This is a genomic window from Rhizobium sp. NPDC090275 (assembly GCF_044772225.1).
Taxonomy (GTDB): domain Bacteria; phylum Pseudomonadota; class Alphaproteobacteria; order Rhizobiales; family Rhizobiaceae; genus Rhizobium.
The window spans coordinates 1-461,373 of sequence record NZ_JBIVYL010000004.1 but is presented as its reverse complement, the minus strand read 5'-3'; the positions used below and the strand labels follow the sequence as shown (position 1 = coordinate 461,373).

The window sequence follows — 461,373 nt, the reverse complement described above, 5'->3', positions numbered from 1 at the left end:
GCTGTCGCGCGCTTCGGCCGCGAGCTTGACAAGGCCGACGTGTCGGAAAGCTCGATCCAGGTAACCGAGGCCGAGTTCGACGCCGCCTTCAAGCTCGTCGAGGACGACGTCATCGAGGCGATCAAATTCGGCATATCGAACATCCGCACCTTCCACGAAGAGCAGAAGCCGGAGGCCATGTGGCTGAAGGAAATTCGCCCGGGCGCCTTCGCTGGCGACCGCTTCACGCCGATCCAGTCCGTCGCGCTCTACGTGCCGCGCGGAAAGGGCTCCTTCCCCTCGGTCACGATGATGACCTCGGTTCCGGCCGTGGTTGCCGGCGTGCCGAACCTTGCAATCGTCACCCCGCCGGCGCCGGATGGAAGCGTGGACGCTGCGACGCTGGTCGCGGCCCGTCTTGCTGGCGTCAACACCGTCTACAAGGTTGGCGGCGCACAGGCCGTTGCGGCCGTCGCCTATGGCACGGAAACAATCAAGCCGGCGCTGAAGATCGTCGGACCAGGCAGCCCGTGGGTCGTCGCCGCGAAGCGTCTTCTGTCAGGCGTGATCGACACCGGCCTGCCGGCCGGCCCTTCCGAAGCGATGATCTTTGCCGATGACACCGTGCATGGCGGCCTTGCAGCGCTCGACCTCCTGATCGAAGCGGAGCACGGCCCGGATTCGTCCGCCTATCTCGTCACCCACAGCCGCCGTGTCGCCGAAGAAGCGATCGCTGCCCTTCCGGAGCATTGGGGCCGGATGACGGAACAGCGCGTCGGCTTCTCCAAGACGGTGCTCACAGGAAAGTGCGGCGGCGTCGTGCTGACCTCCTCGATCGAGGAGAGCTATGCCTTCGTCAACGCCTACGCGCCCGAACACCTCGAAATTCTCTCGACAGACGCGTTCGCGCATCTCGGCCACATCACCGAGGCCGCCGAGATCCTGCTCGGACCGCACACGCCCGTCAGCATCGGCAATTTCTGCCTGGGCCCGAACGCCGTTCTGCCGACCAGCCGGTGGGCGCGTACCTACGGCCCGCTTTCGGTGACCGACTTCGTCAAGCGCAGCTCGATCGGCTACGTCACGGCGCCTGCTTATCCCGAGTTTGCCGCGCATGCTCACAAGCTTGCGCTCTACGAAGGCTTCTCCTCGCATGCCAACGCCGTGTCGGACGTGCGCGACGCTTACCTGAAGACGAAAGGTTGAGCCCTTGAAAGCGGTGCGCCTCCACGATGCTGGGGATTTGCGGGTCGAAGCGATCGACCCGCCTTCGGCCCCACCCAGCGGCTTCGTCAATGTGGAGGTCCGCGCCGCCGGCATATGTGGCTCCGACCTGCACAACTACCGCACCGGCCAGTGGATCAGCAGGCGCCCGTCGACGGCAGGTCACGAGTTCTGCGGCCGAGTGACTGATGTCGGCGAAGGTGTCGAGCATCTCAAGGTCGGCGACTACGTGGCGGCCGACTCGCGCGTCTACTGCGGCACCTGCCCGGCCTGCACGTCGGGCCGCAGCAATATATGCGAGGCGCTGGGCTTCGTCGGAGAGGCATGCGACGGCGGCTTTGCCGAGTATGTTCAACTGCCGGCAAAGCTGCTCTTCAAACACGAGCCATCGCTGGCACCGAAGGTCGCGGCGATGGCGGAGCCGCTCGCCGTGGCGCTGCATGCCGTCAGACGCCTCAATGCAGTACAGAATGAAGCCGTTCTCGTCATCGGTTGCGGCACGATCGGCGGCTTGAGCGGGCTGCTGCTGTCGAAGCTCCATAAGGGCAAGCTTCTGTTTGCCGATACCAACGTCGAGCGCTCGGCGCTGGTCGCGCGTATCTGCAGTGGGACGGCTGTCGCTTTGGACAAGGCCGCGATCGATGCCGCGCTGAATGGCGAACGACTGCGCTATGCTATTGATGCGACGGGCAACATCCATGCGATTGGCGCCGGACTCGATCTGCTTGCCGGCGGCGGCGCCTTGGCGCTTGTCGGCATCAGCCATGGCAAGCTGGATCTCGATCCGAATATCCTGGTCGAAAGGGAAATATCGCTGGTCGGCTGTCACGCTTTCGCGTCCGAGCTGCCGGAAGCGATCGCCCTGCTGCCCGAGCTGGAGCGCGCGCTCATCGAATTCAGCGAGGTTCTGGCCTCGCTAGACGATGTCCCGGATGCCTATCAGCGGCTGCTCAAAGGCCAGAGCCAGAAATTGAAGACCATCGTCGAGATCGCGGATTGAGGTTCGCCACGCGATAGCCGTTCACGAGAACGAACTGGAGAGTTTGTCATTGAGTGCACTTTCGGATTCGGCATCGCCGCTCTACGAGAAGGTCAAGGACTTCGTGCTCGCGAACATCGGCAGCGGCAAGTGGGCGCAGAATGCCCGGCTGCCCTCCGAAAACGATCTTGTGAATTCGCTCGGCGTCTCCCGCATGACCGTCCATCGTGCGCTGCGCGAGCTCACCTCGGAAGGCCATCTTCGCAGGGTCCAGGGTGTCGGCACCTTCGTCGCGCCGCCCAAAGCACAGTCGACGCTGATCGAGGTCAGCAACATCATCAACGAGATCCATGATCGGGGCGGCAAGCATCGCGCCGGCGTCATCCTGCTGGAGCGCGTCGAACATCCCGCCCCCGCCATTGTCCGCGCATTCGAGTTCGATCGGGTCAAACCCGTCGACCACTCGCTCGTCGTGCATTTCGAAAATGACGTCCCGGTGCAGCTGGAAGAGCGATACGTCAACCCCGCTCTCGTTCCGCACTATCTCGATCAGGACTTCACCTCGATCGCGACACTCGAATATCTGCAGCGCTGCACGCCGCTGACCGAGGTCGAACACTTGATCAGCGCGCTTCCGGCCGGCCCGGAGCAGGCGCGCCTGCTGCAGATGCCCGAGCGCGACAGCTGCCTCGTTCTACACCGCAAGACCTGGACCGGCGCCACGGTCGCGACCGTCAACACATTCACCCATGTCGGCAGCCGCTATTCCCTCGGCAGCCGGTATCGCCCAGCCCACAAGCCTGCCTGATAACACGCATCAACACCCAGTTTATTCGAGAAGCGCATTCCATGAGCCAGACCAACAGCCGAACCGCCATTATCCGCGATCACGCCAAGAAGCGCGATGGCGTGGCCGAGACACTTCTCGCCGAGTTGCTCTTCGATCTGTTCGAGCTCGATGCGCGGAACCTTGCGATCAATTTCGACCAGTACAGCCTGAACTCGCTGAATGGCTTCTTCGAAAGCGGCGAGGAGAAATACTTCTTCAAATTCCACCAGGAGGAAGGCGAAGAGAAGATGGGCGGTGAATATTACCGCGCGGATATCCTGACGCGCGCGGGACTTCCCGTCGATCAGCCTGTGATGATGTCGACCCTGCCCGGCGAACAGATCCTCGTTTACAAGCGCCGCTTCGACCCCAGGTTCTCCGACGTCCTGCGCGCGATCGATCTCGAACCGGATGCGGCCGCCGCCGCGGAGGCGGTGGACGCCGAACGCAAGCTGAGCGAGGCCGTGCTGAAGGTCTACCTGGAGACGCTGCACCCGGTGACGCCGGAACAGGTGGCTGAGGAGCCCGTGCACCGGCTGTTTTCCGCCCGCCTCGTCAGCGAACCCGGCGCGACATTCCCAGGTGGGCGCTACGAGAGCTTTTACATCGGCAAGCGCTTCGCCTTCCCCGGTGTTTCGCTCGATTGGAGCGAATTTGCAGCGGCGCGTTTCGTCATCAACGGCGTCGCCTATGAAAAGACGGTCGGCGAGCTGTTTGACGATGCGCACAATCGCCTTGCGCCGCATCGCCTTGCCGATGCCGGCGGTGTCACCGCCCACGGCGACGCCCACAACGCAAACGTCTGGTATCGCAGGAGCGAGGACGGTGCGTCGCTCGCCTTCTTCGACCCGGCTTTTGCCGGCGAGCACATTCCGACGCTGCTTGCGGAAGTGAAAACCACCTTCCATAACATCTTCGCCCATCCGCTCTGGCTCTACGAGCCGGCTTTGGCCGAGCAAAAGTTCGAAGCCCGGGCGTGCTACGACAATGGCACGCTGCATGCCGACTTCGACTGGCAGCCGAGCCCGGTCCGTCAGGCCCTTCTCGACGTCAAGGCAACGGCGCTGTGGAAGCCGTTGCTTACGGAGCTGAAGAGCCGAGCGCTGCTTCCAGAGGATTGGAGGACGGTAATCCGGCTCGGGCTCTTCCTCTGCCCGACGCTGGTGATGAACCTTCGCGCCGGCGCGGCCACGCATAATCCAACCTCCTCGCTGATCGGCTTTTCAACGGCCGTCATGGTGGGCAGCGAGCCGACAGCGGGCGCGGATATCGTGACCCGGTTCCTCGACGCGATCGATCCGGAGCAGGCGTGAGATGAGCGTTTTGCACCATCACGAATTCGCCAAAACGCGACATCGGCGATTGCCGAAATCGACAGGTACATTCATAGAGAGGTAGAGGTTTTCTGGCTTTGCGAGGCGCCAATCGGCGGTATCGCGCAGATTCAGATTTACAAGTTCGGGCAAAGAAATGACTATACATAATGCTGTTCTGCCGACCGCCCAAAATATAGGCTGAGCATACAAAACACACGAATGACGTCTCGGCTTCGAGCCTAGCGAACACATCATCGTAGAAAAGAGGGGTTACCATGACATACGCATCCATCAAGTCTCACATGTCGCGCCTGGCCATCGTCGCCGGCGTCATCGGCGCTCTCACGCAAGCCGTCCCGGCTGCAGCAGCCGACATTCCCGCCAAGCCGGAAGCCGGCACGTTCAAGCTCGGTATCGAGCCATGGCTCGGCTACGGCCAGTGGCACGTCGCGGCCAACAAGGATCTGTTCAAGAAGTCCGGTCTCGAAGAAGTCGAGCTGGTCAACTTTACCGAAGACAAGGACCTGAACGCGGCGCTCGCCAGCGGCCAACTGGACGCAGCCAACATCGCGACCCACACCGCGATGGGCATGGTCGCCGCCGGCCTGCCGGTGAAGATCGTCTCGCTCCTCGATTTCAGTCTCACGGCCGATGCCATTCTCGCCGGCAACGACATCAACAGCGTTGCCGACCTGAAGGGCAAGAGCGTTGCCTATGAAGAAGGCACGACCAGCGACATCCTGCTGAACTACGCGCTCGCTGCCAACGGCATGACCATCGACGACATCACCCGTGTTCCGATGCCGGCCGCCGATGCCGGTTCCGCTCTGATCGCCGGCCAGGTCCCGGTTGCCGTGACCTACGAGCCCTACATCTCGACCGCACGCGCGCAGGACAAGGCCGTCAAGCTTCTCTTCGAAGCCGGCAAGGACCCCGGCCTCGTGTCCGACGTGCTCGTTGTTCGCGAAGACGTTCTGAAGTCCAAGCCGGGCCAGGTTCTGGCCATGCTGAAGGCCTGGGACGCAGCGCTCGCCGACTACAAGGCCAACACCGCCGAGGACCGCGCGATCATCGCCAAGGCCGTTGGCGCGTCGCCTGAAGACCTCGCAACCGCATTCGACGGCGTGCAGTATTACACGACCGCCGAAGCGTCCAAGGCCTTCGCCGGCGAGTTCAAGACCAGGACATTCGTCGATGTGCTCAAGGCCGCCAAGCTCGCCAAGATCCTGACCCAGGACGTGACCGCCGAACAGATGATCGACTCGTCCTTCGTCGACGCGGCCAATAAGTAACGCGCTACTCAAGACGGATCATCCATGTCGGCATCACAATCCTCGTCTGCCAGCACCGACACCCGCGCGTCCTCGCGCGCGGGTGTCGGGCGACCGCCCAGTGCATTCCGCATCGGTGATCCGCTCGGCGCAAAAACGTTCCTCCTGATCGCGGTGTGCGTCTTCGCGCTGTTGTTTGCCTTTTGGTGGGCGGCGACCGCGACCGGCTGGGTCAAGCCCATCTTTCTTCCAAGCCCGAGCGCTGTCTGGACCAAGATGGTGGAACTGACGCTCGACGGGACGCTGCTGAACGATGCCGGCATCAGCATCTATAGAATGCTCGTCGGCTTCGCGCTGGCATCCTTGATGGCGATCCCGATCGGCATCATGATCGGCTGCTACCGCACCTGGGAAGCGGCGATCGAACCGTTTATCGACTTCGTCCGCTACATGCCTGTCGTCGCCTTCGTGCCGCTGACGATCCTGTGGGCCGGAACAAGCGACATCCAGAAATTCGTCATCATCTGGATCGGCACTTTCTTCCAGCAGGTGCTGATGGTGATGGACAGCGTCAAGCGCGTGCCGCCCGACTTCGTCGGGCTTGGTCGAACGCTCGGTCTATCGGAACCGAAGATCCTCTGGCGCATCGTCCTGCCGTCGTCACTGCCGGGGATCTGGGATACGCTCCGGATCAGCATGGGCTGGGCCTGGACTTGGCTTGTTCTGGCCGAGCTTGTCGCGGCCACCTCGGGGCTTGGCTACCGCATCGTGGTCTCCCAGCGTTATTTCCAGACGCAGACGATCATCGGCTACATCCTGCTTCTTGGCATACTTGGTCTGATCACCGATCAGAGCATGAAGGCTCTCGAGCGTGTTTTCTTCCGTTATACGTCGAGACATTGATATGACTGAACCGAAACTGAAGATCCAATCGCTCAACAAGTGGTACGGATCGGGCAAGCGAAGCGTTCACGCCCTCAGTGACATCGATCTGGAACTGGCAGACAACGAGTTCGTGTCGCTGGTCGGCGCCTCCGGCTGCGGCAAGAGCACGCTTCTGTCGATCGTCGCCGGCCTGCAGAAGTTCAACGACGGGGTGCTATTAACCGATGGCGCGCCGATCGTCGGCCCCGGCCTCGATCGCGGCGTCGTCTTTCAGTCCTACACGCTGCTGCCCTGGCTGACCGCGCAGCAGAATGTCGAGTTCGCCCTTCAGGCGGCAGGCCTGTCGGCTGCCGAGCGCAGGGAAGTCGCGCGACACCATATCAATCTGGTCAAGCTCGACCGTTTCGCCGATGCCTTCCCCTCGCAGCTATCCGGCGGCATGAAGCAGCGCGTCGCCATCGCACGCGCGCTGTCCTACCGGCCGAAGATGCTCCTGATGGACGAGCCCTTCGGGGCGCTGGACGCTCTGACGCGCCATCAGATGCAGGAATTGCTGACGCAGATCTGGGAAGAGCATCGCCTGACGGTGCTGTTCGTCACCCATGACGTCGAAGAGGCCGTCTACCTCTCCGACCGCATCATTTCGATGAGCATCAATCCCGGCCGGATCAACGCTACCTTCCACGTCGGACTGGCGCGCCCGCGGCATCAGGACATGATCTCGACCTCGGACTTCATCTCCATCCAGAAGGAAGTGCTGGCGGCGATCCGCGCGGGTTCGCAGCAGGATGATGCGCTTTAAGCTCTGAACCGGCCGACGAGATTGAGCATGATGCGTCCGACGTCGTTGTCGTCTCCCGGCGCCGGCAGCGCGCCGATCCACGCGACGGAACTGGCGGAAAACACCAACCCGCCGGCCTCGTGTCGATAGATCGTCATATCCGATCGCCGCATCGCGGCCCGCTCCGCCTCACCATCGACAAGCCAGAGATCAGGACGCACCTGAAAGCTGTCGTCGAAGCCATCCGCGACCGCCAGCCGAACCAGGTTGGCGGGCGTGTCCTCCGAGCGCAGCACCGCATCCACCTCATACCCCGCCGCACCGCCGAGCACTGTGCCTCCGTCTCCGAAGACCTCGCCGACGCCATCGAACAGCCAGGCATATTCGGCGCCGTAGCTCCCTTTCAGCCGGCGGTAAGGTCGGGATGGGCCGAAGCTCATGATCACATAGGTGACGCCAACCAGCGCCTGGGGATGACGGTTGCCGCGATCTTCCCAGTTTCCGCCCGGCTCGCCCGTCATCGAGAGGTGCATCTCGCCCGGCCGGCCGCTCCAGATATCGTTCTTGCCGCGCCGCAGCTCCATCTTGTCGCCGTCAAAAGCGACCACCCAGTAAAAGCCGTTGCCGCCGAGATAGCCGAGGCTGCCGCCGGAGCCGAGATAGCGATCCAGCCCGTTCATCATCGCCGACGACCAGTATTCCGGATGACTGCCTGTCAGCACCAGGCGATAGGGCGATAGGCTCTCCAAGCCTTCGTCGTGCAGATCGCGATCGGTCAGCACGTCGACCGCGATGCCATGCCGCGCGTAGAATTTCAGCAGTTGCAGATCGACAGAGAGCAGATGCGGCGAGTTCGACAGGGGGTAGTGATAGTCGTCCCTCAGCGTCGCGCGCGGGCGGCGGCTTGAGGTCAGGCTGACGCCGCTGAGATCGCTGTGCGTGTCGTAGAGGCTGAGGAAATTGTTGTCGATCGCGAACAGATGCGCGCGGTCGCTCCCATGCCAGGGGTAGCGATGCGGCGGTAGTTGCTCGTCGGCGTAAGCGAGATAGGTCGCCGTCGGCAGCAGAACTGCCACGTTCGATTGAGGCACCCTCGGGCGAACGAAAAAAGGCAGCCTCTCCACGCCGCGATCGGTCTTTATCTCGAGCGCATAGACGCCGGATCGGGCATCCTCGTGGATGTGAACCGTCATATCCGCCGCCCAGTCGAAACCGCCGAAGTCATCGTCGTGCAGGTGGATGGCATCGAAATGATCGGGGGCCAGACGGGGATCATGAATCTCGCCGGTAAAGCGTGGAGAGGCGACCGCAAATGTCGGCGCATTGTGGAGGGTGATCGCAGGGCCGCCTTGCTGCACGGGCGGAATGTCGCTTACCGGACCGCGGGTGGGAAAGCGCCATTCCGTCTCGTGGTCGGCGCTGATTAGACGGATGCGGCTGAGCCTAGCGTTCAAGGTCTGGTGTGAACGATCCGAGACGCCGCCGATGCAGATCGAGTCGGTAATATCCGCCGCGACGCGCGGGATCGTGCATTCCGCTACGACCTGCTGGTCAGCACGCCTGACCCTGTAACCTACCCAGCCCGGCGAAACGGAGACGTCGAGTTGATACCATCGCTCGTTACGGACTTCGGCGATGGTATGGCTTTCGCCCTCGACCACGGCAACCAGACGGCCATCCGGCTCTAGGTTCAAGAGCAGCGGGCCGATCGCGATAACCGGCTTCTCTGTCTCGTTCCTTGTGAAGAGGATTTCGAGGGACAGTTCATACACGTCGGAATGAAGGGCTGTAGCCGGAATCTCGGCCCAGGAACCGAGGTCGTACTCGCGGATCGAAAGCGCATCCGAAAGCCGTGCGATCTCCCAATCGACTGCCTCCGCCTCGTCGCGATCAAGCGCGACGATCCTGACGCTTGCCTTCGGATCGACGCAGGACAGAAAGGCGCCCGTGACGGAGCCAGCCTTCACGCTCCACGGCTCGATGAAACCAACCGCAGCCATTGCGTCGTGGTTCAATCGCTTTCGCATGCCGGCACCCCGTATTCTCAAAGTCGGGGCGGCAATCCGATGGCGACCCAGTTATCAGCAGGAATTTTGTCTATACATCTTGGTGCCGTCAAGCACTGCGCTGACCGAGATATTCTTGTGATGCGTACCAAACCGACAGATTCTGGCCTGTTAACGACGCAGGCAATAGGCTAAGAGCGCTTTGGTCGCATTCTTTTTCCCCGATGCGGCCGAAACTTCAGCCTCGCCCTTCGCGAGGCTTTTTCTTTGTCCGCCTGCCCTTCGCCAAAAGGTGGACAACCCATTCAGCACATTGAACTTTTTATCTCCCTAATGCACGATATGCACAATGCGAGGGAGGCGCACATAATGCGTTCAGGATTGGGGACGATCACTATTGCCGATGACGGGCATAACGGCCATGTCGCCTACGAAATGACAGAAAAAGACGGGCTATTGTTTGCCGGCGAAGAATTACTGCGGCGCGCAAAGGCAGCCAAGCGGGTCATTTTCCGGCCGCTTTCAGCCGCGACCGAACACCGAATCCGCATCGGAAGCGTCGACGCGAGTTGCGCCAATTTCCTGATCCTGACCTGAGCCGGCTGGGCCGCCGGCACAGGTTGGAGCGATAGGGCTAGGCGAGGTCAGCGCCCGGCGAAAGCCAGTTCCGCGAAATCGTAGACGCGCGCGAAGGCGGCGTCCGCCCCGGCGATGGCCGCCAGCTCTTCGTCCTCACTCAGATCCACGCTATCGAGCGCTGCCGTGAACGTGCGCCAATGCAGGCCACGTCCTTCCGGCGCACCGGCGAGGTGGCGCGCGCCCATATTCTCGTCGAGGCCGAGCTTGGCCGCGTATTTCAACAGGAAGGCGGCGCCGAGATTGGAGCCTTCGATCACATAAAGCCAGCCGAGGGCTTCCCCAAGCGCGACCTTTTCTCCCCTGGCGAATATCGGTGCGCTATCCGCTTTCGGCATCGCGACGCCGAGATCGACAAAATCCTGCTCGATCAGCGCCAGCCTCCGGCGACCGGCGAGATCGGGAAGGAAGGCGTCGAGCTCTTCATTGAAGAACAGGGCATCGAGATCCCGGTGAAACAGGTACTGCATGGTGACGAGGCGAGCGTAGCTCTCCCGATCCGCGAAGGGATTGAGCTGCATGATGCGCTTATCCAGGCGCTCATGCGCTGCATGTGTCGCGGCTTTCAGTCGCTTGGTGCGGGTGTCCTCGGTTACCGGCGAGATCTCAGTCGCAATCGACATCCATTCAATCCTTCAATCAGTTTTGGCCTTCGATCAGGCCTTAGCGAATAAATCTATGAGCGGACTACCATCCATCCACCCCATAAGAACAAAGATCTCATGGAGACGGAGGGGCTTTATCACGGCGCCATCGCAGCGCCTTGATTCATGACAATATCACTCATATTTCTATCATGTACCCGTATATTTTCGTGGGCAATCTTTTGCACAGCGTGATGTAACGCCTACGCGTGGCGTCCTTATCGGCAATCGATCCGGACCGCGCCTAGCGTTTGGTCGCCCAGGCGCGCTCCACGGCTGATTTCAGCTCCATCTCGGAATAGGGTTTCCGCAGCAGGAAGGCTTTGGACGGAGCGCCGACCGGCAAACTGTGCTCACCGGTCGCGAACACGACGGCGACATCCGGATGCAGACGAAGCACGGCAACGGCAAGGTCGATGCCGTTGATATCTGGCAATCCGATATCCGCGACCAGCACGTCGATCTCGTTAGCCTGCAGGAACTCCAGCGCCTCCGCGCCATCCGCCGCTTCCGTCACCTGATGCCCCAGATCGAGCAGCATTTCCGCCGTGTTGGAACGGATCAGGAAATCGTCCTCGACCAGCAAAATGCGCGGACCCACCGCCGCAACGGGCTGATCGATCGGTGCCGCGTTGCGCGGCGAGGAGGCAGGGCTGACCTGCTTCTGGTTCGCGATCACGTGGCGAAGCCGGCGTGCCAGCGCTTCTCTCGTATAGGGCTTGGACAGCAGCTCGACGCCCGGGTCGAGCCTTCCGCCGTGAACGATCGAGTTTTCCGTATAGCCTGACGTGAAGAGCACGGCCACGCCGGGCAGCCGCTCCTTCGCACGCCGCGCCATCTCGCTGCTCTTCAGCGGTCCGGGCATGACGACATCAGTGAAGATCACGTCGATCTGCATGCCGCTTTCGATGACATTCAGCCCGGCCTGCGCGTCCTTGGCGGTCAATACGCTATAGCCGAGATCGGACAGCGTCTCGACGACGATCGCGCGGACCTCCTCGTCATCCTCGACCACAAGCACCGTTTCCGTGCCGCCGACCACCGGCCCGCCATGCACGGTCACTTCACGGTCCTCGTCGGCGACGGAACGCGGCAGATAGATGCGCACCGTCGTTCCCTGATCCACTTCGCTATAGATCTTCACATGCCCGCCCGATTGCTTGACGAAGCCATAGACCATGGACAGTCCGAGCCCGGTTCCCTTGCCCTCTGGCTTGGTCGAGAAGAACGGCTCGAACACCTTGTTCAAGATATCAGGCGACATGCCGGTACCGGTATCGGTGACGGCGAGCATCACGTACTGGCCGGGCATGACCTCCTGATGGCTGCGCGCATATTCCTGGTCGAGCGCGGCGTTGCCCATCTCGATCGTCAGCTTGCCGGAGCCGTTCATCGCGTCGCGCGCGTTGATCGCAAGGTTGAGCAGCGCGTTCTCCACCTGCGTGGGGTCGGCATAGGTGTTCCATAGCCCGCCGCTGGTGATGACTTCGATCTCGACCGCTTCACCCAGCGAACGCCGCAACAGATCGTCCATGCCGCCGATGAAGCGGGCGATGTTGATGACCCGAGGCTCCAGCGCCTGCCGGCGGCCGAAGGCGAGCAGCTGGCTTGCGAGCTTCGCGCCACGATTGACGCCGGCCAGCGCATTGGCCAGGCGCCGCTCCGCCCGCTCATTGCCCATCAGATCCTTGGACAAAAGCTGCAGGTTGCCGGAGACCACCTGAAGCAGATTGTTGAAGTCGTGCGCCACGCCGCCCGTCAGCTGGCCGATCGCTTCCATCTTCTGCGCCTGCTGCAGCGCGCGCTCGGTCTGATGGCGCTCGGCGATCTCGGCTTCGACCCGTGCCTCGAGGCTTTCGTTGAGCTGTCGCAGCTGCTCCTCGGCCCGCACGCGGTGGCGCACCTGCCGTTCGAGGCTGGTGGCATGTTCCTGAAGGCTGGCCTCGGCCTCGCGCTGCTCGGTGATATCGGTGTGAACGCCGACCCATTCCTCGATCTCGCCCGAAGCGTCGAAGATCGGAACGCCGCGAATGGCAAAGGTTCGGTAGACGCCATCGGCACGCCGGACCCGGTGCTCGTGGACATAGGTCGCCTTCGCCGCGACCGCGGCTTTCCAACTCTCGACCGAGCCTTCCTGATCATCCGGGTGAACGGCGTCCGCCCAGCCGTAACACTGGTAGCTCTCGAAGGGTTGCCCCGTCAGCGCCGACCATGCCGGCTGCTCGCCGAGCATCCGTCCGTCGGCGGCGTTCGTCCAGATCACACCATGAACGGCGTTTACCGCCGCGCGGAAGCGACCGTTGCTGCGCTGCAGGGCGACTTCGGAACGCTTGCGATCCTCGATGTCGATCATCACCACATAGATGCCTTCGACATCGCCGCCCGATGTGCGCCGAGGCACATAGCGTATCTCGACGTTGCGGTCGGTTCCATCAGGCCGGACGATCGATGTGTCGGTGATAATGCGGTCGCCGGCCATCGCCTGCTCGACCAGAGGGAGACGTGTCTGGTAGCTCGCCTGGCCGATCACCTCGGACACATGCTTGCCGACGACATCGGCCGCATCCAGGCCGAACCATTCCATGTAGCCCTGGTTGGCAAAGCGGTAGATATGGCCGCGATCGATGAAACCGACGAGGATGGGAAGCGCATCAGTCAGCCGTTTCAGTTCCTCGCGGCTTTCCGCGAGTTCGTTCACCGCTTTCACCTTGTCGGTGTTTTCAAGCACGGTACAGAGAACGCCGTTCACCTTGCCGTCGTCGTCGTAGATCGGCGTGTAGAACAGGTCGAAGACAACTTCCTCAGGCACGCCGTTGCGATTCAGGACCATCTTCTGGTCGCGGTATGACTGGACCTCACCGCGGAAGCCGGCCTCGAGAATCTTGCTGTTCCAGTCCCAGATCTCCGGCCAGATGCCGGGAACCGTCGCGCCAAGCGCGCGCGGATGATAGTTACCGGCAATTTCCACATAGCCGTCGTTATAGATCATCACATGATCATCGCCCCACATAAGCACCTGCGGGATGGGCGAATTTACGATCGAATTGACCTTGATTCTCAGGTTCTGCGGCCACTCGCTGATCGGGCCAAGCGAGGTTGCCGCCCAATCGAAACGGCGAACAAGTTCTCCGGTCTCGCCGCCGCCGATGGGCCAATGGCCGGACGTGAACTGATAAGTCATAAAGCCACCAAATGAACCAGAAATTCCCTTGTTTCATAGGGGACGGGAATGGCCCTGTCCATGGCGCTAGGGCGAGAACAAACACCCCGGCAGACATAATATGCTGACGCTGACGCGTGCCGGAAAACCGCAAAATGTAGGCGCTGAGATGACGTCCGCTGGAGTTGCACTTCGGTTGCCATCAGCAGAAAAAAGACGGGCGGCGCGATCACCGGCTTTTTCATTTAAGTTGACGCTGCTATGGGAGCATGATGTCGTCCGCTAGAACGAGGAAACAGGCGAGATGAGCGATAACGTCATCCAGTTCCGCAAGCCCGCGCCGCAGAAGACCCCGAAGCCGCCACGCCCATGGCTACGCAAGCTGATCTCGATCGTCGTGGTGATCGCTGCCTTTGTCGCGGCCTGGATCTATTTCACGCTGGCTGGCTGATTTAGGCATCCCAAAGGGCGCCTGCATTAAAACGACAACGGCTGGAGAGCGAAGAAAATCGCCCTCCAGCCGTTTTCACAAGTGCGGTCAGCTTACCACTTCTTGGCAAGCTTGAAGGTGAAGGTCCGCGCATCGCCGTAGCCGCAGGCGCCGTTGGTGCGGCAAGCCTCGACATATTCCTTGTCGAACAGGTTGGCGACGTTGAGCGATGCCGTCCAGTTTTCCTTTTCATAGCGGATGGCAGCATCGAACACGGTCGATTCCGGAACGCGAAGCGTGTTGGCTTCATCTGCCCAAGAGCGGCCCTTATGGCGAACCCCGGCGCCGAGGCTGAGGCCTTCGAGCGGGCCGTTCGTCACGGTGTAATCGACCCACATTGATGCCGTGTAGTCAGGCACGACATAAGGCGTCTTGCCGATCAGGCTGGGGTTCGGGTCATTCTGCTTAACGGTGACGTCGGTCGCGGCGAAGGCGCCGAGCAGCTTCCAGTTATCGTCGATGTTGACCTTGGCCTCAATTTCGAAGCCCTTCGATTCCACTTCGCCGAGCTGGTCGGTGAAAGGCGCGATCGGGATCGAAACAGAGTTGTTGCGCTTGTTGATGTGGAAGACGGAGGCGGTGAAGGACGCATCCATGAAGGTCGGCTCATACTTGATACCGGCCTCATACTGTTCGCCCTCTTCCGGCTTCAGCGGTCCGTGTCCGCCACGGCCGACCAGCGGGTTGAAGAAGGTTGCCGCGCTGACATAGGGCGTAAGGCCATTGTCGAACTCGTAAGCGAGACCCGCGCGACCACTCCAGGCGCCGTCGGATTTGTCGAAGCTCTTGGAAGCATCCAGGCGGTCGGTGAAGTCGGTGTTGACGTAATCGTAGCGGCCGTTGAGCGTTGCCAGCCAGCCATCGCCGAAATGGATTTGATCCTGAGCATAGACGCCCAGCTGGTTCATGGTCACGTCTTCGCTGTAAAGCGCTCCGGGCGTCGGCTGGGGCTGGCCATAGATCGGGTTCAATACGTCAAGATTGCCGTTGTAGGGCTGGGCCGGGTAGCCGGCGCCGAAGACGGAATTCTGCACGTTGTCGATGCGGTACAGCCGGTAATCAACACCAACCATCACCTTATGCTCAGTGACGCCGAGGTCGAACGTGTTTTCGATGCGATTATCCCAGGCCAATGTATTGACCCCGGTGTCGCCCTCGAAGTTCAGGCGCTGGAGTTCCGTCTGGCTAGCATAAAGCGAGGGATAGACAAGGTACTCATATTTATCGAGATGGCCGTAACGGACATTCGATGAGTATTTCCAGCCACCTTCGAACTCGTGCTCAAATTCGTAGCCGATCATCTGCTGATCGTAACGTCCGGTATCCAAATCCGGCTCGCCGGGGAAGAAGCGGCGCGAAATCTTGCCGATACCTGGCCGGTCAACGACCGTGCCTTCGTAAGGTAGGAAGCCGTTGCCTGTGTGAACCTGATCGAGACCACCGGCATAGGCCCAGACGGTCAGGCTCGTCGTGTCATCGGGCGAGATAGTCAGCTGCGGCATGACGAAGCCGCGCAGGTCATGGGTGTAGTCGGTGTAGCCATCACCGCCGGCGATCTTGCCGGTCAGGCGATAGGTCATCGTGTCGCTCGACCCGACCTTGTCGGAAACGTCGAAGCCGGTAAACGCGTTGCCGTTCGAGTTGATGCCGATCTCGGTATAATAGAGCGGATCGTCGGTCGGGCGCTTCCGGATCATATCGATGATGCCGCCGGCATTGGCGCCACCATAGAGAACCGAGGCCGGCCCCTTGAGGACGTCGACGCGCTCCAGCATGAAGGGATCGATCTGGAAGTTGCCGAAACTATAAGAAAACAGGTTGAGGCCATCGAGATAGATACCGCTCTGTCCGGCGTCGAAACCACGGATGTAGAACCAGTCGGTATCCGGATCGGTGCCGAAGGTCTGCGTGGCGACGCCCGCCGTGTAGCGCAGGGCTTCATCAACCTTGTTGACAACAGCCCGATCATCGAGCTCCTGGCGACCGACGACGGAGACGGACTGCGGTATTTCGTTGATTGGGGTATCCGTCTTCGAGCCCGCCGTGCTCTTCTTGGCCACATAGCCCTTCACGGGGCCGGTTGCCTCGCTGGCGCCGTCCGCCGCCGAATTGCCGGCGCCCTGGATAACAACCGGCTTCAGCTCGGTCGCATCCTGCGCGACCGCGAATGTGGCGCTCGCGCCGAAGATGGCGACACCCGCCAAAAGCTTTGCCTTGAAGATCACGCGGTCTGCTCTCGCACCCATATACATTATCACCCTACTCACGCCACCGTCGTCCCAACGGCCCGGCCAACATCAAGAATAAGATGAGTGATTAACTCAGTTTTAACGGTCCAGCTTGTCGCGATCGCGGACGAATTGAATGTTTTTGGGCAATTTTTCAAAGCACGTCCAAACGCTCACACGCTGTGTCGTTCAGGCAACGCGGGCCTTCTTCCACGTCGCAGGCGTCGTGCCGATATTCTTGCGGAAGACGCGCGTAAAATGCGCCTGATCCGAGAAGCCAGTCTCGGCGGCGATGACCATGAGCGACTGATCCCCCTGAAGCAGGAGCTCTTTCGCGCGCTCCAGCCGGGCATTCATCTGCCACTGATGCGGCGCCATGCCGGTGGAGGCCTTGAAGGCGTGGCTAAAGTGGGATTGCGAGAGCCCGGCCAGCGTCGCAAGCTCTTCCAGCCGAATATTGCGCATGCAGTTCTCGGTGATGAAATCCGTTGCCTTGCGCAATTGCCATGAAGCGAGCTTGCTGCGCTTGCGCACCTCGCTCTTCCCAAGCTTCATCACGTCGATGATCAGCGCCAGTGCCAGACCGTCGCCATAGAGATCGTGCAGCGGTGCCGGGTTCATGCATTCGGCCGCGATCATGCGCGACAGCGTCAGCACGCGTTCGTCGGAAAACAGCAAGCGTGGGCTCGTCAGCCGATCCGGATCGAGCTCCTCCATCAAACGGCGCGCCACGATCTCGGCGTCGAAATGCAGATCCAGATGACGAAGAAATTGCACGTTCTTCAGATTGGCCCAGAGCTCCATTCCCGCAGGCACATAGGAAATCGGCTGGTTTTCGTCCTCTTCCGCGGCACCCGCGCCCTTCGAGCTCAGCTTCATCGTCGAACGGCCGGCGCCATTCATGTCGAGAAGAATGAACAGCCTGGGGTCATTCGACACATAGTAGCCGCCGGCATAGGGCGCGCACTCCACATCCCAAACATCCGCAACGATGCCGTTCCAGCATCGCCTGTGAAGGCCGCCGACGACGGAGAAACCTTCGATCTTGTTCTGCATGCGGGGTTGAAATGTCATGGATGGGCGCGCATTATACCTTCTCGATAAACTCAAGTTTAAGGCAAGCGGCGCTCTAACGCAATCCCGCGCCAAAAAAGCCCCCATATTTTAAGGGCCGCAGTGTCTGTACCGGCTCGTTCAACCCTTGCGGATGGAACCGCGCCAGATGAGCTCGGCTTTCAAGCGAACCGAATGAGCCTCTTCCGGCTCTTCCTCATGGCCACCGGTGGCAAGCCACTTTACCGCCTGCGTGGCGATCGCCGTCACCGGCTGCGCGAAGGTCGTGAGATTGAAGGACGACCACGACGCCTGCTCGATATCGTCGAAGCCGGCGACGCACAGCTGATCCGGGATCGACAGCCCGAACTGGTGACGCGCGGCATCCATGAAGCCGCAGGCAAGCAAATCGGTCGCGCAGAACACGCCATCAGGCCGCTCGGCGCGCGTCAGCATGCGTTGCGCAAGCACCCGACCCGCCTCGTATCCCGTCGATCCATAGCGCTCGACGACGACCTCGAGACCGAGCTTCGTGGCTGCGGCGATAAAGCCGCGCTCGCGACCCATCAGGCTCGGCGTCCCGGCTTCGGAGTTCGCGAAGGCGAGCGTTTTGCATCCTGCCCGCACGAATGCGGTCGCGATCCTGCCGCCGGACTCATAGTCGTCGAGATTGATCTTCAACGGACCGGGCTGATCGTCGTCGCGGTTGATCAGCACAAGACGCTGGCCGCTGCGGAGGCAGAGCTGGGTGATCGACTTGTCCGGCAGGCCGGAGAGGATGATCGATGCATCGGCCCGGTAGCGGATCGCCTGCTGCAGCGCGCGATCGACGCTGCCATCCGAGCGATCGGTGTTGACGAACATCGCGACCTTGCCCGCATTCTGCAGCTGAATGGTCAGTTCCCGCAGCAGCGCCGAACGATAGGGCGTCGCGACATCGGAAACGATCAAGCACACGATGCCGCTCTCGTTGCGCATCAGGCCGCGGGCAAGATGATTGACGTGATAGCCGAGCGCTTCGGCCGCTTCCAGCACGCGCCTGCGGGTGTCAGCGGATACACTGGCTCCGGGCGTGAAGGTTCGCGATACGGCGGAACGTGACACCCCTGCCCTCTCGGCAACTTCCTGCGCGCTGACGAATAATTTAGACGGCATGACAATCCTTTTGTTGCACGCACCTTTGCATCGAGTTGCACTTGCGTGCAATCCGTAACGACCTCGGCCAATATGAAGTTTTCATGACGAATATTGACATGACGCGCGGCGAAGTGTTCGCTTTGCACGCGCTTGCAACGGTGCCCTAAGCGGCTTGCGAGCGCGACTTTCAGCGGCTGTATCCAGCCATCGTTTCCGATAAAGGACTTGTTGCGATGACATTGCGCGTTATTCCAGGGCTCGAAGCACGTCAGGCCCTAGCCGAGGCCGTTGCCCGCGAGGCAGGCGCCGTGGCGCTCGACTATTTCAAGCGTCGTGACACCCTTGTGATCGAGACGAAGCGCGATCCCCAAGACGTCGTGTCGATCGCCGACCGGGAGGTCGAAAACCTGATCCGCGCACGGTTTGCCGAAGCCTATCCAGGAGATGGCGTTCTCGGCGAAGAGTATGGTCTCACATCAGGCACGTCGGGCTTCACTTGGGTGATCGATCCGATCGACGGCACCAGCCCCTTCGTCAACGGCATGCCGAACTGGTGCGTTTCGATCGGCCTGCTGCATGACGACGTGCCTGTCGTCGGCGTGATCGCCTCGCCATGCCATGATGAGATTTACGCCGCCGCGCTCGGCATGGGCGCAACCTTGAACGGCAAGAGGCTCGAGCTCAGCCCCGACCGCAATATCCGCAATGCGGTTACCGGCATCGGCGCGAACAGCCATGTTTCGCCCGCCACGGTCGCCAAGATGGTCGAGGAACTGCTGGAGGCAGGCGGCAATTTCATTCGGAACGGTTCCGGCGCGCTCATGCTCGCCTATGTCGCCGCGGGCCGCCTCGTCGGATATTACGAGCCCTACATGCATGCCTGGGACTGCTTGGCCGGATATTGCCTCGTCAAGGAAGCCGGCGGCTGGTTCCACTCATTCCCGACCAACGGCGAGGGACTGACCAAGGGCGCCAAGGTGCTCGCGGCGGGACCCGGCGCTATCGACGACCTCCGCAAGATCGCCGGCGTCTAAACACGTTCGCCTCGGCGGCGGGCGCGAGAACAGGAGCGACATCGCGCCTCTCGTCTGACGCGATTTTGCAACCTATATATACATGCGAAGAATGCCGGCGATCCGCGCCGGCTGAACGGAGACATGTATGAGCCGAGATCCGTACGAGCTTCTGGGCGTCAAGAAGGACGCTACGCAAAAAGAGATCCAGAGCGCGTTCCGCAAGCTCGCCAAGAAACTGCACCCGGACCTGAACCCCGGCGATAAGCAGGCCGAGGACCGCTTCAAGGAAATCTCGGCCGCATACGAGATTGTCGGCGACGAAGACAAGCGCAAGCGCTTCGACAGAGGCGAGATCGACATGACGGGCGCCGAGCAGGCGCAGCGCAACTATTATCGCGACTACGCCTCGCAGGCCGGCGCTGGCGGCCGCTATCAGAACAATGCCGGCTTTGCCGACTTCGGCGACAGCGACGACATATTCTCAAGCTTCTTCTCCGGACGCGGGCGCGGCGGTGGGCAATTCCGCTCGCAGGGGCAGAACCGGCAATATTCAATGGAAGTCGATTTTCTCGACGCCATCAACGGCACCAAGACGCAGATACGTCTTCCGGATGGCCCAGCACTCGACCTGCAGATCCCGGCCGGAACCCGCGACGGCCAGACGCTGCGCCTGAAGGGAAAGGGCGAGCCGGGAATCGGCGGCGGTCCGCCGGGTGACGCGCTGGTGGAGATCCGCGTTCGTCCGCACAAGTTCTATGTTCGCGATGGCGATGATATCCGCATCGATCTGCCGATATCGCTGCCAGAGGCGGTGCTCGGCGGCAAGGTGCGTGTGCCGACGCCATCCGGCGCGGTCAATCTCACGCTGCCCGCCAACTCCAGCACCGGCAAGGTCTTGCGCCTGAAGGACAAGGGCGCGCCGAAGCGCGGTGGTGGCGCCGGCGATATCTATGTGTCGCTGAAAGTCGTCTTGCCGGATGAGCCGGACCCGAAGCTTGCCGAATTCATGAGCGAGTGGACGCCGGCCAATCCGCAGAATCCGAGAAAAGGCATGGAGGAGTAGCCATGAATGATCTTGAATTCCGCCGAACCCTGAAGATCGACGTGACCGTGGTGGACGTGTGGATCGAGCAGGGCTGGCTGATCCCCGAAGCCCATGACGGCGACCGCGAGTTCCGTGACGACGATGTCGCGCGGGCGCGGCTGATCCTCGACCTCACCCGCGATATGGGCGTCAACGAAGCCGGCGTCGACCTAATCATGGATCTCGTCGACCAGATACACGGGCTGCGCGGCACCGTCCGTGACATGCTTGGCGCAATGGAGCAGCAGGACGACGACGTACGCCGCCGGTTGCGCCACAAGCTCGACGCGCTTTCCGCGCGAGCAGGCTGAACGGCTCCGGCTAAGCGCGATGCCCGCAGCCGGACAAGGGAAGGAGACCCGACTTGAGCAACGATCACGGCTCCCAGGACGCCGATCATTCGCATCAATCCATCGACTGGCGCGAGCACGGCGTGAAGGTCATCCCGGGCAATGCGCTCGATCCGAACACCGCGCAGACCCCGGGCATGAACCGCGCGACGGCGATCAACAATGCCCGCGCCGGCGCTGAGAAAATCTGGGCCGGTACGGTTACGATCCACGCCAACGCGAAGACCGGAGCGCACCACCATGGCGACCTCGAAAGCATCATTTATGTCGTGAAGGGCAAGGCGCGGATGCGGTGGGGCGACAATCTCGAATTTACCGCCGAGGCCGGACCTGGCGACTTCATTTTCGTGCCGCCTTACGTGCCGCATCAAGAGATCAATGCGAGCCAAAACGAGACGCTGGAATGCGTGCTCGTTCGGTCCGGGCAGGAACCCGTGGTGGTCAATCTCGATATTGAACCGGTTGAAAAGCCTGAAGACGTTCGTTGGATCGATCCGATACACAAATAATCCACTCTCGGTAGTGTGCTAATGAAGAATTGATCGACGGCCGCTCCCGCAAATTTCTTCAGATAAATCTTTGGTCCAGGCGAAGCGATGCATTGATCCCCGCGCTCGAAATTTGCGAGAAAACGACAGCCAGATTCATGTTTTCATCCAGCACCTTACGTCAAAAGCACTGCTCAGCAGGGGTTTTCGCTTTCCGGCGCGAACAAATGCAGATCACAACAATAAGTTCAGCAAGCACTAATCCAATCGTCAGTTTGCCGCGTACACCGTTTTGTTACCGCGCGGAAAAGCCCTAAAAGGAACGTTCCCAGCGGATATAACGGCCTTCGATGCTAATCTCAAATTCCGGCGATTTATCTACCGGAGGATGTATATGAGCCTCGTTTGGTCAAAATGAACTGGAATACTTACTTATGATTGCATTCGACGTCGCACAAATTTGCTGATGCAAGGGCTGTTTTCAGTTGAAAGTCAGGGTCTTCAGGCACATGAGCTGGCGGGAATAAAAATGGGCGGCACAATTGATCCGTTCAAATATCTTGGTAAGGTTGCCGCAGGGAATAATAAGCACGCCGCACCGGCGTTAGAAGGATAAGGCCATGAAAGAAGCTCCGCATACCGTCGACGTCCATGTAGGCAAGACGATCCGCATCAAGCGCCTGATGCGCAAGGTTTCGCAGACCGAACTTGGCGACCGCGTCGGCGTCACGTTCCAGCAGATTCAGAAATACGAGAAGGGCTCGAACCGCGTTTCGGCAAGCATGCTCGTCGAAATCGCCGGTGCGCTCGATGTCGACGTCCGCTCCTTCTTCGAAGATATTTCGGCCAACGCCAATGACAATCCGACCCCGAGCGACGAATTCGTCGTATCGCGCGACGGTGTGCTCCTGAACGCTGCCTTCCTGTCGATCAAGAACGAGCAGGTTCGCAAGAAGATCGTCAAGCTGGTGCAGGCAATTGCCGGCATGGAGCAGATCGAAAGCGAAGCCGCCGAATAAAGCGGCTTCGGCGGATCCCATCAACGATTAGTGGCGTTCCAGGACGACGAGATTTTCTCGCGCGTCTTTCATTGCCACTTTCGTCTTGGTACCGATCAGCTTTTCCAGATTCACGTCCAGCTCACGCTCCGGGTCGATTCCATCCCAATCGATGACGACCTGCAGCAGAGCCATGTTCGTCAGATGCGTCAGGTTGTTCAACTTGAGCTTCTGCGCTTCGTCCTTCGCGGCCGACAGCAAGCGGAAAATCCTCGCGTATTCGCTTCCGCTTCCCTCGTCCATCGTCTGAATGTTCATCTCGTCCGCTCCGCCTCTCTGAGACGCCCCAAACACCACTTTGGGGCTCCAGTGCTTCCATCATTCAGGCGTGGCGTTATTAGAGCGTTACAGGCGTTACCGGAGTGCTGATTTCCGCATGCAGCATCTCCCAATGTGACGTTGCCGCGAAGCCCCAGCTGCGCTTTCCAGCGGTGAATTTCACGCTTTCGAGGTAATCCAGAACCATATCGGCATCGGCGCGCTTGCGCTCGATCTTGTTTGCGCGAATCAAACGCACGATTTCCTTGGCGCGCGCGGCGTTGTCGAAGGCGCAGCGCTCCACTGCCTTCGGATAGGTCCGCTCGGAGAAATGCAGCGCCCGGCCCGCAAGCAGAAGCTTCTTGTATTCGCCCGACAAGAGCAGGCCCTGCCGGTTCATCGCGTCGATCGTCGGCTGATAATCGACCCACGGAACGGAGAGCGGCAACCAGCCCAGCTCGGCCGGTGCGTGAACCAGCGCCACCGCTTCATCGTCGATAAGCCGACCGTCGGCGTAATCGTCATAGATCGAGCCGATGCCGACCATGCCGAACGCCGAGCATTCGGCGGCTCTGAGCGCCCCCATGCTGGCGCCGCCGGCGACGACGACGTTCTGCTCGAGCGCAAAGAGAATTTCCTTGTGCCAGACGGACGGCATCTCGCCGAAATAGCCATCGACGATGCCAATGGCGCGGGCGCCATCACGAACCGCCTGCAACATATCGCCGCGAGCGGCTGGCCCCCGAAACTCGATCGACGGATGCTCGGCCTGAAGCCTGTCCAGATCGCGGCCGAAGCTTGGTCCTGCGAAAATTACTCTCATGCCTGGGCTCCCTGCATGGCGCCGATGGCGCGCAAGCCAAGTTGAATGAATTCGCCGCTGACATCGACCTCGAGGCCCGGCACGATGACGCGGACGACGGAGACCGGAAGGCGCGGATGCGGGATCGGCACGGCCACGACCTGCTCGATGCCGCGCGCTCGCAGCCGATCCAGAATGTGGCGGATCGTCTGCTGGATGCTGCGCTTGGCAGGCTCGGCAAAGCGCGGCGCGACTGGCGTCTCGTCGCAGAGCTCGATCAGCTGCTGCATCGGCCCGTCGCCATCGAGGCGCTGGTAGACGCGCGGCGAGAAGTCGTCGCGGCTGCCGGCGATCGCCGTCAACCGGCTCTGCGCTGCCTCGGTGATGGCGCGCAGTGCTGCGCGGACAGGATCGGGATGGCAACCGCAGCCGCCGCAGACGTTCGTCCAGCGCGCGTCGACGCGGTCGCCGAGATCGCCGGGAACGATGACGGCGAGGAAGCTCGGCACGCCGATATCGGTTGTCATATCAAGAAGCAGCAGCCGCATGCCGGCGCGCGCGATGCGGTCGGTGATGATGTCGATCACGGGATCGCCGAAGCCGGCCGGATCGATGCGCGAGCCGCGCAGTTCATCGAAGGGCCGCAGCTGCGTCAGCGCCCATGCATCGCGCTCGACCAGTTCGCACAGGCCGTGCAGCACGGCTTCGGCAGGGCGATTGCCCGATGCCAGGCCGTCGCTGGACTGCTCGAAGCCGGAGGGTCTCGTACCACGATGATCAAGGCCAACAAGCGACCACGGCACGAAAACCGGCGTGTCGTTCATGATGTCTAGGCCCTCGCTCCAGGCGAGCGGGCCAGTATCGATTTCGTCCGGCACGCAGCGAGCAACGCAATCGAGATCGATCAGCGGCGCGCGCTCAGCCTTCATGCCGGCGAGCGTGGCGATGACCAGATCATCCGGCTGCATCTCGGCAACGCGGGTTTCGACCGCCTCCATGGCAGCCGAGGTCATTGCGGCGTCCTCGTCGATGCCTTTGCCCTGGAAGACTGACAGCGTGTAGCTATTGGGGCGGGTCGCGAAGGCGACCGGAATTTCAAGAAGATCGAGCGCCGTCAACAAGCCGACGCGCGTTATTCCAAGCTCGGCAAAGTGCGGCTTGATCGCCGCGAATGTCTGTCCAGGCGTCAAGGAGCGGTCGTGGTAGGCGCTGACGCCCGCCGCGGAAAGACTTAGATCCCCAGCCAGATCCGTGAGTGCTGCCTGAACAGACATTCGCAAAAACCTCAACGGAACTTCAGAGCGTGAACGATGTTCGCGGTCGCATTGGTGTCGAGCTGAACGGCATTCTGCTTCAGGACGGCCTGGGCAGCAGCGGAGAGGCGAACGGTGGACTTGATTGCGTTGGTCATGGTTTTCTCCTTTTGGTGGCAGCATTTGCTGCGGACAGGAGAGACTGTGACCGGCCGGCGTTATTCCGGTGTGACTGAAAATTTCGCTAATTAACGGTCAAAACCGTCATGTGTCGCACTTCAGGACAGACCAGCCATCCTGAGTCCGTCTATCAGCTGGCGAGTATCGTCAGGGTTGCGATCCGGCACGAAACGCCAGACATCTTCCGTGCGAAAATCCGGAAAATTCTCGAGGACAACCGAGGCATAATGGGCTGCGGTGGCCTTATCGCCGTTCTTGGCGTGCGCTGCGGCAAGCAGACGCGAGGTCGCCGGCCGGTCCTTGACGCGGTCGAGCACCTCGATCGCCTTGGCGTAATTTTCCTGGACGAAATGAATGCCGCCCAGGTTCCAGTAGTAATAATCCGGCGGCAGCGGATTGAGCTTCAGCGCGGCGTGGCTGAGTTCCAGTGCCCGATCGCTCTGCCCGTCGTGCAGAAGCGCATCCGCGTGATCGGCCAGGATATCAGCGTCATTCGGATTGAGCATCTGCGCTTCGGCGAAGAAATCGAGGCTATCGGCAAAGCGGCGGCGATAGAGCGCGACGAAGCCAAGCTCGCGCATGGCTCTTCCGCTGTTCGGATCGCTATCGCGCGCCTGCCATGCCGAGCGATCGGCCTCTTCCAGAAGTGCCGTGTCCTTCATGCCGCGAACGAGCCATTCCATGCCCAGCACCCGGGCCATGCCGGCATGGGCGGAGGAGAAGCGGTCATGTCTCGACAGCGCCGACTTGAACCATTTACGCGCCTGCCGCAGATGCTGCAGATCGGTCTTCGATACGAGCCGCTTGCCCTCGAGATACAGCCGATAGGCCGAGGGCGAGACATCGTGCATCATATCCGTCAATTCGCGCCGCTCGATCGTATCGGCGAGCGTCATGACGATGCGCCGCGCCAATTGGCCGAAGGACTGGTTGACCTTCTGCATCGCAAGCGGCAGGTCGATCGCCCAAAGCACTTCGGCGGTCGATGTCTTGGTCAGCCGGCAGGTTGCATAGATCTCGTCCTCGCGGCCGTGGATGGTCACATAGACGGTGTAATCGAACCGCAATTCCGGCGGCATGGGCTGCAGTTCGCCGGTAGCCAAGCTGCGGTTCAGGATTTCGACGCTCGTATGCGCGGCGATCACCTTGAAGCCGCGCTGCTGGCTGAGGCCGATCGTGACGTCTTCGAGGAGCGCCCGGCCGACACGCTGCAGCAGCGGCTCCGACAACATCGTTTCCGGCGGAAGGATGAGCACGCGGGGCTGGCCGAGCGGATCGGCGGTCGCGGGCCGGACGGGGGCGGCTTCGGCTACGGCAGGGGCCGCCGGCGCGATGATGCCCAACTCCAGCGCAAGCGCCTGCGTTGCCGCATCCGGCTCGGCGCCGTACTCGGCCTTCAATTCGTTGCGGCAGCGGAAATAGGCTTGCCGCGCCGAGCCAAGATCGCCCGCCGTCGCATGCGCCTTCATCAGCGCGCGGCAGGCCGCCTCGTTCGCTGGATCGGTAGCCACGAGCAGCCCGGCCAGCAACACGGTATCGGCAAGCGTCAGTTTTTCGGGCGAATCAAGCAGCGTCATCAGATGCGCATCGCGGCATTCGGCGATGCGGCGGCGCTCGATCGTGACCCACTCATCGGCTTCCATCGTCGGTGCGCGGAAACCCTCAAGCAGCTCGCCCTGAAGCAGAGCCCAATCGCTCCGCGCCAGCGGATGCGTAGCATCGCGCAGCAGCAGGACATCGGTGGCCCAGTGCTCGGCATTGAGTGTGATATGCGTATTGGTGGCGGTGATCAGGCGGGGAAAGCCTTCCGGCACGCTGCGATCGATGCGGGCAAGCAGCTGTCTGAGGCTGCCGGCGCGCTGTTTCGACACATCGGACTGCCAGAGCATGCCCCGCAACGTCTCGCGCTCCATCGAAAACTGCGACGAGGCAGCCACGAAAGCCAAGAGCGGATAGGCTTTTTCCGGAAGCACGATTTCGCCGTCATTGGCGAAAAGCGCGGGCTTTCCGAGCAAGCGAAGCAGGAGGCTGTGCTTAGCCACTGACACCAAGGGTAACTCGCGTTTGGATGATCCAACACAAGTATAGTGAAAAGAGACTATAACGCAAAAGGAATGCGGCCGTTCGGTTGAGTTTTTCAACCGTTAGACGATGGCGATCACGAACAGGGTTTAGAAACATCGGGATCGGCGGGAAGAAATCGCGACCTTGGTCGATCGCCGTGCCAATGCGAGGCACATGAGGCGCAATCCAAAAGAAACGGCGCCGGCCTTCCGACCGGCGCCATCACAATCAATCAGGATTTGGCTTAGGCAGCAGCCGAAGCGAAACCAGCCGTCGGAACTTCCGAGATCGTCTTCAGAACCTGGGAAGCGATCTGGTAAGGGCAACCCTGCGAGTTCGGGCGGCGATCTTCCAGGTAACCCTTGTAGTCGTTCTTGACGAAGGAGTGCGGAACGCGGATCGAAGCGCCACGGTCGGCAACGCCGTAGGAGAACTTGTTCCACGGAGCAGTCTCGTGCTTGCCAGTCAGACGCTTGTCATTGTCAGGACCGTAGACAGCGATATGAGCTTCCAGGTTCTTGTCGAACTGGGCCATCAGAGCTTCGAAGTAGGCCTTGCCGCCAACTTCGCGCATGAACTTGGTCGAGAAGTTGCAATGCATGCCCGAACCGTTCCAGTCGGTGTCGCCGAGCGGCTTGCAGTGATACTCGATGTCGATGCCGTACTTTTCAGTCAGGCGCTGCAGCAGGTAGCGTGCCATCCAGATCTGGTCGGCGGCGCGCTTCGAGCCCTTGCCGAAAATCTGGAATTCCCACTGGCCCTTGGCCACTTCGGCGTTGATGCCTTCGTGGTTGATGCCGGCAGCGAGGCAAAGGTCGAGGTGCTCTTCGACGATTTCGCGTGCGATCGAGCCAACGTTCGAGTAGCCAACGCCGGTGTAATAAGGACCCTGCGGAGCAGGGTAGCCCTGTTCGGGGAAGCCGAGCGGACGGCCGTTTTCGTAGAAGAAGTATTCCTGCTCGAAGCCGAACCAAGCATCTTCGTCGTCGAGGATGGTTGCGCGGGCGTTGGAAGCATGCGGGGTAACGCCATCAGGCATCATGACTTCGCACATGACGAGTACGCCGTTGGTACGGGCCGGGTCCGGATAAACGGCGACGGGCTTCAGCACGCAATCGGAGCTGCGGCCTTCAGCCTGCATCGTGGAGGAGCCATCGAAGCCCCAGAGCGGCAGCTGCTCGAGCGTCGGGAATTCTGCAAATTCCTTGACCTGCGTCTTGCCACGAAGGTTCGGTACCGGGGTGTATCCATCGAGCCAGATGTACTCGAGCTTATACTTGGTCATTTGCGAGTCTCTCAAAACAAAGGTGTCAGCAGGTCCCAGGGACGCGGAAGCCGAAGCCGCCTTGCCCGTGGAGGGATGCCAAAGAGTATGCATGTAGCGTGCCAGTTCGCGACGAGGGGTGAAAAGACCACGCGGAAAGGGCCGATACAGTGCCGTTCAGGCAGGCGCCCGGCAATCGGTGCGGGCCCTGAAGTGCCAGTGGACTCAAGCCTTTACGCCGCCTATCGATCGAGCGTCTCGCTGGAAAAAGATGAACGGCGGCGCCGTCAGTTTTTTCCGCACAATACCCATCTTGAACATTTATTATGCAAATGCATATTTTATGTATTCTGCTAATTTCTGATATAAAGCTGTTCAAATCGCGTTTGCCCATGATTCAAACATTTGCTGCACTTTTTTCAATCAAATAGCGCATTCTCTGTGCAACTGTGTTATTGTCTCTCTTAACGCTTTAGGGCGGACTCAATTTGGAGGCATGACATGGTTACTGGTGTGCATCACGAGTCGGCAACGATTTACGCTTTCCCGACGAAGCGCTTCGCTTCATCGGCGCTTCGCCAGAAGGTTGACCTGGAAAAAGATCTGGAACCCTGCGTCTACGACAGCTGCTGGTACCACGAAGACGCCATGAAAGAGGAAGAAGCCTCGGCCCAGCCGCGCTTTACCCCGCGTTTCGTGGACTGACGTCTTTTTTTGTCGGGCTTGGTGCGTTCCGTTCGCATCAAGATCTAACGTGATTGCACGCGGCTCCGCCTTGGCGGGGTTGCGTATATTGAGCGCACGCGTCATGACGGGCCTGCGAGTTCAATTGCGGGCGAATACATGTCGGACAAAGAGGTAGCCATCATCGGCGGTGGGCCGGCGGGGCTTATGGCGGCGGAGATTCTGTCTGCAGCCGGGCATAGGGTCACGGTCTACGAGGCGATGCCGACGGTCGCGCGCAAATTCCTGCTCGCCGGAAAATCCGGCCTCAACATCACTCATTCCGAAGACTATCAGCGCTTCGCGACGCGCTTCGGCAGCGCCAACGAGCGCCTGCGCAATGCGCTCGACGCTTTTCGCCCTGACGACATGAGGCAATGGGCCGCCGATCTGGAGACCGAGACCTTCGTTGGAACCTCGGGGCGCGTCTTTCCCGTGGCGATGAAGGCCTCGCCTCTCTTGCGCGCGTGGATCAGGCGACTGGACGCGCAGGGGGTGACGATCCGCACGAGACACCGCTGGCAGGGTTTTTCCGACGGCGGCTATCTGTTCGAAACGCCCGAAGGCGACCGCGTTGTGCGGCCCGATGCCGCCCTGCTCGCCCTCGGCGGCCAGAGCTGGCCGCGGCTTGGCTCGGACGGTCGCTGGGTCGATTGGTTGCGAAATGAGGCCGTTACGGTTCACGATTTCCAACCAGCCAATTGCGGCTTCGATATCGACTGGAGCGCGGTGTTTAGCGAGCGCTTCGCCGGCGCTGCGGTCAAGTCCGTGGTGGCGACCTCGCCGGCGGGATCGACGCAGGGAGAGTTCGTCGTCACCAAACACGGCATCGAGGGTAGCCTGGTTTACGCCCATGCCGCGGCATTGCGAGACGCGCTGGCATCTGGACAGCCTGTCGAACTCATTGTCGACCTGATGCCCGGGCGGGCGCTGGAGCGGATCGAGCGCGATCTCGCCCGGCAGGACGCCAAGACGAGCCTCGCCAATCGGCTGCGCAAAGGCGCCGGCCTCGATGGCGTGAAGGCGAACCTCGTTCGCGAATGTGGTGATGATGCCGACCTACGTGACCCCGCTCGACTGGCGCGGCGGATCAAGGCACTGCCTATCCAGGTCGTCGCTCCGCGCCCGATCACTGAAGCCATTTCGTCGGCGGGCGGCGTCGCATGGGATGGGATCGACGAGCATTACATGCTGAAGCAGCGGCCCGGCCTGTTCGTCGCGGGCGAGATGATCGACTGGGAAGCCCCAACGGGCGGCTATCTGCTCACCGCGTGTTTCGCGACCGGTCGCGCCGCCGCGCGCGGCATCGCAGACTGGCTGCGGGCCTGATCAGCCCGCACCTCCAGTCACTTCCTTTTCCGCAACATGCTCATCGCCGTCCGGTCGCTTGATCCTGAACCAGGCAAGATAAAGCGCGGGCAGGAAGAGCAGCGTCAGCACCGTGCCGACGATGATGCCGCCCATCATGGCATAGGCCATCGGCCCCCAGAACACCTCGCGGGAGATGGGGATCAGCGCCAGGCTCGCCGCCGCCGCCGTCAGCAGGATCGGCCGCATTCGATGCTGCGTCGCCTCTCGCACCGCATCCCAGGGATGATGCCCCTCTCGCCTGAGCTCCTCGACTTGGACGACAAGGATCACCGAGTTTCGGATCAGGATGCCGATCAGGGCGAGGATGCCGAGGATCGCCACGAAGCCCATCGGCGCACCGCTCGATAGAAGCGCGATCACCACGCCGATCAAGGCCAGCGGCGCCACCGCGAAGACCAGAAACAGCCGCGAGAAGCTCTGCAGCTGGATCATCAGGATCGTCGCCATCGTAAACAGCATCGGCACCACGGCTGCGATCGGCGCCTGGCTCTTGGCGCTCTGTTCGACGCTGCCGCCCACCTCAAGCGTAAAGCCGGTCGGCAGCTGGGCGGAGTAGGCGTCGATGTCCTTGGCCAGCTGATCGACGACCGTCGCCGGCTGCTTGTTGTCGATGACGGCGGCCTTGACCGTGACCGTTGGCAGGCGGTCGCGGCGCCAGATCCGTGGCGGCTCGGTCTCGTAGCGGAAGTTCGCGATCGCCGCCAAGGGAACGGAGTTGCCATTGCTGGTGCGCAGCTGCAGGTCGCGCAAGGTCTCGATCGACCGCCGCTCGGATGCCTGGGCGCGCGCCAAGACGGTGATCAGATAGATATCGTCGCGCACCTGCGTCACCGACGCGCCGCCGACGATGCCGTTCAACGCCGACGCGATATCCTCCGAGGTGACGCCGAGCTGGCGCGCCTTGTCCTGGAGGACATCGACCTTCACGACACGCTGCGGCTCGTTCCAGTCGTAGACCACATCGCCAAGTGACCGATTCTGGCTCATGATCGCGCCGAGTTCCAACGCGCGCTGGCGAACACCCTCGATATCAGGACCGCTGAGGCGATAGGCAACCGGGCGGCCGACCGGCGGGCCGATGTCGAGCAGCTTCACATAGGCGTCGGTGCCGACGAAGGTCTTGGTAAGATACTCCTGAAGATCCACGCGCAGCTTGTCGCGCACTTCAAGGCTCTTGGTGATGATCACCACCTGGCCGAAAGAGGGGCTCGGCGGCTGCACGTCAAAGGACAGAACGAAGCGCTGCGCGCCCTGCCCGACATAGGTGGACCAGCGCTCGATATCGGGATTGCCTTGCAGCTTCTCCTTCTCGAACTGCGCCATCTGCTTGTCGGTTTCGTTGATCGAGGCGTTGTTGGGCAACGAGAAGTCGACGATCAGTTCCAGTCGGTCGGACGACGGGAAGAATTGTTCCTGGACGAAGCGCATGCCGTAGACCGCGCAGGCAAACGCGATGACCGTCGCCGCGATGGTGATCCAGCGGAAGCGCATGCAGACATCGAGGATCTTCGCGAAGCCGTTTGCAAACCAGCCGCTCTTCTCCTCGTGCCGCTTCATTGTCTTGGGTAGGATGGTTACCCCGAGCAAGGGCGCGAACACCACCGCCACGATCCACGACACGACCAGCGACACCGCGATGACAACGAAGAGCGAGAAGGTGAACTCGCCGGCCGCGCTGTTGTTGAGACCGACGGGCATGAAGCTTGATACGGTGACCAAGGTTCCGGTCAACATCGGGAAGGCCGTATGCGAATAGACGTAGGTCGCAGCCTTGGTGATCGGATCGCCGGCCTCGAGCCGCGCGACCATCATTTCCACGGCAATCATCGCGTCATCGACGAGCAGGCCGAGCGCGATGATCAGTGCGCCAAGCGAGATGCGCTGCAGCGAGATGCCGTCATATTCCATGAAGACGAAGGTAATCGCCAAGGTGAGCGGGATCGCGAAGGCAACGACCAGCCCCGCACGCCAGCCGAGACTGACGAAGCTCACCAGCAGCACGATAATGATCGCTTCCGCGAGCGCCCGCGTGAACCCCGACACTGCCTCCTCAACGATGACAGGCTGGTCGGCAACGAGATGCGGTTCGATGCCGATCGGCAGGGTCGCATGTACCTTGCGCAGCTCGGCCTGCAGCGCCTTGCCGAACTCAAGCAGATTGGCGCCCTGCTTCATGCCGATTGCGAGCGCGATCGCCGGCATGCCGTTGACGCGAAACAGCGCGGTGGGCGGATCGGTATAGCCGCGCGTGATGGTGGCGATATCGCTCAGCCGGAAGAAGCGGTTGTTGACCTGCAGATTGACGCTGCGCAGGCTGTCTTCCGAGGTGAACTGTCCGCTGACGCGCAGACTGACGCGCTCGCCCTGCGCCTGCAGCACGCCCGATGGCGTGATCGCGTTCTGCGATTGCAGCGTGTTGAGCACATCGGCCTGGCTGATGCCGAGGGCAGCGAGCTGGCGCGTCGAAAATTCGAGGAAGATCACCTCGTCCTGCGCGCCGACCAGATCGACCTTCCCGACATTCGGTACGGTCAGGATGCTGCGGCGCACGCTCTCGACATAGTCGCGCAGCTGGCGCTGCGTGAACCCGTCGGCGGTGAAGGCATAGATGTTGCCGAAAACGTCGCCGAAGCGATCGTTGAAGGTCGGCGTCTGCACACCGGAGGGGAATTGACCCTCGATATCGCTGACCATGTTTCGAACGTTGACCCAGATGCCCGGCACGTCGCGCGCCTTGGTGGAATCCTTGAGGTAGACGAAAACCGTCGTCTGGCCCGCGATCGTGATCGAATTCGTATAGTCGAGCGATTCCAGTTCTTCGAGCTTGCGCTCGATGCGTTCGGTGACCTGCCGCGTGGTCTCCTCGGCGGACGCGCCGGGCCACTGCGTCGAGATCGTCATCGTCTTGATGGTGAAGTTCGGGTCTTCCTCGCGCCCGAGGTTCATGTAGGAGAAAATCCCAAGTAGCGCGAAGACGATCATAAAGTACCAGATCATCGACCGGTGTTCGAGCGCCCAGTCGGAGAGGTTGAACTTGTTCATGAGCGCGCACCACCCTCGACCTTGATCTTCTGCCCCTCTTTCAGGCTGTGGACGCCAGCGATGATGACGCGCGTGCCCGGCTCCAGACCCGAGACGACCTCCGGATGCGCAGACGTCTTGTCGCGCAGCCGCACCTCCTGAGATCGAACGGTTTCGGCCTTCTCATCGACGATCCAAACCATGGTCTTGCCGTCCTGATTGAGGACAGCCGAAGCCGGCAGGAACAGCTTCTTGACGTCGCGAGCCTGCCGGATCGCCGTGATTGTTGTTCCTATCCTGAAGGCATCGGGCGGGTTCTGCAGCGCGATCTTGACGCGGCGCGTGCGCGTCGCGGCATCGGCTGCCGGCGCCACTTCGCGCACGACACCTGCCGACGTGATCGACGGATTGATCTGCAGCAGGATGGAATAGGCATCCCCTATCGCGGGGATCAGTTCGCCCTCGGGAATATCGATGACCGCATCACGCTCACCTGGCATGGCGACGGTCAGCACGGATTCGCCGGCCGATACCACCTGCCCCACCTCGACGGAGGTGGCGGTTACGACCCCGTCGAAGGTCGCGAGAAGCTGCGCGTAGGAAAGATCCTCGTTCGACTTGTCGAGCGCGGTCTGTGCCTGCACCACGGCCGATTGCGCGGTCTGGGTTGCCTGCACGCTGCTCTCAAGGCTGGACTTGGTACCCGTTCCGCCTTGGAAAATCGCGCGGGCGCGCTCCTCGGAGGACCTTGCATTGGCGAGCTGCGCCTGCGCATTGGCAAGCTCAGCCTGCGCCGATCTCACCGCAAGCTCCAGCGAGGTGGGTTCAAGCGACGCCAGGAGCTCGCCCTTGCTCACGACATCGCCCGCATTCACATCGCGCGCCACCATCAGGCCGCCGACGCGAAAGCCGAGCGGTGTCTCCGTCTTCGGCGCAACCGTTCCGGCGAAGCTCGGCGTCGGCAAGTTCGAGAGCTCGATGATGCTCGACAGGACCGGCCGTATCGGAGGCGCCGTCTCCTTTTCTTCACTGCAAGCGCTGAGCGCGATGATCATGGGGATGGCAAGAAGCTTCGGGATAGAAGACCGCCGCATCAGCTCTGCCCTCCTTCGACCGTCACCTTCTGTCCCGGGCGCAGCATCTTGCCTCCATCGGTAACGACCATTTCGCCGACATCGAGCCCGCCCGATATGATCACGCGACCGGTCTCATAGGTCGCGACGTTGACCGGCTTCAGGCTGACGGTTTCATCCTTCGGATCGATCACCCAGACAGCCGGTTTGCCGTCGATGGCAAACAATGCCGTCCAGGGCAGGATGATCATCTTCGTCGGCGCCGATTGCGCGAAGCCCGTCACCGGCGCGCCCAGCGTCATCCTTGGCGGTGTCTCCTCCAGAGTGATCTTGACGCGCACCGTGCCGGTGGACGTATCGATCGTCGGCGAGATCTCGGTGACCTTGCCGAACGCCGTCACATTGGGATCGCTAACGAGCGCCACCTCGATCCTCGGGGTATCAGGCCTCGACTGCAGCAGGGTCTCGTAGATGTAGAACACCGCATCGCGCGGCCCGTCCTGCGCCAATGTGAACGCGGTCTGCGCCGCCTGCATCACCTGCCCGACTTCGACATTGCGGGCGGTGATGATGCCATCGGCATCCGTCCTCAGCTCTGTATAGCCGAGCGCATCCTTGGTCGTACCGAGCTGCGCCTTGGCGTTGTCGAGCGAACCCTTCGATGTATCAAGCGCCGTTGCCGCCTGATCGTAGGATTCCTTGGAGATCGAACCGCTTGCGAGCAGCGTCTTGCGCCGCTCGAACTCCGAGGTTGCCTGCTCGACATCGGCTTGCGCGGCGACGAGTGCGGCCTGCGCGGCCTCGACATCGGCCTTCTGCTGCTGCGGATCGACCCGCGCGATCACCTGTCCGGCGGTCACATGCGCGCCTACATCGGCGGTCCACTCGGTGACCTTGCCGCTGACACGGAACGAGAGATTGGATTCGATATGGGCGGCGATCGCGCCGGTGAGCTTGATGCTGTAGCGGAAATCCTGGAGAGCGACCGGTTCGGCACGCACTGGAATGGTCAGTTCGGCGGGCTCCCTGCCTTCTCTTTGGCAGGACGTAAACAGGACGCATAGAAGAAGCAGGCTGAACGTCTTGATGTGCATCTTAGAAGTTCCCCCGAATTCCAAAACTGACACAAGCTGAGTAGACCTTATCGGCGCTGCGGAGCTTTCGGCTGATGGCCGGAGGCTACAGCAATGAATTCACTCCTAAAAATCTTATAACCGCCGCGAACGCGGCGGGATCGACATCGCACCGTCCATCGCTTCACCAGAAGGCGGCCTGCGATCGATATCATCAGGACGCAACTCGCACATGAAGCAAGTTGAATGTAGCGCACTTCCGCGAAGATGCAATTAAGCGCCGATTTCCGCTACCGAGGCGCGAGCGCGCAAAAGGCGTACGCGTTTACTTGCGCGGCTGGAAGGTGTGCTCGGTGCCCGGAAAGCGGCCGGCGCGGACGTCTTCGGCATAGGTTTCCACCGCCTGCGACACGAGCGGACCCAGCTCGGCGAAGCGCTTGACGAAGCGCGGCTTGAAATCGCTGAACAAGCCGAGCATGTCGTCCGACACGAGCACTTGGCCATCACAGGCGACCGACGCGCCGATGCCGATGGTGGGGATGGAAAGCGATGCGGTGATCTCGCGCGCCAGCGGCTCAACCGTTCCTTCTATGACGACCGCAAAGGCGCCGGCATCAGCGACCGCCGCCGCATCGCGGCGGATCTTCGTCGCCTCCTGCTCGGAATGCCCCAGCGAGCGGAAACCGCCGGCGGTGTTGACCAGTTGCGGCATCAACCCGACATGGGCGAACACGGGCACACCGCGCGATGTCAGGAAGGCGATTGTCTCGGCCATCTCTTCACCACCCTCGAGCTTCACCCCGTCGCAGCCCGTTTCCTGCAGGATGCGGACGGCGTTGCGGTAGGCCTGCTCCTTGGATTCCTGATAGCTGCCGAACGGCAGATCGACGATGACGCAGGCATGCGACACGCCGCGCATGACCGCGCGGCCATGGGCGATCATCATGTCGAGCGTAACGCCGACCGTTGTCTCCATCCCATAAAGCACCATGCCCACGGAATCGCCGATTAAAAGTAGATCGCAATGAGGATCCAGCAGGCGCGCGATCGGCGTCGTGTAGGCGGTGAGGCAAACGACGCGGTCGCCGCCCTTCATTGAGCGGATCGAGGCCGTGGTCAGTCGCTTCTGCTTGCCCTGCGCGCTCATCAGGCGGCCCTCGACTGTGCCGTCAAGCCGATGACGCGGTTATCGAGCAGGCGCGTGCTTCCGATCCGCACAAAAAGCGCCACGAGCGCCGGCGCCGATTGCAGCGAGGTCAGCGGTTCGAGCGTTTCGGGATGCCTGACGGCGACAACCTCGGCACTCGCGAGCGGTTCCGACGCCACAAATCGGGTCAAAGCGGCTTCCAGTTCCACGGGATCATCGCATCCCTCGGCATAGAGCCGCGCGGCCTCGTCGAGCGTTCGCGGTACGATGATGGCAGCGGCGCGCTCCGTCTCGCTCAGGTAGACATTTCGGGAGGAGCAGGCCAAGCCATCGGCTTCGCGCACCGTCGGCACGGCGACTACGTCAACCGGATGCGCGAGATCCTCAACCATCCGCTTGATCAGCACCACCTGCTGATAATCCTTCTCGCCGAAATAGGCGGCATGCGGCTGGACGATATTGAAGAGCTTGGTGACGACAGTGGCGACGCCGGCAAAATGACCCGGGCGGACCTCGCCCTCCAGCTGCCGGCCAATCTCCGGCACATCGACAACCGTCAGCATCGGGCGCGGATACATGTCCGTCACCTCGGGCGCGAACAGAAAGTCGACGCCGGCATTCTTGAGAAGCGCAGAATCCCGCTCGAGATCACGCGGATAGCGGGCCAGATCCTCGTTCGCGCCGAACTGCAGTGGATTGACGAAAATCGACACCACGGTCACGTCGTTTTCAGCCTTGGCGCGCAAGACGAGTTCCATGTGACCGACATGCAGAAAGCCCATCGTCGGCACCAGGCCGATCTTCTTGCCCTCACGCCGATAGATCTCCAGGCACGCCCTAAGATCCGCTATCGATTTGATAATACGCACGAAACCGTCCTCCGAAGCTCTCCGCCAGCGGGGCTGGCGCAAGAAGGTGGCGGATAGAACTCGATTTGACTGACAGCGTCAACGCAGGTGCGGCTATAATATCGATTAAGCTTCATCGCGACATGCGATTTTCCTAATGGATTGATTCTCGCGCGGGAAAAGACGTGGCAAGCGCGTGCGCCTCATCAAGCTGTGGACAGGGAGTGGACGGCATCGCCAATCCGGGGGTTCACGCAAACTTATGCATTCTTTTGTCCAAACTCTGCCCCAGTGATGGTAGAAGAACGGCATTGATAGACGAATGCCCTTCACGGGTGTCACGACGATGTCCGACAGCAGCGGAGGGACAGTGACCAATCCATACGAGATTCTCGGTGTCCGCAGGGACGCGAGCGATGACCAGATCAAGTCGGCCTACCGCAGGCGCGCGAAGACGACGCATCCGGATTCCGGCGGCGATCCCAGTGCTTTCGGACGAGTGCAGAAAGCCTATGAACTGCTGCTCGATCCCGTTCGTCGCAAGGTGTTCGACGATACCGGCTATGACGTCGAGCTCGCCGATCCCGTCGATCTGCAGGCGCTGATCGTCATCGAGAAGCTCGTCAATGAGTTGACGCTGGACGAGCGCGAGCCGGGCACTTTCGATCCGCTCGCGCGCATGCGCGACGATCTCTCCGAGGACATGCGCAAGGCGCGGTTTTCCAAGCGCGAACTTGAGCGCCACGCCGCGCGTATCGAGCATCATCTGGAGCGCCTGGAAAAGCGCCCTTCGACCGATATTCTCGGCTCGATGCTGCGCGCCCGCGTCAAGGCGATCGCCTCTGCGATCAGCGAGACCGAGGCCAAGATCAAGGCCAGCGAGCGCGCCTGCGAGATGCTTTACGACTATGCCTATGAAGTGGACGTCAGCGAAAACGAAGACGGCCTCCTCACCGAAGAGGAAGCCGCTCCAACGATTGCCGCGCCACGGCGCGAAGATCGGCCGCTTTGGGTCGTGCCTGCTGCAGCCCAGGAGGGCTGAGGCAGGGGTTCAACTACATAGATCTCAGGCTGCGCGCTGTTCGGTGCCCTGGATAGCTGCAAGCTTCCAGTCGGTGCCGGATTTACGCACGAAGGTCCAGACCTCGGTGCTCTCGGTCGGCGAGCGCGTGTCGCCGCTCACCACCCGGCCGCCATCGCGCTCGATGACAGCATCGATGGACTGATAGCGCATGGCGAGCGTCGCGTAGTCGGAACCGTCTTCACGCCAGGCTTCGGCGACATCGCCCTGCAGCAGCTTGACGTCGCTGACCTGGTTGCGAACGCCGTTGGTGGCGTTCTCGCCCAGTTCCTCGGCGAGATAGGACATCGCTTCCGGCGTCGTCAGCTTGCGTAGCGTGCCGTAATCTTCAGCACCGTAAGCGGTCTGAACCTCGGTCAGGAGCTGCTCGAACCGGTCGAGGTCATCAGGCTTGATGCCGATTTCATCACTCGGCTGATCGTTGCGCGGCTGCTGCGGGGCGGCATTCGAGCCGCCGAGGCCAAAGCCGGCCGCGCCCGAGCCGATGCTCGGGATGCGGAAGGACGAGTTACCGTTCGATGCCATCGGGCTGACGCCGCTCGGACGCGCCGAGCCATAGGCGGGCTGCTGGCCGCGATTGGCGAAGAAGCGGACGGCGAGCATGATGGCGCCGGCGATCAGCGCGAACTGCAAGAGCATGCCGAGGAAGCCGAAGCCGCCGCCAAACCCGTGGCCGAGCAGCATGCCGAGCAAGCCGCCAGCAACCAGGCCGCCGATCATCGACCGGCCGAAGCCGCCAAACAGGCCACCACGCTGCTGAGCACCACCGAAGGCCGGCTGCGTCGCGGCGCCAGGCGCGTTGGTTTCAGGGCGCTGGCTCATCGAACGATCCATGGGAGCTGCAGGAGCTGGCGCTGTGCGGGTGACCGGCGGCGCCTGGAACGTGCGCGTGCCGCGGCTGCCGAAACCGGAGCTTCCTGCCCGCCGCGCATCCGCATCCCCGATGGACGCAAATACGGTAACGCCTGTCAGGGCGGCGATCGCCGCAACCTTGGCAAAACGCGAAACGGCACGAGGCATCTAAAGTCTCCTATATGGCAGCAATTGAGTTTCGCCTTCTTATATAGGTTTCTTTTTCCGCGTTTTAAGCTTTGCGTTGAATCTGGTTCAATTGTTTGTGTATTGGCCTACTGGCAGACGTCGACCCAGGTTGCCTTGGTCAGCTCCGCCAGGCGATCTGTTGCGATTCTGACGGCCGAATTCGTCGATCCCGCGGCGGGCACCACCACGTCGAACTGCTTGAGGGAGACGTCGCAATAGATGCGCAACGGCGACGGAAGCCCGAACGGGCAGACCCCGCCAACAGGATGGCTGGTCGCCTCGACGACCTCTTCGGCGTTCAGCAGCCGCGCCTTGGTGCCGAACGTGTCCTTGAACTTGCGATTGTCCAGCCGCGCCAGACCGCCGGCAACCACCAGAATCGGCGCGTCATCTAGCCGCAGGCAGATCGTCTTGGCGATCTGCGCCGGATCGACCCCATGCGCTTCAGCCGCCTGCGCGACGGTCGCGGAGCTCATCTCGGTTTCAATGATGTCGATATCGGGAGCAGATGCGCTGAGGAATGCGCGGACGGTCTCTAGGCTCATGGGCAACAATCATCCTTGATGAGAATATCGGAAAGCGTGTCACGCCAGCTCGGCCTGCGGCTGCCTTTGCGTGCTGGTCTCGATCAACCGCACATCGTTTTCAAGACAGAATTGCCGCACGGATGGAACCGGGCAGTGATCGGTAATGAAGGTGTGCACCTGTGAAAGCTGGGCAATCCTGACCGGCGCGGTGCGCTCGAACTTGGTGGAATCGGCGACCAGTATGACATGGCGGGCATTCGCGATGATCGCCTGCGCCACCTTCACCTCGCGGAAATCGTAATCGAGAAGCGCGCCGTCCTCATCGAGCGCGGAGGCGCCGATCACGGCATAATCAACCTTGAACTGCCGGATGAAATCGACCGCCGCCTCGCCTACGATGCCGCCATCGGCACTGCGCACGACGCCGCCTGCAATCACCACCTCGATGGCCGGCAGCAGCCTAAGCCGGTTGGCGACGTTGATGTTGTTGGTGATCACCATCAGCTCGTGGTGATTGATGAGGGCCTCGCCGACCGCCTCGGTCGTCGTGCCGATATTGATGAACAGCGACGCATTGTTGGGGATGAGGCTGGCAGCGGCGAGGCCGATGGCCTGCTTTTCGCTCGACGCGATCTGGCGCCGCGCCTCGTATTTGACGTTCTCGGTACCGCTCGGGAAGACCGCCCCGCCATGCACGCGGGTCAATATCTGGGCATCGCAAATGTCGTTGAGATCCTTGCGAATGGTCTGCGGCGTCACGGAGAAATGCGCTGCCAGGTCCTCGACGAATATCCGGCCTTTTGACTTGGCCATATCGACGATTTCGGTTTGACGGTCGCTCAGGAACATTGTGCGATTGCTTTCGCTTCAGTTTCGTTTTCTGCCAGAATATCCATAACAGAGCCGAAGCCGCCACGCAAAACGACGGTGGTGACTTTCATTTATGACAAAAATTCGCGGCGCGGGTCACTTTACTGTGTATCGACGCGCCGGTGGTACCGGGCTAGTGAAGCGCCGCGTCCCAGCCCTGCGGCGGACCACGCAATGCCTCCCAAGGCTCTTCCGCGATCGGCAGCTTGTCCGAGGACAAAGCACGGCCGATCGCGGTCGAAATTCCCCTCAAAACCACCCAGATACCGGCCCGGAGAAGAGCATCAGGCCTGAGGTAGACGCCGGCTCAGCGAGCGCGAAATATACTTCGCCTCACATCATTAAACTCTTGTAATAAATGACGAAAACGTAACCATTACCTAATCTATATTTAATTTGAAAATACAGTTCGGCCGGCAGATATGTATCTCACGCGTCTACTACTGGTGAAAGCCATCACGCGATCGAGCAACACATCCAAAGGACAGACATCATGTCAAACATCCTCAATCGCCGCCGGTCAGCAGCCCTTCTCGGTGCGGCAATCATCGTTGGCGCGGCATCGCTGCCCTATGCATTCGAAACGTCTTCGGCGGTAGCGTCGCCGGCGGCCGTCGCCACCTCCCCCAACGGCAGCGGCTCGTTCGCCGATGTCGTCGATGCCGACAAGCCGGCGGTCGTGACCATCGTCACGACGATGAAGGCATCGGGCGCCGACGGCGGCACCGACAATTCCGAGATGCAGCAGCAGTTCAAGCAGTTCTTCGAGCAGCAGGGCATTCCGGTCCCGCATCAGGCACCGCAATCGGGTGAACATGCGCAGGCCCTCGGCTCTGGCTTCATCGTAAGCCCTGACGGCTACATCGTCACCAACAACCACGTCATCGCCAACGCCACCGATATCAAGGTAACGCTCGACGACGGCACGGAACTGCCAGGCAAGCTGATCGGCGCCGACGCCAAGGCTGATCTGGCCGTGGTCAAGATCGAGGCCCCGAAGGCCCTGCCGACGATCGCCTGGGGCGATTCCGGCAAGCTGAAGCTCGGCGACCAGATTCTGGCGATCGGCAACCCCTTCGGCATCGGCACGACCGTGACGGCCGGCATCGTCTCGGCACGCGGCCGGGATCTGCACAGCGGCCCTTATGACGACTTCATCCAGATCGATGCGCCGATCAACCACGGCAATTCGGGTGGCCCGCTCGTCGATCGCGACGGTCATGTCGTCGGCATCAACACCGCCATCTATTCTCCGAACGGCGGCAGCGTCGGCGTCGGCTTCGCGATCCCATCCGATGAAGCCAAGACGATCGTCGCCAAGCTGCAGAAGAACGGCTCCATCGAGCACGGCTATCTCGGCGTTCAGATCCAGGGCGTTACCCAGGATGTCGCCGATGCGATCGGCCTTGCCAAGCCGCAAGGCGCGCTGGTTGCCGACGTCTCGGAAGGCTCGCCCGCGGCCAAGGCTGGCCTCAAGGCCGGTGACGTTGTCACCAACGTCGGAAGTGACAGCGTGGCATCGCCGAAGGATCTCTCGCGCCTCGTGGCCGACCTCTCGCCCGGCGACAAGCAGACCGTGACGGTCTGGCGCGGCGGCAAGAGCGTCGACTTGAAGGTCGCGATCGGCGGTGGCGACGACGGACAGCAGCTCGCAAGTGCCGGCGGCACTGAAAAGCATGCGCAGAGCGGACCGAGGATCGGCGTCGCACTTGCCGACCTCACCCCGGATATCCGCGCGCAGCTTGGCCTGTCGCAGAAGGTGGAAGGCGCTGTCATCGCCAACGTGGCGCCGGACAAGCCCGCTGCAAAGGCCGGCCTGCAGACCGGAGACATCATCCTGTCGGTGAACGACAAGACCGTTCACGACGCGAGCGAAGCTAAGAACGCGGTGGCGGATGCAGCAAAGACCGAGAAGAAGTCCGTGCTGCTCCTCGTACAGCGAGGCGGCAACAAGACCTTCGTGGCTGTTCCCTTCGCTGCGGCCTAGCGTTCGGAAGGACCGGCGCCACCACACGCCGGTCCTTTTATTCATTGATATAGCACCACCAGAAGCCGGGCGGCCTTCCGCCTGGCTTATTGCACGCCGAAGACACCGACGAAGTTCCTCATGCGCTCAGTCGCCAATTCCGGCCGATCGAGCACGCTTGCGTTGTCGGCCAGGCGGAAGATATCCGCATAGTGATTGATGCCGCGTGCCGATTGCATGCCGGCGGGCAGGCTGAAGTGGCTCTGGTGGCCGTTCAGCCAGGCCAAGAAGACCACGCCCGCCTTGTAATATTGCGTCGGCGCCTCGAAGATCTTGCGCGACAGCGGCACCGTCGGCTCGATCACCGAGCGGAATGTCGTGGTATCGCCCGTAGCCAGCGACGCGAGCGCCTTGGAGGCCGATGGCGCCACGGCGTCGAAAATGCCGAGAAGCGCGTGGCTGTAGCGCTTGCCATCACCCTCGATCAGTTCCGCGTAATTGAAATCGTCACCGGTGAAACACATGACGCCCTCGGGAAGCCGGTCGCGAAGCTGCACTTCCTTGGCGTTGTCGAGCAACGAGATCTTGATGCCTTCGACCTTGCTCCGGTTTTCCCTGATGATATCAAGCGCGCACGCAAGCGCCGGCTCGAAATCAGCGCTTCCCCAATAGCCGGCAAGGTTGGGATCGAACATGTCGCCCAGCCAATGAAGGACGACCTTGTCCTTCGCCTGCGAGAGAATGCGGCTATAGACCTTGATGTAATCGTCGGGCGATTTGGCGACGCGGGCAAGCGCGCGGCTCGCCATCATGATGGCGCGGCCACCGTGCTTTTCCACGAATTCGATCTGCGTTTCGTAGGCCCTGATCACGTCATCCAGCGAGCGCGCATCGGCAGCCGCGAGATGGTCCGTACCGGCGCCGCAGGCAAGATCGGCGCCCTCGACATGGCGCGCCTCTTCCAGCGAACGGCGAATGAGCTCCTGCGCGCCTGCCCAATCGAGCCCCATCCCGCGCTGCGAGGTGTCCATGGCTTCGGCAATCTTGAAACCCAGGCTCCAGAGATGGCGCCTGAAAGCGATCGTCGTATCCCAGTCGATCGCCGGCTTGCCCCAGGGGTCCAAATCCCGGCGCGGATCGGAAACGACGTGGGCCGCGGCGTAGGCAATCCGATTGAATACCGGTGGCTTGGACGGCCGCTCGATCGGGGTTCCGACAAGGCGATATTCGCGAACGGCACCATCGGCGTCAGGCAGATTCAAGGTCAAGCTCATGGGGTCCTCCTCAAGACGTGGACAATGCAATAATTTGGATCGTTCCAAATTGCAAGCCTGTTTTCGACATCAAAAGCAAGGCGCCACTTACCGCTTTCGACACGAAACTCAGCAAAGAAATTGATTATTTTGCGCCATTTTGCACCGCAACAGATGCTTTTCGGTGAATTCGCCCACATGCATCGGCGCCACCCGATTAACTCCGCTTGACAAAGTTGGAACGTTCCAATTATTAACAGTGGAAATTGGCGCAGACCAAGGGAGGACATTCATGGGCAAGGGACGGGTCACCGTCATCGACATCGCGAAAGCTGCCGGCGTTTCCAAGTCGACAGTTTCGCTGGTGCTGCAAGCCTCGCCCCTGGTGAATGAGAGCACCCGCACGAAGGTCAACGCCGTGATGCGGGAGCTGGGCTATGTCTATAATCGCGGCGCGGCGAACCTACGCCAGGCGAATGCGCGATCAAAGATCATCGGCATTGTCGTCAACGATCTGACCAACAGCTTCTTCGCCGAACTCGCCGTGGGCGTGGACACGGTGGTGCAGTCGGCCGGCTTCGTGCAGTTCCTGTCCAACACCAGCGAAAGCATCGATCGCCAGCGCGAGGTCATCGCCTCGATGCGCGAGCATGGCGTCTCGGGCCTGATCATCTCGCCGGCGCGCGGCACCGAAGCGATTGATCTGAAGCCGCTTGTCATGGCCGGCATTCCCGTCGTGCTCGTCGTGCGCAACATCCCCGGCGCCAAGGTCTCATCGCTCGTCTCCGATAACCATGCCGGCACCTTTGCCGCCGTCGAACATCTGGCCGCACTCGGCCACAGCCGTATCGCCTTCGTGGGCGGCTTTCCCGACACCGCCGTCTTCGACGAGCGCCTGGGCGGCTATCGGGACGCCATGTCGAAAACCGGCACCGGCTTCCAAGAAGAGCTGGTCGTCTCTTCCGCGCCATCGCGCGCCGGCGGTGTCGATGCGCTGGCCCGCGCCATGGCCATGCCCGAGCCCCCGACGGCCGCCGTCTGCTTCAACGACGCGGTGGCCTTCGGGGTCTGTGACGGGCTGAGAGCGCGCCGCATCGAGCCCGGCAAGGACTTCGCGGTCGTCGGCTTCGACGATGTGATCGAGGCGAAGACCACGGTGCCGGCACTGACCACCATCTCGGTCGATCCGCAGGGGATCGGCCAACGCGCAGCACAGATGCTGCTGAAGCAGATCAACGCCGGAAAACCGGAAGCGGAATCGGCCGTGAGCTCGGTGCGCCTGATCGTGCGCGAAAGCTGCGGCGCGGCGATGAACAAGCCTGGGAGGAAAATGGCATGACGGTTCGTTGGGGTCTCATCGGCGCGAGTACGATCGCGCGCGAATGGGTGATCGGAGCAATTCGCGCCACCGGCGGCGAGGTCGTCTCCGTCATGAGCACCAGCCCGGAGCGCGCCCGCTCCTACGCCGCCGAAAATAACATCGGCAAGCATGTCTCCGATCTCGACGCTCTGCTCTCCGACCCCGATATCGATGCCGTCTACATCTCGACCACCAACGAGTTGCACTGCGCCCAGGCGATCGCTGCCGCGCGTGCGGGCAAGCACATCCTCTGCGAAAAGCCGCTGGCCCTTTCTCTCGATGACGCCCACGCAATGGCGAAGGCCGCCGATGAGGCAGGTGTCGTTCTCGCCACCAATCACCACCTGCGCAATGCCTCGACCCACACCGCGATGCGTGACGCGATCGCGGCCGGCAAGGTCGGAAAGCCGCTCTCGGCTCGCGTGTTCCACGCCGTCTACCTGCCACCGCATCTGCAAGGCTGGCGGCTCGACAAGCCGCAGGCCGGCGGCGGTGTCATTCTCGACATCACCGTTCATGACACGGACACGCTCCGCTACGTGCTCGGACGAAACCCGGTCGAGGTGATCGCGTTCTCGCAGGCCGGCGGCATGGGCAAGGAAGGTCTGGAAGACGCCGTCATGGGCGTCATGCGCTTCGAGGATGATATCATCGCCCAATTCCACGACGGCTTCACCACGAAATACGCCGAGACCGGTTTCGAGGTGCACGGCACCGAGGGATCGCTGATCGGTCGCAATGTCATGACCCAGCGGCCGGATGGCACGGTGACCTTGCGGACTGCCGAAGGCGAGCAGTCTCTGCCGGTTAGCGGCGGCAATCTATACGAGACCGCGCTCACCGCGTTTCACGCCGCCGTCGCCCGCAACGGCAGGCCGTCGGCAACAGCCAAGGATGGCATCTGGTCGCTCGCGACGGGCCTTGCGGTCGCGCAAGCCGCGCGCACCGGTACTGCGGTGCCGGTCAAGACAGGACTCTGACACAGATGAGCAAGCACATCACCCCATCGCAAGCCGCTGACCTGATCCCCGATGGCGCCGTCGTTTCGGTCTCCTCGTCCAGCGGCCTCGGCTGCCCCGACCTGATGCTGAAAGCGATCGGCGAGCGCTTCGAAGCAACAGGCCATCCGCGCGATATCACCACGCTGCACCCGATCGCCGCCGGCGACATGAGCGGCATCAAGGGCATCGACCACATCGCGCGCAAGGGTCTCCTGAAGCGGATCATCGGCGGCTCCTACCCTTCCGGCCCGTCAACCGCCGAGCCGCCGCTGATTTGGCAGATGATATCAGGCAACGAGATCCCGGCCTACAACATACCGTCCGGCGTGATGTTCGACATGCACCGCGAGGCGGCCGCCAAGCGACCCGGCGTTCTGACGAAAGTCGGAATGGACACGTTCGTGGACCCGAAGCGCCAGGGCTGCGCGATGAACGCCGCCGCTCAGGAAACGCCCGTGGTCAAGCGCGTCTCCTTCGAGGGAGACGACTGGCTGTATTTCCCGGCGATCACGCCCGATGTCACGATCGTCAGGGCGACGACGGCCGACGAGCACGGCAACCTGACCTATGAGCACGAAGGCGCCTATCTCGGCGGGCTCGACCAGGCGCTCGCGGCGCGCAACAATGGCGGCATCGTCATCGCGCAGGTCAAGCGCATCACCAAGCAGGGCTCGCTGAAGCCGCATGACGTGCGCGTACCGGGCATGCTGGTGGATTACGTCATCGTCGATCCCGAACAGAAGCAGACGACGCAGACGCTCTACGACCCGGCGATTTCAGGCGAGATCTTCCGCCCGCTAGATACGTTCCGTGTGCCCGAATTCAACATCCAGAAGGTGATCGCGCGTCGCGTCGCGCAGGAACTGCAGGCCAATAGCTGCGTCAATCTCGGCTTCGGCATCTCGGCGAATGTACCACGGATCCTGATGGAAGAGGGTCAGCACGGGGCCGTCACCTGGGTGATCGAGCAAGGCGCGGTCGGTGGCGTTCCACTGCTCGACTTCGCCTTCGGCTGCGCCTCCAACGCCGACGCGTACATGCCATCGCCCTACCAGTTCACCTATTTCCAGGGTGGCGGCTTCGATGCGTCGCTCCTGTCCTTCCTTGAGATCGGCCGGGATGGCTCGGTCAACGTCTCCAAGCTCTCCTTCCGCCCGCATGTGACGGCTGGAGCCGGCGGCTTCGTCGATATCACCGCGCGTGCACGCAAGATCGTCTTCTCCGGCATGTTCAATGCCGGCGCAAAGCTCGGCATCGCCGACGGCAAGCTCGTGATCGAGAAGGAAGGCAAGCTGAAGAAGCTGGTCAACGAGGTCGAGCACGTGACCTTCTCCGGCCGCCGGGCGATCGAGCAGGGACAGGACATCACCTATGTGACCGAGCGTTGCGTGATGAAACTCACCCCCGACGGGATCGTCCTCACCGAAATCGCACCCGGGATCGACCTGCAGACGCATATTCTGGATCAGTCGGAATTCCCGCTCTTGGTCGCCAAGGACCTCAAGGTGATGGACGCCAGGCTGTTTGCGGAAGAGCCGATCGGATTGTCGCTTCCGGTAAAAAGCGCGCGGGTTCTGGAGGGCACCTTCCATGACTAGCGGAACCGTGCGCGTCGATATCGACGGCTCTCTCGCCATCATGACCGTATCGCGGCCCGAGAAGCTGAACGCGCTCGACCTCGACATGCTGAAGGCTCTGTCGGAAGCCGCCGACGCGGTGGAAGCCAATCCGGATGTGCATGTCGCGATCCTCACCGGCGAAGGCAAGGCCTTCTCGGCAGGTGGAGACATCAAGGCCTGGGGGCATATGGCGCCGCAGGAGTTCGGGCATGCCTGGGTCCGCTACGGCCATCGTGTCTTCGAGCGGCTCGCCACGCTTCGCGTTCCCCTGATCGCGGCGCTGAACGGACACGCGCTCGGCGGCGGGCTGGAGCTTGCCGGCCTTGCCGATATCAGGATCGCCGAAGAGCAGATCAAGATCGGCCTTCCGGAAACGGGCCTCGGCATGATCCCCGGCTGGTCGGGCACGCAGCGCCTCGTCAAGCGGTTCGGCGCGCAGATAGTGCGCAGGATGGCGTTGGGCGGCGAGATCTTCACCGCCGAGGAAGCCCGCCAGCTCGGCATGGTCGATATGGTCGTCGCCACCGGCACCGCTGTCGACGCGGCAAAAGACTACGCACGCCGCGTCGCGACACGCGGACCCGCCGCACTCGAGATCACCAAGCTGATGATCGCGTCGGCCAATGGCGAGGACAACGGCACGGCGGTTGAGGCGCTCGGCTCGATCCTGGTCGCCAAAACCGGCGACCTCAAGGAAGGCGTTACCGCATTCAGCGAGAAACGCCCGGCACAGTTCAAGGGAGAATGGTAATGACGGTTCTGGTCAACCCGAAGGCGCTTGCCAATCAGACGGTTCGCGACTTCAAGATGCTGATCGACGGCAAATGGATCTCCCGCAATGCCGCGCCGATCGAGCGGATCGCGCCGAGCCACGGCGTCGTCGTCAGCCGATTTCAGGCAGGTTCCAAGGCCGACGCCGAGCGCGCGATTGCCGCTGCCCGCAAGGCGTTCGACACCGGCCCCTGGCCGCGCATGACGGCATCGGAGCGCTCCGCCATCCTGCTCAAGGCCGCCGATCTCATTGCCGCCAGGGCCGATGAACTCGCCTATCTCGACGCGATCGAAGCCGGCAAGCCGATTAGCCAGGTCAAGGGCGAGATCGCAGGATCGGTCGATATCTGGCGCTATGCCGCCGCCCTTGCCCGCGACCTGCATGGCGAAAGCTACAATACGCTCGGCGACGGCACACTGGGTGTCGTGCTGCGCGAGGCGATTGGTGTTGTCTCGATCATCACGCCGTGGAATTTCCCCTTCCTGATCGTCGGCCAGAAACTGCCCTTCGCGCTTGCGGCAGGCTGCACCTGCGTGGTCAAGCCATCGGAACTGACCTCGGGTTCGACGATCGTGCTCGGCGAAATCCTGCAGGAAGCCGGCGTTCCCGATGGCGTCGTCAATATCGTGACCGGAACGGGCGCCGAGGTCGGCGCGATCATGACCTCACATCCCGACGTCGATATGGTTTCGTTCACCGGCTCGACAGGTGTTGGTAAGCTGACAATGACCAATGCAGCGCAAACGCTGAAGAAGGTATCGCTGGAGCTCGGCGGCAAGAACCCGCAGATCGTCTTCCCGGATGCGGACCTCGACGCCTTCATCGACGCGGCCGTGTTCGGCGCCTATTTCAACGCCGGCGAATGCTGCAATGCAGGCTCCCGGCTGATCCTGCACAAGTCCATCGCCAGCGATATCGTGGCACGCGTGGCGGCGCTCGCCAAGCATGTGAAAGTCGGCGATCCCCTCGACCCGACGACCCAGGTCGGCGCGATCATCACGCCGCAGCACTTCGACAAGATCGCCGGCTACGTCGCGGCGGCAAGGAGTGCCGGCGCTGAAATCGCCCATGGCGGTGAAGCGCTTGATCTGGGCATGGGCCAGTTCATGGCACCGACCATTCTCTCTCAGGTCACGCCGGGGATGACGGTCGCGCGCGAGGAGGTGTTCGGCCCCGTTCTCTCGGTCCTCACCTTCGAGACCACCGAGGAGGCGATCGAGATCGCCAATTCCATCGATTACGGCCTCTCGGCCGGCGTCTGGAGCAAGGATTTCGATACATGCCTGACGATCGGGCGTAGAGTACGCGCGGGAACCGTCTGGATGAACACTTTCATGGACGGCGCATCGGAGCTGCCGTTCGGGGGATGCAAGCAGTCCGGTCTCGGACGAGAACTCGGCCGCCATGCGGTTGAGGATTACACCGAGACGAAGACGCTCAACATGCATATCGGCAGCCGCACCAACTGGTGGATGCCAAGGAACTGACAGCCGGCGGGGAGCCGGTCTGCAGAAACCACGCTCGAGGAGGGCGGGGGATACGGAACGAGAATGGGTCTCGTTTCGCGAACTTGAAAACGGGAGGTTTTCAAATGCGCAGATTTCTAACGGCGACCGCCGTGGTCGCATTGGCAGTGGGTGCCGTGGGTGGTTTGGCCCGCGCTGCCGATGTCAAGGAAGTGCAGATGCTGCATTGGTGGACGTCGGGTGGCGAAGCCGCCGCGCTCAACGTGCTGAAGGGCGACCTGGCGAAGGAAGGCTACGCGTGGAAAGACGTGCCCGTCGCCGGCGGCGGTGGCGACGCCGCGATGACCGCGCTGAAGGCGATGGTTGCGGCAGGCACCTACCCGACCGCTTCGCAGATGCTCGGCTACACCGTTCTCGACTACGCGCAAGCCGGTGTGATGGGCGATCTCACCGAAACGGCGAAGAAGGAAGGCTGGGACAAGTCTGTTCCGGCAGCGCTGCAGAAGTTCTCCGTCTATGACGGCAAGTGGGTCGCAGCTCCAGTCAACGTTCACTCCGTCAACTGGCTCTGGATCAACAAGGCCGTGATGGACAAGATCGGCGGCACGCAGCCGAAGACCTTCGAAGACCTCGTTGCCCTGCTCGACAAGGCGAAGGCCGCCGGCGTCACGCCACTCGCCCTTGGTGGTCAGAACTGGCAGGAAGCCACCATGTTCGACAGCGTCGTGCTGTCGACCGGCGGACCGGAATTCTACAAGAAGGCCTTCAACGAACTCGATGAGGAGTCGCTGAAGTCCGACACGATGAAGAAGTCCTTCGACAACCTGGCCACGCTGATCAAGTATGTCGATCCGAACTTCTCCGGCCGCGACTGGAACCTTGCGACCGCCATGGTCATCAAGGGTGATGCGCTGGTGCAGGTCATGGGTGACTGGGCCAAGGGCGAATTCGTCGCCGCCAAAAAGAAGCCGGACACCGACTTCCTTTGCTACCGCTTCCCCGGCACCGACGGCAGCGTGATCTACAACTCCGATATGTTCGGTATGTTCAACGTTCCCGAAGACCGCAAGGCCGCCCAGGTGGCGCTTGCGACGGCAACGCTGTCGAAGAGCTTCCAGTCGGCCTTCAACGTCGTCAAGGGCTCGGTTCCGGCCCGTACCGACGTGCCGGACACCGACTTCGACGCCTGCGGCAAGAAGGGCATCGCCGACCTGAAGGCAGCCAACGAAGGCGGCACACTGTTCGGCTCGCTGGCACAGGGTTATGGCGCGCCTCCGGCCGTTGCCAACGCCTACAAGGACGTCGTCTCGAAGTTCGTTCACGGCCAGATCAAGACCTCCGACCAGGCTGTCGAGGAACTCGTGAAGGCAATCGACGACGCCAAGTAATCGGCTCCAAGCATGGTCTTCCCCGCCTCAGATGGCGGGGAAGATGTCGACTGCCAACGTCACCCTTGGGAGGGGGATGAATGTTATGAGCACTATCGCTACCACCAAACCAGAAGTCACAGCGCAGCGCGGAACCTCGTTTTCCTTGCGCGGCTGGCTGCAGGACGCGCTGCCGAAAATCGTGCTCGCGCCAAGCTTCGCCATCACGCTGGTCTTCGTCTACGGATTCATCCTCTGGACGGTCTATCTGTCCTTCACCAATTCAAAGACCTTTCCGTCCTACGCGCTGACCGGGCCTCGCGCCTATCAACGGCTCTGGCGCTGGACTTTCGAGAGCGATCCGCCGTCGTCCTGGTACACGTCGATCACCAATATGGGGATCTTCGGCTTCCTTTATATCGCGATCTGCCTGGGCCTCGGGCTGCTGCTTGCCATCCTGCTCGACCAGAAGATCCGTGGCGAAGGCATTCTGCGGCCGATCTTCCTCTATCCGATGGCGCTCTCCTTCATCGTGACAGGCGTTGCCTGGAAATGGTTCCTCGATCCGGGCCTTGGCCTGGAACAGACGCTGCATCATTTCGGCTGGACGAGCTTTCACTTCGACTGGATCAAGAACAAGGACTTCGTGATCTACACCGTCGTCATCGCCGGCGTCTGGCAGGCCTCGGGCTTCGTCATGGCAATGTTTCTGGCGGGCCTTCGCGGCATCGACAGCGAGATCATGAAGGCGGCGCAGATCGATGGCGCCTCGACGGTGCAACTCTATCGCCGCATCATCATTCCGCTTCTCCGCCCCGTTTTTCTCTCGGCCTTCATCGTGCTCGCGCATATGGCGATCAAGTCCTACGACCTTGTGGTCGCGCTGACCTCGGGCGGCCCCGGCGGCTCCGCCTGGCTGCCGTCCAACTTCATGTACGAATACACCTTCAAGCGCAACGAAATGGCCGTCGGCTCGGCCAGCGCCGTGATCATGCTGATGACCATCTCGGCGATCATCATTCCCTATCTCTATTCGGAACTGCGGGAGAAATCGCGATGAGCACGATCACATCGGATGCCTCCAGCATGGCACGCATGCGGCTGTTCAACCGCATCTTCATCTACGGCGTACTGGCGATCTTCGCGATCATCTACCTGATGCCGCTCTTCGTCATGCTCGTCACCTCGTTCAAGACGATGGACGAGATCCAGAACGGCAACATGCTGTCGCTACCGGCGGCGCCGACGCTGGAGCCCTGGTTCAAGGCCTGGGGCGAGACCTGCGTCGGCCTCACCTGCGCCGGCATCAAGGGCTACTTCTGGAACTCGATCAAGATGGTCGTCCCCGCCGTCGCGATCTCGACCATCCTCGGCGCGCTCAACGGCTACGTGCTCACCAAGTGGCGCTTCCCCGGCCACACGCTGGTCTTCGGCCTGATGCTCTTTGCCTGCTTCATTCCGTTCCAGTCGGTGTTGCTGCCGATGGCGACCATTCTCGGCAGCCTCGGCCGCTTCGGCAACACGCTCACCAACGAGATCGGCATGTCGCTCGGCTTCGGCAATCCGACGGTCAACCTCGTCATCGTCCACGTCGTCTACGGTCTCGGCTTCACGACGCTCTTCTTCCGCAACTACTACGAAGCGTTTCCGACGGAATTGGTGCGCGCGGCGCAGGTGGATGGCGCGAGCTTCTTCCAGATCTTCCGCCGCATCATGCTGCCGAACTCGCTGCCGATCATCGTCGTGACCGTCATCTACCAGTTCACCAACATCTGGAACGACTTCCTGTTCGCATCCGCCTATGCGGGAACCGGCGAGTCCATGCCGATGACGGTGGCGCTGAACAACGTCGTCAACACCTCGACCGGTGTTGTCGAATACAATGTCAACATGGCCGCCGCGATGATCGCCGCCATGCCCACGCTTCTCGTTTACATCCTCGCCGGCCGCTACTTCGTTCGCGGTCTGATGGCGGGCGCGGTCAAAGGATAATCCCATGGCTTTTCTCGAAATCTCAGGCCTCAGAAAGCGTTTCGGCGCACTGGAAATCCTCAAGGGCATCGATCTTGAGCTGGAGAAGGGCGGCTTCCTGGTGCTGGTCGGCCCGTCCGGCTGCGGCAAGTCCACGCTGCTCAACACCATCGCCGGGCTTGAGGCCATCACCGAGGGCGACATCAGCGTCGATGGCCGCAGCATTTCCGATCTGCATCCATCCAAGCGCGATATCGCCATGGTGTTCCAGAGCTACGCGCTCTATCCGAACATGACGGTCGCGGGAAACATCTCCTTCGGCATGGAGATGCGCGGTGTGCCGGCCGACGAGCGAAAGGCTGCGATCGACAAGGTGGCCAAGGTGCTGCAGATCGGCCATCTGCTGGACCGCAAGCCGAGCCAGCTTTCCGGCGGCCAGCGGCAGCGCGTCGCCATGGGCCGTGCGCTGGTGCGCGATCCCAAGCTCTTCCTGTTCGACGAGCCGCTCTCAAACCTCGACGCCAAGCTGCGCGTCGACATGCGCATCGAGATCAAGCGCCTGCACCAGGCGACCGGCAAGACGATCGTCTACGTCACGCACGACCAGATCGAGGCGATGACGCTCGCAACCAAGATCGCCGTGATGAAGGACGGCGAGGTGCAGCAGTTCGGCACGCCAGCCGAGATCTACAACAACCCCGCAAACATGTTCGTCGCCGACTTCATGGGCTCTCCGGCCATGAACCTCTTGTCCGGCACCATCGAACAGGGCGCGACGGGGCTCTCCGTCTCACTCGCCCGTCCGAGCGGCGAGCCGATCCGCCTGCCGATCGCGCCGGGCCGCGAAGCGCTGCAGGCGCATGCCGGCCGACAGATCGTCTTCGGCATCCGGCCGGAAGCGCTGACCGACCCCGATGGCGCCGACCGCAACGCGCGAACGCTTGCCGAGGGCGATTGCCTCATCGACGTCGTCGAGCCGGCTGGATCCGACACCTTCGCGGTGACGAAACTGGGCGGTAAGGAGGTCGTTGCGCGACTGCGCGCCGATGCACGCATTCAGCCCGGCCAGAACGCGCGGCTGGCATTCAACCTCGACAAGGTGGTCTTCTTCGACCCGCAGAGCCAGGCGCGGATCGCGTGATCTGACGGCGGGACAGCAATATGAACAGAACACCTGATATCGTCATCATCGGCTCGGGCATCGGTGGCGCGACCGTCGCTGCCGGGTTGGCTCCCACCGGAGCCGAGATCCTCATTCTCGAAGCCGGCGAACGGATCGCCGACCATCCCGTCAACCGCGACCAGCGGGCGATCTTCCAGCGCGGCCATTTCCGCCCAAAGGAGACCTGGTACGAGGCCGACGGCACCGGCTTCAATCCCGGCAACTACTACAATGTCGGCGGCAATTCGAAATTCTTTGGCGCCGTGCTCTCGCGCTACCGCCGCGAGGATTTCGAAGAGATCCATCACCGCGAAGGCGTCTCGCCTGCATGGCCGTTTCCCTATGAGGAACTGGAGCCGTGGTATGGCCGCGCCGAGAAACTGTACCGGGTGCGCGGTGCGCTCGGCGACGATCCGACGGAGCCTTCCCACTCGACACCCTATGATTACCCACCGGTGCGCGAAGAACCAGCCATCGCCGATGTCAGGGCGCGGCTGAAGGCGAAGGGGCTGCACCCCTTCTCGCTCCCCCTGGGTGTCGATATCGACAAATGGCTGGCCAAGGCGCCAACCCCCTGGGACGCGCATCCGAATTCCGACGACGGCAAGATGGATGCAGAAACGGCCGCACTGTCGCAGGCACTGAAACACGACAATGTCCGCCTTCAGACCAACTCTCCCGTCATCAAGCTGGAAGCGGATGCCGACGGCCGCATCTCTGGCGTCACCTACCGGCAAGGCGGCGAAACCCGCACACTGCATCCCAAGCTCGTCATTCTGAGCGCCGGCGCCGTCCAGTCCGCCGTGCTCTTGCTACGCTCGGCAAATGACCGGTTTCCCGAGGGGCTCGCCAATTCGTCGGGCCAGGTCGGGCGCAACTTCATGAACCACAACTCCTCGGCCGTAATCGGTGTCTCGCCCCGATATCGCAACACTTCGATCTACCAGAAGACCTTCGCCTTCAACGATTTCTATTTGTCCGACGGCAATGGCGGACCGCCGCTCGGCAATGTCCAGCTGCTCGGCCGCATCTCCGGCAAGGTATTGAAGGGATCGCTGCCGAATGTCCCGGAATGGCTGCTCAATCGGATCACCGGCCATGCGATCGATTTCTACGCCATGAGCGAGGACGTTCCCAATCCGGAAAGCCGGGTGATGGTCGATGGCGACCGCATCGTCTTGAAATGGCATCGCACCAACTGGGATGCCCACCTCTCGCTGGTCTCCAAGCTCAAGGACATCCTGCGCTCGATCGGTTTTCCTCTGGTGCTCAGCCGGCCGTTCGACAAGCGCACGCCATCGCATCAATGCGGGACCATCAGGATCGGCCGCGACCCGGCGTCGGCTCCGCTCGACATCTACTGCCGCGCCTTCGATCACCAGAACCTCTTCGTCGTCGATGCGAGCTTCCTGCCGACCTCGGCGGCCGTCAATCCGGCCCTGACGGTGGCGAGCCAGGCGCTGCGCGTCGCAGACCATATCGCTTCAAAGGATTTGAGAGCATGACGACGCATTCGGACAAGCCCGTCGCCGTGGTCACCGGCGGCCGTCGCGGCATTGGCCTCGGCATCGCCGGCGCGCTAGCCAAATCAGGCTTCAATGTCGTGATAACAGGCGTCGGCGCCGCGGAGACCGCGGACGAGACCGTTGCGCAGCTGAAGCAGCACGGTGGCGATGCGATCTATCTGCAGGCGGATATCTCCGCTGTCGAAAAGCACGAGGAAACGGTTCACGCGATCCTGCAGGCCTTCGGGCGCATCGATTGCCTGGTCAACAATGCCGGAATGGCCGCCGTGGTCAGGGGCGATTTCCTCAGGCTGACGCCTGACAATTTCGACACGATCATGGCCACGAACCTACGCGGCACGGTGTTCTTCACCCAGGCGGTGGTGAAAGCGATGCTTGTCTCGGGCGACAAGCCGCACCCGCGCTCGATCATCAACATCACCTCGGTATCGGCAGAGGCAAGCTCGCCGGAGCGCCTGGACTACTGCATCAGCAAGGCGGGTCTTGCGGCCTTTTCTCAGGGGCTCGCGCTGCGCCTGGCGGAATCGGGCGTCTCCGTTTTCGAACTCCGACCGGGCATCATCCGCACCGACATGACGGCAGGCGTGACCTCGAAATACGACGCGCTGATCGAAGGCGGGCTCGTGCCGATGAAGCGCTGGGGAGAGGCCGACGACATCGGCCGGATTTGCTCCGCCCTTGCCTCCGGCGCCTTCGCCTTTGCGACCGGCACCGTCATCGACGCCGATGGCGGCCTTTCCATTCCCCGCTTGTGACAGGATAGAACCAATGGGCTTTGACTATATCATAACGGGCGCGGGTCCCGCCGGCTGCGTGCTCGCCAGCAGGCTGAGCGAAGATCCAGATGTCAGCGTGCTGCTTCTGGAAGCCGGTGGCGGTGACTGGAACCCGCTGTTTCATATGCCGGCCGGTTTTGCCAAGATGACCAAGGGTGTGGCCAGCTGGGGATGGGAAACCGTTCCGCAGAAGCACATGAAAGGCCGGGTACTGCGCTATACGCAGGCAAAGGTGATAGGCGGCGGTTCGTCCATCAATGCCCAGCTCTACACAAGGGGCAATTCAGCCGACTACGATCTCTGGGCCAGCGAGGACGGCTGCGAGGGCTGGGACTACCGCTCGATCCTCCCCTACTTCAAGCGCGCCGAGGACAACCAGCGCTTCGCCGACGACTATCACGCCTATGGCGGACCGCTCGGTGTCTCGATGCCGGTCTCCGCGCTGCCGATCTGCGACGCCTATATCCGTGCCGGCCAGGAGCTCGGCATTCCCTACAATCATGACTTCAACGGCAAGCAGCAGGCGGGCGTCGGCTTCTACCAGCTGACCCAGCGCGACCGCCGCCGCTCATCCGCGTCACTCGCCTATCTCTCGCCCATCAAGGACCGAAAGAACCTGACGATCCGCACCGGCGCCCGCGTGAGCAGGATCGTGATCGAGGGAACAAGAGCGGTCGGCGTCGAAGTCGTGACGGACAAGGGCTCCGAAGTGATCCGCGCGGAACGCGAAGTGCTGGTGTCATCGGGAGCCATCGGCTCGCCGAAGCTCCTGCTGCAATCCGGCATCGGCCCGGCCGATCATCTGACATCCGTTGGCGTCAAGGTGCACCACGATCTCCCCGGCGTCGGCGGCAACCTGCAGGATCATCTCGACCTCTTCGTCATTTGCGAATGTACCGGCGACCACACCTATGACGGCGTCGCCAAATTGCACCGGACGGTCTGGGCGGGGCTGGAATACATCCTCTTCCGCACCGGCCCGGTTGCGTCCTCGCTCTTCGAGACTGGTGGTTTCTGGTATGCGGACCCGAATGCGCGTTCTCCCGATATCCAGTTCCACCTCGGCCTCGGCTCCGGCATCGAGGCGGGCGTCGAGCGGCTGAAGAATGCCGGCGTGACGCTGAACTCGGCCTATCTCCACCCGCGCTCGCGCGGCACCGTCAGGCTCAAATCGTCCGATCCGGCGGCAGCGCCGCTGATCGATCCGAACTACTGGTCCGACCCGCATGACCGGACGATGTCGCTGGAAGGCCTGAAGATCGCGCGGGAAATCATGCAGCAGGCGGCGCTGAAGCCCTTCGTGCTGGCCGAGCGGCTTCCCGGACCGAAGGTGATGACCGACGACGAGCTCTTCGACTATGGCTGCGCCAACGCCAAGACCGACCATCACCCCGTCGGAACCTGCAAGATGGGTACGGGCGCGGACGCGGTCGTCGGGCTCGATCTCAAGGTGCACGGACTGGAAGGCCTACGCGTCTGCGATTCCTCCGTTATGCCGCGCGTTCCCTCCTGCAACACCAACGCGCCGACCATCATGGTGGGCGAGAAGGGCTCGGACATCATTCGCGGCAAGCTGCCGCTTCCCGGCGCCATCTTCGAGCACGAGCGCAACGACACGCGGCCGCGCGCACGGGCCGGGATCCGCTGACGCCGATCACGAAGCGCTGGGCAGCCTCACCAGCGCTTCCTTCAGGCCGACGCCGCTCACACCTGTCTTCGTCATGTCGGCGATGAGACCGGCGATGGTCTTCGCCGCCTGCTCCATCGACAGGCCGCCCTCGCGCATGTTCGAGACGCAGTTCCGCCGTGAATCCGGTGTGCCGACGGATGGCTCGTAGGTGATATAGGCGCCGAGACTGTCGGCAGCGGAGAGACCCGGCCTCTCCCCGATCAGCACGATCGTCATCCGCGCACCGAGAATTTCGCCGACCTCGTCCGCAAGCGCCACGCGCGCCTGCCGCGCGACGGCGATCGGGCCGATCGACAAGCCGGCTAAGCGCAACAGGCCCGCGAGTTCGCGCACGAGCGCGACCGCATTGATATCGACCGCGCTTGACGAGAGACCGTCGGCAATGGTGATGACGACGTCGCACCCTTTGCCCTCAGACGGCAGAGCATCCAGCCGCTCGACCGAAGCGCGCGACAACTTGCGGCCAAGATCAGGCCGGCGCAAATAGCTGCCGCGATCTTCAGCCATGCTCTCCACCGACACGACATCCAGCCCGAGCGCATCGAGATCGCTCTTCAGCCGATCCTCGTCGACCGTCGACCATACGGCTTCGCGGGCCCGTGCGTGATCGAGCAGGAAAGCCAGCTGCGCCTTGGTCGGCGCTCCGGACCCGAAGCGCCCGAGCGCGACGCGCGCATCGGTCATCTCGGCCAGATCGACGGTGGTCGGCTGGTAATCGGCTCTGAGTTCGGTGGCGGTGGATTTAGACAAGAGCGGCCCTCGACAGGTAATCGGTCAGCATGGCGGGCGCGCCCGATAGCGCCCCGGCATCATTGGTCAGTCCGACATCGCGCAGCCACGTCTCGAACTCCGGCGCCGGTGGGCGGCCAAGGGTCTCGCGGCAGAACACCGCGTCGTGGTGGGACAGCGACTGGTAGTTCAGCATGATGTCGTCGGCGCCGGGCACCGTGATGACGAAATTGACGTTTGCCGCGCAAAGCAGCGTCAACAGCGTATCCATGTCTTCCTGGTCGGCATCGGCATGGTTCGTGTAACAAACATCGACGCCCATCGGCAGGCCGAGCAGCTTGCCGCAGAAATGATCCTCGATACCGGCGCGGATGATCTGCTTTCCGTTGAAAAGATATTCCGGACCGATGAAGCCGACCACAGTGTTGACCAGCAACGGATCGAACTCGCGCGCGACCGCGTAAGCCCTGGTTTCCATCGTCTGCTGGTCGACGCCGAAATGCGCGTCGGCCGAGAGCGCTGCACCCTGCCCTGTTTCGAAATACATCAGGTTGGCGCCCGGCATTCCGCGTTTCAGCGACCGTCCGGCATCCTGCGCCTCCTTCAGCAACGCCAGATCGATGCCGAAGCCTTCATTGGCCTTCTGCGAACCCGCGACCGACTGGAACATCAGGTCAACCGGCGCCCGCGCCTCGACAGCGCGAATGGCGGTGGTAACGTGGCCGAGACAGCAAGTCTGTGTGGGGATGGCGAGCCGCTCGCGGATTTCGTCGAGCAGCGAGACGATCCGCACATAGTCCTCGACGCTGTCAGTCGCCGGGTTGACGCCAATAACCGCGTCGCCGGAGCCCATCAGCAGGCCATCGATCGCCGAAGCGGCGATGCCGCGGCTGTCGTCGGTCGGGTGGTTCGGCTGGTTGCGGGTCGACAGGCGGCCGGTCAGACCGAGCGTGTTGCGAAAGCGTGTGACGACCTGCCGCTTGGCGGCGACAGCGATCAGATCCTGCAGCCGCATGATCTTCGAAACGGCCGCCAGCATTTCCGGGGTGATGCCATATGTGATCGCTTCAAGCGTCCGCTGGTCTGTTTCCGGCTTCAGCAACCACTCGCGAAACTCGCCCACAGTGAACGAACTGATCGGCGCGAAGGCTTGCGCGTCGAACTGCCTCGCGATCAGCGCCGAGACCTCATCGCTCTCCGATGGGATAACCTCTTCAGCCAAAAACGCCTTCAGCGGCAGATCGGCAAGCGCCATTTGCGCGGCGAGCCGCTCGACTGGTCCGCTGGCCGCGATACCGGCGAGCTGATCGCCGGAGCGTTCCGGCGTCGCTTTTGCGAGGAGGTCCTTGAGATCGCGAAAGCCGAAGCGCGTTCGTTCGATCGTCGTGCTGTATGCCATTCCGGGAGTCCTAGCGTTCAAGGGTCTCAGCCCATCCCGATCCGATCGGGCTGACTGACAGGCGTATTCCTCCCTTGAGACTGCCGGCGCTCGGCCTTTCCAGACGGTGATCCGGCCTCCCGTGCCGATCACCGCAAGCATGAGCGCCATGCCGTTATGCGCAGATGACCTCGTCTAGCCGATAACGTCAACATGCTGCGATGGCAACAGGCTGCAGAATTCGCAATTCAGCTGTTGCTACCTTATGAAACGCCTGCGGATTTCGCGACGAGAATGAAGCGCCGATAGACCAGCGTCCTGAGCTTGTTGCGCAGATTGGCGCCACGCCGCTGGGCTTTCGCGATCGGTCCATGCGACGATATCTCGAAATCCACGAAGCCGGCCTGCTTCAATTGCGGAACGAGATCATCCGGCCGCAGCCCGGCGCCGAAGGGGAGTCCAGCCATGATCGCCGAGTGGCGCTCGCTCATCGCGCCGTCATAATGCCGGTCAGCGCCGCAGAAACGATCGATCCGGCGGATGAGCCATGCCGCAGCGCGGCCGAGCCTTGTCGGCTTCGCCCAATCACCGTCGAAGACAAGAAGTGTGCCACCCGGCTTCAACACCCGATGCCACTCGCCGAACGCCTTTGCAGGATCAGTCAGCGTCCACACCAGATGCCGGCAGATGATCGCGTCGTAGCGGCCATCCGGCTCCATCGGGTTTTCAGCGTCCGCCAGCACGAAGCGCAACCGTTCCTTGCCGGCGTGCTTGGCCTTGGCGATGGACAGCATGGCCTCCGAGAAATCCAGCGCAGTCACATCGTGGCCGAGATCGTGGATCACCGCCGTGACCTCACCAGTGCCGCAGGCAAGTTCGAGGACCCGCAAGGGCTTCGGCCCCAGATGATCGCGCATCGGCTGCTGCCAAGCATCGAACTCCGGGCCGCGCGGTATCCTGTGGCCGAAGGCAAGATCGAATGTCTGCGAGCGCTTGGACCAGTAGTCCCTGATCTCTTCCTTCAAATCGAAATTGGTTTGTCTGATGGACATCGGACCTCAAGAAATACAGGCAAGAAAATGGATATGCTGCCGACCATGATGCGGCGAGCGCTCGATATGGGCGCGCACCCCGAACACGTCGGCGATCAAGCCTTCGGTCAATACCTCGTCCGCCGGTCCGACCGCAACAAGTCGACCCTGGCTAAGCACAGCAATCCTGTCGCAAAACATGGCGGCGAGGTTCAGATCATGCAGCGCAACGATGCTGGTGATCGGCAGCGTGGCAACCAGCGACAGGATTTCGAGCTGATGCTGGATGTCGAGGTGATTGGTCGGCTCGTCGAGCAGAAGCTCGGTCGGCGTCTGCGCCAGTGCGCGGGCGATATGCACACGCTGGCGCTCGCCGCCCGACAGTGTGTGCCAGAGCTGCCGCGCCTTCTCGACCATGCCCACCTGCCGCAGCGCGTTCTCGACCGCCTCCTCGTCATGGGCGCTCCAAGGCGCCAGCGGACCGCGATGCGGCGTGCGCCCGAGACGGACGACCTCGGTGACCGTCACCTGTGTTTCGGTCGTGGCCTGCTGCTCGACAAAGGCAACACGCCGGGCGATATCGCGGCGTGCAAGCGTGTCGATGCCGGTATCGCCGAGCGCGATGACACCGCTCTTCACCTTGCGCAACCCGCCGATCAATCGCAGCAGGCTGGATTTTCCCGAACCGTTCGGCCCGATCAGGCCGAGCGTCTGGCCAGTGGGGACCTCGAGGCTCACACCCTTGACAACAAGCACGCCTGACGTTGCCCAATGCACATCGCTGATGGAAATGCTCATGCGGGCCGCCTCGCCTTGTAGAGAATGAGCGCGAATGCCGGCGCACCGAAGAGCGCGGTGACGACGCCGATCGGCAGCACCTGCTGCGGGATGATGACGCGCGAGACGATATCGGCGACCACCATGAAGATGGCGCCGGATATCGCCGTTGCCGGCAACAGGCGCCCATGCCCCGGCCCGACCACAAATCGCGCTGCATGCGGAATGACTAGGCCGACAAAGCCGATCGAGCCAACGATGCTGACCATCGTCGCGGTAAGGAGCGCCGTGAGCGCGAGCAGCACGATCCGGATACCGGCAACGGGAATGCCGAGCGCTGCCGCCGCATCCGTGCCGAAGGCGAAGGCGTCTAGCGCACGGGCGTAAAGCATGCAGACGAGAAAGCCGCCAATCGCCACGGGAGCGGCAAGATAGACATCCGGCCAGCGCACACCGGAAAGGCTGCCGAGGAGCCAGAACATGACACCTCGCGCCTGCTCGGCATTGGCCGATGTCGTGACGATATAGGATGTCAGCGCGTTGAAGAGTTGCGAGCCGGCGACGCCCGCGAGAATGATGCGGTCCGTCCCACCGCCCGATCCCGCCGCCAGCAAAGACACCAGCAGGAACGCCGCGACGGCGCCGACGAAGGCGCCGGCCGAAAGCGTCAGGACGCCATAGCCGAAGCCGAGGATCATGACGGCGACGGCGCCGGTGGACGCGCCGGCGGAGATGCCGAGCACGTAGGGTTCAGCCAGCGGATTGCGCAGCAACGCCTGCAGCACCGCGCCGCATAGCGCCAAAGCCGCTCCGGCGCTGGCGGCGACAAGCGCGCGGCTCAGGCGATAATCCCAGATGATGCCTTCATGGATGCGGCTGAGTTCGAAGCCGGTGCCAAGCACGCGGTTTGTAACTGCCTTGGCCGTCGTGCCGACAGGAATGGAGATCTCGCCGATGGATACGGCGAGACTGATGACAAAGCCCAATGCCACGACGGCAAGGACGAAGAGCACAAGCAGCGCTCTCCATCCTCGGTGGGCTATCGACGCGTGCCTCACTTGGAAAGACCGAAGGACTTGATGCCGGCGGCGAGGCGTTCTAGACCATCGATGGTACGGATCGTCGGGTTCATCGACTGCGCATCCATCTCGACGAAGTGCCTGTCCTTGACGGCATCGAGCTGGCTGGTGACCGGGTCTTTTTCAAGAAAATCGATCTTCACCTTCGGATCGTCGGCGGCATAGCGGCGGCGGTCCATGGTGGCGATGACGATGACACCAGGATTAGCTTGCGCGATAGTTTCCCAGCCGACCAGCGGCCACTCTTCCTCGGTGCTGACGACATTGCGGGCGCCGAGCGTCTTCAGAATATAGGCCGGCGCACTGTTCTTGCCGGCGATAAAGGCATCGCCTTGCACTTCCTTGCTGGAAAACCAGAAGGCGACGGGCAGATCCTTCGCGGACCCGCCGAGCGATGCCACGGCATCCGATTCGCGCTTCTTCAAGTCAGCGATCAGGGCCGCGCCGCGATCCTGGATGTCGTAGATTTCCGCCAGTTCGGCGATCTCCTGATAGATCAGCTCCATGGTGAAGAGCTCGCTGCGCACGCCGTCACCACCATCGGTGTTGACCTTCGCGACGCAATCGGCCGGCGAGACATAGGTCTTGATGCCGAGCCCTGCAAACTGCTCGCGCTTGCCGACCGAGCCTTGCGTGCCGACATGCCATTCGAACTCGGCCGCAACCAAGTCCGGCTCCTGGCCGACGACGGATTCGAAACTCGGATCATTGTCGGCCAGCCGCTTGATCTTCTGGTTGACCTCGGCATAGGCGGGCAGCACCGGCCCGACCCAGACCGCCGTGCCGACGATCTTGTCGGCGAGGCCGAGCGAATAGAGAATTTCGGTCATGCCCTGGCCGATCGAGACCGTCTTCGTCGGCGCGCTGTCGAATGTCACCTGCTGGCCGCAATTGGTGATCGTCAGCGGATAGGTCGTTGCCGCTGCATGGGCGGCGGGGAGAAAGGTAGTGAAAGCGCAAGCCGTCGCGATCGAAAGCAGCGCGGTTCGCAGGATGATGCGGTTCATATTGGTCCTCATGTATGGCTGAAGCCCGCAGCCGACTGGCTGTGGCTGTGAAACTCGAAGCGGGGACCGCCGCGGATGATGCAGGACGAAACAGCAAAGCGCTCGCCTGACATCATGCGGCGGCGAACGCTAGCGCAGGATCACGGACATGAGATTTGCGGAGGGGAATAAAGCGGGACCGCGCCAGCGGCTGACGTCAAAAACCATCATATGATGCTCCTCTCCGGACAACCCCGTCCGGGATGGTGGACACTATTTTGACGGCAGGTCTCCTGGCTTGCGAATATGCACCCGACATCTGCCTTCCCACGAAGAGCTTCGCAGTGGCATGGTGTTCAAGACGAACACCACAAGGACATCAGGCAATCCGCTTACAGTTGCGGGGGCAGCCACGGTCTTGGCCCCATTCGGGTCATCCGCACCGTGTTCCCTATTAATCCCGTCGGAAGTCATCCCTTCGGGAACCATCAAGTGTGACTTAGGCGATCCGGCGCCGAGACGTCAAGTCGTGGTGGGCCGACATTTGCGGCATCTAGGGATTGGCTCGGAGATAGGCGATAAGGTCGGTGATTTCAGAAGCCGTCCAGAGGCCGCCGAAGCTCATCTTCGTTCCCGGCACTTTCTTCTTCGGGCTGGATAGAAATTCCGAGAGCGCGGCCTCGTCCCAGACAAGTCCGCCGGCACCGGCCGTCTTCATCGCATCTGAATATCGGTAGTCGGGCAAGCTTCCAGCCGCACGACCGAAGACACCCTTCAGATGCGGGCCGAAACCGTTGCGATCGGAATCGACCGTGTGACAGGCAACGCACAGCCTGAACACCCGCCGCCCATTCTCGAGATCCTCGGCGGATGCCGCGGATGTCATGACGAGCAGGCTGGCGATCGAACAGATCGAAAGGATTGGGCGTTTTTTCATGTGTCGATGGCCTGTCGTGTTGGTTGCCAAATGCATCGTATCGTTTTTACACGGCGCGATCCGCGAACGACACTGCTTACCCAACAAACCGCATAGGCGCCCAGACCAGACTGGTGCGACATGGGAGCACAGCTCCCATGTCGCCTGGCACCTTTACTGCGCGGTCTTGATCTTGGTGACCTCTTCGGCGCTCAATTCGCCGACCGTCGTCACTTCGCCATTGGAGATCTTCCACAGCCGGAAAGGACCGGTGATGTCGCCGTACGTGTCGAAGCTGACAGGACCGATAACCCCTTCATACTTCACCGGCTTGCCCTCCTTGATGAGCTGCAGCGCCTTGGCGAACTCCTCCTTGCCGGCATGGATCGGCGTGCCACCCGCGGCGACAACTTCCGGCATTGCTGCCTTGATGGCTGCCGCATCGGCCTTGCCGGCCTTGGCGATCGCCAGCGCCACGATCGCACCCGCGTCATAAGAGCGATCGGCGGCTGGGGCAGAAGGCGAGATGCCGCCGGAGAAGGCCTCGTAGTTGCCGTTGAAATATTCGGTCGACGCCGTCGGGCTGGTGCCCGAGGAGGTGCCGTAGGCGTTCTCCAGGTACTGCGCGCCGACGCTCTCGATGAAGTCCTTGGAGTTCATACCGTCGTTCAACAAGAAGGTCTGCTTGCCACCGCCGGAAACCCAGGCGCGGGCGATGGTCGCGCCATCGACCGGCGTGCTAACGAGATAGAGCGCATCGGGATCGCCGGCCATGGCGGCGCTGGCTTCGGACGCGTAGCTCGACTGCTTCTCGTTATAGGGCGTCGTCGAGGTGATCGTGCCGCCGAGCTTCTGGTAGGCGGTCGCGAACTCCTTGACCATGTTGACGCCGAAGTCGTTGTTGACGTTGATGATCGCGATCTTCTTCAGGCCCTGATCCATCGCGAATTTCGCGGCCGCCGTGCCTTGCAGCGCATCGGACGTGATGGTGCGGAAGAAGACGCCGTTGGTCTTGCCGCTGCGGCCAAGCTCGGTCAGCGTCGGCGAAGAGGATGCGGGCGAGACCTGCACGACGCCAGCCGGCGCTGTTACCGATGTCAGGATCGGGATCGATACCGACGAGATGATACCGCCGATGATGACGGGCACCTTCTTGATGTTGACGAGCTGGGTCGCCTGATCGACGGCGACGTTGCCCTGGCTCTGGCTGTCGCGCGTGTCGGCAACGATCTTGCAACCGTTGACGCCACCGGCGTCGTTGATATCGCGGAAGGCCATCTCGACGGACTTCGCGCCCGCCTGGCCATATTCACCGGCAGGGCCGGTCAGTTCCATGACGAGGCCGACGGTGATGTCGCAATCGGCAGCAAACGTCGGCGCCGTGGACGCCGCAAGGGCAGCAACCATGGCGGAAAGCAGGAATGTCGTTTTCATTTTTGTTCCCCTTTGTTGAGATTGTATTTCATGATGCTGCCGTGGCGGCCTTCCCTGTCCCGCTCCAGCGTATAGACGTCGCCGTCGAGCGGCTTTGATCGCGCAAGGATCGCATCAATCTCGGCTCTATCCGTTTCGCTGAGCGCGATATCGGCGATGGCGAGATTGGACTTCAGATGCTCCCTGTTGCGGGCGCCGACGATCACCGCCGCGACGCTTGGCTTGGTCAGCATGGCGGCGCTGGCAACGGTGGCGATATCGGTGTCGTGCCGGTCGGCGATCCCTCGCAGCGTCGACAACAGAGCCTGGAACAGATCCCAGCCGCCGAAATCGTCGATGATCAGCTTGTATTTCGTCAGCGAGCGGTTTTCGAGCGGATGCTCCGGCTCCGTTTGGCCGAGCCAGCGATCGCCGAGAAAGCCGCCAGCCACGGTGCCGTAGCAGAACAGCGCGAAATTCTTCTCCTGAGCAAGCGCCACCATACGCTTTTCCGGGCGCCGGTCGAGCAGCGAGTATTGCAGCTGCAACGAGGTGAAGGGCACGCCCGAGCCGATGATCTTGTCGATATGATCCGTGTCGAAATTGGTGCCGCTGATCTTGCCGATCTTGCCGGCCTCATGCAGTTCCTTTAACCAGCCGGCCGTCTCGAGCCAGCCCTCGATGTCATAGGCCCACCAGTGGAATTGCACGAGATCGAGGCAATCGAGGTTAAGCCGCTTGCGCGAGGTATCGATGACGCCTTCGACGTAGGCCTTGCTGATGTTTGGCAGGACCGTGAGATCGGGCACGAACTTGGTGTGGACGCGGATGCGCGACAGCGCCTCGGCGCCGCGCAGGTTCTTGTAGGCGACGCGGAAACGGCCGATCAGTTCCTCGACGCCGGTATAGATGTCGGCGCAGTCGAAAGTGGTGATCCCGGCATCGGCAAATGCGATCATGTCCTCGACGGCGCTGTCGCCATCGATCGTACCGTGCCCGCCAGCCAGCTGCCAGCCGCCGCGGATGACGCGGGAGATTTCGTAACCGGGGGCGATGGTAATGCGCTGCATATCTTTCGGCCTATTCGTCATTCAAGGGAACCGCCGTGGTGGCGGCATGGCTGAAACGGCGGATACCCGTGCGGGTGATCCTGAGCCGTGTCGAGCAATTGGGGTCCGGGCAAGCGATGTCGGCGTCCGTCGTCATCCAGTCGTTGCGATCGGTCGGGCGCTGCTTGGCCGCGAGCAGCGGCAGCACGGAGGAGAGCGAGTAGATTGAGATCCCCTGCCCTTCCGGCAGGTGCAGCATCTCGCCTCTGAGCTCGAAATGATCACCCGGCCTGGCGCCGCAATAGACGGCACCGCCGTCTGGAATGATCACGTCGACCCTCAGATCGAACAGGTCGAAGCCGTCGTTGATGGGTTCAGCCATGATCGTCTCCCGATGCATTGCCGTCGGGTTCGGCATCCAGCCGCCCGCGGATGAGATCGAAGGAGCGGCTGATATCGTTGGAGAGCGACTGCATCGCAGCCTCGACATCGCGCTTTTCCAGCGCATCGATCAGCGCCCAATGATGATTGGTGGCGGCAAGTCCGCCCTGTTCGTCGTGAATATGCGCGGCCTTGCGAATGATCGCGCCCGATTGCAGCCACAGGCTCTCGACGATCGGGATCAGCACCTGCGAGCGCGCCGCATGATAGATGTGGAAATGAAACTGCTGGTTCAGCGCCGAGGTGACATGGCCGATATCCTTGCCGTGCTGCTCGAAAGCGAGGTCGCAGTCGATATTGATCTGCTTCAGCACAGCGAAATCGTCATCCGTCAGATTGGGCAGCGCCAGCGCAACCATTTGGCCCTCGATCAGGATGCGGGCGCGGGCCAGATCGTCGAGACGCTCGCGAGTGATCAGCGGCACACGCACCGAGCGATTGGGCAGCGATTCCAGCGCCTGCTCGGACACGAGGCGGCCAAGCGCCTCGCGCACCGGCATGGTGCTGGTCTGCAGCCGCTCGGCAAGATCGACGATACGCAGCACGTCGCCGGCATCGAACATGCCGTTGATCAGCGAATTGCGCAGCTGCGCGTAGACGCGGTCCTGCAGCGTTTCGCGCCCGACCGGCGACAGTGCGTCGTCGCGATCGGCCGGCTTGCTCGCATGGGCTCCTGCAGAGGGGACTACCATCGAGCCTGCTCCGTGGAACGCTGCTTTTTTCGGTTGCTTTTCACCATGGGGTGAAGTTTGATCAAACATCACCAATCAAATCAAGAGACTTCTTTTTTCCATGCCTTTGCCAGTGCCAGACGCCCCACCGAAAGTGGCAGAACCTGCCAGAGCCGTGATCGACGCGCGCGAGCTGGTGAAGTCGTTTCAGGGCAACGTGGCCGTCGGCGGCATGTCGCTCAGGCTCGGCGAAGGCGAAATGGTAGGCCTCATCGGCCCGAACGGCGCCGGCAAGACGACGCTGTTCAATCTGATCGCCGGCAGCCTCAAGCCGACATCGGGCGAGATCTGGATTGGCGGCCGCGAGGTCTCGCAGGAAAGCCCGGAACAGAGAATTGGCCGCGGCGTCGGCCGCACCTTCCAGATCCCGAAGCCCTTTCTCGAGATGACCGTGCTCGAAAACGTGCTTGTCGGCGCGCAGGCGCAGGACGGCGAGCGGCTGTTTGCCAACTTCCTGCGCTTCGGTCATGTCAGGCAGCAGGAACGGCTGGCGATCGAGAAGGCGCGCGCGCTGCTGGAGTTCGTCACCCTCTCCGGCCTCGAAGGACAGCCTGCCAAGGTTCTCTCAGGCGGGCAGCGCAAGCTGCTGGAGTTGGCGCGCATCCTGATGGCCGACCCGCAGGCGATCCTGCTCGACGAACCGGCGGCGGGCGTCAATCCGGCACTCTTGGAAACGATCATGGAACGCGTGCTGGAGCTCAATGCGCAGGGCAAGTCGATCCTGCTGATCGAACACAATATGGATATGGTGTCGCGGCTCTGCTCGCGCGTCGTGGCCATGGCGCTCGGCAAGCCGCTGGCCGAGGGCACGCCTGCCGACGTCGCCTCCAATCCCGATGTCATCGAAGCCTACCTCGGAGCGGCCGCATGACCGCGCCGGCGCTTGAAACCCGTGCGCTGGTCGCTGGATACGAACCCGATCTGCCGATCGTGCGCGGCGTCGATCTCTCGGTGGCACCCGGAGAGCTGTTGGTGCTGCTCGGGCCGAACGGAGCTGGGAAATCGACCTTCGTCAAGGCGATCGCCGGCGTGGTGCCAATCCACTCGGGAAGCGTCCTGCTCGGCGAGCGGGAGATCACCCGCGTCGCGTCCCACCGCAAGATCGCCGAAGGCCTTGCCTTCGTGCCGCAGACAGAAAACATCTTCGCGACGCTGACCGTCCACGAAAACCTGCAGCTTGCCGCAGCCGTCCTGCCGAAGGCGCAGCGAGCCGAACGGATCGCCGCGCTCTATCGTCGTTTCCCCGATCTCGCCAGTAAGCCCTCGCGCCTTGCCGGCGCGTTATCGGGTGGACAGCGGCAAATGCTGGCGGTCGCCCGCGCGCTGATCGTCGATCCCTCCGTCCTTATCCTCGACGAACCCTCCGCCGGTCTGTCGCCGAAGATCGTCGGCGAGGTGTTTTCGATGCTGAAGGAGATCAACGCCGGCGGCGTCACCGTCATTCTCGTCGAGCAGAACGTCAAGGCGGCGCTCGCAATCGCCAGCCGCGCCGTCATCCTGGTCGAAGGCAGGATCAGGCACGAGGGCGAGGCCTCTTCGCTGCTCGGCGACCCGCTGATCGCCAAGCTTTATCTCGGCACCACCAAGCAGGCGTCGGAGGCACCATGAACCCGCAATTTCTCATGGACGGCCTGGTTGCCGGCGCGATGATCGGCCTTGGCGCCATCGGCGTGACGCTCACCTATTCGATCCTGCGCTTCGCCAATTTCGCCCATGGCGAGATGCTCTCCTGGGGCGCCTATCTGGCGCTCGCCGTCAGCGGCGGCCTCGGCCTCCTGTCCACGTCGCTGACCAAGCCGATCGGCCCCTTCTCCTTCGGCTGGTCGCTGCCGCTTGCGGCCGTCATCTCGATCCTGCTCACGGGCTTGCTTGCGCTCGCCGTCGATGCGGTGCTGTTCGGGCGCCTGCGGGCGCGCGGCGGCGCGATCATCATCCTCGTCATGGCGAGCTTCGGCGCCTCGCTTGCGCTGCGCAGCCTGCTCGAATTCATCTTCACCTCGAAGCCCGCCTATTACACGAAGGCACTGCAGATCGCCGTGAAGATCGGCGGCGGCCTGCGCGCCACGCCCGATCAGCTCCTGTCGCTCGGCCTGTCCTTGGTCGCGGTCGTCGCCATCCACCTGTTGATGACCCGCACCGATATCGGCCGCTCGATGCGCGCCGTCAGCGAAAATCCGGCTCTGGCGGGCATCGCCGGCGTGGATGTGCGCCGCGTGATCCGCGTCGTCTGGTTCGTCGGTGCTGCCCTTGCCTGCATCGCCGGCATCATGACCGGCCTTCTGGTACAGATCCGCCCCTATCTCGGCCACGACCTGCTGCTGCCGCTGTTTGCAGCCGCGATCCTCGGCGGGATCGGCAGCGTTCCCGGCGCGATGATCGCTGGATTGATCGTCGGCCTGTCGGAGGCCGCGGCCGTTCAGATCGTCGGCGCCGAATGGCGGGCGGCTGTTTCCTTCGTCATCCTTGTGGCGGTCCTGCTTCTTCGCCCGCGCGGCCTGTTCGGGAGAGCGGCATGAGCCTTGATCTGATCGCCTACGCCGCCTTCTTCCTCACCATGGCGCTGACCTATGCCATCATGTGCCTCGGGCTCAATGTCCAGTGGGGCCAGACCGGCCTGTTCAACGTCGGCATCGCCGCCTTCGTCGCGATCGGCGCTTACGTATCGGCGCTTTTGACAACGCCGGATGCGCCCGGCCGCTTCGGCGGTTTCGAAATGCCGATCGCCATAGGCTGGCTCGGCGGCGCGCTGTTCGCGGGGCTTGCCGCCTGGCTGGTCGGCGCACTGACCATAAGGCTGCGATCCGATTATCTCGCCATCGCCACCTTCGGCGTTGCGGTCACGGTGCAGCTTTGCGTGCTCAACCTGCAGCCGCTGACAGGCGGCGCCTTCGGCATCGGCTTCATTCCGCGCCCGTTCGGGAGCCTTGCCGCCGATCCGCTGGCATTTTCCCTTTCCAATCTCGCGCTGATGGCGGCCGTGGTGCTGGCGCTCTATCTGGCGCTCCAGCATCTCGCGAAGAGCCCCTGGGGCCGTGTGCTGCGCGCGATCCGCGAGGATGAGAGCGCGGCGCAGGCGCTCGGCAAGCGGCCGATCCGCTTTCGTCTGCAGGCCTTCACCATCGGCGGCGCGATCATGGGGCTTGCCGGTGCCGCGCAAGGCCATTTCATCGGCTTCATCGCGCCCGACAACTATCTGCCGATCCTGACCTTCCAGGTCTGGGCGATGCTGATCGTCGGCGGCTCTGGGAACAATCGCGGCGCCATTCTCGGCGCGGTACTGGTCTGGGGCCTGTGGGCACTGTCGGCCGCCGCCGTCTCCGCCTTCGTGCCGCCCGAACAGCAGGCGCGTGCGGCATCGCTGCAGATCGTCATGATCGGCGTCGGGCTCTGCCTCATCCTGCTCCTGCGCCCCCGCGGCATTCTTGGCGCTTCCAACGCGCTGGCCTCGCTCACCGGCAAGCGCAAACAGACATCCAGGGAATAGAAACATGACCACCACGCCCCCACGCATAGCGCTCACCAAGGATCTCTCCATCAGCCGCATCGTCTGCGGTCTCTGGCAGGTGGCCGACATCGAGAAGAACGGCACGATTATCGATCCCGACAAGGGCGCCGATGTGCTGCAGGCCTATGCGCGCGACGGTTTCGACACGTTCGACATGGCCGATCACTATGGCTCGGCGGAGTTGATCACGGGGCGACTGCTGTCGCGCTATCAGAATGGCCAGCGGCCTGTCGCCTTCACCAAATGGTGCCCGGAGCCGGGACCGATGACGGCTGATGTCGTGCGCCGCGGCGTCGAGGAGCGGCTGACGCGGCTTGGTGTCGATAAGGTCGATCTCCTGCAATTCCACTGGTGGAGCTTTGAGCATCCGGCGTGGCTCGACGCCCTGCACGAGATGCGGCGCCTGCGCGAGGAAGGCCTGATCGGCGCGCTCGGCCTCACCAATTTCGACGCCGGACATCTGGCGCTGGCGCTTGCCGACGGCATCGAGATCGCCAGCAATCAGGTCTCGTTCTCGTTGGTCGACCGCCGCGCTGCGGGTGCGCTCTCGAAGCTCTGCGCCGAAAGCGGCGTCAAGCTTCTCGCCTATGGGACGCTATGTGGCGGATTTCTCTCCGAGAAGTGGCTGGGCCAACCCGAGCCGACGTCGATCGCCGATTGGAGCCGCTCGAAATACAAACGCTTCATCGACACCGCCGGCGGCTGGGAGGCCTTTCAAGGCATTCTCGGCGCCGCCCAAACCATCGCGGCCAAGCATGGTGTGTCGATCTCAAACGTCGCGAGCCGCTGGGTACTGGAACACGACGCCGTCGCCGCCACGATCGTCGGTGCGCGCATCGGCGAGAACGAGCATCGCGGCGACAATCTCAACGTCTTCTCCTTCGCGCTCGACGAAGAGGATCACGCCGCGCTGAACGCCGCATTTACAAAGACGCAACCCATCCCCGGCGATTGCGGCGACGAATATCGCAAGCCGCCGTTCCTCACCGCCTCCGGCGATCTCAGCCACCATCTGGATGCCATTCCATCCGTCTATACGGCTCAGCCAGTGCCCGGTCGTCCAGGGCGCTCGCGGGTGTCATCCGGCAGCATCTGGGAGCCGATCGCCGGCTATAGCCGCGCCGTCAGGGTGGGAGATCGTATTCTCGTGTCCGGCACGACGGCGACGCATGGCACGAACCGCTGCGTCGCATCAGGCGACGCGGGCGCGCAGGCGACCTACATCCTCGACAAGATCGCGGCTTCGATATCGGCTCTCGGCGGCAAGATGGAAGACGTCGTCAGAACGCGCATCTATCTGCGCGATGCCAATCAGTGGGAGCCCGTCTCGCGCGCGCACGGACGCGCCTTCGCTGAGGTCCTGCCCGCCAACACGCTGATCGAGGCCGGCAATCTGGTCGGCGATTACGAGGTCGAGATCGAGGCGGAAGCGATCTGCGATTGATGCGGTCCGCGCTCCGGCGTGACCGCGTCAGGAAAGCGCCGCCCCACGAGGGGCAGCGCATAGCTATATTGCGTTCAAGGACGCTTTTGCCTCAGTCGTGACGCGACAGGAATTTCGAAACCGTGGCGAGGCAGAGTTCCTTTTCCTCGACATGCGGCATGTGGCTCGACTGTTCGAACAGCACCCACTCGCAATCGGGAACGTTATCGACGTAAGGCTTGACGACGAGCGGAGTGGCTTCGTCGTACTTGCCTGAGATCAGCAGCGTCGGCGCCTCGATCCGGCTCAACCGGTCCTCGATCGTCCAGTCTTTCATCGTGCCGATGACGTGGAATTCGGTCGGGCCGTTCATGTTGCGGTAGACGGTGTTGTCCTCGTCCATGATCGCGAAGGTGCGGGCGACTTCGGAGGGCCATGGCGAGACACGGCAGACATGGCGATCGTAGAAAACCCTTGATGCGGTGATGTATTCGGGGTCTGTCAGTGTGCCGACCTGCTCGTGCTTCAAAAGCGTGTCCTGCACCTCTCTCGGCAGCTCCTCGCGCAAGCGATTGGCCTCGGAAACCCAGGTGTGCATGTTGGCCGGAGAGTTGGCGATCACCAGGGCTTTCAGGCCCTTCGGCTTTCGAACCGCATGTTCGGCACCCAGCATGCCACCCCAGGACTGGCCGAGGAAAGCGTAGCGATCGGCAATGCCGAGATGCGCTAGCAGTGCATCGAGTTCCTCAAGGAACAGTGCCGGCGTCCAGAAATCCGGACCCTTTTCCGGCAGACGTGTGGAATTGCCATTGCCGAGCTGGTCGTAGTGGATGACGGCGCGGCCATCAAGCGCGGAGATACCCTTGAAGGAATCGACATAGTCATGGGTGCAGCCTGGCCCGCCGTGGGCGACGATGAGCGGCAGCTTGCCGCTGTCGAGTGAACCGGTGATGCGATACCAGGTGCGGTAATCGCGAAACGGGAGGTAGTCTTCCTTCGACGTGACAGCGGTCACTGATAGCTCCATCTTTGGGTATTCGATGGAAAACCATAGCGTGGCCGCTGAAACCGTGGCAGCTATCACAAGTTATAGGATGGCCGGTCCTCGAGAAGGCGGTAGTGCGTGGCGCGCACAACCGCCTGGGTGCGGTTCTTGGCGCCGAGTTTCTTGGCGGCCGCATTGAGGTGCATGACAACAGTCGGCACCGAGCGCTCGATGATGCGGGCGATCTCCTTGGCCGAAAGCCCTTCCGCCGAATAACGCAGGCACTCGCGCTCCCGCTCGGTCAGTCGCGCCTTGCCGGCGCTGCAGGCGTCCGCGTCGAACAGCGGAAAGGCGGCCTCGTGGAAGACGTGGGCGAGCAGCCCGAAATCGGCGATGTAGCGCAAAGCCTGCTTCTGGAAGCCCTTCTCGCGACCGTAGCGAATGCCGGTGACCGTCGCGTAGTCGCCGCGCGGCATGTGGATCGGCACCGTCACGCCCGTCGACATGTCGCGCTCGCTGAGATAGCGCGCCACCGGCTCGGTATTCTCGCCCATGAAGCGGTTGATCAGCGTTTCGGCATTGGCATCGTAATTCCAGAAGAACGGCGTCGACGTGCGCAGCGCCACTTGCTGAACCGGATCGATACGGAAATAGCCGCGGTTGAACCAGTAGTCGTGCATGTCGTCGGAAATGTTGCGCAGCTTCAAGAGCGAGGGGATCATGATCTCGCCGTCCAGATCGTAGGGGATCGGCGTGTAGTCATAGATCAACGCCTCGAAGCCGAGGGCCTTCATTTCCTCGAAGACCTGATCGATACGCCCATCCAAAGTCTGGTGATCGGTGAATTGTGTTTTGATCGCACGGATCTCATCAAGCATGGCCGACTCCCGGTGAGCGAAGCGCCACCTATCACTTCTTATAGCTGGCGCGAAACGCTGTTTGGGATAAAAATTTAGCCTTGCCCAATTAATGAGCAAGAAGAATCTTTTGCCGGAGACATCAATGTGGCGTGAAATCGAGCCGGACCAGCGATACGACATCGAGGTCGATGGCTTCAAGGTTGTCGCCTACAGCTTCGGAAGCGGCAGCGAGACGGTGCTCTGCCTGAACGGCGGACCCGGCCTTCCCTGCGATTATCTGCGTGAAGCGCATTCCTGTCTCATCTACAAAGGCTACCGTGTCGTCGCCTTCGACCAGCTGGGAACCGGCGCGTCGGCCCGGCCTGACGATACGGCCCTTTGGACCATCGGCCGCTATGTCGAGGAGACGGAAACCGTGCGCAAGGCGCTCGGCCTCGGCAAGGTGCACATGCTCGGCCATTCCTGGGGCGGCTGGCTGGCGATCGACTACGCGCTTACCTACCCCGAGCACCTGCAGACGCTGATCCTCGAGGATACCGTCGCAGACATGCCCCATCTCATTCTGGAGCTTGAACGGCTGCGCTCAGCACTTGGCCCGGAAACGGTAGCGATGATGCAGAAGCACGAAGCGCAGGGCACATACGACCACCCGGAATACCAGGCCGCCGTGACCATTCTCAACTATCGCCACGTCTGTCGCCTGCCCGAGTGGCCGGCCCCGGTCCGCCGCTCGCTGGACGATTGGAACATGGGACCCTACGGCACGATGCAGGGACCGAACGAGTTTCTCTATATCGGCAACCTCAAGGATTGGAACCGCATCCCAGACCTGCCTCGCGTTACCGTCCCCACGCTGATAACCACCGGCGAGCATGACGAACTGACGCCCGCCTGCGCGCTGCGCATGAAGCTTGCGCTGCCGAACGCCGAGCTGAAGGTCTTCGCCAACGCCAGCCACATGCCCTTCTACGAGAACCCCGGCGATTATTACCCGGCGCTTCTGGACTTTCTGTCGCGGCACAAGGCAAGCTGATGCATAGAAAGCCAACAAGCATCATGCGGATGGAAAGGGGCGATCGCCACAATGCATCGCTATAGATTTGTTCTCACGCGTCCGCTGCAGTTTCTGCCCGTCATTTTCGGCATCAGCGTCATCACCTTCATTCTGGTCCGGCTGATCCCCGGCGATCCCGCGCGCAACATTCTCGGCACCCGCGCGACGCCTGCGGCCATCGCCAATATCCGGGCGCAATATGGCCTCGATGAACCGATGTGGCTGCAGTATTTCTACTTCCTGCGCAATCTCGCCAATGGCGAGATGGGAAAATCCATCCTCTACAAGATCGACGTGCTGAAGCTGATCCTGACCCGCATCGAACCCACCGTCGCGCTGGTTCTGACGAGCGTCATCCTCTCGGTGCTGATCGCGGTGCCGATGGCAGCGATTGCCGCACGTAACCGGGGCGGCGCGGCTGACCATGCGGTGCGGGTGATCTCCACCTTCGGCATTGGCTTCCCACCGTTCTGGCTCGGCCTGATGCTGATCATCGTCTTTAGCGTGCAACTCGGCATATTCCCGGTTTCCGGCTACGGCGCGACGTTTGGTGACAAGCTCGCTCACCTGGTGCTTCCGAGCCTGACGATCGCCTTGTCGCTCTCCACTGTCCTGACTCGCAGCCTGCGGGCCGCGATGATCGAGGGGCTGAAGTCGGATGTCGCGACGGCGGCGCGCGCGCGTGGTATGCCCGAGGGCATCGTCTTCTGGAAGCACGTGCTTCCGAACTCGCTGGTTCCGACCATCAACCTTCTGGCAGTCAACATCGGCTGGCTGATAGGCGGCACCGTCGTCGTGGAAAGCGTCTTCGCTTTGCCGGGCATGGGGCAGCTTCTGGTGCGCGCCATCTTCTCGCGCGATTATATGGTCGTGCAGGGCGTGGCCATGGTGTTTGCCTGCGCCACCGTTCTTATCAATTTCATCGCCGACATCGTTACCGTCACCGTCGACCCCAGAGTGACGCTATGAGTGCCATAGTATCTTCTCCCGCATCCTTCAGCTGGCGCAAGCTCATCGGCAAGCGCCCGGCGCTTTGCGTCGGCGCCGGCATCCTGCTGGTCTTCCTGATCCTTGCCATCGGCGCGCCGCTGATCGCGCCCTATGACCCGATATTCCAGAACGCCGATGTGCGCCTGCAGGCGCCGTCGCTACTGCATCCCTTCGGCACCGACAATTTCGGCCGCGACATCCTCTCGCGGGTCATCTGGGGAACCCGGATCGATCTGCAGATCGCCATCATCGGCGTGGTCTTCCCTTTCATTATCGGCACGACGGTCGGCACCATCGCCGGCTTTTTCGGCGGCATCGTCGATGCGCTGTTCATGCGGCTCGTCGACATCATTCTAGCCTTTCCATTCCTGGTGCTGATGCTGTCGATCATTGCCATCCTCGGACCGGGGCTCAGCAGTTTCTATATCGCCATGGCGCTGGTCGGCTGGGTCTCTTATGCACGACTGATCAGGGCACAGATGTTGGTGCTGAAGAAGAGTGACTACGCGGTGGCCGCCGTCAGCCTCGGTTTCAGCCGCTTCCGCATCATGTTCCGCCATCTTCTGCCGAACGCCATTGCAGGCTCGATCGTGTTCTCGATGTCCGACGCCGTGCTCGTGCTCCTGAGCGGCGCCGCGGTTAGCTATCTCGGGCTTGGCGTTCAGCCGCCGATCGCCGAATGGGGTGTGATGGTGGCCGAGGGCCAAAGCTTCATCACTACCGCATGGTGGATCACGCTCTTCCCTGGCCTGTCGATCGTCGTCTTCGCCTTCGGTTTCAGCATGCTCGGCGATGCGCTCGGCGAAATTCTGGGAGTCCACGAATGAGCGCTCCCCTTCTTTCCGTTCGCGACCTGACAGTCAAAGCCCATGGCGACGAGACCGTTCGCACGCTGATCGACGGCGTGTCGCTCGACCTCGGCCGTGGCGAAATCCTCGGGCTCGTCGGTGAAAGCGGCTCCGGCAAGAGCCTGTTCTGCCGCTCGCTGATACGACTACTGCCCTCTTCGCTGTTGAAGATCGATGGTGGGCAGGTGCTGCTAGAGGGCCGCGATCTGACCGGGATCAGCGATGCGGACATGCTTGCCGTGCGCGGCGGCGAGATCGGCATGGTCTTCCAGAACCCGACCAGCCATCTCGATCCTGTCATGCGGATCGGCGATCAGATCGCCGAAGGCATCCGCTATCATCAGGGGCTGAATGCCCAGGATGCGCGCGCTGCCGCGATCGAAATCCTGACGCAGGTCGGCTTTCCCGATCCGACAAGACAATATGAAAGCTATCCCCACGAGTTTTCCGGCGGCATGCGACAGCGTGCGATGATCGGGGTGGCCCTGTCGTGCAATCCCAAGATCCTGATTGCCGACGAGCCGACCACCGCTCTCGACGTGACCATCCAGGCGCAGATCCTGCGGCTGCTCATGGATATCCGCGACAAGCGCGGCCTGTCGATCATCCTGATTACCCACGATCTCGGCATCGTCGCCCAGACCTGCGATCGCATCGCCGTCCTGCGCGGCGGCCAGCTCTTGGAACAGGGACCGAAGCGCGCGATCCTGACGCATCCGCAGCACCCCTACACGGTAAGCCTGATCGCCAGCCACCCGTCGATGCCCGACGAAACAGCCACACCGTCGGCGGAGACCGATCGCACGGGACATGCGGTCCAGCCGCTTCTGGAAATCGACGACCTGCATGTCCGTTTCAATACCGGCGGCAGTCTCTTCAAAGGCAGCTCGAAGACAGTGAGCGCGGTGGCGGGTGTCAGCCTCCGGGTCATGCCCGGCGAAAGCGTCGGCATCGTCGGCGAATCCGGCAGCGGCAAGAGCACGCTGGCGCGCGCTATCCTCGGCCTGACGCCGCTGTCATCAGGACATGTCACCTTCGACGGCATCGATCTCGCGCAGCAGACGACAGCCGGTTTGGCGCGGATATGCCGCGAGGCCGCGATGGTGTTCCAGGACCCCTTCAACGCGCTCAACCCGCGCATGACGATCGGACAGACGCTGTCGGAGGTCCTGAAGGTCCAGGGCAAGATCGCCCCCTCGGCCATTCCCGAACGTGTAAACGAACTGCTCGACCTGGTCGGCCTCGAGCGCGAATTCGCCGGCCGCAAGCCGCGCAGCATGAGCGGCGGTCAGTGCCAGCGCGCCGGTATCGCGCGCGCTTTGGCTGTCGACCCGAAGATGATCATCGCAGACGAGTGCGTGGCCGCTCTCGACGTGACCATTCAGGCGCAGATCGTTGAGTTGTTCCAGGAACTGAAAGCAAAGATGCAGCTGACGCTGCTCTTCATCGCACATGACCTCGCCATCGTCCGCAATCTCTGCGAACGCGTCGTGGTCATGTATCGCGGCGAGATCGTCGAGGAGGGGCGTTCGGCCGACGTTTTCGCGCGACCGCAGCATCCCTATACCGCGGCACTGATCGCCGCCATTCCCGACATCGACCCCGACAAGCGCCTTCTCGGCGACGCCTCCGCCGCCGAGCGCGAGAACTATTTCATACCGCCGCAACCGAAGAAACATTCACGATAACAACAAGGGAACACAGAGATGAAAAACAGATGGAAAACCGTAGGGCTCGCAGCCATCATGGCAGGCCTGACACTCAGCGCCAGCTATGCCGAAGCCGCCGGCGTGCTGACGATTGGACGCCGCGAAGACTCGACGACGTTCGATCCGATCAAGACGGCGCAGAACATCGACAACTGGGTCTTCTCCAACGTCTATGACGTCCTCGTGCGCGTCGACAAGACCGGCACCAAGCTCGAGCCCGGTCTGGCCGAGAGCTGGACGACCTCCGACGACGGCCTCACCTACACCTTCAAGATCCGTGACGCGAAATTTTCCGACGGCTCGCCGCTGACCGCCGAGGACGCGGCCTTCAGCCTGCTGCGCATCCGCGATGACGCGGCTTCGCTCTGGGGCGATTCCTATAAGGTCATCGACACGGCCGTTGCCACCGACGCGCATACGCTGACGATCAAACTGAAGAACCCCTCCGCACCCTTCCTGTCAACGCTGGCCTTGCCCAACGCATCGGTCATCTCCAAGAAGGGAATGGAAACGCTGGGACCGGACGCCTACGCTGAAAAGCCGATCGCTTCGGGCGCCTTCACCGTCGAGGAATGGCGCCGCGGCGACCGTGTGATCCTGAAGAAGAACCCCAATTTCTGGGAAGCCGACCGCGTCAAGCTCGATGGCGTCGAGTGGGTTTCCGTTCCCGATGATAATACGCGCATGCTGAACGTCCAGGCCGGACAGCTCGACACCGCGATCTTCGTGCCCTTCTCCCGCGTCGAGGAGATGAAGAAGGACCCGAACCTCAACGTCGATATCGATGCCTCGACCCGCGAAGACCATCTGCTGATCAACCACGCGCATGGCGCGCTTGGAAAGAAGGAAGTGCGTCAGGCGCTCGACATGGCGATAGACAAGAAGGCGATCGTCGATGCCGTCACCTTTGGCCAGGGCACCGTCGCCAACTCTTATATCCCGAAGGGCGCGCTCTACCACTACGCCGACAACCTGCAGCGGCCTTACGATCCGGCCAAGGCAAAGGAAATGCTGGCCGCCGCGGGCGAGCCGAACCTGACGCTCAACTACCTCGTGCGCGCAGGCGACGAAGTCGACGAACAGATCGCCGTTCTGCTGCAGCAGCAGCTGCAGAAGGCAGGCATCACCGCCAACCTGCAGAAGGTCGATGCCAGCCAGGAATGGGACATGACCGTTGCCGGCGACTACGACATCTCGGTCAATTACTGGACCAACGACATTCTCGACCCCGACCAGAAGACAACCTTCGTGCTCGGTCACGACAGCAACAACAACTACATGACCAACTACAAGAGCGATGCGGTGAAGGATCTGGTGGCGAAGGCACGCCTGGAACTCGATCCGAAGAAGCGCGAAGCGATGTATGTCGATATCCAGAAGATGGCCAAGGACGATGTCAACTGGATCGACCTCTACTACAGCCCGTACATCAACGTTTCGCGCAAGAACGTTGAGAACTTCTACCAGAACCCGCTTGGCCGCTTCTTCCTCGAAGACACCGTCAAGAACTGAGATCGGTAGAGCTTAGCTCTTCAATAGCAACGGCCGCCGCAGGTTCCTGCGGCGGCCGTTCGCTATCAAAAGTTACGCCGCTGAACCCAGTGCGGGGCGAACCAGACGATCGCCCTCATCCGGCGCCGGCGGTTCGGCAGCGTTCAAGTAAAACCGTGCAGGCGCCGTCAGCGAGAACCAGAGGCATGCGCCGAGCATGAAATAGGCGCTCGTGACATCGTCGACGGGCTTGGCGAGCGGCAGAACCAGTGCGCCGACGAGGACCGCAAGCCTGAGAGCCCATTCGTTTTCGCGCTTCTGAAGAGCCGTCGCGCGTAGCGCCTTGTAGTCTTTCAAGTCGTACTCGGCCGATGCCGCGCTCGCCTTGTAGAGCTTCAGCACCGATGGCAGCGCGAGCATGACGAGGGCAGCCTCGCTCAGCCACAGCGCTTCGCCCGCCAAGCATTGCATAGCTGCGATCAGCAGAAACGCGATGGAGAGAAGGTTCCAGACCGGCTCGAGGAGATCAGGTCGCTGGCCGGTAAGGCCGTGCCAGAGTTTCATGACCGTTGCGGCGCCCTGCAGCAGCGGTTCATCAATATAACGATTTATCCAGTTCATGCGCTCGCCCAAGACGCGTTGCCGACGGTTTCTCATCAGCAAAAGATTGGGTCGGCATCATGGCGCGGGCGGGATGTTTGCGCCGATTGCACAAGATTCGACGCACGCGATGCCGGCAGGCATCACGCACGTCGAGAATTCAATCCACCCGGCTCGACCGGTTAGCGGCAACGCGCCTCGTAGGTGCGGCCATAGCGGTCGCGATAGACGCAATAGCCGCGACGTTCCTGCGATTGGCCGATCAAGGCACCGACCGCACCACCGGCGACAGCACCGACGGCTGCGCCGCCCCAGCTATTGGTGGCCACGCCACCGATGACAGCGCCGGTGCCCGCACCGATCGCCGTCCCTTGTTCTGTCGCTGTGCACGACGCAAGACTGCCCGCCACCGCGGTTACCAACAGAATAGCTCTGATCATGATTTTACTCCTCGGCTCATCCTCTACCGTGAAGTAAACAGTTGAAATGGCTTTTCGTTCCGCGATCGTTTTCAGGTGATGCTACCACCCCGATACCGGGCCGGGAAATACGGTGCACTATGACGGAACAAGTCACCCCTTCAAGCGTTACGGCCACGTCAAATACCAAGCGGGGCGCCGGACAGCAGAATGACAGAATTTCAACCTATCGCCGATCGACTGAAGGCGTCTAAGGCAACCGAGTTCCTGAAACGCGCAACCCGCAAAGTAGAAGCTTCTCTTCCCGCTTTGCCGGGCGGCATCATTCGCCAGCGACGTAACGCTTGGCAGGTCGGCAAGGTCGAGAAGGCCGCTTTCCTGATAGATGGCGCCGCCTATTTTCTGGCGCTCGACCAAGCGCTTCGCAAGGCGGTTCATACAATCTGGATCGTCGGCTGGGACTTCAACCCGGATATCAGGCTCAGACCGCATCAAAGCTCCGAGACGCTGGGTGAGCTTCTGCTGTCGCTCGCCGATGAGAAGCCGGATCTGCGTATCCGCATACTGGTATGGGGTATGGGCCCGATCTATTCCGGCAAGTCGCTACGGCTCTTCCGCGAGAGCGAGTTCTCCGCCCATCCGCAGATCAGCATGCGCTTTGATCTGCGCCATCCGATCCGCGGCTGCCATCACCAGAAGCTCGTCTCGATCGACGACAGTCTGGCCTTCCTCGGCGGCATAGACCTGACCGCCAGGCGGTGGGACGAGCCGGACCACAAGATGACCAACACGCTGCGGAAATCGCCGGATGGCACGCCTTACGATCCCGTGCACGACATGCAGTCGATGGTATCGGGCGACGCGGCTCGGCTGATCGGCGATGTTGCCCGCAGACGATGGAAGCGCGCCACGGGCGAGCGCCCAGAGCCTGCTCCGGCAGTCGGCGCCTCATGGCCGGCAGGCGTCAGCGCCGATCTTGCGAACGCGACCGCCGCGATCGCGCTGACGGAACCCGGGCTGATCGGCAAACGCGGCCACTACGAGGCCTTCCGGCTGACGCGCGATGCGATAAAGGCCGCGCGACAGTTGATTTACATCGAGACGCAGTATCTCGCCTCCTTCGGCGTCGCCCGCACTATTGCCAAGCGGCTGAAGGAAAGCGACGGCCCGGAGATTACCGTGCTCGTCACCAAAAGCTCCCACGGCTTCCTCGAAAAGCTCACGATGGGCAACAACCGGGACAGGCTGATCCGTAGGCTGAAGCGCATCGACCAATATGATCGGCTGCGGGTCATGTACGCGGTGGTGCCCGACAAGCAGGGCGGCGAGAAGGAGCTGGTCATTCACTCCAAGCTGCTGATCGTCGACGACCACTTCATCCGCATCGGCTCATCCAACTTGAACAACCGCTCCGAGGGGCTGGATACGGAATGCGATCTGGCGATCGAAGCCTCGACCGACGCACATCGTGAGGCTATCTCGACGCTGCGCTACCGGCTGCTTGCGGAGCATCTTGAGACGACGCCGGAGACCGTGCGCGACACCGAACGCAGCATGCGGTCGCTGAATGCCGCAGTGGACGCGCTGAATGTTGGCAGGCGCGGGCTGCGGCACTTCGCGATCGATGTCTCGAAAGGCGAGACATCGCCGCTGACGGGCACCACGCTCGTCGACCCGCGACGTCCGTACTGGCCGCTACAGAAGCTGCGCCTGCGCGTCGGACGGCTGGCCGCCGCGATCTTCTGATACCGCCTTGCCGCGCTTGCGCAGCACCACCTCGCTGATCGCGAAGACGGGAATGCCGATCAACAGCGGCACGATGAAATAGATCACTCTGAAGGCCACGAGCGCCCCGATCGACGCCGCGCCCGGCAGGGCGTGACTGACGGTTGCTTCGAGTACACCCAGACCACCCGGCACATGGGTGAGAAGGATGGCGATGTTGGCAAGCACGAAGGCCGTCGCCGTCTGCACGAAACCGACATCGCCCTGCGCCGCCAGCATCTGGTGAAGGCAGGCGGCGACAAAGACGAAGTTAAGCGTACCGATCACGACCTGACCGATCGCAAGCTCGAGACGCGGCATCTCGAAGCTCCACTTCCACAGGTGCAGCGGCGCGCGCACGGTGGCAGCGAGAAGGACATAGGCGGCTGGGACCGCGAGGCACGCGAGGCCCAGCATGAGCAGGCCATTGGCGCTCATGGCGAGCAGGTTCACCGCATCGCGTGGATTGATCAGCAGCGCCAGTCCTGACAGTACCGACAGGCCGATGCCGACAGTTACGCCGCAAAACAGGATGACCTTCGCCACTTCCTCGGCGCTCAGGCCCCACCGCGCATAATAGCGATAGCGAACCGCGCCACTGCTCAAGGCGGCGACGCCGAGATTGTGGCCGATGGAAAGACCGGTGAAGGAGGCGATCGCCGCTTTCGGATAACTCAACGGCTTACCGGCATAGCGCAGCCCCATCCAGTCAAAGCCCGTCAGGCAAAGGTAAGAGAGTGCGGCGAAGCCCAGCCCGGAGAGCAAACGTGACACTGGGATTGCGGCGATCGACCGTGTGATCTCATCGATCGAGTAGCGACTGAAGACCTTGTAGAGGAGATAGGCCGCGAGCAGCAGTCCGAGAACCAGGGTTGCATTAATGAGGACACGCTTCGCCGACATGAACATTCCATTCCGATTGATCTTCAGCAATGGAACGAAACAGGATGAAATCGGGTTCCCTGTCGATGAGCGTATCGACAGAGACTTCGCACCGAACTGAAGACCAGGAACTGAGAATCCTCACCTACAATGTGCACAGCTGCATCGGCACCGACCGGCAGCTTGATCCCAACAGGATCGCCGACGTCATCGCGCAATCGGGCGCCGACATCATCGCGCTGCAGGAGCTCGATGTCGGCCGCAAGCGCACCGGCGGTATCGACCAGGCGCATATGATCGCAACGCTTTTGAAGATGGAGGCCCATTTTAACCCGGCTCTGCATGTGCAGGAGGAAAAATACGGCGATGCAATACTGACCGCTCTGCCGGCACTGCGGATGAAGGCCGGCCCCCTGCCCTCGGTCGGCGAGACGCGGGGGGCGATCTGGACGCAGGTGGATGCGGGTGGACGAAAGCTCAATGTCCTCAATACCCATCTAGGCCTGCGCAACATCGACCGCATAAAGCAGGTGCGGACGCTGCTCTCGGACGAGTGGATCGGGAGCCCGGATTTTCATGCGACACCATCGGTGATCTGCGGCGACCTCAATGCGCGACCGTCATCGCCGGCCTATAGGATGCTGGCCGGCCAGTTTCGCGACGCTCAGCTGAGCGCGGCGGGCCGGCCGAGGCCAACTTTTCCGTCCCGCTTTCCGCTGTTGCGGATCGATCATGTGTTTCTATCGCGGGAGCTGAAAGTCAGCGCCGCAAATGTTGTATCCACGCCGCTGACAAAGCGCGCCTCCGATCACCTGCCGTTGCTGATCACGCTGAAGCTCTGACTGCCTCGAAGCCTCAGGAAGTTGACGGGGAACAAAAAGCGCGTTGGCGCTGTTGCTGTGTCGCGATCCCATCAGAGGCGACAGATGCACATACCGACATCGACCTACAGGCTACAATTTCGAGATGGCATGACATTCGACACCGCCATCGATTTCATCCCCTATATGAAATCGCTCGGCATCAGCCACCTCTATGCCTCGCCGATCTTCACCGCCACCTCGGGATCGACGCATGGCTATGACGTCACCGATTGCAACGAGATCGAGCCGGCGATCGGCGGCAGCGATGGCTTCGAGCGCCTGAGCGCCGCACTGAAAGCCGAGGACCTCGGCCTGATTCTCGATATCGTGCCGAACCACATGGCTGCCTCGACCGAGAATGCCTGGTGGGCCGATGTCCTGAAATTCGGCGCGGACAGCAAATATGCCGGCCACTTTGACATCGACTGGAGCCAGCGGCTGACGCTGCCGATCCTCGGGAAGAGCTTCAACGACGCGCTCGCCGACGGCGAGTTCGAATTACAACGGGATCCGCGAACCGGCGAATGGTCGCTCGCTTATTTCGAGACCCTGCTGCCTCTCAATCCTCAAAGCGCCGCTGAGATATCCGGTGACCTCAGGGACCGATCGCTGATATCTAGCGTTCACGATCAGCAACCCTGGCGGCTGACCTTCTGGCAGGATGCCGCGCGGACGCTCAGCTATCGGCGCTTCTTCGAAGTCACCGGGCTGGTCGGCCTGCGGGTCGAGGATGAGCAGGTCTTTGCCGACAGCCATGCGCTGGTGCTCGACTTGGTGCGCGCCGGCCACGTGCAGGGGCTGCGGCTCGATCATATTGACGGGCTCGCCGATCCTTCGGCCTATCTCGACCGCCTGCGTGCGGCCGTTGGCCCCGAGATCTATATTGTCGCCGAGAAGATCGTCGGGCATGGCGAGACGCTGCCGGCCGATTGGCCGATCGAGGGCACGAGCGGATACGAGTTTATCTCGGCGCTCAGCAATCTCTTCATCGATGCCAATGGCATGCGCGAACTTGGCAATGCCTATGTCAATCTCTCGCCGGATGCGGCCGATTTCGCCGCTGGCCTGCGCCAGGCCAAACTGCTGATGATTGAGCGCAATTTCGAGGGCGAGACGAGCCGACTTGTGGCAATCGCGTATTCGCTTCTGGCCGATACCGATGAACAGCGTCTTGCATCCGCGATCAAGGAGTTGCTCGTCGCTTTTCCCTTCTATCGCACCTATGGCCGTGCGGGAAAATTGTCAGACGCGGATCAAAGGCTCATCGAGCAGGCCATTGGCGAAGCCGCCAAACAAATCGGAGACCGGGATGCATTGGAGGCCGTAGCGGGGCTTCTCGATGGCGGCCCTCGCGCCGAAGAGTTTCAGCGACGCTTCCAGCAGCTGAGCGGCCCGATCATGGCGAAGGCCATGGAAGACACGCTGTTTTATCGCCACAACCTGCTGCTTGGCGCCAACGAAGTCGGCGGCGAGCCCGACAGGCCGGCAGGCGGCGTCGATGCATTTCACGAGTTGATGCAACAAAGGGCTAAGTTGCAGCCACAGGGACTGTCTTCCACCTCCACCCACGACACCAAGCGCGGCGAGGATGCGCGTGCGCGGCTTTACGTTCTGAGCGAGGAACCTGATGTATGGCGGCTCGGGGTGGAGCGCTGGCGGGACATGAACCGCAGCCACCTGACCGAGCTGCCGGCGGGCCTGACGCCCGACGCCAATGCCGAATGGATGCTCTACCAGGCACTAGTCGGTATATGGCCGCAGGAGTTTCGCGATGGTGCTGCCGCCAACCTGACGGATCGTTTCGTCGCCTATGCCGAGAAGGCGGTGCGCGAGGCGAAGCTTGTCACGGACTGGAGTGCGCCCCACGAACAATACGAGGCAGCGGTCAAAAGCTACGCGTCGGCGCTCACCGCATCCGCCAGCCTGACCTTCCACGAGGACTTCGCCGAAACGCTCCGGCCGGTGATGGCCGCAGGCTACCTGAACAGCCTGTCGCAAACGCTGATCAAGCTGATGGCCCCCGGTGTGCCCGATATCTATCAGGGCTCGGAAGCTTGCGACTTCAGCCTCGTCGATCCCGACAACCGGCGCCCGATCGACACCAAGGAGTTGGCACGCATGCTGGCAACACGGGACCCGATTTCGGAGCTCACCGTTCCAGCACTAAAACAACGCATCATCAGCATCGGCCTCAATCTGCGCAAACGCCTGCCCGGCCTGTTTGCAGATGGAGATTATGTGCCGTTGTCGGCGACAGGCAGCCGCAGCCACCACGTCGTCGCATTCGGCCGGCGGCTGGGCGATGCCTTCACGATCGCGGCGACGCCGCGCATGATGCTGGGGCAGCTGGAGCCTGGAAAACTCTATGCCGGGCCAGAATTCTGGGGCGACACCACCATCATCTTGCCTGCGGAATTACAGGGCCCGAAACATGATCTCCTGACGGAAAGGCCGATCGACACAGCAACATCAATTCCCTTGGCACGGCTGCTGGGGACACAGCCGGTCACTCTACTCCGGAGCGGGTAACCAGTCCAACCGCATCGATAACGCCGTCGTGAGGATCGGTCGGCTCCACCGCCGCGAACTTTTCGGCCTCGGCTGCGTTGAGTGCTGCCAATCATATTTGTCGAAAGGCCTCACGTGACTGACTTGCAATTCGGACCCGTCATTTCCGACAGGGGTGTCACCTTCCGGCTTTGGGCGCCTCTTCTCAACAACATCCGCCTGAAGCTGGAAGACCATGAGCTCCAACCCATGCGTCAGCTCGCGGACGGGTGGCACGAACTGGAGGTCGCAGGCATCGGTGCCGGCGCGCTTTACCGGTTTGTTCTGCCTGATGGATTACAGATGCCCGATCCGGCCTCACGCTTTCAGCCGCACGACGTGCATGGCTTCAGCGAGGTCGAGGACCTCGCGACCTATGATTGGAAAGAAGAGACCTGGCGTGGGCGCCCATGGGAAGAGACCGTACTCTACGAATTGCATATCGGCACCTTCACCGAGGAGGGCACCTTTCTCGCGGCGATCGGGCGTCTCGATCATCTCGCGCGGCTGGGTGTGACGGCGATCCAGATCATGCCGGTTGCCGATTTTCCGGGACGTTACGGCTGGGGCTATGACGGTGTGCTGCCCTATGCGCCCGATAGCAGCTACGGCAGGCCCGAGCATCTGATGGCGCTGGTGGATGCTGCCCACGAACGCGGGATCTCGGTCTTCCTGGATGTCGTCTACAATCACTTCGGCCCCGACGGCAATTATCTTCCGCTCTATGCGCCTGTCTTCACCGACCGGCACAAGACACCGTGGGGAAACGGCATCGATTACGATGGCGCGATGGCGCGGCCGATGCGCGAATTCGTCATCCAGAATGCCATCTACTGGATCACCGTCTTCAGACTGGACGGCCTGCGGCTCGATGCCGTTCATGCCATCAGTGACGGCAGCGAGGAACATCTGCTTCTGGAACTCGCACGGCGCGTGCGCGTAGCCGCCGGCGATCGCCATATCCACCTGATCGTCGAGAACGAGGAAAACGACAGCGATCTCCTGAAGCGCGCGAGTAACGGCGAAACAGGCCTGTTCACGGCACAATGGAACGACGACGTCCACCACACACTGCATGTCGCCGCCACCGGCGAGCGCTTCGGCTATTACGCCGACTACGCTGAGGATAGCGCAGCGCTTGCGCGTTCGCTCGCGGAGGGATTTGTGTTTCAGGGCCCGCACATGCCCTATCGCGGCGGAAGCAGAGGCAAGAGCACCAGCGAACTGCCACCGACGGCCTTCGTCTCCTTCATCCAGAACCACGACCAGATCGGCAACCGCGCGATGGGCGACCGGATCATCGCCGTGCAGCCCGTTCCCGTCATGAAAGCGATGGCGGCCGTCTATCTGCTCGCGCCGCAGATACCGATGTTGTTCATGGGCGAGGAATGGGGCGCGCGGGATGCGTTCCCCTATTTCTGCGATCTCAATGAAGACCTGAACGAAATGGTGCGAAACGGACGCCGCGAGGAGCTCTCGCGTCTGCCGGGCTTCGACACGGACGACCTGCTGGACCCGACCGCACCATCGACGTTCGAGATGGCCAAGCTCGATTGGTCCAATCTCACCGAGCCCGACTGCGCCGATATGCACGACTTTTACGCCTCGCTGCTTGCGATCCGCCACCAGAAGATCGTTCCGCTTCTGGGCGGGATGCAACGCGGCGAAATCGTCGCCGAATCCGGCTTCACGGCAGTCGCGGTCGATTGGCCATTGGCGAGCGGAGGGCGGTTGTGCCTGCGGGCGAACCTTGGAAGCCAGGCGATTGCGACGGACCCCGCCCCGGATGGGGCCGAGGCAATCTTCGGACTTGGCGCGTCATCTGGCAGCAACCTGTCGCCTTGGTCTGTCTATTGGAGCGTAAGCCGCGGGTGACGGAGTTTTATCGGGCCGCTGATCGACCCAAAGAAGCAACCGCTCAAGACACCGACTTCAGCCAGCCTAGCACACGGGCCTCTTCCGCATCCATCCACTTCAACAAGCGCTTGCTTCGCGTTGGCCTCGCGCGCAGCAACTGGGCCAATCTGCCGGTCTTGAATTCATCGAACACGGCGGGATGGATATAGGACGATCGACAGACCGCGCGCGTATTGACGAGCATGGCCGCAACCGCGTCGATCACCTCATTCATCTGCCGCGCGATCGCGGCCTCGGTGGCGGCCACACTCAAAGGTGTGAGGGCGGTGACGGCCGCGCAGGTCGCGCCCCATGTTCGAAACTGGCGGGAGCTGAACTCGGCGCCGGATACGTCCCGGATATACTCGTTGACGTCCTGTGAGGATATCTGCCGGCGGCTTCCGTCCTCGCAGACATACTGGAACAACTGCTGCCCCGGAAGTTCCTGCAGGCCGCGGACCACGCGCGCGATCCTGCGATCCGTATGCACCAAGTTCCATTCCTTGCCGGATTTTCCCTTGAAGCGGAACTTCACCTTGGAGCCGTCGATCTTGACGTGCCGGCGGCGCAAGGTCGTCAGGCCGAAGGAGCCGTTATCCTCCGCATAGGCGGCATTTCCGATGCGGATGTAGAGATTGTCGAGCATCCAGACGATGGTGGCCAGTGCCTTGTCCATCGTCGGCGCACGCGCCCGCAGGTCGGCGTCGACACGTTCGCGGATGTCAGGCAGGCGCTCGCCGAACTCGAGCAGCTGGTCGAACTTGGCGCGTGCGCGCTCCGAATGCCATTGCGGATGATAGCGATACTGCCGGCGTCCACGCGCGTCGATGCCGATCGCCTGCAGATGCGAGAGCGGATTGGGAGAGATGCGGACGTCGACATAGGCGGGCGGGATCACCAGTGCGTTCAGCCGTGAAATTTCGGCGCTATCCGTGATCCTACGCCCATCGGGAGCATAGTAGAGGAACCCATTTTTTCCCACCTTGCGCCTAATGCCGCGCTCGATATCCGTGGTGTAAACCAGTCGAGACGACACCAATGAGGCGGAGGTGATTTCCGGTTGATTGATCGCTTGGTCCATGTCGCAGAAACTCTGCGAACAGCGATTCAGTTCCCGCCGCAACTTCAAAGGCTTGGCTTATCTACCGTTGCCACCTTTTGGCGAAATCGCCTGCCGCTATTCGCATGCCGCGCCAGCGTTTGAATGCCTAGAACCCCAACCTCAGAACTCTTGCATGCGAAGCAACGCAAACATATCGGCGCAGACATTCAAATAAAATCCATTTAGAACACTTCGAACCAAGTAATCAAAACGAAGTACAAACCGCTTTTCTGCATACCACTGATTGCCGTCGTTTCCTGCAGCGCGAAAGATGGCACCATGGCCACTCGTCGGGGGATGTGTGGCATATGATTAAAGTACGCGGTCGTAGTAACAGTTATCTCAGTGCGTTCGGTGGAGCCACGACAGTCTATGCCGCAGCCCAGACCTGGGGCACTGGCGCCGCGCCCACCGCTTCCGATGCCACCAGCGGCCAGCCGAACCCGGCGGCCACGGCCTTCCAGGTATCGTCAAATGTTGCGGCGACCAGCACGGTAACCGCGTTCAGTTCTGCCAGCAGTGCTGCGACGACCACGGTTTCAGAAACCGCAGCGCTTGTCGACACGTCCACGACGACGGTGCCGACCACAGAGCCGCGGACGGTCCTGCCGGTCGATGCCGCGCCCGTCACTACTCGCCTCGTGACGGCAACCACGAATGTCGCCCTTCCGGAAAGCAGCACCAGTACGTCATCGATCGATGCCTCGACCTCCTCTGTTGACACTGTTACCCCCATCGTTTCAACCGTCTTGCGCGTAGCATCGACCAGCGTGGCATCGGTGGAGAGCACCAGCGAGCCCACCGCGTCGGCAAGCGCGCTGGTAGCGCCGACGGCTGCGGTGACTGCCACGCCCAACAAGATCGCCCTCGAGAACATGAAACAGGGCACCTCGCGCAGCGAATGGGCGCTTGAAGGAGATGGCAACGGCACCATCCAGGGCTTCGCCACCGAGATCAGCACCAACATCGGGCAAACCGTCGACTTCAAGATCGCGACGGATTCGACGCACTACCGTATCGATATCTATCGCATGGGCTATTATGGCGGCGACGGCGCCCGCAAGGTCGCCTCGATCGACAAGTCGCTGACGACAGCGCAAATCCAGCCGCACCCGATCGTCGACATGTCGCTCGGCCTGATCGACTGCGGCAACTGGTCTGTATCTGCCAGCTGGGAGATTCCCGCGGATGCGGTATCGGGTGTCTACTTCGCCAAGCTCGTGCGCGAAGATGGCGTCGAGGACGCCGGCATCATCCCGTTTATCGTGCGTGACGACGCCTCGACCAGCGACATCGTCTTCCAGACATCGGATACGACGTGGCAGGCGTATAATGCCTGGGGCGGCGCAAGCCTCTACTACGGCGAAGTGCCGGTCGATCCGGCCGACATGATCGGCTATCTGCCGCCGAATTGCAGCTGTGGCCTGACCGCGATCGGCCGCGCCTCGGCGGTGAGCTACAACCGCCCGATCATCACCAACACCAGCCCCGTCGGCGGTGCCCACGATTACATTTTCGGCGTCGAAGCTTCCGCCATCTCCTGGCTGGAGCAAAACGGCTACGACGTCTCCTATATCTCCGGCGTCGATTCCTCACGAAGCGGCAGCCTGCTGTTGAACCACGACGCCTTCCTCTCCGTCGGTCATGACGAGTACTGGTCGGCCGAACAGCGCGCCAATGTGGAAGCGGCGCGCGACAGCGGCGTCAACCTGGCCTTCTGGAGCGGCAACGAGGTCTATTGGAAGATCCGCTGGGAGACCAGCATTGACGGCAACGGCACGCCCTACCGCACGATGGTCTGCTACAAGGAAACCTGGGGAACCAGCAGCGACCCAAGCGATGTCGGCACCGGTACATGGCGCGATCCGCGCTACGCCGACCCAGGCCAGCAGCCGGAAAACGCCCTGACCGGAACCATGTTCACGGTCGACAGCTACCGCGCGGATACAATTACAATTCCATACGACTATTCGCAGCTGCGCTTCTGGCGCAACACCGATGTCGCCAACCTGCAGCCCGGCGAAACCTATAGTCTGGTGCAGAATCTTCTCGGCTACGAGTGGGATTCCGACGTGGAGAACGGCTTCCGGCCGGCTGGTCTCATCAACCTGTCTCTGTCGAGCGTGTCCGTGGACACCTATCTGCGAGACTACGGAACGACCGTCGGCAGCGCCATAGCGACACACAGCCTGACCATGTACCGCGCCGAAAGCGGCGCGCTCGTGTTCGGTGCTGGCACCGTTTTCTGGTCATGGGGCCTCAACGCCGACCACGAGGGTCCAGCCACGCCGACAGATCCGAATGTCCAGCAGGCCATGGTCAACATGTTCGCCGACATGGGCATTCAGCCGACGACGCTGGATGCGAGCCTTGTGCTAGCCACGCAATCGACAGACACCCTCAAGCCGACGTCGACCATCACGTCGCCGACACTCGGCGGCAGCTTCCTTGAAGGTCAGCATGTCACTGTTACCGGAACCGCGGTGGATTTCGGCGGCGGCATCATTGCCGGCGTCGAAGTCTCGACCGATGGCGGGCAGCACTGGTTCAAGGCTACGGGTCGCGAAAACTGGAGCTACAATTGGGTCGTCCAGGCGAGCGGCACCTACACGATCATGTCGCGCGCGGTGGATGACAGCGTCAATCTGGAGACGCCATCGGCCGGTACACAGGTGACCGTTTCGCTGCCGGAGACGCAGGGGCTTTGGACGCTTGCGTCAAAGCCTGCGACCGAGACCGCGATCGATCGAGATTCCGTCGAACTCGGCGTTCGTTTTCAGGCGACGACCGGCGGTTTCGTCCAGGGCATCCGCTTCTTCAAAGGCTTCTACAATATCGGCGAACATGTCGTCAGCCTTTGGAACGCCGACGGAACGCTTCTGGCAACAGGCATTTCCACCAATGAATCGCTCTCGGGCTGGCAGACCGTCATGTTCTCGAGCCCCGTACAGATCATGGCGGGGACGACATATACCGCCTCCTACCACAGCAATGGCTACTTCTCGGTCACCGAGAACTATTTCGGATCGTCATACAGCAACGGGCTGTTGAAGACCGTCGATGGCGGCGGTGTCTTTGCCTACAGCTCCAGTTCCGTCTTCCCGAACCTCAGCCCAGGCGGCTCGAATTACTGGGTGGACGTCGTCTTTGACGCTGGCCCAAACACTGCCCCGGTCGCCACCGACGACAGCGGCTTCACGATCGGCCGCAACGGCTCCTTGACCATCTCGATCGCGGCGCTAGTCGCAAACGACACGGATGCCAATGGCGACGCTCTGACGATAACAGCTGTCGGCAATGCGGTGAACGGGACGGTGTCATTGAACACCCAGACCGGAACGGTAGTTTTCACGCCGACCGCTGGCTACACCGGCCCGGCCACGTTCAGCTACACCCTGTCGGACGGACGCAATGGCACCAGCCAGGGCAATGTCAGCCTGACTGTCCAGGAGGGACCCGCGGGCGTCGGGCTGTTTGCAGCTGGCGAAGGACCAACCGGTTCGGCAATTCACGAAAATGCGCCGGTGGAACTCGGGTTGAAATTCGTTTCATCGGCAAGTGGCACGATCACCGGCATCAGCTTCTACAAGGCGGCCGGGGATACCGGCGCCCATACCGGATCCATCTGGACCGTGGATGGACAGCTGGTCGGAACTGTAACCTTTGCCAGCGAATCGTCGAGCGGTTGGCAGACTGCGACGTTCGGCAGCGCGATCCAGATTACGGCCGGCGTCACCTATATTGCGTCCTATCATACGACTGGCTCCTACGTCGCAACCACGAATTATTTCACGACCAACCACACGAACGGCGTGCTGACCGGACTATCCAGTGCCGCAAGCGGCGGCAATGGTGTCTATGCCTATGGCGCGAATTCGCTGTTTCCTAACTCCAGCTATCAGGCGTCAAATTACTGGGTGGATGTCGTCTTCAACCAATCGACGGTCAGCAATACCGCGCCAGTCGCCGCGAATGACAACGGACTTCAGGCCTATTCAAACACCGCTCTATCGATCGCCGCCGCTACGCTGCTTGCAAACGATACGGACGCGGATGGAGACGCGCTTTCGATAACAGGCGTGAGTGGCGCGACCAACGGCACGGTCACCTTCAACAGCCAGACCAACTCCGTCATCTTTACCGCGGCGAGCGGCTATGTCGGCGCAGCAAGCTTTACTTACACGATCTCGGATGGGCGCGGCGGCACTGCGTCGGCGCAGGTGAATCTTACGGTCAGTCAGCCAACCACCTCGCCAACGATGAGCAGCCTATTTTCCTCATCGCAGGCGCCAACCGTCGCAGCCGATACCGACCCCAATTCCGTCGAACTCGGCGTCAGGTTCGTCGCCTCTTCCGACGGGCAGATCACCGCACTTCGTTATTACAAGAGCGCTCAGGATGCTGGAACGCATGTCGGTTCGCTCTGGAGCAGTACGGGCACTCTGATCGCGTCCGCGGTCTTCACCAACGAGACGGCAAGCGGGTGGCAGACGGTCACGCTGTCTGCCCCGATCACCATCACCGCCGGCACCACCTACGTCGCCAGCTACCACTCGAACGGCTATTATGCGGCAACGCCGAACTACTTCACGGCGGACTATTCGAACGGTGGACTGACCGCGCCGAGCGGCAACAACGGCGTCTACGCTTATGGTTCGACAAGCCTGTTCCCGACGGCGAGCTACAACGCGACCAACTACTGGGTCGACGTGGTCTACCAGAGCGGCAGCGCGCCGACAGTCGCGAACACTGCGCCGGTGGCGATGGATGATACAGGATTCCAGACGTCAGCAGGCACAGCTCTTACTATCCAGCCGTCAGCGCTTCTCGCCAATGACACGGATGCCGACGGCCACACCTTGTCCGTCACGGGCGTCAGCAACGCCGTGAACGGCACCGTGGCTTTCAACAGCCAGACGAACGCCATCACCTTCACGCCGACAGCCGGCTATTCGGGTGCGGCCAGCTTCTCCTACGCCATTTCCGACGGAGCAGGCGGGACGGCGTCCGCGCAGGTTTCGCTGACGGTCAATCCGCAGTCGACAACACCCACGGAAAGCGTCTTTGCCGCGAACGCGACGCCAACTGTCGTTTCGGTCAACGACAATTCGCCCGTCAATCTCGGGATGAAGTTCCAGGCCGACGCCGCAGGCTGGATCACCGGCATCAGCTTCTACAAGGGCGCCACGAATACCGGCACCCACACCGGGTACCTCTGGACTGCGACCGGCGATCTGCTGGCAAGCGCGACTTTCACCAACGAAAGCGCCAGCGGCTGGCAATCCGTCACGCTGTCGAACCAGGTGGCGGTCTCCGCAGACACCACCTACGTGGTTTCCTACAGCACCAACGGCAACTACTCGGCGACCGCCAACTACTTCGACAACAGCGTTTCCAACGGCAATCTTGAGGCGATGTCGTCCGCTCTCAGCGGCGGCAACGGCGTCTATGCCTATGGCACGTCCGGGCTGTTCCCGACCAGCACCTACAACAACACCAACTACTATGTCGACGTGGCCTTCCGGCCCCAGCTGGCGGCTTAGAGGTGGTCATGGAACGGGACGCACACGACAAAAGGCTTCCGGTAACGGTTTTGGCGGGCTTCCTCGGCGCTGGTAAAACCACCCTGCTCAATCATGTGCTGCGCAACCGCGAGGGACGCCGCGTGGCCGTCATCGTCAACGACATGAGCGAGGTCAACATCGACGCGGATCTCGTCCGGGGCGGCGACGCCAACCTGTCGCGCACCAACGAAACGCTGGTGGAACTCAGCAACGGGTGCATCTGTTGCACGCTGCGCGACGACCTGTTGACTGAGGTCCGCCGGCTCGCCGCCGAGGGACGCTTCGACTACCTGTTGATCGAGGGCACCGGCATTGCCGAGCCGCTGCCGATCGCCGCCACCTTCTCGTTTCGCGACGAAAACGGCGCCGCACTCTGCGATATCGCCCGCCTGGATACGATGGTGTCAGTTGTCGATGCGGCCAATCTTCTCGCGGATTTTTCGAGCACGGATTTTCTGAGTGATCGCGGCGAGGTGCGCGACGATGAAGACAACCGCTCGCTGATCGACCTTCTGGTTGACCAGATCGAATTCGCCGACGTCATCGTGATCAACAAGATCTCGGAGGTCGATGCGGCAACGCGCATCATGATCCGGCAGATCGTGGCGTCGCTGAACCCGGACGCCCGCGTGGTCGAGACGAACTACGGCGACCTGCAGCTTGGCTCGATCCTCGATACGCGCCTCTTCAGCGAAGCGAAATCGGCGCGCCATCCTCTGTGGCACAAGGAGCTCTATGGCTGGGGCGACCATGTTCCGGAGACGGAGGAATATGGCATAGCGAGCTTCGTATACCGCGCGCGCCGGCCGTTCGATCCGGCAAAGCTTCAGCGTTTCCTTGCGATGGAATGGCCGGGCCTGATCCGCGCGAAGGGCCATTTCTGGCTCGCCACACGCCCCTCGGAAATCGGCCAGCTGTCTATCGCCGGCGTTCAGCGCCAGATCACCGCCAAGGGTTACTGGTGGGCGACGGTTCCGAGAGCGCAATGGCCGCGCTACCCGCAATTCCGGCAACTGCTGGACAAGCACTGGAACGAGACCTGGGGCGATCGCCGCCAAGAACTCGTCTTCATTGGCGCGGGGCTTGACCAGGATGCCGTGTGCGCGGCGCTCGACGATTGCCTTGTCGGCAACGAAACGACCTTCGATCCGCATCTGGCACGAGGCATGCACGATCCCTTTCCAGCATGGCAGCACGGCCATGCGTGACACTTTCTGAAACAACCAAAACAGAGGGCATACAATGAGCAGCGAACTTTATTCCGACGGCATCGGCGAAATCACGGTAACCGGATCGATCGTCAGGATTGACCTGATGTCGCTTTCGGCGACCGAACGCGATGCCAGCAACAACCCGAAGCCTGAATTCCGTCAGCGCATCATCATGCCGGTCGAGGCATTCGCGAACGCGGTGGATCTGATGCAGAAGGCGCTCGGCGGCCTCGTCGAGGCAGGCGCCGTTCGCCGCATCAGCGACATGCAGGCTCCGGCGGCGGATGCGGCTCAGTCGCAGAACGCTTCGCCGAATTTCAACTAAACGCTATCGCTATTCCGGGTGGGCCACGCGTATGTTTTTGCACACCAATCTCCACTGTCTCGCTCTCGTCGCGCGTCACCACGGCGTCGATCTCTCGCCTGAGCGTCTACAGCATGACTACGCCGTAGGAGAGGAACCTGTCGCCGTGCGTCAGCTTCTGCGCATGGCAAAGGACTCCGGGCTGAAGGCCAAGCACCTAACGCTAACCTGGTCATCGCTCTTCGAACTCGGCAACGCCTACCCCATTCTTGCCGAACTTGAGAACGGCAACTGGGTCGTGGTGGCCGGCGCGGTCGATGGCGACGAAAAGCAGGTTCGCGTGCTCGATCCTCTGGCGACCCGGCCGGAATTCATACTGCTCAGCGAAGAGCAGTTCACCAAATCGTGGCGCGGCTCCGTCGTGCTGATGAAGCGCAGTCATCGCATGAGCGATGATGACCAGCCGTTCGGCTTCCGCTGGTTCATTCCAGAGGTGATCAAGCAGCGCAGTTTCTTCCGTGATGTCGCGCTCGCCGCTTTCGTGCTCTACGGCCTCGGGCTGACGACGCCGATGTTCTTTCAGCTGGTCATCGACAAGGTACTGGTCCACCAAAGCTATGCCACGCTGACCGTGCTGACGATCGGCATCGCCGTCGCCCTGATCTTCGACGCGACTTTCAGTTTCCTCAGACGCTATCTGCTGCTCTATGCGACGAACCGGATCGACATCCGCATCGCCACCCGCACCTTCGGGCACCTGCTCAATCTTCCGATCGCGCTTTTCGAGCAGGCCTCCGCCGGCGTCATCGTCAAGCATATGCAGCAGACCGGGCGCATCCGTGAATTCCTCACCGGCCGCCTGTTCCTGACGCTTCTCGACGGGCTGTCGCTGTTGGTATTCATCCCGATCCTGCTTCTTTACAGCGTCAAGCTCACCTTCGTCGTGCTCGGCTTTGCTGCTCTCGTGGGTCTCGTGGTGATGCTGCTCGTCGGCCCGTTCCAGCGGCGCCTGCAGGCGCTTTACAAGGCCGAAGGAGACCGGCAGGCGCTCCTGGTGGAAACCGTGCACGGCATGCGCACCGTCAAGTCGCTCGCGCTTGAGCCGCGCCAGCGCAAGGTGTGGGACGACCACTCCGCCCAGGCGATCTCGGTGCGCTTCCGCGTCGACAAGATCTCGACGGTCGCTCAGTCGCTGACAGGTCTTCTGGAAAAGCTGATGGGCGTGGCAATCATCGGTCTCGGCGCGCTCGACGTCTTCAACGGCTCGATGACAGTCGGTGCGCTCGTTGCCTTCAACATGCTGGCAGGCCGCGTCTCAGGGCCGCTGGTGCAGATCGTCACCATGGTGCACGAGTACCAGGAAGTCGCGCTCTCCGTTCGCATGCTCGGCGAGATCATGAACCAGCGTCCGGAACAGTTCGGCCGCGGCCGCGGTATTCGTCCGCAGCTTCGTGGCCGCATCGATTTCGACAAGGTCACCTTCCGCTATGCGCCCGATGGCGCGCCGGCGCTCGACGATGTCACCTTCAGCATTCCGGAAGGATCGGTCTTCGGCGTTGTCGGCAAGAGCGGCTCCGGAAAGACGACGATCACCCGGCTGATCCAGGGCCTCTACCAGAGCCAGCAAGGCCTGGTGCGCGTCGACGGCTATGACAGCCGCGAGATTGACCTCGTGCATCTGAGAACCAGCATCGGCGTCGTGCTGCAGGACAACTTCCTGTTCAAGGGCACCGTGCGCGAGAACATCGCCGCCGCAAAGCCGGATGCCAGCATTGAGGAGATCGTCGAAGTCGCGCGCATTGCCGGCGCCGAGGAATTCATCGAGCGCCTGCCGCGCGGCTTCGAGACCATACTCGAAGAGAATGCATCCAACCTTTCCGGCGGACAGAAGCAACGGCTGGCGATCGCCCGTGCCCTGATCACCGATCCCAAGCTGCTGATCTTCGACGAGGCGACCAGCGCGCTCGACCCGGATAGCGAGGCGATCATCCGGCAAAACTTGAGCCAGATCGCGGCCGGCCGGACGGTGATCATCGTCTCGCACCGTCTCTCCACGCTTGTCGACGCCGATGCCATTCTCGTGGTCGAACGCGGCAAGATCGCCGATATCGGCCGCCACGATCAACTGGTCACGCGCTGCATGACCTATCGCCATCTTTGGTCGCAACAGATGAGGCAGGTAGCATGAACGCGCACGCTGGAAAGCCAAACCTTCCGGTTCCTGTGGGACCGCACGACAATCAGCTGGCGTCGCGCGGCGCCTTCTCTCCCGTCATATCCGAGTTCCAATCGGATGCCGTCGAGCTCGAGGAACGAGCCCCGCCACGTGTCGCACGCATGACGCTCTACTGCGTCACCGCGCTGATCGTCTCGGCGATCGTATGGGCCTCCGTGTCGTCGATCGACGAAGTGGTGATCGCGCCCGGAAAGCTCGTGACAACACAGCCGACGATCGTCGTCCAGCCGCTCGAAACCTCGATCGTCAGAACCATCAACGTGAAGGCCGGCGATCTCGTGCATACCGGTCAAACGCTGGCAACGCTCGACGCGACCTTCAGCCAGGCGGACGTGGATCAATTGACCGCGAAATTCGCCGCACTCGACGCACAGGTGAAGCGCATCGAAGCCGAACTCTCGGGCGTCGATTACTCGTCCATCGCCGGCGCCACGCAAAACGAGATCTTGCAGGCACAGCTCTTCGGGCAGCGCCGCGCATTCTACATGGCGCAGCTCCAGAACTTCCAGCAGCAGCTCGCAGGCCAGGCCTCGACGATCGCCGCCAGCAAGGCGCAACAGGCCGTTTTGGTCGACCGCCGCGAGAACCTTTCGCGGATCGAAGCCACCCGCGAGCGTCTCTATGACCGTGAAAGCGGATCGCTGATCACGCTGCTCGCCTCCCGCGACGCCCGGCTCGATGTGGAGGCAAGCCTTTCGATGGTCAAGGGTCGCGCCGATGAAGCCGAGCATGCCTATGCGAAGCTCGAAGCCGATCGCCAGGCCTTCATCGAGGACTTTCGCCGCGCGTCGATGGAGCAACTTGTCGATTTGAGAAGCCAGCGCGACACCGCCGGCGAAGAGTTGAAGAAGATGGAACTGCGCCGCAACATGGTCGTCCTGACCGCGCCCGCCGATGCCGTGGTGCTCGATCTCGCCCAGCGCTCCGTCGGCTCCGTGGTCAAGGAAGCAGAGCCGATCGTGACTCTGGTTCCGCTGAACGTGCCGCTCGAAGCCGAGGTCTCCGTCAATTCGCGCGACATCGGCCGCATCGAGACGGACACGAAGGCACGCATCAAGTTCGACGCCTATCCGTTCCAGAAATACGGAACGGCATCAGGCACCGTCCGAACGATCAGCCGCGATACCTTCACCCCGACACAGCAGGACGCCGTCGCCACCCAGTCCAACCAGCCATTCTTCAAGGCCCGCGTTCTCCTGGCCGACAAGAGCCTCGGCACCGACAAAAATCCTGTGCGGCTTCTTCCCGGCATGGCGGTTACGGCGGAGATCATGGTCGGACAGCGGACGGTGATTTCGTATTTCCTGTATCCGCTGCTGAAGGGCTTGGATACGGCGATCCGGGAGCCCTGAGGTGAGCGGATCGGTGAACCGCGCATCAGCCATACGCCCAAATTGTACTTTTGTTTAGCTACCTTCCAGCAGCGCGTGATGACTAAATAAAAACGGGCACCGAATGTGACGACGGGATCGCCGGATGGTCGGGGATACGAGCAGACGTCGGTACAGGACAATAGATGGGGTGAGGACGAAACATGTCAGGCAAAGCACAACGACATCGGCAAGACGGCCAGACGAGTTTGGCTGTGGTGATCGTGACGTACAACAGTGCCGACGCTCTGCTTCCGCTTCTCGATTCGATCCCCTCCGGCTTGGAAGGGGTGGACGATTTTGAGATCGTGATCGCGGACAACGCCTCTCATGACGGATCGGCAGAGTTGGCTGAAGCACATCCCGCCGGCCCGAGAGTGATCCGCATGGGGCGCAATGCGGGTTATGCTGCTGCAATCAACGCCGCCGTCGCGACCGTGGACGACGATCGCGCCATTCTCGTCCTCAATCCGGATTTGCGTCTCTACCCCGGCGCGGCAATGCCGCTGCTCGAGGGACTTTCCGACCCCTCCGTGGGTGTCGTTGTGCCCACGAACTATAGCGAAGAGGGGCATGTCGATCCAAGCCTAAGGCGGGAACCGTCGATGATGACGGCTTGGGCGGACGCGCTTTTGGGTGGTGGTATCGCGGGACGGCTCGGTCTGGGGGAGACGATAACCAAAGCCAGTTCCTATGATAGGTCCGGTCTGGTCGACTGGGCAACGGGTTCGGCACTCCTCGTATCGGCGAAGGCCCGCAAGGCAGTCGGTCAATGGGATGAGTCTTTCTTCCTGTATAGCGAGGAAGTCGATTTTCTCCGGCGCGTGCGGGAGGCCAGGTTCGGTGTTCTTTACGAGCCGCGCGCCAAGGTGATGCACGCCGGTGGAGGCAGCGGTCGAAATCCCAAGCTTTTCGCGCTTCAGACCGCCAATCGTATCCGTTATTATGCCCTGCACCACGGCACTCTAGCAACATTGGTGTTCCGCGCCGCCGTTGCCACCGGCGAAGCGCTACGTTGCTGGCGCAATCCGTCACACCGCGCAGCCTTCTCGAGTTCCTTACGGCCGCTGCTGAAAGGTACCGATTTCATGCTGCTCAGGAACTGACGGATGAGACGGGCTGATCGCCGACCATTCGTTCCTATGGTTTCGCCCTGGCTTCGCAATCGTCTTTCCTGCTCGACCAAGGCGGTGGAACGAGACCAGCCTGGGGCAACCGTGCTGGATGCAGGCGAGCCACTCCATGTCTAGGCGCACGCTGTCCTACGTGCAGGAAATCAGTGGCAAGCTGGAGAACCAGACGGATCACGACGACAATCGAGAGCGGTGTCTGGGCCCCAAACGCAAAGCGTTGGATTCGCTTCAGTTCGTTCGCCAGCGAGTATCCCGCGCATGTGATGTCAATTGGCAGCCGCCATGGCGCCAGCGCGAAAGGCGTTGCAGCCGGCTTGCCAAGGCGTCAGAAGTCCAATGTCACGTCTGTAGCGAAGGTTCGAAGGGCAAGATCGGATGGTACGAATTCCGTTCGCCTGAGGCGACACGTGGCGTTCCAGAATAGTCGACCCGGCGGCAGAGCACTTCTTCCGCAATGCTTGTGCCGTGAATCAAGCGCCGGGACCTGTTCGGACGGTATCCGTCTTCATTGCGGGCGCGAGCGATCGGTCCTCACCCATTCGTGACGGCCGGATGAGAGCAGCATCCGGGGATACTTGTATAGCTTCGCTATGGCATAAGCCGGGAGCCTGATGAGCTGCCTCGGCGGCAGAAGTTCGGTCGCGAATGCCGCCCAGCTAAGGCCGATTGCCAACAGAAAAAGCAAAGCAGCCGCCACCGCGATTGCCAGCGGCAGCAAGCCGATGCCCAAGAGAGCCGCGCATGCCGCGACCAATGTCATGAAGGCAACGGCGGCGGCAAGCAGCGTCAGCGGCGGTACGAGCACGTCAAGAAGGAGGGAGCAGTAGGCCGCGCTGCGCCATGCGCTCGGACGGGAAAGCGCGCCGACTGCAAAACGCATCATTGCCAGATGCCCCCCTTCCCAGCGTCGCCGCTGCGTTTCCACGGCTTCCGTGGATGTAGGGAAAAGACTTGTCACCAGGGCCCGCTCGCAAAAACGCGGTGGCGCGCCCTTCTGCGCCAACTCGAGCGCAAACTTCATATCTTCCACGAGATGCCCGGTCGCAAGATTCGCCTGTTCCACTAGGTTCCATGGCAGCGCCATGCCGGTCCCGGTCATCAGACATGGCAGGCCAAGCCTGCTCATTCCTAGTGGTCGGACATGATTCTTGATGCGGAAGGCGAATTCGCTGATAGCCAGGCCTATGCTGGCGCCCGGCTGTGCCACCTGCAGGTTCCGCGCTTGCACCGGGCGTTCGAATGCCATGACATCGGCGGCCAGCGCATCCAGCGTACCGTTTGCAATCAGGCAGTCCGCGTCGATGAAGACGACGATCGCCGGCGGCGCCTGCCGCAGATGCGCAACGCCGGCAGCCAGCGCGTGGCCCTTGCCGCGGTTGACGGAATCGCGCCGCTCCACCACCTCAGCTCCGAAACTGCGCGCAATCGCCGCCGTCTCGTCATCGCAATTGTCAGCCACCACGACGATCCGGTCGCCGCCGCGGATCTGGTCGCCGATGCTTCTCAGCGTCGCGGCAATCCCAAGCGCTTCGTTGTGGGCCGGTATCAGAACGGCAATCGCGGGCCGAATGGAAAGCGGTCGTTCGGGGCGCCGGCTGGAAGGCCAGGCGCCGGCGACACACTCGATTGCGAAGATGGCCACAAGCGCCAAACAGGCAATGCCGGCCACCGCGAGTGACAAAAGCGCTATCATGTATAGCAAAAGTATTGCCTCTCCGTTTGGACGCAATTTAAAATTAATACCACAGGTATGAACGGTTATCACATCGCTCTACGGTAATTCCTTGTGATGAGCCGGGTTATATCACGCAGAAATAATTACATCCAATTGCTGAAGCTCGGCCAATTGCTCGAATTCGCCGATAAATTATCTTGGAGATAGAAGAGAAGTTTTTTGCTGTGTCGCGCTGCACCGACGCTTGCCTGCGCACAAGGGAGGGACAGATGCCGCTACTGGAAGTTCATTCTCCGCGGGCTGCCCCGCCGACAAGCAGGACACGCCATTATTTTCTCGGCGCACCATTCGATACGATTGCGCAGGATGCGGCTGTCGATCTCGTGAGGAACACTGAATCTCAGGACCGCTTTCGGTATATCGTGACGCCGAATGTCGATCATGTCGTCCGCCTAAACGGCAATCGGTTGCTTGCGCCTTATTATGACGATGCCTGGATGTCCCTCTGCGACAGCAAGCCGATCTCGACGCTATCGCACGCCGTGGCGCTCGACTTGCCGCTCGTCACGGGATCGGACTTGACTGCACGTATCTTCAAAACAGTAATCCGGCCGGGCGATCGCATTACCCTGATCGCAGCCAATTCGATAGTCTCGGAGCAGATGGAAACAATGTTTCCCGGTGTCCGTTTCCGAAGCTTCGTTCCTCCTCCAAATGTCCTGAAAGACCCTGCCGGCTTGCAGGCCTGCGTGGATTTCGTGGCTGCGGAGCCCGCACGCTTTGTCTTCATCGCAATCGGATCGCCGCAGTCAGAAAAGATTGCCTATGCGCTTGCCCAACGGCCGGAGGCATGCGGCGTGGGTCTGTGTATCGGCGCATCGCTGGAGTTTCTTCTCGGGGCCAAGGAGCGTGCGCCGATATGGATGCGCCAGTTGGGGCTGGAGTGGGCGCATCGGCTGGCATCGGATCCCAGACGGCTGTGGCGGCGATATGTCTTCGCCGTCGGTCCACTGTTGCAATTGTTCGCCAAAGAACTCTTCACCCGTCGTCACCAACGCCAGTAAACGGATCGCTCCGCCACAGGGATAAGATGACGGTGTCGGCGCCGGCAACGAAGCGGTTGATGCGCGTTTCCAGACGGTGACTAGGCAGATCAATCGGAACAGGCGATAACCAGTCAGCTCTTGGTTAGATCCGTTACCGCATAGCCTCGTTTGCATTCGTATGGCTGGAAATTGACCTTATCCAGCCCCCATGCTTCGTAAGTGAGCTCAGCCGGTTCCGGCGACAGGTTCTGGATAATCTTGTATTCGCCAGAGTTAGTCGGTATCATCGATGCTTCAAATGGAAAAGGAAGCGCGCCGTCCGGCTGTTTTTCCGTCGTCCGGACAGACTTGAGCAGCGTGTAGGGCCGCCTGCCGCCCTTCACCTTGTCGACAAGAATGTCTTCAATCTCATCGATTTCCGAGTGAAACGTCAGCAGCTCCTTCTGCAGGTCCTCCGGCGTCGCATCGTATGAAAATTCCGGGGAGAACATGAACGGAAAATAGATGATCCCGACGGCGCCGTGAATGATGGAGGACCACGCCTGCGCCCGGAATTCTGCCGGCGTTGTATTCCTTCCCGGCGACGACGCATCGTATTTTGTCAGTGCTATGAACGAAAACTGCGGACGGCCACCGCTCCACCGTGACAGCCGGTCAATCGCGTGGCCCTGCTGTGTTGAAGCATAGTCATCGATATCGATGACAAGATCGTTTCCGGTGGCGATCGGATAAGAGTCGTGTCCCAGCCAATCGATGTATGGACTATCGGCGTAGTCGGACATGATCTTTTCTAGATAGACGTTGATGACGTGGTTTCCGACATGATTTATCCACAAGGGTTTCCCGCCACGGGACAAGACCCGCGCAACGGTGTCAACTTGAGCGGGCGTAACCGAGACACCCTCATAAGTGATCCCTTGGCCGCCCTCTTTCAAATTGGACGGCTCATCGACCATGGCAATAGCCAAAAAATAAGGGTTGGCAATGTCTTCTTTGAATGCCGCGGGGTCTGTGAGAACGTAATCACCATCGACGCCGGCTGGCTCTCGGACCATATAAAGTCCATACTTTACCGCCTCTTTCGTCCATTCTGTGCGGTCAGCGCCACCGTTCATCGTGAAGATGGTGTTCACTCCGAGAGCTTTCCAGTGCGCCATCTTTTCAACCGGCTGCTGGTAAGCTCCGCGCACAAAGAAGCTCGGCCCGGGAAGCAGAGAGCGCTCTGCTGCATGGACGGCGTTCATGCCTCCCATCCACAAGCCGAGGTTTGCCAGCGGCAGCGAAGCCATTGCCTTTAGAACGTCACGTCGCCTTGTCTCATTCATCTAGTGCCTCATTTTTCTCTCAGGTCGCGCGGGCGAGGTCGTAAGTCGCACCGGTCGCAGAAAATGTCTCGGTCGCATTGAGTGTCGGACCAAAACAGCGGAAAATTCGATATGGCGCAGGCAGGCCCATTCGGCCGCCGACCGGAATGGCACGACGTGTATCAGTCAGAATGCATTCTGGCAGGCGGTGAGCGAGCGATGCATACCCTTCTCCAACATACTGTCACTCGCGGCCGAACCACACGAAAACAAGAACAAGAACAAGAACAAGAACAAGAACAAGAACAAGAACAAGAACAAGAACAAGAACAAGAACAAGAAAGTAATAACTTAATCGAATATAAAATACAAATCAGTAATAATTCTGAAATTGATAGGCAACAATACCTCTAGAACCAGCCTTGCGCAGGCTACCAAAATTGATGATGCCGACGGCCACGCCGCAGAAAGCGGCCCAGTCCGGCTTTCGTGATCAGCATGCATAAATAGTACTGCTGCGTTTGTGGCGTAAGGTGCAGTTGTTGCAACCCAAGCAAGGCCGACGCGGCGCGCGCCCTGAGGAACCATCGGGGCGACAAGTTTGATATCACGTGTGTGTGTGCGAACGGGTGCGTTACTGACCGCTATCCATCCTCAAACTGGAGAGCCGTTGTTCACCTATGCCGAATTTCCGTGACCCCGGTGATGCGGCCGATACGCTGCCGCCTTGAGTGCGCGAGCCATGCGCCAAGCTTTCTGTCCGAGCGCCCGTCTGACGGCAAGGCGCAACCATGCCGGACTCAGCCGGATATTGGAATCCAGTTTGCGAGCGAGCTTTTCCAAGGCGAGCGAAATATTCGTGTCTCCTTCATTGAAGGCGCTGCAAGCGTGCGACAATGCCTCCCTTGCAAGAGCTCTCGTGAGCACACCACGTGTCGCCTCCACATTCGGCAACTGACTGCCGCTCAAGTTCAGGAAATGCTCGAACGCAGCCAACCGTTGCTCGATGTCCGGCAGCCAGACAGATGAGTAGGCGCGGGACATATTCTGAGCGTGAACTCTGTAGACCGCCTGCGGCTCGTTCACAAAGCCCACTGGCCCCTGCGCTGCCAACAGGAGCCACATTGCGAGGTCGCCGGAGTGAGGCAAGTCTTTGCGATATCCTCCCGCGCGCTTTTGCGCGCTCGTCCTGACAACGGCAGTTGGCGTGGGAACGATGTTTCGTCCCTTCAACGCCTGGACAAATTCATCGCAGCGTAAGAGCAACGGCGGCGCTGTCGCAGAGCCGCCAAACGGCTCACTGTTGATCTGGCTGCCATCATCCGAAAGAACAACCGCGTTCCCGAACACGAAACTGATATCAGCGTGCTCGCTCATAACCTTTGTTGCATGATAAAGAGCCCCCGGGAGCAAATAATCATCTGCCGACAAGAGGAGAAAGAAGTCAGAACAGGCCCACTCGATACCCTCATTGTAAGTATCTATATGCCCTTTATTATTTACATGCCGACGAAACTCGACTTGCTCGTTTCGAAACGCCAGATCCGATCCGATTTCCTGTGTATTGTCAGGCGAGCAATCGTCTATTATGAGGATTCGCACATCCACACCATCCTGAGACAATACACTTTCCACGCATTCGGAGAGGAATTTCCCGTAATTATAACAGGGAATTACAACGTCAACTGTACTTCTCATCGCCTCACCCAGATAAGATTAGTCAGATCTCAATAAATCCATTTCTTATTACATCAATATAGTATAATTTGAAGATAGGCACTTTGGATGCTCGCTTGTCAGAAGGTATTTTTGTTAAATGCGTATAGGCATAATATATCCAAGCAATGATCCGACGTCCCCGCAGAACTGGTCTGGAACACCCAACGGACTATGTGGGGGGCTGCAAGCACTAGGCATAGAAGTGGTACCCGTTCCCTGCGTCTTGCCTGTCTGGCGACGTATCCCGCGCGGTGTCCGCGCCCGGCTGCCGCACTTGGGCTACATGACATTCGATCGTTCACCCGGCTATGTACGCGCCCGCTCAAACCAGATCGCAAAGGCGCTCGCCAAGTCGCTTCCCCTTGACGGCGTGATTGCCATGGGCACCGACGTCTATGATCTGGAACTGGCAGCGAAACAATGCACCGTTCCGATCGCCACCTATGACGATGGCACCTTCGCGCTTTTCTTGCGTTATCCGGACTCAGATATCAGCGCACTGAAGCTGCCTGATGAAGAGGTCAACGAATGGGTCGAGCTCCAAAAGGTCGCCTGCCGTCGCGCGGACGTGGCTTGCGTGAGCACGGAATGGGCCAAGAGATCAGTCATCGATGATTTTGGCTTGGCGGAAGACAGAGTACGCGCCGTGGGCATGGGTCATAAGCCCAGATCGCATGTCCGCGCCGATCGAGATTTCGATAGACCTAGCTTTTTGTTTGTCGGCGTCGATTGGAAACGCAAGAACGGCGATGCTGTCCTCGCTGCCTTCGCGCGAGTACGCGAGCAAGTTCCCACTGCAACGCTTTCCATTGTGGGAATGCACCCCGCCCTAGACCAACCCGGCGTCCGCGGATATGGCTTTCTGGCTCGAGAAAACCCCGAAAGCCAAGAATGCCTGAACAGGCTCTTTGCTAAAGCGACGGCCTTCGTTCTCCCGAGCCTGTTCGACCCCTCACCGATCGCTTATCTGGAGGCCGCCTCCGCCGGCCTTCCCGTTATCGCCACAACGTGCGGCGGCGCAGGGCAACTGCTTGGCGACGCCGCGATCAGTGTGAACCCCTACGACCACGACGCGTTGTTTCAAGCAATGTTGGCATTGTCTGATGGTCAGTTGGCACGCTCAATGGGCGCAAAGGCGTTGGAACGTTCAGCTAGCTCCAGGTGGCAGGACGTTGCCGGGCGCATCGTTGACGCCCTGCAAGCCAGCGGACGCCGGATCGCTTCACCTGCAAGGCGAGAGAGGCTCGATGCCGCTTCGTCATACTAATCCAGCGAACTCGCCATACATCGCCACAACGTCGTCCCGCTCCCGCGCGACCGAATATTCACCAAGTATATACCCGCTTGCTGCCTGGCCCTTGGCCTGACACCAGCCGGGCTCTGCGCGTTCGGCCTGCATGGCGTCTTCCAACGCCCTCGCGAAGCCGAACACGTCTGCGGCCTCCACCGGCTTGCTGAATTCCGGACGGAAGAATTCGCGGCCGCCGAAGCCGTGCTGGCCGATCACGTAGTTGCCGCAGGCCATTGCCTCGGCTGGCGGCAACCCGAAGCCCTCCTGGTGCGTGAAGGCGAGATAGATCTTGGTGGTGCGTAGCTGCGCGGCAACCTCGCTCTGCGTCAGATTATGCAAGGGAACGACCGTCCACCCATCCAGCACGCCGCGCTCCTTCAGAATCTGCAGGACCCTGTGTGCATCCTGCGCCATTCTGCGCGGCATGTAGGCGATGCGGTTGTCGCGCGGCCCCTCCGGCACATGGAACAGGCGGTCGTCGATGCTGACGTGCACACGCCGCACGCTGCCTTGCCCAAATGTGTAGCTCAGCGCCTCCCTATCATGCTCGGAGACAGTGACCACGGCTTTCAGATCGGCGCTCGGTCGATAGTGGCGTGCAACCGAGAGATCCGTGCCGCGCCAGGTCAGATGGCTGTTCTGGTTGAAGATAACCCGCGCGATGCCGGGTGGGACGTTGTCCAGTACGCTGACGCAAACTTCCGGGATCACCAGCAGGTCGCCCTTAAGGACGGTCGTGTCCGCGACGTTTGCGATGCGGGTGTCGTTCTCGAACCACGAACAGCGAAAACCGCGGCGCTGATGCAGCACGGCTGCATCGATCCCCGCCGCGTTCAAAATGTCGACATGGCGATAGATCACCCGCAGGCCGCCTGCTGCCTCGCGATAATCAGGCGTGAGGAAATAGATGGTTGGGTTTTTCGACGGTTGCAGACCGGTCGAAACGCGCATTCGGTTGAGCCGCGCCCGACGCGCCGCTGCCAAGCGCCGCAAGGCCTGCATGCCGATCCTGCTTATCACGCCTAACGCCCTTCCCTCTTTGCACGTACCGGCGACAAAAAGCCCGCAACGCCCTGCACGCAAACCCTAGTCTCGGAGCATTACCCGATCCCGTCGTAATAATCACGGAATTACTGCGATTAATATTGAATCTATTTTGATTAACACTTCAATATACGCCTTTCGAAGCAGAAAATACCTATTTTTGTTTCCTTTACGCCCAAGGCAAAAACCGGTCTTCTTGCCATGAAATACAGGCTCAGTCCTTAGATCACAGTGAGTAAAGAGTACGTCGCGGCAAAGATCGATTTCCTGGCAGCGGCGACACGGAAACAGGGGCTCCACAGCATGATCGCTTCGAGCGTAAAACTGGGTGAAGGCGTCGTGATCCATCACCCGGATCTTGTAAATCTCTATGGCTGTTCGATCGGCTCGGGCTCTCGGGTCGGCACCTTCGTCGAGATTCAGAAGGGCGCGCTGATCGGTGAGAACTGCAAGATCTCCAGCCACTCTTTCGTTTGCGAGGGCGTGACGATTGAGGATGGCGTCTTCATCGGCCACGGCGTGATGTTCACCAACGATCTCCAGCCGCGTGCCGTCAATCTCGATGGCTCGCTTCAGTCGGATGCCGATTGGGCGGTCGTCCCGACGCTCGTCAAGCGCTGCGCCTCGATCGGCAGCAACGCGACCATCGTCGCCGGCATCACGATCGGCGAAGGCGCGCAGATCGGCGCCGGCGCGGTCGTGACCAAGGATGTTCCGGCATACGCAATTGCAGCAGGCGTTCCCGCGCGGGTCATTGGCCGCGCCAAGGACGCTCCAGTCGAAATTCTGTCATCTGGGAGGGCACGATGATCGGTATCGCCGTCGTCGGTTATGGCTATTGGGGACCCAATCTGGTCCGAAATTTCGCGGAAACGCCAGGCGCACAGCTCTTGTGGGTTTGCGATCTGAAGAAGGACAGGCTCGGCGCCGTGCAGATGCGCTATCCGACCGTCCAGATCACCGACGATTTCGACGAGGTCCTTCGCGATCCCCGCGTCGACGCCATCGCGATCGCGACACCGGTTTTCGCCCATTACAAGCTTGCTATGCAGGCCATGATGGCCGGCAAGCACGTGTTCGTCGAAAAGCCGATGGCTTCGACCTCGGAAGAGGCGCGGCGGATGGTGGAAGAAGCGACCCGCCGGGGCCTGATCCTCGCCGTCGACCACACGTTCATCCACACCGGTGCAGTCCGCAAGATGCGCGAGATCATCGAGACCGGCCTCGGCGACGTCTATTATTATGACTCCGTACGCGTCAATCTCGGCCTCTTCCAGCATGACGTCAGCGTCGTTTGGGATCTGGCGGTACACGACCTGTCGATCATGGACTATGTGCTGCCGGAAAAGCCGGTCGCGGTCTCCGCCACTGGCATGGGGCATGTGGCCGGCGAGCCCGAGAATATCGCCTATCTCACGCTGTTTTTCGAAAGCAAGCTGATCGCCCATATCCATGTGAACTGGCTGGCGCCGGTGAAGGTGCGGCGTACGCTGATCGGCGGCAGCAACAAGATGATCGTCTATGACGATCTTGAGCCCAGCGAAAAGATCAAGGTCTACGACAAGGGCATCACGCTGAACGGCAATGCCGAGCAGAATGGCGACAAGGTCTACGAGATGCGCGTCGGCTACCGAACCGGCGACATGTATGCGCCACAGCTCGACATGACGGAAGCGCTCGGCCGCGAGCTGAAGCAATTCGTCGATTGCGTCGCCAACAACAAGCAGCCGCTCGCCGATGGCCACGCCGGCCTGCGCGTGGTGCGCATTCTTGAAGCCGCGACGCAATCGCTCGCCCAGCGCGGCCGTGTCATCGAACTCGAACAGGCAAGGCTGATAGCATGATCCCGTTGCTCGACCTGAAGGCTCAATACGCGTCGATCAAGGACGATGTCGACGCCGCGGTTCTCCGCGTTCTTGCTTCCGGCCACTATGTTCTCGGCGAGGAAGTCGCGCGCTTCGAAGAAGAGTTCGCGCGCTATTGCGGCACGAAACACGCCATCGCCGTCAACACCGGCACCAGCGCTCTGCACCTGTCGCTGCTCGCGGCCGGCGTCGGGACTGACGATGAGGTCGTTACGGTATCGCTGACCTTCGTCGCTACCACCGCCGCCATCTGCTACACCGGCGCACGGCCGGTTTTCGTCGATGTGGAGCCGGTAACGCTCACCATGGACCCGGCGAAGCTGGAAGCGGCGATCACCCGCAAGACCAAGGCGATCGTCCCGGTTCATCTCTATGGCCAGATGGCCGACATGGATGCCATCCAGGCGATTGCCGACAAATATGGCCTGCCGATCATCGAAGATGCCTGCCAGGCGCATGGCGCCGAATACAAGGGCAAGCGCGCAGGCAGCATCGGGCTTTCGGGCAGCTTCAGCTTTTATCCTGGCAAGAACCTCGGCGCCTGCGGCGAAGGCGGCATCATCGTCACCAATGACGACGAGCAGGCCAAGGCAATGCGAATGCTGCGCGATTGGGGCCAGGAGAAGCGCTATCATCACGTGATGAAGGGCTACAACTACCGGATGGACGAGATCCAGGGCGCGATCCTCAGGATCAAGCTGCGGCATCTCGAAGACTGGACCGAGGCCCGCCGCGCGCGCGCCGCGCGCTATTCGGCGCTGCTTGCCGGATCGAGAAGTGTCCAGGCGCCCCTTGCTGCAAGCGACCGCCGCCATGTCTACCACGTCTATGCGGTTCGCACCCCTGATCGCGATCATCTGCAGCAGGCGTTGCGCGACGAGGGCATCCATACCGGATTGCACTATCCCGTACCGGTTCACCTGCAGGAAGCCCATGCCGATCTCGGCTACCAGATCGGCGACTTCCCGGTTTCGGAAGCGGCGGCGCGCGAAGTGCTCTCGCTGCCGATCTATCCGGAGCTGACGATGCGCCAGGTCGAAGAGGTCGTGGCCGCGGTGGAGCAGGACGCCTATGTCAGCTGACCCAGCCCCACTCGTCCGGCTTGTCCAATCGGTACACGGCCTGAAGGAAAACGCTACGGATCCGCTCTATCAGACCGAGCTCGCCAAAGAGTTGCGCCAGACATACGGACTGGCGGGGTTGGTGGAACTCTATGCGCGTTTCGCCAATGGCGACGGCTTCGTCGACGCCTTCATGCGCAAGGTGATCTGGAACAGCTTCACGCGCTCCTGCGGCTCGGGCCTGCAGGTTGGCAGCGGCGCCGGGTTCAAGCACCCCGAAACCTTTGAAATCGGCAACGGCGTGTTCATCGGCGCGCAAGCTTACATCCAGGGTCGTTTCGACGGCACCTGCAAGATCGGCGACAATACGTGGATTGGCCCGCAGGCCTATTTCGACGCCCGCAACCTCATTCTTGAGGAATGCGTCGGCTGGGGCCCGGGGGCCAAGGTTCTCGGCTCCAGCCACACAGCCCTTCCGATCGACGTGCCGATCATCCGCACCGATCTCGAAATCAAGCCGGTGCGCATCGGCGCCTGGGCCGATATCGGCACCAATGCCACCATCCTTCCGGGCGTTACCGTCGGCAAGGGCGCGATCGTCGGCGCCGGCGCGGTTGTCGTGGCGGATGTGGAACCGTTCTCGGTCGTTGCCGGCGTGCCGGCCAAATTCATCCGGTGGCGCGAAGACTCCGATCCCTCAACTGTAAAAAGCGTGGAGTAGTCATGAAGAACCAGCGAATTCTGATCACCGGCGGCGCGGGCCTCATCGGCTCGCATATCGCGGACCTCGTTGCGCTGGAAGAGCCCCGCGAGATTGTCATCATCGACAACTTCGGGCGTGGCCGCCGGGAAAATCTGGCCGAGGCGATCAAGGCAGCACCTGTCACGATCATCGAGGGTGACATCCGCGACCGCAAGCTGCTCAAGGAAACATTCGCCGGTATCGACACCGTATTCCACCAGGCGGCCATCCGCATCACCCAATGCGCCGAAGAGCCGCGTCTGGCCTTCGACGTTCTGGCCGGCGGCACGTTCGATGTGCTCGAGGCGGCCGTTGAAGCAAAGGTTTCCAAGGTCGTCGCGGCATCGTCCGCCTCGGTGCTCGGCCTTGCCGAGAGCTTCCCGACCACCGAGGACCACCACCCCTACAATAACCGCACGATCTACGGCGCCGCCAAGGCCTTCAACGAAGGGCTGCTCAGAAGCTTTGCGGATATGTACGGCCTGCGCTACGTCGCGCTTCGCTACTTCAACGTCTACGGACCGCGCATGGATGTGCACGGCGTCTATACTGAGGTGCTGATCCGCTGGATGGAGCGCATCGCCAGCGGTCTGCCGCCCATCATCCACGGCGACGGCCTGTCCACGATGGATTTCGTCCATGTCCACGATATCGCCCGCGTCAACATGCTTTCTGCGAAGTCCGACGTGACGGACGAAGTGTTCAACGTCGCCAGCGGCGAAGAGACCAGCCTGCGCGATCTCGCGGAGCTGCTGATGAAGGTCATGGGCGCGTCGATGGACGTGCAATATGGGCCGGCGCGCAAGGTCAACGCCGTTCCCCGCCGTCTTGCCTCGACGGCCAAGGCCGAGAGCATGCTCGGCTTCAAGTCCGAAATCAGCATGGAAGAAGGCCTGCGCGATCTTGTCGCCTGGTGGCGGAATGAGAAGATGCTGAGCACCGGAGAAGCGGCATGAGCCAAATTCCCGTCGCAAAACCGGTTCTCGATGAGCAGGAAGTAGAGGCGGTCCGCCGCGTCATCCTGTCGGGCTGGGTCACGCAGGGCCCGGAAGTCGCGGCCTTCGAACGCGAGTTCGCCGATTTCGTCGGCGCCTCGCATGCCTGCGCGGTTTCGAACTGCACCACGGCGCTCCACCTTGCCCTGCTCGCGGTCGGCGTCGAAGCCGGCGATGAGGTCATCACCGTCAGCCATTCCTTCATCGCGACCGCCAACGCGATCCGCTATTGCAACGCGACGCCCGTCTTCGTCGATATCGAGGCCGATGGGTTCAATATCGACCCCGAGCTGATCGAGGCGGCGATTACGCCGCGCACCAAGGCGCTAATCTGTGTGCATCAGCTAGGGATGCCGTGTGATCTGAGCCGCATCGTCGAGATCGCCGAGCGGCATTCGATCCCCGTGATCGAGGATGCGGCCTGCGCAACCGGCAGCGAGATCCTCTGGAAGGGACGCTGGGAGAAGATCGGCAAACCGCATGGCGATATCGCCTGCTTCTCCTTCCACCCGCGCAAGGTGGTGACCACGGGCGACGGCGGCATGCTGACGACCGCGAACCCGGAGTATGACCGCAAGTTCCGCCTCTGGCGCCAGCACAGCATGAGCGTCACCGACAGCGTGCGCCACGGTTCCAAACAGGTGATCTACGAAAGCTACCCGGAAGTGGGTTTCAACTACCGGATGACGGACATGCAGGCCGCGGTCGGCCGAGAGCAGCTGAAACGGCTGCCTGACATCGTCGCCAAGCGGCGTGCGTTGGCGGCCGGCTACACGCAGGCGCTCGAAAAGCTGGACGGTATGCGCGCTCCCTTCGAGCCGGATTGGGCACGGAGCAACTGGCAGAGCTATTGCATGACACTGCCTGATCATCTTGACCAGCAGGAGTTCATGCAGGGGCTGCTCGATCAGGGCATTTCGACGCGACGTGGAATCATGAACAGCCATCTCGAGCCAGCCTACGCGGCAGAGACTTCGCACCGGGTCTCGGGCGATCTGCAGAACAGCGTCAACGCTCAGAACCGGACGGTCATTCTGCCGCTGTTCGTGCAGATGACCGACGCCGAACTCGGCGAGGTCGCGGACGCCATCGCGGGCAGCCTGGCGTCTTCCACACCCGCGATCGCCAAGGCCGGCTGACCGACACTCTGGACATGGGAACGGCGAGGCAGCGGCGCGGCGTCATGCCTTGCGCTCAAGACGTTCCCGATGTGGCGGCAATCCCGAAACACAATCAATCGAGGCAGAAGAGCGCCTAGCGGCCGGAACGGCGGCCAGCAAAATATCTCTTATAAGTTGTCCATCTCGAGACATTCGCGTGACTTTCCGCACGCTATGTTACCTACCGCTATTTGAGTAGCTTTGAACCTATTCGGCTGAGTTTATCGCGGATGAAGTTGGTGTAGGATGGTTAACAGCAATCAGAAATAGATAGGTGTAACCCAAAAGACGGAGAGCATTATGTCATCGATGGACCCGGAAGAAACACCCTCTAACCGTGCACGCCGGCATTTTCTCGGTGTTGCTGCGGCTACCAGCGCAAGAGTTGCCGGAATCGCTGTTGCGACCATGGCAATCGCCTCTTCGCCCGCGAAAGCAATGGGACGTAATTGGGGCGGCGGTCGCGGCGGCGGACATGGCGGTGGCGGCGGTGGTCACGATGGCGGCGGCGGTGGCGGTGGCCATTCCGGTGGCGGACACTCGGGTGGCGGCGACGGCGGAGCGAAGTGCCTGCTGCGTGGAACACTGATCGCGACACCGACTGGCGAAGTCGCGATCGAGGATCTGCGCCTCGGAGATCTTGTCGAAACGATCTCGGGCGAAGCAAAGCCTATCCGCTGGATCGGCCGTCAGACATTCCGCAAGAGCGTCGCATCCTGGCATCCATCCGTCATGCCGGTGCGCATCTCGAAGGGTGCGCTGGATGACGGCATGCCGAGCCAAGATCTCTACATTTCGGCTGGCCACGCCCTTTACGTCGATGGTGCTCTCGTCCGCGCGAAGGATCTGGTCAACGGCAGCTCGATCGTATCGGCCTTGCGCGATGACAGCGAAACGATCGAATACTACAACGTCCTGCTCGACAGCCACGACGTGGTGATTGCCGATGGCACGCCGGTCGAGACGTTCCAGCTGCGCGGCAGTCACTACGAGAGCTTCGACAATTTTGTCGAACTCGAGAAGCTCTATCCGGTCGAGCGCCGGCCCAGCATGGCGCCTTACGCGCCTGTGGTCGGCGAAGAAAGCGGACGGCAGCATCTGAAAGCTCTGCTGATGCTTGGCGTTTCGCCCATCGTACCGATGCGTGATCCGTTCAAGGCCGTCTCGCGACGCATTTCGAGCCGCGTCGGCGAACTGGTCGGCTAATCGCAGCCAGCCAACAGCTCAAGCTCTCCATAGCGGATTGGCGCGGTCCCGTGCCAATCCGTTTTCATGTGATTGCACAGCATCCACCACCTCGTCTTCGCTCCGCCGGAACCGATGGGCTCTAGCCGTTTTCGTATGGCATTCGCATATCTGCGGCAAACCGCTCGGCGCATCTGGCGGCGTCAGGCAGCGCTTATAGAGCTGTGGCAACGTCCTATGCTTGGGTATAGTGCAGCGCAGCACCGACTGGTGCTAAGCTGACTGGAAAGAGCGTGGAGAAGCAGGACCATGGCGAAGAAGCGGCCCGAGGGAATTGAGAAGTATGACGCACCGGCCGGAGGATGGGGCGCTCTGCGCGCTGTCGCCAAGACGCTTGCCCACCAACAGGTGGTCGCCCAGGGGTCTGCGACGCTTCTGAAGGCCAATAAGCCCGAGGGCTTCGACTGCCCCGGTTGCGCATGGCCGGATCCCAAGCACACGTCGTCCTTCGAGTTCTGCGAAAACGGCGCCAAGGCCATTACCTGGGAATCGACGGCCAAGCGCGTCGATCCGGGCTTTTTCGCCCGGCATACGGTGTCTGAATTGTGGGAATGGACGGATCACAGTCTCGAAGACGAGGGCCGCCTGACGCATCCGATGATCTACAACGCCAAGACCGATCGCTACGAGGTGATCGAATGGGACGATGCCTTCGCGCGCATCGGCGCCGGGCTCAATCGGCTCGAAGATCCGCATCACGCGGAGTTCTATACCTCCGGGCGCGCGTCCAACGAGGCCGCCTTTCTCTATCAGCTTCTGGTGCGCGCCTACGGCACCAACAATTTTCCCGACTGCTCGAACATGTGCCACGAGGCGACCAGCGTCGGCCTGCCGAAGTCGATCGGCGTCGGCAAGGGCACGGTTCTCCTCGAGGATTTCGACCACACGGATGCGATCTTCAGCTTCGGCCACAATCCGGGCACCAACCATCCGCGCATGATGGCGACGCTGCACGAGGCGTCGCGGCGCGGCGTACCGATCATCGTCTTCAATCCGCTGAAGGAGCGCGCGCTCGAGAAATTCGCCTCGCCGCAGGACCCGGTCGAAATGGCGACGCTGTCGTCGACACGGATTGCTTCGGCCTATCATCAGGTCCGCACCGGCGGAGACCTCGCAGCGCTCAAGGGGCTGATGAAGTGGGTATTCGAGATCGATGACGCCGATCTCGCCGCCGGAGGTGCAGGCGTGCTCGACCGCGCCTTCATCGCCGAGCATACGACTGGCCTTGAGGCTCTGCGCGAGGATATCGACAACACCAGCTGGGACAGCATCGTCACTGTCTCCGGCCTGACCAAGGAGGCGCTGAAGAGTGCTGCCGATGTCTATGTTAAGGCCAAGAGCGTCATCCTTTGCTACGGCATGGGCATCACCCAGCACAGCAACGGCACGGGCAATGTGCAGCAGCTCGCCAATCTCTTGATGCTGCGCGGCAATATCGGCCGCCCCGGCGCCGGCATCTGCCCGCTGCGCGGCCATTCCAACGTCCAGGGCGACAGGACGGTCGGCATCACCGAAATCCCCAACAAGGCGCTGATCGACGGCATGGAGCGGGCCTTCGGCTTCCGCCCGACCGACATGAAGGGGCACAATGCGATCGAATCCGTCGAAGCGATCATGGAGGGTAAGTCCAAGGCGCTGATCTGCCTCGGCGGCAATCTCGCGGTCGCCATGTCCGACACCGATTTCACCTTCGAGGCGATGCGCAAGCTGGATCTCGCGGTGCACATCACCACCAAGCTCAACCGCTCGCATCTGCTGATCGCCAAGACCTCGATCGTTCTGCCATGCCTCGGCCGCACCGACCTCGACACCCAGGCGACTGGTCCGCAATCGGTGACCGTCGAGGATTCCATGTCGATGGTCCATGCGTCGCGCGGCTTCCTGAATCCGCCGAGCGATATGCTGAAATCCGAACCGGCCATCGTTGCCGGTATCGCCAAGGCGACGCTTGGGGATCGCTATGGGATCGATTGGGATGGCATGGTCGCCGATTACGACAGGATCCGCGACAAGATCGAAATCGTCTTTCCCGATTTCTTCGACTTCAACAAGCGTGTGCGGGTTCGCGGCGGCTTCCGGCTGGACGTGCCGGCCTCGGAGCGTCGCTGGAAGACGGAAAGCGGCAAGGCGAATTTCCTCATCGGCCGTGGCCTGCATGAGGACCCGCTGGTGAAGAACCCCGACGCACTCGTACTGACGACGCTGCGCAGCCACGACCAGTACAACACCACGATCTACGGCATGGACGATCGCTATCGCGGTGTTTTCGGCCGCCGCGACGTGATCTTCATGAACAAGGACGATCTCGCGAAACGCGGATTGGCGGATGGCGACATCATCAATGTCGTCTCCCTGCCGTCGGCGGATGGAAAGTCGCGCAGCGCGCGCGGCCTGACCGCGATCGAGTACAATATTCCGCGCGGATCGATCGCCGGCTATTACCCTGAGATGAACGCGCTGATCGCGCTCTCCGCCTACGACCGCACTTCGGGCACGCCCGCTTACAAGGGCGTCCCGGTGACGGTCACCGGCGCGACCGCGCAGTAGGCTCGATGCGTGTTTCGGGCCTCGTCAAAACGAGGCCCGAAACGAATTGATCAGGCTGCGCGCTTCAGCGCGTCGCCGATAATCGAGACGATGGTCTCGATCTGATCCTTTTCGATGATCAACGGCGGCGAAAGCGCGATGGTGTCACCGGTGACGCGGATCAGCAGACCCTTCTTGAAGCAATCGACGAAGACGTCGTAGGCGCGGGCGCCGATCGCACCTTCACGCGACGAGAGCTCGATGGCGCCGACCAAGCCGAGGTTGCGGATGTCGACGACATTCGGCAGGCCCTTCAGCGAATGAAGCGCTTCCTGCCAGGTTTCCGTGAGACCAGCACCGCGCGTCAGCAGGCCTTCTTCGGCGTAAATCTCGAGCGTGGCGATGCCGGCAGCGCTGGCAACCGGGTGGCCGGAATAGGTGTAGCCGTGGAAGAGCTCTATAGCGTTCTCAGGGCCGGTCATCATCGCGTCATAGACCTTACGGCTTGCAAACACCGCGCCCATCGGGATCGCGCCGTTGGTCAAGCCCTTCGCCGTGGTGACGAGATCGGGCACGACGCCGAAGTAATCGGTGGCGAATGGGGTGCCGAGACGGCCAAAGCCGGTGATGACTTCGTCGAAGATCAGCAGGATGCCGTATTTGTCGGCGATCGCGCGCAGGCGCTCAAGATAGCCCTTCGGCGGCAGGATAACGCCGGCGGAACCGGACATCGGCTCGACGATGACAGCCGCGATGGTTTCGGCGCCATGCAGGGCGACCAGGCGTTCCAGATCTTCGGCAAGCTCGATGCCATGGGCCGGCAGGCCCTTGCTGAACGCATTGCGTTCGACGTCGAGCGTATGGCGCATGTGATCGGCAGGAATCTGCGGGAAGACGCGGCGGTTGTTGACGAGGCCGCCGACGGAGATGCCGCCGAAGCCGACGCCGTGATAGCCTTTTTCGCGGCCGATGATGCGGGTGCGGGTGCCCTGGCCGATGGCGCGCTGATAGGCGATGGCGATCTTCAGCGCCGTATCAACGGATTCGGAACCGGAACCTGTGAAGAACACGCGATCAAGCTGCGCGCTCGGGCCACCGGGGGCGATCTTGGCTAGGCGCTCGGCGAAATCAAATGCAATCTGATGGCCCATCTGGAAGGTCGGAGCAAAGTCCATGGTCATCAGCTGACGCTCGACAGCCTCGGCGATCCGCTTGCGGCCGTGGCCAGCATTCACGCACCACAGACCGGCGGTACCATCCAGAACCTTGTTGCCGTCGACATCGGTGTAATACATGCCTTCGGCGGAAGCGAGCAGACGCGGGGCCGCCTTGAACTGGCGGTTGGCCGTGAACGGCATCCAGAAGTTATCGAGCGACGGGCTGTTTGCTTTGCTGATCTGGTCCATGAGGTCTCTCCGGAATGGTGATGATGAAGTGATCGGCCAATTCAGATTCTCGAACAAGCCCTTTTCTGGCTGTTTTCAACCCATTGAAAATCATGGCTTCCCAAATCGAATGTTGTTATATTTCGAACACTCGAAACCTTGGAAACGCCATGTCCGTCGATATCGGTCAACGCCTGCGCCATTTGCGCATGCTTCACAATCTTTCGCAACGCGAACTGGCGAAGCGGGCGGGCGTTACCAACTCCACGATTTCGCTGATCGAATCCAATTCATCCAACCCATCGGTGGGTGCCTTGAAGCGCATTCTCGATGGAATCCCGATCGGTCTGGCCGAGTTCTTTGCCTTCGAACCGCAGAAATCGCGCAAGGCGTTTTACGCTGCCGAGGAGCTGGTCGAGATCGGCAAGGGACCAATTTCCTATCGGCAGATCGGCGAGAGCCTGTTCGGTCGACAGCTACAGATCCTAAAGGAATGCTACCAACCCGGCGCCGACACAGGAAAGGTAATGCTTGTGCATGAGGGCGAAGAAGGCGGCATCGTGCTTTCGGGCCGCATGGAAGTGACGGTCGAGGACGAGCGCCGCATTCTGGGCCCTGGCGACGCCTATTATTTCGAGAGCCGGCGCCCGCATCGCTTTCGCTGCGTCGGACCGGTCCCATGCGAGGTGATCAGCGCCTGCACGCCGCCGACGTTCTGATGCGACGTCAATCGCGAGCCTGACGGCCACAAAGACCCCAAACCTAAGTATAGTGTGGCCGACCTTCATGTCTGGCTATGGTTGCTTCGGTTTGAGGATGCGGGCACAACGTGCAGGGACGAGCACGCCCGCATTCGAAGCGACAGGATGAGGGAGGCTCCGCGAAATGACCCAGCTCTGGAGACATACCGTGAGTGACATGCGACGAGCGACCGTGGTGCAGCCGGCATCCCCCATGGTGTTGATCGTCGACGACGACATTTCCGTTCGCGAGGCGCTTGTCGATCTCTTTCAATCGGTCCGGATCGATGTGTCCGCTTTCGACAGTCCCGCAGCGCTTCTTGCCGGCGCAGACTTGAAGCGGCCGGGATGCATCTTGCTCGACGTTCGTCTCCCGGGGCTGAGCGGCCTCGATTTTCAGGGGCAGCTGGAGCGCATGGGAAGCAAGCTGCCGATCGTCTTCATGACCGGTTTTGGCGATATTCCGATGAGCGTGCGGGCGATGAAGGCCGGCGCGGTGGATTTTCTCGTCAAGCCGTTTCGCGACCAGGACCTGCTCGATGCCGTCTCCACGGCGATCGAGCGCGACGCGGTGCAACGCCGAGACAGCGCCGAGGGCGATGCCGTCGTTACCTTGGCCGAGACGCTGACCCCGCGCGAGCGTGAGGTGATGATGGCGGTCAGCAAGGGGCTGATGAACAAGCAGATCGCCTATGATCTCGGGATCAGCGAGATCACCGTCAAGCTCCATCGCGGCAATGTGATGCGCAAGATGGAGGTTCGCTCAGTCGCCGACCTCGTGCGCAAGGTCGAGCTTCTAGCAACGCGCCAGCCGTAACAACTGACATCGAAAGCCCACTGCCGGTTGACTTGACGGCCGGAGCAGGACTAGCTGCGCGCGATCAAGCCGCGACTTGATTGCTGAAAAGGCGACTCGTACACGCCGACAAACAGCGCATCCATATCAAGAGGAATAGCCATGTCGGCCACACCCCGCCCCGCCCCGATTTCCGAAACCGAACGCCGCGAGCGGCTTTCGACGCTGCGCAGCCGCATGGGTGCCGCCAGCGTGGACGCCGTGCTCCTCGGCTCGACGGAGAGCCTGCGCTATTTCACCGGCCTTGTCTGGCACCAGAGCGAGCGGCTGGTCGGCGCGCTGATCACCCAGGCTGACCTCTTCTACATCGTGCCGGGTTTCGAGCGCAGTCGCGTCGACAGTCTGCCGAAACTCGACGGCGCGATCGTGACCTGGGAGGAGGATGAAAACAGCGCCGAGACCGTAGCCGGCCTGCTTTCGGCGAAAGGCCGCGTGGCGCTCGACGACTCCTTGCCGCTGTTCGTCTACCACGCGCTTGCCAAGGCGCTCGGCGCGGAGCGCCTTGTCGATGGCGCCCGTCTGATCCGCGATATCCGTCTGCGCAAGTCCGCAGCCGAAATAGGCATCATCCAATACGCGATGAACCTGACGCTGGAAGTCCACCGCCGCGCGCACGCCTTTATCAAACCTGGCGTCCTGGCGTCGGATGTCGTGCGCTATATCGACGAACAGCACCGCGCGCTCGGTGCTGCGGGCGGATCGAGCTTCTGCATCGTCTCCTTTGGCGAAGCGACCTCACTGCCGCATGGCGCCGACGGCGAGCAGACCTATGCGGCCGGCGATGTCATTCTGGTCGACACCGGATGCCGTATCGACGGCTATCATTCCGATCTGACGCGCACCTATGTTCTGGACGAGCCGAATGCGGACTTCGCGCGCGCCTGGGCGATCGAGCGCGAGGCGCAGCAGGCCGTTTTCGACGCCGCCAAGCTCGGCGCCGCCTGCTCCGGCCTGGATGACGCGGCCCGCGCGGTCATGGTTCGTCATGGCCTTGGGCCTGATTACGCGCTGCCCGGCCTGCCGCACAGGGCCGGCCACGGTCTCGGCCTGGAAATCCACGAGGAGCCCTATATCGTGCGCGGCAACAAGACGGCGCTTGAACCCGGCATGTGCTTCTCGAACGAACCGATGATCGTTTTCCCCGGCCGTTACGGGATCCGCCTCGAAGATCACATCCACATGACCGAGACCGGCGCGGCATGGTTCACGCAGCCGGGCAAGAGCCCGACAGAACCGTTTGCGTGACTTGCACGACATCGTCTGACTGAGCTGTCGGGCACCGGACAGAATGGAAACGAGAGGCCGCTGCCCGCGCAGCGGCCTCTCGTCGTTTTACGGCGACGGTCCCTACTGCCCCCTGTTCCAAGCGGCATTTGCTGATAAGTCTTGCTCTCAGGGAATGGAGGAGGATGTGATGAGCCGCAATATTGTTTTGGTGGACCCTTTGCCACGAACGCTCGATCTGATCATGAAGCCGGATGTTCGCCGCCGGCTGGAAAATCTCGGCGAGTTGGTGATTTCCGAAGATCGGCAGATGCCGGCTGAGCAGGTCGATGCATTGCTGTCCGAGACGGTGCTGATCTTCGGGCAGACGGATATGCCGCGGGAGCGGTTGGACCGGGCGCCGAAGCTGAAGGCGATCATCAACGTCGAATCCAATTTCATGCCTAATATCGATTACCAGGCCTGCGTGGAACGCGGCATCTGGGTGATCACCCCAGCATCGGCCTTCGCATCGCCCGTGGCTGAGGCAGCGCTCGGCATGGCGCTCGACCTTGCCCGCGGCATCACCCGGGCCGACCGCGATTTCCGGGCGGGAACCGAAGAATACGGGCTGGCCGGGAACGACGGCGTCTTCCGCTTCGCGGGCGCGCCGGTCGGAATCATCGGCTTCGGCGATCTCGGCAGGCAGTTGCGTGATCTGATCCGCCCGTTCAAGAACACAGTGCGCGTGTTCGACCCCTGGCTACCCAACGAGATCGTCGAGCGCCTGGATTGCGTGCCATCCAGTCTGGACGAGACATTGAGCGAGAGCCAGGTGGTTTTCGTCTTCGCCAGCGTGACCAGCGAGAACGAGGGCTTCATCGGCCGCCGCGAGTTTCGGCTGATGAAGCCGGGCGCCGCCTTGCTCTTGATGAGCCGCGCGGCGGTGGTCGATTTTCCCGCGATGCTGGAGGCAGTGAAATCCGGGCACATCATCGCCGCGACCGACGTCTTTCCGGAAGAGCCCGTGGCCGCAGACGACGCCGTGCGCGGTTTGCCGGGTTTGTTGCTCTCTGCACACCGCACCGGCGGCACGCGCGATGCCTTCTACGAACTCGGCACGATGGCCGTCGCCGATGCCGAGCTCATTATGAAAGGCCTGCCGCCGCAGCTTTGCCGGCGTGCTGATCCGGCAACGGCAAGCCGCTTGCGATCGAAGCCTGTGTCGGTGTCCTGAGATAGCCTTGGGATAGAGCAGAAAATAAAAAAGCCTGTCGCGGGAGGAGGTGCGACAGGCTTTTTAAAACAAATGAACAGCAGCTGGGAGGAGGAGTGCTACTGTTCGCGCAAGTCCCTCTGGGAGGAGGAGTGAGGCACTTGCAAAGTCGAAGCTCTGCGGGAGGAGGATGCATCGCTTCGATGGATATGTATATACACACCCCCGCGCCTAAACGGTAGGCAAGTTTGCGCAAGGCAGCCATGCGCCATGCGCTTGGCGCTTGGCGCGGAGCTCTCAAGATGGCCGTCGGAACACGAAGCCCCTGTACTGATCGACCGATCCAGCTATAGAACGAGCAGTCACGCGGAAATGCTTGTGAAAGGCGACACGGAATGCTGCGCTGGGGAATTCTCGGAACGAGTTTCATCTCGAACACGGTGGCCGACGCCATCAATGGCAGCGACGGGTCGGTGATCGGCGCGGTCTTCGGTCGCGATCCCGAGCGCCTCGCAGCCTTTGCCGACCGCTACGGCATCTCCGTCAGGCATTACAGCATCGATTCGATCGTCGACGATCCCGATATCGACGTGATCTACGTTGGCCTGCCCAACAACGTGCATCACGACGCGGTCATCAAGGCGGCGGCGCGCGGCAAGCCGGTGCTGTCGGAGAAATCGCTGACCGCCACGATGGAAGAAGCGCATGCGCTCGCCGCGGCTGTCGAACAGGCCGACATCTTCTTCCTCGAAGGGCTGATGTATCTCTGCCATCCCGTGATCGCCGAGCTCGGCAACATCATCCGATCCGGCCGTCTCGGCACCATACGCTCGATCTCGGGCGCCTATGCCGCGGATATCTGGCGGGTCGTCAATCCCGCGGGCGGCGGAACGCTCTACAATCTCGGCTGCTATCCGACCTCGCTGATGCACTACGTCATCCAGACGGCCTTCGGCGCCGACGCCTTCGCGGATCGCGTGATCTCGGGACACGGCAACCGGTCGAGCCACGACGGCAACATATGCGACGCGGCGCTCACCGCCCGCTTCGGCTCGGGCGTTTTGGCAACGCTGCAATCGACGGACAGCTATGGCATGTCGTTCGACTTCACCGTGCGCGGCGACCGCGCCTCCGTCCGCTTCCTGACCAATCCGTGGCTGCCCGTTGCCGGCGACAATCTGCTGGAGATCGAGGAATACGGCTTGCCGACTGAGCGCATCGTCGTTCCGTCGGACCACGATGCCTTCGGCCATCAGGTTCGCCTCGTGGAAGACTGCCTGCGCAAGGGGCTGAAGCAGGCGCCCCGCCCCTCGCCGCACCTTTCCGATTCGATCGAGATCATGCAGTTGCTGACAGAGTGGGAGCGATGCTGCCTGGCGTAAGACGGGATCGATGCAACTATATAGAGGCCAGTGCTTGAGCCGGATGCTCTAATATGTTCATGAAGAACGACGCACCTCCCGGTGCCGGCGGGTGAAGTTGAGGTTGAGGTTGGTGAAATGAGCTACGACTTTCATGTCGGCCAGAAGGTCGTATGCATCGATGACACGTTCAAGCATGTCAGCATCGACCAGGGTATTCGCAAGGGCGAGATCTACACGCTGCGCTGGGTCGGCGAATACACACACTATATCGACGGCACCTTCTTCGGCGTGAAGCTGGAAGAGCTGCATCGCGGCAACGACGACGGACCGGAGGGCTACGGCGCCGCCGACATGCCGTTTCGCGCTACGCGCTTTCGGCCGCTGGTCAAGGACAAGATCTCATCTCTGCGCAAGCTGCTTGCGCCGACGCCGGATGCGCCGGTGGAGCCGAAGGTGAAGGTCAAGAAGAAGGAAGAGGTCTGAGCTCGATGCCATCTGGCCTCATCGAACCGACCCATCATTTTGAGGACAATTCTTGAACAGCGTTTCCGATCTCGTCGCCTCCGCAAAGACCGTTCACGCACGCTATCTGGCAGGCCGCATGGAGCGTGAAACGGTCAGGGAGTGGGTCATCCGGCTTGGCGCCTATCCCCAGCCGCACGGCGACCGGGTGCGCGAAGCAGCCGAATGGTTTCGCGCCGTCCATACCGATCCCGTCCCTTTGGAAGTGAAGTTGGTGGACCTCGATCGGCTATCCGCCATCGTTTCAGGCTGACCGAAATAGGTAGCCTTCGCGCAAACGAACCCATAAATGGCGCTTGAACTTCCCAGAAGTTGCGTTACACTCAACTTACATAATTCGTCTCTGACGGCTGACCACGGAGGTACTGGCAGTCGTTGTCGAGACGGGTCGAGGAAGGTCGGTGCGGTTTCGCCCCGGCCTTTTTCTTTGCATGATTGCCTGAAAATGTGCGCCGGAAACGCCGCAATAGCGTTGGAAACAGCTACCGCGCGGCCCTGCTGCTCCTTGGCGGGTTCCAGGCGACAGCCTGATTACGACCGTCGCGCTTGGCTTGGTAGAGACCCTGATCGGCCTCGAGAATAAGCTCGGCGGCGCTTATCTGCTGCTTCCAGTTGGACTTGGCCGAAATGCCGATGCTGGCCGTCACCACGCCGTACTCACTGCCGGTGTGAGCGATCGCCCGCGTGAGCAAAGTGCTGCGGAATTGTTCCGCCAACGAGAGCGCCTTGATCTCGTCGGTGTCGGGCAACAGAACCACGAATTCCTCACCACCAAACCGCGCCAGCACGTCCTGGGGACGGTTCATCGTGTGGCGCAGGCAGTCCGCGATCGCCTTCAGGCACGCGTCACCCTCGGGATGGCCGTAGGTATCGTTATAGGCCTTGAAGCGGTCGACATCGATCATCAGCACCGCCATCGGCCGGCGCTCCAGGCGGCTTCGCTCGACCGCAACCGACATCGCGTGGTCGAAGGCCCGGCGGTTGAGAAGCCCGGTCAGGGCGTCGGTCTCGGCGAGGCTCTTCATCTGCTCGGCGACAGTTCTGAGCGCGAATTCGGCCTGCTTCATCGTCGTGATGTCTGAGACCGCAACGAGCGCCATGCCATTGTCGGCGACGCGTGTGCGCAGGCTCAGCCAACGCCCGTCATGGAGTTCGAGGTGCTCGTCCTTGTCAAAGAACAGCGCGGCCGAGGCTTCCGACAACCATTCATCGGTGATCTCTTGGCGGAAATCCCGCCGCTCGTTCGATTCAACGACCTTTTTCAGGATCTCGCGAATATTCGTTCCGGGCACGCGGACGTCGCCCGACAGAGGAAACAGCGCCGCATATTGGGTGTTGCTGAAGACAAGCGTGCCTGTACGATCGAACATGGCGAAACCATCCGACATGCCGGCCATGGCGAGCGACAGCAAATCCTTGCTCTCGCGCAGCTCCTGCTCGATCTTTCGTTCCTCGGTCACATCGCGCGTCGCGCCCGCAAGTCCGATGACAGTGCCGGTCCGGTCGCGTAGCGGCACCTTCGATGTCGAATAGCAACGATCGCGGCCGCCTTCGCTCAGATACTCGATCTTGTCGAGCTGCGACTGCCCGCTCTCCATCAGGGCCTGCTCTTCGGCATAGAGCATTTCGGCGCGGCGCTGGGTGGCAAGCTGGAAGTCCGACGCGCCGATCATGGCTGCCGGCGACGGGTAGTGGTGGTGCTCGGCAACGTTCTTGTTGACGATGACGAACTTGCCCTCGCGGTTCTTCACGTAGTGAAAATCGGGCGTCTGCGTCAGTGCCGCCGACAGGATATCGCGGTCATGCGCCATTCTTTCGAACTGGATCAGAACGAAGGCGGCAATCATGATGCTGAGGAAATTGAGAACAGTGATCGGGAACCCGACGAGCTCGACGGCCCGAGCATTGGCCTGCGAGGTCAGCACCGACATGACCACGAGCAGCGTGGCCGATACCGCGATACCGAGCACGGCCGCATCGGCCAGCCTGACCTTGCGCCTTCTCACGACCAGGTAGCCGCAGAGCCCGACCATGCCCACGACGCATATGCTGATCACGCCGTCGACCGCACCCGCTCCGCCCTCAGAAAGGCGAAACACCGAGGCAATAACGATCGTCAAGAGCACGGAGAATGGCCCGCCAAACAGAGCCGACACCGCCACCAGCGTGTAGCGAAGATCGACGAAAACGCCTTGATTTAGCGGCACCGCCAGCATCATCGAGCAGATCGCACCGAGACCCATGGCGATACCGAACGCCTGGTTGCGCCGGCGCTCGGACAGGGCACGCGTGTGATAATAGGCATGCGACCACAGCGATATTGCTAGCGCGGTGATGGCGAGGTTTCCGAGCAGTATCTGCCAAGTTGCGTTCATCGATGGTCTGGTCTGGAACTCAGGACAATAGAGAACCCAACTACATCAATTTTCTTTCCGTCCCTTTAATCCGTAGCGGCAGCTTCTCGCCTCGGCGGCAAGCTCATCCAGCCGCCGCTAGGGGGTCGAAGACATGGCGCAGCGTCGCCGCAGTCGGTATCATTGCCCGCGCAGGGCGCTCCAGAGCCGGTCGCCTTGCCCACTGTTTATGTTCGCTTCGGCCAACATTTGTCTGGAGAACAGCGCTCCGGGCCCAAGCTCCGCGCGCCGGTCCCTGACGTGGTCGAGCACCGTTCCCGTCTGCAGGTCGATCCTCAGCGTGTCGCTCACCATACCGTCGCGCGAGGTGCCCCATACGCGGATGTCGATCGAGACGGCACCGACAGGCGGCCGGCCGATGATCATGCCGCCATGCGTCACCGTCATCCAGTCCGGCAGCGCGCGGCCGTCGGACAGCGTCACGCTGAAGCTCGTCTTGTCCGTCTGGCTGCCGTAGGCGGGCAGGATGTAGAGGAAGTTCTCGTTGAAGATCGTATCGACCGTGAACCAGGTGCTGTCGTCACCCGATCCGGCGATGTGGATATTCGATCCGCCCTTGAAGAAGCCGATATGGATATCGTCGAGACGACGCCCGCTTTCGATCCATTCAGAGATCTGGCGCACGGCATGCAGCACCGCGCCGTGGCGCGGCAGCGAGCCGATGCCGTTCAAAGGTTGCGCGGCATTGACCACGGCGTCGATCGGACCATCCACGGTGATATCGTCCGATATGGCACCGAGATCGTCCATGATCTCCTTCGAGGCCCCGCCAATCTCCCTTTCGTCGTCACCGAAATCGGGCGCACCCGGATCGTTTGGATCGACGGGGAACACCACCGGCGGATCCCTTTCGAGCGGCGGACGCTCGCCTGGCGGTGTTTCCGGCGGCTCTGTCGGCGGCTCCGTGGGCGGTACGGCAGCACCCACGGCAATGGTCACCGTGTAGGTCGATGTCGCGTCGCCGTCGGAGACCGTGAAGGTGAAGCTGTCGCCACCCTCATAGCCGGCTGCCGGCGTGTAGGTGTAGCTGCCATCCGGATTGACGGTGACGACGCCGTGGGCTGCGGCCGATCCCAACTGGTAGGTGATCGGCGATCCTTCGACATCGAAGGCCGGCGGCAAGGTGCCCGTGACGGTCTGATCGCGCCCGACCGCAACCGCCGTGCCGGATCCGACAGGCGCGTCGTTGACGGGCGTGACCGTGACGAACACGCGGTAGATAACCGTCGCGCGGCCATCGCTCACCGAATAGCTGAACTGGTCCGTGCCGTTGAAATTGCCGTTCGGCGTGAAGACGTATCGCCCGTCCGCCGTGATCGTGACGACGCCATGGGCAGGCCCGGCGGCAACCGCGTAGCTCAGCGGATCGCCATCGGGATCGGTGGCGACGGGAAGCGTGCCGGTAAATGTCGTATCCTCGGCAATCGTCAGGTTCGTGTCGCTGCCGACGGGCGCGCCATTCGCCGCGCCGACGGAGACCGTGACGGTATAGACCGAGGTCGCCGTGCCGTCTGACACCGTATAAGTGAACTGGTCGGCGCCGCTGAAGCCAGCGTCTGGCTGGTAAGTGTAGTTGCCGTTCAGATCGATGGTGACGGTGCCGTGGACGGGATTGGCGCCGAGGCCATAGCTAACCGGCGACCCCTCGACATCGAAGGCCGGCGGCAGGGTGCCGGTGGCGACCGTTCCCTCCTGCACCGAGATTGACGTATCCGACCCGACGGGCGCATCGTTGACGGCGGTGACGGTGACGGTCACGCGATAGATGTTGGTGACCGTACCGTCGCTCACCGAGTAACTGAAGCTGTCGGTGCCGTTGAAGTTTCCGTTGGGCGCGTAGCTGTACGTCCCATCGGCATTGATGCTGACCGTGCCGTGGCCGGCGGCGGCCGCCAGGCCATAGGTGATGGCATCGCCATCCGCGTCGGAGGCCGTCGGCAGCCGTCCGGTGAAGGTCGTGTCCTCGGCGAGCGAGATCGCGGTATCCGATCCGACGGGGGCGTCGTTAACGGGCGTGACCGTAACGAACACGCGGTAGACCACCGTCGCCCGGCCATCGCTGACCGAGTAGCTGAACTGATCGGTGCCGTTGAAATTGCGATCTGGCGTGAAGGAATATTGCCCGTTTGCCGAAACGATAACGACACCGTGCGCCGGTCCGGCGGCGAGGCCGTAGGTCAGCGCGTCGCCATCCGCGTCGGTCGCGACCGGCAGCTGGCCCGTAAACGGCGTATCCTCGGAAACGGTCAGCGTCGTGTCTTGCCCTGTGGGCGTGCTGTTGGCGGCGCCGACCGAGACGGTGACGGTGTAGATCGATACCGCCGTTCCGTCGGAGACGGTGTAGGTGAACTGATCGCTGCCGCTGAAGCCGCTGTTGGGCTGATACGAGTAGCTACCGTTGGCTCCGATCACCACGGTGCCGTGCGCGGCCTGCGCGCCCAGTCCATAGGTGACCGGGCTTCCCTCGATATCGTAGGCCGGCGGCAGATTGCCGGTCGCGACCGTGCCCTGCTGCGCCGAGATCGACGTATCGGAACCGATCGGCGCATCGTTGACGGCGCTGACGGTGACCGAGACGCGGTAGACGTTGGTCGCCGTTCCGTCGCTGACGGAATAGCTGAAGCTGTCGGTGCCGTTGAAATTGCTGTCGGGGATGTAGCTGTAGGTCCCGTTGGCATTGATGCTGACGGTCCCGTGGCTTGCCGCGCCGGCGAGAGCGTAGGTGACAGGATCACCATCGGGATCGACGGCCGGCGGAAGCTGGCCCGAGAAGGGCGTATCCTCGGCAATCGAGATGGCCGTATCGGCGCCGATCGGCGCGTCGTTCACGCCCTGGACGTCGATGGTGACGGTATAGGTCACCGTCACGGTTCCATCGAACAAGGTGTAGGTGAACTGGTCCGGCCCGGCATAGTTTGCCTGCGGCACATAGCTGAAGGTGCCGTCGGGATTGACGGTGACGGCCCCATGGGCGGCCGCCGTGCCGAGGCCGTAGACGATGGTATCGCCATCCGCATCGGAGGCTGATGGAAGCGAGCCGGTAAAGCTCGTATCCTCGGAGATGCTGATTGCCAGATCCGAGCTCGTTGGCGCATCGTTTTCGGCCCCGACATTCACCGTCACCGTGTAGACGGACAGAACCGTGCCATCGGAGACCGCGTAGGTAAACGTGTCCGTCCCAGAGAAATTGGCAGCGGGGACATAGGTGTAGCTGCCATCAGCAGCCACGGTGGCGACGCCATGGCTCGGGCCGTTCTGCAGCAGATATGTCAGCGGATCGCCATCGACATCCACCGCGCGCGGCAGCGTTCCCGACGCGGAGCCGTCTTCGTCGACGGCAATCGAGACGTTGCTGCCAACCGGCGCATCGTTGACCGCGGTCACCGTGATCGCGACCGTATAGGTCGATACCGCCTGGCCATCGGTCACCTGGTAGGTGAAGCTGTCGGCGCCGTTGTAGTCGGCTGCCGGCACGTATCGGTAGGTTCCGTCGGGATTGACGGTCACCGAACCATGCATCGGCTGCGTGCCGACGCCATAGCGAACCGGATCGCCATCCACATCGCTGGCGGCCGGCAACACGCCGTCGAAGGGCACGTCCTCGGAGACGGTGATCGCGGTGTTCGATCCGACTGGGGCGTCGTTCACAGGCGTCACGGTGATCGAGACCGTATAGGTCGACTGATCGATGCCGTCGGAGACCGTGTAGGTGAAGCTGTCGGTGCCGTTGTAGTTGGCATTCGGCCGATAGGTATAGGTGCCGTCGGTGTTGACGGTGACCGTGCCGTGCGCGGCAGGCGCACCCAGACCATAGGTGAGCGTGTCACCATCCGGATCGGTCGCGAGTGGCAGCGTACCGCTAGCCAGACCGTCTTCGGCAACGGTGATCGCGGCATTGGAGCCGCTCGGCGGATCATTGACGGCGCCCACGGTGACATTGACCACGTAGGTCGTGGAATCCCTGCCATCCGAGACGCTGAAGCTGAAGGTGTCGGACCCGTTGTAGCCGGGGGCCGGCTTGTAGCTGTAGCTGCCGTCGGGGTTGATGACCACGGTGCCATTGGCTGCCTGGGCGGCGAGCCCGTAGGTGATCGGGTCGCCGTCGGCGTCCGTGGCCGGTGGCAGCTGGCCGGTGACGGTTTCGTCCTCCTCGGTGGAGATCGAGGTTCCCGAGCTCACCGGCGCATCGTTGACCGCGGTCACGGTGATCGAGATCGTGTAGGTCGACGTCGCCTGGCCGTCGGAGACGGTGTAGATGAAGCTGTCGGGACCATTATAATTTGCGGCCGGCACGTAGCTGTAGGTTCCATCAGGATTGACCGTCACCGTGCCGTGCGCCGCCTGCCCGCCAAGCCCGTAGGTCAGACTGGGGCTGTCCACGTCGGTCGCAACCGGCAGCTGGCCGTTCAGCGTCTGGTCCTCGGCCACCGTTGCAGTCGCATCCGAACCGACGGGCGCGTCGTTAACAGGCGTTACGGTCACCGCGATCGTGACGGTCGTGACACCGCCCTGTCCGTCGCTGACGCTGATGTCGAAGCTATCGGTGCCGTTGAAATCGGTGTTGGGCGAATAAAGGTAGCGTCCGGCGGCGTCGATGACGACAGTGCCGTTGCGCGGGCCTGTTGCGACCGCATAGGTCAGTGGGTCGCCATCCGGATCGCTGGCGGCCACCACGCCCGAAACCGGCACGTCTTCGCGCGTCTGGATCATCGAGCCGCTCGCGACAGGCGCGTCATTGACGGGCGCGAGAATGATCGTCGCCCGGTCGGTATCGGTCTGAACGCCGCCGGCGCCGCTATTGCCGCCATCGCTGGTGACCATGGTCAGCGTCACCGGCGCATTCGAATTGAGAAGCGGGTGATAGACCGGGGCCGACGCGCCGGCGAGGTAGGCGTTGATATCGCCGAGCGTACCCGTGAGCGTGATCGCGCCCGAACCGTTGCCGGTCACGGCCACATTGCCGCCGGCGGCAGCCGTGAGCGTACCGGCATCGACCGAGAGCGTCACTGTCATGGTGCCCGATCCGGCATCGACATCCGAGATCGACAGGCCGGCCAGCGGCAGCGCCGTGTCCTCGGTGCCGTTGAAGGTCGCCGGCAGACCGTTGACAGGCGCGTCGTTGACACCCGTCACCGTGCCGGTGACCGTGCCTTGCACGCTCAGGGTTCCGTCGGAGACCGTGTAGGTGAAACTGGTATTGCCGGCGAAATCGGGTGCTGCCGCAAATGTCAGCGTGCCGTCGGAATTCAGCGTCACCGTTCCTGACGCGAGCGCAACGATGCCGCCGACGCTGATCGGCTGGCCGTTGATCTCCGTTATCGTCAGCGGATCGCCATCGGGATCGCTGTCGTTCGCCAGGACCGGAATGACCACCTGACCATCCTCGGCAACGGTGAAGTTGTCATTGACCACGACAGGCGCGTCGTTGACCGGATTGATGGTGATCGTCACCGTCGCCGTATCGGTGCCGCCATTGCCGTCGTCGATGCGGTAGACGAAGCTGTCGGTGCCGTTGAACCCGGCGGTCGGCGTGTAGGTGAAGGTGCCATCCGCGTTGAGCACGAGGGCGCCATGCGCGGTATTCGTCACCAGCGAAACGGTGAGCGGATCATTATCGGGATCGCTATCGGGGCCATTGCCGTTGGCGTCGAGAACCGAGCCGCTCAGCTGGCCACCTTCGTTCATCGTGAAAGCATCGTTGACCGCATCCGGCGCCGGGTTGGTCACCGTCCAGGCGAAGCTGCGAACGGCTTCACCGCCGAGGCCGTCTCTCGCCGTGATCGTGACGTTATAGACCGCGCTACCGGTCGTGCCGGAGGCGTTCGGGAGGATGTTGCCGGTGATTTCGCCGGTCTGGGTGTTGTAGACGAGGCCCGGCGGCAGGCCGGTGATGTCGAAGGTCAGCGTATCGCCATCGACATCGGTGAACTGAGCACCGACAGGCAGCACGATGGCGGCACCATCGAGACTTGCCTGCGGCGGCAAGGCGGGCGCATTCGGCGCGTCATTGAGGCCGGTGACGGTGACCGTCAGCGTCGCGGTGGCGACGCCGCCATGGCCATCGGAGATCGTGTAGCTCACCGATGTCGTCGCGGTCGCACCGGCGGCAAGGCTGTCGAAGTCGGTGCCGGGGTCGAACGTATAGGAGCCGTCGGCGGCAATCAGGAAGCTGCCGCCGCCCTGGCCGGGGATTGCAGTGCCGACATTACCGGTGGCCGCACCGACGCCGACAACGGTCAGCGTGTCGCCATCCGCATCGCTGTCGGCACCCGGCCCACCGACAATCACATTGCCTGAGATCGCCGTATTCTCGGTGGTCGCGGCGGCATCGTCGACTGCCACGGGCGGGTCGTTGACCGCGCCGACCGTGATCGTGATCGTTGCCGTGGCGGTGGCGCCGCTGGGATCCGTGACGACCACGACAAAGCTGTCGGTGCCGTTGAAGTTTGGATTCGGGATGTAGCTGTAGGTGCCGTCGGGGTTGACGACGGCGGTCCCGCTCGCGGCGGCGGTTTGAAGGCCATAGACCAGCGTGGCCGGCGCGTCGTCGATGTCGGTGGCAACGATCTGGCCCGTCGCCGTGCCGTCTTCATTCATCGAGACCCCGACATCCTGCAGGACCGGCGCATCGTTGACCGGGTTGACGGTCACGTTCACCGTATGCGTGACGACCGCCGTGCCGTCCGAGATCGTGTAGGTGAAGCTGTCGGCGCCATTGTAGTCCGCAGTCGGCGTGTAGACGTAGGCGCCGGTCGGGTCGATCGTGACGCTGCCATGCGCCGGCTGGCTGCCGACCCCATAGGTCAGCGGATCGCCATCGACGTCGGTCGCAGCCGGCAGCTGGCCGCCTAGGGCGGTGTCTTCGGCGGTCGAGACCGCGATGTCGGAGCCGACAGGAAGATCGTTGGCGCCCGATACCGTCACCGTGAAGGTCGCGGTCGAGGTGCCGCCCTGGCCGTCGGAGATGGTGTAGGTGATGCTGGTGGTGCGCTGCTCGCCGGCCTTCAGATTGTCGAAATCGGTGCCCGGCACGAATGTGTAGCTGCCATCGGTGCCGATCACGAAACGCCCGCCCGCCGAGCCTGCGATCGACGCACCGACATTTCCGGCAACACCGTTGACGGCGCTGACCACGATCGTGTCGCCATCCGGATCGCTGTCCGCCCCATTGCCGTTGTCGGCGAAGACCGAGCCGGCGATATCAACGTTCTCGCCGGTGCTGGCGGCATCGTCGCGGGCAATCGGCGCCGGGTTGCTGACTGTGATGATAAAGGTCTGGTTCGCCGAGCTCGTGCCATCGCTGGCGGAAACCGTGACCGAGTAAGCGCCGCCGTTAAGCTGCGACGCGTCGCGGTCGACTGTCCCGGTGATGACGCCCTGAGACGAGATCGAGAGACCTGTCGGCAGGCCCGTCGCCGTGAAGGTCAGGCTGGGCGTATCGATATCGCTGAAGTTGCCCGAGACATCGAGGCTGATGGTCTGCGCATCCTGATAGGCCTGGTTGGCGATGGGCGTGCCCACAGGCGCATCGTCGACCGGCGTGACGGTGACGGCGATGGTGTAGGTGACCGTCGAGCGACCATCGGAGACGCTGTAGGTGAAGCTGTCGCTGCCGTTGAAATTGGCTTGCGGCGTGTAGCGATAGCTGCCGTCGGCGCTGATCGTGACGACGCCATTGGCCGGCGGCGTTGCGATGGCATAGGTCAGCGCATCGCCATCGGGATCGGTTGCTGTGGGCAGGAAGCCGGTCGCAACCGTATCCTCGGCGGTCTGGAAGTTTCCATCACTTCCGATCGGCGCATCGTTGACGCCGACGACGGTGACCGACAGCGTGGCGTTCGCCGTGCCGCCATGGCCGTCCGATACCGCGTAGGTGACCGAGGTAACTCGTGTTTCGCCGGCCTTGAGGCTCTGGAAATCGGCGCCGGGATCGAAGCGATAACTGCCGTCGGTGTTGATCACAAAGCTGCCGCCTGTCGAGCCGGCAACCGCAGCACCGGGCGCGCCGGTACCGACCGCCGAGACGACGAGCGCGTCGCCGTCAGCGTCTGTATCGTTGCCCAGTACGCCGGGCACGGCGCCGACAATGGCGGTGTCTTCATCCGTGGTCGCCGTGTCATCAACGGCGACAGGCGCGTCGTTGACGGCGCCGATCGAAATCGTCGCCACAGCCGCTGCCGAAGTCGCCCCGCCATCGTCGGTCACCGTGATCGAGACGGTGCGGTCTCCCGTAGTCGGGTTGTCGCTTCTGTTCTCATATTGAATGGCGCGCAGCAGCGCGCTGGTCGCCGCGTTGTCCATCGTGCCGCCGGCCGCATTGGTAATGGCGAGCGCGTTGGCGCCGTCATAGCTGAAGCGGAAGGTCGTGCCGCCGAAGATGATGGTGCCGGTGTTGGCCGTACCGTAGACGATATCGACAGAGCCGTTCAGGTGGATGATCTCGGAGCCGGCATTGGCAAAGCCGCCAAGCGCGACGTTGAGCGACGTGATGCCGTTCTCGACATCGAACACCGTTGCATCGCCGCTGGCGATCGCGACCGGCGCGTCGCCCTCGTTGAAGGAGACGGCGATATCGACGCCGGCGCCGGCGCCGTTGAGATCGACGACACCGACATCGTTCACCGCCGCGACGGTGATGACGATCGACGCTTCCGCAAAGCCGCCATTGCCGTCGCTGATGCGGTAGGTCAGCGGGACCGTGCCGTTGAAATCGGCAGCCGGTGTGAAGGTCAGCGATCCATCGCCGTTGAGGCGGATAATGCCGCCCGCGACGGCGACCGTGCCATTGGTGGCGATCGGCTGGCCGTCGATCGCAACGATCGTCAGCGGATCGCCGTCGGGATCGACATCCACGCCACCGCCGGCCGTGCCGACGCCGGTGATCGGGTTGAAGGTAATGGCGGTATCTTCATTGGTCGCGACCGCGTCATTGGCGGCGATCGGCGCCGGGTTGCTGACGGAGAAGACGAACTGCGTCGAGACTTGGCCGCCATGGCCGTCATCGGCGGATACCACGACAGTGTAAGGGCTGCCCGCCGAGGCATTGGCATCCAGCGTGCCGCTGATGAGACCGGTGGCCGGATCGAAGCCGAGCCCGGGGGGCAGGCCGTTGACCGCGATCGCCAGCGTGTCGCCATCGACATCCGTGAAGAAGCCCTTGACATCGAAGCTGACGGCCGAGCCATCGGCCTGAGCGCGATCGGGGATCGGGGTCGCCACGGGCGCATCATTGACGGGATCGACCGTGACCGTCACCGTCGCCGTGTCGCTGCCGCCATTGCCGTCGTTGATCGTGTAGGTGAAGGAGGCGGTGCCGGCGTAGTTGGCCGCAGGCGTGAAGCGCAGCACCTGCGCGCCGTTGACAAGCACGAGCTGCACCGAGCCGTTGGAGATCGGCACGGCCGCGCCATCGACGCTCAGGTTGACGCCGTTGACGAGAACGATGCTCTTGGCATCGCCATCGGTATCGACATCGTTGCCGAGCACATCGATATCGACAGGCTGGTCTTCCAGCGTTCTCGCCGTGTCGTTCATTGCATCAGGCGCGATATTGCGGATGACGTAGGTGAAATCGGATTCGGCGGTGAGCCCGCCGTCGTCGGTTGCGATGACCTTGACCAGGTAATTGGACAGGCCCATCGGGCCGGAGGCTCCAGCGCTGATCCGGCCGCTGATGATGCCGGTTGCAGGATCGAAGGTCAGGCCCGGTGGCAGGCCTTGAACGTCGTACGTCAGCACGCCGCCCTCGGGATCGGCGAAATAGCTCGATATGTCGAAGCTGATCGTATCGCCGTCATTGCGTTCCATGTCGGCGATCGGGGTTTCGATCGGCGCGTCATTCTGGGCGCCGACCGTGATCGTCAGCACGCCGGTGCTGAGCCCTCCCTGGCCGTCGGTCACGCGGTAGACGACGGTGTCGATGCCGTTGAAATCTTTTGCAGGCGTATAGTTCAGCGTTCCGTCGATGTTGACCGTCACCGTTCCGTGGCCTGCTTGCGGCGGGAAATCAGGATCGATCGTCAGCACGTCGCCATCAGGGTCGGTATCGTTTCCGAGCACGTCGATGTTGAGGAGGGGTACGTCCTCAAGGGTGGTCGCCGTGTCGTTGACGGCGGTTGGAGCCGGGTTGGTGACGGTAAGATCAAAGGTTGTCCTGAACGTACCACCCTGGCCGTCGCTCGCCACAACTGCCACCGTATAGATCGGGCCGCCCTTTGATGCGTCGGCGGTGATCGTGCCGGTGATAACGCCGTTCGCGTCCATCGACAGGCCTGCCGGCAGGCCGGATGCCGTGAAGGTCAGCGTATCGCCATCGACGTCGCTGAAGAAATCGCTGACGTCGATCGGCTTTCCATCGAGCGACTGGCCATCGGCAAGCGTTACCGCGGGAATGGGCGTTGCCGTCGGATTGTCGTTCACGCCGGTGACCGTGACGGTGATCGTCGCCGTATCGCTTTCGCCATCGGCATCCGTCACGCGGTAGGTAACCGATGTGGTGCGGGTCTCGCCGGCGCCGAGATCGGCGAAATCCGTGCCCGGGTTGAAGGTATAGCCACCCGTGGCGCTGACGGTGAAGGTCCCGCCGTTCGAACCGGCGACCGGCTGGCCGACACTGCCCGCCTGGCCGTTGATCCGATCGATGGTCAAGGTGTCGCCATCGGGGTCCGTATCGTTGGTCAGCGCATTGCCGCTGCCGCTGGCGTTTTGGCCGACCGACAGAGAATCGCTGAACGCCTTGGGCGGGAAGTTGCTGATGATCCAGGTAATTGTGCGCGAAATCGTGCCGCCATGTCCATCCGATACTGTGATCGTCGCGACATAGGGTTCGGGGCGCGACGCGTTGTTCGGAAGCGGACCAGAGATCACGCCGGTCGCGGCGTCGATCTGCAGGCCGGGCGGGAGATCGGTCGCGGCATAGCTCAGCGTATCGCCATCGCGATCCGAGAAATAGATGCCGGCGTCGAAGGAGACGGTCTGGCCGTCGCTGTCCATCTGGACCGGCAGCGGGCCGCTGACATCGGGCGCGTCGTTGACGGCATTGATCGTGATCGCAACAGTCGCCGTCGAAACGCCGCCCTGCCCGTCGGAAATCGTGTAGATGATCGTGTCGGTGCCGTTGAAATCGGCGGACGGGGTATATGTGATCGAACCGTTCGCGGCGAAGGTCAGCGTCCCGTGCCCGGCCGAGGCAGCGATCAGGCTCAGCGTATCGCCATCCGGATCGATGTCGGCCCCGGCGTTGCCGCTCGCCGTCCCCGCGCCGGTGATGACGTTGAAGGTCGCGGACTGATCCTCGTTGATCGCGAGATTATCGTTGACAGCGGTCGGGCCCGGATTGGTCACCTGGAGCTCGAAGGTCTGGGACACGGACGCGCCGGTGCCATTTGGCCCGTCATGCGCCGTGACCGTGATCTGGTAGACGCCCGCGGCGCCGCCCTGGCTGGCGTTGTGATCGATCGTGCCGAAGATGAGGCCGGTTGCCTGGTCGAAGCTCAAGCCGGCCGGCAGCCCCGTGATGGTGTAGTTCAGCGTATCGCCATCAGGATCGTCGAAGAAATCCGAGACGCGGTAGATCAGCTGCTGGCCATCGGCCCGCACGCGATCCGGTATGGAGTTGGTCCCCTCGGGCGCGTCGTTCTGCGGGATGATCGTGATCGTCACCGTCGCGGTATCGACGCCGCCATTGCCGTCGTCGATCGAGTAGCTGAAGCTCTCCTGGCCATTGTAGTTCGCGTTCGGCGTGAAGCGCAGCACCGGCCGGTCGGTCGGGCCGGCAACCAGTTGAACCGTGCCGTTGGTCGTCGCGACCGCCGGGCCGTTCAGCTGCAGCACCACATTGTTGACGCGGATGACCTCGTCATTGTCGCCATCCGGATCGCCGTCATTGGCGAGCACGTCGATATCGACGGGCGTGTCCTCATTCGTGGTCGCGAAATCGTCGCGCGCGATCGGCGGCAGGTTGAGGATGGTGTAGTGGAAAGTGACCGAGGTCGTGCCGCCCTTGCCGTCCGAGGCCGTCACCGTCACGGTGTAGACGGCCTCGCCGGTCGGGCCGGAAGCTTCCGGCGCGATGCGACCGGAGACCAGGCCGGTGGCCGGATCGATGGTGAGCCCAGCGGGCAGGCCGCTCGCGGCGTAGGTGAGCGGATCGCCGTCGGCATCGGAGAAGAAGGACGAGATATTGAGACTGTCGGTATCGCCGTCGTTTCTCGTGCGGTCGGCGATTGGCTGGCCGACAGGCGCGTCGTTGACGGCGAGCACTGTGACGGTGACTGTCGCGGTCGCCGTTCCGCCGTTTCCGTCGGAGATCGTGTAGGTGATGGTATCGGTGCCGTTGAAATTGGCATTCGGCTGATAGGTGATCTGGCCGCCGGAGCCGAGCGTCACCGTGCCGTTGGCGGCGCTGGCCGCCGTGACCGTCAGCGGATCTCCATCGGGATCGCTATCCGGCACGCCGCCGCTCGCGGAACCATCGAGGACGTTGAAGGTCAACGGCGTATCTTCCGTCGCGGTGACCGCATCATTGACGGCGACCGGCGGCGGGTTGCTGACCGAGAACGAGAAGCTCTGACTGGCCGTGCCGCCATGGCCGTCATTGACGCTGATGGTCACGGTGTAGACGCCATTGCCCGTTGGCCCGCCGACGCTCGCCTGGCGATCGATCGTTCCCGTCACCACACCGGCGGCGTTGATGGACAGGCCGACCGGAAGGCCGCTTGCGGAATAGGTCAGCGTGTCGTTGTCGGCATCCGTAAAGAAGCCGGAGACATCGAAGGTGACGGCTGCGCCATCGGCGCCCGACCGGGCCGGAAGCGGAGAACCGACCGGCACATCGTTGACGCTCGCAACATTGACCGTGACCGTATACTCGTTGCTGCCGCCCTTGCCGTCACTGACGACATAGGTGAACCGATCCGTGCCGTTGAAATTGGCCGATGGCGTATAGCTGTATGTGCCATTTGGATTGACGACAACGGTGCCGTGGGCCGGCGTGGTGCTGCCGGCGGCATAGGTGATCGCATCGCCGTCCACATCGGTCGCGGTGGGCAGGGTGCTCGAGATCACCCCATCTTCATCGACCGAGACGGTGGTATCGGAGGCGACGGGCGCGTCGTTGACCGGCGTGACGGTCCCATTGACGGTGGCCGTCGCGGTGCCGCCATTGCCGTCTGAAATGGTGTAGGTGAAGGATGGGGTGCCGTTGTAGTTGGCAGCCGGCGTGAAGGTCAGAGTGCCGTTCGCATTGAGCCTGACGCTGCCGCCGGTGATCGCAACGGACCCGCCGGACGCAATCGCGGTCCCGTTGATCGCGGTCACATTGAGCGCATCGCCATCCACGTCGCTGTCGTTGCTACGGACGTCGAAGGTCACGGCCGTATCTTCAAGCGTGGTGAAGCTGTCGTTAACGGCAACCGGCGCGTCGTTCAGCGGAGTCACGCTGCCGCTGACGGTGGCGGTCGCGGTGCCGCCATTGCCGTCCGAGACCGTGTAGGTGAAGCTCGGGCTGCCGTTGAAATTCGCCGTCGGCGTGAAGGTCAGCGTGCCGTTGGCGTTCAGCCGCACCGTGCCGCCGGTGACGGTTACCACCCCGCCGGCCGCGATATTAGCGCCGTTGATCGCGGTCACGGTAAGCGTGTCGCCGTCGACATCGCTGTCATTGCCAAGCACATCGAAGGTGACGGCCGTATCCTCTGCCGTCGTAAAGCTGTCGGCAACAGCAACGGGAATGTCGTTGACCGGCGTTACCGTGCCGCTGACGGTTGCCGTCGCGGTGCCGCCATTGCCGTCCGAGACGGTGTAAGTGAAGCTTGGGCTGCCGTTGAAATTCGCCGTCGGCGTGAAGGTCAGCGTGCCGTTGGCGTTCAGCGTGACGCTGCCGCCGGTGATTGCCACGGAATTGCCGACGGTGATGCCGGTGCCATTGATCTGCGTGATCGTCAGCGCGTCGCCATCCGGATCGTTGTCATTGGCGAGAACGGCGATGGTCACGGCCTGGTCTTCCGGCGTCGTGAAGCTGTCGTTCTGCGCGACCGGCGGATCTTGAACCGGGTTGACGGTCCCGTTGACGGTTGCCGTCGCCGTGCCGCCATGGCCGTCGGAGATGGTGTAGCTGAAGCTCGGATTGCCGTTGTAGTTGGCCGATGGCGTAAAGGTCAGCGTGCCATCGGCGTTCAGCCGAACGCTGCCGCCGGTGACGGCGACCGAGCCGCCGGACGCGATGTTCGAGCCGTTGATCTGGACCACGGCAAGCGCGTCGCCATCGACGTCGCTGTCGTTGGCGCGCACATCGAAGGTGACCGCCGTATCCTCGTTGGTCGTGAAGCTGTCGTTGGCGGCGACCGGCGGGTCCTGAACCGGGTTGACGGTACCGGTGACGGTTGCACTCGCGGTGCCGCCCTGGCCGTCGGAGATCGTGTAGGTGAAGGTCGGCCTGCCGTTGTAATCGGCCGTCGGCGTGAAGGTCAGCCTGCCATCAGCATTGAGCGTGACCACGCCGCCGGTGACGGTCACCGATCCACCGGAAACGATGGCGGTGCCATTGATCGCCGTGACAGCAAGCGTACCGCCGTCGACATCGCTGTCATTGGCGCGCACGTCGAAGGTGACGGAGGTGTCCTCGTTGGTGGTGAAGCTGTCGGCCACCGCGACCGGCGCATCGTTCAGGCCAGTGACGGTTACGGTCACCGTTGCCGTCGAGAAGCCGCCCTGGCCGTCGGTGATCGTGTAGGTCACGGTCGTGACGCGCGTTGCTCCGGCGGCGAGATCGTCGAAGGCGGTGCCGGGATTGAAGGCATAGGTGCCGTCGGCGTTGATCGTGAACGTCCCGCCGTTCGACCCGGCCACGGCCTGGCCGACACCGGCGCCGCTGCCGCCGACCGCCGAGACTGAAATCGGGTCGCCATCGGGATCGGAATCGACGCCGTTGCCGTTGTTGGCGAAGACAGAGCCTGCGAGCGGGCTGTTCTCGGTGGTCGCCAGATTGTCGGCGGCCGCCACCGGCGGCGGGTTGAGAACGGCCCAGGTGAAGCTGCGGTTCGCTGTCGCCCCGCTGCTGTCGGTCGCCGTCACCGTCACGGCATAAGGACCGTTGACGCTGGCGTTGCGGTTGATGGTGCCGGAGATGACACCGGTCGTGGCGTTGATCGTCAGGCCCGGAGGAAGGCCGGTCGCGGTAAAGGTCAGCGTGTCGCCGGTATCGGGATCGCTGAAGTTGCCGCCGACATTCAGCGTCACCGCCTGGGCGTCGTTGCCGGTCTGGTTGGCGATCGGCGTGGAGATCGGCGCATCGTTGACACCCGTGACCGTCACCGTGACAGTCGCCGTCGAGAAGCCACCATGACCGTCGGACAGCTGGTAGGTGACGCTGGAGCTGCGGCTCTGGCCGGCCGGAAGATCGGTAAAGGCCGTGCCCGGATTGAACACCGCCGCACCATTGGCGCCGATCGTAAATGTGCCGCCGTTCGAACCGGTGACGGCAAGCCCGACATTGCCGGCGACGCCGTTGATGGCCGAGACCTGTAGGACATCGCCATCGACATCGGTGTCGTTAGCCAGCACGTTGAGGCTCGTGCTGACGCCGGCATTGGTCTGGGCGGTATCGTTGACGCCAACAGGCGCGTCATTGACCGAATTGACGGTGACGCTGACCAGATATTGCACCGTCGCGGTACCGTCGGTGACGCTGTAGGTGAAGCTGTCGGTGCCGTTGAAATTGGCGGATGGGGTGTAGGTGTAAGTGCCGTTGGGGTTGACCACGACGGTGCCGTGCGATGGCGCGATCGATCCGGCGCCATAAGTCAGGCTGTCGCCGTCGACATCGGTGGCGACAGGCAGCGTGCCGGAGAAAGCCGTGTCTTCGTTGGTGGTGATCGCCGTGTCGGAACCGACGGGCGCATCATTGACCGGCGCCACTGATATCGTCGCCGTATCGGTATCGGACAAGGCGCCGCCGCTGCCGGTGTTGCCATTGTCGTTGGTGACCATCGTCAGCGTCACCGCGCCATTGGCGTTGGCGGCGGGGTTGAACACCGGACGGGTACCAGCTGCGGCGAGGAAGCCATTGATGTTGGATAGCGTGCCGGTCAGCACCAAGGTGCCCGATCCGGAGCCGCTGACGGTGACGCCGGAGCCGCCGGTGGCGGCTAGCGTGCCGGAATTGACACGGAGCGTCACAGTGATCGAACCGGAGCCGGCATCGACATCGGCAACCTGCAGGCCGGCCAGCGACAGCGCCGTGTCCTCGTTGGTGCCGAAGCTCGCCGGCAGGGTGTTGACCGGCGCATCGTTGACGGCCGTGACGTTGAACGTGAAGCTGTTCGGGCTCTGGTCGGTATCCTGACCGCCATTCGCCGTGCCGCCATTGTCGCGGACCTGGAAGGTGAACGAGGCAAGCGCGGTGCCATTGGCATTGGCTGCCGGAGTAAAGGTGAGGTTGCCGAGATTGGCGGCGGAGATCACCTGACCGGCGGTGACAGCCGTGCCGCCGAGCGAGAGCACGCCGTTGGTCGGCAGGGTGGTGATGACGACGGCGGCAAGGCTGTTGGCCGGGCTGTCGTTCGGATCGGTGAAGCCGAAGCTCGCGGCCGAGAAGGTGTAGACGCTGTCCTCGTTGATCGTGACGGTATTGTCTGTGCCGGTAGGCGCATCGTTGACTGATGTAATCGCGATCGTCGCCGTATCGATATCGACGAGCGACGGGCCGCCGGTATTGCCGTTGTCGTTGGTGGTCATCGTCAGCGTAACGCTGGCAGTGGAATTGGCTGATGGCGTAAAGCTCGGGCGCGTCGCGCCGGCCAGATAAGCATTGATATCGGCCAGCGTGCCGGACAGCGTGAGAGCTTGGGAACCAGAGCCGCTTACCGAGACACCGCCAGCGCCAAGCGCCGAAAGCACGCCGGAATTGACCGACAGTGTCACCGTCATCGTGCCGGAGCCGGCGTCTTGGTCGCTGATCTGCAGGCCGGCGAGGCCGAGAGACGTATCCTCGATCGCAGTGAATGAAGGCGGCAGCGTGTTGACGGGCGGCGTATTCACCGAAGCGACGGCGACGGTGACCTGCGCGGTTTCCGTTGCGCCGCCCGAGGTGACTGTATAGGTGAAAGTGGTCACGCCATTGTAATCGAGCGTCGGTGTGAAGACCAATTGGCTGGACGCATTGAGGCGCACCGTACCATTGGCAACGGTGACCGCCGCGCCGCCCGCCGTGATCGCGGTGCCGTTGACGGCGGTGATAGCGCGACCCGGATTCTCGAAGCTGTCGTTGGCGAGCACCGAAATGACTGCGGGAACGTCTTCGTCGGTCGAGACGGAATCGTTGGCGATATCGGCCACAGGGGTGATCGTGACGGGGATGGTGCTGGTGGCGCTGAGCGAACCGTCGGATGTCAGCACCGAGATCTGCGCCGAGCCATTGTAATCGGCAACCGGCGCATAGCTTGCACCCGCGAGCGCCGTGTTGATCGCCGCCGTGGTGCCGGTGAAGGTCATCGTCTGGTCGGCCGTGCCGTCGCCGGCGCTGAAGGACAGGCCGGATGTACCTGACAGCGAGAAGGAGCCGTTGGTGACGGTGACGGTCACCGTCAGCGTCCCATTGTCGACATCCGACACGACGATCGCATTGCCGGCGGATGACGAGAAGACGATGGAGGTGTCTTCCGCCGTCGTCTGTGCTGTCGGCACGGTGTTGACAGGCGCGTCGTTGACCGGGTTGACCACGATCGTCACGGTCGCGGTTTCCGTCACGCCGCCGGAGGTGACCGTATAGGTGAAGCTCGTCGTGCCGTTGAAATTAGCTGCAGGCGTATAGGTGATCGTGCCATCGGCGGCGAAGGTGACGGTACCCTGGCCGGCCGGAGGCTGCGTGACCGATGTGACCGCCCTGCCCGCATTCTCGAAATTGTCGGCCGACGCGCCGTTCGTGCCCGTGATGGCGTTGAAGGTGATCGCCGTGTCTTCATTGGTCGTCAGGTTGTCGGCGACAATATCGGCGACCGGCGTGATTGTTATCGCCACCGTATCGGTGTCGGTCAAAGAGCCATCCGTCGTGACGACGGTCAGCTGCGCCGCGCCATTGTAATCTGCGGTGGCGTTATAGGTGAGGCCGGCCAGCGCCGCGTTGATCTGCGCGGCCGTGCCGGACAGCCGGACCGATGAGGTGCCGTTGTTGGCGATCGTCGCCCCGGTTCCCGTCGTCACGTTGGCGATGCCGTTGGTGACTGTTACCGTCGTGGTCAGCACGTCGCCATCCACATCGGCGACCGATACGCCCGATACGGCCAGCGGCGTATCCTCGGCAACGGTCTGGGCGCCCGGAACGGTATTCACCGGCGCGTCGTTGACCGGCACGATGGTCACGTTGACGGTCGCGGTCTCGGTTACGCCGCCCGAGGTGACCGTATAGGTAAAGCTCGTGCTGCCATTGACGTTGGCCGATGGCGTGAAGGTCAGCGTGCCATCGGCGTTGAGGCGAACCGTGCCGCTGGTGACGTTGACGACGCCGTTCGCAACGATGGCCGAGCCGTTGATCGCCGTGATCGTGTGGCCGGCGTTTTCGAAGCTGTCATTGGCGTCGACGGCGATCACGACCGACGTGTCCTCGTTGGTCGTGGCCGTATCGTTGGCGATATCGGCGACGGCAGTTATCGCGATTGCCTGCGTATCGGTGTCGGTTAGCTGGCCGTCGCTGCTCGTCATCGTCAGCGTCACGCTGCCGTTGAAATCAGCGACCGGCGCATAGCTCGGCCGGGCGGTGCTGGCCAGATAGGCGTTGATACTCGTGAGCGTGCCCGACAATGTGATGGTAGCCGTGCCTGAGCCGGTGATGGTCACGCCCGAGCCGCTTGCGGCCGTCAGCACGCCGGAGCCGACCGACAGCGTCACCGTCGCCGTGCCCGATCCGATATCGGGGTCGGCCACCGAGAGGCCGGTCAGCGACAACGTCCCGTCCTCGTTCATCGTCCAGCCGCCTGCAGGCAGCGTGTTGACAGGCGCGTCGTTGACGGGCGTGACCGCGACCGTCGCAATAGCAGTGTTCGACGACGCGGCACCATCGGACACGGTGACGTTGATCGAGCGGGTCACAGCACCTGGATCGTCGGAGGTAGACGCATACCGGATCTGGCCGAGCGCCGTCTGGTAGGCGGCCTTGGTTGCCGAGCCGGTCAAAGTGAGCGTGTAGGTCGAGGCGTTGTAGCTGGCAGTGATGCCTGATGGCAACGTGCCGGTGACCGACAGCACGTCGCCGGCCTGCCCGTTGGAGATGACGATCGTCGCAGATGCCATGTTGGCGTTGTCGACGTCGGCGACGAGAACGCCGGTGTTGACGATGGCAACGCCGGCGGCGTTTTCCGTGTAGCTTGTCGCATAGCCGGTGCCGGCCGCGGATGTGTCGAGGTCCAGCGTCGGCGCGTCGTTGACGGCGATGACGGTGATTGTTGCCGTGTCCACGTCGGTCAGCGCGCCGCCCGAGCCGGTGTTGCCGCCGTCGTTCGTCGTCATCGTCAGCGTGACCGCGCCGTTGAAATCGGCCACCGGCGTGTAGACCGGCCGGGCGGTGCTGGCGAGATAGGCGTTGATGCTGGCAAGCGTGCCCGAGAGCGTCAGCGACGAGGTGCCGGAGCCGCTGATCGTGACGCCGGAGCCAGATACGGCGGTCAGTTGTCCGGAATTGACGCCGAGCACGACGGTCATCGTGCCGCTGCCGGCATCGACATCCGAGATTGCAAGTCCGGTCAGCGCAAGCGCCGTATCCTCGTTGACCGACCAGCCGCCCGCCGGCAGCGTGTTGACCGGTGCGTCGTTGACGGGATCGATGGTGATGGTGCGCGTGTCGATATCGGTAAGCGCGCCGCCGGAGCCAGTATTGCCGCCATCGTTGGTCGTCATCGTCAGCGTTACCGAACCGCTGGCATTGGCGGCCGGGTTGAATTGCGGGGCGGCGGCGGACGCCAGATAGGCGTTGATCGCCGAAAGCGTGCCCGACAAGGTCAGCGACGCCGATCCCGATCCGGAAATGGTGACGCCGGCGCCCGAGATCGCCGAAACCGTGCCGCCGGAGACGGCGAGCGTAACCGTCATCGAGCCGGTGCCGGCATCGACGTCGGAAATCGACAGGCCGGACAGCGCGATCGCGGTATCCTCGCTGGTGCTCCAGCCGGATGCCGGCAGGCTGTTGACCGGCGCATCGTTGACGGCGCTGACATTGACCGTGACGGTGGCCGTCTCGGTGACCCCGCCCGCAGTGACCGTATAGGTGAAGGTCGTTTGCCCGTTGAAGTTCGCGGAGGGCGTATAGACCAGCGTGCCATCGGCGGCGAAGGTGACGCTGCCCTGCCCGGCCGGCGGCTGCGTGACCGACGTGACGGCGCGGCCGGGATCCTTGAACGTATCGGCGGTGGCGCCGTTGGTCCCGGTGATGACGTTGAAGGTGATTGTGGTATCTTCAGCCGTCGCCACCGTATCCGGCGTGATATCGGCAACCGGGGTAACCGTGATCGCGACATTGTCCGTGTCCGTCAGCGAACCGTCGGACGTGGAGACGATGAGCGTGTCCGAGCCATTATAATCAGCGCGGCCGGTGTAGCGCAGCGAGGCGAGCACGCTGTTGACCTGCGCAAGCGTGCCCGAGACGGTGACCGAGGCCGTGCCGTTGCCGGTGACCGTTCCCGCAATCACCGAGGGCGACAGCGTGCCGTTCGCGACCGACAGGGTGACGGTGACGGAGCCGCTGTCGACGTCACTGACGGAAATGCCGGAGATCGCCGTCTGCACGTCCTCGTTCAGCGTGACTGACCCTGGCACCGTATTTACCGGCGCGTCGTTGACGGCGATGACGTTGACGGTCGCGACCGCGACGTTGGAATTGGCGGCGCCGTCATTGACCGTGACGTTGATGCTGCGCGGCGTGGTCGATGGGTTTTCCGAGCTCGACAGATAGCGGATCTGCTGAAGCGCCGTCTCGTAGCTGGCGCGCGGGGCCGAGCCCGTGAGCGTCAGGGTGAAGGTCGTGGAATTGTAGCTGGCGGTGATGCCCGCAGGCAGCGTGCCGGCCACGGCCAGAATGTCGCCTGCCTGACCATTGGTGATGACCGCGGACAGCGAGGCCATGTTGGCGCTGTCGATGTCGGTGATCACGCCATCGGTATCGGCAATCGCAACGCCGGCGTCGTTTTCCGTGTAGGTCGTGGTAAAGCCGGTGCCGGCGCCCGAGGCATCGAGATCAAGGATCGGCGCATCGTTGACGGGCGTGATGTTGATCACGGCCGTATCGGTATCGGTGAGCGGGCCGCCGGTGCCGAAATTGCCGAGATCGCTCGTCGTCATCGTCACCGTAACGCTGCCATTCGCATCGGCCACCGGCACATAGACGGGCGCCGCGCTCGATGCCAGGTAAGCGTTGAGATTGGCGAGCGTGCCTGTCAGCACCAGCGTGCCGGTGCCCGAACCGGAGACGGTGACGGAGCCGCCGGCCGTGGCGGTCAAGACGCCTGTCGGCACCTGCAGCCGGACGGTCATCGAGCCTGTGCCGGCATCCGGATCGGTGATCGACAGGCCTGTCAGCGCGACGCTGGTGTCCTCGTTTGTCGCCCAGCTCACGGGCAGCGTGTTGACCGGCGCGTCGTTGACGGCGGTGATCGCAACGGCGGTGACGGCAGTGTTGGAATTCGCCGCGCCGTCATTGACGGTGACGCTGATGTTGCGAGATGTGGCGGCGCCGTTCAGAGTCGGGTTGTCGGAGCTCGAGGTGTAGAGCACCTGCCGCAGGGCGGCCTCGTAATTGGCCTTGGTCGCCGAGCCCGTCAGCGTCAGGGTGAAGGTGGTGGCGTTGTAGCTGGCGGTGATCCCCGCTGGCAGGGTGCCGGTGACCGTAAGCAGGTCGCCGGCCTGGCCGTTGGTGATCACGATCGAGGCCGAGGCCATGTTGGTATTGTCGACGTCGATGACGCTGCTGTTGGTATTCGAGATCGCAACGCCGGTGCCGTTTTCCGTGTAACCAACCGAATAGCCGGTTCCGGTGGTCGAGCCATCGAGATCGAGCACGGGCGCGTCGTTAACAGGATTGATGATGATATTGCGCGTATCGACATCCGTGAGCGCGCCGCCCGTGCCCGTGTTGCCGTTGTCGTTGGTCGTCATGGTCAGCACGACGGTGCCGTTGGCATCGGCGACAGGAACGTAGACGGGCGCGGAAGCCGAGGCGAGATAGGCGTTGATATTGGCGAGCGTGCCAGTCAGCACCACCGTGCCGGTTCCGGAGCCCGACACGCCGACGCTGCCGCCCGCCGTTGCCGTGATCGTGCCGGAGGCGACGCTCAGCGTGACCGTCATCGAGCCGGTGCCGGCGTCGAGATCGGTGACCGAAAGACCCGACAGCGCCAGGCTGGTATCTTCGTTGGTCGTCCAGCTGGCCGGCAGGTTGTTGACCGGCGCGTCGTTGACGGCAACGACCGCGATGGTGGAGGTGGCGACGGCCGACGACAGGCCGCCGTCGCTGACGGTGACATTGATGACGCGCGGCGTCGTGCTCGGATTATCGCCGGTGTTGGAGAAAGTGATGGCCTTGATCGCCGTGGCGTAGCTCGCCTTGGTGGCCGAGCCCGTCAGCGTAACGGTCACCTGCCCGGCAACCGACGTATCGACCGATCCGGTGATGCCGCTCGGCAAGGTGCCGACAGTCAGCACATCGCCTGCCTGCGCATTGGTGAGCACGATGGTCGCCGAGCGCATGTTGGTGCTGTCGAGATCGCGCACGTCAGTTGCGGCGCTGCCGATCGAAACGCCGGCGCCGTTTTCCGTGTAGGTCGTCGTGTAGTTGACGCCGGCCACCGTATCGACGTTGCGGAAGGCGCTGACATTGTCGATGAAGATATCATCGGTGCTTGGCGTCAGAAGGCCGCCGGCCGCGGAATAGCTGAAGACGAGGTCGCCGGTAGCGACCACCGTCGAGGGCAGGTTGATGGTGACGGCGGTGCGGCCCCAGGCGGTGGTGCCGGCGGCCGATGCGGCGACGGTGGAGGGTGATCCGGTCGCGCCGTTGAAATAGGTGATGGTCGCGGTATTCGGCGTGCCGTTCAGCGTACCCGTGGTGATACGCGCATAGAGCACGCCGCCGATGGTGACATCCACGGTCGCCGGCGTGTTGTTATCGTTGGAGATGCCGAGCAACAGATCGTTGCTCCAGCCCACATCGAATGTCAGCTGCGCTGCACCAGACGGCGCAAGGCCGTCAGTCCAGCCTGACACGTTCGCTTGTGTCAGCGTGCCGGTTCCGCCGTTGAGCGTCCAGGCAAAGCCGCCATTTGCCTGCGCCCCCGCGGTGCCGCCGACCGTCCACCCCGTGGTCCCCGGCGTGCCGCCATTGGTGATGATCTGCGTTGGCGTCGTGCCGGAATTGAGGTCGACGATTGGGGCCTGGGCGTAGTAGCCGAAGTCGGCCGCAAGGTTGGCGGCGCCGATCGTGGCAAGCGCAAGCGATTGGGTCGTGCTTCCCGTCGTAAGCGTCGCCGTACCAAGTACACCGTTCGCGTCGGTGACGCGCACGATGTACTGGCCGGGCAGGACGCCGGTGAAGAGATAGTTGCCGTTGGCGTCGGTCGTGTCCGTCGCCAGAATGCGTTCGCCGGTGCTTACCAAGCCGTCGCCGTTGACGTCATCGATCAGCTGTACCGTGACACCGCCGATGCCGCCATCGCCGGTGTTGAAGGTGCCGCTCTTGTCGTTGTCGGCGAAGATCTTGTCGCCGATCGTCCCCGTCGGCGGCGTCCAGCGCGCAGCATCCGAGATGTTGGTGAGCGCGGTCGTGCCGTTGGTCGTAATAGTCACGGCCGAGCCGATGGCGGCGCCCGTGACGGGGTTGATCTGGCGAATATCGGTGCCGATCAGATAGGTGTTGCCGTTGATATCGCCGCCACCTTGCCCGCTGGTGCCGCCGCTGACATTCGTGAGGGTATCGATAATGGCGCCGGTCATCAGATTGTAGCGCGTGATACCTGCCGTCGTGACGCTGAGCAGCGCATTGTTCGTGGCGTCGATGGCGAGATCGCCCCAGTCATTGGTGGCGGTAATCAGCGCGCCAAACGTGGTCGCGCCCGCCATCGTCCGCCCGCTATTTGAAAAGGTGATCCGATAAATCTGGTCGCTGTTGCCGGTCACGTCCTCGACGGCAAGATAAAGTGCACCACCGTAAAAGGCCGCGCCGCCGCCGCCCACGCCTGCAGTGCCCGTCACGATATTCGTCGCGGCACCGGTCGTCAGGTCGGAATCAACGAGGATGTGGGTATTGTTTATGTAATCATAGGCGAACAAAGCCTTGTTGGCCGTGACCGCGTTGCTGTCGACATAGTAGATCAGGCCGTTCGCCTGGTCCACCGCCAGCGAGTTGATCGTGGCGGAGACGGTAATGCCGCCGACGGATGTCGGCACCGTCGTGATCATCGTCGCCTTGCCGGTCAGCACATCGACGCTGTAGATCGAGCGCCCGGCCGAGACCAGCAGCGCGCCGTTGCCGTTCGACGAGGCGATGTTCAGCGTATCGGCGTAGTCCGCATGGCTCTTGTCCGTGCCGATCAGGTCGGAGGCGATATCGCCATCGTGATACTCGAGATCCCAGTTGCCGCCGAGTGCGGCACTTCCGGTCGGGTCGGTCGAGGCGGCGACGTCGGCGCCGGTGAGGTAGCCGAGCATTTTGACGGCATTCGTGCCCGTTTCGCCCTCTGCGAAATTGCAGCCGTAGACGAGAATATCGGCATTATCGGTCAAGGAGCCGCGTATCGACGTCAGGTCGGCGGCGTAATCCGTCGCCATCGTCGTTGCCGTCAGCGACGCCGAGCCGAGCTGCAGGAAGCCTTCCTTGCCGTGCGAGATGATGTGGATCGCTTCGACGTCGTGCATGGACGAGAGCGTTTCTGCGAGTTCGTGAACGCCGTTCTCGTTCGGGTCGACAACGATGATCTTGAAATTGTCACCCAGGTCTTTGACCAGCGCCTGATAGTCGGGCACGGAGGAATCGATCACCACCACCTGGCGCGGCTGTGCGACGGCTGACGTCTCAGGTGCTGCCGAAGCAGCTTGGTGTTCGGCGAGTGCGGCGACCAGCGCGTCATGGCCATCGCTGGCGCCGTCGTGCTGGGCGGTCTCGGCGGAGCCGTGATCCCCCTGATCCTGATGGGCTTTTTCCTGGGATTTTTCCACGGTCGCCGCGCCGGCGGCGTCGAATGCGATGCGTTGTTCCAACTCCATCAACATCGAGCCGTATTTCGGCTTGGCATTCCTACCCCGCACCTTTTCGATGCGGTCAGGGGCGGGGCGAACGTAGCGTTCGTTCATGGGGTTTCCTCCACGACAGATCGTTTTCGTTTGGCCGGGTGCCCTATTCGCCCGGCATGTCTGCTGCTGTTCAGTCGTCCTCACAACCGGCTCCCAATGCCGGCTTTTTCAACCGTAGTGAGCAGAGAATTAACAATTCCCTAATTTTCACCAGCAGGAATTAGTTCATACTAAATCAACCATGGCAGGAGTGCATCATCGTACCCATCCGACACATCATTTAGCACAGGTCAATAAAGAATGCCCTGAAAAATTGTGTTTTGTTAAGTGTTGATTAACCATGTTAGCAAAGACTGAACGTACTCAGACGACAGTTTCGTATTGCTAAAGCGCGTTCTGATTGCCGAATTTACGCCCCGCAATTGCATATCCGTAGACATGAGCTACCTGCGGCTTAGTCGTATACGGAACAGGTTCGAGGAATGAATGGAATGAAACTCCCAGTCTTTCTAGTGGTTTCCGTCAGTTTGATTGCGACAGGATGCACCGTAACCCCGAAACCGCTGCCCCCGGAAGCGCATGCAAACTTCGGCAAGGAGAGACTTGCCCTTGCCACCGCCAATCAGGAGCCCATTTCCGATAAGGTGGACTTTTACGAAGCCATGGCAAGAGCCCTCAAATACAATCTTGACACGAAGGTAGAGGTTATGCAGGCGGCGCTAAAATTGCGGGAGGCGGATTTGGTGAGCTATTCCGCACTGCCTAAGATTGTAGCCGGCGCAGGGTATGCCGGCCGCAGCGAAGCGGACCCCACCGAGGCCTCTACTCGCGATGATAGTATTGTTACAGCCGACCTAACATCCTCCTGGAACATCCTCGATTTCGGCCTCTCCTACGTGCGCGCCAAGCAGGCGACCGACGAGGTGCTGGTTCAGGACGAGATGAAGCGGCGGATGGTCAACAAGGTGATCGAGGATGTGCGCACGGCCTATTGGCGCGCGGTGAGCTACCAGCGTCTCGTCGGCCGCATGCGAGCGCTGGAAGGCCGCGTCGCCCGCGCGCTTAAGGACACCCGCAATCTTTCGTCCAACGGTGAGACATCGCCACTGGTGGCGTTGACCTACGAGCGCGAGCTGATCGAGGTCAAGCGCGAGGTGGAGCTGTTGGAAGGTGAGCTGCTGGTCGCCAAGACGCAGCTTTCCGCGCTGATGAACGTGAAGCCCGGCACGGAATTCACGCTCGAGGTTCCCAAGCGCCGCGATACGCAGCTGAAGATCAGCTACACATCGCAGGAGATGTTCGATATCGCCGCGACCAACCGCCCGGAGATGCGCGAAATCTCCTACCGGCTGCGGATCAACGAGCGCGAAGTGGATGCGGCGCTGCTCGACCTGCTGCCCGGCATCAACCTTTACGCTGGCCCGAACTACGATTCCAACGACTATATCGCCACCAACGACTGGGTGTCGTGGGGCGCCAAGGTCAGCTTCAATCTGATGAAGCTCGCGACACTGCCGGCGGTCAACAAGAAGATCGAGGCCGAAAAGCAGATGCTGGATACGCGCTCGCTTTCTGTCGCGATGGCTGTGATGACGCAGGTCCATATCAGCCGCGCCCGCTATGCGCACCTGAAGCATTCCTATTCGACGGCAGCTGCTCTCTCCAACGTCTCGCACCGGATTCTGACGCAGGTGCGTACCGAAACGGACGCGCAGAAGACCAGCGAGCAGATGCTGATCCGCGAGGAGATGAACGCGCTGCTGGCCGATGCGAAGCTCGATATGGCCTATGCCGACCTGCAGAACGCCTATGCGAACATCTACGCATCGCTCGGCATCGATCCGTTCCCGCAGACGCTGCGCACCACCCAGCCCGTCAAGGAGATGGCTGGCGAGCTGCGTGACATGTGGCTGGAGCGCGGTGAATTGAAGACAGACCTCGTTGCGGCCAAATAACCGCCGGCATGGGAGACCGTGATGAAGCACCTAGCGGCATCCGTTCTGATGATACAGCTCTTGGCAGGTGGCGCAGCTTACGCCGCCGGCAATGATGCGGCGGATGCCACGGCATCGCTGGAAGGGCTGCGCGGCATCGTCCGCGCCGCCGATGAAGCCTCCATATCGAGCGATCTCGGCTTCGCCATCGCCACCCTGCCCTTCAAGGAAGGCGAGAGCTTCAACAAGGGCGACATCCTCGCCACCTTCGAATGCGGGGATATCCAGGCCCAGCTCAAATCCGCCGAGGCGGCGCTGGCGGCCGCCCAGATCGCCGTTGCCAACGACGAACGCCTGGCGCGCTCGAATGCTGCCGGCAAGTTCGAGGTCGACATATCGCGCGCCAAGGCCAACCAGGCCGCGGGCGAGGCAGATGCCTATCGCAGCAAGCTTGGGCGCTGCACGATAAGGGCGCCCTTCGACGGCCGGATCGGCGCCATGCCCTCCCACGCACATGAAACGCCGGAACCGAGCCGCCCGATCATGCATATCGTCGCCAGCAACGACTTGCTGGTCGATGTGCTCGTTCCCTCCGTCTGGCTGCGCTGGCTGCGCGAAGGCGAAGCGTTTTCATTGAGCGTCGACGAGACGGCCAAGACCCTGCCGGTCGATATTATCCGCATCGGCGCGACCGTCGATCCGGTCAGCCAGACGGTGAAGGTGACCGGGCGCTTTTCCGGCCAGGCCACCGGCGTCCTGCCGGGGATGAGCGGCCCCACAGTGTTCAAAATCCCGAGTGAGTAGGCATACGCAGATGCAAGGTGTCGAAAAGCCAGCCAGCGATCCCATAAAACTTCAGCCACCGGCAGCGGCCGCCGCCCAGCACGCCTACGAACTGTTGCTCAGGATCGAGGCCGATGCGCGCCGTGTCGAAAGCGTCGGCGAACTGCGCTTTCTGATCGCCAACGAGACGATGAAGCTCACCAAGGCCAGGCAGATTTTCGTGCTGTCGGTGCCGAAGGGCGTCTTCAAGGTCGAGACGGTGTCCTCGATCGGCGCGGTGGATCGAAACGCGCCACGTATCCGCTTCGTCGAAGGCGTCATCAGGCAGCTGTCGCGCGAAGCCGGGCTCGCGAAGATCAAGGCGTTTACCCTCCCTGCCTATTGCCCGCCCGGCGAGATCGAACAGGACAGCTATCCCTTCCGCTTCATGGCCTGGGTGCCGTTTCAGCTGCGCGACGGCCATATCTTCGCAGGCATGCTTTTGGCGCGCGAGACGCCTTGGCCGGAGGCGGATCTGCTGCTGGCCGAACGGTTGGCCGAGACCTATTCCCACGCCTGGCGGGCACTCAGCGGACCGCGGCGCCTGAAGCGCAATCTGCCGATCAAGCCGCTGATCGGCACCGCTGCTGTGCTGGCCATCGCCGCGATGTTCATCCCCGTCCACATGACTGTGCTGGCGCCGAGCGAGGTGGTTCCTGTCGCACCGGAGATCGTCGCGGCACCGCTCGATGGCGCGATCGAGGAGATCCTCGTCAATCCGAACGCAACCGTCGTCAAGGGACAGCCGCTCTTCAGGCTGGCCGACACCGCCCTTCGAAACGAGCTGCGTGTTGCCGAGCAGGATGTGAAGGTGGCGCAGGCGAAGCTGATGCAAATCAGCCAACGCGCCATCGCCGACCCGGAAGCCCGGCGCGATCTGGCGGTGACCCGAAGCGAATTGAGCGTTGCGTCGGCCAAGCGCGATTACGCGGCCGACATGCTGGCGCGCACCAGCGTGAAGGCTGAAACCGACGGCGTGGTGATCTTCACCGACAAGCGCGACTGGATCGGCCGGCCGGTATCGATCGGCGAACGCGTCATGGAAGTGGCCGACCCCAAGCGCGTTCAACTGCGCATCGACGTGCCGGTGGCCGACGCGATCGCGGTCGAGAACGGCGCTGCCGTCAGCGCCTTTCTGGATGCCGATCCGCTGCATCCAGTTGCGGCGAAAACGCTATCATCCTCCTTCGATCCGCAGATGATCGAGGGCAACATTCTGGCCTATCGCATCTATGCCGGATTTGACGCCGTGCCGGAGCGCGGCCTGCGTCTCGGTATTCGCGGGACGTCGCAGATCTTCGGCGAGAAGGTACCGCTGGCCTATTATCTGTTCCGGCGGCCGATTGCCGCGATCCGGCAGCGGCTGGGTCTATGAGTGTATCACCCTCACCCGATCTCAGGCTGCCGCCCTTGCGCGAGGATCTGCAGATCGTGCGCGGTGGCACCAGCCTATCCGGCGAGCCGGTCTGGATCGTGCTCGACCCGGTCCGCAATCGCTTCTTCCGCATCACATTCGAGATGTTCCAGCTGCTGACGCTCTGGAACTTCGCACGCTCGCTGCGCGGCCTCATCCAGGCCGTACAGGCGCAGTTCGGGCGGCTTCCCGAGCAAGAAGAGATCTATGCCGCGATGCGGATGCTGGAGACAAGCTTCTTCGTGACCGAGCCGGCATCCGCGACCTGGCGCGCGCTTCATGCCAGCGCGACGCGCCGCCACTCGCTTTTCATGCGGCTGATCCACAATTACCTCTTCTTCCGCATTCCGCTGGTCAGGCCGGATCGCTTCATCCGCAAGACCGCCCCTTACATCACCGGTCTATTCAGCCCGGCCTTCCATGCTTTCACCATCTGCGCCGCCATTCTCGGCCTCTATCTGGTGTCCCGGCAGTGGGACGCCTTCACCGGCACGTTTCCCTATATCTTCACGCTTGAGGGCATCGTGGTCTCGGTAATCTCGGTCGGCTTCATCAAGTCGATGCATGAGCTTGGCCACGCCTATGTCGCGCATCGCCATGGCTGCCGCGTTCCCACAATGGGTATAGCGTTCATGGTGCTGGTACCGCTGCTCTACACCGATGTCAGCGATGCGTGGCGGCTGAAGTCGCGTTTCGATCGGCTGAAGATCGATACGGCGGGCGTGCTGACCGAGATGCATATCGCCGTCTTCGCGCTGCTTCTCTGGGTGTTTCTCCCTGACGGGCCGTTTCGATCCGCGGCTTTCGTCCTTGCGGCGACCGGCTGGGTGCTCAGCCTGATCGTCAACCTCAATCCCTTCATGCGCTTCGACGGCTACTACATCTTCGCCGATCTCCTTGGCGTCGAGAACCTGCAGCCCCGCGCTTTCCGGCATCTGCGTTGGCGGATCCGGAACCTCCTGTTCAACACCGGCGAGGAACGGCCCGATCGCTTCGGTCCGAAACTCGACGTGATCGTGACGCTCTATGCGATCGCCACGACAATCTACCGGCTGTTTCTCTATTTCGGCATCGCGCTCCTCGTCTATCACTTCACCATCAAGATCGTGGGCGTGATGCTGTTTGCCGTCGAGATCGGCTTTTTCATTCTACGGCCGATCCTGTCCGAACTCCGGGAGTGGTGGACCATGCGCCATGACATCATCACGAGCAGACGAAGCTATCTGTCGCTGGCGATCTTCCTTGCCATCGTCGCACTGCTCTCGCTGCCGATCTTCAAGAGCGTGTCGGCTCCGGCGGCGCTTTATCCCAACGAGTTCACGCGGCTTTTCCCGATGGAACCGGGAAAGATCGAGGCGATCGGGATCAAGCGCGGCGATGTCGTGAAGACGAACGACGTACTGTTTTCCATCGTCCGCCCCGAGTTGCAGCAGGAACTTCGCACCACCGAGATCGAGGCCGAGCTGACGCGCTACCGCCTGGCGCGCGTGCTGGCCGATCCGCAAAACCTCGTCGATCGCGGCATCCTTCAATCGCAACTGGCCGCACTCGAGGCCAAGCGCGATGGGCTGGCGCGCCGGCAGGCATCGCTCATCGTTCGCGCACCGTTCGACGGCACCGTGATCGACATCGACCCGCAGGTCCATCTCGGCCGCTGGATCAGCCGCAAGGACCAGCTCGCGACTATCGCCGGCGCGTCCGGCATGGCGGCACGCGGCTTCGTGTCCGGCGGCGACCGGGGGCGCCTCGAAGTCGGCGCCAGCGGCCACTTCATCCCCGACGATCTCACGCAATCCTCGCTGCCCGTGCAACTCACCTCCATCGCCTCGGCGGGCGCCTCCGAGATCGATATTCCACAGCTGACATCGGAATATCATGGCGAGATCGCAGTTCACCCGCAGAACGCCCATGAACGCCTGCGCCTCAGCCCTGTTTCGGCACAGTATGCGATTACCGCCGAGGTGTCCGGCAAGGCTTTGTCGGAGACTGTCAGAGGTGTGGTTGTATTGAACGGCAAAGGCGAAAGTATTGCCGGCCGTGTCTGGCGACAGGTTGTAAAAGTTCTCGTCCGCGAGGCTGGCGCCTGACGTTTTCGTAACAACTATGAAACCATAGGCGGCACGGTACCCTTGAATAGCTTACTAAGGATAGTATTTTGGATGATGAGGAATCGACTGAAAGGATGCGAAAATGCGCCTCTTCAAGAGAAGAACAAGTCATCATGGTCTGTGGCAACGCGACAACGCGGGTCGCGCCTTTGCTAGCCACGGACGCTTTCGGCTGACGATCAATGGTGCGGACGAACGCTGGTTCTACCGCGTTACGGATATGCGCGGTGAACTGCCCGCTGTCGACAGCAGCCCGTTTCCGAGCGAGCAAGAAACGCTGAGGGCCGCGCAGGCCGAACTTGAGGAAAACGCCGACCAGCTTCCGGCACCGGCAGAATACTGAAGCTTGCAGTAGAAGCCACAACAATAGCGCTTGTCAGCCGGTAGCACCGGTGACGGCCTTTGCCTTTACCAGATGGCTATCCGTCTTCCCCAGCCAAATCATGGCCAGCCGATCACCGGTCTGCTTTGCCAGATACATGTAGTTATCCGCACGCTTGACGAAGGAAGCCGCGTCGTCCTCGGGCTGCAGCAGGGTGACGCCCATAGCAGCACCCAGTTCGACAACCACGCCTTCGACGGCGATCGGCTTGAAGATGCGATCGACCGCATCCTTGAGCGTGAGCTCCACGTCGTTCAGATGCGAGGGATCGACCTCAAGAAGAACGACGAACTCGTCGCCGCCGATGCGGGCGATGAAATCGTTGGCGCGGAAGCTGTCTCGGAAACGGCTGGCGATGATCCTCAACACCTCATCGCCGGCGGCGTGTCCCATCGTGTCGTTCACAGCCTTGAAGCCGTTGAAATCGATGAAGGCCAACGCCAGGAGCTTGTCGGTATCGTCGCGCCGCTCCAGGTGCTCGGCCAGAACCTCATCGAAACAGGCGCGATTGGGCAGGCCCGAGAGCGCATCGGTACGTGCCGAAGCGCGGAGCGCAAGCTCGATCTCGTGTTGATGGCGAACACGTGCGGAGACGTCGAGAATGACTTCGACATCGAAGGACACACCATCGATGACAGTGCGCTGCGCGGAAATCAGCGTCGGCAGGATCGTTCCGTCGGCATGGCGGATATCGACTTCCTCCAGCACGTAGCCGCCGTCTTCGGCGAGCATGCGATGGCGCCGATCGCGCGCCGGGCTGCTGATTGCGGCCCCTTCCGAAATCAGCGTTTTGCCACTGATATCCTCCCATTTCAGGCCCGTAAGCCTGAGATAGGCGTCGTTCACCTTGAGGTAGCTGGATGTCTCGGTATCGCTGGTAGACACAGCCATGGCGATCGGTGCGAACTCGAACATTCGCATCAATATCGAAGTCAGGATCTCTGGTGGAAGTATCTCTTCGTCGGCCATACACGTGATCGCAACAAGTATGGCAGGTTGTGTAACAGACGAAAGTTAAGCTCTTCTGACTTAAAACGCTAATTTACCAAACACATGGCAACGATGCATTCTCGGGTTCCGCGCGCGATAAAATCGGAGCCGCCGCTTTGCAACCGGTGTGATTACACCTATCTTGCGTCATCATCGTCAACGAACAAGGGCTCCTGTGTTTCTCGAAATTGGAATTGTGGTCTTGCTCACCATCCTGAATGGTGTGCTCGCCATGTCGGAATTGGCTGTCGTGTCTTCCAGGCCCGCCCGCCTCAAAGTTCTCGCCGATCACGGAAGCAGAGGAGCCGCACAAGCCATAAAACTTGCCGAAAACCCCGGCAGGTTTTTGTCGACCGTGCAGATCGGCATCACGCTCGTCGGCGTTCTCTCCGGCGCCTTCTCGGGCGCCACGCTCGGTAGCCGCCTGACGGCCTGGCTGCAGCTTCAAGGCATGTCGCCGACGGTGGCCGATGCCGTGGGCGTCGGCACCGTCGTCATCGCCATCACCTACCTGTCGCTGATTGTCGGCGAACTCGTGCCGAAGCAGATCGCGCTGCGCGAACCTGAAGCCGTCGCGGCCAAGGTTGCGCCCGCCATGGCGGTCCTGTCGAAGATGGCGCTGCCGCTCGTCTGGCTGCTTGATGCCTCCGGCAAGCTGGTGCTGAAGCTGCTCGGCCAATCCGGCAAGGGCGGCGACAATGTCTCCGACGAAGAGATCAAGACGGTTCTCGCAGAAGCGCAATCCGCGGGCGTGATCGAAAGCGAAGAATCCGCCATGATATCAGGCGTGATGCGGCTTGCCGACCGCACGGCACGCGCGCTGATGACACCACGCCGCGATGTCGAGATCATCGACGTGGACGACAGCCTGGAGGAGATCCGCGCCCAGCTGCACAACACCAAGCGCTCGCGCCTGCCGGTCAGAAAGGGCAGCTCGGACGAGGTGCTGGGCGTGCTTGCGGTCAAGGATTTCTACGACGCCATGTCCGTTCAGGGCACCGCCGACCTGAAGGCGATCACGCAGGACGTGCCGATCGTCTCCGATCTCTCCAACGCCATCAGCGTCATCCAGGCGATCCGCACATCGCCGGTGCATATGGTGCTTGTCTTCGATGAGTACGGACACTTCGAAGGGGTCATTTCTTCCGGCGACATCATGGAAGCGATCATGGGCGCGCTGCAGGATGGCCCGATCGACGAACAGGCGATCGCGCGCCGCGACGACGGTTCCTATCTGGTCTCCGGCTGGACGCCGATCGACGAGTTCGCGGAATTCATGAGCCTGAAGCTTGGCGACGATCTCGAATATCAGACCGTCGCGGGTCTCGTCCTCGAAGAGCTGAAGCACCTTCCGGTGCTTGGCGAAAGCTTCACCAAAGATGGCTGGCGTTTCGAGGTTATCGACCTCGACGGGCGACGGATCGACAAGATCCTGGTCAGCTCGCTGGATACGCGCCAGACGGCCGACGTCGAGTAATCAGGTTGAAAGACATGTCGCGAGCGGTATCCTGACAGGACATCCGCTCGCGGTATAGTGCCTATCTCAGCGCTTCATGTCAGGGCAGACATACGGCACCTTGGCGACGCTGTAGCGGTGCTCGACCGTATCCTTGCCGGCCTTCACGCTCAGTGTCAGCTGGCTCGGCGACACCGACTTCACCTTCGCGGTGATTTTGGCGCCATCCTCGTCCCAGGTAACGGTATCGTGAGAGGTGCGGCTCCATTTGCGCAGCGCGTAGGTTTCCCAGCAGGAATCCATCAGCAGGCTGCCATCGGCCATGAACACCATCATCACGCCGGGAAGACCGGATTGCGATTTGGTCTCGATCCACGCGCGACCGACAAGCGGGTCGGCGACCGGCGTCTGAGCCGCCGCGATCGGCGCGACCATCGTTGCCGTTGTTCCCACCGCAATTGCCAACATCTTGTATAGATTATTCAATTATCGCTCCTCCATTCTGGAATCATGTCCCAAGAGATAAGGATCGAAGCGACAGGATTGTGACCGTCGCGCGCTTTTCTTGCGGTCATGTCACTTTGCGGGACGCTCGACAAACGGCCACCCGGCTGCGCGCGCCTTCCCCACCTTCCGCGCCGCGCCGATCCGATCCGGCGAACGCCCAAACAGTGAGTCCACGCATGGCCCAACTGTCCCGATAATCCATTCCTCATAAACGATACGTTAGGGATCTATTGACCATAATCGACTGCAAAGCGACCTCGCCGATCGCAAGCATCCGGCCATCGCACCCTTCAACAATGACGGAAGTCGTGTTCGTGTACCATGCAGTCTTTTCCGTTCCCGTGACCATGCTGGCCCTGGCTGTATCGCTTGCCGCGCATCGCATGATCTTGATCGCTCTGGTCATATTCGCGGCCATGGCCGGCGCCGCGCAGGCGGCGGCCGACGACCGCGCGCTAAAACTCTATTTCACCCACACGGGAGAGCGGGCGACCATCGTCTTCAAGCGCAACGGCAAGTTCGATCCGAAGGGCCTGGCGCAGATCAACCGCTTCCTGCGCGACTGGCGCCGCAACGAGCCGACCAAGATGGATCCGCGCCTGCTCGATCTGGTCTGGGAAGTCTATCAGCGCAGCGGCGCCAAGGAAGCCATCCACGTCGTCTCCGCCTATCGCTCGCCCGCCACCAACAACATGCTGCGCACGCGCTCGCGCACGACAGGCGTCGCCAAGAAGAGCCAGCACATGCTGGGTAAGGCGATGGATTTCTACATTCCGGGCGTGAAGCTTGCCACGCTGCGCGGCCTCGCCATGCAGATGCAGGTGGGCGGCGTCGGCTATTATCCGACGTCCGGCTCGCCTTTCGTGCATCTCGATGTCGGCAATGTTCGCGCCTGGCCGCGCATGTCGCGCATGGAATTGGCACGGCTTTTCCCAAGCGGCCGCACGCTGCATCTGCCGGCCGATGGCCGTGCCTTGCCCGGCTATGAGCTGGCGCTCGCCGACCAGAAGAAGCGCAACCGCCCCGTCGCGATCGAGACCATCCGCGCGCCTGAAAGCGATGATGACGAAGGCGCTCCAGCACCCTCCCGCGCTCTCGTGACGGCGATGCTGCCGGTGCCGCAGACCCGCGCCGAACGCGGTCTCGAACTTCAGCTGGCACGGCCGACGCCGCGCGCCGACAACACGGATAGCAAGGTCCCCGACCTCGCCTCCCTCACCGTACCGCTGCCGACATTCAGGCCGGCGCTGGATGAAACCGTCACGGCAAGCGTTCCGCCGCCCGCCACGCCCGTCCTGCTCGCCACCGCCGTCACCGGCAAGGGATCGGCGGGACAGCTACTCTTTGCCCTTCACGCAGGCGGCTCGCTTGCCGGCGGCGCGGCGAAGCGCACCGACATGACCGCGGTCGCTCCCCGGGAGCCGCAGGTCGTATCGGCAGGCGTTGGCGCGATGTCGGGCAAGGCGCTGGTCGCCTGGGCCTTGCAGCCACCGGGGATGAAGATCGAGATGACCGCGCCGCGGCCATCAGGCATGCGCCTGACGACGCTCGAAGATGTCGGTCCTGCGATCGACAGCGATGCCGACGAATTCGCAGAAGACGAGTTCGATGAGGACCGGTTCGCCCTCGACGGCTAGGGCGAGCCTTCAGCGGATACAGCCACCAATCATCAGTACTGCGTGAAGTCGCCGGTTTCCGATTGCAGCAGCGTCAGCGGATAGCGGGCCGGATGATGGACGAGCGCCGTCATGTTGACCGGTCGATTGCGGTCGTCGAAAGCGATCTGGTCGACCGTCAGGACTGCCGCCGGCGGCGCCAGTTGCAGCAGGCGCGCCTCATCTTCGCCCGCCAGACGGGCGCTCAGCGTCGTCTGGCCACGTTTCGGAAATATGCCGTAGCGCTGGCGCAGTTCTTCATAGAGCGAGCGGTTGGCGATGCCCCAATCCAGATCGAGCAGCCCTGGCACGCGCCCGGCCGGAATCCAGTCGGTCTGGATCACCGCCGGAATATTGTCGAGCAGGCGCAGGCGCGATAGCACCACGACCTCCGCGCCGGGGGCGAGAAAGAGCGGCCTGCTGACTTCGAGCGGCGCCCGGACGAGGCTTGCCTCGATCAGCTGGTGACCCGGGGCACGGCCATTGGCCAGCGCGATGCTGGTGAAGCTCTTCAACACCTGCAGCTCGAAGCCGCCGCCGCGTTCCGTGACATAGAGCCCCTTGCCTGGCTGGCTATGCACCACGCCCTGCTGGATGAGTTCGCGCACTGCATGGCGAATAGTGATCCGGCTTACATCGTAGAGATCGACGAGTTCGCGCTCGGAGGGCAGCTTGCCACGCAGCGGCAGGCGCCCGTCGCTGATCGCCGCCAGCAACGCCTCGTACACCTGCTTGTGCAGCGGCCGCGGGTCGTCGCGATCGATGACGCCGCGTGTTGCGATCAATGTTTCCTCGGTTTCGAGCGTCTTCAAATTCGATTTTCCCTGGGCCTTGGCCGCCTCTGCCATTTGTCATCTTCAACGCAATTCTCTCGAAAGTCCATATTGACATAACTGGTCATAACCAGTCCTATTATCGCAGGGAGCCAGAAGAGCTTCGAAAATGCCGTGCATTATCACAATCAAGGGAACCCATCATGCTTAAGAAGAGCCTTGCCGCCCTCGCGTTCTCCGCCGCCCTCTGGAGTGGAACGGCCCACGCTGAGACGATTTCCGTATTTTGCGCGCCGACGGAATTCGAGCTGTGCACCAATGTCGCCAATGCCTGGAAGGAGAAGACAGGCAACGAAGCGAAGATCAACAAGATGCCGGCGCTGCTCGATGACGCCATTCCGATCTATCAGCAGCTGATCGCCGCGAAATCCACCGATATCGACGTGCTGTTCCTCGACGTCATCTGGCTCGGCATGTTCAAGAACGGCCTTCTCGACCTGAAGACCGTGATCCCCCAGGCCGATCAGGACAAGCACTTCGCATCCACGCTCAACGCCGCCAAGCTGGACGGCCATCTGGTCGCGATGCCCGCCTATATGGACGTCGGCCTGATGTTCTACCGCAAGGATCTGCTTGAGAAATATGGCAAGCAGCCGCCGAAGACCTGGGATGAGCTGGCCGCCACGGCCAAGGAAATCCAGGACAAGGAGCGCGCCGACGGCAAGGGCGACATGTGGGGCTATGCTTGGCAGGCCAAGAGCTACGAAGGCCTGACTTGCGACGCGATCGAGCTCGTTGCATCGAACGGCGGCGGCACGATCATCTCCGACGATGGCAAGGTGACCATCGACAACCCGAAGGCCGCCGAAGCGATCGAAAAAGCCAAGGGCTGGATCGGCTCGATCAGCCCCGAAGGTACGCTGAACTACGACGAGGAAGCCTCTCGTGCCGTCTTTGAATCCGGCAACGCCGTCTTCCACCGCAACTGGCCCTATGTCTGGGGCACGTCGCACAAGGAAGGCAGCGCAGTTGTCGACAAGGTCGGCGTCATGCCACTGCCGGTCGGCATGGAAGGCCAGAAGTCGAGCGGATGCCTCGGCCCGATGTATTACGGCGTCTCAAAGTACAGCGCCAAGGCTGACGTCGCGGCTGATTTCGTGAACTTCATCACCGGCCCCGACATGCAGAAGAAGCGCGCGCTGCAGGATGCGGTCAACCCGTCCATCCCGGCGCTCTATACCGACCCGGACGTGCTGGCGAAGATCCCCTTCCTCAAGGACAACCAGCAAGCCTTCGCCGATAGCGCCGTGCGTCCCTCGGGCTATACCGGCACCAGCTACAACCGCGTGTCGCAGGCCTTCTATCGCTCCGTCCATGACATGCTGTCCGGCGGTGGCGATATCAAGTCTGGCCTGACCTCGCTCGCCGGACGACTGGAAAAGCTCAAGGAAAGCCGTTGAGCCTTGACTGAACGCACGGGGGCAGGCCGGCGATCGGTCTGCCCTCGTCTCGCGCATCGCAAATCGCCGCCAGCAAGGGGGCGAGCCTTTTATCGTGATCTAGTCCGGGTGAAAAATGGCATCGGTTTCGCTTGAATCCGTTTCGAAGAATTTTGGGACGCACACCGTCATTCAGGGCGTCGACCTCAGGATCAACGACGGCGAGTTCGTCGTCTTCGTCGGCCCTTCCGGCTGCGGCAAGTCAACGCTTCTGCGCATCGTCGCAGGCCTTGTCGCCGCATCGAAGGGTGTAGTGACGATCGGCGGCGAGGACGTGACCGATGTTCCGGCCTCACGACGCGGCGTCGCCTTCGTCTTCCAGTCCTATGCGCTCTATCCGCATATGAGCGTCGCCCGCAACATCGGCTTCGCGCTGGAAACACTGGGCATGGCCAAGGACGCGATCAGCCAGAAGGTTTCGTCGGTGGCGCGTATGCTCAAGGTCGACCACCTGATGGATCGCCGGCCGCGCGAACTCTCCGGCGGCCAGCGCCAGCGCGTGGCGATCGGCCGGTCACTGGTGCGCCAGCCGGAAATCTTCCTGTTCGACGAGCCGCTCTCCAACCTCGATTCCGATCTGAGAATGGAAATGCGCATGGAGATCGCCAAGCTCCATGACGACCTGAAGACGACGATGATCTACGTCACCCACGATCAATCCGAGGCGATGACGCTCGCCGACCGGATCGTCGTCCTGAACCACGGCCGCATCGAGCAGGTGGGAACGCCGCAGGAGCTCTACCACGCCCCCGATAACCGCTTCGTCGCAAGCTTCATCGGCAGCCCCCGGATGAACTTCCTGGCCGTCTCGCCGAAGACAGGCTCGGACGCCGGCACGATCGTCGGGCCCGGCAATCTATCGATCGCCATGGTCGCCAACAGCCCGGCGGGACCGATCGCCGAGATCGGCATCCGACCGGAAGGCCTGCGCCTGGTTGGCGCGAACGAAGGTCGGATCACCTGCACGCTGGAGCGTGTGGAGGACCTCGGCCACGAGCATTTCGCCTATTGCCGGATCACCGACGACACCGTCTGGGTCATCCGCGTCGCGAAAGCGCCTGCGCATGATCTCATCGGTCAGCCTGTCGGCCTGGATTTCGCTGATGCCGCCGTCTTCGCCTTTACGGCCGACGGCAAGCGCGTTCTGCTCAGCCAGCCGGCCAGCGGAGAGGTGAGCCAACAATGAGCGCCAAACTCGCCCGCCGCGATTACCGGGCCGCATGGCTGTTTCTGGTTCCCGTCATCGCCGTCATCCTGCTGGTCGCCGTCTGGCCGCTGAGCCGGACCTTCTTCTTCTCCTTCACCGACGCCTATCTCGACGACCCCTCCGTCTATTCCATGGTCGGTCTCGACAACTTCATGGAGGTCATCAACGACCACAGCTGGTGGGTTGCCGTGAAGAACACGCTGGTGTTCACCGTGATCTCGGTCGCGATCGAGACGGCGCTCGGGCTTGCGATCGCCTTGCTGCTCAACGAGATGATCCCGGGCCGCGGCCTCGCGCGCGCCGCCATTCTGGTGCCATGGGCCATTCCTGTCGTTGTCGCGACCAAGATCTGGGAGTGGATGCTCAACGATCAGTTCGGCGTGATCAACAAGATCCTCACGGGGCTCGGCGTTGTCGATCACGGTATCGCCTGGACGGCCAGCAGCTCGCTGATCATGGGCGTCGTCATTTTCATCGACGTGTGGATGACCACGCCCTTCATGGTGCTGCTCATCCTCGCCGGTCTGCAGCTGATATCGCCAGAGATATTCGAGGCCGCCGAAGTGGATGGCATCCCCGCCTGGAAGCGTTTCTGGTCGATCACCCTTCCAATGCTGCGCCCGGCCATCGGCGTCGCCGTTCTCTTCCGCGTTCTCGACGCGCTCAGAATGTTCGACCTTGCTTACGTTCTGGCGGCCAGCAACGAGAACGTCATGACCGTATCGATCTATGCGCGCGATCGGCTGATCAGCTTCCAGGAACTCGGCGTGGGTTCGGCAGCGTCGACCTGGGTCTTCCTGCTCGTCGCGCTGGTCGCAATCATCATCATCGGGGTTCTTCGCCTCGACAAAGCGGCGGGGACCTGATCGATGGCCAATGCAATCGCACAAAAGGCGCTGCGCAAGCCAGCAGGCTACTATCGGATGAGACGGCGCGTCGTGCGCGGCCTGCAGATCTTCGCGCTGCTGCTCGTGCTCGTCTATACGCTGTTCCCATATTACTGGGCCTTCGTCTCCTCGACGAAGCAGGGTGCCGCACTCTATCGCTCGGCCCTGATGCCAGCGCTGGATTTCACTTACTACCGGCAGCTGATCGACAACCCGGTCTTCATGGGATCGCTGCTCAACTCGGCCTATGTCGCAATATCGACAACCTTCCTGTCGCTGATCATTGGCCTCTCGGCCGCCTACGCGCTCGGCCGCATCGAGTTTCCGCAGCGGCGCGCGATCCTGATGATCGTCCTGATGATCTCGATCTTCCCGCAGGTGGTCGTGCTCTCCGGCATGTTCGAGCTGATCAATTGGCTGGGGCTCTTCAATCGCCCAAGCGCGCTGATCCTCACCTATCTCTTGTCGACGGTGCCCTTCACGACCTGGATCCTCACCACCTTCATCCGCGAGTTCCCACGCGAACTCGAAGAGGCCGCCATCATCGACGGCTGCTCGCACTTCCGCATCCTGATGAAGGTGCTGCTGCCGCTGATGGGGCCGTCGCTCGCCAGCACCGGCATTCTCGCCTTCATCCTCGCCTGGAACGAGTTCCTGTTCGCGCTGACATTCACGCTGACCGACGAGAACCGCACCGTGCCGGTGGCGATCGGCCTGATCGCGGGCACCAGCCGCTATGAATACCCGTTCGGGCAGATCATGGCAGCCTCCATCACCGTCACGCTCCCGCTCATCGCCGTCGTGCTTATCTTCCAGCGGCGGATCGTGGCGGGCCTCACCGCCGGCGCCGTCAAAGGCTGACAGATACAAGGATCAAGACCATGGACATGCTTGTGAAGCTCTACGAGCTGAAGCGCGACCCAGCCCTCGACGAACGCATGACGTCACAGGGGGTCACCATCCGCCGCGTGCTGGTGCCGGAACTGCCGGCGCTGACATCATGGATCGAACCGCGCTTCGGCGCCGGTTGGGCGGCCGAGGCGACCGCCGCCGCCATGCGCCAGCCGACCACCTGCTTCATCGCCATTCAGGCGGGGGAGCTCATCGGCTTTGCCTGCCATGAGGCGACCGCCAAGGGGTTCTTCGGCCCCACCGGCGTCGATCAGGCGGCCCGAGGCAAGGGTGTCGGCCACGCCCTGCTCCTGGAAACGCTGCTCGACATGCACGCGCAGGGCTATCCTTACGGCGTGATCGGCGGCGCCGGGCCGATGGATTTTTACCGCAAGAGCGTCGGCGCGATCCCGATCGAGGGCTCCGATCCGGGTATTTATCGAGGCATGCTGTCGCTCGCCCACCCGAGCGAAATCTCCTCATAAAGGACACGATTTCGGACGCATCGGCACCGGATTTCAGCCTTTGATTTCAAAAATACCTGTCATGCCGGCGCGGCGCTGCTTCGCCGGTACAGCAGGCGTTGTGGCCTGTTTCGAAGGTGCCGGCGACCGATGCGTCTGTCACAAAAATTGATTTTAAGATGGACAATTTTTGTATATCGCCCTATATACGCAGATAAGGAGCACAACACTCGATCGAAAATGACAGTATCAAAGTTCGAATACGTGACCTTTTGTCATATCGGATAGATATTTTCGATATAATATATTTTTCCTCGGACGAATTTGACTTATGAAATGTCGATTTGTCTCAGCAAAACAACGGATAATACATCCCGATTCAGAAGATATTCTGTAGATCGTGGACGTATACGAATAAAGGAGAATGCCTGGCCTCTCGAGCTCGGCGCCAAGATTATATGAATGCTGCAACTGAAACAGACGCGCCGACATCATCGGCTTCGACCAAGATCAGTCTCAACAACATCTACAAAGTTTTCGGCGAACACCCGAAGAAAGCCCTCTCGCTATTACGCGCAGGCAAGTCAAAATCCGAGATCCATGCAGCAACGGGCTGCTCGATCGGCGTCAACGACGCCAGTTTCGATATTCGCGCCGGCGAGATCTTCGTCATCATGGGCCTGTCGGGCTCCGGCAAATCGACACTCCTGCGCCTCCTCAACCGACTGATCGAACCGACATCCGGATCGATCGAGATCGATGGTCGCGATATCACCGACATGTCGCGCAGCGAGCTGATCGCGCTTCGCCGCCGCGATATCAGCATGGTCTTCCAGTCCTTCGCGCTGCTTCCCAACCGCACGGTTCTCAGCAACGCCGCCTTCGGTCTCGAGGTTGCCGGTGTTGGCGAGGCCGAGCGTCGCGAGAAGGCATTGGCCGCGCTGAAGGCCGTCGGCCTCGACGGCTACGCCGACAGCCGCCCGGATCAGCTCTCCGGTGGCATGAAGCAGCGCGTCGGTCTTGCCCGTGCGCTCGCCAGCGAGCCCACCATTCTCCTGATGGACGAGGCCTTCTCGGCGCTCGACCCGCTGATCCGCACCGAAATGCAGGACGAACTCGTTCGCCTGCAGTCCGAGCACAGCCGCACCATCGTCTTCGTCAGCCACGATCTTGATGAGGCGATGCGGATCGGCGATCGCATCTGCATCATGCAGAACGGCAATGTCGTGCAAATCGGTACGCCCGACGAGATCGTCACCAAGCCGGCCAACGACTACGTCCGCTCCTTCTTCCGCAATGTCGATGTCGCGCATGTCTTCAAGGCAGGCGATGTCGCCCGCAAGTCGCAGGTGACAATCATCGAGCGCGAAGGCGTTTCGGCCGCGGCAGCACTCGAGCGGATGAAGAACTACGACCGCGAATACGCAATCATCCTCGGCCGCGACAAGACCTATCACGGCATGATCAGCCAGACGTCGCTGATCGAAAAGATCAGGGCGAAGACGGCCGATCCCTATCGCGGCGCCTTCCTGCCCGAAATCGAGGCCATTCCGGCCGACGAGCCGCTGTCGAACGTTCTGGGCAAGGTGGCGGCCAGCCCCTGGCCGGTTCCCGTCATCGACGGCGGCAAGCGTTATCTCGGCTCCATCAGCAAATCCGCGCTGCTCGAAACGCTCGACCGCGCCGGCTGATCACAAACACATCGGATAAATCATGAACTTCGATATCGGAAACGGCATCGACGCTGCCGTCAATTATGTGCTCGACAACTTCTCACCCGTGCTTGATTTCATCGCGGCCACGATCGGCTTCGTGACGTCAGGCATCCAGAACGCCCTACTCGCCATCCCCATGCCCGTTGGCATCGCGATCTTCGTGATCCTCTCGCTTTGGCGTGTCGGCATCGGCTTTGCGGTTTTCACCGCGCTCGGCCTGCTGCTCGTGAACCACATCGAGCTCTGGGGTCCGATGATGGAGACCTTGTCGCTGGTCATCGCCGCGACGCTGATCGCCATGCTCGTCGGCCTGCCGCTCGGCATTGCCATGGCGCGCAAGGATTCCGTCGCCGCCGTCGTGCGCCCGGTGCTGGATCTGATGCAGACCATGCCTGCCTTCGTCTACCTGATCCCGGCCGCCATGTTCTTCGGCCTCGGCGCCGTGCCCGGCGCGATCGCGACGGTCATCTTCTCGATGCCGCCGGTGGTTCGCCTGACCAATCTCGGCATCCGCCAGGTGGATGGCGAGTTCATTGAGGCGGGCAATGCCTTCGGCTGCACCGCGACCCAGCTGCTGTTCAAGGTGCAGCTCCCGAACGCCCTGCCCTCGATCATGGCGGGCATCAACCAGACGATCATGCTGTCGCTGTCGATGGTCGTGATCGCCTCGATGATCGGCGCAGGCGGCATCGGCAACACGGTTCTGACCGGCATCCAGCGCCTCGATGTCGGTACCGGCTTTGAAGGCGGCATCGCCGTCGTCATCCTCGCCGTCATTCTCGACCGCATCACCCAGAGCCTTGGCAAGCCGCGCGCCGCTTTCTGGCAGGGCCTGTTCCGCAAAAGCGAACGCGAAGAGCTGAAGCCGGCGACGGCCTGATCTCTGGCAACTCATCATGGCGGGCAGCGCCCGCCAAATGCGAACCTTCACAAAAGGAGCACTCATGTTCAAAACACTCGCAACCCTCGGCCTTGCCGCCGCTCTCGTAAGCGGCGCGGTCACCTCGACCATGGCGCAGGACGCCAAGCCGGTGAAGATCGGCTGGGCCGCCTGGTCCGACGCCGAATTCGTCACCAAGCTCGCCGCCAAGCTGATCGAGACGAAGCTGAACCAAAAGGTGGAGCTCGTACAGGCCGACGTCGCGCCGCTGTATCAGGGGGTCGCGCGCGGCGATCTCGACACGATGATGATGGCCTGGCTGCCGCAAACGCATGCCGACTACTATGCCAAGGTCAAAGACAAGGTCGAGACGCTCGGCACGGTCTATAACGGCGCCAAGCTCGGCTGGGTTGTTCCCGATTACATTCCCGCCGACCAGATCGGCTCGATCGAGGACCTGAAGAAGGAAGACGTGCAGAAGAAGCTCTCCGGCACCATCCAGGGCATCGATCCGGGCGCCGGCCTCACGCGTCTCTCGGAAAAGGCGGTGAAGGATTACGGGCTCGACGGCTACAAGCTGCAGATCTCCAGCGAGGCCGGCATGCTGACGACGGTCGACCGCGCGATGCGGGGCGAGAAATGGTTCGTAGCCACCGCCTGGAGCCCGCACTGGATGTTCGGCAAGCACAAGCTGCGCTACATCGATGACCCGAAGAAGTCGCTCGGCGAAGCAGAACATGTCGATATCCTTGCCCGCAAGGACTTCAAGTCCGACAACCCCAAGGTCGCCGCCTTCCTGTCGCGCATGAACCTGCCGATCCCCGATCTCGAAGCGGCGATGTTTGCCGCGCAGGAAACGTCCTACGACCAGGCGGTGGATAAATATATCCAGGACCATCCCGATCAGGTGAAGAGCTGGATCGGCGACGAAGGCTGAACGCATTCTCGCGCCTCTTCCGATTTTCGGCGGGGCGCGATCCTTCGACTGAACAGGAGCGATGAATGTATATCGACCGCCTGCAACCGACCGACGCCGAAGATGATACGATGGGTGGGCGCATGTCGCTCGCCCGCGACGCGGTGAAGCTCTCCATCGAAGCCGCCGCGAGAAACCTCGGCATCACGCCCGACATCTGGGCATCGTGGGAGAACGACCGCGCGGCGCCGGCCGCCGGCAACCTGGAAACGATCGCCGATACGCTTGAGGTGAGCCTCGCATGGCTGCTGCGCGGCCACGGGGCGGGACCGGTATGGCCGGTTGCGAACGACAACGCGCATCGGGCGAGCTGAACGGAAAGCCGCTATGCGGTTGACCGATCACCGCACACAGACACAAGGAAATGACAATGGATACGAAAGCGATCACCGCTGAACTGGCACAGCATGTCCCTGTTACCTCCACGCTGGAGAATATCATCGAGGACGTTGCGCCTGTTGATCTCGCGGACATGCATACGCTCTATTCCGACATGGGCTGGCTGATTGCCGAGCGTTTCTCGACGCTTCAGGACAAGCAGCGGGTGTTCGAGCTGATCGAGCTCGGCATGCGCAACGGCGACGGAAGACTGAAGGACGCCGTCTCCACCGGGCTGATCGAGGCGATGATTTCGCGCACGGGCGCCCAGCCGGCAAGATGGCGCCAGATATCGGCCGAACTCGGCCCGTTGTCGTCCGCCTACGTCAGGCAGTAGTCAGACAGACCAGTCGGCCCGCCGCGCGTTTTCAACGCGCGGCTTTCGGTTTGGGTTTGCGTGGGGGCGCCGACCTGTCATACGAAGACCCGCAAGCAAACAGACGCAGGACGTTCCCCACCATGCCAAACTCCCTCATGCCCGTTTTCGACGGCCACAACGACGTATTGCTCCGGCTCCAGCATTCGGGCATCGCGCAGCCGGCCAAGGCGTTTATCGAGGGAGAAGCGACGGGGCATATCGATCTTCCCAGGGCGCGCGCCGGCGGTCTGGCCGGCGGGCTCTGCGCCATCTACATTCCCTCGCCCAGCATGGGGAAGGACGCCAATGGCGACTTCCTGACGCCCGCGCAGTCGGAATCGCTGAACCGCACCCTGGCGATGGCCCGCATTCTCTTCGACATCGAGGCGCAGAGCGCCGGCGGGCTGAAAGTCTGCCGCACCGCGGCTGATATCCGCCAGTCGATCGAAACCGGCGCCTTCGCAGCCGTGGTGCATATCGAGGGCGCGGAAGCGATCGCCGCCGATCTCGATGCGCTCTATGTGCTGCATCAGACTGGACTGCGCACGCTCGGACCGGTGTGGAGCCGGCCGAACATCTTTGCCTACGGCGTGCCGTTCCGCTTCCCGTCATCGCCCGACATTGGCCCCGGACTGACCGACGCCGGCAGGGATTTGATCCGCGCCTGCAACGAGCTGAAGATCATGGTCGATCTCTCTCATATGAACGAGCAGGGCTTCTGGGACATCGCCAAGCTTTCGAACGCCCCTCTGGTCGCCTCGCACTCCAACGTCCACCAGATCAGCCCGCACAGCCGCAACCTGACAGACCGCCAGATCCACGCCATCCGCGATACCGGCGGTCTCGTCGGCATCAATTTTGGCGTGCTCTTCCTGCGTGACGACGGCACCCGCAACGCCGACACCAGCCTCGACCTCCTGGTCCGCCACGCCGCCTATATCGCCGATCGCATCGGCATCGACCACGTCGCCCTGGGCTCGGATTTCGACGGCACGACGATCCCGGCAGCGATGAAGGATGCCACCGGTCTGCCTCTGTTGATCGACGCGTTTCGCGCCGGTGGCTTCGACGAGGACGCTCTGGTCAAGATCACCCACGCCAACTGGATCAGCGTGCTCGAGCGCACTTGGGGCGGCTGATCCGATGCCAACCGCAGCATAAACCGCCGAAACCACGGACTACTTGGACACGTGCTCCGGCTTGCCCTTGGTCTTCGTGGATGCAAATTCCTCGAGCTGCTTTTCGGTCATCGAATCCACCATCTCGCGGGATGCGCCCTTGAGCTTGCTCTTCGGCGTTTCACCGCGCTTGGCGGATAAGGCCGCGCCGGCTGCCTTTTGTTGCGCTTTCGATTTTGCGGGCATGATCGTCTTCTCCCTTTCATCGTGAACTCACGGCGACAGCGAAGGTTCCTGCGAAGGCGCGCGCAGTCACTCCAACCGCACGATAGAGTTTCTCGATCGCCGATCCTTTCCTTTTCGAAAGAGAGATTTATCTAACGCTCTGTGACTAAAAGATTTTTCAACGGAGTGGGATCCAAATGGCTGCATCTTTACTGATCGGAATACTTATAACCTTCCTGGTCATCATCCTTGTCTTGTACCTTGTTGCCCGCCTGCCGATCGACGCCAGAGCCAAGCAGATCGTGCAGATCATCGTGATCATCATCGGCATCATTTCGCTTCTTAAATATCTGGCGGTTTTCTAAGGCCGGGGCTCGATCGATGGAGGGATCGCATTGAGCCTGATCCGTGGCAAAAGCGCCGAGAAGACGAAGGCCAGCTTTCCGGAGCTGTTCTTCGATCTCGTCTTCGTATTCGCGCTCATCCAGCTGTCGCACACGCTCGTCGAGGACTTCAGTTCGACGACGCTGGCGGAATCGATCCTGCTGATCCTCGCGATCTGGTGGCTGTGGGTCTACACGACCTGGATCACCAATCTGCTCGACACCGACAAGGAGGCGGTGCGGCTGCTGCTTTTCGCGCTGATGTTCGGCGGCATATTGCTGGCGATCGCGTTGCCGGAAGCCTTCAAACATCAGGGGCCGGCATTCGCGGCGCTCTACTGCGCCATGCAGCTCGTGCGGTCGGTTTTCATGCTCTACGCCTACAGGAGCGTCGACCGGCCCTCATACCTCACCTTCGTGCGCATCACCGTCTGGGTGATCGCGTCCAGCGTCTTCTGGATGATCGGCGGTTTCGCCAGTCTTGAAGGGCGCGTCGCCTTCTGGGCCGTCGCGCTTTTGATCGAATACGTCTCGCCTTTGGCGCGCTACTGTGTCCCCGGATTGGGGAGCTCTCCGCGCGAAACGCTCGACATATCGGGCGAGCACATGGCCGAGCGCTGCGCGCTCTTCGTCATTCTCTGTCTCGGCGAGACCATTCTAACCACGGGCAGGACCGCGGCCGAGCACATGCAGTCGAACCTGTCGGTCATGGTGTTCTGCAGCGCGTTTTTGACGACAGGCTTCATGTGGTGGATCTATTTCCATCACGGCCAGCAGAAGGCCGCCGACAAGGCGGAGACGACCTCGGCGCCCGAGACCGTGGCCCACGGTCTTTTCACCTACGGTCACCTGCCGATCGTCGCCGGCATCATCCTCACCGCCGTCGGCGAGGATTTCAGCCTGTCGCATCCCGAAGAGCACAGCAGCCTGAAGACCACGCTCGCCATTCTCGGCGGGCCGGGATTGTTCCTCATTGGAAATGTCTGGCTGAAATTGACGGCGGCGCGCAAGTTGCCCCTTTCTCACATCGCCGGGCTCGTCATCCTGCTGGCGACCGCCGTTCTTCTGCCGGTGCAACAGAATTTCACGATACAGATGGTGAGCACCGTCACGCTGCTGCTCGTCGCGCTGTGGGAGTATGTGGCATTGCGAAAGGCGAACGCGACCACCGCCTGAGCCGCATGGCTCACTCATCCGCACATAATGCCACATCCGGACCGCCGAGATGGCGACCCGGATGCGACCAATCTACAAATCAGCCCGCAGCGCCGACCTTGTCCTGCGTCTTGGTGTCGAAGTCGCTGGCGTCGTGACGCTCCCAGAGCTGGCTCGACGGTTCGCCGGAGAGACGGTTGACCATGCGCCCGCGCTGGACAGGCTTGCGCTCGCCGATTTGGTCGGCCCAGCGCTGGATATTCTTGTATTCCTGAACCTGCAGGAACTCCGCCGCTTCGTAGATCCAGCCCTTCACCAGCCCGCCGTACCAGGGCCACACGGCCATATCGGCGATGGTGTACTCGGCACCGCCGAGATATTCGCTCTCGGCAAGCCGGCGATCCAGTACGTCGAGCTGACGCTTGGCCTCCATCGCGAAGCGGTCGATCGCATATTCGATCTTGGTCGGCGCGTAGGCATAGAAGTGGCCGAAACCGCCGCCGAGATAGGGCGCGCTGCCCATCTGCCAGAACAGCCAGGAGAAGCATTCCGCACGCGCGGCTGGCTCCGTCGGCAGGAAGGCCTGAAACTTTTCGGCTAGATAGGTGAGGATCGAGCCGGACTCGAAAACGCGGATCGGCTTGGCACCGCTGCGGTCGACCAGCGCCGGGATCTTGGAGTTGGGATTGGCCTCGACGAAGCCGCTACCGAACTGATCGCCATCGCCGATCCTGATCAGCCAGGCATCATATTCCGCACCGCTGTGGCCGGCGGCGAGAAGTTCCTCGAGCATGATCGTCACCTTGACGCCATTTGGCGTGCCGAGCGAGTAGAGCTGCAAAGGATGGCGCCCGACCGGCAGTTCCTTCTCATGCGTCGCACCGGCGATCGGCCGATTGATATTGGCGAAACGCCCGCCGCTGTCCTTGTTCCAGGTCCAGATCTTTGGCGGCATATACTCAGTCGAATTGGCCATGCTTTGTCTCCCGTGGTGGCGTCTTCATGCGATACGCAACCCGTATTGATTGCGTTGAATGTGGATGGGTTAGTGTCAGATCTTTCGCCCAACCTCGGCGATCATTTCGAAGGATTGCAGGCGCGCGCGATGATCATAAACGTCGGACACGATCATCAGTTCGTCGGCACCGGTCTCCTCGATCAGCTTCTCTAGGCCGGCGCGAACCGTCTCGGGCGAGCCGATGATCGAGCGGGCGAGCATCTGCTGGGCCTGCGCCTTTTCCATCGGCGACCAATAAGTTTCGATATCGTCGATCGGCGGCTGACTCAGGCCGCGCGTGCCACGAAACATGTTAGTGAAGGACATCTGCTGTGTCGTCGCAAGTCGGCGCGCCTCGGCATCGGTTTCGGCGGCGATGACGTTGACGCCGACCATGGCGTAGGGCTGCGACTGCTGCTCCGATGGCTTGAAACGGGTGCGATAGATCTGCAGCGCCTGAATAAGAAGCTCCGGCGCAAAGTGGGAGGCGAAGGCGTAGGGCAGACCGAGTTCGCCAGCGAGCATGGCGCCGAAATTGCTGGAGCCGAGAATCCAGAGCGGCACTTCGGTGCCGGCAGCCGGAACCGCCTGTATCCGCTGGTTTGGGCCGGCCGGCGCCAAGAACGCCTGCAGCTCAAGCACATCTTGGGGAAACTGATCGGCCGCTTCAGGCGAGCGACGCAGCGCGCGAAGTGTCATCTGGTCGGTTCCCGGCGCCCGGCCGAGCCCGAGATCGATGCGATCGGGAAACAGGCGCGCCAGCGTGCCGAACTGTTCGGCGATAACATAAGGAGAGTGGTTCGGCAGCATGATGCCGCCGGCGCCGACGCGGATCGTCTTTGTTCCCGCCGCGAGATGGGCGAGAACGACGGATGTCGCGGCACTCGCGATCCCGATCATGTTGTGGTGTTCGGCAACCCAGATGCGCCGGTAGCCCCACTCCTCGGCATGCGCGGCCAGATCGCGCGCGTTGTCGAGGGCGCCACGGGCGTCCGTCTCCTCCGTCACGCGAACAAGTTCGAGGATGGAAAGAGCGGCCATGGCAATACCTTTGTAATCAACAAGTGGAGGCAACCGCTGAAGACGGCCGCCCTAATCAAAAGGTATATGGAGTCCGCGACGCGCCCGAACAATGGTTGGGAGGTCTGCTTTTTTGAGATCGGCCATTGCCTAAACCGATGAGCCCCGCCTACGCGGCTGTCTTACGGTTCCTACGCCCGCTCATCTTCTTGGGATTGTCGCCGACAATCAGGAGTGCGCCGAGGCTCGAACCGCGGCATCACCGCCGATCACGCCGTTGAAGTTGGCGGCACCCTCGGCCCGCACGCGCGGCAAGCTCGCCGGATACTCCCGCTGCACGAAGTCTATGATCTTCTCGCGCATTTCGCAGCGCAGGTCGAAGGTCTTCGGTGCATTGGAGGCCGAGACGAGGATGCGGATTTCCATGACGTTTTCGCGAAAATCGGTGACCTGCACGGCGACCACCCGCTTGTCCCAGAGCTTGGAGGCGGCGGCTATTTCCTCGACCTTGGACCGGATCACCGTAACGGGCACCGAGTAATCGAGATAGATCATGACCGTGCCGATCAGCGCCGAGCTCTCCCGCGTCCAGTTCTGGAACGGGTTCTCGATGAAATAGCTGAGTGGCAGGATCAGCCTTCGCCAATCCCAGAGCTTGACCACCACGTAGGTCGAGGTGATCTCCTCCACGTTGCCCCACTCGCCCTCGACGATCAGCGCATCGTCGATGCGGATCGGCTGCGTGATCGCAAGCTGGATACCGGCGAAGACGTTCTTCAGCACCGGCTGCAAGGCGAGGCCGAGCACGATGCCGGCAACGCCGGCCGAGGCGAGCAGGCTCACGCCATATTGCTGCACGGCCGGAAAGGTCATCAGCCCCGCCGCGATCGTGATGGCAACGATCATGAAGGCGGCAATGCGCTCGCCGATGCGCGATTGGGTGACATGGGTGCGCGCCAGCAGGTTGTCTTCGGCGTCTAGCTTGAAGCGGCGCAGATAGACGGTCATCCAGATGTGCAGCGTGGTCTTGCTGATCCAGCCGACGACAGCGATGAAGCCCAGGAGCAGGATATGGCGGATGAACTCCGCCTGCGGCGTCGTCAGCGGCGCCATGGTGGCGCCGAGCGAAAGGGTCAAAGTGAGAATGCTAAGCCGCAGCGGCCGGCGACCGCGCGAGACCAGCGATCGCCAAAACAGATCCCGCGTTTCGACCACGCGGCTCAAGAAGCGAAAAGCGAGGCGATGGATCATCAGGCCCACGGCAAAGGCGGCAGCAAGGACACCGATGCTGACCAGCCAAGCGGGCAACCATGCGGTTGCTTCCTGAAAGTCGAGAATGAAGCGTTCCATACGACATCAGCTAGAGTGCAATGCAGCATGGGAAAGGCCGGGCGGCAAAAATCAGGCTTTTCCTGACCGGTCGTGCTTGCGGGAGACATCGCGCCCCAGGCAGACGAGTTCCGGCCTCAATGCGAGGTCAGAGCCAGCGAAACCGCGCCCTGCCGCGTCGATCGATGCGGTGAAGCGCGATCGGCGTGGACCGGCCGCTGATCGTATCGAGCAGGCGGATGCTCTGCTTTCCGGCCACAAGCGCGAGAAATCGCGGGCATCCGCGGATCGTTCCGCCATTGTCGTTCTCGGTAAAGATGCAGGGCACGGAGAGAGCCGTCCCATACACGTTCATTCGTCCACTCTTTGGCATGCGCAAATCCTATCGCTTTGCGTCGCCGTGTAGTGGAGCCGTGATTCCTTCATATGACAATTGCGTGATAATTTTGGACATTTGTGAAATTGCCGGCATCGCGCAATTTCGCGATCCCTGATAGGGCCCACTCGAAGGCGCAGAACGACACCAGCTGCGGGCAAGGCCCGCCACTTATTTTCTTCGCGGCAGCGGGCACGGCCCCTGTTTGGGGAGAGACCACCTGCAATTTCAGGTTCAGACAAGCCACACAACCTACCTTCGGCTCTTAGCTGCGCGGGCTTGGGTGACCGATTCTTCATTCAGACCTTGGGCCGGAAGCCGCTTGCCGTTCGCTATCGGGGTTTCGACCCGGCTTTTTATTGACGCCATTTGAACATTTGGGATTGATGAGCATGACGACCGTTGCATCCACGCTGACGATAACGCAGATCAGATCCCTGTCGTCCGCGGCAGTCGCAGCATGGACAACCGACGACATCGCGTCGCTGTCCACGGCCCAGGTCAAGGCCCTATCGTCCTCTCAGATCGCGGCGCTCGATGTCGAGGACGTCGAGGCGATGAACTCGCAGCAGCTGAGCGCAATCGCGAAGACTTCCATCGTAGGCTTCACCTTCGACCAGCTGCACGCGCTTAACAAATATGCCATCGAGAGCCTGACATCCGTCCAGGTCTCTGCGCTTACCACGTCACAGCTGGGCGCCTTGACGACCGAGCAGTCGGAAGCTCTAACCCCCAACCAGATCAAGGCGCTGTCCACCGCGCAGCTCGCGGCACTCAGCCCCGAGGACATCGCGACCTTCTCTACAGCCGATATCGCCGCCATCACCAAGGCCATCCAAGGTCTCGGTACGGCGGCACTCGCGGCCCTGTCTCCCGATCAGATCACGGCCCTAAACACGAGCGCCGTCGCGTCGCTCACGAGCAGCCAGATCAGCGCATTGAGCGCCGACCAGGTCGAAGCGTTTACGCCGTCGCAGATGGCGGCGATGACTTCGGGGCAACTGGCCGCACTCGGACCTGATGACATCGCCATGCTGTCGCTCGAGGACATTGCCGCGATCAACACCAAGGCCATGAAAGGCCTGAACCTGTCTGCCCTGTCACCGGACCAGATCGCGGCGATGACGACGGCCCAGGCAAATTCGCTGGCCACGACACAGCTCGCTTCCCTCAGCGCTGGGCAAATCGAAGCTCTTTCGCCAGCCCATATCGCCTCGCTCAGCTCCAGCGCGCTGGCAAGCCTGACGACCGAACAGATCGGAGCTCTCAGCCCCGAACAGGTCGAGGCATTCACCCCGCTGCAGGTCAAGGCGCTCAATTCTGCCCAGATTGCCGCCCTCAGCGCGGATGGCATCGCCACCTTCTCCACCGCTGATATCGCGGCTATCACCAGCAAGGCCATCGCAGGCCTCAGCGCGGGCTCCATTTCAGCGCTGTCGACCGGGCAGATCGCAGCCCTCGGCACAGGCTCGATCGCAAGCCTGACGACCGGACAGCTCGCCGCCCTGAACGACGAACAATTCCAGGCGCTGTCCTCGGTGCAGGTCAAGGCGTTCGGCTCTGCGCAGCTCGCCGCGCTCGATGCCGCTGATATCGAAGCCTTCTCGACAGCCGCCATCGCTGCCATCGCCAGCCGCGCCATGTCGGGCCTGAGCACGGATGCGATCGGCGCATTGTCGTCTGCCCAGATCGCCGCTTTGTCCACGAGCTTGATCGCAAACCTCACCGGTACCCAGCTCGAAGCCCTGAGCGCCGACCAGATCGCGGCGCTCTCGACCAGCCAGATAACCTCGTTGGGCGCGCAGATCGCGGGCTTCAGCACAGCGCAGCTGGAAGGGCTTTCGACCACCAACATCGCGGCCCTAAGCACGGCCGCAATCGCCAACCTCACGACGGAACAGATCGGCGCGCTGAGCGTGGAGCAGGCAGAAGCGTTGTCTCCCGCTCAGGTCAAGGCTCTGAGTTCGGCGCAAATCGCGGCCTTCGACGCCGACGACATCGCCGCGTTTTCGACGGCAGATATCGCCGCGATCACCAGCAAGGGCTTTACCGGGCTCAACATGGATTGGCTCTCCACCGCCCAGATCGCGGCGTTGACCACCGGGCAGATCGCTAACCTTGGAACGGACCAACTGGCCGCGCTGACCACGGACCAGACGGAAGCGCTGTCGCCGACGCAGGTGAAGGCTCTGAGTTCGGTTCAGTTGGCCGTGTTTGATGCCGATCATATCGCGACCTTCTCGACTGACGATATCGCGGCGATCACCAGCAAGGCGATCCTCGGCCTGACCACCGACATCATCTCGACCTTCTCCACCGCCCAGATTGCAGCCTTGAACTCGACGGCGATCCCACGGCTCACGAGTATGCAGATCGCAGCGCTGAGCACCGGTCAGGTCGAGGCACTGTCTTCGATACAGGTCGCGGCGCTGACCTCCGTCCAGCTCGCCGCGATCGATGCCGATCATATTGCGACTTTCTCGACCGACGATATTGCGGCGATCACCAGCAAGGCCATACCGGGTCTCAGCACCGATATCATCGCTACCTTCTCCACAGGCCAGATCGCCTCGCTGACGACGGCGCAGGTGAGCGCGCTGAAGACCACGCAGCTTGCGGTTTTGAACACCAGCCAGGTCGAGGCGTTCACCCCCGCACAGGTGGCGTGGCTGAGCTCGCTGCAGCTGTCGGCGCTTGGCGAAGACGGCATCGCGACGTTCTCGACAGCCGATATCGCGGCACTCTCGAGCAAGGCGATCCCCGGCCTCAACATGGCCAACCTGTCTTCGGGCCAGATCGGCGCGCTCACGACCGCCCAGGTCAACGCGCTGAAGACGCTGCAGATCTCCACCCTGGGCACGGACCAGGTCGCCGCGTTTACGACCGCCCAGATCGCCGCATTGAGCACGACGTCGATCGCCAGCCTGACGACCGACCAGATCAACGCTCTCGGCTCGGCGCAGGTCGAAGCTCTCTTGCCGCTCCAAGTGATGTCGCTGAATTCGCTGCAGCTTGGCGCTCTGGATGCGAGCGACATCGCCACCTTCTCGACGGCCGATATCGCCGCGATCACCAACAAGGCGCTGCCGGGCCTCAGCACGGATGTGCTCGCGACGCTGTCTGCCACCCAGATCGCAGCGATGAGCACGAGCGCCGTCGCAAGCCTGACAAGCGACCAGATCGGCGCTCTCAGCACCGCGCAGGTCGAAGCCTTGTCGCCGGCGCAGGTGAAGGTTTTGAGCTCCGCGCAAATGGCCGCACTCGGCGCCGACGATATCGCGACCTTCTCCACCGCCGATATCGCCGCGATCACCAATAAGGCCATTTCGGGTCTTCGCGCCGACGCTGTCGAGGGCCTTTCGAACGAGCAGATCGCCGCACTCAACACCAGCGCGATCGCGAGCCTCACAAGCCAGCAGATCGATGCGATGAGCACGTCGCAGATCGAAACCCTGTCGCCAGCGCAGGTAGCCGCTCTGACCTCACTTCAGTTCTCCGCGCTGTCGGCTGAAGATATCGCGACCTTCTCGACCGCCGACATCGCGGCAATCACCAACAGGGGCCTACCTGGACTGAGCGCCGATGCTGTCTCGGGCCTCACAACCGCACAGCTCGCTTTGTTGAGCACCAGCGCTCTGGCAAGCCTGACGAGCACGCAGGTCGCAGCACTTGGCACCAACCAGATCGCCAAGCTCTCGACCGCGCAGGTGAAGGCTCTCACATCGGCGCAGGTCGCAGCACTCGGCGACCATGTCAGCGTTCTCTCAACAGACCAGATCGCCGTCCTGACGCCATCGGGCATCACGGGCCTGACATCCGATCAGATCGACGCGCTGAGCAGCGCGCAGCTCGGGGCACTCAGCACCAGCCAGATGGCGGCGATGACCACCAAGCAGGTGGCGGGGCTCAGCACCGGCGACATGGCCGGGCTGACCACGCAGCAGCTGGCCGCCATGAGCTCGTCCGGCGTTTCTGGCCTCTCGACCAGCCAGGTCGCGGCCCTCAGCAACACGCAGATCCTGGCGCTCTCGACCAAGCAGATGGCGGCACTCAGCTCGTCTCAGGTCGGCGCACTGCGCACGGATGACATCGCGGCACTCTCCACCGCGCAGATCGCTGCTCTCTCTGTTGGCGGCATCGCCGGATTGAACTCACAGCAACTGGCGGCGCTTTCGACCGCACAGGCGGAAGCGCTCACCAGCAACCAGGTCGGCACGCTGAATTCCAGCCAGCTCTCGGTCCTCGGGCCGGATGATGTCGTAACCTTCTCCACCAAGGATATCGCTGCGATCACATCAAGCGCGCTGGGCGGAATGTCGACGGACACGATCCGCGCCCTGACAACGGCGCAGATCGCCGCGCTGAGCAAGAATGCGATTGCAGGCCTCACCACCCAGCAGCTTGCCGCACTCAGCACCGCCCAGGCGGAAGCGCTGACCAGCAGCCAGGTCAGCGGCCTGAGCTCCTCGCAGCTCGCCGCCCTCACCGCCGATGACATCGCAACCTTCTCGACCAAGGACATGGCGGCCATCGGCTCCGGCGCCATCACCGGCCTCTCGACCGGCACGATCGCGGCGCTTTCGGCGAGCCAGATCGCGGCGCTGAACACGGCGGCGATCACGGGGATGACGACCGGCCAGATCTCGGCGCTGCGGACCGATCAGGTGGAAGCGCTGACGTCGGCGCAGATCGGAGCGCTCAGCTCGAAGCAGACGGCGGCTCTCAGCACCGACGATATCGCCATCCTGTCTGCGAAGAACATTGCCGCGATCAACTCCGGCGCCATCGCCGGCCTGTCGGCAGCCGCACTCGCGACGCTGACGACAAGCCAGATCGCGGCACTCAGCACCGCCGGTATCGCGGGCCTGACGGTCGATCTCATCAGCGCGCTCAGCAGCGACCAGATCGGAGCGCTGACCACGGGCCAGATCGCCGCGTTGAGCTCGCGACAGATCGGAGCGCTTGGCGCCGACGACCTCGCATCGCTGACGACCGCGCAGGTCGCGGCATTGAGCACGGCGGGCATAGCTGGTCTCAGCAGCGATCAGATCGCGGCATTGAGCACCGACCAGACCGAGGCGTTGACCAGCCTGCAGGTCGGCGCCTTGACTTCGAGGCAGATTGCCGCCTTGGGCACCGACGATCTCTCGCACTTCTCCACCGCCGATATCGCCGCCATCGGCTCGGGCGCCATCCTTGGCCTTTCGACCGCCGCGATCAGCGCGCTGTCGACCGCCCAGATCGTCGCCATGAGTTCGGCCGGCATCTCGGGCTTGTCCAGCGGCCAGATGGCCGCGCTCGGTTCCGACCAGGTGGAGGTGCTGACAACAACGCAGATCGGCGCATTGAGCTCCAAGCAGGTCGGGGCGCTTGCCACCGACCGTATCGCGGCGCTTTCGGTCGACCAGATCGCGGCCTTCGGCACGGCGGGCATAGCGGGCCTGACCAGCGATCAGATCGGCGCGCTCAGCGTGCGCCAGGTCGAGGCGTTCACCAGCGTTCAGGTGGGCGCGCTGAACTCGAAGCAGATCGCCGCGCTCGGAACGGATGATCTCGACAGTTTCAGCACAGCCGACATGGCTGCGATCACCTCCAGCGCAATAACAGGCATTTCGACATCGGCGATCGCCTCGCTCTCGGGCGACCAGATCTCGGCCCTCAGCCCCACCGGCATTGCAGGCCTCACCAGCGACCAGATCGGCGCGCTGCGCACCAACCAGGTGGAAGCACTGACGACCGCGCAGGTCGGCGCGCTGACCTCCAAGCAGATCGCGGCTCTGAACACAGCCGACATCGGCGCGTTTTCGCCGGAGCAGATCGCGGCACTGAGCACCGCGGGCATAGCGGGGCTGTCGACCAGCCAGCTCGTCGCGCTGCACAGCGACCAGATGGAGGCGCTGACCAGCACACAGATCGGCGCGCTTTCCTCACGACAGGTCGCGGTTCTGACGTCCGGTAATCTCGACAGCTTCACCACGGCCGAAATCGCCGCGATCAGCTCGTCGGCAATCTCCGGCCTGTCGACCGCGGCGCTTGCCTCGCTCTCGCCAAGCCAGATCGCGGCGCTCAGCACCGCAGGCATTGCCGGCCTCAGCACGGACCAGATCGCTGCTCTCAGCGTCGATCAGGCCGAAGCGCTGACCAGCTTGCAAGTCGGCGCGCTGAGCTCCAAGCAGATCGCGGCACTCGGCACGGATGATCTCGACAGCTTCTCCACCGCCGATATCGCGGCGATCAGCTCTGCCGCCATCTCCGGGTTGTCGCCGACGACGATCGCCTCGCTTTCGGCCGAGCAGATCGGCGCGCTGAGCACGGCGGGTATTGCCGGGCTCTCGACCGCCCAGATCGCTGCCTTGAGCACAAGCCAGGTCGAGATGCTGTCCACCGGGCAGATCGGCGCCCTGGGTTCGGCTCAGGTCGCGGCACTCAGCACCGGCGACATCGCCGTGCTTTCGGTCGAGCAGGTGGCGGCGCTGAGCGCGGCAGGTATCGGCGGCCTCGGCAGCGCCCAGGCTGGTGCGCTGAACATCGACCAAATGGAACGACTGTCCACGAACCAGATCGCGGCACTCAGTTCCGACGCGCTGAAGGGGCTGACCTCGTCAAGCCTGGACGCACTGACGCCCGCCAAGCTCGCCGCGATCAGCTCCGGTGCGATGAAAGGACTGTCGACGGGCTTCATCGCGTCGCTGTCGACCGAGGAGATCGCGGCTCTCGGCAGTTCCGGGGTTTCCGGCCTGACCAGCGATCAGATCCACGCGCTGAGCACTGATCAGTTCAGCACGTTCTCCACCGACCAGATCGCGGCCCTGAGCTCGACCGGGCTTGCCGGCTTGACGGCCGACCAGCTACAGACGCTCTCGACCGAAGAGTTCGCGGCCATCACGCCGGCCTCGATCAAGGGGCTGACGACGGCGCTGTTTTCAACCCTGCCGTCGAACGACATCGCGGCGCTGACCACGGGCCAAGTGGCGGCGCTCAGCTATAGCCAGGTCGTGGCCATGAGCTCGGCGCAGATCGGAATGCTCTCGACCACCCAGATCGGCGCGCTCAATGTGGTTCAGGCCGCGGCCCTCGGCCCGGACGACCTGGCGGGCTTCTCGCCCGAGAGCATCATCGCACTGAGCTCCAGCGCGGTTTCGGGGCTCAGCACGAGGGCGCTCAGCGCGCTGACGGTGAGCCAGGCCGAAGCCTTCACGCCGGCCCAGATCAACGCGATGACCTCGGCCCAGGTACAGGCGCTGACCAACGGCCCACTGGCGAGCGCGAGCACCGCCTCAGCGACCACGACGACGGCCACCACCACCCCATCGGTAACGACGGCCTCGGCCGCAACGGCACCCGACACGAGTGAGCAGGCGCAGGTTACCTCGGTCATCATGTCCTATCTGGAATAAGAGACTGATGCGGGCGCGGTGGCATTCGATGCCGCGCCCGCAATTGCTTTAAGTTTCAGCGCAAAGCCGTAAAACGGCATTGATTCGACAGGTCACTTTATGGAGCATGCGGCGGAGACGTTCGTATTCAGTTGACCGCAAGGAAAGTCGCCTAGGCCATGTCGATGATGGAAGAGCCCGATGTCGTGATCATTGGCGCCGGCGCGGCCGGGACGGGTGCGACCCGAACGCTCGCCAAGGCCGGCCTGAAGACACTGGTGCTAGAGGCTCTTGACCGCAAGGGCGGTCGCGCCTCGACGAAAACGGCAGCGGGCAGCGTCGTCGATCTCGGCTGCGGCTGGCTTCACTCCGGCGATCGAAATCCCTGGACCCGCATCGCCGGCGAGATCGGCATCGCCGTTGATCGCCAGCCATCCGCCTGGGGCGGGCAGTTTCGCGATCTCGGCTTCACGCCATCCGAACGCGATGAGGCGCATACCGCCTTCGAACGGTGGACAGATCGCGTCTCCACCACTCCTCCCCTCTCCGACATCGCCGCCGATGCGCTCGACCCGGCCGACGGCTGGACGAGTTATCTGCAAGCGCTGAGCGGCTATATCAGCGGCGACGAACTTGAACGCATTTCCTGCAAGGACTACGCCGCTTACAACGAAGCCTCGACCGACTTCAACTGGCGCGTCGCAACAGGCTACGGCGCACTCGTCAGCGCCGCCATGCCGGCCAAGGCGATGGTGAAGCTTTCGACGCCTGTCGAAGCGATCGGGCTCGACGGACGTCACGTTGAGGTCGAGACAGCGGTCGGCACCGTGCGCGCCCGCGCGGTCATCGTCACCATCTCCACCAATATCCTTGCAGGCAACACGATCCGCTGGCCAAGCGCACTTGATGCGTGGCGAGAGGCAGCAGCCCGCTTGCCACTTGGGGCGAACGAGAAGCTCTTCCTTGAGATCATCGGCTCCGCTCCATTCGAGGACGAGACGCATCTCATCGGCGATCCCCGCGATGCATCGACCGGCAGCTACTATATCCGCCCCTTCGGCCAGCCCGTCATCGAATGCTATCTCGGCGGCGCCGGCGCACGCGCCGTGGCGGATCACGGCCATGACGCTGCATTCGCGCGCGCCACGGATCAGCTCGCCCATCTGTTCGGCAGCGATATCCGTCGCAATCTCCGCCCGCTCATCGCATCGGACTGGACCAGGACGGCCTCGATCGGCGGCGCCTACAGCCACGCACTGCCCGGCCATTCCGACGCCCGCCCCGCGCTCGCCAGATCGTACGACGAGCGCGTGTTCTTCGCCGGCGAAGCGACCCACACCACGGACTTTTCGACCGCCCACGGCGCCCTGCAAAGCGGCGAGCGCGCCGCGCGCGAGGTCATCGCCGCCCTTGTAGGCTAGCGCCCGGGCGACACCCAAGACATACCCATCGCGATCAGGAGAGACGAAGCCATGCCGGACCACACGTTCAACCAGCCGCTCGGCGGCAACGACATGCCCCGCTTCGCCGGCCCGGCGACGATGATGCGCCTGCCGAGCCAAGCCACTGCGGAGGGTCTCGACGCGTGTTTCGTCGGCATTCCGCTCGACGTCGGCACCTCCAACCGGCCGGGCACCCGCCTTGGACCACGGCAAATCCGGCAAGAGTCCTGCATGCTGCGTCCCTACAACATGGCAACAGGTGCGGCACCCTTCGCGCGGATGCAGGTGGCCGATATCGGCGACGTGCCGATCGACACCTTCGACCTGAAGCGCTCGGTCGATATCATCACCGCCTTCTACGACGACCTCCTCACCCATCCCTGCATCCCGCTGACGCTTGGCGGCGACCATACGCTCACCTATCCGATCCTGCGCGCGATCGCGAGGAAGCACGGCCCCGTGGCGCTGATCCATGTCGACGCCCATGCCGACACCAACGACGAGATGTTCGGCGAAAAGATCGCCCATGGCACGCCGTTCCGCCGCGCCTATGACGACGGGCTTCTCGTCAACGACAAGGTGTTCCAGATCGGCCTGCGCGGCACCGGCTATTCGCCCGAGGATTTCGATTGGGCCCGCGACAAGGGCTGGACGGTCGTTCAGGCCGAGGAATGCTGGGGCAAATCGCTCAAGCCCCTGATGGAAGAGATTAGGGCGAAGATCGGCTCGACGCCCGTTTACCTGACCTACGACATCGACAGCCTCGATCCGGCCTTCGCCCCGGGCACGGGAACGGTCGAGATCGGTGGCCTTACGACATGGCAGGCGCTCGAGATCATCCGCGGCTGCGCCGGACTCAATCTCGTCGGTGGCGATCTGGTGGAGGTTTCACCGCCATTCGACCCATCGGGCAACACGGCGCTGATTGCCGCAAATCTGCTTTACGAGATGCTCTGTGTCCTTCCGTGACACACGGGCGGAAAGCGAGAGCCAGCGGGAAGCGTGGCGATTCACCGGTTTGAAACCTGTTCGTGCGACAAGGACGGTTCGAGGGTAGCCCCTGAAGACGATGCCGTGTTGCACTGAGGTACGGAAAAATGAGACCGTTCGCCGTTCTTTCCGCGAGAGTTGTTCTTGCCGCCGCTCTCTTCAGCGCCGGCGCTCCGCTGGTTGCCAATGGCACCGAGGAATGGATCGGCTCGTCCCGACAATGGTCGATCGGCTATGTCCACAATGGCGGCGAGCCCTATTGCGCGCTGGTTTGGGACAGCATGACGGGAAAGACCGTCGAGTTCCGCGAAAGCCTCAAGGATGCGTCGTGGATCATCAAGAATGACGCATGGTCGCTCCCGGACCACCTCTCCACCAAGGTTTCGGTGACGGGCAAGAGCAACAGCATGGAGGTGCCGGCCATCGGCGCCGACAATAAGAGCCTGCGCGTTTGGAGCCTGCCCGGAAATTCGAACGCGGGCGGCGTTCAGGGCATCATTCGCGCCGCGCTCAGCGGGATGGCGGATATCAACGTCGCGTTCCAGGGCAATGAGCCCGACTGGGTCATTCCAACCTCACGCATCTATCCCATGCATGCGACCTATGCCGGCTGCATCGAACGGCTGTCAAACAAGAAGCCGGTGAAGATCGAAAGCGCCACGACGAACCCGTTCTGAACAGGCGACGCACGGAATCCAGCTTCGATTCCCAACGCAAAACCGGACCCGCTTGCCCAATAGCAAGCTGTTATTCGTTCTTCTAAAATAGAACTTGCCACCATGCGGCCGCTGACGATATACCCCGGCCAGGGTTGGAGACGTTAAGGTACTGTCTCCCTCCGTCGGTGCCTGACACGTGCATTTCGAACCACGTAGGACGAGCCTGATGGACTTTTGCAGATTTCCCGGATTGGCGCCCAACGCGCCGCTTTTCGCAGATCATGGTTCGCCAACGCACATGCGCTCGAAATCGCTCCTCTTCGCCTGCTGTCGTTAAGACAGCTAACCGAACGGCGAACGAGCACGGCGAGCATCTCATTTTTTGCGGGCTTTCCATTCTCGTTTGCCGGATATGCAATGAGGCTATTCAATGAATAAATCACCGAACCCACCGGCGCTGTTAGGTCGCCTGTGGCTGGTATTGCTCGGAGCGATCATATCGCTCGCCGGACTGTTTTTCGCGATCGGCGGCGGCAAGCTCGTCTCGCTGGGCGGCAGCTGGTACTTCCTGCTCGCCGGCATCGGACTTGTTATCGCGGGCTTGCTCATCATCCGGCGCAAGCCGCTGGGCGCCCTGCTCTTCGGGCTCGTCTTCGTTCTCTCGGCCATCTGGGCCATCTGGGACGCCGGCTTTGAGTTCTGGCCGCTGATTTCGCGACTGCTGGCGATTGCCGTCGGCTCAATCGTCGTTGCCCTTTCCTTCCCGCTGCTGCGTCGCTCGGCCGGCCGCACGCCCGCCTACGGCGCTTCGTTCGGCCTTGCTCTGATCCTCGCGATCGGCACCGGCGCAGCCTTCTACGGCATGTTCATCCCGCATCCGCCAGTCGTCGCCACCGGCGCCGGCCCGGCCCGCACGCCGGTCGATCCCGCTCGCGAACAGAAGAACTGGGAAGCCTACGGCAACACCTCGGGCGGCAGCCGCTTCGCGGCGCTCGACCAGATCAACGTTGATAACGTCAACGATCTGAAGGTTGCGTGGGAATACCACACCGGCGACACGCCGATCAGCCCCGGCGCCAACGGCGCGGAAGACCAGGAAACCCCGCTGCAGGTCGGCGACCGCGTGTTCGTGTGCACCCCGCACAACAACGTCATCTCGATCGACGCCGATACCGGCAAGGAAATCTGGAAGGCCGAGATCAACGCAAAGTCGTCCGTCTGGATGCGTTGCCGTGGCCTCGCTTACTTCGATGCGACGCGTGCGCTCGAACAGCCTTCGGCACCGAACTCCACGCCGGTTACCGCGGTTAACGTCGCACCCGGCGCGCTTTGCGAACGCCGCATCCTGATGAACACGATCACCGCTGAGCTGATCGCGCTCGACGCCGACACCGGCGCGTTCTGCCCTGATTTCGGCACCAACGGCCGCGTCGACCTGAAGGTCGGCATGGGCCAAGCGGCTGATCCGAGCTACGTGCTCACCTCGGCGCCGACGCTTGCCGGCACCACCGTCGTTGTCGGCGGCCGCGTTGCCGATAACGTTAGCACCGACATGCCTGGCGGCGTCATGCGCGGCTTCGATGTCGTGACCGGCCAGCTGCGTTGGGCATTCGACCCGGGCAACCCTGATATCACGCTCCTGCCGCCTCCGGGCGAAAGCTACACGCGTTCGACCCCGAACGTCTGGGCGTCGATGTCCTATGATGCGGCTTCCAACACCGTCTTCATGCCTGTTGGTAGCCCGTCGGTCGACCTTTACGGCGCGACCCGCACGGATCTCGACCACAAGTACGGTGCCTCGATGCTGGCGCTTGATGCCACCACGGGCCGTGAGAAGTGGGTCTACCAGACCGTTCACAACGATCTGTGGGACTTCGACGTTCCGATGCAGCCTTCGTTCATCGACTTCCCGAAGGCCGACGGCACGACGGTTCCGGCTCTCGTGTTCGGCACCAAGGCTGGCCAGCTCTACGTGCTCGATCGTGCAACCGGTCAGCCGCTGACCAAGGTCGACGATGTACCGGTGAAGCCGGGCAACATCCCCAACGAGCCGTACTCGCCCACGCAGAAGCTCTCCGTCGGCATGCCGCAGATCGGCGCCAAGACGCTGACCGAAAGCGACATGTGGGGTGCGACACCGTTTGACCAGCTCCTGTGCCGCATCGCCTTCAAGGGCATGCGCTACGATGGCATCTACACGGTTCCGGGCACCGACCTCGCGCTCAACTTCCCGGGCTCGCTGGGTGGCATGAACTGGGGCGGCCTTTCGACCGACCCGAACTCCAACTACATCTTCGTCAACGACATGCGCCTCGGCCTGTGGATCCAGATGAAGGAAGCCGCACCGACCAAGGCCGTCAACAGCGGTGGTGAGTCCGTCAACACCGGCATGGGCCTCGTGCCGATGAAGGGCACGCCTTACGCGGTCGACAAGAACCGCTTCCTGTCGGCGCTCGGCATTCCCTGCCAGGCTCCGCCCTTCGGCAGCCTGACGGCAATCGACATGAAGACGCAGAAGATCGCCTGGCAGGTTCCTGTCGGCACCGTCGAAGACACCGGCCCGCTCGGTATCAAGATGGGTCTGCCGATCCCGATCGGCATGCCGACGCTCGGCGGCACGCTCGCCACCCAGGGCGGCCTGATCTTCATCGCCGGTACGCAGGACTTCTACCTGCGCGCCTTCAGCACGGCGACCGGCAAGGAAGTCTGGAAAGCCCGTCTGCCCGTCGGCAGCCAGGGCGGCCCGATGACCTACAAGTCGCCGAAGACAGGCAAGCAGTACGTCATCATCTCGGCCGGCGGCGCACGCCAGTCGGATCTTCGTGGCGACTACGTCATCGCCTACGCTCTGCCGAACTAAACGTCAGCGCAAAGCAACAGAAAGGGGCCGTTCAGCGGCCCCTTTTTTGTGCATGAACGAGATTTGTCACATATCGTGCAAAAAAGAGTGAAAACCCATCTGCGCCCTTGGAGATCTGCCGCGTCGGCTGCATAATGTGAGTCTGACGAGTATCGCGGCTATCGGCTACAGACTGTCCCGAACTTCGTAAGCGCATTGTAATAAAATAGTCTGACGCGTTCTTATCTCGCGAGCCGACACGTAGCGATCCCGTCCTCATTCAACCGGCCGCGGGAGAGCAAAGATGCAGAAGAGCGAAAGCGACGTATTCGATCTGTTTTCGGAGATCTATACGAACGCCGCGCAAGAAGAGCTAAGTCTCCAGGAATACCTCCTGGCCTGCCGTGATGACAAACGACTATATGCCACCGCGCAGGAACGCATGGTGGAAGCCATTGGCGAACCTAAACTAATCGACACCAGCGCCGATGAGCGATTAGGCCGCATATTCTCCAACCGCACCGTCAAGATTTATCCCGCCTTTGCCGATTTCTATGGAATGGAAGACACGATCGAGCGGATCGTCGGCTATTTCAGATATGCCGCGCAGGGTCTCGAAGAGCGCAAGCAGATCCTCTACCTCCTCGGTCCAGTAGGCGGCGGCAAGTCGTCTCTCGCCGAACGGCTGAAGAAGCTGATGGAGCGCTTCCCGATTTACACGCTTGCGATCGACGGACAGGTGAGCCCAGTCTTCGAATCACCGCTCGGCCTCTTCCAGCCCGAGCGCATGTCCGATCTCCTGGAAGACAAGTACGGAATTGCCAGACGCCGCCTCACCGGACTGATTTCCCCCTGGGCCACCAAGCGGCTAGACGAGATCGGCGGCGATATCTCGCGCTTCAGCGTCGTCAAGCTGATGCCTTCAAGGCTTCGCCAGATCGCCATCGCCAAGACCGAACCGGGTGACGAGAACAATCAGGACGTCTCGGCGCTGGTCGGCAAGGTCGATATCCGCCAGCTGGAGAACTATAGCCAGGCCGACCCCGACGCCTATTCCTACAGCGGCGGCCTCAACCGCACGACGCAGGGGTTGCTCGAATTCGTCGAAATGTTCAAGGCGCCGATCAAGGTGCTGCACCCGCTGCTGACGGCAACGCAGGAGGGCAGCTATAACGGCACCGAAAACTTCGGCGCCTTCCCCTATCAGGGCATCGTCGTCGCCCACTCCAACGAATCCGAGTGGCAGCAGTTCAAGAACAACCGCAACAACGAGGCCTTCCTCGACCGTATCCTCGTCGTCAAGGTGCCCTATTGCCTGCGCGTGACCGAGGAACGGCAGATCTACGAGAAGCTGCTGCGCGAAAGCGAGCTCGCCAAGAGCGCCTGCGCGCCGGAGGTTCTGGAAAATCTGAGCCGCTTCACGGTCGCGACGCGCCTGATCCGACATGAGAACTCACCGCTCTACACCAAGATGCGCGTCTACGACGGCGAGAACCTGAAGGACACTGATCCCAAGGCCAAGTCCGTACAGGAATATCGCGATGTGGCCGGCGTCGACGAGGGCATGAACGGTATCAGCACCCGCTTTGCCTTCAAGGTGCTGTCGGAGACCTTCAACTACGACACAAAGGAAGTTGCCGCCGATCCCGTGCACCTGATGTACATCCTCGAGCAGGCGATCAAGCGCGAGCAGTTTCCCAAGGAAATGGAGGCGAGTTATCTCGACTTCATCAAGTCGGAGATCGCCACCCGCTATGCCGAGTTCATCGGCCACGAGATCCAGAAGGCCTATCTGGAATCCTACAGCGAATATGGCCAAAACCTCTTCGACCGCTACATATCCTATGCGGATGCCTGGCTGGAGGACCAGGATTTCAAGGATGCCGATACCGGGCAGATCCTGAACCGCGAAATCCTGGACAGCGAGCTTTCGCAGATCGAAAAGCCTGCCGGCATCGCCAATCCCAAGGATTTCCGCAACGAAGTGGTGAAGTTCACGCTGCGGGCAAGGGCGCGCAATGGCGGCCGCAATCCGGCTTGGACAAGCTACGAGAAACTGCGCGAGGTGATCGAAAAGCGGATGTTCGGTCAGGTCGAGGATCTGCTGCCCGTCATCAGCTTCGGCTCCAAGAAGGACAGCTCGACCGAAAAGCAGCATGACGAATTCGTTCAGCGGATGATCGAGCGTGGCTACACCGCGCGCCAGGTCCGCCGACTGGTCGATTGGTACATGCGGGTGAACAAGGCCGGTTGACGATGCCAAAACCGGAGCCAAAGCGAGGGATTGGCGCATGCCGAATTTCATCGACCGCCGGCTTAACCCGAAGGACAAGAGCCTCGGCAACCGGCAACGATTCCTGAAGCGCGCCCGCGACGAGCTGAAGCGGGCGATCAAGGATCAGATCAAATCCGACAAGATAGCGGATGTCGACACCGCCCATGGCGTTCCGATGCCCGCGCGCGGCGCCGGCGAGCCGAGCTTCCGCCCCTCCTCCACATCGGGCAACCGGGAACATGTGCTGCCGGGAAACAAGGAATTTTCCGCCGGTGACCGCATCTCCAAGCCCGATGGCGGCGCGGGCGGCGGTGGTGGACATGGCGCGGGCGGCGGCGGAAGCGATGACGACTTTCAGTTCATCCTGTCGCGCGAAGAAGTGCTCGATCTCTTTTTCGAGGACCTCGAACTGCCCGATCTGGTCAAGCTGAGCCTGAAGGAAACAGTGACATTCAAGCCGCAACGCGTCGGTTTTACCACCTCGGGTTCTCCGACCAACATCAATATCGGCCGCACAATGCGCAACAGCTTCGGCCGGCGCATGGCGCTGCAACGACCAAGCGAGCGGCAGGTGAAGCTCATCACCGACGAGATCGCCGCTCTAGAAGCCGAGACGCCGCTCTCGGCCGAGACCCGCCGCAAACTGACGGCTTTGCGCGAAGACCTAGCAACGCTTGAGCGCCGTCGCCGGCGAATTTCCTATGTCGATCCCGTCGACGTTCGCTTTAACCGCTTCGAGCGCCAGCCGGTGCCGAACGCCAACGCCGTGATGTTCTGCCTGATGGACGTCTCGGCCTCGATGGGCGAGCGGGAGAAGGATCTCGCCAAACGCTTCTTCGTGCTGCTGCACCTCTTCCTCAAGCGCCGTTACGGCCGGATCGATATCATCTTCATCCGGCACACCGACGAGGCGCACGAGGTCGATGAGGAGACCTTCTTCTACAGCAAGCAGAGCGGCGGCACGGTAGTCTCCACGGCACTTGAGGAGATGCAGCGGATCATCGAGGCGCGCTATCCGGCCGACATGTGGAACATCTACGCGGCCCAAGCTTCCGACGGCGACAACAGCAGCGGCGATTCCGAGCGATGCGCGGCACTCCTGCGCGGCGACCTGATGCGGCTTTGCCAGTATTACGCCTATGTCGAGATCATCGACGAACGGGAGACCGAGATATTCGGCGCTACCGACAACGGCACTTCGCTCTGGCGCGCCTATCGCACCGTCGATGGCGAAGTCCCCAACTTCCACATGGCCCGCATCGCAAGACCCGGCAATATCTACCCGGTCTTCCGCAAGCTCTTCAGCCGCAAAGCCGGCGCGCGTACGCATAACTGAGGGATGACCGATATGGCGAAGCGAGCGGAGAGTTCCGAGCTGCTGTTTGAAGGCTCCGACTGGAATTTCGGAACGCTATCGATCGTCCACGACGCCATTCAGGATATCGCGATCGGCGAGATGGGGCTCGATATCTATCCGAACCAGCTGGAGATCATCTCGTCGGAACAGATGCTCGACGCCTATTCCTCGGTCGGGATGCCGCTGATGTACCAGCACTGGTCCTTCGGCAAGCGCTTCATCTACGAGGACAGCCTCTATCGCAAGGGCCATCGGGGGCTCGCCTACGAGATCGTCATCAACTCCAACCCCTGCATCGCTTATCTGATGGAGGAAAACACGATGGCCATGCAGACGCTGGTCATTGCGCACGCCTCTTTCGGGCATAACCACTTCTTCAAGAACAACTATCTGTTTCGCCAGTGGACGGATGCCGGCGCCATTCTCGGCTATATGGACTTCGCCAAGAAATATATCGCCAAGTGCGAGGAGCGTCACGGCACCGAGGCGGTCGAGGCGATCCTCGATTCCGCCCATGCGCTGATGGACAACGGCGTCTTCCGCTACCGCCGCCCTCCCCGCCTCTCCTCCGAGAAGGTACGCGAGCGAGCGCGTGAACGATTGGAATATGAAGAGCAGACCTATAGCGACCTCTGGCGCACCCTGCCCTCTTCCGTCGACAGCCGCGATCCGCACGAGGCGGAGCGCAATGCCTCCGAACGCAAGAAAGCGCTCAACCTGCCGGAGGAGAACCTTCTCTACTTCATCGAGAAACACAGCCTGATCCTGGAACCTTGGCAACGCGAAATTCTCAGGATCGTGCGCATCATCGCGCAATACTTTTATCCGCAGCGGCAGACCAAGGTGATGAACGAGGGGTGCGCGACCTACGTGCACTACACGATCATCAATCGGCTGTTCGATCAGGGCAAGATCAGCGAAGGCAACATGCTGGAGCTCTTGAGCAGCCATTCCAACGTCGTCTTCCAGCCGGGCTTCGACGATCCCCGCTTCTCGGGCATCAACCCCTACGCGCTCGGCTTCGCGATGATGCAGGACATCGAACGCATCTGCACCAATCCGACCGACGAGGACCGGAACTGGTTTCCCTCCATGGCCGGCAACAACGATCCGATGGGCACGTTGCGCGATGCATGGGCGAACCACCGCGATGAATCCTTCATCCTGCAATATCTGAGCCCAGCCGTGATCCGCAAATTCCGGCTCTTCAGGCTGTCGGATATGGCGGCCGACAAATTCTGCGAGGTTTCATCCATCCACAACGAGCGCGGCTATGCGGAGATCCGCTCGGCTCTCGCCCGCAGCTACGATGTCAGCGCCAGGCAACCCGATATTCAGGTCGTTGACGTCGATCTCCTCGGCGACCGCAGGCTTCGGCTGAAGCACACGGTCAATGACGGCCTTCTTCTCGAAGAGACCAGCCGCAACGAAACCCTCACCCATATCCGTCATCTCTGGGGATACGAGGTCAGCCTCTCCGGCGTCGATGGCGCGACCGGCAACGTTCTCTACGATCATTCGACCGGATAAGCCGGCACTCATCGACGGAACGACATCGGGTCCTTCTCGTTTTCCATTCAAGAGAAGGAGAAAGCTATGTCAAACGTCGTACGAAACGGCGAAAGCGCCGCCAACAATGCCACAACCGCGAATACTTTCGGAAGATCGGTCGAAAGCCAGGCGCAAATCGAAGATGCGGCACGCACGGGTTCCGAGGCAGTGGGAGAGGGTGAAGCTCTCAACATCTACCGGCTGGAACCCATTGCCGAGCCAAACGATCCGCGTTGGGATAATTCGCCCGGACATGGCAACATCGTGGTTGCCGCCCGCACGGCGGGGGACGCGCGCATCGTCGCGGCATCCACGGAGCTCGACTTCATGGAAGTCGACACCGCACCGGGGGATGACGTAACGACAATCAACGCCAGCGCCTTTAGGGATGACAAGCTTTACACCGTGATCGAGATCGAACACGGGCGCCGGGACCTAAGACGAGGCGTCATCGACGGATCGGTTTCCGTGGATACGATCATATCCGTTCAGGTTTAGCATCTGTGCCAAGACCGGCCGGGAACAAACCTGCTGGAAACCTCGTTCAATAAATATCTCGGAATAAACCCCATCCGAGACTCTCCTGTGGCAAAGCGCTTGCAGCGTCGGGCGCTTTGTCCCCGGGGTCTGGAAAGGAGACAAAGATGATCAACCGCGCCAAGCAGACAGCAGACGAGTACCGCCATCTTGGAGGGCGGCGGTTGGCAGCCTTTGACGACAACAAGGCCTCCACCCGAGCCTGGGATAAGGACACGCCGGAAGCCGAGCGCTTTTGGCAAACCAGGATTGCGATCCTTTCGGACAGGGAGCGCGCTGAAGTCCAGTCATTCCTGCCATCGATTGTCGATGAAAGCGATGAGCCACGCGGCAGGCACTAATCCACTCTGCTCCGGCTTTGAAACTTTCTGATTTTCAGAACGTTTAGCCCCTTATGAGGGACGATGATGTTGATCCGACCAAGACTGGCGGCACCCGATCGGGTGATGATGTAAACCCGGTCCATGATCAGGCGCCGACGCCCGATGTGGCGGACATAGACCCTCCACCGGACATCCCAAAACCCGAAGACGATATGACGCCCGAGGAAGTCGAGGCGGCACGCAAGTCTTACCTGCTCAAGAGATTCTGGATCAGCGCGCGTGGATACTGGACACGGCGCGGTGATACGCTGGCCTGGCCACTATCCATCGGCCTGCTGGCGCTCATCGGACTGAATGTCGGCTTCCAATACGGCATAAACGTCTGGAACCGCGGCCTTTTCGATGCCATCGAGAAGCGCGATGCGCCCACGGTCTATTTTCTTGGTGCGCTTTTCCCGCCGCTCGTGCTGGGAAGCGTCGCTCTCGTCACCATTCAAGTCTACATGCGCATGAAGATGCAGCGGCGTTGGCGGTCATGGTTGACGAAAGCGCTCATCGGACGATGGCTGGCCAGTGGGCGCTACTATCAGCTCAATCTCATCGGCGGCGACCACAAGAATCCGGAGGCTCGCATTTCCGAGGACATGCGCATCGCCACGGAATCGCCCGTCGATTTCGTCGCCGGCGTCATAGCGGCCTTCGTCTCGGCTTCGACCTTTATCGTGGTGCTCTGGATGATCGGTGGAGCATTGTCTCTGCCGATCGCGGGAACCGTGATCACCATTCCCGGCTTTCTAGTCGTCACGGCCGTTCTCTATGCAGTGATCACATCGACCTCGATCGCCTATATCGGCCGGCATTTCGTCAAGGTCTCGGAAGCCAAGAACCAGGTGGAGGCCGAATTCCGTTACACGCTGACGCGTGTGCGCGAGAATGGCGAGAGCATCGCTTTGCTTGGCGGCGAAGACGAAGAGCGAAACGACCTGGACAAGACCTTCGGGAACGTTCTGCACCAGTGGGCGCTGCTCGCGCGTCAATACATGCGAACGACACTTGTTTCGCACGGTTCGATGCTGATCGCGCCCGTCGTGCCCGTTCTGCTCTGCGCGCCCAAATTCCTCGACGGCAGCATGAGCCTGGGCCAGGTCATGCAGGCTGCGTCCGCGTTCACGATTGTCCAGAGCGCTTTCGGATGGCTTGTCGACAACTACCCGCGCCTTGCCGACTGGAACGCATGCGCAAGGCGCGTCGCGTCCTTGATGATGTCGATCGATGGGCTGGAGCGGGCCGAACAGAGCGATGCGCTTGGACGTATCAAACGCGGCGAAACCGAAGGCGATGCGATCCTCAGTTTGAACGACCTCTCCGTCTCGCTGGGCGACGGGACGGCGGTGGTCAAAGAGACGGAGGTGGAGATCCAGCCAGGGGAGCGGGTGCTGGTGGCCGGGGAATCCGGATCCGGCAAGAGCACCTTGGTCCGGGCGATCGCCGGCCTGTGGCCTTGGGGCGATGGTGCCGTCAATTTCCGCCCCGACAAGCGCCTCTTCATGCTGCCGCAGCGCCCTTACATCCCATCGGGAACGCTCCGCAGGGCGGTCACCTATCCGGCGGGCGCCGACACGTGGACGGTCGAGGAAATTGGCGGTGTCCTCGATCAGGTCGGCCTCGGTCATCTGAAGGAGAGGATCGAAGACGAGGCGCCGTGGGATCAGACATTATCAGGCGGCGAAAAGCAGCGGCTGGCGTTTGCCAGACTGCTGCTACACGATCCGGATATCATCGTTCTCGATGAGGCGACTTCGGCTCTCGACGAAAAGAGCCAGGATCGGCTCATGGAGATGCTGATTGCCGAATTGCCGAAGGCCACCATCTTGAGCGTCGGGCACCGGGTCGAACTGGAAGCGTTTCATAGCCGCAAGATCACATTGGAAAAGCGCGATGGTGGCGCAAGGCTTGTGAGCGACGTCGATTTGATCCCGCGGAAGAAGAAAAAGCGTAACGTCCTCTCCCGGCTTGTGCGACATCGAAGCCGACGCAGTGGCGGCGAAACGCCTGAGCCTGACGGTGCTGAGCAGTGAACCACCCAAAGCTGATCAGCCCGGATCAATCGAGCGCGCGCCGACAAGTTCCAGCACATCCACCTTGCCCGCCCGCCCCTTGAGCTGCGCCAGGCCGAGCGGTCGAAAATCGAACCCACTGCCGACCGCATCCCTCACAGCTGCGCTGACCAGGATCGACGTGTTGAACTCCTTGTTCAGCCCTTCGAGCCGTGACGCCACATTGATCGTATCGCCCATTGCCGTGTACTGCTGGCGCGAAGCGGCGCCGAAACTGCCGACAACCGCCGGCCCGGTGTGCAGGCCAAATCGCGTCAACAGCAGCGGGCGCCCACCCTTCTGATTGGCATCGTTCAACGCATCTACGGCTGCCTTCATCGCAAGCGCGCATAGGCAGCCCTCTTCCACATGCTTTGCGGTCTCCACGGGCGCATTCCACATGACGAAAATGGAATCGCCCAGATACTGGATGACCGTTCCGCCGTGCCGCTCCGCAACGCTGTTCAGCAGCTCGAAATAGGTAGACAGCGTCTCGACCACATCCTCCGGCGAATGTTGCTCGGATATGGTCGTGAAGTCGCGGATGTCGGTGAACAGCGCTGTTATTTCCTGCCGCTTCGCCTGGACGATCGCCGGCCCGCCCGGGCCCACGATCCGCCGGACCACTTCGCGCGGCACATAGAGAGCGAACTGGCCGATGGCCCGGCGGCTTGCAGCCAGCGCAGTCGCGAGCATGTTGATCTCGGTGATCAAGGAATGCGAGGTGGTCTTTTCGTGAACATCGAGATTGCCGATCTCCCGTGCCTCCCCCGCCAGCTGGTTGAGAGAGCGGCTGACCATGCGCGACAGAAGCACCGACGCGACGACACCCGCGATGACAAAGCCAGCAGCGATGATGAGATTGTGCACCAGCGATCGGTTGGCCTGCTCAACGAGATCCGCCAGCGGCACGACGATCGCCGCCTCGCTTCCCGCAAACAGTCCGGACACGCTGATCGGCGCGACCTGGATCAGATATCGCTCGCCGTCGAGGTCCAGTCGCGCGAGCCCGCCGGCGCCGAAGGCTGAATCTCGCCGAAGGTTGGCCACGGTTGCCAGGCTGGTGTCGAAGCCACTTGCCGTAGCGCCGATGCCGCCGGCACTTCGTGACCACAGGTCCATGAGCCTAGCCATGATTTCGGGGGCCGAATGAGCGACCAGCTGATCTTCGTCGTCAATAATGTAGGCACGGGCGCGCGGCGAAATCTGGCTGGCATCAAGGAGACGACTGATCGTTCTCAGGTGGATGTTGATGCCGACCACGATCTTGCCGTCGTCGCGCATCGGTGCCGCGATCGTCAATGTTGGCGTCTTGAGCGTTCCAGCGACGTAGGGCCCGACCGAAACCGCCTTTCCATCCTGGACGACCGCCTGATACCAGGGCCGCTGCCGTGGATCGAAAGATGCGTATTCGACGGCGCGCTCCTCGATCACGCGAGCGTTGGCATCCAGAAAACGCAGCGTCGATACGACATCGGGCCGGTCTCTGCGAGCGATCGTCCGGATCGCGAAGGCCGTTCCATCAGGCGCCGACAGCGTCCGCCTGACGTCATCGCGGGCGGTAGCAATCACCTGCAGATACGAGCCATCGGGATATCCGGTGTAGACACTTGTCGCATTGGGGACATTGCGCAGAACCTCGAGAAAGAAATCTTCTTTCGCTCGGATATCCGCTGGCGGCTCGGAGACGAGCTGTTGCATGGTCGAGGCAAGCGCCACCGCTTCGGTGCCTTCCTGCAGCGTGTTGCGGTATCCCTCGATCAGTCGCAGGCTCATTTCGCGCATCTGCTGCAACCCTGCGGTGACGGCCGCGCTCCTGCCCTGGCTGAAGGCCATCCAGATGATGGGTATCGATGTGCAAAGAAGGGATCCAACGACGAGAACGCCAAGATGCAGCCTGAGCGGCCGGGACCAATCCACCAGTCCCTTGGACGTGCCATGCCGCATCATCCCGTCCCCTCAACCTCGCTCCCTTGGCACCAGCTAAGCGCGTTTTAAGCGGGCGCACAAGATGGGCAGAATACGGACGATCCGGAGTTAAGGAACGTTTGCAAGCGTCACATCACGCGCTACCGCGATGTTCGACATGGGGCTCGATCAAGACATGTTTGGCTTCGCGTCTTCCGTCGATCCGCTCAAGCAACATTTGCGTCGCCGTTCGAGCCAACTGGACGGGGTCCTGGTCAACGCTTGTCAATCCGACCAGCGGAAGGGCCGACACGGCCGAGTTGTCGTAGCCGATGATGGCCAGGTCGGAGGGGACGCCGATATCTCGCATGCGCGCGATGTTGATCAGCGGGACGGCATCGAGATCCGACCAGACGAACACGGCTCTCGGACGATCGGGCGCGGATAGAAAATCGTTCAGAGCGGCGGTTCTGTCGGCATCAACAGGCGGAAGCCGCAGCACGCGCGCCTCCAAGCCGGCCGCCCGCATGGCGTCCAGATAACCGAGTTCTCGCTGCATGGCGACGATGGTGGCCGGCGAACCCTCTGTGTCGTAGCCGAGCATCGCGATATCGCGATAGCCTTTCGAAAGAGCAGCCTCGACGGCGAGATATGCGCCCTTCCGGTCGTCGGAATTGACGGTGTCATAGGTCTGTGCGTCCGGCTCGTGATGCGCGATGACCACGATCGGAATCTGCTTGGCGTAGCGCTCGAGAACCTTGCCGGAAATACGCGGCGCGATGATCAGAACACCATCCATCCGGTTGTCGATCATGGACTCGATCATCGATGCCTCGATCGGCTGCGCCGAACGCCCGAGCCCGACCAACGCCTTGAAGCCGCTGTCGGCCAGCGTGTTGCTAGCCGCCTCGATCAAGCCCGGCAGGAAAGGGTTAGAGAGCTCGATCGCCAGCACGCCGATGGTGTTCGTCCGCCCTCGCATGGCGCGGGCTGCAACGGAAGGGCGATAGTTGAGCTTCTCGATCGACGTCTCGACCTTCGTGCGCAGAAGCGCGCTGACGCCATATGCGTTTCGAAGGACTTTCGATACCGCCGCGACCGAGACGCCGGCGTCTTCCGCGACATGGCGGATCGTCACCCGCGCTCGCGCTCCGTCGTTATCCTTCTGAAAGGTCTGCATAATTTTCCGTTCATATCGATCTGCGCCGGAGTATAGGCATTTTTCTGTTGCACATCAAACAGGAATGTAGAATGATATACATATAACGATACACACTTCGTTTGATGGGTCCGTCTCAAGCGGATCGGGAGGGGACATGGATATTCTGCAAGGGCGCGCGAGCGCTGCCGCTGGTTCGTCATTTCAATTCACCGCCGCGATGGTGGCGCCGCTGTGCGATGAAGGCCAAAGCACCGCCGGCACCTTCGTGTCCCGCAACTTCCAGCTCGAGCATGCCCCTCGCGAAGCCGTGCTGAGCATTTCAGCGCTCGGGCTTTATCGCGCTTTTATCAACGGCCGCCGCGTCGGATCGGATCTGCTGACACCGGGCTGGACCTGCTACGACGATCGCATCGCCTATCAGACCTATGACGTCGCCAGCCTGCTTCAGCCGGGCGAGAACAGGATCGAGATCTGGCTCGGCGACGGCTGGTATCGCGGCCAGCTCATGTGGGCCTCGAACCCGATCTTCAATTGCTGGGGCGACCGTACGGGTGCCATCGCCGAACTCAGCGTCGATGGCGCCTTGGCGGTGAAGACAGATTCCACTTGGAAGAGTGGACTGACACCCGTGACCAGGAACGGCATCTATTACGGCGAGGATTACGACGCCCGCTTGAGGGCGCAAGACGCGTTCGGCGTTGAAGAACTCGTCTTCGACAAGACCCTGCTTGTGCTCCACGAGACGGCCGCCGTTGTCGAGCTCGCTCCGTTCGAGCCGATGGACAGCTGGACGGAAGAGGGTGGCCGGCTGGTCTACGATTTCGGCCAGAACGCCGGGGCGTATATCCGCATCGAGGTGCAAGGCGAGGCTGGCGCGAGCATCCGCGTGGAGCATTCCGAAGTCCTCGGGCCCAATAAGTTCTTCGATAACCGCAACTACCGCAGCGCCAGGGCCGAACTGGTCTACACGCTGTCGGGAGATGGCGTCGAAACCTACGCGCCGCTGTTCACCTTCATGGGCTTCCGCTATGCCCGCGTAACCGTCACCGGCGATGCGAAGCTTCTCTCCATCAAGATGGTCCCGATCACCTCGGTCCCTGTCGCGACCGGCGGCATCACGACCGGCGTGCCCGCCGTCAACCGCCTTGTCGAGAACACGATCTGGTCGCAGCGATCGAACTTCATCGAGATACCAACGGACTGCCCGCAGCGCGACGAACGTCTTGGATGGACGGGCGACGCCCAGGTTTTTGCCGGCACCGCATGCTGGCTTGCCGACAGCCAATCGTTTCTCCGGAAATTCCTTCGCGATGTAATGCATGATCAGAGAGAGAACGGCGCGGTGCCGCATTTCTCGCCGGATCCGACGCGTCTGCATCCGATCAGCAATCGCGGCGATTGGGCCGGCTCGACCGGCTGGGGCGATGCGATCGTGATCATCCCGTGGCAGCTCTATCTGCATTATGGCGACAAGGCGGCCCTGCAGGAGTGCTTTCCGGCGATGCTGCACTGGCTGGATTACCTCTGGGGTATTTCCAACGGCCCCATCATTCGCCCTCCGGCGGTTTGGGGTGAGCATGGCTTCACCTTTGGTGACTGGCTGCAGCCGGTCGGCGACAATCGCAAGCCGCGCCCGACCGTCGCCGACGATTGCGCCGCGACGCTCTATCACTTCGTCGCCACGCAACTGACGGCGAAGATCGCGCGGATCCTCGGCGATACGAGCGAGGCGCAGCGCCTCGACAGAAAGCTCGAGGACATCCGCGCGGCATTCAAGAACGAGTTCTTTTCCCCATCGGGACGCATTGCTCATAACGATCAGACATCATGGGCGATCGCCTTCCTCTATGGTCTCGTTCCACCGGAATACGAAGAGGCCGGTCGCGGCTATTTCCGCCGCGTTGCGGAAGAGACCGATGGCGTGATCGGCACCGGATTTATCGGCACCCCTGCGCTGCTGCCGGCACTTACCCGGCTCGGCATGCTCGATCTCGCGGAAAAGATGTTCCTCAATCGCAAGGTCCCCGGCTGGCTCTATCAGGTGGAGCGTGGAGCGACGTCGATCTGGGAGCGCTGGGACGCGCTTGCAGAAGACGGGACGATCTATGATCCCGATATGAACAGCTACAATCACTATGCCTATGGCGCCGTTTGCCAATGGCTGTTCGAGGATGTGGCTGGCATCAAGCCGCTTGAAGACAAGCCTGGTTTCGAGGAGATCGAGTTCGATCCGGCCATCCTGCCGGCTCTATCGCCTGTCGCAGCCTGGCACGATACGCGGTTTGGTCGCATCGAGGCCGGATGGGATATCGACGGCCGCAAGGTTACCTGCCATCTTGAAATCCCTGATGGCATGATGGCGCACATGCGCGGCAACCGTGCAAGAAAGCACCTGAGAGTGAACGGCGCCGACGTGGCGGATGGCGAGCGTGTCCAGATCGGACATGGCAGCCATTCGATCACCTTCGACGTCTGATCAAGACAGCGCGGCAGGCCGCGCACGACATGACTGATCGTAACGGTAAATCGCAAGTCCTTGGAGGAGGAGACGACCATGCGGATGACCAAATGCAGCATTATCGCAGCGGCCACTTTGGCGCTGGCGAGCAGCGTCGCGCACGCAGACGTGACATTGAGCGTATTGATCGACACGAACCCGGAAACCATCGCTTCCTTCGATGCCGTTTCCAAAGCGTATGCCGAGAAGCGTCCGGATGTGACCTTCGACGTTGAGCAGCGCGCGGGCGGTTCAGAGGGCGACAACATCGTCAAGACGCGGCTGGCGACCGGCGAGATGCCTGATATCTTCCAGTATAACAGCGGCTCTCTGTTCCAGGCATTGAAGCCCGAGCAGACGATGGCCGATCTCTCCGATCTCCCATCCGCCGCCGGCATTCTCGAAAGCTTCAAGAAGGTGGTCAGCGGATCCGATGGCCATGTGCGGGGTATACCTTTCGGTCCGGCGATGGGCGGCGGGATCTTCTACAACCGGAAGATCTACGCCGAGCTCGGGCTGCAGCCGCCGAAGACCTGGGCCGAATTCATGGCCAACAACGAGAAGATCAAGGCAGCCGGCAAAGTCGCCATCGCCCAGACTTACGGCACGACCTGGACATCCCAGATTTTCGTCCTGGCGGACTTCTTCAACGTTCAGACCGAAGTTCCGACCTTTGCCGACGATTACACGGCCAACAAGGTCAAGTACGCCACGACACCCGCAGCCCTTCGCGGTTTCGAGCATCAGGAAGAAGTCGCGAAAGCAGGATTCTTCAACGAGGATTTCGGCGCGGCGAGCTTCGATGACGGCATGCGCATGGTCTCGACCGGTGAGGCAGCGCACTACCCCAGCCTGACCTTCGGGATCGGCAACATCCAGCAGAACTTTCCCGACAACGTTCAAGACGTCGGCTTTTTCGCGGAGCCCGGGAACGATGCCGCGAAGAATGGTTTGACGATCTGGATGCCGGCGGCGCTCTATCTGTCAGCCAAGGCCGAGCATCTCGACGAAGCCAAGAAATTCCTCGACTTCGTGGCCTCGAAGGAAGGTTGCGAGCTGATGGCGAAGGCCGTTCCGTCGGGACCCTATCTGATCAAGGGCTGCGAGCTGCCGAAGGACGTGCCGCAAGCCGTCACGGACATGCTGCCGTATTTCCAGACGGAAGGCCGTGCAGGCCCGGCGCTGGAATTCCTGTCGCCGGTGAAAGGACCAGCGCTCGAGCAGATCACCGTCGAGGTCGGAACGGGCATCCGCTCCGCCAAGGAAGCGGCCGCGCTTTACGACCAGGACGTCGCCAAGCAGGCCAAGCAGCTCGGCCTCCCGAACTGGTAACATCCAGACGCACCTTGCCCGGCGGATATCCGGGCAAGGTGCTTAGGAGCCGCTATGGTTATACGCAAGTCACCCTACCCCTATTGGTTCATCCTGCCGGCGGCGGTCATCTTCACCGTCCTGTTCCTGGCGCCCACGATCGCATCCTTCTGGTTCAGCCTGACACGTTGGGACTTGTTCACGACAGTGTTCATCGGGCTTGAGAACTACAAGCAGTTCTTCCGCGAGCCCTTCCTCATCCAGGGGCTGACCAACACTGTCATCTATGCGGTGGCGACATCGGCAGCGAAGACGGTTCTCGGCCTGCTTCTGGCTGTCCTGCTGACATCCGGCCTCTGGGCTCAGGGCCTGCTTCGAACGGTGATCTTCTTTCCCGTGCTGGTGTCGACCATCGGCGTCGGCATAACCTTTTCCGTTCTCATGCATCCGACGCGCGGCATCATCAATGTGGCGCTGGCTGCCATCGGCATACACGGGCCGGGCTGGCTGACGGATCCGGCGCTGGCGCTCTACTCGATCGTCCTCGTCGATCTCTGGAAGGGCATCGGGCTTGCGACGGTCATCTATATTGCCGGACTGGCATCCATCAGCGCCGACTACTACGAGGCCGCGCGCATCGACGGCGCAACGAGAACGCAGATGCTCTTCCGCGTCACCATACCGCTGGTCAAGCCGGCGACGATCACCGTCATCACCCTGTCGCTGATCGGCGGGCTGCGCAGCTTCGATCTAATCTGGGCGATGACAAAGGGCGGCCCCGGATTTTCCTCCGACGTGCTCGCGAGCGTGATCTATAAGCAATATCAGGCGGGTTTTTACGGCCTGTCCACAGCCGGGAACGTCATCCTGTTCGTGCTGATCGCAGTGATCGTTTTGCCGCTCACCTTCTGGCTTAATCGCAGGGAGGTCGATGTATGACCCGGCGCCAGTTTTACACCGGAGTCTCGGCGCTGGCCGCATGCTGCGTGATCTTCGTGATGCCGTTCCTGTTCATCTTTCTGACGGCAGCAAAAACCAAGCAGGATGCCGCGGCACTTAAATTCACGCTGCCGAGCGAATGGCAACTCTGGACCAATTTCGTCGATGTGATCCAGGCCCGCAATTACATGCTGCTGCTCGCCTATTTCAACTCGACAGTCATCACGGTCGCTGCCGTCACGTTGCTCGTGCTGTTCGGCGCAATGGTGGGCTATGTCCTGCAGCGCCGGCCATCGCGGTGGAACGCGGTGATCTATGCCTTTGTGCTCGCCGGTTTGATGATCCCGCCGGCCGTCGTGCCCACGATCTGGGTGCTGCAGGCACTTGGCCTGTTCAAGACGCTCTCCGGCATGGTTCTGATCCAGGTTGCCTACGGCCTGTCGTTCACCGTTCTGCTCTTTCGGAGCTTCATCGCGACCATTCCGCGCGACCTGGACGAAGCAGCGATTATCGACGGCGCAAAGCCGTTGCAGATCTTCTTCCGTGTCGTCCTGCCTTTATTGAAGCCGGTGACCGTAACTGTCATCGTCGTCCAGTCGATCGCGATCTTCAACGATTTCACCAACCCGCTCTACTACCTGCCCGGCCGGGAGAACGTGACCGTGCAGCTCACCCTCTATAATTTCCAGGGACAGTTCCAGACGCAGTTCAACCTGCTGTTCATGAACATCCTGCTGGTGACCATTCCGCCGCTGATCGTCTTCATCTTCTTCAATCGACAGATCGTGGCGGGCATGACTGCCGGCGCAGTGAAAGGATAAGCCATGACTAGCGTTGTTCTCGACGGCGTCAAAAAGAGCTTCGGCAGCCTCGAAGTCATCAAGGGCGTCGATCTTACCGTTGGCGCCGGAGAATTTTGTGTGTTCGTCGGACCGTCAGGCTGCGGAAAGTCGACGTTGCTGCGAATGATCTCGGGGCTTGAAACATCGAGCGCCGGGAAGATCGTCATCGACAACAAGGATGTGACCGATGCCGAACCCTCCGAGCGCGGCATCGCGATGGTGTTTCAATCCTACGCTCTCTATCCGCACCTCACGGTCGCCGAAAATATCGGCTTCGGCCTTTCGCTGGCGAGGAGGCCCAAGGCGGAAATCGCCGAGAAGGTGAAGCAGACCGCAGACATTCTGCAGCTCTCGCATCTGCTCGATCGCAAACCGAAAGCACTCTCCGGCGGCCAGCGGCAGCGCGTGGCGATCGGGCGGGCGATCATCCGCAATCCGAAGGTGTTTCTGTTCGACGAGCCGCTTTCCAACCTCGACGCTTCACTTCGTTCGCAGATGCGCATGGAACTCACCGAGCTGCATGCCCGCCTTGGCGCGACGATGATCTATGTTACACACGACCAGGTGGAAGCCATGACCATGGCCGACAAGATCGTGGTTTTGAACGGCGGTCACATCGAGCAGGTCGGCTCCCCGATGGCGCTCTACAACAGTCCGCAGACCGCCTTTGTCGCGGGCTTCATCGGATCACCCAAGATGAACCTGTTTGAAGGTGATGTCGCCAAGGCCGAAGGATGCCGCGTCTACGGCATCCGGCCCGAGCATCTGTCGCTCTCGGCGACCGACGGCAAGTGGCGAGGCACTGTTCGACACATCGAACGGCTGGGCGCAGATTCGATCATTCACCTCGATGTCGAGACGCTGGGATCGTTGCTGGTCCGCACCAACGGCGACAAGACCATCAACATCGGCGACGCGGCGTTCGCTTCGCCAATGCCGAACAAGGAACATCGTTTCTCTTGAGATCGGACGAGCCAGTTCAAGGGTCGCCTCGATGATTGATTTTGATAGCCGATCGTGCAAGCTTTACATCGTATCAGATAGTACACTTGCATCTGTGGGGTAATTCCGTGAAGCGTCCGACGATATTCGACCTCGCTGCAGCGGCTGGCGTCAGCGTTGCAACAGTCGATCGCGTTCTCAACGGCCGGCTGAAAGTACGGGAAGAAACCTCCAGAAAGGTGTTCGAGGCGTCCGAGAAGATCGGATTCCACGGAACGAACATCATTCGCCAACGCATGTTCTCGGACATCCCGACCTATAATTTCGGCATCATCCTGCGCAAGGAGCGGCAAACCTTCTACAAGGATTTTGCCGCGGAGCTCCAGCTGGCGGCCTCCGCTATCAAAGATCGACACATCGTTCTCAGGATCGAGTTTGCGAAATCGGAAGAACCGGCAGAATTGGCCGACCTCATCCTTGGCATGAGTGGAAAGGTCCAGGCCATCGCGGCGACCGGTCCGGATCATCATGATGTTACAAAGGCAGTATCTACGCTGAAATCGCAAGGGATTCCGACATTCTCCCTGCTCTCTGACTTCGCACAGGGTGTGCGCGAAACTTATCTTGGCACCAACAACATGAAGGTCGGACGCACGGCGGCCTGGATGATCTCGAAGCTCTGCCCGACGCCTGGAAAGGTTCTTCTGTTCCTTGGCGGCCACCGGTTTCACGGCCATTCGCTGCGCGAGACGGGTTTTCGGGCCTATATGCGCGAATACGCAGCGGACTTCGAAGTCCTGGATGCGCTGGTGAACCTCGAAACGCGCCGACTGACCTACGGCTTGATGATGGAGACTCTATCGCGCCATACTGACCTCGTCGGTCTCTATTGCATCGGTGGTGGTATGGAAGGTGCGATCGAAGCCCTGATCCAGGAAAACAGGTCGGAGGCGATCGCCTGCCTCGTCAACGAGCTCACCCCAGAGTCGCGCCAGGCGCTTCTGGAGCGACGTATTTCCGGCGTCTTCCAGACACCGTTGCGCGATCTCTGCACTGACTTGATTATGACAATGATCCACACGAGGGAGCATGGCATGGCGGAAAGCCCGGGACAGCGGTTCCTGCCCGCACAGCTATGGGTCCCTGAGAGCCTATGACTTTCTGATAGAATCCATCATTTCGCGCCCGTTTCTTTCTATCAGCGATGATAGTTTTCTGATTTACAAATCGTTGACGACGCCCCTCCCGTGAGGAATGGTGTCGATGCGGTGGTGGAGATAGGAGGCCACCGCATCCGTTGAAAATCAAAGTCGAGAACGTTCTGGGAGCCGGTATCACCGGGGCCACGGGTTCGTATTGACTATCGCATGGCCCCGTCTTTCTGGAACAGATCTGCCGGAAGAGCCCTGCGCATCGTGGAGGAGAAACACGTGAAGAAGCATCTAATCATGGCAGCATTCGCCACCATGCTGGCGACATCGGCGTCCGCGCAAACGATCGGCGTTTCGATGGCGCTGTTCGACGACAACTTCCTGACGGTCTTGCGCAACGGCATGATCGACTATTCCAAGGGCCTCGACGGCGTCACCCTGCAGATCGAAGACGCTCAGAATGATGTGGGCAAGCAGCTGAGCCAGGTTCAGAATTTCGTGGCGTCCGGCGTTGATGCCATCATCGTCAATCCCGTTGATACCGACGCGACAACAGCCCTGTCGCAGGCGGCAGCCGCTGCCGGCATTCCGCTCGTCTACGTCAATCGCCAGCCGGTCAACGTTGATGACCTGCCCGAGAAGCAGGCTTTTGTCGCATCCGACGAGAAGCAGTCGGGCACGCTGCAGACGAAGGAAGTCTGCCGCATTCTCAAGGAAGCCGGCAAGAAGGAAGCCACCGCCGTCGTCATGATGGGCGAACTCTCCAACCAGGCCGCGCGCATGCGCACGCAGGACATCAAGGATGTCATCGCGACGCCGGATTGCAGCTTCATCAAGCTGGTGGAAGAGCAGACCGCGAACTGGTCACGTACCCAGGGCGCGGACCTGATGACCAACTGGCTGTCGGCAGGCGTAAAGTTCGATGCAGTCATCTCCAACAACGACGAGATGGCGATCGGCGCGATCCAGTCGTTGAAATCCTCCGGCCGCGCCATGGATGACGTGATCGTCGCCGGTATTGATGCGACACAGGACGCTCTTGCCTCCATGGCCGCAGGCGACCTCGACGTCACCGTGTTCCAGAACGCCGCCGGCCAGGGCAAGGGCGCCGTCGACGCGGCGCTCAAGATCGCCAAGGGTGAGAAGATCGAAAAGAAGGTCTATGTGCCCTTCGAACTCGTCACCCCGGCGAACCTCAAGAGCTACCAGGCGAAGAACTAACCTGCTCGATCATCTGAGGAAGGCGGCTTGGCTGCCTTCCTCTTTCCCGAGACGGAGATTTTGCAATGGTAAGCCCAACAACTGCAGCAGCTATCAAACGCGTTCTGGAAGATACCGAGCGCGACGGATTGCTGGCGATCGAAGGCATTCGCAAGGAATTTCCCGGTGTCGTCGCACTTGACGACGTGAAGCTGCGCATCTGGCCTGGAACCGTGCATGCCCTGATGGGCGAAAACGGCGCCGGCAAGTCCACCCTGATGAAGATCATCGCCGGTATCTACCAGCCGGATGCGGGAGAAATACGTCTTCGCGGCATGCCCGTGACGCTGAAGTCTCCGCTGGACGCCCTGGAACAGGGCATCGCCATGATCCATCAGGAACTGGCGCTGATGAACTGGATGACGGTCGCCGAGAACATCTGGATTCGTCGCGAACCCAAAAACCGCTTCGGCCTGATCGATCACGCCAAGATGGTGGAGATGACGCAGGAGCTTTTCGCCCGTCTCAACATCGTGCTTGATCCGAAGGCGCAGGTTTCCGAACTCACCGTCGCGCAGAAGCAGATGGTCGAGATCGCCCGCGCCGTCAGCTATGAATCCTCGATCCTGATCATGGACGAGCCGACCTCGGCGCTCACCGACCGTGAAGTCGAGCATCTGTTCGCGATCATCCGCGATCTGCGCTCGCGCGGCATCGGCATCGTCTACATCACCCACAAAATGAACGAGCTTTTCGAGATCGCCGACGAGTTTACCGTTTTTCGCGACGGCAAGTACGTGGGTACGCATTCATCCAAGGATGTGACGCGCGACGACATCATCCGGATGATGGTGGGTCGTGAGATCACCGACATGTTCCCCAAGGTCGATTGTCCGATCGGCGACGTTATCCTTGACGTAAAGAACCTGACGATTCCCGGTGTCTTCTACGACATCTCCTTCTCGATCCGCCGCGGCGAGATCCTGGGCCTTGCCGGCCTCGTCGGCTCGAAGCGCTCGAACGTGGCCGAAGCGTTGTTCGGCGTGCATCCGGCCAACTCCGGCGAAATCCTGATCGATGGCAAGCCGGTGGCGATTGCAAACCCCAGCGAGGCGATGGCCTACGGACTTGCCTTCCTGACCGAAGATCGCAAGGAGACGGGCTGCTTCCTGTCGCTGAACTGCCTGGAGAACATCCAATCGGCCCTGATCACGCGCTCGCATGTCAAGGCAGGCTTCGTCGACCAGGCGACGGTGACGAAACTCGCCGAGGACATGGCCGCCAAGCTCCGCGTCAAGACGCCGAACCTGCAGGAGACCGTCGAGAATCTCTCGGGCGGTAATCAGCAGAAGCTGCTGATCGCGCGCTGGCTGCTGACAAAGCCCCGGATTCTGATCCTCGACGAGCCGACGCGCGGCATCGATGTCGGCGCCAAGTCGGAGATCCACAGGCTGATCACGGGTCTTGCCGCCGAAGGCGTGGCCGTCCTGATGATCTCCTCGGAACTACCCGAGGTGCTCGGCATGAGCGATCGGATCATGGTCATGCACGAGGGTCACGTCTCGGGCTTCCTGGATCGCGCCGAGGCAACTCAAGTCAAAATCATGGACCTTGCTGCGCGGTAACGGCGCAAGAGGGAGGAAAACAATGAACACCATCACCCAAGCAACGGCGCCGACGGTCATCGCCAAACGTCGCCTGCCGGCCGAGCTCAACATTCTGCTCGTGCTGATCGGCATCTCGCTCACGTTTGAGGTCCTTGGCTGGATCTTCCAGGGGCAGAGCTTCCTCGGCAACGCCCAGCGCCTGTCGATCATGATCCTGCAGGTATCCGTCATCGGCATCATTGCCATCGGCGTCACGCAAGTCATCATATCCGGCGGCATCGACCTCAGTTCGGGCTCGATCGTCGGCGCAACCGCGATGATATCCATGAGCCTGGCTCAGGTCGGCACGTTCGAGCGGGCGGTCTATCCGCATCTCACCGATCTGCCGGTGGTAGTGCCGATCGCGGTAGGTCTCTGTGTCGGTCTCATCTGTGGAGCGATCAACGGATGGTTCATTGCGTATACGAAGATACCGCCTTTCATTGCAACGCTTGGTATGATGGTCACCGCCCGTGGCTTCGCCAAGTGGTACACGAAGGGCCAGCCGATCAGCTTCCCGACCGATAGCTTTGCCGCGCTCGGCAAGGGTCTGGCTCCCGTCTTCATCTTCCTTCTGGTGGCAGCGGTGATGCATGTGGTCTTGCGCTACACCCGCTACGGCAAATTCACCTATGCGATCGGTGCCAATCCGCAAGCAGCACGCGTCTCGGGCATCAATGTCGAGCGGCATATCGTCAAGATCTATGCCGTTGCCGGATTGCTTTCCGCCCTGGCCGGCATCGTGGTCGCAGCTCGTGGCCTCACGGCTCAGGCGGGTATGGGCACGATGTATGAACTCGATGCCATCGCCATGTCGGTTATCGGTGGCGTCTCGCTTTCGGGTGGTCGCGGCTCGGTTCTCGGCACCATGATCGGGATGATCATCTTCGGCGTGATTATCTCCGGCTTCACCTTCCTGCGGCTCGACGCCTACTACCAGGAAATGCTGAAGGGCGGGATTATCGTCGCCGCCGTCGTGGCCGACGTCTACCGCCAGCGCAAGCGCGTGAAGAAGAGTTGATGAATGGCAGGCTTGCCGCCTGCCTCTTTTCCCTGCCCGTGCAAGGGCGACCTGAAAATCTGATCCCAATCTGTGAGGAACTGTAGTGAAACAGCTTCTGATGACGACCGCTTTTTGCCTGATGGTGAGCATGCCCGCGATGGCCGCCGACACCCGCGTGGCGGTCAGCATGACATCCTTCGACAATCCGTTCCTGACTATCCTGCTCAATGGCATCCGTGGCGAAGCCGATCGAAACGGCAAGATCGAACTGTTGGCCGAAGATGCCCAGCTCGATCCGGCAAAGCAGCTCAACCAAGTCGAGAATTTCATCGCTAACGGCGTCGATGCAATCATCGTCAACGCCGTGGACGGCGACGCGACAGCCGCGATCACCAAGGCCGCAGCCGACGCCCATGTGCCGCTGGTCTATGTCAACCATCCGCCGGCCGAACTCGATTCCGGCCTGCCTGCGGGCACCGCCTTCGTCGGCTCCAACGAACTCGATTCCGGCACGATGGAAGCAAAGGCCGCCTGCAAGCTGATGGGCGGCAAGGGCAAGGCGGTCGTTCTCATGGGGCCGCTTGAAAACCATGCGGCGCTTGTCCGTACCAAGGATGTCGAGGACGTCTTCTCCTCGCCCGATTGCAAGATCGAGATCCTCGAAAAGCAGACGGCAAACTGGAACCGGACCCAGGCGCAGGATCTCGTTTCCTCCTGGCTGACAGCCGGCGTCGCGTTCGATGCCGTTATCGCCAACAACGACGAAATGGCGATCGGGGCAGCACAGGCGCTCAAGGCGGCCGGCGTTTCCATGGACAAGGTCGTGATATCCGGTATCGACGCGACGCCGGATGGCCTTGCCGCGATGAAGGCCGGCGACATCGACATCACCGTTTTCCAAAACGCGACGAAACAGGGCGAAGTGTCGGTACAGACGGCCGTGAAGATGGCCGCCGGCGAAAAGACCGATCAGACACTCTGGGTGCCGTTTGAACTCGTCACTCCCGACAACATGGCCGGCTACGCGAAGTAGCGGCCCGGGGGCGCGGCCGGATTCCTCTCCCAACCGCGCCCCCGAACCCGAGCAGTCGGCAAAACATAAAAGATAGAAGGAGGCATCCATGAAGATCGCCATCGACCCGTTCATGCATCGACATCTGAGCCTTGAGGAGCTTCCCCGCAAGGTAAAGGAACTTGGCTACGACTGGATAGAGCTTAGCCCGCGCGCCGACTTCCTTGAATGGTTCAAGGCGCCGCGTGTCTTTCCCGAGCGGATCAGAACGCTGAAGAAGGCGCTGAAGGAGGCGGATGTCGGCATCGCCTCGCTGCTGCCGATGTATCGCTGGGCGTCCAACGACGAGACCGAGCGCCAGGCAGCCGTCAAACACTGGAAGCGTGCGATCGAGATCGCGGTCGAGCTCGAAGTCGACACCATGAACTCCGAATTCGGCCGCGGACCGCACCCCGACAAGGGCTCCTGCTACTGCTGCCATACCGGCTCGATGATCGAGGCCTGCGAAGACGCCTGGTGGCGTTCGATGGAGGAACTAGTGCCAATCTTCGAGCGCGAAGGTATCCAGCTGAACATTGAGCCGCATCCAGAAGACTGGTGCGAGACACTGCAGCCAGCACTCGACATCATTCGCACGGTCAATTCCAAGAACGTCAAGTTTCTCTACTGCGCGCCCCACACCTTCTATTTCGGCGACGATACCAAGGCGATGTTGCGCGAGGCGAAGGATGTCCTCGCCCACGTCCACGTCGGCGACACCTTCAACCACAAGGCAAGTTCGGGCCTGCGCTACATCCTCAATCCGCCCGGCACTCAGGCCCGCGTGCACCAGCACCTCAATATCGGCCAGGGCGAGGTTCCGTGGGAGGATTTCTTCGGCACGCTCTCCGATATCGGCTTTGACGGCATCGTGACCTCCTGTGTCTTCGCCTGGGAGGACAAGGCGGACGAATCCGGGCGCTTCATGTGCTCCGAAATCAACAGATACATCGACAAATACCAGAAGTGAGGCTCTCCCAATGACTTTGAGAATTGGTGTCATCGGCACCGGCGCAATCGGCCGCGAGCATGCGCGTCGCATCAACCAGGTTCTCGGCGGCGCGAAGCTCGTGGCGCTGAGCGACGTGAACAAGGCGTCCGCCGAAGCCGTAAAAAGGGACATCGCGCCGGATGCGGCAATTTACGACACGGGTGAAGCCCTCATCGCCGCCTCCGACGTCGATGCCGTGCTCGTCACCTCCTGGGGCGCGACGCATGAACAATACGTGCTGGCGGCAATCGCCGCCGGCAAACCCTGCTTCTGCGAGAAACCGCTGGCAACGACGGCCGAAGGTGCCAAGCGCATCGTAGATGCCGAGGTCAATTATGGCAAACGTCTCGTACAGGTCGGCTTCATGCGCCGCTACGACAGCGGCTATGTTGCGCTGAAGCAGGCGGTCGACACCAAGATCGGAGCACCGATCATCGTTCATGCCGCGCATCGCAACCCGGCCGTTCCGGAGCAGTATGTGACACCGATGGCGATCCACGACACGCTGATCCACGAGATCGACGTGTTCCGTTGGCTGCTGAACGATGACTACGTCTCGGCTCGCGTTCTTTTCCCGCGCTCGGCCGCCCGCAGCCACGCCAAGCTCAAGGATCCGCAGATTGTGATCCTGGAGACGGCCAAGGGCACGATCATCAATGTCGAGGTCTTCGTGAATTGCCACTACGGCTACGACATCCAGTGCGAGGTCGTCGGCGAAGACGGCATCGCCAGGCTGCCGGAACCAATGGCGATCCAGATGCGCCTCGGCGCCAGGCTGCAAAACGACATCCTGACCGATTGGAAGGATCGCTTCATAGCAAGCTACGACGTCGAGTTGCAGGATTTCATTCACGCTGCCGCCAAGGGCACCGCATCCGGCCCGACGTCCTGGGATGGTTATGTGGCCGCCATCACCTCCGACGCCTGCGTCACAGCGCAGGAAGAGGAAGGCCAGGCCATCGCGATCAACCTGCCGGCGCGGCCGGCGCTTTATAATTGAGGTTCGTCATGCGTTTCGCGATCAATCACATCACGGCGCCGAAGCTTTCGCTTGAGGAATTCTTCGCCGCCGCTACAAGCCTCGGCCTGACCGAGGTCGAAATCCGCAACGACCTGCCTGATATCGTCAACACGACGGATCCCGTCGCGGTCAAGGCTGCGGCGGCAAAGGCCGGGGTGACAATCATCTCGATCAACGCATTGTATCCGTTTAACGTCTGGTCCGGCGACCTGCCGAAGCGGGCCGTGGCGTTGGCGGACTATGCGGCTTCAAGCGGCGCCAAGGCGCTGGTCATGTGCCCGCTCAACGACGGGACAAAGGTCTCCTTCGACGATCTCGTTGCCGCACTGAAGGCAATGAAGCCGGTACTTGAAGAGCGAGGCCTCACGGGCCTCGTGGAACCGCTCGGCTTCCCGATCTCGTCGCTGCGGACCAAGAAGGAAGCGTTGAAGGCCATAGAAGCTGCGGGCGGCCAAGGCGTCTACAAGCTCGTGCACGACACGTTTCATCATCACCTGGCCGGTGAGACCGAGTTCTTTCCGGAGAGCACCGGCCTCGTGCATATCTCGGGCGTCGTCGATCCGGCTGTCTCGGTTGCCGACATGCTCGACGCACACCGCGTCCTAGTCGATGGCTCCGACCGCCTCGAAAACATCGCGCAGATAAAAGCGCTTGAGGCTGCCGGTTACACGGGCCCCTATAGCTTCGAGCCTTTTGCAGCGGAAGTGCACGAACTGAAGGACCCGACTTCCGCCGTCAAGAACAGCATCGAGCACATCAACGACGCGATCTGACCGATCACCGGATCAATCAATGCCGGCATATGTCCGGAAGGATTAGAACAATGATACTCTATGGAACCAACCCCATCGCCTGGTCCAACGACGATGACCAGACGATCGGCGCTCATCTTTCGCTGGAGGATTGCCTCTCCGATTGCCGCAAGATCGGTTTCGATGGCATCGAGAAGGGGCACAAGATGCCGAACGAAGGCAAGGCCTTGAAAGCCAGACTCGGCGAGTTCGGCCTGCGCTTCGTCGGCGGCTGGCATTCGACCAATCTCCTGGTCAACGACATCGCCACCGAAATCGCCGCTCTGCGGGCCTTCATCGACATGACCAAGGCAGCCGGCGGCGACCATATCAACGCCTGCGAATGCTCCAATACCGTTCATGGCAGCGACGGAACACCGGTCAACAATCGGCCGATCATGACCGACGACCAGTGGAAACGATTCTCAGAAGGCTACGAAGCCCTGTCCAAATACGCTGCGGAGCAAGGGGTGAAGATGGGCTATCACCATCACATGGGCACGATCATCGAAAGCGCGGCGGATATCGATCGCTTCATGGCGATGGCAGGCCCCCATACCCGCCTGCTGCTCGATACCGGCCACTGCACCTTTGGCGGCGCGAACCCGGAAGACGTGGCAAAGAAATACATGGATCGCGTGACCCACATCCACGCCAAGAACATTCGTCCCGAGATCATGAAACAGGTCCGCGCAGAGAACCTTTCGTTCCTTGAGGGTGTGCGCCGCGGCGTGTTCACCGTGCCGGGAGATCCGGAGGGCTGCGTCGACTTCGCCCCCATACTGAAGGTCGCTGCCGCCCATCGCTACGCCGGATGGCTGGTGATCGAGGCCGAGCAAGACAGCGCCCTGCGCGAACCATTCCACTACCAGAATATGGGGCTGAAGGCGTTGAAGTCGATTGCGCTCGACGCCGGTCTGGACAAGGCCGCGGCCTGACGCGCGTCCAAGCCTCCGCAGGACCGTTGGTCGGGCACGCCGCAAGGTGCCCGACCAATTTCGACTACTCCCTCAATCCGGCAGCCCTGAAATCGATGTCGAGCGCTTTCCTGATGGCATCGAGCGTCTTCATCGTCTCGAGCGATGCCTCGAGTGGCCTACAGGGACTTTCATACGCCCCATCTCTGATGCTGTAAGCAACACTTGCGGCCTCGTGATAGAGGCCTTCGAAGTGGGCGCCGCGCGGTTCCTCGTATTGCAGCCGTGTCTCCCCGTCGAGCGACCAGACCTCGAACGAACCCGGCAGATGGAACTCCGTGACGAAGCGGATCGAGCCCTTTGTGCCGACGATCGCCACTCCGGTCGGCGTGAAGCCGTAGAGCGTGGTTGCCATCGTGCCCTGCGCGCCCTTGTCATTCACCATAGCCACAGCCAACTGGCCGTTGACACCAGCGGGATCGGGCGTCGCAACGCCGACGACCCTGGACGGGACACCGATAAGCTTTGTCAGCAGCGAGACGGGATAGGTGCCGAGATCGAGCAGCGGGCCGCCCGCGAGCTTAGGATCGAAGATGCGATGCTCGCGTGGAAGATATTCGCCATACTCGGTATAGACCGACTTGATTTCGCCGATGACGCCGCCGTCGAGCACCTGCTGGATTACGTCGAACTTCGGCAAGAAATAGGTCCAGAGCGCCTCGGCGAAGAAGACACCCCTCCTGCGGGCCGCCGCCACCATTTCGGCGGCCTGAGCGTGGTTCAGCGCCATTGGTTTTTCGACCAGCACATGCTTGCCGGCCTCGATGGCGAGCAGCACGTGCTCGTGATGCTGCCCATGCGGCGTCGCGACGTAGACAATGTCGATATCGGGCGCAGTTACCAGCGCTTCATAGCTGCCGTAGGCTTTCTCGACGCCCCATTCGGCGGCGAAGCGATCGGCAGATGCCTGCGACCGCGAGCCGATGGCGGCGATAACCTGGCGTGTATGCGCCTGAACGGACTCGGTGAACTTGGCCGCGATCCAGCCGGAACCTAGAATGCCCCAGCGCAATGCCGGCGCATCCTTGACAGGCCTGACACGCGATTGCGGCAAGACTTTCGGGAATGACATGAAATGGCTCCTCCTCTTTCTCTATTCCCAGATTTAGCCGACAGTCCGCTCCCAACGCCCCGTCTCAAGCGAGCGCTCCATCGCATCGATGATTTGTTCGTTGGCGAGGCCGAACTCGAAATTGGGATAGCAGTCCGCGTCGCGCATGATGCCTTCCATCAGATCACGCACCTCAATCACCTTAACGTCGAAGTAGCCGAGGCCGCCGCCGGCGAAATCGAAGCCGAAGAAGGCCGAGAACTGCGGTACCTGACTGCCGGCCAGGATCGTCTTGAAACCGCGATCCGGCTTGGGGTCGTTGAAGCGCGAAATCTTCAGCTCGTTGAAGCGCTCGCCATCCATGATCAGCGTGCCCTCGGTGCCCGAGATTTCCCAGTAAACCCCGAATACCTTGCCGGCCGCAACGCGCGACGCCTCGATCGTTCCGCCGGCGCCTGACTTGAAGCGCACCAGCGTCTGGATCTGGTCTTCGTTTTCGACGGTGGCGCGCGGCGCGTTGTCGCCTGCCTTTGCACCATAACCCGACCCGCCCTGCGGCACAGGCCGGGTGGGAAAGAAGGTCTGGCTCTGCGCTATGACGCTGTCGATATCGCCCATCAGATATTGGGCCACGGAGATGACATGGCTGCCGAGGTCGCCAAGTGCGCCGGATCCCGCCTCCTTGCGCGTACAGCGCCATGAAAATGGCAGTTCCGGATCGTTGAAGAAGCCTTGATCGAACCAGCCGCGAAAGCGCATGGGCTTGCCGATGTCGCCGCTGTCGATCAGTTGTTTGGCCAGCATGGCGGCCGGCGTTTTGATGTTGTTGAAGGCAACCATGGTTTTGACGCCCTTGGCGCGCGCTGCGGCCGCCATCTCCTCGGCTTCGGCAAGCGTCACCGAGAGCGGCTTTTCGCAATAGACATGCTTACCGGCGGCGATGGCTGCGAGCGCCATTTCATGGTGCATGGCATTCGGCGAGGTGATGTCCACGATATCGACATTGGGATCCTCCACCAGCCGGCGCCATTCGCCCGTGCTCTTCTCGAAACCGTAGCGGGCGGCCGCGCTGGCGGCCAGCGTCTCGTTTGCACGGCCGCGAGATCGCGATAGAGCATGCCGGCGCGGCGATATGCATCCGCGTGGGCCTGCCCCATGAAGCCCGAACCAATCAGGCCGATATTGAGTGTCTTCTGGGCCATAGCCTCTCTCCGTTCCAATCTGGTCAAGCTGCGAAAAGGTCGTGCATGTGAAGGAAGGCGCGGGTGACGGCGGGCCGCGGCGGTGCCCTGGCGGGATCCTGTTCCGCCTCGACCACGAGCCAGCCCTGATAGCCATCGCGGACGAAGCGCACGACGGGACCGAAATCCACGCTGCCATCACCGGGAACGGTGAACATGCCGGCACGAACACCATCGTTGAAGCTGAGGTCGCCGCTGCGGACATCCGCCATCACCGGCGCACGCATATCCTTCAGGTGAATGTGGTTGATGCGATCGCCGAAACGCTCGATCAGTCGGGTGTAGTCGAAGCCAGCACCGGCGGCATGGCCGGTATCGAGCAGAAGCCCCACCTCCGGCCCCGCCTTGTCGAAGAGCGACGAAATCTCGTCGAAGGTCTCGGCGACCATCATCAGGTGATGGTGATAGGCGAGCTCAAGACCATATTCTCCGCCAAGGCGCTTGCCGAACTCCGTCAGCCTCGCGGCATAGGCTGGCACATCCGTTGCTGGCATGAGAAAGCGTTCAGACATGGGCGTATCCAAAGGCGCGCCCGATGTCATCATCGCCACTTCGCCATAGACCATCACCTTGCTGCCCATGTCACGGAGCAGTCCCGCATGGGCAACCACGCCGCCCATCTCCGCGTCGACGCTGCGTTCCGCGAGCTCGCCTGAATACCAGCCGGATGCAAGTGCCAGACCTCGGCTCTCAAGATGCGGACGAAGAATGTCCGCATTCCTTGGAAACTTGCGGCCCAATTCCACGCCCTGGTAGCCCACGGCGGCGGCATCATCGAGGCAGGTTCCAAGCGGTATATCGCGTCCAAGCTCCTCGAGGACATCGTTTACCCAGGATAGCGGGCTCACGGCGATCCTGACGCCTGTAGGCAGAAGATTGCTGATATCGGTCGTCATTGTCTGTCCTCTGTCTCAGGGATTCCAGTCGGGCGTGATGTGAACGGCGGTGCCGGTTTTCATCGAAACGATAGCAGCCTCGGCAATGCGCTGTGCCTCAAGCCCATCACGAATGCCGGCAAGCGGCTTCGCGCCTGTTTCGATCATGTCGACGAAGGCATGCATTTCCGCGCGGTACGCATCGGCGAAACGTTCGATGAAGTAGTTCATCGGCGTCGAGGAGTGAAAGCCCTCCGCATCCGCGATCATCACGCCCCGCTGCGGCCGGTTTTCGACATAGAGTACCTCGCGTGAGCAGAGCGCTTCCAGGCGCTGGTCGTAGCCAAAGGGCGCGCGGCGACAATTGATCATCTGCACGAAGCGGCCCGAGACCGAAGTAAGCGTGATCATTGCGGTATCGATATCGCCCGCCGCCGCTATCTCAGGGTCGATCAGGCTATTGCCGGCGGCATAGACCGTGGCGATTTCCTCGCCGAGAAGATAACGAGCCATGTCGAAGTCATGGATCGCCTGATCGCGGAACATGCCACCCGACCGTTCGACATAAGCGCGCGGCGGCGGCGAAGGATCGCGCGTGTGCATGACGATATGCTCAAGCGCGCCGGCCTGACCGCTGACGATTCTGTCCCGCACGAAACGAAAGTTCGGATCGTAACGGCGCTGGAAGCCAAGAAGGCAGGCAATGCCTGCTTCTTCGACCACGCGGCTGACCCGAGCAACGGTTGCAAAATCCAGACTGACAGGTTTTTCGCAGAAGACCGCCTTCCCAGACTCCGCTGCGCGCAACAAGAGTTCGGCATGAGTATCGGTGGAGCTGGCGATGACGACGCCGCTGATATCGGCATCGGAAAAGACCATTTCAGTATCGACCATGTCGGCGCCGGTCTCGGCCGCCAGTCGTTCGTGCGCCTCGCTGGGCACAGGATCGACGATATATTTCAGACGAACCGAAGGGTGAGCGGCGGCGTTCAAGGCATGAACGTGCCCTATCCGGCCCGCGCCGAAAACGGCGAGCTCTATCATCTCTTTTCCTCCCATTCCGGGCCATCCTCCATGACGTCCGGTTGGCGGAAATGATAGCGCCATGCTATTGACGCGCTAATTCATTTTTGAAGAGATCTCTTCAAATTGGGAGATGAGCATTGGGCAAGATCACAGCCAAGGATATAGCCGAGGCGGCTTGCGTTTCCTTGTCCACGGTGGACCGGGTTCTGAACAATCGTGGCGGCGTGGCGGAGGTCAAGGAGAGGCGTGTGATCGAGTGGGCGCGCAAGCTCAAGATCGACCGTGCACTCAACCAACGAGCCGCGAGGACACTTAGGATCGCAGTTCTATTGCAGCCGCCAGAGAACCCCTTTCATGCGGCCGTCCAACACCATTTCGAGGCCGCCGCACGGGATTTTGCGCAGTTCAATCTGCAGTTCAAGATACATCATATCGAACCCGCCAAGCCCGGCGCCACCGCCAGCCTGATCAGGACGCTTGCGAGAACCTGCGACGGCATGGCAATCGTCAGTGCCAGCGATCCGGAGATCGCCGCTGCACTGCGAGACTTCGGTCGGTCGGGGAAACCGGTCATCACGCTGGCCACGGATATGCGCGGGACAGAGCGTTTTGCCTATGTCGGACCAGACAACGTGAAGGCCGGTAGGGTCGCGGGCGATCTCATGGGGCGGCTGTTGGGCAGAGATGGCGGTGATGTGCTGGTCATATCAGGCATGCGGAGCATGCTTGGCCATGAGGAAAGAGAGGCTGGTTTTCGCAACGTGCTGAACGAGCGCTTTCCTGCGTGCCACGTCACCGATGTGCTCGAGAGTCTGGAGCGCGCCGAACTCGCCGGCGATCTGGTATTCAGCGCGCTCAAACAAAACAATCAGATACGAGGAATCTACAACGCCTCTGCCGGTGCCTCTTCCGTCGTCAATGCGATCAAGGCACTGCGGAGAGCCGACAAGATCGTCTTCATAACCCACGAATTGACAGAGGACCGGCGGCTGTTGCTTCGCCAGGAATTGATCGACATCATCATCGATCAGGGACCGGCATTCGAGGTACAGACCACGATCGAAGCGTTTGCCGCCTTCTTTGGCCGCAGAGAGCAGATGCCGACATCGCTCATCACGCCGATCCAAGTTCATACGATCGAAAACTGCTGACATTCAGGACAGACAAGTCGATCCGGCGAGCGCCGGTTCAATTTGCTTATGCGACGCGGTTCCTCTCACGCCGTTGTTTCAACGCGGACCGTGGCAACGAAACCTTTATTCCTCTGACAACGGCATCGATGCGTCCTTCCTTGGGCAGGGAGATGATCGCTCGGAGGCCGGGAGTGTTCGAACGAAGGACGATATCGCCGCCATGCTGGCGTGCGACGGCGCGCGCGATCGACAGCCCGAGCCCGACACCACCGGTGTCCCGATTGCGCGAGGCCTCCAGACGGTAGAAAGGATCGAACACCTTTTCTCGCATCTCCTCGGGAATTCCGGGGCCGCTATCTTCTACGACGATATCCACCGTCGATTGCGATTGAACGATATAGACCCTCGCGCACCCGCCATAACGTACCGCGTTCTCCGCCAGATTGCGCACGGCGCGCCTCAAGCCATCGGGCCGGCACCGGTAAGTCATCGCGGGGCCTTCAATATATTCCACCGCTTGACCGAGATCCGCGAGATCGTCACAGATGCTTCCGACGAGTGCATCGAGCTCCATGGCCCGCGTTTCCTCGACGGTCGCCTCTCCGCGCGCGAATGCGATCGCGGCTTCCGTCATGCTCTGGAGTTCGTCGATCGTGGCCAGCATCTTCTGCTGAACATTCGCGTCGGTCACGAATTCGGCCCTGAGCCTCAGCGATGTCAGCGGCGTCCTCAAGTCATGACCGATGGCGGCGAGCATTCTGGTCCGGTCGTCGACGAAGCGGCGGAGCCGTTCCTGCATCTTGTTGAAGGCCTCGGCCGTGCGGCGGATATCGTCGGGCCCCTCTTCCGGAAGAGGCGGCAGGCTTTCCCCTCGACCCAGGGCTTCGGCCGAGACCGCAAGCCCGCGCAAAGGACGCGCGATCCTGCGCGCGACGAGAATGCAGATCAATGCAAGGACGGCAGCCGTCAAGCAGAGCGAAATCAACGACTTGGCGTTCCACCACTGGTCTAAATCGGCCTTGTAGTAGGCCGTGTTCAGCCACATGCCGTTGTTCAACTGGACGGCGAGCCCATAGCCGTTTCGACCGTCGAAATAGAGGAACTTCGCCGGCTGAGGCAGATTCCACAAGATCTGCGAGGGAGCGGACCATCCCTCATCGGTGTTTGCCTTGGCGACCCCCTCTTGCGTGAGCCGCTTTCCCTGCAACCCCAAGCCATACTTCCTCATCAGGTCGACGTAATTCTCCAGCGGCCGATCCAGCTCGGTCACGGCTCTGTTGCGCCATGCTGCAACGTCGGTCGGGTCCTGGGCGGACAGCCAGAAACGCGAATACACAGTTTCGCTCGCCAGCAAGGCCTGACCCCGCAAGGCCTGCGGCATCGTCTCCAAAAGGCGCGTGATAGACGCCGATCGGCTGAAGAACTCGCTCTTCATCGCCGCATGCAAGGCTTTCGATCGCTCGTCCCACGAGATCAGAATCGTCAGAGCCTGCGCGACGATGAGGGCCATCAACGTGAACCCGATCAGCTGCGCGGCGAGGCTTCTCTTCCACCAATGCGTCATTCGAAGCCCACCTCCCCGGAAAGGCTGTACCCACCTCCCCAGTGGGTCTTGATGATCGACGGATTTTTCGGGTCCGGCTCGATCTTCTTGCGAAGACGGCTGACCTGGTTGTCGATGCTGCGATCGAAGATATCAGCCGTCCGTCCCGCCGTGAGGTCGAGAAGCTGCTCACGGCTGAGGACCAGGCCCGGCCGTTCCAGGAAGACCTTGAGGAGCCGAAATTCCGCGGTACTGAGCGAGATCCCGACGCCGTCGTCCCTGAAGAGCTCCTGTCGTCCCATGTTCAGACGCAGATGTCCCAGGCGAACAACCTTGGACTTGAGCGCCTCCCTGTCTTGAACGGGCAAGCTGTTTGCGCGGCGAAGCACCGCACGGATACGGGCCAGCAGCTCCCTCGGATTGAAGGGCTTCACCAGATAATCGTCAGCGCCCAGTTCCAGGCCGATGATCTTGTCCATCTCCTCCGCCATGGCGGTCAGGAAGATGATGGGGATCTGCGTACTGGTGCGCAGCTGGCGGCAGACCGACAGCCCGTCCTCTCCGGGCATCATCACATCCAGAACAACAAGGTCGACCGCGCTGCGCTCCATGATGCGGCGAAGCGAGGCTCCACTATCGGCGACACTGATGCGGTAGCCCTGCTGCTGCAGGTACTCTCCAACCAGATCCCTGATATCCCCATGGTCGTCCACGACCGCGATGTGTGAAGCTTTTTGCATCATGAAGTTCCGTTGACTGCGCAATTCTACCGAAACGCAGTGAAGCTCGCATCGGAAAAAGTGTAACAAAGTTTCACAAGGTCTAGGGCCGGCTTTTCATAGCCGACCCGACCAAAGATATCCTCGCAGATACTCACCCCTTTTGCCCGGCCGTGTCGACGATCGCCAGGTGTGGCTTTTGCCGATCCGTTTTTGCACGGAACCGACCGACAAGGCTGAGCACGAAGGCGAAGAATACAGGGACAAAGAAGATCGCGAGCACCGTCGCCGAGATCATGCCGCCGAGGACACCGGTGCCGATGGCGTTCTGACTCGCGGCACTTGCGCCGGTCGCGATCGCCAGTGGAACGACGCCGAGCGTAAAGGCCAGCGACGTCATCAGGATCGGCCGGAAGCGCAGGTGCGCTGCCTCGACCACGGCGTCCGGCACCGAACGCCCCTCCGCCACGAGATCCTTGGCGAATTCCACGATCAGGATCGCGTTCTTCGCCGAAAGCCCGATGATCGCGATCAGCCCGACCAGGAAGTAGACGTCATTAGGCAGACCTCTCAACATCACGGCGGCGACCGAACCGATCACCCCTAGCGGAACGACAAGCATGACCGACAACGGGATGGCCCAGCTTTCATAGAGCGCGGACAGGAGCAGGAACACGAGAAGGATACTGAGCGCAATCAGTGCCGGCGCCTGCGATCCCGAGCGTATCTCCTGAAGGGACTGTCCTGTCCACTCATGGCCGAAACCTGCCGGCAGCTGGCTGGTCAACCGCTCCATTTCGGCGATTGCATCACCGGACGAGTAACCGGAGGTGGACTGACCGCTGATGCGCACGGACGGATAGCCATTGTACCCGACCACCTGCGAGGGGCCACGAACCCATTCGATCGAGGCGAAGGACGATAGCGGCACCATGCCTCCGTGGCTGTTGCGGATGTTCAGTGCCAGCAGATTATCCGGCTGCATGCGTTGGGAGGAATCCGCCTGAACGGTGACGCGCTGCATGCGACCGGCATTCGGGTAGTCGTTGACGTAGGAGGAGCCGAAATTGGCTGAGAGTGTCGAGTTGATATCGGCAAATCCGACACCGAAGGCATTGGCCTTTTCGCGATCCACCAACAGATTGATCTGCGCCGCATCGGGCAGGCCTTCGATGCGCAGTCCCGTCAGAACCGGACTGTTCCGGGCGGCTTCAAGCAATTGCGAAGCCGCCGAGGCAAGCGCTGCCTGCCCCGCGCCGGATCGGTCCTGGAGACGGAAGGCGAAGCCATTCGAGTTTCCGAGACCCTGGATCGGCGGCGGAGACAGCGCGACGGTCGCGGCGTCGCGTATGCCTCGCAGCTTGCCGTTCACGCGCGCCGAGATCGCGGCAGCGGTGTCGTTCGAGCCACGTTCGCTCCAATCCTTCAAGGTCACGAACGCCAGACCGGCATTCTGTCCGGAACCGGAGAAGGAGAAGCCGGCGACGGTAACGACCCTTGCAACGGCTGGCTCCGCGGCGAAGATGGTTTCCATCTGACGGATCGCCTCTCTCGTCCGATCGGAGCTCGCCTCGGCAGGTGTCTGAAGGTCGACGATCAGATAGCCCTGGTCTTCGTTCGGCAGGAACGAGGATGGAAGCTGCATATAGGCCCAGCCCAAGCCGCCAAGCAGGGCCACATAGAGCAGCATGAAGCGCCCCGCGCGCTTGACGGACATCGCCACAGCCAGCGAATACCTGCGCGCGAGTGCGTCGAAGCCCTTGTTGAACCAGCGAAAGAACCGCCATTTGTTTTCATGGTGCTTGGTGATCGGCTTGAGGAACGATCCGCACAATGCCGGCGTGAAAGACAGCGCAAGCAGCCCCGAAAACAGGATCGACACGACCATGGTCAAGCTGAACTGCTGGTAGATGACGCCGACCGCGCCTGGGAAAAATGCCATAGGCACGAAGACTGCGGTCAACACCAAGGTGATGCCGATGATCGCGCCGGTGATCTGCGACATCGCCTTCTTTGTCGCTTCCTTCGGTGACAGCCCCTCCTCCGCCATGATGCGCTCGACATTCTCGACGACAACGATCGCGTCGTCGACCAGAATGCCGATCGCGAGAACCATCGCAAACATCGTGAGCACGTTGATCGAGAACCCGGCCGCGAACATCACCGCGCAGGTGCCAAGCAATGCCACGGGCACGACAAGCGTGGGAATGATCGTGTAACGAATGTTCTGCAGGAAAAGGAACATCACGATGAAAACGAGGCCGATCGCCTCAACCAGCGTGTGGAGCACCTTCTCGATCGAGACCTGAACGAACGGCGTTGTGTCGTAAGGAATCTCGAAGGAAAGGCCCGGGGGGAAGAATGGCGCGAGTTCCTGCATCTTGGCTCGCACCGCTTCCGCGGTAGACAGCGCGTTGCCGGTGGGGGATAGCTGGATGCCGATCGAGGCACTCGGCTGCCCATTCAGTCGGCTCGCGAAGTTGTAGTTTTCGCCGCCGATCTCGACGCGCGCGACATCGAGGAGCCGAACGTTCGACCCGTCCGAGTTTGCCCGCAAGACGATATCGCCGAATTCCGCTGGCGTCGTCAGCTGCCCTGGGACATTGACGATGGTCGAGATCTGCTGACCGGAAGCGTTGGGGCTCGCACCGATCTGTCCAGCGGCGACCTGGGCGTTCTGCGCCGTGATCGCGGCCGTGACGTCCGCTGCCGTCAGGTTCAGGCCAAGCATCTTTTCCGGATCCATCCACACGCGCATCGCGCGTTGGGTCGAAAATAGCTGCGCGCTGCCGACACCAGGAATACGACGAATTTCGCCGATGACGTTTCGGTTCAGATAGTCGCCGAGGCCGATCGCATCCGTCGACCCGTCGTCCGATTTCAAGACGACCATCATGAGGAAGGACGTTCCGGCGCGGTCGACACGCAGGCCTTGCTGCGTCACCGTTCTTGGAAGGCGGGGCTCGACGCGCGCGATGCGGTTCTGAACCTCGACTTGAGCCTCGCCGACACTGGTGCCTGTCTCGAAGGTCACGGTCATCTGGACACGACCGGATGCTTCGGAAACGGATTCGAAATAGAGCAGCCCCGGCACGCCGTTGAGCTCCTCCTCCACCAGCCGCGTAACCGATTGGTAGATGGTCTCCGGCGTCGCACCAGGATAATTGGTGGAGATCGTGATCTGCGGCGGCGCGACCTGCGGGTAACGCGCGATCGGGATCAGCGGCAACGTCAGTATGCCCGCCAGCGAGATGAAGATCGCGACGACCCACGCAAAGATCGGTCGCTGAATGAAGAAGCTTGCCATCAGGGCACCTTGTCGTCAGAGCGGGAGGGGACTTAGTTGATCCGAGCGTCGTCGTTCGTCTCTGTGGACGCCAGTGCAGGAGGGTTCCACGGCTGCGGCTGAACAGTGGCGCCGGCTCTTGCCCGCTGGAAACCGTCGACCATCACCTTGTCTCCGGCCGCGACACCACGCTCGATGACCCAGGCGTTCCCGTCCGCCCGCCCGACGACGACCTTCCGCTGCTCGAGCTTGTTCTCGCCATTGACGACCAGAACGCTCGCCTGACCGCCGGCATCGTGCTGAACGGCCTGCTGAGGAACGGACAGGCTCTGGTTCTGGACGCCCTGCTCCACCGTCACCCGGACATACATGCCGGGCAGAAGCTCGCCGCGCGCGTTCGGGAACTGACCGCGCAAGGTTATCTGCCCGGTGGTCGCATCGACCCCGGCCTCGGAGAAGAGCACGCGCCCGGCTTCACCGTATTCCGATCCGTCGTCGAGGCGCAGCGTCACGCGGGCCTCGTTGGGGCTTGCCTCAAGCCGTCCCTCGGCCAGTGCCTTGCGCAGCCGGATGAGATCGGCGGCGGGTTGCGTGAAGTCGGCGTAGACAGGATCCAGCTGCTGGATGGTCGCGAGGTTTTCTCCTCCACTGGCCGAGACCAGCGCACCTTCTGTAATCAGCGCGCGCCCGATCTTGCCGGAGATCGGCGCCGTCACGCTCGAATATTGCAAGTTCAGCTTTGCGGTCACCACACCGGCTTCCGCAACCGCGACATCGGCGTCGGCCTGCGCAAGGCGTGCCACGGCCGAATCGTATTCCTGCCGCGAAGTCACGTTGGACCGGCGCAGTTGCTCCTGGCGGTCCGCCGTCTGGCGAGCATCGAGTTGCGCGGCTTTCGCCCTGCGAAGTGTGGCTTCGGAACTGTCGACCTGCGCCTGAAAGGGAGCGGCGTCGATCCGGTACAAGACATCGCCGCGCTGGACAGTCGCGCCTTGCTCGAAAACCTGTTCGGTGACGATGCCGGAAACGCGCGGACGAACTTCGGCAACCCTTGTTGCTGCGATCCGGCCCGGAAGCTCCGTTGTGACGGCCGATTGCTTGGGGGTCACCGTCACGAAACCGACGGCTGGAGGAGGAGGCGCTTGAGCCGTCGATGCCTCGCCCTTTTCGCACGCCGTCAAGACCGACACGCTGATGAAAGCCGAAGCAAGGCGCAAGGACAGTCTGCTCATGAAGCACTCCAGTATGGTTTCGATGAAACGGCGACTTACCGTGTGGATCGACCTGCTCGGCAGGCCCAAAGAGGCGGTCATGAAATGCCGACGGAGTGAGCCCTTCCGATCACCTCTGAAACGAGAGAACTACAGATGGCCTGTCGCAGATGTTTGCCGACGAAAAGCTAAATTGTATCAAGCTGTCGCACGCGCCGGATTTCGGTTGAGACAGCTGTCCGGCATGTCGAACAGCAAAGGCCGTGTGCGGCCGGACAAGGCCGGTATCGCGATGCCCATCAACGCATGTACATGGAGGAATGATCCTCAGATCGCCCCGCTTCGATTCCCGGTTCGGTAGCTGGTTAATGAACTTTGAGGTGTGCAGGCTGGGGTGAGTTTCGGCAGGAGTGATGGCAAACCAAAATGGCAGTGATAAATCGCCATGGGAAAATGCAAGCGATCACGATATGTTAGCCTGGATCGGGCAAACTTTCCCGTTTCCTACTTAAGGTTTTGTTAACCCTATTGTTCTGGACGATTTTCGAGAATCGTGTTTTACCTTTTGGCGGGCAATGGCCGGTAAATCGGCTTGGGGCCGCCAAGAGGGTAAAATGGCAATAGCACAACGGACGGAATCAGTGGTCGCTTCGAAGGAAGATGCTGGCAGCAAGATCTTGCGCCATGCAGGTCTTCTGTCAGGGCAGCTACAGCAGCTGCGTATGCGGATGTACCCGCCCAGATCTGAAAAAATGCTTCGTCAGTTTCTGACCAACGAGGTGTCAAAGCTCACCTCTATTCCTGATTCGACATTGAAGTTGATGTCGAGCGAAGGGCGTGGTCCCGTACCCAGCAGGCTTGAAAACAATCACCGCGTTTATACGCTCGCGCAGATCAATGAATTGCGTGAGCTTTTCGCCGCACAAAAGCCGGCGGATGCGCTGCGCTTTCTTCCTCGCCGGCGAGATGGTGAGCACCTTCAGGTTTTGGCGATCGCCAACTTCAAGGGCGGCAGCGCCAAGACCACCACCTGCGTTCATCTCGCGCATTATCTCGCCATGCACGGCTATCGCGTTCTGGCTCTCGACCTGGATCCGCAGGCCTCGCTGTCTGCGCTTTTCGGCGCCCAGCCGGAAATGGATGTTGGTGCCAACGAGACGATCTATGCGGCGCTCCGATACGATGATGCCGAGCGCCGGCCCATTCGCGATATCATCCGCAAGACCTATTTTGATGGCGTCGATCTCATTCCTGGCAACCTGGAGGTCATGGAATACGAGCATGAAACGCCTCGTGTCCTTGCCAACCGCTCAGGATCCGGCGCCATCTTCTTCGAACGCCTGAAGCTTGCTCTCGCCGAGGTCGAGAACGACTACGACGTCGTCATTCTCGATACGCCGCCGTCCCTCGGCTTTCTCACGCTGAGCGCGATCTATGCAGCAACAAGCATGATCATAACGGTTCACCCCGCCATGCTCGACGTCGCCTCGATGAGCCAGTTTCTTCTCATGATGGGGGACCTGATCAGCGTGTTGAACGAAAGCGGCGCCCAGCTGGATCAGGACTTCATCCGTTACTTGGTGACGCGTCACAATCCCAACGATGCGCCCCAGTCGCAAGTAGTCGCCATGTTGCGTCATCTGTTCGGCGCTGACGTCCTTCTGCCTACAGCCATCGAAAGCACGGCTGTAGAGGCGGCCGGCTTGGCCAAGCGCTCCATCTATGAGCTTGAGATGGGCCAGCTCGGTCGCGACACACATAAACGTGCGCGCGAAGCCGTTGATGCCGTTAACGAGGCCATCGTCGATCTTCTCAACAAGAGCTGGGGACGTCCATGAGCAAGTCTCCGCGCAAATCCATTGTCGCAAGTTTCGGCCTTCTGTCGGCCGAACTGGAAAGCGGTAAGGTAACCGACGTCAGCCGGGAAGTGTCCCCTGCCCCATCGCCTGCGGTAGGCAATCGCGTTGGCGCCGGCGTAATCGGTGCCGCGCATCGCGCGATCGACGACATCCGCACCGAACGCGATCGACTGAAGGCGCTCGTGGAATCAGGTGGAGCGACTGTTCGCGACGTGGATCCGTCGCTGATCGATCCATCCCCCTACCCTGACCGCCTGCCCGATGATGATGCCGCCAGTTTTGACGCTTTCAAACGGTCGATCGAAACCGACGGGCAGAAGGTTCCGATCCAGATCCGAAAGCACCCCTCTGATCCCGGGCGCTTTCAGATTGTCTACGGACACCGGCGCTGGCAAGCCGCCAAGGAACTCAACAAATCAGTGCGGGCTGTCGAGGTCGACATGTCCGACCTTGATCTCGTGGTGGCTCAAGGCATTGAGAATGCCAGCCGTCAAGACTTGACCTGGATTGAGCGCGCGTTGTTCGCATCCCGAATGGACGATGCCGGCATAAAGGCGCGTGAAATCTATGCTGCTTTGTCGATCGAGGCTGCCGAACTTGCGCGAATGCGCAGCGTTTATCGTGCCGTCCCCGCCGACATTATCGAAGCAATCGGCCGCGCGCCTAAAATCGGCCGGCCACGATGGCTTGACCTGGCAAAGTTGATTTCCAGTGAGCCTGCGTCCTTGGACATCGCCAGAGAGACGCTCGCACTGAAGGCTGATCCAGCGGAGTTCTCCGACCAGAGGTTCCAGCGCGTGTTGGTCAGCCTCAAGCCCAGTGCGGAACCGAGACCGTCGCTGACGCCGATCGTCGACAGCGACGGCATGCGTCTCGGTGCATGGGTGGTTACTCTAAAGGAGATCCGGCTTGTGGCCGAGAATGGCCTCGAACGTGACTTTTTGAGATTCATTGGCGCAGAGCTACCGGCACTTGTCGAGCGGTTTGCAGCCAAGCGTGAAACAAAGCTCTGACGCTATCAAGCGCTGTCAGCCGATCCAGGAAAGGAAAACAAGCAAAAGAAAAAGGCCCCCAAACGTTGCCGTCGTGGAAGCCTCTCTCTCTGTGTAGCAACTAGAGAATCGCATTTCCCCGAATCACAGTCAAGACACTTTGGCACCTAATTTGGTGGACGGCTTTCTTTTGCCTTTTGAAAGGTGAAAAAATGCACGTTGGACATATAACGACGCCCTTTGGGCGGCGGCCGATGACGCTTGCGTTGATGAAACGTCAGGCTGCGGTCGCAGGAATCGAATCAGGATCGTCTGTCGATAAATGGAAAGTGTTCCGCGATGCGTCCGAAGCCAGGAACTTGCTTGGCATTCAGGATCGAGCCCTCGCGGTATTGAACGCACTTCTGACGTTCTATCCCGAAAGCGAACTGGCTTCGGACCGCGCCATGATCGTGTTTCCGTCCAATGCGCAGCTTTCCATCCGCGCCCACGGCATCACAGGGACGACCCTGCGTCGTCATCTTGCCGCGCTCGTTGATGCAGGGCTGATCCTGCGCAAGGACAGTGCAAACGGAAAGCGTTATGCTCGAAAGAATCGCACTGGCGAGATCGAGCAAGCTTACGGCTTCGACTTGTCGCCGCTGCTTGCACGGGCGTCGGAATTATCCGCTTTGTCGGACCGAATTGCGACCGACAGGGCGCTGTTTCGGCGAACGAAGGAAACCCTGTCGATCTGCCGTCGTGATGTGCGCAAGCTGATTTCAGCGGCCATAGTCGAAGGAGTCTCCGGAGACTGGGAGGCTATCGAAACGCGCTATATTGAGCTCGTCGGCAGCATACCTCGTACGCCGTCCCTTCGCGATCTACAGAACAGCCTCGAAGACATCGAGAAGCTCAGGCATATCGTGCTTAATCTTCTGGAAAATAAACTGAATTCGGAAAAAATGGGCGCCTATGACATCGGATCTGGCTGCCACATACAGAATTCAAATACAGAATCCATTATTGAAATTGAACCGCATGGCGAAGAACCAGAGGCACAACCAACACCCAATTCAGAAACGCAGAACGATCCAACCAAAACATTTCCGTTGAGCATAGTGCTGCGGGCCTGCCCTGAGATTATGAGCTATGGGCCAGGTGGAATGGTTTCGAGTTGGCGCGAGTTGATGGAGGCGGCAGTGCTCGTCCGATCGATGCTCGGGGTAACTCCCGGTGCCTATCGAAATGCTTGCGAGATCATGGGGCCTGAGAACGCCGCCGCGACGATGGCCTGCATCTTCCAGCGGGCAGGACACATCAATTCGGCCGGCGGATATCTCCGAGATTTGACGGCGAGGGCCCAAAGACGAGAGTTCTCGCTGGGCCCGGTTTTGATGGCTCTCCTGAGGACAAATGCCGGAAAGGAGAGGGCCGCGTCGTGAGGCGGGATGTGGGGATATTGCCAGGTGTCAAGGTTTTCATGTTTGCTTGGAAGCGAATGGAACGCGTGCTTGCTTAGCTCATGGGGTGGCAGCTCATCGCTATTATTGCGGTGGTAACCGATTGCTCGGTGTTTTGTTATCACTGACGAGGTCAACCTGACGGCTACGACGTAAGCGCGCGAAACATTGACAGCTGTCAATGTTTCGAAGTGATGTTCGGAGCTCTGAGGAGCGCACGAGGGTAGCCCGTCCGCTTCATCGGGCTCAATGCCCGGTGAACTGCACGAGACTAAGCAGGTGATCGAATAGGAAGACATGAAGTGTCGCGAGATCATGGGTAAGCAGCATGCTTTGAGCGGCCTCTTGAAGCGGTTTCCATACGGGCCGGTAAGCAGGGGAGGGGATAATCGGCTGGCGTCACCGGTTGCTTCTTCGCCATCGAAAACGTTCATGCGAGCAGCAAGCCGCAGACCGCAGCGAGGGGGAGCTGGATCTTATTGCCGCAAGCTTCTGAAGCGCAAAATGAACCTTACTGCGGATAGAAGATTGCAGGATGCAATAGGACAAATATTGCCGAGGCATCGGCATCGCAAGTTGGCTAACCCTTGCGTAGGCTGGGCCGGACTAAGCCGGTGACCTTGCGCCAAACGAGCTTCGTAACCTCTCCTCAAACTCGGCCGATGACTTTTATTATCAGCATCCGGCGATTAGCCGTCCAGCTTTCCTCCGCGCGTCGGTTCGTCTCGACGCTACGACCAGCACTTCTCCGAAGCTGCTGATTTCTGCATTAATCTGCGGAAAATTGCGGAAAAGCTCGGAAGAATCGTGTAGGATTTTCCTACAGTAACAGAGCACTCAAAGAGCTTGCCGTGCTGCTTCGTCCCAATACGCAGTGAGGAACGTTAACTCCGATATGGAGTTCCTTAAGGAAATCATTTACCATGATTTCAATGCGTTACGATTCCACCAAATTGCCTATCCAGAGCCTGCTCCGACCGGTTTCAGAGGCCGGTATTGTGCTGGCAAGGCTTGATGAGCGGATCGGGCGATCGCCCATTGGAGGCGGCTGGATCGAGCGATCCCATTTCACCGATGCCTGTGCCTCTCTATGGATCGATGGCGAACTCGTTCATCTGGAGGATCTCGTGCTCCACGATGCGGGTCACGACATTCGCGCACCGAGCCACGAGCTGACGATCGCGCGCGACGTGTTGCGTACGCGACGAAGAATTGCGTCTCAGTCGCCGGCTTGGGCGCTAAGTCCAGAAGGGCTCCGCAGTTTGCGCGGCACTGATCTTAGGAGCGGCAATGCCTATTCTCCGGATAGCAAGAAGACCGACAACGACCTCATGTCTTCCCTTGAGACAAAGGGAAATGACAGAGGTACGTTCTCCAGCGCCTTCGACGCGGAGCTAGCCGAAATCGATGCCGTTCTGGCGCGAACGGAAGCGGTGCTGGCGGATGTGACAGGCCCGGCACGCTCATATCCCCGAGAGCGGGAATCGTTGGCTTATGATCTGGATTGGAACGAGGACGAGCGGCTCGACGAATGGAGAGGCGTTTTGCGGCAGAACCACGATCTACCGCCGGTGCTGCAGGCCTTGATAGCCTTCGATGCCTGGACCGAGCTCGCCGTCTTGCAACATGCCCCATGGCTCGGTCGGTTGCTGGCTGCCTCGATCCTGCGAGAGGAGGGCGTGACGACGGCGGCGCATCTCGGAGCATTCAATCTCGGTCTCAAATCGGTCTCCGTCGATCGGCGGCGGCATCGGGATCGGGAGACGCGACTGTTGGCCAGCGCTCAAGGTCTGATCATGGCCGCGGAAATAGGACTGAAGGAACACGACCGGCTGGCGCTCGCGCGGCAAATGATGGAGCGGAAACTCGTCGGCCGCCGATCGTCGTCAAAACTTCCGGCACTTGTCGATCTCGTCATGGAGAAGCCGATCGTCTCGTCCGGCATGGTCAGCCAGATCCTGGATGTCACGCCACAGGCGGCGCGGCGCATTCTAGCGGAACTTGGCCTGCGCGAAGTGACGGGCAGGGGAAGATTTCAGGCGTGGGGTATCATCTAGCCGCCGCCACTTAGCGCGACTATTCCGCCAGTGCGTCCTTCGGAAAGCCGGCGGCCAGAGCGTTGATGAAGTTACGCACCGCCGGAGGCAGCCCTCGGCGTGTCGTGAAGACAATATGCACCAGCCCTCTCATGCCCCGCCATGCCGGCAAGACGCGCACGAGTTTCCCATCTTGCAGCGCCTGTTTGCAGGTGTGGTCCGGCAGCAGCGCGACCCCCAGTCCTGCGAGCGCCGCGGTTCTTACCGCCGTGAAGTCGGCGCAGCCGATCCTGGGTTCATGTCGAACCGTATGTGTCTGGCCGTCGTCGGTTTCAAGAAGCCAACTCACTTCACCCTGATCGTCTGTCGTCGAAAGCGTGGGATGGTTGGCTAGGTCGGTGATGCTGCCGATACGGCTGGCAAGCTGCGGGCTTGCGACGAGGATGCGGATGGAATTTCCGAGCGAGCGCATCGTGAGCGATGCGTCTCCATCCAGCGAGGTGCGCACGCGGAGCGCCACATCGATCCGCTCTTCGATGAGATCGACAGGGCGGTCGACGGCAACGAGCTGAAGCCGCACTCGCGGATACTGAGCCAGGAACTTGGTCACGAGAGCTGAGATCGGCTCGACCAGCCCGGTTGGGCAGCTCATGCGAATAAGACCGTGCGGTTCCGATTGCGCTTCCGCGACCAGGGCTTCGGCCCGCTCCGCTTCGGCAACGATCGCCTTGCAGCGTTCATAGAAGGCCTGGCCGACGTCGGTCACCCTGAAGCGTCGGCTGGAGCGCTCGATCAGGCGAACCCCAAGCCGAGCTTCTAGTCCCGCGACGCGACGGCTGAGCTTCGACTTCGGCTCGCGCAATGCCCGTCCCGCCGCGGCAAAGCCACCATGGGCCACCACTTCGGCGAAGTAGACGAGATCGTTCAGATCAGACTGCATTATCGTTCTCCATATGGAACGATGGGTAGCATTTTTGCAGACTATTTGCATCAGCGTTCTGATGGCATCTTCTTTCTCAACGGCAACGGGCCGTCAACACAGAGCCAAACACAGGAAAGACAAAGACAATGAGCAAGACATTCGAAAACAAGGTCGTTGTGGTCACCGGCGGTACCAGCGGCATCGGACTGGCCACCGCGAAGGCCTTTTCGAACGAAGGCGCTTCGGTGTTCATCACCGGCCGCCGCAAGGATGCGCTCGATGCAGCCGTCAAGGAAATCGGCGGCCGGGTGACCGGCGTTCAGGGCGACATGGCCAAGCTTGTCGATATCGACCGCCTCTATGATGCCGTCCAGCAGAAGCACTCGCAGATCGACGTGGTCTTCGCCAACGCTGGCGGCGGTGAATTCGCACCGCTCGGTGCCATCACCGAGGAGCATTACGAGAAGACCTTCGACACAAACGTCAAGGGCGTGCTGTTCACGGTTCAGAAGGCGCTGCCTCTGCTGCGCGATGGCGCTTCGATCGTGCTGACCTCGTCGACCACGAGCATCTCCGGAACCCCGGCGCTCAGCGTCTACTCGGCGACAAAGGCGGCCGTCCGCAATTTCGCGCGCAACTGGATCCTCGACCTCAAGGATCGCCATATTCGCGTCAATGCCGTCAGCCCCGGCGTTACCGAGACGGCTGGCCTGAACGAACTCTTCGGTAATGGCGACAGCGCCGAAAATACGAAAAACTATCTCGCCGGTCTGATCCCCGCCGGTCGCATCGGTCAGCCGGAGGAAATTGCCAAGGCGGTTCTCTTCCTGGCGTCGGATCAAGCCTCTTTCGTCAACGGCGTCGAATTGTTTGTCGATGGCGGCCAGGTTCAGATCTGAGGATCGGTTTCAAGGAGAGAAGTCATGACAGACATTGCAACGCTGTTGGAGCGGAACCTGCACGAGATCTTCGGGGAGGGCGATGCCGTCCTCCGCCAGAAGGCCGCAGAGGAGATTCTCCACGAGGATGCCGTCTTCACCGAGCCGCACGGCATCTATCGAGGCCGGGACGAGATCGTTCGCATCGCCGGCGTGATCCGCGCCATGCACCCGGATTTCAAATATACACCGATCGCACCGGCAGAGGTTCTTCAAGATCAGGCCGGCCGGCTCAGATGGTCCGCCGGTGCACCGGGCCAACCGCCCGCCTATGCCGGCACCGATTTCATCGTGGCGCGGGATGGCAAGATCGCAGCCATCTATCTCTTCTTCGATGGGGCTCCAGACACGACGCATCAATAATTGCAAAAATGGCAATAAAATAGAAATTATTGATGCAATTGTTGGCGCGAGTGTTTCGCGGCAATATCTCCCCATCAGCCGAGCAACAGCGTCGTCTGAAGCTTGAAACGACACGATTGCAGGATATGAAATGACCGAGATTTTTTCTTCCATGACGCGCCGCAGCGCACTGCTTTCCGCCGGTGCAGCCGCAGCGACGATGGCAATCTCACCCGCCTTTACCTTTGCAGCGAGTGCTGCACCCACACACACTAAAACAGAAGGAAATACTGACATGGCTACGATCACCACCAAGGACGGCGTTGAAATCTTCTACAAGGATTGGGGTTCGAAGGACGCACAGCCGATCGTCTTCCACCACGGCTGGCCGCTGTCGTCGGATGACTGGGATGCGCAGATGCTGTTCTTCCTGTCGAAGGGTTACCGCGTCATTGCCCATGACCGCCGTGGCCACGGCCGCTCCGCCCAGGTCGCCGACGGTCACGATATGGACCACTATGCCGCTGACGCTTTTGCCGTCGTCGAAGCGCTGGATCTGAAGAACGCCGTGCATATCGGCCATTCCACCGGTGGCGGTGAAGTTGCCCGCTACGTTGCAAAGTTCGGCCAGCCGGCCGGCCGCGTCGCCAAGGCTGTTCTGGTGTCGGCCGTTCCGCCGCTGATGCTGAAGACCGAAAATAACCCGGATGGCCTGCCGATCGAAGTGTTCGACGGCTTCCGTGCAGCACTCGCCGCCAACCGGGCGCAGTTCTTCCGCGATGTCCCGGCCGGCCCCTTCTACGGTTTCAACCGTGATGGCGCCAAGGTTCAGGAAGGCGTGATCCAGAATTGGTGGCGCCAGGGCATGATGGGCGGTGCTAAGGCGCACTATGACGGCATCAAGGCCTTCTCCGAAACGGACCAGACGGAAGACCTGAAGGCGATCACCGTTCCGACGCTTGTACTGCACGGCGAAGACGATCAGATCGTACCGATCGCGGACTCCGCACTGAAGTCGGCCAAGCTTCTGAAGAACGGTTCGCTGAAGACCTACCCGGGCTTCTCGCACGGCATGCTGACCGTCAATGCCGATGTGCTGAACGCCGACCTGCTCGCTTTCGTGCAGTCCTGACGAAAAGACCTGGCCGTGGCAGACATCTGCCACGGCCAGTTGCTCCATTTCCTTGACCTGATACAGATCGATACCACCATGCAGCTGACGCCCCAACTTGTTGCCCTGACCATCCGAGATGTCCGTGATGATGGACCGGAACCGGGCTGGACGCCGCTTTCGGAAGCTGAGCTTGACGATCTCGTCGACGGGATCGAGCATGAAGCGGCAGGTGAGCCTCTTCTCGTCTTTGCCTATGGTTCCCTGATCTGGAATCCGGAGTTCGAACCGGCCAGCCGCGAGCGCGCAACCGCATACGGCTGGCACAGGTCATTCTCACTGAAAATTCAGCGCTGGCGCGCAACCAGCGAGCAGCCCGGCCTGATGATGGCGCTTGAGCGCGGCGGCCAGTGCGATGGCATCGTCTTCGAGCTTTCAGCCGATCGCCGCCGCCAGGATCTGCGCGCTCTGGTCGCGCGCGAGATCAAGTATAGCGAAGTGATCGACATGGTGCGGTGGCTTCCGGTCAGAACCGAAAGCGGTGTCAAAAGAGCTCTGACGTTCTGGGCTAGCACCAAGCGGGCCGGACTGACGAAACCGCTGCCGGCGGTGGAAGCGTCTTCGCTGATCGCGACGGCGTGCGGTGAGGGCGGCTCCTGCGCCGAGTACCTTCACAACACGATCGTCGATCTTCAAGCCGAGGGCATCCGCGACCGCAACTTGTGGCGTCTACAGGAACTGGTAGCGGCCGAGATCTTGGCGCTCCAGAACGCGTAGCCTACCCGTGCTCCCCGGCAACGCGCCGGAGGCGATGGCGTTGATACGATTTTACTAATCGCATTCGTCGCGGTAGCATGATCGCAGTCTGGGAGGACTGGCGACATGCTGGAGTTGGATTTCGGGTTATCCGAAATGGCGGAGGCTATCCGTGAGACGACGTATCGGTTTGCGACAGATCGTATTGCCCCGCTTGCCGCGAAGATAGACGAGGAGGACTGGTTCCCGGTCGAGCTCTGGCCCGAGATGGGGGCGCTTGGCCTTCATGGTATCACGGTGCCGGAAGGCTCTGGCGGCCTTGGGCTCGGCTATCTCGAACATGTCATCGGCTGTGAAGAAATCAGCCGCGCCTCGGCGTCGGTCGGCCTGTCTTATGGCGCGCACTCCAATCTCTGCATCAATCAGATCTCGCGCTGGGGCTCGGCCGAGCAGAAGCAGCGATACCTTCCCTCTCTGATATCGGGCGCGCATGTCGGCAGCCTTGCCATGTCGGAAGCAGGCGCCGGCTCGGACGTCGTCTCGATGCGGCTCCGCGCCGATAGGGTCGATGGCGGTTACCGCCTCAACGGCACCAAATTCTGGATCACCAACGCGCCCTATGCCAAGACGCTGGTCGTTTATGCCAAGACCGTTCCCGATGGTGGCTCCAAAGGGATCACCGCCTTTCTGGTAGAAAAGGGCTTTCCGGGCTTCTCGATCGGCCAGAAGATCAACAAGGTCGGCATGCGCGGATCGCCGACGGCGGAACTGGTCTTCGATGATTGCTTCGTTCCGGAAGAAAACATCATGGGCCCGCTTAACGGCGGCGTCAAAGTGCTGATGTCCGGGCTCGACTATGAGCGCGTGGTGCTTTCCGGCATCCAGCTCGGCATCATGCAGGCCTGCCTGGATGTGGTGCTTCCGTATGTCAGGGAGCGCAAGCAGTTCGGTGCGCCGATCGGTAGTTTCCAGCTGATCCAGGCAAAGGTGGCGGACATGGTCGTGGCCCTGAATTCCGCCCGCGCCTACGTCTATGCGGTGGCAAGAGCCTGCGATGCCGGCAAGACGACGCGGCATGATGCGGCAGGAGCCATTCTTTATGCATCCGAAAGCGCGGTCAAAGTGGCCGAGCAGGCGATCCAGGCGCTGGGCGGCGCGGGATATACGAAAGACTGGCCGGTCGAGCGGTACTGGCGGGATTCCAAGCTGCTCGACATCGGCGCCGGTACCAACGAAGTGCGCCGCATGCTGATCGGGCGCGAAGTCATAGGTAGCGAGGCGAGGGGCTGATGCCGGAGCTGCAGACGATGCTCGATACCAGCTCGCAAACCTTCGCGGCCAATCAAGCGCATAATCTTGCTCTGGTGGAGATGCTCCGCTCCAAGGTGGCGCGGGCAGCTTTGGGCGGCTCTGCGAAACATCGCGAGCGGCATGTCGAGCGTGGCAAGCTTTTACCGCGTGACCGCGTCCAGCGCCTGCTCGATCCCGGCTCGCCGTTTCTCGAGCTCGGACAGCTTGCCGCCAATGGCATGTATGATGACGAGGCGCCCGGCGCGGGCATGATCGCCGGCATCGGCAGGGTCTCAAGCGTCGAGTGCATGATCGTGGCGCATGACCCGACCGTGAAGGGCGGCGCCTATTTTCCGATGACGGTGAAGAAGCATCTGCGGGCGCAGGAGATCGCCTGGGAAAACCGGCTGCCCTGCATCTATCTGGTGGACTCGGGCGGCGCCAACCTGCCGCATCAGGCGGAGGTCTTTCCCGATCGCGATCATTTCGGGCGCATCTTCTACAATCAGGCGCAGATGTCGGCGGCGGGCATCGCCCAGATCGCCTGCGTCATGGGCAGCTGCACGGCGGGCGGCGCTTACGTGCCCGCGATGTCCGATGAAACCGTCATCGTGCGCAATCAGGGAACGATCTTCCTCGCCGGCCCGCCACTGGTCAAGGCGGCAACGGGTGAGATCATATCCGCCGAGGAACTCGGCGGCGCCGATACGCACGGCCGGAAATCCGGTGTCGTCGACCATGTCGCGGAGAACGACGAGCACGCGCTTCTGATCGTTCGCGACATCGTCGCGACACTCAATCGACCGAAGCGGGCGGACATCGAGGTGGCCGAGCCACAGCCGCCGAAGCTCGACGCGCAGGAGCTCTACGGCATCGTTCCGCGCGACGTGCGCACGCCCTATGACGTTCGCGAGGTCATCGCCCGTATCGTCGACGGCTCTGAACTGCAGGAGTTCAAGGCGCTCTATGGCACCACGCTGGTCTGCGGCTTTGCGCGGATTTGGGGTGTCCCCGTCGCGATTCTCGCCAATAATGGCGTGCTCTTCTCCGAGAGCGCGCTGAAGGGCGCCCATTTCATCGAGCTTGCCTGTCAGCGGCGCATACCGCTGCTCTTCCTGCAGAACATCTCCGGCTTCATTGTCGGTGGCAAATATGAAGCCGAAGGGATCGCCAAGAACGGCGCGAAGCTTGTGACGGCGGTGGCAACGGCATCGGTGCCGAAGATAACGGTCCTGATCGGCGGCAGCTTCGGCGCGGGCAATTACGGCATGTGCGGCCGCGCCTATCAGCCGCGCTTTCTGTTCACGTGGCCGAATGCCCGCATCTCCGTCATGGGCGGCGAACAGGCCGCCTCGGTTCTGGCGACCGTGCACCGCGATGCCGAAAGCTGGAGCGCCGATGAGGCCGAGGCGTTCAAGGCGCCCATCCGGCAGAAGTACGAGGATGAGGGCAACCCCTATTACGCAACCGCACGGCTATGGGACGACGGCATCATCGACCCCGCGCAGACACGCGATGTACTCGGCCTGGCATTCGCGGCGACGTTGAATGCACCGATACCGGAGCGCGCCCAGTTCGGCCTGTTTCGCATGTAGCCGCAAAGGCAGGGAGAGAAGAGACCGTGATAGACAGCCTGCTGATCGCCAATCGCGGCGAGATCGCGAGGAGGATCATAAGAACGGCGAAACGGCTCGGGATCCGCACGATCGCCGTTCACTCCGAGATCGATCGCGACATGCCCTTCGTTCGCGAGGCGGACGAGGCGGTCTGCATCGGGCCGGCACCGGCCAAGGAGAGCTATCTCAACGCCGACAGGATTGTCGAGGCCGCGATGCGGACCGGCGCGAAGGCGATCCATCCGGGTTACGGCTTTCTGTCGGAAAATGCCGACTTCGCGGAACGGGTCACGGCCTCCGGTCTGATCTGGGTCGGGGCGCCTGCGGCTTCGATCCGGGCCATGGGCCTCAAGGATGCGGCCAAGAAGCGGATGATCGCGGCGGGCGTCCCGGTCACGCCGGGCTATCTCGGCGAGGACCAGGCGGACGAGCGGCTGCAGCGCGAAGCGGAGGCGATCGGCTATCCTGTCCTGATCAAGGCTGTCGCCGGGGGCGGCGGCAAGGGGATGCGTCGCGTTGATAGCGCAGTGGAATTTCCGGCGGCGCTCGCCAGCTGCCGCCGCGAAGCCGTTGCCGCCTTCGGCGATGACCGGGTGCTGCTCGAGAAATACATCCTCTCGCCCCGGCACATCGAGGTCCAGGTCTTCGGCGACACACACGGAAACGTCGTCCACCTGTTCGAGCGCGATTGTTCGCTGCAGCGGCGGCACCAGAAAGTCATCGAGGAAGCGCCGGCGCCGGGCATGGACGCATCGACGCGAGAGGCCGTCTGCCAGGCCGCGGTTCAAGCGGCGCGCGCGGTCGATTATGTCGGCGCGGGGACGATCGAGTTCATCGCGGATGCGTCCGAAGGACTTCGCGCCGATCGCATCTGGTTCATGGAGATGAATACCCGGCTGCAGGTCGAACATCCTGTGACCGAGGCCATCACCGGCCAGGATCTTGTCGAATGGCAAATCCTGGTGGCATCCGGCGAGCCGCTGCCTCTGCGCCAGGAGCAGTTATCGATCAACGGATGGGCGATGGAATCGAGGCTCTACGCCGAAAACCCGTCTACAGGCTTCCTGCCTTCGATCGGTCGGCTGAGTCATCTCAAGTTTCCTGATGGCATCAGGGTCGATAGCGGTGTCGAAGAGGGCAACGAAATCAGCGCCTATTACGATCCGATGATCGCCAAGCTGATCAGCCACGGCGCAACGCGCCAGGACGCGGCGCGGCGATTGGCCCGTGCGGCAGCTGACGTCGAGGTCTGGCCCGTGCGCACCAACGCCGCCTTCCTCGCACGCACGCTCGACCACCCCGATTTTTGCGCCGGCACGGTCGACACCGGCTTCATCGAAAGGCACGCGACCGATCTCATCCCGCCGGCCGAGCCCAGCGAACGCGTGCTGCAAGCGGCCGCGCGGGCGATCCTGCCGAAGCCGGGCGGCAACATGTGGACGACGGGAAACGGATTTCGGATGAACGCACCGCCGTCGCGGGAGATCGGTGTCGAGGTTGGCGGTACAGCCTATCGGGTGGAACTGCGCGATGGCGGCGAGCCGGCCGCGACCGATGCCGGCGTGCTCTTTCTGGATGGCGAAGCCTGGGCTTTCGGGCCGCCACGCGCCGGTCTCGTGGGCGGGAGTGCCGGCCATTCCGATGGCGCGATTGTCGCGCCGATGCCGGGCAGGGTGATCGCGCTCATGGTCGCCAAGGGAGGTCGTGTCACCAGAGGTCAGCCTCTTGTCGTCATCGAGGCAATGAAAATGGAGCAGACGCTGAGCGCACCGTTCAATGGCGTCGTTTCGGAGATGAAGGTCCTTGCCGAGGCACAGGTCGTCGAAGGCAGTGTCCTCATGCAGCTGGAAGGAGACCAATGATGGCCGGGCGTCATTTCGAGGACTGGACCATCGGCGACAGGATTTCGCACGAGATCCGACGTACGGTCACCGAAACAGACAATCTCCTCTTCTCCACCATGACCCACAATCCGCAGCCGCTGCACATCGATGCGGAAGCGGCGAAGGCCAGCGAATTCGGCCAGATACTCGTCAACGGCACCTTCACCTTCGCGCTCATGGTCGGGCTCTCGGTCGGCGATACTACCATGGGCACGCTGGTTGCGAATTTGGGCTACGACAAGCTGGTGATGCCGAAGCCTGTTTTCATCGGCGATACGATGCGCGCCGAAACCGAAGTCGCCGATCTGAGAGAGAGTCGATCGAGGTCGACGGCCGGGATTGTCACCTTCCAGCACGAGTTGATCAATCAGCGCAGCGAAGTGGTTTGCAGGTGCCTGCGTAGCGCACTGGTGCAGAGGAGACCGGCATGAGGCTGCGTTCGCTGCTCTTTGTGCCTGGGGACCGGCCGGATCGCATGCAGAAGGCATTTGCGCTTGAAGCCGATGCCCTGGTTCTCGACCTGGAAGATGCTGTTGCGCTTGCCGAGAAACCGGCAGCGAGAGCGGCGGTCGCCACTTTCCTGCGATCGGCCGAACGGCCGGTCAAGCTCTTCGTGCGGGTGAACGCGCTGGAGAGCGGCCTCCTGGAGCAAGACCTCGCGGTCATTCTCGATGCCCGGCCCGACGCGCTCGTCCTGCCGAAGGCCGAGGGCAGTGCAAGTGTGGAGGCCTTGGCGGCTCTGGCCCCCGGTGTGCCGATCATGCCGATCGCGACGGAAACGCCCGCAGCAATCTTTCAACTCGGAAGCTATGCCGCCGTTCGTCACCTGATCCTGGGATTGACCTGGGGAGCAGAGGACCTTCCCGCGGCAATCGGCGCGATGCGGTCGCGAAATGAGGATGGCAGCTATACTCATCCCTACGAAATGCTGCGCTCTCTGACACTGTTTGCCGGCCACGCCGCCGGTGCCGCTGCCATCGAGACCATCTACCCGGCACTCGGCGACCTCGAGGGCCTGCGACGCTACGCGCACCGGGCGCGTAGCGATGGCTTTACGGGAATGATGGCGATTCATCCTTCTCAAATTCCCGTCATCAACGAGGCCTTCTCGCCGACGCAAGCCGAAGTCGCAAGAGCTCAGGCCATCGTCGCGGCATTCGAAGCAAACCCGGAAAAGGGCGTGCTTCAACTCGATGGCCAGATGATCGACGCACCGCACCTGCGGCAGGCCCGGCGCATACTGGAGCTTGCAACGGGACCAGCGTAAGCGTTGGCGCACGAAGCGACGTTTAGTTGCGATTGGCTACCGAAAACGGCCGACGCAAAGCACCCGTCAATCAGGCTTTCTGTCCACGGTAATCGCTCGCCAGCTTGCGGCAGGCGCGTAGCGTGAGAGCCATGACCGTCAGTGTGGTGCCAGTGGTCCCGCCACCGGCGAAAGAGCTGGCGTCGGTGACCAGTAGATTGGGCACATCCCAACTCTGATTCCACTTGTTGAGCACGGAGTTTTCCCGGGATGCGCCCATGCGTGCACCACCGCTTTCGTGGATGGCGGCCCCCATGCACATGGTCTTCTTGAACCATTTGCGGAACAGGAAGCGGCTGAGCGCGCTTGCCTCTGGAAACGCGCCCCGGCCCATTTCCTTCAGGCCGAGCGGAGAGCCGATGAAGTCGAGATCACCGCCGGCGCCCTTCACCATGTCGATCAGGGTGTTTTCCTGTTTGCGGATCAGCTCCTGCTCGGGCGCGTTCATGACGCAGCGGATGTGCGGAACCGGGATCCCCCAGGCATCCTTGCGATTGGGGTCGAGCGTGATGCGGTTATCGGCATCGGGAAGCATCATTCCGAAGCCGAAGAAGGCGAGGTTGGCGGGTTGATCGTCGCCGGCAGGCGCACGGCCGACGCTGCCCTGGAAGGCGAAGTCACCACGTTTCGGCTTGCCCTCCACCTGATCGAAGCGCGGGACGAAAATGCCGCCGGATGGATTGTAGAAGGGATCTTGCGGCGCGGAATCGTCCTGCGACCAGCCCTTGGAAGGCGGGAAGGTGCCGAAAGCGAGGCAGGGCAGCTGGTCCATGAAATAGCGGCCGAGCGTGCCGGAGCTGTTTCCGAGCCCGTTCGGATGCTTCTTCGAGGATGAGTTAAGCAGCAGCCGCACGCTTTCGATCGGCGAGGCGCAGAGGATCACATTTTCGGCACGTATCGTCTGGACCCTGCCGGACACCTTGTCGGTGAACTCCGCGCCGGTCGCACGACCGGTTTCGGCATCCGTCGTGATGCGACGCACGATGGCATTGTGCTTGATGGTCAGCTTTCCGCTTGCCAGCGCCTCGCGCAGCGGACGCGGCACGCGCTCGGGATCCGGCGCGATATAGCGCCAGGACACGACATGCCGCTCCGACGCCTGGCCCTCGACGGTCTTCTTGAAGAGCTGCTCGGCCGGCGTGAGCTTGGCGGGATGCGCGTAGACGCCGTCGGGCATGGCCGCGACGTGATCTTCATTGCCATAGAGGCCGAGATGGGTCTCGGCTTCCGCGTAGTAGGGCGCAAGCTCGTCATACGAGACCGGCCAGTCGACGCCGGCGCCGGTGCGGCTGTTGATCTTGAAGTCGTCGTCGCTCCAGCGGTTCAGCACGCGGCCGAAGCTGTGCAGGCGTCCGCCGGCCTGGCGACCACGAATCCAGAGGAAGGGCTCGCCGCGCGGTGTCGTGTAGGGGTTCTTGCGGTCGTTGACGAAGAAGCGGCTGAAGCGCTCGGTGAAGAAGGCGGCGCGCGCCTGGATCGGCTGGCCCTTCATAGTTGCGCGGGCGCGCTCCCAGATGTTGATGGCGCTCGCCGGCGGCTTCTTCTTGGACGGGTTGAAATCGTTCTTGCCGATCTCGGGGCCAGCCTCGAGCAGAAGAACGGAGAGGCCATTGGCCGTCAGTTCCTTGGCGGCAAAGGACCCGGCTGCGCCGGAGCCGATCACCAGCGCGTCATACACTTTCTCAGACATGTCGTTCAAAACCTGACTTCATCAATGAAATGGAGGCGCGGCCCTATCGCGGGCCGCGAAGATGGGCTCACAGACGGTTTCCGTCCTCGCCGAATAGCGAAGCCTTGGAGAGATCGAGCCCAAGGCCGATCTCATCGCCCGGCTGAAGATCGAGATCACCCATCACCCGCAACGACAGCGTCGTGTCGTTCCAGCTGAGCCAGACGACGGTGTCCGAGCCCATGGGCTCGATGACCGATACGCTGGCCGTGATCGCGGCGCCCTCTCCCTTCGCCCGGATGGTGAGATGTTCGGGACGCAGGCCAAGGGTCGCCGGGCCTGGTTTGGGTTCGGAGGCAAAAGCATAGCCGGATATATCGACCGCGAGATCCGCCGCCTTGAAGAGGAGCTTGTCAGCCTCGCGCTCGATCTTGCCGCTGACGAAGTTCATCGCCGGCGCGCCGATGAAGCCGGCGACGAAAAGGTTGGCGGGGCGGTGATAGATTTCCGCCGGCGTGCCCAATTGCTGGATCACGCCTTCCTTCATGATGGCGATGCGATCGGCAAGCGTCAGCGCTTCCACCTGGTCGTGGGTGACGTAGATCATCGTGTTGCCGAGCTGCTGGTGCAGCTTCTTGATCTCGACGCGCAGCTCGTTGCGCAGCTTGGCGTCGAGGTTCGAGAGCGGCTCGTCGAAGAGGAAGACATCGACTTCACGAACCAGCGCGCGACCGATCGCGACACGCTGGCGCTGGCCGCCGGAGAGCTCGGCCGGGCGACGATCGAGCAGCTTTTCGAGGTGCAGCAGCGATGCGGCGCGCTCGACGCGGCTGTCGATCTCGGCCTTAGGCAGGCCGGCGACGCGCAGGCCGAAGGAGAGGTTCTTGCGCACTGACATGCGGGGATAAAGCGCGTAGGACTGGAACACCATGCCGATGCCGCGATCCTTGGGCTCGTCCCAGGTGACATTGTTGCCCGAAATCCAGATCTCACCGTCTGTGATATCGGCAAGGCCGGCGATGGCGTTGAGCAGAGTGGACTTGCCGCAGCCGGAGGGGCCGAGCAGGACCAGGAATTCCTTTGCGGCGATATCCAGCGACATCTTCTCTATGACGGTATGGTCGCCATAGGTGATCTTCAGGTCCTTGATTGAAACAGCGGATTGCATTCAGCTTTACCCCTTGACGGCGCCGGCCGCGATCCCGCGGACGAACCAGCGTCCTGACAGGAAATAGATGGCAAGCGGAATGATGGCGGTGAGGATGGTGGCCGCCATGTTGACGTTGTAGTTGCGCTCACCCATCGTCGTGTTGACGATGTTGTTGAGCTGTACGGTCATCGGAAGATTGTCGCGTCCGGCAAAGACCACGCCGAGCAGGAAGTCGTTCCAGATGCCGGTGAACTGGAACATCGAGGCGACGACGATCATCGGAAGCGCCATCGGCAGCATGATCTCGATGAAGATCCGCCAGAAGCCGGCGCCATCGACGCGCGCCGCTTTGAAGAGTTCTTCCGGGATCGTCACGAAGTAGTTGCGGAAGAGCAGCGTCACCAGCGGCAAGCCGAAGAGCACGTGCACCAGAATGATGCCGCCGAGGCTGTTGTAGAAGCCCATAACGGCCATGCCGCGCACCAGCGGGTAGAGGAAGATCTGATAGGGAACGAGCGCGCCTGCCATCAGCATGCCGAACATCACGCGGCCGCCCTTGGGCCGCCAGAAGGACAGCGCATAACCGTTGATCGCGCCGAAGATGACGGAGATCGCGACGGCCGGGACGGTGATCTTGATCGAGTTCCAGAAACCCATGCGCACGCCGCCGCATTCGCTGCCGGCGCAGGCGCCGGACCAGGCGGTCTTCCAGGCGGTGAAATCGAGATGGAGCGGAAGCGCGAAAATCTGGCCGAGCCGGATTTCGTCCATGGTCTTCAGCGATGTGACGATCATGACGTAGAGCGGTACGGCGAAGAACAGGGCGGCGGAGATCAGGAAGGCATAGAGGCCGACGCGCGCGACGGTGAACTGCGTGGGCTTCGGGCCACGGGGATGGGTCGTCATAGCGTACCTGCCTGGCGCCGGGCGCGGATGTGTTGGGCATAGCGGAACGGCGCGATGATGATGAGGACCGTGAGCAGCAGAACGGTGGCCGCCGCCGTTGCAAGGCCGAGGTTCTGGCGCTGGAACAGGTTGTCCATGATGAACTTCGCCGGCACCTCGGTGGCCGATCCCGGCCCGCCATTGGTGAGCGCCACGACGATATCATAAGTCTTGATGACGCCCATTGAGAGCAGCGTGCCGGCAGCGGCGAAGGCCGGCGTCATCTGCGGCAGGATGATGGAAACGTATGTCCGCCACACCGGAATGCCATCGATGCGCGCGGCGCGCCATTGCTCGCCGTCGATCCCGCGCATGCCGGCAAGAACCAGGATCATCACCAGGCCGGCGCCCTGCCACAGGGCCGCGATGACCACGGCATAGATCGCGAGGTCGCGGTTGATGATCCAGTCGAAGGTGAAGCTTTCCCAGCCGAGCGCCCGCACGCTTGCCTGCACGCCGAGCGTCGGGTTCATCATCCACTGCCAGATCAGGCCGGTGACGACGAAGGACATGGCGTAGGGATAGAGAAAGATCGTGCGGAAGGCGCTTTCGAAACGCACCTTGCGATCAAGGGCTGCGGCGAGCAGGAAGCCGAGAAACAGGCAGCCGAATACGTAAAGAATGCCGAAGATGATCAGGTTCTGGAACGAGATCAGCCATTTCGCCGTCGCGAACAGCTTGGAATACTGCTCCAGGCCGACGAAGTTCCACGATGGGAACAGCCGCGAATTGGTGAATGACAGGGTGACGGACCAGACCATGGTGCCGAGATAGACGACGATCACCGCGGCCCAGGTCGGGATGAGCGCGATCAGCGCCGCCTTCGAGCGGTTATTCTTGCGTTTCATCTGAAGGTCTTTGCTAGAGCGTTTCGAAAGGCCGCCTGCGCCGGTGGTGCAGCGCAGGCGGCAACTGCCCGATCTGTTACTCGAAGATCGCGGCGAACTGCGCGGCCGACGCATCGATATCGGCGGACGGGTTTGCCCAGAATTCGCCGATGAAGTCGGTCAGCGCGCCGACCTGTTCCGGCGTCGTGGTGATGGCGTGCTCCGGAACGATCTTGCCTTCAGACAGGAAGGTCATGCCCTTCTGCGTGCAGGCGTCGAACTTGGACTTGTCGACGTCGGTGCGCACGGGGATCGAGCCCTTGTTGAGCGAGAAGTCGACCTGAACGGCCGGATCCATCACGACTTCGGCCAAGAGCTTCTGCGCGGCGTCCTGATTCGCATCGTTGGTCTTCATGTAGCCGAACGCATCCGAGATGTAGATGAGGCCGGGAGAGGCCGGCGAGATGGCGCAGCCGAAGTCCTTGTCGGCAACCTTGCCGGCGGCGGTGAATTCGCCCTTGGCCCAGTCACCCATGAACTGCACGCCGGCCTTGCCGGTGATCACCATGGCGGTCGCGTCGTTCCAGTTGCGGCCCGGAGAGCCTTCGTCAACATAACCACGCAGCTTGCCGAAGATCTCGAGCGCCTTCTTGACGCCGTCGGCGGTGAGGGCTGCCTGATCCTTGTCGGCATAGATCTTCATGAAACCGTCCATGCCGACCTGCGACAGGAGCACCATGTTGAAGACCTTCACTTCCTGCCATGCCTGGCCGCCCCAGGCGATCGGCGTCAGGCCGGCGGCCTTCAGCTTGTCCATGTCGGCGAAGAAGGCGTCCCAATCCTTGGGCTCTTCGGTGATGCCAGCCTTGGCGAAGGCGTCCTTGGAGTAGAACATCCAGCTTTCGCCGTGAATGCCCGTCGGCGTCAGGTAGACCTTGCCGTCATAGGAGATGTAGTCGTAAAGCGCCTTCGGAAGGACGTCCTTCCAATTGCCGGCGGCAGCCACTTCGTCGATCGGGTTCATCACGCCCTGTTCGATGAACTCGGCCGGGTCCTTGCCGACCACGACCTGCTTTGCCGTCGGCGGGTCGCCGGCGACGAGGCGGTTCTGGAAGGCGGCGTTGGCGTTTTCGAAGCCGGCCACGGTGGAGCTTTCCCACACGCCGCCGCGCTTTTCGAATTCCTTCTTGATCGCGTCGACGGCGCGGCCTTCGCCGCCCGAGGTCCAGGAGGTGAAGACCTCGGCCTTCAGTTTGTCATCGGCCTGTGCAAGGCCGACGGCGCCGAGCAGAATGGTGCCGGCGAGCAGGATTGTCATTCTCTTCATGGTTCCACCTCTTCATGGGCCCTCTTTGCGGGGCCGTTGGTTACAGGTTCGGTTAGCGATAGATCGGCAGTAGCGACTGCCGCACGAGGGTCAGGCCATTGGCGATATCGCCAACGGGATCGGGAGCGGCATCGAGCTCGAGGATCGCCCAGCCGCTGAACTGGCGGTCGCGAAGCAGCCGGATCCAGGCCGGCCAATCGACGCGACCAAGGCCGAAGCCGCAGAAATAGGGACGATGGCGTTCGTGGATATCTTTGCCGATCGGCGTATCGGCCGGCATCTTGCCGATTGCGTCCTTCCAGTGCGCGATGACCATGCGCTCGTGGTGACGGTCGACGAGCTGGATCGGATCCGAGCCTTCGAGAATGATATGGGCCGTATCCGGGCACATGTGAACGTATGTGGGGTCAGTCAGCAGCATCAATAGATCGACGTCGCGAGCTGCAGCGAAGATCGAGTGTGCTTCCGTATGAACGGCAAGCTTGACGCCCTTCTTGTAGAGGATCGCGCCCAGCCGGTTGAGGAAATCGGCGATGATCTTGGCTTGGTCGAAATCGCGGAAGCGAACCGGTTCGGCGCCCGGCGTTTGGCGCATCGGCGCGCCGATCACCATCACGTCGCCGCCGCAGGCCTTGATGAAGTCGGCGTAGAGTTCAGCCTTGGCGATGATGGCGTCTTGTGCCGCCGCTTCGGTGAAGTCCCCCGATGCTTCCAGTTCCGCGAAGAAGCCGGATGCGAGCTGTAGGCCGCGCTTGGAGAGTTCGGCGGCGAAGCCTTCGACCGAACCGTAGGTCTTGATGGCGTCCTGCCAGTTGAAGGGCGAAAACGTCAGCTCGACGCCGGTGACGCCTGATGCCCGGATGCTGTCGAGGATCTTGTCCCAGAACTTGCGCGGCTCGGACTTGGCGTGATCGACAATCGCGTCGTAGCTGTCGACGCCCCAAAATCCTGGATGGAAGAAGGTAACCAGATCTACACCGAAACGCAGCTTCTCACTCGACGCCATTGTTCAATTCCTCCGATGAGCACAGGCAACCCGTCGCGAAAGCGAACTTCCACGGCGAAATTTATTTATATAATTCAGTATTTTGGCACTTGGCAATCGTTTGCCATGCCTCGATATTAGACAAGGCGATAAAAGATGCAATGGCTTTCTTCGATTTTTTGGCAAACGTTTGCTATAAGGATCTTGGGAGATGCGGCGGTTCTGCCCGGCGCTGGGATTAAGTGGATGGAATGAATGAAGAAAACGGAAGACAATTCATCCACAGAGGGATCGTCTGCTCTGATGGCGGATGTGGCGCGCCTTGCCGGCGTTGCCATTTCGACCGTCAGCCGGGCGCTCGCTAACCCCGGCCGCGTCAACGAAAAGACGCGGGCGCGCATCGCGGCCGCCGCCGAGGAACTCGGCTACACCCCCAACGCGGCTGCCCGTAACCTGAGGGTCGGCAAGTCGAACGTGATCATGATCATTCTGCCGGGCTCGCTGCATTACGGCGCCTCGCAGATCATTCCGCAGGTGCTGGAGGCGGTAAACCGCACGGTGATCCGCAACGGCTATAATCTGATGATCGCCAACCTCGATCGCGACGAAAGCTCCGAGCGACATATCCTCGATCTTGCCTTCGGCGGCACGGTGAGGGGCGCGCTCATCCTTTCATCGCAGCTTCCTGTTGTTGCCAACAGGTCGCTTGCCGAAGCCGGGTTGCCGATCGTGTCGCTGCTTCTCGACATGAGCGAAACGAGCGTGCCCAGCATCATCACCAATGATCGCCAGGCCGTGAAGGAAGCGGCCCGCGAGCTACTGGCGCTTGGGCATCGACGCTTTTTCTATATTGCCGGTCCGACCGGAAACTACCATGACGTTGAGCGTTACGCCGGCCTTGTCGAAGCCTTGCAGGACGCAGGCCTCTCCGAGGAGAACGTGACGCGTTCCGGCGGTGACCTGTCATTCCAGTTCGGATTTGAGACGGGACTGCAGGCCGCGGCGGAATTCGCAAGCTTCCCCATAAAGCCGACGGCCGTCGTTGCGACGAGCGACGACATGGCGATCTCGTTCATGAGCAAGGTGCAGAAAATGGGATGGCGTGTGCCTGATGATCTGTCGATCGTCTCATTCGACGGGTCGCCGGTCTGCGAATATTGCGCGCCGCCTTTATCGACCATCGAGCAGCCCATGGAGGCGCTTGGTGAGGCGGCCACGGAATTTTTGATTGCTCGAATGGAGAAATCGGAAGATCCGCGAGACCCGCGTGTCGTCATCCCAAGCCGGTTCATCCGGCGTGATAGTATCGGGCTGAACCGACAGGCCGATACGTAGCGCCTGGCTTCGGAGCTTGTGCTGAGCGCTGCGAACCAGAAGCTGTATTTTCATTAACATTAAATACTGCTAATATAATATTGGCGGCGCTGTGTTGAGGGTAGGGGCCGCTTCTCACGCTTCAGCGCCATAGCATGTCTTTGTTCCTGGGAGGGAGGGAGCAATGCGAAGCTTAAAGCCTCTTCTCATCGCACGTTCAGATATAAGCTTGACCGCGCCCATGACGAACATCTCCATCGTCGGGCTGTTGTCGGTGCTCTGTTTTGCTGCGGGTGCGCAGGCGCAGCAGCCAACGGATGCGCAGCGCAATGCCGTTCGATCCGCCTGCCGGTCGGATTTCATCGCGCAATGCTCCGGTGTGACGCCTGGGGGCATGGAGGCCCTGACCTGCCTTCAGCAGCACAATGCTTCGCTGTCAAAGCCGTGTCGCGACGCGATCTCGAAACTCGAAGGGCCGAAGAAGAGTTCGAACGAGACCCCGCCGCAACCCGATGTGACGCCGACAACGACGGCGGCGGCCGCGCCAAAACAGCCGACCGCCGCGCAGCGCGATGCGGTCAAGTCCTCCTGCCGGTCCGACTTCATGGCGCAGTGCTCGGGCGTAACACCCGGGGGAGCGCAGGCACTTGCCTGCCTGCAGCAACACAGCGCAACGCTCTCGCCATCATGCCAGGCCGCGGTCGGCGCGCTTGGTGGAGACCGGGCAGCCCAAGTGACCAACCCCTCCAAGCCGCCTGCCGGCGGTGGGGCGGCGGTTGCTACGCCGACGGCGTCTTTCACGCCCCGAGAAGAGCTGGTTGTCGTGCGCCGCAGCTGCGGTCCAGATTTCCGGGCGCTCTGCCACTCCGTACCACTCGGTGGCGGTCGCGGCATCAATTGCCTGCGTGAAAACTTCGCGCGCCTGTCGCCCACATGCCAGCGGGTGCTCAGCAACGGCCTTTAGTGGTGCCGACGATCGCATTTCAGGCTCTAACCACTACAGATTCAAGCCGTATCAGACCAAGGTCTGATCTGTCTCCGACTGAGGTCCGACCCCGGAACCTGCAGCAATTACAGCCGTTTGTCTCCCAGCGACAGAGCGTCGCAAAGAAGAGGAGATGAAGATGTCTTTCAAACTTGCAGCGACTGCAATCGCAGCCATCACCCTCATGTCCGGCGTGGCCATGGCACAGTCCGGTACTGTTAATGGCGCGGCTGGCGGAGCGGTTACCGGCGCTATCGTCGGTGGTCCCGTCGGTGCGGCTGTTGGTGGCGTCACGGGCGCCGTGGTCGGTACCATCATCGATCCGCCGCCGGCAAAGGTCGTCACCTATGTTCGCGATGCGCCGGCTCCGGCAGCGCCTGTCGTCGTGCAGGAAAAGGTCGTCGTCGGACATGCCTTGCCAGAAACCGTCGTGGTCACGCCGGTTCCCGAAAATCCGAAGTATGGCTACGCGATTGTCAACAACGAGCGGGTCATTATCGAGCCTTCGTCCCGCAAGGTGATCCAGGTCATCAATTGATCGCTCTAGATCGGGCGGCGTTGTGCATACCGTGCCGCCCGACCCCATCGATCCCGCGCCGCCGATATGACGGCAGGCGAATGTCCCCACACAACAACAACGGATGACGTCAATGAACGGGCTCGCAAGCGTTGCGTTTGGAATAGCCACGGTCGTGGGCACTGTCACGCTCGCAGCTTCCATGGCCTCGATCGGAATGGCCGAGAACACAGAGCAAGGCTTGCACGGTCTCAGAGATACCGATCTCTGGACGACAGAGCCCACGCGTGTCGATCCCGCACGCCAGACATATGAGCGGTTGGCGCCGGCACTTTCGACATATGCGATAGCAGACAGCCGGAAGGTTGCCGCGAAGCGACCGGCCGCGGGCGCGCCTGTGGTCGCGGATATCCCACCGCCATCGATCGAAATCTCGGCCGAGCATCTGAATTGGTGCGCGTCGCACTACCGGTCGTTTGACCCGGAGACGAACACCTATCGCTCATTCCATGGCCAAGTTCGCGTCTGCCAGCCCCCATCGGAAACGAGCGGTGCCGCCATGACGCCCACGACCTCAGCTGCTGCCGATCCATTGGCGAACGCGGCAATCTGGTGCGCCAATCGCTACAAATCCTACCGTGCGGACGACAACACCTATCAGCCCTACGATGGGCCCCGCATGAAGTGCACGCCGCCGGCTGAAGCCCAGACGGTCGCCGCAAACGAATAGTCGAGCCATCTGGGACCAAAGCCCGTGTTGTCGGCTGGTTCGTCGTGGTTAGCTTCATCGATACGACAGGAGGGCGGGTTATGCCGTCGAGAATGACAGCCGAGATTCGGCAAGCCCGAAACGGCCTGCAGTGGATGGGTCACGATGAGCGCATTGAACTGGTGTCTCGCATTCTGTCCGAGTTGCGGGAAATCAGGAAGGACGTGCTGGGCCGTATCCGGGCGGACAAATGCATCTGGCTCGACACGCTCATCGCCCGAGCGTCCTCCGAGCTTATCCAGATCGGAAATATGGATGATGTGGAATTTCAGTTGGTGCTGATCGAGTTCGAGAAGCTGCTCGGAGTTTTTGACGCGCCGGATCCGGACCTTCGCTACTTGTCGCCGACGATACACTAGGAGCGATAATGCGTGTCCTGATTGTCGAGGATGAGCCGGCTTTTGCGCTGATGGTCGAAGACATCGAGATTGCGGAAGGCTTCGAGATCACAGGGATTGCCCGAAACACGGCCGAAGCGATGGAGCTGGCGCCGGAGGCGGATATCGCGATCCTGGACGTACGCCTCGCCGATGGACTGACAGGACCGGAGATCGCCGCGCAACTGGTCGAGCGCTTGAACGTGGGCATCGTCTATCTCACGGGAAATCCACATCTTGTCGCTGACCAGGAGGGCGTGCACGTCGTCGTCAAACCGCCGGATGTTCCGCGCGTTGTCGACGGCCTGCGTAAGGCCGCGGCGTGGCGCAGCCGCCGGGCGCGGCGATAGCAGGGGCGATGACCCCGGGGAAATGCCGCGTTCAGACCGTAACAGCACTGACAGGAGCATATCATGACGAACATTCAAGCCTGGCGGGCCGGTGGCTCGGTCGATGGACAGCGCAACGCCGAGATCATGTCGGTGGACCCTGCGCGGTCGCATAGCGGCTCGCCTGACGCCAACGACAGCACCGCCGAACTCGAACGTGGCTTCGACCTGCTGTTTTTCCTCCGGGAGATGGACATTTTGGCCGATGAACTCGCCAAGCTTGCCCCATCGATGGATCGGACCGCACTCGAGCTCCGGCTGGCGCAGATGCGGCAGGTGGTTGAATTTCGCCAGAAGCAGCGGACCAATCAGCGGAAGGTCCAATAAACGACGCTAAAGATCGGTGCAGCGGAGATCCATGCGCGGTCATCTGCGTAGACAGGGGCAAAAGGCCGGAAGGGGCGCAATCATGCTTTCAAGGCGCTGCCTGTTGAGATTGGGATGCGGGGCGACGGTCGCTCTGGCTGCCTCGGCGATGCCACTGACGCTGAGCTTCGGGCTGTTTCCGACGCCAACCATGAATGCCGCTCAGGCCAAGGACGGCAATAACGGCAACGGCAATGGCGGTGGTAATGGCAACGGCGGCAACAATGGAAACGGTGCCAGCAATGGGAACGGCAATGGCGCGGGAAACGGAAACGGAAATGGTGCGGGCAACGCCGGCAACAGCTCCGGAAATGCGGGTGGCAACGGAAACGGTAACGCCGGCGCAAGCGGCAACTCCGACAAGGGCGGCGGCTCGTCGCCATCATCTCCCTCCGCATCGACTGCATCCGGCGTTCAGGCCACTGAAGGTACCGATGGCAGCGTCGATGTCCGCCATCGCAATGGCATAACCGAAACGCTGCGTCGCGGCCGCTACATCATGCGGGATTCGAAGGGCCGCACCATCGTTGACAGGCAGGCCACAGCCAATGATGTTCGCCGGCTGAACCGATTTGTTCGCTAGGGCCTGTAGGCCCTAACCCTTCCCGCGCCAGCGCAGGGCCGCTTCGGTTCGATTGGAAACGCCCAACTTCGTCAGGATTTGCGTCATGTGATGCTTGACGGTCTTTTCCTGCAGATCAAGCCGCAGTCCGATATGCTTGTTGGACAGGCCTTCTCCCACCAGATCCATCACCTCGCGTTCGCGCGGCGTCAGGCTGTTCTTGGACGGCTCCTTGTCCAGCGAGACATCCACCACCTTCGCGGACATGGCCGGAGACACATAGCGAACTCCCTTGAGGATGGTCCTGATAGCTTCCGCGAGCCCCCTGGAGCCGACGCCCTTCAAAACATATCCCATCGCGCCCCTTTGGAGCGCGCCCAGCAACGTGTCAATCTCCTCTGACGCGGTCAGCATCAACACTTTTGTCGATGGACTGTGCTGCAGGATTTCACCGATCGCACTCAAGCCCCCGCCCGGCATCGACACATCGACCAGCATGACATCGGGATGCTTGTCGGCCGCGATCATCGCCGCGTCGTCGCTGGTGCCACCTTCTCCCACGACCAGGAAGTCCTTGATTTCGGAAAGGCTGCGCGTCACACCTTCGCGAAACAAGGGATGGTCATCCACGATCCCAACAGTAATGGACGTCATCTCTGCTCTCCCGTTTCCATCGGTTCGAAGGTCATCGTCAGGATCGTGCCCTTGTCCCCGGTCTTCACCTCGAACGTTCCGCCAAGACTATCGACCCGCTCGCGGAGCCCGACAAGCCCCAGGCTCGATGGCCTGACATGGTTTGGATCGAAGCCCTCGCCGCGATCACTGACCTCGATTGTGACATGCCCGCGATGAAGGGCGGCCCAAACGGCCTGCTGAATGCCGCCACCGTGGCGATGGGCGTTGTTCAAGGCTTCCTGTATGAACCGGTAAATGCAGATCTTGACCGCCGCCACCGGCTCCGAGCCGTCCTGCTCGATCACGGTGTTGACGGTCGTGTCGGTTCTCATTTGGTGGGCTTCGGTGACGCGGTTGACGATTTCGGCAAACGAAGCTTTTTCGATCTCCGGAAGCACTAGTCCCTTGCAGATATTTCTGATCTCGGTCATCGCTTCGGCAAGGCTGGAGCGGATCCAGGTGAGCTCCTTCTCACGCTCGTCGGGCAGCGTTTCCGCACTGATCAGCAATTCGCTGTCCAGCCGCAGCGAGGCGTAGGCAATGTGCTGCGCCGGTCCGTCGTGGAGATCGGCGCCGATGCTGCGCAGATAGGTCTCGTTCAACGATGCAGCGCGTTGGGATGCGCGCTGCAGCCGGCCCTGCAGCCCCTTGTTCTCGGCGAGCAAAGCGGAGAGTTCCGCAACCCGTTTGGCGAGATCCCTTTGCTGGTCCTCAATCGTTCGGCTCCCGCGAAAAACCAGCCCTGACAGGACGGCGAAGAACGCCGAAGTGAGACCTGCAACACCAAGCCAGCTCCACAGTCTTGCCTGCGTCAGGCTCTGGCCTAGCCCTTCGGCCGTCTCATAAAATTCGAGGACAGCGACGGCCTGGCCGGACCAGGGCTGGAGCACGGGATTGTAGATCTCCATCAATGGCTTGCCGAGCGAACGTTCGGTGGTGCTTTCGGGGTCGTCGGCGATCTCATAGCGCGCAACCAGCGTTCCGGCGAATGCCTGGCGAAGCTTGTCGTTGACGGCGAACTGTTTGCCGACAAGCGCCTTGTCGTTGGAGTAGAGAATTGTGCCGTCGCCGCGCCACAGCTTGAACGACACCAATCGCTTTCCAAGCGCTCCTTGCCCAAGCGTTTCATCAAGCGCCAGCGCGCTCGCCTCATCGAGCGGCGCAGCCTTCTGCATGTCGGGAAGGAGCGGAGCAACGACACTGTCGACATAAAGCGCGGTCGCGGCTCCCGAATTATGGATCACGGCATCTTCGATTACCTTCGACACCAGATAGCCGACGATAAACATCGCCGCCAAACTCACTAGGCCGCCAACCACGACAAATCGCAGCGCGAGAGAGCGGGCCGTCCAGCGGGAAATCCAGTTCATGATCAACCAGTTGTAATGAGATCCCCGATACCTATCGCTCATTCAGAACTTTTCCAGGCGCTCGCTATGCCTGGCGCCTATGGATATGCCCTCACGGCGAAATACAAGCCGAGCGCTTGCCGGCCGAGCTCTCATAGGTGTTGTCGGTTGCGTGATAGGAGAGATAGCGTTCGGCGCACCAGCGGATATGGTTGATTTCGGCGGGCGACAGAACGGAATTGTCGCCATCCCCGACGGCACCTTCCTGCGTATATGCGGCGACGGCACCTTGCGAGCGAGCCTGCATTCCATCGGCGGCACCGGCCATGCTGAAGGCGTGGGCCGTTCCAACGGACGAAGCGACAAAAACAGCGGTCGCGAAAAACGGTGCTACTATTTTAAAGGTCATGGCCATCGCCGCCTCCGGAATATATCTCTGGGAAACAACGATAGGCGTTAACTTTTGTTCCGTGCGGCCTGTCTAGCCGGGAAACATGTCCGAGTTACCGGGGTAACGTTCTTTGCGGTGTTGCTGATATTCTGCCAGCGGGCGGCTAAGTCGCCCGCTGGCTTCTTACTAGGCCAGATCCGTATGGTTCTGGCTGCGTCTATTACTGGATTTGGGAGACGAGCTCCGTCACAGACTTCTTCGCATCTCCATAGAACATGCGTGTGTTCTCCTTGTAGAAGAGCGGGTTTTCGATGCCGGAATAGCCGGTGCCCTGTCCACGCTTGGAGACGAAGACCTGCTTTGCCTTCCAGACTTCGAGAACCGGCATGCCTGCGATTGGCGAGTTCGGATCTTCCTGGGCGGCCGGGTTGACGATGTCGTTTGAGCCGATGACGATGACGACGTCGGTCTCGGGGAAATCCTCGTTGATCTCGTCCATTTCGAGCACGATATCGTAGGGCACCTTGGCTTCCGCGAGCAGCACGTTCATGTGACCGGGCAGACGGCCGGCGACGGGATGGATCGCGAAACGCACGGTCTTGCCGGCGGCGCGCAGCTTACGGGTGAGTTCGGAGACGGCCTGCTGCGCCTGCGCCACCGCCATGCCGTAGCCGGGCACGATGACGACGCTATCGGCATCGTTGAGCGCGGATGCGACGCCCTCGGCATCGATGGCGATCTGCTCGCCTTCGATTTCCATCGCCGGTCCCGTGGTACCGCCGAAGCCGCCGAGAATGACGGAGACGAAGGAGCGGTTCATCGCCTTGCACATGATATAAGACAGGATCGCGCCCGAGGATCCGACCAGCGCGCCGGTGACGATCAGGAGATCGTTGCCGAGCGTGAAGCCGATGGCGGCGGCCGCCCAGCCGGAATAGCTGTTCAGCATTGAGACCACGACCGGCATGTCGGCGCCGCCGATGCCCATGATCAGATGGTAGCCGATGAAGAAGGCGAGCAGCGTCATCAGGATCAGCGTCCAGACGCCAGCATCGTTGGCGTACATCAGGAGCAGTATCAGCGACAGGATCGCGGCGGCGGCATTGAGGAAATGCCCGCCCGGCAGCTTCTTCGCCTTGCCGTCGACCTTGCCGGCCAGCTTGCCGAAAGCAACGACCGAGCCGGTGAAGGTGATCGCACCGATGAAGACGCCGAGGAAGACCTCGACCTTCATGATCGCGAGCTCGACCGGGGTCTTGTGCGCGAGAATGCCGGCGAAGCCATCGAGTGCGGCGCGCGCCGCATCATCCATGCCGGAAACGCGCCATGCCTCGATATGGGCGTTATAGCCGATGAAGACGGCGGCGAGGCCGACGAAGGAATGGAGTGCCGCCACGAGCTGCGGCATCTCCGTCATCTGCACGCGGTTGGCCACGTAGTAGCCGGCGATGGAGCCGGCCAGGATCATCGGAAGAATGATGAACCAGTTGCTGACACCGGGGCCGAAAATGGTCGCGACAATGGCGAGCGCCATGCCGACAATGCCGTACCAGGCGGCGCGCTTGGCGCTTTCCTGGCCCGACAGGCCGCCCAGCGAAAGGATGAAAAGCACAGCCGCGGAAATATAGGCGGCAGAAACGATACCAATCGTCATATTGAAAATCCCTTGATATCCCTGGCCCGATCAGGACTTCTGGAACATGGCGAGCATGCGCCGCGTGACAAGAAAGCCGCCCACGATGTTGATCGTCGCGACCAGCACCGACAGAGCGGCCAGAATGACGACCAGCCAGTTGCCGGAACCGATCTGCAGCAGCGCGCCGAGAATGACGATGCCCGAGATCGCGTTGGTCACCGCCATCAGCGGCGTATGCAGCGAATGCGAGACGTTCCAGATCACCTGGAAGCCAATGAAGCAGGCGAGCATAAAGACCACGAAATGGTTCATGAAGCTTGCCGGGGCATAGGCGCCGACCAGGAGCAGCAGCGCGGTGCCGATCAGAAGCAGGAAGCCCTGGCTCTTGGTCTGCGCCTTGAAGGCGGCTGCCTCGCGCGCGCGCTTTTCCTCAGGCGTGGGCTCCTTGGTCTTTTCCCTTGGCTTCTGGGCGGCGATCGCCTGGATCTTCGGCGGCGGTGGCGGATAGGTCACTGCGCCTTCGAAGGCGACGGTTGCGCCGCGGATGACGTCGTCTTCCATGTTGTGGACGAGCTTGCCATCCTTGGTGGGCGTCAGGTCCGTCATCATGTGGCGGATGTTGGTGGCGTAGAGCGTCGAGGACTGCGCGGCCATGCGGCTCGGGAAATCGGTGTAGCCGACAATGATCACGCCATTGTCGGAAACAATGCGCTGATCGGCGACCGTCAGGTCACAGTTGCCGCCACGCTCCGCCGCGAGGTCAATGATAACAGAACCCGGCTTCATCAACGCCACCATGTCTGATAGCCACAGCTTCGGCGCATCGCGGCCGGGGATCAGGGCAGTGGTGATGACGATGTCGATCTCCGGCGCCAGCTCGCGGAACTTTTCCAGCTGCTTCTCGCGGAACTCCGGCGAAGACGGGGCTGCATAGCCACCGGTGGCGGCGCCGTCCTGCTGGCTCTCCTTGAAATCCAGGAAGACGAACTCGGCGCCCATGGATTCGATCTGTTCGGCCACTTCCGGGCGGACGTCGAAGGCATAGGTGATCGCGCCGAGCGAGGTCGCGGTGCCGATGGCGGCAAGGCCGGCAACGCCGGCGCCGATGACGAGCACCTTGGCAGGCGGCACCTTGCCGGCGGCGGTCACCTGACCGGTAAAGAAGCGGCCGAAATTGTTGCCCGCCTCGATGACTGCGCGATAGCCGGCGATGTTGGCCATCGACGACAGGGCGTCCATCTTCTGCGCGCGGCTGATGCGCGGCACCATGTCCATGGCGATGACGTTGGCGCCGGTCGCCTTCACCTCTTCCAGAAGAGCGGCGTTCTGCCCGGGATAGAAGAAGGAGATCAGTGTCTTGCCGGTCGAAAGGAGGCGCGCCTCGGCATCGGTCGGCGGGCGGACCTTGACGATCACGTCGGCCGACGACCACAAGGCATCCGCTGTCGGTGCGATCTCGACACCAGCGGCGCGATAAGCGTCGTCGGAAAAGCCCGCACCAACGCCGGCGCCTGTCTCAACCAGACAGCTATAACCCAGTTTCTGCAGTTGCTCAGCCGAAGCCGGCGTCAACGCCACGCGACTTTCCCCAGAGAAAAGCTCTTTCGGGCTGCCTATAATCACTGTCATCTTTGTTTCATCCCCAATGGCGGATCCAACCGTGCTGCGCAGACGTGTGTGCGTAGCCGGCTATGATGGCGTTGATGAACCAAAGAGATCGGGAACTGTCCAGTACCGAAAAGTGCTAATCCGACCAGTTCTGCCGCTTTGTAAAGCTGCTAATCGATTTTAATTTTGCGATTACTCGCTTGAACGTGGCTAGCATCCGGCCATCGCCGTCCTTGATGGCGTTATTGTCGCAGGCGAATTATTTGAACGAATGCAGACAGATAAAACGAGTGCTGCCTAAGGGTGGGTCCGTCACTCCCTACCGCGGCTGCGACGTGTGTCGGCCAGGCTTGCGAACGGTCGTGAGGCATGTAAGCGGCTTGAGGCGGACGGCAATAAGGCCATCCACCTCCTCAACTGCATAACGCTGTCGATGGATTACGGATAGGCCGTCGATCCATCGGGCTTGCGGGTGATCTTGCGCTCCCAGTGGATGTAATCCTCGGTCTGCAGCGCTTTTTCGTCGATCTCCAGGCCCCAGCCGGGTCGATCCGGGCGCAGCTCCATGTGGCCATCGACAGGCATGTAGGGATCGGCTGCCCAAGGCGCGTGGACGTGTGGCTTGAACTCCAGCACCTTGAAGTTCGGCTGGGCCGCGCAGAAGTGGATATTCACAGCCGTCGCAAGCGGACCCATCGGGTTGTGCGGCGCGACCGTCACATAGTGCGCCTCGGCAATTGCCGCGATGCGCCGCATTTCGCTGACACCGCCAACCACGCAGATATCCGGCTGGATGATATCGGCGCCACGGGCCGACAGCAGCGCCAGGAACTCGAAGCGCGAATAGAGCGATTCGCCGGTTGCGAGCGGAACGGTCACCTTCGACTTCAGCTCCGTCCATGCCGGGATGTGCTCCGGCCGGATCGGCTCTTCGTAGAAAAGCGGATCGTTCGGCGCGATGGCGGCGGCAAGCTGAACGGCCTGATAGGGTTCGAAGATTTTCGCGTGCGCATCGAAGGCGTAGTCGAAATGCGATGGCGTGATCTCGCGGATCTTGCCGAACCAGTCGCCCGTCTCCTTGACGAGTTCGCCCCAGCGGCCGGCATGAAGATCGCGGCGATAGGGGCTGAGTTTGAAGGCGGTATAGCCGTATTTCTCGTTCAGCTCTAGCGACTGGTCGCGCGCGGCTTCCGGGTCCGGCGCGGTGTAGACGCCGCAATAGACCTTGACGCGATCGCGCACATTGCCGCCGAGCAGCATGTAGACGGGCAGGCCGGCGGCCTTGCCGGCGATATCCCAGAGCGCATGATCGATCGCTGAAATTGCTGCAAGCCCCAGCGCACCCGGCGGAAAGCGGCATTGCTGGTTGAGCTTGAGCACGAGGAATTCCACGCGGCGCGGATCCTCGCCCTCGATCTGATGAAAGAGATAGTCGAGAAGTGGCGGCAGCGCCCAGTCCGGACCGTGGTTGTAGCACTCGCCCCAGCCGGAGATGCCTTCGCTGGTCTCGATCTTGAGAAGCAGGCGAGGGCGATCGTCGACGCGCTGCATGTAGGTCTTGATGCCGGTGATATGCATGGGATCTTCCTCAGGCCGCGCGGCTCTTTTCGGCGACATTGTCGACGATGGCGCGCAGGTCGGCGCGTTCGGCTTCGGTCAGGCTCTCGACGCCGGGCACACGCACGGGGCCGACCTCGGTTCCGAGCATGCCGAGCGCTTCCTTGACGACGGTGACATTGGCGCCGTTGAGGTATTTGGTGCGCAGCGCCTCGAAGCCGGCGATATCGTCGATGAGCGCGCGGGCCGCCGCGTAGTCACCGGTCTCCAGCGCGTGGTGGATGGCGTGCGAGCGCTCGGGAAAGACATTGACGAGGCCGGAGGTGAAGCCACGGGCGCCCATCGCGTAAAAGGCCGGAGCCCAGCCTTCTGCCAGACCGCAGACCCAGATCGCCGGCGCATCCTTGGTCGCGCGGATCACTTCGGCGAGCAGCATGAGGTTGCCGGATGCAAACTTGATACCGGCGATATTCGGGTGTAGCGCCAGCTTGCGGAAATCGGCGACGGAGAAGGTGTCGCTGCGCACATAGGCGATGACGGGGACGGTGCTGGCGTCGGCAAGCTCGAGGAAGTAGCGGGCCTGGTAGCTTGGGCCGGCAAAGGGGTCCATCGGATGATGGCCCATGATCGCATCGGCGCCCTCGGCGATGGCGTCGTGAGCGAGGGCCTTGGCTTCGGTCAGCGAACGACCGACAGCTGCACTGACCAGCGATTTCCCACCGGCAGCCTTGATCGTCGCGGCGTGGACCGCGCGCACTTCGTCCATGGTCAGGGTGAAGAATTCACCGGTGTTGCCGGCGGCCATCAGATTGTGGACCCGCGCATTGGCGAGGCGGGTGATCAGGGCCGAGAGCTTGGCGATATCGACGCTGCCATCTGCTTTGTAGGGGGTCACGGGCACGCCCGATATGCCCGTCAGGGCCTTGCGGATCTTTTCCATTGCCTCGGTCACGTCAGATGTCCTCCTTCTTCTTGAACACGATGTTGAGGTAGGTTTCGCCGGAACGGACGACGTGGTCGCGCATCACGCGTTCGGCCTTGTCGCTGTCACTGGAGATGATTGCGGCGGCGATCGCGGCATGTTCGGCCAGCGCCTTGCCGCGCTCGAGCGGATCGGAATGAATGACGCGGCGGATGCTGCCGTCGTAAAACTGCTGCCGTTCGATCATCCTCGAGAGATACTGGCATCGCGAGGCGATGTGGATCTGCTCATGAAACGTCTCGTTGAGCGAGATCAGATCGTCGGCCACGCCGTCCTCGGTCGCCTTGCGCATCAGATTGACGATGTCGTCTAGCTTGGCCGCTTCGGTCTTCTCGATGCGCTTGGCGGCAAGGTGGGCGATCATCGATTCCAGCGCGGCGCGCGCCAGGATCATCTCTTCGGCCCAGCCGGCATTGAAGCGGATCAGCACGCCGCGACGCGGCAGTGTTTCAACCAGACCCTCGGTCTCGAGCTGGCGCAGGGCTTCCTTAATGGGTGTTGTACTGACGCCGAGCTGCTCTGCGAGCTGGCGCTCGTTGACGCGCTCATCCGGCGCGAAGCGGCCGGAGAGGATCGCGGTGCGCAGCGTCTTGTGCACATGGTCGCGCAATGTCGTCAGAAAACGCGGGTCGATCTTTTCGATGCGGTCTGCGCCAGGCTGCGTCGATGCCTCTTTTTGCATGTCCCGAAAATTCCCCCGTTGACGACAAAATCGTTTTGTGAGATCTGATATACCAGATTTCAGATCGATGTCGATATGAAAATTCGCGCTCGGGGCGAGGTCCGGCGCACCAGGGAGGAGATAGGACGATGAAAAGACGCAGTTTTCTGATGGCATCGGCTATGGTGGCGTCGACGCTTGCCATGCCGCTCGCAGTGCAGGCGGCAACGCCCAAGGACCAGCTGGTGATCGCCACCAACATGTCCTCCATGCGCGGCCTGGATCCGAACGAGCTCAACCAGCTGGAATCGGCGGAAATCGTCGCCAACCTCTACGAGCGGCTGATCGTGCTCGCCGCTGACGACATCACCAAGCCGCAGCCGGGCATCGCCGAAAGCTGGACGGTATCCGACGACGGCAAGACCTTCACCTTCAAGATCCGCTCCGGCGTCACCTTCCATTCCGGCAACGCGCTGACCGCCAAGGATGTCGAGTGGTCGCTGCGCCGCCTGGTGAAGCTCGGGCTGGCGCCCTCCGTCGATCTTCGCCAGTGGGGCATCACCGACAAGAATGTCGATGAGCTGATCAAGGCGACGGATGATTCAACCGTCGTGCTGCAGACGCCCGAGGTCTGGAACCCGAACCTGATTCTCTTCTCGCTCGCCAGCTTCTCGACCTCGATCCTGGATAGCCAGCTTCTCGCCAAGAACGAGAAGAACGGCGACATGGGCCGCGAATTTCTGCAGACCAACGATGCCGGATCCGGCCCCTATTCGCTGAGGACGTGGCGCGTCAACGACCTCCTGATCGCCGAGGCTTTCAAGGACTATTGGCAGGGCGCGCCGAAGATGCGCCGGGTTATCCTTCGCCATATGCCGGAATCGTCAGGCCAGCGACTGCAGCTGGAAGCCGGCGACGTCGATGTCGCGACGCGTCTTTCCTCCACCGATCTGGCGGCGATCGAGGCCGGCGGCAAGGCCGATATCCAGAAGACGCCGGGCTTCGGCTTCTACTATCTTGCGCTCAATCAGAAGGACGAGATGCTTTCCAAGCCGAAGGTCCGCGAGGCTTTCCGTTACCTCATCGATTATGACGGCCTCGCCAACACCGTCATGAAATATTACGGCATCAAGCAGCAGACGATCATTCCGGGCGGTCTGCCGGGCGCCAGCACCGAGAACCCGTACAAGCTCGATATCGAAAAGGCCAAGCAGCTGCTGGCGGAAGCCGGCTATCCCGATGGCTTCTCCAAGGTCTATTACGCGACGCCCGTGACGCCGGAGTACGAAGTTGCGCAGTCGCTGCAGGCGAACGCCGCCAAGGCAGGCATCAAGCTCGACCTGCAGGGCGGCGATCACATCGGCAAGTTCCGCAACCGCGAATTCGAGATCTTCTCGGCGCGCACCGGCGAACGTCTGCCCGACCCGCATGCGGTTCTGGCGTCCTATGCCACGAACCCGAACAATGCCGACGATGCGAAGCTCTCCGGCCTGATTGCCTGGCGCTCCGCCTGGGAGGTTCCGAAGGATATCCAGGACATGGTGACGGCGGCCGCGCACGAGACCGACCAGCAGAAGCGCGCCGATCTCTACGCCAAGATCAACAAGGCCTACCTGGACGCTTCGCCGGCCTTGATCACCTCCTTCCAGCGCACGGACGCGAAGGCGGTCAGAAAAGAAGTCAAGGGCTATGTCGGCCATTCGACCTGGCTCACCCGTTGGGACACCGTCTCGAAGGGCGAATAAGCCCTTCCTGTCGAGGAGAATGACGTGAGTATCTCACAGACATCTGGAAACGCGCCGGCAGGCGCACGGGCGGCGCTTGGCGCGCTGCGCAAGGTGACGGCATCGTTTGCCGTCATCCTGACAACGCTGCTCGGCCTGCTCGTGATCACCTTCGTTGTCGGCCGCATGGTTCCCGCCGATCCGGTTATCGCCGTCATTGGCGATCAGGCCGATCACGAGACCTACGAGCGCGTCTACAAGGAAATGGGGCTCGATCAGCCGCTCTATGTGCAGTTCGCCACCTATCTCGGCAATGTCGCACACCTGGATTTCGGCCAGTCGCATGTGACGAAGAACCCCGTCGCCAGTGATCTTGCCCGCGTCTTTCCGGCAACGCTGGAGCTCGCCACGCTGGCAACGATCATCGGTGCCGGCTTTGGCATTCCGCTCGGCATCATTTCCGCTGTCCGCAAGGGCACCTGGGTCGATCATCTGGCGCGTGTCGTCGGCCTGCTCGGCCACTCGACGCCGATCTTCTGGCTGGGCACGATCGTCATCCTTGTCTTTTACGCGAAGTTCGGCCTCATACCCGGCAGCGGCCGCCTCGATGTCTATAATGAAGGGCTGGTCGAAGGGCCGACCAATTCCATCCTCGTCGACGCGATCCTTGCCGGCGAGTGGGAAGTCTTCCGGGATGCACTGCTGCATGTTGCGGCTCCGGCGCTGATCCTCGGCTATGCCGCGATGGCCTATCTCAGCCGCATGAGCCGCAGCTTCATGCTCGAGCAGCTGCGTCAGGAATATGTGCTGACCGCCAAGGCCAAGGGCCTCGGTCAGCGGGCGATCGTCTGGCGCCATGCCTTCCGCAACATTCGCGTGCAGCTGCTGACGATCGTGGCTCTCGCCTATTGCGGCTTGCTGGATGGCACTGTCCTGATCGAGACGGTTTTCGCGTGGCCCGGCCTTGGCCAGTATCTCACGTCGGCGCTTTTCTTCGCTGACATGAACGCGGTGCTCGGCAGCGTGCTCCTCATCGGCATCATCTCGATTGCCATCAACCTCCTGTCGGACCTGACCTATCGGTTCCTCGACCCGCGTACCCGGTGACATCATGGCGACACGTTACTTCAACGATCTGCACAACTGGCTGATCAACGAGGAGTTCTCCTCGACACGGCAGGCGCGGCTCCACAAGGCCTATGTCCTGTGGCTGAACCTGATCGCCAACCCATTGGCATTCGCCGGCTTCGTCGTCGTGCTGCTGCTCGTCCTGATCGCGACCTTCGCGCCGCTGCTCGCCAATCATGATCCGATCGCCCAGGATCTGACGATGGCGCTGAAGCCGCCGTCGTCGCTCAATTGGTTCGGCACCGATGAATTCGGCCGGGACGTCTATTCGCGCCTTGTCTACGGTGCCCGCACGACGCTCTACATCAGCATCCTCGTCACGGTCATCGTGGCACCCATCGGCTTTGCGATCGGCGCGACCGCCGGCTATCTCGGCGGCTGGGTCGACGTCGTCCTCATGCGCATCACCGATATCTTCCTGTCTTTTCCAAGTCTCGTGCTGGCGCTTGCCTTTTCCGCGGCTCTTGGTCCAGGGATCGAGAATGCCGTCATCGCGATCGCGCTCACCGTCTGGCCGCCTATCGCGCGTCTGGCGCGCGCCGAAACGCTGACGTTCCGTGCCGCAGATTTCGTCGTCGCAGCCGAGCTGCAGGGAGCGGGCATGGGCCGCATTCTGTTTCGCCATATCGTGCCGCTTTGCGCGCCGTCGATCATCATCCGCCTGACGCTCAACATGTCGAGCGTCATCCTGACGGCCGCCGGTCTTGGCTTCCTCGGGCTCGGCGCACAGCCGCCGATGCCCGAATGGGGCGCCATGGCGGCCTCCGGCCGACAGTATCTCCTCGACGCCTGGTGGCTGACGACGGTTCCCGGCATCGCCATTCTCCTGGTCAGTCTCGCCTTCAACCTGCTCGGCGACGGACTGCGCGACATCATGGATCCCCGCAATGCCTGAACAGTCAAAACCGATCCTCTCGGTCAGGAACATGTCGGTGCAGTTTCCGACGCTGTCCGGCGTGGTCAACGCCGTCAAGAATGTGAGCTTCGATGTCGGCCGCGAGAAAGTGGGCATCATCGGCGAATCCGGTTCCGGCAAGAGCACGACCGGGCGCGCGATCATGCGGCTGCAGCCGGGCACGGCACGCGTCGTTGCCGATGAGTTGCGCTTCGAGGACGTCGATCTCCTGGCCGCCAGCGAAGCCGACATGCGCGCGATCCGCGGCAGCCGGATCTCGATGATCCTGCAGGATCCGAAATATTCGCTCAATCCCGTCATGACCGTCGGCGAGCAGATCGCCGAGACCGTCATCCTGCATGAACGTCTTGGCAAGAAGGCGGCGCGCGAGCGTACGCTCGCGATGCTGGAGCGGGTGAATATCCGCGACCCGCAGCGCGTCTTCAATCTCTACCCGCATGAGGTCTCGGGCGGCATGGGCCAGCGCATCATGATCTCGATGATGCTGATCTCCTCGCCCTCGCTGATCATCGCCGACGAGCCGACCTCGGCACTCGACGTCACCGTGCGCCAGCAGGTGCTGTCGATCCTCGACGACCTGATCACCGAGCGCAACATCGGCCTGGTCTTCATCTCGCACGACCTCAACCTCGTGAAGAGCTTTTGCGACCGCGTCATCATCATGTATGCCGGCCGGATCGTCGAGACGATCGAAGCCGCCAGGCTCGATGAAGCAACCCATCCATACACACGCGGCCTGCTTGAGGCGCTGCCCAGTCTCGACCATCCCAGGGATCGACTGGAAGTGCTGAAGCGTCAGGCCAGCTGGGCGGAGGCGTGACATGTCCATCATATCGGTAAACGATCTCGCCGTGTCCTTCGGCAGCGGCAATGATTTCAAGCAAGTCGTCAAAAGCGTCGCCTTCGAGGTTGCACCCGGCGAGACATTCGGCCTGGTCGGCGAAAGCGGATGCGGCAAGTCGACGGTGCTCGGCGCTCTGGCGGGACGCATCAAGGGATGGCAAGGTTCCGTGTCGATCGACGGCGACGTGGTCGGCCCCAAGCGATCCCGCGTCCAACTCGCAAAACAGCAGATGGTGTTTCAGGATCCCTTCGGCTCCCTGCATCCGCGCCACACGATCGGCCGCACGCTGCTTGAGCCGCTCGAGATCCATGGGCTGGATCGCAAGCAGGAGCGTGTCGAGCAGGTGTTGCGCGACGTCGGCCTGCCACCCGGCTTCCGCCATCGCTTCCCGCACCAGCTCTCGGGCGGGCAGCGGCGGCGCGTGGCGATTGCTCGCGCGCTTATCCTCGAGCCCAAGATTCTCTTGCTCGACGAACCGACATCGGCGCTCGACGTCTCGATCCAGGCGGAAATTCTCAATCTCCTGAAGGATCTGCGCGAACGCTCGAAGCTGACCTATATCCTCGTCAGCCACGACATGGCTGTCATCGCGCATCTCTGCAATCGCGTGGCTGTCATGCAGGATGGCGTTTTCGTCGAGATCGCAACGCGTGAGCAGTTGCTGGAGGGCAGTGTCCAGCATCCCTATACGAGGACCTTGCTGGATGGGAGCAGGGGATATGTCAGCGCGCGCAAGGCAATGGCTTAGGCGACGTTACTAGCCGCACCGCGCAAGTCGATCGGCATCGGCCTTGAAACTCTCGACGCGCGAACCACGTCATTCCTTGAATGCAGGGGGTGCGGATGAGTTATGACGTGGTGGTAGTGGGGGCAGGCTTTTCGGCGATCGCCACGGTCTGCAACCTGATCGAACTGCTTCCTCCGTCCGCGAAGATCGCCGTGGTGGGGGATGATCCGGGCTTTGGTCGCGGTACGGCCTATCGTTCCGAACTCTATCTTCACAGGCTGAACGTCCCGGCCGGCCGGATGAGCCTGTTTCCGGACAGGCCGGATGCGTTCGTGACCTGGCTCGCGGAGCGCAAGTGTCCCTTGAGAGACGGCGACTTCGCCTCGCGCCAGGATTACGGCCTCTATGTTCGCGATACGCTCGCCGCGTTGCTGCGGGACAAGCGACCGCGCTGCAAGGTGGATTTCATCCGCGCCAAGGCGACCGGTTGTGTGGAGCGTTACAGCGCGACGCTCGGTTTTCTTCTCGACAATGGCGACGAGATTGTCGGGCGCCATGTCGTGCTTTGCCTGGGCGTGGGAAACGCGCCGCTTCCGGTCGATCTCTCCAGGCTTCCGGCCGAGGCGCGCGACCGGACAATCGAGAACCCGTGGCGCCTGTCGTGGCTTCGTCGCGTGGAAGCGTCCGATAGGGTCTGCATCCTCGGCTCCGGCCTCACCATGATCGATCAGGTGCTGGCGCTGTTCGCGCAAGGATTTCGTGGAAAGATCGATGTGCTGTCGCGTCGGGGCCTTGTGCCCCACGGGCACGCAAGAGCGCCGAAGCCTCCAGCCGACTTCGATCCCGCCGATCTTCCCGAAACAATGAGCGAAATCTTGCGTCAGTTGCGCCGTGAGAGCCGACGTGCCGGTGATTGGCGCAGCGTGATGGACACCTTGCGACCAAGAACAAAGGCACTCTGGCAGCGCTTGTCGCAAGCCGAACGTATCCGGTTCCTGCGCCACGGGCTGCCTTGGTGGAACATCCACCGCCACCGTGTGGCGCCCGATGTCGACGACCGCTTCCGCGAGATGGTCGCAAGCGGTCAGGTCTCGATCCATGCAGGGTATCTGCAGGACGTCTCACTGGTCGATCACAAGCTGATGCTTCACTACCGCAAGCGGGGAGCCAGTGACGTTGCGGCGATCGCATGCGACTGGCTGGTCAATTGCACCGGTGTCGAGCGGGCAGGCATCGCGCACTCGCCGCTCTTGCAGCAGATGATGCGTCAAGGGCTGATCAAGGCCGATCCGCTGGGCCTCGGCATCGGCGTAGACGCCGCCTCGGCCGTGCTGCATGACAACCTGGGAGCTCCCGCGCTCTACGCGGTGGGCGCTTTGACGGCTGGTCAGTTCTGGGAGATCACAGCGGTTCCGGATATTCGGGCCCAGGCTCGTGCCGTCGCGCAGCGGGTCAGCGCCCTGACTTCAGCGAAGTAGCGGTGCCGCCCGCGAACGGGCGACAACGAAAGGTCAGATCGCGTTCGCCAGCTTGTTTTCGATATAGAGCTGGCGGAGCTTCAGGGTTTTTGGCCCCGGCTTGCCGTCGCCGACGGGCTGCCCGTCGATCGACGTTACCGGCATGACGAAGCTTGTCGCCGACGTGATGAAGGCTTCGGCGGCGTTCTTTGCTTCATCAGGCGTGAAGGCGCGCTCTTCTACCGCGAGGCCTGCGTCGCGGGCGATGTCGAGAACGCTGAGGCGGGTGATACCGTGCAGGATCGCGTTCGACAGGCCGCGCGTGATCAGCGTCCCGTCCTTGCTGATGATATGCGATGTCGCCGAGCTTGCCTCGGTAACGAAGCCGTCTTCGACCAGCCAGGCATCATCGGCGCCCACGGATGCGGCCTGCATCTTCGCCATCGAGGGGTAAAGCAACTGAACCGTCTTGATGTCGCGGCGCGCCCAGCGCTGATCGGGAACCAGCGCCACGGAAATACCGGTCTTAACCTTCGGATTGTCGAGCACGGCCTTGGCCTGGGTGAACAGCACCAATGTCGGGGTCGCATTCGCAGGGAAGGCAAAGTCGCGATCGGCGGTGCCACGGGAAATCTGCAGATAGATCAGCCCCTCATCAAGGTCGTTTTTGCGGACGATCTCGCGATGAACGGCAAGCAGCTCCTCTTCCGTCAGCGGGCAGGCGATGCCGAGTTCGGCCAGCGAGCGCCGAAGGCGAGCCGCGTGACCGGCATATTCCAGCAGCTTGCCGCCGACGACGCCGGTGACTTCGTAGATCGCGTCGGCGAACAGGAAGCCGCGGTCGAAAACGGAGACTTTCGCATCGGCCTCGGCAAGCCAGCTGCCGTTCACATATACGGTACGGGTCAAGATCATTCCTCATTCAGATTTCAGGCGTGGAAGAGACCTGGGTCCGATTCCATTGGCGGCGACTTTGTCATGCAACGCGCCCGCCGTCACTGCCCGCCCGGCGTGTCTCCGTCAATCCAACTGGCCAGCCAGATGCTTCAATTTTTATGAAAACTGATTCCAGCAAAGACTGATTGTGGCGCGGCACGGGTGCAACTAGAAAATAACCTTGGATTGCAATCGCTTAACTCGCCGGTTCAAGGGGAATCTGCTGGCGGATGTCTCATGAGGCGCTGTGCATTCCGAGAGGGACTTACTGAAAATCCTTTTGCCTTGGGCCGAATATAGTAATCGGTAGAATCCGCCCGAGCCGCCATGATGGCCATGATCTCTGCCATGTCGATGTCACCCATACGATCGATGACGATTGGCGGCGAGAGAGATTGATGCTCGGCCGTGTTGGCGAGTTAGGATTGCGACCCTCGCGACAGTCGATCATCGATCCTGTCTCGTCGAGGTCATATGTCATTTCTGAAAAACGCGCGTATTCGCACAAAAATTCTTTCTCTTATTGTCCCAATCTGCGTGGTGGGCATCGGTGCCACGCTGTTCATGTCCGATAAGTTCAAGACGGTTGATGCCACCTATTCCGAATTCATTTCACAGGACTATCAGGCTGAGGTGGATCTGGTTGCAGCAACCAGAAGCCTGGTCTCGATCGGCTATTCGGCTTACCAGACATTGGCTTACGACGCGGGGAATCCGGGCTTCAAAGCCGCCAACGATTTCTACAAGGAAAATACGGCCAGCCTGATCGGTCGATTGGAGCAATCCAAGGGCGGGCGCCCAGAAGATGCTGCCGCGATCGATGCGTTTATCGCGAGGTCGAAAGAGGTCATCGCTCAGACGGATAATGCCGTGAAACTGGGAACTGACGCGCGTGACGCTGAAGCGAAGAGCGCTCTCGCTCGTGCCGATCTGCTCATCAAGCCGCTTTTGGGCGATATGCGGGATCTGACGACATTGATGAAGAAAAACATCAATATGCGCGCCAGTGAACTGACGGATCAAACGCGATCGACCATCCTGATCTCGCTCGTTGTCCTGACGATCGTGTTTGCGGCCAGCATCGGCATGGCGCTGTTCGTCTCTTCACGCGGCATCACGGCGCCGATCGCGAAGTTGCGTGAGCGGATGATATCGCTCGCGGGCGGCGATGCCGCCAGCGATGTCGATGGCCAGGATCGACGCGATGAAGTCGGCCAGATGGCCAGAGCCGTCTCGGTGTTCCGCGACAATGCTCTCGATCGCAGCCGCCTGGAAAACGAGGCGGAGGCCAATCGTAGCCTTTCAGACCAAGAGCGGGCAGCCCGCGACGCCCAGAAGGCCAGGGACGAAGCCGACACCCAGTTCGCTGTCGATCGTCTGGGAGACGCACTTGGCCGGTTGGCGCAGGGCGACGTCGCCTATCGCATCGACACCCCGTTCGTCGCGCATCTCGATGCACTCCGGGCAAACTTCAACGAATCCGCCGGCAATCTCAACGAAGCGCTGCGCGCGGTCGGCCGCAATGCGCGGGGGATCGATGCCAGCGCAAACGAGATCCGTTCGGCCGCGGACGATCTGTCGAAGCGCACCGAACAGCAGGCCGCGTCCGTCGAGGAGACGGCCGCTGCCCTTGAAGAAATCACCACCACGGTGAAGGACGCCACCAAGCGGGCGGAGGATGCGGGCAATCTCGTGGCACAAGCGCGTACCGGAGCCGAAAAGTCCGGACTGGTCGTCCGCGACGCCGTCGTTGCGATGAAGGAGATCGAACGTTCTTCGGGCGAGATCACCAACATCATCAGCGTTATCGACGAGATCGCCTTCCAGACGAACCTCTTGGCACTCAATGCAGGCGTCGAGGCCGCACGTGCGGGTGAGGCCGGCAAGGGCTTTGCCGTCGTTGCCCAGGAAGTGCGCGAACTCGCCCAGCGGTCGGCTCAGGCCGCCAAGGAGATCAAGGCGCTGATCATCATGTCTGGCGATCATGTCCGTTCCGGCGTTGAGCTGGTCGGAAACACGGGCACGGCGCTTGAGGTGATCGTCGCCGAGGTTCAGGAGATCAATCGCCATGTGGACGCGATCGTAAAGTCGGCGCGCGAACAGTCGATCGGTCTGCAGGAAATCAATACAGCCGTGAACGCCATGGACCAGGGTACGCAGCAGAACGCCGCGATGGTGGAGCAGTCGACCGCCGCAAGCCACAGTCTTGCAAGAGATGCCGCTTCGCTCAACCAGTTGCTCTCGCGCTTCAATCTCGGGGACGAGGCTCAGCGGCCGATGGCCGTTGCCGGCGTGGTCCGCGAGGCATCCTCCGCCAACTCAAGTGTTACATCGCCCGCGCGGACACTTGGGCGAAAGGTTGCGACGGCCTTCGGTGGTCGCGCCACTGCTGCCGTCGAAAAGGCATGGGAAGACTTCTGATCGTCCTGTCGCAGCACTTGAGCGTCGCTTGACGCTTGAGTGCTTCCTCTGCGACCTCAGTTTGTGCGACATTTTCGCTACACGTCGCTTTTGCCGAAGGCAGCGCGCTTTCGAAGTATCGGTTTCAACGTCTTGTGATCTGCTTCCGCCAAGGTTCTGCCTGAATGTTACCGCTGTAGTCCGTGATAAAGGATCGCGGAGACAGGCCGTCCGGCATGGTTTCGCGCGTTAAGTGTTGGGGATATTCAATGGCAGATAAGTCGGCTTCGCGCCTGAAGCTAACTCTGGTGAGCGTGCTGGCGCTCGTGGCGAGCGGGATCGGCGCCCGCGCGGAGCCGCAGTCGGTGGCGCCGGCGGCGCAGGCTTCCGCGGCGCAAGGCTATGCCGTACCGGAGCGCCGCTTGGTTCACATCACGCGGTCGGGCGATGATTCCGTGCTTTCCACGCTTTTTGACGGTGGCGCGGGCAGTCCGGCGAAGATCATGCGGGAGATGGGCGGTCTATCGCTGCAGATGAATAGCGACATAGCCGCGTCTCTCGAGGCTTACTATAGCCAGCCGAAATCCAAGCTGATCTGGGTCGACGCGAAGGGCCCCAACGCAAGAGCCCGCCAGGCGCTGGCGCTCCTGCAGCAGGCGGATGACTGGGGTTTGACGGCGGCCGACTACGCCATCGCGCCTGCGCCGACCCGGCAAAATTCGGCTGATCAGTCGAAGGCTATGGCGACGTTCGAGCTCTCCCTGTCGAACAAGATGCTGATGTTCCTCCAGGATAATTTCCGGGGCCGCATCGATCCGAATAAGCTTTCGAATTATTACGATTTCAAGCGCAAGCCCGTCGATCTGCAGGCAACGCTTGCACGGCTCGCTGCCGCGCCGGATCTGATGTCGGCCGTCGATCGTTTCATGCCCAGCAGCCCGAAGTTCGCCCAGCTTGCGGCGGAGCTGCACTGGTTGCGAAACTCCGGTCAGGGTGGCGATACGACTGTCAACATCAACAAGGTGACCGTGGCGATGGAAGAGCTGCGCTGGATGCCGCAGGAATTTCCGGATCGCTACGTGTTCATCAACCAGCCGGCCTACATGGCCTATTACACCGAAAACGGTGATGTCACGCTTTCCATGAAAGCGGTGATCGGCCAGCAGGATCATCAGACCAACTTCTTCGATGCGACGATCAAGACCGTCGAGTTCAACCCGGATTGGGGCGTGCCGCAGTCGATCATCAAGAATGAAATGCTGCCGCATTTGAAGAAGGATCCGTCCTATCTCGACCGCGAGGGCTACAAGGTCTCCGTCAACGGCAAGTCCATGCCGTCAGCGAAGGTGGATTGGACCCAGCCGCTTGAAAACATCGCCGTCGTGCAGCCGCCGGGTGCGGACAACGCGCTTGGCCAGTTGAAGATCCTGTTCCCGAATCCGCACGCCATCTACATGCACGACACACCTGCACGCGGGAAGTTTGCGTCGCAGGACCGGATGTTCAGCCATGGGTGCGTGCGCCTGGAAAATCCGCGCGCCATGGCTGCCGCCGTGCTGAAGACGTCGTTGGATTCCGTCAGCCAAGAGATCGCGGCCGGCGAGAAGAAGGACGTTCCGGTTCCCGAGGAAATTCCGGTTTATGTTTCCTACTTCACCGCGTGGCCGACGGCTGACGGCATCATCCACTATTACGATGATATTTACGGTCGCGACGCGCAGACGCTGAATGCGATAACGGCGACGTCGGCAAGCCGCGCTACGCTTTAACAAGACGACGGCTGCGGTCAATCACGCACGGGAGTTTCGCGAGCTGGCCCGGCGCCGGCCCGCGATATTCACCACGCAGTGGGTTGCGATCGCGGGCAGCGCCATCACGCCAACCCAGCGGACGAAGAATGGCGTTACGGACGTACTGAAATCCCAAAAGTTCGGGCTGAGGCGAAAGGACAATTTCGTCGCGATATCGAGCGTGGACAGGCTTGCAAAGCCGATCACGAAAAGGATGGCAGCCAGCAAAAGCAGGAGCCGCGTCTGAAGGACGGTGGCTGGCGGGAGGTTGAAGGCGGCGTTGATAAACGCCCTGATCCTTGGCCAATGCAGTCCCAGATGGCATCCGACCGCTATGATGACCCAGTAGGCGGAAAACCAATGCAGCTCGCTCAACGTGGCGCTATCGGGCAGCGGCAGCTTTGCGAATAGCGACTGGGAGATGGCCAGGCTTGTCACGAGCAGCACGATCATGTTGACGGCAAGCGCGACATGAAATGCGACGATGACGGTGCGCCGAACACCATAAGGTCCCCGGGTAAGATTTCTGAACCAGCTTCGGTTCTGATAGATGTGGCGAGCCAGGATCAGGAACATCGCAGTGCCGAAAATCTCATGCGCGAGATTGTCGAGCCACCAATAGGCAAGACAGAGCAGCAAAAGCCCGGCCATGCCTGCCGCAAGAATTATCCGACCGCCAAGTCTCTGACGGGCATCTCCCGAAGTCTTCATCGATGGCGTGGTCAATTGGTGAAGCTCTGGGCATCAGTCAGCGTGAACATGAACTGGCTGTCCTGGCGCGAGCGGTGGCAGGCATAGCATCGTGCGGTGCTCTCTTCGCTCTTGATCGAGCGGTCGGGATGGAACCATTGGAACTGCCAGTCACCGACGCCTTCCCCAACCTTCTGGGAAACGAAATAGCGGAAGACCGACCCATTGCGATAATCGACAAGAACCAGATGGCTTCCGACCGGAACCGGCGATCCGGCCTTCAGAAGGGCCAACGTGGCTGGGCTCGCCATCATGTGCTCGGTGGAATCGCCGCGCTCGACGGTCGTGTAATGCACGAACTGTTCGATCGGCGGAAATGTCACCGAGTTGGTTTCGGCGAACGCTCTGCTGGGGCTTCCTCCCACCAGCAGCATCACGGTCGCACCCAGAAGGACGAGCAATCCGCTGACGACCGCCAGCATAAAATGAATCATCTTCTCCCGCATGCTTTCAGTCCTTTCATTCCCGTCGTACGGTCATCGGGCGCGCGCCTGGCTGCGGCAATCGGCGTGTGACACAAACGCTCTACGGCGGTGAACCGCGTGTCTCGGATTAAAGGGATAGCTAACATTCATTTGTCGCAGAGATGTGCCCCCGATCTTTCCATTTGTAACATTCGATCCCGGCCTACCGGCGGTCCTGGATGGCACTGCGACATCGTGGCCATTGATGAGGTCTGGCGCAGCTGCAACAGATCGTGACGTCAAGCGCGCTGCCATGTTGCGAAATCGGCCTGACCGGCGTACCGAGCAAAGAGAACCAATGTGAGCCTGGCCCCATGACGAAGCAGAAGACGAGAATAGCCATCAATGGTTTCGGTCGCATCGGCCGAACGGTGTTGCGTATCCTGCTGAGCAAGGGCGGGGACTTCGAACTCGTCCTGATCAACGATGTCGCCGCGCTGGAGAGCTGCTCCTACCTCTTCCAGTACGACAGTGTTTTCGGCCCTTGGCCGGAGGAGGTCGCGGTCCGCGATCAGGCGCTGCAGGTGGGCGACCGGCTGATCACCTTCCACAATGTTAGCGACGTCCGCCAGCTTGATCTCTCGGATGTCGACGTCTTTCTTGAGTGCACCGGCCAGCCCTATACACGCGAGTTCATTTCCCGTGCGCTGGAAGCGGGTGCGAAAAGCGTATTGATCTCAGGGCCCGCCGAGGCCGCCGACGTCACCGTGGTATTGGGTGCCAACGAGGAAATGCTCGGGGATCACCTTATCGTCTCCAACGCTTCCTGCACGACCAATGCGCTTGCCCCTTTGCTCAAGGTTATCGACGATGCCTGGGGCGTGGTGGGCGGTCAGATGACCACGGTCCACTGCTACACGGGCAGCCAGCCCACGGTTGACCAGCCACGCGACGATTTTGCGAGAAGCCGCGCCGCTGCGCTCTCGATGGTTCCGACGACCACCAGCGCGCACAAGCTTCTCGGCAAGGTCTTGCCGTCGCTCGCTGGCGCGATCGAGGCGCGCGCCATAAGGGTGCCGACAGCGAGTGTTTCGGCGATCGATCTCACGGTCTCGTTGAAAGATACCCCGTCGCTTTCCGATGCGCGCGCGCAGATGCAAAAAGCCGTCGCCGCGTCGCGTGTTCTTGGGTGGACGGGGAAGCCGGTGGTTTCGGTGGACATGCGGGCGCGCCAGGAGTCATTGATCATCTCCGGTCCGGAGACATCGATCGCGCCGGGTGGGCTGCTTCGGGTGTTCGGCTGGTACGACAACGAATTCGGCTTCGCAAACCGGATGCTCGACGTTGCAGGCCTCTTGGGGCAAAAGGTTGCAGGCAGGCGGTAAAGCGGCCGGCATGCAATTGATGTTGTTAAATTCAGGGAGAATTGCTTGACGATCGGGCTTGCCCACGCGGAACTCATGGCTGTTGTGGCAGCCGTCACCAGCAACGAGCCACGCGTGATGACGGTGCGTTCCGGCGAAGCCTTGCCGTCCGGCCCTTTCGAGCTTGGCCATCGCACGCTGCAGAGCGGCTTGCGCGAATGGATCCAGGAGCAGACCGGCCACCCGATCGGCTACCTTGAGCAGCTCTACACATTCGCCGACCGGGACCGCAACAACGACATTCGTGGCGGACGGACGATCTCGATCAGCTATCTCGGGCTGGTGCTGGAACAGGATGCGCCGGGTGCGGGCCGTCCGGCATGGCATGGGTGGTACGAATATCTGCCGTGGGAGGATCATCGGCAGGGACGACCCAAGGTTCTGGATGCGATCATCGAGAAGCTCCGGGTCTGGGCCGATGCCGACCCAAGACGTCGCGACGAGCGTCACCAGCGCGCCGACTTCACCTTCGGCCTCGATCACGGTGGCTGGAACGAGGATCTGACGCTGCAGCGATACGAATTGCTCTACGAAGCCGGGTTGGTGACAGAAGCAGGTGATGTGAGCGACAATTTTGGCCGGCCGATGTTTGCCGACCACCGCAGGATCCTGGCGACCGGCATAGCGCGCCTGCGCGCGAAGATAAAATACCGCCCGGTCGTCTTCGAGCTGATGCCGAGCGCGTTCACCTTGCTGCAGCTGCAGCGAACGGTCGAGGCCTTGGCCGGCCTTTGCCTCCACAAACAGAACTTCCGCCGCCTTATCGAGCAGCAGGAGCTTGTCGAGGAAACCGGTGGCATCACCAGCGAAACCGGCGGCCGCCCCGCCAAGCTCTTCCGCTTCCGGCAGACGGTCGTCGAAGAACGCGCTCTATCAGGGACAAAGCTGCCTCTCGCCCGCAATTGACATATGCTCATTGTGAGAATATCTATTTGTCCGGAATATGCTCAATATGAGTATAATGGAGGACGATATGAATACCGCAGTGTCTGCCGCGTCGCTTTACAATCGTGTCAGCCGGGTCATTCCCAAAGCGGAATGGATGAGCTTCGAGGAGGATGTCGAGGCAATCCTGGAGCTGAAGCGCAAACGCAACGCGGTCATTCTGGCGCATAACTATCAAACACCGGAGATCTTCCACGGCGTCGCCGATATCGTCGGCGACAGTCTGGCGCTTGCCCGCAAGGCAATCGATGTCGACGCAGACGTGATCGTGCTTGCCGGCGTGCATTTCATGGCCGAAACGGCCAAGCTGCTGAACCCGAAGAAGACAGTGCTGATCCCCGACACCGGGGCGGGCTGTTCGCTGGCGGATTCCATCACGCCCGAGGACGTCGCGCTATTGCGCAAGGCTTACCCCGGCGTTCCCGTGATCACCTACGTGAACACGTCGGCTGCGGTGAAGGCAGTATCTGACATCTGCTGCACATCGGGCAATGCCAAGCAGATCGTCGAGGCGCTGGGCGTTCCACGGGTTCTCATGATCCCCGACGAATACCTGGCACGCAACGTCGCCAAGGAAACCAACGTTGAAATCATCGCTTGGCACGGGCACTGCGAAGTGCATGAACTGTTCTCCGCCGAAGATGTTCGCCAGCTTCGGGAGAACCATCCCGGCGTCACCGTGCTCGCCCATCCCGAATGCCCGCCGGATGTCGTGGCGGAAGCCGACTTTGCTGGCTCGACGGCGGTCATGTCCGACTATGTCGGAGAGAAGAAGCCTGCCCGCGTCGTGCTTCTGACCGAGTGCTCGATGAGCGACAACGTCGCGGTGCATCATCCCGATGTCGAGTTCATTCGCCCCTGTAATCTCTGCCCGCACATGAAGCGCATCACCTTGCGCAACATTCGAACCGCGCTTGAGGAAAACCAGCACGAAGTCGTCGTCGACGCCAATGTTGCGGTCGCGGCTCGCCGCGCTGTCGAAAGGATGTTGGCGATATGACCGAGATCCTCCAAAACCTCGCGGATCGCCCCGTCATTGTCGGAAGCGGGCTTGCCGGGCTGATCGCGGCATTGACGCTCTCTCCCGAATCCTGCGTCCTCGTCACCCGTGCACATCTCGGTGCCGAGAGTTCAAGCGGATGGGCGCAGGGGGGCATCGCGGCTTGCATCGGTTCGGATGACAGTTTGGACCTGCACCTTGCCGATACCCTCGCTGCCGGCGATGGCCTTTGCGATGCCGCTGCAGCCGCCGAAATCATTACCGAGGCGCCGTCCGTGATCGAAGCCTTGCAACGCCTCGGCGTCTCGTTCGATCAAGATGGCAACGGGCGTTTGGCGCTCGGTCTTGAGGCGGCGCATTCACGTCGGCGCATCGTGCATGCCGGCGGCGATGGATCGGGTGCCGCGATCATCGCTGCTCTCACGAAGGCGGTCCTTGCCGATCCCGCAATCACCGTCATCGAAGGGGTGGAGGCGCGGCGGATATTGGCGACCGATGGCGTTGTCTCGGGGTTGCTCTGCACCGGTTTTCGCGGGGGCATGGTCTTGCCGTCATCGCGCATTCTTCTCGCCACAGGCGGCATTGGCGGCCTCTATGAGGCGACGACCAATCCGGCCGGCAACTTCGGCCAGGGGATTGCACTCGCTGCGCGTGCCGGTGCCGTGCTTGCCGACATAGAATTCGTCCAGTTCCATCCAACCGCACTCGACGGCAATCAGCGCCCGCTGGCCCTGATCAGCGAGGCAGTAAGGGGCGAGGGCGCCGTGCTGATCAACGAGCGCGGCGAGCGCTTCATGAGGCATGTATCCGGTGCCGAACTCGCGCCGCGCGATGTCGTCGCTCGAGCAATCAGCGCCGAGATCGCCCGCGGCGGCCGTGTCTTTCTTGATGCACGCCGTGCGATCGGCGCGCGTTTCGCCTCGCGCTTTCCGACGATCCATGCCGCCTGCCGTTCGGCCGGGATCGATCCTGCAGAGCAGCCGATCCCCGTTCGCCCGGCCGCGCATTACCACATGGGCGGCGTCGCGACGGATCGTGCCGGGCGAAGCACCGTTGCTGGTCTCTGGGTCGCGGGTGAAGCCGCTTCGACCGGATTGCATGGCGCCAACAGGCTCGCCAGCAATTCGCTGCTGGAAGCCGCCGTCATGGGCATGCGCGCAGCCAACGACATGAGATCAAAGCCGATGGCGGTTCAGCTTGGAGAAATCTCGCCCATGCCAAACGCGCCCGACACGACGGCCGTGCGCCCAATCGTCTCCCGGCACCTTGGCGTTCTGCGCAACGCGGCCGGCATCCAGCAAGCGATCGATGAGCTGTTGCCGATGGCTGAAGGCAGCGATGTCGGGGCTGATCCCGCAATCGTTGCTTTGCTGATCGCCGTTTCCGCAAGCCTGCGCACGGAGTCGCGCGGGGCGCATGCCCGGACCGACTATCCGCTGAAGCACCCGGTTGCGCAGCGCAGCCGGATAACGCTTGAGCAGGCGTTGCAGATCGCCCGTGCCGCAAGCGCATCAAACTTTGCAAGGAGTGCATGAAATGCACATTACATCCCTTCCACGTCTCGTCATTGAACCCGCGGTCAGAACAGCGCTTGCCGAAGATCTGGGAATGGCCGGTGACGTTACCTCGGCTGCTGTTATTCCTGAAGATCACATGTCGACCGTCGTCATGGTCGCGCGTCAGCCCGGCATTGTCGCCGGATTGGATGCGGCAGCCCTTGTATTCGAGCTGGTCGATCCCGCGATATCAGTCTCCCGGCACCTCCGTGAGGGAGCCCCGGTCGGGCCCGGTGAAGTGATCGCCACCATCAGCGGACCGTCCAGAGGAATATTGACCGGTGAGCGCACAGCACTCAATTTCCTGAGCCATCTGTCAGGGATCGCAACGGTGACGGCATCGATCGTCGAAGCGGTCGCCGGCAGCGGCGCGGCCGTCGCCTGCACCCGCAAGACGACGCCAGGACTGAGGGCGCTTGAAAAATACGCGGTTCGCGCCGGCGGCGGGATGAACCACCGCTTCGCGCTAAATGACGCGATACTGATCAAGGACAATCACATCGCCATCGCCGGTAGTGTTCGCGAGGCTTTGCACCGCGCCAAGTCTGCGGCAGGACATATGCTGAAGATCGAGATTGAGGTGGACACGCTCGAGCAACTCCGGGACGTCATGGACGAGGGGGTGGATGCAGTCCTGCTCGACAATATGAACCCGCATCAGCTGCGGGAAGCGGTGGGCATCGTGGCCGGGCGTGCGATCACGGAGGCCTCCGGGCGCATCACGCCGCAGACGGCGCGCGACATCGCGGCATCGGGGGTCGATCTGATCTCGGTCGGCTGGATAACGCATAGCGCGCCGATCCTCGATATCGGTCTCGACTACCGCGATTGAACGTGGCTTGCGTGAGGTCGAATGCAACCGCCACATTATCGCGTGATCGCCCTCGCATCCGGCGCGGATAAAATGCTAGCCTGCCGTAAAAGAAGAATGCGGAGGCTTGAGATGACGAAGAAGACGCCTGGGGAGAAGACACTGCGGGACTGGCAGGCGCTGGCCGAAAAGGAGCTTCGCGCCTCGCCGGATACGCTCGTGTGGAAGACGCCCGAGGGGATAGACGTCAAGCCGCTCTACACCGAAAGTGATCTGGACGGTGTCTTGCAGCCGGGCTCGTTTCCAGGTTTCGCACCCTTCACCCGCGGTCCGCGCGCCACCATGTATGCCGGCCGTCCCTGGACGATCCGGCAATATGCCGGCTTCTCGACTGCCGAGGCATCGAACGCGTTCTACCGCAAGGCGCTGGCATCAGGCCAGCAGGGCGTTTCCGTCGCCTTCGATCTCGCCACCCATCGCGGTTACGATAGCGACCATCCGCGCGTCGAGGGCGATGTCGGCAAGGCGGGGGTGGCGATCGACAGCGTCGAGGACATGAAGATCCTGTTCGACGGCATTCCGCTGGAGAAGGTCTCGGTGTCGATGACGATGAACGGCGCGGTCATTCCGATCCTTGCGAATTTCATCGTCGCCGGCGAGGAGCAGGGCGTGTCGCGGGCAGCCCTTTCCGGAACCATCCAGAACGACATCCTCAAGGAGTTCATGGTCCGCAACACCTACATCTATCCGCCCGAGCCCTCGATGCGGATCGTCGCCGATATCATCGAGTACACCTCCCGGGAGATGCCGCGCTTCAATTCGATCTCGATTTCCGGCTATCACATGCAGGAGGCAGGCGCGACGCTGGTGCAGGAGCTTGCCTTCACGCTGGCCGACGGGCGTGAATATGTGCGCGCGGCAATCAACAAGGGGCTTGATGTCGATGAGTTTGCCGGCCGCCTGTCCTTCTTTTTCGCGATCGGCATGAACTTCTTCATGGAAGCGGCCAAGCTGCGCGCCGCACGCCTGCTTTGGACGCGGATCATGGAAGAGTTCGCGCCGAAAAAGGCGTCGTCGCTGATGCTGCGCACGCACTGCCAGACGTCGGGCGTGTCGCTGCAGGAGCAGGACCCTTATAACAACATCATCCGCACCGCCTTCGAAGCAATGTCGGCCGTGCTCGGCGGCACGCAATCGCTGCACACCAATTCCTTCGACGAGGCGATCGCGCTCCCCACCGAATTTTCTTCCCGCATCGCCCGCAACACCCAGCTAATCCTCCAGCACGAGACGGGCGTCACCAAGGTGGTCGATCCGCTGGCGGGTTCCTACTATGTCGAGAGCCTGACGAACGAGCTTGCCGAAAAGGCCTGGGCGCTGATCGAAGAGGTCGAAGCGCTGGGCGGCATGACGAAGGCCGTCAACGAAGGGCTGCCGAAGCGGCTGATAGAGGAAGCCGCAACCCGGCGGCAGGCGGCAGTCGACAAGGGCGACGAGATCATCGTCGGCGTCAACAAGTACCGGCTGGAGAACGAAGAGCCGATCGACATTCTCGATATCGACAATAGCGCCGTGCGGGCCTCGCAGATCAAGCGTCTGGAAGAGACGCGGCGTCGCCGCGACCCAGCCAAGGTGGCGGAAACGCTGGAGCGGCTGCGCGAGGTCGCTGAGAGCGGGAAGGGCAATCTGCTGGAGGCTGCGGTGGAAGCGGCGCGGGCGCGCGCCAGCGTCGGCGAAATCTCGGATGCGATGCGGCGTGTCTTCGGCGACCACACGGCGGAGCCCGAGGTCGTCAAAAACGTCTATGGCGATGCCTATAGCGATGAGCCGGAGCTGCAGCAGTTGCGCACGCGAATGACCGCGATTTCCGAAGCACTGGGTGGAGCGCCCAAGATCATGGTCGCCAAGCTCGGACAGGATGGCCACGATCGCGGCGCCAAAGTCATCGCTTCGGCCTTCGGCGACATCGGCTTCGACGTGCTGGCGGGGCCGCTGTTCCAAACGCCGGAGGAAGCCGCGAATCTCGCGATTGCAAGCAAGGTGCATGTGGTTGGCATGTCGTCGCTGGCCGCCGGCCACAAGACGCTGGCGCCGCAGCTGATCGATACGCTGAAGGCGAAGGGCGCCGAACACATCATCGTCGTCGTCGGCGGCGTCATCCCCCGGCAGGACTATGCGTTTCTGACCGAGCACGGCGTGGCGGCGGTGTTCGGGCCCGGAACCAACGTCATGGATGCCGCCAATTCGGTGCTCGATCTTCTCGAAGGCAAGCGCCGAAACCAGTGAGGTGGTCGTCTTCCCCTGTCGCCGGCTTGGGCCGCTAATATAAAGCGCGGGCTTGCGCTCTGGCCCACTTCCCCAAGTCGATGTTTCCGCTACATAACTGGCGGGAGCAACCGGTCGACGTCCATGAAACCTGATGAATTTGATTTTCTCGCCCATGACGGCGAGCTCGCCCGGCTTATCCGTGGCTTCGACTGGGAGAAGACCTCTCTCGGTCCCCTTGCGCTATGGCCGAACGCCGTGAAGGTGACGACCTCGACCATTCTGCAATCGCCAGTGCCGATCGTGACACTCTGGGGCGAAGACGGCGTCATGATCTACAATGACGCCTATTCGGTCTTCGCCGGCGGTCGGCATCCGCAGCTTCTGGGCTCGAAGGTGCGCGAAGGGTGGCCCGAGGTCGCCGACTTCAATGACAATGTCATGAAGGTGGGACTGGCGGGCAAGACGCTCGCCTATCAGGATCAAGAGCTGACGCTCTTCCGGACAGGCAAGCCCGAACAGGTCTTCATGAACCTCGACTATTCGCCCGTCATGGACGAGGACGGCCGCCCTTGCGGGGTGATCGCGATCGTGGTCGAGACGACCGCCAAGGTCGCGGCCGAGCGCTGGCGCAATGGCGAGCAGGAGCGGCTGCGGCGCATGTTCGAGCAGGCGCCGGGCTTCGTCGCGATGATGCACGGCCCTCGTCACGTCTTCGAGCTGACCAACGCGGCCTATAACCAGCTTGTCGGCGGGCGTAATGTTATCGGCATGTCGGTGCGCGATGCGCTGCCGGAGTTGCACGGACAGGGCTATTACGAGCTACTCGATCAGGTCTACACATCGGGCGTCGCCTATGAGGGGCGGGCGTTACCGGTCGATCTGCAGGTTTCGCCCGACGATCCGGTGGAGCGGAAATATGTCGATCTCGTCTATCAGCCGGTGACGGAACCGGATGGCAGTATCGTCGGCGTCTTCGTGCAAGGCTCCGACGTGACCGATCGCGTCACGGCCGAGGAGGGGCTACGGGCAGCCGAGCGGCAAAGCCGCCAGATCATGGACGGTGCCATCGATTACGCCATTCTCGCTCTCGATCTGGATGGGATCATCCTGCGCTGGAACGAGGGCGCGCGCCGCATCTTCGGCTGGACCGAAGACGAGGTCGCCGGCAAGCATTGGCAGCTTCTCTTCACGCCCGAGGATCGCGCCGCCGACAAGGCGAGCGAGGCGATGGCGGCGGCACTCAAGCAGGGCAACGCCCATCACGACCGGTGGCATCTCCGCAAATCCGGCGAACGCTTCTGGGCCAATGGCGAGATCCGCCCGATCCGCGACGAGGATGGAACGCCCGTCGGCCTGGTCAAGGTTTTGCGCGACCGCACCGAAGAACACCTGACGGCGCAGGCGCTCAGCGACGCCGAGGCGCGGCTGCGCCGGGCGCAGGAAGCCGGTGGTGTCGGCGTCTTTTCGCTCGACCTCGAAACCAATGTCCTCAACGCCACGCCGGAATTCTGCAAGATCTATGGATATGAGGATGCCGCCGATGTCCGCATCGAAACGCTGGAAGGGCTGATCGTCGAGGAAGACCGCGAGATCAGCTCCAACGGCAGGACGCGGGCCGAGGGCGCCGCGCCCTTGAACGTCGAGTACCGCATCCGCCGCGCCGACAACGGCCAGAAGCGCGTCATCGCCCGCAAGGGAGAATTCGAGCGCGACGCCAGCGGCAAGCCGCTGCGCTTCGTGGGCGTCGTGCAGGATGTGACCGACCGGCGCAAGGCGCAGCGCGAACTGAGAGAAAGCGAGGCCCGCTTCCGCGCGCTCGCCCAGGCGATCCCCAATCACGTCTGGACCGCGCGGCCCGACGGTCAGCTCGATTGGTTCAACGAGCGCGTCTACGAATATGCCGGTGCCGCACCCGGCGAGCTCGATGGCGGCGCCTGGACCAAGATCGTCCATCCCGACGATTTCACCGCCATGGCCGACCGCTGGCGAGCCGCCTTGTCGTCGGGTGAGGCCTATGAGACCGATCTCAGGCTGCGGCGTGCCGATGGTTCCTATCGGTGGCACATCGCCCGCGCCGTGCCGTCGCGCGACGAGGATGGCCGCGTTTTCCGCTGGATCGGCACGAACACCGATATCGAGGACCAGCGCGAGACGCGCGCGAAGCTCGAGGCGCTGAACGAAACGCTCGAGCAGCGCGTCGCCGAACGCACCGCCGATCGCGACCGGATGTGGCGGCTCTCGACCGATATCATGCTGGTCGCCGACTTCGAGGCCAGGATAACGGCGGTCAATCCGGCATGGAAGACGGTCTTCGACTGGGAGGAGAGCGAGCTCATCAATCGGTCGTTCCTCGATTTCATCCATCCCGAGGACATGGCGACGACGCTTGCCGAAGTCGGCAAGCTCAGCGAGGGCGCGACGACCTTCTCCTTCGAAAATCGTTACCAGGCTAAGGACAAGAGCTACCGCACGATCTCCTGGACCGCCGTTCCCTATGACGCGTCCATCCATGCGGTCGGCCGCGATGTGACGGAAGAGCGTGAGGCGGCGATCGCACTGCGCAACACTGAGCTTGCCTTGCAGCAGGCCCAGAAGATGGAGGCCATAGGCAACCTGACCGGTGGCGTCGCGCATGACTTCAACAATCTGTTGCAGGTGGTGGCGGGCAATCTCCAGCTCCTGTCGCGCGATGTTATCGGCAACGACAAGGCGCAGCGCAAGATCACCAACGCGCTGGCCGGCGTGGAACGCGGCGCCAAGCTCGCGGCCCAGCTCCTCGCCTTCGGCCGCCGGCAGGCGCTCGATCCGCGCGTGGTCAATGCCGGCCGGCTGATCCGCGGCATGGACGAGATGATCCGGCGCACGATCGGCGAAGGCGTCGAGGTGGAGACGGTCGTCTCGGGCGGGTTGTGGAACACGCTGGTCGACCCGATGCAGATCGAGAACGCGCTGCTTAATCTCGCGATCAATGCCCGCGACGCGATGGAGGGGTTCGGCAATCTGACGATCGAGGCCGGCAACGCCTATGTCGACGACGCCTATGCACGGCAGCACCAGGATGTCGTGCCCGGCCAATATGTGTCGATCTCGGTGACCGACACCGGGGCGGGCATACCTTCCGACCTCTTGGACAAGGTGTTCGAGCCGTTCTACTCGACGAAGCCGGAGGGGAAGGGCACAGGGCTCGGCCTCTCCATGGTCTATGGTTTCGTTCGCCAGTCGGGCGGACATGTGAAGATTTACAGCGAGGTCGGACATGGAACGACGGTGAAGATGTATCTGCCGCGTTCGCTGGAGCAGGAAGACCTGCAGGTCGTCGATCCGTATGCGCCCGTCGAGGGCGGGCCGGAAACCATTCTCGTGGCCGAGGACGATGAAGGCGTGCGCACCACTGTCGTCGAAATGTTGCAGGAACTCGGCTACCGCGTTCTGAAGGCCGGCGACGCTTCCGCTGCGCTCTCGGTTATCGAGAGCGGTATCCACATCGACATGCTCTTCACCGATGTCGTCATGCCCGGACCGCTTAAAAAGCAGCGAAATGGCGAAGAAGGCGAAGGAGCGTCTGCCCGGTCTCGCCGTGCTTTTCACGTCCGGCTACACTGAAAACTCCATCGTGCACGGCGGCCGGCTCGATCCCGGCGTGCAGCTTTTGTCGAAGCCATACACGCGCGAGGCGCTCGCCCGCAAAATCCGGCATGTCATCGACGAAACGCAGAAGAATGCGGAACGCCGAAAGGACACCTCCATCGCAGCCATACCCGCGCCCGTCTCGCCGGCCGCGTCGCAGGCGCTGCGCGTGGTTCTGGTCGAGGACAATGCGCTGATCCGGATGGCGACCGCCGACATGCTGGCCGAGCTCGGCCATGAGGTGATCGAGGCCGAATCTGCCGAGGAGGCGCTTCCGCTCTTTGGGAGCGAGCAGATCGATGTGCTGGTGACCGATCTCGGTCTTCCCGGCATGTCTGGAGACGATTTCTGTCGCGAGGTGCGCAAGCGCTGGCCCGAGATCGGCATTGTTTTCGCGACGGGTTCGGAGAAGAAGCCCGAGATGGACGACAGTTCCAGGACGGTCTTGCTGCTCAAGCCGCACGGGCTGGACGAGCTGAGGAATGCCTTGGACGCTGTTGGGGGAACGAGCTGAGCGGGCGATGCAGCTCGGCAACGGTCGGCGAGCGATACTCTGCTCTTAAGGTTTCAAAGCGGACGGCCAAACCCTGGCCGTCCGCCTTTTCAATTGACCGGTGTGGCCCTTATCGAGCGCCCGCCTGCAGGCCGGCCGCATCGGAAAGGATCGCGGTGGCTTCGTTCAAGAGAACGTCCTTGGCCTTCTTGCGCGCATTTTCAAGCGCGATATCAGCCGTCAGGCTGCGCTCGTTGGACTGCAGGCCGTCGTCGTTGGTGGTGTCGACGCCGTCATCCAGCTGCGCGCGCGACTTCAGCCGGTTTTCGCGGGCGGTCAGCTCCTTCCGGCGGTCGGCTTCGTTGAGCGAGATCACGCCCTTGTCGCGCTGCGCCTTCAGTTCGGCAACGTCCTCGATAAGACGCTGGAAGTCCGGGTCGGTCTCCACACGCTTGTCGTGAAGGGCCTGCAGCTTCGGCAGTTCCGCCTTGAGGTTGCCGGCCTGCTTGTAGCGGGCGGGCTTGATCTGCGCCCAGGGGAGCGCGTTGTCGTAGCTGGTTTCTCCGAAGGTCTTCGGGTCGGAGAGGCCGGGCAGGGCGATGTCGGGGGTGACGCCGCGCAGCTGTGTGGTGCCGCCGTTGACGCGGAAGAACTGGGCGATCGTCAGCTTCAGCTCGCCGAATTTCGGCTTGTCGTTGCGCGCCACCTGGTCGAGATTTACCACGGTCTGCACGGTGCCCTTGCCGAAGCTCGGCTCGCCGATGATCACGCCGCGGCCATAGTCCTGGATGGCGGCCGCGAAGATCTCGGAAGCGGAAGCCGAGCCGCGATTGATCAAAACGCCAACGGGGCCGGTCCATGCCGGTGTCGGCAGGTCGTCGCTTTGAACCTCGACCTTGCCGTCGGCGCCGCGCTGCTGAACGACCGGGCCCTTGCCGACGAACAGGCCGGTGAGGTCGATCGCTTCGGCGAGCGAACCGCCGCCATTGTTGCGCAGGTCGATCAGCACGCCGTCGACCTTCTCCTGCTTGAGCTCGGTCAGCAGCTTGGCGACGTCGCGGCTGGCGCTTCTATATTCCTTGTCGCCCTTTCGGCGGGCTTCGAAGTCTTCGTAGAAAGCCGGCAGCGTGATCACGCCGATCTTGCGGGTGACGTCGCCATCCTTGACCGGCAAAACGGCCTTCTTGGCGGCCTGCTTGTCGAGGCTGATTTTGTCGCGCACGAGGCTGATGACGCGGTGGCCGCCATCGGCGCCGGCATCGGCGGGCAGGATATCCAGGCGGACGATTGAATCCTTCGCGCCGCGGATCAACTGCACGACCTCATCGAGACGCGTGCCCATCACTTCCTTGATCGGGCCGTCGGCGCCCTGGCCGACACCGGTGATGCGGTCGCCGACCGCAAGCTTGCCGGAGAGCTGCGCCGGGCCGCCCGGAACGAGTTCGCGGATAGTCGTGTAATCGTCGCGCTCCTGCAGCACCGCGCCGATGCCAACCAGCGAGAGCTTCATCGAAATATCGAAATCGGCCGATGCGGTGGCGCCGAAGTAATCGGTATGCGGATCGATGGACGTCGAATAGGCGTCCATGAAGGACTGGAAGACGTCGTCGCTCTTGTACTTATAGGCGCGCTCAAGCGCGTTCTTATAGCGCTTGTCGAGCGTGTCGCGAATGGTGGCTTCGGTCTGGCCGCCGAGTTTCAGCCGCAGCCAGTCGGCCTTCACCCGCTTGCGCCAGAGATCGTTGCTCTCGGCCTCGGATTGCGGCCAGGGTTTGTCGTCGCGCACCAGCGCGTAGTCTTCCTGCGCGGTGAAATCGAAGCCCTTCTTCAGGAGATCGCGGGCATAGGTCATGCGATCGACAATGCGCTGTTCGTACAGGTTGAAGATCGAGAAGGGGAGCTTGAGGTCTTCCGTCTTGATCGCGTCGTCGATCTTGGTGCTGTCGGCCATGAAGGTGTTGATGTCCGACTGCAGGAAGATCATCCGATCCGGATCGAGCGACTTGATGAAGCGATCCATGATCTTGACGGAAAGGTTGTCGTCGAGCGCGACCGGCCGATAGCTGTAGCGCGTCAAGAATTGCGCGCTCAGCTGCGCCGCCTGCTCCTGCTGCTTTTGCGGCGCCAGAACCGGTACCGGTCCCATGTCCAGCGCATGGGCCGTGGGCGCAATCGCCAGGAGAATGCCGAGGAAACCGTATTTAATGCGCATCAAGCTCTGATCCAATTCCGACTGCTCGCGTTTGTCTACAATGTAGGTGGAGCAATTATGGTTTTTTAGCAACCGGGTTGATTGGACGGACCAAGGCTGACGTCGATATCATCTACAACTTTTGGTGAGATCGGTTGTGAAGGCAGACGACGCTGTCGTCTGCCCGGTCACCTCACACGAGCGTCTTGGCCGCTGCCAGGACCTCTTCGCCGACATGAACCTCATGGCGGGTCTCGGGATATTTCCGGTCGCGGACATCATCGGCGAACGCCCGGAATGCTTTCACGCGCAGTTCCTGCAGGCGCGCCTCCTCGGCGGCGAGATCGGCATATTGCTTGCCGTGGCGCGGCACGCGGCTCGTACCGGTTCCGAGCACGTCGCAGGAAAACAGGTATTGGGAATCGCAGACCGCGCCGCAGCCCATCCCAAGCGTGATCAGCGGCGTCGAGCGCGTGATCCACTCGGCGATCGCGACGGGGACAACCTCCATCTCGACCGCCCAGGCGCCGGCCTGCTCATGGTCCTTCACGCGACGATAGATCGAGGCTGCTTCCTCAGGCGTCTTGCCGATCGAGCGGAAGTTCGTCCACGTGGCCCAGCGCGGCACGAGACCGACATGGCCGCTGACGGGAATTCCCTCCTTGGCCATCGCTTCCAGCAGGCGCAGCGAGCCGGCGAAGTAGATACAGCTGGCGCCGAGATCGAGCGCGCGAAAGCCTTCGCGGATGGCGCTCGATTCGTCGTGGATGGCGCCCTGCACATGCGCTGCCTGGATGAAGGCGGTGGGGGCTGCCTTGCGTATCCTTGGCAGCTGCTCATCCACCTCGCAGGTGAACATCTCGATGCCGGCTTCAGTGGCGGCGGCTGCCTCCGCCGGGCTATCGACATGCATGGTTAGGAATTGACGCTTGCCCTTGAGCGCGCGCAGATCGGCTACGGTCAATGCGCGGGTCATGCCTGGTTGCCTTCCTGCGCTTCCTTGCGAGCGTTCTCGCGTTGCAGCTTCTTCTGCCAGCGCGCATTCATCGCTTCGTCGCCATCCTTGGTGCCGTCGTGCCAGGTGCCGAACCACTTGTCGAACGGGATCAGGCCGTCGGCATAGTTCACCTCGAAATACTTGTGGTGGAGGTAGTGGGCATAGGCGTGGGTATCGAGCCCGCCTTCCTCGCCCGCCTCGATCTTGTCGAAGCCGACATGGCCGACCACCGCGCCGAGCGCCAGCGAATGCAGATTGTAGATGGCGACCAGCGGATGGGAGAAGATCACCAGATGGATCAGCGCTTCACCGAAGAAGAGCAGGTGCTCGACCGGATGCATGGCAAGCGATGACCAGGGCGACGGATTGACCGAGTTGTGGTGGACCGAATGAACGAATTTGTAGAGTGCCGGAATGTGCAGCGCGCGGTGGATCGCGAAGAAGTAGGCTTCGTGGAACACAGGCACGAAGAGCACGATGCAGGCAAGCCAGACCGGATTGTCCTGGAACGTCGCCATCGGCACGTAGTTGTTGGCGAATGCCCAGAGCGTCACGACCTCGATCGCGGTCCAGATCGTGACACCGGTGCCGACGCCGCGGATGATGCTGTCATAGGCCTGCGAGCCGAATAGGAAGACGGTGTTCTTCTTGTCGGCCGGGAAATTCGGATTGTACTTGAAACGGTTTTCCTGGCGGCGAAGCTTGTAGAGCCGCAGCTCGATGACACCGTAGAACAGGAAGAACGCCGCGAGGTTGCGCGCGAAGATGAGCGCGATCCAGCCGACGGAGAAGGTCTTCGTCGTCTCTGTCCCCGGCGTCAGGAAAAACCAGAAGATCGCCGCGGTGACCATGAAGAAGGCGTTCCACGGAAAGAAGTAGTTCGGCAGCCACTTCAGGAATTTCAGTGGGTTTGGCGGCAGCACGAAGACCGGCGCCGGCGTCAGCACGCCATCAGGCGTCCAATGGCCTCTCTTGTCTCTCTTGCCGAATTTTGAATCGTCCATGACTTGCCTCCCGCATGCGTTATTGATTGGGTAAAGCCGGATTGTCTCCGGCGGGGAGTGCCTCCGCCTCCTTGCGGACGCACGCGCCTTTGATGCTCTATCGTGCCCCCGGCATCGCCTGGAGGCAAAGCCTATGATGATACTTTTGCATCATCGCAGCCGCGCTGCGATCGCCTATCCCATCCGTTCGGACGCATAGGAACCGGGGCTCGCCGGGAAGACGATCGTGCGATTGCCGTTCATGAACACCCGGTGGTGGATATGGGCGTGGATCGCGCGCGCCAGCACCTGGCTCTCGACGTCACGGCCGATCGAGACGTAGTCCGGCGCCGACTGCGCATGCGTGATGCGGGCGACGTCCTGCTCGATGATCGGACCTTCGTCGAGGTCGGCGGTGACGTAATGCGCGGTGGCGCCGATCAGCTTCACGCCGCGTTCGAAAGCCTGCTTGTAGGGGTTCGCGCCCTTGAACGATGGCAGGAAGGAGTGGTGGATGTTGATGATCCGCCCCGACATCTTCTCGCAGACGGCATCGGACAGCACCTGCATGTAGCGGGCGAGAACGATCAGCTCCGCGCCGGATTGCTCGACCACCTCAAGCAGGCGAGCTTCCGCCTGCGGCTTGTTGGCCTTGGTCACGTTGACATGGTGGAAGGGGATATCGTGGTTGACCACGACCTTCTGATAATCGAAGTGGTTTGAGACGACGCCGACGATCTCGATCGGCAGCGCGCCGATCTTCCAGCGATAGAGCAGATCGTTCAGGCAATGGCCGAAACGCGAGACCATCAACAGCACCTTCATCTTGGCGCTGCTGTCGTGGAACTCGCAGCTCATGTCGAAGGTCTTCCTGATCGGCTCGAAGCCTGTGACGATCTCCTCGATCGGCGTGCCCGCCTCGCTGGCGAAGGTCAGCCGCATGAAAAACAGGCCGGTCTCCAGATCGTCGAACTGCGAGCTGTCGATGATGTTGCAGCCCTTGTCGGCGAGGAAGCCTGAGATAGCCGCGACGACGCCGCGCGTGGACTGACAGGTGACGGTGAGAACATGAGACTTCATGGGAATATCCAATTGCAGCCGACCCCGAAAGGGCGGCGGTTGAAACAAGGTTGGGGCCCAAGCTCAGCCCAATGATGGGGGATCAGGCCGCCAGCAGCGACTTCAGCTTGATGTCGGCCTGCGCGAGCGCCGCCGGATCGACGGTCTTGCCCGAGGCTATCAGCATTTCCGCCAGCCGAATGTCGCGGGCGATGCCATTGCCCGGACCGATGCCGCTCGCTGAAAGCAGCCGGCCGTCGGCACCGATCTGGAAGATGATGAAGGCACCCTCGCCGACCTCGCGGCGAACGGAGGTAACGGCGCCTTCGGCAAGCCCGGCCACCTGAAGCGTCAGCTCGTATTGATCCGACCAGAACCACGGCACGGCGGTGATCCGCTCGTCCGCACCCATGAGATTGGCCGCCGCGAGCATCGCCTGCTCCTGGGCGCTGCGCCAGGATTCAAGCCGGACCCGCCGCCCGCCATAAACCGGGATCGGGAAGGAGCAGCAGTCGCCGGCGGCGAAAATGTCGGGGTCGGAGGTCCTGAGGTGGTCATCGACCATGATGCCGTTTTCGATCGTCAGCCCCGCCTTTTCCGCGAGCTCGACATTCGGGATCGAGCCGATGCCGATCACCGCGATGTCGGCATCGATCGTCCGGCCGCCGGTGAGGCTGATCGAGACACCATCGGCACCGATCTCGAAGGTCTCGATCCGGCTCTCGCACAGGATCTCGACACCGGCTGTCTTGTGGCGCGAAGCCACCGCATGCGCGATATCCTCGGGCACGCCGCGCGAGAGGATGCGGGCCAAGCCCTCGATCAGGGTGACGGTGGCGCCAAGGCCGCGCGCAATCGCCGCGAGTTCGAGGCCGATGAAGCCGCCGCCGACAATGGCAAGCCGGCTACCCTCATGCAAATGCCGCTTGATCGCCAGCGCATCGGCATGGGTGCGAAGCGTCAGCACGCGCTCGGATCGTTCGGCGATACCGGGAAGCGGACGTGGGCGCGCGCCGGTCGCAAGCAGCAGCTTGTCATAGGCGAGCGTCGTTCCATCCGAAAGCTCGACGGTCTTGCTCGATCGGTCGATCCCGATCGCGTTGGCGCTCAGGCGAACGTCGATACCGCGCTCCTTGTAACCCTCGGCATCCATAATGAACTTTGGATCAGCGCCCTCGAGGATACCGTTCTTCGACAGCGGCGGCCGCTCGTAGGGGTGAAGCGCCTCTGCGCCGACAAGCGTGATCGTGCCGTCGAAATTGCGCTCGCGCAGCTGCAGCGCGGTACGTCCGCCGCATTCGCCGGCGCCAATGATAACGATAGAGGACATGGCTGTCTCCGTACGACCGGTTCGCTGGCTGTCAGGCTGGGATGGCGAGCAGGACTTCGCCCGCTTCGATCTTCGCCTGGTAGGTGTTGAGGCTCTTGCAGGCCGGCGGCCGGCGCGGCGTGCCGGTGCGATAGTCGAAGGCGCCCGAGTGCTTGGGACACTCGATCTCGTAATCCATCACTAGGCCGTCGGCGAGGTGGATGGCCTCGTGCGAGCAGAGGCCGTCGGTGCAGAAGACCTCGTCTTCAGGGGAGCGGTAGACCGCATAGGTGCGACCGCCATGGTCGAAGCGTATAACGCCTTCCTGCTCGATGTCGTCAAGGCGACAGGCCGATACCCAATTCATGATGTTCCTCCGCTCGGCGCATGGCGCCGCTTCTCCTCCAGATATGACCGAATATCCGTCCGCGCCCACGGCGGCGCAACGCCGATATTGACGCAAATGCATCATTCGCTAAGCTCTAGGAAGGGAGCGCGGGAGGATGTTTCGTGGCAAGAAAACCGAGCATGGATGACGTCGCGGCAGCGGCTGGCGTCAGTCGGATCACCGTCGACCGGGTGTTGAATGGCCGTGGTGGCGTCAAGCCGAAGACCGAGCAATTGGTCATCGAGACCGCCCGGGCGATGGGCGTCGACCGCGCGCTCACCATGATGCCGACGCGTATCCTGCGCATCGGCGTGGTGCTGCAGAACAACGTGAATTCCTATTATGTGAAGCTGCGTGAAGGCTTCCTCCGCTCAGCGCAGCAATACAAGCGCTACAACATCCGCATCACCTTCTTTTACTTCGAGCAGATCAACGCCGATGCGGCGATCAGGACGCTGGCGAAGGCCGCGGCCGAGTGCGACGGCCTTGTCGTCACCCTGTTCGATGACCCCGAAGTGACGGCGACGGTGGATCAGCTGTCGCGCAAGCTCCCAATCGTCACCGTTGCTTCAGACCTGCCGGGCACTGGCCGGATTGGCTATGTCGGCTCGAACGCCGTTCAGGAAGGGGGCACGGCCGGCGCGCTTATGGGCCGCTTCCTGGGTGACGCCGGTGGCGACGTGGTTGTCATCGTTGGCCTTCACCAACTGCTGGAGCACGACCAGCGTGAAATGGGCTTCCGTGACATCTTGGGCCGGGACTATCCGAATTGCCGGGTGGTCGAAACATTTCAGAGCTACGAGCAGGAGAACATTCGCAAGGATTTCCGCGCGCTCCTGCGCCGCCACCCCGCGCTACGGGGCGTCTACAACATGTCGGTGGGCAACCCTGTGCTTGCCGAAGAACTGAAGGCGATCGGCAAGGACCAGTCCGTCTGCGTTATCACCCACACCGAGACGCCGGAACGCGTGGCGTTGATGGATGACGGTGTCGTCGATGCGATCATCGACCGGGAGCCCTTTCTCGAGGCGCGGCGCGCCATTGAAATCCAGCTTCACCATGCCGGTCGTTTCGCCAGGGACGACATAACGCCGCCCCAGCGGCCGCGGATTTTCCTGCGCGAGAACGTCCACTTCGAATAATCGTTTCGCGGAATCGTCGGCGGTTTCCGCCAATCCGCGCCTGCTTGGTCCCCGAAATTGGGAAAATGATGAGAAAACGTTTTCTCACGTTGACTTTGCATTTGGGAAACGCTTTTCTCACCTCCGCGAGAAGGAGGAGATCGCGTGGTCGCTCGGAGCAACCGTGTCACAATTCATGACGTCGCCAAGGCTGCGGGCGTCAGCGTTTCGACCGTGTCGAAGGCGCTGAACGATACCGGCCGGATGGCGTCGGAGACGCGCGAGAAGATCAAGTCGATCGCGGCCGACGTCGGCTTCCGGCCGAATGCTTTGGCGCGCAGCCTCCTCTTCAACAGAAGTTTTACGGTGGGGCTCCTCACCAACGATACATATGGCCGCTTCACCCTGCCGTTGATGTCGGGGATATCGGAAGCGCTGGTCGATCATGGCGTCTCGGTCTTTCTCTGCGCTATCGAGGATGATCCGGCGCTCGCCAAGGTTCATGTCGACGCCATGCTGGACAAGCAGGTGGATGGCATCATCGCGACGGGCAAGCGGGTCGACAGGTCTCTCCCGGTCGATCTCGCTGGCCTGCCGGTGCCCGTCGTCTACGCCTTTACAGAGGGCGTGCCGGGAAGCGTGATCCTGACGGCGGATGATTCCGATGGCGCGCGGCTTGCCGTCGAGCGGCTTCGCGAGGTCGGCCGCGAAAGGATCGTCCATGTGACCGGTCCCGACAGTTTCGTCTCTGCCGTGGAGCGCGCCGATGCCTTTCGCCAGGCCGTCGGCCCGGATGCGCTTGTCATGCACGGAACGTGGACGGAGGCCTGGGGGCATGAGGCCGTCGCCATGCTTTGGGGCGGAGACAAGGAAACGCCCGACGGCATCTTCTGCGGCAACGACCAGATCGCGAGAGGCGTGGTGGACGCGTTGCGCGAGAGGGGCGTGCGCGTGCCCGAGGATGTGTCGATCATCGGTTTCGACAACTGGGAGATCTTCGCCGACCAGACGCGGCCGGCGCTGACGACGGTCGACATGAATTTGAAGGAGCTAGGCCGAACGGCTGGGCTGACGATCTTGGATCTTGCCGAAGGACGGGCTGTGGAGGCCGGACTGCGCAAGCTTCCATGCAAGCTGGTCGTTCGCCAGTCCTGTGGTGGAGACCGGGAAATCTAACGGGAGGCGGGGCGCGTTTGCCCCATGATTTGGAGGAAATCATGCATAAGAGAATGCTTGCAGCGACGGCTTTGCTGTCAATATGCCTGTGCTCGGCGGCATCCGCCGAAACCGTCAGCATGTGGGTGCGTTCGGGCAGCGGCGGCGGCGCCTTCAAGGCGGTCATCGACGCCTATAACGCGGCCAACCCCGACAAGGTCGAGCTCACGGAAATCCCTTCTGACCAGATGGTCCAGAAATATGCGACGGCGGTTGCCGGCGGCCAGGCGCCAGACGCGATCTCGCTGGACCTGATCTACACCCCGTCCTTTGCGTCCGCCGGTCAGCTCGAGGACATGACGGACTTCGCCAAGTCGCTCAGCTACTTCAACGCGCTGGCACCAGCCCACGTCAAGCAGGGCACCTATGAAGGCAAGGTCTACGGCCTGCCGCTGCTCATCGAGACCTCAGTCTTCGCCTGGAACAAGGGCCTTTACAAGAAGGCCGGCCTCGATCCAGAGAAGGCGCCGACGTCATGGGAAGAGATCACCGCCAATGCGGAGAAGATCCGCAAGCTCGGCGGCGACGACTACGGCTTCTATTTTTCGGGTGGTGGCTGTGGCGGCTGCATGATCTTCACCTTCGCGCCCCTCGTTTGGGGTGCGGGCGCGGATATCCTCTCCGAGGATGGCAAGACCGCGGCGCTGGATACTCCCCAGATGCGAAAGGCCGTCGAAGACTATCGTGCGATCGTCAAGTCGGGTGCCGTGCCTGCCAGTGCCGCGACCGATAACGGCGTGGACTTCCTGAAGTTCCTCGGCGGCAAGATCGGCCAGCAGAGCCTTGGTGCGTTTGCGATCGGCACGATGATCACGCAGCATCCGGAGCTCGACTTCGGCGTGACGATGATCCCCGGCGTCGACGGCAAGCCGTCCTCCTTTGCCGGCGGCGACAATATCGTCGTTACCAAGGGCACGCCGCATGTCAGCCAGATCCAGAAGTTCCTGGAGTTCGTCTATTCCGAGGAGGGACAGACGATCATGGCCAAGAATGGCAGCCTGCCGACGCGCACCGACATCGCCGAGCAGGTCCTGAAGGGACAGGATCCGCGCCTGCTGGTGGCCGCCGATGCGATCAAGGTTGCCAAGACGCCCTACACGCTGCAGTTCAACGATCTGATCAACAGCCCGAACAGCCCGTGGTCGCAGTTCATCAACGCCGCCATGTTCGGCGATGATGTCGATGGCGCCTTCGCCAACGGCCAGGCCGACATGCAGTCGATCATCGACAGCGCGCAATGATTTCAAGGGTCGGGATCGCCAGGCGGTCCCGACCCGACACATCGCAATCGCTCGCCATTTCACAAACTGAACGAGATCAACGATGACGACTGAAATCATCTCCGTCTCTCCGAAGCGCAGGCGGCGGCGGAGAGGGGGCTGGCGGGGCGTTGCCTATATCGCGCCCGCAATCGCCTTGGTGACCGTGTTCTTCGTGCTGCCGCTCCTCTTCACAGTGTGGATGAGCCTGCATCGCTGGCCGCTCATGGGATCACCGCGCTGGATCGGCATCGGCAACTACACGCGCATGTTCAACGACCCGCGTTTCTGGACATCGCTCGGCTTCACTGCGCAATACACGCTTGTTGTCACGATCGCGATCTTCGCGCTGGCGTTTCCGCTTGCCTTCTTCGTCGACAAGCCGCGCCGTTTCGTGTCGGGCTATCGCACCATCATCTTCCTGCCCGTCGTCATCGGCCTGGCCTCGGCGTCGCTTCTGTGGGTCTGGCTCGCCAATGTCGATAGCGGCCTGTTCTCGCCGGTCTTCGAGATGCTCGGCCTCACCCAGGGGCGACGCAACCTGCTCGCGACATTCGACAGCGCCTTCCTGACGATCATCGTCATGGTCGTGTGGAAGGTCGCAGGCTTCACGATGATCATTCTGTTGACCGGGCTGCAGGGCATTCCTTCGGAGCTGACGGAGGCCGCGCGCATCGATGGCGCCGGTGCCTGGCAGCGCTTTCGCCACCTGACGCTGCCCTTGATGCGCAGAACCATGGCGCTCGCACTCATCCTGTCGGTCACCGGTTCGATCCTCGCCTTCGACCAGTTCTACATCATGACATCAGGTGGACCGCAAAACCGCATGATCTCGATCGTCTACTACATCTTCAACCAGTCCTTCGTGTCGTTCAATCTCGGCTATGGCGCGGCTCTTTCCATCGCGCTGCTCGTCATCCTGGTGGCGCTCAGCATCGTGCAGCTCTGGCTGCTCAAGGTTGGGGAGGATCGTCCATGACCGGTCGCACAGCCCTTCGCGCCCGCCGCAATGCGCGGCGCGCCACGAGCTATCACGTCGCCGGTGCCGCGATCGTCGTGTTCTTCCTGGCGCCCTTCGCGATCATGCTCATGTCATCGTTCCGCCCGCGCAGCGAAACCGCGCTGCCACCATGGCCGCTCACCGGCATCAGCGAATTCAGCGTCGATGCCTACAGGACACTCGACACGTTCGGTGCCGGCATCTGGCACCACATGTTCAACTCGCTGATCGTGTCCGTCGCGACGGTCGTACTCACGGTGGCGATCAGCCTGCTCGCCGGCTACGGCTTCTCGCGCTATCGGTTCCCGTTCAAGAACGTGCTGTTCATCCTGATCATCGCCACCTTGATGATCCCGTTCCAATCGATCCTGACGCCGCTTTTCATCATCCTCTCGCGGCTGGGGCTCAACAATTCGTTGCTCGGGCTGACGCTCGTCTATGTTACGCTGCAGCTACCCTTCTCCGTCTTCATGATGCGCAATGCCTTCGACGCGGTGCCCAAGGAGATCGAGGAGGCGGCCCGCATCGATGGCGCGCGCGATCTCGGCCTTCTCGCCCGCGTGCTGTTTCCGCTGGTGCTGCCGGGTGTCGTCACCGTCGCGATCTTCGCCTTCCTCAATGCCTGGAACGAGTTTTTCGCCGCACTCGTGCTTTTGTCCAGCAACGAGAAATTCACGCTGCCGGTGCTGATGACCGCCGTGCGCTCATCGCGAATGGGCGCCATCGATTGGGGCGCGGTGCAAGCCGGCGTCGTCGTCATGGTCATCCCCTGCCTGCTCGTCTTCCTGCTTCTGCAACGCTTCTACATGCGCGGCCTGATGGCCGGCGCCGTCAAGTAATTCAAAGGAGAATTTGAAACATGACTACCGAAAACAAGAGCCAGTTCCGCCCGGTCGCCGTTCCCGATGTCGAGCTCAACGGCTTCTGGGGCAAGTGGCAGGATGCGGTGTGCGATTCCACGGCGGCGATCCTGCTCGACCGTTGCGAGAAGGCGGGCATGATCCAGGCGATCGACGTGAACCAGCCGAGCCCCGGCATCGTTATCCCGATCGACGAGAAGTGGACCGGCTCGACCCAGATGTTCTGGGATTCCGATCTCGGCAAGTCGATCGAAACCATCGCCTACTCGCTCTACCGCAAGCCGAACGCCGAGCTTGAGGCGCGCGCCGATGCCATCATCGACATGTATGAGAAGCTGCAGCAGGAAGACGGCTATGTGAACGCCTGGTTCCAGCGCGTGCAGCCCGGCAAGCGATGGACCAACCTGCGCGACCACCACGAACTCTATTGCGCCGGCCATCTCATGGAAGCTGCCGTCGCCTATTACCAGGCAACCGGCAAGCGCAAGCTGCTCGACATCATGTGCCGCTATGCCGACCACATGATCACGGTCTTCGGCCATGGCGAAGGCCAGATCCCCGGCTATTGCGGCCACCAGGAAGTGGAGCTCGCGCTGGTGAAGATGGCGCGTGTCACGGGCGAGCAGAAGTATCTCGACCTCTCCAAGTTCTTCATCGACGAGCGCGGCAGAGAGCCGCATTTCTTCACCGCTGAAGCCATTCGCGGCGGCCGCGATCCGAAGGATTATGTCCACAAGACCTATGAATACAGCCAGGCGCATGAACCCGTGCGCGAGCAGGAGAAGGTCGTCGGCCATGCCGTGCGCGCCATGTACCAGTATTCCGGCATGGCCGACATCGCGACCGAGTATCATGACGATACGCTGACGAACGCGCTGGAGACGCTGTGGGACGACCTCACGGTCAAGCAGATGTACGTCACCGGCGGCATCGGCCCGGCTGCGATCAACGAGGGCTTCACCGATTACTACGACCTGCCCAACGACACCGCCTATGCCGAAACATGCGCCTCCGTCGGCCTTGTCTTCTGGGCAAGCCGCATGCTCGGCCGAGGCCCGAACCGCCGCTATGCCGACGTCATGGAACAGGCGCTCTATAACGGCGCGCTGACCGGCCTTGCGCTCGACGGCAAGACCTTCTTCTACGACAACCCGCTCGAAAGCACCGGCAAGCATCACCGCTGGGTCTGGCACCGTTGCCCCTGCTGCCCGCCGAACATCGCCCGCCTCGTCGCCTCCGTCGGCTCCTACATGTACGCGGTCGCCGACAACGAGATCGCCGTTCACCTCTATGGTGAAAGCAGCGTCAAGGCGAAGCTCAAGGGCGGCAACGTCAAGCTGACGCAGCACACGGATTATCCGTGGAATGGCGATATCCGCATCGACGTCGATGTCGATGTTGATGTCGGGGGCACGGCCGAATTCGGCCTCGCGTTGCGCATTCCCGAATGGGCCGAGGGCGCCTCGCTGAAGGTGAATGGCGAGACGGTCGATCTGGCCTCGTCGGTCATCGATGGCTATGCGCGCCTCAACCGCGCCTGGAAGAAGGGCGATGTCATCGCGCTCGATCTTCCGCTGGAGCTTCGCCCGCAATACGCCTCGCCGAAGGTCCGCCAGGACGTCGGTCGCGTCGCGCTTGCCCGCGGCCCGCTTATCTACTGCGTCGAGGAAACTGACAACGGCCACGATCTCAACGCCTTCGTCGTTCCGCAGAAGCTCGCCGGTCACCGGACGAAAACGATCGAAGGGCTGAACGGCGCGGTAGCGGTCGAGCTCGACGTTTCCAGGGAAGATGCAAGCGGCTGGAACGGTTCACTCTACCGCACCCGTCCGGCCGAGCAGGTGCCGGCAACCGTCACGCTCGTGCCCTATCATCTCTGGGACAACCGCGAGCCGGGCGCCATGCTGGTCTGGCTCCAGACCGGGAAGTAGGCCGATGGTCCCGATGGAAACAGCGAGCGTCTCGCTCAAGGACGTGCGAAAATCCTACGGCAGCCTGCCTGTCGTGCATGGCATCGATCTCGATATCAAGGAGGGAGACTTCGTCGTTTTCGTCGGCCCTTCCGGTTGCGGAAAATCGACCCTGCTCCGGATGATCGCGGGCCTGGAGGAGGTGACCGATGGCGAGATCAGCATCAAGGGGCGGGATGTCACCGATCTCGACCCTTCCGATCGCGGCATCGCCATGGTCTTCCAGTCCTACGCGCTTTATCCGCACATGTCGGTGCGCGAAAACCTGGCATTCGGCTTGAAGATGGCGAAGACAGACGCGGCGGAAATCAAGCGCCGCGTCGACGAGGCGGCCGGCATCCTGAAGATCGACCATCTTCTCGATCGCCGTCCGGGTCAGCTCTCCGGCGGCCAGCGGCAGCGCGTGGCCATCGGCCGCGCCATCGTTCGCGAGCCCGATGTCTTCCTGTTCGACGAGCCGCTATCCAACCTCGACGCGGAGCTGCGCGTCTCGATGCGTATCGAGATCGCCAGGCTCCATCGCGAGCTCGGCAACACGATGATCTATGTGACACACGACCAGACCGAGGCGATGACGCTGGCCGACCAGATCGTCGTGCTCCGAAACGGACGCGTCGAGCAATCGGGATCGCCACGGGAGATTTACGAAAACCCGTCCAACATGTTCGTCGCGGGCTTCATCGGCTCGCCCCGGATGAACTTTTTGAAGGCGGTCGCTCAGGGCAATGGACGTTTCGACATCGCGCAGAAGAGCTTCGGGGATCAGGGACTGCCGGCGAGCCTTCAGCGCGGGATAGAGTTCATGATCGGCATTCGGCCGGAGCATATCGTGATCGGCGAGGCAGCCGAAGGGTCGATTGCCGCGCGCGTCGAGTTCTTCGAATATCTCGGCGGCACGCGCTATATCTACTGCGCACTTGAAGACGGGCAGAACCTCGTCGTCGAGCAGAGGGCCGGGCCGGATATTGAGCCCGGCGCGGTGATTGCACTCGATCTGTCGTCCAGCCAGCGGCTGTTCTTCGATGCCGAGGGGGAGCGGTTGCGCGCTTAGAGGGCTCGGGCGAGCGGGAACAGCTTCCCTCGGAAAAGAAGCACGAACGTTCCCGCCGCCAAAAGGGCGATTGCCGCGGTCACCAGCCAGAGCAACGGCATGGCGAGCGTCGACAGGATACCCTGTTCGCCGCGGGCGACCATGCGGATCAGATCGGTGGCGAGCGCGGTCAGGCCGAAGGAAAAGGCCCAATAGGACGCCGCGAATGGCTGCTTCATGACCCATGGAAGAAGGCGAAGCGCCAAAAGCAGCTGCAGCATGGCGTAGCCCACCATGGCATGCGCCAGCAGATCCGGCGCTCCGTTCGTCACGCTCAGATAGGCGGCGGCGCCGACTGCCGGCGGTGCGAGCTGGATGCCGATCGTCGGACGCAGGGGCTCGGCCAGGTCCGCAGCATTGAGCAGCCGGTTCAAGATGACGGATTCCATCGCCAGCCACGAGAAGAAGCCCGCGCCGAAGGCCAGCTGCGCCAGATCGGAATAACCGAGTGCCGCGCCGACGATTGCGGCGACATAGCATCCGGCGACCGTCGGTAGATAGAGGACCGGCGTCGTCGTGGTCGGATCGCGCCCGCCCTGCCACAGGGCACCCGTCCGCCATATCGCGAAGGCGAGCGTCCAGAGCAAGCCTATCCAATAGAATGCCGGCGCCAGCGCGCCGGAAAACGGCGCGACCATCGCTGCGCAAAGCATGGTGGCGACACCGATGAGGCCGATGAAGCAGCACTGGACGGGATGATCGATCTCCTTGCGCGCTTCTTCGGCGAAGAGGATCCACTTCAATCCATAGAGACAAACGAGAACGAACCAGACGGCAAGCGCGAGAAGCGCAATGCCATCCCCGATAGTGGTGGGAAGCGCGAAGTGACCGGCGGCTGCCCGCCAGGCGTTGGCAAGGCCAGCGATGCCAAGCACGATGCCGAAGGCCGACGCGGGAACGACAGGAAGCCGTTTTCCACCAGCTACAGACGACTCGTCAGGTTGCGATTGCGTTGCGGTCATGGGGGCTCCGACGCTGGAAACGAATGACTGTGAATGCGATCTTGCGTAAGACGATGCCCCGGCCGCTGTTTCGGCTTTGGCAAACGCATAAAGAGCCTGTTGCATCGGCATTGCAACAAACGACGCGGCGAATTCGTCAGAATTCGGCGCGTTTCCTATCTCTTCATGCGCGACCGCCCGCGACGGCGTCCCTGCGCGCAAGCCTGCTAGTCGAGCATGACCATATGGGACGGCAGTTGCTCCTCGAAAAATTTCGAGAATGTGGCGATACGGGGCGGCAGCGCCTGATAGGGCGGGTAGTAGAGTGTCAGCCAAAGCTCCGGAGGCGCCCAGCCGCGCAACACGTGAACCAGCCGGCCGGTGCGGATGTGCTCGGCGATGTGAAAGCCTGGAAGCATGGCGACGCCGACGCCATCGGCGGCCATGTCGGCGAGCACTTCGCCATTGTTGGCGCTGAACGCGCGTCCGGCCGAGATCGAGATGCTCGACCCGCCGTCCGAAAGGGCCCAGGTCTCGCGCCGGCTCTCGCCGCTATAGGCGAGGCAATCGTCGGGCGTCAGTTCATTCGGATGCTGCATCTCCGTGAAGCGGCTGCCGGGCGCCGCCACCAAAATCCTCGGCACGGCCCGGATCTTGCGCCAGATGGTGAATTTATCCGAAGGCGCGGACGAAATGCGGATCGCGAGGTCGTAGTCGTCGTCGATGATGTTGACCAAGCCGTCCGACAGCGAAACCTCGAAGCTCATCTTCGGATAGAGCTCGCGGAAGCCCGAGAGAATTGGCGTGAGGATCGTCTTGCCAAGCCAGGTCGGCGCGCTGATCCGCAGCCGCCCCTGGTCGGATTTATGCGCGTTCTTGACGTCCTTGCGCGCGTTCTCGAGCGCTTCGATCGCCGGCTGGATCTGCGCCGCGAAGACTGCGCCGTCAGTGGTCAGCGATACCTGGCGGGTGGTGCGTACGAAAAGCTGGACGCCGAGATCGTCCTCAAGTGCCGCGATCGCGCGGGTGACGGCGGCGGGTGTCATGTCGAGCTCGCGGGCGACCTGGGCGAAGTTGCGCTTTTCGGCGGCGAGCAGGAAGGTTTTCAGGGCTTTATAGTCGTTCATCTTAATTATTTCAAAAATCGCAATTCATTCGACAGGAATATTGCAATTCCGCAATGCAATCAACCCGGTTACATCTCTGGTCATCGAAACGGCAACGCCCACAGAGAAAGGCAACGGCCATGATCAAGGATATCAAGGGACTGCACCACGTCACTTCGATGGCGTCGGATGCCCGAGAAAACAACCGGTTCTTCACCAACGCACTCGGCCTGCGCCGCGTCAAGAAGACCGTCAACTTCGACGACCCGAGCGTCTACCACCTCTACTACGGTGATGAAAACGGCACGCCCGGTACGGTCATGACCTACTTTCCTTTCCCGCACATGATGACCGGCCGCCCCGGCGTCGGTGAAGTCAGCGAGACGCAGTTCTCCGTCCCGAAGGGATCGCTGGCTTTCTGGAAAGACCGCCTGACGGCCCAGGGTGTCGTCGGTCTGAAGACCGACACGGTCTTCGGCGCCAACCGCCTGCGCTTCGCCGGCCCTGATGGCGACGGACTGGCGCTGATCGAGACCGCCGAAGACGTCCGCGCCCCATGGCTTGCCGACGGCATCTCGGAAGACAATGCGATCCGCGGCTTTTCCGGTGCGCGCTTCGACCTGCACGACACCGCCGCCACATCGGAGTTGCTGCAGTTCATGGGCTACGAGCGAGCCGAAGTCGAAGGCGATGTCACGCGGTTCATCATTCCCGGTGGTAATGGTGCCGATACCATAGACATCGCGTCGCTGCCGAAAACGCCGTTTGCCCGCCAGGGCGCCGGTTCTGTCCACCACATCGCCTTTGCCGTCGAGAACCGTGAAAAGCAGCTCGAAGTGCGCAAGGCGCTGATGGACACGGGCTACCAGGTGACGCCGGTTATCGACCGCGATTACTTCTGGGCGATCTACTTCAGAACGCCTGGTGGCATCCTGTTCGAAATCGCAACCAACGAGCCCGGTTTCGACCGTGACGAAGATACCGCTCACCTCGGCGAAGCCTTGAAGCTGCCGACCCGGTATGAAGCCTATCGCGGCCAGATCGAAGAGAACCTCGTTCCGCTCGCAGCATAACCCCGCACGGCAAACTGCCGCGCACCTCTAACACAAGCATTTCCGCCTTCGAACGGCTGCCTGAGGCAGGCAGCCGACCGCCGGAGGCATCCCAATCCTTAAGCGCCAGATCGGCAATCAAAATCTAAACGGAGAAATCAAATGTCCAAGCTCGAAGTCCTGACCCCTGCAAACAGCCAGCTCATCTTCATCGACCAGCAGCCGCAGATGGCTTTCGGTGTCCAGTCGATCGACCGCCAGACGCTGAAGAACAATGTCGTCGGTCTCGCCAAGGCTGCCAAGATCTTCAACATCCCGACCACGATCACCACGGTCGAGACGGAAAGCTTCTCCGGCAACACCTTCCCGGAACTGCTCGGCGTGTTCCCCGAGAACGACATTCTGGAGCGCACCTCCATGAACTCCTGGGACGACCAGAACGTTCGTGACGCCCTTGCCAAGAACGCCGCCGGCGGACGCAAGAAGATCGTCGTCTCCGGCCTCTGGACGGAAGTGTGCAATACCACCTTCGCGCTCTCCGCCCTCCATGATGTTCCAGACTACGAAATCTACATGGTCGCCGATGCATCCGGCGGCACCTCGGTCGACGCCCACAAATATGCGATGGACCGCATGGTACAGGCCGGCGTCATCCCCGTTACCTGGCAGCAGGTCATGCTCGAATGGCAGCGCGACTGGGCTCGCAAGGAAACCTACAACGCCGTCACCTCGCTGGTGAAGGAACATTCCGGCGCCTACGGCATGGGCATCGACTATGCGGTAACGCATGTCCACGGCGGTGACGAGCGCGTCAGCCACGGCAAGCGCATCGGCCCTAACCCAGCCAAGTAATCACCCATCACCGCCGCTTCCGCAGGATCGAATGTCCAGATGCGGAAGCGGCTTTCATTCACAGTCGAGGATGCCCCCATGAAACTCTACCTTCTTTCCATCGGTGCCGGTCTTCTGGTCGGTATCGTCTACAGCCTGCTCAATGTCCGCTCTCCCGCGCCACCGATCGTGGCCCTTGTCGGCCTGCTCGGCATTCTGGTTGGCGAACAGCTCATTCCCTTCGCCAAGACGCTGATCGCCAGGGAGCCGGCGGCGGTCTCCTGGATCAACCAGATCAAGCCGCACATGTTCGGCCATATGCCGAAGGGCGAGAGCCGCAATGACGTCGTCGTGTCTCGCCAGGATCAGCACAAGTCTGATAGCTGACACCGCAAGAGGAGATTCGCTTGCGGCGGGGCCCAGCCCGGCCAATCCCGGCGCAAAGCGTTGAAATCAATCTTAATAATGAAGCCAGGAGCATTTCCCATGTTCGCCGACCTCATCCTCCACCACGGTTTGATCACCACGCTCGATCGCACCAATCCAACCGCCAGCGCCGTCGCCATCAAGGACGGTGCCTTTCTTGAAGTCGGCACCGATGCCGAGATCATGGCGCTCGCCGGCCCGGACACCAAGATCGTCGACCTCAAGGGCAAGCGCGTCCTGCCCGGCCTGATCGACAATCACACCCACGTCGTGCGCGGCGGCCTGAACTACAACATGGAACTGCGCTGGGACGGCGTTCGTTCGCTGGCGGATGCGATGGACATGCTGAAGCGCCAGGTGGCGATCACGCCGGCCCCGCAATGGGTTCGCGTCGTCGGCGGCTTCACCGAACACCAGTTCGCCGAAAAGCGCCTGCCGACGATCGAGGAGATCAATGCGGTCGCGCCGGACACGCCGGTCTTCCTGCTCCATCTCTATGACCGCGCGCTGCTCAACGGCGCTGCTCTGAGAGCCGTCGGCTACACTCGCGACACGCCCAACCCGCCCGGCGGCGAGATCACCCGCGACGCCAACGGCAACCCGACCGGCATGCTGCTTGCCAAGCCGAACGCCGGCATCCTTTACTCGACACTGGCGAAAGGCCCGAAACTGCCGTTCGATTACCAGGTCAATTCCACTCGCCACTTCATGCGCGAGCTCAATCGTCTCGGAGTGACCGGCGTGATCGATGCCGGCGGCGGCAACCAGAACTATCCCGATGACTACGAGGTTATCCAGAAGCTCTCTGACGAGAACCAGCTGACCGTCCGCCTCGCCTATAACCTCTTCACGCAGAAGCCGAAGGCCGAGAAAGAGGATTTCCTCAACTGGACGTCCTCGGTCAAATACAAGCAGGGCAACGACTACTTCCGTCACAACGGCGCCGGCGAGATGCTGGTCTTCTCCGCCGCCGACTTCGAGGACTTCCGCCAGCCGCGCCCGGAGATGGCGCCGGAGATGGAAGGTGAGCTCGAGGAAGTCGTGCGGGTTCTGGCCGAAAACCGCTGGCCGTGGCGCATGCACGCCACCTATGACGAGACCATCTCGCGTTCGCTTGATGTCTTCGAGAAGGTCAACAAGGATATTCCGCTGGAAGGCCTCAACTGGTTCTTCGACCATGCCGAAACCATCTCCGAGCGCTCGATCGACCGCATCGCGGCACTCGGCGGCGGCATCGCCACCCAGCACCGCATGGCCTACCAGGGCGAATATTTCGTCGAGCGCTATGGCCACGGCGTCGCCGAAGCCACGCCGCCGATCAAGCGCATGATCGACAAGGGCGTCAACGTCTCGGCCGGCACCGACGCCACCCGCGTCGCCTCCTATAATCCATGGGTATCGCTCTCCTGGATGGTGACGGGCAAGACGGTCGGCGGCATGCAGCTCTATCCACGTGCCAATTGCCTCGACCGCGAGACGGCGCTGCGCATGTGGACGGAGAAAGTCACCTGGTTCTCCAACGAAGAGGGAAAGAAGGGCCGCATCGAGAAGGGCCAGTTCGCCGATCTCGTGGTCCCCAGCAAGGACTTCTTCGCCTGCGCCGAGGACGAAATCTCCTTCCTCACCTCCGATCTGACGATGGTCGGAGGCAAGATCGTCTACGGCTCGGGTGACTTCGCCAAATACGACGAAAGCAACATCCCGCCTGCCATGCCGGACTGGTCTCCGGTGCGCAAGTTCGGCGGCTACGCCGCCTGGGGCGAGGCCGACGGCGCCGGCGCCCGCTCGCTGCGCCGCACGGCCATCTCCACCTGCGGCTGCGCCAGCGATTGCGGCGTCCACGGCCATGACCACGCGGGTGCATGGACCTCGAAGCTGCCGATTGCCGATCTCAAGGGCTTCTTCGGCGCGCTCGGTTGCTCCTGCTGGGCCGTTTGAGGCTGCCGCGATAATCGAACGACGTATCGGCCTGGGCAGCGGGAGACCACTGCCCAGGCTTCTTTTGCAGGGGTAGAAGGTTCTCCCGAATAATTGCAGATAGCGCAATTAAATCGAAACTATTGATGCAATTGTTGGCGGCAATGGTTCCCGCCAATATGGCTCCATCAGACGAACACAGCGCCGCTCGAACCGACCGGCCAAGATCGCAGGAGCAACGATGACCAGCCACTCACCTTCAACACCGCGCAGGCTTCTGGCCGATGTCGTTTCGGCGCCTGCCGTTCGAACGGCCGCTCTGCTCGCGCTTTGCGCCGCCTATATCCAGGGCCCGCTCACCAAGATTTTCGATTTCGGCGGCGCGATCGCCGAGATGGAGCATTTCGGCCTTTCCCCGGCGCCCGTCTTCGCCGTCGTCGTCATCGCATTCGAGCTCACCGCATCGGCTATGGTGGTGTCAGGCAAGCTGCGCTGGATAGGCGCCCTCGCGCTCGCCGGCTTCACCGTTCTCGCGACCTTCATCGCGCTTCGTTTCTGGGAACTGCCCGGCGGCATGGAGCGGATGATGGCGACCAACGCCTTCTTCGAACATCTCGGCCTCGCGGGCGCCTTCATCCTCGTCACCATTTTCGACATCACCAAGGGAGCTGAAAAATGAGCACCGCAAAATCCTCCGGGGGCAGCTTCGCTCCACTCGCCCAACCCGTCTTTGCCGTCCTCTGGGCAGCCACCGTTCTCGGCAACACCGGCAGCTTCATGCGCGATGTCGCCAGCTCCTGGCTGATGACCGATCTTTCGGCCTCGCCGGCTGCGGTCGCCACGGTTCAAGCGGCGGGGACGCTGCCGATCTTCCTTCTCGCCATTCCGGCGGGCGTACTGACCGATATTCTCGATCGCCGCAAATTCCTGATTGCCGTGCAGCTGCTGCTCGCCTCCGTCAGCATCAGCCTCATGGTTCTTGCCCAGACCGGCATGCTCTCGGTCAGCGCTTTGATCGGTCTTACCTTCCTCGGCGGCATCGGCGCGGCACTCATGGGGCCAACCTGGCAGGCGATCGTGCCTGAGCTCGTCAAGCGCGAGGACGTCAAGAGCGCGGTGGCGCTGAATTCGCTCGGCATCAACATCGCCCGTTCGATCGGCCCGGCGGCAGGCGGTCTTCTGCTCGCCGCGTTCGGCGCGGGTCTCACCTATGGTGCAGACGTTGCGAGCTATATCATCGTCATCGCAGCACTTGTCTGGTGGCCGCGCGCCAAGAACGCCAATGATGCCCTGCAGGAGAATTTCCTCGGCGCCTTCCGGGCCGGCCTTCGCTACACCCGTGCCAGCCGCCCGCTGCATGTCGTCCTGCTGCGCGCCGCGATCTTCTTCGCCTTCGCCAGTGCTGTCTGGGCCCTGCTGCCGCTCGTCGCCCGCCAGCTTCTCGACGGTGATGCAAGCTTCTACGGCATCCTGCTCGGCGCGGTCGGCGCTGGTGCGATCGCCGGAGCGCTCGTCATGCCGAAGCTGCGTGAACGCCTCAGCGCCGATGGCCTCCTGCTCGGTGCCGCCATCATCACCGCTGTCGTGATGGGTATCCTGTCGCTTGCTCCGCCGAAGGCCGTTGCCATCCTCGCTCTGCTCTTCCTCGGTGGCGCATGGATCACCGCTCTGACGACGCTGAATGGCGCGGCTCAGGCTGTCCTTCCGAACTGGGTGCGTGGTCGTGGTCTTGCCGTCTACCTCACCGTCTTCAATGGCGCGATGACGGCCGGCAGCCTCGGCTGGGGTGCCGTTGGCGAAGCTGTCGGCGTCCCTGGCGCTCTCTTGATCGGAGCTGCCGGTCTGCTCGTCGCAGGTCTCATCATGCACCGTGTGAAGCTGCCTGCCGGCGATGCCGATCTGGTCCCGTCCAGCCACTGGCCGGAGCCGCTTGTCGCCGAGCCTGTCGCCCATGACCGTGGACCGGTCCTGATCCTGATCGAATACAACGTCGAGAAGCACAACCGTTCGGCTTTCCTTCGTGCCCTCAACGACATGTCGCAGGAACGCCGCCGCGATGGTGCCTATGGCTGGGGTGTCACGGAAGACTCCGCTGACCCTGAGAAGATCGTCGAGTGGTTCATGGTGGAAAGCTGGGCAGAGCATCTTCGGCAGCACAAACGGGTGTCGAACGCCGACGCCGACCTGCAGGGCAGGGTTCTTGCCTACCATTCGGGGCCGGAAAAGCCCGTCGTCCGGCACTTCCTGACGATCAACCGCCCAGGCAAGGCCTGAAAATCGGGACATAGAAGGGGGCTGCGAGGTCCCCTTCATTTGTCATAACAGCTGGGGTGGTCTTCCTCACTTCTTTCGTCAGCGCAGCCGGGTCAGATCGACCGGGCGATTGTTGATGATCGCCTCCATCGAGAAAAAGCCCGTCACCGTGGCGAGATCGAAATTCGTGATGAGTTTCTGGTAGAAGGCGTCGTAGCCGGACATGCCTTTGGTCACGACCTTGATGAGATAGTCCCAGTCGCCGCCGATGCGATAGAAATCGATCACTTCTGGCAATCGCTCGACATGTGCTCGAAAACCCTCGCTCCACTCCTTCGAATGATGGCGCGTGCGGATCATGACGAAGACGGTCAGGTCGAAACCAAGGGCCTTAAGGTCGATGTCGCTGTGCGATCCCCGGATCAGGCCGAGGGAATGCAGCCTTTGCAGTCGGCGCCAGCAGGCGTTCTGCGAGAGGCCGATCTTCTCGGCCAGATCGCGCTGCGACAAGGTCGCATCATTCTGCATGGCGCTGAGGATCTTCATGTCAAACGCATCGATTTTCGCGGTAGAATCGTTCATTTGACACGGTCCGGCAATCAGTGTTGGTATGGTTTCCGCGAAATAGTGTGAGGCGACGCGATTGGTGTCAATGCTCACGCCGCGCTCGATCGAGATGGGCACACGCATCTTGCCACTTACCCACATGATGATGTGGGTATAGGCGATCCTATCGCCCCGCCTTGCGGTTGACGGCAGGTGTATCGATGATGAAAATCAAAATGCCTGTCAAACAAGCGTCATGAAAATTAATTTCACAGTTCCAACTTTTTCCGTGTTTCGTGTTGACGAGATCGAATTTTTGTCTCAACTTGACGAAAATAAATTACGTAAATGGGAACGAGAGCAGCATGAAAGTGGGAATTATCGGGCTAGGTTTCCGGCTCGGCTATCTGGGCTACGTCTTCAAGTCGATTGATGAAAGCTTCGAGATCGTCGGCTATGTCGATCCCGAGCCCGCAGGTCTGCCGGGTCTCGTCGAAAAGGGCGTTTCCGTTGGCAAATCCTATGCCACGCCGCAGGAGTTGATCGCCAACGAGAAGCTCGATCTGCTGATGATCGGCTCGCCCAATCTCTTCCATCTCGAGCATATCCGTATCGGTCTTGAAGCCGGTTTGAAGGTCTTCTGCGAAAAGCCGATCGTCACCACGATCGCCGAAAGCATCGAGCTGGCGCGCCTGATGGCCAAGTTCGGTCATGAGCGGCTGATGGTCGGCCTCGTGCTGCGCTATTCGCCGCTTTATCGCGACCTGCAGGCGGTTCAGGCTGCCGGTAATCTCGGCCAGATCGTCTCGATCGAGGCGTCCGAGCATATCGAGCCCTATCACGGCGCATTCTTCATGCGCGACTGGCGCCGCTATGAGCGCTATTCCGGCAGCTTCATGCTGGAGAAATGCTGCCACGATCTCGACCTCTATAATGGCATCGTCGGCGCGCGGCCCGAGCGCGTCGCAAGTTTCGGCGGCCGCAAGAGCTTTACGCCGGCAAACGATCCCGCTCGCGAAGGTATCAATGATCTCGAGTTGTTCCATCGCAAGCCGAGCGGCTGGAAGGGTTCCGACAAGGTGTTCGACAGCGATGCCGACATCATCGACTATCAGGTTGCGATCGTCGAATACGCCAATGGCGTGGGCATGAACTTCCACACCAACCTCAACGTTCCCGACCAGTTCCGTCGCTTTGCGATCATGGGCTCGCGCGGGATGGCCGAGGGCGATTTCGTGCGCGGCTATCTCGATGTGCATGAGCAGCTGACCGGCAAGAAGGTCGTCGAGAACAAGTATGCGGCTACCGAACTCTCGCAGCACTATGGTGCCGACGAGCAGATGGCGGTCGATATCCTCGACAGCGTTCGCACCGGCACGGTGCTGCCCGTCTCGACCCTGAATGCCCTTGAAGCCGGTATTCTGGCGCTCTCCATGGACGAGGCCCGCATCAAGAAGACGGTTGTCGACCTGCGTCCCGTATGGGACAAGTTCGACGAGGCGCTCCACGCCAGAGCGGCTTGAGGAGGGCGGCAGGATGAACGTTCAAAGAAGCAACCTCATCTTCGCCTGGATCCTTCTCCTTCCGGCAGTCCTCTATGTCGCGGTAATCGTCGCTTACCCGCTCGTCGATACGTTCATCCTGTCCTTCACCGATGCGTCACTCAGAAAAGTGACCAATTGGGTGGGCTGGGCGAACTATGAGAAGATCTTCAACGCGACCTTCGCCGACGTCATCGTCCGCACCTTCATCTGGACCTTCTTCTCGGTCTCGCTGAAGATGATCATCGGCACCTTCGGCGCGTCGCTGCTGAACAGCGCGGTGCCCGGTCGCTCGCTGTTTCGTCTGCTGACCATGCCGCCATGGGTGGTGCCGATGGCGATCGGCATCTTCATGTGGGGCTGGATGTATAACGGCCAGTTCGGGATGATCTCGGGCATGCTGCAGCGCATCGGCTTCGTGGATGGCCCGGTGGCCTTCCTCGCCTATGGCAACACGGCTTTCTGGGCAACGATCATCACCGACGTGTGGATCGGCGTGCCGATGGTCACCATCTATTTCCTGGCTGCCATCCAGTCGATCCCGAAGGATCTCTATGAAGCCGCCTGGACGGATGGCGCGGGGCGTTTCTATCGCTTCCGCCGTATCACGCTGCCGCTGATGGTGCCATCGATCATCACAATGTCGATGCTATCGCTCATTGCCACGTTCAACTCCTTCGATATCATCTGGATCCTGACGCAGGGCGGCCCCAGCGGACAGACCACGACGATGATCATCGATACCTACCAGACGGCCATCGGCTCGAAGAAATATGGTGAGGGTGCGGCCCGCGCGGTGCTAATCTGCATCTTCCTCTCGGCATTCTGCTTTGCCTATTTCCGTGTCACCCGTCGGCTCAACCCGGAGAAGCGCGCATGAAGAACGCGGCCATGATCGATCGCTACAGCTGGTGGGAAATCCTGCTGATCTACCTTGGGGTCCTGGTGTTCCTCACCTTCGTGCTGGCGCCCTTCGTCGAAGGCTTCCTGGTGTCGCTGAAGCCGCTCAGCCAGCTGTTTTCGTCGCCCTACCGCTTCTGGCCGGAGAACGGCTCGTTCGAGGCCTATCGCACCATGTGGATCAGCGTTCCGGGCTTCGGGCGCTATATATTCAACTCCTTCTTCATCTCCATCGTCGTCACCGTGATCGTGCTGGCGCTCGTCATCCCGGCCTCCTACGCCTTCGCGAAGTTCGAGTTTCGCGGCATGGGCCTGCTGCTTGGCGCGTTCCTGACGGTCAACATGTTCTCGGGCGCCGTGTTGCTCATTCCGCTGTTCCGGCTGATGCGCACGCTCGGCGTGCTCAACACCTATTTCGCGATGATCGTGCCTGGCGTGGCATTCCTCATTCCTTCGGCCATCTGGCTGCTGCGGACCTACATGATCCGTATCCCGCAGGAGCTGAACGAGGCCGCCTACATGGATGGAGCCAGTCACTTCTATACGTTGCGCCGCGTGATCCTGCCGATTGCCATGCCGGGGATCATCGTCGTCGCCATCACCACTTTCATCGGCGCCTACGCGCAGCAATTCATCTTCGCGCTGACCTTCAACTCGAAGACCGAATACATGCCGTTGCCGGTGGGGCTCTTTGCTTACTTCGGTAAGCAGGAGGTTATCTGGAACGAGCTGATGGCAGCCTCCTTCGTCGGCATTCTGCCCGCGATGGTCATCATCTTCTTCCTGCAACGATACCTCGTCGGCGGTCTGACTGCCGGTGCGGTAAAACAATAACAAGTGAACAGCTAACTAACGGGAGTATTGACGTGAGCATCGCTTTCAAAACTAGCCTTATGGCACTGGCCTTGCTCGGCTCGACGGCGCTTGGCGCCATGACGGCCGAAGCTGCCGACAAGGAAATCAGCTGGATCTATTGCGGCGACAAGATCGACCCGATCCACGAGAAGTACATCAAGGAATGGGAAGGCAAGAATCCGGGCTGGAAGGTTGCGCCTGAAGTCGTTGGCTGGGCACAGTGCCAGGACAAGGCAACCACGCTTGCCGCCGCCGGCACGCCGGTCGCGATGGCTTACGTCGGCTCGCGCACGCTCAAGGAATTCGCCCAGAACGACCTGATCGTTCCGGTTCCGATGACCGACGACGAGAAGAAGGGCTACTACCCGCATATCGTCGACACGGTCACCTTCGAGGGCAACCAGTGGGGCGTTCCGATCGCATTCTCCACCAAGGCCCTCTACTGGAACAAGGATCTGTTCAAGCAGGCCGGCCTCGACCCCGAGAAGCCGCCGACAACCTGGGCTGAAGAAATCGCTGCCGCCAAGACCATCAAGGAAAAGACGGGCATCCCGGGCTACGGCCTGTCCGCCAAGACCTTCGACAACACCATGCACCAGTTCATGCACTGGGTTTACACCAACAACGCGACCGTCATCGACGCCGATGGCAAGGTGACGCTGGATAGCCCCGGTGTTCTCGCCGCTCTCCAGGCCTACAAGGATATCACGCCTTACTCCGAAGAAGGCCCGACCGCTTACGAGCAGAACGAAGTTCGTGCGATCTTCCTCGACGGCAAGGTCGGCATGATCCAGGCCGGCTCCGGCGCTGCCGCCCGCCTCAAGGACACCAAGATCAACTGGGGTGTGACGACGCTGCCGCTCGGACCGGATGCCAAGGGCCCGGGCACGCTGCTCATCACCGACAGCCTGGCGATCTTCAAGGGTTCTGGTGTCGAGGACAAGGCGATCGAGTTCGCCAAGTACATCACCTCTCCCGAGCCGCAGGGCGAATACGAACTCCAGGGCGGCGCTGGCCTGACACCTCTGCGTCCGTCGGCAAAGGTCGATGAATTCATCAAGGCCGATGCTTCCTGGAAGCCGTTCATCGACGGTATCGCCTATGGTGGTCCCGAACCGCTCTTCACCGATTACAAGGGTTTCCAGAACTCCATGATCGAAATGGTCCAGTCCGTCGTGACAGGCAAGGCCGAACCGGCTGACGCCATCAAGAAGGCCGCTGGCGAGATCGAAGCGTTCAAGTAAGCCTTTGTTGGGGATCGCGGGCGCGCAACACCCGCGATCCCTTCGCTATCGAGAGTAAGCGCCGCGCGTGGCGGTGACCGGAGACAGGTTTTGGGACAGTTATTTCTCAACAAGGTTCAGAAATTTTACGGCGACTTCGAGGTTCTGAAGGGCGTTCAGCTCGAGGTGAACAATGGCGAGTTCGTCGTGTTCGTCGGCCCCTCCGGCTGCGGCAAATCCACATTGCTTCGCATGATCGCCGGCCTGGACGCGACGTCCGCTGGTGACATTGTGATCGACGGCGTCCGTGTCAACGATCTGCCGCCGGTCAAGCGCGGCATCGCCATGGTGTTCCAGTCCTACGCGCTCTATCCGCATATGAGCGTTTTCGAGAATATCGCTTTTCCGCTCCGCGTCGAAAAGATGGAAGAGCAGAAGCTCAAGGCTAGGGTCGAAAACGCGGCCCGCATCCTGCATCTCGACCAGCGCCTGCAGCAGAAGCCGGGCATGCTCTCCGGTGGTCAGCGTCAGCGCGTGGCGATCGGCCGCGCGATCGTGCGCGAGCCGAAGATCTTCCTGTTCGACGAACCGCTCTCCAACCTCGACGCCGCGCTGCGCTCCGACATGCGCATCGAGCTCGCGAAACTGCACCGCCAGCTCAAGGCGACCATGATCTACGTCACCCACGATCAGGTCGAGGCGATGACGATGGCGGACCGTATCGTCGTGCTCAACGCCGGCGAGATCGCCCAGACGGGCGCGCCGCTCGAGCTCTACCATAAGCCCGCCAACATCTTCGTGGCCGGGTTCATCGGCAATCCGAAGATGAACTTTCTGCCGGTCACCTGCACCGCCGTCGGCGAGAAGAGCGTGACCGTCGAATACAAGGGCCAGTCGCTGACCGTGCCGGTCACGCCGCGCGCGGGTGTCGTCGGCAAGACGCTGACGCTTGGCGTCCGCCCCGAACATATCCAGCTTGCATCCGGCGATATCTCGCTCACCATCACGCCAAGCGTCATCGAGCGTCTCGGCGCGCAGACTGTCGCTTATGCAGCGCTGAATGGCGAGGGCGAAAACTTCTGCGCCACGCTGTCAGGCAGCGTCGGCGTGAGGCCGGAACAGCCGATGCTCGTCGGCATCAACGCGGTGGATTGCCACCTCTTCGACGAAGCCGGCATCGCGTTCGAACGCCATGTGGCGTTGACCGATATCGACCTCAACCTGCTGAACCCGACCGCGCTCGCCTGATCGCGAGCGCCGGTCGCGCCATCAGCGATCGAGGAAGTGATAGAACAAGGTATTGGCCGGGTACGAATAGGAGCCCCGGTCGACGATCCCGTGGCGGTACATGCAATTGCGCAGTGCCGTCACGTGCCACAGGCTGTTGACATCAGTCGAGCCGCGGCGAAACGCTTCCTGTTCGCAATAGGGATAGGTGTGGTCGAAGCGGGCCAGAATGGTCGGGTCGGAATCGACGCGGACACCGGAATAGGTCTGCCATTGCGATGGCGCCTGCGCGGCTGAAATGCACGCCAGGCTTCCTGCAATTCCCAATGCAATCAACGCTCTCATGAATGATCTCCCATGACGTCGCCGGAATATTGGCGCATCAATAAGATGCGCTGGATATGGCAAACTTCAAGGAGGACGATCCAATGACGTTAGCGGCCGGTGAACGGCCGCCAATCCGCTGTCGCGACTACCAGACGAGCCCGCGCGCGGCGACGTCCTCGACGCGGGTAACGACGCCATCGCGATGGAAGACCATCGTGTCGAAGAGGTTAGAGACCACGCAGGTGTGGTTCGGGATGATCAGGAGCTTGTCGCCGATCTGCGGCCGAGCGCCCTCGCATTTCGAGAGGTCGATCACGCCGTGCTCTTCCGAGAGACCGGTGATCGAAGCCTGCGGATAGCCGACCACCTGGCCATAATCCGTGAAGCCGAGCAGGTCGGAGGTCAGCGCTTTCGAGCCCGCATCGATAACGGCCCGATCCCCCGTCGGGCGGGAAACCACCGTCACGAGAATATGCATGGCGCAGTCGTCCACTGTGCAATGCCCGGCGCGGACCATGGAGCGGTCATTATAGATATAGGTGCCGGCCCGGTGTTCGGTGGCGGCGGGCACCAGATGGGCATCGAACAGGCTCGGCGAGCCGCCATTGCTGACGATAGGGCAGGCGATGCCTTCGGCGTCGAGCAAGGTCAGTGTCTGCGTAAGAAACGCCTGAACCTCGGTGGCTGCGCCCGGCTTCGGATAGTTCAGCAGCCCGCCAAAGCTCAGGCCTGCGGCAGCGTCTATGTGCTTGGCGAGCGTCACGGCTTGCGCGGGCTTCTGAACGCCGCAGCGTCCGGCGCCTGTATCGCACTCGACCAAAACCAAAAGCGGCTTGCGCGCGGCGAAATAGCTAGACAGGCCGTCGACGGTATAGGGGCTATCAGCGACCACCTTGAGCCCGGATATCCGCTCGTTCAGCGCCGCCAGGCGTTCGAGCTTCTGGGTGCCGATGATGTTGAAGGTGATGAGGATGTCCTCGAAACCCGCGTCGGCGAAAACTTCGGCCTCGGTGACCTTCTGGCAATTGATGCCCTTGGCGCCTGCCGCCACCTGCTGAGCGGCCAGTGCCGGGATCTTGTGCGTCTTGATGTGCGGGCGGAAGTCGATGCCGTGCGCGTCCATATAGGCCTGCGTGCGGGCGATATTGGCCGCCATCCGGTCTTCGTCGATAATAGGCCGAGGTGTCGAGAGGTCCGCGACCTTGTCGCCGGGCTTGGCGACGACGGCAAATGGGCTGTTGTGCATCTCAGGCTACTCCATGTTAGGCGCCGTGGGGATCGGCGATCATGGGCCAGATATCCTTGCGCGCCCGCCGATACGGCGTCTTCGCCGGATTGTTAGGATAAGGCGTGCCGGCGGCGCAATAGATGATTTCCGACGCGATCTTCGAGAACGAGGCGTAGAAGTGGTTCGTCGACTTGATGACCAGGATTTTCTTCTGTGTCGGATCGATGCCCATCACCGAGAACAGGCTCGGATCGAAGCTCTGGGCACGCGTCGAGTTCAAGATGATGTCGATGCCATCGAGCACGATATGCGCTGCGTCGCCAAAGGGCGCGAAGCTTTCGCCGAAGCGCATCTCGGCATTCGGCACGATCTTGATGACCTTGACTAGGCCGTCGATCGGGTTGCCGGTGCCCGGCGCCGACTTGGCGCCGAAGCGCAGCGGGATCTCGGCGCCTTCACCGGCCGCCATGCAGATCTGCACGGCCATCGGGTCCCAGATCGTACCGATCGCCGCATCGGTGGCGCCGCGCGCCAGGAGTTCGCCGAGAACAACGGTCGCGTCGCCGGCTGTTCCGCCGCCGGGGTTGTCCCACATATCGGCGATCACGACAGGCCATGCGGTCGCCGCCAGCGCCTGCGACACCGCTTCTTTCTCGTCGATCTGCGGCATCATGAAGGTGCCGCGCTTGGCAAAGAGCTCCATGCCGAGTTCGCGCGCCAACACGTCACCCTTGTCCTTGCGGTCATTGGTGACGACAAGAAGCTTGGTGCCCATCTCCGGCACGTCGCCGGCCATGAAGCCGTGGACCACCGAGATGGAGAGAACGTCGGAATCGTCTTTCTCGATCTGCATGATCTTGTCGACAAAGGAGCGCATGGGATCGCGCGACGTCGGAAACACGTCGATCATCCGGCAGTCGAAGACGGACATAACAGGTTTTACGCGACCCTCCAGCGTGTCGACGGCGATACGCCACAGGTCCTCGGCACGATCGACGAAGTCCGTGTGCGGGAACTCCTTGAAGTAGACGAAGACATTGGCCGCGGCGAAACGCTTGGCCGTCAGATGGCTGTGCGGATCGAGCTCGGCGAAAACGGGAATATCTGGGCCGACGAGCTCGCGAATGCGCGCTAGCGTATCGCCTTCGGTGTCCTCATAGCCGGCGGCGACCATGGCGCCATGCAGGCCGAGCACGACGGCGTCGACAGGCATCGCCGCGCGAAGCTGTCCGAGGATCTCGTCGCGCAGGCCTTCATAGGTCGCGCGATTGACGAGACCGGCCGGATCCGCCCAGGTCGCGGTGCCCTCGATCAGCGTCCAGCCCTTCTCCGCGCAGACGCGCCGGCCGACGGTGATCGGTGCGGAGCAAAGCGTCGGCGTTTCGGGATGTTCGCCCGGCGGCGCATAGAGCGACGCCTCGAAAGCGCGCCGATCGACGCAGATGGGGGAAAAGGTATTGGTCTCGGTTGCGAGAGCCGCCGTGAAAATCCGCAATGTCTCGGCCTTTGTGTTGATCAACCCATCGGGTTCGGAAGATAGCCGGTGAAACCGGAGATCTTCCAACGCCCCTCGTGCAGGCGGCAATAATAAAGGGTCTGCCACTGCATGACATCTCGGCTGCCATCGGCCTTGGCGATGCCGCCGTCGAACTTCTTGCGTACCAGCGCCATGTCGCCTTCGATCTCGATATCCTCGAGCGTGGTCGTGGTGAAAATGGCGGTGCGCGTGTCTTCGGCAAAGGACTGCGTGGCGAAATCCTTGGCCTGGCGGACCCACTCATCGCGATAGGCGGCAAGCGTCGGGAAGGCGAGGCGCCACTTGTCGGGGCTCACTTCCTTGCGGCCGTCGATACCGATGAAGCCGTCCTCGACGAAATCGTGCTCGACCATGGACCAATCGGCGGCCAGGAAGGCGTCGATATCGCGGTGAACGAGCATCTCCCAGATCGAATGCCGGGCAATGTCGGAAGCGGGGAAGGGGTTCTTGAAAGGATCGCGCATGGTGTTCCCGATTGAAATTCTTTTCATGAATGACGTTTTTCTCTGGTCAAATTCCGCTTAATATGGTCACTTGTCAACTTATCACGAAAATAATTTGCAAGGATCGGTCAATGTCCATCAAGCGTTATGGCACCGTTCAGACCGGCGCAGGCGGAAAGCCGCTGCCGTTCGCCCGTGCGGTCGAAGCCGACGGCTGGCTCTATGTGTCGGGCCAGGTCGCCATGGAAAATGGCGAGATCATCGACGGCAATATCGTCGCGCAGACGCACAAGACGATCCAGAACGTGATCGCGATCCTTGAAGAGGCCGGCTATGGCCTCGAGCATGTCGTGCGCTGCGGCGTGTGGCTCGACGATCCCCGCGATTTCTGGACCTTCAACGGCATCTATCAGCAGTATTTCGGCGAGCACCCGCCGGCACGCGCCTGTGTGCAATCGTCGATGATGGTCGATTGCAAGGTCGAAATCGATTGCGTCGCGTATAAAGCGAAAGACAAATAGCGCGATAGACCAAGGGGAGCCGGGCGTGGATATTTTCTCGACATTGCAGGAAGAGAAGGCCCGGCTTTCGCCGTCGGAAACCCGTATCGCGGATATTCTGCTCAACGACTTCGAATTCGCCGTCAATGCCTCGATCATCGAGCTGGCGGAGAAGGCGGACGTCTCGCCGCCGACGGTCACCCGCTTCTGTCGCCGCGTCGGCTGCGAGAGCTTTTCCGATTTCAAGGTTCAGCTCGCGCGCACGGCCTATGTCGGGATGCGCTATCTCAGGCCCGAGCCGAAGAGCCGCGATCCCGGTGACGTCGCCCAGGACATCATCACCAAGGCGCAGAACGCGCTGTTTCTGCTGCATCGCTCACTTGACCTTGCCGCCATCGAGCAGGCCGCCGAGAAGATCGCCAAGGCCGAGATGATCTATGCCTTCGGCTCGGGCGGCAATTCCTCGATGATCGCCAGCGAGCTGCAGAACCGCCTCTTCCGCTTCGGCCTGCATGTGACCGCGAGTTCAGACCACGGCATGCAGCTCATGCTGGCGGCGGCGGCGAAGTCGACGCATGTCATCGTCGGCTCGTCGTTTTCGGGCCGCAACACCGAACTCGTCCGTTCCTTCACGCTCGCCCGCGAGACCGGGGTCACGACCATCGCGCTGACGCAGGCCGACAGCCTCGTCGCCAAGGCCGCCGACATCGTCATCCCGATCGACCTCGCCGAGGGCAACAACATCTTCCGGCCGACCTCGACGCGCATCGCCTATCTGGCCGCCGTCGACATCCTGGCCAGCCTCGTCGCCTATAACATCCCGCAGGCGGCGGTCACCCTTCGACGCATCAAACAACAACTCGTTGCCCACCGTGACGGCGATGACCGTCAGCTGCTCGGGGACTGAGGATTTCATGTCAGGAAAGGACTGAGAATGACAAAATCGGTAGCGATCGTGACCGGCGCTGCGGGCGATATCGGCCGTGCCATCGCCAGCCGGCTCGCGGATGACCACGACGTCGTCCTGCTTGTCGATATCGACGGCGCTGCCGCCGAAAAGGCCGCGCGTGCGCTGGGTTCGGCTGAGCGCTTCGTCGCCATCAGCTGCGACGTCACGAGTGAGCATAGCGTTGCCGAAATGGCGAAGACCGCCGCGTCGCTCGGCGCGCTGAAGACGCTGGTCAACAATGCGGGTGCCGCGCGCGCCGTCAGCCTGCAGTCGACGAAGCCGGAAGATTGGCGCGCCGATAACGCGCTCAACCTCGAAGCGCCGTTCCTCTGCTTCAGCGCCGTTGCGGATCTCCTGAAGGCAACACAGGGCTCGGTGGTCAACATCGCCTCCGTCAACGGCATGCACGTCTTCGGCCATCCGGCCTACAGCGCCGCCAAGGCCGGCCTCCTGCATTTCACCAAGCTCGTCGCCGTCGAATACGGCAAGTTCGGCATCCGCTCGAACGCGATTGCGCCGGGCACGGTGCGCACGCAGGCCTGGGAAGCCCGCGCCGCCGCCAATCCCAATGTCTTCGAGGAAGCCCGCCGCTGGTATCCGCTGCAGCGTGTCGTCGATCCGAAGGACGTCGCCAATGCGGTCGGCTTCCTGGCAAGCGCGCAGGCCAATGGCATCACCGGCGTCTGCCTGCCCGTCGATTGCGGCCTTACCGCGGGCCAAGCGGAACTTGCTCGCACCTTCTCCCAATCCGCTGACTACTGATCAAAAAAAGAATACTGAGAGGAACAGTTATGGACACGGCCCCTTATCGTCTGGAGAGCTCCTGGCAGCCGGACGGCGGTCCGAATGGTCGCTTCACCTTTACCCTTTTCAACCTATCGGATGCGCCGCTTGCGGGCTTCAAGATTGTCTATACGTCGCTGACACGGGTGATCGACAAGAAGGCTTGCGAGAATGCGACCTTCCTGCGCCGCAACGCCAATTTTCACGAGTTCGCGCCCCCGGCCGGCCTTTCAATTGCGCCGGGTGAGGGCTGGACCTTTACCGTCAGCGGCCTGCACCGGCCGGCAAAGCACTGCACCGATGGCGCCAAGTCGGCCTATGTGACGCTTGCCGATGGCAGCCATGTCGCGGTCGCCGTGTCCGATCTCCTGCTCGAAGGTCGCGTCAGCGAGCCGCCGCCGGTGCTATTGCCTGAGGGCAAGCTCGACCTGCCCTTCGCGCTGCAGCCCTGGCCGGCCGAAATCGATGCCAAGCCGGGCGTTGGCTTTCCAGTCGTGCTTTATCCTGCGGCTGGCGCTTCCTCGGATGATCGACGCGCCATGTCCACGGTCACTTCACTGGTGCGTCGCCTGTTCGAAAGCGCGCACGCGCCGTTCAATCTGCAGCCGTCGCCGCAGGGGCGGGCACTGCGTTTCATCGCCGATGCCGCGATTGCGGCCGAAGGCTACAAACTCACCTTCTCGGCCGACGAAATCACGCTTGCCTATGCTGACGCCGCCGGTCGCCAGTATGGCCTGACGTCGCTGGCGCAGCTGCTTGAGGGTGCGCGCAGCCGCCCCGGCACCTTCCGTTTCCCGATCTCGGGCACCATCGCCGACAAGCCGCGCTACGGCTGGCGCGGCTGCCATCTCGACGTCTCGCGCCAGTTCTACCCGGCGGCTGATATCAAGCGACTGGTCGACATTCTGGCCTGGCTCAAGCTCAATATCTTCCATTGGCACCTGACCGATGACGAAGCCTGGCGGCTGGAGATCAAAGCCTATCCGCAGCTGACGACGACGGGCGTTCTGCGTGGACCCGACGAACCGCTCCTGCCGCAGCTGGGCAACGGTGCCGAACCCGTAGGCGGTTTCTATTCGCAGGATGATGTCCGCGAGATCGTCGCGCATGCGCTGGCGTTGAGCGTCGAAGTTGTTCCCGAGATCGATATTCCCGGCCATAGCACAGCGACGCTCGTGGCGCTGCCGGAGCTGACCGATGGACAGGAGGCACCCGACAGCTATCATTCTGTTCAGGGCTATCCGAACAATGCGCTGAACCCGGCCATTCCGCTGACCTACGAGTTCCTGGAGAAGGTGCTCGACGAAATGGTCGAGCTCTTCCCGTCCAAGTATCTGCATATCGGTGGCGATGAGGTGGCGAACGGCTCCTGGCTTGCGTCGCCGCTTGCCAAGAAGTTGATGGAGCAGGAAGGCATCGAGGGCACTTTCGCGCTGCAATCCTACTTCCTGAAGCGCGTCAAGGACATGCTGACGGCGCGCGGGCGCAAGCTTGCGGGCTGGAACGAGGTCGCCCATGGCGGCGGGGTCGCGGCCAAGGATACGCTGCTGATGGCCTGGGAAAACCCGCAGGTTGGCATCGAGCTCGCCAGGGAAGGCTACGAAGTGGTCATGACCCCCGGCCAGGCCTATTATCTCGACATGGTGCAGGCCGAGGCCTTCCAGGAGCCGGGCGCCAGCTGGGCGGGCACCGTGCCGCCGGCCCACACCTATGGCTATGAGGCCGAGGGGGACTTCCCTGAAGAGCTGAAGGACAGGATGAAAGGCGTACAGGCCTGCATCTGGTCGGAGCACTTCCTGTCGCGCGGCTATTTCAACCGTCTCGTCTTCCCGCGCCTGCCGGCTATCGCCGAGGCCGCGTGGACGCCGAAGGCGAAGAAGAACTGGGACCGCTTCTCGGCCATCGCGCCGCTGAGCCCGAAACTTTAAGGAGCTGACGATGCGGATCGCTGTTGGCGGAATTCATACGGAGTGCAGCACCTATTCGCCGGTGCTGATGGCTGTCGAGGATTTTCGCGTCCTCAAGGGCGCGGACCTTCTGGGGGCCGAGTATTTCAACTTTTTGAAGGCCGATGGCTTCGAGCATCTGCCGCTTCTGCATGCCCGTGCCGTGCCTGGAGGCCCGGTCTCCCGCGTCGCCTACGAGGCCTTCAAGACCGAGTTTCTCGCCCTTCTGAAGGCGGCATTGCCGCTCGATGGGCTCTATCTCGCCATGCATGGCGCGATGAATGTCGAGGGCATGGACGACGCCGAGGGCGATTGGATCTCGGCTGCTCGCGCCGTGGTCGGCCCTGATGTCGTCGTTGCGGCGAGCTATGACCTGCACGGCAATGTCAGCCAGAAGATCATCGATCAGCTCGATATCTTCGCCGGCTACAGGACCGCGCCGCATATCGATGTGCGTGAAACCATGGTTAGGGCGTGGTCGATGCTGGTGAATTCCGTGAAGAGCGGCACACGCCCCGGCGTCGCCTGGGCTCCGGTGCCGGTTCTCTGGCCCGGCGAGCGCACATCGACTGAAGATCAGCCGGCCAAGGCGCTCTATGAGGCGCTGCCGGTCTTCGACCAGCGCGCCGGCGTCCTCGATGCCAATCTGATGGTCGGCTATGTGTGGGCCGACGAGCCGCGCGCAACCGCCTGTGCGGTCATCACCGCGACCAGCAAGGGGGCTGCGGCCAAGGCTGCGGAAGAGATCGCGCTCTCTTATTGGAACGCACGCGAAGAATTCCGCTTCGGCCCGGTTACGGGGCCGTTGGCGGAGATGCTCGATATCGCGCAGAAGGCCGAGACCTCGCCGGTGATCCTCGCCGATTCCGCCGACAACCCCACGGGTGGCGGCGTCGGCGACCGCGCCGACGTGCTGAACGCGCTGATCGCTCGTGGCTTTGACGGCGCGCTGATTGCGGGGATTACCGATCGTCCCGCTGTCGAGGCCTGCTTTGCGGCCGGCCAGGGCGCCACGCTGGCGCTGACGATCGGCGGCAGCCTCGATGGATCGAGCACGCCGGCCAAGGTGCAGGCGGAGGTCGTGCTGCTCTCCGATACCGGCGTGGCCGCCGAGCGCCAGGCGGTCGTGCGCATCGGCGGGATCACCGTCGTGCTCGCTGCGCGTCGTCGCCCGTATCACAACATCGCCGACTTCACCCTGCTCGGGCTTGATCCGAAGGCCGTCCGCCTCCTGGTCGTCAAATCCGGCTATCTCTCGCCGGAACTGGCGCCGATCGCCAATCCGAACCTGATGGCGCTGACGCAGGGTGTGGTGAACCAGGATATTGAGGGGCTCACCAGCAACCGCCGCGCGCGGCCTGCATTCCCCTTCGATCGCGATTTCAGCTATATCCCGCAAGCGCGCTTCTCGGCACGCTGGACCGACTGATAGAAAATAACTGACAGCCTGGCGGTTTCGGCACTATACCGAAGCTGCCAGGCGGCGCTCGCCCAAGACGGGCGTCCGCCGCCACCGCCACGAATTCGAACATGACCCGCTTCCTTCCCGCCGTCTTCCGCGACCCGACCATCCGGGTAAGCATGCTTGCCCTCTTTATGTTCGGCGTCGCGAGTGCCGCCACCTCTCCTTATCAATCCGTCGTCGGCATCCGCGAACTGGGCTTGAGCAACGGCCTCTACTCCGCGCTGATTTTTTCCGCCGCGGCCGTCAACGTTACCGTCAGCATCCTGCTCGGCAATCTGGCGGATCGGCTCGGCGAATACCGCACCATGATGCCGGCAACCGCGCTTTTCGGCGTGCTTGGCAATGGTGCGATCTACATTCTGCCGCATCAGGCAACCTTCGTAGTCAGCGCGCTGCTGCTCCTGCCGGTCTATGGCTCGCTGAATTCGCTGCTCTTCGGCAACGTCCGCCGAAGGACAACCGGCATGTCGCGCGATGATGTCGCCAGGGTCAATTCTAGTGTCCGCGCGATGATGTCGCTCTCTTGGGTCTTGGTGCCCGGCCTGACCGGCGTGTTACTCGCCCGATCGCCAAGCATGCTGCCGGCCTATCTGTTCGCCGGCATCGCCTGCGCCGCCTGCTTTGGCCTCATCGCCATCTTCCTGCCGCGCCAGACGGGGACCGACAAAGCCGCAAGCCGCCATCTCTCTTATCTGGCTGCGCTTGGCGAGGTCGTCTCCCCGCCGGTACTTGTCCGGGTCATCGCCATCGCCCTCATCAGTTCCACGCTGCATATAAACGGCGCCATCCTGCCGCTGATCGTTACCGGCGCCGCGCATGGGACGGTCGCCGATCTCGGCATCCTGATCGGCATCGTCGCCTTCCTCGAAGTCGTCTTCATCATCGTCTGGGGGCGGGCGCAAAGGATCATGAGCCATGTGACGGCGCTCGCGATCGGCGCAAGCATCTATGTCGTCTATCTCACGCTGCTCGGCTTCGCCTCAGCACCCTGGCATGTCTATGCGCTCACGCTCATCAGTGGCATCGGGGCGGCGGCGCTGATCAGCATCCCGATCACCTATCTGCAGGACCTGATCGCCGAGCGTCCCGGATTGGGCAGCGCGCTCATTTCCGTCAACATCTTCATCAGCGCTGGCCTGAGCGCATTGCTTTTTGCCATCGGTACCGCGGTCAGCAGCTATTCCGGCACGGCTTTCATCGGCGCGCTTGCCGGCGTGATCGGGCTGGCGATGCTCTTGTACTTCGACCGGCTAGGGCGTCGTTGAACACCGCTAGTAGCGCAATGTTGAACTGACGAGGGGAAACGGTCGTGTAGTATTGCAACTGAGACGGATGGATGGAGGATCAATCATGAATCGGCTGACCGCGAAGGACTTCCCCCAGGAACTGCTTGAACTCTACGACTATTACGCACACGGCAGGATCACCAAGCGTGAATTCCTCGACCGGGCGAGCAAATTCGCCGTTGGCGGCCTGACCGCCGCTGCAATTCTATCCTCGATGAGCCCGAACTATGCGCTGGCGACGCAGGTGGAGTTCACCGATCCCGATATCATCGCCGAATACATCACCTATCCCTCGCCCAAGGGAAATGGCGATGTGCGCGGCTACCTCGTTCGCCCCGCGAAGGCCGAGGGGAAGGTGCCGGGCGTGGTTGTCGTGCATGAGAACCGGGGGCTCAACCCTTACATCGAGGACGTCGCGCGTCGCGTTGCCAAGGCCGGCTTCATCGCGCTGGCGCCCGATGGCCTGACGTCGGTCGGCGGCTATCCGGGGAATGACGAGAAGGGCCGCGAACTGCAACAGACGGTCGATCCGCAAAAGCTGATGAACGACTTCTTCGCCGCGATCGAGTTTCTGATGAAGAGCGATCTGACAACAGGCAAAGTTGGCATTACCGGCTTCTGCTACGGCGGCGGCGTCGCCAATGCCGCAGCCGTGGCCTATCCGGAACTTGGCGCTGCCGTGCCGTTCTACGGCCGTCAGCCGAGCGCCGACAGCGTCGCGCGCATCAAGGCGCCGCTGCTTCTCCACTACGCCGAACTCGACAAGGGCATCACCGACGGCTGGCCGGCCTATGAGGCGGCGCTGAAGGCGGACAAGAAGGTCTATGAGGCCTATGTCTATCCCGGTGTGAATCACGGCTTTCACAACGACTCGACCCCGCGCTACGACGAAGCGGCCGCCAAGCTTGCGTGGGAACGGACTGTGGCCTGGTTCAAGAAATATCTGGTCTAGGCACTGCCAATGGGCTCCCGACCGCTCATCTTGGCAGTCGGAGTTCGGTGAGGCCGATCAGTAGCCGACCAGCAGGTTCTGTCCGAAATCCGGCTGAACGCCCAGTATCGGGCCGACCCGCTTGACGATATCGGCCACCATGGGTGCTGCCGTTTGGGCGGCGAAGTTGAGGTTTTGCAAACCCGTCAGCGGTTGATCGACGAATGACAGAACCACGTATCGCGGGTTTTGCATCGGGAATCCCGCGAGGAAAGAGTTGAAGCTCAGCTTGTGCGAATAGACGCCGTGGATGACCTTGTTGGCCGTCCCGGTCTTGCCGCCGACATGGAAGCCGGGGACGTCGGCGGTTCTGCCGGTGCCCTGCTCGCCATTCAGCTTGAAGAGGTATCGGATGGTGTCGCTTGTGCTCTTCTTGACGACTGGTTGCTCGGTCTTCGCGGCCTCTTCGCGCGTGCGTGGCAGGAAAGTCGGCTCGATCAGTTCGCCGCCATCCAGAAGAGCTGCGCCGGCGACTGCGGTTTGCATGGGCGTCGTGGCAACGCCGTGGCCGAAGGCGGCGGTGAGGGAGTTGATCTTCTTCCAGACTCTCGGCTGGCTCGGCGCTTTCACTTCCGGCAACTCTGTCTGCATCTTCGAGAGCAGGCCGAAGCGGGTCAGATATTCTTTTTGAATATCCATGCCGACGACATCCATCATCTTCGCGGTGCCGACGTTTGAAGAGTACCGGAAGATTTCGGGGATCGACAGCACGCGCCGCGGAACGTCACGGTCGTCGTGGATCGTGAAGCCGCCGTAGTGCAGCGGCGTGCTTGCGTCGAACGTATCGGACAGCTTGATCTTACCGGTGTCGATGGCCATCGCGATCGAGAAGGTCTTGAAGACGGAGCCCATCTCGTCGGTGCCGTTCGACATCCGGTTGAGCCAGCCTTTATCGCCATCCGCTTGCGGATCGTTCGGATCGAAGTCGGGTGCCGAAGCCATGGCGAGCACCTCGCCGGTGTAGATGTCAAGGATAACGGCGCCGGCCGATTGTGCCTGATATCGACCGATCGCATCCGCCACCACATCGTGCACGGCATTCTGGGCGCGGATATCGATGGAAAGCTTCACCGGCTCCAGGCTGCCGGCAATGGTCAGGCCTGTCGAGGCGAGGGCGGAGAGGCCCTGGTCGTCGAGATACTTCTCCATGCCGCTGACGCCGTGATTGTCGATGTCGACATAGCCGAGGATATGCGCGGCGGTGCGGCCGCCGGGGTAGAAGCGCTTTACTTCGGGGCGGAAGCCGATGGCGGGAATGCCGAGCTTCAGCACTTCGCTCTGCTGCTTCGGGCTCAGCTGGCGCTTCAGCCACGCGAAGTGCGAATGACGGTTGGAGAGTTTCTGAAATGTCGAGCGCTTGTCGAGATCGGGAAAGACGGTGGCGAGCTTTTCGACCGCGTCGTCGACATCTACGATCTTGATCGGCTCGGCGAACATCGACACGGTGCGGATGTCCGTTGCAAGCAGCTCTCCGTTGCGATCCAGGATATCCGGGCGCGATGCGACCGATGAAGGCTTGGGCAGGATGGCTGACGTGGATGGGTCGCCGTGCACGCCGTAGTAAATGAGCTTGCCGCCGATGACGCCGTAGGCAAGTACCAGCACGGTGCCTAATATCGCCAGGCGCGATCTCGGCGTGGGCGCCTTGCGGCGTGGCTTGACCAGGCGCCTGCCGCCATCGCGAGAGCCGAACTCCAGGCTGACGAGACGCCCGCTTCTGGATGCTAGGGTTTGAAGAATGGACATCGGATCCAGCTTGCTCGATAGCGCGCATACGAATTGTTAGTGCACATCAGCTAGCGCCGAGATCGTTAATGCTGTGTTAACGAATTGCCTCGGCTTGGCTCATTTCACAAAGAAGTCATTCCAACGGCGGCAATCTGCTACCGGCGGTGGCGGGCATCCGTGCCCATCCGCAACGGCAGCGTTTGCCGGCTCATGAACCAAGCATGTAGCCGACAGGAAACGCCCTACATCAGCATCGATGCGCCGCGGTCGAGATACGTGTCGAGGAACTGTTCAAGACGTGGATTGCGCGGCTTCTTGAATACCTCTTGCGGCGGCCCTGAGAACTGCACCTTGCCATCGTCGAGGAAGGTGATCTGCTGCCCGACGGTGGCCGCAAAGCCGATCTCGTGCGAGACGACCACCATCGTCATCCCCTCGGCGGCCAGATCGCGCATGACGTTCAGCACTTCGCCCGTCAGTTCGGGGTCGAGCGACGAGGTCGGCTCGTCGAAGAGCATGATCTTCGGCTTCAGCGCCAGCGCCCGGGCGATCGCCACGCGCTGCTGCTGTCCGCCCGATAGCTGCGACGGATAGTGGCCGGCCCGGCTTTCGAGCCCGACCTTCACCAGTTGCGCCATGGCGAGCTCCTCGGCTTGCTTCCTGTTCATCTTCTGCACCAGCTTCAGCGCTTCGCTGACGTTGCCGAGCGCGGTCATGTGGGGCCAGAGGTTGAACTGCTGGAATACCATGCCGATCTGCGCCCGGATGGCGCGGTTGGCGGCGGCCGGAATGCGCTCACGCACGCCCCGTGCATTTTCCGTGAAGCCGAGCGTCTCGCCGTTGATGGCGATCGTTCCCGATGTTGCCTCCTCGAGAAAGGCCATGCAGCGCAACAGCGTGCTCTTGCCGGAGCCGGATGGGCCGATCAGACAGGAAACCTGTCCCTGCGGGATCTCGAGGTCGATGCCGTGGAGAACGGTGGTGTCGCCGAATGTCTTGACGAGATTTTTGACTGCGATCGCGGGTAGGCTCATGCGTTGAAAAACCTGAATCGTGTGAGTTTCGTTTCGACGAGATGGCCAAGCCTGCCGGTGATCTCGACAAGGACCCAGTAAAATAGCGCCAGCACCGACAGCGCTTCGACGAAGGCATACTGCTGCGCGCCGATGGCGCTGAGCGTCGCTGTCAGCTCGGGCACGGTGATGATCGACAAAACCGCCGTCTCCTTCATCAGGAGAACCGCCATATTGAGCGAAGGCGGCAGTACCAGCATCGTCATTTCGGGCAGAAGGATGCGCCGGATGATCTGCCCCTGCGTCATCCCCACGCATTCGCCGGCCTCGATATGGCCCTTGGGAACGGCGAGAAAGCCGGAGCGGAAGATCTCGCTGTAATAGGCCGCGCCGTAGATCGAGATGCCGATCAGGCCTGCGGGGATCGGGTCGAGCGAGAGGCCGATGAAGGGGCCGCCGTAGTAGACGAGGAAGATCTGGATCAGGAACGGTGTGCCGCGCAACACGGCGACGGCAAACCCGAGCACGTTGTCGAGCAGCATGCCGCCGAAGCGCCGGCCGACCGCCACGAAGAAGCCGAGGACGGCGGCGGCGATCGTGCCGACAATCCAGGTCATGAGCGTGACGCCGGCGCCGCTGACGATGGCCGGCATCTGGTCGAGAATGACGTTGATATCGAATGTCATCGCGGAACTCCCGGCAGGGAGCGCTCGATCAGGCCGCCTGCAAGCGCCACGATCCAGTTGATCACGAGATAGATGAGGCCGGCGGCCGCGAAGATCTGCAGCGGCAGGAAAGTGCTGCCGGCGAGGTCCTGCGCCATGCGGGTCAGTTCGATGATGCCGACGACCGAGACCAGGGACGACGCCTTGAGAATAAGGATCGCTTCGTTGACGAGGGCCGGGAATGTCAGGCGTAGCGCAATCGGCGCCTTGATGCGGCGGAAGATCTGGCCCGGTGTCATGCCGACCATCTCGGCCGATTCAATCAGCCCGACGGGCACGCTGGCGAAGCCGCCGCGAAGGTTCTCGGCCTGGTAGGCGGCGGTGCAGAGCGACATGCCGGCAATCGCCGCGACGATGCTAGGAACGTTGAGCCCGATCGCGGGCAGCAGGTTATAGATCAGCAGAAGCTGGACGAGCAGAGGCACGCCACGGAAAAAGCTGATGAAAACTTGGGCAGGAAGAACGAAAAGCGTCTTCTTCGACAGGAGCATGCCCGATAGCCCGATGGCGATCGCGAAGCCGATCAGGATCGACACAACGCTGATCGTCACCGTGTAGATCGATGCCTGCAGAAGCAATTCGAAGAGTTTTAGGGACATATGCGGCTTTAGCCTGTCTGGCGCTCACAAAACCTGATCGCGCTCCAGTATCGCCGGAGCGCGACCGATCGCTGATCTATAAAATCAGAACGCCGGGTCCTTGACCGCGTCAGGGGTATCGAAGGTGGCGCCGAACCACTTCTTCTGCAGCTCGGCCATGCGGCCGTCAGCCTTGATCTTCAGCAGAGCGCCATCGATCGCGTCCATCAGCGGCGCATGATCGGCATCCTTCAGGCCGATGAAGCCGAAGTAGGACTTCTTGCCGAAAGGCGGCTGCACGACTTCGAAGGTTCCCTCGCGCTGCTTGGCGACGAAAGCGATGTTCGGCAGCGAGTTTGCAACACCGGCGATACGGCCGGCAGCGAGATCGGCGTAAGATTCGGTAAAGGCCGGGTATTCGCGGATATCAGCCTTGGTCGCCAGCGTATCGGAGAATTCCTTCAGCTGATCAAGCTGCGAGGTCGCCTTGCCGACGCCGATCTTCTTGCCTGCAATGTCTTCCGGCTTGCTGATCGAGCTGTCGCCGGCCTTCTTCAGGATCGCGATCGTTGCTTCGGCGATCGGCGGCGTGAAGCGGTAGCGTTCCATGCGCTTCTTGGTGATCGTTGCCGGGCCGGCAACCACGTCGAACTTGCCGGCTTCAAGCGCCGGGAAGACGCCGTCCCAGGGAAGGGCGACCCACTCGATCTTGACGCCGAGTTCCTTGCCGATTTCGGCGAAGAGATCGACGTTGAGGCCCGCGTGCTCGCCGGCATCGATGAAGTCGAACGGCGCGAAGGCGGTCTCGGTGCCGACCTTCAGCGTGCCGGCTGCCTTGACGGCGGCAAGCGTGTCAGCGGCGTGCGCGGAAAGCGTCGCGCCAAACAGGAATGCGGCGCCGACCAGGCCCTTGAGCAATGAGTTTGCGATCATGATCTTCAATCTCTCCAGTGTTTGCTCCCCGGTGGAGGAGCACGAGTTCCCGAACTTTTTAGTCCCTTAAGCGAACTTCTCCGGTCCGCTTTTGACTATACAAATAGATATAGGCTGGCCTAGTGTGTCAATGTCAAACTCCAGGAAAGCAATTTTTGTGCCGGGCAGGTGCGTCAGCTTTGAAGCAGCCCCCGGATCGGCGTTAGCGATTTCCGCCTGGCGCCGGAGAAAAGGTGACGTATTGGACCCGATTCATCAAAGAATTTTCAAGGACATCGAAACGCGGATCCTGAGCGGCGAGTGGCGGCCAGGAGATCGCATCCCCATCGAACACGATCTCGTGGAGCAATATAAGTGCTCGCGAATGACAGTCAGCAAGGCGCTCTCCATCCTTGTCGAGCGCGGGCTGATCGTGCGCCGGCGCAAGGCCGGTTCCTTCGTGGCCTCGCCGCAGATCGACCGCACGGTCATGGATATCCAGGATATCAGCACCGAGGCGGCGCTTGCGGGCTACGAGCACCGGCACGAGATCCTGTCGCGCAAAATCGAAAGGCTGGGTACCGCGGAGGCGGCGCAGCTACAGGCGCCCGAGGGTTCTGAAGTTCTGAGGCTTCAATGCTTGCATATCGTCGATGGGAAGCCGATCGCCATCGAGCGCCGGCTGATCCTGCTCGACACGGTGCCGCTTGCAAGAGAGGAGAGCTTTGCTGGCGCCCCGCCGGCGAAGTGGTTGCTGTCGCAGGTGCCGTGGTCGAGGGCGAGGCATGTGATTCGGGCGGTCTCGGCCGACGCCTCGACGGCGCGCGTGCTCCTGATGGAGCGCGGTGAGCCCTGTCTCAATCTCATTCGCCAGACTTGGCAGAACGAGCGTATGGTGACGCATGTCGAGATCATGCATCCCGGCGATCGATTCCAGTTCGCGAGCGTCTTCCAGCCGGCTGAAAAGCGCTCGCGGCGACAACCCTGACGAGGCCTGATTTGACCGACGAGCAACAGCTGAGGGCGCTTCCGCTGAAGGCGCTGCAGGCTTTCGAGGCGGCAGGGCGTTGCGGCAGCGTCACGGCGGCGGCGATCGAACTCAATGTGTCTCCGGGCGCGATCAGCCAGCAGATCAGGAAGATCGAGAGCTTTCTCGGCGTCACGCTTCTGGAGCGCAGCGGCCGAACCGCGGAACTGACGGTCTGGGGTCGGCTCTATCACCGCGAGATCACCAAGGGCTTCGAGCAGTTCGCGATCGCGCAGCAGGTGCTGGAACGTGCGCGCAACGAGAATGCGCTGGTGCTGAGCGCGCTGTCCTCGGTGGTGAACAAGTGGATCGGCCGTCGCATCTTCGACTGGCAGGCCCTGCACCCGGCCGCCCACATCCGTGTCATCGGCCGCGACCGGGAGCCACGCATGGGCTTCGACGAGGTCGATTTCCGCGTCAGTTATGGCTCAGACGTGCTGCAGCACGATCATTATACCGAGCTCTTCCGCGACTGGGTCGTTCCCGCCTGCTCGCCGGCTTTGATCGCCGCGGGCAAACCGACGGCGGCGGAGCTGTTGCGCTATCCGTTGCTGCATGTCGAATGGGAGCGGCATTTCACCCCCTATCCGCGCTGGTCGGAATTCGCCGCAAAGGTCGGTGTCGATCTCAAGGAGACGACGCCGGGGTTGTCCTTCACGCTGTCGAGCAGCGCCATCGATGCCGCGGTCAACAAGCGCGGCGTGGTGCTTGCGCAGATGTCGATGATATCAGACGAACTAGAGGCGCAGACGCTCGTCATTCCCGTCGACATCAGGATTCCGCTGCGCGAGAGCTATTTTCTCGCCTGGGATCGATCGGCCCTCCAGAAGGCCTACGGGCCGGAGTTTCGCGATTGGATTATTGCGCTCTCGCGCCAGCAGGGGCAGGTCTCGATGCAGTCGACTCTTTAGAAAAACTAAAACGGAAGATAGCTGCGCGATATTGATGAAAAAAGTCGCGTGGCGTTAGCTTGCGCAATTGATAGCGGTCAACTTTGGGGAGACGACGATGGCGCGCAGCGACAAGATGAAACTGGGCACGTTTGTCTATACGTTCGGCTTTCATCCGGCCTCGTGGCTGCATCCTGACAGCAACGTCAACGGCGCCAACGATTTTAGCCATCTTCTCGACGTCGCCAAGCGCTCTGAAGCGGCAAAACTCGATTTCATGTTCCTGGCGGATTCTCCGGCCGCCGCGGTCGGCGATCCCGACGCGCTCTCGCGCATTCCGACCAAGATGAACCGCTTCGAGCCGTTGTCGCTGCTATCAGCGCTTGCGGTATCGACCGAGAAGCTCGGCCTGGTGGCCACGGTATCGACCAGCTACTATGAGCCGTTCAACGTCGCGCGTTTGTTTGCCTCGATCGATCACCTGAGCAGCGGCCGCGCCTGCTGGAATGTCGTGACCTCAGACCACGACGAGACCGGCTATAACTTCAACCGCGAAGGTCTCGACCCGCATGCGCTGCGCTATGAGCGCGGCAACGAGTTCGTGGATGTCGTGTTCGGCCTGTGGGATAGCTTCGAGGAAGGCGCGCTGCTGCTCGATCGCGAAAGCGGCGTTTATTACGACAAGACCAAACACCACACACTCAATCACAAGGGCAAGCATTTCCAGGTGCGCGGCCCGCTCAACATAGCACGCTCCCCGCAAGGCAGACCCGTGATCGCGCAGGCGGGTGGTTCCGAACCGGGCATGGACATGGCGGCGCGAACGGCCGAGATCGTCTTCAGCCTCGCCTCGAACATCGACCGCAACCGTGCCTTCTACCAGAACGTCAAGGCGCGGATGCCGGCCTATGGCCGCAACCCCGATGATCTGAAGATCATGCCCGGCGTCGTCCTGAATGTCGGCGAGACGGAAGCCGAGGCGAAGGCCAAGGTCGATTATCTGATCGACAAGATGCACCCGGATGTCGGTCGCTTGATGCTGTCGGAATTCCTGGAGGCTGACCTGACTGGCGTACCGCTCGACAAGCCGTTCCCGATGGACCGGCTGCCTGAGGCGCCGAAGGGATCGCGCGCCCTGTTCGACGAACTCGTGGATTTCGTCAAGAGCGGCCGCACCGTCGGCGAACTGGTGCGCCACTATGCCGAAAAGCACACCGGCAACGGCATCACCGGCACGCCGAAGCAGATCGCCGATTTCATGGAAGAGTGGTTCGAGACCCGCGCGGCGGATGGCTTCATCCTGATGTTCCCGACGCTGCCGGCGAGCCTCGATGACTTCGCCAAGCTCGTGCTTCCGGAATTGCGTCGCCGCGGCCTGTTCCGCGAGGAGTACGAGGGCGCGACGCTGCGCGAGAACCTCGGCCTGTCGATGCCCGCCAATCGTTTCGCGAACAATTGAGAGGGAAGTTGGCGATGCTGGACAAACCTGTCGTCAATCAAGCAGCGTTCAAGCTCTCGATGCGGCATCTGGCCGGCGCCGTCAGCGTGATCACGGTCGGCGAGGGAGACGAGCGGACGGGATTTACCGCGACATCGGTCTCATCGCTCTCCGCCGACGTGCCCTCGGTGATCGTCAGCGTCAACCGGTCGTCCTCCTCATGGCCCGCCGTTGATAAATATCGCCGTTTTTGCGTCAATGTGCTCGCCGCCGACCAGCAGCACGTCGCGCAAGCCTTCGCCGGCTTCGATGGTCGTCGTGGCGCCGAGCGTTATGAGGGCGCGCAATGGTATGAGCTTGCAACTGGCACGCCGGCACTCGCCAATGCGCTCACGGTGCTCGACTGCGAGCTGGAGACGGTTCTCAACCACCATTCGCACGCCATCCTGATCGGCCGCGTGCGCGCGATCGAGACGCGCGAAGACGTGGAGCCGCTGCTTTACTGGCGCGGCGGCTACCGCAGACTGTCCATAGAGACGTCTGCCGTGATCTGAACCCATCTGGCGGAGCGCCCAGGCGATTAGCCGATCGACATGAGGCTCGCATTGCCGCCGGCGGCAGCGGTGTTGATCGAGGTGGAAACCTCTTCCAGCAGCCAGTTCAGGCAATAGGCTTCCGGATTGCGCTCCAGCTCTGCGGTCGAGGCTGCCTGCGTCAGGAGCAGCGGGCCGGACATGGTGGCGATTTCCTGCTGCATCGAGGCGATGCGCGCAGTGTCACCTTCGATGAGGGCGCCCGAGAGGATTTCGCTCGTGCTCCTGCCGTTGCCAAATTGGATACGCTGGGAGACGCTCAATGGAAGATCCTTCAGGTTGCTGCGAAGGCTGTCGCTGCATTCGATGAATGCCTTGTTGCCTGTTGCCAGGACCGAGGAGATCTGGCGATGCAGGCCGACTTCGGAGACCGGTGCGCAGAAGATGGTGCCGCGAGCGTGCAGCGCGTAGATGTTGCGCTCGCCGACGGGGCCGGTGAGCTCGCTCTCCAGACCAAGCGCCGATTGGCTGCCGAGATTGCGGGCCATCTCGGCCTCGTCATGCAGTTCGCGCTCATCGAGCCACTTGGCGAAATCCGAAAGCGCTGGATCGCTATAGACGGAGCTGTGCTGCGGCGGGATAGGCGGTGTCTTCACCAGGCGTCCGAGATAGAGCGGCCCGCCGGCCTTGGGACCGGTGCCGGAAAGCCCGCGCCCGCCGAAGGGTTGTACGCCGACCACGGCGCCGATGACGTTGCGGTTGACGTAGACGTTGCCGACCTCGATGCGGGAGGTCACGCGGGCGATCGTCTCGTCGAGGCGCGTGTGCAGGCCGAAAGTCAGGCCATAGCCCGTGGCGTTGATCTCATCGACCAGACGGTCCAGATCCTGCCGGCGCCAGCGGATGACATGCAGCACCGGCCCGAAAACTTCCCGCTTCAGTTCGGCGATGTTCTTGAGTTCCACGATCGTCGGGGCGACGAAGGTGCCATGCTGCGTCTCTGTCGGCAGCTCGATGCGTTCGACCTTGCGGCCAAGCGCCTGCATCGACTTCACGTGGGTCTCGATGATCTCCTTCGCATCGGCGGTGATGACAGGGCCGATATCGGCGGAGAGGCGATTGGTGTTGGCGATCGTCAGTTCGCGCAGCGCGCCCTTCAGCATCGTCAGCGTGCGATCGGCGACATCGTCCTGCAGGCAGAGAATGCGCAGCGCCGAGCAACGCTGGCCGGCGCTGTCGAAGGCCGATGCGATGACATCGCCCACGACCTGTTCGGCAAGCGCCGAGGAATCGACGATCATGGCGTTCTGGCCGCCGGTTTCGGCGATAAGTGGGATCGGCTTGCCGTCGGCCGAAAGGCGCTTGGCGAGTTCGGCCTGGATCAGCCGGGCAACTTCGGTCGAGCCGGTGAACATGACCGCCGCCGTCTCCGGCGCCGCGACAAGCGCCGCACCGACGCTACCCTCGCCCGGAACCAGCTGCACGACATCCTGGGGAATGCCCGCCTCATGCAGAATCCTGACCGCCTCGGCGGCAATCAGCGGCGTTTCCTCGGCGGGCTTCGCGAGAACTGGGTTGCCGGCGACGAGGGCGGCCGCGACCTGGCCGCTGAAGATCGCCAGTGGGAAGTTCCACGGGCTGATGCAGACCACGGGGCCTAGCGGCGCGTGTGAGGGGCCGAGCGTGCGGCGTGCCTGTTCGGCGTAATAGCGCAGGAAATCGATCGCTTCGCGCACTTCGGCGATGGCGTTCTGCACCGACTTGCCGGCTTCGCGGATGATGAGGCCGAGTAGCGTTTCCATGCGCGTCTGCATGATATCTGCCGCGCTGTCGAGCAAAGCTGCGCGGTCGGCGGGCGAGACGCCGGCCCAGGATGCGGCTGTCGCCTTCGCCGCCTGCATTGCTGCCGCGACTTCGGATGGCGTTGCCTCACGAACCTGGCCTACGGCGTCCCGGTGGTCGGCGGGGTTGAGCACGTCGCGCGCGCCGTTGATGTCGGTCGCCTGGCTCGGCAGCGCGCGCCAGCCCTTGGTGGCGCTTTCGCCGAGCAGATGGGACAGGTGGTTCAGTACCGTTTCGCTGGAGAGATCGAGGCCGGCGGAGTTGACGCGCGTCCCGTAGAGTTCGCCGGGAAGCGAGATCTTGTCGTGCTTCTGCCCGACGATCGGCATCTTCGATACGATCTCGGCCGGGTCGGCGATCAGTTCGTCGATGGAGACGTTCGGGTCAGCAATCCGGTTGACGAAGGAGGAGTTGGCGCCGTTCTCCAGCAGGCGACGCACGAGATAGGCAAGCAGCGTCTCATGCGTGCCGACGGGGGCGTAGATGCGGCAGGGGCGGTTCAGGTTCTGCCGGCCGACCACCTCGTCGTAAAGCGGCTCGCCCATGCCATGCAGGCACTGGAACTCGTATTTGCCGACATAATAATCCGAACCCGCCATCTGGTAGATGGTCGCCAGCGTCTGGGCGTTGTGAGTCGCGAACTGCGGGAAGACGGCATCCGTCGCCGCCAGCAGCTTCCTGGCGCAGGCGATATAGGACACGTCGGTGTAGATCTTGCGGGTGAAGACGGGGAAGTCCGCGAGGCCGTCGACCTGCGCGCGTTTGATCTCCGCGTCCCAGTAAGCGCCCTTGACGAGGCGCACCATGATGCGGCGGCCGGCGCGGCGCGCGAGGTCGATGATGAAATCGAGCACGAAGGGGCAGCGCTTGCCATAGGCCTGGACGACGAAGCCCATGCCGTTCCAGCCTTCCAGATCGGGGTCGAGGCAGAGCGCTTCCAGAAGGTCGAGCGACAGTTCGAGGCGGTCGGCCTCTTCGGCGTCGATGTTGAGGCCGATGTCGTAGGACTTGGCGATCAGCGCCAGCGCCTTCACCTTCGGCAGCAATTCGTCCATGACGCGGGCGCTCTGCGCGCGTGCGTAGCGCGGATGCAGCGCCGAAAGCTTGATCGAGATGCCCGGGCCTTCGTAGATGCCACGCCGATCAGACGCCTTGCCGATCGCGTGGATCGCTGTCTCGTAATCCTTGTAGTAGCGCTTCGCGTCGGCGCCCGTCGTCGCGGCTTCGCCCAGCATGTCGTAGGAATAGCGGAAGCCGCGCTGCTCAAGCGGCTTGGCGCGCTGCAGCGCCTCGTCGATGGTCTCGCCGGTGACGAACTGCTCGCCCATCATCCGCATCGCCATGTCGACACCCCGGCGGATTACCGGTTCACCGCAGCGGGCGATCAGTCGGGTCAAAGCGGCCGAAAGGCTGCGGTCGGCAACCGTCGATGTCAGCTTACCCGTCACGACGAGACCCCAGGTCGCGGCGTTGACGAAGAGCGAGCGACCGCCGCCGAGATGCGCCTTCCAGTCGCCTTCGGAAATCTTGTCGCGGATAAGCGCGTCGCGCGTTGCCGTGTCTGGAATGCGCAGCAGCGCCTCTGCGAGGCACATCAGCGCGATGCCTTCCTGGCTGGAGAGCGAATATTCGTGCACCAGCCCCTCGACGCCGGTTCCCTTGTGCTTGGCGCGCAGCGCTTCGATCAGCTTGCGAGCGGTGTCGGCGGCGGCTTTCCTGACGTGATCGGGAAGGGCGGCTGCTTCAACCAGGCGTGGCACGCAGATCGTCTCCGGCGTGCGGTAGGCAGCCGTGATGGCGCGGCGCAGATCGCTCTGTTCTCGGATCGGAGGGGCAAATCCGTCAAAGGGATTTGCAGAGCCGTTGGCCTGCTCTACTGTGACTTCGACTGTTGCCGCGTCGGTGGTGATTGCCATGCTGGGCTCCTGATCCGCTGATGTCGGAAAGCTAGCAGATTTCAAAAAGTCAATTTCACTTGATTTTGAGCGTTCTGGTCTTTAGTTCGCTATTCAATATTCATATTGAAGGGAATTATTGTGGCTGGTGCGGGAAATATAAGGGAAATCGACCAATTTGATCAACGCATACTTGAGGCGCTCGTCGCCGATGGCCGGATGTCGGTGACCGACCTCGCCAAGCGCGTGGGCCTGTCCAACACGCCCTGCCAGGTCAGGCTCAAGCGACTGATCGAGGATGGCTACATTCTCGGCTTCCGCGCCATCATCGACGTCAACAAGCTCGGCCGCAACCATGTGGCGTTTACCGAGGTGAAACTCTCCGACACCAGAGAGAATGCGCTGAATGCTTTCAACGTCGCGGTTCGCAAGCTGCAGGAGGTCGAGGAGTGCCACATGATCGCGGGCGCATTCGATTATCTCCTGAAGATACGCACGTCCGATATCGCCAATTATCGCCTCGTTCTGGGCGAGAAGATCTCCAGTCTTCCCTTCGTCGCCAACACGTCGACCTTCGTTGCGATGGAAGCGATCAAGGAGAACGGCGCCTGATCGGCAGCGGATTGCTGGCTCCGGGCTGCTGTCATTTTGCGCGTGACAGCGGTCGGCTTCTCTGACAGAACAGAGCCATTGAGAGACAGGGGCGTTTGCCGACGGCAGACTGAGAAGTACCCTTTGAACCTGAACCAGATAATGCTGGCGGAGGGAGTCGCTCGGACCCTTCGGCATAGCTATCAGGGTTCCCGCGTCTTGCCCCGCCCGAAAGGGGCATGATGAAAGACGACAGATCTCCCGGTTCGATGCTCGATGCCATGCGCGCGCAAAAGCCGCTCGTTCAGTGCATCACCAATTTCGTTGCGATGAACATCGCCGCCAACGTGCTGCTCGCCGCCGGCGCGTCGCCAGCCATGGTGCATGCCGAGGAAGAGGCCGGCGAGTTCGCGGCCATCTCCGGCGCGCTGACTGTTAACATCGGCACGCTGTCGTCGAGCTGGATGAACGGCATGCGCGTCGCCGCCAGATCGGCGGGCGAAAGCGCCAGGCCATGGGTTCTCGACCCCGTCGCCCATTATGCGACGGCCTTTCGCAGGCGAGCCGTCGCGGACCTGCTGGCGCTTCGCCCGACCATCATTCGCGGCAACGCGTCGGAGATCATCGCGCTCGCCGGCGGCGAAAGCCGGGGGCAGGGGGTCGACAGCCGTGACCCCGTGGAGCAGGCGGAAGCTGCAGCCAGCCATATCGCTAACACGCACCAGGCCGTTGTCGCGGTGACCGGCGAGGTCGATTTCGTCACCGACGGCGCGCGTGCCTGCCGCATCGAGGGCGGCTCATCGCTGATGCCGCAGGTGACGGCGCTCGGCTGCTCGCTGACATGCCTCGTCGGCGCCTTCGCCGCCATCAGGCCCGATGCGCCATTCGAAGCGACGATATCGGCACTCGCCATGTTCGCCGTCGCCGGCGAAGAGGCGGCGCGGGCCGCTGATGGACCGGGGTCATTTTCCTGGCGGTTCCTAGACGCCCTCGCGGCGATAGACGGCGCTGCTATCGACACCAAATCGCGGGTGCGGATGCTATGAGCAGGATCGATCTCTCGCTCTACCTCGTTCTCGATCCCGAGCTCTGCGCCGGCATCGGCATGGTCGAAACCGCAAGGCGCGCCGTCGCCGGTGGCGCCACCGTCGTGCAGCTCCGCGACAAGCATGCCTCCACGGCGCGCATGATCGAGACCGGCCGTGCTTTGAAGGAAGCGCTTGCCGGGACGGGCGCTTTGCTTGTCGTCAACGATGATGTCGAGGCAGCTATCGCGATCGGCGCGGATGGGCTGCATGTTGGCCAGGACGATATGGTCGTGCGCGCCGCGCGCGAGCGGATCGGACCTGACATGATCCTCGGCCTGTCGGTGGAGACCGAGGCGCTTGCAAGAGCTGTCGATCCCGCATTGGTCGACTACGCCGGTATCGGGCCGGTCTTCGCGACGCCGACCAAGCCGGACCACAAGCAGCCGATCGGCTTCGACGGCCTTGCACGTCTCGTCGCCGCTTGCCCGGTTCCATCTGTTGCCATCGGCGGGTTGAAGCTGGCGCATGTCAGCGGTGTCTTTGTCGCCGGCGCCGACGGGATCGCCGTCGTCTCTGCGATTTGCGGCACATCAGACCCGCGCGCCGCCGCCCGCGAGCTTTCAGAGGCAATTCAAGGGAGATCGCGATGATCCGCAACGTTCTCTCCATCGCCGGATCCGATCCATCGGGCGGCGCGGGCATCCAGGCGGACCTCAAGGCGTTTGCCGCGCGCGGTGTCTATGGCATGGCAGCGCTCACGGCCTTGACCGCGCAGAACACGCAGGGCGTATCTGGCGTTCATCTCGTTCCGCCAGGCTTCGTGGCGGATCAGATCAAGGCCGTGTTTGCGGACATCCGCGTCGATGCCGTGAAGATCGGCATGATCGCCAATGCCGAAATCGCCGATGCGGTAGCCGACGTTCTCAAGCATCATCCCGACATCCCGATCGTGCTCGATCCCGTCATGGTGGCCAAGGGGGGGGCAAAGCTTCTCGATCCCGACGCGGTCGATGTTTTGCTGCGACGGCTGCTGCCGCTTGCAACGCTGCTGACGCCCAATCTGCCTGAGGCCGCCGCGTTGCTGCGCACCGATGTGGCCGAGAGTCGCCGGGAGATGGGCGAGCAGGCCGAAGCGCTGCGCGCTTTGGGGCCCGCTGCCGTGCTTGTCAAAGGCGGCCATCTCGAGGGCGACCAGAGCCCCGATGTGCTGGCAACGGAAGACGGCCTCGCCTGGTTCGAGGCCGCCAGAATCCCCACGGCAAACACCCACGGCACGGGCTGCACGCTGTCGAGCGGGCTGGCGGCCGAGCTCTCCAAGGGCGCGCCGCTGCCAGATGCGGTGGCCGTCGCAAAGATCTATCTCGCCGGCGCGGTGGCTGCTGCCGACACGCTCGACGTCGGCTCGGGAAATGGTCCGGTCCAGCACTTTCACGAACTTTGGACGACAGAGGAAGGAGACACGAAATGACATTGCCGATCAGTGAGCAGACGGTGATCGTAACCGGCGCTGCGCGCGGGCTCGGGGCGGCGATCACAAGCGCTTTCGCCCGCGAAGGCGCGAAGGTAGCAGTCAACTATCGCAATAGCCGGAAACAGGCCGAGGCGCTGGCGAAGAGCCTCGGCGAGCGGACGCATGCCTTTCAGGCCGATATCCGCGACGGCGCGGCGGTGAGCGAACTGGTGGCGGATGTTACGCGCAGGCTCGGACTGCCGACCACGGTGGTGCACAATGCGCTCGCCGATTTCAGCTTCAACGGCGATGCGCGCCCGAAGCTCGGCGAACTCAGCTGGGAGGAGATGACCGCGCAGCTCGATACGGCGATGAAGGGCGCGTTGAACCTCATCCAGGCGACGCGCCCCGGCATGGCGGCTGCCGGTTTCGGGCGCTTCGTAACGATCGGGACCAATCTCTTCCAGAACCCGGTCGTTCCCTATCATGACTATACGGCGGCGAAGGGTGCGCTGTTGTCGCTGACCCGCACGGCTGCGGCCGAACTCGGGCCTGATGGCATCACCGTCAACATGGTCTCCGGCGGATTGCTGCGGACCACCGATGCCAGCGCCGGGACGCCCGAAGCGGTGTTTGATCTCATAGCCGGCAGCACGCCGCTGCGCCGCGTGACGACGCCCGAGGAAGCCGCCGACGCCGTGCTGTTCTTCGCCAGTCCCTGGGCGCGGGCGGTTACCGGCCAGAACCTGATCGTTGACGGCGGCCTTGTCTTTGGCTGAACGTCACCGGGCTTTCATCACGACTTGACCGCGCCTGCGGTCAAGCCGGCGATGATGTGCTTCTGTGCGAGGAAGAAGACGATGACGGTCGGCATGATCGTCAGCGTGATGAAGGCGAGCACAAGCTGCCAGGCGGTACTGAATTCTCCGCGATAGACCATGATGCCGAGCGGCCACGGATACATCTTCTCGGAGTTCAGCATGATCAGCGGCAGGATGTAGCTGTTCCAGCTGCCGACGAAGGAGATGATGCTGACCGTTGCGATGATCGGTCGCGAGAGCGGCAGGCAGATATGCCAGAAGAAGCGCATGTAGCCGCAGCCATCGACAACGGCCGCCTGGAACAATTCTTCCGGAAGGTTGCGAAAATAGTTCCGGAACAGGAGTATGCTCATGCCGAGACCGAAGGCGACCTGCGGCAGCACCACGCCCCAGTAAGTGTTGAGCAGCCCGAGATCGCGAATGCGGATGAACAGTGGCAGGATGGCGGTTGCTGCCGGGAACATCAGCCCGATCAGGAAATAGTTCAGCAGGAAATCGGCGCCGAAGAAGCGGACATGCGCGAAGGTGAAGGCCGCCATTGCCGATACCGATACGGTGAGGAAGACAGTCAGCGCGGCGATAATCAGCGAATTGACCATTTGCCGCCAGTAGCGATCGCCGAACAGGATTTGGGTGTAATTCTCGGCGTGCCATTGGACCGGCAGGCCAAACGGATTGGTGCGCAGATCGCCCAAATCCTTGAAGCCGCCCAGCGCTGTGGTCATCAGCGGGATCAGCACGATGGCCGATATGATGACCAGCGACGTGTAGAGATAGATTTTGGTGCCGGCGGTGAGCCGATCGGATGAAACGACGTCAGTCATGGCGCATGAATATCCGTTTGTAGCTGAAGGCGAGCGTGACGCAGATCAGGAAGAGCACCACGCCGACGGCGCTTCCCAGCCCGACCTGCATGCGGGCAACACCGAAGTTGAACAGGAAGGTGACCATCGTCTGTGTGGAGTTGAACGGACCGCCGCCGGTCAACGGCATGATGACGTCGAACAATTGCAGCGAGCCGACGACGGCGAAGAAGACGGACAGACGCACGGTCGATCCAAGCAGCGGCAGAGTGATATAGCGAAACCTCTGCCAGCCGCTGGCGCCATCGATCTCGGCAGCCTCCAGCACGCTTTTGTCTAGCGACTGCAGCCCGGCGATGAACAGCATCATGTGGAAGCCGAAGTATTTCCAGATGATCACGCCCAGCACGGCGTACATCGCCAGATCCTTGTCGGCCAGCACATAGGGTGTCTCGACGCCGAGCAGATGGGCGATCGACGCGAAGAGCCCGTAGTCGCCGTCATAGACGAAGCGCCAGATCAGGCCGGCCGCGACATCGGCGAGCACGTAGGGCAGAAAGAAGATCAGCCGGAAGACGACCACGCCGGCGATGCGGTGCGCCAGCATCATCGCCAGCCAGATGGCGAGCGGAATCTGGATCAAGATCGAGATGACCATGATCATCGCGTTGTTCTTCAGCGCGGTCAGGAAGGCGCCGTTCTTGAACAGAAGCTCGAAGTTACGCATGCCGACATATTGCGTCGGCAGGCCATATCCGTCCCATTTGTAAAGGCTGTACCAGGCGGCCTCGCCCATTGGCAGGATCACGAAGATCGAAAACAACAGAAGCGCCGGCGGCAGGAAGAGCAGCAGCACGGGCAAGCGGCCGGCAACGGCCGGATGTTTGCGCCGGGCCGACTGGGTGGCCGGTATGCGCGCGGGTCTGATTGCGGCGGCGGCGCTGACATTGGCCATGGGGACCTCACATTCCAGACATCAAAGTGCGGCGCGGAGTATGTCCCGCGCCGCGATGGTCTTGATCAGAACTGATCCTGCTCGAAGGCGTCCTGGATCTGCTGTGCGCCATCGGCCGGCGTCATCTGTCCGGAGACGATGGCGACCGACACGTCGTTGACGACGCGACCGACCGAGGGGCCGAGGTCCTGGTCGAAGAAGTTCTGGTGCCATGTGGAATGCGCCAGCTGTTCGGCCGATTCATGCAGCAGCGGGTTGGTCACGCCATCTTCGGCGCCAACCGCAACCGGAATGATCATGCCGGCCTTGGCCATGGTCCGCTCGTTCTCGGCATTGGTAAGGTAGGCAAGGAAGTCGAGCGTTTCCGGCGGCGCCTTCTTGGTGACGGCCCAACCGTTCAGACCGCCGAGCGTATCGGTGACGGCACCGGCGCCGCCTGTAACGGCGGGGAAGGCGAAGCGACCGATATTGTCGGGGCTCAGACCCTTCTGGTCGCCGGCATGCGTGCGCTGGTTCGCTTCAGTGTTCTGGAAGCCGAGGATCATCGCCGCCTTGCCGTCGCCAAAGACGCCGAGCGTTTGCGGCCATGTGGCCCCGAGGTAGCCGGGCTGGAAGGGCTCGAGCTTGCCAAGCTCGGCGAGCTGCTCGCCGGCCTTGATCATCGCCGGATCGTTGAAGCCTTCGCCCTGGCCATTCTTGGCGGCATCGAAGACCTTCTGGCCGCCATCACGCATGACCAGATAGCTCCAGTAGAAGTGGATCGGCCACTTCTCGCCGCCACCGCCGGCGATCGGCACGATGCCGGCATCCTTGATCTTCTTGACCGCGGCGAGATAGTCGTCCCAGGTCTTGATCGTGGTCGCATCGACGCCGGCTTTTGCAAACAATTCCTTGTTGTAGAAGAACGATACGGTGCCGACTGCATAGGGGACAGCGCCGATCTTGCCATCATAGCTCAGGCCCTTGACGGAAGCCGGGTTGTAGGTCTTCACCCACGCGCCATCCTTGGCATTCATCGCCTCGCTGAGATCAAGCAGGGCACCCGTCGCCAGCTGCTGTTTCAGGACGCCGCCACCCCAGCTGTAGAAGAGATCAGGCGCATCGCTCGACTGCAGAAGCGTCGGCAGCTTCGCCTTGAAGGCTTCGTTTTCAAGAAACTGCATCTCGATTTTCGTGCCCGGATGCTCTGCTTCGTAATTCTTGACGATCTGCTGCCAGATGCCGAGATAGGTCGGATCGACTTCAAGATGCATCCACTTGATTGTCGTGTCGGCAGCGGCAGTGCCGGCGGCGATCAGAAGCGCGAGTGCGGTCGCGGTCGAGCGGACAAAGGCACGACTATTGAACAGGGCTTTCGCCCTTTGATGATTGAACATAAGGTCTCCTCCTCAAGGGAAAATCGTCCTCTACAATTTTGTCCCTTATGCGGATTAAATGATCGGCAGCTTTGCCGGAATGTCAACTCCCTTGGTTGAATTTGACAGATTTGCCTTGACAGAAGACTGAATCCCCACGTTATTTAATTCGCAATCCGACAAAAATAACGACCTGCTTCGGCGGTCGCCAGAAGAGCCGTGCACGAATAGATGAAGACCGCAGACCCGGAATTGATGCGCGCGATCAATCGCCTGAACGTGCTCGACACGGTTCGCCGGCATGGGCCGATCGCGCGCGTCGAGATCAGTGAGCGCACGCAGCTGTCGACCACCACGGTGTCGGCCATCACTGCCTCGCTACTGGATGATGGCCTCATCCTGCCGCGCCACGAAGGCGATATCCGCAACGAAGCGGCGCGCGGCCGGCCACGCGTCATGCTGGAGCTCAATCCGGATGCGGCGCGTGTCGTGGGCGCCAAGATCGCAGCCAGCCGCATGGTCTTCGTCGTCACCGATTTTCGCGGCGACGTGCTCTCGAACCTCACCCTGCCGATCCGGATCGATCGCCAGCCGATCGCAGTCATCGCCGATCTCGTCGAGGATGGCGTGCGGCGCTGCGTCGTCGATGCCGGCCTGTCGCTTGAAGATGTCGACACCGTCTGCCTCAGCCTTCCGGGTGTGATCGAGCATCGAACCGGCCATATTCGCAGCAGCCCGATCTTTCGAGACGTGAATGTCGATTTCGCTGCCGAGATGACCGCGCGGCTGAACACCTCGACGATCGTCGAAAGCGATGCGCATGCCATCACACTGGCGCATCACTGGTTCGGCAAGGCGCGCGACCTGGAAGACATGGTGCTGATCTCGCTGGAGCAGACGCTTGGGCTCGGCGTACTCCACGGCAACCAGCTGTTTCGCGGCGCCGGCGGCCTCAGCCACAATCTCGGCGATCTCGTGCTTGGCATGGGCCCGCGCGGCATCGTGCGGCTGTCGAGCCAGGCGGGCGAAAGCGAAATTCTGGGCGAGCAGCCGGCCGGCGGGAGATTTGCCGAGGCGATCCGGCTCGGGCGCGGCATGGCGCATGCCCAGGCATTGATCAAGGCCGAAGATAATGCGCTGATCAGCGCGGCGATCCGGGCGGGGGAGGCCGTCGGCGTCGCGGTTGCCAATATCGTGACGATCTTCGCGCCGCCGCGCGTGATCCTCGTGGGCTCCAGCCTGGCGCTTGGCGAACCGTTCCTGGAGAGCCTGCGTAATGCCTACGCGCTGGCCATTCCACCCTCGCTCAAGGGTGTCGCGGAACTCGTCTTCGACGATTCCAGCGACGACTTCTGGGCACAAGGGGCTGCGGCCGTCGCCCTCTACGAACTTTACGAGTCGCCGTGGAACACCACGGGCCCGGCGCTCTGACGCTTTCAGAACCAAAATCTATGGGAGGAAATCATGGATAAAGTCGGCATAGGCATCATCGGATGCGGCAACATATCGGGCGCGTACCTGAAGGCCATGGCGTCTTTCCCCATTCTCGATATCAGGGGCGTGGCGGATCTCAACAGTGAGCTCGCGCAAGCAAAGGCGGCCGAGTTCAACGTGCCGGCCAGAGGCGTCGACGAACTCTTCGCCGATCCCTCGATCGAGATCATCGTCAATCTGACCATTCCGAAGGCGCATGTCGCCGTCGGTCTGCAGGCGCTTGCCGCCGGCAAGCACACCTATTCGGAAAAGCCGCTCGGCATCAACTTCGCCGAAGGCAAGCAGCTGGCCGAAGCCGCTAAGGCGAAGGGCCTGCGCATCGGTGCGGCACCCGACACTTTCCTCGGCGGCGGGCACCAGACGGCGCGGGCGCTGATCGATCAGGGCGTGATCGGCCAGCCGGTGGGCGGCACGGCCACCTTCATGTGCCCCGGCCACGAGCGCTGGCACCCCAATCCCGCCTTCTACTACGAGGTTGGCGGCGGGCCGATGCTGGACATGGGCCCGTACTATATTACTGATCTGGTCAATCTGTTCGGGCCCGTGGCGCAGGTGGCAGGCTTTGCCGTCACGCCGCGCAAGGAGCGCGTCATCACCAGCGAGCCGCGGAACGGCGAGCATATCCCCGTGCATGTGCCTACCCATGTGTCCGGTCTGATGGCCTTTGCCAACGGTGCCGTCGTGCAGATCGGCATGAGCTTCGACGTCGCGGGCCACAAGCACGTACCGCTCGAGGTCTACGGGACCGAGGGAACGCTGATCGTGCCAGATCCCAATCACTTCGGCGGTGAGGTCGAGCTTCTCAGAAAGGGCGGCTCGTTCGAGAGCCAGCCGCTGACCGCGCCCTATGCCGATGGAAACTACCGATCGATCGGTGTCGCCGATCTCGCTTATGCGATCCGTGAGAATCGTCCGCATCGCGCAAATGGCAGCCTGGCGCTGCACGTGCTGGAGGTCATGGAAGCGTTCCAGGCCGCATCGGACACCGGCCGCACCGTGGCGATATCAACGCAGACCGAGAGGCCGGCGCCGATCTCGGAATCCCTCGTCGACGGGCGTCTGGGCAAGTAATTATTGAGGAGGAAGTTTAATGCGTGAAGCACTGATCGTTTGGGGCGGATGGAGCGGCCACGAGCCGCAGGAATGCGCCGCCATCGTCAAGGACATACTCGAGGAAGACGGCTTCAAGGTCTATGTCGAGCATACCACCGAGGCTTTCGCCGACCCTTCCGTTCACGACCTTTCGCTCGTCGTGCCGATCGTGACCATGTCGAAGATCGAAAAGGAAGAGATCAAGAACCTTGCGGCGGCAATCGAAGGCGGTGTTGGTCTGGCCGGCTATCATGGCGGAGCCGGCGACAGCTTCCGCGAATGCGTGGAATACCAGTTCATCGTCGGCGGCCAGTGGGTCGCGCACCCCGGCAATATCATCGACTACAGGGTCAATATTACCCGGCCGGACGACCCGGTCATGGAAGGCATTTCCGATTTCGACTACACGTCGGAGCAATATTACATGCATGTCGACCCCTCCAACGAGGTGCTGGCGACGACGACCTTTACCGGCGATCACGCCTATTGGATCGACGGCGTGGTGATGCCGGTTGCCTGGAAGCGGAAGTACGGAAAGGGACGCGTCTTCTATTCCTCGCTCGGGCATCAGGCCAAGGAGTTTTCCGTGCCGGAAATGCGCACCATCTTCCGCCGGGGCGCCAACTGGGCGGCGCGCTGAACTCGCGCGAAATAGGTAGTAGCACGCGGTTGGAAACTATCCGGCCGCGCGCTATTTCTTCATGGTATTCAACGTGAAGGAGTTTCCAGCATGCGCAAGCTTCTCGCAGTCACCTCAATCGTCATCATGGGCTTTGCCGGCAGCGCATTCGCGCAGATGAACATGGGCATGGACAGCAGCGGCCGCTTTGATGGTTCCGCGCCGCTGGGCACCGGTCCGAAGGACGAGCAGCCGAGCGGCGGCCTTTCCATTCCCCTCGATTCCTTCGAGACTGGAAGCACCGCAGGCACTGCCCCGGTCCAGTGGACACGCTGCCCGCCCAATCAGCGCAATGCGGCCAACCACAAGTCCACCAATCCGGCCTGCATAAACGGACAGTGATCCGATCGGGTGTCTGACTTTCAGCCTCGTGTTTGCGTTTCATCGGCGCGATCTTTTGTGCTAGTGGGGCGGCTCAACGCGAGGCCTAAGACATGCTGCCCTGGATCCAGCTCGATTCCGCTCAAATTCCCGGCGAGGCCGGCGAACTGCGCCTGAAGCAGCGCGGCAGCGAATTCTCGATCATGCTCGGATCGAACGAGTTGATGAACAGCCGCCTCTCCGGCTCCGAGGAGGCGCTTGCGACGCTCTCCTACGACAAGCTCAAGGGCCGGCCGCGTCCGAGCATCCTCATCGGCGGTCTCGGCATGGGTTTCACGCTGCGCGCGGCACTGGCCGTCGTGCCAAACGATGCCACCGTTGTCGTCGCGGAACTGGTGCCTGCCGTCGTCAGCTGGGCGAGGGGGCCAATGGCGGAAGTGTTCAAGGGATGCCTCGATGACCCTCGCGTCGGCATTCATCAGGGGGATGTGTCCGAGCTCATTCGCGCGAGCCGGGCAAAATTCGACGCTATCCTGCTTGATGTCGACAACGGGCCGGATGGGCTGACCCGTCAATCGAACGATGGGCTCTATGATTTCGCCGGGCTGAAGGCCGCCCGCGAGGCGCTGCGTCCCGGTGGCGTGCTGGCCGTCTGGTCATCCGGCCCCGACGCCAGCTTCACGCGCCGCGTGCGCGACAGCGGCTTTGCGGTCGAGGCCGTCAATTCGCGCGCCAACGGAAAACGTGGCGGCGCGCGCCACGTCATCTGGCTGGCACAGAAGAAGTAACTCAGCCGGCCTGGCCTTTGCGCGCCACGGCGATGGCGTTCGCGGCGCCCGCGCGAAGCTGTTGCGTGTCGGCGCCCGCGATAACGAGATCAAAGCCCATCTTCAGCAGTTGCCCGGCGCGCTCGCCATTGCTGCCGAAGATGCAGGCGAACTTGCCATGCGCGCGGCAACGGTCGAGCAGTTGCTTGAGCACAACATCCATTTCAGCCGTGTCGGGCGCCAGCTGCGCGCCGTTCGAGAGCGCGATGGAAAGGTCGGATGGGCCAATAAAGATGCCGTCGATGCCGTCAACGCCCAGAATGTCGTCGGCGGCATCGAGCGCTGCCCGGGTCTCGATCATGGCGATCGCGACAGTCTCCATATTCGCCGTCGCCAGGTAGGTCGTGGCCGCTAGGCCCGTATGGTTCATCGCCAGCGTCGGTCCCCAGCTGCGCTCGCCGAGCGGCGGGTACTTGGTCGCCTTGACTAGGGCATGCGCATCCGCAACCGAATTGATCATCGGCGCGATAATTCCGGACGCGCCGGCATCGAGCAGCCGCGAGGCTGTCGAGAAGTCGCCGACGGGAATACGCGCCATCACTGGCTTGCCGGCGAGCCTGCCCTGCCCAATGCCGTTGGCAACGGATACCATGTCCCAGACGCCGTGCTGCATATCGAGCACGACGGCGTCAAAGGCTTCCTGCGAGAGATGATTGACGAAGAGCGGATCGGGTATGCCGATCCAGGCTGAAATCAGACCACCGCTTTCGCCCGACCTGAGGCGTTTCGAAAAGTCGTTGATCGCAGTTGAACCAGGCATGCCAGTCTCCTTCCGCAGCTCAGCCCGTGGCGCGCTGCTCATCTTGATGGAATTGCTCGATAAAGGCCTTCTGAAGAAGGATGCCGTCCCATTCGTCGGGGAAGAAGGGCGAATCGTAGATCAGCGTGTAGGGACCGGCATATCCCGCCTGTCGGCAGGCTTCCAGGCACTTGCCGTAGTCCTGGGTGTCCATGCCCGATGCGGTGTAGTTCGCCTTGGCGTGGCAGATTTCGGCGCGGCGCATGATGTCCGCCAGACCGGCATATTTGTCCGGCGCCGACCAGTTGCCGAGATCGCCGTTGAGGCCGACCTTTCCGGCGAGATCGTCAAGCAGCCAGTTCATTTCTCGCGGCGACGGCAGGAGGTCGAACCAGTTTTCGGTGACGACACGGATACCGCTCTCCTCTGCCTGCTCCGCCAGCCATGAGAGATGTCCCGATGAACGGGCGAGGTTCTCGTCGCTCGGCTGCTGCTTTCCAGCGATCACGCGCATGTTTCTCGCGCCAAGCGCCGTTGCGATCTCGATCCAGCCGGCGATCCAGCGGATATCGCGCTCGGCCGTCTCGGGGTTGCTCGGGTCGCCATCCTCGACCAGCAAGGTCTGAAGCAGGACGCCGGATTGATCGAGCGCAGCGCGCAGCCGCCGCAGATAGTCCGCGTCGAGGCTCGGCAGATGGAAGGAGCAGATCTCCAGCCTGTGGATGCCGCGATCTGCAAGCTGGCGTGGAACGTCGAGCAGTCCGACGCTGCCGGGGCCGTAAGGCTCTTGTGGCGCCGCGCTCTTGGCCGGATCGGGGCTATAGGGATAGACCGTCCCCAGCGCCCGGTGCAGCGACCACGTGGAGACGGCGAACCGTCCGCTCTCGATATCCTCGATCATTCCATTCCTCCTCCTCGTTCCCACCCTATCTAGGCAGCAACGTCTTGGAATTTCAAACGGAATCTCCCGTGATCACAGCTTCCGCCGAAAGGCTGGCGGCAAGCAGCGCCTCGTCGCGGCCGGCGGTTGCCGAAAGCAGCAGGCCGACCGGCATATCCGCATCGCCTGTCCCGCAGGGGATCGACACGCCGCACCAATCAAGGAAATTGCCGAGCATGGTGTTGCGCAATGTCTTGCCATTGGTCGCAAAGAAAAGATCGTCGTTTGCTTCCAGCGCGGCGATCGGTGGCGCGATATGGGCGACGGACGGGTAAGCAATGATGCTATCGCCGACCATCCGGTTGACCTCCGCGATCAGCCGCTCGCGGGCTTCGATAATGGCGATGTAGTCGGGCATGGTGATCGTCTGGCCAAGGCGGGTGCGCTGCACGACGCGGCGGTCCATCTGATCGGCCTCCGGCCCGGCGAGGCGTTCGCGATGAAGCGCGAAGGCTTCCGCGGTCACCAGGCTGCCGTACTTGCCCATGAGGGCGAGAATCTCGTCGAAGGCCGGGATGGTGACGCGGGTGACCGAAGCACCTTCCGCGATCAGCCACTCCACGCCTTGCTCGAAAGCTGCGACGACGCCGGCCTCGGCGCCATCGAACACGACATTATCAGGAATGACCACATCCAGTTCCCGAAGCGAACTTGGGGTGATGGCGGGAGCGGCGGTCAGGCCACGCATGGCCGCGTCGACCCAGATCGCGTCCTGCACTGTGCGACAAAGGGGGCCGAGTGAATCCAGGCTTCGCGCCAGCGGAAAGACCCCGCCCATAGGGTAGCGGCCGCGTGTTGCCTTGTAGCCGACGACGCCATTGAAGGCGGCGGGGATTCGGACCGAACCGCCGGTGTCGGTGCCGATCGCCACAGGAACGAGGCCCGCGGCCACCGCGGCACCAGCGCCTGAAGAGGAACCGCCGGGAATACGTGGCTCATCCTTGCCGCGCGGATTGTGCGGCGTGCCGTAATGTGGGTTGATGCCGAGGCCCGAGAAGGCGAATTCGCTCATGTTGGTGCAGCCAACGGCGATCATGCCGGCCTGGGCTAGAGCGTTCACGACCGCTGCATCGTCCACTGACACGGGGGCGTCCCGCAGGACCTTGGAGCCGGCCGTCGTCGCGCGCCCCTTGATGTCGAACAGGTCCTTCCAGGCAACGGGAATGCCCTCAAGCAACCCGCGCGACCGGCCAGCCTTGAGCCGTGCCGAGGACGCCTTGGCCTCTTCAAGCGCGCGGTCGGCCAGCAGTTCGGTGAAGATCGCCTGATCTGGATGCGCCTCGATGCCTTCAAGCACCGCCTCGGTAACCCCGACCGGATCGGCGGCGCCATTCTGGATGAGAACGGAAAGTTGCGCGATCGACATCGCCCCAAATGATTTCGTCATGTCAGTGTCCGTGGTCTGAATTGGTACCCGACCTAAGCCGAATTTCCTCGAAGTGCCAAGCCCTTGAAGCCAGATCAAACCGATTGGTTCGATTTTATGAACACTGAGTTTGTGTATCCGGCCTTCAACCGTGGCGGTTGCCACCACATATCGGGAATGCGCGAAAGACGCCACGGGTCGAGGGATGTTGTAGGCACCTCGCGCGGATTTCAGGAGCAAGACAATGAGAGATGTAGACAGCTGGAGCGCCCCTCGCGGCGACACGGTCCATCATCATGCAACGGACGAAGAGTTGAACGGTATGGGCGAACGCGAATACGTGGAACACATCAAGGCAACCAGCCGGCCATCGATGTCGGAGCGGTTTATGATCGTTGGAGCCCTGCTGGTTCTTGGCGCGGCGGGGTATGTCGCGCATATGAACACCTCGACGGCATCGGCCGTCGATCTCGCCCCTGTCGGAGCGATCTCAGATTCGGGCCCGTCACTCGATTTTTGCCGGGAGCATAGCCCCTATCCCGACAAGTCCTGCTGAGCACTTGTCGGCTTAAACTGGAGAAACGGCGATCGTGACATAGATCTAGTCGGGGGAGGGCATCATGTCCGGTGATATCGACTACGATCTCGATCGCTTTATCGAAGCTCAAAACGGTGTCTATGATCGCGCGCTGGCAGAGCTCAGGAATGGCCGCAAGCGCTCGCATTGGATGTGGTTCATCTTTCCGCAGATGGCCGGTCTCGGCTCGTCCTCAATGGCAGAGAAATATGCCATCCGCTCGGCCGGCGAAACCTCGGCCTATCTGGCCGATCCCATTCTCGGCGCTCGCCTTGTGCGCTGCGTCGACGCAGTATTGTCGATAAATGGAAAATCCGGGCATGAGATCTTTGGTTCTCCCGATGATCACAAGCTGCGATCGTCGATGACGCTGTTTGCGGCGGTCAGCGACCACGGGTCACCTTTCCATCAGGTGATAGACCATTTCTATGACGGAGCGTTCGACCATCGCACGATCGAACTGCTCGATGCCATCAGCTAGCGGGTGTTATCCAACGCGGGAATGTTCGAGCGTATCGATTTCAGCCGAGATTTCCTCGATCCGAGAACGCAACTCACGATCAGTACCGTCGTTGACGTCCTCGTCACCGAAGCAATCGCGCGCATCATAGAGTTCAAGCTTGGCTTCAAGCTCCGCCCGTTTGGCATACAGGCGATGGAGATAAATGTAGTTCATCTTCCCGCTGAACCGTGTTTCCACATCTGGTTGAAAACGAGCTTCGCTCACGAAAGTTCCAAATTGCCAGAACCGGCGCTCAGGCGAACGCCGCGACAGCGGCGTTGCACGCCTTGGAGAAGTGGCCGCAACAGTTGTCCTTGCCCATCGATTGACGGGTGACGCGGGCGCCTTCCAGAAGCAGGGTCAGTGTGTCTGCCAGCAGCTGCGGTTCACGCACGCCGGCGGCGAGACAGAGCGCTTCGAGCCTGTCGCGTTGCTCCGCCTTGTGGCGTTCGATGACGCTATAGGCCGGGTGCCCTTCACCCTTGAGCTCGATCGCGGCGTTCGCGAGATCGCAACCGACCTGATCGCCGCACAGGCTCTGCGTCCTGAGCTCGATCCAGGCAAGCAGCTGGGCGCGGGCATCGTCGGGGTGCGTGGCTTCCAACTCGCGCCAGATCGCCTCGGCCTTCTCGGAGGCGCGGCGCAGGGTTTCGCACACCAGTTCGTCCTTCGATCCGAAGTGGCGGTAGAGCGTCATCTTGTTGGTGAGAGCGCCTTCGGCGATGGCATCGACGCCGATGCCACGGATCCCGTGCTCACGGAAAAGCTCCGCCGCGGTCGAGACGATGCGTTCCCGGGGAGGGATCTTTTCATCGGTGCCTGCAGGCAGAAGAGCTGTCGAAGTTTTTGATTTTTCTGCGGACAATGTCCTTGACATCCATGTGACCGATCGGTAACAAATGCATTGTTACTTACCGGTAACACCACTTTTCGCGGAAGTCAATTGCCGATAGGGCAGCGCGGCCGAAGTGGAACACGGGCGACCGCCCACGAAAGGAGGACTGAGCCATGAGAAAGACCAGAGACGACCTGACGATATCCGAAGCCCTTCGCGACCCCCTGATCGCCATGGTGATGCGCGCCGATGGCGTGAAGCTTGAAGATTTCAAGCGACTTCTGGAGACTGCGGCGGTGAAACGCGAACAGCGCACCAACCCGGTCAAGAAATTCATCGACGTCATCAAGAGCAATCCGGCCGCTGTCTGCAGCTATTGCTAACGTCTTGGGCTTCCCTGCCCCGAAAGCCGTCGCCACATTGGCGGCGGCTTTTTTGTTTGTGGCGATCAATGGTCGCGCGTTGTACTCAAATAAAAAACGGAGCCTTCTGGGCTCCGTTTCCTAAGTGACCTAGCTCAGAATTCAGACCATTCCGGCTCTTGCTTGAGCGCGGCGTTTCCGCGAAACGCATTGGTCAACTTCTGGCCCAGCTGCCGTGCCGGCGAGGCGACGGGGCCGTGGTTGGCGGTCGTCGCCGCAGGCTTGGCGAAGCTCGGCCGCGCCTGGTTGGCAACGGCGCCATCCAGCTTGAACTGGGACATCAGCTGCGACAGCGCCATCGCCTCATGTGCCAGGCTGTGGCTCGCCGCGGTCGTTTCCTCGACCATGGCGGCGTTCTTCTGCGTGCCTTCGTCCATGGTGTTCACGGCCGTGTTAATCTCCTGCAGGCCGATCGACTGTTCGCGCGAGGCTTCAGCGATCGCGTGAACATGGCGGTTGATCTCCTGCACTTCGGCGACGATTGCATCCAGCGCCTTGCCGGCTTCGCCAACCAACTCCACACCGGACTCGACCTGCGAACCGGAGGCGGTGATCAGTGCCTTGATTTCCTTGGCCGCGCGCGCCGAGCGCTGTGCCAGTTCGCGCACTTCCTGTGCGACGACGGCAAAACCCTTGCCCGCCTCACCGGCACGGGCGGCTTCGACGCCGGCATTGAGCGCGAGAAGGTTGGTCTGGAACGCGATATCGTCGATCACGCCGATGATGTTGCTGATCTCGTTCGAAGACTGCTCGATCAAGTGCATCGCGGTTACGGCATTGCGAACGACCTCGCCGGAGCGTTCGGCTGCTTCACGCGTCTTGGCAACAAGCTGGCTGGCGTCGCTTGCACGGCCGGCGGCATCCTTGACCGTCGTGGTGATCTGCTCCAGCGCGGCAGCGGTTTCCTCAACGGAGGCTGCCTGCTGCTCCGTGCGCTTGGAGAGGTCGTCGGCGGAAGCGCGGATCTGGCTCGAGCCGGCGCTGATGGCGCTTGCATTGGCGCCAACGGCCTGCAGCGCATTGTGCAGCTTGGCGACCGCGGCGTTGAAGTCCTGGCGAAGGGTGTCGAGGTCGCCAGTAAATGGTGTATCGATCTGGCAATTCAGGTCGCCATCGGCGAGGTTGCCCAGAGCGCCGCCAAGGGCCTTGACCGCGCGATGCAGATTGGCCGCCTCATTGGCCTTCTCGGCTTCGCGCTCGAGACGCTCGCTCTCACTCATCGAACGGGTGGCTTCTGCTTGCTGCTCGATGCGCAGGCGGTCGATCGCATTGGTCCGGAACACGGCAACGGCGGCAGCCATCTGGCCGATTTCGTCCCGGCGATCCAGCCCATGAACTTCTTCGCCGGTCTCGCCGGAAGCAAGCGTTTCCATACGCTGGCGAAGCTTCGCCATCGGTGCCGTCACACCCTTCTGAGCGATGACCATGGCAAAAGCGATTGCCGCGATGACACCGAGGGTAAGGCCGACAAGCGTGTAGAAGATAGTAGAAGAAACGGAAGCGGACAGCCGGCTACCGCCCTGCTCAAGCAAGTCAGCCATGGCCTTGTTATTCGCGCCGAACTTAGGCGACAGCCCGACGATCATGTCATCAAGCTTTGTGGAAAGCGCCTGCGTTTCAGCCGTATTGCCGGCAGCGCGCGCGGCAAGAAGCTGATCGCCAAGCGATTTCAGGGCGTCTGCACCGACCAGCAGTTCGTCGATCGCGCTCTTGCGGCTGGGGACCAGTTCAGACACCTGCGCGAGGCGCTGGCGAGCTCCGCCGAATTCGGTGGCGAAACGCTTCGAGATGTTATCGAAGGCGGGGGAACCGGGTTCTTGCGCGACGGCACGGCTGAGCCATGTCGTCGATGTCCAGATGCCGGCTGCTGCGCGCGCGCTGAAGGTTGCCGCCTGGCTCTCGTTCTGGAGGAAGCCGGTATACTGCTGATTAGCCGCGCTGAATTTGTCGGTGAGATACAGCAAGCCTGCCATGGAGACGAGGCCAAGCATGGCAATGGCAATAAGGAATTTGGTTTTTATCTTCAGGTTTTTCAACATGAGGCACCTTGGAAATCTTGGTGAAATGGCATCGGGCCGCCTGCGGACGAGGGCACCTCGATCGCAAGAAAAATGACATCAGAAAACGGTGGGACAACGCATCATGCGCAAAACATCGAGGGAACTGCCCCGATATTGTGGCTTCAACCTAGGCGCTTATCCTTAAAAAAATCTGACCTCGTGAAGCCACGCGAATAGAATCGGCAGTAGAGATGCGTTTTATCAAAGCATGTTTGTGTGAAAGCATAAGCATATATATATGCTGGCTAATTTTCTGTCATGTTGTTTACGGCGTTCTGGTCACGGCTGATTAACCAGTCGGCTGAATGACCTAAAAGTGTCATTGCGGCACACGTATAGGTCAACATACATGAGCGCGTGATCACGATTTTGATCGCAGCCCGCGAGCCCGTGGGTCCTTTTGACACAAATCATATTGAGGATGCTTAGTGGTTTACACACGCCGCAACGTCATTGCCATATCAGGAGCCGCGCTGGCGGGCGCCGTTCTGCCGAAGGTCGCAGCCGCACAGTCGATCGGCTTCACCCCGTCGCCGATCTATCCGGATCCAGCCATCCAGGTTCTCGACCCGAGCTTTGCCAAATATCGCGTCGGGAGCTCGTCTTTGGAACAGGTCGCCACCGGCGCCCGCTGGCTGGAAGGCCCCGTCTGGTTTGGCGACGGCCGTTATCTGCTGGTTAGTGACGTGCCGAACAACCGGGTCATGAAATATGACGAGACGAACGAGACCTGGAGCGTCTTCAACCCGAATTCGAACTATTCGAACGGTCACGCCCGCGACATGCAGGGCCGGCTCTTGTCGTGCGAGCACCTGACGCGCCGCGTTACCCGCACTGAATATGACGGCTCGATCACGGTTCTGGCCGACAATTATAAGGGCAAGAAGCTCAACTCTCCGAACGACATCGTCTGCAAGTCGGACGGCTCGATCTGGTTTACTGACCCGCCCTTCGGCATCGCCGGCGAATGGGAAGGCGACAAGGCCGAACCGGAACTGCCGCATTCCGTCTATCGCATCTCGCCTGATGGAAAGCTGAACCTCGTCACCGACGAGCTGAAGGGTCCGAACGGCCTCGCTTTCTCGGAAGACGAGAAGAAGCTCTATATCGTCGAAGGCCGCGCACAGCCCTATCGCGTCATCTGGTCCTACGACGTCGGCAAGGACGGTTTCTCGTTGTCCAACAAGAAGGCACTGATCACTGCCGACGACAATGGCGGCCTCGATGGCTTCCGCGTCGATGTCGACGGCAATTTGTGGTGCGGCTGGGGCTCTTCGGGTGCGGCCGGCGCCAAGCCGGAAGACCTCAATGGCGTGAAGATCTTCAACAAGGCCGGCAAGACGATCGGCTTCATCAAGCTGCCGGAACGCTGCCCGAACCTGTGCTTCGGCGGTCCGAAGAAAAACCGCCTGTACATGGCGTCCAGCCATTCGGTCTATGCGCTCTATGTCGAGACGCGTGGCGCCGTCTGATTAAAGAATCGAGCCGCCGCGAAGTCGCGGCGGCTCGATCAAGCCTTCGATCTCAGATGATGCCACCGCTGCCGCCGACGGACGCCGGGCGTGCCGCGGCGACCTTCTTGCGGTAGCCGCTGGCGCGATAGGTCGCGACGGGATCAATAGCGCCACCGGCGCGGCGACGAGCTTCCGCCAGGATCGGCTCGACATCGGTGCGATAGCCGCGCTTCAGCGTCTCCGTCGCCATCAGGGCGTCGTTTTCATCCTGGAAGCCTGCCAGCGCCTTGCGGTCGACGATCAGCGCCTGCGCGTAGGCGCGGCGAATTTCGTTGGCGCTGTTGATCAGGCTTTCGATCGGATCTGTCACATTGTGCGACTGGTCGATCATATGCGCCGGGTTGAAGTCGTTGACGCCGCGCTGCTCGGCCTCGACCAGCTCGTTGAACACGAGGAACAGGCGGTAAGGCTCGATCGACCCGGCGTCGAGGTCGTCGTCGCCATACTTAGAGTCGTTGAAGTGGAAGCCGCCGAGCTTACCGAACTGGATCAGACGAGCGACGATCATCTCGATATTGGTGTTCGGCGCATGGTGGCCGAGGTCGACGAGGCAATGTGCCTTCGGTCCGAGCGTCTGGGCGATCAGGTAGTTCGTGCCCCAATCCTGCACGACTGTCGAGTAGAAGGCCGGCTCGTACATCTTGTGTTCGGAGAACAGCTTCCAGTCATCAGGCAGCGCCTTGTAGATGTCGGCCATCGAGGCGAGGTAGCGTTCGAAGGAGCGGGTGAAATTGCTCTGGCCCGGGAAGTTCGAACCGTCGCCAACCCAGACGGTCAGCGCCTTGGAGCCGATCGCCTTGCCGATCTCGATGCATTCGATGTTGTGCTCGACAGCCTGCGCGCGGGTCGCGGCGTCGGTGTGGCTGAGCGATCCATACTTGTAGGAATGGGCCTGGCCGGGCGCGTCGGAAAAGGTGTTGGAGTTCATCGCGTCAAAGCCGAGGCCGAGCTGGTCGCCCTTCGCCTTCAATTCCTTGACGTCGGTCTTGTCCCACGGAATGTGGAGAGAGACGTTCGGCGTGGCGCGGGTGAGCTCGTTGATGACCGAGCAATCGTCGAGCTTGTCGAAGATCCCGCGCGGCTCGCCGTTGCCCGGGAAGCGGGCAAAGCGCGTGCCGCCGGTGCCGACGCCCCAGGATGGGACGGCGACGAAGAACTCGGAGACGCGGCGCGTGATCGCTTCGATATCGACGCCGCGGCGTGAAAGATTGGCGCCCAAGGCTTCGTAATCGGATTTGAGCGCAGATGCGCGTTTGTCGTTTTCTTGCGCGATCACATCCTGCGCGATTTTGGTTTCGGCCATCAGTTCCTCCCTCTTCGCATCGAAACAAACAGCTCCTGTCCGCGTTTCAATGCGTGAAATACCTAAATAAATAACGAGGCGACCTTGGACATCATACGCATTCTTCTCGCGATCATCCTGCCACCTGTCGGCGTATTCCTGCAGGTCGGTATCGGCCTGCAGTTCTGGCTAAATATACTGCTGACGCTGTGCGGCTACGTGCCGGGGATCATCCATGCGGTATGGGTGATCCTCCGGCGGTAGCGATCAGCGCGGGAAGCTCTGCGCGTTGCCGGCATCGACGTTGATGATGTTGCCGGTGGACTTTGCCGAGAGATCAGACGCCAGGAAATAGATGGCTTCGGCGATGTCTTCAGGGAAGACGTTGAGCTTCAGCATGGAGCGCTTGCGGTAGTGCTCCTCAAGCTCGTTGATCTCGATCTTCGACGATGCAGCACGCTGTTCGCGCCACTCGCCGTTCCAGATCTTCGATCCGCGCAGGACCGCATCCGGGTTGACGGTGTTGACGCGAATGCCGGCTTCCGCGCCTTCGAGCGCCAGGCAACGGGCGAGATGGATCTCGGCAGCCTTGGCCGTGCAGTAGGCTGCAGCGTTCGGAGACGATGCCAGGCCGTTCTTGGAGGCGACGAACACGACGTTCCCGCCGAGGTTCTGCTTGCGGAACAGGCGGAAGGCTTCGCGCGAAACCAGGAAGTAGCCGGTCGCCAGGATATCGATGTTCTTGTTCCACATCGAAAGCTCGGTGCTTTCGATCGGCGCGGAGGACGCAATACCAGCGTTGGAGACGAGGATATCGACGCCGCCGAATTCAACGCAGGCTTCCGCGAAGGACGAGATCACGCCGTCTTCCTTGGTCACGTCGAGCTTGACCCCGCGAACGGCATCGCCGCCGAATTGCTTGGCGAAATCCGCCTTCGTGCTGTCGAGCGCTTCCTGGTCGATATCGGCCAGCACCACGCAGGCACCTTCGCCGATCAGCCGGGCAGCCGTAGCACGGCCGATGCCGCCGGCGCCGCCAGTGACGAAGGCAACCTTGCCGGCCAGGCTCTTCGGCTTCGGCATGCGCTGAAGCTTGGCTTCTTCGAGCAGCCAGTATTCGATGTCGAAGGCTTCCTGCTCGGGGAGGCCCTGATATTCGGAAACGGTCGAGGCGCCGCGCATGACGTTGATGGCGTTGACGTAGAACTCGCTGGCGATGCGCGCCGTTGCCTTGTCGCGGGCAAAAGACAGCATGCCGACGCCGGGAACGAGGAAGATGACGGGGTTCGCGTCGCGCATGGCGGGCGAATTGTCATGCTTGCAGTCGTTATAATAACGCGCGTAGTCGGCGCGGTAGTCTTCGAGCGCCTTGTCGAGGCCGGCAACGATCGCATCCACATCCGGCTTCGCCGGGTCGAAATCGACGATCAGCGGGCGGATCTTGGTGCGCAGGAAGTGGTCGGGGCAGCTGGTGCCGAGCGCACCGAGCGGTGCCAAGTTCTTCGAGTTGACGAATTCAAGAACGGCGTCCTGGTCATCGAAATGGCCGAGCTTGCGTTCCGTCTTGCCGATGCGGCCGCGAATTTCGGGCATCAGGCGGGCGGCGATGGCGCGGCGCTGTTCGGCGGCCAAGCTCTCAGTGGCGGCACCACCGAAAATCGTCTTGCCTTCGGTCTTTTCGGCAAACCAGACGATTGCCTTGTTGATGATCTCGAGCGTCAACTCGTAGCAGGCCTTGGCGTCGTTGGCCCAGGTGAAGAGGCCATGGCTTTCGAGCACGACGCCCTTGGAATTCGGGTTTGCCTTGACGAAGGCTTCGAGGTCGAGGCCGAGCTGGAAGCCCGGGCGGCGCCAGGGCAGCCAACCGATGTCGGCACCGAAGATCTGCTGGGTCAGCTCCTTGGAGTTCTTCGAGGCGGCGATCGCGATAATCGCGTCAGGATGCATGTGGTCGACGTGCGTGGAGGGCACGAAACCATGCAGCGGCGTGTCGATCGAGGCGGCGCGGCTGTTGAGATTGTAGGTGCAATGCGGAAGGAAGCCGACCATGCGGTCTTCGTCTTCAACGCCCTTGTAGATGCCCTTCAGCGAATCCAGCTTGTCCTGATAGAGGGTGGCAAAGCCATCGAGCTTGATGGTGCCGACGTCGCCGCCCGAACCCTTGACCCAGAGAACCTTGACCTTTTCGCCGGTGAGCGGGTCGGTTTCCATGACCTTGGCCGACGTGTTGCCGCCGCCATAGTTGGTGATGCGCTTGTCGGCGCCCAGCAGGTTCGAGCGATAGAGCAGCTTCCCAGGCTCATCCAGCCCTGCAGCGTACGAGTCATCCCAACGGTTATCCAGAAGCCGGACGGTTGCCGCCATGTCATCCTCCCATGTAGAATTCTTCAGGACGCGAAAATGAGTAATACGCCCTTTGCGGTGACGGTATCGCTCATCAAAAGCGCCGTTGTCAATCGAAAACGATCAAAAACGATTATGTTGCAACGCAATATGGAAAAATATGATCGTTTGTGATTGACACATAGTCACAACTGCGAAATAAACGATGCAGGAGGAACCCATGCACGAACGCGAACGCCATCGCATCATATTGAGCGCCGTACAGGAAAAGTCGGTCGTGACGGTTCAGGATATTTCCGAGCTGACCGAGGCTTCCGAGGCGACGATCCGGCGTGACATCGCGGCTCTCCATGTGCAGGGAAAGATCCGGCGCGTGCGTGGCGGCGCGGAAGCCGTGCATCCGCCGCAGCTCGGCAATCTCGCCGGGAGGCCTTTCAGGGTTTCAGAATCGGTCAATTCCGATAAGAAACGCGCAATTGCGCGCGCAGCTGTCGAACTCTGCGATCCTGGCGACGCCATCATCATCAACGGTGGAACGACCACCTTCCAGATGGTGCATTTCATGGCGGCGCATCGCATGCAGGTGATGACCAATTCGTTCGCGATCGCCGAGCATCTGGTCAAGCATTCGAAGAACACGGTGACGGTTCCTGGTGGCGTGATCTATCGCGAGCAGAGCCTCATCCTGTCGCCCTTCGACAATGACGCGATCCGCAACTTTTATGCGCGGCGCTTCTTCATCGGCGCGCAGGGCGTGGGGCCGCTCGGCATCATGGAAGCGGATGCGCAGATCATCCAGAGCGAGCAGAAGCTGATGCACCAGGCCGACGAGCTGATCGTCATGGTCGATTCAAGCAAGTTTCATCGCCGATCGAGCCTCATTCTGTGCGGGCTCGATCGCGTCACGACGGTCATTACGGACGAGGGCGTGTCCGACGAGGCGGTGCGGATGATCGAGGATGCGGGCGTCAAGCTCGTCGTTGCGAGCATGGTCTCGCAGGCAAGGGAGGATTCCTCGTCGGTCGCCTGAACGGCGCCGGCAGGATGTAGTCAAGTCAATCAACGTGGGAGGAAGAAAGCATGAAACTCGCAAAGACACTGGCGGTGGGCGTCGCCTTTGCCGTCGCATTGATGGCAGGTGCTGCAAGCGCCAAGGACATCAAGATCGGCCTCGTGGTCAAGTCACTTGGCAACGGCTTCTTTGAAGCCGCCAACAAGGGTGCCCAGGAAGCAGCCAAGGAACTCGGCGGCGTGGAAGTCATCTACACCGGCCCGACCTCGACGACGGCTGAAGGCCAGATCGAAGTCATCAACTCGCTGATCGCGCAGGGCGTCGACGCCATCGCGATCTCCGCGAACGATCCGGACGCTGTCATCCCGGCTCTCAAGAAGGCCAAGCAGCGCGGCATCAAGGTCATCTCCTGGGATTCCGGCGTCAACAAGGACGGCCGCATCCTGCAGCTGAACCCGTCGTCCAATGAACTGATCGGCAAGATGTGCCTGACGCTCGTCAAGGATCATCTGGAAGGCGGCAAGGGCGACTTCGCGATCCTGTCTGCGACCACCACCTCTACGAACCAGAACATCTGGATCGGTGAGATGAAGAAGCAGCTCAAGGACTTCGCCGGCATGAACCTCGTCACCACCGTTTACGGCGACGACCTTTCCGACAAGTCCTATCGCGAAGCGGAAGGCCTGCTGAAGTCCAACCCGAACGTCAAGGTCATCGTCGCTCCGACGACGGTCGGCGTTCTGGCCGCTTCCAAGGTCGTCGAAGACAAGGGTCTCGTCGGCAAGGTCTATGTCACGGGTCTCGGCCTGCCGTCCGAAATGGCCGGTGCGATCAAGTCTGGTGCGACGAAGGAATTCGCGATCTGGAACCCGATCGATCTCGGCTACTCCGCGACGCAGATCGCCTATCACCTCGTAAAGGGTGACGCGACCGGCAAGCCGGGCACCGAAATCGAAGCCGGCCGCATGGGCAAGATCAAGGTAGACGACAAGGGCGAAGCCGCAATGGCCGACCCTTTCATCTACAACGCGTCGAACATCGACCAGTTCTCGAAGGTTTTCTAAGCCTCGCTTGGACGAAACAAACCCGGCGGCACAGCCGCCGGGCCCTTTCCAATGAACACTGGTAAGCGCTGATGAACAACGCCCTTCAACATCCTGTTGCAAGCGTCGCGACAAACGACGTACCCGCAATTCTCGAGATGCGCGGCATCTCGCAGATCTTCCCTGGCGTGAAGGCGCTCGATAACGTCAGCATCGCGCTCTATCCCGGCAAGGTCACCGCGCTGATCGGCGAAAACGGTGCCGGCAAGTCGACCCTCGTCAAGATCCTGACCGGCATCTATCGCCCGAACGAAGGCGAGATCCTCGTCGATGGCAAGCCGACGACGTTTGCCAATGCGCAAGCCGCTATCGATGCCGGCGTTACCGCCATCCATCAGGAGACCGTGCTTTTCGACGAACTGACGGTTGCCGAAAACATTTTCCTCGGCCATGCGCCGCGCACGCGCTTGCGCACCATCGACTGGAAGCTGATGAACAGCCGCGCCAAGGCGCTGCTCACCTCGCTTGAAAGCAATATCGATCCGACGATCCGCCTGAAGGACCTCTCGATCGCGCAGCGCCACCTCGTGGCGATCTCGCGCGCGCTGTCGATCGAGGCCCGCATCGTCATCATGGACGAGCCGACCGCCGCCCTGTCGCGCAAGGAGATCGACGATCTCTTCCGCATCGTCGAAGGGCTGAAGGCACAGGGCAAAGCCATCCTTTTCATCAGCCACAAGTTCGATGAGCTCTATGAGATCGCCGATAATTTCGCGGTGTTCCGCGACGGCCGCGCCGTCGGCCACGGCAATCTCAAATCCACACCGCAGGACGAGATCGTCCGCATGATGGTCGGCCGCGATGTCGAGAACGCGTTTCCGAAGATCGACGTCGCGATCGGCGCACCGGTGCTGCAGGTCGAGAAATACTGTCACCAGACCGAGTTCCGCGATATCTCGCTGACGCTGCGCAAGGGCGAGATCCTTGGCGTCTACGGCCTAATCGGCGCCGGCCGCTCCGAGCTCTGCCAGTCGCTGTTCGGCATCACCAAGCCTCTATCCGGCAAGCTGACGCTCGACGGCCGGGAGATCAGCATCAATTCGCCGCTCGATGCGATCAGGGCCGGTATCGTCTACGTCCCGGAAGAGCGCGGCCGTCACGGCCTGGCGTTACCGATGCCGATCTACCAGAACATGACGCTGCCATCGCTCGGGCGCACCTCGCGCAAAGGCTTCCTGAAGGCGGCCAATGAGTTCGCGCTGGCGCGCAAATATGCCGAGCGGCTTGATCTGCGTGCCGCGGCACTTTCGGTTCCGGTCGGAACGCTGTCGGGCGGCAACCAACAGAAGGTCGTGATCGGCAAGTGGCTGGCGACGATGCCCAAGGTCATCATTCTCGATGAGCCGACCAAGGGGATCGACATCGGCTCGAAGGCGGCCGTGCATGGTTTCATCAGCGAGCTCGCCGCCGAGGGCCTCTCCATCATCATGATCTCTTCGGAGCTGCCGGAGATCATCGGAATGTCCGACCGGGTGCTTGTCATGAAGGAAGGCCTGTCGGCCGGCCTTTTCGAGCGCAAGGACCTGACGCCGGAAACGCTGGTGCGCGCTGCCACCGGCAATGCTTGAGGATAGCTGATGTCCAGACTCTTGAGAAAACGCGAAACGCTGCTCTTCATCATCATCGCGGTGATGATCGCCGCCTTTTCGACCCGGGCCGATGGCTTTGCAACGCCCGGAAACCTCGCCGGCATCTTCAACGACACGTCGATCCTGATCATCCTGGCGCTGGCGCAGATGACCGTCATCCTGACGAAATCGATCGACCTGTCGGTTGCCGCCAACCTCGCCTTCACCGGCATGGCGATCGCGATGCTGAATGCCGCGCATCCGGATCTGCCGCTGATCGTGCTGATCCTCGCCGCTGTACTGATCGGCGCCTGCCTCGGCGCCATCAATGGCTTTCTCGTCTGGGCGCTCGAGATCCCGCCGATCGTCGTGACATTGGGAACGCTCACCATCTATCGCGGCATGGCCTTCGTGCTCTCGGGTGGCGAGTGGGTCAATGCGCACCAGATGACGCCGACCTTCCTCAACGTGCCCCGCACCGTCGTTCTCGGCATGCCGGTGCTGAGCTGGGCCGCGATCATCATCGTCGCGCTGATCTATGTCGTGCTGAAATACACCCAGTTCGGCCGCTCCACCTATGCCGCCGGCGGCAATCCGACAGCGGCCGTCTATGCCGGTATCGATGTCGGCTGGACCAAGTTCCTTGCCTTCGTTCTGTCGGGGGCGCTTGCCGGTCTCGCAAGCTATCTCTGGGTTTCGCGTTACGCCGTCGCCTATGTCGATATCGCCAACGGCTTCGAGCTCGATAGCGTCGCTGCCTGCGTCATCGGCGGCATCTCGATCGCCGGCGGCGTCGGATCGGTGCTCGGCACCGTGCTCGGTGCGCTCTTCCTCGGCGTGATCAAGAACGCGCTTCCCGTCATCGGCATCTCGCCCTTCACGCAGATGGCGATCTCCGGCACCGTCATCATCCTCGCCGTCGTCTTCAACGCAAGGCGCGAGCGCAATCGCGGCCGCATCATCCTCCGCGACAAGGCCGCCGCGGAAATCCCAGCAGAGGTGGCAGCATGAGCACCGTCGTTTCCACGCCCACCGAAAAACGCGTCATCCCGGATCGTCTGGGAACGCCGTTCAAGCGGATCATGTCCAGCTGGGAAGTGCTACTCTTCGGCGTTGCCGTCGTGATCTTCATCTTCAATTCGCTGGCGTCACCCTACTTCCTCGATGCCTGGAACCTCTCGGACGCGACGTTCAACTTCACCGAAAAGGCGATGATCGCATTCGCCATGGCGCTGCTCGTCATATCCGGCGAGATCGACCTGTCAGTCGCCGCCATCATCGCGCTCGCCTCGACCGCCATGGGCGCCGCGGCGCAGGCGGGTGTCGGCGCGCCTGGTCTCGTTGCCATCGGCGTCGGCGTTGGCCTGCTCTGCGGCATGTTCAACGGCTTCCTCGTATCGGTGATGAAGCTTCCCTCCATCGTCGTCACCATCGGAACGATGAGTCTGTTTCGCGGCATCTCCTACATCGTGCTGGGCGATCAGGCTTACGGCAACTATCCCGAGGATTTCGCCTTCTTCGGGCAGGGATACGTCGTCTGGGTCTTCTCCTTCGAATTCGTGCTCTTCATCGTACTGGCGGTCCTTTTCGCCATACTGCTGCACGCCACCAATTTCGGCCGTCAGGTCTATACGATCGGCAACAATGATTTCGCCGCGCGCTTCTCCGGCATCCCGGTCGAGCGGGTGAAGTTCATTCTCTTCATGCTGACGGGCGTGATGAGCGGCATCGCCTCCGTCTGCCTGACCTCCCGCCTCGGCTCGACCCGCCCATCGATCGCGCAGGGCTGGGAGCTCGAGGTCGTCACCATGGTTGTTCTCGGCGGCGTCTCGATCCTCGGCGGTTCCGGCAAGATCGGCGGCGTCGTCATCGCCGCCTTCGTCATGGGCCTCGTCACCTTCGGCCTCGGTCTGCTCAACGTTCCCGGCATCGTCATGTCGATCTTCATCGGCCTGCTGCTGATCATCACCATCGCGATCCCGATCATCGCTCGCCGCATCAAAGCCATGAGTTCGAAATGACGCTGGAAAAACACGCCTTCAAGATGACGCTCAATCCCGGCATGGAAGCCGAGTACATCAAGCGCCACGACGAAATCTGGCCGGAGCTGGTCGATCTGCTGCACCAGTCCGGCGCCAGCGATTACTCGATCCATCTCGACCGCGAGACGAACACGTTGTTCGGCGTGTTGACACGAACCAGCGACAACACGCTGTCGAGCCTGCCGGAACATCCCGTGATGAAGCGCTGGTGGGCGCATATGCGCGATATCATGGCCACCAATCCGGATAATTCGCCTGTTCAGACCGACCTCGTCACCGTCTTTCATATGCCATGACATCAAGCCAGAACTACGCCCGCGTCGCGGTTCTCGATATCGGCAAGACGAATGCCAAGGTCGTTGTGCTCGACAGCGCCACCGGCGCTGAGGTTGCGGTCGTCAAAACCCCGAATGTGGTGATCAAGTCGGGTCTCTATCCGCATTATGATGTGGAGGCACTGTGGGCTTTCGCGCTCGATGCGCTGAAGCGGTTTGCGGTTTCCCCCGGTTTCGATGCGATCTCGATCACCACGCATGGTGCAAGCGCGGCTCTGCTTGCTGCGGATGGCGCGCTCGCCATGCCGGTGCTCGATTATGAGCACGAGTATTCGCGTGAGATTATCGACGCCTACACCGCCCTGCGCCCATCATTCGACGAAACCTATTCGCCGCGCCAGTCGATGGGCCTGAATATCGGAGCGCAGCTACACTATCAGCAGGCGGCTTTTCCTGAGGCGTTCGCCAATGTCGCCACCATCGTCACCTACGCCCAATACTGGGCGGCGCGCCTGACTAGTGTCGCAGCCAACGAGGTGACGTCGCTCGGTTGCCATACGGATCTGTGGAACCCGCGCCAATCGAGCTATTCCAGTCTTGTCGACACGCTGGGCATCCGGTCGAAGATGGCGCCGATCCGGTCGGCTTTCGATGCGCTCGGACCAGTGCTGCCTGAGATTGCCAAGGAGATCGGGCTTTCCAAACCCGTTCCCGTCTATTGCGGTATCCACGATTCCAATGCGTCGCTGCTGCCGCATCTGGTCAGCCGGCAAGCCCCGTTCGCCGTCGTCTCGACGGGCACGTGGGTGGTCAATTTCGGCGTGGGTGGCGATCTCGACCATCTCGATCCGAAGCGCGATACGCTTGCCAATGTCGATGCCTACGGGCGCGCGGTGCCCTCGTCTCGGTTCATGGGTGGGCGCGAATTCGAGATTCTTTCCGCCGAGATCGGTCCCGTGGCGATCGAGGACGCGGTCGCGGCCATGCCCGGCGTCATCGATAAGGGCATGATGCTCTTGCCCAACGTGGCGCCCGGGTCCGGTCCATTCCCCGGCAGGGAGCGGCGCTGGATCAACGCGGATGCGGCGAGTGCTGTCGAACGTTACGCGGCGGTCTGCCTCTATCTGGCCCTGATGACCGATGCATGCCTGGGCTTGATCGGCGCCGGCGGGCCCGTTGTGGTCGAGGGACCGTTTTCGCTGAACGAGACCTATCTCGAGGTGGTCGCGGCGCTCACCGGCCGGGATGTGATCGCCGTTCCCGGCTCGACTGGCACAAGCGCAGGTGCTGCACTTCTGACCGGAATTGCTCCGATGACAGGCAAGGAGAAGCATTTTCCGCCGCGCGAGATCTTTCACTTGCCGGAGTATCGGCGGGGCTGGTACGCCGCGCTCGCATAAGACTCTTTCCGGATCGCCTCTTTGCGCCATCTATGAATGCCGGTAGAGTTGAAGCGCATTTCATACCAGGTGAGGAAAGCACGACATGACAGTTTCATCCGGCGAGGGTTTCGATCCGCGGGCGCTGGCCGCGCGTTTGAGTGGCCTTGAAAAAGCAGGCGGAAAGGCGCCGACGGCGGACTTCGTATTGCCCGCGACATTGCGCGAAGCGATGGATGCGCAGAATTTTCTTGCCGCCGAAGAGCGCATCTCCACACACGCCTGGAAGGTGGCCATGTCGCCGTCGGGCGAGCCTGTTTTGGCACCCTTGCATCCCTATTTCGAGGCCGTTTCCGGCGCATCGATTTCGTGGCGTCCGGGCATGAAATTCGAGGCGGAAGTGGCAGTCCGCCTGGGACAGGATCTCCCGGTCCGTCAAAATGGTGACTATACGCGCGAGGAGATCGTTGCGGCGATCGCAGACTGCCATCTCGGCGCAGAGCTTCTGGCCAGTAGCATTGTGGAAAGCGGGCAGGTGTCCTTCCTGCTCTATCTGGCCGAACGCATCGGAAACAAGGGCTATGTTCTCGGGCCCGCGCTTCCGAAAAGCATCGTCGACACCATCGGCAATACGACGCTCAAGGTGACGCATGGCGGGCAGGTGATCTATGACGCCCTGGCGCGCCATCCGAAGGATGATGTGCTGGTATGGCTGCTGTCCTACGCGAATGACAAGCTGCGCCCGCATACCTCGCTGAAGAAGGGCGCGCTGATCACCACGGGCACGCTCTGCGGAGCGATCGAACTGACCTCGCGCGGCCCAATCGACATCGTCCTCGGCAACGAAACGCGTCTCAGCCTTTCGATCGTCTGACTAGGTGGCGCGATTTTCTCCGCCTTCGCACAGGCGGCGGAAAAAAGCGCGGAACATCGGCGCTGCTCACGCATTCTCCCGGATTGAACTTCGGGAGGATGTGATGGGGGTATATCGTCTCGCCTTGTGTATGCTCGTTCTCTGCGCTGCCTGGGGCGCATCCGCGAGCGAGGCGCCGTTCCTCCAATCGCTCGCCGGCAGTTGGACAGGAAGTGGCATGATGAAGCGGACAACGGCCTCGTCTCCAATCAATCTGAGCTGCAGGTTTCAATCGAAAGCCAATGGTGAAGCGCTATCTATGGATGGCAAGTGCACCGGTATGCTGGTCGTCTCGCGCGCGGTATCCGCGCAGCTGACCGCGATGGGCGGCAAGTACGCTGGCCGGTACATTGGCCCCTCGGGTAGGGTTTCTTCACTCAACGGCGCAAGGCAGGGCGATGCAATCGAGCTCGCGGTCACTTGGTCGAGGATCGTCAATGGCGACCGTGCCGCGACCATGACCATCCGGCGCTCCGGCGCAAACGCGCTGAGGATCAGAACGGTCGACAAGGACCCCGCATCCGGCAAGCAGGTCGTGACGAGCGAGATCAACCTGCAACGAAACTAGCCCTAGGCGCCGAGCAGTCCTACTAGTATCCGTACTTTTCGGCACTGAACTTGCATTTGTTCAGCACCACCCCGAGAACGTTCGTTTTCTCGCTAAGTGTCTGTTCGCAGATATCGATTTCGCTCAGCGTGCTCTGCTCCGCGGCGGCAACCAGGATTATGCAATCGACGTTCGGCAGGAACGCTAGGACATCGTCGGTCGAAAGCATCGGGGGGAGATCATAGATGACAATATCCGGACGCATGCGTTGACGCATGTCCTGCAACGCCAGGGTCGAGGCGGCACTCTGGAGCAGTTCGGCGGAGAACTGCACGGATTGCTTATTGGCGGCAATGGCGAGATTGTCGCCGTGGCGCCTGAAGATATCGTCGGCCTGCAGCTCGCCGCGCAGAAATGACTCCATCGATGCGGTATCGCGCATACCAAGCGTCTTGCCGACCTGGGGACGCTTCATGTCGAGATCCAACAGAGCGGTGCGACAGTCTTTCTGGTTCGCCAGGCTGAAGGCAAGGTTGAGCGCTGTAAAGGTCTTGCCGCAACCCGGCGTCGGCGAGGTAATGGCGACAGACGTCCAATTGTTCTCCCGCATGTTCTGCAGGATTTTGGTGCGCATCATGTCGAAAGCGGTGTGCGCGGTGTCCGAACGATTGACTGTCACGATACGGTTTTTCGCAACGAGGCTCGCATCCGGGGTGAATGACTGAAGCTTCTCCCAGGCTATCTCGCTGATCTCCCGCGAAGGCGCTGTGGACATGTTATTCTTCTCCTGGAGCGCTTGCGAGAACGACGATACCAGAGTCTGTTCCATTGGGTTTGCCTCAACTCTCTTGTTCGATGCAGCTGAATAGCTTCGGTGCTTCACATTACATCGAACCGGGCTTCATGAAGCCGGATAGCAGCCTTTGAAAAGCGCTCGCCAACGGTGCATAGAAGTAATGAATGATCAGGAGGGAGGCGGGAATGATGCTCGCCGAAACGGCGGCTGCCGCGAACCTCTTGTTATAGAAACCGCCGGTCGTCTCGGTCGGTGACTCGATATACGGAATGACACCGAGCGGTTGACGCTGCAGGAGCTGGCTCAGTTCCGACGGTCTGCGGATCGTGCGGTTCATCATTTCGAGCAGGAAGGTGAGGCCGAGGCCGAGGGCTATCCCACCGAGACCACCAGCAAGCACGACCAGGCGGCGTTTTGACTTCACCGGTGATTCCGGCGGCTTGGCGGCTTCGAGCAAGGAGAAACGGCCGCCATCGGAGCGCGCTTCGATCTGCGTACCCAGGGATGCTTCCGCTCGCCGCGCAATGGCAGTGTTGTACTGCGTCTGAATGTTGCCGAGATTGCGCTCGATAACGTTCAGCGCCGTCTGCGTCGCGGGGGTCTCGCTCACGGATTTCGTAAGGTCGGCGATGCTCTGCGTCAGGGATGCGCGTTCGCTATCGATCGCCTCAAGGCGCTTGTCGATATCCGCCAGCTGAAGATCGAGAGCTGACGCGCCCTGCTTGCCGGCCTGCCCAGTGGCCTTTGCTGCGCCCTTGCCGCGCAGGGCCGCAATGCGCGCGCGCAGGTTGACGATATTGGGGCTGTCTTCGGAGAAGATTGCCAGCTGTTCGGCCAAGGCCTTGTTGAGATCCAGAAGCATCTGTTGCTCGGTGCTAAGCGGACCGACGTTGCCTGTCGTGATCGCATTTTCGGCGAGCAAACTTCTCCGCGCGCGAAGATCCGCTTCTTCACGTTCCAGCGCCACAAGGCGTTCCTGCTGGCTGGTCTGTTGTTGCCGACGGAATTCCAGGCTCTCTGGAAGGGTATCTCTGTGATCGGTCTTGAATTTGAGGAGATCGGCCTCAATCCGGTTCAATTCAATGTCTAGTCGCTTCACTTCATCATTGAAGAACTGCAGCGTATCGCCGGCGCGGTCCGTGCGCTGGCGCTGGTTACCAAGCAGAATGGACGACGAAAGCTCGTTGGCGGCTCTTGCCGCCAGTTCCGGCGTTCCGGCTTCGAAGACGATGCTGAAAACCGTCGTCGCTCCGTCGCCGAGTGGCAGTTGATCAAAGGTGATACGCGAACGCATGTCCTTGATCACCGCATCGGTCGAAAGCTCTTCTCGGTCGCTTCCGTAGACATCGAGCTTGTCCGCGAGTTGCACCAGGTTGTCGCCTGTCGTCATCTGCTGCTGCAGGATCAACAACTGCTCAAGCGAGCTGGTAGGGACCGTCGACTTGACCAGATTCGTCGGTATCTGTGGGGCCTCGACGAGAATTTTAGCCGTTGATTGGTAGGACTTCGGCAACAGCAGGGCGATGGCGAGCGCGATCGCTGTCGTGATGAAGGTGAGAACAATGATGTGCGGCAGTCGCCTTAGCAGGATCGACAAGTAGAAACGAATATCAATATCACCCATTACAAGTTCGCCTGACTGATCCTGAGAATCTGAAGGTGCTTTTACGTGCGCTCATTTTCGGTCAGTTCCCCAGCCGAGGGTAGTTCATCGATAGTGGATGCAGCGCCCGGGTTGCTAGTACCTTTGGACAGGGTGTCGAGTTTTGTAAGTTTAGTTTTGGGTTAATTTGATTTAAGTCAATTCTATACTATGATGTCTGGATTTCTATTCAGATCCTGACGATAATTCTCTGAGTTGCTTTATGAATTTCTCCCGCGGCAGCCTTTGGGGTCGCCCGATCGCCGATAATTTGCGCGGAAACTAGTCTATTTTGGTAGAGAGGGAGATATTGATCTTACGTAATAATATAATGAATAATAATTCTGCGAAATTCAATTAAGTCCTGCTTTCACACTGCAGGACGAGGAATTACTCGGCGGGTTCTGCAGTATTACGAACGTTTTCGCGCTACGGTGAGGAATGATCGAGCATGGTCATGCAACGCATTCGTTTTTCGACAAGTCGCCATCAGCCAACGCGGCTGGGGAGGCTGCTGACGCTGCTTGCGTTGGGGACGGCCATGTTTGCCGGCACCGCTGCCGGTGCTCCGCTTCCGCCTCACACGAAGATCAGATTAAGCGTTGTGCAGTGGATGCCTACCAAGGGTGTCTATGAACAATGGGGTTCGATCGGCGGCGATTTTACCATTTCGGATGCTGGCACGTTGTTCGTTCCGGTGATCGGCAGCGTTGCGGTCGGAGATCTTGATGATGACGGCCTTGCCGCGGAAATCGCCGAACGTCTCAAGGAGAAGATCGGCCTCGTCGATGCGCCGGCAGCAACTGTCCAGATATTGGATTATCCGCCGATCTATGTTGTTGGCGACGTGTCCAGGCCGGGCGAGTACAGGTTCAGTTCGGGGCTGACCGTATTGCAGGCGCTGGCTTTGGGTGGCGGGGAGTACCGCGCGCCTCTGGCGCTTGACGGGGCCGGCGAAGTGACGCGGTTGGCTGGCGACTTGAAGGAACTGGACGACTCCATCACCCGCAGCAACGCCAAGATCGTTCGCCTCGAAGCCGAGATGGCGGGCGCAACCTCGGTCGATTTCTCCCAGCAGCCTGACAAGGCGGACCCGTTCGCCGCGGCCGTCTATAATCAGGAGAAGGTCATTTTCGAAGCCAGGGCAAACGCCGTTGATCGCAAGGCAAAATCATTTGCCGAGCTGCGCGATTTGCTCAATGACGAAATCGGCGTTCTCGAACAGAAGACAAAGAGCACAGACGAGAATATCAAATCTATACAGCAGCAGGTGGACAGCACGGCGATGCTCGTTGCCAAGGGCGCGGTGGTGGCGACCCGGCAGGGCGAGGTCGAGCGGTCGCTGAGAACCTATCAAGACACCCGGCTGGACATAAGCACGGCGATCATGCGCGCTCGCCAAAACATCAGCCAGACGACCAGGGACCTGCAAGCGCTGTATGATGAGCGAAAGACGGAAGTCGCTTCGGATCTCCAGGCCGAGCGAGCAACGCTCGTCCAACTGAAACTCAAGCGTGAAACCAGTCAGAAACTCGTGTTGGACAGGCTGCAGTCTCTTGGCGGGGCCTTAAAGCAGGATGAGAAACCGGTCTTGACGTTCGTCATCGTGCGCAGGGAAAACGGGACGATAAACGAGATCTCAGCGTCCGAGACGATGGCACTTTTACCCGGCGATGTCGTCAAGGTGACTCGACCTCCTATAGAAGCTGTGAAGCCGGTCGAGCAGGTTTCCGCCATCTCGGGCGCGGATCAGGCCAGCCGATGAGCATTCTCCTATCGCGCAAGAACCACGGGCGTATTGTGTGTTCGCGCATGCGGTCGGCCGAAGGTAAACAGTTGCAGGGTAGTGTGCCTTGATGGCGGTGGATGTGCACTCGACGGGGCGGCAGAGCTACACTCAGATCCTGAAATCCACGGTTTTGATCGGTGGGTCATCCGTTGTGAACATCGGCTTTTCGATTATTCGCAACAAAGCGATGGCGTTGCTGCTAGGGCCGGAAGGCGTGGGTCTGATCGGGCTTTACAACGCAACAATCGATATCGTTCATTCCGTCGCTGGCTTCGGGATGAACGCAAGCGGCGTCCGGCAGATTGCAGAATCCGTCGGCAGCAACGACCCAGATCGTATTGCAAGGACTGCCACAGCCCTCAGGCGCATCTCGGTGGTGCTCGGGCTTCTCGGAACGCTGGTGATGGCGCTGCTTGCTGCGCCGATTGCCAGATGGACATTCGGCGACGATCAGCACGCAATGGCGTTCAGGCTGCTGTCGCTCGTGATTCTTTTCCAGGTCATGTCTGGAGGGCAGACGGCTCTTGTTCAGGGCGTGCGCGACATCGCCAGCCTTGCTCGCCTCAGTATGCTGGGAGCACTTTTCAGCACTGTGATCAGCATCCCGATCATCTATCTTTACGGTGAAAAGGGTATCGTGGCGTCGCTGGTCTGCATCGCGGCGGCAACGCTAGCGACGTCATGGTGGTACAGCCGCAAGATCGAGATCAAGCCGTGCCGCTTGTCGTTCAGGGATCTGCAATTCGAAGTTGCCGGTCTATTCAAGCTCGGCTTCATCTTCATGGTCAGTGGGTTTCTGACTTTTGGCAGCGCTTACGCGATCCGCATCATGGTGTTGGACGAGGCGGGCATTGTCGCGGCAGGCCTTTATCAGGCCGCATGGTCGCTCGGTGGGCTGTATGCCGGCTTCATTCTGCAGGCAATGGGGACCGACTTTTATCCGCGGTTGACCGGCGTCGCCAATGACGACGGCGAATGCAACCGGCTGGTCAACGAGCAGACGCAGGTAAGCGTGTTGCTCGCCGGCCCAGGGTTGCTTGCCACACTGACGCTGGCGCCGGCGATCATGCATGCCTTCTACTCGCCAGCCTTCTATGCGGCCGTCGATCTCCTGCGGTGGATATGCTTGGGAATGATGCTTCGCATCGTAGCCTGGCCCATCGGTTTCATCATTCTCGCAAAGGGTGCCCAGCGAATATTCTTCTGGACCGAGGTGGCGGCCACGATCGTTCATGTCGGTCTCGCCTGGATCTGCGTCAAGGCATTCGGAACGGTGGGTGCCGGTATCGCGTTCTTTGGCCTTTATGTGTGGCACAGCATTCTGATCTACTGGATCGCGCGGCGCTATACAGGTTTCCGCTACTCGGCGATCAATCGCATCCTTGTCATGGTGTACCTTCCGCTGTCGGGGCTGATTTTTCTGGCGTTCCAGTTCCTGCCGGTATGGCTCGCCGCATCGATGGGGTGCGCGGCGACGGCTGCCACGGGGCTCTACTCGCTAAAGACCCTTGCCGAGCTGCTGCCGCCGGAAGCGTTGCCGCGCGTCGTCAGAACGCGGCTCGGTCGCGCTGCGCTGGCTTGGTCCGGTTCGGTGCGCCAGGTCCCGTGAAAAGCTGAAGAGTCCAACATCGCTTGCCGATTGCCGAAACTGCCGCATTGAGATTTGTCGGCATTTTGCGTAAAGACGATGCAAGTGAGCGGTGAGGACTCAGGTGAGAGCGGCGGAAGCAGGCATAGTTCGATGGCTGGTGCGTATCAGCTGCGCCTTTGCGCTGGTCCTTGTCGGCTTCACGCATCAGGCGCCAGCCTTTGCCAATGGCGCTTTCATCCCCGACGAGCTGTCCGAATATGTGCTGCCGGATGGGACCGCGCCGGTCATCTGTACGGTCGATAGGGCGCAATCGACACACCACGACAGCAAGATCCACACGCACGGCTGCGAAGCCTGTCGGATCAGCGCGTCGGCCCTTTTGCCTATTCCTGTTTTCGCCACATGGCGAAGCGCTTCCATCCCCACTTATCTTGGCCTGCGTCGTAATGCTGAGGCTAACGCAAACCGGCCTTTATCGCCCGGCGGCGGCCCGAGAGGCCCTCCGTTGAAAGCTGCTCAAATATGAGCTGCCATGCGGTCCGCCGTTCCGATCCCGCATAGCTTTCCTACTGTCCCATACATACGTCCGCTGCCGGTGCCGCATGACATGTTAGTCACGCAAGCGCCGGCAAACAGCGGTCGCTCTGGCAGGAACCACCATCATGAAGAAGTTTACAGTCCTTCTGGCTACCCTCCTTCTTGCAGGCCTTTTCATCGCGCCCGCTGGCGCACAGACGATCAACGCAGGCGATATAGAGATCTCCAATCCGAACGCCCGTGCCATGGTGCCCGGCGCGAAAGTCGGCGGCGGCTATCTGGTCATCACCAACAAGGGAAAAGCCGACGACAAACTCGTCGGTATCACCTCATCGCGTGCCAAATCATCGGAAGTTCACCAGATGAACGTCGATAACGGTGTCATGACCATGCGCCCGGTTGCGGGTGGTCTTGTCATCCCTGCGGGGCAGGCGGTCGAGCTCAAGCCGGGCGGCTATCACGTCATGTTCAAGGACGTCGCCGAGCCCTTCAAGCAGGGCGAGACGGTCAAGGCGACGTTGACGTTCGAAAAGGCCGGACAGGTCGATGTCGAATTCGCGGTAGGTGGCGCCAACGCCATGAAGATGGATGGTCATTCCGGGATGAGCGATATGTCCAAGCCGCAATAGGCGGCAGGTATTAGACAGTCATCAGCAATCAGCGAATCATTACAATGAGCAATCCTATGTCTAGAACGAGCAAATTCCTTATCGCGTCCTTCGTTGCTACTCTTGTCGCCGCCGGGCAGGCGAGTGCCCATGCGCATCTCACGTCAAGCGTTCCCGCCGACAAGGCCACGGTGCAGGTGTCCCCCGCAGCGGTGGAACTGCATTTCTCCGAGGAGCTCAACCTCCGCTTCTCGGGCGCGACGATTGCCGGTGCCGGCGACACGCAGGTTCCGACCGGCGACACCAAGCTGTCCGACGACGGAAAAACGCTGACGGTGCCCGTTTCGGGAAGCCTCGATGCCGGCGGGTATGTCGTCGAGTGGCACGTGCTGTCGACGGACGGCCACAAGACGAAGGGCAGCTATGGCTTCACGGTCAAGCCGTGACGCCTGATGCGGCCCTTATCGTCTGCCGCTTTCTCTTCGACGCCGCGGTCATCCTGATCTGGGGTAGCTCCGCCTATCTCTGCGCGCTCGTGTCGCCCGAACTTGCACGCATTGTAGGAGACCGGCTGCGGTGGTTGAGCGCGGCTGCAATCGCAGTCGCGTTCGCCTCCACCGTTGCCATGCTCCCGCTCCGCACGGCGATCATCGGCGACGGGTGGTCCGATCTGTTCGCGCCGGAGATGCTCGGCGCCGTGCTCACGCAGACGGATGTCGGGACGGCCTGGATGGTCCAGGCCGTCGGCGTCGTGTTGCTTGGCGCGACAATGGTTCTTCCGTCACGGTATCGGCAAATGGGGCAGGCCGTCTGTGCGGCACTCGTGCTGCTCAGCCTGACGCTGAGCGGCCACGCAGCGATGAACAGCGGCTGGCTTCGGGTGATCCACCGTATCAATGACGGTGTGCATCTTCTGGCCGGCGGTGCCTGGCTGGGTGCGCTGGTGCCGGTGCTCTTGATCCTGCCTATGCTTGGACGAGGCACGCTGCAGGCCGATGCGCGCGTCGCGGTCATGCGGTTTTCGACTGGAGGACATGTCGCCGTTGCACTTGTGCTTCTCTCTGGCGCCTCGAACACGCTGCTTATTCTAGGGGGCGTGCCGTCGGATTGGTCGTTCGGTTATCAGCGTCTGCTGAGCGCCAAGATCGTGGTGGTGGTGGCAATGGTGGCGATCGCCATCATCAACCGCTATGTCTTCGTGCCGAAGTTCGCTCGAGACCACTCTCTTCTTCCGCTGAAGATTTGCGCCATTACCGAGATCGTTCTCGGCTTGACGGTTGTCGGGCTCGTCGCCTGGTTCGGCACGTTGCAGCCACGCTAGGCGCGAAAGCCGCCGTCCAATCCATCTACGTCAAATAACGGTGCTGCCTGTTTTTTCGCTTTGAAGCCTTGATTCTCCATGTCATTTTCAGCGCAACACTGCATACCGATAATGGGGACGATCATGTTTTCAAAAAGCATCAAATTCAACGCCGCGCTTGCCGCGCTCCTGCTCGCGCCATCGCTTGCATTCGCCCATCCGGGCGCCGGTCAGGCGGTCGGCTTCGCGCATGGCTTCAGCCACCCGATGTCCGGGCTCGACCATATCCTCGCCATGATCATGGTCGGCGTTGTCGCCTGGCAGCTTGGCGGCCGTGCCGTCTGGATGGTGCCTGCCACCTTCGTCGCCGTCATGGGCCTCGGCGGAGCGCTCGGCATGATCGGTATCTCGATCCCCTTCGTGGAAGCCGGGATTGCGCTTTCGGTGATCGTTCTCGGCGCCGTCATCGCGCTTAACGTTCGTGCGCCGGTTGCCGTTGCGGCCGGTCTGGTTGGTCTGTTCGCCGTTTTCCACGGTCATGCGCATGGTTCGGAAATGCCGGCTGCCGCCGCAGGCATGTCTTACGCCGCCGGCTTCATGATCGCGACGGCCATGCTGCACGCCATCGGTCTTGCTATGGGCTTTGCGATTGCACGTGCCGGTGATGCCAAAGGCGCTCTCGTGACGCGCTCCGCCGGCGGTGTCGCGGCACTGGCGGGGATCGGCCTGCTGACCGGTCTCATCTGATTGCTCTATGCTCTGGGATGAGGGGCCTTGTCGGCTCCTCATCATAAGGTTTCGCGGAGACAACTCGGCGTTTCTAATTCAAGCCGCGGCGAAATTCCGCTGCTTTTCTGAGCGTTCGCTGCACGATCGAGGGCATGGCCGGCTTGGTGACGACACCAAGTGCGCCGTTCAGCTTGTCCGCCACGGCCTCCGGATTGCCGGTCATGAACACCACGGTCACCCCGAATTCCTCCACCAGACGGCGGCCTATTTCCGGGCCTGTCGGCCCATCCGAGAGGTTGACGTCGACGAAGGCAATATCGGCGTCACGCGCAAGCTGCAGCGCCTGATCACGGCCGTTCGCCAGGCCGGCGACGTCGAAGCCCATCTCTTTTATCGTTTCCTCGAGATCAAGCGCGATGAAAAGCTCGTCCTCGACGATGAGGACACGCTGCTTGGTGCTATTTTCAGTCTGTGAATTGTACTCAACGCCGGTGCCCATACTTGGCCCCCTGTTACTCATTTTCACCAGAACTCGGACGGAAAACGGCTAGGCAACAGATATGTTCCGGCGCGGGACAGCTTTATTTTCAGTTAAGATATTGTTAGTGTTAACAAAATACTAATTTCAGTCTTTCGTAACGCATGCTCTCTCAGAGATCCGCAGCCGGTCTTGATGGTGCTGTAACACGATTGAGATTTACTGCCGGGCGACGCTCCATCCGAGTTGACAACAGGGATGCGAGTGGGGAGAGTTGCCGCCAAATGAGGCGCCAGCATATTGGGGGGAACCTATGTTCGCACGCGCGTTCTTGACAGCCGTAACCGTTGTTCTTTCGACCGCTCTGATCGGTTCACCCGCTTTTTCCGCGGACAGCAAGCGACAGATACAAACCGTGCGCGATGCCGACTATTTCGGCTTTGATCTGCGCAGCGAGCAGAATGTCACGCTCGACCAGTGCAAGGCATCTTGCATCGGCGACAAATCGTGCAAGGCCTTCACCTATAACCCCAAGGCCAGCTGGTGCTTCCTGAAATCCGACTTCAAGACGATGAATGCCTTCCCGGGCGCCATCGCCGGCAAGATCGTCGAGACAGCGGGCAGCCAGGAGCCGGATCTCGGTGCTGCACCTCGCATCGGATTCCTCTCTGGCGATGTGCTGCAACAGGCGCGCGACGACAAGGCCAATCTCGAACTCGCCGACGACCAGCAGGGCCAATCCGCCGACAGCCTGATCGCCAATGCGCGGATCGACCTCACGGCAAACAATGTTGTCGATGCCCTGAAATCCTTCCGGGGAGCGCTGGCGTTCACGCCCGATAATGCGGATCTGTGGCTGGAAACGGCGCGCGCGGGCGACAGCTTCGTCAAGACCGACGACAATAACGGCAGCGACATCTATGCGCAGGCCGTGCTCGCCGCCATCAATGGCTACGACCTTACGCGGACAACGACCAGCCGCGCGGATGCGCTTGCGGTTCTGGCCGTGGCGCTGGAAAAGAACGCGAACTACCGGGCCGCGCTCAATGCCTATAAGGCAAGCCTGGCGCTGGTGAACTCGAAGGAAGTCCAGGCCGCTTACCTGCAGCTGAAGTCGACCCAGGGCTTCCGTATCACGGATCACACCGTCGATGCCGACAGCGCCACGCCGCGCGCTTGCGTCACCTTCTCGGAATCACTGGTCAAGACCACCGACTATACCCCCTTTGTGACGCTGAATGGCGCGTCGCCGAAGGCGCTCGAAACCAAGGACAAGCAGATCTGCGTCGAGGGCCTGACGCATGGCGAGAACTACAAGATCTCCTTCCGCACCGGCCTTCCTTCGTCAGTCGACGAAGTTTTGGAGGCGCCGGTCAGCCTCGATATCTACGTCAAGGATCGCACCGCAAGCGTCCGCTTCACCGGCGACAGCTTCGTGTTGCCATCGACGGCGCGTCGCGGCATTCCGATCGTCTCGGTCAATATGGCCTCGGCCAACCTCAAGCTCTACCGCATCGGCGATCGCGGCATCGCGCCATTGCTGACCAGCTCGCAGTTCCTCACGCAGCTGGATGGCTACAGCGCCCAGCGGATCGAGGACGAGAGCGGCGAGCTTGTCTGGCAAGGCGCGATCGATATCGCCAATGACCTGAACAAGGATGTCGTCACAAGTTTCCCCGTCGATGAAGCGCTGCCGGAGCGCAAACCTGGCGTCTACGTGCTGACGGCGACGTCGCCGACCGGGCCGGACCAGGAATGGAATTCGCAGGCCACGCAGTGGTTCGTGGTCTCCGATATCGGTGTGACGACCTATGCTGGGACAGACGGCCTCAACGTCTTCGCCCGCTCGCTTGCATCAGCCAAGCCGATGGCCGGCGTCGCGCTGCAGCTTCTCGCCAAGAACAACGAGGTGCTCGGCACCGCCACGACCGACGACAATGGCCGCGCCACCTTCACCGCCGGCCTGATCCGCGGGACGTCGGCGCTGACGCCTGCCGTGATCACGGCGAAGAACGGGACGTCGGACTACGTCTTCCTCGACATGACACGGGCCGGCTTCGACCTCTCCGATCGTGGTGTCACCGGCCGTGCATCGCCCGGCGCGATCGACGTGCTGACATTCACCGAGCGCGGCATCTACCGCGTCGGCGAAACGGTTCACGCGTCTGCGCTGGCGCGTGATACGGATGGCAAGGCAATCGAAAATCTGCCGCTGACCTTCATCTTCATGCGCCCCGACGGGGTCGAAGATCGCCGCATCGTCAGCCAGACCAGCAATCTCGGCGGCTACAACGTGGATTTCGCCGTACAGGACAACGCCATGCGCGGCACCTGGACGATGAACATCCATACCGACCCGAAGGGTTCGCCGATCGCCAGCAAGAGCTTCCTGGTTGACGATTTCGTGCCGGATCGGACCGACATGGAGCTGAAGACCGAGGCGAAGGTGATCGGACCAGACACGCCGGCGACGATCAACATCACCGGCAAGTATCTCTATGGCGCGCCCGCCGCCGGGCTCACGCTCGAAGGCGATGTCGTCATCAAGCCGACGCGCCAGGCCGATGCGTTTCCGGGTTACTTCTTCGGCCTAGCCGATGAGGAAGCGAGCGAGGATTCGCGTCAGTCGATCGAGGGGCTGCCTGATCTGGATGAAAAGGGCGAAGGCGTCACCGATCTGACAGTCGGCGAGCTGCCGGCAACGACGCAGCTTCTGAACGCGACCGTCTATATCAGAATGCAGGAGGCCGGAGGCCGCGCCATTGAACGCTCGCTCGTTCTTCCTGTGAAGAACCAGGGTCCGATGATCGGCATCAAGCCGGAGTTCTCGGGCGATCTCGGCGAGAACTCGATCGCCAACTTCACTATAATCGGCGTCAGCGCCGATGGTGCGAAAGAGGAGATGAAGGGGCTTCGCTGGAAGCTCTTCAAGCTCAACCGCGATTATCAATGGTATCGCGATGGCACGGCCTGGAAGTACGAGCCGGTCTATACCGCCGAGCAGGTGGGCAACGGCAATGTCGATGCCGGCATCGATGGCGCCAAGATTGCCTCGCCCGTGCAATGGGGCCGTTATCGCCTCGAGGTCGAGAGCACGGACGCGGATGGACCGACCTCCAGCGTGGAGTTCGACGCCGGTTGGTTCGTGCAGGCTACATCCACGGAAACGCCCGATGGGCTGGAGATCGCGCTTGACAAGGATAGCTACAAGGTCGGTGAGACCGCGAAGCTAAAGGTCTCCTCGCGCTATGCCGGCGAGCTGATGATCGCTGCCGGTACCGAGACGCTGGTTGCCGTGCAGAACGCGGCGATCGGCGAGACGGGCGGCGAGGTGGATATCCCCGTTACCGCCGACTGGGGCGCGGGCGCCTATGTGACCGCGACGCTTTTCCGTCCTGGTGATGCCCAGGACAGCCACATGCCGATGCGCGCCATCGGCGTGAAATGGCTGAAGGTCGACCCCGAGGATCGGGCCTTGCAGGTCAAGATCGACGCGCCTGAGAAGATGTTGCCACGCGGCCCTCTGCCGATCACGCTCGCGGTTGCGGGTGCTGGCGCAAACGAGGACGCGTATGTCACCGTTGCCGCCGTCGATGTCGGCATTCTTAATCTGACGCGCTATGAGCCGCCGAACCCTGAGGAATGGTATTTCGGCCAGCGCCAACTCGGTCTTGAAATCCGCGACCTCTATGGCCGGCTGATCGATGGCTCGCTGGGCGCCACCGGCAAACTGCGCACCGGCGGCGATGGCGGGGCGATCGCGCTGCAGGCAAGCCCGCCGACGCAGAAGCTCGTTGCCTTCTTCTCCGGTCCGGTGAAGTTGGATGCCGAGGGCAAGGCGCATGTCAGCTTCGATATTCCACAGTTCAACGGCACGGCGCGCCTGATGGCGGTCGCCTGGTCCAAATCCGGTGTCGGCCATGCCACGCAAGACGTGATCATTCGCGATCCTGTCGTCGTCACCGCCAGCCTGCCGCGCTTCCTGGCGCCGGGGGACAAGTCTGAACTGCGCCTTGATATCGCCAATACCGATGCGCCCGCCGGCGACTACAAGCTTGCAGTCACAGGCAACGACGCTGTCGGTATCGATAAGGCCACGCAGACGATCCGTCTGGATACCGGCGCGAAGCAGGCGGTGACGCTGGCGGTGACCGGCTTGCAGCCGGGCAACGGTATCGTTTCGATCAACCTGTCGGATGCGGCGGGCCTGTCGCTCGACCAGAGCCTCGATGTCCCCGTTCGGCCGGCGGTATTGCCGGTCACGGAGCGTCGCGTGCTGGCGCTGAAGCCGGGCGCGAAGCTGACGATCGACAAGGCGCTTCTGGCGGATAGCGTCCTTCCGGGCGCGTCGGTCAGCGTCAACGTTACGCGCTCGGCTGCCTTCGACATTCCGGCCTTGCTGATGTCGCTCGATCGCTATCCTTTCGGCTGTGCCGAACAGACGACCAGCCGGGCTCTGCCGCTGCTTTATCTCAGCGAGCTTGCCGAGCAGGTCGGTCTCGATGGCGATGCGGATATCAAGAAGCGCGTGCAGGACGCCATCTACCGTGTCCTGTCCTACCAGGCATCCGCCGGCAGTTTCGGCCTTTGGGGGCCGGATAGCGGCGATCTGTGGCTCGATTCCTACGTTACCGATTTCCTGACGCGGGCTCGCGAGCAGAAATACGACGTGCCGGATCGTGCACTCGCGCAGGCGCTGGAGAACCTGCAGAACGCATTGAGCTATGACGTCAACGTCAAGGATCAGGGTGATCAGATCGCCTATGCGCTCTATGTGCTTGCGCGCAACAAGAAGGCCGCGATCAGCGATCTGCGCTATTATGCCGACACGATGATTAACGACTTCCCGACACCGCTCGCTAAGGCCCATATCGCGGCCGCGCTGGCGCTATACGGCGATGCGACGCGTTCGAAGAACATCTTCGTCGACGCGCTGCAGATGTCGGCCCAGTCGATGGTCACGAAGGTCAACCTGTCGCGCACCGACTACGGCTCGGTGCTCAGAGACGGTGCCGCCATCCTCGCGCTCGCCGCCGAAAGCCGCCCGGTGCCGCCGATCGTGCCGGAACTGGCGAAGGCCGTTGCCAAGGAGTGGGAGCGCAGCAAGTACACCAGCACCCAGGAACAGGCCTGGATGCTGCTTGCCGCCCGCGCCATCCAGGGCGGTGACGACTCTCTGAAGATCGACGTCAACGGCGCGCTCCACAACGGCGCCTACATGGCGCGGATGAACGGCGAGGCGCTGGCCGATCACGCGCTGACCCTGACCAACCAGACAAGCGATGCCGTTTCGGCTGTTGTCACGACCGTTGCCGCACCGGTGACGCCGCTGCCGGCAGGCGGCGATGGCTTTGCCATCGAGCGCAGTTACTACACGCTGGATGGCGAGGAAGCGAATGTCTCGGAGGCGAAGCAGAATGAGCGCTACGTCGTCGTGCTGCATGTCACCGAGAGCAACAAATGGCCGTCGCGCATCGTCATCACCGATCTGCTGCCAGCCGGCTTCCAGATCGACAATCCGAGCCTTGTCGACAGCGCGCAGCTGACCAACTTCGACTGGATCGGCGATGTGACGGCCGCGCATACCGAGTTCCGCAACGATCGCTTCGTCGCCGCCTTCAATCGCAGCGCCGATGACAACCGCGAGATCAACGTCGCCTACGTCGTGCGCGCCGTGACACCCGGCGTCTACGATCACCCGGCGGCGAACGTCGAGGACATGTACCGGCCGCAGCTTTCGGCGCGGACGGCAACCGGCAAGATGGAGGTCGTGGCGGCACAGCCATGAGACTGAGGCGGAAAATCGCGATCGGCCTTGTGGCGGCGATGGCAATCGCCGGCGCCGGGCTGATCGGGCTCGACGCGGCGGACAAGGCATTTCCGCCGCCGCTTGACAAAGCGCGCGTATCCGCCGAGGTGCTGGATGCCGATGGAGAGCTTCTGCGTGCTTTCGCGACGCCGGAAGGGCGCTGGCGGCTGAAGACTGATGTCGGCGATGTCGATCCGCAGTTCCTGCGCATGCTGGTCGCCTATGAGGATCGGCGCTTTTACGAGCATGGCGGCATCGACGCGCGCGCGATTGGTCGCGCCGCCTTCCAGCTCGTCACCAACGGCCGTATCGTGTCTGGGGCCTCTACGCTCTCGATGCAGGTCGCCCGGCTGATCGAGCCGCGCCAGGGGCGTTCGCTTTCGGCCAAGCTGCTGCAGGTCGCACGCGCGCTCCAGATCGAGCGACGCCTCTCCAAGGATGAGATCCTCGATCTCTATCTGACCCATGCGCCCTATGGCGGCAACCTGGAGGGCGTCAGGGCCGCGAGCCTTGCCTATTTCGGCAAGGAGCCGAAGCGACTGACGGTGGCGCAGGCCGCACTCCTCGTTGCATTGCCGCAGCTTCCCGAAAAACGCCGTCCTGATCGCAACCTCAAGGCCGCCGAAGCGGCGCGCAAGCGCGTCCTGGAGCGCGTCGCGGTCGTAGACGCGATTGGAGAAGGGGAGGCGGAGCGCGCCGAGGCGACGCTTGTGCCGGCAAAACGCATGCAACTGCCGGCGCTCGCGGCCCATGTCGGCGAAGCCGCGCTACGTAAGGCGCCGGACGCGTCGCCGTACCGGACCACGCTGAAGAAGCGCGTGCAGGAGGGGCTGGAGACCGTCGCCAAAGCCGCTGCGCTGAAGCTTGGTCCCAAACTGTCGCTGGCGATGGTGATGGCGGATGCGCAGACCGGGGATATTGTCGGCGAAGTCGGCTCCGCCGATTATTTCGACGCGAGCCGATCCGGCTGGATCGACATGACGCGTGTCCCGCGCTCGCCGGGCTCCACACTAAAGCCATTCATCTATGGCCTTGCCTTCGAGGAGGGATTGGTCAGTCAGGAGACGATCATCGAGGATCGGCCGGCGGATTTCTTCGGTTACCGGCCGCGCAATTTCGATATGAGCTATCAGGGTGACGTGACGGTGCGCGATGCGCTGCAGCTCTCGCTCAACGTGCCCGCGGTCAAGCTGCTCGATGCCGTCAACCCCGCCAAGCTCCTCATCCGCTTCCGCCGCGCCGAGGTGCGCCCGCTGCTGCCGGCGAACGAAACGCCGGGACTTGCGATCGGGCTCGGCGGCGTCGGCCTCACGCTCAAGGATCTGGTGCAGCTCTATACCGCGCTCGCCAACCGAGGGCAGGCGGTCAGGATCGGCGATGGCATATCCGGAAATCCCGGAGAGATCGAAGGCGAAGCGCTGCTGGAGCCGGTCGCGGTGTGGAATGTCGCCGACATTCTCTCGGGCGTCATCCCGCCCGCCGGCGCGCCGCAACGCGGCATCGCCTACAAGACCGGCACGAGCTACGGATACCGCGACGCCTGGTCCGTGGGCTATGATGGTCGCTATGTCCTCGGTGTCTGGGTCGGTCGCCCTGACAATGGCGCCTCTCCAGGGCTGACCGGCTATGGCACGGCCGCGCCGATCCTGTTCGAGGGTTTCGCTAAATCGGGTATCGCGACAACGCCGCTGCCGCGCCCGCCATCGGGCGCCGTGCGCATGGCGCAGGCGCAGCTGCCGATCAGCCAACGCCGCTTTGCCGTCAATCCCAGCGGATTACTGGCCACCTCAGGCCGCGAGCCGGCGCCGCAGATCGTCTATCCGCCAGAGGGTGCGCATGTCGATTTGGGTGCCCAGGGTCTGGCAAAGGGCGGCGAGCTCTCGCCGCTGATGCTGAAGTTGCAGGGTGGTCGCGCGCCCTTCCGGTGGCTCGCCAACGGCAAGCCATTACCCGACCTGTCGCGGCGGCGCACTAACCAGTGGACGCCCGATGGCGGAGGCTATTCCAAGCTGACGGTCATCGATGCGATGGGGCGCGCGGCAAGTGTCGGCGTGTTCATCGATTGAAGCGGTTTTGACCGCCGTCAAGAAGTGTGAATTTTACGCTTGACCTTCCAGTTGCTGGAAGGTTGATAAGCATCTCCACTGCCTTGTCAGGCACAGGAGATACAAATGGACAGCACCCACGCACATCACCACGGCAACAGCGACCACCATCATCATCCAGTGGATGACGGCGTGGTCCGCGACCCCGTCTGCGGCATGACGGTTGATCCCGCCGCCGGCAAGCCGTCGCTTGAGCGTGAGGGGCGCCGCTATTTCTTCTGCTGCGAGGGCTGCCGCACCAAATTCGAGGCCGCGCCGCAGGATTATCTGACGGCAAAGGACCCGGTCTGCGGCATGAGCGTCGACCGTGCGACGGCCAAGCACTTCCTGCGGCATGAAGGCGAGAAGCACTATTTCTGCTCGGCCGGCTGCAAGACGAAGTTCGAAGCAGCGCCGGCGAATTATCGCGACGGCAGCAAGCCGCAGCCGAAACCTGCTCCGAAGGGGACGCAGTACACCTGCCCGATGCACCCCGAGGTGATCAGCGATCATCCCGGTGATTGCCCCAAATGCGGCATGGCGCTGGAGCCGATGGGCATCCCGCCCATGGATGAGGGACCGAACCCGGAGTTGGTCGATTTCACCCGCCGTCTCTGGATCAGCGGCATTCTCGCGGTTCCGCTGCTTGTCATCACCATGGGGCCGATGATCGGCCTGCCCGTGCGCGATTGGCTCGGCGAGCCGCTTGCGACCTGGGCCGAACTTGTTCTCGCCACGCCCGTGGTGCTTTGGGCAGCACTCCCGTTCTTTCGCCGCGCCTGGGCGTCGCTCGCCAACCGCAGCCCGAACATGTGGACGCTGATCGGTCTCGGTGTCGGAACGGCTTATATTTATAGCCTTGTCGCCACGCTGGCGCCGGGCATCTTCCCGCATTCGTTCCGTGGGCATGGCGGCGCCGTGCCTGTTTATTTCGAGGCGGCGGCCGTTATCGTGGCCCTGGTTTTCATCGGGCAGGTGCTTGAGTTGAAGGCGCGTGAGCGGACCGGCTCGGCCATTCGCGCACTGCTCGATCTTGCGCCGAAGACCGCGCGGCGTATCGGTCGCGATGGCAGTGAGGCCGATGTGCCGATCGACGACATCGTGGTTGGCGATCGCCTGCGCGTTCGGCCGGGCGAGCGGGTTCCTGTCGATGGCACGGTCAGCGACGGGCAGTCGACGATCGACGAATCCATGCTGACAGGCGAGCCGATGCCAGTCGAAAAGGGTACGGGTGATGCGTTGACGGGTGGCACCATCAACAAGAACGGCATGCTCGTGATGACGGCCGACAAGGTCGGCGCGGAGACCACGCTGTCGCGCATCGTCGACATGGTCGCCACGGCGCAGCGCTCGCGCGCGCCGATCCAGGGCGCCGTCGATCGCGTCTCGGCCTTCTTCGTCCCCGCCGTTGTCGCCGCGGCGATTGCCGCCTTCGCAATCTGGGCCCTCGTCGGACCCGAGCCGCGCATGGTTCACGCGCTGCTCGCCGCCGTCTCCGTCCTCATCATCGCCTGCCCCTGCGCGCTGGGTCTTGCCACACCAATGTCGATCATGATCGCCACCGGTCGCGGCGCCCATGAGGGCGTGCTGATCAAGGATGCGGAAGCGCTGGAGCGTTTTTCGAAGGTCGATACGCTGATTGTCGACAAGACGGGCACGTTGACCGAGGGAAAGCCGCGCCTGACGGATGTCGTGGCGCTCGATGATGTTGCCGATGACAGGCTCCTGCAACTCGCCGCCAGCCTGGAGCGCGGATCGGAGCATCCGCTGGCGGCCGCTATCGTGTCGGGCGCGGAAGAGCGTGGGATCGCCTTGGCCGATATCACAGGCTTTGACGCGGTAACGGGCAAAGGCGTACGGGGGAATGTCGGCCAGAGCGCGGTGGCGCTCGGGAACGCGGCGATGATGGCTGATCTCGGCATCGACGTCGCCGCCCATGGCGAGCGGCTGCAATCGCTGCGGGATGACGGCAAGACGGTGATGTTCCTCGTCGTCGACCAGCGCCTTGCCGGGCTGGTGGCAGTCGCCGACCGCATCAAGCCGACGACGGCTGCTGCGATCAAGGCGCTGCATGCGAGCGGTCTGAAGATCATCATGGCGACGGGCGACAACGAGCGCACGGCGCGCTCGGTCGCCAGGAGCCTGGGGATCGACGATGTACGCGCCGATATCCTGCCAGAGAGCAAGAAGGCGCTGATCGACGAGCTGCATGCCAAGGGAGCGGTGGTCGCCATGGCCGGCGATGGGGTCAACGATGCACCGGCGCTGGCGGCGGCCGATGTCGGCATTGCCATGGGCACCGGTGCCGATGTCGCGATGGAGAGCGCCGGCATCACCTTGGTCAAGGGCGACCTCAACGGCATTGTCAGAGCACGGCGCCTGGCCGAGGCGACGATGCGCAATATTCGCCAGAACCTCGGCTTCGCCTTCGGCTACAACGCGCTCGGTGTTCCGCTGGCCGCCGGCGTGCTCTATCCGGTCTTCGGTCTACTGCTGTCGCCGATGATCGCCGCGGCGGCGATGAGCCTGTCGTCTGTCTCGGTCATCGGCAATGCGCTGCGGCTGCGCGCCGCAAAGCTCTAGGAGGTCCGCCATGAATATCGGTGAAGCATCGGCACGCTCCGGCCTGCCGTCGAAGACCATCCGCTACTACGAGGATATCGGCCTCATCCGCCCCGATCGAAACGACAACGGCTACCGCGATTACGCGGTCGCCGACGTTCACAAGCTGCGCTTCCTGCAGAAGTCGCGCGGGCTCGGTTTCTCGGTGGAGGAGTGCCGGCAGCTGCTGGCGCTTTACGAGGACAAGAGCCGGGCCAGCGCCGATGTGAAGGAGTTGACCCAGGCCAAGCTCACCGAGATCGACCGCAAGATCCGCGAGCTCAGCGAACTCCGGCACACGCTTGAGCACCTGGTTCACGCCTGTCACGGAAATGATCGACCTGACTGTCCCATCCTCGAGGAATTGTCGGACGAGCAGCATGCCTGACGATTTGCGCGCATGTGCGGCATCTCCGAGCAATGCTTAAAGTCATGATTTCCATGTGATATTCGGCGGGCGGTATTCCGTTTCGCTCGCCGGATGACGAAAAAGCAGAAAAAATCGCGGCCGCGGGGAATAAAACGACGCGCGGTTTCGTATACTCAATCATGGAACGGAGAGAACGCCCATTCGATGTCATCGGTCAGCTCGCAACGCTTCGGCGCTACGCGCGCTCCCTGGTGCGCAATTCGGATGACGCTGAAGATCTGGTTCATGATGCCCTGGTCCGGGCATACGAGAAGAAGCAGAGCTTCCGCAGTGGCGGTAACTTGCGTACGTGGTTGCTCTCGATCGTGCATAACGCTCACATCGACCGCGTCCGACAGGGGCGATCGCTTACACGACGGCACGATGAGGCCGCCGTAGAGGCCGAGCAGTCCTTGCCAGCCGCGCAGGAACATGCCGTGCGTCTGCAGCAGGTGCGCAATGCTTTCTTCCGCTTGCCGGAGGAGCAGCGCGAGGCCCTCCATCTCGTGGCGATTGAAGACCTCTCCTATCAGGAAGCTGCTGCAGCGCTCGGCGTTCCGATCGGTACATTGATGTCGCGCATTTCGCGCGCCCGCGCCCAGTTGCGCGAAATCGAGGAAGCGACACCGCGCGCACCACATTTGAGGTTGATCGAAGGAGGCGGGAATGAAAGCAGTTGATCCCATTATCGACGCCGATCTCGATGCCTATGTCGATGGCGAACTCGATGTGACTCGTCGCATCCAGGTGGAATCCTATCTGTCCGAGAATCCCGAAACGGCCGCGAAGGTCATGGCGGATTTGAGCATGCGCGGCGAACTGCGCCTTGCGCTCGCTCATGAAGGCGCCTCGGGCCGGGCGGAAACGCGCGATGTCGCGCGCCGTCTTGAGCGCGGGCTTGCTTATGGCCGCATCTTCCACGCCGTACAACGTATCGCCGCCGTCGGCATCATGGTTGCGGCCGGCTGGGTTGCGCACACCTCGTTCGGCGCGTTTACCGCAACCGAAGTGGCTGCATCCGTCCCGGCGCCTGCCTATGTTGAGGAAGCCGTTCAGGCCTACAAGACGACATTGGTGCGCCAGTCCGTGTCTTCGCAGCCGGCGGAAGGCTACAAGCCGGATGAAATTCGCGCCGCAACCGGCATCGTCATGCCGCAGCTTCCCAGTGACTGGGCAATCTCGGACGTACAGATATTCCCGTCCGAGTTCGGCCCGAGCGTCGAAATGTCGATCACGGCCGACAAGAAGCAGCTTTCGCTGTTTGCCGTTCGCCCGGGCGTCTTCTCCGTTCAGTCGGTCAACCATATCGCGCTTGACGGCGCCGAGGCCGCCTATTGGCAGATCGGCGACGTCGCTTACGCGCTGGTGACCGCGGATCGCTCCATCTCACTGGATCAGGCAGCCGATGGGCTTGCCCGTACCCTTTACTAGTTCACTCGAGGAGATCTCAATGAACCCAATCAATCAGCAGCGTTACGGTGCAGCCGTTGGCTCGCAGGCCATGTTCGACGAGGGTCTTCGCCAGCACATGCTGCGCGTCTACAACTACATGGGCATCGGCCTTGTCATCACCGGCATCGTCGCGTTCATCGTTGGCTCGACGCCGGCGCTTTACGTGCCGATCTTCCAGTCGCCGCTCAAGTGGGTGGTCATGCTGGCGCCGCTCGCCTTCGTCTTCTTCTTCTCGTTCAAGATCCAGACGATGTCGGCAAGCGCCGCACAGATGACTTTCTGGGCCTTCTGTGCCGTCATGGGCCTGTCGATGGCTTCGGTGTTCCTGGTCTTCACCGGCACCAGCATCGCACGCACCTTCTTCATTGCCGCGACCATGTTCGGCTCGACCAGCCTCTATGGCTACGTGACCAAGCGTGACCTCTCCCGCATGGGCTCGTTCCTGATGATGGGCCTGATCGGCGTGGTGATCGCCAGCGTCGTCAACATCTTCCTTGGTTCGAGTGCCCTGCAGTTCGCGATCTCGGTCATCGGTATCGTCGTCTTCGTCGGCCTGACCGCTTACGACACGCAGAACATCAAGGAACAGTACTCGGAGAATTACGATCAGGAATCGAACCAGAAGCTTGCCGTCTTCGGCGCTCTGTCGCTCTACCTGAACTTCGTGAACATCTTCCAGCTGCTGCTCAACTTCACGGGCGAGCGCGAATAGTCGAGTTACGGCGCTTCTGGGGGCAAAGGAAGCGCCAGAACGCCCGATCCGCACTCTGTGACAGGATCGTGGATTGGGTGTTCACCATAGGGAAGCGGCCGGGCGCAAGTCCGGCCGCTTTTCTGTTTTGCGAACGTGTGCTGCAGGGCACCTCGGCGAGCGTTGCCGCCTACTGGACTTGGCCATTTGATCCATGCCCTTGCAGCGCCGAACCATGTGCGTCAAAAGCAGGGAGAATTGATCAGGAGAGCCGGCGTGCGCCACATCTATGTCATCGGTATCGGAACGGGAAATCCCGAGCACGTCACCATTCAGGCCATCGGCAGGATGAACGCCGCCGACATGATCTTCCTGCCGACAAAAGGTGAAGAGAAGGAGAAGCTCGCCTCCGTTCGCCGCGAGATTTGCGAGCGCTTCATCACCAATGCGACGACCCGCATTGTCGAGTTCGCCATTCCGCAGCGCAACACGGCTGACCGCAGCTATGTCGAAAGCGTCGATGATTGGCACGCGACGCTGGCGCAAACCTATGTGCGGCTGATCAACGATCTTCCCGAAAACGGTACCGGCGCTTTCCTCGTCTGGGGCGATCCGAGCCTTTATGATAGCGTGATCCGTCTCATCGAGCGGGTAAGAGCACTTGGCACCGTCGATTTCGACTTCAGCGTCATTCCCGGGATCACCAGTATCCAGGCTCTGGCGGCAAGCCACCGCATTCCGATCAACATGGTTGGAAAGCCGGTCGAAATCACGACGGGGCGGCGGCTTGTCGAGCATGGCAACCGGGCGGAAAGCACCGTGGTCATGCTGGATGGAGAGCAGGCGTTCTCCAAGATCGAGGATCCTGATGCGGAGATCTTCTGGGGCGCCTATCTCGGGACGGAAGACGAGATCGTGCGTTCCGGACGGCTCGGTGATGTCGCTGCGGATATCGTGAAGCTGCGCGCCGAAGCGCGTGCGCGGCACGGTTGGATCATGGATATTTACCTGCTGCGTAAGGGCCGCGATTTCGACGACCTCTGACACTGGCGATGGCTTTGCCCGTGGCTCGCGATCATGCAGACGCCGGGCGGAAGGAAATGACGAGATGGCACGCGACGAGCGCATCAAGACGGATATTGCGGGCGAAGCCACGCAACCCTATGCGCGGCGCGGCGCCTGTCCGACCCTGGCGCGGCCGATGCCGACGGGCGATGGTCTGCTTGCGCGATTGCGTCCGCAGGGCGGCATCCTGACGGTCGATCAGTGCGCGCAGCTGGCCCAAGCCGCCTTGCTGTGTGGTAACGGTCTGCTCGAGATCACGGCGCGCGGCAGCCTCCAGATCAGAGGACTTCGGCCGGAAACGGTCGAGCAGTTCGCCGAAGCGGTGGATGCGGCCGGCATCATCGTCTCGCCCAATCCCGTGATCGAACTGCCGCCCCTGCATGGCGGGGCGTTTGGCGATGTCGCGGATGCTGCTGCCATGGAGTTGCTGCTGCGGGACCGGCTAGCCGAATATCTGCAGGCGCCGGGGCTTGCGCCGAAGCTGTCGATCATCGTCGATGGCGGTGGGCGCTTTGATCTGGCCGATGTCACCGCCGACATCCGGCTACGGGCTATTTCGGCGGAAGAGTGGATCGTTGCCATCGCCGGGGACGGCGCGAGTGCCCGTCCGGTTGCTGTCGGTTCCGGCGATGAGGCGATCGTGGCGGTCGGTGACGTGCTCAAGCTGCTGCTTTCGACCGGCTGGCAGAAGCGTTGCCGCGATATCGAAGCAGAGCGATTGGCGTCTGTCTTCCCGGATATGCACGCCATTTCGCGCCACGCCCGTGCGGGCGCGACGCCATCGGTTGGCATGCACGCGATGGAAGACGGTGCGGCGGTGATCGGTCTCAAGCCGCGCTTCGGGCAAATACACGCGAACGACCTGCTGGCGTTTCTGGCGTTCCTCGGCGATCTCGATGTGACCGATATCCGGCCGGCGCCCGATCGCTGTCTTTTCATAACAGGCGTGAGCGAAGAGAGCGCGGCAGCAGTGCGGCAATCGGCGGAGCGCTTTGGCTTGTCCGCCGACAGCGACGATCTCTCATCGCGCATCGCCACCTGTGCCGGCGCCGGCGCCTGCGCGTCGAGCTTCTACGCCACCAAGGCATTGGCGGAGACGTTGATCGAGCGGTGTCCGGAGGTGCTGGATGGCTCGCTCGATCTGCATTTGTCCGGTTGCGCCAAGGGCTGCGCCCATCCGCGCCGCGCCTTTACGGTCTCGGGCGATGCAAACGGCTATCATCTCATCCTTGATGGCCTCGCGTCGGACGCGCCCGATGCACAGATTGCTGGTAGTGACATCAATTCCGCTATAGAGAGGCTTTCCCGTCTCATCAAAAGTGAAAGACAAGCTGGCGAATCTGCTAGGGCCTGTCTCGACAGGGTGGGGACGGCCACGATTACGCGAGCGCTGCGACAGGAATAGGAATGCCAGACTACGATTACATCCACAGTGGCGACGCCATCTATGAGCGGTCGTTTGCGATTATCCGCAGCGAAGCCGATCTGTCGCGGTTTTCCGCCGAGGAAGCCGACGTTGCCGTGCGCATGATTCACGCCTGTGGATTGGTTGAAGCCGCTGAACATTTTGTGTTCGCGCCGCATTTCGTCAGCGCCGCGCGCGCGGCGCTCCATGCCGGCGCGCCGATCTTCTGCGACGCCGAGATGGTGGCGCATGGCGTGACCCGCACAAGGCTTCCCGCCAAGAACGATGTCATCTGCACATTGCACGATCCGCGCACCGCGGAGCTGGCGAAGGAGACCGGAAACACACGTTCGGCCGCCGCCCTTCACCTTTGGAAGGACCGTCTTGCCGGCAGCGTCGTTGCTATCGGCAATGCGCCGACCGCGCTCTTCCACCTGCTCGAATTGTTGCGCGACGGCGCGCCGAAGCCGGCAGCGATCATCGGCATGCCTGTCGGTTTCGTCGGTGCGGCGGAATCCAAGGATGCCTTGGCAGAGAATTCCTATGGCGTGCCCTATGCGATCGTGCGCGGACGGCTTGGCGGCAGCGCCATGACGGCAGCGGCCGTCAACGCCCTGGCGAGGCCTGGCCTGTGAGCGGCGGCGGTCGTCTCATCGGCGTCGGCACGGGTCCCGGCGATCCGGAACTGCTCACCGTGAAGGCCGTGAAGGCAATCGAAGCGGCTGACGTGATTGCCTATTTCGCCAAGCGCGGCAGAAGCGGCAACGGCAAGGCCATCGTCGAGCACCTCATCGGGGCTGACGCGATGATGCTGCCGCTTTACTATCCGGTGACCACCGAGATCGAGAAGAACGAAGCCGAATACCGTCGACAGATCACCGATTTCTACGAGGAGTCGGCGGCGGCTGTCGCCGCGCATCTTGATGCCGGCCGCACGGTGGCCGTCCTCAGCGAGGGCGATCCACTGTTTTATGGTTCCTACATGCACCTGCATGTGCGTCTCGCCAACCGCTATCCGACCGAGGTCATCCCCGGCATCAGCGCTATGTCCGGCTGCTGGTCGCTTGCCGGTATCCCGATCGTGCAGGGCGACGACGTATTGTCGGTTCTGCCCGGGACGATGGCCGAGCAAGAACTTGAGCGTCGCCTGTCCGATACGCAAGCCGCGGTAATCATGAAAGTCGGGCGCAACCTGCCGAAGATCCGCCGCGCGCTGCAGGCATCGGGGCGTCTTGCCGAAGCGGTTTATGTCGAGCGCGGCACGATGGCCAACGCGGCGATGATCAAGCTCGCCGATCGCCCCGAAGGCGATGCGCCTTACTTTTCGCTGGTGCTCGTTCCCGGCTGGGAGAGCAACCGATGAGCGGGCAGCTTTTCGTCATCGGCACCGGCCCGGGCAATCCCGACCAGATGACACCGGAGGCGCATGCCGCCGTTTCGAAGGCTACGGTCTTTTTCGGCTACGGCCCCTATCTCGATCGCCTGAATCTGCGGGCCAACCAGACGCGTCAGGCCTCCGATAACCGCGAGGAACTGGATCGCGCGGGCGCCGCGTTGCGTGCCGCGTCCCAGGGCGCGGTCGTCTGCGTCGTCTCGGGTGGCGACCCTGGTGTTTTCGCCATGGCGGCTGCGGTCTGCGAGGCGGTCGACAATGGTCCGGATGCGTGGCGGGACGTCGATCTCGTCATCCTCCCAGGGATCACCGCCATGCTGGCGGTCGCCGCCCGTGTCGGCGCCCCGCTCGGCCATGATTTCTGCGCGATTTCGCTTTCCGATAATCTGAAGCCCTGGGCGACGATTGAAAAGCGTCTGGCTGCCGCAGCCGAAGGCGGCTTCGTGATCGCGCTTTATAATCCGATCAGCAAGGCGCGTCCTTGGCAGCTTGGAAAGGCGTTCGAGCTGTTGCGCGAAAGGCTGCCCGGCTCTACGCCCGTCATCTTCGGCCGTGCCGCCGGACGGCCGGACGAGCGCATTTCCGTTCAGCCGCTCGATGTCGCGGATGCCGCGACAGCCGATATGGCGACCTGCGTGATCATCGGCTCGGCGGAGACGAAGATCATTGAACGCAAGGGCCGGGCCGATCTCATCTATACCCCACGTTTCAGCCTGGGGGCAGCAGGTGATTGATCATCGCCAAGGCCTCGTCGACGGTAGCGACCGTGGGGATGGCGGGCGCTTCGGCGCGGCCGATCATGATAACCTCGATGCCGAGCGCGCGCGCCGCAGCGATCTTGGCATAAGTGGCCGAGCCGCCGCTGTTCTTGGTGATGACGACATCGATGCGGTACTCCCGCAACAGATCGGCCTCGCGCTCGACATCGAAGGGTCCGCGATCGAGAAGATAATGGGCGTGGGGAAGCTGGGGCTGCGGATCGACCGGGTCCACGCTTCGGATCAGATAGTGGTGCTGTGGGGCCGCATCCGCCCGGTGCGCCTCCTGGCGACCGATGGCGAGAAACACCCTGCGCGGCGCGCTGCCGATATGCGCGATCGCGTGCTGGACGCTTGCGGCATGCCGCCAATTGTCGCCCGCCTCGGCCTGCCAGGGCGCGCGGCGAAGGCAGAAGGCAGGCAGGCCCGTTATCGTGGCGGCTTGCGCGGCGTTGTGCGAGATGCGCGCTGCAAAGGGATGGGTGGCATCGATCAGCAGGTCGAATTTGCCGTCACGCAGGAAGGTTGCGAGCCCCTCCGCGCCACCAAATCCGCCAACGCGGGTGGGCAGGGACTGCGGAGCGGGTTTCTCCGTCCTGCCGGCAAGCGACAGCAAGGCATCGTAGCGCGGCTCAGCGGCCAAAGCCTTGGCGAGCGCGCTTGCCTCGGTCGTGCCGCCAAGCATCAGAATGCGGATTTTGCTCATGGCTGATATGTCTTCCGCTCCCGGCCAACCTTGGCTGACTATTATCGGCATCGGCGAGGATGGTCCAGCAGGGCTGGGCGATGAAGCCAAGCGGCTGGTCGCAGCTGCGTCCGTCGTCTTCGGCGGCCTTCGTCATCATGCGCTGATGGCTGGGCTCATAGAGGGCGAATGCCTGGCGTGGGAGAGCCCGTTCGAGCGCTCGGTTGGAGCGATTACGGCGCGTCGAGGTTCGCCTGTCGTCGTGCTCGCCTCTGGAGACCCGTTTCTCTACGGCGTCGGTGCCACGCTGTCGCGGAGCGTCGATGCCACGGAGATGCGAACGATACCCGCGCCGTCATCCTTCAGCCTTGCCGCTTCGCGGTTGGGCTGGCCGTTGCAGGAGATCGCCTCCGTCTCCCTGCATGGACGCTCGATCGATCTCATCCGTCCACATCTGCACCACGGCCGGCGCATCATCGCACTCACCTCCGACCAAGAGACACCAATGCAGCTTGCGGCGTTGCTTGCGGCCAACGGTTTCGGCCGGTCGCGGCTGCATGTGCTCGAAGCGCTCGGCGGCGCGCGTGAACGCGTCAGGGCCTGCCAGGCCGATGCGTTCGATCTTGAGGACATCGATCCGCTGAACGTCTGCGCCATTGATGTCGTGGCAGGCGAGGGCGCGCGCGTGCTTGCCTTTGCGCCCGGCCTCGACGATGCGCTCTTCGAGCATGATGGCCAGATCACCAAGCGGGAGGTCCGGGCGTTGACGCTGTCGACGCTTGCGCCCCGCCATGGCGAGCTATTGTGGGATATCGGCGCCGGCTCCGGCTCGATCGGTATAGAGTGGATGCTGTGTGACCCGTCGCTGCGGGCGATCGCGATCGAGCAATCGAGCGAGCGAGCTCTGCGTATCGCGCGCAATGCGGCAGCCTTCGGTGTGCCGGGGCTCGCGGTTGTGGAAGGCGCGGCGCCGCAGGCGTTGCAGTCGCTGTCCGAGCCCGACGTTATCTTCGTCGGTGGCGGGGGAAGCGAGGATGGGGTAATGGAGGCGGCGATCGCGGCGCTGAAAGGCGGCGGCCGGCTGGTTGCCAACTCCGTGACGCTCGAGATGGATGCGAAATTGCTGGCGTTGCACGCCACGCTGGGCGGGTCGTTGACCCGCATCGATATTTCCCGCGCCGGCGCGATCGGCGCGATGACGGGCTGGCGTCCGGCAATGCCCGTCACACAGTGGCACTGGGTCAAGAATTGAGGACAAGCATATGACCGTTCATTTCATCGGCGCTGGCCCGGGTGCCGCGGATCTCATCACTGTGCGCGGCCGCGACCTCATCGGCAAGTGCCCCGTTTGCCTCTATGCCGGCTCGATCGTTTCGCCCGATCTTCTCGCCTATTGTCCACCGGGAGCGCGCATCGTCGATACCGCCCCCATGTCACTCGACGAGATCGAAGCCGAGTATCTGCGCGCGGCCAATGCCGGCCAGGATGTGGCGCGCCTGCACTCGGGCGATCTCTCTGTCTGGAGCGCTGTCGCCGAACAGATCCGCCGCCTTGAGAAGCATGGCATCGCCTACACGATGACACCAGGCGTGCCGTCCTTTGCCGCTGCTGCGGCAGCGCTCGGCCGCGAACTGACCATTCCCGAGGTGGCACAGAGCCTGGTGCTGACCCGCGTATCGGGCAGGGCATCGCCGATGCCCGGTGGCGAGACCCTGACGCAGTTCGGGGCCACGGGCGCCACGCTTGCCATCCATCTTGCCATTCACGCCCTGGACCGGGTCGTCAGTGACCTTACGCCGCTTTACGGGGCCGAATGCCCCGTTGCAATCGTCGTGAAGGCGAGCTGGGAGGATGAGAGGATCGTGCGCGGGACGCTTGGCGATATCGAGGCCAAGGTGGCCGCGGAGCCGATCGAGCGGACGGCGATTATCTTCGTCGGCCCTTCCCTGTCGTCGACCGACTTTCGCGAGAGCTCCCTTTACGATGCGACATATCAGCGTCGGTTCAGAGGTCGACAGTAAATCCGCCGCAAGACTTGGACTTCTAGCCGCGCAATTGCCGGCTCGTGTGCCCCGCGCGCCGAGCGATCGGCGCGCGGTGAGGCTTAATGTTATCCACAGCGCCCAATATCCCCGAAGATTGCCCTGAAAATCCGGTTAAAAGCGGTAAATGAGGGATTAACCAATTGGATTAGCTTGGTTTCGTGATCCCGTTACAGAGGCGTTGCTACAGTATTTACTAGGGATGACGTTGCTTCGTCTATGCCAGAACAATACGGTATTTGGCACTATACCGTGACGCGAAAACACAAACGATTATTATCGTTAAGAAACGGTATTTCTAAAGAATAATTGCCATACGCTTCTTGGTTGATGTTTTTGCTTTCGAGTAAAAATTAATTCCTGTTTTTATGTTTAGGCGGTAGAATTTTATATACTGAGCATTTTTAATCTAAAAATGACGAAATATTTTGTATTGATTGTCACTACTGATGTATGTAGGTTCTTAATAAAGTAGAAACCACACGCGATAAGTGATCCAAAACGGATAAACTACTTTACTGACTTAATACACGCCGATGTCCCCCGAGTATTGCATTTCGTTGCGAATGGTCACCTCTAACACTATTGAGTATGAGGCTAGTATGAATTACGTACCTTCGGAATTTGAAAGCGGACGCACGCCTGTCAACAGACTTCAGGCCGTTGCCGTGGCACCCAGAGCTCTCAGCGAACTGGGCGAAGTAAAGGTTATCGGCGAAGACCGGTGCCTGCTGATCATCGACGGCAGAACACTCGAGCGGGAATGCCTTGCGACGACGCTGACGCAGAACGGCCTTGGCATGAAGGCCTGCGCGGTGGGCTCGGTGGCGGAATGGCGGCGCAAGAAAGATGCAACGCAGCGCGTGAAGGCTGTGCTGCTGAACATCACCGGCCGTGCATCGAGCGATGGCGCTCTTTATGAAGAGATCGCCAGCATCGCCACGGAACTCGCGCCGGCGCCGGTTGTCATCCTCGCCGATGGCGACGATCTCAACCAGACGCTCCGGGCGATCGAGCATGGCGCTCGCGGCTTCATTCCCACCTCCGTGGGCATCGAAGTCTGTGTGGAAGCCATCGGGCTTGCCGTCGCGGGCGGCACCTTCATCGTTGCGGGCAAGGCCTTCACGTCGTCGGCTCCTGTCGATAACGCGCCGCGACAGAAAGAGCTGTCGCGCATGTTCACGCTGCGCCAGGCCGAAGTTGTCCAAGCGCTGCGCAAGGGCAAGGCGAACAAGATCATCGCCTACGAACTCAATCTGCGCGAAAGCACAGTGAAGGTTCACATCCGGAACATCATGAAGAAGCTGAAGGCAACCAACCGTACCGAGGTCGCCTATAAGCTGAACGATCTGTTCCAGTCCGACTCGCGCTGGAGCGCATCGGCGGACTAGATGAGGTTAGGCAGTGCCATCCGTGCTGACCGGATGGTTCTCGCTGATGGTGCCGGACGGGGTCCGCGATCCTTTATCACCTGTTCCTATCTCCTGGCCGTCGGGGTGTACTCGGCGGCCAAGAATTTGTCGGTAGCCCTTCTTCGAGAAGGGCTGGAACAGCTGCCCAATAAAGTTGTCGGAGACCCGGCCGCTGATGCCGATGTTGGTCGGCGGGCGGCGGTCTGGATTGAAATAGGTGCCGAACAGCTGGTCCCACAAGACAAGGTTCTCGCCGTAGTTCGTATTGCCCTCGGCAAGCACCCGCGAGTGGTGCCAACGATGCAGGCCCGGCGTGCTGAAGATCAGGTCGAGCGGGCCTGTGCGCACATCGATATTGCAGTGGGTGAGCAGGCCGATGAAGGCCGTCACGGCGCCGATCCACAGAAATACCGGGAGCGGCGCGCCAAGGAGGTAGAGCGGAAGCTGGCTAAGCGCGATCTTGAATAGCGAGTCCATGAAATGGAACCGGCCCGTGTTCACGACCCAGAGCCGCTCGACACTGTGATGAAGGGCGTGAAACCGCCAGAGCGACAGGATCTCATGGGCCGCGCGATGGGCGACGTACAGCCCGAACTCGGCGATCACCAATCCAAGAACGACCTGAAGGGCGAGCGGCCAGCTGTTGGGCCAAATATCGGGTATGCTGGTGACAAAGGGATGCGCGACGGTTGCTACCGCCATGGGCGCGGTCGCACCCAGTGCGGCGGCCAGCTGAACGCCACCCTTGCTCAGCAGCGTGTGCGCGACGTCATTGAATGTCTCGCCATCGCGGCGAAGCCATTGCTGTTCGAAGGGCATCACGCGCTCGAACAAGGCGATTGCGCAGACGATCGTCAAGTAGACCACGTTGAACCACAGCAGCGGTGCATGAGCCTGAAAAGCAAACCCGGCGCCAATCAGCCCGGCTGAAAACAGCGCTGGCCACAGGATCCATGAAAGCAGCGCGTAGGGAGGCGATGCGCTCTTGTCGGTCACGTGTACTCTCCGCCAAAGTTCTAAGTTGTTCGTTGATACACTATGATTGTGGCTCGTATGCAATATCGCGCGTTTAAGCAACTGTGCGTACAAGAATCCCACGTCGATCTCCCGCCGTGCAGTGGGCGTGTGCTTGGGCCAAAACTAGCCATTGTTCCCCGTGCAACTTTTTGCTAGGTGCTCACCATCATCAATGCCGCATCCAGGCTGCCGTACCATGCATTTCCGCGCTTCTGACGCCTCGCCCAACCCGCTCGTTGGCATAGCGCTGTCCTGCGCGGGCTATTCGCTGTTCGCAATCCAGGATGCCGTCGTGAAATGGCTGGTCGCGGACTATGCGGTGCCGCAAATCCTGTTCATTCGCAGCGTGATCATCGTCGCCGTGGCAGGCTTCATGGTCAAGCGGCTGCGTCATCCCTCCATTCTGAAGAGTGCTCATCGCGGTTCGCTCGTTCTTCGTGCCATGCTCATGCTGGGCGCCTGGATGGCCTATTATTCGGCGGCCAGGCATCTGGGCCTTGCCGAAATTACGACCCTGTACTTCTCTGCACCCATTATCGTCATCTTCCTTTCCATCGTCGTCTTGAAGGAAAGTGTCGGGCCAATGCGATGGTTTGCCTGCTTCGCGGGCTTTGCCGGCGTCATACTTGCGGCCAACCCCACGCATTCGCCCAGTCTTACGCCGACGCTCATGGTGTTGTTTGCGGGCTTCTGCTGGGCGTGGAGCACGGTGCTCGTTCGCCTGGTTAGTCGCTCCGAGAGCACGTTTAACCAGATGATGGCGACCAGCTTCCTCTTCGCCATAGCCTGCGGTGCCATGTTGCCGTGGGTCTGGAAATCGCCCGATCTCATCGGCTGGGCGCTCATGCTCGGCCTCGGGGCGGTATCAGCGCTCGGTCAATTCCTTCTCTATGAAGGTTACCGTCACGCGCCGGCGTCTACACTTGCTCCCATGGAGTATAGCGGTCTCGTTTGGGCGTTTCTGTTCGGCTATCTAATTTGGTCGGAGATCCCGACGGTGAACGTCGTTGTCGGTGCTGTGGTGATCGTCTGCTCCAGCCTTCTGCTTGTATGGTGGGAGCGTCGCGCGGTGCTTGCTAGCCGCCGCTTGATCGCGTGATTGTTTACCCCGCGGGCCTCGCAGCCACTTATCGCGCTACGCGCGCCGAGAGAACAACTATAATAATACTCCCGGTTGCTTCCCGTGGTGCGCTCTTCATTTAAAGTAACGTCATTGTAGTTATCTGTATATCCGAAGTGATGACGCGATAACACGAATATACCAGTACCGACGATTGACGCTTCTGCTACATTTCTTGATGTAGTGGAGCGATCCAGCATTCACTGTTTCATGATGAAATTTGACTATTGCATCGTCGATTTTTTGCGCTTAGCATTGTATCGAATTAATAATAAATTGAACGAGAGCAATATCGTCGAGCGTGAATTCCTCAGAGTGTGTGTATAGTGTCCGGATATTTCTTGTCCGGAGGTGTTTTCTGTGTGCTTTCGGGGGAAAAGATGAAAAAAAAACTGAGAATTGCTGACCCCGTCGATGGAGTCTCCGACGGGATACTTCATCGCTCACGCTCCAAGACCATCTCCAACATTGGCTCAGCCCCTGCTCGGGTCACATTTAGGCTCTCACTATCGTTGATGAATAGCGGATCGGCGGATGAAGCTGCGCGTCGACGACATTCTCTGCTGAGGAAATCTCACCGGTCGCGTGCTTTTTGCGTTGGTGTTCCACCACGCAGCGGAATGATACTCGAGCGCGCAAGCTGCTCTACGTCGCGACATGAGTGAGATGACATTTGAGGCGCACGCTGATGATAGAGGGACTTAGGGAGATCGTGCTCGTTGGGGGGAGCCAAGGCATCCCGTGTGAGCAAGCCAGGATCATCCGGCGACCGATGTGCGCGAAGTCCGGTGCCCTGCGATCGACCCATCCGACGCTGCATGAAAGACGACGCCGGTTCCGCGTTCGCGGCGTCGATAGCGGAGGTCGATGACGATGGCGTGGAAGAGTGCGCGCAAGCGCAGCGTTACATTTCGCAAGCGCCGCCAGCGGGATGAGCCCTTCGCCTGGAGCATGCAGCCTTATCGTGAGACCGGGCCTCGGGTCATGACCTGCATGGCGCTCGTCATGCCGGAGAATGGATCCGGCCTCGGCCGTGCCCATAATTGGATCGTCCTGATCAGCAACGAGATCAAAGCGCGTGCGTATCAACACATGACGGTCGAAATGCAGGGAGCGTCGTTCGGCTTTGATGACGATGACGACGATCTGTCGGATGAGTGACGGTGCCACAGAGCCGATCGTCTTAGATGCCAAGTTTACTTTAATTGTAAGTATAAATTGGAATAGCTTGTAATTCAGCGGCTGCGCGTCGTTTGTAACGATGCGCTCGTTGCAAGCGCATTAAAAGCTCCCACTTGTCTGAATTTCTGTCGAGGCTGCAGCCTTGAGGGCGCCCGTATTGCTGCTTTTCATCTGGTTCATCGTGCGTACCGTTCAAGTTCCTTCCGATCGAGGGATAAACAACGCTCAACTACTCTTCTACCAGAACGGTCGAGATTTGCGGCCGGCCAGAACGCCTACTCTCAGTTTGTATTTTTGATAAATTACTCCAACGTCAAGTCGTATATTGAGAAAAAATACAGAGTGAAACATATCCCTACTTTGAAATACTAAATAAGGAGTAATCCTTGGCGAATTGTTGGGTGTATTAATCTTGTGTTAACTAGGCTGGCGGGTTGAGGATAAACGTTATGACCATGCCAGTGGAACACAGCTGGAACGTGCGGCTTTCAGCCAGAAATGATCGAGGGTGGTTCAGCTTCAATGCTGTGGCGACCACCTATGTCGCGGCTATTGTTGACTTCACGGTTCTATTCTTCGCGAGCGCCGGCGGATACATGTTTTATGAGCAAGTATTCTTGGGAATGGCGGGCGATTTATCTCGATATGCGGGCATCGGCTTGCTGGTCGCAACCGTTTTCGTCCTGGCCTTGGGCGGCGCCCATGCCTACCGCCCCGCTGGCCTTCTGTCGTTTCGCAGGCAGATGGCAATCATCTGCACTTTTCTGCCAGCAGTCGTTGCCTTTCTTCTTGCGATTGTTTTCTTCCTCAAGATTGGAACGATGGTGTCGCGCGGCGCTATCCTGTCCGCGGCGGTCCTGTCGTTCGGCGCGCTGACGACGTTGAGGCTCGTATGGTATTCCTATCTGAACCGCGCGGTCGCCCATGCATCGTTTCCGACCCGGCGCGTGTTGCTGATCTGCCCAGATTCCACGCCGGTCGAACCGCTCATCCACACCGCAGCACTTGGCGGCTTGTCCATCAAGCATACCATGCACCTTCGCAGCATTGATGAAGCTCCTTGCCTGTTGCAGGAGAAGCTTCAGAAGAACGGCATCACAGATGTCGACGAAGTTCTGGTTGTCTGGGGCGACTATGCCAACGCCATAGTTCTCGAGGAATGCCTGTCGGCCCTGCGCGAGTTTTGCGTTCCGGTCAGTGTGATGTTCTCGGGCTTGGTTGGTGATATCGCCCAAGGTTTTGCACAGGATATCGGCGAAAACCGCGCGTTCCAGATCCACCGTCCGCCGCTCGGCTTGGTCGAGCGTATCGTGAAGCGGCTGTTCGATATCGGCTTTTCGATTGGCGCACTGACCGTGACGCTGCCGCTCTGCGCGCTGGTCGCGCTCGCCATCAAGTTCGACAGCCGTGGCCCCGTCTTCTTCATGCAGTGCCGAAAGGGGCATAACGGCAAGCCGTTCCGCATCCTGAAGTTCCGCAGCATGACTGTCATGGAAGATTCCGGCGACATCCGCCAGGCGACACGCAACGATCCGCGCGTGACCCGCGTCGGCGCTTTCATCCGCTCGACGAGCATCGACGAGCTGCCGCAGTTCTGGAACGTGCTGCGCGGCGAGATGTCCGTGGTCGGCCCACGCCCGCATGCCTTGGCGCATGACGATCTCTATGGAACGCTGATCGCCCAATACGCCTCGCGCCGGCATGTGAAGCCGGGCCTCACGGGTTGGGCGCAGATCAATGGACACAGAGGCGAGACGCCGACGATCGACAGGATGGCGGACCGGGTGCGGCACGACATTTGGTACATCAACAATTGGTCGTTGTGGCTTGATCTCAGGATCGTCGTGATGACGGCGATCGGCTTGCAGGATCGGAGCAACGTCTACTGAAATTTCGTCGTCAATCCTGGTGTTTGCGTTGGTTGAAAGGTGCGTAGGCGATGATACTTGTGACTGGGGGAGCCGGCTTCATTGGCTCGAACTTCGTGCTGGATTGGCTGGCGGAACAGGACGAGCCGGTCGTCAATCTCGACGCGCTGACCTATGCCGGCAATCTGAACAACCTGCGGCCTATCGAGAACGATCCGCGCCATATCTTCGTGCATGGCAATATTGGCGACGCGGCGCTTCTGAGCGATCTCTTTACGCGCCACAAGCCCCGAGCCGTCGTCAATTTCGCTGCCGAAAGCCATGTGGACCGTTCGATCCACGGGCCGGAGGATTTCATCCAGACGAACATTCTCGGCACGTTTCGCCTGTTGGAGGCCGCGCGCGCCTATTGGGGTGGCCTCCAAAACAAGTCAGATTTCCGCTTTCTGCACGTTTCGACCGACGAGGTCTTTGGTACGCTCGGCGCCGATGATCCAGCGTTCAACGAGGAAACGAGCTACCGGCCCAACAGCCCTTACTCCGCCAGCAAGGCGGCGAGCGACCACCTGGTTCGCGCCTATTTCCACACCTACGGGCTTCCTGTTGTCACCACCAACTGCTCCAACAATTATGGCCCGCTGCATTTCCCGGAGAAGCTCATTCCGTTGGTGATCCACAACGCGCTGAGAGGCCGTCCTCTGCCGATCTATGGCGATGGCATGCAGATCCGTGATTGGCTCTACGTGAAGGATCACTGCAGCGCGATCCGGCGCGTGCTGGAAGCCGGGCGCTTGGGCGAAACCTATAATATCGGCGGCTGGAACGAACGGGCCAACCTTCATGTCGTTACCACGCTTTGTGAGGTCCTTGACGAGCTACAGCCGCGATCTGATGGGAAAAAATACAGCGAGCAGATCGCTTTCGTGACCGATCGCCCCGGGCACGACCGGCGCTATGCGATCGATGCGCGCAAGATCGAGGCCGAGCTCGGCTGGCGTCCGGCGGAAACTTTCGAGAGCGGTATTCGCAAGACCGTCCGGTGGTATCTCGACAATGCCGATTGGGTCGAGAACGTGACGTCAGGCAGCTACCGCAACTGGGTGGAGAAGCAATACGCATGACCGTGCTGCTTCTCGGAAAAAACGGGCAACTTGGACGCGGACTTCAGCGCACGTTGCTTCCGTTCGGTAATCTCGTCGCGGTCGCACGCGACGAGTTCGATCTCGATAAGCTGGAAGCACTCGCCGAGCGTCTTGATGCGGTCCGCCCGGATATTATCGTCAATGCGGCGGCTTATACGCAGGTCGATCTTGCCGAGACGAATGCCGATGCGGCGTTTCGGGCTAACCACCAGGCCGTGAAGGCATTGGCGGATTACGCCCGCCGGAGTGACGCGCTGCTGGTTCATTATTCGACGGACTACGTTTTCGATGGCCGACAGGAGACGCCCTATCGCGAAAACGACAAGACGGATCCGTTGAATGTTTACGGCAAGTCGAAGCGGGCTGGCGAGTTGACGATTGTCGAGTCCGGCTGTCGGCATCTGCTGTTTCGCACGAGTTGGGTGGTCTCCGCCGACGGCACGAATTTCGTGAAGACCATTTTGCGACTGGCGCGGGAGCGTCCGAACCTGCGGATCGTCGCGGATCAGTTCGGGGCGCCGACGGCCGTCGAGCTGCTCGCCGATGTCACTGCGCTTGCCATTGCCGCGCACCGGCGTGGCGGCATTGCCGACGGAACCTACCACCTAGCCGCATCGGGACGAACAAGCTGGCACGGGCTCGCACGGCATATTGTCCAGAAGGCAGTCGAACGTGGCTTCGTCTCGGCGGTCGATCCTGCCGACATCGAGGCCATTACCACCGACGAGTTTCCGCGGCCCGCCGCGCGACCGCGAAATTCGTCGCTCAATACGGATGCTTTGAGTGCCGCCCTTGGGCTGACCCTGCCCGAATGGACGGTGCATGTCGATCGCGTACTTGATCAATTGAAGGAACGGGGGTGGGCGCTGTGACCCGAAAAGGCATCATTCTCGCCGGTGGATCCGGCACTCGTCTTCATCCGGCGACACTTGCCATGAGCAAGCAGTTGCTGCCTGTCTTCGACAAGCCGATGATCTATTATCCGCTCAGCACACTGATGCTGTCCGGTATCCGGGATATACTGATCATCTCGACGCCGCTCGATATCCCTCGCTTCGAGCAACTGCTGGGGGACGGCAGTGCCTGGGGCGTCAAGTTCTCCTACGCCGAACAGCCATCGCCGGATGGCCTAGCCCAGGCCTTCATCATCGGCGAGAAGTTTCTCGATGGCTCGCCGTCGGCGCTCGTGCTCGGCGACAACATCTTCTATGGCCATGACCTGCCGACCCTTCTCGCGAGCGGCATGTCGGTCGATCGCGGCGCGACGGTCTTCGCCTATCACGTGCTCGATCCGGAGCGATATGGCGTCGTGGAATTCGACAGGCGCTTCCGAGCGGTCTCGATCGAGGAAAAGCCGGCGGAGCCGAAATCGAATTACGCGGTGACTGGCCTCTATTTCTACGATGAACGCGCCGTCGAGTTCGCCAAGTCGCTACGCCCTTCACCGCGCGGCGAGCTTGAGATCACCGACCTGAACCGGCGCTATCTCGAGGATGGCAGCCTGACCGTCGAGATCATGGGCCGCGGCTATGCCTGGCTCGATACGGGAACGCATGATTCCCTGCTCGATGCAGGGCAATTCATCTCGACGCTCGAGCGACGCCAGGGGTTGAAAGTGTCCTGCCCCGAGGAAATCGCGTTTCGCAACGGCTGGATCACCGGCCGCCAGTTGGAGCAACTTGCGGCGCCGCTCTGCAAGAACGGATACGGGAAATACCTGATGCGACTTCTGGCAGAGGCGGGCTGACCGATGAAAGTCTCTTCGCTGGCAATTCCGGAAGTCCTGCTGATCGAGCCCACCGTCTATGGCGATGAACGCGGCTTCTTTTTCGAGAGCTTCAACCAGGCTCGCTTCAACGAAGCGGCCGGGGCCGAGGTTTCATTCGTTCAGGACAACCACTCCAAATCGGCAAAAGGCGTGCTGCGCGGGCTGCACTACCAGATCAGCCAAGCTCAGGGAAAGCTGGTGCGGGTGGTCGAGGGCGAGGTCTTCGATGTGTCCGTGGACCTGCGTCGCTCCTCTCCGACCTTTGGGCAGTGGGTTGGCGAAATCCTGTCGTCGGACAACAAACGCCAGCTCTACATCCCGCCGGGCTTCGCGCATGGCTTCGTCGTTCTGTCCGAGACCGCGCAGTTTCTCTACAAGACGACGGATTTCTACTCGCCGCAACACGAGCGCGCCATCATCTGGAACGATCCGACGGTGAACGTCTCCTGGCCAATTGATACCGCGCCAACGCTCTCGTCAAAAGACGCGCAGGCACCGTCGATGAAGGATGCCGATCTCTTTACGTAAAGTGTTCGCTACATAGCTGCGTCGGCGCGGAAAGTTGCCGATCATCGGCCTGCCGTCTCCCGCTCCACCAGATATCGTTGTCCTTGGTCCTTTCCGGATCGGTTTTGGTGTGTCACATAAGGTCGGCTAGCCATCGCCACTGGGAGGACGATTGTCGGAATGAGGGGAATTCGCCAACTGGCCAAGCATCTCGATATTTCGATCGGGACCGTGTCGCGGGCGCTGAATGGCAAACCGGATGTGAATGAAGAAACCCGCAAGCGCGTGCTGGCGGCGGCCGAAGAGCTTGGCTATGTCGCGAACCAGTCCGGCCGAAGCCTCAGACAGGGTACCACCAATGTCATCGGCCTGATGATCGAGTCCAGCAAGGAAACGGTCGAAAACGCCGACAACTTCTTCCTTGGCCTGACGGGCGGCCTGCAAAGCGTGCTTTCGCGCCACAAGCTCGATCTCATCATGCTGCCGTGCCCGAATGATGAGGACCCTCAGGAATATCTGAAGCGCATGGTGGCGCGTCGTGTTGTCGATGCATTAATCATTTCCGCCACGCAGCGCATCGACAAGCGTATCGACTTCCTCGCCAAGGCGAAGATCCCCTTCGTTGCGCTCGGCCGCAGCTCGTCCGGTGGCAATTACAGCTGGATCGACCTTGATTTCGAAGGCGTCGCGGCCTCCGCCGTCGATCGGCTCGTTGCCAAGGGGCATCGCCGGATCGCGATCGCGGTCCCATCGAGTGATGTCAATCTCGGCTATATCTTCCTCGATGCCTACCGGCGCTCGCTCGAACGCCACGGCATCGCCTATGATCCCGAACTCGTCATTCGCGCAAAGTCGAGCGAGCAGGGTGGATATCAGGCCGGTCACGAACTCATTCGTCTTGATCCCCGGCCGACGGCGATCATTCTGATTTATGAACTGATGGCGATTGGGCTTTACCGGCGCATGGTCGAGGCAGGCATCATTCCAGGCCGGGATCTCGCCGTCATCGGCTTTCGCGAGGAGCCGCGCGCCCGGTTCCTGCAGCCGGCACTGACATGTTTTAGAATGTCGCTGCGCGATCTCGGCGCCGAGCTTGCAGAAACGTTGCTCGCGACCATGCCCGCCTACGCGGATTTCTATCCCGGTGGCGCGCGCAACACGATTTGGCCGCTTGAGCTCGTTGCGGGCGAAAGCGATGCCTTCAGCCTCGACAGTTGAATTTTCTCGAAAGCCAGCCCATGCAACCGCGCGATTTCCTAAAAGATCTCTTCTCCGCCGCTGTCAAGGCGGCAGACCCGCTCACGGGCATCACCGCCCATCTTCCGACCAAGCCGAAAGGCCGGACGGTGGTGATCGGCGCCGGCAAGGGCGCGGCACAGATGGCACAGGCGCTCGAGAGCGTCTGGGATGGCCCGCTTGAGGGCGTGGTGGTGACGCGCTACGGTTATGGCTGCGAAACCCGAAGCATCGAGATGCTTGAGGCGTCGCATCCGGTCCCCGATAGCGCCGGCCTCGCGGCTTCGAAGCGGCTGATGGACGCGGTGAGCGGGCTTGGCGAGGATGACCTCGTCATCGCGCTGATCTGCGGGGGAGGGTCCGCGCTGCTACCGTCGCCGCCTGAGGGGCTGACGCTCGAAGACGAGATTGCCATGAACGAGATCCTGCTTGCCTCGGGCGCGCCGATTTCCGCGATGAACGTGGTGCGCAAGCATCTTTCGACGATCAAGGGCGGCAGGCTGGCAGCGGCGACAAAGGCGCGCGTGGTCAGCATGGTCGTGTCCGATATTCCCGGCGATAACCCTGCTTATGTCGCTTCCGGACCTACGGTTCCGGATCGCTCGACGCGGCACGATGCGCTTGACATCATCGCGCAGTACAAGATGCCGCTGCCGCAGGCAGCGCTCGATTTTCTCGCGACGCCGGCTGCCGATGCGCCGAGCCCGGATGATGCGGTTTTCGGCCGCCACGAACATCACGTGATCGCCTCGGCCGGCGTCTCGCTCGAGGCGGCGGCGGCGCTTGCCAGATCGCACGGGGTGGAAGCCGCCATCCTGTCGGATTCCATCGAAGGCGAATCGCGCGATGTCGCTTCGGTGCATGCGGCGATCGCCCGCGAAGTGCTTGCCAAAGATCGGCCGTTCCAAAAGCCGGTCGTTATCCTCTCCGGTGGGGAAACGACGGTGACGCTCCGGGGCAAGGGCGGAAAGGGCGGGCGCAACGGCGAATTCGCGCTCGCGATGGCGCTGGCGATCCAAGGCCACGACATGCATGTGCTCGCTGCCGATACCGATGGCATTGATGGGTCGGAAGACAATGCGGGTGCCTTCGTGGATGGGAAGACGGTCGAACGATTGCGCGCCGGCGGTCTTGATCCGCGCCGTCTTCTCGATGGCAACGACAGCTATAGCGGCTTTGCTGCGATTGGCGACCTGTTCGAGACCGGTCCGACGGGAACCAATGTCAACGATTTCCGCGCGATCCTGATCCGCTAATCGAAGAATCGAAATCTGACCTGATTATCTGCGTTCCCGCCGGAACGCGGGCGCAAAATAGTGCGAATTTTTTCGTGCTGCGCTGCGGCGCAGCCGAGGTTAAAGCCCCGCATTTGCAGATGTTTTCCGCAGCATTTTTTGTCTGATCGCGTGGGATTGACAGTGAGAAACGTTTCCGCTTAGTATCGTAAACGTTTACGGGGCAAGTTTCGGGAGGAAAGCCGGAAACTGTCCACGGGAGGAAATCGTGACATTGAATGCCGTTCTCTGCGGTTGCGGAGCCATGTCCAAGGGCTGGTTGCGCGCCATCAAGGAAACCCCGGCTCTTGCAGCCGAGATCGAGGTCAAGGGCCTCGTCGACGTCAATCCCGCGGCGGCTGAAAAGCTCGCCGAGGAGTTTGGTTTGAGCGGCGCCGTGATCGGCACTGACCTCGCCGACGTCATCGCAAAATCCAAAGCCGACATCGTCTTCGACGTGGTCATCCCGACCGCGCGCTTCAACGTGGTGTCGACGGCGCTGAAAGCCGGCTGCCACGTGCTGAGCGAAAAGCCGATGGCGACCTCGCTAGCCGAAGGGGCTGCTCTCATTGATCTCGCCGCCGAGACCGGCAAGGTCCACGCCATCATTCAGAACCGTCGCTTCATCTCGGGCGTCCGCCGCATGCGCCGCTTCGTTGAAAGCGGTGCGATCGGCGATATCACCGGCATCCATTGCGACTTCTTCCTGGCGCCGCATTTCGGCGGCTTCCGCGAAGAGATGCAGAACGTGCTGCTGCTCGACATGGCGATCCACACTTTCGACGCCGCCCGCTTCGTCGCCGACAAGAAGCCGCTCGCCGTCTACTGCGTCGAGCGCAATCCGAAGGGTTCCTGGTATCAGCACGGCGCTTCCGCCAACGCCACCTTCGAATTCGCCGATGACGTCGTCTTCACCTATCGCGGTTCGTGGTGCGCCGAAGGCGAACGCACGAGCTGGGAAAGCCAGTGGCGCCTCGTCGGCTCCAAGGGCATGCTGACCTGGGATGGCGAAGAGGGCTTCAAGGCCGCGACCGCTGGAAGCGAGCCAGGTCTGCTGCACGGCTTCACGCCGGTCGAGGTTCCAGCACCTGAACATGACGAAGAGACACACGGCCATGCCAGCGTGATCGCAAGCTTCGTTGAAGCGATCAAGACGGGCAAACGCCCGGAAACGGCAAGTTCCGACAACATCAGAAGCCTGGCCATGGTCTTCGGCGCGATCGAAAGCGCAAAGACCGGCAAGCGTATCGAAATTTCAGCATAAGGATTGAGATTGTGAGCAACCCCGCCAAGTCCATTCGTATCGGAACCATGGTCAGCGCGTCGAAGGGCGGCGCCGACAAGCGGATCGGCCAGATCGCCGATATGGGCTTTGAAAGCTTCGAACCCTTCTTCTGGCAGACGACGAACGGCCAGAACCTTGCCGAACTTGGAAAGCGCTGCGTCGACGCCATCGGCGACCGCGATATCACCATCTCGACGCTCGGCATGTTCGGCAACCCGCTCGAAACGACGGATATCGATCTCGACACGCTTCAGGGTTGGAAGGATTGCATCGACAACGCGCATCACTTCGGCGCCACCTGCGTTGCCGGCTTCACCGGCCGTATCCGCGGCAAGGTGCTGACCGACAGCCTGCCGCGCTACAAGGAAATCTGGAGCGAGCTTGCCAAGCGCGCCGCCGACAAGGGTGTGAAGATCGCCTTCGAAAACTGCGCGATGGACGGCAACTGGCAGACGGGCGACTGGAACATCGCACACAATCCGGATGCTTGGGAGCTGATCTTCAACGAGACGCCTGACGATAACATCGGCATCGAATGGGAGCCGTGCCATCAGATGGTTTATCTGATCGAGCCGCTGCCGCAGATCCGCAAGTGGGCGTCGAAAATTTTCCACGTTCACGGCAAGGATGCAACGATCCGCTGGGATGTCATCAAGGAGCATGGCATCTTCGGTAAGGAAAAGTTCGTGTTCATGCGCACGCCGGGCTTTGGCGACAGCAACTGGACGGACATCATTTCGGAACTGCGCCTCGCCGGCTGGTCGGGATCCATCGACATCGAAGGTTGGCACGATCCGGTCTATCGCGACGCGCTCGAGATGACCGGCCAGGTTCATGCGCTGAACCATTTGAAGCATGCCCGGGGCGGCGATTTCGTCGTCGATCCGGTTTGATGATATCGCGGCCGGCAAGGAGGAATTGCCGGCCTACGATCTAGGATAACCACAAAGGAGGAGAACCATGGCTATCCGTAAATTTGCAATGATCGGCGCGCTTGCGCTGGCGAGCGTGTCGCTCTTCGGCCTAGCCGCCAAGGCCGAAGACGTCACCCTGACCCTCTGGTCGCTCGACCGCGACATCCAGCCGGCGCCGAACCTGATCAAGGAATTCAACGATCAGAACAACGGCATCAAGATCGAATACCGCCAGATCCAGTTCGACGATGTCGTCAGCGAATCGATGCGAGCATTTTCGACCGGCAAGGCGCCCGATATCATCGCCATCGACAACCCGAACCACGCGATGTTCGCTGCCCGCAAGGCTTTCCTCGACCTGACCGACATGATCGCCAAGTCGACCGTCATCAAGCCCGAGAACTACTTCCCCGGACCGCTGAAGTCCGCCACCTGGGACGGCAAGCTCTACGGCGTGCCGAAGGCGACCAACACGATCGCGCTCTACTATAACAAGGACATGTTCAAGGCCGCCGGCCTCGATCCGGAAAAGCCGCCGCAGACCTGGGACGAGCTGGTCGCGGACGCCAAGAAGCTTACCGATCCGTCGAAGAACGTCTACGGCCTGACCTTCTCGGCCAAGGCGAACGAGGAAGGCACCTTCCAGTTCCTGCCATGGGCGCAGATGGGCGGCGCGACCTACAAGACGATCAATGCCGACGGTGCGGTCAAGGCGCTGACGGTCTGGAAGCAGATCATGGACGAGAAGCTTGCTTCTCCCGACACGCTGACCCGCAGCCAGTGGGATTCGACCGCCACCTTCAACGCCGGCAACGCGGCCATGGCCATCTCCGGTCCGTGGGAAATCGACCGCATGCTGACGGACGCGAAGTTCGACTGGGGCACGGCGTTGCTGCCGATCCCGCAGGAAGGCGCGACGCGGTCTTCGGCCATGGGCGACTACAACTGGGCGATCTTCTCCAGTTCCAAGCATCCGGCGGAAGCCTTCAAGGCCCTCGAGTTCTTCGCCTCGAAGGACGACACGATGTACCAGAAGTTCGGCCAGCTGCCGGCTCGCTCCGACATTGCCATCCCGCCGACAGGCAACAAGCTGAAGGACGATGCGCTGAAGACCTTCGTCGAGCAGTTGAAATATGCCCAGCCGCGCGGTCCGTCGCCGGAATGGCCGAAGATCTCCAAGGCAATCCAGGATGCCATCCAGGCCGCGTTGACCGGCCAGGCAACGCCGAAGGATGCGCTCGATCAGGCCGCCGAGAAGATCAAGGCCGTCGAAGAGTGACATATCAGGGCAAGCGGAGCGTGCGCGACGCGCTCCGCCTGTCCGACCCCAATGGCGTTCTCGCCATCCCACCGTTTCCTCCCGGCAGGGGCTGTCTTCCGCGCAAGCGCCAGGCAGCCCCGTTCGGAGCTTAAGGGGTATCCATGAAGAGGCTATTTTCCAGCATCACCGATGGCCGCGGGTTCGACATCACGCTTGTCACCCTGCCGCTCATCTTCCTGTTCGTGCTCGCGGGCCTGCCGCTCGTCTACAACATCGTCATGAGTTTCCAGGAGGTCGACATGTTCAGCCTCGGGACCTTCGTGCGCCCCTTCGTCGGTTTCAAGAACTATGTCGATCTGTTCAAGCAGCCCGAAACGCTGCCGATCATTTATAATACCGTGCTGTTCGTCGTCGGCTCGATTGCCGGCCAGTTCCTGATCGGCTTCGGCCTGGCGCTTTTCTTCTGGGTGAATTTCCCGGGCGCCTCCTGGCTGCGCGGCCTGTTCCTCGTTTCCTGGGTCATGCCCGGCCTCGTCGTCGGCGCGATCTGGAACTGGGTGCTGTCTGGCGATTTCGGCGTCTTGAATTTCATTCTGCGCGAGAGCGGGTTGATCAGCTCCAACATCTTCTGGCGCTCGGACCCCAATTTCTCGCTCTGGGCCGTCGTTATCGCCAATATCTGGCTCGGCACGTCCTTCAACATGATTCTGCTCTCCGTTGGCCTCTCTTCGATCCCCGGCGATCTCTACGAAGCGGCAGAACTCGACGGCGCCAATGCCTGGCAGCGTTTCTGGACGATCACGCTTCCGATGATGCGCTCGACCATCGGCGCCATCGTTTCGCTCGGCCTGATCTTCACGCTGCAGCAGTTCGACTTGTTCGCGGCCATCACTGACGGCGGGCCGAACAATTCGTCCAACGTCACGCAATACTGGGCCTGGGACCTGTCCTTCCGCCAATACGACTTCGGCAAGGGCGCCACGATCTCCGTCATCATGATCGTCTTCGTGATGTTCGCCTCGATCGTCTATGTCCGGTCGACAAAACATGAGGTGCGCGGATGAGCGATACCAACCGCAACCGCCTGATGCTGTTCATCGCGATCGTCCTGGCGGCAATCTATCTCTTTCCGCTCTACTGGATGTACATCACGGCGCTGAAGAGCGGCTCCGAGATGTTCGCCAATCCGCCAAGCTTCTGGCCGTCCTCGCCGCAATGGGGAACCTACGCCTATGTGTGGGAAAGCCGGAACATGGGGCGCTATCTCTGGAACTCTGTGGTCATCGCCTTCGGTTCCGTGGCGTTGATCACTGTGCTCGGCGTCGGCTGCGCCTATGTGCTGGCGCGTTATCGCAACATGTGGGTGGATATCGGTCTGTTCCTCATCCTCATGCTGCAGGTCCTGCCGGCATCGCTGATGATCACGCCGATCTTCGTGGGCTTCTCGCAGTTCGGCCTGCTCGATTATCCGCGCTTTGCCGTGATCCTGGCAATCGCTGCGAAAAGCATGCCTTTCTTCGTGGTCCTGGTGCGCGCCACCTTCATGGCCGTGCCGATGGAGCTTGAGGAAGCAGCGCTGGTCGATGGCAACTCCCGTTTCGGCGCCTTCTTCAATATCGTGCTGCCGCTTGCCCGCAACGGCATCCTCGTCAGCGCGATCCTGATCTTCATGCAGGCCTTCGGCGAGTTCGTCTATTCGAAGTCGATGATCCAGGAAGCAGAGCTTCAGCCCGCCAGCGTCGGTCTCAACTCCTTCATGGGGCCGAACACCAGCGAGTGGAACAACATCATGGCCTACGCCACGATGTATGTGACGCCCGTTCTCGCCATCTTCGTTCTCTTGCAGCGCCGCATCGTATCCGGCCTCACCTCTGGAGCCCTCAAATGACCAATCAGATCGAGCTCAGCGGCGTCAACAAGCACTATGGCGCCTTCCATGCGCTGAAGAACATCAACCTTGAGATCGCCAAGGGCAGCTTCGTGGCGCTCGTCGGCCCGTCGGGCTGTGGCAAGTCCACCTTGCTGCGTTCGCTCGCCGGCCTGGAAAGCATCTCCGAAGGTGATCTGAAGATCGCCGGCGAGCTCATGAACAACGTGCCGCCGCGCAAGCGCGACGTCGCCATGGTGTTCCAGTCCTACGCGCTTTATCCGCACATGACGGTCGAGGAAAACCTGACCTACAGCCTGCGCATCCGCGGCGTTGCCAAGGCCGAGGCCAAGAAGGCAGCGGCCGATGTCGCGGCAACGACCGGCCTGTCCAACTTGCTGAAGCGCTATCCGCGCGAGCTATCGGGTGGCCAGCGCCAGCGCGTCGCCATGAGCCGCGCCATCATCCGTCATCCGAAGGCGTTCCTGTTCGACGAGCCGTTGTCGAACCTCGATGCGGCGCTGCGCGTCCACATGCGCAAGGAGATCCGCGCGCTGCACGATCGGCTCGGCGCAACTTCGGTCTACGTCACCCACGACCAGATCGAGGCGATGACCATGGCCGACCACGTCGTCGTCATGCGCGAGGGCGTCATCGAGCAGCAGGGCAAGCCGCTCGAGCTCTACGACACGCCGGCCAACAAATTCGTGGCCGGCTTCATCGGCTCGCCGGCGATGAATTTCATTCCTGGTGTCGTACAGGCGGACGGAAGCGGTCTCGCTATCGATCTCGGAACGGTCAAGCACACGCTGCCGAGCAATCGTCAGCTGCAGCCGGGCCGCAAGGTGACAGTCGGTATCCGTCCGGAGCATATCGGTATCACCGCGACGGGGCAGGGGACTTTCGATATCCCCGTCGACGTTGTCGAATCCACGGGTTCGGCCACCTTCATCACGGCGGCGACGACGCCGGAACTGACGATCGTCGAGACCGGCCGCAGCACGGCCCGCGGCGGCGAGACGATCGGGGTGACCATCGATCCGGCACAGCTGCATCTGTTCGACGACGCGACCGGCGCTCGTATCTGATTGAACAAGGCAGCGGCGGTGTGCGCCGCCGCTGCCTGATGATTTACCGCCCGCCTTCGAGCTTGCGGTGGCGCTGGTTCGTCCCGCCCACGCCATAGGGGTAGTCGAAGGGGTGCGGCGCGCTGATCTCGGTGAGGCGGCTCATTTCCTCGTCCGAGAGGCTGATCTTGGCCGCACCAAGGTTGTCCGCCAATTGCTCCGTCGTGCGGGCGCCGAGGATGACCGATGTCACGGCCGGGCGTGCCGCGGTCCAGGCAAGCGCCACCTGAGCCATGCTGCAACCCTTGGCTTTGGCAATCTCCTCCACCGCACCGATGATGTCCCAGGTCCTCTCCTGGGCGTTGCGCTGGTCGTAAGATTCCATGCCGCGCTTCGGATTTTCCCCAAGCCGGGTCGCGCCCGTCGGCATGTGGTCACGGCGGTATTTGCCCGTCAGCCAGCCGCCGCCGAGAGGCGACCAAGGCAGCAGGCCCAGGCCCGCATCCTGGCAAGCCGGCACGATCTCGAGTTCGATATCGCGGACGAGCAGGCTGTACTGCGGCTGCAGCGTTACTGGCCGGGTATAGCCGCGCGCCTTGGCGATTTCGGCTGCCTTGGCGATATGCCACCCGACGTAATTGGAGAAGCCGTAATAGCCGATCTTGCCGCTGGAGACGGCATCATCGAGGAAACGCAGCGTCTCCTCGATGGGTGTCAGGGCATCCCATGCATGCATCTGGTAGAGATCGATGTGTTCGATACCGAGACGTCGAAGCGAGTCGTCGAGCGCGACGTTCAAATGCCGCCGCGATAGCCCGATATCATTCGGGCCGTTTCCCATCGGGAAACGCCCCTTCGTGGCAATCACTGCCTGGCGGGATTCGGTCGACCTGGCCTTCAGCCAGCGGCCGATGATCTCTTCCGAGACACCGGCGCTATAGACATCGGCCGTGTCGACGAAATTGCCGCCCCATTTGAAATAGTCGTCGAGTATCTTGTGCGAGGTGGCTTCATCGGCTTCCGCGCCGAATGTCATCGTTCCCAAGCAATATGGCGCGACGATTGTCCCGCTTGGTCCAAGCTTGCGATAATCCATTGAACATCCTCCGTGTCGGAATGGGTTTCTCTCTCTGGATCGCCGGCCTCTATGTCAGGTCGCCGATCCGCTTGCTGTCGTCTCTTCCAGAACGGTTTCCGGAATGTCGTCGAATGACGCGTAGTTTAGGTCGTATAGCCGCGCGTAAAGCTTGCGGTTCGCCATGAGCTGCTGGTGGCTGCCGCTTTCGACGAGCTCACCGTTCTGCAGAACGATGATCCGGTCGGCCTCGCGGATGGTCGCCAGCCTGTGGGCGATCACCAGGCCGGTGCGGCCTTCCAGCAATTTGACCAGCGCCTTCTGGATCAGCATCTCCGTATAGCTGTCGATATTTGCCGTCGCCTCGTCCAGCACAAGGATCTTGGCATCGGCCACAAGCGCACGCGCGAAGGACAGAAGCTGGCGCTGCCCGAGCGAGAGGTTGCCGCCGCGCTCGCCCAGCATGCTGTCGTATCCCTCTGGCAGGCGCATGATGAAATCATGCGCGCCGACGGCCTTGGCTGCCTCGATAACCTTCTCCCGCGTCGCGTCCGCTTTGTGATAACGGATGTTCTCGAACACTGTTCCGGTGAAGAGGAACGGCTCCTGCAGCACCATGGCGATCTGGTCGCCGAGCGAATCCTGCGTCAGCGCGCGGACATCGTGGCCGCCGACAAGCACCTGTCCCTGCTGAACGTCATAGAAGCGATGGATCAGCGACATGCAGCTCGACTTGCCAGAGCCGGTCGGGCCGACAAGAGCGACCGTTTCGCCCGGGTTGACCTTGAAGCTCACATGCTTCAGCACCGGATGCTTCGGATTGTAGCCAAAGACCACGTCGCGGAACTCGACGGAGCCGTCCATATCCTTGGAGAGAACGACCGCATCGGCTGCATCCTTGATGTCGATCGGCACGTCGAGCACTTCGGTCAACCGCTGGCCGGATGCCATGGCGCGCTGCATGACCGAGTATTGCAGTGTCAGCGAACGGATCGGGTCGAAGAAGCGCTGGATGTAAAAGAGGAACGCCACGAGCACGCCGACATCAAGCGCCTGGTTGAGCACGCGGGCACCGCCGACGACGATGACCAGCGCCATGGCGACACCCGTCAGTGAATCGACGATCGGCACCATCACCTGCGCGTAACGCGCCGCAGTGAGATGGGTCTGAAGGTTTGCCTTCGCCTTGTCGTCGTAAAGCGTGAAATTGACGCCCTGCCGGTCCATGCTCTGCACGGCGCGCACGCCATGGATCGCCTCGGCCAGGGCGCCGTTGGCCACCGAATTGGTCTCGTGCGCGGCCATGAAGGATTTGCGGGCAAGCGGCAACCAGAAGAGGCGGACGATGAACAAGATTGGTAGAACCGAAAGCGTCAGCAGGCCGAGCTTCGGATCGAGATAGAGCATGACGCCGACGATACCGACGAGCAGCGTCATGTCGCCGACCGAGAGAACCGATGTTTCCAGGAATTCCTGCATCGAGTTGACGTCACCCTGCAGGCGCGACATCAGGCGGCCGACCTCGGTCTTGTCCATGAAGGAGAGCGAGACGCGCTGCAGGTGCGAGAACATCTGGCGCCGAATATCGAAGAGCACGTTTTCGGCCACGCCGCCGACAAGCGTCTCCTGCGCGTAGCTGGCGCCGTAATTGATGAGGATCGCGATGAGGAAGACCACGACGGCCCATGTCAGTGCCGAATGGCTGCCGTCCTGCTGCATGCCGTGGTCGATCGCATAGCGGATGATCAGCGGTATCATCAGCTGCATCAGCGTGAACGTCAGCACCGCGCAGACCGAGAGCACCACGTCGCGCCTGTAGGGCCGGACGAAGGCCCATATCCGCTTGATGACGTTGCCGTCGAAGGCCTTGCCGAACATCTCCTCTTCGACGCGCTGCGAGCCGACGACCGCGCGCGGGGGGCGGCGTCCATCCTCGCGAACGTCGGAGCGTTCGGTTTCCATTTCCTCGGCCATGTTTTCCTCCCTAGGCGCTCACGGCTTCGTCGCCGGGACGCACCTGCAGATCGTAAAGCGCCTTGTAACGCCCGTTCGCGGCCAGCAGCTCTTCATGTGTGCCGCGCTCGACGATCTCGCCTTCTTCGATGAACAATATCTGGTCCGCATGCATCAGCGAGCTCAGCCGGTGGGCGACGATGATCGTCACCCGGTCGGCGGCGTATTTGCGCATGGCGGAGCGGATGCGCTGCTCGGTCGCGGCATCGATCGCGGCCGTGGAATCGTCGAAGACCATCACCGCGGGCTTCAGCATCAGGGCGCGCGCGATCGACAGGCGCTGGCGCTGGCCGCCGGAGAGCGACACGCCGCGCTCGCCGACAACCGTGTCGTAGCCCGTCGGCAGGCCGAGCACATAGTTGTGCAACTGTGCGCTTTCGCTGGCGCCGGCAATGCGGCTTTCCTTCGCCCATGGGTCGCCATAGGCGATGTTGTTCTCGATCGATGTCGTGAATAGGAAGGAATCCTGTTGCACGATGGAGACGGAGCGGCGCAGCGACTGAAGCGTCGCTTTGCGGACATCCTGGCCATCGATGGTGACGCGGCCGCCGGTGACATCGTAGAAGCGTGGGATGAGGTGCGCCAGCGTCGACTTGCCGCTGCCGGGCGGGCCGACGATGCCGATCGTGTCGCCACGCTTCGCCTCGAAGGAGATGCCCCGCAGCGCCTGTTGCGTCGGCGTGCTTGGATAGCTGAAGCTTACATTCTCGAACCGAAGCGTACCCTCGGTGATCTTAAGCTCCTTCGCGTCCGGCGCATCGCGAACGGCGATCTCGAGATCGAGTAACTCGAACAATCGCGTGCCGCAGGTCGAGGCGCGGGCAAAGGCGTTGACCATCAGGCCAAGCTGGCGCACCGGCATCTGCAGGATGGTCATGAAGGTGAGGAAGGATGCGAGCGTGCCGACCGTGATCTCGCCCGATATCACCTTGCCACCGCCGACCCAGAGCACGAGGCCCATCGCGGCGAAGAAGGAAAAGGTCATGGCGCTGGTGTTGATGACGCGGATCCCGACGCGTTGATGCGCGAGCTCCAGCGCGCTCTTGGACGCCGCGTCGAACTTCGAGATCTCGTAGGCGTGGGACGCGAAGGCGCGGACGACGCGAATGCCGCCGAGGTTTTCTTCCATGATGCGGGTCAGGACGGAAAGCCGCTCCTGCAACACCAGCCATGTGGCGCGCAACCGCAACTGCGTCACCGATGAACGCCAGCCGACGAAAGGAACGAAGCTCAGCGCCAGGAGGCCGAGCACCACGTCGGTCGACAGAAGCATGTAGGCGCCGATGCCGATCAGCATGGTCAGCAGCACCATGCGCACCAGGGCCGTCGAGAAGTACATGCGCACGCCTTCCAGATCGAGCAGGCCGATGGTGATCAGGTCGCCCGAGTGCACGCTGTCGTGGAAGCTGAAGGAGAGCCGCTGGATCTTCTCGTAGCAGGCGATGCGAAGCTCGTAGCCCATGTGGTGGCCGACGCTTTCGCTGTAGTAGTTCTGCACCATGGTGAAGACGCCGCGCATCACGCTGGCGCCGAGCAGCAGCAAGGCGGTCGTCAGCAGAGCGTCCTGGGCGACCAGTCCGGCGGCACCGCCTTCGACGACAGCCTGGGTGTGATCCACCGCGTGCCCGAGCAGGCGCGGGATCATCAGCTGGAACGAAGAGGCAATCAGGGTGGCTCCGATCGCAAGGCTGGACTGCCATGGGTGGCGCAAAGCCATGACGGTGATGCGGACCAACGTGGAGAGGCCCTTGCCCCATCCTGCCGCAGTCGCCTTTGCCATCGAAGCCGAGGGCTTCGCTACACGGTTCAAAGCATCGCTGCTCACGGTATCATTCCAAAATAGAGGTGTATCGGCGCGGGTCCGCGAGGGACGGCAAATCGATGACGGGATTGGTTAGCGTGCTTACCTTTGACGATTCGAACCGGCCGTTCAAGTAAACAATTCACCAACTGGTTATTTTATCGTGAGGCCTCGCCGGGCACCTGACCGAAAATGAAAATGGCCCGCTTTCGGCGGGCCATTCGATCGATGTATGGCGTTTTCGGCGAGAGGTCAGGAAGCCTCGACCGCCTTGTTTTCCGCGGCGTCATCGGTCCTGCTGGAGAAGTAGTTCGCCAGAAGCGCGCCGGAGATATTGTGCCAGACGCTGAAGATGGCGCTCGGAACGGCGGCCACCGGCGAGAAGTATGCGGTGGCGAGCGCGGCGCCGAGGCCGCTGTTCTGCATGCCGACTTCGATGGCGAGCGCCTTGCGCTTGTAGAGATTGAGGCCGAACGCCTTGGCAGCGAAGAAGCCGAGCAGATAGCCAAGCCCGTTGTGCAGGACGACGACAGCGAAGATCAGGAGGCCGGACTGCGCGATGGCGCCCTTGCTGGCGCCGACAACAGCGGCGACGATCAGCACGATGCCGATAACGCTGACGAGCGGCAGGGCCGGCACGGTCTTTTCGACCAGGCGCGGGAGCACCTTCTGCGCCAGGAAGCCGAGCGCCAGCGGCAGGATGATCACCTGCAGGATGCTCATGAACATCGCCATGGCGTTCACAGGTAGATACTGGCTCGCGAACATCCAGACGAGGAAGGGCGTGACGATCGGGGCCGCCAGCGTGGTGACGCTGGTGCAGGCGACGCTCAGCGCGACGTCGCCCTTTGCGAGATAGGTCATGACGTTGCTCGACGTACCGCCGGGGCAGCAGCCGACGAGGATGACGCCAGCGGCGACTTCCGGCGGCATCGGGATGAGCACGGTCAAGAGCAGAGCGAGCGCCGGCATGATGACGAAGTGCGCGACGACGCCGATCGCGACCTCGACCGGGCGGCGGCTCAGTTCGCGGAAATCATCGACGGAGATCGTCAGGCCCATGCCGAACATGATGATGCCGAGCAGCGTGACGATATAGGGCGTCACCTGCTTGAACACATCCGGGAGCAGGAAGCCGAGAACGGCGAACAGGATGACCCAGAGGGCGAATGTCTTGCCGACAAACGCGGAGAGTGACGTGAGGAGTTTCATGCCGATAACCTTAAGCAAACATATGCCCCGGCTTTTGAGTGCGGGGCTTTTGCTGTCAAGGTCGATACTGCTGCTTTCGGTTCCGATCGTTACGGATCGGTGCGTTTCGATAAGAAAATGTCCGTATTCAAGGATATTCGATTCTATATATTTCCTTTTACGTACACGTCATATTCATGCCCAATTTCCCCCGTTGAAGGCGGGCGCTAGTCTGAGTTTGCCGCGCAGCACGCATCGCCGTGGCCCCCTGCCAAGCATCTCGGCTAGCACCACGGCGACGCGCGCCGCTCGTCCTGCAATCAGCGGCCAGTCTTCATCGCAGCGCGCAGGCAGTCATTGATCCGCTCCTGCCAGCCGGGGCCGTCTTCCTGGAAAAACGCCAGCACGTCGCTGTCGATCTTGATCGACACCATTTCCTTCGCATTCGGGATCGCCGGCCGCTCGACGGCAGCAGCCGGCTGCTTCTTGGCGGGTTTGAACAAGGCTTCCGCCGCGTCCAGTGCATTGGCGGGGCGTCGGGGTGTCGTGGCCATTCTATATTCCTGTGTCGGTGAAATTCTGGCGAAAGGTCGCCCAGCGCTCAGCGATCGTCAATAACCTCTGTATCGGGCCGATCGCCGCCGTTGGCATGTTCCGTATGCCACGAACCGTCTGCGGTCTGATACTGGATTTCGGCATCGCGGCCTTCGACATGCTGTCGGCTCGCGGCGGCCTTTGCCGCGGCAAGTGCCGCGCCATGCGTGGGAAATGTCTCGGACCAGACATCGCCAAGGCGATATCCATAGCCACCATCGTGCTGTCCGACATGATAGGTAATCTGCATCGTGCTACCTCCTGCTGCGCCCATGCCATTCGGATGGGCTCAAGGATACCTGGGAAGCACTATGCTTGAGGTCAAGCGGGGTGATGTTTTATGCCGACCAGTAGCGGGATCTCGATGTCGATGATCATGCTTGACAAAGCTCATACGCCTGTATTTTATGCAGGCCTGCGGATTAGGCAAATGGTTTCCGCGAACACATGACTTCGATAGTCGCTGGGCAGTTTCGCCCCATGACGTCCCCATCACCGATGGGACCGCGTCGTGGGGTTTTTCGTTTTTGGGGTTCGCATGGCTGACGCACTGAAAATCGGCGTTCTGTTTTCCACCTCGGGCCCATATTCGCCGATGGGACGGGATGCGCGCGACGGTGCGGAATTCGCGCTTTCGGAGTTCGCCGCGGCAAGCGGCAGGGCGGTCGAGCCGATGTTCTTCGATCCGCATGCGGACCTTTCGGCCTATCTCGAAGGCGCGCGCGAACTTCTGCGAGCCGGCTGCCGCCATATCGTTGGCACGATCACATCGGCGGCGCGAAAGGAAGTCATTCCACTTGTTGAAAAGCACGACGCTTTGCTCTGGTACATGTGCCCTTACGAGGGATTCGAGGCCAACGAAAACGTCATCTACATCGGTGGTTGCCCGAACCAGCACCTGATACCGCTGTTCGATCATCTGATCCCCCGCTTTGGTGCGCGTCCCTATCTGGTCGGCGCCAATTATGTCTGGGGCTGGGAGATGAACCGGCTAGCGCGCGAACTCATTCACAATGCCGGCGGCGAGGTGCTCGGCGAGCGCTACCTGCCGCTGGAAGAGACGGCTGTCGATCGTATCGTTGCCGATATCGAGCAACGCCGCCCAAGCTTCATTCTCAACAATCTGATCGGCCCCTCGAGCTACGCCTTCCTCGCGGCCATCCGCAAACTCGGTAAGCGTGATCCGGCGTTTCGGCCCGAGAATTGCCCCGTTGTAAGCTGCGATCTGATGGAATGCGAATTGGACGAGATGTCACCAAGGGCCGCACTCGGGCAGCTGTGCGCCGCCTCCTATTTCGACAATCTGGACACGGCGGACAATCTCGCCTTCAAGGCGCGTGTCGCGACGCGGTTCGGCGACCAACGGCGGGTTTCCAGCGTATTTGCCGGCGCCTACACGGCCGCGAAGTTATGCGCCGACGCGATCGTTGCGGCTGGTGACGACGATCCGCTCGAGGTTCGCCGGATGCTGCACGCGTCCGCCTGGCCGACTTTGTTCGGGTCCTTGTCGATCGATCGCGAAACAAATCATGCGGCGCTGCCCTTTCATCTCGGGCGCATCAATGCCGAGAACGGTTTCGACGTCATAGGCTCGCGACCGCCACTTGCCGCCGATCCCTATCTCACTGGACGCAGGCAACCGGCCGCACCGAGACTGCGAGTGGTATCATGAGGGAAACACCGAATTTCACCGGCTGGGGTGTGACGATCGTTCATCGCGAGGACAGCAACACCGAAAGGCTGGTCCGCCAGCTTCGCCTGCTTGGCGCGCAGCCGACCTTGCAATGGGCGCCCTTGGGTGCTGCCGCGGTGCCGGATCTTGTTGTCGTCGATGCCGACCAGGGTTGGGACGACCTTCTCCCATGGCGCGAGGCGCAGCCGGGATGCCCTGTCGTGGCGTTGCTCGGGTCCGAAGCGCCGGGGCGCATCGCCTGGGCATTGGAACAGGGGGCGGGCGCCATCATCGCCAAGCCCGTTGCCGCCTCTGCCGTCTATCCGGCGCTCGTCATGGCCGTATCGATCCATCAGGAGCGAAAGACGGTCGCCGAGCGCGTCAAGTTTTTGGAGGAGCGCGTGCGCCTGCGTCCGCTCGTTCATGCCGCCGTGGAGCAATTGATGAGTGTTCACGCCGTCAACGAGGAACGCGCCTACGCGATCCTGCGGGATTGCGCGATGCGCCGGCGCCTGCCGATGGAACAGCTCGCTGCCTTTATCATCGGCGGTGCCGAGCCTTTGCCGGAGGTTGGCTGATGCGTGTCCTGAAAGCCATGTTGCGCCAGCCGGCGGCAGTTTTCGGTCTTGCTATCGTTGTCGCAGTCATCGTGCTGGCGATCGCCGCACCCTGGATCGCGCCGTTCAATCCCGACGATCAGATGTTCGACGGTCTCTCGATCGAGGGCGCGCCGCTGCCTCCAAGCGGACAGTTCCTGCTTGGAACCGATACGCTTGGCCGGGATCTCTTCTCGCGCCTGCTTTACGGCGCACGCACCTCGCTCGTCATCGGTCTGGTGGCAAACGGGATCGCTGTCGCTATCGGTCTGCTGATCGGCATCGTCGCCGGCTATATGAAGGGCATCGTCAGCAATATCCTGATGCGTTTCACCGACCTGATGATGGCCTTTCCCGCCTTGCTGCTCGCGATCGTTCTCGCAGCGCTGCTCCGGCCGAGCCTCTGGATCGTCGCCATGGTGATCGCGTTGGTCAACTGGGTGCAGGTCGCGCGCATTGTCTACACGGAAACACGCGGCCTGTCGGAACGTGATTTCATCATGGCCGAGCGGTCGCTGGGTGCCGGACATCTGAGAGTTCTCTTCCTGCATATTCTGCCGCACCTGATCCCGACGGCAATCGTCTGGGGCACGCTCGGTATCGCGACGACGGTGCTTCTGGAGGCGACGCTATCGTTTCTCGGTATCGGCGTTCAGCCGCCGCAGCCGTCCTGGGGGAATATCATCTTCGAGAGCCAGAGCTATTTCCAGGCTGCACCTTGGCTGGTGTTCTTCCCTGGCGCCGTGATCCTGCTGACCGCTCTCTCGTTCAACCTGGTGGGGGATGCGCTGCGCGATATTCTCGACCCGACGCAGCGGGGCAGAGGCTGATGTTTCTCGTTCTTCGCCGCCTGGTGCAGGCCTCTCTAATCTTGCTCGGCGTCGCTGCGATCACCTTCGTGCTGCTTTATGCGCTGCCGGCCGATCCGGCGCGCATGATCGCCGGCCGCAGCGCAACGGCGCAGACCGTTGCCAACATCCGCCATGAACTCGGCCTTGATCAGCCGATGCTCGTGCAGTTCTGGACCTATTTGCACAATCTCTTATCCGGCAATCTCGGTCCTACGCGCAGAAGACCGATGTCTGGACACTGATCGTCGCGCGCCTCCCGGCGACGTTGACCCTGATGCTCGCGGGTATCGTGGTCGAGGTGGTGCTGGGCCTGATGCTTGGGACGATCGCAGCAGTGCGCCGTGGCGGCTTCGTCGATCGAGCCGTCATGATGGCCTCTTTCGTTGGCGTCTCGGCGCCGCAGTTCGTCGTCGCGCTGCTGCTGCTATACGTCTTTGCCGTCACACTCGGCTGGTTTCCGATGAGCGGCTACGGCACGCTGGCCCACGTCGTGCTGCCAGCCACCACTCTCGGTGTTCTCGGCGCCGGCTGGTATGCACGCATGGTGCGGTCGGCGATGATCGACGTCCTCAATCAGGATTATGTCCGCACCGCCCGCGCCAAGGGGTTGTCGTCGCGCCGCATCGTTTTCCGCCATGCGCTTCCGAACGCCATTCTGCCCGTCATCGCGATGATCGGCATCGATATCGGCCAGTTCATGGGCGGGGTTGTCGTCGTCGAGGCCGTCTACGGCTGGCCTGGCATCGGCCAGCTTGCCTGGCAGGCGATCCAGCAGGTGGATATTCCAATCATCATGGGCGTCACTCTGGTATCGGCGCTCGCCATCGTCATCGGCAATCTGCTGGCCGATCTTATCGCGCCGCTTATCGATCCACGCATTCGCACACGTTGACGGCAACCAAAGAAGGGGAACCAAGAATGTTCAAACGCTGGCTTCAAACCACGACAATGGCAACGATGGTGGTGTTCGCGCCGCTGTCCCTCATGGCACAGGATGCGCCCACGCAGGGCGGCGACATCGTCGTGACCTACAAGGACGACATCACCACGCTTGATCCGGCCATCGGCTATGACTGGGTCAACTGGTCGATGATCAAGAGCCTCTATTCGCGCCTGATGGACTACGAGCCCGGCACGCCGAGCCTCGTGCCGTCGCTCGCCGAAAGCTTCACCGTCGCACCCGATGGTCTCACCTATACCTTCAAGTTGCGCAAGGGCGTGAAGTTCTCGAACGGCCGCGAAGTCGTCGCTTCCGACGTGAAATACTCCATCGAGCGCGCCGTCGATCCCAAGACGCAGGGACCCGGCGCCGGCTTCTTCGGTGCCATCAAGGGCTTCGAGGATGTGACCGGCGGCAAGGCAACCACGCTGTCGGGCATCGAAACGCCCGATGCGTCGACCGTCATCTTCAACCTGTCTCGTCCCGATGCCACCTTCCTGCACGTGCTTGCTATCAACTTCGCTTCGGTTGTGCCGAAGGAAGCCGTCGAGGCTGCGGGCGGGGACTTTGGCAAGAAGCCGGTCGGATCTGGCCCCTTCGTTCTGAAGGACTGGACGATCGGCCAGAAGCTGATCTTCGAGCGCAATAAGGATTACTTCGTCAAGGGCGTCCCGCATATCGACAGCTTCAGCGTCGAGGTGGGGCAGGAGCCGCTTGTAGCACTTCTTCGCCTGCAGAAAGGCGAGGTCGATATCGCGGGCGATGGCATCCCGCCAGCCAAATTCCTCGAGATCAAGAACTCCGCCGATGGCGCGAAGATGATCGTCGATGGTGAGCAGCTGCACACCGGCTACATCACGCTCAACACCAAGGTGAAGCCCTTCGACGACGTCAAGGTGCGCCAGGCCATGAACATGGCGATCAACAAGGAGCGCATTACGCGCATTCTGAATGGTCGCGCGACGCCTGCAAACCAGCCGCTGCCGCCGCTGATGCCAGGCTACGACAAATCGTTCACCGGCTATACATATGACGTGGCCAAGGCCAAGGCCCTGCTGGCGGAAGCCGGCTTCGCCGATGGGTTCTCGACCGTACTCTACGCTACCAACACCGATCCGCAGCCGCGCATCGCCCAGGCGATCCAGCAGGACCTCGCAGCCGTTGGCGTCAAGGCGGAAATACGCGCACTGGCTCAGGCAAATGTCATCGCCGCCGGCGGCACCGAAGGCGAAGCGCCGATGATCTGGTCTGGCGGCATGGCCTGGATCGCCGACTTCCCCGATCCGTCCAACTTCTATGGTCCGATCCTCGGCTGCTCGGGCGCCGTCGCAGGTGGCTGGAACTGGTCCTGGTATTGCAACGCCGATCTCGACAAGCGTGCGGTAGCAGCCGATTCCATGTCCGATCCGGCGAAATCGGCCGAGCGTACTGCAGCGTGGGGCAAGGTCTTCACCGACATCATGGTTGATGCGCCCTGGGTGCCGGTCATCAACGAGCGCCGTGTCGTTGCCAAGTCGCTGCGCATGGGCGGAGCCGACAATATCTACATCGATCCCACGCGCGTCATCAATTACGACGCGATCTACGTCAATCAATAAGCCCTCTGGGCCTAAATGCCCGTGAAGGACGCACGCCCTCCCGGGAAGTCGGGAGGGCGTCGAGAAACGAGGGAGACATCCTATGTGCGTTGCCTGCACCTACACCATTCATCGTGCCCAGCACAATTTCGGTTGGAACAAGGATTTCGAGCCCGCCGTCGTTGCGAAGGCTGGCGAGACTATACATTTCGAGTGCCTGGATTCTTCCGGTGGTCAGCTGGGACCTGATGCCACGCTCGATACGCTGAACATGCTCGATTTCGGCAAGATCAATCCGGTCACGGGCCCCGTCTATGTCGAAGGCGCCAAGCCGGGCGATGCGCTGAAGGTCACGATCCGCCGCTTCGAGCCCTCGGGCCATGGCTGGACGGCTAACATACCCGGCTTCGGGCTGCTCGCCGATCAGTTCAAGGATCCCGCGCTGCACGTCTGGTCCTATGATGCCGCCAGCATGGCGCCGGCGCTCTATGGCCCTGGTGGCCGCGTGCCGCTGAAGCCCTTCGCGGGAACCGTTGGCGTCGCGCCTGCCGAAGCCGGCACCCACTCCGTCGTTCCACCTCGCCGGGTCGGAGGCAATATGGACATTCGCGATCTGACGGCCGGCGTTACGCTTTATCTCCCTGTCGAGGTCGAGGGCGCGATGTTTTCGATTGGCGACACCCACGCGGCTCAGGGCGACGGCGAGGTCTGCGGTACTGCGATCGAAAGCCAGATGAATGTCGAAGCGACGATTGAGCTGGTGAAGGATGCCCGTCTGCAAACGCCGCGCTTCACGACCACCGAGCCCGTCACCCGTCATCTCGATGGTGCAGGCTACGAAGTCACAACCGGCATCGGCCCTGATCTCATGACCGGCGCGCGTGAAAGTGTGATGCGCATGATTGACCTGCTCGGCGCCGAGCACGGTATGAGCGCGGTCGACGCCTATCTGCTTTGCTCGGTCTGTGGCGATCTCAGTATCAGCGAGATCGTTGATCAGCCGAATTGGGTCGTGTCCTTTTACTTTCCGAGGATCGTATTCACGTGACATCGTCTTCCGCTTTCTCGCCCGTCCTGTCGGTGCGCAACCTCAACGTCGACGCATTGACGCCCGAAGGGCTGAAGCCGGTTCTGCGGGACGTGGGCTTCGAGCTGGGAGGCGGCGAGACGCTTTGCATCGCCGGAGAGTCCGGGTCCGGCAAATCGGTGACCTCGCTCGCCATAATGGGATTGCTGTCGAAGGCGTCGCTGCGCGTCACTTCTGGCAAAATTCTGCTTGGCGAGCGCGATCTGCTGAAGCTATCGAACCGCGCGATGCGCAGTGTACGTGGCGGCGATGTCGCCATGGTGTTCCAGGAGCCGATGACGTCGCTGAACCCCGTCATGTCGATCGGCGCGCAGCTGACCGAGGCGATCCGCGAGCATCAAGGCAGCGAAAACGCCGACGCCGTGGCCCTGCGCATGCTAGATACTGTTCATATCAACGATCCGGCCAAGCGCCTCAAGCAGTTTCCCCATGAGCTCTCGGGTGGCATGCGGCAGCGCGTGATGATCGCCATGGCGCTGTCGTGCAGGCCCAAGGTGTTGATTGCCGACGAGCCGACAACAGCGCTCGACGTTACGGTTCAGGCGCAGATACTCAAGCTGATGCGCGAGCTGAAGGCCGAATTCGGAACATCGATCATTCTCATCACGCACGATATGGGCGTCGTTGCCGAAATGGCCGATCGCGTGCTGGTGATGCAGAGCGGTCGAATCATCGAGAGCGGATCATCGCTGGAAGTCTTCGAGCGCCCCAAGGAGCTCTACACCCGCCAGCTGCTTGCGGCCGTTCCACGGCTGGGCGCCCATGCCGGAACCGATGGTCCTCCTCGGGTTACGCCGGGCAAGGCCGAGTTGGCCAAGCCTGGTGCAGCGCCCGTTATGAACGTACGCGACCTCAACGTCAGCTACGGCGCACCCGTCAGCCGGTTCTTCAAGGGCAAGCCGCCGGTCAATGCGGTCAGCGGCGTTTCGTTCGATATCATGCCTGGCGAGACACTCGGGCTTGTAGGCGAAAGCGGCTCGGGCAAGTCGACGACGGGAAAGGCAGTCTTGGGCCTCATCCCGTTCACCGGCGGTGTCATGATAGACGGCCGGGACATCTCCGGGCTCTGCCATCGCGATATGCGGTCGATACGCCGCAGCGCGCAGATGATTTTTCAAGACCCCTATGCATCGCTCGACAGCCGAATGGCCGTTGGTACCGCGATTGCCGAGCCGATGGTGATCCATGGCATCGGCAACAAGAGCGAGCGCCGGGACCGTACAGCCGAACTGTTACGCCGCGTTGGCCTGACGCCGGATGCAGCCAGCCGCTACCCCCATGAATTTTCAGGCGGTCAACGCCAGCGGATCTGCATTGCGCGTGCGCTGGCGCTTGAGCCGAAGCTGATCGTCGCCGATGAGAGCGTTGCGGCGCTCGATGTCTCCGTTCGTGCCCGCGTGCTCGATCTCATGCTTGAGCTGCAGGAAACGATGGGGATCGCATATCTCTTCATCAGCCATGATATGGCCGTCGTCGAGCGCATGTCACACCATGTCGCCGTCATGCGTGGCGGAACGATTGTTGAGACGGGAACGCGGCGTGAGATCTTCGAAAACCCGACGGTGGACTACACTAAGGCGCTGATCGCCGCGGTGCCGGTTCCCGATCCGACCGCCTACCGTGGAGTGGCCGGTCGCCGCGCCTGATCTCGAACATGAGGGTCGGTCGCTGGCTGCCCCGGTGCGCGCAATCAGTTCGGCGCGATCGCCATCTGCTCGACCTCTATACCGCTCGGCTCACCGATGTTCATCGTTCGCGAGGGCTTGGCTGCCGGCTTGGGCCGTCTTACGGCTCGCTGGATGGCGGCGCCCAGAGCCGCGCCGTCTATATGGCTCGGCTGCTGCATCTGCGCGGCCTTCGGTGAAGGTGGTGCCGGTGGCGCGGAAGCGATCACAGGTGGCTGCTGGCCAATTCGGCCGGGCTTCAAGCGCACGGCGACCAGTTTCCTGGCGGTCGCATCATAGGCGCACTCGAAGGTCATTCGAATCCACTCCTTCTTCGGCGTCACGAAGCGGATGGAATCTCCCCGGTAGATGACAACTGATGATTGTCCTTCTGGCGGGTCGGCCTCCTGGAAGAAGCTGGCATAGGGGCGGTTTACCCATTCGAAATCGATCGGCGCCTGCGCCTCGATGGGGCGCGCGCACATCTGCGCTGCGGTTTCGGAATTGGACCGGATGCAATCTGCATCGCACTGTGTCGCGGCCGCAGGTGCGGTCGAACCGGTTTGTTGCGCCATAGCGGGCGTGGAGAAAATGGCAGGCAATATAAGGCATGCCGCCAGAGCGTTACGCACGAACATCAATCGCTCCTCCCGTCAATTCTCGTGTTTTGCTTCAAACAACACTAGTCCCGACGAATGTTCAACGCGGATATTCAAATATTAGCGATGAATTATGTACCCCTTTTGGATGATCCCCGTTTGAATCGATTTACAGTTGTATAATGTATATATTTGTGTGCTTTATTAAGAAATCGGTAACCTTGGGTGTATTGCGTCAGTTCCGAATACAAGCGGCACAAAGAAATTCTCACAATTGGAGGACGAAAATGAGAATGAAGCTTCTTTTGTCTACGGCTGTCGTTGCGCTTATTGGCGCATCGTCTGCGTTTGCGGACAACAATACTATCTATCTCAACCAGCTCGACGCAAGCCAAGATGCGACAATCACGCAAAGTGGTAGTGGCAACCATGTCGGCAGTGGCGGCAACTATTTCCTGCAGCAAAACGGTGGCGGAACCGGCGATAACCAGCTGACAATCACGCAGACCGGCAACAACAACTGGGTCTCCCGCGATGGCGCAGGTTTCCAATCCGGTACGACCAACACCGCTCATATCTCTCAGGCCGGCTTCAACAGCGATGTCGAGCTTCAGCAGAATGGCACGAACAACGGCAAGCCGAATGTTGGATGGAGCAACTCGCCCAACTACGACACGATCGTTCAGGACTCGTCGTCCAATGGAAGCAAGGCCGGCGTCTATCAGACTGGCAACAACAACGCCTTTGACATCGTCCAGGGCGGCAACAACAACAACACCTCAGTCATGCAAAACGGTGCCGGAGGATTGGCATTTACGCGCCAGGCCGTGGGGAACTGGGCGCAGGACGTGACCGGCCGTTGGTATCCGGTCAATGGTAGCAATAACAACATTGCGATCAACCAAACCTCGGCAAGTGTCAACTACGCTGTCGCGGTGCAGGGTGCAGGTGACGGCAATGGCCTCGCCATTACGCAGAGCGGCGATTGGCTGGGTGCTAACATCTGGCAGATCGGCTCCGGTAACTATGCAAGCTCCGTTCAGAGCGGCAACCACAACGCGATCGGTACCTCCGACGCCAACCTTTCCTCCGATACTCCGTTTATTCAGCAGGGCAATAACAACCAGCTGATCAACTCGCAGACGGGGAGCTATAGCGTCGTTAACGGCTCGCAGATCGGTTCCGGCAACTATATCTATACCAGCCAAACCGGGAATTATGCGACCGCGCAGATCAATCAGGCTGGCGACAGCAACTATGTCTTGAGCAACCAGGGCAACTTTGCGGTCGCGACGATCACGCAGAACGGCAATTCCAACAAGAGCATCGGTTCACAGTACGGCGGCGAATCTGGCCAGGAAAACACAGCCCTGATCAACCAGAGCGGTACCAACAACTATGCGAACTACGCGCAGAACGGCACGAGCAACCTCGCATCGGTCACCCAGACGAACTACGGGAATTTCTCGGTGACGTCGCAGACCGGTAGCGGCCACGTCGCAACCATTGTCCAGAACTAATTAACCGCATGGCACAGAGTGGGGCGGCTAGGTCGCCCCACTTCCACAGGAGGGGTGGAATGGGTGGAATGGATATGGGGTCTCCCCCCGCAATTTCGTGCACGGTCGATGCCACGCGCTCCAAAAGCGCAATCCGCCTGAGGGGGCGGATTGTCAGTCCTGTGCCGGCTTTCGGCAAGTACCGCTTCGAGGTTCTCAAGGAGGGCCGGAGCGGCAATTCCAATGTCACGCAATCCGGCTCCTTCAGCATTCCGACCAGCGATCCCGTTTTCGTCGGTGAATCGAAACTCGACTACGCCAGGGGCACGCGCGTTCGTGTGCAACTGAGCGGCGACGCGCTGGGCGCCGAGTTCGAATGTGTTTTCGACGAGGTCTCCAATGGCAAATAGATCAGCAGTAAAATTCGCGTCGGTGGCGGGCGGGCTCCTGCTCGCGCTCATCGCCACGACAGCTTCCGCGCAGGATGCAGGATCGGCCTATACCGATCTCGGCAACTATCTGCTGGCACCGCAGCCCGCCGGCACGGCCGCGCCAAGCGGCGGCGGCAACTTCGCGTCGGTCGAGCAGACGGGGTCGAATAACGCCGCTTCGATCACGCAGAACGGCGCCGCGAACCGGATTTCCGAGACGCAGATCGGCGATGGCAACTGGGTCTCCTATTCGGTGACCGGCAACGCAAACACCGTTGAGAGCCTGCAGGTCGGCAACAGCAACAGCGCCAGCGTCGCACTGACCGGAAGCAACAACACGGTCCTGCAGACGCAGATGGGCAATGGCCTCAGCTACGGCCTGTCCTCGACGGTCAGCGGGCAGACCATCACGGTGCAACAATTCAGTCAGAGGTAAAGACGATGGCACAACGTCTGAGAAGTGTGGTGGGTGGCCTGGCGGTTCTGTTCTCGGCCTGCGCGGCGCAGGCTGGCAGCCTAGTCTATACTCCGGTCAATCCGGCCTTCGGCGGTAGCCCGCTGAACGGAAACTGGATGATGTCGCAGGCCGACGCGCAGAACCAGCACAAGGACAGCGGCAAGTCGGCGATATCGGGTCCCTCTGCATTGACCCCCGGGCAGATGTTCGCCAACCAGCTGACCAGCCAGCTCTACGCCTCGCTGGCCAACCAGATCACGGAATCCCTGTTTGGCGCGAATGCCCAGACGAGCGGCAGCTACACGCTGGCGGGAACGACGATCTCGTTCGTGCGTGTCGGTGGCGAAATCCAGATCAGCATCAATGACGGCTCGACGATCACCAACGTGACCGTGCCTGCGACCCCGTAAAGCGTCTCAACGTCTCGTGGAAGTACCGCGTATGAAAATGGTTCGAGTTCTCGCTATCCTTAGTGCCTTGCTGCTTACGGGCTGCGTGGAAACAACGGCCACCAAGGAACCGCTTCAGGAGCCGCCGGTGGTGACACCGCCGTCGCCGACGCGCACAAACCTCGAAAACCTTCCGCCGCCGGCCAAGAAGGTCGATATCGCCGTCTACCAGTTCCCTGATCTGACGGGCAAGAACGAGCCGAACGACAATGTCGCCGTCTTCTCGCGGGCCGTGACCCAGGGGGGCTCTGGCCTCATCATCGACGCGCTGAAGCGCGCGGGTGGCGGCAACTGGTTTACCGTGGTCGAGCGCACGGGCCTGAACGATCTTCTGCAGGAGCGCCAGCTGATCCGCGCCACGCGTCAGGAATATTCGATGGACGCGATGAAGACCTTGCCGCCCATCCGCTTCGCCGGGCTGATCGTTCAAGGCGGTATCCTCACCTATGATGCCAACACGATCACCGGCGGCGTCGGAGCGAATTTCCTCGGCATCGGCGCCGATGCGCAGTATCGCCGTGACGTGGTCACCGTCGGCGTCCGCATCGTGTCGGTGCAGACCGGCGAGGTGCTCCTGAGCGTCACGACGACGAAGACCGTCTATTCCGCCGGCGTGAACGCCAATGTCTACAAGTTCGTTTCGACGGACAAGCTGTTGCAGATCGAGGCCGGTTACACCCGCAACGAACCGACACAGCTTGCCGTGCGGCAGGCGATCGATCTCGCGGTCTACGCCACCGTCATGGAAGGCGTACGCTCGGGAATATGGAGCTTCAGCAATCCGGCCGTCGCCACCCCCCTAGTCAACGAGTACGTCAAGCGCGATCGGCCGGGCGATGTCGCGGCGATTGAAAACGCGGAGGCCGTCAAGACCTTCTGACCTCGATGCTGTTGCCGTCGCATGCTCGGACGCCTATCCTAGCTGATGGATCTTCACTTGGGGAACGACGGATTTGGCGATTTCGCATAGATGCAGATGGTGTGTGAGATAGATGACTTGGCCGACCTTCGCCATCTCGCCGAGCAAACGGAAAACCTCTTCGGAGCGCGGATTGTCAAAGCTCTCCATGATATCGTCGGCGACGAAGGGCACGGCCGGCCGAACGGCTGCGAACTCCTCATAACCAGCCAGCCGGAGCGCCAGATAAAGCTGGAACTGCGTTCCCGTCGACATGGACTCTGCGAGCTTCGATCCGCCATCGCGCGATACGCCGATCAGGATCTCCTTGTCCTTGTCTGGTTGCGTGGCGAGGCCCGAGTAATTGCCGCCGGTGATCGTCTGAAACGCCTGTGAAGCGCGGTTCATCATCGAGCTGCGATGCTTGTCGCGGTAGAGATGCAGCGCCTGCTCGGCCGCCATCGTGCCGGTTCGCAGTGTGAGATAGCGAATGGCGAGCGCCTCGATCTCAAGCAATAGCGTCCGCCGCTTCGCTTCGATGCGGGCAACGGCGTCGTCGCCACCCACGGCATCGAGCTTGTCTTGGGCGCGGGTCATGTCGGCGTAAAGCACACGCGTGCGCTCAGTCAGATCCTCGATCCGGGCGGCGAGATTGAGCGCGTTGTGCTCGACCTCGGCGGGGTCTATCTCGGACAATAGCCGTGTCGCGTCCTCATATGTTTTCGCGCGCAACCCCTGGGCAATCTGTTCGCGAAGCTCCGCCATACGCTTCTCGATCCGCTCTCGTTCCTTGGCCGCTTCAAGATAGCTTCCGACGGCGGCCAGCGTGTCGGCGCCGAAGTAGCCAGTTAACTCCGCTTTGCGGGCGTTGTGAACGGCAAGCTCAGCGTCGAGCGCCTGCTGATCGGCTCGGAGTTTCTCAAGCGTGACCCGTCGGTCCGCGCGGTGCTGCTGATCGCGCAAGGCGCTGTTGTAGCGCTCGACCAGCACATTGGCAGTGGCGAGCACATCGCCTGAATGGATATCGGCTTCTGTCTGTTCAAGAATGTTAGCCAGCTCGGCTCGAAACTGCCTCTGGTCATTCTCCATCGCAGATACGCGCTGCGCCAGATCCTGACGCTCCTTCAACACGCCGGGCAAGCTTGCAAGGGTGGACAAAATAGCACTGACGGCGGCAACGGATGTGGCCTTGTCGGCAAACCATGTGACTGACAGCGCCTCCGTCCAGGCATCGCGCCATGCATCCGCGGCGAGAACCGCTTGCTGATGGTCACGCTCCCGCTCCGCGATATCGCGCGTCAGCCCGCTCACCGCCTTCTTATGGTTGGCGCGCGCTTCCTCCCGGCTCCTGCTGTCGGCCAGCAGTCTCGTCGCCGCTCGCGCCAGGTCTGCGATCGGGACGTCGGCATCGAACCGCGCGCTGGCGTTGGTCAGGGCTGCCTCAAGCTCTGTGCGATGCCGCCCGAGCTCGGAGCGGAGTGCCTCGAGTTCATATTCGCTTTTCTTTAGATCGTCCCGGGCCGAAAGCGCAGTATTTCGCCTGCCGGTCCAGCTCTCAAGCGCCAACAGCCGCTCCAACGCATCCGGCTCGGCCTCAATGGCATCGGGCAAATAAGTGCCGATCTTGTCCGCCAAGGCATCGTGATCCGCCAGCGCTTCCGCAAGCAGCTCCTGCTGCCGATTGATAGCGGCCGCGCCGGCGGCGGCGGTAAGCGTCAACTGTCGGAGCTCGGCAAGGTCCTTGGCGCGGGCCAACCGAGTGTCTGTCGCGGCATCGTCTTGCCGCATCGCCTGTTCGAAGATGGAGGCGGTGGTGCCGTCGAGCGTGGTGAGATGGCTTTGCCAGGCCGCGTTGCGCGCGCTACGCAAGGCCTGCGCCGCGCTGTCGTCGACCGTGCCCTCGCTCGCAAACGCCGCGACTCGCGCCAAAGTCTCGGCTCGTTCGCTGGTGAGGTCGCGAAGCTTGCCGCGATGCTCACTCACGCGCTTGTCGATCGACGTCGCCTGAGATCGCCACATATCGAGTTGCCTTGAGTCAGCGGCCTTCATCGCCGCCAGCTCGTTCAGGTCGCCCGACCAAGGCGCCAGCAGCGCGATGCGATCGTCGAAATCGCGGCGCACCTGGCGATAGGAGCGCTCCTCGACGGCGAGACGCGAGAGCAGGTCGGTGTCCATCAGTCTCGCCAGCGCACTCTCGATGCGCGATTGTGTATCCGGTTCCAGCTCGGTCCCGATGTCAGATTCGGCCGCGTCTTCCTTCAGGCGGTTGAGCGTATCGTTGGCGCGCCGAAGCTCGCGCTCCGCGGAAGCGATCTCTGCGTCGATCCCAGAGCGTTTCTCCATCAAGTCGCGGATGGCGCCAATGGATGGCGCTGGCAGCAACAACTTCTCGGGATTTGCATGCCCCGCCTGATCGAGATCGAACAGCAACCGCGACAGGATGCCCTCCTGCTCGGCGAGGGCGATTTTGCGCTTTGGCAGATCGTCCGCAGCCGCCCGATAGCGCGCTCGTCCGATCTCGAGTGTCTCCATAATCGTGGCGATCGATAGCGCCTGCTCATCCACGACCATGCTGTCGATCTCATCCGACAATTGGCGAATGGAGCGTTCCGCGGTTTCCGCGAGAGCCTGCAGCCGTGTCTCATCACGCGAAAGCTGCGGCAACAGCGCGAACCAATCCGCCGGCGGGCGCGGGAGTTCGCCGAGACCGGCGAACTCCGCCGCAAGGCGATCGAGTTCGGTTGTAAGCGGCAGCGTCGCGAGAATACGGTTCAGCTCCGCCTGCCGAAGCTTGGCCTCAACCAACTCTGCGTTAGCCGCATCGTAGGATGCGCTGGCCTGCGTCAAGGTTGCCGCGAGCACGGAGTAGGCGGCCGCGAAGGTGTCGATGGCGTTGCGCTCGTTCTTCAACGTGTCAAGTGCTCGCTTCAACTCGGCGAGTTTTGTGCTCGACGAACGCTTGCGATGAATGGCCGCCGCATCGTCCGCCGCCATGACCAGCGATCTGTTAAGGCCGGCGAGCCCCGAGCTTGCCGAAAACAGCAATTCGCCCAGTTCGCCCTTGCTCTGGATGATCGCCTGTCCGCCCTCTTTCAGGGAGTGGTCGTCGAGCGAGAACATCGTCCTGTAAGCATCGCGCCCGATCCCGCCGAGCGCCGCCGATAGCATGCCCTCATTGACCGGCTGACCGCTGCTGTCGACGAGACTGCCGGTCCGACGCTTCAGCCGCACGAGTTCGTGCTCTCCGCCATCGAATTCCAGCCGAGCACCGATCTGCATGGAGTTATAGGGATGAATGAAGTTGTAGTTGCTGGTGGCCCCGATCCCGAAGAGCAGATCGAGAAAGGCATCGAACGTCGTCGATTTTCCAGCCTCGTTCAGGCCGTATATAATGTGCAGGTCAGGCTCGCCCTTGGAGGGCTGACCGAAATCGATCGAATGGTCGGTGAATTTCCCGTAGCGGGTCAGGTCGAGACGACGAAGGCGCATCAGTTCTCTCCGTGATCCCAGGTCTTCATCCGCGCGGTGATGTCGTCGGCGCCGTCAAGCATCAACTCATCGATAAAGCGCTCGAAGCTTGCCGGGTCATCGCCGGCGAAGCGACGGCTCTCCGGCGGCAGATCGGCGAGCAGGTCCTTGACCATCTCGCCGATCTCGTCGCGAAAGCCGGCGCTCGCCATGACCTTGTCACGCATCAGATCGCCAAGCTCGATGACAGGATCGGCGGTGACTTTCCCAACTTCCTCGGGCGCGTGTACGGCAAGCTCCAGCTTCTCGATCCAGGTCTGGCCGATGCGGTCGCCGCGTTCCTCGGCCTCTGTGCGCAACAGATCGATATCGCGATGAAGGCGCCACGATAGCGGCGTCTGCCCGGTGAGCCGCAGGCGAGCGACGAGGTGAGGCGAGGCAGTCGTCTCGCGTTCGCGCCCGAGCGCCAGCTCGATGGCGCCCGCCGCCTCGCGCCATTCCGAGATATCGGTAAGATCGACGCTCACGCGCTCGAACTGAGCAACGCTTGTCAGACGCTCCTCGATGGTGATCGTCCGGTCATCCGCAATCGTCACCAGCGATACGGTCTTGGCGCCGGCCTCGTTGATATCGCGGCCCTGCGGCATGCCGGGCATGATCACCGTGCGCGCGCCGTGATGGTGTGTCCGCTGATGGATATGCCCAAGCGCCCAATAGTCGAAACCGGAAGCGTGCAGCTCCGAGACGCTGCAGGGTGCATAGACGTCGTGCCCCTGCGCGCCGGCGAGGCTCGTATGCATGATGCCGATGTTGACCGCGCCCGCGATCGGCGCCTTGAATTTCGGCAGCAGCGATTCCGGGGCCTGCGGCTTGGCGAAGCTCAAGCCGTGGATCCCTATATCGAGACCATCCTTGATGCGCTCGACGGCTTCGGCGCGCCCGCCGAACACCTTGACGTTATCAGGCAGCACCAGCTCCTGGGTGATCTTGGAAAGCGCATCGTGATTGCCACGTATCTTATAGACGGCGATGCCAGCCGCATTCAGCCGCTGCATCTGTGCAGAGAGGAAACGCGCCGTCTTCATCGACGTCTGATCGCCATCATAAAGATCGCCGGCAATGATCAAGGCGTCGACCTGTTCTTCCAGGCAGAGATCGATGATCGAAACGAAGGCCGCTCGGGTGGCGTTGCCGATCAGTTCGGCCAGCGCTTCATCGCGCAGCGCCAGCGAGCGCAGGGGGGAATCCAGGTGAATATCGGCGGTATGTATAAAGCGAAACGGCATCAGATCCTCAAGGGTGCGCGTCACTATATGGCAGATCGATCCTGTTCATGCCACCGTCTGGGCTTCAAGCAGGCTGGGGAGGGCATAACCTCGACGGATTCAACGCCGTTTCCGGCACCCAAACAGGTCTTCTGGAAATTCCCCATTCAAATCAGTCAGTTGCCAGAAACTGCGATTTTTTGAAAAAGGCTTGTTGACTTGTTTGGGTATGGGGCCTTATAAGCCGCTTCACAGAACGAGGGCGGCGGCGCTGCTGGCGACGGTGACTTTCGCTCTGGATTTCTTTGATTGGCTGCGATGCTGATTGGTTCCGGATTTCGGTTTGGGACGGGGAATTTCGACTGGTTTGACTGGTCTGTTATTTGACAATTGAAGATGAGAAGAAAGAGAAACGTGGGCGGCGGAGTTCGCGGATCGGGTAGAGATACTTGATCTTTGAAAGAGACTTTGGCGGTCACGTTTATCAAGAGAAGTTACACTGGTCTTTGGTGTTTGGGTTTCGGCTCAGGCGCTTAGAGGACAGGTGTGAAGTTCTCGTCGATTCAGAACGTGACGTAAGTGCCAATGATTGAATTCTCAACATGAGAGTTTGATCCTGGCTCAGAACGAACGCTGGCGGCAGGCTTAACACATGCAAGTCGAACGCCCCGCAAG

At 61.7% G+C, this 461,373-nt stretch carries 376 protein-coding genes, 1 rRNA gene, 3 pseudogenes and 2 riboswitches (1 of these 382 only partly in view); of the genes and pseudogenes, 254 read left to right on the top strand and 126 right to left on the bottom strand.

Translation table 11 applies throughout. The annotated features are described in order from the left end of the window. The 7 genes from hisD to ACIQUB_RS13255 all read left to right on the top strand — a co-directional run. On the top strand, positions 1-1,185 hold the 3' portion of the coding sequence (gene hisD / locus ACIQUB_RS13285) for a histidinol dehydrogenase (protein WP_112436544.1). The gene continues 144 nt to the left of window position 1, outside the view; the window shows 1,185 of its 1,329 coding nt (coding positions 145-1,329); the start codon falls outside the window, past its left edge; its stop codon occupies positions 1,183-1,185. Positions 1,186-1,189: 4 nt separating this feature from the next. Beyond that, positions 1,190-2,203 (top strand): zinc-binding dehydrogenase, encoded by a 1,014-nt coding sequence (locus ACIQUB_RS13280; RefSeq protein WP_402930098.1) that lies wholly within the window; start codon positions 1,190-1,192, stop codon positions 2,201-2,203. Between the two features lie 49 nt (positions 2,204-2,252). Continuing rightward, a complete protein-coding gene (gene hutC, locus ACIQUB_RS13275; protein ID WP_402930096.1) occupies positions 2,253-2,990 on the top strand; it encodes a histidine utilization repressor in 738 nt (245 codons plus the stop codon). Positions 2,991-3,031: 41 nt separating this feature from the next. Next, positions 3,032-4,324, top strand: a complete 1,293-nt coding sequence (locus ACIQUB_RS13270; protein ID WP_402930094.1) for a hypothetical protein — start codon at positions 3,032-3,034, stop codon at positions 4,322-4,324. 278 nt (positions 4,325-4,602) lie between these two features. After that, positions 4,603-5,619: an ABC transporter substrate-binding protein gene (locus ACIQUB_RS13265; protein WP_402930092.1), complete on the top strand. Its 1,017-nt coding sequence runs from the start codon at positions 4,603-4,605 to the stop codon at positions 5,617-5,619. A gap of 24 nt (positions 5,620-5,643) precedes the next feature. Beyond that, positions 5,644-6,501 carry an ABC transporter permease gene (locus ACIQUB_RS13260; protein WP_402930090.1) on the top strand — a complete coding sequence of 286 codons (858 nt, stop codon included), beginning with the start codon at positions 5,644-5,646 and terminating at the stop codon, positions 6,499-6,501. A gap of 1 nt (position 6,502) precedes the next feature. Continuing rightward, a complete protein-coding gene (locus tag ACIQUB_RS13255; protein WP_018896797.1) occupies positions 6,503-7,285 on the top strand; it encodes an ABC transporter ATP-binding protein in 783 nt (260 codons plus the stop codon). Here the strand turns inward: ACIQUB_RS13255 and ACIQUB_RS13250 are convergent. After that, complete coding sequence (locus ACIQUB_RS13250) at positions 7,282-9,291, bottom strand: N,N-dimethylformamidase beta subunit family domain-containing protein (protein ID WP_402930088.1); 2,010 nt, start codon at positions 9,289-9,291, stop codon at positions 7,282-7,284. The two genes, ACIQUB_RS13255 and ACIQUB_RS13250, sit on opposite strands and share 4 nt — an antisense overlap. Positions 9,292-9,639: 348 nt before the next feature. Here ACIQUB_RS13250 and ACIQUB_RS13245 point away from each other — a divergent pair, with 348 nt between their 5' ends. Next, positions 9,640-9,867, top strand: a complete 228-nt coding sequence (locus tag ACIQUB_RS13245; protein ID WP_026282694.1) for a hypothetical protein — start codon at positions 9,640-9,642, stop codon at positions 9,865-9,867. Positions 9,868-9,914: 47 nt separating this feature from the next. Here ACIQUB_RS13245 and ACIQUB_RS13240 read toward each other — a convergent pair whose 3' ends face one another. Further along, a complete protein-coding gene (locus tag ACIQUB_RS13240; RefSeq protein ID WP_402930086.1) occupies positions 9,915-10,529 on the bottom strand; it encodes a biliverdin-producing heme oxygenase in 615 nt (204 codons plus the stop codon). A 265-nt stretch (positions 10,530-10,794) separates the two neighbouring features. Beyond that, positions 10,795-13,731, bottom strand: coding sequence for a PAS domain-containing protein (locus tag ACIQUB_RS13235; RefSeq protein ID WP_402930084.1), 2,937 nt, complete (start codon positions 13,729-13,731; stop codon positions 10,795-10,797). Positions 13,732-14,014: 283 nt separating this feature from the next. Between ACIQUB_RS13235 and ACIQUB_RS13230 the strand changes: the two genes are divergently transcribed. Further along, positions 14,015-14,161 (top strand): hypothetical protein, encoded by a 147-nt coding sequence (locus tag ACIQUB_RS13230; RefSeq protein ID WP_018896790.1) that lies wholly within the window; start codon positions 14,015-14,017, stop codon positions 14,159-14,161. 92 nt (positions 14,162-14,253) lie between these two features. Here ACIQUB_RS13230 and ACIQUB_RS13225 read toward each other — a convergent pair whose 3' ends face one another. The 3 genes from ACIQUB_RS13225 to ACIQUB_RS13215 form a co-directional block, all read right to left on the bottom strand. Then, positions 14,254-16,446, bottom strand: a complete 2,193-nt coding sequence (locus ACIQUB_RS13225) for a TonB-dependent siderophore receptor (RefSeq protein WP_402930082.1) — start codon at positions 16,444-16,446, stop codon at positions 14,254-14,256. Positions 16,447-16,617: 171 nt separating this feature from the next. Then, positions 16,618-17,502, bottom strand: coding sequence for a helix-turn-helix domain-containing protein (locus ACIQUB_RS13220; protein ID WP_402930080.1), 885 nt, complete (start codon positions 17,500-17,502; stop codon positions 16,618-16,620). Positions 17,503-17,622: 120 nt separating this feature from the next. Further along, positions 17,623-18,636 (bottom strand): substrate-binding domain-containing protein, encoded by a 1,014-nt coding sequence (locus tag ACIQUB_RS13215; RefSeq protein ID WP_402930078.1) that lies wholly within the window; start codon positions 18,634-18,636, stop codon positions 17,623-17,625. Positions 18,637-18,851: 215 nt separating this feature from the next. Here ACIQUB_RS13215 and ACIQUB_RS13210 point away from each other — a divergent pair, with 215 nt between their 5' ends. The 6 genes from ACIQUB_RS13210 to ACIQUB_RS13185 all read left to right on the top strand — a co-directional run bounded on the left by ACIQUB_RS13210 (position 18,852) and on the right by ACIQUB_RS13185 (position 22,575). Further along, complete coding sequence (locus ACIQUB_RS13210) at positions 18,852-19,652, top strand: inositol monophosphatase family protein (RefSeq protein ID WP_402930076.1); 801 nt, start codon at positions 18,852-18,854, stop codon at positions 19,650-19,652. A 127-nt stretch (positions 19,653-19,779) separates the two neighbouring features. Continuing rightward, complete coding sequence (locus ACIQUB_RS13205; protein WP_402930074.1) at positions 19,780-20,697, top strand: DnaJ C-terminal domain-containing protein; 918 nt, start codon at positions 19,780-19,782, stop codon at positions 20,695-20,697. A 2-nt stretch (positions 20,698-20,699) separates the two neighbouring features. After that, on the top strand, positions 20,700-21,029 hold the full coding sequence (locus ACIQUB_RS13200; protein ID WP_111560689.1) for a chaperone modulator CbpM: 330 nt from the start codon (positions 20,700-20,702) through the stop codon (positions 21,027-21,029). A 53-nt stretch (positions 21,030-21,082) separates the two neighbouring features. Further along, complete coding sequence (locus ACIQUB_RS13195; protein ID WP_402930071.1) at positions 21,083-21,577, top strand: cupin domain-containing protein; 495 nt, start codon at positions 21,083-21,085, stop codon at positions 21,575-21,577. 445 nt (positions 21,578-22,022) lie between these two features. Beyond that, positions 22,023-22,172 carry a hypothetical protein gene (locus ACIQUB_RS13190; protein WP_402930070.1) on the top strand — a complete coding sequence of 50 codons (150 nt, stop codon included), beginning with the start codon at positions 22,023-22,025 and terminating at the stop codon, positions 22,170-22,172. A gap of 4 nt (positions 22,173-22,176) precedes the next feature. Further along, positions 22,177-22,575 carry a helix-turn-helix domain-containing protein gene (locus ACIQUB_RS13185; protein WP_018896782.1) on the top strand — a complete coding sequence of 133 codons (399 nt, stop codon included), beginning with the start codon at positions 22,177-22,179 and terminating at the stop codon, positions 22,573-22,575. 27 nt (positions 22,576-22,602) lie between these two features. Here ACIQUB_RS13185 and ACIQUB_RS13180 read toward each other — a convergent pair whose 3' ends face one another. From ACIQUB_RS13180 to ACIQUB_RS13155, 6 genes are all read right to left on the bottom strand, one after another. After that, complete coding sequence (locus ACIQUB_RS13180) at positions 22,603-22,872, bottom strand: hypothetical protein (RefSeq protein WP_018896781.1); 270 nt, start codon at positions 22,870-22,872, stop codon at positions 22,603-22,605. A gap of 79 nt (positions 22,873-22,951) precedes the next feature. Beyond that, positions 22,952-23,695, bottom strand: coding sequence for a TfuA-like protein (locus ACIQUB_RS13175; RefSeq protein WP_402930067.1), 744 nt, complete (start codon positions 23,693-23,695; stop codon positions 22,952-22,954). Further along, positions 23,692-24,948, bottom strand: a complete 1,257-nt coding sequence (locus ACIQUB_RS13170) for a YcaO-like family protein (protein ID WP_402930065.1) — start codon at positions 24,946-24,948, stop codon at positions 23,692-23,694. Before ACIQUB_RS13170 ends, ACIQUB_RS13175 begins: the two co-directional genes overlap by 4 nt. Positions 24,949-24,959: 11 nt before the next feature. Continuing rightward, complete coding sequence (locus tag ACIQUB_RS13165) at positions 24,960-25,085, bottom strand: hypothetical protein (protein WP_280637067.1); 126 nt, start codon at positions 25,083-25,085, stop codon at positions 24,960-24,962. 120 nt (positions 25,086-25,205) lie between these two features. Further along, positions 25,206-27,155 carry a BTAD domain-containing putative transcriptional regulator gene (locus ACIQUB_RS13160; RefSeq protein WP_402930299.1) on the bottom strand — a complete coding sequence of 650 codons (1,950 nt, stop codon included), beginning with the start codon at positions 27,153-27,155 and terminating at the stop codon, positions 25,206-25,208. Between the two features lie 260 nt (positions 27,156-27,415). Then, positions 27,416-28,456: a glutamine synthetase beta-grasp domain-containing protein gene (locus ACIQUB_RS13155; RefSeq protein WP_111560694.1), complete on the bottom strand. Its 1,041-nt coding sequence runs from the start codon at positions 28,454-28,456 to the stop codon at positions 27,416-27,418. A gap of 480 nt (positions 28,457-28,936) precedes the next feature. Here ACIQUB_RS13155 and ACIQUB_RS13150 point away from each other — a divergent pair, with 480 nt between their 5' ends. Continuing rightward, positions 28,937-29,140: a DUF2735 domain-containing protein gene (locus ACIQUB_RS13150; protein ID WP_047504555.1), complete on the top strand. Its 204-nt coding sequence runs from the start codon at positions 28,937-28,939 to the stop codon at positions 29,138-29,140. 138 nt (positions 29,141-29,278) lie between these two features. Beyond that, positions 29,279-30,487, top strand: coding sequence for a TIGR03862 family flavoprotein (locus ACIQUB_RS13145; protein ID WP_402930062.1), 1,209 nt, complete (start codon positions 29,279-29,281; stop codon positions 30,485-30,487). Here the strand turns inward: ACIQUB_RS13145 and ACIQUB_RS13140 are convergent, their stop codons facing one another. The 5 genes from ACIQUB_RS13140 to panC all read right to left on the bottom strand — a co-directional run bounded on the left by ACIQUB_RS13140 (position 30,488) and on the right by panC (position 37,712). Then, on the bottom strand, positions 30,488-33,571 hold the full coding sequence (locus ACIQUB_RS13140; protein ID WP_402930060.1) for an efflux RND transporter permease subunit: 3,084 nt from the start codon (positions 33,569-33,571) through the stop codon (positions 30,488-30,490). Next, positions 33,568-34,644, bottom strand: coding sequence for an efflux RND transporter periplasmic adaptor subunit (locus ACIQUB_RS13135; RefSeq protein ID WP_402930058.1), 1,077 nt, complete (start codon positions 34,642-34,644; stop codon positions 33,568-33,570). The genes ACIQUB_RS13140 and ACIQUB_RS13135 overlap by 4 nt, the downstream gene beginning before the upstream one ends. After that, entirely contained in the window at positions 34,644-35,717 is a 1,074-nt protein-coding gene (locus ACIQUB_RS13130) for an efflux RND transporter periplasmic adaptor subunit (protein WP_402930056.1), read from the bottom strand. The genes ACIQUB_RS13135 and ACIQUB_RS13130 overlap by 1 nt, the downstream gene beginning before the upstream one ends. 304 nt (positions 35,718-36,021) lie before the next feature. Then, the gene (gene panB / locus ACIQUB_RS13125) at positions 36,022-36,843 is read right to left on the bottom strand and encodes a 3-methyl-2-oxobutanoate hydroxymethyltransferase (RefSeq protein ID WP_402930054.1); all 822 of its coding nucleotides are present in this window, start codon (positions 36,841-36,843) and stop codon (positions 36,022-36,024) included. Beyond that, positions 36,843-37,712 (bottom strand): pantoate--beta-alanine ligase, encoded by an 870-nt coding sequence (gene panC / locus ACIQUB_RS13120; RefSeq protein WP_402930052.1) that lies wholly within the window; start codon positions 37,710-37,712, stop codon positions 36,843-36,845. Before panC ends, panB begins: the two co-directional genes overlap by 1 nt. Positions 37,713-38,061: 349 nt before the next feature. Between panC and ACIQUB_RS13115 the strand changes: the two genes are divergently transcribed. After that, entirely contained in the window at positions 38,062-38,733 is a 672-nt protein-coding gene (locus tag ACIQUB_RS13115; RefSeq protein WP_112436634.1) for a J domain-containing protein, read from the top strand. Positions 38,734-38,757: 24 nt separating this feature from the next. On the opposite strand, the gene ACIQUB_RS13110 is transcribed toward ACIQUB_RS13115, so the two are convergent. The 3 genes from ACIQUB_RS13110 to ACIQUB_RS13100 all read right to left on the bottom strand — a co-directional run bounded on the left by ACIQUB_RS13110 (position 38,758) and on the right by ACIQUB_RS13100 (position 41,189). After that, positions 38,758-39,792, bottom strand: a complete 1,035-nt coding sequence (locus ACIQUB_RS13110; protein ID WP_402930049.1) for a Tim44-like domain-containing protein — start codon at positions 39,790-39,792, stop codon at positions 38,758-38,760. Between the two features lie 107 nt (positions 39,793-39,899). Continuing rightward, positions 39,900-40,358, bottom strand: coding sequence for a YbaK/EbsC family protein (locus ACIQUB_RS13105; RefSeq protein WP_112436572.1), 459 nt, complete (start codon positions 40,356-40,358; stop codon positions 39,900-39,902). Between the two features lie 39 nt (positions 40,359-40,397). Next, complete coding sequence (locus ACIQUB_RS13100; protein WP_113236019.1) at positions 40,398-41,189, bottom strand: DeoR/GlpR family DNA-binding transcription regulator; 792 nt, start codon at positions 41,187-41,189, stop codon at positions 40,398-40,400. A gap of 514 nt (positions 41,190-41,703) precedes the next feature. Here ACIQUB_RS13100 and ACIQUB_RS13095 point away from each other — a divergent pair. Continuing rightward, the gene (locus tag ACIQUB_RS13095) at positions 41,704-43,197 is read left to right on the top strand and encodes a Do family serine endopeptidase (RefSeq protein WP_402930046.1); all 1,494 of its coding nucleotides are present in this window, start codon (positions 41,704-41,706) and stop codon (positions 43,195-43,197) included. 86 nt (positions 43,198-43,283) lie between these two features. On the opposite strand, the gene ACIQUB_RS13090 is transcribed toward ACIQUB_RS13095, so the two are convergent. Further along, positions 43,284-44,450, bottom strand: a complete 1,167-nt coding sequence (locus tag ACIQUB_RS13090) for a dihydrodipicolinate synthase family protein (protein WP_402930044.1) — start codon at positions 44,448-44,450, stop codon at positions 43,284-43,286. Positions 44,451-44,721: 271 nt separating this feature from the next. On the opposite strand from ACIQUB_RS13090, the gene ACIQUB_RS13085 reads away from it, so the two are divergent. From ACIQUB_RS13085 to ACIQUB_RS13030, 12 genes are all read left to right on the top strand, one after another. Continuing rightward, a complete protein-coding gene (locus ACIQUB_RS13085) occupies positions 44,722-45,768 on the top strand; it encodes a LacI family DNA-binding transcriptional regulator (RefSeq protein WP_209193285.1) in 1,047 nt (348 codons plus the stop codon). Beyond that, entirely contained in the window at positions 45,765-46,769 is a 1,005-nt protein-coding gene (locus ACIQUB_RS13080) for a Gfo/Idh/MocA family protein (RefSeq protein WP_402930042.1), read from the top strand. The genes ACIQUB_RS13085 and ACIQUB_RS13080 overlap by 4 nt, the downstream gene beginning before the upstream one ends. 5 nt (positions 46,770-46,774) lie before the next feature. Continuing rightward, complete coding sequence (locus ACIQUB_RS13075) at positions 46,775-48,388, top strand: acyl CoA:acetate/3-ketoacid CoA transferase (RefSeq protein WP_402930040.1); 1,614 nt, start codon at positions 46,775-46,777, stop codon at positions 48,386-48,388. Next, complete coding sequence (locus ACIQUB_RS13070; protein ID WP_402930038.1) at positions 48,381-49,160, top strand: enoyl-CoA hydratase/isomerase family protein; 780 nt, start codon at positions 48,381-48,383, stop codon at positions 49,158-49,160. Before ACIQUB_RS13075 ends, ACIQUB_RS13070 begins: the two co-directional genes overlap by 8 nt. Further along, on the top strand, positions 49,160-50,668 hold the full coding sequence (locus tag ACIQUB_RS13065) for an aldehyde dehydrogenase family protein (protein WP_402930037.1): 1,509 nt from the start codon (positions 49,160-49,162) through the stop codon (positions 50,666-50,668). The genes ACIQUB_RS13070 and ACIQUB_RS13065 overlap by 1 nt, the downstream gene beginning before the upstream one ends. 104 nt (positions 50,669-50,772) lie before the next feature. Then, complete coding sequence (locus ACIQUB_RS13060) at positions 50,773-52,035, top strand: ABC transporter substrate-binding protein (protein WP_402930035.1); 1,263 nt, start codon at positions 50,773-50,775, stop codon at positions 52,033-52,035. Between the two features lie 85 nt (positions 52,036-52,120). Beyond that, the gene (locus tag ACIQUB_RS13055; RefSeq protein ID WP_112436635.1) at positions 52,121-53,074 is read left to right on the top strand and encodes a carbohydrate ABC transporter permease; all 954 of its coding nucleotides are present in this window, start codon (positions 52,121-52,123) and stop codon (positions 53,072-53,074) included. Beyond that, positions 53,071-54,006 (top strand): carbohydrate ABC transporter permease, encoded by a 936-nt coding sequence (locus ACIQUB_RS13050; protein WP_402930033.1) that lies wholly within the window; start codon positions 53,071-53,073, stop codon positions 54,004-54,006. The genes ACIQUB_RS13055 and ACIQUB_RS13050 overlap by 4 nt, the downstream gene beginning before the upstream one ends. A 4-nt stretch (positions 54,007-54,010) precedes the next feature. Next, positions 54,011-55,126, top strand: coding sequence for an ABC transporter ATP-binding protein (locus tag ACIQUB_RS13045; RefSeq protein WP_112436582.1), 1,116 nt, complete (start codon positions 54,011-54,013; stop codon positions 55,124-55,126). Positions 55,127-55,146: 20 nt separating this feature from the next. After that, on the top strand, positions 55,147-56,652 hold the full coding sequence (locus tag ACIQUB_RS13040; RefSeq protein WP_402930030.1) for an FAD-dependent oxidoreductase: 1,506 nt from the start codon (positions 55,147-55,149) through the stop codon (positions 56,650-56,652). Further along, positions 56,649-57,428, top strand: a complete 780-nt coding sequence (locus ACIQUB_RS13035) for a 3-ketoacyl-ACP reductase (RefSeq protein ID WP_402930029.1) — start codon at positions 56,649-56,651, stop codon at positions 57,426-57,428. Before ACIQUB_RS13040 ends, ACIQUB_RS13035 begins: the two co-directional genes overlap by 4 nt. Positions 57,429-57,441: 13 nt before the next feature. After that, entirely contained in the window at positions 57,442-59,097 is a 1,656-nt protein-coding gene (locus ACIQUB_RS13030; protein WP_402930027.1) for a GMC family oxidoreductase, read from the top strand. Positions 59,098-59,103: 6 nt separating this feature from the next. Here ACIQUB_RS13030 and eutC read toward each other — a convergent pair whose 3' ends face one another. From eutC to ACIQUB_RS12975, 11 genes are all read right to left on the bottom strand, one after another. Beyond that, complete coding sequence (gene eutC / locus ACIQUB_RS13025) at positions 59,104-59,889, bottom strand: ethanolamine ammonia-lyase subunit EutC (protein ID WP_402930025.1); 786 nt, start codon at positions 59,887-59,889, stop codon at positions 59,104-59,106. Beyond that, positions 59,882-61,267, bottom strand: a complete 1,386-nt coding sequence (locus ACIQUB_RS13020; protein WP_402930023.1) for an ethanolamine ammonia-lyase subunit EutB — start codon at positions 61,265-61,267, stop codon at positions 59,882-59,884. Before ACIQUB_RS13020 ends, eutC begins: the two co-directional genes overlap by 8 nt. 242 nt (positions 61,268-61,509) lie before the next feature. Beyond that, on the bottom strand, positions 61,510-62,292 hold the full coding sequence (locus ACIQUB_RS13015) for a class I SAM-dependent methyltransferase (RefSeq protein WP_402930297.1): 783 nt from the start codon (positions 62,290-62,292) through the stop codon (positions 61,510-61,512). A 12-nt stretch (positions 62,293-62,304) separates the two neighbouring features. After that, positions 62,305-63,075 carry an ABC transporter ATP-binding protein gene (locus tag ACIQUB_RS13010; protein WP_402930021.1) on the bottom strand — a complete coding sequence of 257 codons (771 nt, stop codon included), beginning with the start codon at positions 63,073-63,075 and terminating at the stop codon, positions 62,305-62,307. Next, the gene (locus ACIQUB_RS13005) at positions 63,072-64,067 is read right to left on the bottom strand and encodes a FecCD family ABC transporter permease (RefSeq protein WP_402930019.1); all 996 of its coding nucleotides are present in this window, start codon (positions 64,065-64,067) and stop codon (positions 63,072-63,074) included. The genes ACIQUB_RS13010 and ACIQUB_RS13005 overlap by 4 nt, the downstream gene beginning before the upstream one ends. Before the next feature lie 41 nt (positions 64,068-64,108). Further along, the gene (locus tag ACIQUB_RS13000; protein WP_402930017.1) at positions 64,109-65,140 is read right to left on the bottom strand and encodes an ABC transporter substrate-binding protein; all 1,032 of its coding nucleotides are present in this window, start codon (positions 65,138-65,140) and stop codon (positions 64,109-64,111) included. 244 nt (positions 65,141-65,384) lie between these two features. After that, positions 65,385-65,624: riboswitch (cobalamin riboswitch) on the bottom strand. A 48-nt stretch (positions 65,625-65,672) separates the two neighbouring features. Next, positions 65,673-66,056 (bottom strand): c-type cytochrome, encoded by a 384-nt coding sequence (locus tag ACIQUB_RS12995; RefSeq protein ID WP_402930015.1) that lies wholly within the window; start codon positions 66,054-66,056, stop codon positions 65,673-65,675. Between the two features lie 153 nt (positions 66,057-66,209). Continuing rightward, on the bottom strand, positions 66,210-67,442 hold the full coding sequence (locus tag ACIQUB_RS12990) for an ABC transporter substrate-binding protein (RefSeq protein WP_402930295.1): 1,233 nt from the start codon (positions 67,440-67,442) through the stop codon (positions 66,210-66,212). 23 nt (positions 67,443-67,465) lie between these two features. Then, a complete protein-coding gene (locus tag ACIQUB_RS12985; protein WP_402930013.1) occupies positions 67,466-68,518 on the bottom strand; it encodes an aldo/keto reductase in 1,053 nt (350 codons plus the stop codon). Between the two features lie 10 nt (positions 68,519-68,528). Then, positions 68,529-68,879 carry a TIGR04076 family protein gene (locus ACIQUB_RS12980; protein ID WP_402930011.1) on the bottom strand — a complete coding sequence of 117 codons (351 nt, stop codon included), beginning with the start codon at positions 68,877-68,879 and terminating at the stop codon, positions 68,529-68,531. Further along, positions 68,872-69,630 carry a GntR family transcriptional regulator gene (locus tag ACIQUB_RS12975; RefSeq protein ID WP_402930009.1) on the bottom strand — a complete coding sequence of 253 codons (759 nt, stop codon included), beginning with the start codon at positions 69,628-69,630 and terminating at the stop codon, positions 68,872-68,874. Before ACIQUB_RS12975 ends, ACIQUB_RS12980 begins: the two co-directional genes overlap by 8 nt. Positions 69,631-69,730: 100 nt before the next feature. Here ACIQUB_RS12975 and ACIQUB_RS12970 point away from each other — a divergent pair, with 100 nt between their 5' ends. From ACIQUB_RS12970 to ACIQUB_RS12950, 5 genes are read left to right on the top strand one after another with little or no spacing between them, the layout of a single operon-like run. After that, complete coding sequence (locus ACIQUB_RS12970; protein WP_402930007.1) at positions 69,731-70,540, top strand: ABC transporter ATP-binding protein; 810 nt, start codon at positions 69,731-69,733, stop codon at positions 70,538-70,540. After that, a complete protein-coding gene (locus ACIQUB_RS12965) occupies positions 70,537-71,277 on the top strand; it encodes an ABC transporter ATP-binding protein (RefSeq protein WP_402930005.1) in 741 nt (246 codons plus the stop codon). The genes ACIQUB_RS12970 and ACIQUB_RS12965 overlap by 4 nt, the downstream gene beginning before the upstream one ends. After that, positions 71,274-72,185 (top strand): branched-chain amino acid ABC transporter permease, encoded by a 912-nt coding sequence (locus ACIQUB_RS12960; protein ID WP_402930003.1) that lies wholly within the window; start codon positions 71,274-71,276, stop codon positions 72,183-72,185. Before ACIQUB_RS12965 ends, ACIQUB_RS12960 begins: the two co-directional genes overlap by 4 nt. Next, positions 72,182-73,153 (top strand): branched-chain amino acid ABC transporter permease, encoded by a 972-nt coding sequence (locus ACIQUB_RS12955; protein WP_402930001.1) that lies wholly within the window; start codon positions 72,182-72,184, stop codon positions 73,151-73,153. The genes ACIQUB_RS12960 and ACIQUB_RS12955 overlap by 4 nt, the downstream gene beginning before the upstream one ends. 4 nt (positions 73,154-73,157) lie before the next feature. Continuing rightward, positions 73,158-74,618, top strand: a complete 1,461-nt coding sequence (locus ACIQUB_RS12950) for an aldo/keto reductase (RefSeq protein WP_402929999.1) — start codon at positions 73,158-73,160, stop codon at positions 74,616-74,618. Positions 74,619-74,709: 91 nt separating this feature from the next. On the opposite strand, the gene ACIQUB_RS12945 is transcribed toward ACIQUB_RS12950, so the two are convergent. After that, entirely contained in the window at positions 74,710-75,624 is a 915-nt protein-coding gene (locus ACIQUB_RS12945; RefSeq protein WP_402929997.1) for a proline iminopeptidase-family hydrolase, read from the bottom strand. 53 nt (positions 75,625-75,677) lie between these two features. Further along, positions 75,678-76,460, bottom strand: a complete 783-nt coding sequence (locus tag ACIQUB_RS12940; RefSeq protein WP_113235988.1) for a LuxR family transcriptional regulator — start codon at positions 76,458-76,460, stop codon at positions 75,678-75,680. A gap of 124 nt (positions 76,461-76,584) precedes the next feature. Between ACIQUB_RS12940 and ACIQUB_RS12935 the strand changes: the two genes are divergently transcribed. Genes ACIQUB_RS12935 through ACIQUB_RS12915 form a run of 5 tightly spaced genes read left to right on the top strand, consistent with a single transcriptional unit; the run spans position 76,585 to position 82,555 of the window. Then, entirely contained in the window at positions 76,585-77,475 is an 891-nt protein-coding gene (locus ACIQUB_RS12935) for a proline iminopeptidase-family hydrolase (RefSeq protein WP_402929994.1), read from the top strand. Between the two features lie 51 nt (positions 77,476-77,526). Further along, on the top strand, positions 77,527-78,465 hold the full coding sequence (locus ACIQUB_RS12930) for an ABC transporter permease (RefSeq protein ID WP_402929992.1): 939 nt from the start codon (positions 77,527-77,529) through the stop codon (positions 78,463-78,465). After that, positions 78,462-79,313 (top strand): ABC transporter permease, encoded by an 852-nt coding sequence (locus tag ACIQUB_RS12925; RefSeq protein ID WP_402929990.1) that lies wholly within the window; start codon positions 78,462-78,464, stop codon positions 79,311-79,313. Before ACIQUB_RS12930 ends, ACIQUB_RS12925 begins: the two co-directional genes overlap by 4 nt. Beyond that, positions 79,310-81,022, top strand: coding sequence for a dipeptide ABC transporter ATP-binding protein (locus tag ACIQUB_RS12920; RefSeq protein WP_402929988.1), 1,713 nt, complete (start codon positions 79,310-79,312; stop codon positions 81,020-81,022). The genes ACIQUB_RS12925 and ACIQUB_RS12920 overlap by 4 nt, the downstream gene beginning before the upstream one ends. Before the next feature lie 18 nt (positions 81,023-81,040). Next, a complete protein-coding gene (locus tag ACIQUB_RS12915) occupies positions 81,041-82,555 on the top strand; it encodes an ABC transporter substrate-binding protein (RefSeq protein ID WP_402929986.1) in 1,515 nt (504 codons plus the stop codon). Between the two features lie 72 nt (positions 82,556-82,627). Here the strand turns inward: ACIQUB_RS12915 and ACIQUB_RS12910 are convergent, their stop codons facing one another. Both ACIQUB_RS12910 and ACIQUB_RS12905 read right to left on the bottom strand, forming a co-directional pair. Continuing rightward, positions 82,628-83,155: a hypothetical protein gene (locus ACIQUB_RS12910; protein WP_402929984.1), complete on the bottom strand. Its 528-nt coding sequence runs from the start codon at positions 83,153-83,155 to the stop codon at positions 82,628-82,630. A gap of 161 nt (positions 83,156-83,316) precedes the next feature. Beyond that, positions 83,317-83,574: a YMGG-like glycine zipper-containing protein gene (locus ACIQUB_RS12905; protein WP_111560741.1), complete on the bottom strand. Its 258-nt coding sequence runs from the start codon at positions 83,572-83,574 to the stop codon at positions 83,317-83,319. Between the two features lie 189 nt (positions 83,575-83,763). Here ACIQUB_RS12905 and ACIQUB_RS12900 point away from each other — a divergent pair, with 189 nt between their 5' ends. Continuing rightward, positions 83,764-85,299, top strand: coding sequence for a phospholipase D-like domain-containing protein (locus tag ACIQUB_RS12900; protein WP_402929981.1), 1,536 nt, complete (start codon positions 83,764-83,766; stop codon positions 85,297-85,299). Here the strand turns inward: ACIQUB_RS12900 and ACIQUB_RS12895 are convergent. Further along, a complete protein-coding gene (locus tag ACIQUB_RS12895; protein WP_402929979.1) occupies positions 85,249-86,220 on the bottom strand; it encodes a lysylphosphatidylglycerol synthase domain-containing protein in 972 nt (323 codons plus the stop codon). The two genes, ACIQUB_RS12900 and ACIQUB_RS12895, sit on opposite strands and share 51 nt — an antisense overlap. A gap of 44 nt (positions 86,221-86,264) precedes the next feature. Here ACIQUB_RS12895 and ACIQUB_RS12890 point away from each other — a divergent pair, with 44 nt between their 5' ends. The 3 genes from ACIQUB_RS12890 (at position 86,265) to treZ (ending at position 91,484) form a co-directional block, all read left to right on the top strand. Further along, positions 86,265-87,041, top strand: a complete 777-nt coding sequence (locus ACIQUB_RS12890) for an endonuclease/exonuclease/phosphatase family protein (protein WP_402929977.1) — start codon at positions 86,265-86,267, stop codon at positions 87,039-87,041. Positions 87,042-87,125: 84 nt separating this feature from the next. After that, positions 87,126-89,591, top strand: a complete 2,466-nt coding sequence (gene treY, locus ACIQUB_RS12885; protein ID WP_402929975.1) for a malto-oligosyltrehalose synthase — start codon at positions 87,126-87,128, stop codon at positions 89,589-89,591. Positions 89,592-89,705: 114 nt separating this feature from the next. Beyond that, positions 89,706-91,484 (top strand): malto-oligosyltrehalose trehalohydrolase, encoded by a 1,779-nt coding sequence (gene treZ, locus ACIQUB_RS12880; protein ID WP_402929973.1) that lies wholly within the window; start codon positions 89,706-89,708, stop codon positions 91,482-91,484. Between the two features lie 43 nt (positions 91,485-91,527). Here the strand turns inward: treZ and ACIQUB_RS12875 are convergent, their stop codons facing one another. Both ACIQUB_RS12875 and ACIQUB_RS12870 read right to left on the bottom strand, forming a co-directional pair. Continuing rightward, complete coding sequence (locus ACIQUB_RS12875; protein ID WP_402929971.1) at positions 91,528-92,586, bottom strand: DNA topoisomerase IB; 1,059 nt, start codon at positions 92,584-92,586, stop codon at positions 91,528-91,530. 391 nt (positions 92,587-92,977) lie between these two features. Then, the gene (locus ACIQUB_RS12870; RefSeq protein ID WP_402929969.1) at positions 92,978-93,532 is read right to left on the bottom strand and encodes a hypothetical protein; all 555 of its coding nucleotides are present in this window, start codon (positions 93,530-93,532) and stop codon (positions 92,978-92,980) included. Here ACIQUB_RS12870 and ACIQUB_RS12865 point away from each other — a divergent pair. The 6 genes from ACIQUB_RS12865 to ACIQUB_RS12840 all read left to right on the top strand — a co-directional run bounded on the left by ACIQUB_RS12865 (position 93,483) and on the right by ACIQUB_RS12840 (position 104,398). Further along, positions 93,483-98,150, top strand: a complete 4,668-nt coding sequence (locus ACIQUB_RS12865; RefSeq protein WP_402929967.1) for a DUF4082 domain-containing protein — start codon at positions 93,483-93,485, stop codon at positions 98,148-98,150. The genes ACIQUB_RS12870 and ACIQUB_RS12865 overlap by 50 nt on opposite strands. An 8-nt stretch (positions 98,151-98,158) precedes the next feature. Further along, a complete protein-coding gene (locus tag ACIQUB_RS12860; RefSeq protein ID WP_402929965.1) occupies positions 98,159-99,379 on the top strand; it encodes a GTP-binding protein in 1,221 nt (406 codons plus the stop codon). 34 nt (positions 99,380-99,413) lie between these two features. Next, complete coding sequence (locus ACIQUB_RS12855; protein ID WP_018896722.1) at positions 99,414-99,707, top strand: hypothetical protein; 294 nt, start codon at positions 99,414-99,416, stop codon at positions 99,705-99,707. Between the two features lie 31 nt (positions 99,708-99,738). Further along, positions 99,739-101,874 (top strand): peptidase domain-containing ABC transporter, encoded by a 2,136-nt coding sequence (locus ACIQUB_RS12850; protein ID WP_402929962.1) that lies wholly within the window; start codon positions 99,739-99,741, stop codon positions 101,872-101,874. Next, positions 101,871-103,274, top strand: a complete 1,404-nt coding sequence (locus ACIQUB_RS12845; protein ID WP_402929960.1) for an HlyD family type I secretion periplasmic adaptor subunit — start codon at positions 101,871-101,873, stop codon at positions 103,272-103,274. Before ACIQUB_RS12850 ends, ACIQUB_RS12845 begins: the two co-directional genes overlap by 4 nt. Before the next feature lie 182 nt (positions 103,275-103,456). Beyond that, a complete protein-coding gene (locus ACIQUB_RS12840) occupies positions 103,457-104,398 on the top strand; it encodes a glycosyltransferase (RefSeq protein WP_402929958.1) in 942 nt (313 codons plus the stop codon). A 532-nt stretch (positions 104,399-104,930) separates the two neighbouring features. Here ACIQUB_RS12840 and ACIQUB_RS12835 read toward each other — a convergent pair. Further along, complete coding sequence (locus ACIQUB_RS12835) at positions 104,931-106,190, bottom strand: glycosyltransferase family 2 protein (protein ID WP_402929956.1); 1,260 nt, start codon at positions 106,188-106,190, stop codon at positions 104,931-104,933. Between the two features lie 179 nt (positions 106,191-106,369). On the opposite strand from ACIQUB_RS12835, the gene ACIQUB_RS12830 reads away from it, so the two are divergent. Continuing rightward, entirely contained in the window at positions 106,370-107,164 is a 795-nt protein-coding gene (locus tag ACIQUB_RS12830; protein ID WP_402929954.1) for a WecB/TagA/CpsF family glycosyltransferase, read from the top strand. 113 nt (positions 107,165-107,277) lie between these two features. Here the strand turns inward: ACIQUB_RS12830 and ACIQUB_RS12825 are convergent, their stop codons facing one another. Next, positions 107,278-108,471 carry a hypothetical protein gene (locus tag ACIQUB_RS12825; protein ID WP_402929952.1) on the bottom strand — a complete coding sequence of 398 codons (1,194 nt, stop codon included), beginning with the start codon at positions 108,469-108,471 and terminating at the stop codon, positions 107,278-107,280. Between the two features lie 111 nt (positions 108,472-108,582). Here ACIQUB_RS12825 and ACIQUB_RS12820 point away from each other — a divergent pair, with 111 nt between their 5' ends. Then, complete coding sequence (locus tag ACIQUB_RS12820; protein WP_402929950.1) at positions 108,583-108,864, top strand: hypothetical protein; 282 nt, start codon at positions 108,583-108,585, stop codon at positions 108,862-108,864. Between the two features lie 264 nt (positions 108,865-109,128). Here the strand turns inward: ACIQUB_RS12820 and ACIQUB_RS12815 are convergent, their stop codons facing one another. Continuing rightward, positions 109,129-110,148 (bottom strand): glycosyltransferase, encoded by a 1,020-nt coding sequence (locus ACIQUB_RS12815; protein WP_402929948.1) that lies wholly within the window; start codon positions 110,146-110,148, stop codon positions 109,129-109,131. Positions 110,149-110,452: 304 nt separating this feature from the next. Here ACIQUB_RS12815 and ACIQUB_RS12810 point away from each other — a divergent pair, with 304 nt between their 5' ends. Continuing rightward, a complete protein-coding gene (locus tag ACIQUB_RS12810; RefSeq protein WP_402930293.1) occupies positions 110,453-111,436 on the top strand; it encodes a glycosyltransferase family 4 protein in 984 nt (327 codons plus the stop codon). Here the strand turns inward: ACIQUB_RS12810 and ACIQUB_RS12805 are convergent. Next, positions 111,428-112,480: a glycosyltransferase gene (locus ACIQUB_RS12805; protein WP_402929946.1), complete on the bottom strand. Its 1,053-nt coding sequence runs from the start codon at positions 112,478-112,480 to the stop codon at positions 111,428-111,430. The two genes, ACIQUB_RS12810 and ACIQUB_RS12805, sit on opposite strands and share 9 nt — an antisense overlap. A gap of 327 nt (positions 112,481-112,807) precedes the next feature. On the opposite strand from ACIQUB_RS12805, the gene ACIQUB_RS12800 reads away from it, so the two are divergent. The 8 genes from ACIQUB_RS12800 to ACIQUB_RS12765 all read left to right on the top strand — a co-directional run bounded on the left by ACIQUB_RS12800 (position 112,808) and on the right by ACIQUB_RS12765 (position 122,119). Continuing rightward, entirely contained in the window at positions 112,808-113,314 is a 507-nt protein-coding gene (locus tag ACIQUB_RS12800; RefSeq protein WP_402929944.1) for an acyltransferase, read from the top strand. Then, positions 113,311-114,348, top strand: a complete 1,038-nt coding sequence (locus tag ACIQUB_RS12795) for a Gfo/Idh/MocA family protein (RefSeq protein ID WP_402929942.1) — start codon at positions 113,311-113,313, stop codon at positions 114,346-114,348. The genes ACIQUB_RS12800 and ACIQUB_RS12795 overlap by 4 nt, the downstream gene beginning before the upstream one ends. Then, positions 114,345-115,451: a DegT/DnrJ/EryC1/StrS family aminotransferase gene (locus ACIQUB_RS12790; RefSeq protein ID WP_402929940.1), complete on the top strand. Its 1,107-nt coding sequence runs from the start codon at positions 114,345-114,347 to the stop codon at positions 115,449-115,451. The genes ACIQUB_RS12795 and ACIQUB_RS12790 overlap by 4 nt, the downstream gene beginning before the upstream one ends. Beyond that, positions 115,441-116,151 (top strand): acyltransferase, encoded by a 711-nt coding sequence (locus ACIQUB_RS12785; protein WP_402929939.1) that lies wholly within the window; start codon positions 115,441-115,443, stop codon positions 116,149-116,151. The genes ACIQUB_RS12790 and ACIQUB_RS12785 overlap by 11 nt, the downstream gene beginning before the upstream one ends. 2 nt (positions 116,152-116,153) lie before the next feature. After that, complete coding sequence (locus tag ACIQUB_RS12780; RefSeq protein WP_402929937.1) at positions 116,154-117,128, top strand: NAD-dependent epimerase/dehydratase family protein; 975 nt, start codon at positions 116,154-116,156, stop codon at positions 117,126-117,128. Next, entirely contained in the window at positions 117,125-118,306 is a 1,182-nt protein-coding gene (locus ACIQUB_RS12775) for a DegT/DnrJ/EryC1/StrS family aminotransferase (RefSeq protein ID WP_402929935.1), read from the top strand. Before ACIQUB_RS12780 ends, ACIQUB_RS12775 begins: the two co-directional genes overlap by 4 nt. A 321-nt stretch (positions 118,307-118,627) precedes the next feature. Then, positions 118,628-119,533, top strand: coding sequence for a Hint domain-containing protein (locus ACIQUB_RS12770; protein WP_402929933.1), 906 nt, complete (start codon positions 118,628-118,630; stop codon positions 119,531-119,533). 288 nt (positions 119,534-119,821) lie between these two features. After that, positions 119,822-122,119 carry an FdhF/YdeP family oxidoreductase gene (locus ACIQUB_RS12765; protein ID WP_402929931.1) on the top strand — a complete coding sequence of 766 codons (2,298 nt, stop codon included), beginning with the start codon at positions 119,822-119,824 and terminating at the stop codon, positions 122,117-122,119. Between the two features lie 50 nt (positions 122,120-122,169). Here the strand turns inward: ACIQUB_RS12765 and ACIQUB_RS12760 are convergent, their stop codons facing one another. After that, on the bottom strand, positions 122,170-123,504 hold the full coding sequence (locus ACIQUB_RS12760; RefSeq protein WP_402929929.1) for an aspartate aminotransferase family protein: 1,335 nt from the start codon (positions 123,502-123,504) through the stop codon (positions 122,170-122,172). Between the two features lie 149 nt (positions 123,505-123,653). Here ACIQUB_RS12760 and ACIQUB_RS12755 point away from each other — a divergent pair, with 149 nt between their 5' ends. The 7 genes from ACIQUB_RS12755 (at position 123,654) to ACIQUB_RS12725 (ending at position 129,637) form a co-directional block, all read left to right on the top strand. Further along, positions 123,654-124,202 carry a cupin domain-containing protein gene (locus ACIQUB_RS12755; protein ID WP_047504707.1) on the top strand — a complete coding sequence of 183 codons (549 nt, stop codon included), beginning with the start codon at positions 123,654-123,656 and terminating at the stop codon, positions 124,200-124,202. 190 nt (positions 124,203-124,392) lie between these two features. Next, entirely contained in the window at positions 124,393-125,040 is a 648-nt protein-coding gene (locus ACIQUB_RS12750) for a response regulator transcription factor (protein ID WP_402929928.1), read from the top strand. Between the two features lie 141 nt (positions 125,041-125,181). Beyond that, positions 125,182-126,324, top strand: coding sequence for a M24 family metallopeptidase (locus ACIQUB_RS12745; protein WP_402929926.1), 1,143 nt, complete (start codon positions 125,182-125,184; stop codon positions 126,322-126,324). Positions 126,325-126,493: 169 nt separating this feature from the next. Further along, on the top strand, positions 126,494-127,519 hold the full coding sequence (locus ACIQUB_RS12740) for a hydroxyacid dehydrogenase (RefSeq protein WP_402929924.1): 1,026 nt from the start codon (positions 126,494-126,496) through the stop codon (positions 127,517-127,519). Between the two features lie 374 nt (positions 127,520-127,893). Continuing rightward, positions 127,894-128,880: a Gfo/Idh/MocA family protein gene (locus ACIQUB_RS12735; RefSeq protein ID WP_402929922.1), complete on the top strand. Its 987-nt coding sequence runs from the start codon at positions 127,894-127,896 to the stop codon at positions 128,878-128,880. 117 nt (positions 128,881-128,997) lie between these two features. After that, complete coding sequence (locus tag ACIQUB_RS12730) at positions 128,998-129,345, top strand: CAP-Gly domain protein (RefSeq protein ID WP_112436629.1); 348 nt, start codon at positions 128,998-129,000, stop codon at positions 129,343-129,345. Positions 129,346-129,397: 52 nt separating this feature from the next. Next, positions 129,398-129,637: a hypothetical protein gene (locus ACIQUB_RS12725; protein WP_402929919.1), complete on the top strand. Its 240-nt coding sequence runs from the start codon at positions 129,398-129,400 to the stop codon at positions 129,635-129,637. Positions 129,638-129,866: 229 nt separating this feature from the next. Here the strand turns inward: ACIQUB_RS12725 and ACIQUB_RS12720 are convergent, their stop codons facing one another. Further along, the gene (locus ACIQUB_RS12720) at positions 129,867-131,759 is read right to left on the bottom strand and encodes a diguanylate cyclase (protein ID WP_402929917.1); all 1,893 of its coding nucleotides are present in this window, start codon (positions 131,757-131,759) and stop codon (positions 129,867-129,869) included. Between the two features lie 159 nt (positions 131,760-131,918). Further along, the gene (locus ACIQUB_RS12715; protein ID WP_402929916.1) at positions 131,919-157,121 is read right to left on the bottom strand and encodes an Ig-like domain-containing protein; all 25,203 of its coding nucleotides are present in this window, start codon (positions 157,119-157,121) and stop codon (positions 131,919-131,921) included. A 431-nt stretch (positions 157,122-157,552) separates the two neighbouring features. Between ACIQUB_RS12715 and ACIQUB_RS12710 the strand changes: the two genes are divergently transcribed. From ACIQUB_RS12710 to ACIQUB_RS12690, 5 genes are all read left to right on the top strand, one after another. After that, the gene (locus tag ACIQUB_RS12710; RefSeq protein WP_402929914.1) at positions 157,553-159,016 is read left to right on the top strand and encodes a TolC family protein; all 1,464 of its coding nucleotides are present in this window, start codon (positions 157,553-157,555) and stop codon (positions 159,014-159,016) included. Between the two features lie 21 nt (positions 159,017-159,037). Then, complete coding sequence (locus ACIQUB_RS12705; protein ID WP_402929912.1) at positions 159,038-159,799, top strand: efflux RND transporter periplasmic adaptor subunit; 762 nt, start codon at positions 159,038-159,040, stop codon at positions 159,797-159,799. Between the two features lie 10 nt (positions 159,800-159,809). Continuing rightward, positions 159,810-161,192, top strand: a complete 1,383-nt coding sequence (locus ACIQUB_RS12700) for an efflux RND transporter periplasmic adaptor subunit (protein ID WP_402929910.1) — start codon at positions 159,810-159,812, stop codon at positions 161,190-161,192. Next, the gene (locus ACIQUB_RS12695) at positions 161,189-163,318 is read left to right on the top strand and encodes an HlyD family efflux transporter periplasmic adaptor subunit (RefSeq protein WP_402929908.1); all 2,130 of its coding nucleotides are present in this window, start codon (positions 161,189-161,191) and stop codon (positions 163,316-163,318) included. Before ACIQUB_RS12700 ends, ACIQUB_RS12695 begins: the two co-directional genes overlap by 4 nt. A 103-nt stretch (positions 163,319-163,421) precedes the next feature. Beyond that, positions 163,422-163,682 (top strand): hypothetical protein, encoded by a 261-nt coding sequence (locus ACIQUB_RS12690; protein WP_047504739.1) that lies wholly within the window; start codon positions 163,422-163,424, stop codon positions 163,680-163,682. 33 nt (positions 163,683-163,715) lie between these two features. On the opposite strand, the gene ACIQUB_RS12685 is transcribed toward ACIQUB_RS12690, so the two are convergent. Further along, complete coding sequence (locus tag ACIQUB_RS12685; protein WP_402929906.1) at positions 163,716-164,636, bottom strand: GGDEF domain-containing protein; 921 nt, start codon at positions 164,634-164,636, stop codon at positions 163,716-163,718. 250 nt (positions 164,637-164,886) lie between these two features. Between ACIQUB_RS12685 and ACIQUB_RS12680 the strand changes: the two genes are divergently transcribed. Then, on the top strand, positions 164,887-166,188 hold the full coding sequence (locus ACIQUB_RS12680; RefSeq protein WP_047504742.1) for a hemolysin family protein: 1,302 nt from the start codon (positions 164,887-164,889) through the stop codon (positions 166,186-166,188). Between the two features lie 66 nt (positions 166,189-166,254). Here ACIQUB_RS12680 and ACIQUB_RS12675 read toward each other — a convergent pair whose 3' ends face one another. Next, entirely contained in the window at positions 166,255-166,653 is a 399-nt protein-coding gene (locus tag ACIQUB_RS12675) for a hypothetical protein (protein ID WP_402929904.1), read from the bottom strand. Positions 166,654-166,988: 335 nt separating this feature from the next. Between ACIQUB_RS12675 and ACIQUB_RS12670 the strand changes: the two genes are divergently transcribed. Then, positions 166,989-168,311, top strand: coding sequence for a DUF882 domain-containing protein (locus ACIQUB_RS12670; RefSeq protein ID WP_402929902.1), 1,323 nt, complete (start codon positions 166,989-166,991; stop codon positions 168,309-168,311). Between the two features lie 32 nt (positions 168,312-168,343). Here the strand turns inward: ACIQUB_RS12670 and ACIQUB_RS12665 are convergent, their stop codons facing one another. Beyond that, positions 168,344-169,141, bottom strand: a complete 798-nt coding sequence (locus tag ACIQUB_RS12665) for a GntR family transcriptional regulator (protein WP_402929900.1) — start codon at positions 169,139-169,141, stop codon at positions 168,344-168,346. Between the two features lie 164 nt (positions 169,142-169,305). Between ACIQUB_RS12665 and ACIQUB_RS12660 the strand changes: the two genes are divergently transcribed. The 11 genes from ACIQUB_RS12660 to ACIQUB_RS12610 all read left to right on the top strand — a co-directional run bounded on the left by ACIQUB_RS12660 (position 169,306) and on the right by ACIQUB_RS12610 (position 179,496). Next, positions 169,306-170,562 carry an ABC transporter substrate-binding protein gene (locus ACIQUB_RS12660; protein ID WP_402929898.1) on the top strand — a complete coding sequence of 419 codons (1,257 nt, stop codon included), beginning with the start codon at positions 169,306-169,308 and terminating at the stop codon, positions 170,560-170,562. A gap of 115 nt (positions 170,563-170,677) precedes the next feature. Then, positions 170,678-171,787 (top strand): ABC transporter ATP-binding protein, encoded by a 1,110-nt coding sequence (locus ACIQUB_RS12655; RefSeq protein ID WP_402929896.1) that lies wholly within the window; start codon positions 170,678-170,680, stop codon positions 171,785-171,787. Continuing rightward, positions 171,784-172,674, top strand: coding sequence for a carbohydrate ABC transporter permease (locus ACIQUB_RS12650; protein WP_112425135.1), 891 nt, complete (start codon positions 171,784-171,786; stop codon positions 172,672-172,674). Before ACIQUB_RS12655 ends, ACIQUB_RS12650 begins: the two co-directional genes overlap by 4 nt. Positions 172,675-172,677: 3 nt before the next feature. Beyond that, complete coding sequence (locus ACIQUB_RS12645; protein ID WP_018896683.1) at positions 172,678-173,556, top strand: ABC transporter permease subunit; 879 nt, start codon at positions 172,678-172,680, stop codon at positions 173,554-173,556. A 20-nt stretch (positions 173,557-173,576) separates the two neighbouring features. After that, a complete protein-coding gene (locus ACIQUB_RS12640) occupies positions 173,577-174,071 on the top strand; it encodes a GNAT family N-acetyltransferase (RefSeq protein ID WP_132668159.1) in 495 nt (164 codons plus the stop codon). Positions 174,072-174,508: 437 nt separating this feature from the next. Continuing rightward, the gene (proV, locus tag ACIQUB_RS12635; RefSeq protein ID WP_402929892.1) at positions 174,509-175,741 is read left to right on the top strand and encodes a glycine betaine/L-proline ABC transporter ATP-binding protein ProV; all 1,233 of its coding nucleotides are present in this window, start codon (positions 174,509-174,511) and stop codon (positions 175,739-175,741) included. Positions 175,742-175,763: 22 nt separating this feature from the next. Next, complete coding sequence (locus tag ACIQUB_RS12630; RefSeq protein WP_018896680.1) at positions 175,764-176,645, top strand: proline/glycine betaine ABC transporter permease; 882 nt, start codon at positions 175,764-175,766, stop codon at positions 176,643-176,645. Between the two features lie 64 nt (positions 176,646-176,709). Then, complete coding sequence (locus ACIQUB_RS12625; RefSeq protein ID WP_402929889.1) at positions 176,710-177,582, top strand: glycine betaine ABC transporter substrate-binding protein; 873 nt, start codon at positions 176,710-176,712, stop codon at positions 177,580-177,582. A gap of 65 nt (positions 177,583-177,647) precedes the next feature. Then, positions 177,648-177,935, top strand: a complete 288-nt coding sequence (locus tag ACIQUB_RS12620) for a helix-turn-helix domain-containing protein (RefSeq protein ID WP_402929887.1) — start codon at positions 177,648-177,650, stop codon at positions 177,933-177,935. Positions 177,936-177,991: 56 nt separating this feature from the next. Further along, complete coding sequence (locus tag ACIQUB_RS12615; protein ID WP_402929885.1) at positions 177,992-178,336, top strand: hypothetical protein; 345 nt, start codon at positions 177,992-177,994, stop codon at positions 178,334-178,336. A gap of 122 nt (positions 178,337-178,458) precedes the next feature. Beyond that, positions 178,459-179,496: a dipeptidase gene (locus ACIQUB_RS12610; protein WP_402929883.1), complete on the top strand. Its 1,038-nt coding sequence runs from the start codon at positions 178,459-178,461 to the stop codon at positions 179,494-179,496. Positions 179,497-179,535: 39 nt separating this feature from the next. Here ACIQUB_RS12610 and ACIQUB_RS12605 read toward each other — a convergent pair whose 3' ends face one another. After that, positions 179,536-179,721 (bottom strand): DUF3008 family protein, encoded by a 186-nt coding sequence (locus tag ACIQUB_RS12605; protein WP_112818901.1) that lies wholly within the window; start codon positions 179,719-179,721, stop codon positions 179,536-179,538. 176 nt (positions 179,722-179,897) lie between these two features. Here ACIQUB_RS12605 and ACIQUB_RS12600 point away from each other — a divergent pair, with 176 nt between their 5' ends. Beyond that, positions 179,898-180,065, top strand: coding sequence for a Thivi_2564 family membrane protein (locus tag ACIQUB_RS12600; protein ID WP_156144728.1), 168 nt, complete (start codon positions 179,898-179,900; stop codon positions 180,063-180,065). 30 nt (positions 180,066-180,095) lie between these two features. Further along, on the top strand, positions 180,096-181,259 hold the full coding sequence (locus ACIQUB_RS12595; protein ID WP_402929880.1) for a low temperature requirement protein A: 1,164 nt from the start codon (positions 180,096-180,098) through the stop codon (positions 181,257-181,259). A 79-nt stretch (positions 181,260-181,338) separates the two neighbouring features. On the opposite strand, the gene yghU is transcribed toward ACIQUB_RS12595, so the two are convergent. The 4 genes from yghU to ACIQUB_RS12575 all read right to left on the bottom strand — a co-directional run bounded on the left by yghU (position 181,339) and on the right by ACIQUB_RS12575 (position 184,939). Then, on the bottom strand, positions 181,339-182,214 hold the full coding sequence (gene yghU, locus ACIQUB_RS12590; protein ID WP_402929879.1) for a glutathione-dependent disulfide-bond oxidoreductase: 876 nt from the start codon (positions 182,212-182,214) through the stop codon (positions 181,339-181,341). A 75-nt stretch (positions 182,215-182,289) separates the two neighbouring features. Beyond that, on the bottom strand, positions 182,290-183,276 hold the full coding sequence (locus tag ACIQUB_RS12585; protein WP_402929877.1) for an LLM class flavin-dependent oxidoreductase: 987 nt from the start codon (positions 183,274-183,276) through the stop codon (positions 182,290-182,292). 207 nt (positions 183,277-183,483) lie between these two features. Further along, positions 183,484-184,605 (bottom strand): mechanosensitive ion channel family protein, encoded by a 1,122-nt coding sequence (locus ACIQUB_RS12580; RefSeq protein ID WP_402929875.1) that lies wholly within the window; start codon positions 184,603-184,605, stop codon positions 183,484-183,486. A gap of 127 nt (positions 184,606-184,732) precedes the next feature. Further along, positions 184,733-184,939, bottom strand: a complete 207-nt coding sequence (locus tag ACIQUB_RS12575; protein WP_018896661.1) for a hypothetical protein — start codon at positions 184,937-184,939, stop codon at positions 184,733-184,735. Between the two features lie 413 nt (positions 184,940-185,352). On the opposite strand from ACIQUB_RS12575, the gene ACIQUB_RS12570 reads away from it, so the two are divergent. The 11 genes from ACIQUB_RS12570 (at position 185,353) to ACIQUB_RS12520 (ending at position 206,387) form a co-directional block, all read left to right on the top strand. Further along, positions 185,353-192,357: a beta strand repeat-containing protein gene (locus tag ACIQUB_RS12570; protein ID WP_402929873.1), complete on the top strand. Its 7,005-nt coding sequence runs from the start codon at positions 185,353-185,355 to the stop codon at positions 192,355-192,357. Positions 192,358-192,515: 158 nt separating this feature from the next. Beyond that, positions 192,516-193,757 carry a flavin monoamine oxidase family protein gene (locus ACIQUB_RS12565; protein WP_402929871.1) on the top strand — a complete coding sequence of 414 codons (1,242 nt, stop codon included), beginning with the start codon at positions 192,516-192,518 and terminating at the stop codon, positions 193,755-193,757. 51 nt (positions 193,758-193,808) lie between these two features. Next, positions 193,809-194,747 (top strand): agmatinase, encoded by a 939-nt coding sequence (gene speB / locus ACIQUB_RS12560; protein ID WP_402929869.1) that lies wholly within the window; start codon positions 193,809-193,811, stop codon positions 194,745-194,747. Positions 194,748-194,875: 128 nt separating this feature from the next. After that, the gene (locus tag ACIQUB_RS12555) at positions 194,876-195,445 is read left to right on the top strand and encodes a hypothetical protein (protein WP_402929867.1); all 570 of its coding nucleotides are present in this window, start codon (positions 194,876-194,878) and stop codon (positions 195,443-195,445) included. Between the two features lie 412 nt (positions 195,446-195,857). After that, positions 195,858-198,287 carry a glucose/quinate/shikimate family membrane-bound PQQ-dependent dehydrogenase gene (locus tag ACIQUB_RS12550; RefSeq protein ID WP_402929865.1) on the top strand — a complete coding sequence of 810 codons (2,430 nt, stop codon included), beginning with the start codon at positions 195,858-195,860 and terminating at the stop codon, positions 198,285-198,287. A 283-nt stretch (positions 198,288-198,570) separates the two neighbouring features. Further along, positions 198,571-200,520: a PrkA family serine protein kinase gene (locus ACIQUB_RS12545; protein ID WP_018896655.1), complete on the top strand. Its 1,950-nt coding sequence runs from the start codon at positions 198,571-198,573 to the stop codon at positions 200,518-200,520. Between the two features lie 37 nt (positions 200,521-200,557). Further along, positions 200,558-201,877: a YeaH/YhbH family protein gene (locus ACIQUB_RS12540; protein WP_113177380.1), complete on the top strand. Its 1,320-nt coding sequence runs from the start codon at positions 200,558-200,560 to the stop codon at positions 201,875-201,877. A 12-nt stretch (positions 201,878-201,889) separates the two neighbouring features. Beyond that, positions 201,890-203,428: a SpoVR family protein gene (locus ACIQUB_RS12535; protein WP_018896653.1), complete on the top strand. Its 1,539-nt coding sequence runs from the start codon at positions 201,890-201,892 to the stop codon at positions 203,426-203,428. A gap of 66 nt (positions 203,429-203,494) precedes the next feature. After that, positions 203,495-203,947, top strand: coding sequence for a hypothetical protein (locus ACIQUB_RS12530; protein ID WP_402929862.1), 453 nt, complete (start codon positions 203,495-203,497; stop codon positions 203,945-203,947). Positions 203,948-204,093: 146 nt separating this feature from the next. Next, the gene (locus ACIQUB_RS12525; RefSeq protein ID WP_113198458.1) at positions 204,094-204,327 is read left to right on the top strand and encodes a hypothetical protein; all 234 of its coding nucleotides are present in this window, start codon (positions 204,094-204,096) and stop codon (positions 204,325-204,327) included. Positions 204,328-204,380: 53 nt separating this feature from the next. Then, the gene (locus ACIQUB_RS12520; protein WP_402929859.1) at positions 204,381-206,387 is read left to right on the top strand and encodes an ABC transporter ATP-binding protein/permease; all 2,007 of its coding nucleotides are present in this window, start codon (positions 204,381-204,383) and stop codon (positions 206,385-206,387) included. Positions 206,388-206,402: 15 nt separating this feature from the next. On the opposite strand, the gene ACIQUB_RS12515 is transcribed toward ACIQUB_RS12520, so the two are convergent. Next, complete coding sequence (locus ACIQUB_RS12515) at positions 206,403-208,352, bottom strand: adenylate/guanylate cyclase domain-containing protein (RefSeq protein WP_402929858.1); 1,950 nt, start codon at positions 208,350-208,352, stop codon at positions 206,403-206,405. Positions 208,353-208,467: 115 nt separating this feature from the next. Then, positions 208,468-209,493: a LacI family DNA-binding transcriptional regulator gene (locus tag ACIQUB_RS12510; RefSeq protein ID WP_402929856.1), complete on the bottom strand. Its 1,026-nt coding sequence runs from the start codon at positions 209,491-209,493 to the stop codon at positions 208,468-208,470. Positions 209,494-209,629: 136 nt separating this feature from the next. On the opposite strand from ACIQUB_RS12510, the gene ACIQUB_RS12505 reads away from it, so the two are divergent. The 14 genes from ACIQUB_RS12505 to iolE (ACIQUB_RS12440) all read left to right on the top strand — a co-directional run bounded on the left by ACIQUB_RS12505 (position 209,630) and on the right by iolE (ACIQUB_RS12440) (position 225,798). After that, entirely contained in the window at positions 209,630-211,951 is a 2,322-nt protein-coding gene (locus ACIQUB_RS12505) for a family 78 glycoside hydrolase catalytic domain (protein WP_402929854.1), read from the top strand. A gap of 78 nt (positions 211,952-212,029) precedes the next feature. Then, the gene (locus ACIQUB_RS12500) at positions 212,030-213,304 is read left to right on the top strand and encodes an ABC transporter substrate-binding protein (RefSeq protein ID WP_402929852.1); all 1,275 of its coding nucleotides are present in this window, start codon (positions 212,030-212,032) and stop codon (positions 213,302-213,304) included. Between the two features lie 54 nt (positions 213,305-213,358). Next, positions 213,359-214,222, top strand: coding sequence for a carbohydrate ABC transporter permease (locus tag ACIQUB_RS12495; RefSeq protein ID WP_402929850.1), 864 nt, complete (start codon positions 213,359-213,361; stop codon positions 214,220-214,222). After that, the gene (locus ACIQUB_RS12490) at positions 214,219-215,043 is read left to right on the top strand and encodes a carbohydrate ABC transporter permease (RefSeq protein WP_402929848.1); all 825 of its coding nucleotides are present in this window, start codon (positions 214,219-214,221) and stop codon (positions 215,041-215,043) included. Before ACIQUB_RS12495 ends, ACIQUB_RS12490 begins: the two co-directional genes overlap by 4 nt. Positions 215,044-215,046: 3 nt before the next feature. Beyond that, positions 215,047-216,027, top strand: coding sequence for an ABC transporter ATP-binding protein (locus tag ACIQUB_RS12485; RefSeq protein WP_402929846.1), 981 nt, complete (start codon positions 215,047-215,049; stop codon positions 216,025-216,027). A gap of 107 nt (positions 216,028-216,134) precedes the next feature. Next, positions 216,135-217,163 (top strand): LacI family DNA-binding transcriptional regulator, encoded by a 1,029-nt coding sequence (locus ACIQUB_RS12480; protein WP_402929844.1) that lies wholly within the window; start codon positions 216,135-216,137, stop codon positions 217,161-217,163. 291 nt (positions 217,164-217,454) lie between these two features. After that, positions 217,455-218,378: a sugar ABC transporter substrate-binding protein gene (locus tag ACIQUB_RS12475; RefSeq protein WP_402930291.1), complete on the top strand. Its 924-nt coding sequence runs from the start codon at positions 217,455-217,457 to the stop codon at positions 218,376-218,378. A 65-nt stretch (positions 218,379-218,443) separates the two neighbouring features. Beyond that, the gene (locus ACIQUB_RS12470; RefSeq protein WP_402929842.1) at positions 218,444-219,982 is read left to right on the top strand and encodes a sugar ABC transporter ATP-binding protein; all 1,539 of its coding nucleotides are present in this window, start codon (positions 218,444-218,446) and stop codon (positions 219,980-219,982) included. A 22-nt stretch (positions 219,983-220,004) separates the two neighbouring features. Next, positions 220,005-221,024, top strand: a complete 1,020-nt coding sequence (locus ACIQUB_RS12465; protein ID WP_402929840.1) for an ABC transporter permease — start codon at positions 220,005-220,007, stop codon at positions 221,022-221,024. Positions 221,025-221,109: 85 nt separating this feature from the next. Continuing rightward, a complete protein-coding gene (locus ACIQUB_RS12460; RefSeq protein ID WP_402929838.1) occupies positions 221,110-222,039 on the top strand; it encodes a substrate-binding domain-containing protein in 930 nt (309 codons plus the stop codon). An 88-nt stretch (positions 222,040-222,127) separates the two neighbouring features. Beyond that, on the top strand, positions 222,128-223,027 hold the full coding sequence (locus tag ACIQUB_RS12455) for a sugar phosphate isomerase/epimerase family protein (RefSeq protein WP_402929836.1): 900 nt from the start codon (positions 222,128-222,130) through the stop codon (positions 223,025-223,027). A gap of 10 nt (positions 223,028-223,037) precedes the next feature. Further along, positions 223,038-224,048, top strand: coding sequence for a Gfo/Idh/MocA family protein (locus tag ACIQUB_RS12450; RefSeq protein WP_402929834.1), 1,011 nt, complete (start codon positions 223,038-223,040; stop codon positions 224,046-224,048). Positions 224,049-224,056: 8 nt separating this feature from the next. Further along, positions 224,057-224,842: a TIM barrel protein gene (locus ACIQUB_RS12445; protein ID WP_402929832.1), complete on the top strand. Its 786-nt coding sequence runs from the start codon at positions 224,057-224,059 to the stop codon at positions 224,840-224,842. Positions 224,843-224,892: 50 nt separating this feature from the next. Then, on the top strand, positions 224,893-225,798 hold the full coding sequence (gene iolE / locus ACIQUB_RS12440) for a myo-inosose-2 dehydratase (RefSeq protein ID WP_402929830.1): 906 nt from the start codon (positions 224,893-224,895) through the stop codon (positions 225,796-225,798). Positions 225,799-225,862: 64 nt separating this feature from the next. Here the strand turns inward: iolE (ACIQUB_RS12440) and ACIQUB_RS12435 are convergent, their stop codons facing one another. The 4 genes from ACIQUB_RS12435 to iolG are packed head-to-tail and all read right to left on the bottom strand — an operon-like array spanning position 225,863 to position 230,048. Further along, positions 225,863-226,909, bottom strand: a complete 1,047-nt coding sequence (locus ACIQUB_RS12435) for a Gfo/Idh/MocA family protein (RefSeq protein ID WP_402929829.1) — start codon at positions 226,907-226,909, stop codon at positions 225,863-225,865. A gap of 33 nt (positions 226,910-226,942) precedes the next feature. Then, complete coding sequence (locus ACIQUB_RS12430; protein ID WP_402929827.1) at positions 226,943-228,226, bottom strand: Gfo/Idh/MocA family protein; 1,284 nt, start codon at positions 228,224-228,226, stop codon at positions 226,943-226,945. After that, a complete protein-coding gene (iolE, locus tag ACIQUB_RS12425) occupies positions 228,114-229,025 on the bottom strand; it encodes a myo-inosose-2 dehydratase (RefSeq protein WP_402929826.1) in 912 nt (303 codons plus the stop codon). Before iolE (ACIQUB_RS12425) ends, ACIQUB_RS12430 begins: the two co-directional genes overlap by 113 nt. 15 nt (positions 229,026-229,040) lie before the next feature. Continuing rightward, complete coding sequence (gene iolG, locus ACIQUB_RS12420) at positions 229,041-230,048, bottom strand: inositol 2-dehydrogenase (RefSeq protein ID WP_402929824.1); 1,008 nt, start codon at positions 230,046-230,048, stop codon at positions 229,041-229,043. 119 nt (positions 230,049-230,167) lie between these two features. Here iolG and ACIQUB_RS12415 point away from each other — a divergent pair, with 119 nt between their 5' ends. Then, positions 230,168-231,181, top strand: a complete 1,014-nt coding sequence (locus tag ACIQUB_RS12415; protein ID WP_402929822.1) for a LacI family DNA-binding transcriptional regulator — start codon at positions 230,168-230,170, stop codon at positions 231,179-231,181. A gap of 46 nt (positions 231,182-231,227) precedes the next feature. On the opposite strand, the gene ACIQUB_RS12410 is transcribed toward ACIQUB_RS12415, so the two are convergent. The 4 genes from ACIQUB_RS12410 to ACIQUB_RS12395 form a co-directional block, all read right to left on the bottom strand. Further along, entirely contained in the window at positions 231,228-232,727 is a 1,500-nt protein-coding gene (locus ACIQUB_RS12410) for a sensor histidine kinase (RefSeq protein ID WP_402929820.1), read from the bottom strand. Next, positions 232,724-233,446: a response regulator gene (locus tag ACIQUB_RS12405; RefSeq protein ID WP_402929818.1), complete on the bottom strand. Its 723-nt coding sequence runs from the start codon at positions 233,444-233,446 to the stop codon at positions 232,724-232,726. The genes ACIQUB_RS12410 and ACIQUB_RS12405 overlap by 4 nt, the downstream gene beginning before the upstream one ends. A gap of 133 nt (positions 233,447-233,579) precedes the next feature. Continuing rightward, positions 233,580-236,732 carry a multidrug efflux RND transporter permease subunit gene (locus ACIQUB_RS12400; RefSeq protein ID WP_402929816.1) on the bottom strand — a complete coding sequence of 1,051 codons (3,153 nt, stop codon included), beginning with the start codon at positions 236,730-236,732 and terminating at the stop codon, positions 233,580-233,582. A 32-nt stretch (positions 236,733-236,764) separates the two neighbouring features. Continuing rightward, the gene (locus ACIQUB_RS12395; RefSeq protein WP_402929814.1) at positions 236,765-237,943 is read right to left on the bottom strand and encodes an efflux RND transporter periplasmic adaptor subunit; all 1,179 of its coding nucleotides are present in this window, start codon (positions 237,941-237,943) and stop codon (positions 236,765-236,767) included. Positions 237,944-238,536: 593 nt separating this feature from the next. Here ACIQUB_RS12395 and repA point away from each other — a divergent pair. From repA to ACIQUB_RS12375, 4 genes are all read left to right on the top strand, one after another. After that, on the top strand, positions 238,537-239,760 hold the full coding sequence (gene repA / locus ACIQUB_RS12390; RefSeq protein ID WP_402929812.1) for a plasmid partitioning protein RepA: 1,224 nt from the start codon (positions 238,537-238,539) through the stop codon (positions 239,758-239,760). Continuing rightward, entirely contained in the window at positions 239,757-240,794 is a 1,038-nt protein-coding gene (gene repB / locus ACIQUB_RS12385) for a plasmid partitioning protein RepB (protein ID WP_402929810.1), read from the top strand. Before repA ends, repB begins: the two co-directional genes overlap by 4 nt. 191 nt (positions 240,795-240,985) lie before the next feature. Beyond that, positions 240,986-242,197 (top strand): plasmid replication protein RepC, encoded by a 1,212-nt coding sequence (gene repC, locus ACIQUB_RS12380; RefSeq protein WP_402929808.1) that lies wholly within the window; start codon positions 240,986-240,988, stop codon positions 242,195-242,197. A 941-nt stretch (positions 242,198-243,138) separates the two neighbouring features. Beyond that, positions 243,139-244,272 carry an RHE_PE00001 family protein gene (locus ACIQUB_RS12375; RefSeq protein ID WP_402929806.1) on the top strand — a complete coding sequence of 378 codons (1,134 nt, stop codon included), beginning with the start codon at positions 243,139-243,141 and terminating at the stop codon, positions 244,270-244,272. A 19-nt stretch (positions 244,273-244,291) separates the two neighbouring features. Here the strand turns inward: ACIQUB_RS12375 and ACIQUB_RS12370 are convergent, their stop codons facing one another. After that, entirely contained in the window at positions 244,292-245,191 is a 900-nt protein-coding gene (locus tag ACIQUB_RS12370) for a LysR family transcriptional regulator (protein ID WP_402929804.1), read from the bottom strand. 128 nt (positions 245,192-245,319) lie between these two features. Between ACIQUB_RS12370 and ACIQUB_RS12365 the strand changes: the two genes are divergently transcribed. The 9 genes from ACIQUB_RS12365 to ACIQUB_RS12325 all read left to right on the top strand — a co-directional run bounded on the left by ACIQUB_RS12365 (position 245,320) and on the right by ACIQUB_RS12325 (position 254,376). Continuing rightward, a complete protein-coding gene (locus ACIQUB_RS12365) occupies positions 245,320-246,072 on the top strand; it encodes an SDR family NAD(P)-dependent oxidoreductase (RefSeq protein WP_402929802.1) in 753 nt (250 codons plus the stop codon). A 24-nt stretch (positions 246,073-246,096) separates the two neighbouring features. Further along, entirely contained in the window at positions 246,097-246,474 is a 378-nt protein-coding gene (locus tag ACIQUB_RS12360) for a nuclear transport factor 2 family protein (protein WP_402929800.1), read from the top strand. Between the two features lie 274 nt (positions 246,475-246,748). Continuing rightward, a complete protein-coding gene (locus ACIQUB_RS12355; protein ID WP_402929798.1) occupies positions 246,749-247,585 on the top strand; it encodes an alpha/beta fold hydrolase in 837 nt (278 codons plus the stop codon). A gap of 78 nt (positions 247,586-247,663) precedes the next feature. Then, positions 247,664-248,341 carry a gamma-glutamylcyclotransferase gene (locus ACIQUB_RS12350; RefSeq protein WP_402930289.1) on the top strand — a complete coding sequence of 226 codons (678 nt, stop codon included), beginning with the start codon at positions 247,664-247,666 and terminating at the stop codon, positions 248,339-248,341. A 105-nt stretch (positions 248,342-248,446) separates the two neighbouring features. Next, positions 248,447-249,610, top strand: a complete 1,164-nt coding sequence (locus ACIQUB_RS12345; protein ID WP_402929796.1) for an acyl-CoA dehydrogenase family protein — start codon at positions 248,447-248,449, stop codon at positions 249,608-249,610. Further along, complete coding sequence (locus ACIQUB_RS12340; protein ID WP_402929794.1) at positions 249,610-251,205, top strand: carboxyl transferase domain-containing protein; 1,596 nt, start codon at positions 249,610-249,612, stop codon at positions 251,203-251,205. Before ACIQUB_RS12345 ends, ACIQUB_RS12340 begins: the two co-directional genes overlap by 1 nt. 26 nt (positions 251,206-251,231) lie before the next feature. Beyond that, positions 251,232-253,088 carry an acetyl/propionyl/methylcrotonyl-CoA carboxylase subunit alpha gene (locus ACIQUB_RS12335; protein ID WP_402929792.1) on the top strand — a complete coding sequence of 619 codons (1,857 nt, stop codon included), beginning with the start codon at positions 251,232-251,234 and terminating at the stop codon, positions 253,086-253,088. Beyond that, complete coding sequence (locus ACIQUB_RS12330) at positions 253,088-253,540, top strand: MaoC family dehydratase (protein ID WP_402929790.1); 453 nt, start codon at positions 253,088-253,090, stop codon at positions 253,538-253,540. Before ACIQUB_RS12335 ends, ACIQUB_RS12330 begins: the two co-directional genes overlap by 1 nt. Further along, positions 253,537-254,376, top strand: a complete 840-nt coding sequence (locus tag ACIQUB_RS12325; protein WP_402929788.1) for an HpcH/HpaI aldolase/citrate lyase family protein — start codon at positions 253,537-253,539, stop codon at positions 254,374-254,376. The genes ACIQUB_RS12330 and ACIQUB_RS12325 overlap by 4 nt, the downstream gene beginning before the upstream one ends. A gap of 70 nt (positions 254,377-254,446) precedes the next feature. Here ACIQUB_RS12325 and ACIQUB_RS12320 read toward each other — a convergent pair whose 3' ends face one another. The 6 genes from ACIQUB_RS12320 to ACIQUB_RS12295 all read right to left on the bottom strand — a co-directional run bounded on the left by ACIQUB_RS12320 (position 254,447) and on the right by ACIQUB_RS12295 (position 261,339). Then, positions 254,447-256,105 carry a GMC oxidoreductase gene (locus ACIQUB_RS12320; RefSeq protein ID WP_402929787.1) on the bottom strand — a complete coding sequence of 553 codons (1,659 nt, stop codon included), beginning with the start codon at positions 256,103-256,105 and terminating at the stop codon, positions 254,447-254,449. 67 nt (positions 256,106-256,172) lie between these two features. Next, positions 256,173-257,252: an ABC transporter ATP-binding protein gene (locus ACIQUB_RS12315; RefSeq protein ID WP_402929785.1), complete on the bottom strand. Its 1,080-nt coding sequence runs from the start codon at positions 257,250-257,252 to the stop codon at positions 256,173-256,175. Between the two features lie 6 nt (positions 257,253-257,258). Further along, complete coding sequence (locus tag ACIQUB_RS12310) at positions 257,259-258,140, bottom strand: carbohydrate ABC transporter permease (protein ID WP_402929783.1); 882 nt, start codon at positions 258,138-258,140, stop codon at positions 257,259-257,261. Then, a complete protein-coding gene (locus tag ACIQUB_RS12305) occupies positions 258,137-259,027 on the bottom strand; it encodes a carbohydrate ABC transporter permease (protein WP_209193176.1) in 891 nt (296 codons plus the stop codon). Before ACIQUB_RS12305 ends, ACIQUB_RS12310 begins: the two co-directional genes overlap by 4 nt. 76 nt (positions 259,028-259,103) lie before the next feature. Continuing rightward, entirely contained in the window at positions 259,104-260,333 is a 1,230-nt protein-coding gene (locus ACIQUB_RS12300) for an ABC transporter substrate-binding protein (protein ID WP_402929780.1), read from the bottom strand. A 52-nt stretch (positions 260,334-260,385) separates the two neighbouring features. Continuing rightward, positions 260,386-261,339, bottom strand: a complete 954-nt coding sequence (locus ACIQUB_RS12295) for a sugar phosphate isomerase/epimerase family protein (protein ID WP_402929778.1) — start codon at positions 261,337-261,339, stop codon at positions 260,386-260,388. A gap of 234 nt (positions 261,340-261,573) precedes the next feature. Between ACIQUB_RS12295 and ACIQUB_RS12290 the strand changes: the two genes are divergently transcribed. The 8 genes from ACIQUB_RS12290 (at position 261,574) to ACIQUB_RS12255 (ending at position 266,618) form a co-directional block, all read left to right on the top strand. Further along, complete coding sequence (locus ACIQUB_RS12290) at positions 261,574-262,653, top strand: LacI family DNA-binding transcriptional regulator (RefSeq protein ID WP_402929776.1); 1,080 nt, start codon at positions 261,574-261,576, stop codon at positions 262,651-262,653. A gap of 220 nt (positions 262,654-262,873) precedes the next feature. Further along, complete coding sequence (locus tag ACIQUB_RS12285; RefSeq protein ID WP_402929774.1) at positions 262,874-263,596, top strand: cysteine rich repeat-containing protein; 723 nt, start codon at positions 262,874-262,876, stop codon at positions 263,594-263,596. Between the two features lie 160 nt (positions 263,597-263,756). Beyond that, positions 263,757-264,155, top strand: coding sequence for a DUF1236 domain-containing protein (locus tag ACIQUB_RS12280; RefSeq protein ID WP_402929772.1), 399 nt, complete (start codon positions 263,757-263,759; stop codon positions 264,153-264,155). Positions 264,156-264,267: 112 nt separating this feature from the next. Continuing rightward, the gene (locus ACIQUB_RS12275) at positions 264,268-264,864 is read left to right on the top strand and encodes a BA14K family protein (protein ID WP_402929770.1); all 597 of its coding nucleotides are present in this window, start codon (positions 264,268-264,270) and stop codon (positions 264,862-264,864) included. A gap of 80 nt (positions 264,865-264,944) precedes the next feature. Continuing rightward, a complete protein-coding gene (locus ACIQUB_RS12270; RefSeq protein WP_402929768.1) occupies positions 264,945-265,262 on the top strand; it encodes a hypothetical protein in 318 nt (105 codons plus the stop codon). 8 nt (positions 265,263-265,270) lie between these two features. After that, positions 265,271-265,630 carry a response regulator gene (locus ACIQUB_RS12265; RefSeq protein WP_402929766.1) on the top strand — a complete coding sequence of 120 codons (360 nt, stop codon included), beginning with the start codon at positions 265,271-265,273 and terminating at the stop codon, positions 265,628-265,630. Between the two features lie 63 nt (positions 265,631-265,693). Then, positions 265,694-265,996, top strand: coding sequence for a hypothetical protein (locus ACIQUB_RS12260; RefSeq protein WP_402929764.1), 303 nt, complete (start codon positions 265,694-265,696; stop codon positions 265,994-265,996). Positions 265,997-266,078: 82 nt separating this feature from the next. Then, positions 266,079-266,618: a hypothetical protein gene (locus ACIQUB_RS12255; RefSeq protein ID WP_402929763.1), complete on the top strand. Its 540-nt coding sequence runs from the start codon at positions 266,079-266,081 to the stop codon at positions 266,616-266,618. Positions 266,619-266,630: 12 nt separating this feature from the next. Here the strand turns inward: ACIQUB_RS12255 and ACIQUB_RS12250 are convergent, their stop codons facing one another. From ACIQUB_RS12250 to ACIQUB_RS12215, 8 genes are all read right to left on the bottom strand, one after another. After that, positions 266,631-267,251: a response regulator gene (locus ACIQUB_RS12250; RefSeq protein WP_402929761.1), complete on the bottom strand. Its 621-nt coding sequence runs from the start codon at positions 267,249-267,251 to the stop codon at positions 266,631-266,633. Further along, the gene (locus ACIQUB_RS12245; RefSeq protein ID WP_402930287.1) at positions 267,248-268,642 is read right to left on the bottom strand and encodes a sensor histidine kinase; all 1,395 of its coding nucleotides are present in this window, start codon (positions 268,640-268,642) and stop codon (positions 267,248-267,250) included. The genes ACIQUB_RS12250 and ACIQUB_RS12245 overlap by 4 nt, the downstream gene beginning before the upstream one ends. Positions 268,643-268,733: 91 nt before the next feature. Next, positions 268,734-269,030, bottom strand: a complete 297-nt coding sequence (locus tag ACIQUB_RS12240; RefSeq protein WP_402929760.1) for a BA14K family protein — start codon at positions 269,028-269,030, stop codon at positions 268,734-268,736. 202 nt (positions 269,031-269,232) lie between these two features. Continuing rightward, the gene (locus tag ACIQUB_RS12235; protein WP_402929758.1) at positions 269,233-270,666 is read right to left on the bottom strand and encodes an NAD(P)(+) transhydrogenase (Re/Si-specific) subunit beta; all 1,434 of its coding nucleotides are present in this window, start codon (positions 270,664-270,666) and stop codon (positions 269,233-269,235) included. Positions 270,667-270,696: 30 nt separating this feature from the next. After that, on the bottom strand, positions 270,697-272,271 hold the full coding sequence (locus ACIQUB_RS12230) for a Re/Si-specific NAD(P)(+) transhydrogenase subunit alpha (RefSeq protein WP_402930285.1): 1,575 nt from the start codon (positions 272,269-272,271) through the stop codon (positions 270,697-270,699). Between the two features lie 423 nt (positions 272,272-272,694). Then, complete coding sequence (locus tag ACIQUB_RS12225) at positions 272,695-273,834, bottom strand: mandelate racemase/muconate lactonizing enzyme family protein (RefSeq protein ID WP_402929756.1); 1,140 nt, start codon at positions 273,832-273,834, stop codon at positions 272,695-272,697. Between the two features lie 10 nt (positions 273,835-273,844). After that, entirely contained in the window at positions 273,845-274,753 is a 909-nt protein-coding gene (locus ACIQUB_RS12220; protein WP_402930283.1) for a dihydrodipicolinate synthase family protein, read from the bottom strand. Positions 274,754-274,766: 13 nt separating this feature from the next. Next, on the bottom strand, positions 274,767-275,477 hold the full coding sequence (locus ACIQUB_RS12215; RefSeq protein WP_402929753.1) for a GntR family transcriptional regulator: 711 nt from the start codon (positions 275,475-275,477) through the stop codon (positions 274,767-274,769). A gap of 128 nt (positions 275,478-275,605) precedes the next feature. Between ACIQUB_RS12215 and ACIQUB_RS12210 the strand changes: the two genes are divergently transcribed. The 6 genes from ACIQUB_RS12210 (at position 275,606) to ACIQUB_RS12185 (ending at position 282,273) form a co-directional block, all read left to right on the top strand. Next, positions 275,606-277,201 carry an ABC transporter substrate-binding protein gene (locus ACIQUB_RS12210; protein WP_402929751.1) on the top strand — a complete coding sequence of 532 codons (1,596 nt, stop codon included), beginning with the start codon at positions 275,606-275,608 and terminating at the stop codon, positions 277,199-277,201. Positions 277,202-277,225: 24 nt separating this feature from the next. After that, on the top strand, positions 277,226-278,287 hold the full coding sequence (locus ACIQUB_RS12205; protein WP_112943469.1) for an ABC transporter permease: 1,062 nt from the start codon (positions 277,226-277,228) through the stop codon (positions 278,285-278,287). A 4-nt stretch (positions 278,288-278,291) separates the two neighbouring features. Beyond that, positions 278,292-279,203, top strand: coding sequence for an ABC transporter permease (locus ACIQUB_RS12200; RefSeq protein ID WP_056811477.1), 912 nt, complete (start codon positions 278,292-278,294; stop codon positions 279,201-279,203). Continuing rightward, entirely contained in the window at positions 279,196-280,044 is an 849-nt protein-coding gene (locus ACIQUB_RS12195) for an ABC transporter ATP-binding protein (RefSeq protein ID WP_402929747.1), read from the top strand. The genes ACIQUB_RS12200 and ACIQUB_RS12195 overlap by 8 nt, the downstream gene beginning before the upstream one ends. 1 nt (position 280,045) lies before the next feature. After that, positions 280,046-280,816: an ABC transporter ATP-binding protein gene (locus ACIQUB_RS12190; protein ID WP_402929745.1), complete on the top strand. Its 771-nt coding sequence runs from the start codon at positions 280,046-280,048 to the stop codon at positions 280,814-280,816. 95 nt (positions 280,817-280,911) lie between these two features. After that, positions 280,912-282,273 (top strand): FAD/NAD(P)-binding protein, encoded by a 1,362-nt coding sequence (locus ACIQUB_RS12185; protein ID WP_402930281.1) that lies wholly within the window; start codon positions 280,912-280,914, stop codon positions 282,271-282,273. A gap of 33 nt (positions 282,274-282,306) precedes the next feature. Here ACIQUB_RS12185 and ACIQUB_RS12180 read toward each other — a convergent pair whose 3' ends face one another. Beyond that, positions 282,307-283,167, bottom strand: coding sequence for a D-amino-acid transaminase (locus ACIQUB_RS12180; protein ID WP_402929743.1), 861 nt, complete (start codon positions 283,165-283,167; stop codon positions 282,307-282,309). A 495-nt stretch (positions 283,168-283,662) separates the two neighbouring features. On the opposite strand from ACIQUB_RS12180, the gene ACIQUB_RS12175 reads away from it, so the two are divergent. Both ACIQUB_RS12175 and ACIQUB_RS12170 read left to right on the top strand, forming a co-directional pair. Next, on the top strand, positions 283,663-285,609 hold the full coding sequence (locus ACIQUB_RS12175) for a methyl-accepting chemotaxis protein (protein ID WP_402929741.1): 1,947 nt from the start codon (positions 283,663-283,665) through the stop codon (positions 285,607-285,609). 248 nt (positions 285,610-285,857) lie between these two features. Beyond that, positions 285,858-287,357, top strand: coding sequence for a murein L,D-transpeptidase (locus ACIQUB_RS12170; protein WP_402929739.1), 1,500 nt, complete (start codon positions 285,858-285,860; stop codon positions 287,355-287,357). A 21-nt stretch (positions 287,358-287,378) separates the two neighbouring features. Here the strand turns inward: ACIQUB_RS12170 and ACIQUB_RS12165 are convergent, their stop codons facing one another. Continuing rightward, positions 287,379-288,029 (bottom strand): DUF4405 domain-containing protein, encoded by a 651-nt coding sequence (locus tag ACIQUB_RS12165; protein ID WP_402929737.1) that lies wholly within the window; start codon positions 288,027-288,029, stop codon positions 287,379-287,381. A 71-nt stretch (positions 288,030-288,100) separates the two neighbouring features. Further along, positions 288,101-288,574 (bottom strand): cytochrome P460 family protein, encoded by a 474-nt coding sequence (locus tag ACIQUB_RS12160; RefSeq protein WP_402929735.1) that lies wholly within the window; start codon positions 288,572-288,574, stop codon positions 288,101-288,103. 332 nt (positions 288,575-288,906) lie between these two features. Between ACIQUB_RS12160 and ACIQUB_RS12155 the strand changes: the two genes are divergently transcribed. From ACIQUB_RS12155 to ACIQUB_RS12120, 8 genes and pseudogenes are all read left to right on the top strand, one after another. Further along, positions 288,907-289,917, top strand: a complete 1,011-nt coding sequence (locus ACIQUB_RS12155; protein ID WP_402929733.1) for a type I glyceraldehyde-3-phosphate dehydrogenase — start codon at positions 288,907-288,909, stop codon at positions 289,915-289,917. 45 nt (positions 289,918-289,962) lie between these two features. Then, positions 289,963-290,862 carry an NrtR DNA-binding winged helix domain-containing protein gene (locus ACIQUB_RS12150; protein WP_402929731.1) on the top strand — a complete coding sequence of 300 codons (900 nt, stop codon included), beginning with the start codon at positions 289,963-289,965 and terminating at the stop codon, positions 290,860-290,862. Positions 290,863-290,929: 67 nt separating this feature from the next. Beyond that, entirely contained in the window at positions 290,930-291,901 is a 972-nt protein-coding gene (gene nadA, locus ACIQUB_RS12145; protein ID WP_402929729.1) for a quinolinate synthase NadA, read from the top strand. Then, positions 291,898-293,436 (top strand): L-aspartate oxidase, encoded by a 1,539-nt coding sequence (locus ACIQUB_RS12140; protein WP_402929727.1) that lies wholly within the window; start codon positions 291,898-291,900, stop codon positions 293,434-293,436. Before nadA ends, ACIQUB_RS12140 begins: the two co-directional genes overlap by 4 nt. A gap of 1 nt (position 293,437) precedes the next feature. After that, positions 293,438-294,289: a carboxylating nicotinate-nucleotide diphosphorylase gene (gene nadC, locus ACIQUB_RS12135; RefSeq protein ID WP_402929725.1), complete on the top strand. Its 852-nt coding sequence runs from the start codon at positions 293,438-293,440 to the stop codon at positions 294,287-294,289. 111 nt (positions 294,290-294,400) lie between these two features. Further along, complete coding sequence (gene scpA / locus ACIQUB_RS12130) at positions 294,401-296,554, top strand: methylmalonyl-CoA mutase (protein ID WP_402929723.1); 2,154 nt, start codon at positions 294,401-294,403, stop codon at positions 296,552-296,554. 123 nt (positions 296,555-296,677) lie between these two features. Then, positions 296,678-299,026, top strand: a pseudogene (locus ACIQUB_RS12125) (PAS domain S-box protein); the annotation flags it as partial. Between the two features lie 33 nt (positions 299,027-299,059). Beyond that, positions 299,060-300,677: pseudogene (locus ACIQUB_RS12120) on the top strand (response regulator); the annotation flags it as partial. A gap of 109 nt (positions 300,678-300,786) precedes the next feature. Here the strand turns inward: ACIQUB_RS12120 and ACIQUB_RS12115 are convergent. The 6 genes from ACIQUB_RS12115 to ACIQUB_RS12090 form a co-directional block, all read right to left on the bottom strand. Beyond that, positions 300,787-302,868, bottom strand: a complete 2,082-nt coding sequence (locus ACIQUB_RS12115; protein WP_402929721.1) for a carboxy terminal-processing peptidase — start codon at positions 302,866-302,868, stop codon at positions 300,787-300,789. A 172-nt stretch (positions 302,869-303,040) separates the two neighbouring features. Next, a complete protein-coding gene (locus ACIQUB_RS12110) occupies positions 303,041-303,823 on the bottom strand; it encodes a 3-methyl-2-oxobutanoate hydroxymethyltransferase (RefSeq protein WP_402929719.1) in 783 nt (260 codons plus the stop codon). Next, positions 303,820-304,848, bottom strand: a complete 1,029-nt coding sequence (locus ACIQUB_RS12105) for a sterol desaturase family protein (protein ID WP_402929716.1) — start codon at positions 304,846-304,848, stop codon at positions 303,820-303,822. The genes ACIQUB_RS12110 and ACIQUB_RS12105 overlap by 4 nt, the downstream gene beginning before the upstream one ends. A 174-nt stretch (positions 304,849-305,022) precedes the next feature. After that, positions 305,023-305,907: a formyltetrahydrofolate deformylase gene (gene purU / locus ACIQUB_RS12100; RefSeq protein WP_402929715.1), complete on the bottom strand. Its 885-nt coding sequence runs from the start codon at positions 305,905-305,907 to the stop codon at positions 305,023-305,025. Between the two features lie 82 nt (positions 305,908-305,989). Then, positions 305,990-307,216, bottom strand: coding sequence for an NAD(P)/FAD-dependent oxidoreductase (locus tag ACIQUB_RS12095; RefSeq protein ID WP_402929713.1), 1,227 nt, complete (start codon positions 307,214-307,216; stop codon positions 305,990-305,992). Between the two features lie 31 nt (positions 307,217-307,247). Beyond that, positions 307,248-307,562 carry a MocE family 2Fe-2S type ferredoxin gene (locus ACIQUB_RS12090; RefSeq protein ID WP_018896640.1) on the bottom strand — a complete coding sequence of 105 codons (315 nt, stop codon included), beginning with the start codon at positions 307,560-307,562 and terminating at the stop codon, positions 307,248-307,250. Between the two features lie 143 nt (positions 307,563-307,705). Between ACIQUB_RS12090 and ACIQUB_RS12085 the strand changes: the two genes are divergently transcribed. From ACIQUB_RS12085 to ACIQUB_RS12055, 7 genes are all read left to right on the top strand, one after another. Then, the gene (locus ACIQUB_RS12085; protein ID WP_402929711.1) at positions 307,706-308,725 is read left to right on the top strand and encodes a LacI family DNA-binding transcriptional regulator; all 1,020 of its coding nucleotides are present in this window, start codon (positions 307,706-307,708) and stop codon (positions 308,723-308,725) included. Between the two features lie 144 nt (positions 308,726-308,869). After that, positions 308,870-309,880, top strand: a complete 1,011-nt coding sequence (locus tag ACIQUB_RS12080; RefSeq protein WP_402929709.1) for a LacI family DNA-binding transcriptional regulator — start codon at positions 308,870-308,872, stop codon at positions 309,878-309,880. A 41-nt stretch (positions 309,881-309,921) separates the two neighbouring features. After that, positions 309,922-311,160 carry an ABC transporter substrate-binding protein gene (locus ACIQUB_RS12075; RefSeq protein WP_402929707.1) on the top strand — a complete coding sequence of 413 codons (1,239 nt, stop codon included), beginning with the start codon at positions 309,922-309,924 and terminating at the stop codon, positions 311,158-311,160. Positions 311,161-311,242: 82 nt separating this feature from the next. Continuing rightward, entirely contained in the window at positions 311,243-312,157 is a 915-nt protein-coding gene (locus ACIQUB_RS12070; protein ID WP_018896632.1) for a carbohydrate ABC transporter permease, read from the top strand. Further along, positions 312,154-313,017 (top strand): carbohydrate ABC transporter permease, encoded by an 864-nt coding sequence (locus tag ACIQUB_RS12065; protein WP_113238465.1) that lies wholly within the window; start codon positions 312,154-312,156, stop codon positions 313,015-313,017. Before ACIQUB_RS12070 ends, ACIQUB_RS12065 begins: the two co-directional genes overlap by 4 nt. A 20-nt stretch (positions 313,018-313,037) precedes the next feature. Then, on the top strand, positions 313,038-314,969 hold the full coding sequence (locus tag ACIQUB_RS12060; protein WP_402929704.1) for a glycoside hydrolase family 127 protein: 1,932 nt from the start codon (positions 313,038-313,040) through the stop codon (positions 314,967-314,969). 13 nt (positions 314,970-314,982) lie between these two features. Then, the gene (locus ACIQUB_RS12055) at positions 314,983-316,059 is read left to right on the top strand and encodes an ABC transporter ATP-binding protein (protein WP_402930279.1); all 1,077 of its coding nucleotides are present in this window, start codon (positions 314,983-314,985) and stop codon (positions 316,057-316,059) included. Here ACIQUB_RS12055 and tehA read toward each other — a convergent pair. Both tehA and ACIQUB_RS12045 read right to left on the bottom strand, forming a co-directional pair. Further along, on the bottom strand, positions 316,056-317,060 hold the full coding sequence (tehA, locus tag ACIQUB_RS12050) for a dicarboxylate transporter/tellurite-resistance protein TehA (protein WP_402929703.1): 1,005 nt from the start codon (positions 317,058-317,060) through the stop codon (positions 316,056-316,058). The genes ACIQUB_RS12055 and tehA overlap by 4 nt on opposite strands. A 206-nt stretch (positions 317,061-317,266) precedes the next feature. Then, positions 317,267-318,166, bottom strand: a complete 900-nt coding sequence (locus ACIQUB_RS12045) for a LysR family transcriptional regulator (protein WP_402929701.1) — start codon at positions 318,164-318,166, stop codon at positions 317,267-317,269. Between the two features lie 119 nt (positions 318,167-318,285). Between ACIQUB_RS12045 and ACIQUB_RS12040 the strand changes: the two genes are divergently transcribed. The 6 genes from ACIQUB_RS12040 to ACIQUB_RS12015 all read left to right on the top strand — a co-directional run bounded on the left by ACIQUB_RS12040 (position 318,286) and on the right by ACIQUB_RS12015 (position 324,645). Beyond that, the gene (locus ACIQUB_RS12040) at positions 318,286-319,218 is read left to right on the top strand and encodes a VOC family protein (protein WP_402929700.1); all 933 of its coding nucleotides are present in this window, start codon (positions 318,286-318,288) and stop codon (positions 319,216-319,218) included. A 141-nt stretch (positions 319,219-319,359) separates the two neighbouring features. Next, the gene (locus tag ACIQUB_RS12035) at positions 319,360-320,049 is read left to right on the top strand and encodes a hydrolase (RefSeq protein WP_402929698.1); all 690 of its coding nucleotides are present in this window, start codon (positions 319,360-319,362) and stop codon (positions 320,047-320,049) included. 78 nt (positions 320,050-320,127) lie between these two features. After that, positions 320,128-320,415 carry a XapX domain-containing protein gene (locus ACIQUB_RS12030; protein WP_112435380.1) on the top strand — a complete coding sequence of 96 codons (288 nt, stop codon included), beginning with the start codon at positions 320,128-320,130 and terminating at the stop codon, positions 320,413-320,415. A gap of 99 nt (positions 320,416-320,514) precedes the next feature. Next, positions 320,515-322,392 carry an amidohydrolase gene (locus tag ACIQUB_RS12025; RefSeq protein ID WP_402929695.1) on the top strand — a complete coding sequence of 626 codons (1,878 nt, stop codon included), beginning with the start codon at positions 320,515-320,517 and terminating at the stop codon, positions 322,390-322,392. A 220-nt stretch (positions 322,393-322,612) separates the two neighbouring features. After that, positions 322,613-323,050, top strand: coding sequence for a DoxX family protein (locus ACIQUB_RS12020; protein WP_402929693.1), 438 nt, complete (start codon positions 322,613-322,615; stop codon positions 323,048-323,050). Continuing rightward, entirely contained in the window at positions 323,047-324,645 is a 1,599-nt protein-coding gene (locus ACIQUB_RS12015) for an MFS transporter (protein ID WP_402929691.1), read from the top strand. The genes ACIQUB_RS12020 and ACIQUB_RS12015 overlap by 4 nt, the downstream gene beginning before the upstream one ends. A 78-nt stretch (positions 324,646-324,723) precedes the next feature. On the opposite strand, the gene ACIQUB_RS12010 is transcribed toward ACIQUB_RS12015, so the two are convergent. Next, on the bottom strand, positions 324,724-325,206 hold the full coding sequence (locus ACIQUB_RS12010; RefSeq protein WP_026282647.1) for an Lrp/AsnC family transcriptional regulator: 483 nt from the start codon (positions 325,204-325,206) through the stop codon (positions 324,724-324,726). A 329-nt stretch (positions 325,207-325,535) separates the two neighbouring features. Here ACIQUB_RS12010 and ACIQUB_RS12005 point away from each other — a divergent pair, with 329 nt between their 5' ends. From ACIQUB_RS12005 to ACIQUB_RS11985, 5 genes are all read left to right on the top strand, one after another. Then, positions 325,536-326,693 carry a Gfo/Idh/MocA family protein gene (locus ACIQUB_RS12005; RefSeq protein WP_402929689.1) on the top strand — a complete coding sequence of 386 codons (1,158 nt, stop codon included), beginning with the start codon at positions 325,536-325,538 and terminating at the stop codon, positions 326,691-326,693. Positions 326,694-326,706: 13 nt separating this feature from the next. Next, entirely contained in the window at positions 326,707-327,591 is an 885-nt protein-coding gene (locus ACIQUB_RS12000) for a carbohydrate ABC transporter permease (RefSeq protein WP_018896583.1), read from the top strand. Next, positions 327,588-328,445: a carbohydrate ABC transporter permease gene (locus ACIQUB_RS11995; protein WP_402929686.1), complete on the top strand. Its 858-nt coding sequence runs from the start codon at positions 327,588-327,590 to the stop codon at positions 328,443-328,445. The genes ACIQUB_RS12000 and ACIQUB_RS11995 overlap by 4 nt, the downstream gene beginning before the upstream one ends. A gap of 59 nt (positions 328,446-328,504) precedes the next feature. Further along, positions 328,505-329,710, top strand: coding sequence for an ABC transporter substrate-binding protein (locus ACIQUB_RS11990; RefSeq protein WP_402930277.1), 1,206 nt, complete (start codon positions 328,505-328,507; stop codon positions 329,708-329,710). A 90-nt stretch (positions 329,711-329,800) separates the two neighbouring features. Next, positions 329,801-330,937, top strand: a complete 1,137-nt coding sequence (locus tag ACIQUB_RS11985) for an ABC transporter ATP-binding protein (protein ID WP_402929684.1) — start codon at positions 329,801-329,803, stop codon at positions 330,935-330,937. A gap of 21 nt (positions 330,938-330,958) precedes the next feature. Here the strand turns inward: ACIQUB_RS11985 and ACIQUB_RS11980 are convergent, their stop codons facing one another. From ACIQUB_RS11980 to ACIQUB_RS11965, 4 genes are all read right to left on the bottom strand, one after another. Then, on the bottom strand, positions 330,959-331,261 hold the full coding sequence (locus ACIQUB_RS11980; protein WP_402929682.1) for a hypothetical protein: 303 nt from the start codon (positions 331,259-331,261) through the stop codon (positions 330,959-330,961). Positions 331,262-331,388: 127 nt separating this feature from the next. Further along, complete coding sequence (locus ACIQUB_RS11975; RefSeq protein WP_402929680.1) at positions 331,389-332,489, bottom strand: D-TA family PLP-dependent enzyme; 1,101 nt, start codon at positions 332,487-332,489, stop codon at positions 331,389-331,391. Positions 332,490-332,505: 16 nt separating this feature from the next. Beyond that, on the bottom strand, positions 332,506-333,966 hold the full coding sequence (locus tag ACIQUB_RS11970) for a M81 family metallopeptidase (RefSeq protein ID WP_402930275.1): 1,461 nt from the start codon (positions 333,964-333,966) through the stop codon (positions 332,506-332,508). Positions 333,967-333,986: 20 nt separating this feature from the next. Then, positions 333,987-334,472 (bottom strand): hypothetical protein, encoded by a 486-nt coding sequence (locus ACIQUB_RS11965; protein ID WP_402930273.1) that lies wholly within the window; start codon positions 334,470-334,472, stop codon positions 333,987-333,989. A 110-nt stretch (positions 334,473-334,582) separates the two neighbouring features. Here ACIQUB_RS11965 and ACIQUB_RS11960 point away from each other — a divergent pair, with 110 nt between their 5' ends. The 7 genes from ACIQUB_RS11960 to yghX all read left to right on the top strand — a co-directional run bounded on the left by ACIQUB_RS11960 (position 334,583) and on the right by yghX (position 342,332). Next, entirely contained in the window at positions 334,583-334,972 is a 390-nt protein-coding gene (locus ACIQUB_RS11960) for a RidA family protein (RefSeq protein WP_112424839.1), read from the top strand. Positions 334,973-334,997: 25 nt separating this feature from the next. Then, positions 334,998-335,858 (top strand): MurR/RpiR family transcriptional regulator, encoded by an 861-nt coding sequence (locus ACIQUB_RS11955; protein WP_018896574.1) that lies wholly within the window; start codon positions 334,998-335,000, stop codon positions 335,856-335,858. Between the two features lie 27 nt (positions 335,859-335,885). Then, positions 335,886-336,662 (top strand): SDR family oxidoreductase, encoded by a 777-nt coding sequence (locus ACIQUB_RS11950; RefSeq protein WP_402929677.1) that lies wholly within the window; start codon positions 335,886-335,888, stop codon positions 336,660-336,662. A 29-nt stretch (positions 336,663-336,691) separates the two neighbouring features. Further along, positions 336,692-338,611 carry a beta-N-acetylhexosaminidase gene (locus ACIQUB_RS11945; RefSeq protein ID WP_402929675.1) on the top strand — a complete coding sequence of 640 codons (1,920 nt, stop codon included), beginning with the start codon at positions 336,692-336,694 and terminating at the stop codon, positions 338,609-338,611. 10 nt (positions 338,612-338,621) lie between these two features. Then, on the top strand, positions 338,622-340,058 hold the full coding sequence (locus tag ACIQUB_RS11940; protein WP_402929673.1) for a M81 family metallopeptidase: 1,437 nt from the start codon (positions 338,622-338,624) through the stop codon (positions 340,056-340,058). Between the two features lie 101 nt (positions 340,059-340,159). Then, a complete protein-coding gene (locus tag ACIQUB_RS11935) occupies positions 340,160-341,359 on the top strand; it encodes an MFS transporter (RefSeq protein ID WP_402929671.1) in 1,200 nt (399 codons plus the stop codon). 85 nt (positions 341,360-341,444) lie between these two features. Further along, the gene (gene yghX / locus ACIQUB_RS11930) at positions 341,445-342,332 is read left to right on the top strand and encodes a YghX family hydrolase (RefSeq protein WP_402929669.1); all 888 of its coding nucleotides are present in this window, start codon (positions 341,445-341,447) and stop codon (positions 342,330-342,332) included. A gap of 57 nt (positions 342,333-342,389) precedes the next feature. Here yghX and ACIQUB_RS11925 read toward each other — a convergent pair whose 3' ends face one another. The 5 genes from ACIQUB_RS11925 to ACIQUB_RS11905 form a co-directional block, all read right to left on the bottom strand. After that, entirely contained in the window at positions 342,390-344,117 is a 1,728-nt protein-coding gene (locus ACIQUB_RS11925; RefSeq protein ID WP_402929667.1) for a peptidoglycan D,D-transpeptidase FtsI family protein, read from the bottom strand. Between the two features lie 224 nt (positions 344,118-344,341). Continuing rightward, positions 344,342-345,133 (bottom strand): amino acid ABC transporter ATP-binding protein, encoded by a 792-nt coding sequence (locus ACIQUB_RS11920; RefSeq protein WP_402929665.1) that lies wholly within the window; start codon positions 345,131-345,133, stop codon positions 344,342-344,344. After that, the gene (locus ACIQUB_RS11915; RefSeq protein WP_402929663.1) at positions 345,130-345,798 is read right to left on the bottom strand and encodes an amino acid ABC transporter permease; all 669 of its coding nucleotides are present in this window, start codon (positions 345,796-345,798) and stop codon (positions 345,130-345,132) included. Before ACIQUB_RS11915 ends, ACIQUB_RS11920 begins: the two co-directional genes overlap by 4 nt. Next, positions 345,795-346,436: an amino acid ABC transporter permease gene (locus tag ACIQUB_RS11910; RefSeq protein ID WP_018896565.1), complete on the bottom strand. Its 642-nt coding sequence runs from the start codon at positions 346,434-346,436 to the stop codon at positions 345,795-345,797. The genes ACIQUB_RS11915 and ACIQUB_RS11910 overlap by 4 nt, the downstream gene beginning before the upstream one ends. Positions 346,437-346,520: 84 nt before the next feature. Beyond that, a complete protein-coding gene (locus ACIQUB_RS11905; protein WP_283192560.1) occupies positions 346,521-347,348 on the bottom strand; it encodes a transporter substrate-binding domain-containing protein in 828 nt (275 codons plus the stop codon). A gap of 241 nt (positions 347,349-347,589) precedes the next feature. Between ACIQUB_RS11905 and ACIQUB_RS11900 the strand changes: the two genes are divergently transcribed. From ACIQUB_RS11900 to ACIQUB_RS11885, 4 genes are all read left to right on the top strand, one after another. Then, a complete protein-coding gene (locus ACIQUB_RS11900; RefSeq protein WP_402929659.1) occupies positions 347,590-348,315 on the top strand; it encodes a UTRA domain-containing protein in 726 nt (241 codons plus the stop codon). An 11-nt stretch (positions 348,316-348,326) separates the two neighbouring features. Next, complete coding sequence (locus tag ACIQUB_RS11895; protein WP_402929657.1) at positions 348,327-349,265, top strand: LysR family transcriptional regulator; 939 nt, start codon at positions 348,327-348,329, stop codon at positions 349,263-349,265. 97 nt (positions 349,266-349,362) lie between these two features. Next, positions 349,363-350,703: an LLM class flavin-dependent oxidoreductase gene (locus tag ACIQUB_RS11890; protein ID WP_402929655.1), complete on the top strand. Its 1,341-nt coding sequence runs from the start codon at positions 349,363-349,365 to the stop codon at positions 350,701-350,703. Between the two features lie 14 nt (positions 350,704-350,717). Then, entirely contained in the window at positions 350,718-351,236 is a 519-nt protein-coding gene (locus ACIQUB_RS11885; protein WP_402929653.1) for a flavin reductase family protein, read from the top strand. A 26-nt stretch (positions 351,237-351,262) separates the two neighbouring features. Here the strand turns inward: ACIQUB_RS11885 and putA are convergent, their stop codons facing one another. Beyond that, complete coding sequence (gene putA / locus ACIQUB_RS11880) at positions 351,263-354,973, bottom strand: trifunctional transcriptional regulator/proline dehydrogenase/L-glutamate gamma-semialdehyde dehydrogenase (protein ID WP_402929651.1); 3,711 nt, start codon at positions 354,971-354,973, stop codon at positions 351,263-351,265. Positions 354,974-355,093: 120 nt separating this feature from the next. On the opposite strand from putA, the gene ACIQUB_RS11875 reads away from it, so the two are divergent. The 5 genes from ACIQUB_RS11875 (at position 355,094) to ACIQUB_RS11855 (ending at position 358,800) form a co-directional block, all read left to right on the top strand. Further along, positions 355,094-355,564 carry an Lrp/AsnC ligand binding domain-containing protein gene (locus ACIQUB_RS11875; protein ID WP_047504963.1) on the top strand — a complete coding sequence of 157 codons (471 nt, stop codon included), beginning with the start codon at positions 355,094-355,096 and terminating at the stop codon, positions 355,562-355,564. A gap of 77 nt (positions 355,565-355,641) precedes the next feature. After that, positions 355,642-355,737: riboswitch (TPP riboswitch) on the top strand. A 48-nt stretch (positions 355,738-355,785) separates the two neighbouring features. Then, positions 355,786-356,589: a hydroxyethylthiazole kinase gene (thiM, locus tag ACIQUB_RS11870; protein WP_402929648.1), complete on the top strand. Its 804-nt coding sequence runs from the start codon at positions 355,786-355,788 to the stop codon at positions 356,587-356,589. Beyond that, positions 356,586-357,221 carry a thiamine phosphate synthase gene (gene thiE, locus ACIQUB_RS11865; protein WP_402929646.1) on the top strand — a complete coding sequence of 212 codons (636 nt, stop codon included), beginning with the start codon at positions 356,586-356,588 and terminating at the stop codon, positions 357,219-357,221. The genes thiM and thiE overlap by 4 nt, the downstream gene beginning before the upstream one ends. Next, on the top strand, positions 357,218-358,039 hold the full coding sequence (gene thiD, locus ACIQUB_RS11860) for a bifunctional hydroxymethylpyrimidine kinase/phosphomethylpyrimidine kinase (RefSeq protein ID WP_402929644.1): 822 nt from the start codon (positions 357,218-357,220) through the stop codon (positions 358,037-358,039). The genes thiE and thiD overlap by 4 nt, the downstream gene beginning before the upstream one ends. Continuing rightward, positions 358,036-358,800, top strand: a complete 765-nt coding sequence (locus ACIQUB_RS11855) for a 3-oxoacyl-ACP reductase (RefSeq protein WP_402929642.1) — start codon at positions 358,036-358,038, stop codon at positions 358,798-358,800. The genes thiD and ACIQUB_RS11855 overlap by 4 nt, the downstream gene beginning before the upstream one ends. Before the next feature lie 17 nt (positions 358,801-358,817). Here the strand turns inward: ACIQUB_RS11855 and ACIQUB_RS11850 are convergent, their stop codons facing one another. The 3 genes from ACIQUB_RS11850 to ACIQUB_RS11840 all read right to left on the bottom strand — a co-directional run bounded on the left by ACIQUB_RS11850 (position 358,818) and on the right by ACIQUB_RS11840 (position 361,976). Continuing rightward, a complete protein-coding gene (locus tag ACIQUB_RS11850; RefSeq protein ID WP_113238686.1) occupies positions 358,818-359,666 on the bottom strand; it encodes a carbohydrate ABC transporter permease in 849 nt (282 codons plus the stop codon). Further along, complete coding sequence (locus tag ACIQUB_RS11845; protein ID WP_402929639.1) at positions 359,659-360,600, bottom strand: carbohydrate ABC transporter permease; 942 nt, start codon at positions 360,598-360,600, stop codon at positions 359,659-359,661. Before ACIQUB_RS11845 ends, ACIQUB_RS11850 begins: the two co-directional genes overlap by 8 nt. Before the next feature lie 65 nt (positions 360,601-360,665). Further along, entirely contained in the window at positions 360,666-361,976 is a 1,311-nt protein-coding gene (locus tag ACIQUB_RS11840; protein ID WP_402929637.1) for an extracellular solute-binding protein, read from the bottom strand. A 210-nt stretch (positions 361,977-362,186) separates the two neighbouring features. Here ACIQUB_RS11840 and ACIQUB_RS11835 point away from each other — a divergent pair, with 210 nt between their 5' ends. The 5 genes from ACIQUB_RS11835 to ACIQUB_RS11815 all read left to right on the top strand — a co-directional run bounded on the left by ACIQUB_RS11835 (position 362,187) and on the right by ACIQUB_RS11815 (position 366,329). Next, complete coding sequence (locus ACIQUB_RS11835) at positions 362,187-363,386, top strand: ROK family transcriptional regulator (RefSeq protein WP_047504979.1); 1,200 nt, start codon at positions 362,187-362,189, stop codon at positions 363,384-363,386. A 33-nt stretch (positions 363,387-363,419) separates the two neighbouring features. Beyond that, positions 363,420-364,520 carry a Gfo/Idh/MocA family protein gene (locus tag ACIQUB_RS11830; RefSeq protein WP_402929634.1) on the top strand — a complete coding sequence of 367 codons (1,101 nt, stop codon included), beginning with the start codon at positions 363,420-363,422 and terminating at the stop codon, positions 364,518-364,520. Positions 364,521-364,539: 19 nt separating this feature from the next. Continuing rightward, on the top strand, positions 364,540-365,181 hold the full coding sequence (locus ACIQUB_RS11825; protein ID WP_112435405.1) for a ThuA domain-containing protein: 642 nt from the start codon (positions 364,540-364,542) through the stop codon (positions 365,179-365,181). A gap of 90 nt (positions 365,182-365,271) precedes the next feature. After that, positions 365,272-365,562, top strand: coding sequence for a hypothetical protein (locus tag ACIQUB_RS11820; protein ID WP_402929631.1), 291 nt, complete (start codon positions 365,272-365,274; stop codon positions 365,560-365,562). Positions 365,563-365,654: 92 nt separating this feature from the next. Beyond that, on the top strand, positions 365,655-366,329 hold the full coding sequence (locus ACIQUB_RS11815) for a spermidine synthase (protein WP_402929629.1): 675 nt from the start codon (positions 365,655-365,657) through the stop codon (positions 366,327-366,329). Between the two features lies 1 nt (position 366,330). Here ACIQUB_RS11815 and ACIQUB_RS11810 read toward each other — a convergent pair whose 3' ends face one another. Genes ACIQUB_RS11810 through ACIQUB_RS11800 form a run of 3 tightly spaced genes read right to left on the bottom strand, consistent with a single transcriptional unit; the run spans position 366,331 to position 369,434 of the window. Next, on the bottom strand, positions 366,331-367,128 hold the full coding sequence (locus ACIQUB_RS11810; protein WP_402929627.1) for an HpcH/HpaI aldolase/citrate lyase family protein: 798 nt from the start codon (positions 367,126-367,128) through the stop codon (positions 366,331-366,333). A 19-nt stretch (positions 367,129-367,147) separates the two neighbouring features. Continuing rightward, the gene (locus ACIQUB_RS11805) at positions 367,148-368,008 is read right to left on the bottom strand and encodes a sugar phosphate isomerase/epimerase family protein (RefSeq protein ID WP_402929625.1); all 861 of its coding nucleotides are present in this window, start codon (positions 368,006-368,008) and stop codon (positions 367,148-367,150) included. 52 nt (positions 368,009-368,060) lie between these two features. Further along, the gene (locus ACIQUB_RS11800; RefSeq protein WP_402929623.1) at positions 368,061-369,434 is read right to left on the bottom strand and encodes an amidase; all 1,374 of its coding nucleotides are present in this window, start codon (positions 369,432-369,434) and stop codon (positions 368,061-368,063) included. A 223-nt stretch (positions 369,435-369,657) separates the two neighbouring features. Here ACIQUB_RS11800 and ACIQUB_RS11795 point away from each other — a divergent pair, with 223 nt between their 5' ends. Together ACIQUB_RS11795 and ACIQUB_RS11790 are read left to right on the top strand one after the other, a co-directional pair. Further along, complete coding sequence (locus ACIQUB_RS11795) at positions 369,658-369,969, top strand: hypothetical protein (RefSeq protein WP_402929621.1); 312 nt, start codon at positions 369,658-369,660, stop codon at positions 369,967-369,969. Between the two features lie 64 nt (positions 369,970-370,033). After that, positions 370,034-370,471, top strand: a complete 438-nt coding sequence (locus tag ACIQUB_RS11790; protein ID WP_402929619.1) for a DUF1810 domain-containing protein — start codon at positions 370,034-370,036, stop codon at positions 370,469-370,471. A 6-nt stretch (positions 370,472-370,477) separates the two neighbouring features. On the opposite strand, the gene ACIQUB_RS11785 is transcribed toward ACIQUB_RS11790, so the two are convergent. Then, positions 370,478-370,666: a hypothetical protein gene (locus ACIQUB_RS11785; protein ID WP_047505429.1), complete on the bottom strand. Its 189-nt coding sequence runs from the start codon at positions 370,664-370,666 to the stop codon at positions 370,478-370,480. A gap of 79 nt (positions 370,667-370,745) precedes the next feature. Further along, positions 370,746-371,369 carry a TetR/AcrR family transcriptional regulator gene (locus ACIQUB_RS11780; protein ID WP_402929617.1) on the bottom strand — a complete coding sequence of 208 codons (624 nt, stop codon included), beginning with the start codon at positions 371,367-371,369 and terminating at the stop codon, positions 370,746-370,748. A gap of 131 nt (positions 371,370-371,500) precedes the next feature. Here ACIQUB_RS11780 and ACIQUB_RS11775 point away from each other — a divergent pair, with 131 nt between their 5' ends. Then, positions 371,501-371,710: a hypothetical protein gene (locus ACIQUB_RS11775; protein ID WP_113238697.1), complete on the top strand. Its 210-nt coding sequence runs from the start codon at positions 371,501-371,503 to the stop codon at positions 371,708-371,710. Positions 371,711-371,844: 134 nt separating this feature from the next. On the opposite strand, the gene ACIQUB_RS11770 is transcribed toward ACIQUB_RS11775, so the two are convergent. Further along, complete coding sequence (locus tag ACIQUB_RS11770) at positions 371,845-373,788, bottom strand: methyl-accepting chemotaxis protein (RefSeq protein WP_402929614.1); 1,944 nt, start codon at positions 373,786-373,788, stop codon at positions 371,845-371,847. Between the two features lie 449 nt (positions 373,789-374,237). On the opposite strand from ACIQUB_RS11770, the gene ACIQUB_RS11765 reads away from it, so the two are divergent. Next, positions 374,238-375,281 carry an SMP-30/gluconolactonase/LRE family protein gene (locus ACIQUB_RS11765; RefSeq protein ID WP_402929612.1) on the top strand — a complete coding sequence of 348 codons (1,044 nt, stop codon included), beginning with the start codon at positions 374,238-374,240 and terminating at the stop codon, positions 375,279-375,281. A 52-nt stretch (positions 375,282-375,333) separates the two neighbouring features. On the opposite strand, the gene rhaI is transcribed toward ACIQUB_RS11765, so the two are convergent. Beyond that, positions 375,334-376,626: an L-rhamnose catabolism isomerase gene (gene rhaI / locus ACIQUB_RS11760; protein WP_402929610.1), complete on the bottom strand. Its 1,293-nt coding sequence runs from the start codon at positions 376,624-376,626 to the stop codon at positions 375,334-375,336. A gap of 84 nt (positions 376,627-376,710) precedes the next feature. Between rhaI and ACIQUB_RS11755 the strand changes: the two genes are divergently transcribed. Further along, a complete protein-coding gene (locus tag ACIQUB_RS11755; protein ID WP_402929608.1) occupies positions 376,711-376,869 on the top strand; it encodes a YqaE/Pmp3 family membrane protein in 159 nt (52 codons plus the stop codon). A gap of 3 nt (positions 376,870-376,872) precedes the next feature. On the opposite strand, the gene ACIQUB_RS11750 is transcribed toward ACIQUB_RS11755, so the two are convergent. Next, positions 376,873-378,969: a bifunctional rhamnulose-1-phosphate aldolase/short-chain dehydrogenase gene (locus ACIQUB_RS11750; protein ID WP_402929606.1), complete on the bottom strand. Its 2,097-nt coding sequence runs from the start codon at positions 378,967-378,969 to the stop codon at positions 376,873-376,875. A 199-nt stretch (positions 378,970-379,168) separates the two neighbouring features. Between ACIQUB_RS11750 and ACIQUB_RS11745 the strand changes: the two genes are divergently transcribed. The 9 genes from ACIQUB_RS11745 (at position 379,169) to ACIQUB_RS11705 (ending at position 387,808) form a co-directional block, all read left to right on the top strand. Beyond that, entirely contained in the window at positions 379,169-379,978 is an 810-nt protein-coding gene (locus tag ACIQUB_RS11745; RefSeq protein WP_402929604.1) for a DeoR/GlpR family DNA-binding transcription regulator, read from the top strand. A gap of 50 nt (positions 379,979-380,028) precedes the next feature. Then, on the top strand, positions 380,029-381,024 hold the full coding sequence (gene rhaS, locus ACIQUB_RS11740; protein ID WP_112424868.1) for a rhamnose ABC transporter substrate-binding protein: 996 nt from the start codon (positions 380,029-380,031) through the stop codon (positions 381,022-381,024). Between the two features lie 71 nt (positions 381,025-381,095). After that, on the top strand, positions 381,096-382,631 hold the full coding sequence (locus ACIQUB_RS11735) for a sugar ABC transporter ATP-binding protein (RefSeq protein WP_402929601.1): 1,536 nt from the start codon (positions 381,096-381,098) through the stop codon (positions 382,629-382,631). A 9-nt stretch (positions 382,632-382,640) separates the two neighbouring features. Next, positions 382,641-383,642, top strand: a complete 1,002-nt coding sequence (locus tag ACIQUB_RS11730) for an ABC transporter permease (protein ID WP_402929599.1) — start codon at positions 382,641-382,643, stop codon at positions 383,640-383,642. Further along, positions 383,639-384,652, top strand: a complete 1,014-nt coding sequence (locus ACIQUB_RS11725; protein WP_402929597.1) for an ABC transporter permease — start codon at positions 383,639-383,641, stop codon at positions 384,650-384,652. The genes ACIQUB_RS11730 and ACIQUB_RS11725 overlap by 4 nt, the downstream gene beginning before the upstream one ends. Beyond that, positions 384,649-384,969, top strand: a complete 321-nt coding sequence (rhaM, locus tag ACIQUB_RS11720) for an L-rhamnose mutarotase (RefSeq protein WP_111560877.1) — start codon at positions 384,649-384,651, stop codon at positions 384,967-384,969. Before ACIQUB_RS11725 ends, rhaM begins: the two co-directional genes overlap by 4 nt. Continuing rightward, positions 384,966-386,348, top strand: coding sequence for an FGGY-family carbohydrate kinase (locus ACIQUB_RS11715; protein ID WP_402929594.1), 1,383 nt, complete (start codon positions 384,966-384,968; stop codon positions 386,346-386,348). The genes rhaM and ACIQUB_RS11715 overlap by 4 nt, the downstream gene beginning before the upstream one ends. A gap of 85 nt (positions 386,349-386,433) precedes the next feature. Next, positions 386,434-387,201: a fumarylacetoacetate hydrolase family protein gene (locus tag ACIQUB_RS11710; protein ID WP_402929592.1), complete on the top strand. Its 768-nt coding sequence runs from the start codon at positions 386,434-386,436 to the stop codon at positions 387,199-387,201. A gap of 130 nt (positions 387,202-387,331) precedes the next feature. After that, on the top strand, positions 387,332-387,808 hold the full coding sequence (locus ACIQUB_RS11705) for a hypothetical protein (RefSeq protein WP_402930272.1): 477 nt from the start codon (positions 387,332-387,334) through the stop codon (positions 387,806-387,808). Between the two features lie 22 nt (positions 387,809-387,830). Here the strand turns inward: ACIQUB_RS11705 and ACIQUB_RS11700 are convergent, their stop codons facing one another. After that, a complete protein-coding gene (locus ACIQUB_RS11700; RefSeq protein WP_402930270.1) occupies positions 387,831-388,562 on the bottom strand; it encodes a CpsD/CapB family tyrosine-protein kinase in 732 nt (243 codons plus the stop codon). A 109-nt stretch (positions 388,563-388,671) separates the two neighbouring features. Next, positions 388,672-390,207, bottom strand: a complete 1,536-nt coding sequence (locus ACIQUB_RS11695) for a GumC family protein (protein ID WP_402929590.1) — start codon at positions 390,205-390,207, stop codon at positions 388,672-388,674. 469 nt (positions 390,208-390,676) lie between these two features. On the opposite strand from ACIQUB_RS11695, the gene ACIQUB_RS11690 reads away from it, so the two are divergent. The 6 genes from ACIQUB_RS11690 to ACIQUB_RS11665 all read left to right on the top strand — a co-directional run bounded on the left by ACIQUB_RS11690 (position 390,677) and on the right by ACIQUB_RS11665 (position 396,797). Continuing rightward, positions 390,677-391,990: an SLBB domain-containing protein gene (locus ACIQUB_RS11690; protein WP_402929588.1), complete on the top strand. Its 1,314-nt coding sequence runs from the start codon at positions 390,677-390,679 to the stop codon at positions 391,988-391,990. 91 nt (positions 391,991-392,081) lie between these two features. Beyond that, entirely contained in the window at positions 392,082-393,623 is a 1,542-nt protein-coding gene (locus ACIQUB_RS11685) for an O-antigen translocase (protein ID WP_402929586.1), read from the top strand. A 644-nt stretch (positions 393,624-394,267) separates the two neighbouring features. Next, the gene (locus ACIQUB_RS11680; protein ID WP_402929584.1) at positions 394,268-394,771 is read left to right on the top strand and encodes a copper chaperone PCu(A)C; all 504 of its coding nucleotides are present in this window, start codon (positions 394,268-394,270) and stop codon (positions 394,769-394,771) included. A gap of 56 nt (positions 394,772-394,827) precedes the next feature. Continuing rightward, entirely contained in the window at positions 394,828-395,196 is a 369-nt protein-coding gene (gene copC / locus ACIQUB_RS11675) for a copper homeostasis periplasmic binding protein CopC (RefSeq protein WP_402929582.1), read from the top strand. Further along, positions 395,193-396,071, top strand: a complete 879-nt coding sequence (gene copD, locus ACIQUB_RS11670) for a copper homeostasis membrane protein CopD (RefSeq protein ID WP_402929580.1) — start codon at positions 395,193-395,195, stop codon at positions 396,069-396,071. The genes copC and copD overlap by 4 nt, the downstream gene beginning before the upstream one ends. A 123-nt stretch (positions 396,072-396,194) precedes the next feature. Beyond that, positions 396,195-396,797: a HupE/UreJ family protein gene (locus ACIQUB_RS11665; RefSeq protein ID WP_402929578.1), complete on the top strand. Its 603-nt coding sequence runs from the start codon at positions 396,195-396,197 to the stop codon at positions 396,795-396,797. A gap of 73 nt (positions 396,798-396,870) precedes the next feature. Here ACIQUB_RS11665 and ACIQUB_RS11660 read toward each other — a convergent pair whose 3' ends face one another. Next, positions 396,871-397,278: a response regulator gene (locus ACIQUB_RS11660; RefSeq protein ID WP_402929576.1), complete on the bottom strand. Its 408-nt coding sequence runs from the start codon at positions 397,276-397,278 to the stop codon at positions 396,871-396,873. 292 nt (positions 397,279-397,570) lie between these two features. On the opposite strand from ACIQUB_RS11660, the gene ACIQUB_RS11655 reads away from it, so the two are divergent. The 12 genes from ACIQUB_RS11655 (at position 397,571) to ACIQUB_RS11600 (ending at position 414,900) form a co-directional block, all read left to right on the top strand. Continuing rightward, positions 397,571-403,045 carry an alpha-2-macroglobulin family protein gene (locus ACIQUB_RS11655; RefSeq protein ID WP_402929574.1) on the top strand — a complete coding sequence of 1,825 codons (5,475 nt, stop codon included), beginning with the start codon at positions 397,571-397,573 and terminating at the stop codon, positions 403,043-403,045. Then, positions 403,042-405,132: a penicillin-binding protein 1C gene (gene pbpC / locus ACIQUB_RS11650; protein WP_402929573.1), complete on the top strand. Its 2,091-nt coding sequence runs from the start codon at positions 403,042-403,044 to the stop codon at positions 405,130-405,132. Before ACIQUB_RS11655 ends, pbpC begins: the two co-directional genes overlap by 4 nt. A gap of 105 nt (positions 405,133-405,237) precedes the next feature. Then, on the top strand, positions 405,238-407,733 hold the full coding sequence (locus ACIQUB_RS11645; RefSeq protein ID WP_402929571.1) for a heavy metal translocating P-type ATPase: 2,496 nt from the start codon (positions 405,238-405,240) through the stop codon (positions 407,731-407,733). 10 nt (positions 407,734-407,743) lie between these two features. Then, positions 407,744-408,139, top strand: a complete 396-nt coding sequence (gene cueR, locus ACIQUB_RS11640; protein ID WP_018896509.1) for a Cu(I)-responsive transcriptional regulator — start codon at positions 407,744-407,746, stop codon at positions 408,137-408,139. Positions 408,140-408,300: 161 nt separating this feature from the next. Then, positions 408,301-408,840, top strand: a complete 540-nt coding sequence (locus ACIQUB_RS11635; RefSeq protein WP_402929569.1) for a sigma-70 family RNA polymerase sigma factor — start codon at positions 408,301-408,303, stop codon at positions 408,838-408,840. Then, complete coding sequence (locus ACIQUB_RS11630; protein WP_402929567.1) at positions 408,827-409,591, top strand: anti-sigma factor family protein; 765 nt, start codon at positions 408,827-408,829, stop codon at positions 409,589-409,591. The genes ACIQUB_RS11635 and ACIQUB_RS11630 overlap by 14 nt, the downstream gene beginning before the upstream one ends. 19 nt (positions 409,592-409,610) lie before the next feature. Continuing rightward, complete coding sequence (locus tag ACIQUB_RS11625) at positions 409,611-410,324, top strand: Bax inhibitor-1/YccA family protein (protein ID WP_018896506.1); 714 nt, start codon at positions 409,611-409,613, stop codon at positions 410,322-410,324. A 255-nt stretch (positions 410,325-410,579) separates the two neighbouring features. After that, a complete protein-coding gene (gene cobF, locus ACIQUB_RS11620) occupies positions 410,580-411,347 on the top strand; it encodes a precorrin-6A synthase (deacetylating) (protein WP_402929564.1) in 768 nt (255 codons plus the stop codon). 64 nt (positions 411,348-411,411) lie between these two features. After that, a complete protein-coding gene (cobG, locus tag ACIQUB_RS11615; RefSeq protein ID WP_402929562.1) occupies positions 411,412-412,773 on the top strand; it encodes a precorrin-3B synthase in 1,362 nt (453 codons plus the stop codon). A gap of 2 nt (positions 412,774-412,775) precedes the next feature. Next, positions 412,776-413,408 (top strand): precorrin-8X methylmutase, encoded by a 633-nt coding sequence (locus tag ACIQUB_RS11610; RefSeq protein WP_018896502.1) that lies wholly within the window; start codon positions 412,776-412,778, stop codon positions 413,406-413,408. Further along, complete coding sequence (locus tag ACIQUB_RS11605) at positions 413,405-414,136, top strand: precorrin-2 C(20)-methyltransferase (RefSeq protein WP_402929559.1); 732 nt, start codon at positions 413,405-413,407, stop codon at positions 414,134-414,136. Before ACIQUB_RS11610 ends, ACIQUB_RS11605 begins: the two co-directional genes overlap by 4 nt. Next, on the top strand, positions 414,133-414,900 hold the full coding sequence (locus ACIQUB_RS11600; RefSeq protein WP_402929557.1) for a precorrin-3B C(17)-methyltransferase: 768 nt from the start codon (positions 414,133-414,135) through the stop codon (positions 414,898-414,900). The genes ACIQUB_RS11605 and ACIQUB_RS11600 overlap by 4 nt, the downstream gene beginning before the upstream one ends. Here ACIQUB_RS11600 and ACIQUB_RS11595 read toward each other — a convergent pair. Further along, the gene (locus tag ACIQUB_RS11595) at positions 414,875-415,630 is read right to left on the bottom strand and encodes a cobalt-precorrin-6A reductase (protein ID WP_402929555.1); all 756 of its coding nucleotides are present in this window, start codon (positions 415,628-415,630) and stop codon (positions 414,875-414,877) included. The two genes, ACIQUB_RS11600 and ACIQUB_RS11595, sit on opposite strands and share 26 nt — an antisense overlap. Here ACIQUB_RS11595 and cbiE point away from each other — a divergent pair. The 3 genes from cbiE (at position 415,629) to ACIQUB_RS11580 (ending at position 419,042) form a co-directional block, all read left to right on the top strand. Further along, entirely contained in the window at positions 415,629-416,861 is a 1,233-nt protein-coding gene (gene cbiE, locus ACIQUB_RS11590) for a precorrin-6y C5,15-methyltransferase (decarboxylating) subunit CbiE (protein ID WP_402929553.1), read from the top strand. The genes ACIQUB_RS11595 and cbiE overlap by 2 nt on opposite strands. Before the next feature lie 10 nt (positions 416,862-416,871). Beyond that, positions 416,872-417,630 (top strand): precorrin-4 C(11)-methyltransferase, encoded by a 759-nt coding sequence (gene cobM, locus ACIQUB_RS11585; protein WP_402929551.1) that lies wholly within the window; start codon positions 416,872-416,874, stop codon positions 417,628-417,630. A gap of 623 nt (positions 417,631-418,253) precedes the next feature. Continuing rightward, on the top strand, positions 418,254-419,042 hold the full coding sequence (locus tag ACIQUB_RS11580) for a response regulator transcription factor (RefSeq protein WP_018896496.1): 789 nt from the start codon (positions 418,254-418,256) through the stop codon (positions 419,040-419,042). A 6-nt stretch (positions 419,043-419,048) separates the two neighbouring features. On the opposite strand, the gene ACIQUB_RS11575 is transcribed toward ACIQUB_RS11580, so the two are convergent. Further along, positions 419,049-420,059, bottom strand: coding sequence for a sterol desaturase family protein (locus ACIQUB_RS11575; RefSeq protein ID WP_402929548.1), 1,011 nt, complete (start codon positions 420,057-420,059; stop codon positions 419,049-419,051). A 217-nt stretch (positions 420,060-420,276) separates the two neighbouring features. On the opposite strand from ACIQUB_RS11575, the gene ACIQUB_RS11570 reads away from it, so the two are divergent. The 15 genes from ACIQUB_RS11570 (at position 420,277) to ACIQUB_RS11500 (ending at position 436,592) form a co-directional block, all read left to right on the top strand. Next, a complete protein-coding gene (locus ACIQUB_RS11570; protein WP_402929546.1) occupies positions 420,277-421,179 on the top strand; it encodes a DMT family transporter in 903 nt (300 codons plus the stop codon). Positions 421,180-422,073: 894 nt separating this feature from the next. Beyond that, positions 422,074-422,361 (top strand): hypothetical protein, encoded by a 288-nt coding sequence (locus ACIQUB_RS11565; protein ID WP_402929544.1) that lies wholly within the window; start codon positions 422,074-422,076, stop codon positions 422,359-422,361. 470 nt (positions 422,362-422,831) lie between these two features. Further along, on the top strand, positions 422,832-424,271 hold the full coding sequence (locus ACIQUB_RS11560; RefSeq protein WP_113238732.1) for an exopolysaccharide biosynthesis polyprenyl glycosylphosphotransferase: 1,440 nt from the start codon (positions 422,832-422,834) through the stop codon (positions 424,269-424,271). Positions 424,272-424,321: 50 nt separating this feature from the next. After that, positions 424,322-425,371 (top strand): dTDP-glucose 4,6-dehydratase, encoded by a 1,050-nt coding sequence (gene rfbB, locus ACIQUB_RS11555; RefSeq protein WP_402929541.1) that lies wholly within the window; start codon positions 424,322-424,324, stop codon positions 425,369-425,371. Then, positions 425,368-426,264, top strand: coding sequence for a dTDP-4-dehydrorhamnose reductase (gene rfbD, locus ACIQUB_RS11550; protein ID WP_113238734.1), 897 nt, complete (start codon positions 425,368-425,370; stop codon positions 426,262-426,264). Before rfbB ends, rfbD begins: the two co-directional genes overlap by 4 nt. Continuing rightward, complete coding sequence (gene rfbA, locus ACIQUB_RS11545) at positions 426,261-427,139, top strand: glucose-1-phosphate thymidylyltransferase RfbA (RefSeq protein ID WP_402929539.1); 879 nt, start codon at positions 426,261-426,263, stop codon at positions 427,137-427,139. Before rfbD ends, rfbA begins: the two co-directional genes overlap by 4 nt. A gap of 3 nt (positions 427,140-427,142) precedes the next feature. Beyond that, a complete protein-coding gene (rfbC, locus tag ACIQUB_RS11540; protein WP_402929537.1) occupies positions 427,143-427,688 on the top strand; it encodes a dTDP-4-dehydrorhamnose 3,5-epimerase in 546 nt (181 codons plus the stop codon). A 159-nt stretch (positions 427,689-427,847) separates the two neighbouring features. Next, a complete protein-coding gene (locus ACIQUB_RS11535) occupies positions 427,848-428,885 on the top strand; it encodes a substrate-binding domain-containing protein (protein ID WP_018896486.1) in 1,038 nt (345 codons plus the stop codon). A 20-nt stretch (positions 428,886-428,905) separates the two neighbouring features. Further along, positions 428,906-430,159, top strand: coding sequence for a glycerate kinase (locus ACIQUB_RS11530; protein WP_402929535.1), 1,254 nt, complete (start codon positions 428,906-428,908; stop codon positions 430,157-430,159). Between the two features lie 247 nt (positions 430,160-430,406). Beyond that, positions 430,407-431,441: a Gfo/Idh/MocA family protein gene (locus ACIQUB_RS11525; RefSeq protein ID WP_037179775.1), complete on the top strand. Its 1,035-nt coding sequence runs from the start codon at positions 430,407-430,409 to the stop codon at positions 431,439-431,441. Positions 431,442-431,452: 11 nt separating this feature from the next. Beyond that, on the top strand, positions 431,453-432,355 hold the full coding sequence (locus tag ACIQUB_RS11520; RefSeq protein ID WP_018896483.1) for a sugar phosphate isomerase/epimerase: 903 nt from the start codon (positions 431,453-431,455) through the stop codon (positions 432,353-432,355). Positions 432,356-432,422: 67 nt separating this feature from the next. After that, positions 432,423-433,655, top strand: coding sequence for an ABC transporter substrate-binding protein (locus tag ACIQUB_RS11515; protein ID WP_402929531.1), 1,233 nt, complete (start codon positions 432,423-432,425; stop codon positions 433,653-433,655). A gap of 143 nt (positions 433,656-433,798) precedes the next feature. Further along, on the top strand, positions 433,799-434,701 hold the full coding sequence (locus tag ACIQUB_RS11510) for a carbohydrate ABC transporter permease (RefSeq protein WP_018896481.1): 903 nt from the start codon (positions 433,799-433,801) through the stop codon (positions 434,699-434,701). After that, positions 434,698-435,525 (top strand): carbohydrate ABC transporter permease, encoded by an 828-nt coding sequence (locus tag ACIQUB_RS11505; RefSeq protein ID WP_018896480.1) that lies wholly within the window; start codon positions 434,698-434,700, stop codon positions 435,523-435,525. The genes ACIQUB_RS11510 and ACIQUB_RS11505 overlap by 4 nt, the downstream gene beginning before the upstream one ends. Continuing rightward, positions 435,522-436,592 (top strand): ABC transporter ATP-binding protein, encoded by a 1,071-nt coding sequence (locus ACIQUB_RS11500; protein WP_402929527.1) that lies wholly within the window; start codon positions 435,522-435,524, stop codon positions 436,590-436,592. Before ACIQUB_RS11505 ends, ACIQUB_RS11500 begins: the two co-directional genes overlap by 4 nt. A gap of 43 nt (positions 436,593-436,635) precedes the next feature. On the opposite strand, the gene ACIQUB_RS11495 is transcribed toward ACIQUB_RS11500, so the two are convergent. From ACIQUB_RS11495 to ACIQUB_RS11470, 6 genes are all read right to left on the bottom strand, one after another. After that, the gene (locus ACIQUB_RS11495) at positions 436,636-437,667 is read right to left on the bottom strand and encodes an aldo/keto reductase (RefSeq protein ID WP_402929525.1); all 1,032 of its coding nucleotides are present in this window, start codon (positions 437,665-437,667) and stop codon (positions 436,636-436,638) included. Positions 437,668-437,721: 54 nt separating this feature from the next. After that, positions 437,722-439,620: an ABC transporter ATP-binding protein gene (locus ACIQUB_RS11490; RefSeq protein WP_402929523.1), complete on the bottom strand. Its 1,899-nt coding sequence runs from the start codon at positions 439,618-439,620 to the stop codon at positions 437,722-437,724. 10 nt (positions 439,621-439,630) lie between these two features. Continuing rightward, positions 439,631-441,439 carry an ABC transporter ATP-binding protein gene (locus ACIQUB_RS11485; protein ID WP_402930268.1) on the bottom strand — a complete coding sequence of 603 codons (1,809 nt, stop codon included), beginning with the start codon at positions 441,437-441,439 and terminating at the stop codon, positions 439,631-439,633. Between the two features lie 273 nt (positions 441,440-441,712). Beyond that, complete coding sequence (locus tag ACIQUB_RS11480) at positions 441,713-442,672, bottom strand: bile acid:sodium symporter family protein (protein WP_402929521.1); 960 nt, start codon at positions 442,670-442,672, stop codon at positions 441,713-441,715. 299 nt (positions 442,673-442,971) lie between these two features. Further along, positions 442,972-443,205 carry a BrnA antitoxin family protein gene (locus tag ACIQUB_RS11475; protein WP_402929519.1) on the bottom strand — a complete coding sequence of 78 codons (234 nt, stop codon included), beginning with the start codon at positions 443,203-443,205 and terminating at the stop codon, positions 442,972-442,974. Between the two features lie 47 nt (positions 443,206-443,252). After that, positions 443,253-443,495, bottom strand: a complete 243-nt coding sequence (locus ACIQUB_RS11470; RefSeq protein WP_402929517.1) for a DUF2188 domain-containing protein — start codon at positions 443,493-443,495, stop codon at positions 443,253-443,255. 288 nt (positions 443,496-443,783) lie between these two features. Between ACIQUB_RS11470 and ACIQUB_RS11465 the strand changes: the two genes are divergently transcribed. From ACIQUB_RS11465 to ACIQUB_RS11435, 7 genes and pseudogenes are all read left to right on the top strand, one after another. Then, on the top strand, positions 443,784-444,917 hold the full coding sequence (locus ACIQUB_RS11465; RefSeq protein WP_402929516.1) for a transporter substrate-binding protein: 1,134 nt from the start codon (positions 443,784-443,786) through the stop codon (positions 444,915-444,917). After that, positions 444,914-445,495: an ANTAR domain-containing response regulator gene (locus ACIQUB_RS11460; RefSeq protein ID WP_402929514.1), complete on the top strand. Its 582-nt coding sequence runs from the start codon at positions 444,914-444,916 to the stop codon at positions 445,493-445,495. The genes ACIQUB_RS11465 and ACIQUB_RS11460 overlap by 4 nt, the downstream gene beginning before the upstream one ends. Beyond that, positions 445,495-446,343, top strand: a complete 849-nt coding sequence (locus ACIQUB_RS11455; protein ID WP_402929513.1) for an ABC transporter permease — start codon at positions 445,495-445,497, stop codon at positions 446,341-446,343. The genes ACIQUB_RS11460 and ACIQUB_RS11455 overlap by 1 nt, the downstream gene beginning before the upstream one ends. Further along, positions 446,340-447,256: pseudogene (locus ACIQUB_RS11450) on the top strand (ABC transporter permease). The gene ACIQUB_RS11455 and the pseudogene ACIQUB_RS11450 overlap by 4 nt, the downstream one beginning before the upstream one ends. A 26-nt stretch (positions 447,257-447,282) precedes the next feature. After that, positions 447,283-448,902, top strand: coding sequence for an ABC transporter substrate-binding protein (locus ACIQUB_RS11445; protein WP_402929511.1), 1,620 nt, complete (start codon positions 447,283-447,285; stop codon positions 448,900-448,902). 82 nt (positions 448,903-448,984) lie between these two features. Continuing rightward, positions 448,985-449,929 carry an acetamidase/formamidase family protein gene (locus ACIQUB_RS11440; RefSeq protein WP_402929509.1) on the top strand — a complete coding sequence of 315 codons (945 nt, stop codon included), beginning with the start codon at positions 448,985-448,987 and terminating at the stop codon, positions 449,927-449,929. Continuing rightward, positions 449,926-451,614 carry an ABC transporter ATP-binding protein gene (locus ACIQUB_RS11435; protein ID WP_402929507.1) on the top strand — a complete coding sequence of 563 codons (1,689 nt, stop codon included), beginning with the start codon at positions 449,926-449,928 and terminating at the stop codon, positions 451,612-451,614. The genes ACIQUB_RS11440 and ACIQUB_RS11435 overlap by 4 nt, the downstream gene beginning before the upstream one ends. 44 nt (positions 451,615-451,658) lie before the next feature. Here the strand turns inward: ACIQUB_RS11435 and ACIQUB_RS11430 are convergent, their stop codons facing one another. Beyond that, positions 451,659-452,270, bottom strand: coding sequence for a hypothetical protein (locus ACIQUB_RS11430; protein WP_402929505.1), 612 nt, complete (start codon positions 452,268-452,270; stop codon positions 451,659-451,661). Positions 452,271-452,452: 182 nt separating this feature from the next. Between ACIQUB_RS11430 and ACIQUB_RS11425 the strand changes: the two genes are divergently transcribed. Genes ACIQUB_RS11425 through ACIQUB_RS11405 form a run of 5 tightly spaced genes read left to right on the top strand, consistent with a single transcriptional unit; the run spans position 452,453 to position 455,947 of the window. Next, positions 452,453-453,751, top strand: coding sequence for a curlin (locus ACIQUB_RS11425; RefSeq protein WP_402929503.1), 1,299 nt, complete (start codon positions 452,453-452,455; stop codon positions 453,749-453,751). 59 nt (positions 453,752-453,810) lie between these two features. Beyond that, positions 453,811-454,140 carry a curli-like amyloid fiber formation chaperone CsgH gene (csgH, locus tag ACIQUB_RS11420; RefSeq protein WP_155947832.1) on the top strand — a complete coding sequence of 110 codons (330 nt, stop codon included), beginning with the start codon at positions 453,811-453,813 and terminating at the stop codon, positions 454,138-454,140. Next, positions 454,130-454,597, top strand: coding sequence for a hypothetical protein (locus tag ACIQUB_RS11415; RefSeq protein WP_402929500.1), 468 nt, complete (start codon positions 454,130-454,132; stop codon positions 454,595-454,597). The genes csgH and ACIQUB_RS11415 overlap by 11 nt, the downstream gene beginning before the upstream one ends. A gap of 5 nt (positions 454,598-454,602) precedes the next feature. After that, positions 454,603-455,028 (top strand): curli production assembly/transport component CsgF, encoded by a 426-nt coding sequence (locus ACIQUB_RS11410; RefSeq protein ID WP_402929498.1) that lies wholly within the window; start codon positions 454,603-454,605, stop codon positions 455,026-455,028. A gap of 31 nt (positions 455,029-455,059) precedes the next feature. Beyond that, complete coding sequence (locus ACIQUB_RS11405; protein WP_348625648.1) at positions 455,060-455,947, top strand: CsgG/HfaB family protein; 888 nt, start codon at positions 455,060-455,062, stop codon at positions 455,945-455,947. Positions 455,948-455,980: 33 nt separating this feature from the next. Here ACIQUB_RS11405 and ACIQUB_RS11400 read toward each other — a convergent pair whose 3' ends face one another. Together ACIQUB_RS11400 and ACIQUB_RS11395 are read right to left on the bottom strand one after the other, a co-directional pair. Next, positions 455,981-459,454: an AAA family ATPase gene (locus ACIQUB_RS11400; protein ID WP_402929495.1), complete on the bottom strand. Its 3,474-nt coding sequence runs from the start codon at positions 459,452-459,454 to the stop codon at positions 455,981-455,983. After that, positions 459,454-460,719, bottom strand: a complete 1,266-nt coding sequence (locus ACIQUB_RS11395) for an exonuclease SbcCD subunit D (RefSeq protein WP_402929493.1) — start codon at positions 460,717-460,719, stop codon at positions 459,454-459,456. The genes ACIQUB_RS11400 and ACIQUB_RS11395 overlap by 1 nt, the downstream gene beginning before the upstream one ends. Positions 460,720-461,296: 577 nt before the next feature. Here ACIQUB_RS11395 and ACIQUB_RS11390 point away from each other — a divergent pair. Beyond that, positions 461,297-461,373, top strand: a 16S ribosomal RNA gene (locus ACIQUB_RS11390); the annotation flags it as partial.

Coding starts and splice junctions, on each gene's coding strand:
- ACIQUB_RS13210 (WP_402930076.1), top strand. CDS start 18,852: ATGACATTGCGCGTTATTCCAGGGCTCGAAGCACGTCAGGCCCTAGCC.
- ACIQUB_RS12295 (WP_402929778.1), bottom strand. CDS start 261,339: ATGGCGTCGAGTGAGAAGCTGCGTTTCGGTGTAGATCTGGTTACCTTC.
- ACIQUB_RS12580 (WP_402929875.1), bottom strand. CDS start 184,605: ATGGAACGCTTCATTCTCGACTTTCAGGAAGCAACCGCATGGTTGCCC.
- ACIQUB_RS12240 (WP_402929760.1), bottom strand. CDS start 269,030: ATGACCTTTAAAATAGTAGCACCGTTTTTCGCGACCGCTGTTTTTGTC.
- ACIQUB_RS12810 (WP_402930293.1), top strand. CDS start 110,453: ATGACATTCGATCGTTCACCCGGCTATGTACGCGCCCGCTCAAACCAG.
- ACIQUB_RS12195 (WP_402929747.1), top strand. CDS start 279,196: ATGCCTGAACAGTCAAAACCGATCCTCTCGGTCAGGAACATGTCGGTG.
- ACIQUB_RS12290 (WP_402929776.1), top strand. CDS start 261,574: ATGAAGAAAACGGAAGACAATTCATCCACAGAGGGATCGTCTGCTCTG.
- ACIQUB_RS13250 (WP_402930088.1), bottom strand. CDS start 9,291: ATGCGAAAGCGATTGAACCACGACGCAATGGCTGCGGTTGGTTTCATC.
- ACIQUB_RS11395 (WP_402929493.1), bottom strand. CDS start 460,719: ATGCCGTTTCGCTTTATACATACCGCCGATATTCACCTGGATTCCCCC.
- ACIQUB_RS13240 (WP_402930086.1), bottom strand. CDS start 10,529: ATGTCGATTGCGACTGAGATCTCGCCGGTAACCGAGGACACCCGCACC.
- ACIQUB_RS12235 (WP_402929758.1), bottom strand. CDS start 270,666: ATGACGATTGGTATCGTTTCTGCCGCCTATATTTCCGCGGCTGTGCTT.
- ACIQUB_RS11990 (WP_402930277.1), top strand. CDS start 328,505: ATGGCACTGGCCTTGCTCGGCTCGACGGCGCTTGGCGCCATGACGGCC.
- ACIQUB_RS12760 (WP_402929929.1), bottom strand. CDS start 123,504: ATGGACCAGATCAGCAAAGCAAACAGCCCGTCGCTCGATAACTTCTGG.
- ACIQUB_RS12435 (WP_402929829.1), bottom strand. CDS start 226,909: ATGTCATTCCCGAAAGTCTTGCCGCAATCGCGTGTCAGGCCTGTCAAG.
- ACIQUB_RS13225 (WP_402930082.1), bottom strand. CDS start 16,446: ATGGGTGCGAGAGCAGACCGCGTGATCTTCAAGGCAAAGCTTTTGGCG.
- ACIQUB_RS11785 (WP_047505429.1), bottom strand. CDS start 370,666: ATGAACTACATTTATCTCCATCGCCTGTATGCCAAACGGGCGGAGCTT.
- ACIQUB_RS13205 (WP_402930074.1), top strand. CDS start 19,780: ATGAGCCGAGATCCGTACGAGCTTCTGGGCGTCAAGAAGGACGCTACG.
- ACIQUB_RS11965 (WP_402930273.1), bottom strand. CDS start 334,472: ATGCGCGATCCTTTCAAGAACCCCTTCCCCGCTTCCGACATTGCCCGG.
- ACIQUB_RS11885 (WP_402929653.1), top strand. CDS start 350,718: ATGCTGGACAAACCTGTCGTCAATCAAGCAGCGTTCAAGCTCTCGATG.
- ACIQUB_RS12365 (WP_402929802.1), top strand. CDS start 245,320: ATGAGCAAGACATTCGAAAACAAGGTCGTTGTGGTCACCGGCGGTACC.
- ACIQUB_RS13105 (WP_112436572.1), bottom strand. CDS start 40,358: ATGAGCCTAGAGACCGTCCGCGCATTCCTCAGCGCATCTGCTCCCGAT.
- ACIQUB_RS12770 (WP_402929933.1), top strand. CDS start 118,628: ATGTCATCGATGGACCCGGAAGAAACACCCTCTAACCGTGCACGCCGG.
- ACIQUB_RS13255 (WP_018896797.1), top strand. CDS start 6,503: ATGACTGAACCGAAACTGAAGATCCAATCGCTCAACAAGTGGTACGGA.
- ACIQUB_RS12255 (WP_402929763.1), top strand. CDS start 266,079: ATGCTTTCAAGGCGCTGCCTGTTGAGATTGGGATGCGGGGCGACGGTC.
- ACIQUB_RS12825 (WP_402929952.1), bottom strand. CDS start 108,471: ATGAATGAGACAAGGCGACGTGACGTTCTAAAGGCAATGGCTTCGCTG.
- ACIQUB_RS11405 (WP_348625648.1), top strand. CDS start 455,060: ATGAAAATGGTTCGAGTTCTCGCTATCCTTAGTGCCTTGCTGCTTACG.
- ACIQUB_RS11915 (WP_402929663.1), bottom strand. CDS start 345,798: ATGACATTCGATATCAACGTCATTCTCGACCAGATGCCGGCCATCGTC.
- ACIQUB_RS11780 (WP_402929617.1), bottom strand. CDS start 371,369: ATGTCAAGGACATTGTCCGCAGAAAAATCAAAAACTTCGACAGCTCTT.
- ACIQUB_RS12115 (WP_402929721.1), bottom strand. CDS start 302,868: ATGCGCATTAAATACGGTTTCCTCGGCATTCTCCTGGCGATTGCGCCC.
- ACIQUB_RS13045 (WP_112436582.1), top strand. CDS start 54,011: ATGGCTTTTCTCGAAATCTCAGGCCTCAGAAAGCGTTTCGGCGCACTG.
- ACIQUB_RS12375 (WP_402929806.1), top strand. CDS start 243,139: ATGATTTCAATGCGTTACGATTCCACCAAATTGCCTATCCAGAGCCTG.
- ACIQUB_RS12785 (WP_402929939.1), top strand. CDS start 115,441: ATGTCAGCTGACCCAGCCCCACTCGTCCGGCTTGTCCAATCGGTACAC.
- ACIQUB_RS11710 (WP_402929592.1), top strand. CDS start 386,434: ATGACAGTTTCATCCGGCGAGGGTTTCGATCCGCGGGCGCTGGCCGCG.
- proV (WP_402929892.1), top strand. CDS start 174,509: ATGAATGCTGCAACTGAAACAGACGCGCCGACATCATCGGCTTCGACC.
- ACIQUB_RS12475 (WP_402930291.1), top strand. CDS start 217,455: ATGGCAGCATTCGCCACCATGCTGGCGACATCGGCGTCCGCGCAAACG.
- ACIQUB_RS12605 (WP_112818901.1), bottom strand. CDS start 179,721: ATGCCCGCAAAATCGAAAGCGCAACAAAAGGCAGCCGGCGCGGCCTTA.
- ACIQUB_RS12610 (WP_402929883.1), top strand. CDS start 178,459: ATGCCAAACTCCCTCATGCCCGTTTTCGACGGCCACAACGACGTATTG.
- ACIQUB_RS11995 (WP_402929686.1), top strand. CDS start 327,588: ATGAAGAACGCGGCCATGATCGATCGCTACAGCTGGTGGGAAATCCTG.
- ACIQUB_RS11820 (WP_402929631.1), top strand. CDS start 365,272: ATGCGCAAGCTTCTCGCAGTCACCTCAATCGTCATCATGGGCTTTGCC.
- ACIQUB_RS12065 (WP_113238465.1), top strand. CDS start 312,154: ATGACCGGTCGCACAGCCCTTCGCGCCCGCCGCAATGCGCGGCGCGCC.
- ACIQUB_RS11680 (WP_402929584.1), top strand. CDS start 394,268: ATGAAGAAGTTTACAGTCCTTCTGGCTACCCTCCTTCTTGCAGGCCTT.
- ACIQUB_RS11690 (WP_402929588.1), top strand. CDS start 390,677: ATGGTCATGCAACGCATTCGTTTTTCGACAAGTCGCCATCAGCCAACG.
- ACIQUB_RS12775 (WP_402929935.1), top strand. CDS start 117,125: ATGAGCCAAATTCCCGTCGCAAAACCGGTTCTCGATGAGCAGGAAGTA.
- ACIQUB_RS11735 (WP_402929601.1), top strand. CDS start 381,096: ATGAACAACGCCCTTCAACATCCTGTTGCAAGCGTCGCGACAAACGAC.
- ACIQUB_RS11475 (WP_402929519.1), bottom strand. CDS start 443,205: ATGGCCACGACACCCCGACGCCCCGCCAATGCACTGGACGCGGCGGAA.
- ACIQUB_RS12515 (WP_402929858.1), bottom strand. CDS start 208,352: ATGCGGCATGGCACGTCCAAGGGACTGGTGGATTGGTCCCGGCCGCTC.
- ACIQUB_RS12060 (WP_402929704.1), top strand. CDS start 313,038: ATGACTACCGAAAACAAGAGCCAGTTCCGCCCGGTCGCCGTTCCCGAT.
- ACIQUB_RS11925 (WP_402929667.1), bottom strand. CDS start 344,117: ATGTCCATTCTTCAAACCCTAGCATCCAGAAGCGGGCGTCTCGTCAGC.
- ACIQUB_RS11830 (WP_402929634.1), top strand. CDS start 363,420: ATGGATAAAGTCGGCATAGGCATCATCGGATGCGGCAACATATCGGGC.
- ACIQUB_RS12220 (WP_402930283.1), bottom strand. CDS start 274,753: ATGGAAAAGATCCGCAAGGCCCTGACGGGCATATCGGGCGTGCCCGTG.
- ACIQUB_RS12865 (WP_402929967.1), top strand. CDS start 93,483: ATGAAACAGGGCACCTCGCGCAGCGAATGGGCGCTTGAAGGAGATGGC.
- ACIQUB_RS12645 (WP_018896683.1), top strand. CDS start 172,678: ATGGCCAATGCAATCGCACAAAAGGCGCTGCGCAAGCCAGCAGGCTAC.
- copC (WP_402929582.1), top strand. CDS start 394,828: ATGTCTAGAACGAGCAAATTCCTTATCGCGTCCTTCGTTGCTACTCTT.
- ACIQUB_RS12275 (WP_402929770.1), top strand. CDS start 264,268: ATGAACGGGCTCGCAAGCGTTGCGTTTGGAATAGCCACGGTCGTGGGC.
- rhaM (WP_111560877.1), top strand. CDS start 384,649: ATGACGCTGGAAAAACACGCCTTCAAGATGACGCTCAATCCCGGCATG.
- ACIQUB_RS12755 (WP_047504707.1), top strand. CDS start 123,654: ATGTCCGTCGATATCGGTCAACGCCTGCGCCATTTGCGCATGCTTCAC.
- ACIQUB_RS13270 (WP_402930094.1), top strand. CDS start 3,032: ATGAGCCAGACCAACAGCCGAACCGCCATTATCCGCGATCACGCCAAG.
- ACIQUB_RS12310 (WP_402929783.1), bottom strand. CDS start 258,140: ATGACGACCCATCCCCGTGGCCCGAAGCCCACGCAGTTCACCGTCGCG.
- ACIQUB_RS12160 (WP_402929735.1), bottom strand. CDS start 288,574: ATGCGGGAGAAGATGATTCATTTTATGCTGGCGGTCGTCAGCGGATTG.
- ACIQUB_RS12015 (WP_402929691.1), top strand. CDS start 323,047: ATGAGCACCGCAAAATCCTCCGGGGGCAGCTTCGCTCCACTCGCCCAA.
- ACIQUB_RS12165 (WP_402929737.1), bottom strand. CDS start 288,029: ATGGCCGGGCTTTTGCTGCTCTGTCTTGCCTATTGGTGGCTCGACAAT.
- ACIQUB_RS12710 (WP_402929914.1), top strand. CDS start 157,553: ATGAAACTCCCAGTCTTTCTAGTGGTTTCCGTCAGTTTGATTGCGACA.
- ACIQUB_RS12140 (WP_402929727.1), top strand. CDS start 291,898: ATGACCGAGATCCTCCAAAACCTCGCGGATCGCCCCGTCATTGTCGGA.
- ACIQUB_RS11440 (WP_402929509.1), top strand. CDS start 448,985: ATGTGCGTTGCCTGCACCTACACCATTCATCGTGCCCAGCACAATTTC.
- scpA (WP_402929723.1), top strand. CDS start 294,401: ATGACGAAGAAGACGCCTGGGGAGAAGACACTGCGGGACTGGCAGGCG.
- ACIQUB_RS11775 (WP_113238697.1), top strand. CDS start 371,501: ATGAGAAAGACCAGAGACGACCTGACGATATCCGAAGCCCTTCGCGAC.
- ACIQUB_RS13170 (WP_402930065.1), bottom strand. CDS start 24,948: ATGTCTGTTCAGGCAGCACTCACGGATCTGGCTGGGGATCTAAGTCTT.
- ACIQUB_RS12950 (WP_402929999.1), top strand. CDS start 73,158: ATGACCACCACGCCCCCACGCATAGCGCTCACCAAGGATCTCTCCATC.
- ACIQUB_RS12660 (WP_402929898.1), top strand. CDS start 169,306: ATGCTTAAGAAGAGCCTTGCCGCCCTCGCGTTCTCCGCCGCCCTCTGG.
- ACIQUB_RS12320 (WP_402929787.1), bottom strand. CDS start 256,105: ATGTCTGAGAAAGTGTATGACGCGCTGGTGATCGGCTCCGGCGCAGCC.
- ACIQUB_RS12025 (WP_402929695.1), top strand. CDS start 320,515: ATGTTCGCCGACCTCATCCTCCACCACGGTTTGATCACCACGCTCGAT.
- ACIQUB_RS11825 (WP_112435405.1), top strand. CDS start 364,540: ATGCGTGAAGCACTGATCGTTTGGGGCGGATGGAGCGGCCACGAGCCG.
- tehA (WP_402929703.1), bottom strand. CDS start 317,060: ATGACCGCAACGCAATCGCAACCTGACGAGTCGTCTGTAGCTGGTGGA.
- ACIQUB_RS12940 (WP_113235988.1), bottom strand. CDS start 76,460: ATGCTTGATGAGATCCGTGCGATCAAAACACAATTCACCGATCACCAG.
- ACIQUB_RS12210 (WP_402929751.1), top strand. CDS start 275,606: ATGAAAAGACGCAGTTTTCTGATGGCATCGGCTATGGTGGCGTCGACG.
- ACIQUB_RS11655 (WP_402929574.1), top strand. CDS start 397,571: ATGTTCGCACGCGCGTTCTTGACAGCCGTAACCGTTGTTCTTTCGACC.
- repB (WP_402929810.1), top strand. CDS start 239,757: ATGAGCAAGTCTCCGCGCAAATCCATTGTCGCAAGTTTCGGCCTTCTG.
- ACIQUB_RS12890 (WP_402929977.1), top strand. CDS start 86,265: ATGAAATCGGGTTCCCTGTCGATGAGCGTATCGACAGAGACTTCGCAC.
- rhaI (WP_402929610.1), bottom strand. CDS start 376,626: ATGGCCGAAACCAAAATCGCGCAGGATGTGATCGCGCAAGAAAACGAC.
- ACIQUB_RS12700 (WP_402929910.1), top strand. CDS start 159,810: ATGCAAGGTGTCGAAAAGCCAGCCAGCGATCCCATAAAACTTCAGCCA.
- ACIQUB_RS13245 (WP_026282694.1), top strand. CDS start 9,640: ATGCGTTCAGGATTGGGGACGATCACTATTGCCGATGACGGGCATAAC.
- ACIQUB_RS11805 (WP_402929625.1), bottom strand. CDS start 368,008: ATGATCGAGGATATCGAGAGCGGACGGTTCGCCGTCTCCACGTGGTCG.
- ACIQUB_RS11460 (WP_402929514.1), top strand. CDS start 444,914: ATGAGGGAAACACCGAATTTCACCGGCTGGGGTGTGACGATCGTTCAT.
- ACIQUB_RS12170 (WP_402929739.1), top strand. CDS start 285,858: ATGGCAGATAAGTCGGCTTCGCGCCTGAAGCTAACTCTGGTGAGCGTG.
- ACIQUB_RS13215 (WP_402930078.1), bottom strand. CDS start 18,636: ATGCCGTCTAAATTATTCGTCAGCGCGCAGGAAGTTGCCGAGAGGGCA.
- ACIQUB_RS12640 (WP_132668159.1), top strand. CDS start 173,577: ATGGACATGCTTGTGAAGCTCTACGAGCTGAAGCGCGACCCAGCCCTC.
- ACIQUB_RS12745 (WP_402929926.1), top strand. CDS start 125,182: ATGTCGGCCACACCCCGCCCCGCCCCGATTTCCGAAACCGAACGCCGC.
- ACIQUB_RS12455 (WP_402929836.1), top strand. CDS start 222,128: ATGAAGATCGCCATCGACCCGTTCATGCATCGACATCTGAGCCTTGAG.
- ACIQUB_RS11810 (WP_402929627.1), bottom strand. CDS start 367,128: ATGCCTGGTTCAACTGCGATCAACGACTTTTCGAAACGCCTCAGGTCG.
- rfbC (WP_402929537.1), top strand. CDS start 427,143: ATGAAAGTCTCTTCGCTGGCAATTCCGGAAGTCCTGCTGATCGAGCCC.
- ACIQUB_RS12045 (WP_402929701.1), bottom strand. CDS start 318,166: ATGAACGACTATAAAGCCCTGAAAACCTTCCTGCTCGCCGCCGAAAAG.
- ACIQUB_RS13065 (WP_402930037.1), top strand. CDS start 49,160: ATGACGGTTCTGGTCAACCCGAAGGCGCTTGCCAATCAGACGGTTCGC.
- ACIQUB_RS12995 (WP_402930015.1), bottom strand. CDS start 66,056: ATGAAAAAACGCCCAATCCTTTCGATCTGTTCGATCGCCAGCCTGCTC.
- ACIQUB_RS12350 (WP_402930289.1), top strand. CDS start 247,664: ATGCAGCTGACGCCCCAACTTGTTGCCCTGACCATCCGAGATGTCCGT.
- ACIQUB_RS11910 (WP_018896565.1), bottom strand. CDS start 346,436: ATGTCCCTAAAACTCTTCGAATTGCTTCTGCAGGCATCGATCTACACG.
- ACIQUB_RS12630 (WP_018896680.1), top strand. CDS start 175,764: ATGAACTTCGATATCGGAAACGGCATCGACGCTGCCGTCAATTATGTG.
- ACIQUB_RS12315 (WP_402929785.1), bottom strand. CDS start 257,252: ATGCAATCCGCTGTTTCAATCAAGGACCTGAAGATCACCTATGGCGAC.
- ACIQUB_RS12265 (WP_402929766.1), top strand. CDS start 265,271: ATGCGTGTCCTGATTGTCGAGGATGAGCCGGCTTTTGCGCTGATGGTC.
- ACIQUB_RS12525 (WP_113198458.1), top strand. CDS start 204,094: ATGATCAACCGCGCCAAGCAGACAGCAGACGAGTACCGCCATCTTGGA.
- nadA (WP_402929729.1), top strand. CDS start 290,930: ATGAATACCGCAGTGTCTGCCGCGTCGCTTTACAATCGTGTCAGCCGG.
- ACIQUB_RS12360 (WP_402929800.1), top strand. CDS start 246,097: ATGACAGACATTGCAACGCTGTTGGAGCGGAACCTGCACGAGATCTTC.
- ACIQUB_RS12470 (WP_402929842.1), top strand. CDS start 218,444: ATGGTAAGCCCAACAACTGCAGCAGCTATCAAACGCGTTCTGGAAGAT.
- ACIQUB_RS13075 (WP_402930040.1), top strand. CDS start 46,775: ATGAGCAAGCACATCACCCCATCGCAAGCCGCTGACCTGATCCCCGAT.
- ACIQUB_RS12585 (WP_402929877.1), bottom strand. CDS start 183,276: ATGGCCGCTCTTTCCATCCTCGAACTTGTTCGCGTGACGGAGGAGACG.
- ACIQUB_RS12925 (WP_402929990.1), top strand. CDS start 78,462: ATGAGTGCCATAGTATCTTCTCCCGCATCCTTCAGCTGGCGCAAGCTC.
- ACIQUB_RS11795 (WP_402929621.1), top strand. CDS start 369,658: ATGAGAGATGTAGACAGCTGGAGCGCCCCTCGCGGCGACACGGTCCAT.
- nadC (WP_402929725.1), top strand. CDS start 293,438: ATGCACATTACATCCCTTCCACGTCTCGTCATTGAACCCGCGGTCAGA.
- ACIQUB_RS12340 (WP_402929794.1), top strand. CDS start 249,610: ATGCCGGAGCTGCAGACGATGCTCGATACCAGCTCGCAAACCTTCGCG.
- ACIQUB_RS12535 (WP_018896653.1), top strand. CDS start 201,890: ATGGCGAAGCGAGCGGAGAGTTCCGAGCTGCTGTTTGAAGGCTCCGAC.
- ACIQUB_RS11840 (WP_402929637.1), bottom strand. CDS start 361,976: ATGTTCAATCATCAAAGGGCGAAAGCCCTGTTCAATAGTCGTGCCTTT.
- ACIQUB_RS13150 (WP_047504555.1), top strand. CDS start 28,937: ATGGTTACTGGTGTGCATCACGAGTCGGCAACGATTTACGCTTTCCCG.
- ACIQUB_RS11730 (WP_402929599.1), top strand. CDS start 382,641: ATGTCCAGACTCTTGAGAAAACGCGAAACGCTGCTCTTCATCATCATC.
- ACIQUB_RS11480 (WP_402929521.1), bottom strand. CDS start 442,672: ATGAAACTCCTCACGTCACTCTCCGCGTTTGTCGGCAAGACATTCGCC.
- ACIQUB_RS11610 (WP_018896502.1), top strand. CDS start 412,776: ATGCCAGACTACGATTACATCCACAGTGGCGACGCCATCTATGAGCGG.
- ACIQUB_RS12840 (WP_402929958.1), top strand. CDS start 103,457: ATGTCAGGCAAAGCACAACGACATCGGCAAGACGGCCAGACGAGTTTG.
- ACIQUB_RS12815 (WP_402929948.1), bottom strand. CDS start 110,148: ATGAGAAGTACAGTTGACGTTGTAATTCCCTGTTATAATTACGGGAAA.
- ACIQUB_RS11635 (WP_402929569.1), top strand. CDS start 408,301: ATGGAACGGAGAGAACGCCCATTCGATGTCATCGGTCAGCTCGCAACG.
- ACIQUB_RS13260 (WP_402930090.1), top strand. CDS start 5,644: ATGTCGGCATCACAATCCTCGTCTGCCAGCACCGACACCCGCGCGTCC.
- ACIQUB_RS11485 (WP_402930268.1), bottom strand. CDS start 441,439: ATGGCAAAGGCGACTGCGGCAGGATGGGGCAAGGGCCTCTCCACGTTG.
- ACIQUB_RS12370 (WP_402929804.1), bottom strand. CDS start 245,191: ATGCAGTCTGATCTGAACGATCTCGTCTACTTCGCCGAAGTGGTGGCC.
- ACIQUB_RS12465 (WP_402929840.1), top strand. CDS start 220,005: ATGAACACCATCACCCAAGCAACGGCGCCGACGGTCATCGCCAAACGT.
- ACIQUB_RS12875 (WP_402929971.1), bottom strand. CDS start 92,586: ATGGACCAAGCGATCAATCAACCGGAAATCACCTCCGCCTCATTGGTG.
- rfbD (WP_113238734.1), top strand. CDS start 425,368: ATGACCGTGCTGCTTCTCGGAAAAAACGGGCAACTTGGACGCGGACTT.
- ACIQUB_RS11855 (WP_402929642.1), top strand. CDS start 358,036: ATGACATTGCCGATCAGTGAGCAGACGGTGATCGTAACCGGCGCTGCG.
- pbpC (WP_402929573.1), top strand. CDS start 403,042: ATGAGACTGAGGCGGAAAATCGCGATCGGCCTTGTGGCGGCGATGGCA.
- ACIQUB_RS13070 (WP_402930038.1), top strand. CDS start 48,381: ATGACTAGCGGAACCGTGCGCGTCGATATCGACGGCTCTCTCGCCATC.
- ACIQUB_RS12495 (WP_402929850.1), top strand. CDS start 213,359: ATGGTTATACGCAAGTCACCCTACCCCTATTGGTTCATCCTGCCGGCG.
- ACIQUB_RS13180 (WP_018896781.1), bottom strand. CDS start 22,872: ATGAACATTCAGACGATGGACGAGGGAAGCGGAAGCGAATACGCGAGG.
- ACIQUB_RS12020 (WP_402929693.1), top strand. CDS start 322,613: ATGACCAGCCACTCACCTTCAACACCGCGCAGGCTTCTGGCCGATGTC.
- ACIQUB_RS11845 (WP_402929639.1), bottom strand. CDS start 360,600: ATGGCCAATGTCAGCGCCGCCGCCGCAATCAGACCCGCGCGCATACCG.
- ACIQUB_RS11725 (WP_402929597.1), top strand. CDS start 383,639: ATGAGCACCGTCGTTTCCACGCCCACCGAAAAACGCGTCATCCCGGAT.
- ACIQUB_RS12900 (WP_402929981.1), top strand. CDS start 83,764: ATGACAGAATTTCAACCTATCGCCGATCGACTGAAGGCGTCTAAGGCA.
- ACIQUB_RS11815 (WP_402929629.1), top strand. CDS start 365,655: ATGCTGCCCTGGATCCAGCTCGATTCCGCTCAAATTCCCGGCGAGGCC.
- ACIQUB_RS11465 (WP_402929516.1), top strand. CDS start 443,784: ATGGCTGACGCACTGAAAATCGGCGTTCTGTTTTCCACCTCGGGCCCA.
- ACIQUB_RS12500 (WP_402929852.1), top strand. CDS start 212,030: ATGCGGATGACCAAATGCAGCATTATCGCAGCGGCCACTTTGGCGCTG.
- ACIQUB_RS13050 (WP_402930033.1), top strand. CDS start 53,071: ATGAGCACGATCACATCGGATGCCTCCAGCATGGCACGCATGCGGCTG.
- ACIQUB_RS12185 (WP_402930281.1), top strand. CDS start 280,912: ATGAGTTATGACGTGGTGGTAGTGGGGGCAGGCTTTTCGGCGATCGCC.
- ACIQUB_RS13110 (WP_402930049.1), bottom strand. CDS start 39,792: ATGCCTCGTGCCGTTTCGCGTTTTGCCAAGGTTGCGGCGATCGCCGCC.
- rfbB (WP_402929541.1), top strand. CDS start 424,322: ATGATACTTGTGACTGGGGGAGCCGGCTTCATTGGCTCGAACTTCGTG.
- ACIQUB_RS12795 (WP_402929942.1), top strand. CDS start 113,311: ATGATCGGTATCGCCGTCGTCGGTTATGGCTATTGGGGACCCAATCTG.
- ACIQUB_RS12730 (WP_112436629.1), top strand. CDS start 128,998: ATGAGCTACGACTTTCATGTCGGCCAGAAGGTCGTATGCATCGATGAC.
- ACIQUB_RS13095 (WP_402930046.1), top strand. CDS start 41,704: ATGTCAAACATCCTCAATCGCCGCCGGTCAGCAGCCCTTCTCGGTGCG.
- ACIQUB_RS12545 (WP_018896655.1), top strand. CDS start 198,571: ATGCAGAAGAGCGAAAGCGACGTATTCGATCTGTTTTCGGAGATCTAT.
- ACIQUB_RS13145 (WP_402930062.1), top strand. CDS start 29,279: ATGTCGGACAAAGAGGTAGCCATCATCGGCGGTGGGCCGGCGGGGCTT.
- ACIQUB_RS12445 (WP_402929832.1), top strand. CDS start 224,057: ATGCGTTTCGCGATCAATCACATCACGGCGCCGAAGCTTTCGCTTGAG.
- ACIQUB_RS12225 (WP_402929756.1), bottom strand. CDS start 273,834: ATGCATATCACCGGCATCAAGACCTACATGCAGCGCGTCGACGATCGC.
- ACIQUB_RS12895 (WP_402929979.1), bottom strand. CDS start 86,220: ATGTCGGCGAAGCGTGTCCTCATTAATGCAACCCTGGTTCTCGGACTG.
- ACIQUB_RS13090 (WP_402930044.1), bottom strand. CDS start 44,450: ATGAGCTTGACCTTGAATCTGCCTGACGCCGATGGTGCCGTTCGCGAA.
- ACIQUB_RS12820 (WP_402929950.1), top strand. CDS start 108,583: ATGGCGCAGGCAGGCCCATTCGGCCGCCGACCGGAATGGCACGACGTG.
- ACIQUB_RS12105 (WP_402929716.1), bottom strand. CDS start 304,848: ATGGACGATTCAAAATTCGGCAAGAGAGACAAGAGAGGCCATTGGACG.
- ACIQUB_RS13190 (WP_402930070.1), top strand. CDS start 22,023: ATGCAAGGGCTGTTTTCAGTTGAAAGTCAGGGTCTTCAGGCACATGAG.
- ACIQUB_RS11960 (WP_112424839.1), top strand. CDS start 334,583: ATGTCCATCAAGCGTTATGGCACCGTTCAGACCGGCGCAGGCGGAAAG.
- ACIQUB_RS12850 (WP_402929962.1), top strand. CDS start 99,739: ATGTTTTTGCACACCAATCTCCACTGTCTCGCTCTCGTCGCGCGTCAC.
- thiE (WP_402929646.1), top strand. CDS start 356,586: ATGAGCAGGATCGATCTCTCGCTCTACCTCGTTCTCGATCCCGAGCTC.
- ACIQUB_RS11500 (WP_402929527.1), top strand. CDS start 435,522: ATGACCAATCAGATCGAGCTCAGCGGCGTCAACAAGCACTATGGCGCC.
- ACIQUB_RS12200 (WP_056811477.1), top strand. CDS start 278,292: ATGGCGACACGTTACTTCAACGATCTGCACAACTGGCTGATCAACGAG.
- ACIQUB_RS12110 (WP_402929719.1), bottom strand. CDS start 303,823: ATGACCCGCGCATTGACCGTAGCCGATCTGCGCGCGCTCAAGGGCAAG.
- ACIQUB_RS11660 (WP_402929576.1), bottom strand. CDS start 397,278: ATGGGCACCGGCGTTGAGTACAATTCACAGACTGAAAATAGCACCAAG.
- csgH (WP_155947832.1), top strand. CDS start 453,811: ATGGGTGGAATGGATATGGGGTCTCCCCCCGCAATTTCGTGCACGGTC.
- ACIQUB_RS12845 (WP_402929960.1), top strand. CDS start 101,871: ATGAACGCGCACGCTGGAAAGCCAAACCTTCCGGTTCCTGTGGGACCG.
- ACIQUB_RS11750 (WP_402929606.1), bottom strand. CDS start 378,969: ATGGCGGCAACCGTCCGGCTTCTGGATAACCGTTGGGATGACTCGTAC.
- ACIQUB_RS13055 (WP_112436635.1), top strand. CDS start 52,121: ATGAGCACTATCGCTACCACCAAACCAGAAGTCACAGCGCAGCGCGGA.
- iolE (WP_402929830.1), top strand. CDS start 224,893: ATGATACTCTATGGAACCAACCCCATCGCCTGGTCCAACGACGATGAC.
- ACIQUB_RS12260 (WP_402929764.1), top strand. CDS start 265,694: ATGACGAACATTCAAGCCTGGCGGGCCGGTGGCTCGGTCGATGGACAG.
- ACIQUB_RS13185 (WP_018896782.1), top strand. CDS start 22,177: ATGAAAGAAGCTCCGCATACCGTCGACGTCCATGTAGGCAAGACGATC.
- ACIQUB_RS12685 (WP_402929906.1), bottom strand. CDS start 164,636: ATGTTCGAGTTCGCACCGATCGCCATGGCTGTGTCTACCAGCGATACC.
- ACIQUB_RS11625 (WP_018896506.1), top strand. CDS start 409,611: ATGAACCCAATCAATCAGCAGCGTTACGGTGCAGCCGTTGGCTCGCAG.
- ACIQUB_RS13175 (WP_402930067.1), bottom strand. CDS start 23,695: ATGAGAGTAATTTTCGCAGGACCAAGCTTCGGCCGCGATCTGGACAGG.
- ACIQUB_RS12620 (WP_402929887.1), top strand. CDS start 177,648: ATGTATATCGACCGCCTGCAACCGACCGACGCCGAAGATGATACGATG.
- ACIQUB_RS11940 (WP_402929673.1), top strand. CDS start 338,622: ATGCGGATCGCTGTTGGCGGAATTCATACGGAGTGCAGCACCTATTCG.
- ACIQUB_RS11770 (WP_402929614.1), bottom strand. CDS start 373,788: ATGTTGAAAAACCTGAAGATAAAAACCAAATTCCTTATTGCCATTGCC.
- ACIQUB_RS12155 (WP_402929733.1), top strand. CDS start 288,907: ATGACGAAGCAGAAGACGAGAATAGCCATCAATGGTTTCGGTCGCATC.
- purU (WP_402929715.1), bottom strand. CDS start 305,907: ATGAAGTCTCATGTTCTCACCGTCACCTGTCAGTCCACGCGCGGCGTC.
- ACIQUB_RS11505 (WP_018896480.1), top strand. CDS start 434,698: ATGAGCGATACCAACCGCAACCGCCTGATGCTGTTCATCGCGATCGTC.
- ACIQUB_RS11530 (WP_402929535.1), top strand. CDS start 428,906: ATGCAACCGCGCGATTTCCTAAAAGATCTCTTCTCCGCCGCTGTCAAG.
- cobG (WP_402929562.1), top strand. CDS start 411,412: ATGGCACGCGACGAGCGCATCAAGACGGATATTGCGGGCGAAGCCACG.
- ACIQUB_RS13060 (WP_402930035.1), top strand. CDS start 50,773: ATGCGCAGATTTCTAACGGCGACCGCCGTGGTCGCATTGGCAGTGGGT.
- ACIQUB_RS11535 (WP_018896486.1), top strand. CDS start 427,848: ATGAGGGGAATTCGCCAACTGGCCAAGCATCTCGATATTTCGATCGGG.
- ACIQUB_RS13035 (WP_402930029.1), top strand. CDS start 56,649: ATGACGACGCATTCGGACAAGCCCGTCGCCGTGGTCACCGGCGGCCGT.
- ACIQUB_RS11645 (WP_402929571.1), top strand. CDS start 405,238: ATGGACAGCACCCACGCACATCACCACGGCAACAGCGACCACCATCAT.
- ACIQUB_RS12000 (WP_018896583.1), top strand. CDS start 326,707: ATGAACGTTCAAAGAAGCAACCTCATCTTCGCCTGGATCCTTCTCCTT.
- putA (WP_402929651.1), bottom strand. CDS start 354,973: ATGGCAATCACCACCGACGCGGCAACAGTCGAAGTCACAGTAGAGCAG.
- ACIQUB_RS12355 (WP_402929798.1), top strand. CDS start 246,749: ATGGCTACGATCACCACCAAGGACGGCGTTGAAATCTTCTACAAGGAT.
- treY (WP_402929975.1), top strand. CDS start 87,126: ATGCACATACCGACATCGACCTACAGGCTACAATTTCGAGATGGCATG.
- ACIQUB_RS12280 (WP_402929772.1), top strand. CDS start 263,757: ATGTCTTTCAAACTTGCAGCGACTGCAATCGCAGCCATCACCCTCATG.
- ACIQUB_RS12780 (WP_402929937.1), top strand. CDS start 116,154: ATGAAGAACCAGCGAATTCTGATCACCGGCGGCGCGGGCCTCATCGGC.
- ACIQUB_RS11935 (WP_402929671.1), top strand. CDS start 340,160: ATGACCCGCTTCCTTCCCGCCGTCTTCCGCGACCCGACCATCCGGGTA.
- ACIQUB_RS11510 (WP_018896481.1), top strand. CDS start 433,799: ATGAAGAGGCTATTTTCCAGCATCACCGATGGCCGCGGGTTCGACATC.
- repA (WP_402929812.1), top strand. CDS start 238,537: ATGGCAATAGCACAACGGACGGAATCAGTGGTCGCTTCGAAGGAAGAT.
- ACIQUB_RS12410 (WP_402929820.1), bottom strand. CDS start 232,727: ATGACGCATTGGTGGAAGAGAAGCCTCGCCGCGCAGCTGATCGGGTTC.
- ACIQUB_RS12905 (WP_111560741.1), bottom strand. CDS start 83,574: ATGATCAGAGCTATTCTGTTGGTAACCGCGGTGGCGGGCAGTCTTGCG.
- ACIQUB_RS12990 (WP_402930295.1), bottom strand. CDS start 67,442: ATGGTTGCTGCCCTTGCGGCGTCCACGGCGCCGACGTTTGCTGCCGAT.
- ACIQUB_RS11975 (WP_402929680.1), bottom strand. CDS start 332,489: ATGCACAACAGCCCATTTGCCGTCGTCGCCAAGCCCGGCGACAAGGTC.
- ACIQUB_RS12400 (WP_402929816.1), bottom strand. CDS start 236,732: ATGGCAAGCTTCTTCATTCAGCGACCGATCTTTGCGTGGGTCGTCGCG.
- ACIQUB_RS11580 (WP_018896496.1), top strand. CDS start 418,254: ATGAATTACGTACCTTCGGAATTTGAAAGCGGACGCACGCCTGTCAAC.
- ACIQUB_RS12215 (WP_402929753.1), bottom strand. CDS start 275,477: ATGCAAAAAGAGGCATCGACGCAGCCTGGCGCAGACCGCATCGAAAAG.
- ACIQUB_RS12975 (WP_402930009.1), bottom strand. CDS start 69,630: ATGGTAGTCCCCTCTGCAGGAGCCCATGCGAGCAAGCCGGCCGATCGC.
- repC (WP_402929808.1), top strand. CDS start 240,986: ATGCACGTTGGACATATAACGACGCCCTTTGGGCGGCGGCCGATGACG.
- ACIQUB_RS11560 (WP_113238732.1), top strand. CDS start 422,832: ATGACCATGCCAGTGGAACACAGCTGGAACGTGCGGCTTTCAGCCAGA.
- cueR (WP_018896509.1), top strand. CDS start 407,744: ATGAATATCGGTGAAGCATCGGCACGCTCCGGCCTGCCGTCGAAGACC.
- ACIQUB_RS12405 (WP_402929818.1), bottom strand. CDS start 233,446: ATGCAAAAAGCTTCACACATCGCGGTCGTGGACGACCATGGGGATATC.
- ACIQUB_RS11565 (WP_402929544.1), top strand. CDS start 422,074: ATGGCGTGGAAGAGTGCGCGCAAGCGCAGCGTTACATTTCGCAAGCGC.
- ACIQUB_RS11445 (WP_402929511.1), top strand. CDS start 447,283: ATGTTCAAACGCTGGCTTCAAACCACGACAATGGCAACGATGGTGGTG.
- ACIQUB_RS12740 (WP_402929924.1), top strand. CDS start 126,494: ATGAGCCGCAATATTGTTTTGGTGGACCCTTTGCCACGAACGCTCGAT.
- ACIQUB_RS11700 (WP_402930270.1), bottom strand. CDS start 388,562: ATGTCCACAGCGCCTTCGCGGGAGATCAGCGAGATAGCCTGGGAGAAG.
- ACIQUB_RS11630 (WP_402929567.1), top strand. CDS start 408,827: ATGAAAGCAGTTGATCCCATTATCGACGCCGATCTCGATGCCTATGTC.
- ACIQUB_RS11515 (WP_402929531.1), top strand. CDS start 432,423: ATGGCTATCCGTAAATTTGCAATGATCGGCGCGCTTGCGCTGGCGAGC.
- ACIQUB_RS11400 (WP_402929495.1), bottom strand. CDS start 459,454: ATGCGCCTTCGTCGTCTCGACCTGACCCGCTACGGGAAATTCACCGAC.
- ACIQUB_RS11685 (WP_402929586.1), top strand. CDS start 392,082: ATGGCGGTGGATGTGCACTCGACGGGGCGGCAGAGCTACACTCAGATC.
- ACIQUB_RS12550 (WP_402929865.1), top strand. CDS start 195,858: ATGAATAAATCACCGAACCCACCGGCGCTGTTAGGTCGCCTGTGGCTG.
- speB (WP_402929869.1), top strand. CDS start 193,809: ATGCCGGACCACACGTTCAACCAGCCGCTCGGCGGCAACGACATGCCC.
- ACIQUB_RS12695 (WP_402929908.1), top strand. CDS start 161,189: ATGAGTGTATCACCCTCACCCGATCTCAGGCTGCCGCCCTTGCGCGAG.
- ACIQUB_RS12180 (WP_402929743.1), bottom strand. CDS start 283,167: ATGATCTTGACCCGTACCGTATATGTGAACGGCAGCTGGCTTGCCGAG.
- ACIQUB_RS12070 (WP_018896632.1), top strand. CDS start 311,243: ATGACGACTGAAATCATCTCCGTCTCTCCGAAGCGCAGGCGGCGGCGG.
- ACIQUB_RS12490 (WP_402929848.1), top strand. CDS start 214,219: ATGACCCGGCGCCAGTTTTACACCGGAGTCTCGGCGCTGGCCGCATGC.
- ACIQUB_RS12715 (WP_402929916.1), bottom strand. CDS start 157,121: ATGAACGAACGCTACGTTCGCCCCGCCCCTGACCGCATCGAAAAGGTG.
- ACIQUB_RS12735 (WP_402929922.1), top strand. CDS start 127,894: ATGCTGCGCTGGGGAATTCTCGGAACGAGTTTCATCTCGAACACGGTG.
- ACIQUB_RS11600 (WP_402929557.1), top strand. CDS start 414,133: ATGAGCGGGCAGCTTTTCGTCATCGGCACCGGCCCGGGCAATCCCGAC.
- ACIQUB_RS12325 (WP_402929788.1), top strand. CDS start 253,537: ATGAGGCTGCGTTCGCTGCTCTTTGTGCCTGGGGACCGGCCGGATCGC.
- ACIQUB_RS12800 (WP_402929944.1), top strand. CDS start 112,808: ATGATCGCTTCGAGCGTAAAACTGGGTGAAGGCGTCGTGATCCATCAC.
- ACIQUB_RS12175 (WP_402929741.1), top strand. CDS start 283,663: ATGTCATTTCTGAAAAACGCGCGTATTCGCACAAAAATTCTTTCTCTT.
- ACIQUB_RS12970 (WP_402930007.1), top strand. CDS start 69,731: ATGCCTTTGCCAGTGCCAGACGCCCCACCGAAAGTGGCAGAACCTGCC.
- ACIQUB_RS13010 (WP_402930021.1), bottom strand. CDS start 63,075: ATGAGCATTTCCATCAGCGATGTGCATTGGGCAACGTCAGGCGTGCTT.
- panB (WP_402930054.1), bottom strand. CDS start 36,843: ATGAGCGCGCAGGGCAAGCAGAAGCGACTGACCACGGCCTCGATCCGC.
- ACIQUB_RS11705 (WP_402930272.1), top strand. CDS start 387,332: ATGCTCGTTCTCTGCGCTGCCTGGGGCGCATCCGCGAGCGAGGCGCCG.
- ACIQUB_RS12095 (WP_402929713.1), bottom strand. CDS start 307,216: ATGTCCTCTATCGTTATCATTGGCGCCGGCGAATGCGGCGGACGTACC.
- ACIQUB_RS12005 (WP_402929689.1), top strand. CDS start 325,536: ATGAAAGTGGGAATTATCGGGCTAGGTTTCCGGCTCGGCTATCTGGGC.
- ACIQUB_RS13155 (WP_111560694.1), bottom strand. CDS start 28,456: ATGACCAAGTATAAGCTCGAGTACATCTGGCTCGATGGATACACCCCG.
- ACIQUB_RS11850 (WP_113238686.1), bottom strand. CDS start 359,666: ATGACTGACGTCGTTTCATCCGATCGGCTCACCGCCGGCACCAAAATC.
- ACIQUB_RS12980 (WP_402930011.1), bottom strand. CDS start 68,879: ATGGCTGAACCCATCAACGACGGCTTCGACCTGTTCGATCTGAGGGTC.
- ACIQUB_RS12690 (WP_047504739.1), top strand. CDS start 163,422: ATGCGCCTCTTCAAGAGAAGAACAAGTCATCATGGTCTGTGGCAACGC.
- ACIQUB_RS12790 (WP_402929940.1), top strand. CDS start 114,345: ATGATCCCGTTGCTCGACCTGAAGGCTCAATACGCGTCGATCAAGGAC.
- yghU (WP_402929879.1), bottom strand. CDS start 182,214: ATGGCCAATTCGACTGAGTATATGCCGCCAAAGATCTGGACCTGGAAC.
- thiM (WP_402929648.1), top strand. CDS start 355,786: ATGAAAGACGACAGATCTCCCGGTTCGATGCTCGATGCCATGCGCGCG.
- ACIQUB_RS12250 (WP_402929761.1), bottom strand. CDS start 267,251: ATGACGTCCATTACTGTTGGGATCGTGGATGACCATCCCTTGTTTCGC.
- ACIQUB_RS11745 (WP_402929604.1), top strand. CDS start 379,169: ATGCACGAACGCGAACGCCATCGCATCATATTGAGCGCCGTACAGGAA.
- ACIQUB_RS12930 (WP_402929992.1), top strand. CDS start 77,527: ATGCATCGCTATAGATTTGTTCTCACGCGTCCGCTGCAGTTTCTGCCC.
- ACIQUB_RS11715 (WP_402929594.1), top strand. CDS start 384,966: ATGACATCAAGCCAGAACTACGCCCGCGTCGCGGTTCTCGATATCGGC.
- ACIQUB_RS12030 (WP_112435380.1), top strand. CDS start 320,128: ATGAAACTCTACCTTCTTTCCATCGGTGCCGGTCTTCTGGTCGGTATC.
- ACIQUB_RS11665 (WP_402929578.1), top strand. CDS start 396,195: ATGTTTTCAAAAAGCATCAAATTCAACGCCGCGCTTGCCGCGCTCCTG.
- ACIQUB_RS13100 (WP_113236019.1), bottom strand. CDS start 41,189: ATGTTCCTGAGCGACCGTCAAACCGAAATCGTCGATATGGCCAAGTCA.
- ACIQUB_RS12625 (WP_402929889.1), top strand. CDS start 176,710: ATGTTCAAAACACTCGCAACCCTCGGCCTTGCCGCCGCTCTCGTAAGC.
- ACIQUB_RS12010 (WP_026282647.1), bottom strand. CDS start 325,206: ATGAACGATTCTACCGCGAAAATCGATGCGTTTGACATGAAGATCCTC.
- ACIQUB_RS13265 (WP_402930092.1), top strand. CDS start 4,603: ATGACATACGCATCCATCAAGTCTCACATGTCGCGCCTGGCCATCGTC.
- ACIQUB_RS11905 (WP_283192560.1), bottom strand. CDS start 347,348: ATGATCGCAAACTCATTGCTCAAGGGCCTGGTCGGCGCCGCATTCCTG.
- ACIQUB_RS13200 (WP_111560689.1), top strand. CDS start 20,700: ATGAATGATCTTGAATTCCGCCGAACCCTGAAGATCGACGTGACCGTG.
- ACIQUB_RS12920 (WP_402929988.1), top strand. CDS start 79,310: ATGAGCGCTCCCCTTCTTTCCGTTCGCGACCTGACAGTCAAAGCCCAT.
- iolE (WP_402929826.1), bottom strand. CDS start 229,025: ATGACGACCGATATCAGCAATCTTCTGCCTACAGGCGTCAGGATCGCC.
- ACIQUB_RS11920 (WP_402929665.1), bottom strand. CDS start 345,133: ATGAGCCTACCCGCGATCGCAGTCAAAAATCTCGTCAAGACATTCGGC.
- ACIQUB_RS12075 (WP_402929707.1), top strand. CDS start 309,922: ATGCATAAGAGAATGCTTGCAGCGACGGCTTTGCTGTCAATATGCCTG.
- ACIQUB_RS11430 (WP_402929505.1), bottom strand. CDS start 452,270: ATGTTCGTGCGTAACGCTCTGGCGGCATGCCTTATATTGCCTGCCATT.
- ACIQUB_RS12505 (WP_402929854.1), top strand. CDS start 209,630: ATGGATATTCTGCAAGGGCGCGCGAGCGCTGCCGCTGGTTCGTCATTT.
- ACIQUB_RS12510 (WP_402929856.1), bottom strand. CDS start 209,493: ATGCAGACCTTTCAGAAGGATAACGACGGAGCGCGAGCGCGGGTGACG.
- ACIQUB_RS13135 (WP_402930058.1), bottom strand. CDS start 34,644: ATGCGGCGGTCTTCTATCCCGAAGCTTCTTGCCATCCCCATGATCATC.
- ACIQUB_RS11790 (WP_402929619.1), top strand. CDS start 370,034: ATGTCCGGTGATATCGACTACGATCTCGATCGCTTTATCGAAGCTCAA.
- ACIQUB_RS13140 (WP_402930060.1), bottom strand. CDS start 33,571: ATGAACAAGTTCAACCTCTCCGACTGGGCGCTCGAACACCGGTCGATG.
- ACIQUB_RS11595 (WP_402929555.1), bottom strand. CDS start 415,630: ATGAGCAAAATCCGCATTCTGATGCTTGGCGGCACGACCGAGGCAAGC.
- ACIQUB_RS12430 (WP_402929827.1), bottom strand. CDS start 228,226: ATGGCTATCAGGGCTGGCTCGTGGTCGAGGCGGAACAGGATCCCGCCA.
- ACIQUB_RS12520 (WP_402929859.1), top strand. CDS start 204,381: ATGAGGGACGATGATGTTGATCCGACCAAGACTGGCGGCACCCGATCG.
- ACIQUB_RS12570 (WP_402929873.1), top strand. CDS start 185,353: ATGACGACCGTTGCATCCACGCTGACGATAACGCAGATCAGATCCCTG.
- ACIQUB_RS12565 (WP_402929871.1), top strand. CDS start 192,516: ATGTCGATGATGGAAGAGCCCGATGTCGTGATCATTGGCGCCGGCGCG.
- ACIQUB_RS12345 (WP_402929796.1), top strand. CDS start 248,447: ATGCTGGAGTTGGATTTCGGGTTATCCGAAATGGCGGAGGCTATCCGT.
- ACIQUB_RS12540 (WP_113177380.1), top strand. CDS start 200,558: ATGCCGAATTTCATCGACCGCCGGCTTAACCCGAAGGACAAGAGCCTC.
- ACIQUB_RS13085 (WP_209193285.1), top strand. CDS start 44,722: ATGGGCAAGGGACGGGTCACCGTCATCGACATCGCGAAAGCTGCCGGC.
- ACIQUB_RS11695 (WP_402929590.1), bottom strand. CDS start 390,207: ATGGGTGATATTGATATTCGTTTCTACTTGTCGATCCTGCTAAGGCGA.
- ACIQUB_RS12650 (WP_112425135.1), top strand. CDS start 171,784: ATGAGCGCCAAACTCGCCCGCCGCGATTACCGGGCCGCATGGCTGTTT.
- ACIQUB_RS12600 (WP_156144728.1), top strand. CDS start 179,898: ATGGCTGCATCTTTACTGATCGGAATACTTATAACCTTCCTGGTCATC.
- ACIQUB_RS13230 (WP_018896790.1), top strand. CDS start 14,015: ATGAGCGATAACGTCATCCAGTTCCGCAAGCCCGCGCCGCAGAAGACC.
- ACIQUB_RS12305 (WP_209193176.1), bottom strand. CDS start 259,027: ATGAAACGCAAGAATAACCGCTCGAAGGCGGCGCTGATCGCGCTCATC.
- ACIQUB_RS12270 (WP_402929768.1), top strand. CDS start 264,945: ATGCCGTCGAGAATGACAGCCGAGATTCGGCAAGCCCGAAACGGCCTG.
- ACIQUB_RS12555 (WP_402929867.1), top strand. CDS start 194,876: ATGAGACCGTTCGCCGTTCTTTCCGCGAGAGTTGTTCTTGCCGCCGCT.
- cbiE (WP_402929553.1), top strand. CDS start 415,629: ATGGCTGATATGTCTTCCGCTCCCGGCCAACCTTGGCTGACTATTATC.
- ACIQUB_RS12530 (WP_402929862.1), top strand. CDS start 203,495: ATGTCAAACGTCGTACGAAACGGCGAAAGCGCCGCCAACAATGCCACA.
- ACIQUB_RS11495 (WP_402929525.1), bottom strand. CDS start 437,667: ATGGATTATCGCAAGCTTGGACCAAGCGGGACAATCGTCGCGCCATAT.
- ACIQUB_RS12285 (WP_402929774.1), top strand. CDS start 262,874: ATGACGAACATCTCCATCGTCGGGCTGTTGTCGGTGCTCTGTTTTGCT.
- yghX (WP_402929669.1), top strand. CDS start 341,445: ATGAATCGGCTGACCGCGAAGGACTTCCCCCAGGAACTGCTTGAACTC.
- ACIQUB_RS12575 (WP_018896661.1), bottom strand. CDS start 184,939: ATGAACGTGTATGGGACGGCTCTCTCCGTGCCCTGCATCTTTACCGAG.
- ACIQUB_RS12855 (WP_018896722.1), top strand. CDS start 99,414: ATGAGCAGCGAACTTTATTCCGACGGCATCGGCGAAATCACGGTAACC.
- ACIQUB_RS11980 (WP_402929682.1), bottom strand. CDS start 331,261: ATGAGAGCGTTGATTGCATTGGGAATTGCAGGAAGCCTGGCGTGCATT.
- ACIQUB_RS12985 (WP_402930013.1), bottom strand. CDS start 68,518: ATGCAGCGCATTACCATCGCCCCCGGTTACGAAATCTCCCGCGTCATC.
- ACIQUB_RS12450 (WP_402929834.1), top strand. CDS start 223,038: ATGACTTTGAGAATTGGTGTCATCGGCACCGGCGCAATCGGCCGCGAG.
- ACIQUB_RS12090 (WP_018896640.1), bottom strand. CDS start 307,562: ATGAATTGGGTATCGGCCTGTCGCCTTGACGACATCGAGCAGGAAGGC.
- ACIQUB_RS12765 (WP_402929931.1), top strand. CDS start 119,822: ATGGCGAAGAAGCGGCCCGAGGGAATTGAGAAGTATGACGCACCGGCC.
- ACIQUB_RS12055 (WP_402930279.1), top strand. CDS start 314,983: ATGGAAACAGCGAGCGTCTCGCTCAAGGACGTGCGAAAATCCTACGGC.
- ACIQUB_RS12860 (WP_402929965.1), top strand. CDS start 98,159: ATGGAACGGGACGCACACGACAAAAGGCTTCCGGTAACGGTTTTGGCG.
- iolG (WP_402929824.1), bottom strand. CDS start 230,048: ATGATAGAGCTCGCCGTTTTCGGCGCGGGCCGGATAGGGCACGTTCAT.
- ACIQUB_RS11490 (WP_402929523.1), bottom strand. CDS start 439,620: ATGGCCGAGGAAATGGAAACCGAACGCTCCGACGTTCGCGAGGATGGA.
- ACIQUB_RS13080 (WP_402930042.1), top strand. CDS start 45,765: ATGACGGTTCGTTGGGGTCTCATCGGCGCGAGTACGATCGCGCGCGAA.
- ACIQUB_RS12655 (WP_402929896.1), top strand. CDS start 170,678: ATGGCATCGGTTTCGCTTGAATCCGTTTCGAAGAATTTTGGGACGCAC.
- ACIQUB_RS12395 (WP_402929814.1), bottom strand. CDS start 237,943: ATGAGCAGACTGTCCTTGCGCCTTGCTTCGGCTTTCATCAGCGTGTCG.
- ACIQUB_RS11950 (WP_402929677.1), top strand. CDS start 335,886: ATGACAAAATCGGTAGCGATCGTGACCGGCGCTGCGGGCGATATCGGC.
- ACIQUB_RS13165 (WP_280637067.1), bottom strand. CDS start 25,085: ATGACCAACGCAATCAAGTCCACCGTTCGCCTCTCCGCTGCTGCCCAG.
- ACIQUB_RS12955 (WP_402930001.1), top strand. CDS start 72,182: ATGAGCCTTGATCTGATCGCCTACGCCGCCTTCTTCCTCACCATGGCG.
- rhaS (WP_112424868.1), top strand. CDS start 380,029: ATGAAACTCGCAAAGACACTGGCGGTGGGCGTCGCCTTTGCCGTCGCA.
- ACIQUB_RS12720 (WP_402929917.1), bottom strand. CDS start 131,759: ATGAACGCAACTTGGCAGATACTGCTCGGAAACCTCGCCATCACCGCG.
- ACIQUB_RS13220 (WP_402930080.1), bottom strand. CDS start 17,502: ATGACATTTCAACCCCGCATGCAGAACAAGATCGAAGGTTTCTCCGTC.
- ACIQUB_RS11410 (WP_402929498.1), top strand. CDS start 454,603: ATGGCACAACGTCTGAGAAGTGTGGTGGGTGGCCTGGCGGTTCTGTTC.
- ACIQUB_RS12705 (WP_402929912.1), top strand. CDS start 159,038: ATGAAGCACCTAGCGGCATCCGTTCTGATGATACAGCTCTTGGCAGGT.
- ACIQUB_RS12935 (WP_402929994.1), top strand. CDS start 76,585: ATGTGGCGTGAAATCGAGCCGGACCAGCGATACGACATCGAGGTCGAT.
- ACIQUB_RS12910 (WP_402929984.1), bottom strand. CDS start 83,155: ATGAACTGGATAAATCGTTATATTGATGAACCGCTGCTGCAGGGCGCC.
- ACIQUB_RS12040 (WP_402929700.1), top strand. CDS start 318,286: ATGATCAAGGATATCAAGGGACTGCACCACGTCACTTCGATGGCGTCG.
- ACIQUB_RS11945 (WP_402929675.1), top strand. CDS start 336,692: ATGGACACGGCCCCTTATCGTCTGGAGAGCTCCTGGCAGCCGGACGGC.
- ACIQUB_RS12190 (WP_402929745.1), top strand. CDS start 280,046: ATGTCCATCATATCGGTAAACGATCTCGCCGTGTCCTTCGGCAGCGGC.
- ACIQUB_RS11890 (WP_402929655.1), top strand. CDS start 349,363: ATGGCGCGCAGCGACAAGATGAAACTGGGCACGTTTGTCTATACGTTC.
- ACIQUB_RS11570 (WP_402929546.1), top strand. CDS start 420,277: ATGCATTTCCGCGCTTCTGACGCCTCGCCCAACCCGCTCGTTGGCATA.
- ACIQUB_RS11470 (WP_402929517.1), bottom strand. CDS start 443,495: ATGCAGATTACCTATCATGTCGGACAGCACGATGGTGGCTATGGATAT.
- thiD (WP_402929644.1), top strand. CDS start 357,218: ATGATCCGCAACGTTCTCTCCATCGCCGGATCCGATCCATCGGGCGGC.
- ACIQUB_RS12915 (WP_402929986.1), top strand. CDS start 81,041: ATGAAAAACAGATGGAAAACCGTAGGGCTCGCAGCCATCATGGCAGGC.
- cobM (WP_402929551.1), top strand. CDS start 416,872: ATGACCGTTCATTTCATCGGCGCTGGCCCGGGTGCCGCGGATCTCATC.
- ACIQUB_RS12945 (WP_402929997.1), bottom strand. CDS start 75,624: ATGGAGCTATCAGTGACCGCTGTCACGTCGAAGGAAGACTACCTCCCG.
- ACIQUB_RS12245 (WP_402930287.1), bottom strand. CDS start 268,642: ATGAACTGGATTTCCCGCTGGACGGCCCGCTCTCTCGCGCTGCGATTT.
- ACIQUB_RS12830 (WP_402929954.1), top strand. CDS start 106,370: ATGCCGCTACTGGAAGTTCATTCTCCGCGGGCTGCCCCGCCGACAAGC.
- ACIQUB_RS11835 (WP_047504979.1), top strand. CDS start 362,187: ATGAAGACCGCAGACCCGGAATTGATGCGCGCGATCAATCGCCTGAAC.
- ACIQUB_RS13020 (WP_402930023.1), bottom strand. CDS start 61,267: ATGGCATACAGCACGACGATCGAACGAACGCGCTTCGGCTTTCGCGAT.
- ACIQUB_RS12485 (WP_402929846.1), top strand. CDS start 215,047: ATGACTAGCGTTGTTCTCGACGGCGTCAAAAAGAGCTTCGGCAGCCTC.
- ACIQUB_RS12035 (WP_402929698.1), top strand. CDS start 319,360: ATGTCCAAGCTCGAAGTCCTGACCCCTGCAAACAGCCAGCTCATCTTC.
- ACIQUB_RS12615 (WP_402929885.1), top strand. CDS start 177,992: ATGGATACGAAAGCGATCACCGCTGAACTGGCACAGCATGTCCCTGTT.
- ACIQUB_RS12960 (WP_402930003.1), top strand. CDS start 71,274: ATGAACCCGCAATTTCTCATGGACGGCCTGGTTGCCGGCGCGATGATC.
- ACIQUB_RS12965 (WP_402930005.1), top strand. CDS start 70,537: ATGACCGCGCCGGCGCTTGAAACCCGTGCGCTGGTCGCTGGATACGAA.
- ACIQUB_RS12330 (WP_402929790.1), top strand. CDS start 253,088: ATGGCCGGGCGTCATTTCGAGGACTGGACCATCGGCGACAGGATTTCG.
- ACIQUB_RS12300 (WP_402929780.1), bottom strand. CDS start 260,333: ATGAAGAGAATGACAATCCTGCTCGCCGGCACCATTCTGCTCGGCGCC.
- ACIQUB_RS13130 (WP_402930056.1), bottom strand. CDS start 35,717: ATGCACATCAAGACGTTCAGCCTGCTTCTTCTATGCGTCCTGTTTACG.
- ACIQUB_RS13235 (WP_402930084.1), bottom strand. CDS start 13,731: ATGACTTATCAGTTCACGTCCGGCCATTGGCCCATCGGCGGCGGCGAG.
- ACIQUB_RS11800 (WP_402929623.1), bottom strand. CDS start 369,434: ATGACGAAATCATTTGGGGCGATGTCGATCGCGCAACTTTCCGTTCTC.
- ACIQUB_RS11455 (WP_402929513.1), top strand. CDS start 445,495: ATGCGTGTCCTGAAAGCCATGTTGCGCCAGCCGGCGGCAGTTTTCGGT.
- ACIQUB_RS11415 (WP_402929500.1), top strand. CDS start 454,130: ATGGCAAATAGATCAGCAGTAAAATTCGCGTCGGTGGCGGGCGGGCTC.
- ACIQUB_RS13040 (WP_402930030.1), top strand. CDS start 55,147: ATGAACAGAACACCTGATATCGTCATCATCGGCTCGGGCATCGGTGGC.
- ACIQUB_RS13000 (WP_402930017.1), bottom strand. CDS start 65,140: ATGAACCGCATCATCCTGCGAACCGCGCTGCTTTCGATCGCGACGGCT.
- ACIQUB_RS13030 (WP_402930027.1), top strand. CDS start 57,442: ATGGGCTTTGACTATATCATAACGGGCGCGGGTCCCGCCGGCTGCGTG.